Origin of the sequence: Streptomyces sp. NPDC048338 (assembly GCF_043201055.1) — a bacterium.
Taxonomy (GTDB): domain Bacteria; phylum Actinomycetota; class Actinomycetes; order Streptomycetales; family Streptomycetaceae; genus Streptomyces.
On record NZ_JBICYQ010000002.1, the window covers coordinates 310,390 to 636,161 of the forward strand.

A 325,772-nucleotide genomic window follows, 5' to 3' on the forward strand; every position below is an offset into this window, starting at 1 on the left:
GGCACCATCAACAGCAACAACGTCCTCCAGGACGTCACCGTCATCCCCGACGGATCGTTCGCCAAGGACTGGCAGGAGATCGCTTTCCTCCGCGTGCCGGGAAAGCCGGCCTACCCGTGGGCCTTCCTGCTGGTCCAGTTCAGCGACGCCACGACCCCGACCCCCTTCACCCGTCAGCGCTTCGAAGAGATGTGCACGAGTGCCGGCGCCGGCAAGTTCAATCTGGTCGATTTCTACCAGGACATGTCCCACGGGAATCTCGATCTCAGCACCTCACGCGTGTTCGGCTGGCACCGGCTCGCACAGAAGGAATCCGACTACGTCGGGTCGGGAGGCAATCCGCAGGGTCGCAGGGACCTGATCACCTGGGCGCGCCAGGCCACGCTCAACGCAGGCGACAACCTGTCGCCCTACGCGAACCGGATCTTCGTCGTCACCCATCCCCCCACGGACCTCTTCGGCATCCCCGAAGGCGCCGTCTCCGGTGACGGCAGGGACTCGGAAGGGATGACCTCGCTGGCCCCGAGCCTCGTCGGACACGAGATGGGACATGTGCACGGTCTCGACCACTCGTGGGGCGGCGGCTACGAGTACGGGGACCACTGGGACCTCATGAGCAACCGCACCCCCTATATGGCGCCCCACCCGGTCTACACGGAGCTGGACACCGCCGGGCGACCGATCTGGCGCATCGGCCCGGGCCTGAACGCCGCCGCCATGTGGGGCAAGGGCTGGCTCGACATGACGCGCGTCTGGCAAGCGGCAGGCACCGAGACCGACGCGCTCGTCGACCTGCGACCGCTCCACCGACACGACCTGCCCGGGCACCTCTGTGCGCGCGTCGGCCCGTACTTCTTCGAGTTCCGCGTCAAGGAACGCTGGGACGCGGCCATTCCCGAGCCGTGCGTCCTGGTGCACGAACTCACCTACAACCGGTCGTACCTCCTCACCGCGACCGAGAACGGCGGCCGGCAGGACCTTCGGGAGGGTGACGAGTTCCTCCGTGGCGACCCTGACGACCCGACCGGGTCGAGCCCTCTGGTTCGAGTCAAGGTCCTGGACATCGACGCCGCCGCGCGGACGGCGCGACTCAGCGTGACGCAGCGGCCGGATCTTCGGTTCATGGCCGGACCCGAGACACGGCTCTTCGGGGCGGAAGGCATCGACGGCGGGCTCATCGTCATCGGCGGGAAGGTCGTGGACGTACCGCCCGGCTCACCGCTGTCCGCCACGATCGAGGAGATCGCCCAGCAGCTCCAGGAGACGGGAGCCGCCGTCACCGCGGACGGCGACGGCTATCTGCACCGGGACTTCCTGCGCGCGATCGCTTCCTTGACGGACCTCGTCTCGCGGATGGAGACGCCGTGTGTGCCCCATGACGTGGTGGCCCGGACCGACCGCGTCATGGCGTCCTCGACCGCCGCTCCGCACGCGGGCAGCGACTGAAGGACGGTGAGTCGGCGCCGCGCCCTGGAGAGGGAGCGCGCACGCGCTTCCTCTCCCGCGCGGCTCGGCGGCGTCGCCGAACCAGACGTCACTCACCATCGGATCGACCCGGCCCTCTGAGGATGAGCCCCGAGGCCGGCCAACTCGGTGTTGCCGGTCGCCCGTCGGAGGCGGAGCGCCGCCCGGCTACGGTTGCTTCGCATGAACCCTACCGAGATCGAGATCACCGCGGAGCTCGTCCGGGACCTGTTGCGCGAGCAGCATCCCGACCTGGCCGACCGCCCGGTGAGGCTCGGTGCGCGGGGCTGGGACAACCAGCTGTGGCGGCTCGGCGACGACCTCGCTGTCCGGTTGCCCTGGGCGACGCAGTCCGCGGACGCGTTGCTGCGCAAGGAGCACGCCTGGCTGCCCTCACTCGCCCCGCACCTCCCGCTGCAGGTCCCGGTCCCGCAGCGCCTCGGGGAGCCGTCCGAGAGGTTCCCGCGGCCGTGGATCGTCACCACGTGGGTGCCGGGCGAACCCGCCGACCGCGCCCCCGTGACGCGTGCCGCGGATGCGGCCGGCAGCCTGGCCGACTTCCTGACGGCTCTTCACCGTCCCGCCCCCGACGGCGCGCCCGCCGGCCGTGGCCGCGGGGGGCCGCTGGCGGACCATGCCGAGGGGTTCGCCGAAGGGCTCGCGTCGGCCACCGAGCTGGGCCTGATCCCCGACCCCGAGGCGGTCCGCATCGTCTGGGAGGACGCCGTCGCCGCACCCCGTTGGACGGGCCCGGCACTGTGGCTCCACGGCGACCTGCATCCGGCGAACATCCTCACCACCGACGGTACTTTCTGCGGCGTGATCGACTTCGGTGATCTCTGCGCCGGTGATCCGGCCTGCGACCTCGCTGCCCCCTGGATCCTGCTGCCGACCGGCGCCACCGACCGCTTCCACGAGGCGTACCGACCGACCGCGGACACCGCGACGCTGCGCCGCGCCCGCGGCTGGGCGGTGCTGCGCGCCCTCGGCGGCATCCACATCGGGGCGGCCGGTCTCCGCGGCCGCCCCGGCGGCAAGGCGACCTGGGGCCCACCCGCCCACGCCGCACTGCGACGTCTCGTCGCCACGGTCCGCCGGCCCGGTGGGCACGACCGAGCGGCCGATGGCGCCGACGCTCCTCGCCCGGCGTGAGCGAGCCGTCCCCGTGACGGATCTGCCGGTCAGGGCCGCAGGCCCGCCCGGTTGAGTGCGACCTCGCCGAGGGTGGCGATGACGTGCTGGTCCCCTCGGCGCCACGCGTCGGCGAAACCGCCGGGCGGGACGGGGAGCGCGGCGAGGTCGCGGGGCGGGCCGGTGAGAGCACGCAGGGCGAGCAGATCAGCGCCTCCGGGCGCGTCGACGAGACGCCGAAGGGTCGTACTGCGCCGGATCCAGAGCAGGCGCGGGGGAAGCCACAGCAGCAGTACGAAGACCACCGGAATGACGATCAGCACCGCCGTGGTCACGTCGGCCACATGAGTGACGGCCTGCTGCAGCGATTCTCCGGCGTCGGCGAACCCCGTGCTGGCGGAGGCCGCGGACTCGAGGGGCTTCCTCAGCAGCCCGCCGACGAGCGGCACGTCCCCTGCCGCGTCGCCCGCGTTCCCGAGCTCGGCGGCCAGGCCGTCGCCCGCGCTCTCGACCTTCCTCCCCGGCTCGGCCAGACGCATGATCGCTTCGCGGATCGCGAAGGCGCCCCACACCACCACGGCGATGAGGAGGACGGCGACGAGGTCAACGAGCACCTGACGGTTCCGGCGTGCGGGTGTCTGAGCGTAGAGGCGCATCGGCGGGGCCCCGTTCGAGTCAGGGAGTCGAGGAGGATCGGCCCGGTCGGGCGCGGGTCGGCCGACCCGTACGTCGGACTCAACCCTTCCACCTCTCCGCGCGGGCAAACGTCCATGACACGGCACAGGGGTGGCCCTGACGCCGTGGGCCGCGACGGCGGGCGGGCGCGCCAGGTGACGCCCGGGCCGAAGGAATTCCGGCAGTCCTGATCATGGCCATGCCCAGGCGGGCATGATGGACCCGTCATGCACGCCCGCCCAAGGGGAGAACATGCGAACCACCGGTCTCGTCGCCGTCCTCGTCGGCGCGGCGGTCGTCGGACTGTCGGCCTGCACCTCGTCGCCGAAGCCCGACTCCGCCCCCTCGATCGCCACCGAGCCCGCGCCGTCGATGAAGGGCTTCATGCCCGACGTCGTCGGCGGAAGCGTCGCGGGGGCCGTCGGCCAGTTGGAGGGCACGCTGCGGGTGGACGACGTGTCCGGGCAGGGCCGGGTGGTACCCACCGACGGCGCCGCCACGGGCTGGAAGATCTGCACGCAGCAGCCCGGCCCGGGCGCCGCCCTCGACGGTGGGCAGAGGATCGTCCTCGGAGCGGTGAAGACCGACGAGAGCTGCTGACGCCAGACACGAGAGCTGCTGACGTCAGCAGGGGGAGCGCCCGGTCGTACCGGCATCCGGCCGCCTACCCGGAATGCGTTGCGCCGGCGTCCCCTTGAGCGGCTCGTAGCCCGGACCGTCTCTCCGGTACCGGGAACGCTCGTCCGTGCGGCCGCCGGCCGGCGACAGAGGCGGAGCCGTTGAGTCTGGTGGTGACAACACCAGGCTCACCACACCCTCCCTCCCCTCCCGGCTCACTGCCAAGGTGAGCGCATGACCCAGCGCACCACTCTCGTCACCGGCGCCACCCAAGGCATGGGCCGCGCTCTCGCACTCGACCTGGCCTCGCGCGGCGGCACCGTCCTGCTGCACGGCCGTGACCGTGACCGGCTGGAGTCCGTGGCCGCCGAGGCACGGGCCACCACCGAAGACGTCACCGTCCGCACCTACCTCGCCGACCTGTCCGACCTGGACCAGGTACGCGCGATGGCCGAAGAGATCCGTGCGGCGGAGCCGCACCTCTCCGGCCTGATCAACAACGCGGTGGCCGGCGGCGGTTCCGATCCCCTCAGGCGGGAGCTGAACCGTCACGGCCACGAACTCCGTTTCGCCGTGAACCACCTCGCTCCCTACGCCCTCACCAGGGGCCTGCTTCCCTTGCTCACCGCTTCGGCCCCCGCCCGGGTGATCAACGTCGCCTCGATCGGACAGGAGGCCGTCGACTTCGACGACGTCATGCTGGAGCGGGACTACGAGGGCCTGCGCGCCTACTGCAGGAGCAAGTTGGCGCTCATCATGGCGACCTTCGAGCTGGCCGCGGAACTCGACGGCACCGGAGTCACGGTGAACACCCTGCACCCGGCGCATCTCATGGACACGGAGGGCGTCCGCGCGTACGGCCTGACCCCCGTCATCGGCACCGACGAGGGGGTCCGGCCGACCGTGCGGCTCCTCCTCGACCCGGAGCTCGCCACCACCACGGGCCGCTACTTCGACCGCTTCACGGACGCGCGCGCCCATGACCAGGCGTACGACGCCGAGGCGCGCGGGCGCCTGATGGAGCTGACCCACGGCCTGCTCGGCCACAGCGGGCCGTGACCCGGTGGCGTCATCCGGCCACCTGATCGGCCGGCGGTTCGGCGCGGTGGCGGCGGGCGAGCGCCCGGCGGCCGAGAAGGACGGCGCCCAGCCCCAGTGGGACGGCCACGATGGCGCCGACGAGTCCGTTGCCGGTGCCAGGTCCGCCACCGGCGGTCGCCGCATGCAGCACCCCGAGGACCGTGCCGGCCAGCCCCAGCACGATCGCCGACCTCCCGCCGGTGCGCGCCCGGTTGCCGACGCGGCCCAGAGCCAGTCGGCCGATCGCCAGGCCGAGCAGCCCCACCCCGAGGGCCAGGTTGGCCCCGGTCCGTCCGTCGCCGATGATCCCGCCCTCGGCGGCCGCCATCAGCGTTGCTGAAGGACTCATGCCGTTCACCCTCTTCTCCGTCGCTGACTCCGCATTCGATGTGCCTCGATCATGCGCGCCCGATCCCCGGCGGGGCGTCCGACGGATGCAGGCACTTCCCCTGCCGCCGCCGCTGCATCCCCATACCGCGGACGCAGCAGGCCGACGCCCCGATACCGCACCCGCAGCAGCCGACCGCTCGTCCATGAGTCGGACTTGCCCACCTCCCCGTCCGGCTACGGTGCACCCATGGACAAAGGACGGTTCGCCCTCCCCGCCCACGTCACCGACTGGGCGATCGCCGTGGGCGTCGCGGCGCTGCTGTTGGGCACCGGGCTGTCCGGGCCACACCCGGACAGGGGCGGCGAGCTGATCGGCGCCCTGCTGCTGGCGGCGGGCGGGTTGGCGCTGGCCGCGCGCCGCCGGGCACCCCTCGTCGTCCTGGCCGTCACCGGGCTGCTCGCGGCGGGCTACCAGGCGGCCGGGTTCGAGGCGCTCGCCGTCTCCTACCTGGTCGCGGTCTACGGCGCGGTACGCGCCGGGCACCGGACCGTCGCGCTGGCGGCCTCCCTGGCCCTCCTCGTCCTCCTCCAGCTCACCGCCCTGGCCTCCCACGACGGGCCCGCGCGCGAGATCGTCGCGCAGGCCCGGAGCACCCTCGAGATCGCCTGGCTGATCGCCGCGTTCGCCGCCGGGGAGGCGGTGCGGCAGGCCGAGCGGCGGGCGGACGAGGCCGAGCGCACCCGCGAGGAGACCGCGCGACGCCGGGCCGACGAGGAAAGGCTGCGCATCGCGCGGGAACTGCACGATGCCCTCACCCACCAGATCTCGGTCGTCACGCTGCAGTCCGAGGTCGCCGTCCACGTGGCCCGGCGGCGCGGCGAGCAGGTGCCGGAGGCCCTGCTGGCGATCCAGGAGGCCGGCCGGGAAGCGAGCCGGGAGCTGCGCGCGACCCTCGAGGCGCTGCGCGACGACGACACCACCCCGCCACCCGGGCTCGACCACATCCCCCACCTGGTGAAACGGTTCCACACGGCCGACCTGGACACGACGCTGACGATCCGAGGCCAACCGCACGCCGTACCGGCGGCGGTGGGCCGCACCGCCTACCGCATCGTTCAGGAGTCGCTCACCAACGTCACCCGGCACGCCGCCGCGACCACGGCCACCGTGCTCATCGACCACCGGCCGGACGCCCTCGCCATCCGCGTCGACGACGACGGGACAGCCACCGCGCACCCCGCGCCGACGCCCGGCCTCGGACTGCTCGGCATGCACGAACGCGTCGCGGCCCTGGGCGGCCGCCTGCGCACCGAACCGCGCCACGCGGGCGGCTTCACCGTCCAGGCCGAACTCCCCATGGACGGAGCGACGTGATCCGTGTCCTGCTGGTCGACGACCAGCCGCTCATCCGCAGCGGATTCCGCGCGCTGCTCGACCTCGAAGACGACATCGAGGTGGTGGCCGAGGCCGCGGACGGCCGAGAGGGCTTGGCACTCGCCAGGGAACAGCTGCCCGACGTCGCGCTCATCGACATCCAGATGCCCGTCATGGACGGCATCGAAGCGACCCGCCGCATCGCCGTGGACCCGGCGCTGGCCCGCGTCCACGTCGTCATGCTGACCAACTACGGCATGGACGAATACGTCTTCGACGCACTGCGCGCCGGCGCCGCCGGCTTCCTCGTCAAGGACATCGTGCCGGAGGACTTCCTGCACGCCGTTCGCGTCGCGGCCCGCGGCGATGCCCTGCTCGCGCCCGCGATCACCCGCAAGCTCATCGACCGGTACGTCGCCCAGCGGCCCCCCGCTCCGGCCGGCAGCGGGCTGGCGGAGCTGACCGGCCGCGAACGCGAGACGGTCGTCCTGGTCGCACAGGGCCTGTCCAACGACGAGATCGCCGACCGCCTGGTCATCAGCCCGCTGACCGCCAAGACCCACATCAACCGGGCCATGGCCAAACTCCATGCCCGCGACCGCGCCCAACTCGTGGTCCTCGCCTACGAATCCGGCCTGGTCACTCCGGGCCGCTCCTGACAGGTGCCGCGGCGGCGCGGACCGGACGACCGGAAGCCGGGTATCGACCACCTCGACGGCCGGGCGGCAACCGATGCGTGGCGGCCAGGCCGCCATCACGCGAGCGGGAGACGCCCCGGAACCAGGGGGCCGGTGCTCACATGCGCGGCGATCCGGTCGATGGTCCGGGCGTTGTCCTCGAACAGATGGCCCTGCATGCCCGCCGCCCGGGCGGCTTCGACGTTGACGGCGACGTCGTCGACGAAGAGGCAGTGCTCCGGGCGCACATCCAGGCTGACGCATGCGGCCTCGAAAGCCCGCAGGTCAGGCTTTCCGATGCCGATCTCGTGGGAGTAGACGATCTGTTCGACCAGCTCGTCGAACCGGTACAGTGCCGTCTCCCGTTCCCGGGCCCCGACGAAGCTGTTGCTCAAGATGCCCAGCCTGCACGAACCCCGCAGTCCTCGCACGTAGCCGATCAGTTCGTCGTTCGGCGTCCCCAGGTACTCCGTCCAGAGGTCGGCCATGAAGCCTTCGACCTGGTGGGCGCCGAGACCCAGGCGGGCGGCCACCTGCTCGTGCACGTCTCGTTCGCTGATGGTCCCGACGCTGCCGGCATGCCACACATCGCGCATCCGCTCGTTCACGGTGCCCGCCGGCAGCTCAAGCCGTTCCTCCCACCGTTGTACCCATCCCGTGTCCGGCGTGATCTCCAGTACGCCGCCGATGTCGAGAATGACGCAGGTCGCGGTCACGCGAAGTCCCCCTCTTCCGTCCTGCCGGTCCGACGAGCGCACATCCCCGCCGAAGTGATCCACGGAGACACTGTTGTGCGTCGCCCCGAGCCCAGGTCAAGCGATCTTGGAACTCTGTGACAGGTCTGTCGCGAGCACCGGCGGGGAGCTTCGCTCATGTTCCGGCGACCGGCGACCGGCGACCGGCGACCGGACCGGCGGTTGCCTCGCCTCGGCTCGGGTGGAAACCGAACCCGGAGGCCTCCGTTCGGTCAGCCCGCGGCGTCGTGGGAGGCGCGGGCGGCGAGAACCTCGTCCATGTGCTCCTCCGCCCAGCCCTTGATCGCGCACATGACCGGGAGCAGCGAACGGCCGAGCGGGGTCAGTTCGTACTCGACGCGGACGGGGACGGCCGGGATCACGGTCCGCGACACGAGCCCGTCGCGTTCCAGGTGACGCAGGGTCTGCGTGAGCATCTTCTGACTCACGCTCGCCAGCGTGCGTTGCAGGTGGGAGTAACGCCGAGGCCCGTCGGCAAGGGCGTTGACCACGAGACTGACCCACTTGTCGGCGATGCGGTCCAGCAGCTGCCGTGCGGGGCATCGGGCGAGGTAGGCGTCGTAGGCGGTGCTCGCCTCAGCCCGGCGCTGGGCGGCGGTGCGGGTCGGCATGGCTCTCCTCCCGGTGCCTGAGGCACCTCGAAGTGCGTACTTCCCGTTGGAGAGTAACAGTCCGTAAGTTCCGCAGCATGACTGATGAAGAGTTGATGTGGGCGGTGGTGGCCCGCGGTCACGGCGGATCCGAGGTGCTCGAGTCGGTGAGGGTTCCGGTGCCGGAGCCGGGCTCCGGGCAGGTGCGGATCCGCGTCGAGGCCGCGACCGTCCAGCCCGTCGACCTGGCCACCCGTTCCGGCGCCCTTGTCGAAGCCGGGCTGATGGCGGTCCGTGAGCGCACGGGCATCGGATGGGACGTGGCGGGTGTGATCGACCGGGTCGGGGCCGGTGTCGGGGCGTTCGCGCCGGGACAGCGGGTGATCGGGCTGCGCGACCTGCTCGACGTGTCGCTGGGCACGTACGCCGAACGTCTGGTCCTGGACGCCACCGCGGTCGCGGCCGCTCCGGCCGGAGTCTCCGCCGCGGCGGCGGCGACGCTGCCGTTGAACGGCCTCACCGCCCTCCAGGCACTCGACCTGCTCGGACTAGCCGAGGGCGACACCGTCCTGGTGACGGGAGCCGCCGGCGCGGTCGGCGGCTTCGCCGTCGAACTGGCGGATCGGCGCGGTCTGCGCGTCGTCGCCCAGGCCGGCCCCGGCGACGAGAGGTGCGTACGCGACCTCGGTGCCGCATGGGTCGTCGGCCGGGACGTCAGCGACCTCGCGGCCGACGTCCGGCGCCTGGTTCCGGGCGGAGTCGACGGCGCGCTCGACACGGCAGGGCTCGGTGTCCGCGCCTTGGCCGCCGTCCGCACCCGGGGCGCCTACGTCACGGTGGTCGGCGGTTCGGCCCCCCTCCCGCTGAGGGGCATCCGGGTTCACCAGCAGTGGATCAGCGCCGACGGGGCAGCCCTGGCCGAACTCGCCGCCATGGACCTCACGCTGCGGGTCGCCGGCGTCCTGCCGTTCGAGCGCGCGGCCGAGGCGCACGATCGGCTGGCCGCCGGCGGGCTGCGCGGCCGACTGGTGCTGGTTCCTTCCTGAAGGGCTGCCCCGCGAGGGGCGTCCTGCCGGGAAAGCCCCGCCCGGCTTCCACGTCACGGGAGGGTCGGCACGGAGCTGCCGCGTCGGCCCGAGTGGTCCATCCGGTGCGTACTGCGCGGGGGAAGGGACCGGCCGACCGGCATGCCCCAGCGGCTGAGGTATGTCTTTCACGTGGATGCACGCCGAAGAGCCCTCGTCCCGCGCCTCCACCGGCGCGGTGGTGGTCTGCTGCTCGTCGTGCCCTTCGCGCTGATCGCGGTGGTGACCGTGGTCGACGTTCTTGTCCCTCCCGACGTTCACCTCGGACCGTTCCTGATCGCCGCGCCTGCGGTGACGGCGTCGTTCGCGGGGCCGCGCATGACGGCCTTCGTGGGCGCCGTCGCGGTGCTGGCCCAGTCGGTCGTGGCGCTCGCGCGAACGAGCATCACCGATCTCAACCACACCTACCAGATCATCGCCCTGGTCCTGATCTCGATCATCGCCACCTTCTTCGCCCACCTGCGAGAGCGCGACGAGGGCAGGGTGAAGCGGTTGCGCTCCATCGCCCACGCGGCCCAGAAGGTCGTCCTGCGACCGATCCCCGACCGGGCGGGTCCCCTGCGCATCGCCTCGGTCTACCTGGCGGCCGAGGAGGAGGCGCAGATGGGAGGCGACCTGTACGCGATGGCCCGGACGGCGAAGGGGACCCGACTCCTCATCGGGGACGCCCGAGGCAAGGGGCTCGACGCGATCAGCGAGGCCTCACTCGTCCTGGGCGCCTTCCGCGTCACCGCCCGCGAGCAGGACCTGCCGGAACTGATCAGGCACCTGGAGGCGGGAGTCGGCTCCTCGACGGAGGAGACCGAGGACGTGAGGGCAGCGGCCACCGACGCCGGGGAGGCCGGCGATTCCGGCGATTCCGACGAGGCCTTCGTCACCGCGCTGGTGCTGGACATCCCCGACGAAGAGCCCGTCCTGCGCCTCGTGAACTGCGGGCACCCACCGCCGCTGCTGCTCAGAGCAAGGAGCGTCACCCTTCTGGAGACAGCCGACCCGAGCCCTCCACTGGGACTGTCGGGTGTCATCGCCCCGGACGTGACGGTGGAGACCTTCCCTTTCGACGTGGGCGATGTGCTGCTCCTCTACACGGACGGAGTCGTCGAAGCCCGGGACCGGACGAGAGCCTTCTACCCCCTGACGGATCGGCTCACGGCCTGGGTGGGAGAGGACCCGCCGACCCTGCTCGGCAGCCTCGAGGCCGACCTGCGGGCCTACGCGGGCGGCCATCTCGGTGACGACGCGGCGCTGCTCGCGGTCGAACGCCTTGCGCGGGAGCCGTGAGCCGGCGGCACGCGGCCGGGGGCCGGCAGGGCCCGGGCATCAGAGATGCGGAACGAGGGCGACAGGGGCGTGGGCGTGGTGGAGGACGGCGTGGGCCACGCTGCCGAGAGAGGTGCCCAGCGCGGAGCGGCGGGCGTGACGTCCGACGACCAGCAGGGGCGAGCCTGCGGCCGCTTGCACGAGTTCCTGGCCGGGGGAGCCGATCACCACGGCGCCGGTGGCGGGCACCTCGGGGTACTTCGCGTGCCAGGTGGCCAGGAGGTCGTCCAGCGAACGCTGGATCTCCGGGGCGACGGAGAGACGGACGTCGGGGACGACGGCGGGTCCGAGGTTGCCGAGGAGCGAGAGCTGCTGAGCGTAGAGGACTCGCACCCCGCCGTGGCGCAGGGCTGCTTCCTCGTATGCGAACCCCAGGAGGGTGTCGGCGGGTTGGCGCAGGTCGACGCCCACGACCACGGGACCACCGGGAGCAGGGATTCCTTCCGCCCGCACCAGGACCGTGGGGCGTCCGGTCCGGCCGGCGACGGTCATGCCGACCGAGCCGACCAGGTAGCCGGCCATGCCGCTCATCGCTCGGGATCCCAGGACCAGGAGCTCGGCGTCCTCGGCTGCGGCGACGAGGCTGCTCACCGGCTCCGCGGGAAGCAGGGCGGTCGTGACCGCTAGGTCTGGATGGTGTTCCCGTAGCCCGGTCGCGGTGCGCTCGAGCAGGTCCTCGGCCCAGGACTCGATCGGCCGGCGTGACGACAGCGGCAGAAGGGCTTCGGGTGAGGGCTCCCGTACGTGCACCAGATGCACGCCGGTGCCGCGCAGCTCAGCTTCTTGTGCCGCCCATCGCGCGGCGGCGTCAGCCTGCTCCGTGCCGTCGAGGCCGACCACGATGTGTCGCGTCATGATCGGTCACCTCCTCGTCCGGGATGCGTGCAGCGGCACCACGGCGACCGGTGCCGGACTGTGGTGGATGACCGCGTGAGCGACGTGGCCCAGTTGGGGACCGATCGGCATCCTCCGGCTGCGACGCCCGATCACCACGAGGTCCGCCGTGCGGGACGCCTCCACCAACTGGTAGGCGGCGGAACCCACGACGGCCTTCGCGGTGGCCTCGACACCCCGGTACCGCTTGCGCCAGGGATCGACCAGCTCGTCGAGGTTGTCCATCATGCGTTCGCCGAGCTCCTCGCCGGCGACGGGGTCCATGATCGCCGCGTAGCCGTAGGACGCCGGCAGCGTCCAGCTGTGCAGGAACCGCAGCGGAACACCCCGGCGGGCTGCCTCCTCGAAGGAGAAGGCGAGCAGGGTTTCGCACGGGCGGTACACGTCGACACCCACCACGATCCCGCCTCGCGCCGCCATCGGTCGGCCCGCCGCACGGTCGGCACGCAGGAGGACGACGGGGTGCCGAGCCGAGCCGACCACGGCCAGGGACACCGAGCCGACGACGAAGCCGGAAACGCCGCCGAGGCGGCGCGAGTCGAGCACCGTCAGGTCCGCCTCGTTCGCCGCGGCCGTCAGCACGTCGGCCGCTCTGCCGGCCACCCGCTCGGCGACGACCTCCAGTCCCGGATGGTCCTCCTGCGCCTGGTTCACCGCCTTCTGCAGCAGCTTGTCCGCCCGCTCGGCGACGGCGTGGACATACGAGTCCGGGAGTTCGGGCGCGGCCGGCCACTCGTCCACGTGCACCACGTGCAGCGCCGCTTCGCGCAGCACCGCTTCCCTGGCTGCCCAGCGAGCGGCGGCGAAGCTCTCCTCCGTACCGTCCAGACCGACGGTGACGTGGGCCGTCATCACGTACCTCCTCGAACAGCCTCCCCGTATTCCAGCCTGATTCCAGCCTGCCGCCGGCCGCCCACCGGCCGGCAGGGCCGGGCAGGTCTCGATCAGGGCCGAACGGCCCATGCCGGGCGCGCCCACCGGGATAGCGTTGAGGTGGAGCAGTTCCGGAGGTGGAACCATGACCAGCGAGACCCTCGGCCGGCCGGAACTCGGCGACATCATCGTCGGTGTCGACGGGTCGCCCTCCGCGCGGACCGCCGCCCTCTGGGCCGCGGCCGAAGCCGGCCACCGTCACGGCCGCCTGCACCTGGTCCACGCGGCCGACACCGACAGCCGCGCCCGCCACACCACCGCCGCGGCGATCCAGTCGGTACGCGAAGCAGGGCGCGACCTGCTCGAAGAGACGGCGAAAGCGGTCCACGAACGCTTCCCGGACCTCACCGTGACCACGGAACTCAGCCGCCAGGAACCGATCGCCGGCCTCAGAGGGGCCGCGGGCCTCCGCGGCACCGTCGTCGTCGGACACCGGGGCCTCGGCGGCTTCTCCACCCTGATGCTGGGCTCCATCGGACTGGGCGTCGCCGCCCGGGCCCACGGACCCGTCATCGTCGTACGCGGGGATGCCGAGCGGCCGGAGACGGGTTCCGTGACCGCGGCCGTCCACGGCGCCGGCGACCTCGAATGGCTGCTGCTCGCCGCCGCCGAGGCCGACGCCCGCAAAGCGGTTCTCCGCGTCGTCAGCGTGTGGAACGTGCTCACCCACATCGGCAGCATCACCTCCATGCTCGACGACCTCGAGGCCACCGCCCACCGGCGCGTGCACGAGGTGAAGGACCTCGCCAACCGCGTCCGTGAGGTCTACCCCGGGCTGATCATCGGGCACCACGTGGAGACCGGCACCAGCGTCCCCGGCATCCTCGTCGAGGCAAGTGCCCGCACCGACCTGCTCGTGATGGGGCGCGGCCATCGCCCGCTGGGTGTCGGCCCCTCCCTGGGCCGCGTCGCCCACAGCCTGATCCACCACTCCCACTGCCCCGTGGAGATCGTCCCGCCCGGCTTCGCGACCCGCGACGACGAGCGACGGACGAACACCTGACGTGAACGACGTCCGCACCGGTGCCGACCTCCGCGGACTGTCCGGCACGGGCCGGGTGCGGGCTTCCGGCGTCGCCGATCGCCGACGATCGCGACCGCGGCTGCTCACCGCCCCGCCGCCGGTCCGCGCCCGGGTTCCCGACGAAGCCGCGCGGACGCCGGGGTCGAGGCGGGGCATGTCGCGGCGGGGCACTCCTCCCGGTGCGACGGCCGCGAGTCATCCCGGCGGCCTCCGCGCACTGCCCGACTGCTCCTCGAGCCGGTGGCGGACGATCGCTGTCAGGGCCGTCAGCCGCATCGACGCCGCCGGCACCGGTGCGATCGGCCCGTCGACGCGGCGTGCCTCCTCGGGAAGCGCGGCGAGATCGGCCTCGAAGCGGGCACGGGCCGCGGACAGCGTCGCGGGCGGTTCGGTGCGCAGTCCACCGCGCATCACCGGCTGCAGCAGCGGCTCGGTGCCCGCGGGGGGCTCCTCGTTCGCCAAGCCGACGACATCCCGCAGTCCGGGACCGCGGAAGACCTGCTTGGGGCCCGGTGCCGTCACCTTGGAGGCCGACAGCTTCATCATGGGACGGGCGTCGTACTCGACCAGCTTGTACGCCGCGTCGAGGTAGGGGGCGTCGGCGGCGGTACCGACCTTGGTGCCCACGGCGTAGGCGTCGATCGGCGCACCTTCGCGTACGAGTGCGGCGACACCGTACTCGTCGAGGCCGCCGCTCACGATGATCCGCACGTCCTCCAGTCCCGCAGCGTCAAGTGCCGTACGGGCACGGCGGGCCTCCGCGCCCAACTCGCCGCTGTCGAGCCGGATCGCGCACTCCGGGCCGAGGCCGAGGTCCGCCAGGACGCGCGCCGCCGTCGCGACTCCCCGGGCCGTGTCGTACGTGTCGACGAGAAAGGTCACCGGGCCGGGATGTGTGCGGGCGAAGGCCCGGAACGCAGCCTCCTCGGAGGCGAAGGCCTCGATGTACGAATGAGCCATCGTGCCCGCCGCCGGGATGCCGAAGCGGCGGGCCGCGGCGACGTTGCTGGTGCCGGCGAAGCCCACCAGAGCGCTGAGGCGCGCCGCCTGCATACCGGCCTCGGGGCCGTGCGTCCTGCGCAGCGAGAAGTCCACCAGAGGCCGCCCCGCGGCGGCGAGCATGCAGCGCGCCGCCTTGGAGGCGACCGCCGTCTGGTGGCAGAGCAGCGTGAGAAGCGCGGTTTCCACGAGCTGGGCCTGGGGGAGGGGCGCCGTCACCTCCAGGAGCGGCTCGCCCGCGAAGACGATCCGCCCCTCCGGTACGGCGCGCACCTGCCCGTCGAAGGACAGGCCCTGCAGCGGCGCCAGGTCCGCGACGGGCCGGTGCAGCACTGCCGCGAACTCCTCCACATCCGCCTGCCCGACGCGGTAGCGGGAAAGGTAGTCCAGGGCCGGTTCGAGACCGGCGGCGACGAGGAAGCCGCGACCCGGTGGAAGGTCGCGCACGAACAGACTGAAGGTGGCCGGGCCGCGCATGTCCTCCCGCAGGTACGAGAGGGCCATCGTCACCTCGTACAGGTCGGTGGTCGTCACTTCGGACACACTTCGAGCATGCACGGCCGGCCGGCCACCCGCACGGGGACGTCGCCGCGCGGCTACCTCCCCGCTTCACCGGTGAGCTCGCACCGCACGTCCACCACGCCGTCCACGGCCCGCGCCAGACGTGCGGCGAGCGGGATCAGTGAGGCGTCCCGGACCCGGCCGGCCAGGACGACGACACCGGCTTCGACCCGCACGTCCACGTCCTGGTGGGACAGGGGGAAGACGTGCTCGACGACATCGCGGCGTACTTCGGACGCGAGCTCCTCGTCGGGGCGGAGGAACACCTTGAGGAGGTCGGATCGGCTGACGATGCCCTGGACCGCGCCGTGCTCGTCGACGACGGGCAGTCGCTTCACGTGGTGGGTGGCCATGGTCCGGGCGGCCTGTGGCAGGGACGCCTCGGAACCGATGGTCACCGCGGGGGAGGTCATCAGGTCCCGGGCCAGCCGGGAGCCGGCCTTGGCGGTGGCGTCCAGGCGCTCCCGCTGTTCGACGAGGCCGAGGCGATGGCCCTGCAGCTCCTCCTTGAGCAGGAGGTCCGCTTCGGAGACGACGCCGACGACCCGGCCCTCGCCCTCGACGACCGGGACGGCGGTCACCTTCCACCGTTCCATGGCGGCGACGATCTCCTTGAACTCCTCGCCGGGCCGCACGGCCACGACCTTCTCGGTCATCACGTCGGCGACGGTGTACGGGTGGGTCATGACCTGCTCCTCACCGGGAGGGCGTGAGGGTTCGCCCGGTCGGTCGCGGCGACGCACGAGCGGTCGCCGTGTCGTGCTCGCGGCGGAAGCGTCCGCCCCGCATCGGACAGGACACCACGCTCCTGCGGCCAGGGCCCGGGGCGGGCCGTGACGCGGGCCGGTCGGCGGGTCCTCCATCCACCCTCACAGACGCGGGCCCGGGCGGGATGGGCCCGCCGGGTCCCTCCTCGGGACCGACCGGCTCATGCGGGGCACGGCGTCACGGGGGAGGCTGGTGGTGAGTTCCGTGATACGGGACCCCAGGGGCATCGCAGGAAGGCGTCGTCATGAAGGCACTCGTGTTCCAGGGCGCGGGCCGCACCGCCTGGCAGGACGTATCGGATCCCGGCATCATCGACGCCGCCGACGCGATCGTCCGCGTCGATACCGTCACCATCTGCGGCACCGACCTGCACATCATCAAGGGCGACGTCCCCGAGGTGGAGCCCGGTCGCGTCCTCGGCCACGAGGCGGTGGGCACCGTCGTCGAGACGGGCGGCGACGTGCGCACCGTCCGGCCGGGAGACCGCGTCCTGATCTCCTGCATCTCCGCCTGCGGCCGCTGCCGCTTCTGCCGAGAGGGCCGCTACGGCCAGTGCCGCGGCGGAGGAGGCTGGGTCCTGGGACACCTCATCGACGGAACGCAGGCCGAATACGTCCGAGTGCCGTTCGCCGACCTGTCCGTGCACCCGCTGCCCAGCGCGGTCGACAGCGTCGACGCCGTCCTGCTGGCGGACATCTTCCCCACGTCGTACGAGGTGGGTGTGCTGAACGGCGGCGTCCGGCCGGGCGACACCGTGGTCGTGGTCGGCGCCGGCCCCATCGGCCTGGCCGCCGTCACCACGGCACACCTCTTCAGCCCGAGCCGGATCATCGCCGTCGATCCGGTGGAATCACGGCTCGCCGCCGCCCGCAAGCTCGGCGCGGACGCCACCGCCACCCCGGGCGAAGGGCCGGAGCAGCTCGTCGCCGACCTGACCGACGGTCTGGGCGCGGACGTCGTCATGGAGGCCGTGGGCCTCCCGGAAGCCTTCGAGATGTGCACCCGCATGGTCCGCCCGGGCGGCCGGGTCGCCAACATCGGCGTCCACGGCAAACCTGCGACTCTGCACCTCGAGGACCTGTGGATCAAGGACGTCACCCTCACCACCGGGCTCGTGGACACCTCGTCCACACCCATGCTGCTGCGCATGATGGCCGCCGGCCGGCTGTCGACGGGGGAACTGGTCACGCATCGTTTCGAGCTCGGGCAGATGGCGGAGGCGTACGAGGTGTTCGGCCGCGCGGCCGAGACCGGTGCGATCAAGGTCGCGCTCGGCGGGCCGCAGCACACGACCGTGACGGTCGCCACCCCGCCGGCTGCCGGCTGACGCCGCGCCGGTCGGCGGCCCGTTGTCGTCGCCCCGCCCTTGCGGGCCTTTCGCTCGCAGACCGGCCACGCCCCACCACCCCGGCCTGCGCGTGCAGGCCCGCGGTGGTGGGGCGTGGCACGTGCGCGCCCCGTGGCCGGACCCGATCACCAAGGCCGTCCAGGTTCACCGCACGGGGTGATGAGCGGATGACTCAGCGGCGGTGAGGCGAGAGACGTCCTCGTCGACGGACAACCGGTCCACGACGGCGACGACACCGTCCACCTGCTCCGCGAGCCCCACGACCGCCCGGGCCTGGCTGCGCCGTCGGATCCGGCCGTCGAGCGTCACCACGCCGTTCAGGACACGGACGGCAACCAACTCCTCGGCCAGGCCCAGCGTCTCCGCGAGGACGCCCTGCTGCACGCGACGCCGTATCTCGGCATCCGGGCGGAGGAACACGCAGAGCAGGTCACGTCGCGTCACGATCCCCACCGACCGGTCCTCCTCGTCGACGACGGGAAGGCGCTCCACCCCACGGCGGACCATGAGCCGTGCCGCGTCCGCCACCGGTTCCTCCGCGCGTACCGTGACGGCCGGCGCACTCATCAGTTCCCGCGCGGTCAGTCCTCGGTGTGCCAGCAGATCGGTCTCCGAGACGACCCCGACGACGTGGTCGTCCTCATCGAGGACGGGAACGCCGGTGATGTCGTGCTCGGCGAGCAGCTTCGCCACGTCCCTGAACTGTGTCGGAGGAGCGACGGAGACCACGTGGTCCGTCATCAGGTCGGCGACCTTCAGGCGCTCCATGCCGCACCTCTTTCATCGAGCGTCGGAGCGGAGGGCTCCCCGCCTTCTCACCGTCCGCCGTGGGCCGGTGAACTGCGAGGGCCGAACGGTCCCCAGTGCCGGGACCGACCGGGCCGCACCGGCCGGCACGGGCCCGGACAAGGCGCACCGCCGTCACCTGCGACACATCGGAACGCGTGTCGGCTCCGTCGCCCACGGCCAGCTGCACCGGGCCCGTGGCCCGGCGATCGCCGTTCTGCCGCACGGAGGGTCCGTCAGGAAGCCCCGTCCTCGGCGGCGAGCTCCATCCGCACGTCCACCACACCCTCCACCGCCTGTGCGGCACGCGCCAGAAGCGGCACCAGCGACCGGTCCGTCAGCGTGCCGCTCACCGTGGCCACACCCTCTCTCACGGTGACGTCCACAGCGGCGAGCGCGGGCCCGACCAACACGGACCGGCGGATATCCGCCTCGATCTCGTCGTCCTTCCGCAGGAACACCTTCAGCAGATCACTTCGGCTGACGACGCCTTCCAGCATCCCCAGCTCGTTCACCACCGGCAGCCGCTTCACCCCGCGCCGGGCCATGATCTGCGCCGCCTCGGCGAGAGTGGCGCCTGCACGCACGGTCACCGCCGGACTCGACATGAGCTCCCCGGCCAGCACCGCGCCGGCTCTGGCCGCCTCGTCCGACTCGCCGGGGCGCGGCTCCGCGCCTCGAAACTCCTCCTTCACCAGCAGATCCGCCTCCGAGACCACCCCCACGACCCGCCCTTCCCCCTCCAGCACGGGCAGCGCACTCACTCTCCACTGGTCCATGAGGGCGACGATCTCCTTGTAGGGCGCGTCACGGCCGACCGCTACGGCGGTGTGGGTCATGACGTCGCTCACGGTGGAATGCGAAGGCGGTGTGCAGCGCATCGATGGCCTCCTGCCAGGTGTCCACTTCCGTCGTGACCTGCGCGGGTGTACGGGGGAGGGCCGTCGTTCGCGCCGTCGCCCGGCCGGCCCACGCCGGCGCGCACCGGCGGGTGTCTATCGGCCGCTGCCGTGCGGGGCGTACAGGTCAAGGAGCCGCACACGGGCGGCGACGAGACGATGGGCGAGCATCTGCCCGACGAAGTGCCCCAGGGCGGAGCCGAAGCTCGGATCGGCGTCCATCAGCCGGCGCACGGTCGCAGCTTCGAACTCGTACGCCCTCACGCGTGTCATGGCCTCCGCGCCGAAGTGCCAGAGGTACGGGGGGAACAGCCACGACCAGCCGAGAAGTTCCCCGGCGTCCACGCTGTCGATCACGGCCGGCCGCCGTCCGGGCACCGGAACGTCGAGGGTGACCGTACCGGTGCGGACGATCCAGAAGCGGTCGGCGTATCCACTCTCCTCGAACAGCCGCGTGCCCTCGGGAAAGTCCGCCGGGCGGGCGCAGTTCATCAGCCGGTCGCGGTGATCCGCGGACAGTGCCGCCGTGAGTCGCGGGGCAGCGAGAGCACTCATGGGAGGACCTCCTTCTCGGGCGGATGCTTCCAGTCTCTGCGTGTGGCGGGGAGCAAGGGAGGGCCGGATGGTCCCTCATACGCAAGTCTCTCGCGGAATCGGACAGGCCGGATGAATCGGACAGGCCGGGTGGTGAGGCGTGCGGCGGGTCGAGTCGGAGGTCCGCACCTCGGTGGTGATCGCGACCCCGTCCGGTGGGTAGGGACTCGTTATGGACGACCACGGGGCACAGCGGCCCGAGACCGAGGATCTGCTGGCAGGACTGAGCGTGGACGACCAGCGGCCGGAGCAGCCGGTACTGCTGGATTCGACCGGTGCTCCCCTCAAGACGTGGCAGGAGAACTATCCGTACGACCACAAGATCCGGCGGCGCGAGTACGAGCGGACCAAGCGGATCCTCCAGATCGAGCTGCTGAAGCTGCAGCGCTGGGTGAAGGAGACGGGGGCTCGGCTCGTCGTGATCTGCGAGGGCCGGGACGCGGCCGGCAAGGGCGGCACGATCCAGCGGTTCACGGAGCGACTCAACCCACGCGGCGCCCGTATCGTCGCCTTGTCCAAGCCGACCGAGCAGGAGGCGGGACAGTGGTACTTCCAGCGCTACGTCGCCCATCTCCCGACTGCCGGGGAGATCGTCTTCTTCGACCGCTCCTGGTACAACCGTGCCGGTGTCGAACGGGTCATGGGATTCTGCTCCCAGGAAGACTACGCACTCTTCCTGAGGCAGTGCCCGACCTTCGAGGACATGCTGATCGCCGACGGGATCCTGCTCGTGAAGTTCTGGTTCTCCGTCTCGCGTGCCGAGCAGCGGACCCGCTTCGCGATCCGACAGGTGGATCCCGTGCGGCAGTGGAAGCTGTCGCCCACCGACCTCGCGTCCCTGGACCTGTGGGACGCCTACACCACCGCCAAGGTCGACATGTTCCGGGCCACCGACACGGAACGCGCGCCCTGGACGGTGGTCAAGAGCAACGACAAGCGCCGCGGGCGTCTGGAGGCGATGCGCAGCCTCCTGCAGCGCGTCGACTACGAGCAGAAGGACGTCACGGCGGTGGGGCGACCCGACCCTCTGATCGTCGGCGCCGCCGACACGCTCCTGGAAGCCGGCGAAGAACCCACCGATCTGTCGCCCACCCCGCTGGCCGGCTCCTACCGGGGCCCCGGCCTGCATCCCCGCCCGGAGAGCGCCGGCGAGCCCCGCAGCGCCGAACCGAAGCCCTCGGACTCGCCTGGGACGTGAGTCGTCGAAACCGCCGGGCAGACTGAAATGCGGGAGAATCCGGAAGAACTGGAAAGCGGCGCGGTATTTCTGCCAGGCCTCGGCGAGGCGGCGCAGAATGCGGATGTGGTGCTGGTGCAGAAATCGGCGGACAAGCGAGAAAGCCCACCGGCATCGGGGCCGGTGGGCTGACTTTCTCGGGTGGCTTCTACCAGCGGTACCAGCGGCTCTTGCGGCCGCCGTGCCCGGCGGGGCGTACGACAAAACCCAGTAGCCATACCACCAGGACGACGACGGCGACCCACCACAGGGCCTTGAGTGCGAAACCGGCGCCGAAGAGTATCAGCGCGAGAAGCAGAACGAGAAGCAGGGGAACCATTTATATCAACCTCCGGTCGACCTTGTGCCCCGCTCTCCATCTGCTATTCCACTGAAAATCGGGTGAGTTTCTCCGTGACTTCCGGGAAGAAGGCCGGGTTGGATCGGTGCGTGGCGGCGTTCCGCATCAGGGCTGTTCGGGCGCAGTCGACGCCGTACACGCGACCGGCGGAGCGGCGCCGGGTAGGCGTCGGGCATGAACAACACACATGCCCTGGATGCTTTCGCGACGGACGGACCCGGGCCGGTGCTCGACACCCCGTCGTCCTGGTGGCTGACGATGCTGGACCGTCTGGAGCGGACGACCGTGGCGGATCCCGCCATCAGTGCTCTTCAACGCAAGATCCGCGGCCTCCCTCTGGGGAGGGCGCGTGAGGTGCTGCGGGGCAGGCCGCTGGGTCACCCGCTCCATCCCGTACTGGTGCAGGTGCCGATCGGATGCTGGTTCTCGGCCGCCGTCCTCGACGCGACCGTGCCGCGGGCCCGTCGCGCGGCGACGACGCTGACGGCGGTCGGTCTGGCGGGGGCGGGCCCGGCCGCGGTCGCGGGCTGGGTCGACTGGGCGGAGCTGCGACCCGAGCAGGCACGGGTGGGCCTCGCCCATGCGCTCGCGAACGTGGCCACGGTCGCGTGCTACGCGGTGTCCTTGACGGCGAGGCTCGGGGGCCGACCGGCGAAGGGCGTCCTGTGGTCCTTGGGTGGCCTGGCCGGGGTCGCGTTGACCGGTGCGCTGGGCGGGCATGTGGCGTATCGGCGGGCGCTCGCGGCGGACGCCGCGGCGTAGGGCGCTACGGCGCGCCTCTGAAGAGGGCGGCGGCCCCCGTGATGTCGAGGAGACGGGTCACCGGCCGACCGGCCGCCGCGATGGTCAGGTGGCGATGCTCGCCGAGTGCCCAGAGGCGTGCGCGCAGCAGTGTGTTCAGACCAGTGGCGTCGCAGAAGGTGACGTCCGACAGGTCCAGGACGACGTGGTCGCCGTCGCAGGTCACCGTGGCGTGCAGCAGGGTGGCCTCCAGTGGTCCGGTGGTGTCGAGGTCGATCTCTCCGCGGACCCTGACGAGGACGCCGCCCGCGGTCGGCGTCACGGAAACGGCGATCCGGTCGTTCCCGCCCTGATGCGCCTGGTGGGGCCGGTGGGGCCGGAGGGAGTCGAAGAGCGGAGTCATGGTGACCACCTCCGGCCGTTCACGTGCCGCGCTTGTTGTTGGTGCCCTGGCGAAGCTGGTCGGTATGCCGGGTCACGGCATCGACGCGTGCGGCGAGCTGCGCGTCCTCGGGGCGCAGGTGACGCCTGGTGTCCGTGAGCGGCCGGACGAGAAGGGCGGCGTCGTCGTCGGCGAGGGCCAGGTTCAACTCTCCGACGGCGCCCAGGGCACCGTCGGGGAGGCCGGTGAGGGCGGTGATCTGTCCGGCGAGCCGGCGTAGGTCGGCCGCGTTGTCGCGGGCCCAGGAGGTGACGCTGCGCTCGGCCGCGCGGGAGTCGCGCGTGGCCTGGACGCGCTGCTCGCCGGTGCTTCCGGCGGCGCCGGGGCGCAGCCGTAGGTAGCGACGCTCGGCGGCCTGGCGGCTGGCGACCCCGAGGGGTTCCGCCAGCTCGGCCCAGCTCGCGCCCCGGTCGCGGGCGGTCTCGATCAGGACGGATTCCCAGCCGGCGAGCTGCTCACGTACCTCGCGCAGGATCACCAGTGCGGCCAGCGCCGAGTCCGGCCCCGAGTCGGGGGCGGGCGCCGACGGGAGCGCCGGCGCCGGTCCCGCGGTGGGTGGCTGCGCGTCCCTGACGGCTCGGTCGATGGTCTCCAGCGCCGCGGCGGCGGCAAGGAAGGGGACCCGGGCGGCGGGGGGAACTGCCTCGTCCATGACTCTCTCCGTGTCCGTCATCCTCTTGATGACACTGCAACTTGTCATCGCTTCGATGACATGTTACAACGGGATCAGTTGAAGCGCATTGGCAGCTATTGCCTGGACCAACTGGAGGTGTTGAACGATGTTGATGCGCACCGACCCGTTCCGCGAGATGGACCGGATCGTCCAGCAGCTTTCCGGCGCGTCGGGTACCTGGTCGAAGCCGTCCGTGATGCCGATGGACGCGTATCGCGACGGCGACGAGTACGTGATCGTCTTCGATCTCCCCGGCGTCAGCCCTGAGGCGATCGACATCGACGTCGAACGGAACATGCTGACGGTCAAGGCGGAACGCCGCCCGGGCGCCAGGGGCGAGGCCGTGCAGATGGAGCTCTCCGAGCGCCCCCTCGGTGTCTTCTCCCGCCAGATCATGCTGGCCGACACCCTCGACACCGAGCGCATCGAGGCCGCCTGCGAAGCCGGTGTCCTGACCCTGCGGATTCCGATCGCCGAGCGTGCCAAGCCCCGCAAGATCGCCGTCGGCGGCACGTCGGGCCGGCAGCAGATCGCCGGCTGAACCGGCCCGTAACGGTCGCGGAGGACGGGGGCGATTCCCTTCCGCACCCGTCCTCCGCGATTCACCCCTTCACCCCGCTCCGGAGGTGACGTGATGTCCGTAGAGCGAGCGGTGTTCCTGGATCAGATCCAGGAACGCGGCGAGTACCGGACCCGGGCGGAAGCCGAACGGGTGGCCCGCGTCGTTCTGGCTCTGCTGGGCGCCCACATGGCCGGCAGCGTGCGAGCCGAGCTCGCCGCCCGTCTTCCCGAGACCTACGCCCTGGTCCTTCTCGCTCCGCTGCAGGCGACCGAGCCGCTCTCGCCCGAACGCTTCGTCCGGGCGACCGCGGCCTGGATCGAAGGCGCCACCGAGAGAACGGCCCTGTGGGACATCGGCGCGGTCCTCAGCGCCGTGGCCGCCGCGGCCGGAGAGACGCTCACCCGCGAGGTCCTGCTCCAGCTCCCACCCGGCTACGACCTTCTCTTCGGGCGGCTCCCCGCCACTTGACCGTCCCCATCGGCCGGAAACCGAACCGTCGAAACGAAGGAACCGCACGATCATGTACGACCAGCCGCGCCCCCGCACCGTCCCGACTGCGACGACGTTCGACGAGATGCTGGAACGCGTGCGCTACGAGGGTGCCTACCCCACCCGTGAACGTGCCGAGGAGGTCGTCGGCCGCGTCCTCGCGGCCCTCGGTCGCCAGGTGGTCGGAGACGAGCGCGTCGATCTCGCACGCTGCCTGCCCGTCGAGGCGGCACTCACCCTCACCGCCCAGATCCCCGACACGGGACAACTCACCGGCTGGGGCTTCGTCAAGGACCTGGCTGCCCGCACGGGCGGCGCGCCGGCGGCCGCGCGCTGGGACGTCGGTGCCGTCCTGGCGGTCGTCGCCCGCCTTGCCGGGCCCGAGCTCGTCGCGCGAATCCTCCGCCGGCTCCCACCCGGCTACGCCCTTCTCTTCGGCCAGGCGGAACTCCTCCAGGCACAGCCCGCGGCCTGACCGGCCCGTCCGGCCGCGTGTCGGCACGGCCGGACGGGCGCCTCCGCGGACTGTTCGATCCGCGCTGCCGGAAGTTGCCGCGCCGGGGGCATCGGACGCGTCGATCCGGACCATGATTCTCCTGATGAGTCGGCAACGAGCAGGGGAGACGTGGGCGATGAGCGAGACCCTCACAGCCGGAGCCCGGCGGTGACCCCGGAGGACGAGGCCACCGCCCACCTGCTCGTCGCGGCGGCCTTCCACGACGCCGCCGCCAAGGCCGAGGAGAAGGGCGACCGCTCCGTCGGCGACTTCTCCCGCGCGGTGCTCCGCCGGTTCGAGGAGCAGCAGCACCTGGAAGGGGCGCTGTACGACGTGGTCGTGACCTACGCCCGGGAGCACGCCTCGCCCGAGGACGTGGCCGCGCTGCGCCGCTGGATCGCCGAGGTGCGGTCGTGAGGGGGGAGACCCGAGGCGCCCGCGTCTTGCCCGGCGGTGGGTTCGGAAGACAAAGGCAGCTGCGACGTTTGGATGTGCGAGAACGGTGAAGATGCGAAGTTGACAGCGGTTTCAAGCCATGAGGAGGAGGCGCGTCATGGGCATCATCGCCTGGGTTCTCATCGGGCTGCTCGCCGGACTCATCGCGAAGGCGCTGATGCCGGGCAAGGACCCGGGCGGCATCATCGTCACCACACTGATCGGAATCGCCGGCGGACTGCTCGGCGGCTGGCTGGGAAAGGTCATCTTCGGCGTCGACTCGATCGACGGCTTCTTCGACCTTTCGACCTGGATCGCCGCGATCGTCGGCTCCGTCATCCTCCTGGCCCTCTACCGACTCGTCACCCACAACCGTCGATCCCACCGACACGCCTGAGCACCGCGTCCGGGCGGCCCTTGAACGGCTCTCCCCCGTGGGGGAGAGCCGTTCCCCGTCCGCGGAGACGGCAGTCGTCGGACGGGACGGCGATGGTGTGCGCGCTGCGCGCGAGGCGTCCGGCCAGGGCGTCGGCGAAGAGCCTCAAGTCGTCGTGCGGCCAAAGGTGTTCGTCCTCGTTCCGGGTGGAGGCAGCCGCCCGTGGACGGATCCGCCGAGCACCTGGAGACGCTGGTCCGCTGGAGCTGACTCACCGCCGACCGGCCCTGTACTGACGTTCGGTAAGATCCGCAGTTCTTCGTACCGGGGGAGGCATCATGGCCGAGGGCCGCAGCACCGAAGGCACCACCAGCGCCGAGGCCGTCGACGACGTGGCGGACGACCGGACCACCGTCCAGCTGGTGTACCGGCCGCAGTCCGCCGACGCGCTGGCCGCCCTGCGGGTCCGTGAGCGGATCAAGCGGACCGGGCTCGTACTGCGTGGCGTGTTCCTCGCACTATGGGTGGGTCAATGGCTCCTTGCGGCCGTGGCCCGCGGGACCGTCGACCTGATCTCGACGGTCCTGGTACTGATCGTCGTCCTGATGGTGTGGGGATACCCGCGCCTCCAGGCCGCCCAGGTCCAGCGGACCGTCGGATGGCAGGGCGAGCACCATGCCACCGTGTCCGCGGCCGGGATCACCAGCCGTACCGACCACAGCACGTTGGCCCAGAAGTGGTCAGCCTTCCAGGGCTACCGCGAGACGGCAGGTCACTTCGTCCTGCTCAGCCGGGACCCGAACATCATGTGCCTCGGAGTCCTGCCCAAGCGGGGCGTGCACGAGGCCGCGGGTGTCGACCGGCTGCGGGCCGTCCTGGACCAGCACATCACTCGCGTGTAGATGACGGGTTGTGCTCCCGTGGGGGTGCGGCCCGGACGGATCGACGGCGTGCACCCGGCCGGCCGAGGCATGCCGCCACCCGCCGTCCGGCCCGGGGGCGTCCGCTCGGCCGCGCATGCCGGCCGTGGCGACGGTGCCCGCGCCCGTCCCGCTCGGCCGCGCATGCCTTCCGCTTGACCTTGACACCGTGACAAGGCCTTCACTGGGGCCGAGGAGGTGGTCCCCATGGCCATGACGGAAGAGGTCACGCATGCGATGCGTGTACTCCAGGGACTGGAGCACGACAGCTCGTCGGTCCGGATGCAGGCAGCGCTGGCGATCGGCACGAACCCGGACCCCGGGTCCGTCGTCAAGCTCGTCGAGCGATGCGCGATCGAGCCCGACTTCTCCGTACGCGAGACGCTGACGTGGGCACTCACCCGCCACGCGGCATCGCTGACGGTCCCGGCGCTCCTCGAGGAGGTCCGTTCGGAGTGTGCGCAGGCACGGAGCCAGGCGTTGCACACCCTGTCCAAGATCGGGGACCGGCGGGCGTGGCCGGCGATCACACCGGCACTGCTGTCCGACACCGACGACGAGGTCGCCCGGAGCGCCTGGCGGGCGGCGGTGGCGCTCGTGCCCGACGGTGAGCAGCGCGCGCTGGCCGTACTGTTGGCGAGGCAGCTCGGGCGCGGTGGACGCGAGACGCGGCTGAGCCTCAGCCGGGCGCTGATCGCGCTCGGGGAGGTGATGGTGCCGATCCTGCGCGCAGCGGCGACCGATGTCGACCCCGGCGTGCGCACGCACGCGATGGCCACGGAACGGCTGTGGCGCGATTCGGAAGCCGGATTCGAGTTCGCCGTCGAGGAGTCGAAGCGCATCGTGGCCCTCGGCGGTTCCGGTCTGGAGGAGCGGTAGGCAGTGTTGATCGGTGAGGTCGCGCGACGGTCCGGTGTCAGTGCCCGCATGCTAAGGCACTACGAATCGCTCGGCCTGGTGCAGCCGTCGGACCGTACCGGGTCCGGCTATCGGGAGTACTCCGGTGAGGACATCCGGCGCATCTTCCACATCGAGAGCCTGCGGTCGCTGGGGCTGTCGCTTCGCGACATCGGGCGCGCGCTCGACGACCCCGGCTTCGCGCCCGCGGAGCTCGTCGACGACCTGATCAGCCGGACGCGGGACCGCATCGCGGCGGAGACGGAGCTGCTCACGCGACTCCGGCGGATCGGTGCAGCGGAACCCGCCGGCTGGGAGGACGTCCTCCAGATCGTCGCGCTCCTCCACGGCCTGGGGTCGAAGAGCCCGGGGGTGCGGCAGCGCGCGGCCCTGTCCGCGGTCGAGGACGTCCCCATGCCGGTGGAAGCGCTGGTCGAAGCCGTGCTGAGCGAGTCCGACCCGAACGTCGCCGGAGCCCTGCGGTGGGCGCTGGCGCAATCCGGCGAGGACGGGCTGGCGTTGTTGACGGAGGGCCTCGGCTCACCCGCGCCCGAGGTGAGGAAGCGCGCCGTCCGATCCATCGCAGAGATTCCGGACGGTGAGTCGACCGTGGTCCTCAAGGCCGCCCTCACGAACGCCGACGTCGTGGTCCGCGGGTACGCGGCGCTCGCGCTCGGGGCTCGTGGGGCGGCCGAGGCGGTCCCGACGCTGATCGACATGATCGTCGAGGACAGGAACGACGCCGACGCAGCCGACGCGCTGGGCACGCTGGCCGCCGATCCCGCGGTGGCGGACCGGATCGCGGCCGGGCTCGTGGACTGCCTCGCCGGCGGCGGCACTCCTGGATCGTCCGCACGCCGACGGCTGGCGCAGGCGCTCGCGGACATCCCGGGCGTCACGGCAGCACGGGCCCTGGCGGATCTGGTGCACGACGAGGACCGTGCGGTCGCGCTGACCGCGGCATACGTTCTCGAGCTGCGCGACGGACGGTAGGTGATCCGAAGTGGACCGTGCTCGTGAGCCGGACACGGTCCCCGGCGGATTCTGGTCGTCCTCTCGTTGCCGCGGCCGCCCGACGGCGACCTGGCCCGCCCGCGCGACGGCGACCGGGCCTGACCGTCGGATCGGCCTGAGAGGAGGGACGACTTCGGCAGCGGTGCCTCAACGGCCCGTGGTGGTGGGGCCCGACCGGGCGAAATGGCGGGCCGTGGGCACCAGTGCCGCTGCCGCCGGTACGAGGAGGCAGGCGGCGGCGCAGCCGGCGAGTACGGCGGTGACTCCGAACGCGTCGATGGCGGGGGCGATCAGGGCGAGGCCGACCGGTGCCAGTCCGTAGGAGACGAGGAAGTCGAGCGAGGAGACGCGGGCGAGTTTGTCGGGCGCGACCTCGCGCTGGGTGGCGGTGAACCAGGGCACGTTGAACAGTTCGATGCCGATTCCGGCGACGGCGTAAGCGGCGACGACCACGCCGGGGTGTACGGGCAGGCAGAGGCTCAGCGGCGCGACGCCGTAGGCGGCGAGGCCGGCGAAGGCGGCCCAGCCCTGGGAGCGGGGCCGCCAGCGGGCGATGAGCAGAGCTCCGGCGAGGGCGCCCACCGTGTAGGCCGTCATGGCTGCCGCCAGGACCCATGCGGTGCCGTAGCGGTCCCGGCTGATCAGAGGCAGGGCGACGCTGGTCGCGGAGTAGCCGAGGGTGATGACGGCGGCGAGGGCGGCGAGCCCGGTGAGGAACCAGGGGTGGCGGCGCGCCTCGCGTATGCCTTCCACGAACTCGGCCCGGAATCCGGCGCGTGGCGCCACCGCGGCGACCGTCTCCACCGCGGCGACCGTCTCCGCCGCGGCGACGGCGCTCCGTCGGGCGGGCGCGAGTGCCGCGATCAGCCAGAGCAGGCCGATGCCGAGGAGCAGGGCCTGGGTGTCGAGGAGGGTGGCGAGCAGCGCGGTCAGGGCGGGGCCGGCGAGGGTGGAGCCCCGCACCGCCATCGTCGCCGCGGCGTTGGCCTGTTGGCGGTGTTCGGGTGCCACGGTCTCGGCGGTGAGTGCCTGGAACGCCGGTCGGCAGGCTCCTTGGCCGGCGCCCGCGAGGGCGGCGGCGGCCGTCATGAGCACGAGTGAGCGGCCGAGGCCGGCGGCGAGAAGGGGCGCGGCGGCGGCAGCGGCGAGGGCCGACCAGAGGACCACGGCGCGTCGGGAGTGCCGGTCCGCCAGCACGCCGCCGACGGCGACGGCGGCGAGGAAGCCGGCGGTGCGTGCGGCGAGTACCAGGCCGAGACCGGCGGCACCGAGGTCGCGATGGAGTACGGCGAGCCCGAGGGTGAAGGGCATGGCCCAGGTCGCGAGCCCGGAGGCGGTGGTGCCCGCCCACAGACGCAGGAACGCGGTGTCCCGCAGGACCGAACGCGGGGGAGGGGGAGTGGATTTGGCCGCTGCGGGCGCGGGTGTGGTCGCCACGGTGTGGTTGCTCCTCGGGAGGTGAGGGCGGTTCGGCGAACCACCCTTCCGACGTTAATGAAAATGAATACCATTACAGTACTCTCTCGGTGCGGCACTCCCGCCCCGTGCACGACCACACCCATGCCTGCCCTCGCAGACCGGAGAACCCATGCGCCACCTCGTCCATCCCGCCCGTCTCGGCATCGCGCTGACCCTCGCTCTCGCCGCAACGGGGTGCTCCGCACCGGCCGGCGACGGCTCCCGGGCGGACGCGAAGCCCACCGCCCGGGCCTCCGCCACGCCGGTCTCGGTCACCAGCTGCGGCCGTCGGCTGTCCTTCACCGAGCCGCCGAACCGGACCGTCGCTCTCGACCAGACCTCGACGGAGATCCTGCTCGAACTCGGCGTCCAGGGCCGGATGGCGGGTACGGCCAACCTCAAGACGAAGATCCCCGCGCGGTACGAGGCCGCGTACGGCAACGTCCCGGTCATCGCGCCGAAGATCGCCACGGGTGAGCAACTGCGTGCCACCGCGACGGACTTCGCGGTCGCCGGTTCCACGGACCTGTTCACCGCGGACCGGGCCGGTACGCGTGAGGAACTGGCCGCGCTCGAAGTCCCCACCTTCGTCAGTGCCGTGGACTGTCCGCAGCACGGCCCGGCAGGCGCGACTCCCTTCGAACTCCTCTTCTCCGACTACGAGAACCTGGGCAAGGTCTTCGGCGTCCAGGAGCGGGCCGGCAAGCTCGCCGCCGACCAGCGGGCCGCCGTCACCCAGGCCGGCGAGAACGCCGCCGAGCTCCGCGAGGGAGCCGACCGGCCCACCGTCGTCTACCTCTACTCCGTCTTCAACGGCATGCCGTACGTGGCGGGCAGGACCGGTCTGCCCAGCGAGATGAGCCGGATCGTCGGTGCCCGGAACGCCTTCGACGACGTCGACGAGGACTGGCCGGAGGTCTCCTGGGAGGAGATCGCCGAGCGCGACCCCGACGTCATCGTGATCGGCGACCTCTCCGAGCGCGGGCGGCCGGGCGACAGCGCCGCCGAGAAGCGCGCCACGATGAACGCGCACCCGGTGATCTCCCGGCTGGCCGCGGTCCGCGACGACAGGATCCTCGAAGTGCCGGGCATCGAACTGGACCCCTCGGTCCGCTCCGTGCACGCACTCGGACTGCTGGCCCAGGGGATGAAGGACCTCGGGCATGTCCGCTGACCCGGAAACCCGCAGCGGACCGGCGGACCTCCTGCCCGCGGACCTCCTGGCCACGGACCTCCTGCCCGCGGACCTCCTGGCCACGGAACGCCTGGCCACGGACCTGCCCCCGCCGGCCGACCCGCTCCTGCCCACGGCCCGCGAGCGGGACGAGGCAGCGGAACCCGGCAACTCCCGCCCCGCGACCGCCCCTCCGGCCGGGTCGGCGGTGCAGCCCGGCCCGTCCGCCGCGATGCGCGTGGTCCGCGTCCTCCTCGCGGCCGGCGCCCTGGCCTGCTCCGTGGCGGCCGCCGTACGCATCGGCACCGCCGACGTCGGCTGGGTGGATCTCGGACGCGTCCTCGGTGCCCGACTCGGCCTGCCCGTCGCACCGTTGCCTCCGCTGGTGGACTCCCTCGTCTGGGACCTGCGACTGCCGCGCGTCCTCATGGCCGCCCTCGTCGGCGCGTCGCTCGCCGTGTGCGGCGCGGTGCTCCAGGCCGTGACCCGCAACGCGCTCGCCGACCCCTACCTCCTCGGCGTCTCCTCGGGCGCCTCCGCGGGCGCCGTCACCGTCGTCGTCCTCGGAGTCGGCGCGAGCACCCTCGGTGTCACCGGCGGGGCCCTCGCCGGCGCGCTGCTCTCCTTCGCGCTGCTCCTGCTGCTCCTGCGCAGCGGGCCGGACTCGGTCCGCATCGTCCTGACCGGCGTGGTCGTCGGCCAGCTCTTCACCGCCCTGACCTCGCTCGTCCTGATGGCCTCCGCCGACGCGGACACCACGCGGGCCGTCACCCACTGGCTCCTCGGCTCGATGGCACCGGCACGCTGGGACACCGTCGTGGTCTGCGCGATCGTCACGCCGCTGGGACTGGGTGCCGCGTGGCTGTGCGCGAACGCCCTCGACGGGCTCGCCTTCGGCACCGACACGGCCGCGTCCCTCGGGATCGCCGTTGGCCGCACCCGGATGCTGCTTCTGGTCGTCACGGCCGCGTTGACCGCGGTCGCGGTGGCCACGGTCGGCGCCATCGGCTTCGTCGGTCTGATCGTCCCCCACGGGGTGCGGTTCCTCGTCGGGCCGCTGCACCGGGTACTCCTGCCGTACGCGGCGATCGCGGGCGCGGTGTTCCTGGTGTGGACGGACGCCCTCGCCCGGATCGCCTTCGCGCCCCGCGAGGTTCCCGTCGGCGTGATCACCGCGCTGCTCGGTGTGCCGCTCTTCCTCCTCGTCCTGCGCAAGCGGGGTGAGCTGTGAGGATCACCGTCGAAGACCTGAGCTGGTCGGTGGCGGGCGCACCGGTCGTACGAGGCGTCAGCGCGGACATCGCCCCCGGCGAGACGGTCGGGCTGCTGGGCCCCAACGGCTCGGGCAAGTCCTCGCTGCTGCGCTGCCTGGCCGGCCTGCGGGCTCCCGACACCGGCACGGTCCGCTACGACGGCGCCGACGTACGGGACTGGACCGCGCGCCGGATCGCCCGCCATGTCGCCTTCGTCGAACAGGACTCGGGCGTGGACAGCGATCTACGGGTCGCCGACGTCGTGGGTCTGGGGCGGACCCCGTTCCGGGACCGCTGGCGCGGAGCGGGCACCGCCGACCGGGCGGTGGTCGCCGCCGCGCTGGAGCGCGTCGGGCTCACGGCGCTCGCCGGCCGCCCCTTCACGGCGCTCTCGGGCGGCGAACGCCAACGCGCCCACCTCGCCCGGGCACTGGCCCAGCAGCCGTACGGCCTGCTGCTCGACGAGCCCACCAACCACCTCGACGTCCGACACCGACTGGACCTCATGCGGCTGCTGACCGACAGCCCCCAGACGGTCCTGGTCGCACTGCACGACCTGTCGCTCGCCGCCCGCTACTGCGACCGGCTGCTGCTCCTCCACCACGGCCGCCTGATCGCCTCCGGCCCTCCCGGCGCCGTTCTGACCACCGAGCGGCTGGCCGAGGTCTTCGAGGTCGACGCCGCCCTCACCACCGATGCCCTGGGACACCCCGCGGTCACCTACCGCGGCCCACTCGCCGCCCCACGCCCGGATCCGTCCCCGACCCCGGCACCCCGCCTCGCCCCGTGAACGCCAACCCGGTGCGCACGAATCCTGTGAACGAGCACCACGTCAGCACGAACCCCCCGAGCACGAACAGGAACCCCATGAGCACGAACCCCATGACCACGAACAGGAACCCCATGACCACGAACCCCCTGAGCACGAACCCCGTGAACCGGACGACCCCCGCACCCGGCACCGCCCCGGCCGTCGAGACGCTCATCGAGGCGGTACTGGCCGGAGACCACGGCCCGCTCCCGTCCGAACGCGTCGCGACCAGCGTGTTCTGGATCCACCACGGCACCCGCCTGGCCGGCGGAGACACCACCTACCTCAACCAGTACGTCCTGGTCCGCCTCGGCGGCTCCTTCGGGGGCTGCGCCTTCGAGGCCGGCCAGGTCGAACCGTCGGTCTGCCGCGACGCCTCCGGCACCCGCCTCGACGTGCTGCTGCGCGAGGCGCCGCAGCCGCTGCGGATCGCGGCCCTCGACGCCTACCTCTCCGCCACCCGCCCCCACCGCGCGGCAGCCGCGACGGGTGACGCCGAGCCCGTCATCCTTCCCGGCGGCACTCCGGAGGTACGAGCGAACGCCCGCGACGCTGCCGTCGCCGGCCTGCTGGACATCGAGAAGGGCGCCGTAGTCGGCCTCATCGGCGTCGTCAACCCACTGGTCGCGGCGATCCGCGAACGCGGCGGCGAACCACTGCCCTGCGACTTCAACCTCCGGACGACCCGATGGGGCGACCCCGTCACCGACGACATGCACCAGGTCCTGGACCGCGCCGACGCCGTCGTCGCCACCGGCATGACCCTCGGCAACGGCTCCTTCGACATCATCCTGGACCGCTGCCGCTCCCGCGGCATCCCGCTGATCGTCTACGCACAGAGCGGCAGCGCCGTCGCCCGCGCCTTCCTCGGTTCGGGCGTCACCGCCCTGTCCGCGGAACCGTTCCCCTTCTCGCAGTTCAGCGCCGAGGAGACGGTCCTCTACCGCTACCGGACGGTGGGCGGCGCGTGATCCCCGCCGCCCGTACGGCCGCACCCGGTGCCGGACCCCTTCCCCTCGGAACCGGGCACGCCCCGTGCCATCACGGAGAGATCCTCCAGGGCACCTTCCTCGACGACGCCGGGCGCCGGTGTGCGGGGCTGGTCACCCTGCCCATGGCCGGCCCCGGCAGCAGCGCCGAGTTCCATCCCCGGCCCGGCACCCCGCCCGACGCGCTCACCGTCGTCCCCGCCGACCGCACCAAGGCCGCGAAGGCCGCCGCCCTCGCGGTCGCACAGTGCGCCGAGGAGGCCGGCCGGCCCGCGTGCGGCGGGGAGTTGCGGCTCGTCGGCGACCTGCCGGTGGGTCTGGGCATGGGCAGCTCCACCAGCGACGTGATCGCCACCGTCCGCGCGGTCGCCGACGCGTACGGCCGGCGACTGGCTCCCGCCACCGTCGCCCGGCTGGCCGTACGGGCCGAGCTGGCCAGCGACCCGCTGATGCTCGACGGCCGTCCGGTGCTCTTCGCCCAGCGCGAGGGCCGGGTCCTGGAGGTCCTCGGGCCGGCCCTGCCGCCGCTGGTCGTGGTGAGCTGCACCCTCGGCGGAGGCGCCCCCGTGGACACCCTCTCGCTCCCCGTGCGCCCGCCCGCCGAGACCGACGACGCCGACCTGCGAGCCTTCGAACGACTGCGCGCTCTGCTGCGCCGCGCGGTGGCCACCGGCGACGCGCGGCTCCTCGGCGAGGTCGCCACCGCCAGCGCCCACCGCGGCCAACGGATCCTCCGCCACCCGGAGTTCGACACCCTCACCGCGATCTCCCGGCACGCCGGTGCGGTGGGCGTCCAGATCGCGCACAGCGGCGCCGTCGCCGGCCTGCTGTTCGACCCGGCCGAGCCCGGCCTGCACCGACGTGTACGCGCCTGCCGGCGCGCCCTCGACGCGCACGGCATCCCCACCACCCGGACCTTCACGACCTTCACCACGACCAAGGAGCTCCTGCATGGACCAGCACATCGCGGAGGCGATCGGCCGGCCGGACCTGATACGCCTCGACGAACGGCTCGTCTGCCTCCGCTTTGAGACGATGAAGGTGGTCTCCGCCCTCGCGGCCGTCCGCCATCTGCTCGACACCGGAGCCGTGCGCCGCGGCGACACCCTGCTGGACAGTTCCAGCGGCATCTACGCCTACGCCCTCGCCCTGGCCTGCCACCGCTACGGCATGCGGTGCCACATCGTCGGCTCGGCCACCGTCGACCGCACACTGCGCACCCAACTCGCCGTGCTCGGGGCGACACTGGAGCAGATGGAACCGTGCAGCGACCTCAAACTCGACCAGAAGCGGCGCGTCGAGCGCATCCACGAGGTCCTCCTCCACCACCCGGAGTACCACTGGATGCGGCAGTACCACGACGACATCCACTACCTCGGCTACCGCACGGTCGCCGACCGGATCCTCCGGGCGGTCGGCCCACAGCGCCTCACCGTCGTCGGCGGGGTCGGCTCAGGGGCCTCCACCGGTGCCCTCGCCCGGCACCTGCGCACGGCCGCCCCCGGCGCCGACGACGTCCGACTCGTCGGCGTCCAGCCCTACGGCAGCGTCACCTTCGGCGCCGAACACGTCACCGACCCCGAGATCATCATCGCCGGGATCGGCAGCTCCATCCCCTTCGGCAACGTCACGCACGAGCTGTACGACACCCTCCACTGGGTCTCCTTCGACGCGGCCCTCGCCGGCAGCGTCGACCTGCTGCGACGCCACGCGGTCTTCGCCGGCCTGTCGACCGGCGCCGGGTACCTCGCCGCCCGCCACGAACGGGCGTGCGCACCCGAGCGAACCGTCCTCTTCGTCGCCGCCGACACCGGCCACCGCTACGCCGACACCGTCCACGCCCGCCACGAGGAGGCCGCGGACATCACCGACCTCGCCCCGCAGGAGGTGTCCGACCTGAGCGAGCTGGCCCTGCCCTGGTCCCGGATGCACTGGAACCGAGCTCCCGCACCGACGCCCGCGCCGCGGGCCTGACCGGCCCCACCCTCACGCTTCACGCCCCCGGCTCCGCTCTCTCGGCGGACCCCGACGGGCGCAGGACGACCGGGCGCCGGACACCGTACGACGGGCCCACCCGCGCCGGGTGTCAGTCCGCGTCGTGTCCGGTGACGGCCGGCGCCGGGGCTTGCCGGGGCCGCCCGGTCAGGCAGCCGAGGCGGTCGCCGGTCACCGGCGCGCCTTCCGCCACGTTCCGGTCGTAGGTGACCTTCTGGACCGTCACCTGCCGCGTTCCGACCGCCACTTCGAGGTGGGCGCCGTCGCCGGGGACGACCTGCCTGCGGGCGCCGGGGAGCGCCGCCGCCAGCGTGGCGGCGTCCGTCTCCCGTCCCGCCGGGTAGCGGATCACCGCCGGACCGCCGGGACGGACCTGTGGTGCGGTGGCCGAGACGTCGGTGACGACGAACCCTCCGGCCTTCAGCGCCGAGGCCGCCGCGGCCTCGTCCACCCGCACCCTGATTCCGGCGGGGTTGCTGGACACCGGCGTCCGGGGGACGGGCTGGATGCTCCGGTCGCCCGTGATCGGCCGGTCCTGGGCCAGGGCCTTCCACAAGGCCCGCGAGCGGGCCTCGTGCCAGACCAGCGTCGATCCGACTCCCGGCACGCGATGGTCGAACAGCCGGATCGGGACGGTGGCGAACTCCGTCCGCCCGGGACCCAGCCGCGCGAGTGCCATGCCGATGCGGGCGAGGTCGAAGGCGTCCGTGTGCCCGTCGGTCCGTACCGACTTCAGCAGGGTGGCCGCGGTCCCGGCCGCCGCCACCGGATCGGCCAGCGCCCCCTCGGCGGTCAGCCGCGTCAGCAGGTCGGAGACGGCGCGCTGCTGGCGCCGCACCCGGCCGAGATCGCCCGGACGCTCGATGTGCCGGGCCCGGACGAAACGGAGTGCGCCGTTGCCGTCCGCGTGGTGCATGCCCGGTGCGAGGTCGAGTCCGGAGTTCTCGTCCGTCAGGTGCTTGTCGGTGCACAGGGTCGCGCCGCCCAGCCCGTCGACGGTCTTCTCGAATCCGGTGAACCCGGTCTCCAGGTAGTGGTCCACGTGCAGCCCGGTGACCTTCTCGACCGTCCTCACGGCCAGCGTCCCGCCCCCGCGGGCGTACGCACCGTTGATCTTGCCGCGGACACCGCTGCCGTCGGCGTACTCGACGTAGGAGTCCCGGGGCAGGGACACCACGCTCATGCGCCGACGGTCCTCCGACAGGTGCACGAGCATCATCACGTCCGTGCAGTCGCACCCCTTGCCCCCGACGTGCAGCCGGTTCTTCTCCGCCCTCGACAGCCCGGTGCGGCTGTCGACGCCGACGACGAGAATGTTCGTCCCGTGTCCCGGAGCGGCTCGGCCGGCCGGTGAGCCGGCCCAGGCCGCTCCCGAGACCAGCGCGGTCAGCACGGCGATGGTGGCGGCGCTACGCAGCAACGCGGGCTCCCTGAGGCGGGGGACCGGCGCATGGGCGTGTCGCCGTCGACGGTCGGCGGATCGGAGGCCCGACGCTAGCGACCGCCCGCCGCCCTGCCCCGACTACACGCCGGAGACTGCTCCTGCCGGAGCACCGTCTGCACCGTAATGGAGCGCCACGGTGTCCACCGCGGGCCGTGCGCGCCCCGCCGGGCGGAGGGCGAACGCCCGCAGCAGGTTTCCCGTCACCGTGCGCGTGAACGCCCCGGCCCGTCCGTCCAGCCCGTGGTTCGCCTGGCCGCCGCCCGGGCCGTACGCCTCCAGGGATTCCACCCAGCGCATCGTCCCCGCCGCGAACAGACCGGCGCCGGACGGCAGGGAGGCGTACACGGTGTCCGCGTACGACGGGCGCCCCTTGCACACCACCGGCGAGTGGGCCAGGACCTCCATCGGTCGCGGCGTCGGATACCGGAGGTCCACCCGGTCGTACTCCACCCCCACCAGGTGCGCGAAGGAGTCGCCCGCGGCCACTCCGGTGCCCGCCAGCAGCCAGTGGTCCGGCCGGGCCACCACGTAGGACGCGTCGACCGGATACCCGTCGTACATCACACCCAGGAGGCCGCTCTCGGGCTCCCGAGTCGGCCGGCGCCGGAAATCGTTCGTCGGTGGCAGGCCGCGGCGGTACCCCGGATCCCGCGCGTAGTCGTCCTTGTAGCAGACGACGGTCCGGTCGGCGCCGGTCGTGGAGGCCTCGAACCGGATGCGCCGGTAACAGCAGTTCGCCCCGAACACGGCGAGGTTCATGCCGGCGTCCCGGGCCTCGGTGACGTGACGCCGCTGCTCCGGGCTCCAGTACTCGTCGTGGCCCGGCGACAGCAGCGCCACCGCCCCGGACAGGAGGGACCTCTCGCGCGCCACGTCGATACCGGTGGCGTAGGCGAGGGGGAGGCCCATCCGCTCCGCCAGCGCGAGGAGCGGTGCTTCGTACGTCAGGAAGAGGCCGGCCCCGTGCGCGTTCCGGTAGGGCCGGTCGAAGCTCACCGCCAGCGACCGCGAACCCTTCCTGCCCGTCGTCCCCTTGTACAGGTCGGCTCCGCCCCAGCGGTTGTACGCCTGCCAGGTGGCGACCGCGTTGACGAACACCGTGCGCCCCGCGGCCGACGCGGACCGCACGGTGACCGGGACGAACCGCTGCGCCCGCGTGCCGCCGACCGTGTCCAGCCGCAGCAGGTAGCAGCCCGCCGGCCAGCCGGTGGTGTCGATCCGCGCGCTCTCCTGCCACCCGGCCCATGCCATCCGGGTGGCGGCGTCGACCCGTGCCGCCGGCTGGAGAAGCCCGGGCAGCGCGGTGGAACGCCACACGAGCCGGGCCCGGGTTCCGCCGTACCAGCCCATGCGATACGCGGAGACGGTGTAGGACGGCGCGGTCGTCGACACCCGCAGTGCGAGCGTCTCGCCGGGCAGGACCGAACTGCGGTCGGCGAAACCCTCGATGGCGCGGGAGGACCCGGCGTGGGTGATCCGCCAGTCCGCGGCGCCGGGACGCAGGTTCTCGGCCCGCACGTCGAACCAGCCGGCCCCGCTCTCCACCGCGGCGGCGGCACCCGTCGGCACGGACGACACGGCGACCGCCGCCGCGAGTCCGAGCACCTGTCGTCGCGTGGGCCCGGGACCGCGCCCTCGATCCGGCTGCCCGCCGTTGCCGTCCTGTCCCACCGCGACTCCTCCCACGCCACTCCGTGCAGCACCCGGCTCGGCCCGCCACCGTAAGTCCGCCGGCCCGTCGCGGGCGCACGACAGCCCGGAGCGGCCGCCCGCTCCGTCCGCGGTCACCGGTTCGGGCGACCGGAACGACGGCGACCCGCCCGGCCGGCCCCGGGCACGCGTGGACGTCCGGGCTCGCGGCGCTCGACCGCCCTGGTCTTCTCGTCGAGGACGCCGCCGGTCCGTGGCCGCCCGTGTCAGGCGATGAGTTCGGCGATGCTCCGGGCCGTCAGCCACAGACCGAGGACCACGGAGAGCGTGACGACCAGCTGTTCCTGATCCTGCTCCAGCCGACTTCGCAGGGTGCCCAGCCGAGCCTTCGCGACCCCGGGCGCCCGGACCGTGTACGTCTCCATGACGACGAGACTGAGCGTGGCCAGCAGGCAGTAGCCGGTCAGGGCCAGCCAGTCGGCCAGGGTGGAGAGGTTCGCGTCGACGGCGGTCGCGGCGCCGGCGCCGACGAGTGCCCAGGGCTGCAGCAGCCAGGCCAGGCCGGCCGACGTCGACAAGGAGGCGTCGTCGATCTTGGCGGTCCACCGCGGCGGGCCGTGCGGGCGGGGCGGCCGACGGCGCCGGTGAGCGCCGTACAGCAGCAGTGCCAGGCCGATCGCGAGCTTGACGGCGATCGCGGCGGTCGACGGCGCGCTGTGGCGGGCCGGGGGCTGACCGCCGGTCAGCAGCACCACGCAGGCGATCACCGCGACCAGGTTGGCCAGCCAGGACAACAGGAAGGCCAGGCCGTTGCGGATCCCGCGCCGTGAGGAGAGCAGGAGAATGAAGGCGGTGTTGTGCAAAGGCCCCAGGGTGATGGCCGTGCCGATCACGATCAGGTCGAGGACCATCGGACGAGGCGCTCCTGGGTGTCGGTACCGTCCGGAACGGGGGCCGGGCGAACCGGTCGGCGGAGTCGGGCGGCTCCCGGTGCCGCCTCCCGACTCTGCTGGCGGCCGTCCGGCCGGTCAAGCAGGCCACGCCCGCGTTCGCCATGCCGTGCTCGGGCGGCGCAATGACGGCGCCGAGGGTTCCGTCTCCCGGTCCGGCCCGGCCTCGGCCCGCGCAGAGTGGGGGACATCGGTGTGGCCCTCACCCCACCCCCACCCTCGGCGAACGTCCAGGGCACCTCGCCGAAGGGGACGGTGGTCACGGCGGTGACCCGGAGTTCGGCGAGGGCCGATCCGTGGTCGTCCGGCAGGGCGAGGGGCTCGCCCGGGGATTCCAGAGCCTCGGGCGCTCAGGAATGCAGCCCCTGCAGGCCGTCGTAGGCGGCCATGACCAGATCGAGGCCGCGGGTCTCCTCGGCGGGTTCGCGGACCTGGTTGGTGACGTAGGCGACGGTCATGCGGGCCTGGGGGTCGATCATGAGGAGGGAGCCGCCCCAGCCGCCCCAGCCGTAGGTGGTGCCGAACAGCCCGTAGCCCAGCCCCCAACGCATCGGCATGCCCAGCACCCGGTCGTCGCCCTCGAACTGTTCGGCACGGGCGAGGTCGGTGCTCGCCTGCGACAGCAGGCGAACCCCGCCGAGGGTTCCGCCGCAGGCCATGACGGACTGGACGAGGGCGACGGACCGGGCGTTCCCGAAACCGCCGGCGGCGGGGATCTGAGCGCGCCGCCAAGCGGTGGTGTTGCCGTCCCGGACGGTGACACCGGTCCCGGAGGCGGGCTCGGCGTCGGGCCCAGAGGCACTCGCGGCGTAGTCCTCGTCCTTGCCCGGCGGGGGCACCGCCAGGGCGACACGATCGTCGTGCTCGGCCGGCAGGCCGATGTGGAAGTCCGCGCCCAGGGGGCCGGCCACCTCCTGGGCGAAGAACTCGCCCACGGTGCGCCCGGTGATGCGGCGCAGGACCTCGCCGACGATGAAGCCCTGGGTCAGAGAGTGGTACCCGCCGTCGGCGCCCGGCTGCCAGCGCAGGCTCTGCTCGGCGAGCAGGCCGGTGGCCCTGGACCAGTCGCAGAAGTCCGCGAGGGCGACCGGCACATCCCATTCGGGCAGGCCTGCCGTGTGCGACAGGACGTGACGCACCAGCACCCCGTCCTTGCCGGCGGCCGCGAACTCGGGCCAGTAGCGGGCTACGGGGGCGTCCAGGTCGAGCAGGCCGCGGTCGACCAGGACCAGCGCACACAGAGCCGTCATCGTCTTGGTGACGGACCACACGCCCGTGATCGTGTCCCGCTCCCACGGCGTCGTCCGCTCGGCGTCGGCGAAACCGCCCCAGACGTCGACCAGCGGTTCCCCGTCCACGAAGACGGCCACGGACCCGCCCGCGTCACCGGCCTCCAGCAGCTCCGCAAGCTTGTCGGGCACGGCCGTGAAGAGGGTGTCGTAAGTGCCTTGAATGCCAGTCACACCCCTATTCAGCCGCACGTCGCGCCGGCGGTCAATCGAGTATCGGTGCGCCTCTCGCCGAGGTTCACCGCACCGTGCGCGGCCTGCGGCAGGGTCGCCACCGGCCGCGACGGCGTCCGGCGGCGCCGAGTACCCGACCGCGTGCGTCGCGGTGCGGCGCACGGGGTCAGGGGGTGTCTCAGGGAGCGCCGTGGAGGCTCTTGGCGGTGGGTGAGGTCCGGACCGTGGCCGGGTCGGGGTAGGTGCCCAGGAGGCGGTCCGCGCTGGCGGTCGTGGTGACGGTGAACCAGTAGTGCTCGTTCTTGTAGTGGTGCAGGCGGTGGTTGCGCCAGACGGCCTTGTACGTCGTGCTTCGGGGCCGGTAGTCGCTGTGTATCAGGTAGTGGGTCCACTCGTAGACGAGTCCCGTCGCCGCCACCGTCACCATGAACGTCAGGGCCTGGCCGACCCGCGGGAAGGCGAGGAGAGCCGCGGCGTTGTAGCCGGCGATGACCCACACGAGTGTCTTCCAGGGGATGAAGACCAGGGGGACGTCACGGGGATCCGCGTGGTGCTCGCGGTGCTTCCTCGCCAGCAGGGTGTCGAGGAGCACGCCGGCGACCTTCCGGGGGCGCCAGTGCAGCACGAAGACGTGGATCAGCCACTCCAGTACGGGGAACGACGCGAGCAGCACCAGCGGGGCCCAGGCATCGCTCGCGCGCCAGTCCCCCCAGGCGATGCGGCAGGTCAGCAGAGCGATCAGTGCACCGCTGATCATCCACGGCGACGGGTAGCGCCAGAAGGCCCGGAACACCGCGATCAGGGACGTGTCGGTCCTGCGGGATGCGGTGAGGGCGGTCTCGTCCGCCTGGACGCGCACCCGGGCATCCGAGGCAGCGGCGTCCTTCACGCCCCGGCGTCGCTCGATCGCCTTACGCACGTTCATGGCTCTCCTCGAGTTGGTCGATGATGCCGATCAGGGCTTCGGTCGCCGGGCGCAGCAGATCCTCGCCACAGCTCCGGGCGCGGCTCGCGTCGCCCTCGGCGATCGCGGCGACCAGGGCGTCGTAGGCGTCGGTCCGGTCCACCTCGGCGGCCATGACATGGGCCAAGGCGTCGAGGGCCGGCTCGTAGGCGGCTCGGAGGCCGTTGAACATCAGCCGGAAGGTCACGGACTCGGCGGCATCCGTGACCAGCTCCCAGAAGGTCAACGCGTGCCGTTGTCTGGCGACGGGACCGGTGTCGTCCTTCAGTGTCCGGACGGCGTCCCGGAGCTGCGCGGCCGACGCCGGCCCTCCGCGCCGTGCGGCGAGCTCGGCGATCTTCGGACCCACGTGCAGCCGGGCTTCGAGGATGCTGCGGGCCACGGCCAGGTCGATCTCGCCTCCGGCGAACAGCAGCCGGGGCAGCAGGTCGAGGCCGCCCGCTCTTCGAATGTCCCGCACCGTGGTGGCGTCCCCCTGGCGGACCTCCACCAGGCCCGCGTGCGCGAGCCGCTGCAGCGCCTCGCGGACCGCGGGGCGCGAGACGCCGAGCACCTCCGCGAGGCGACGCTCACTGGGCAGGCTCTCGCCCGGGGCGAGGCCGCCGCTGACGAGCTCCCCGAAGAGCTGATCGAACACTTCGTCAGGAACCGAACGTCTGTTGACTGGTTGGAAGGGCACAGCGAGACCATACGAGCCAGAGGACAGGTGGTCTAGTGGTCAGACCAGTAAAATCCGCTCAGTGTGAGGGGCGTTGGGAGAACGGGGTCGGCCTCGGCGGGTCACCGTGCGCGGGTCGCGGTCACCCGCCAGGGCGGGGCGGTACGGGCCCCGCCCCGGGGCGCGTCATCCGCCCGCGGCATCCTCGACCTCCCAGCGGAGCAGGTCGCCCGGCTGGCATTCGAGCACCTCGCAGAGCGCGGCGAGCGTGGCGAAGCGCACCGCCTTGGCACGGCCGTTCTTGAGTACCGCGAGGTTGGCGGGCGTGATCCCCACGCGGTCCGCCAGTTCGCCCACGGACATCTTCCGCCGGGCCAGCATCACGTCGATGTCGACGGCGATCGGCATCAGATCACCTCGTCCAGTTCGGCCTGCATCTGCGCCGCCTCGCCGTCACGCGCGACGGCCTGGGCGAGCAGCATCCGCAGGACGAGCACGATGAGGGCGACGCCCAGGATGGCCACGCCGACCCCGCCCATGATGACGGTGACGCCCGGGTCCTCCCGCTGGCCGGGCGCATTGATGGCCGTGACCACGAACCACATGAGGGCCGCCGCCACGATCGCGCCGATCACGCCGTCCACGTACCGGAAGGCGGCGTGGGAGAACACGGTTCCGCGTCGCACCATCGTCACCAGCCGCCACACGCAGACCACGGCGACCTGGGCGGCCACCATGCCCAGGATCGTGATCACCCGCAGCGGGGTGAGCGGGAGTGACCCGTCCTCCGGGTCGCTCCCGCTGATCAGCACCCACATCAGCAATGCCTGAACGAACACGGTGCCGGCGAGCACCACCGCGAGCACGGCGCGCAGCGCACGCACTGTCAGCTTTCCCATGACCCATCCTTCCATCGCGTTGCGATGGAAATCTATCGAGATTCGATAGATCAAGCAAGGGTGGGGACGGAGGGAGGCGGCTTTTGGCGGTCGACGAGGGCGGGGGCGAGGCGGACGCCGGCTCCGGAGGCTTGAGTACGATCACCTACGCCGGCCTCAGTACGCGAGCGGTGGCCCGCCGGGTGGGGGTGCCGGAAGGGTGAACGCATGCGCCGACTGATCCTGCTCGCACCGCTGTTGCTGTTCACCGTCGGCTGTGGGGTGGTGCAGTCCTCCGAGGGCGAGGCGACGGACCACGCACGGGAGGTGGCCAGGAAGGCGGGGGAGCGGCTCCACGGCCAGCGTCCGCGCACGGCGGAGGAGGTCGGGCGCTCCGCTTCCGGTATCGACGGGGTGGAGGTGCTGCGGGTCACGGGCACCTCGACGCACGACGGGGACGGCGTCGACGTGGTCGTCCGCACGTCCGGCTCGGCGTACAACGAGTGGCTCGACGTCGAGGAGGTCGTCGTGCGGCGCTGCTACACGGTGCGGGTGTCGCCGAAGTCGGAGTGGGGCGAGGATCCCCGTGGCGTGGACTGCCCGGACGGCCCTGTACTGACGTTCGCTCCGCCACCCGAACCGCCCCGGCTGCCGTACGAGGAGCTCCGCGCGAGACTTCCCCGGGTACCGCGGGGCGGCCGGGTGGACGAGGCCGAGGTGCGCCGTTCGCTCGCCGCTCTGGATCTGCCTCCGGCGATCCGTACCGAGGTGAAGGCGGACGGCGACCGGGTCGGCGTCCTCCTGTCGGTGAAGGGCAACGGCTTCGACGCGCAGGACTGCGTTCTCGCCCGCGTGCGCCCCGGCGCCACCGAGGTGTGGGTGCCGACCCGGATCCAGCGGATGCCCGGAGAGGGCGGCTGCGGCATCGGCAACGCTCTGGACCGGCAACCCCCGCCGCACTGAACAGGGCGCCGGGCTCCGGCGAGAGGCCGTCCACACCTTCCCCGCCGCCACCGCGACCGGTGTGAGCGAGCCCCCGGCGCGGGCGGCCGACGGCCGCACCGCGCCGTCTCCGGCCCGGGCCCGGTGCCCGGCGAACCGCTTCGGCGAGGTCAGGCGGCCGTGTCGAAGGTGTAGTGGCGGGTGTGGTCCAGCATGTCCGCCGGGGTGACGTCGTTCCACGGGCGCATGGTGTCGCCGAGGTCGACGACGTCGGGGGTGCCCGCCGCCGGGAGGTACGTCGACCTGGGGTGGCGGGCCTGCCAGTCGGCCCACAGCTTGTCGATGAAGGCGTGGTGGAGCCAGAACACGGGGTCGTTGGGCGAGACGCCGGTGCCCATCTGGCCGCCGACCCAGACGTGGACGCGGTTGTGGAGGTTCACGCCGCGCCAGCCCTCCAGATGGTTGCGGAACCCGTCCGAGGAGCTGTTCCAGGGGGCCGCGTCGTAGGTCTCCATGGCGAGGACGGAGTCCACCTCGGCACGGGTGGGCAGCTGGCGCCCGCCCGCACCGAGGTCGCGCCGGAGGAAGTCCCGGCCGTCGACGCGGACGTTGATCGTCCAGCGGTTGCCGGCGCGGGCGAACGCGCCGTCCGTCACCCGGCCGTCGCGGGCCCGGCCGGTGCCGCCGAGGAAGTCGGGAGCCCAGAGGGAGGAGCGGGAGGTGCGGTCGGCCGTCCAGTCCCAGTAGGGGAGAGCGACGGCCGCGTCGACGGACTGCAGCGCCTGCTCGAACTCTATGAGGAAGCGACGGTGCCAGGGCAGGAACGACGGCGACCGGTGTCCGACGCGGTCGCCGCTGTCGGTGTCGCTCATGATGAAGGCGTTGTGCGTGGTGACGAAGGTGTCATAGCGCCCTGAGCGCTTGAGCTCCAGGAGGGCGTCGACGAAGCGGCGCTTCTCGTCGGCGGTGAGGGCGGCCTGGTTCTTGCGTACGGTCATGGTGGTGTGGCTCCTGGATCGGATCAGGTGAGGGTGAGCTGCACGAGCGGCGCGCCCTGGAGTTCGCGGACGGCCGCGCGGGCGAGTGCCTTGGGCGTGGCGACGGGCTCGTAGTGGTTGATGACACTGATCCAGGTGCCGTCGGCGTTCTGCATGACGTGCAGTTCCTCGCCGTCGATCGTCACGGAGTAGCCGCCTCCGTGGTGTCCCCCGTGGTGTCCGCCGCCGTGCGAGGCGCCGCCCTTGATGCGGCGGCCCTGGTAGACCTCGTCGAAGGAGGCCGGGGCCGGGACGGCCGTCGGCGCGGCCCCGGGAGCGGCGGCGGCGGAGCCGGCCAGGGCGATGCCCGAGGCGGCGGCTCCGGCGGCGACGCCGAGGACCCGGCGGCGGGTGATGCTGGACATGGAATACCCCCAGATGGTCTGTGCGACCGGGGGATCGGTCATATGCCCCCGGCAGGGCCCATCACTATCCGGGGGTGTCGGCGCGGCGGAAATCGCCTGAGGGCGGTTGGCCGCGAAGTGGACAACTTAGCGTGAACAGTGCAGTCATGAACAAAGTTGATCTTGTTGCGCGGCTGCGCGAGAGGGTGGGAGAGCGAAGATCCTGCGGAGAAGGCGATCTTCTCGCGAAGGATCTTTCGTGCCGTGGCCCGGCGTGTGGTGGAGCCCACGTCCTCAGACTGTCCGGATCCCGACGCGTACTCGGGGTGCCTGCGTCGTGCCCGGCGTCGAGTGCCGACCGCTGGGGGCGGTCTCGGTCCTGGTCGTCACGTGCCGGGCGCGCGGTACCGGATTCGTTCGGCCTTCTGCAGGGCGTCGATGGTCTCGTCGATGGTCAGGAGGACCGTCGTTTCGAACGTACTGAGCGCGCCGCCTCCGCTGATCGCCAGCGCGACCGCGGCCATGGACACGTTGTCGGGTGCTTCCCACAGGTTGTAGCCGTCGTGCGTGCCGAAGGCGTACCAGAAGCCGTGGAGCTTCCCGCCGACGGACTCGATGTACGCCTGAGCGGCCGCTGCGCGGTCCTCGGGCTGGGCGATCAGCCTCGCCCACGTCTCGGGTGTGTAGCTGAACCTCGACAGGTAGAGCGGCATCATGTCTCCCTTTCGTTGCACGAAGGGATGCCCCGGAGGGGCTGGGAACGCGCTGGATAGGAGCCGGGTGTCCCCCGAACGGCCGGGGAGAAGGGCCGGCCTCGCGGTGGTGCCGCCACCGGCCGCACCGGTTGCCGCTCGCCGACGGCAGGGGCTTCCGGGGTGCCCGCTCGTCGTGTCCGTCGGATCCCTCGTGCCGGCCACGCCGGGAACAGGGCGTCACTCGCTCGAAGGGGTGCGCTCCCGCGTCGCGGTGACGATCCAGACCGCCCCGGGGACGCGGACGCCGTCTTCGGTCTCGAACTCCAGGAACGCGTCGTGTACTTCGGCACGCGCACGAGTGAGCGTCGGCTGGTCGACATCGCGGAGGTTGTGGCGCGTCGGGCCCATGGAGAAGACGAAGTCGGCGGCGTCGCCCGCGGTGGCGCCGAACGTCATGGGCGCCACGCAGGACGTCACCTCGATGCCGGTGAATCCACTGGCGGTGAGCACCTGGCGGATGCGGGCGGGGTCGAGGAGCGACCCCATGCCGCGTGAAGCCGGGGATGCCTCGCGGAGGAAAGGCGAGAGCGCGGCGGTCGCGCGGGCGTAGGCGCCGTCCGGGTCGCCGGGCTGCGGGCAGAGGAAGGCGAGTCGGCCGGCGGGCGCGAGCGCTCGCCCGAGATGGGTGAAGGCTGCGACATGGTCGGCGAAGAACATGACCCCGCCACGGCTGATGAGAACATCGAACCCGCCGTCGGGAAGCGGATGCACCTGCGCGTCGCCCTGCACGAAGGTGACATGGCCGAGACCTTCCGCCGTCGCGTCACGGCGGGCACGTTCCAGCATCGGCCCGGACAGGTCGATTCCCACGACGCTTCCGTCGAGCGCCTGTCGTGCCGCCAGGCGCGTCGTCTGTCCGGTCCCGCAGCCGATGTCCAGGACCCGGTCCCGCGCCTCGATGCCCGCGGCGGCGAAGAGGGGCGCGTTGAACGCGCCCATCATCCCGTTGTAGCGCTCAGGCTGTTCCGCCCAGAGGACGCCCTCCCAGTCGTTCCATGCCTCTGCCTGCTGACGGTTGGCGATCGGATGCACGGCTCACCCTCTCCTTCTAGAGTTCATATCTAGAGTTGGACTCTAGATATAGACTCCAGTCATGGGCGAAAGCAAGGGGAGACAGAGCGACAAAGCTCGGGAGACACGGCGCCGGATCATCGAGGCCGCCGGCGCGCTCTTCATCGAGCAGGGCTACGGAGCGACCAAACTGCAGGAGATCGCCGACCGGGCCGGGGTGGCGGTGCAGACGATCTACTTCGTCTTTCGCAACAAGCCCTCGCTGCTCAAAGAACTCGTCGATGTCGCGATCGCGGGCGACGACGAGCCCGTGCCGACGATGGACCGCCCCTGGTTCACGGAGGTCACGACCGCGCCCACCGCCGAGGCCGCCCTCGCCGCCCTGACCGCCGGCACGCGCGGGACACTCGAACGCGTCGCGGCCATCAGTGAGATGGTCCGAGCCGCGGCAGCGGCCAACCCCGAGATCCGAGAGTTGTGGCCGGATCAGGCGGACCCGCGATACGCGGTGATCTCGGAAGCTGCGAAGTCCCTGACCGGGAAGCCAGGTGCCCACCCCGCCGTCCCCGTCGAAGAAGCGGCGGACATCCTCTACGCCGTCCTCAGCCCGGAGCTCTTTCTGGTCTTCACCCGCGACCGCGCCTGGCCCCCCGCCCGGTGGGAGCGATGGGCGTACCGCACCCTCCGCTCACAACTCCTGGTGGACGAAGCCTGATCGCCCCAGTCCTCGCGGGCGGTCGCAGACGAAGGCCGCCCGCACGGCAAGGGAGCGGAGCTTACGCCACGGCACCGATGTCCGCCCACAACGCGGCGGCGTCGGCCGAGAGCGGTGGGATCGCCCGGCCCGGCGCGTCCCTGTCCTCTCCGCTCCACCAAAGGCCCTGGCCGGAGGTCAGGGCCCGTTCGTCGGTGCCCGCCTGCCACCCGCCGTGCAGCACGTACAGCACGCCCGCATGCCCCATGGGCGGCACGACCGGGCCGGTGACCCGGTCCACACGCGCCGTCCGGTCGCCGCGCCGCACCATGATGTTGAGTACCCGGCAGGCTCCGCCCGGCAGTTCGGCGCTCAGCGCGTGGTCGCCGGAGAACTCGAACGGCTCGCCCGGGCGTGCCAGCAGGCGGTCGAACACGCCGGGACAGGCCAGTCGCACGCCCTCGCCCGTGAGCAGGGTGAGCGTCCGGTCGACGCCCGGGAACGCCGAGAACGGCCCGTCCCGCTCGATGTCGGCGACGCTGGCGCGCCACCCGAACTCCTCGGTGCCCGCCGGCCAGGAGGCGATCTCCCTGGTCGCGCCTCCGCCGTTGCGCCACGCGCCCGCCGTCAGTGCCTCGACGTCGAAGCGGTGCATGGCCGGGCTCCCTGCTGAGTGCGGTGCGGGTGCGGAACACACCTGGGCGGCGACCCCGCCGCAGGCGACGACCGCGTACGTGGCCGAGTCGTCGTCGATGTGCTCGCCGACGAAGTGTATGCGCACCCTCAGGACCGGCGATCGACATGTGCCGGCGGCGCCGGGCCGCATGCCCCGCCCGAGCTGAGCCGGCCCGACGTCCGGCCGACGAGCTCGCGCGACGCGGGGTGCCTCACGCGGAAGCCAGAACCTCCCCGGCCATGACCTGAGGCGGGTTGGGGAGCAGCGACGCGAGGTTGTCCCGTACGAAGTCCGCCGCTCTCGCGATCGATTCCTCGGCACCTGCCTGGTTCTGGAAGACGCTGGTCGAGACCATCACTCCGTCCCCGGCGTCGATCCAGTAGTACGCCACGAATCCGGAGACCTGGCGCATGAGCGGCACGAACCCCTCGTTCACGAGGCGCCCCGCCTCGGCAGGATCGGTCACCCCTTCGTACCGCCGGACTGCTGCGTACATGGCCGAGCTCCTCACGGGGGTTCAGGGTTCTTCTCGCGGGACGTCGTACCCCTCTCGACACCTGTCCGGCGCATGAGGCTCCGGCAATCACCTGAAGGGCCGTCCTCAGGTGATCCGAACGGCGGCTTCCGGTCCGGACGCACGGCCCTGCGCCACCGCCGGTCGCCGCGCCTCGACGAGCCCGCGCGCGAACGTGCCGCCGGCGAGGGAACGGAACGATGGACCTGCCGTCCAGGCCGTCCGTCGGGACCTTGCATGATGGCCGCCATGAACACGGAAACCTGCGACCCGGCCGAGCTGGCCACCCTTCGCGAGATCTTCGCGTCCCACCCCGAGGCGGTGCCGCCGGCCGGCTGGGAGACGGTGCGGTCCTTCGAAGCGGAGCACGGCATCGTGCTCCCGGAGCCCTATCGCACGTTCGTGGCGGAGATCTGCGACGGACTGCGCGCCGGACCGCCCTACTACGGGCTGCTGCCCCTCGCGCACACGCCCGCCGACTGGGGCTCGGACCGCCCCGCACGCCTGCTTGCCAAGCCCTTCCCCCTGACGGCGGCATGGCTGTGGGAAGCGGAGGACGACGAGTCGGCGCTGTCGGTGGAGGAGTTCGAAGCCCGGACGGACCCCGTGTTCGACCACGGCTCGCTGCTGCTGGGCACCGACGGCTGCGGCATGTACTGGCACTTGATCGTCACCGGCCCGCAGCGTGGTCACGTCTGGCAGATCGCCGGCGAGGGCGCGATGCCCTTCGGTCCCCAGTCACCCGACGCCCTGATGCCCGGCACCCCTGGCTTCACGGGCTGGGCGACCCACTGGGCCCAGGGACGTGCATGGTTCCCGGATGCCTGAGGGTTCCCGGGTTCAGTGCCGCACGAACGGCAGATCCCGTGCGTGCACCTGCCCGCGCGGCCCCGCCGCCCGCAGCACCACGTCCAGCACCGGTGCCGGGTCGGCGGCATAGGCGTGCGAGAACCAGGCCATGTTGGCCTCGACCACGGCCCATCGGTGGCCCGGGCGGTACGGGTCGAGGAGCTGTCCGACGTCCACGACGACGGCACTCGGCAGGGTGGGCCCGGCCGCAGCGACCAGGCGGTCGACGAACTCGGCGATCTCGGCGGTGATGGCCGCACTCCGGTCGAGCGGGTGTGGGTCGAGCCGGCCGAACGCGGCGTATCGACTGCCCGCGGCGATGCGCCCGTCAAGAAGGAACAGCCGGTACTCGGCGGCGAAGGTCACCACCTCGGAGAGCAGCACCGGCGTGGCCGGGTCCAGATCGGCGGGGAACCGGGAGCCGTCGGCGTAGACGTCCGCCGGGAAGGACTTGTCCCGTGGCGGTTTGACGAACGTCGGACGGTCGATCGCCCATGCATCGGCGACGGTCGCCGCACGGACCTCCCGCCCGGTGAAGTCCTCGGGAAGCTCGGCAAGCCAGTCGTCCGACGGTTCGAGCAACGCGAAGCCGAGCCGTCCCGCCAACCGCGCCCCCGCCACCGGCCCGCCGTACCAGTACGCCGGTCCCGACGACGCGCCGATCTCCTCCGCCGCCAGGACCGCCATCCCGCGCCCCGCCGCCTCAGCGGCCAACAGCTCCATCGTCGACGTCCGCCGACCAGGCATGACCAGCACCGCAACCCTCCTCCACGACACGCGAAACGGCCACGCTAGACCCGCACCGTCCCAGCCGCACCCGAGTATCCGGCCACGGAGAGGCACGAGCGGCAGGCGGTCGCGCCCGGACCGAGGCGTCCACGGCGTGACGACCTGCCCGACCTCGAAGCCGTCGTTGCGCGAGGCATGTCCGGCGCCGCCCGTCATTCGGTGACGCGGACCGCGAGCGCCGGGCGGATGGCTGCCGCGCGGCGCGCGGGCCCGATCGTGGCCAGGAGCGACGCGACGAAGGTGGCCGCGGCCAAGGCCAGAATGCTGGTCCATTCGACCGGGAAACCTCCCTCCAGGCCCTCGAAGGCGGCGCTGTTGCTGTACATCAGCCAGGTGGTGAGCACACCCAGCAGCGAGCCGAGCACGATGCCCTCCACGGCGACGAAGGTGCTCTCCCACAGGAAGGACCGCTGGACGGTTCGCGCCCGGAAGCCGAGCGCCCGCAGGATGCCGATGGTGCGGCGGCGTTCGCGTACGGCCCTGACCATGACCACGCCGAGGCCGGTGATGCCGACGCCGAGGCCCAGGGCGAGGAAGCCCTGCATGAGGCGGAAGAAGGCGGTGCTGGAGTCGAACTGGCGGCGGATGTCCGACTCGATGGGGGTGGCGACCAGGCTGGACGACAGCTGCTCGCCCTGCAGGCGGGTCGCCAGGGCGTCGGGCGAGGTGCCGGGACCGGTTCTCACCAGAGCGGAGGCGTTCTGTGCCTGGGTTCCGAAGAGCTCGCGCGTTCCCTGCTCGCTCATCACGACCGGGTAGGTGGTCGAGCCGGCGCCGGTGCCCGGGTAGAAGACCAGTCCGTTGCTGAGCACGCCGGCGATGACCTTCTGTTCGCTGCGGCCCGTCCGGGGATCCCTCAGCATGAGCGTGTCGCCGGGGTCGTAGTAGTCGCCGGCCGGACCGCCGGTGCTGCCGAAGAAGGCGTCGAGCACGACGTAGCGGGGGTCGGACGCGAGAGCCCGCCACACCGCCGCGTCGTCCGCCAGGCCGGGCAGACGCTCCCTGAAGGTGATGCCGGTGATCGCCCCGTCGGGCACGCCGACGACGGCCGTGTCCAGGGGACGGGTGCCGCGGCGCCCCGGATCCGTCGCCTGCCCGGAGGCGTTGAGGAGAGGTGTCACGGCGGAGATCCGGGCGGCCGACGGGCCGCCGCGGATGTCGGAGAGGAGCCGGTCACCGGCGACCTGGGGGTTGTAGTCGAGTCGCAGGGAGTATCCGGCGGTGGCATCGGCGACGACGCCGTCGACGCCGGCACGGAGGATGCCCGAGATCTCGGTCAGGAGCACGAGGACGAACACGATGAGGGTGTACATCACCAGCGTCGCGCCGGTCCTGAATCGCTTGGCCAGGGGGTAGGCGACCGCGAGCCGCGCCGCGAGGCCGCCTTCCGTCGGGCGCTGGAGCAGGCGCCGCGCGGGGCGCAGCAGCGTCTTCTGGTTGTCGCTGACGAGCACCACGGCGGAGAAGGCGGCCAGGGCGCCCTGGATGACGTACACGGACATGGAGGGGGCGTCGAAGATCCGGGGGCGCAGGACGGGCGCCAGGAGCGTCCAGGCGAGAACGGCTCCCGCGATCGAGGTGGTGACCGTGTGGCGCGGGAGGACCCGGAGCAGCGCCGGAGCGGCGAAGGCGAGCGCCAGGGCCGGCATGAGGTACGTCGCGTCGGGCTGGCTGCGCGCCACGGCCGGGACGGCCGCCGACGCACACAGGACGGCCAGGGCGGTGGACACCACGAGCAGGCGGCGCCGCGGTCCCCGTCCGGGTGCGGCGGGAAGGTCGCGGATCGCGGCGATGATGTTGAACCTGCTGATGCGCACGCTGGTCGCGAGGATCGCGGCGAAGGCGATGAGCAGCCCCATGGCGAGACCGTTGAGGATGCTGGTCGGGGTGACGGCGAACGCGATCCGGATGCTGCTGCCGCCGACCGACCAGCCCTGGAAGATCTCCGCGGCGACGACGGCGACGCCCCAGCCGACGGCGAGCCCGATGCCCACGCCCGGCAGCGCGGACAGCGACGCGTAGGTCGCGCCTTCCAGGGTGAAGGACCCGACGAGCCGCGAGCGCTTCATCCCGACCGCCCGCACCATGCCCATCTGGGACTTCCGCTCCTCGCCGAGCATCACGAAGATGTTCACCAGGAGCAGTGCGCCCGCGATGATGCTGAAGCTGCCGATCATGAGGAAGAGCGCTCCGAGGGAGTCGCCGGCCGCTCTGGCGTCCCGCAGGACCGTCTGCTTGGGTGTCTCGATCGCGGTTCGGCCGGCGAGCGGACCCAGGGCCTGGCGGATGTCGGCGGTCACCCGGTCGGTCAGGGCCTCACCGCGTTCGACGCCGCCTCGGTTGGACACGAAGGTGACCGACCGCGGCTCGGCGCCGGCGGCCCGGGCGGCCGAGTCCAGAGTTCCCGGGGGCAGGAACACGTCGCGGTTCAGTCTGCCGCCGAGGCCCACTCCGGCCAGGCCCTGTTCGGGAACCACGCGCTCGACCCGGTACGTCCCGGGCGCCCCGAAGAGGTACAGCGTGATCGGATCCCCGGTGCCCAGATCCAAGGAGCGGGCCAGCGGCTCGTTGACCACCACCCGGCCGGGCTTCGGGTTCGGTCCGCCGAGGCCGGAGTCTCCGCCGGGGGACCCGAAGCGGGACGCATCGCGGAAGTCCATCTGCCAGGCCAGGACGCGCGGTTCGGCGGTCCTGCGGTCAGCGGTACCGCTCACCGCCGACGCCTGGGTGGCCCGGGCGTTCAGGACGCCGTCGACGTCGGGGTCATCCGCCAGGACGGCCAGCCGTTCGGTGGCGGCGCGCCCGGTCGGTCCGGGGGGTACGACGATGCGCTCGTCCACCGGCCCCAGGGTCCGGTACGCCTCCTGCCGTACGGAGAAGTTCAAGGTGTCGCCGACGACCAGGGCCCCGATGACGATGGCCGTTCCGAGCATCGAGCCGCCGATCACCAGCGCTGCCTCGGTGCGTCGGCGGGCGACCTGGCGGAAGGCGAGCCGCCGTGACACCGGCTGCCGGACGGCGACCAGCGCCAGGGCGGCGAAGGCGAGCCCGAGGGTGGTGAGCAGCGGGACGAGGAGGTTCGGATACATGGTGGGACCTGGGCCGTCCTACGGATCTTGCCGGGGTCGCGGCGTCCGGCACCGCGCCCACCCGTGGCCCTTCGGGCACGGGAGGCGCCCCACGCCGCCTTGTCGTCGGTCGTCGATGCTCCGCATGTACTCCCTCCTTCGCCTTGCGCTCGCCGGCACCGGACCCCGCTCACCGATCCGGCCCGGATCGGCACGGCACCTCCTAGGAGACGTCGAGGTCCGCCGCGGGCGCGGTGACGGCCTGGCGGACGTCGTCGACCAGGCGCCCGTCGCGCATGCGGATCAGCCGGGGGACGCGAGCGCCGATGGCACCGTCGTGGGTGACCAGGACGATCGTCTGCCGCTCGTCCCGGTTGAGCTCGCACAGCAGGTCCATGACCTGGTCGGCCATCGTGCTGTCGAGGTTGCCCGTGGGTTCGTCCGCCCACACGATGGCCGGGCGTCCGGCCAGGGCTCGGGCGATGGTCACCCGCTGTTGCTCGCCCCCGGACATCTCGCTCGGCCGGTGCTCGACCCGGTGGCCGAGGCCGACCCGGTCGAGCATGTCCAGTGCCCTGCGCCGTGCTTCACGCGGCCGGGTGCCCACGAGCAGCAGGGGCAGTTCGACGTTCTCCGCCGCGGAGAAGACCGGTATGAGGTTGAACGCCTGGAAGACGAAGCCCATGGTGTGGGCGCGGTGCTCCGTGCGCGCCGCGTCCGACATCGCGAACAGGTCGTGGCCGTCGACCTGGACCCGGCCGCCGTCGATGTCGTCGAGCCCCGACAGACAGTTCAGCAGCGTGGTCTTCCCGGATCCGGACGGCCCCATGACTCCCACCATCTCCCCTTGGCGCACGAGGAGATCCAGGTCGAGCAGCGCGGTGACCTCCACCGAGCCCGTCCGGTAGATCTTGCGCACCCCGGTGGCGACGAGGAGTGCCCGGTCGGTGTTCATGCTCCCCATACCAACCTGCGGGAGTCACCGGAGGCTACCGCCACCCGGGCCCCGAGGAGGGACTGAAGGGCCCCATCGCCGGGTCGCCATGAGGCCCATCGAGCGGCTTGGGCACGAGCGGTCCGGCGTGGTGCCCGGCGTGGTGTCCGGCGTCGTGGTCGCCAGGGCGCGTCGCCGGGCGGCGGTGGCGTTCGCGGTCGGGCCCCCGTCGCGGTGACGGCGAGACCCCAGGGGCCACCTGTTCCCCTCCCCGACCGACCGGCCCCCCTCGGGGGGCCGGTCGGCCCTCTGCGCGCACCGGCCCCGGCCCCGGCACCGGCCCCCGCTCCGGCACCGGGTCCGGACCCGGCACGGCCACCGGCCCCGGACCCGGCCCGGCCGGCACGGGCCCCGGCTCAGGTCCTGGCACTCGCCCCGGCCCCGGCCCCGAGGTCCGGTGGGTGGCCGGTCAGGCACCCGTCGGCTCCATCCCTCACCCCGCGCCGTGGGCCGCCCAACGGGCCAGGCCGAAGCCCTTCCCCTCCCTGCGCACTTCGGCTGCACCGGCCCCGCCGAAGTGCGCGGGCACGACCAGCTCCCTTTCGTCGGCGGCGCGTTCGAGGATCCGCAGGCGGCTGGCCGCCGCCCGGTGCGCGTCCAGGCAGAAGCAACTGGAGTGGGAGGGGTCGAGGATCTGCACGGGGCTGTGCACGAGGTCCCCGACGAAGACCGCCCTGTCCCCGCCCGACGCGAGTCGCAGGACGGCGGAGCCGGGCGTGTGGCCGGGCGCGGACTCCAGGACGAGGTTCTCGTCGATGCGGTGGGACCCGTCCCACAGCTCGATCAGCCCCGCCCGGTGCACGGGCGCGACGCTGTCCTCGTAGACCAGCCGGTCCTCCTCCCCGAGGCCGTTGCCGTACGCGTTCCCCGGGCCGAAGTGGAAGTCGTCGGCCGCCGGGACCAGGTACCGGGCGTTCGGGAACGTCGGCACCCAGGCGCCGTCCTCGCCGTCCGTACCGTCGGCGGCACGGGTGTTCCAGCCGACGTGGTCGGCGTGCAGATGGGTGTTCACGACGACGTCGACCTCCTCGGGACGGACGCCCGCCCGCTCCAGGAGGCCGAGGAAGTCCCCCTGCCGCCGGTGGAAATGCGGCGAGTGGGGCCGCTCGCGCCCGTTGCCGACGCCCGTGTCGACCAGGACGGTCCGCCCGCCGCTGCGCAGCACCCAGGTCTGCAGCGCCATGACCGCGGTGTCGGTGTCCGGCGCCCAGTGGTCCGGTGCGAGCCACGCCTCGTTGGCCCTCCACACCTCGGCCCCGGAGTCGGGGACGAGGCCGCGGGCCGGGCCGAACGGCCCCTGCCACTCGACGATCCGGGTGATCTCGACGTTCCCCAGGACGATGCTCGGTGCAATCTCGTTGGTCATGACACCGACCCTAGGGAGGGTGGTTGAGCCGCTCAATGCCCGCAAGGCTCCCCCCGATACGCGAGACGCTCACCGCCTCGACCGGGGCGGATACCCTACCGCCCATGGACGTGGTCAGCGACGCGATCTTCGCCGTCCGCACCGGGCGGCCCTCCTCCGACCGCGTACGGGTGGGCGGGCGCTGGTGCGCGCGGCTCGATCCGTACGACGGCGCCGGGTTCCACATCGTGCTCCAGGGCAGTTGCTGGCTGCTGCCCGACGGCGGCGCACCGGTCGTGCTCGGTCCCGGGGACGTGGTGCTGCTGCCGCACGGAACGGGGCATGTCCTCGCCGACGCGCCCGCCGACCGGGCGACCGTGGAGCGTGCGATTCCGTTCGGACCGTGGCGGGACGGCAGCCTGCCGCGCCCGGCAGTGCCCGTCTCCCGCGAGCGCCAGGTGGAGATGCTCTGCGGCAAGTACCGGCTCGACCGCGATCACGTGCACCCGCTCCTCGCGGAGCTGCCCTCCGTCGTCCACCTGCCGAACCGCCCGGGCGCGCACCCCGAACTCCGCGCCGCCGTCGAGCTGCTGGGCGGTGAGCTGGACGAGCTGCGGCCCGGCTCGGGCATCGCGCTGCCCGGCCTGCTCGATCTGCTGCTCGTCTACGCGATCCGTTCCTGGCTGACCGAGAGCACGGCCGGCGCCTGGCCGGCCGTGCTGGGCGACCCGGTGACCGCCGCCGCTCTGCGCGCGCTGCACTCCGACCCGGCAGCCCCGTGGACCACCGAGCGGCTCGCGGCCGAGGCGGGCGTCTCCCGGCCCACGCTGGCCCGCCGCTTCACCACGCTGGTCGGCAGGCCCCCGATGGCGTACCTGACGTGGTGGCGGCTGACCCGCGCCGCCGCTCTGCTCCGGGAGACCGAGGTCCCACTGGCGGGCGTCGCCCGGCGGGTCGGCTACAGCTCGCCGTACGCCCTCTCGCACGCCTTCCGGCGCGAGTTCGGCACGACGCCGGGCCGGTACCGGGCGACGGGCGGGGAGCCGGTGGCGGACGGGTCCCGGCGCCATCCCCGACGACACGGTCTGAGCGGTCTCGACGAGGCCGGGGCGGGTCCCGCAACTCAGGCCCGCCCATGACCTCTTGGGTGGCCGGCCAGGCGCGACACCCCTACGGCATGAGCAGGAGCCGTGTCTGGGGGACGAGCTTCCGGTTCACGCTGGTGCTCTGCACGAAGATCGTGAAGTCGTCGTTGTGGTCCGGCTTGACGCGCACTTCCGTGTCCGGCAGGCCGAGCAGCGCCCGGGCCTCGGGTCCCGTGAACACCCGGTCGGTCTTCTTCTCCAGTACGGCGATCTGCTTGCGCGCCTGGATCTTCTCCGACTTGCTCAACTGGTAGAACGCACCCCCGGTCCGGTACGTGTGCCCGCTCTCGACGACCCACTCCCGGATCGCCGCGGCCCGGGCCACCGGGATCAGCTGGTACGTCGACGGATCCACCGGCGTCAGGCCGGCCGCCTCGATGGCCTCCTTGTTGACCGCCTCCCCGCCCGTGGAGAACACCGCCCGCGATCCCCGGATGCCCCGAGTACGCCCGACCATGAACTTCTCGGTGGCCTCCTGGATGACCTGGCCGGCCTCCTCCAGCCCCTGGGTGCTCGTCGCGTCCCAGATCGCGATGTTGTCCTTCGGGAACCCGCACTGCGTGGCCTCACGCTTGCCCATCTGATCCGGCACCAGGACGGCCAGCGTCCAGTTGTCGCCCTGCGTCTCGATCATCTCGGCCACGGCCCGGATCAGTACGCGCTGATCCTTGGAGGGTGCGTCCGGGGAGCGGTGGCTCGCGTTCTCCTGCCCGTCGGTCAGCACGAACGTCAGGAAGCTGTGGTCACCGTACAGTTGCGCCGTCTGTGCCAGCTCCCGCTGGGACTTCAGCGCGGCCGCCAGCAGGGCCGTCATCCCACCGGCCCGGTACAGCTGGCGCAGCGACGGCATCCGCAGCACGTCCTTGTCGTAGATGACGCACTCCACCTTGTCGGCGAAGACGTACACCGTGACGCGGGTCTCCTGATCGAGCTCCCTCGAACGGCGGGCAAGATACGCGATCTGCTGGTCGGCGACCTCCACGACCTTGCGGCTCAGGTGCGACATCGACGAACTGGCGTCCAGCACAAGAGCCACGTGATTGATGTAGTTCTGACTTCCGGACATGGAGAACTCCCCCTCGTTTCCGATCCGATGTTCCGACCCGATGCACCTACCGTCTCACCCGGCACTGACAATCGATCATGACCGGCGGCCGCCCCCAGGGGGCGGTCCGACTCGGTCGGAGCCCGGCCGGTGACACCGTCCGGGGCCGGACGAAGGAGGTGGCCGCCGCACCCGCGGAAGCGGCAGGGCCGGGCCCGGCGGTACGCGTGCACCGGGCCGCGGAGCCTTCCGGGGCCGGTCGTCCGTCACCGCAGTCGGTCGAATGCCTGGTCGGCGTCGGCCACCGCCTCGGGGTGGACGTCGCGGGCGGTTCGGCCGTCGGCGATCTTCTGCCAGTTGGCCCGGGCGAGCACCCGTTGAACCGCGAGTACCTGGGCGGCTCGCAGGCGGGCCTGGATGCCTTCGCCAAGGGCGTCCGCCAGCGCCTCCTCGTCCTCGAGCTGGTACCGCGTGAGTCGTCCGGCCAGGCTCGGTGTGGTGAAGACCAGCCGGTGGAAGGCCACCACCTCGGGATGGTCGTTGAGGCCGGTGACCGGGTCGTGGCGATCGAGACCGGCCCGGAAGTGCCGGTGCAGCGCCGCCATCGGCTGGATGCCGGACCCGCGGTCGCGTACGACGCGCGCCGCCTCGCCCTGGTGGTCCGCGAACCGGTGCAGCACCAGGTCCTCCTTGGTGGGGAAGTACCGGAAGAGGGTCGGTTTGGACACCTCGGCCGCCGCGGCGATGTCGTTGACGGAGACACGGTCGAAGCCGCGCTCCAGGAACAGCGAGACGGCCGCGTCGCCGATGGCGTCACGCGTCCGCTCCTTCTTGCGGGCCCGCAGCCCCGTCGGCTCGCTCATCTGTCCAGCGTAACATTCGTGACCGGGTTGCTTTTTTGACCGAGTAACGTTTTCATGGCGGCATGAATCAGACAGACATGGCTCCCGTGCTCGTCACCGGCGCGACGGGCCGGATCGGCCGCCTCGTCATCGACCAACTCCTCGACGCAGGCGTGCCGGTCCGCGCCCTCGTCCATCGATCCGAGACGGCGGGGACGCTGCCGGCGAACGTCGAGGTCTTCACCGGCGACCTCACCGTGCCCGAATCCCTCGACCCCGCACTGAACGGCGCCGGTGCGGCCTTCCTCGTCTGGACCGCCCCGTCCCTGACCGCGGCGGCAGTCGTCGAGCGGCTGGCGGCCCACGTGCGGCGGGTCGTCTTCCTCTCCTCCCCGCACCGGACGCCGCACCCCTTCTTCCAGCAGCCCAACCCCATGGCGGCGCTGCACGCCGGCATCGAGCAGCTCATCGCGGCCACCGGGCTGGAGTCGGCGATCATCCGGCCGGGCATGCTGGCGTCGAACTCACCGGCCTGGTGGGCACCCGCGATCCGGGCCGGCGACGTGGTCCGGTGGCCCTACGCCGCTGCCGAGACGGCGCCGGTCGACGACCGTGACGTCGCAGCCGTCGCTGCGCGGACGCTCCAGCAGGACGAGCACATCGGCGGCGACTACGTTCTCACGGGCCCCGAGTCGCTGACCCACGCGGCGCAGCTGAGCGTCATCGGTGACGCCCTGGGCCGCCGGATCGTATGCGAGGAGATGACGCCGGACGAGTTCCGGAGCCTGTCCAGGGGGACGGCGCCCGACGCGGTCATCGACATGCTGCTCGCCGCGTGGAGCGCGGCGGTCGGACAGCCCGCGTACGTCACCACCGCGGTGGCCGACATCCTCGGGACAGCGCCGCGAACGCTTCGCCAGTGGGCGACCGACCACGCCACAGCGTTCACGGAGGCGCCGCGAGCTCGTCGACCGTGACTCGCCCCGGGGAATGCTCCGGACTCCCCGGTGACCGGCCACGACTCCGGCCGAGCCGCCCGCACACGCGCGGATCGCCGCTCCCGGAGTGATCCGATCACCTCGGAGATCATGTCGTGAGGAGTCCTCCGGGCAGTCACGCGAACGACGGCCACCGGTCGGCAGCCCACGCCCGCCAGCCCCCGAAGGGCCGGTCAGAGGCCGCGCGGCCTGCCAGTTCCGCTGCGTCGGGCTCCTCGAAGTGCGCCCGCCCGTGCAGGATGTCGGTCTCGGTCACCGGGAACGTCTCCCCGGCGGCGGTCGCCCAGCGATGGGCGAGCCGGGCCCGCTGGGTCTCCTCGTCCACGGGCAGGTAGATCATGCGGAAGCACGCGTCCTCGGCCTCCACCAACCACCGGATCGCGGAACGCTCGTCCCGGGACCAGCAGCCGAAGTCCACCACGACGTCGGTACCCAGCTTCACCGCCTCCAAGGCCAGCCAGAGCATGCGCCCCTCCAGCACGTCGCGCTTCCCGTCCGGCTCCGCCTCACCGAACAGGGGAAGCATCCAGTCGTCGGGAGTGAGGCGCAGCGCGCCGTGCTCACCGGCGAGCCGCCGGGCTCTTGTGGTCTTTCCGGCCCCCGGCAGGCCGACCATCAGGAACAACGTGGTCACACCCGGATCGTGTCAGGTGAGCCGGACGAGCGGCCACCTCTTTGTCCGGCTCACCACGGCATGAGTGACAGGTGGATCCGAGCCACCACCGTGCGGCAGTTGAAGATCTGACGGTCCGGGAGAAGGCGCACGTGACCCGTCTCGCCATGCAGAACGGGGGAGTCCGGCCTTGAGGTGACCACTCGTTGCACCAGGGACCGTCGTTCCGCCAGGCGAAGGAGGCGGTCGGCGCACGGCCTGGATCGGACGACGCCCGACCGCCGCCGAAACCGCTCCGTGCACGGCGAGTGGCGCTGCAGAGGCACGATGACGTCGTCCGTCACGTGTGCGGCACGACGGCCACAGGACATTCGGCGTGGTGGATCACCGCGTGGGTGACGGATCCGATGTGCGAGCCCTTCGCCGCCCTGCGCCGCCCGACGACTACGAGACGCGCGTCCGACGCCGCCTCGACGAGGTGCTCGGCCGGCCGGCCCGGAGCTGCCACCTCCTCCACCTCCACCGCCGGGAACCTGTCCCGGAAGGGGGCTACCGCCTCGGAGAGTGCCGAAGCCATCTCGGCGTCGTCGGCCGCTGCGTGGTGGGGGAGGAACGAGTGGTGCCAGGTGTGCACGATCTGCAGCGGGACGCCGTGCCTCCCGGCGATGTCGAATGCGAACGCGAGGAGCTCGTCCTTCACCTCGCTCACGTCGAGTCCGAGGACCACCTTGCGAGGGCCGCTGCCGCCGGCGTCTGGGGCGTCGTCCGCTCCGTACCCAGGGCGTACCAGCACGACCGGATTCTTCGCCTCCGCGACGACTTCCTGCCCCACCGAACCGATGATGAAGCCGCGGACGCTGCCGAGCCCGTGCGACCCCACCACCAGCAACTCCGCCTCCGAGGCGGCAGCCAGCAGCACGTTGACGGGAGCGTCCTCGATCTCCTCCGCGGTCATGACGACGTCCGGCCGCCGGGCACGGACCCGCCGCTCGGTCGCGGCGAGCACCCCTTCCGCGGCGCCGGCGCGGTCCTCGTGCGACACCTTCATCGCCGCCACCTGATGCGGCGCCCAGCGCGTGGCGTACACGAGCCGCAGGCCGTCACCGCGCAGCGCCGCCTCGTCGGCGGCCCAGGCCACCGCCGCCGCACTACCTTCGGAGCCGTCCACTCCCACAGTGACAGGTCGGGACATGCCGTTCTCCTCGCCTCGGGCTGCGGTCGATGGGCCGTCACAAGGGGCGCCCATGGGCATCCATGCGCGAGGACACCTGGTCAAGAAGCTAGCGAGTGGCAGAAAGACCGCGGTGCATCGTCTTCGGCGACGCCGCCGAAGTACCCCGTCCGGCGGACATCACGGGGCCGACGGACACGAACGGAACCCGCCGCCGTCCTTGTCGCAGCCGGCAACGAGTGGCTGCAGTCCGCATGCGCCCACCGTTCGCGGAACACCTGAGACCGAGCGAAGCAGTGCGTCACCGGCCGACGGAACCGTCAGCCTGCTCCCGGAGGATGTCGGCGTGACCCGCATGGCGAGCCGTCTCTTCGACCATGTGCACCAGCACCCACCGCATCGATCGCACGGTGCCCGCCTTGCCTGCCGCCCGCGCACACGGACGGCTCAGGTCGTCACAACGCTCGATGATCTCGTTGGACCGCTCGATGGCACTGCGATAGGCAGCGAGGAGACTGTCCGCGCTGTCCCCCTCGGAGAGATCCATGCCGAAGTCCGGATGCTCGACATCGGCACCCTCGAAGGCCCAGGCGAACCAGTAGAGCTCTGCCGCCGTCAGGTGCTTGACCAGGCCCAGGACACTGGTGCCAGACGGTACTCCGGGCGTTCGTCCCTGCTCGTCGTCAAGGCCCTGAGCCTTCCCGGCCACTGCTTCGCGGACGTAGTTCAAGAACGCGAGCAATGTCGCCTTCTCGTCGGAGGCACTGTCGGGAGGGCCTACGTCGCGGTGTTGTTGTGTCTCCGTCACCGGGTCACTTTAGCTCGATCGGGTGTCTTCGATCACGTGAGATCCCTTGGGCGGCTGACGGCAGTGGCCCCTCACGGGAGTCGACGGGCCAGGAAAATGTGTCGAACGCGGAGTCGGCCTTTGAGAAGGTCCTGAGTGTCCCGGAACTGCTGCGTAAGGAAGCCCGTGCCGCGTGCTGTCACATTGATTCGTTCTGCCTCCCTGTCCGATGTTGCGGAGTACGCCTACGCGGCCACGGCCCCGGCCGAGTCGCGGCTGGTCTTCCTGGCCGGAGCATGTCCTCTGAATGAGGATGGCTCCACTGCGGCGATCGGGGACGTCGCGGGGCAGGCGGCCAGGGCTGTGGAGAACATGCGGACCGCTCTGGCGGACTCGGGCGCGTCACTGCACGATGTCATCAGCACCCGTGTTCTCGTTGCCTCTCACCGGCGGGAGGACCTGGTGACGGCGTGGGAGGTCGTCCGGGACGCGTTCGGTGACCACGACGTGCCCAGCACCTTGATGGGGGTCACCGTGCTCGGCTATGACGGCCAGCTCGTGGAGATCGAAGCCGTCGCCGCCGTGCTTGATTCCTGAGCCGACGGGCCATCCCTGCCTGGCGACGGCTCTGAACCATGACCGGCTCGAACTGGGCGCAGTCCGCCGTTGTCCCGGGGCGACGAGCAGGGACAACGGGCGGCAGCGACCCTCCACAACCATGTGGATTTGGTCGGCAGTCCGCCGCGGGAGCGGCCAAGGGCGAACCACCTGATCGAAGGGACACGCCCTAGAAGGGCGGGCAGTCGCTGAATCCGGTGGGTTCCGGCAGGGGCACGGCGGGGCGTGGCGACCGCAGCAGGGCCACGGCCTCGTCGACTCTGCCCAGCTCGACCAGCAGCCGGCCGAGAGCGCGCCGATGGTCGAGGCGGTCCGCGTCCAGGAAGGTGACGGCCTCCTCAAGACGTCCGGCATCGGCCAGCAGTTGGGCCAGGCTCCTTGCCGCGTACAGGCTCCCGCCTTCGGAGTGGGCCCGGGCCTCCGCCACGGCTTGGTCCAGCTGTCCGCAGGCCGCCAGGAGCCGGGCCCGCAGCCAGAACACCTCCCCTTGCTCCCAGGACCCCCGGGCCTTGAGGGCGTCCAGGTGGGCGAGGCCTTCCTCGGCCCGGCCCTCGGCGGCGAGCAGCTCGCAGAGCAGATCGACGATCCAGTCCTCGGTGCTGTCCATGGCTCGAACCACTGCGATGGCTTCGGTGCCCCGCCCGTGCCGGGCGAGCAGCCGTGCCAGCAGGGTCGGAGCGTGCCAACGGTCCTGCTCCGACTGCTGCCGGTACACCTCGACCGCGCCTTCCACGTCGCCGCGGGCCTCCAGCAACTCGGCCAGCTGACGGGCGGCTTCCTCTCGGTGGTCCTGCGCCGCATAGGTGCGCAGCTCATCGATGCGATCGTGCCGTATCAACAGTTCGGCCAGCGGGTCACGATTGTTGACCACAGTGCCGTACGCGCGCAGCACGTCGATCGCCTCGTCCGTACCGCCCTGTCTCTCGCGGACCTCCGCCAGCAGAGTGGCTGCGTTCGACGGCTCCGGATTCCGCGCCGCGCACTCCACACCGCCGCACCGCCCGCAGGGACGCCCCGGCGCGATCCGGGCCGTCAGCAGCGCCGCGATCTCCTCGTCCCGGTCCAGCCCGACACCCACCTCGACCAGAGCCTCGGCGAGGAACCAGTCCGCGATGTGCGGCACAAGCAGCGCGTAGGCCTCGTCGCCCCGTTCGTGCCGGGCGAGTCGCAGCGCCAGATCGCGAAGCGCGAACCGCTCCCCGGCCTGGGCGAAAGGACGGACGAGAGCAATGGCCTCATCGCCCCGGCCCGCCGCCTCCAGCAGCCGGGCGGCCTCTGCGGCTGCGGTCCACCAGCCCGTCTCGACGTACGGGGCCAGCACGCCCCGGGCCTCGTCGAGCTCGCCCTGGTCAGCCAGTCGGCGCGCCCACGCGCGGGCGCAGAACCAGTCACCGTCCTCGGCCAAGGCCTGAGCGTGCACGACGGCGGTGTGGCCGAGGTCGAGGAGACGGTCAACGAGATCAGGCGGTATGCACGCGTCGTGCATCCGGGTCCGGAGGTCGAGTACGGCGGCGTCCATGGGCGCAATCTAACGGTCGCCCTCGGCGGCCACCTGGTCGGCCGGCGACGACCGCGGTGCGGAGATCCCTGATCCTTCGTCGCGGCCGTGGTGGCCTCACCCGTGCGCCTCGGGGCGGAGCCCGGAGCCCTCGACGCCGTGGCCATGCCCGGCAAGATCGACAAGTCGCTCCCCAGGCGCGGATCGCGTCCTCCTCGTGGCCCGGGAGCACGCGCAGGTCGGTGCGCCTTCTGACCTGGGCGAGGGGTGATCCAGTCACGGAGCGCCTCCATCGGTACTTAAGCCAAGCAAAAAGAAAAGTCTTGTCAGGGATATTGACCGCGCCTGGGGCGAGCGGCATGGTTCCGGAGAGCGCTCTCCCGTGCGCCTCTCTCGCTTCAAGGAGACACCCCCTTATGTCTGTATTCGGCATGCCTCCGGCGGCCTCACCACCAGCTCGCGGGCGCGTGCGGCGCGGTCTCGCGGGCGCTGTCGTCACCGCGCTGGCCGCCACGCTCCTGGCGGTGGTTCCGACGACGGCGGCGCAGGCGGCTCCTGTGCTGCTGTCGCAGGGCAAGCCCGTCACGGCTTCCAGTCAGGAGCACTACGGGACCCCGGCGGCCGACGCGGTCGACGGGAATCTCGGAACGCGTTGGTCGAGCGCCGCGTCCGACGGGCAGTGGCTGCAGGTGGACCTCGGCAGCTCCGTCGCGCTCGGCCAGGTGGTGCTGCGCTGGGAGGCGGCATACGCCAAGGCCTACCGGATCGAGCTGTCGACGGACGGCACCACCTGGTCGACGGCCTACTCGACCGCGACCGGCGCGGGTGGCACCGAGACCATCGCCCTGTCCGGCACGGCCCGGTATGTGCGCATGCAGGGCGTGACACGAGCTACCGGCTACGGCTACTCGCTCTGGGAGTTCCAGGTGTACGGCACCTCCGGCGGTGGCCCCACGCTGCCCGGCGGCGGGGACCTCGGCCCCAACGTCCACGTCTTCGACCCTTCGACCCCGAACATCCAGGGCACGTTGGACCGGATCTTCCGGGAGCAGGAGTCGGCGCAGTTCGGCCGTGGCCGGCACGCGCTCCTGTTCAAGCCGGGCACGTACGGCGATCTCAATGCGCAGATCGGTTTCTACACGCAGATCGCCGGTCTGGGTCTGCGTCCGGGTGACACCGTCATCAACGGTGATGTGACGGTCGACGCGGGCTGGTTCAACGGCAACGCGACGCAGAACTTCTGGCGTGGTGCGGAGGGTCTGACCCTCAACCCGGTCAGCGGCACGAACCGGTGGGCGGTCTCGCAGGCGTCCTCGTTCCGGCGGATGCACGTCAAGGGCGGGCTGAATCTGGCGCCGAACGGGTACGGCTGGGCCAGCGGCGGCTACATCGCCGATTCCAAGGTCGACGGCCAGGTCGGCAACTACTCGCAGCAGCAGTGGTACACCCGGGACAGTGCCGTCGGCGGCTGGTCCAACAGTGTCTGGAACCAGACGTTCTCGGGTGTCGAGGGCGCCCCTGCCACCGGTTTCCCGGAGCCGCGTTACACCACGCTGGACACCACCCCGGTCTCCCGTGAGAAGCCCTTCCTCTACCTCGACGGCGGCGAGTACAAGGTGTTCGCGCCGGCCAGGCGGGTGAACGCGCGCGGCACGACCTGGGCCGGCGGCACCCCGCAGGGCGAGTCGATCCCGCTGAGCCGGTTCTACGTGGTCAAGCCCGGCGCGACCGCCGCCACGATCAACCAGGCGCTGGCCCAGGGCCTGCACCTGCTGTTCACCCCGGGTGTCTACCACGTCGACCGGACCATCGACGTCGACCGGGCGAACACCATCGTCCTCGGCCTCGGCCTGGCCACCATCATCCCGGACAACGGTGTCACCGCGATGAGGGTCGCGGACGTCGACGGCGTGCGGCTCGCCGGCTTCCTCGTGGACGCCGGGCCGGTCAACTCCCCGACCCTGCTGGAGATCGGCCCGGCCGACGCCGCCGCCGACCACTCCGCCAACCCCACCACCGTGCAGGACGTCTACGTCCGCATCGGCGGAGCCGGCCCCGGCAAGGCCACCACCAGCATGGTCGTCAACAACGACGACACCGTCATCGACCACACCTGGGTATGGCGCGCCGACCACGGCGAGGGGGTGGGCTGGGAGACCAACCGGGCCGACTACGGCGTCCGCGTCAACGGCGACGACGTCCTGGCCACCGGCCTGTTCGTCGAGCACTTCAACAAGTACGACGTCGAATGGTACGGCGAACGCGGCAAGACGATCTTCTACCAGAACGAGAAGGCCTACGACGCCCCCCACCAGGCCGCTATCCAGAACGGCTCGACCAGGGGCTACGCGGCCTACCGGGTCGACGACTCCGTCGACACCCACGAGGCATGGGGCCTGGGCAGCTACTGCAACTACAACGTGGACCCGACCATCGTCCAGGACCACGGTTTCAAGGCACCCGTCACACCGGGAGTGAAGTTCCACAGCCTCCTGGTGGTGTCCCTCGGCGGGATGGGTCACTACAACCACGTCATCAACGACACCGGGGCATCCACCACCCCCGCCGGCACCTCGACCGTGCCGTCCACCGTCGTCTCCTTCCCCTGAGACGCCCCCTCACCGCCGTACGGCGGTGAGGGCCTGGATTCCCTTCCGGGCCGGGTGTTCATGTCCCGCGCCCCGGTCCGGAAGGGCTCGTACGACAGCACCGTGCATCCCCCTCCACACGAAGCGCCGCTCGCGAGCCGGCCCGACGGTCCGGCTCCCCGCGCCCGGCGTCACGAATCAGCCAGGAGCACACGTGTCCAGTCCCCCTTCCACGCCCACTCGTTCCCGCCGACGCGACGGGCTGTCCCTGGTGGCGCTCGGCGCGCTGCTGGCGTCCTCGCTGACCCTGAGCCTGTCCCCGCAGGCGCGGGCCGCCGAGACCCTTCTCTCCCAGGGCAAGGCGGCCACCGCCTCCTCGCACGAGGGCGAGGCGTTCACCGCGGGCGCCGCCGTCGACGGCAACCTGACGGGCACCCGGTGGGCGAGCCAGTGGCGAGACGGCGAATGGATCCAGGTCGACCTCGGCGCGAGCAAGAACCTGAGCCGCGTCGTTCTGAGCTGGGAATCCGCCTACGGCAAGAACTACGAGATCCAGGCGTCCGACAACGGCACCGACTGGCGAACCCTGAAGACCGTGACGGGGGGAGACGGCGGCACGGACGACCTCGCCGTCTCCGGCGCGGGCCGGTACGTCCGCATGCAGGGCCTCGTACGCTCCGGCGGTTACGGCTACTCCCTGTGGGAGTTCCAGGTCTACGGCACCGACGGCGGGACCAACCCGCCGCCGGGCGGCGCGGTCAAGGTGACCGGCGCGCAGGGCAACTGGCAGCTGACCGTCGGCGGGCAGCCGTACACCGTGAAGGGCCTCACCTGGGGCCCGGCGATGGCCGACGCCCCGCGCTACATGCCGGACCTGAGGTCCATGGGTGTCAACACCGTCCGCACCTGGGGGACGGACGCCTCCAGCAAGCCCCTGCTCGACGCCGCGGCCGCCCAGGGCCTGAAGGTCGTCAACGGCTTCTGGCTCCAGCCGGGAGGCGGACCGGGCTCCGGCGGCTGCGTGAACTACCTGACGGACACCGTGTACAAGAACAACATGCTCACCGAGTTCGCCAAGTGGGTCGACACCTACAAGTCCCACCCGGCGACGCTCATGTGGAACGTCGGCAACGAGTCCGTCCTCGGCCTGCAGAACTGCTACGGCGGGACCGAGCTGGAGGCCCAGCGCAACGCGTACACGACCTTCGTCAACGACGTCGCCAAGAAGATCCACTCCATCGACCCCGACCACCCCGTGACCTCCACGGACGCGTGGACCGGAGCCTGGCCGTACTACCAGCGCAACGCGCCCGACCTCGACCTGTACTCCATGAACTCCTACGGCGACATCTGCGGCGTGCGCCAGGACTGGGTCGACGGCGGCTACGACAAGCCGTACATCATCACCGAGGGCGGCCCGGCCGGCGAGTGGGAGGTGCCCGACGACGCCAACGGCATCCCCGACGAGCCCACCGACGTCCAGAAGGCCGACGGCTACACCCGAGCGTGGGGCTGCGTCACCGGCCACCAGGGCGTCGCCCTCGGCGCCACCCTCTTCCACTACGGCCTCGAGCACGACTTCGGCGGCATCTGGTTCAACCTCGTGCCCGACGGGCTGAAGCGACTGTCGTACTACGCCGTCAAGAAGGCGTACGCCGGCTCCACCGCCGGCGACAACACCCCGCCGGTCATCACGAACATGACCGTCACTCCGGCCTCCGCGGCCCCGGCGGGGCGTGAGTTCACGGTCCGCGCCGACATCCGCGACCCCGACGGAGACCAGGTCACTCCCAAGATCTACCTGAGCGGCAACTACGCCGACGGCGACAAGCGACTCGTCGACGCGCAGTGGCGCTCCACCGGCAACGGCACCTTCGCCGTCACGGCGCCCGAGAAGCTCGGCGTGTGGAAGGTCTACATCCAGGCCGAGGACGGCCGCGGCAACGCCGGCATCGAGACGAAGTCCGTCAAGGTCGTCGCGCCGCCCATGACCGGCACGAACATCGCCCTGAACAGGCCCACCACCGCCTCCTCCGCCCAGGCCTCCTACGGCGACTGCCCCTGCCCCGCCTCCCACGCCACCGACGGCAACACCGCCACCCGGTGGGCCAGCGACTGGAGCGACCCGCAGTGGATCCAGGTCGACCTCGGCTCGGCCAGGCCCATCCGCACACTGCAGCTCGTCTGGGACCCCGCCTACGCCAAGTCCTACGACGTGCAGGTCTCCGACGACGGGAACACCTGGCGCCCGATCCACTCCACGACCACGGGCAACGGAGACGTCGACACCATCGACGTGACGGCCACCGCCCGCCATGTCCGCCTTCAGCTGACGGCCCGGGGCACGGGGTGGGGCTACTCCCTGCACGAGTTCGGCATCTACGGCTGACGACGGCGAATCCCCTGAACGGGCGGCGGGGCCCACAGCAGGACTCCGCCACCCCGCACCACCGCACGAAACGAAGAAGCCCGTCCACCACACCCGTCGCGTGACGTCCTCACGGACACGCGAACCCCCCCCATGGGCAGGAGATCCCCATGAGATCGAGTCCCAAGCGGCTCCCCGCACTCCTCCTCGGTACGGCCCTCATCGCCGGCGTCCTCGGCATCGGCACCATCGCCTCCGCCGCTGCCACGGACAGCGGCCCCCCGCCCGCCGTCGCCGCGGCCGGCGCCCACAGCGGACACACCATGGCCGCGTCCACCCGGGCCTCGGGCGACGACGCCGACGGGGACGGCTACATTCCGGCCGTACCCCAGGTCACCGGTGTGACACCGTCCGGGGCCAGCCCGCCGCCGCGCTACTTCCACGAGTTCCAGGCCAACTGCTCCGTCACGCACACCGCCCCGGACGACCCGATCGTCTACCCGGGCCAGTTCGGCAAGTCCCACGACCACACGTTCATGGGCAACACCTCCACCGACGCCTCCAGCACCACCGGCTCGCTCTACGGAGGGAACACCACCTGCAAGGCGCCCGCGGACGCCTCCGCGTACTGGATGCCCTCGCTCTACAAGGGCGAGCAGAAGATCCTGCCCGTGGGCCCGCAGGTCATCTACTACAAGGCGGGCGTGACCGACTACACCAGTGTGCGGCCCTTCCCCAAGGGGCTGCGGTTCGTCGTCGGCGACCCGATGCAGAGCCCCGACCAGTTCCGGGGCCACAAGGGCTTCGTCGAGGGCTGGGAATGCGGTGACAGCTTCTTCAACGTCGACTTCCCGGCCAGCTGTCCGAGCCGGCCCGACGTACAGCTCAACATCCGCTTCCAGGCACCCAGTTGCTGGAACGGGCTGTACCTCGACACCCCCGACCACAAGAGCCACATGGCCTACCCGGTCGTCAAACCCGGCACCAACGACAACATGTGCCCGGCCTCCCACCCCGTCGCCCTGCCCATGATCGAGTTCAAGATGGCGTGGCCGGTCAACGGCGACATGAGTCAGGTCCGTCTGGCCAGTGGTCGCGGCCACTCCTTCCACTACGACTTCTTCAACGCCTGGGAGGAGCGCACCCTCAAGGCGATGGTCGATCACTGCATCGTGGGCGGCCTCCAGTGCGATCCGCGCGGGTACGACCAGAACAACCCCGCCCGCGGCGCCGTCCTGAACGCGGAGTACCGGCTGCCCTGAGCAGGCCGACGGCTCCGCCGAAGCCCGGCCGCTTCCCGTTCACCCCGGGGGCGGCCGGGCCCTCGATCCGCCTGCCCTCTCCGCACGGTCCTCCGCCGGTCGGGCCGGGGCGCCGGGCACACAGGGAGAGCGAGTTCTCCCGGAAAGAAGCAGGGAGCAGCCATGCGTGAGGACGTGCTGGACCGGTTGGTCGAGAAGCTGAGTCTGGAGCAGAAGGTCCGCCTGCTCACCGGCTCCACCACCTGGAGGACGGCCGCCGAGCAGGCGATCGCACTCAGGGAGATGGTCTGCTCCGACGGCCCGGCGGGTGTGCGGGGGGAGGCCTGGGACGAGCGGCGCACCTCCGCTCTGCTCCCCTCGGCTTCGGCCCTCGGCGCGGCCTGGGACGAACGGCTCCTGGCGGACCTGGGAGGACTGCTCGCCTCGGAGGCCGTCCTCAAAGGCGTCGACATCGTGCTCGCGCCCAACCTGAACCTGCACCGCAGCCCGCTGGGAGGGCGCCACTTCGAGTGCTTCTCGGAGGACCCCGAGCTGACCGCCCGTACCGGAGCAGCCCTGATCAGAGGCATTCAGGACCGCGGAGTGGCCGCCACGGCCAAACACTTCGTCGCCAACGACTCCGAGACCGACAGGCTTCACGCCGACGTCCGAGTCTCCGAACGGGCCCTGCGCGAGGTGTACCTCGCGCCCTTCGAAGCAGCCGTGGAAGCCGGTGTGTGGCTGGTCATGGCCGGCTACAACAGCGTCGACGGCACGACGATGACCGCGCACCCCCTCCTGTCCGAGCCGCTCAAGGGGGAGTGGGGCTTCGACGGCGTCGCCGTCTCGGACTGGGCCGCCGTCCGTACGACCGAGGAACCGGCGCGGGCGGCCCTCGATCTGGCGATGCCGGGACCCAGGAGTCCCTGGGCCACCGACCTCGTCCGAGCCGTGGGTGACGGCCGCGTCGCCGAAGCGGCCATCGACGACAAGGTGCGCCGACTGCTCCGGCTCGCGGCCCGCGTCGGCGCGTTCGAAGAGCGCCGGCGCCCTCACCCGGCGGTGCGGGCCGGAGAAGCCCGGCAGCTGCTGCGCCGTGCGGTCGCGGCCGGAGCGGTCCTGGCACGCAACGAGGACGTCCTGCCGTTCGACATCGGCACCCTGTCGACGGTGGCGGTCATCGGCGAGCACGCCGCGTCACCCCGTGTGCAGGGCGGCGGCAGCGCCGGTGTGTTCCCCTCGGCGGTCGTCACACCGCTCGCCGGCATCCGCGCGAGACTTCGCGGCCGAAGCCGTGTGGTGTACGCCCCGGGCCCCACCGTGACGGTGCCCCCGCCGCCGCTGGACACCGATCGGTGCACGGATCCGCGGTCGGGGGAGCCCGGTGTACTGCTCCGCTGCCTGGACGCCGAGGGACGTGAACTGTACGCCGAGAGGCGCCTGTCCGGCAGGCAGCTCGAACCCGGGGAGGTTCCCGGCGCGCACACCGTGGAGATCAGCGCGCTGCTCCGGCCCGAGACCACCGGGACGTGGACCTTCGGCGTGGGCGGCTTCGGCAGGATGACGCTCAGCGTCGACGGGCGTACCGTCCTCGACGGAACCTATCCCTGCGAGACCGACGATCCGGCGATCGTGCACGTCACCCCGCCCCTGCGCACCGTTCGGGTGCTCCTGGACAGGAAGCGGCCCGTCCTCCTCGTGGCACGTCGCGAACTGGCCTCCGGCACGGGCCGCGCCACCGTCCTCGCCGCCGCACCGCCGGAGCGCGACCCGGCGGCCGCCCTCGCCGAGGCCGTGGACGCCGCCCGCGGTGCGGACGCCGTGATCATCGTCGTCGGCACGACGGAGCACAGCGAGACGGAAGGGTACGACCGCACGGACCTGTCCCTCGGCCGTCTTCAGGACGACCTCGTACGCGCGGTCGCCGCCGCCAACCCCCGGACCGTCGCGGTGGTCAACAGCGGAGGCCCGGTCGAACTGCCCTGGCGCGGCGAGGTGGGCGCTCTGCTGCTCGCCTGGTTCCCCGGCCAGGAGGCCGGCGCCGGCCTGGCCGACGTCCTCTTCGGGCGCAGCGAGCCGGGCGGCCGGCTCCCCACGACGTGGGCGGCCTCCCTCGCGGACGCACCCGTCACCCGCACCCGCCCCGTCGACGGCCGGCTCGACTACGCGGAGGGCCTGCACATCGGGTACCGCGCATGGCTCCGCGAAGCACGCGAGCCCGCCTACTGGTTCGGGCACGGCCTGGGGTACACCACGTGGGAGTACGAGCACGTGGACGCACCGGCGCGGATCGGCATCGGAGACACGTTCACCGTCCGCGTGACGTTGCGCAACACCGGAAGGCGTCCCGGACGCGAGGTCGTCCAGGTGTACCTGGCCCGGCCGGAATCGACCGTGGAGCGCCCCGCGCGGTGGCTCGCCGGCTACGCAGCGGTCCACGCCGACGCGGAGGGAACGGTGACGGCGGAGGTGGTCGTGACGCCGCGCGCGCTGCGGCACTGGTCCTCCGAGGAGCAGACATGGCGCACGGAACCCGGACCGTACAGGCTCATGGTGGGACGCTCGGCGGGAGCCATGGAATGGGAGGCGCCTCTGATCGCGGCCGGCCCCGTTCTCGACGGCACCGGTGACCGACGGGCCGGCTCGCCGCTCCCCGTTGACCGCGCCTGACTGCTCGCCGCCGGCTTCCGGCAGGGCGGAGTGCCTGCTGTGCTGGCGGTCCGGCCGGGCCGTCCTGAGGGGCCACGGGAGCTTGCCGTGTGAGCGGGAAACGCGCGTTAAAGTGCGGGAGTGAACAAGCGGGGGCCGACCTTGGAGGATGTCGCCCGGGAAGCAGGTGTGTCCCGGGCGACGGTGTCGCGCGTCGTGAACGGGATCCGCAATGTGGACCCCGGCATCCAGGATGTGGTCCGACAGGCCATTCGGGACACCGGCTACACCCCGAACGGCGCGGCGAGGTCACTGGTGACGCGACGCGCGGAGACCGTGGCCCTGTTGGTCTCCGGTGCGGGCGACGGCTTCGCCGCCCGTGTCTTCGCCGACCCGTTCTTCGGCCGCATCGTCAGCGGCGCCGTGACGTACCTCCGGGGGCGAGCCATGCACCCGGTGCTGATGTTCGCCGAATCGGACGCCGCCAGGGAACAGGTGGTCGACTACCTCCGCCAGGGAAGCGCGGACGGTGCCCTCGTCGTGTCGATCCAGGCGGACGACCCGCTGCCTCGGATGCTCGTCGACGCCCGAGTGCCGGCCGTGCTCTTCGCCCGGCCGCCGCACCCGTTGCCGGTGAGCTACGTGGACATGGACCACTACCAGGGCGGGCGGCTGGCCGCCGAACACCTCCTGGCCCGCGGCTGCCGGTACCCGGCGGCGATCAGCGCGCCGCAGGACCTTCCGGCCGGCCGTGACAGACTCGCCGGCTTCCGCGACGCCCTCGCCCGTGCGGGCCGGGACCCGGCGCCGGTCGTCGAGGGAAGGTTCACCCTCGACAGCGGTGCCGCAGCCATGATCCGTCTGCTTGAGGGTCACCCTGGGACCGACGGCGTGTTCGTGGCCAACGACCTGATGGCCCAGGGGGCTTGCCAGATCCTGCGCGAGCAGGGACGGCGTGTGCCCGATGACGTGGCCGTGGTCGGTTTCGACGACTCCACCATCGCGGTCACCTGCCGGCCACCGCTGACCACCGTGCGTCAGCCGGTCGAGAAGATGGCCGCCGCGATGGCGGAATTGCTGGCCGGCCATCTGCAAGGGGCTGGGAGCGGGCCCGCGCGCGTGCTCTTCGATCCTGAACTCGTCGTGCGTGAGTCCGCCTGAGAAGACGACGCCACGGGGCAGGGCCCCACGGCGCCTTCATTGTGCCGCCCGTTCCCGGAGCGAGGTCTTCCACGCCGGCGTCGCCTCCTCGGCCTTCGGCGGCTCCCGGCGGCCTCCCTGGGCGAAGAAGTCGGCGAGCGGCAGGATCGCCGCCCCGACGGTGACGGCGTCCGGTCCGAGGGCGCCGAGCTCGACGCTCACGTGGGAGGCGGGGTAGGAGAGGGCGTACAGGGTGGCGTAGTCCCTGACGCTGTCGAGGAACCGGGTACCGAGCTGGAGGCCCGCCCATCCTCCGACGAGGATCCGCTCGGGCTGGAAGAGGTTGATCAGGTCGGCGAAGCCGGCGCCGAGGTACTCGGCGGTCTCTTCCAGGACGGCGAGCGCGGTCCTGTCGACCTCCGCCCCGGGGCCGGGCGGGTAGGCGGAGGCGAGCAGCGCGGTCAGGGCCGTCTCCTCGTCCGCGTCGGCCGGAGGGCAGCCGCCCGCTTCCCGCCAGCGCTGCAGAAGCGCTTCCGCTCCGGCGTAGGCTTCCAGACAGCCCTGGGCGCCGCAGCGGCAACGGCGCCCCCGGACCCGGACTTTCAGATGTCCCCATTCGACGGCCCGGGCGGATCGCAGGTCGTCGCTGACGACGCACGCGCCGACTCCGGAGCCGAAGAGCACCACGACGGCGCTGCTCGCTCCGCGTCCGGCGCCGAACCACATCTCGGCCTGTCCGAGGGTCTTGGCGCCGTTGTCGATGAAGTACGGCACCGACTGCGGCAGCGGCACGGACTCGCGCAGCAACCGTTCCAGCGGCACGGCGTCCCAGCAGATCGTCTGTCCGTGCACCACCGCGCCGTCCTCCGGCGTCCGGGCGACGATGCCGGGGACTCCCACGCCCACGCCCAGCAGCTGCCCGGGCTCGACCCCCGCCTGCCGGACGACCTCCTCGATGCCGTCACGTACGTGCGCGACCACGACGGCGACGTCGTAACGGCTCTCTCTCAGCGGCCCGTTCACGGTGAGCGGCTTCTCCACGCGCGCGAGCTCGGTGAGGGCCAGATCGAAGAGCTCGACCCGGACCCGTGTCTCACCGACGTCGACGCCGATCATGCAGGCACTGTCCTGGCGGATGCGCAGGAGCGTGCGGGGCCGGCCGCCGGCGGAGTCCACGCTGCCGGCCTCCTCCACCAGGCCGTCCGCGACCAGTTCCGCAACCACGTTGCTGACAGACCCCGAGCTGAGGCCCGTGACCGGCCCGAGCGAGAAGCGACTCAGGGGCCCGTCGAAATACAACCGTTGCAAAACCGCCGTGCGGTTCTCCCTCCGCAGGTCACGCACGGTACGACCGCTGCGCACTCTCACCGGACACCTTCTTCCCTAGGCCCTACGCGCAACATACCGCTGCGGCACCCCTTGACGCGACCTTCTCCCGAGGTTTAACTCACATCCTAAATTAAGCCGAGAGCCCGGTAGTGGCCTCATGCGGGACGCAGCTTCCTCACCTCTCTCGGCTTCCGCCATCCCCTGATAAGGACTCGTGGACCCATGCGCAGAATCAGAGCCGCGGCTGTCGGTGCCGTCACCCTCTCCCTCGTCCTCACGGCGGCTGCCTGCGGCGGATCCACGGGTGGATCGGGGTCCGACAAGCAGCCCAAGACCCTCACCTACTGGGCCTCCAACCAGGGCGCCAGCATCGAGGTCGACAAGAAGGTCCTGCAGCCCGAGCTCGACCGGTTCGAGAAGCAGACGGGCATCAAGGTGAAGCTGGAGGTCGTGCCCTGGGCGGACCTGCTCAACCGGATTCTCACCGCGGCCACCTCCGGCCAGGGCCCCGACGTCCTCAACATCGGCAACACCTGGAGCGCCTCGCTGCAGTCCACCGGCGCGCTGCTGCCGTGGGACACGAAGAACTTCGAGGCCATCGGCGGCAAGGACCGCTTCGTCGAATCGGCCCTCGGCTCCACCGGCGCCCAGACGCAGGACCCGGCCGCCGTCCCGCTCTACTCCATGGCGTACGCGCTCTACTACAACAAGAAGATGTTCAAGGACGCCGGCATCGAGAAGCCGCCGGCCACCTGGGACGAGCTGATCGCCACCGGCCGGAAGCTGACGAAGGACGGCAAGGCCGCCATCGGCGTCGAGGGCTCCAACCTCTCGAACAACATCCACCAGGTCTTCGTCCTCGGCAAGCAGCACGGAGCCGACTTCTTCACCTCCGACGGCAAGGCCGACTTCACCTCCGACAGCGCGGTGGCCGCCGTCAAGCAGTACGTCGACCTCATGGCCACCCACAAGATCGTCGCCCCCGGCAACGCCGAGTACGCCCAGAACCAGTCCCTCAGCGACTTCGCCAAGGACAAGACCGCGATGGTCCTCTGGCAGACCGCCTCTGCCACGTTCAAGGCGCAGGGCATGAACGACGACGAGTGGGGAGTGGCCCCCGCTCCGGTCCCGTCGGGCACGCCCGGTGCGGGCAAGCAGACCAACTCCATGGTCGCCGGCATCAACATGGCCGTCTTCAAGAACACCAGGAACCTCGACGGCGCCATGAAGTTCGTGAAGTTCATGACCAGCGACGAGGAGCAGAAGACCCTCAACAAGGCCTACGGCTCCATACCCCCCGTCAAGACCGCCCAGCAGGACCCCGCGTTCAACGACCCGGCCCTGGCCGTCCTCCGTGACACCCTCGCCGGCAGCGCCTCCGCCCTGCCGCAGGTCCCGGAGGAGTCGCAGTTCGAGACGGTCGTCGGCACCGCGGTCAAGGAACTGTTCGCCGACGCCGCCGCCGGCCGCGCGGTCACCACGGAGTCCGTGAAGGCCAAGCTCGAAAAGGCCCAGCAGCAGATGCCCAAGAAGTAGGCGGCCACCTCACCATGACCGAAACCGCCGTCGCTCACCCGACCGAGCCGGCGGTGCGCAAGGCCACACCCGGAGAGGCGCGCCCCCCGCGCCGCTCCGGGCGTCGCCGCATCGCACTGCCCTACCTGCTGCTCCTGCCCGCCCTGCTCCTCGAACTCCTCGTCCACCTCGTGCCCATGCTCATGGGCATCACCATGAGCTTCAGGGAACTGACCCAGTTCTACATCCGGAACTGGAGCGAGGCTCCCTGGTCGGGTCTGGACAACTACACCGTCGCGATCGACTTCGACGCCCCCGTCGGCCAGGCACTCCTCACATCCTTCCTGACCACGTGCCTGTTCACCGTGCTGTCCGTGGGGCTGTGCTGGCTCCTCGGCACGGCCGCCGCGGTCTTCCTCCAGGAGAACTTCCGTGGCCGCGGCTTCCTGCGCACCCTGTTCCTGGTCCCGTACGCGCTGCCCGTCTACGCCGCCGTCATCACGTGGGCCTTCATGTTCCAACGGGACAACGGCCTCATCAACCACGTCCTCCACGACCAGCTCGGCATCGGCGACACTCCCGCCTTCTGGCTCATCGGGGACAACAGCTTCTGGGCCCTGCTGATCGTCTCGGTGTGGAAGGGCTGGCCCTTCGCCTTCCTCACCGTCATGGCCGGCCTGCAGAACATCCCCCGGGACATGTACGAGGCGGCCGCCCTCGACGGGGCCGGCGTGTGGAAGCAGATCCGACACATCACCCTGCCGTCGCTGCGCTCCATCAACCAGGTTCTCGTGCTCGTCCTGTTCCTGTGGACCTTCAACGACTTCAACACGCCGTTCGTGCTCTTCGGCAAGGCGGCACCCGAGGCCGCCGACCTGATCTCGGTCCACATCTACCAGTCGTCCTTCCAGACGTGGAACTTCGGCACCGGCTCGGCGATGTCCGTGCTGCTGCTCCTCTTCCTCCTCGTCGTCACGGGCGTCTACCTCCTGCTCACCAGCCGCGGAAGGAAGGCCACCGATGCCTGAGCACGCACGCGGGCCCCGGACCGCCCGGTCCACGCTGACCGCCCCCCGGTCCCCGAAGGCCGCGCGCTCCCCGATGGCGGCGCCCCGCTCGTTCCTCTGGACGCGGCGGATCTTCCTCACCCTGCTCACCGCGTTCGTGGTGCTGCCGGTGTACGTGATGATCTCCAGCTCCCTCAAACCCCTCGAGGACGTGTCGGGGAAGTTCGAGTGGATCCCCTCCGGGCTCACGCTCCGCCCGTACGTCGACATCTGGGAGACCGTCCCGCTCGCCGACTACTTCGTGAACTCGATCGTCGTCGCGGGCGCGGCCACGGTGTTCTCGGTGATGGTCGCGATCTTCGCCGCGTACGCCGTCAGCCGTTACACCTTCCGCGGCAAGCGGGTCTTCACGGTGACGGTCCTCTCCACCCAGATGTTCCCCGGCATCCTCTTCCTGCTGCCGCTCTTCCTCATCTACGTCAACATCGGCAACGCCACCGGCATCGCCCTCTTCGGCTCCCGCGAAGGCCTGATCCTCACCTATCTGACCTTCTCGCTGCCGTTCTCCATCTGGATGCTGACCGGCTACTTCGACTCGATCCCGCGCGAGCTGGACGAGGCCGCCAAGGTCGACGGCTGCGGGCCGATCAGCGCGCTGTTCCGCGTCATCGTCCCGGCCGCGTCGCCCGGCATCATCGCCGTCGCCGTCTACGCCTTCATGACCGCCTGGGGCGAGGTCCTCTTCGCCTCCGTCATGACGAACGACACCACCCGCACCCTCGCCGTCGGCCTCCAGGGGTACGCCACCCAGAACGACGTCTACTGGAACCAGGTGATGGCCGCCTCCCTGGTGGTGAGCGTCCCCGTCGTCGTCGGCTTCCTGCTCCTCCAGCGCTACCTCGTCGCCGGCCTCACCGCGGGTGCGGTCAAGTGACGTCCCTCCGCACACCGATCACGAAGAGGTTCCCCGTGTCCGAATCCACCGACTCCGCCACCCCGCTCGACCTGGAGGCCTTCCCTCCGAACTTCACCTGGGGCACGGCGACCTCCGCCTACCAGATCGAGGGCGCCGTGGCCGAGGACGGCCGGGCCCCGTCCATCTGGGACACCTTCTCCCGCGTCCCCGGCGCCATCGACAACGGCGACCACGGCGACACCGCCTGCGACCACTACCACCGCTGGCCCGAGGACATCGCCCTGATGAAGGGCTTCGGCACCGACGCCTACCGGCTGTCCATCGCCTGGCCACGCGTCCTCCCCGGCGGCGACGGCCCCGTCAACGCCGCGGGGCTCGACTTCTACGACCGGCTGGTCGACGCTCTCCTCGACGCCGGGATCCACCCCTCCGTCACGCTTTACCACTGGGACCTCCCACAGGCCCTCCAGGACCGGGTCCAGGACAGCCACGGAGGCTGGACCGAGCGCGCCACCGCCGAACACCTCGCCGCGTACGCCTCCGTCGTCGCCGAACGCCTCGGCGACCGGGTCACCCAGTGGGCCACCCTCAACGAGCCGCTCTGCTCGGGCTGGATCGGCCATCTCGAAGGCCGGATGGCCCCCGGCCTGAGCGACCTCACGGCCGCCGTCCGCGCCTCGTACCACCTCCTCCTCGGCCACGGCCTCGCCACCCAGGCCATCCGTGCCGCCGCCCCCGGGGCCCAGATCGGCCTGGTCACCAACCACTCCACCGTCGAGGCGGCCTCCACCCGGCCCGAGGACATCGCGGCCGCCGCCCGCGCGGACGGTCACACCAACCGCTGGTGGCTCGACCCGGTCTACGGCCGCGGCTTCCCCACCGACATGCGCGAGCTGTACGGGGTGGAACTCCCCGAGAAGCCGGGCGACCTGGAGACCATCGCCGCACCGCTCGACTGGCACGGCCTCAACTACTACTTCCCGGTCACCGTCACCGACGACCCGTCGGGCCCGGTCCCGTACGCGCGCGAGGTGCGCCTCCCCGACGTGCCCCGCACCGGCATGGACTGGCAGATCGACGCGGGCGGCCTGGAGTCCTTCCTGCTGCGGCTCACCGAGGACTACGGCGTGCGGAAGCTCTACGTCACCGAGAACGGCTCCGCCTTCCCCGACACCGCCGGCCCCGACGGCGCCGTCCACGACCCGGAGCGCACCCACTACCTGGAGCAGCACCTCGCGGCCTGCGCCCGCGCCCTGCGCAAGGGCGCCCCGCTCGCCGGCTACTACGCCTGGTCCCTGCTCGACAACTTCGAGTGGGCCTACGGCTACGACAAGCGCTTCGGCCTCGTCCACGTCGACTACGCGACGCAGAGGCGGACCGTGAAGACGAGCGGACACCGGTACGCGGACATCATCCGCGCCCACCGGGAGACGACCGCCGGCTGACCCGAACGCGCCATGAGTCCCCGGAACCCGCCCCGGCAGCCCCGGGGCGGGTTCCGGGGACCGACGGCACGGCCCCGGCCCGCGGGGGAGTGGTCACGTGCACGGGCCGGACCCGCCGACGGGACCCCAGGCGCGCACCCGGCGGAGGCACCCGGCAGGGCCGGCCGTGCGCAGGTGCCGGAGGGTGGTGGCGCCTGCCTCGCGAGTCTGCCGCAGCGGTGCCGAGGCGGGAGCCAGACTGTTCGGAGTTCGTCGGTCCGAGGATGTCGAGAACGTGCCACCGGCTCCGTCCCAGGGACATCAGCGGCCACCACCGACCGCATCAGGAACAGGGAGAGACCGGCATGGCGATTCAGCGGATGGACAACGTCGGCATCGTCGTCGAGGACATGGAGGCCGCCATCGCGTTCTTCGTGGAACTCGGTATGGAGCTGGAGGGCAGGGCGGAGGTCCAGGGCCTCGTCGCCGACCGGTGCACCGGCCTCGACGGCGTCCACTGCGACATCGCGATGGTCCGGACCCCGGACGGTCACAGCCGGCTCGAGCTGGCGAAGTACCGCAGCCCCGCGGCGATCAGCGCCGGGCCGCGCAACCGGCCGCACAACGTTCTGGGCACCCACCGCGTCATGTTCGCCGTCGACGACCTCGAGGACACCGTCGCCCGCCTGCGTCCTCACGGCGCCGAGCTCGTGGGCGAGATCGCCCGGTTCGAGGACAGCTACCTGCTCTGCTACCTCCGCGGCCCGGAGGGCATCATCGTCGGACTCGCCGAGCAGCTGCGCTGAGACGGAGAAGGCGACGATCATCTCCATCCGGACGCGACCTTCGTACGCGGACCACCCCGGGAACGCCCGAGTGCGTGGTCTTCAGGTTCAGTTCGACCATGCCCTGGACGGCGGCTGACGGAGCGTCGGCCGCGATGCGGTGCGCTCAGTCCGTCAGGAAGGCGCCTGCGCGGCAAGCACGGCAGACGAAGACATAGCCGAGCTGGCCACCGAGGTTCATCGCGGTCCGCGCGGAGATCCCTTCCTCCAGATGGGCGGCGAATTCCGTCGTGCCGGCACAGGAGGGGCATGTGGGCACTCGGTCGTCCTCAAGGTAGGAAGGGCTGCCTCCGAGTGACCCGAGCACTTCGCGTTGCTTCCCGAATCGCTCTTCGGGCTCCCGCTTCCATCCCGAGCGGGCAAGGTCGTACGCGTCAGGCGCGAGGTCGTCGGGGTCGTCGTCCACGCCGGGGTCGTCGTCCACGCCGGGGTCGAGCGTCACGACGTGGGTTCGGATGGCTGAGGTGGCGGGCAACAGCGTCAGCCCCGTCTCGGGCACAGCTACCGGCCGCAGCTCCTCCCGGGGGAACAGGTACACCCGGTTCGCACCGGAAGTCGCGTCCCAGAACTCACATGCGCCGGGGTCGTTCTGGCACACGAACACCGACAGGACGCCGTACTCGACGGGGAGATGGGCGAAGAACTGCAGCGGCTCTCCGCAGCAGGAGCCGCACAGGGGCCAGGCGAATCCTGCTGGAGCCAGCGGCACACCCCCGGTACGAGGGACGTCGGAGTCGGCCGGTGCGGTGCCGTCGTAGATCATCAGTGTTGTCCGCATGGCGACAGGCTACGGCCGGCCTATGACAGGGGAGTCCGGGGGTATCCGAGGCGCCGGCGAGCTCAGCCGCCGTGGAGGCGCCATCGAGCCGGCGCAGGCGTCGCCGGCCGACGCGCTGACCCCCGCGGCGCCCTCGACGCGAGGCTTCACGGATCAGCCCTTCAACCGGCACTCTGCCAGCTCGTCGAGGCCCGCCGGAGGTGCGCCGCCCTCCCGGCTGATCGCGATCTCGATGCGGTCGATCACCGCCTTTCTCTTGTTGCCGAGCGGACCGAGGATGGCGTTGTCGACGAAGTTCGGACCGCCCTCACCCCGGGAACGGGCCAGCCGGTCATCGGCGGCGCCGATCTCCCGTGCGAGCGCCGCGAGTTCACGGTCGACCTGGCCTCGCGCGCCGACCGGGATCTCGCTCGGCAACCTGCTCGCCACGTCCGGGCAGTCGACGGCGGAAGCACCGCCCGCCCCGGTCTCACCCTGGGCCTCCTCCTGGTCTCCGCCCTCGGTCCCGCCCTCGGGTTCGCCCTGCTCGGCACCGCTTCCGAGCCCGCAGCGCGCGAACCTCTCCAGCCCCTCGGGCTTCTCGGCGACACGGCCGATGGCCGTCTCGATACGGTCCAGGGCAGCCGTTCGCTTGTCCTCCAGCGGTCCGAGGATCGCGTTCTGCACGAAGTTCGGGCCGCCCTCGCCCCGAGACCGCGCCAAGCGGGAGTTGGCCTCCGCGACCTGTTTGTCCAGCAGCTCCAGATTCCTCGTGACCTCGTCCCGCGCCGCGGGCGGTATCTCCGGCAGCCCTTCGACGGACGGGCAGACGATGCTCTGCGCGCCGGCGGCGCTGGTCTGTTCGCCGCTCTGCCCGGCGAAAGCGCCGGCCGCGGCGAGGGTGCCGGCGATCACTCCGGCGCCGACCACGCCCACTCCGGCGATGCGGAACGCGCGGTACTTTCCCTTGGCTCGTCTGCGTGTCATGACGTCCTCTGTCTCCTGCGGCGGCCGTCGGACCTCTCCTCGGAGATACCGCCGACCCCCGCTGCGGATGCCGGTGCCCCCGGCACCCCTGCCAACAGGTCTCCCAGGGATACGGACACGGAACGATGAACGTTCACTCTCGCCTTGCGACTTGACGGTCTTCTCGGCCCCGCCTTGGCAGGTTCCGCCTTCTTCGCGGGCGCGGTCTTCCTCCCCGCCTTCCTCTTCGCCGGAGCGGTCCCGGCCGCCGCCTTCCTCGGCATGCGCCTCGACGCGGTGGTCTCCTTCGCCGGGGCCGCGCTGCTCGCGGTCCGCTCCGTCCGTGGCCGCGGCACGGCCGGAGCATCTCGCGGGTCAGCAGCCGGGACGGCGACCTCCGCCGACTGGTCGGCTGCCGGTGAGGACGTCCTGACGCCTTCCGGTACCGGCAGGGACTCAAGGGCGCTGACCAGCCACTTCTCTTCCTGGCGGTGCTGGTTCAGGCGCGCGGTGGGGGTTGCCTGCTCGGCCTGGTCGGCTGCCGGATCTGCGGCGAGCCGCTCGGCGTCCACGGTCTGGACCGGGGGATGGACCGGCCCGTCGGCCACGACAGCCACGCTCCTTCGGAGGAGCGGTGTTGCCGCCGGATGCCCCTCGCCGCACCTGTGCGGGTGAGGCCGTGCCGGGATGCACCACCCTCGCCGGTACCGCCCCGCGGCAGGGTCCGGGCCCCCCGTGCGCCCGGCGGGAGAACCCTCGTGGTCCTGTGAGAGATTGACGGACCGTCCAGGCAGCCCATCGAACGGCATAGGCTCGCGGCCAGGAGGGGGCACGGACCCGACGGGGAGGACAGACACTGTGGAGAAGAACGACCACTGGTCCGAGGAGGCGAACTGCCGGACAGCCGACCCGGAAGACTTGTTCGGCCCGAGTTCGGACCAGAAGCGTGCCAAGAGCGTGTGCAACGACTGCGTCGCGCGTATCGACTGCCTGGCGGAAGCGTTGGACAACCGGATCGAGTTCGGCGTCTGGGGCGGCATGACCGAACGCGAACGCCGAGCGCTCCTTCGCCGCAGGCCCCATGTCGTCTCCTGGCGCCATGTCCTCAAGAAGGCCGGCCCCGTACTGGCCGCTGCCCACGAGGATGAACTGCGGGTGACCCGCGTACGCGCGTGACCGGCCTCGCCGGGGGACCGACTCACTCGCCCGCGATGCCCGGCATGTGTTCATCGCCCGAGACGCGTACGTTCCCGGTCCGCCCGACTCGACAGGACGGCGCGGGGTGGCGGTCCCACGCTCCCTTCGCACGTGCGCGGGACCGCCCCCTCACCTCGTCGAGATCCCTCTGCGCCGAACCGCGAGGAAGACCCGGCCTCTCTCTCAGGCGGTTCCCCAGCCGAGGTTCACGGATGTGCTCGGGCCGAGCCCTCCGCCCGACGTGCCGGGGTAGAGGTGGGCGCTGCCGTCGCTCCACACCGCGAGCACGTCGGGTCGGTTGTCGCCGGTGAGGTCACCGGCCCCGGTCATCGCGCTGACCCCGCCCCAGCCGGTGGAGAGCTGGACACGCGGCCCGAGCCCGCTCTGCGAACCGGGGTAGAGCCACAACACGCCCTGGCCGTCCACCGCGAGGACATCGGGCCGGGAGTCCCCGTCGAGGTCGCCCGCCCCGGTGTGGAGCCGCATGGTGTTCCAGCTCGTGCCGATCTTGGTACTGGTGCCGAGGCCCCCGCCGGATGTGCCGGGGTAGAGGTAGGCGTCACCGGTGTTCCACACGGCCATGAGGTCCGGCAGGCCGTCGCCGGTGAGGTCACCGACGCCGGACATGGACGAGACGACACCCCAACCGCCGGAGAGCTGGACCCGGGTGCCGAGCCCGCTCTGCATGCCGGGGTAGCGCCACAGATCCCCGTTGCCGTCGACGGCGAGGAAGTCCGGCCACGCGTCACCGTCCAGCCGTCCGACGCCCGTCAGCAGGCGTATCGAGTCCCAGCTCGCGCCGACGGACTTCCGGACTCCGACACCACTCGGAGCCCCGGGGTAGAGGACCAGATTGCCGTTGCCCGGGCCGCTGCCCGTCCCGGCGTTCGGCCGGACGGCGAGCAGGTCGGGCATACCGTCACCCGTCAGGTCACCCCAGGCGCCCGACAGGGACCGCACGGGCACGGCCGGCTTCGGCCACCCGATGCGGAAGACCGTGCGGTCGCCGGGCTTCTCGTTCAGGGTCCACATCTCGTCCGTAGCGGGCCAGTACATGACGTTCTCGCCGTAGACGCCCGTCCGGGTCCACAGGCGCACCGGCTCACCGGGCCACGCGTGGTAGAGGCAGGTCGGAATCTCCGTCTTCCCCTCGATGTACTCGGGGCAGGGCGCCGAGACGACGACCCGACCGCGGTTCATCGCGATTCCCTGAGCGCCACTGACGGTAGAGGTGTAGGCCGCCTCGGGCCGGGCGACGCCGTCCGTTCCCGTGGCCAGGAGGCCGGTCGTCGGGTCCAGCGTCCAGCGCACGATCGCACCGAAGGTGTTGAACGACTGCTGCTGACCGGCGGGCACCCCGGCGACCTCGGTGGTCACCAGCGCAGGACGGGCGCCGCTGTCGTCGAGCGAGATGCCCGCGAAGCACGGCGGCGGGTTGTGCGTCGCCCGAGTGCCGCAGCTCCTCGGGTCGTCCTGCGGCGTCTTGTCGGGGTTGTCGAACGTGTGCTGGTAGCGGTTCACCTGCGGCAGCGCGTACTTGTGCCAGGCCGCCCCGTACACACCGTTCGACGCGCCGACACTCCCGACGCTCTCGTCCATGAGCCAGATGCGGTTCAGGTCGAAGACGGCGAGCCCGGCGCCGGTGGAGACGTACAAGTAGTTGCGATACCAGGTCACGGAATCGGCGTGGCCGCGCAGCTGCTCGAAGCCCGTGGCGGTGGGGGTCACGAGCAGGGCGTGACGGTAGCTGACCTTCCCGGGGTCGGTCACGTCGGTGAACGTGACCCGCATCAACTGGTTGGGCTGACCGGGATACGACGGATGCGTCAGCCAGTTGGACCAACTGGCCACCACGACGCGGCGTCCGCTCACGATCTGCTGGTTGGCCGCGGACTCGCCCGATCCGGCGATGCCCTGCGGCACCCACTGCGTCCCCGTGTCGTCGCCGTAGGTGTCGTTCCAGCAGAACCCCTGAGCTCCGGACGCATGGGTCGGGTGGCAGAGTGGGCGGGCCGTCGCGTTCAGGTCGCCCAGCACGTTCGTGACGCTCCGCCTCGGGATGCCGCGCGCCTCGGCCTGGTCGGCGTAGGCCCCCAGTCTCGTCCGGTGGAGGTCCTGCACCGCGGTCGACTCCGTGGAGGCCAGGGTCCAGTGGGCCTCGGGTGCCTTCGTGGTGATGGTCGCGCCGACCACCGAGCCGTTCGGCACATCGGCGGCCTGGGCCGGCTGCGCAAGCAGCCCCACCGACAGCAGACCCGAGGCCACTGCCCCTGCCCACCGCCCACGCCGTCTCCCGTTCATCGGTCTCACTTCTGGATCCCCTCCCACGTCACAGAAACAACAGGCCACCCTATGAGCGGCATCTGAACCTTCGCGCGTCGGGTAGGCGCCGGCGCGGCGCACCACGCGGACGAGGTGCCCGAGCGGCCAGGCCGACCGAGAGGTGGGGGCGGACGGTCGGTGGGGAGCTGGAGCTTCTGGCCGGTCGGACCGGGGCCCCGGCGGGCACGCGGAGCAGAACACCACCCACCTGCGGCAGTTCCACCGGCCCAGCCGCTCCACCCCGGACGTCGGCGGCGGCTACCTCTGCCGCACGCAGGAAGGCGCCGAGGACGTCCGGATCGAAGCCGGCGACGTACTGCCCGAGGATCGGGTGTTCGTCGGCTGCACCCCGGGCTTCGTCGACGACGAGCGGATCCTCGTCGTGACGGCCGAGGAGCAGTGGGCGGAGGAGGTCACCCATCTCCTCCTCGACGCCCACACCCTCAGGCCCCTCGCCGCACTCGACTACCCGCGGCCGCCAGGGGTCGCCGCCGTGCCGCTCGGTGACGGGACGTGGCTCACCGTCGAGGAGGAGACGGTGCGGCGGTGGACGATCCCGTCCGATCCCGGGTGACGGTGGAACAACCCGGTCCCGGACGGCTGGGCGAAGACGTTGGCCTCCCCGACTCGTGAGCCGCTCAGTCGCGGGCTCGAACACCCCGGGCGAGGGTTGAGAGTTGACTGAGCGGTACAACCTTTTGATCGACTCCATGGTCATGGTTTGGGCTGATCCACTTCCCGGCTCTTGCCGGGCTGTACAAGGAGTCATGTGAGAACACTCAAGTCAGGCTTGGCCATGTTGGGGAGCCTGGTCTTCCTGCTCGTCGCCAGTGCCACCGTCGCACCGACCGCACGCGCCGCAGACGTTGTGGAGCCCGGCACGGCACCGCCCCTCCGGTTCTCCACCTACAACATATGTGGGAGCGCCTGCGTGGCGGCCGATGACGGCGGCCTTCGGGTGGACGAGGTCGTCGAGGAGACGGATTCGACATTGCCTGGATCGACGTCGCCCGGCTGGAAGGCGGACGTCGTATTCGTTCAGGAGATCTGCGAGTACCAGTACAACAGCATCATGGGGAAGCTGGCACCGCGGGGATATATCGGGAACTATGCGCAGACGAAGCCCAAGGGGGATGAGAAAGGTCTTTGCCTGGACAGATCGAGCTACGGGATGGCCGTATTCGTCAAGGGTGTCCTGGCCTCGAACGAGAACGGCTGGGACTCCGCCAACACGGATCTGGACCTGAATACCTATCAGGACCCGGTCGGCAGGACGGGTCGCCTGGAGACGGAAAACATCAAGAGTCCCTGCATCAAGGCATACGTGCAGCACCGGGCCTTGTGGGCCTGCTCGGTCCACCTCTATTGGGGCGATGAAGGCACGACCGCAGGGACCTACCGTGACGCCGAAGCCAAGAAGCTCGGTTCCACGGTCGACAACTGGCAGGCCGGTGGGGTTCCGGTCCTGCTGGGAGGAGACTTCAACACCCAGCCGTGGAACCCCGGAACGGACCCCTTCTACGAGCGGTTCCCGGTTTTCGACCAGGGGTCCTACGGGAGCATGACCGAGGTCGATGAAACCGATGCGCAATTCTTTCAGAGGGACGCATCCCAAACCACGAAGAAGTGTGTCGAGAACAACCTGACCCGCTGCCGCTCCGGTGAGACGACTCACTACGGGGAAACCGCGAGGAAGATCGACTACATCTTTGCCACATCTCGGTTCTTCAAGAACGTCAAGGGCGATGCGCTGCCTCGCGACGCACGCGTCTCCGACCATGCGAAACTGCGTGGCGCCGCCGGCTGGGCGGACTGCGTCCCCGCCTCACCTGCCGAACTCGCCACGGGAGCGGTCTTCCGCGTCGACGCCTCCGGTGCCCTGTTCCGCTACGCCGGCAAGACCGGCGGAGGACTCGAGGGCGCCTGCAAGGTCGGATTCGGCTGGCGGGACATGCGGTCCGTCTCCCGGCAGGGAAGCACCCTGGTCGCCGTGGACGAGGCCGGTGACCTGTGGAAGTACCCGGTCGATCCGGCGACCGGCTGGTACTCCGCCGGCACCCGCGTGAAGGTGGGAAGCGGGTTTCAGGACATCGAAGACGTGCTCACTCCCGGCGACACCGACGGCGACGGCCATCCCGACCTGCTCGTGCGGCGCAGCGAGGGCAACCTCTGGCGTCACTCCGGCACGGCCGCCGGTGGCTACGACCCCGCAGGGATCGCGGTCGCTCCTCCCGCCCCCGACAAGGCGTGGGGTGGCTACGACAAGCTGATGGCCGCCGGCGACTTTGCCCGCGACGGTGCGGGCGACCCCGTCCGCACCGACCTCATCGCCAGGGACGTCGCTGGAGACCTCTGGCTCCACAAGGGCGACGCCACCGGTGGCTACGCTCCGCAGGTGAAGATCGACAGCGGCTGGCAGACCTACACGGCTCTGGCCGCCCCCGGCGACCTCGACGGCGACACCTACCCCGATCTGGTCGCTCGCGACCATGTCGCCGGCACGGACTACGGCAACCTCTGGTTCTACAAGGGTGACGGCGCCGGCGGCTATGCCACGCGGACCCGGATCGGCAACGGCTACCCGGACGCCGACGTACGCCTCTTCTGAACAGGTGAGGCCGTCTCTCGCATCAGATCGGGGGACGGCCTCACCCCGTCACCAGCCCTGGGAGTTCCCCTCTCCTGCTCCTGGTTCCCGCACCTGATCACCCACGTCGTCTTCGGGGGCGGGAGCGCTGTCGCCGGCGGGTTCGGGCTGCTCGCGTCGGTTTCGCGGGGTCACGGGCAGGAGTGTCGGTCAGCCCAGGGCGAGCCATCGGATGCCGAGTTGGGCGATCCGCGCGGCCTCCGCTTCGTCCAGTGGCTCCCGGCCGGTGGCCTTGCGCAGGAAGCGGGGCCGGCTCCACTCCAGCTTGTCGGCCGCCGGGGCGTGCTCCGGGCCGAGGAGCAGCTCCGTCACGGCGTCACCGGCGGCCTGGGTGAGCCAGGCTTCGCGTCCGAGTGCGTCGGCCAGGTCGAGGCCGTGGACGGCGACTTCCACGACGCGGGTGACGAGGAACTCCGACAGGAGCATGGCGTCGCCATGGCGTGTCCGTACGGTCCGACCGGCCGGTTGGACCCGGCACAGCCGCTCCGCCCGCCGCCACGTCGCGGCGAAGTCCTCGGCGAAGGCGGCGCCGTCGGCAGGCCCCGCCGCACGGTCCTGGGCCAGCGCGATCCGCTTGTCGTTGGTCCGGGGTGAGAAGCGGTCGTCCGGGCGGTAGTACTCCACCGCGGAGATCTCCGCCTCGCCGGGTTCCGGCGCGTCCAGCATGGCCGGAAGCCAGTCGATCACCACGGACACGTGCCCGAGCAGGTCGCGTACGGTCCAGGGAGCGCAGCGTGTCGGGAGGTTCCACTCGGCCTCGGGGAGTCCGGCCACGGCGGCGGTGAGGGCCCCGCATTCCGCCCGGAAGGCTTCGAGCACCTGGTCGTGGTCCATTCCGCGCCCCACCCCGTCCGTCCGCCGTCCCGTGCTCACTTCGCCGTCCCGCCGGTCCGCTCCGCGCGGAGCACGGAGTAGATCACCAGGTCGTTCCACTGCCCGCCTCGCCAGACCGCGGAGCGGAGCACGCCCTCCTCGACGAAGCCCGCCTTCTCGAGGGCGCGCTGCTCGGCGACATTGTCATGGTCCGTCCATGCCTGGATCCGGTCGGCCCTGGTGTGGTCGAAGAGGTACTCCACCAGCAGCTGCTGAGCCCGGGTGCCTATGCCCCGGCCGCGGGCGGAGGGCACCAGGCCGATCGCCAGGCTCCAGTTGGTCAGGTCCGCGGGCCCCCAGGTGCCGGGGAACCACTTCACCCGGCCCACCGTCCGGTCGCCCTCGGCGACGGAGAGCAGCCCGCCGTCGGGACCGAGCAGGCCGTTCTCCGCGAAGCGGCGGCGCAGGTCGGCCGTCGGCTGGAAGCCGAACCACTGGTGGACGCCCCAGCCGTCCGGCCCGCTGAACTCTCTCTCGTACAGGTCGAGATCGTCGGCGGTGACAGGACGAAGGGTGATCTCATCGGACATGGAACGGCTCCGGATCCTCTCGGCCGGACGGTTCGAACCCCGCGCCGGCCCCACGGACAACGACTTCTCGCTTCTTGCTTCTCAGATCATCGACACGCGTGCCGAAGCGGTCCCGGTTGCAGACCGACGGAAGAAGATCGCCAGGCAGGAGTCGGGATTCTCCGCCGAGGGATCCCACGGGGCGTGCGATAGGTTCCCGCCATGATCGAACCCGGAACCTCCGCCTGGCCGCCCGCCTCGATACCGACCGAACGGCTCGTGCTCCGCGAGTCCGATGCCCGGGACCGCGCGGTATTCGTCGAGCTGTTCGCCCCGCCGGAGGCGTGGGGACGCGGGTACGCCTTCGAGGAGTGCGGCGCCGGTCAGTGGTCCGGCGTGCGCCCCTCGGCCACGCAGGCCGGACGAGGGGTGGCACGATGAGAGAGATCGTGTTGATGTCGGACCCGACGGTCGCCGCCGTTCCCGTGACCGAGTCCGGCGAACGTCTTGTGGACGTCCGCCTCGGCGGCCGGCTTCTCGTCGACACCCGCAAGCAGGACCCGGCCGACGCCTTCGCCCACCTGCGGGAAGGCGTGCTGCAGCGGTTGCTCACGGCACAGACCATGCTTCCGGCGGGCCTGCGACTGCTGTTCGTCGAGGGGTACCGGCCCCCCTCCCTTCAGCGGGAGTACTTCGAGGAGTACGCCGGCCGGCTGCGAGCCGCTCGTCCCGAATGGTCCGCCGAGCAGGTCCACTCGGCGGCGAGCAGGTACGTGTCACCCCCCGACATCGCTCCCCACAGCGCCGGCGCCGCCGTCGACCTCACCCTCGCGGATGTCGACGGGAACGAGCTGGACCTGGGCACGCGCATGAACGCGGACCCGGAGGAGAGCGCGGGCGCCTGCTACACCCACGCCGAGAACATCAGCGAGGAGGCCCGCGCCAACCGGAAGCTGCTGGGCACCGTACTCACGGCCGCGGGGCTGGTGAACTACCCCACGGAGTGGTGGCACTGGTCCTTCGGGGACCGCTACTGGGCCTTGATCAGAGGAGAGACCGCGGCCCACTACGGCCCGAAGGAGCTCGACTTGCGCAACTGACCGACCAGCCCGAGCAGCCGGCGGCCGAGAGCCACTCCGACGTCCTCGACGACCTGCCGGTCGACGGCCTGTGGCCGGTTGGCGTCGGCCGACCGCGACGGGAGGTGTGGCCCTGACGCTCCTGGCCTGTCCGCTCCGCCCGATCCGTACGCCCTGCGGGCCGGTCCCGCCGCTCACTCCACGCGAAGGTCGGCACGCCAAGGTCTATACAAACGCTGTTGCCCCGTCAATCATCTTGTCATGTACCTGCAGCCCGTCGGTGGGCCGCAGTCTCCTGGAGGTGTGGGATGCACCAAAGACTTTCCGTCGGCCTGTCCGCCTCGGCTCTGGCCCTGGTCACCACCGTCGCCACCGCCACTGTCGCCACGGCTGCCCCTGCCGACAAACCCCAGGTGCTCTCCAGTTGGACGCAGACGAGCGCGTCGAGCTACAACCAATGGGCCGCCGCCCGAGCCAATCAGAGTGCCTGGTCCGCCTACGCCTTCGACTGGTCGACCGACTACTGCTCCACCTCGCCGGACAACCCTCTCGGCTTCCCCTTCTCGATGTCGTGCGCCCGGCACGACTTCGGCTACCGCAACCACAAGGCCGCCGGCACCTTCGACGCCAACAAGCCCCGACTGGACAGCGCCCTGTACGAGGACCTCAAGCGCGTGTGCCTCAACTACAGCGGTGCCACGAAGACGACGTGCAACAGCACGGCGTGGACCTACTACCAGGCGGTCAAGGCCTTCGGCTGATCGATCGTGCCGCGCCGCTCCTCCGTGCCCTCCTCGGTCCCACCGAGGAGGCTTCGAGGAAGCCCGGGATCTCGACGGCGAAGGCGTGCCGGCACTCCGCAGACCCGGCGACCTTCGCGCCGGGTCGGCCGCGGGCTCGGGTGAGACCGCGGCCCATGCGGTCGGTCGTGGAAGGTGCGGGCCTTCGGCGGCCGTCCGCTCGAGCAGCGCCGGCGGCAGGAAGCGCTCGCCGTACGCGTCGGCGAAAGCCCATGTCAGTTCCATCCTGGCGAGGCTGGGAGTGGACAACCGGGCTGCCGCCGCGGTGGTCGCCCACGAAGCCGGGATCGTTCCGCCGCCATCCCGGCCGTGATGTCACCCGCTGAGCCGGCGACAGGAACGCGAGCAGTGCGGCCACCGCCACAGTGGCCCCGAGGATCGAACCGGTGAACACGCCCGGTCCGCGCTCACCGATCGCCGGCGGCCTCCACTACTCGGTGGTACTGTGTAGTGGTACTCGGTACTACGGAGTACTGGTTCGGGTCGAGGAGGCTTGCGGTGGATGACCTGACGGAGATGCTGAAGGGCACGCTCGAAGGGTGCGTGCTCGAAATCATCGACAGGGAGGAGACCTACGGGTACGCCATCACCCGTCAGCTGAACGAGCTCGGCTTCACCGACGTGGTCGAAGGGACGGTGTACACCATCCTGCTGCGGCTGGAGAGGAACAAGCTCGTCGAGGTGACGAAACGACCGTCCGGGGTCGGCCCACCGCGCAAGTTCTTCGCACTCAACGACGCCGGACGCGAGGAACTCGCGACGTTCTGGACCAAATGGCGGTACGTCTCATCACGCATCGACAGGCTCAAGGAGGGCGGGAGATGAACTTCTGGGAGACCATCACCGGCAGCGATCTCACCAGGGAATGGAAGGCGTTCGAAGCGCGGGCCGAGGCCCTGCCCGACGACTACCGGGCGGCGTGGGGTCAGATCAAAGCCCACCTCCTTCCCCATGGAGACTTCACCGGCCGCAACCTGATGCCGATCCTCGACGCCGCCCTGGGGCTGCTCGAAGAAACCGCGGCGGACGGGCAGAGCGTCCACGAGGTCCTCGGCGACGACATCCGCGGCTTCTGCACGGCGCTGGCTGGTGGGGAAGGGGCGCGCACCTACCGAGACCGGTGGCGCGAGCAGTTGAACAGGAACGTCGCACGGAAGCTGAGCCGGCTGGGAGGCTGACATGGGGATCCAGGACATCATCGAGGGCAAGAAGCAGTGGCGGGCGCACCAGGCTCGGGTCAAGGCGCTCCCACCGGACTACCGGATCGTCTACAAGGAGATGCAGAAGTACCTGTTCAAGGTCGGACCGGTGGATCTGCCCGACGGGCCTCTGCTCCCCGGGATCGTCGACTTCTTCGAGGAAGGCGTCGCCGCGGGCAAGGGGGTTCTGGAACTCATCGGCACCGATGTCGCCGCGTTCTGCGACGACCTGATCAAGGACTCACGCACCTACGCGGACATCTATCAGGAATCGATCGGCGGGGGACCCGGCACGCCCGAGAAGTAGCAACCCCTCGCCTCATGCCGGTGGGCGTGGCCCGCATGCGCAACCCGACCGGGTCCACGAACGCCGGAGGGATGCCGGGAGAGACGCCGCCGCCATCGAGGTCCGTGAGGTCGTCCATGCCGTCCATGCCGTCCATGCCGTACGCGGCGATGTCGGGGATCGCCCCGCTGACAGCTGCGTCACGCGAAGGAGCCCCCGCCGGATCTCACCGGGCGGGGGCAGGGCACGTCAGCCCTTGAGGTCGATCGTGAAGCGCCTCGTGCCCGTGGCGATCGTGTCGGCGTGGACCGAGCCACGGGCCCGGGCGTATTCCCCGGTGCCGCCGGTGATCCCGTTGTCGAACGAAGGGGGAGGGCCTGGGATGAGATGGCCGAAGACCATCCCCTGCACGGAGAGTTGGCCGCCCGGGAGGGTGTAGGTCACGACGCACACTTCCGCTCCACCGTCGGTGACCCGGGTGGTGGTGCAGGTGCCGGCGGTCTCGCCGACCTGCTTGCCGGCCTTGTCGAAGAGGATCGAGCGGACGACGGTCCGATCGCCCTGGGCGGGGGCGCCGCCGGGGTTGACGGGGAAGCGCGACTGCTCCGCGAGCTTGCCGATGAGTGTGATGATCCGGTCTTTGCCCTTGGCGGGGGCGGAATCGGTGCCCGTCGCGGAGGCGGCCGCAACAGGGGCGCAAGCGAGAAGGGCGACCAGCGCACTGGCCGCGCCGAGACAGGCTGCTCTGAGGGGGCGCATGATGTGTGGCTCCTGAGGTTGATGCTCATGGATGGTCCGGTGAGGCATTCATAACCTCGGCTCTGCCGCGCGCGGCGCGACCACCGGAAGATCCGACCAATCGGACGAGCCCGGGACGAGAGACGGCCCGCCCGGCCTTGATCTCACCCTTGACGCTTCTCCTCCATGCGGATGGCACGCCTCAGCTCGTCAGCCGCTGTGTGGCTGGTGCCCTCGCGTTGCTCGAGCAGGGCTGCTGCGATCGCGTCCAGCTTGCGCTGGACGGCGTGCGTGTCACGCCGTTCGGTGTTCTTCAGCAGGGCGAGCAGGAGAAGGTTGACGGCCGTCATGACATCTCCGGCGAAGATCAGCCAGGACAGCGGCGGGTGCATGAGGTGGAGCACGATCGTGCCGACGACCAGCAGCACGCACAGGGCGTAGAACGGCGGCGAGCTGGTGAGGTTCGACGCTCGATCGGAAAACGCGGCGAACCGGTCGCGCCCGGGACCGCCGCGCTCGGCGGGATGCTCAGTGGCCATGTTCGCCATGATCCCTGGGCCCGACCCTTCGCTTCGGAACCATGGGGCGGCGGGCGCGTCTTGGTGCCAGGGCAAGGAGACGGCACCCGAGTGTGGGGGACTCCGCTAGCACGAAGAGATGCCGTCGTGTGGTGCGGACTGAGGGGGAGCGCCGGGAAGGTTCGGGGGTCGTCAGCCGGTGCAGCCTGGGATGGTGCCGTTCGGGCTGCAGTTGTTCGGTCGGTTGTCGCGGACGATGTCGCCGTTCAGGGTGAGGGTGCCGGAAGCCTTGAAGATGCCGCCGCCGTCGCCGGCCCGGTTACGTGCGATGGTGTTCCCCTTCAGCGTGGTGGTGCCCAGGCCGGTGGACCCTCCGGCGTGGTAGAGCCCGCCTCCTTCCGCGGTGCCGCTCTTCGCGGTGGCCGTGTTCCGGAGGACGTGGTTGCGCGTGGCTGTCAGGGTTCCGCCGTCGGGGTTGTCGAGACCGGCGCCCTGGGCTGTGCCGTTCGGCGCGTCGACGGTGTTGCCCGTGATGTGGTTGTCGGTCAGGTCGAGGGTGCCGAAGGGCCCCACGCGGACAGCGCCACCGCGCGCGGTGCCGTCTTCGGCGACCGCCCGGTTGCCGCTGATCTTCACCTTGCTCACGGTCATGAGGCCGTTGTTCGCGAGGCCGCCGCCTTGGGCGGTGCCGTGCGGGGCGTCCGACGTGTTGTCCTTGATGGCACCGCCGGTCACGGTCAGTCGGCCGGGTTCCGGAATACCGTTGGAGACGGCGGCACGTGCGAACCCGCCTGGGGCGTAGGAACGGTTCCTGCTGATGATGGTGTCCTTGACGGTCGTCTCGGCGAAGCTGATGATGCCGGCCCCGAAAGCGGTGCTCTGGGTGTCCTTGGTGACGGTCGCGGTGTTTCCGGTCAGTCGAGAGCGGGTCACCGTCAGCGGTCCGTCGTTCGCGATGGCGGCGCCGGCGGCGCCTCCACCGGCATCGGTCCCGCTGTAGACGACGTGGTTGCCACTCACTTCGGTCTCGCTCACGCTCCCGGTACCGGGGCTGTCGACGGCGCCGCCCTGGGCGAACACGTCGGACCGGGCCGTGTTGCCGATGAACTTGCTGCGGGTCACCTTCATCATTCCGGTGTTGGAGACGCCACCGCCGCAGACGATGCCCGGGACCTGGTCCTCGAAGAACGGGCAGTCGACGGCGAATCCGCCCTTGACCGTGACGCGGTCGAGTCGCAGATCGCCCGTCCCGGCGACGAAGAGGATGCGGAACTTCGGGGCCCTCGTGTCGCGCGCGATCGTCGCGCCGCGGCCGTCGATGCTGATCTTGCTGCGGATCTGAGGCAGGCCGTTGCCGGGACTGGCCGCGTGGGGCGCCGTCAGCCGGTATGTGCACGTGGGGGCCAGTCGGAGGGTGTCCGCACCCGGCGAGGCGTTCGCGGTGTTGATCGCCGCGACAAGATCCGGGACCGAGCAGCGCACCTGCAACGTGGCCGCGTGAGCGGCCGGGGTCGGTACCGCGACCAGCGCACCCACCACGAGGCAGCCGAGGACGGCCGGCATGGGACGACAAGACATCGAGAGGGCTCCTTCTGAGGTGAACGGCCGGCCGTCAAGGCTCCGCAGCCAGTCGAGCCCAGCCGATCACGCGCCGTCGCCGACGGCTTCCCGGCGTGATCCGTCCGGGGCGCGCGCATGGCTCGTACGGGCGAGTGGTGGCCCGGACGGAGCATGAAGGCGTGACAGCCGAAGAGCCGCCCACCGGCGTGAGGTGCCGTCTGCTCCGCGGCCGGGCTCTCCCGCGTGTTCGCGCTCGGGGTGAACGCGCTCTCCTGATCCGCGTGCCGTGACGCGCGTGGCGTTCTCTAGAGTCACGACCATGCACATGATCAAGAGTTCACTCGGCCGACTGCCCGTTGCCGGGCTGGCCGCCGTTCTCCTGGCGGCCTGCCTGGTGTGGTCGCAGGCCGGACCGGCGCAGGCGGCGTACACCGACTGTCCGGCGAAGACGTTCTGCCTGTACGCGCAGGCCGGCGGCGAGGGCGAGATGGTCTCGCTCGCGCCGCAGGACGGGCCCGTGCTCGACTACGGCACGGTCGAGAGCCTGAAGGGCCGGACGTTCCTGTCGTTCCGTAACAACACCGCCTCCTGGACGTGCCTCTACGACGACCCGGCGTACGGCGGGACCGACATCCAGGCCGTGCTGCCCGGGCACACCGGCGGCGACCTGGCCAAGGGCGCCGACGGGCTGCCGAAGGTGACGGTGGCCTCGCACAAGTTCGCCCCTTCGAAGTCGCTCTGCCGGACCGGGTTCGACCGTTGCGAGGCCGGTCGGGTGTGCATCTTCCAGGGCCCCAGCGGGCGCGGTGTCGGAGGCGTGACGAGCCAGGCCGAGGTCCTTCCCGACGGCGTCCTGGGCAACAAGGACTACGGCGTGGCCTGGGACGACAAGCTGGTGTCCGTCGCGAACCGCTCGCACAAGGTCGCCTGCTTCTACCGGGATCCCGGATACTCCGGAACCTGGCAGGCAGGCGGCGTCGCGTACCGGGCGTTCGTCGTCCTGCCCGGCGAGGAGACGACCCTGCCCGCCGTGTACCAGTCGTCCGTCAGCTCCCACAAGCTCGCCGACGCGGAAGGGAAGTGCTGACCGTGAACCCCGCCACGAACTCCGCCGGTCGCTCACGCCTGCGCCGCGTCGCGGCCGTTCCCGTCGCTCTGGCGACACTGGCCCTGACCCAGAGCGCGGCGGTCGCCGACCCCGCCACCAACGACATCCAGTCGGTCCTGGACACCCTGACGGCCCATCACCTCACGGTGGCGGACGGCATCGAGCGGACCACGTACTCCAGCGAGTCCTCCGAGATCGTCGTCCGTGTGGCGGTCATCGACCCGGACCTGGGGGCGATATCCCTGGACAGCACGGTGGGCGCGGGGGTGAGCGTGAGGGAGCCCACCACCGCGATGCTGGCCACCGTCGGCACCACCGCGAAGGACGCGCCGTACGTCGGTGTGAACGGCGGCTACTCCGTCTCCACCAAGGACGAGGACGACGCGACCGGCAAGGGCATCCCGGAGGAGCGGTCGGTCCCGATGACGACCTCGGTCCAGGAGGACGTCGTGCAGGGTGCCGCCTGCCTGAAGGGGCAGAACTCCGTCGTCCTCCAGCACGGCCGGCCGCACTTCACCAAGATCACGACGACGCTGGGAATCACGTCCGACCGGAACACCGCGGATACCGCCGACGACGCCACGCGCGTGGTCGACGCCGTCAACCGGTACCCCGGCTGGATCGCGTTCTGCCCGCAGGAGGCCGGCGACAGGTCCCTCCCGTACACCACCGACGCGAACGGCGACGTCCAACGGCTCGACCAGTACGGCAATGTCATCAAGGGCGGTCCCTACTACCAGGACTACAGCGAGATCGTCGTCTTCACCTCGGCCTACGGCCAGAAGACGCCGGAGCCCCGGCACACCCCCTTCGTGGCGGCGGACGACGCCGACGGAGTCGAGGTCGCCGTCGACGCGTCGGGCCGTGTCACAGCGGTGAAGTCCCCGCGCGGCGGAATGGACATCCCTCCGGGGGGCAAGGTGCTCCAGGGCATCGGTGACGACGCCCAGACCGGGGGCGGCGCTCAGTGGCTCAGGGACCACGCCATGGTGGGCGCGAAGCTCACGTACACCCAGCGCGCCACGGACCTGGGCGTCGTCGAGGACCCGGCCGACGACGTCGACCTGCCGCTCGACCCCGCGTACCCGTCGATCGACGTCGTCAACGGCACCCACGATCTGATGCGGCACGGCAGGGTCGTCGCCGCACCGGCCGACAATGTCGCGAACGACCCGCGCACCGCCATCGGCGCGGACGGCTACGGACGCACCCTCCTGGTCACCGTCACCGCCAGGGACGAGGGCCTGCGCCGCGGTGTCCCGATCTACGACCTCGCGAAGATCATGGAGGACCTCGGCGCCGTCGACGCGCTCAACCTGGACGGCGGCGGATCCACCACGTTCGTCGTCGGCGGGCAGGTGAAGAACGTCCTCTCGGACGCGGGCGGGGTCGAACGGCCCGTCTACGACGCCGTGTACGCGGGACGCGGCGGACACGGCCTGCCGGCCGGCGGCAACTGACACCCCACGATCGGCGTTCGCTCCGGGACCACCGCCCGGAGCGAACGCGCCGTCTTCGACGGCGTCACATGGCCCCGCTCGATCTCGTCCACGAAGTGACGGGCCGGTTGGGGAAGTCGGAGGTGGCCGCGATGATCGGAGCCGTGCTCCGGAGCACGGACGTGCCTGCGGAGGACAGGTTCGACCGCCGGCGGGAGCTGATCGGACGGACGCGCGCGAGCGACGCACACGTTGACGGCGATGCCCACGCGCAGGGGTTACCTGAGCGGCGCGGCCGCGGCCTGTCCGCCCGGTCAGGCCGGTACCTGCGTCTATGCCGTCGGCGGCTACGCCGGAGGCTTCCTCGGCGTGGTGGAGTCTTACAACCCGGCCACCAACGCCTGGAGCCCGGCGGCGTCGCTGCCCACGGCCCGGTCCAGCGCAGCCACGACGGCGACCACCTGCCCGCCTGGGCAGAGCGGCACCTGCATCTACACCGTGGGAGGCGGGAACATCGTGAACGGACCTCCCCTGGGCACCGTCCAGTCGTACAACCCCGTCTCGAACCTCTGGACGGAACTGCCCCCGCTGCCTACCCCCCGCTTCGGCCTCGCCGCGGCCGCCATGGCCTGTCCCGTCGGAGTGGCCGGCAACTGCGTCTACGCCTCCGGCGGTTGGACCGGCATCGGCGACGTCAGGGCCACGCTGGAAGCCCTCGACCCTCCGGCCCCGTCGACGCTCTGAACGGCGGGCGGAAGATCAGGTGCCCGGCCTCACCCCCGATTCCGGGTACCTGCCACTGGCTTCCCAGCCCGTCACGGTCGGCGGGATCGTGCTTCGTGATGCGGTGAACGAACTACGGCCCATCGATCGGTCCCCGACCAGACGGCTTTCCCGGGGAGGTGTCCGAGCGCCTCCGCCACGTCGTGGTCCCCAAATCCGACCGCGGGCAGCGGCTGCGCGCCGGCACCAAGTGCGCACCAGCATCGAGCCGGTCTCCTCACGAAGAGGCGTAGCCGGACGCTGCCGCTCCTCGGAGTCCGCCTCGCGCGGGTACCGCATCGCTCGGTCATCCAGCCCGGTACCCACGCGGCCTGGTGCGATGTCGCGTGCACACGTGAGGCCCGGATCCGCAGGATCCGGGCCTCACGTCATTCAGTAGCGGGGACAGGATTTGAACCTGCGACCTCTGGGTTATGAGCCCAGCGAGCTACCGAGCTGCTCCACCCCGCGTCGGTAGAAGCAACACTACGTCACCCGCGGCGCTCCCAAGACCAGGCGACTCCCATGTGGGCTTGCATGGGTGGACAAGGAGGGCGAAATCGCAACATATCTCTGTGTGGATGTACTCGTCGTCGCGAGGAAGATCGCCGACGCTCCGAACACGCCCCCTGCCCTGACCTCCGTCCAGCCGTGCGCGATCGCCTGCACCGGATCCTGACGGCGACCGCACATCGGGGCGAGGACGAGCCCGAGCTCGGTGACCGGTCGCCGCCCCCTCGGCGGGGCCTCCCGCTGCCTCCCGCTCAGGTAGAGCCGGTCGATGCTGCCGCTCGCTGGGATCGTGGTTCCACGGTCAGGGGTGCGCGCTGAGCTGTCTTGCAGAGCAGTGGAGCGGGTCTGCTCCGTCGCCCTTGATCGTGCATGGGAGGGGGATCCCGAGGTAGGGGGATGCAAGGTCGTCGCGTGAACGACGCCATGCAAGCGAGGAGTGGCGGTATGACGGACAGCCCGTGGTGTTTCGGCCCGACGTGCGACCACGTGATCGGTACCGATCTGGCGGGATGGAGGGTCGAGGCAACCGATGGCCGTATCGGTGAGGTGGACGAACACTCCGATGAAAGAGACGACGCGTATCTCGTGGTGGACGCCGGTGCATGGATCTTCGGCAAGCTCCTGATCCCCGCTGGCGCCGTGACGCGGATGGAGCACGGCGAACAGACAATCTACCTGAGCCTGACCAAGGGGCAGGTGGAGGACGCGCCCCAGCATCTCTCCACCCAGCAGCGAGCCGACCCGCAGTATCGGGCCGATCTCGTCGCCTTCTACTGGCAGGCCGGTCCCTGCTAGACCTCGGCGAAGCGATGGGCCTCTGTCGCCGGTAGAGAGGAAGAGGCACTGCGGACCCCGTACGGAGATCGGCCGACTGGCCGATCTCCGTACGGCCTGGCGCGGCGGTGTGGGCGGGTTCGTGTCACGGTGGCAGGGCAACGAGAGTCCACGCATGCGGGGCCCGGTCGGGTCGATGGAACCCCGGCTCGGGCCCCGCAACGGACCCGGCCCCGCCTCCACGCTTCTGGGCGTCGCTCATGCTGCCATCGCGGGCGACTGACCGGGGGGCCGGGAACAGTTCGCATCCACGTTCGATCCGTGACGTCGGCGCGCGGGCGACGATGCATGGGTCACCCGACGCCGACGACTGGAGATCGCTGTGCTCGAACGTAAGCGGCTCAAGGGCCGGACTCAGGTCACCTTCGTCCTGCCCGTGAACAGTCCGGAAGGGCCGGTCAGCGTCGTCGGGGACTTCAACCACTGGAACCCTGCGGCTCACCCCCTCGAACCCCGCGGCGACGGTACCCGAGCCGCTCATGTGTCCCTCCCCTCGCACAGCGCGCACTCGTTCCGCTATCTGGCCGCCGGCGACTACTGGTTCGATGACGAACACGCCGACCACCACGACGGCACCAACAGCCGCATCCAAACCTGAGCCGTTCCCCACACCTCCGGGAGGCCTGGGTGCTCTTGCCGCGGGCGACTGCCAGGACTTCTTCTTGGCGATTCGGGCCTGAGTCGGACCGGAACGCCAGGTGGGTGCAGGGGTCGCAGTCCTGAGCGAAGCGCTGCCGGAGGGCGGACGGCGAGCCGACAAGCCGTTCCCCTGCGGGGCGGTGGATCGAGCAGCCGACGCTGTCCAGCGTCGACTCATGCACCGGACACGTGGTGGCGTCAGCCGATGCGCGGAGGCGGGCGTCGGTCGTGCTGGGCACAGCGGAGACAGGTGGTTGATGCCGGGAGGATCGCCAGCCGTTCAGGCGGAATCGTCTCGCCGCAGCCTTCGCATCGTCCGTACTGTCCTTGTTCGAGCCGATCCCATGCCCGGTCCAGTTCTTGCAGGTGCTCGCGCGCCTGCGCCATGAGGGCGGCTACATGGGCCCGCTCGAAGGCGGTGCTACCGCCTTCGGGGTCATGTTCGTCGTCGACCGCGACGAGACGGTTCGCCGCGACTATCTGATCGAAGTCCTGGCTCAGTGCCGCAGCGCGCGCGAGAGTATCGACGCGGTCGGCAGCGAGACGTGCGCGGGCGGTTGCCGTGATGGACGGGCCGGGCCCGTCGTCGCTGGAGCGGGGTACAGCACCCATGCTCCGGTAACGCCGAAGAGGAGGTTCTCGATTCCCCTGTCACCCGCACCTCCGGCGACGGCCCACCGCTGCAGCATCGCGAGGGACAGAGCGCTGGCCGGGTCCCAGATCCAGGGCCACGCTTACGAGAGTGAGCGCAGCGACAGCCGTGGCTTGGAAACGATCTAGGTGACGCTGTGATGCGCCAGGTCACTCGGATGCCAGGGCCGTGCGGAAGGGGTGCTGGAGAGCAGCGGAACGCCTGGTCTCAGGAGCATTGCTCGAGCCCGAGAACGTGGCATCGAGGTCTTGGTTCCCCGGAACGGCCTACCGCCCGGAGATGCTGACCGCCAGGCGGTTGTCAGTGGAGGGGGCAGACTGACTGCACGCTTCAACTCTTCACGATGCCGATCCGGTTCTCTGACGAAGGGCCCAAGCACGGGTGAACGCCACCCGCGAGGCGGGTGACGCATCCCCGGGGCCGGGAGCCAACCGCTCCCCAGGCCACTCGTCCAGGCAGGCCCTGGCATCCTCTTCCGCGTGTCCCGCACGACCGCGTTGATCTGCACAGGACATGCCGCCCTGAGGTTCCGCCTCGCCGATCGCCATGCCCCGCGGTGGCGACGGCAGACGGAAGTCCTTCAGGAAGGCGGCCACGGCTTCCCGTGGCAGCCCGGTCTGATTCTGGTCATGGGTGAGCCGGCCGCCGCTGGGTACGTGGGCATGACGCCCGTCGCTTCGAGATCCGTAAGCCTCGGACCGGCAAGAGCTCGCCTGCCCTCGGCCCCGCAGTAGGAGATGCCCCCTTGATGAGCCCCACTGCAACTGCCCGCTCCCAGCCCCGACACGAAGGGCGGCCGCAGACGGTGTCGCGCCTCGCCGCCGTTCTGCCGTCTCGGGCGGCGGACGCCGCCCACGACGCCGCGCACGAGACGGCGGCTCGTTTCAGGCACGGCGCCTACTCGGAGCCCTGCCCGACCTGCCACGTCCCGGCCGGGTCGCTTTGCCTCGCCCGCCGCAGCGTCCACGCTGCCCGGCGGGACCGGCATCGCCAAAGGCTCCAGCACATCGACGGCGTCATACCGCTCTTCGTGCGGCCCAGGGGATGACATCCGAGAATCGCAGGCGATCTTCCTCATGGGCGCCGCCCTCGCCGCCCTCGACTCTCCGCCGGTGACGACGACGAGCACGTGCGAGCTCGGGGTGGCGTCCTACCGCACGACCAGGACGAGCACCCTGCAGAGCACCGCGACGCCGATCGCGGTGAGGAGGATGCCGCCGTCTACGGTCTTCCCGGTGGGCCGCTCGAACTCACCTGCCGACAGCGCCCTCTTGGGATTCCGAGGATCCTGGACCATCTCAATCCCAGCGCGCTCCCATCGAAGTACGCACGGAAGTATCGGCGTTGATCGCGGCCGTCGACCACCCCACCCTGCTCCGGCGGAGCCGCCGGGAAGCACGCGCCAGGAGCTGAGTGATCGATGGCCGACGCCCGAAGCGGCGGGTCGTGAGCTGAACCGGCCGTCCGTCACTGGCACGTCCGCCGTCACCGGCACGTCCGTCACAGGCGCGCCGCGGCCCCCGTGCAGGGGCGGGGGGCGCACGCACGGTGCCGGGGTCGAACGCCGTTCACGGATCGAGTAGTTGAGCGGCCGCGCCGCGGGTGAGGCGGCGCGGAACCGACGCTTCATCCCGAAGCGCCGTTCTGCGCTGCCCAGGTGAAAGATGGGCGCATTTCGCGTGCCGTCCGGGCCGCGCCGTACCTGAAGAAACGATAGGGGCTTGGTAAGACGGGCACGTTCCGCCGCAACCGAAAGGTGTTGCTTCCATGCCCCCCACCCCACGCAGCGCGCCCGCCCCCAAGCGCCGTCCCGAGTCCCGCTGGGGACGCCGACTGGCCGCGCTCCTCGCCGGCACTCTCATGACCCTGCCCCTGACCGCCGGAGCCCCGGTGGCCCACGCGGCCGTGGCCATCGACGAGTACCCCGTTCCCACTCCGTTCAGCACACCGGTCGGCATCACCACCGGGCCGGACGGCGCCCTGTGGTTCACGGAGGCCAACGGCAACAACATCGGCCGGATCACTACGACGGGGGACATCACCGAGTACCCCTTGCCCGGCGAGTTCAGCACCCCGCACGAGATCACCACGGGGCCGGACGGCAACCTCTGGTTCACCATGCAGCACTTCGATTCCCGGATCGGGAAGATCGAGCCGAACGGCACGGTCACCGAGTACCCGCTGCCCGACCAGTTCGCCGAACTCACGGGCATCACCACCGGGCCGGACGGCGCCCTGTGGTTCACCGAGGAGAACGGCAACAAGATCGGCCGCATCACCACTGCCGGGGCCATCACCGAGTACCCCCTGCCGACCCCGTTCAGCTCGCCGACCGACATCACGACGGGGCCGGACGGGAACCTGTGGTTCGTCGAAGGCGCCAACAGGATCGGGAAGATCAGCACATCAGGCGTCGTCACCGAGTACCCCGTGCCCAACGGCGGGGGCCCGACCGCGATCGCCGCCGGGCCGGACGGGAACCTCTGGTTCACCGTGTTCGGCGGTAACAGGATCGGGAAGATCACCCCATCGGGCGTCATCACCCAGTACAGCGTGCCCACCGACAGCGGCCAGCCCGAGGACATCGCCGCGGGTCCGGACGACAGCCTGTGGTTCACCGAACGGAACAGCGGGAAGATCGGGCGGATCAGCACGGCCGGTGTGATCGCCGAGTTCCCTCTGCCCTCCTCGGAGAGCGGTCCCTGGGGCATCACCACGGGCCCGGACGGCGACATCTGGTTCGCCGAGACCGCGAACCGTATCGGGCACCTCGACCCTGCTCACACCGACCTCGGCGTCACGAAATCCGACACCGGTTCCGACCCTGTCCAGGAGGGGCAGAACGTCACGTACACCCTCACCGCGACCAACCACGGCACAGAGACCGCCGAGGGCGTCGTCCTCACGGACACCCTGCCCGCCGCGCTCGAGTTCGTCTCCGCGTCGGCCGGGTGCACCGCCGCCGGCTCCGTACCGGTCGTCGTCACCTGTGACGTCGGCACGCTCCCCGCGGGCACCGACGCCACCCGCACCCTCACGGTGTTCGCCAACAGCGGCGGGATCCACACGAACACCGCCGGGGTCGCGGGGGCCGTCGACGACCCGGTCCCGGCGAACGACATCGCGTCGGAGACCACCACCGTCGAGCCGACAACGTGCCTCGGAGAGCAGCCGACGATCACCGGTACCCCCGGTGACGACCAGATCAACGGCACTCCACAGCGCGACGTCATCATGGCCCTCGCCGGCAACGACACCGTGAACGGCGCCGCCGGCAACGACCTCATCTGCGGCGGCTATGGAGCCGACACGATCACCGGCGCGGCCGGCAACGATCGTCTCGCCGGCGGGGCGGGCGGCGACACCCTTCGTGGCGGCGCCGGCGACGACGTCGTGGCGGGCGGCGACGGCGATGACGCCCTCTTCGGTGAGAGCGGCCGCGACAACCTCGACGGCGGACCCGGAACGAACACCAACGACGGCGGACCGGGCACCGACGTCTGCACCAATCCCACCACGGGACCCGGCTGCCCGTGATTCCGAGCGGCTGCCCCAGCGGGCCCCGGCACCTCGCGTGCCGGGGCCCGGCCGTGTTCGGGTCGCGTATCGAGTCACCGGCACGTCGACTCAAGGGGAGGAGCAGGCGATTGCTGCCGCTCGGGAGCTGGTTGGGAGCCGGGCGACTGCCGCACTCTCGCCCCTCCTGCGCGAAGCATCTCCCGCGACCCCCGATCCACCCCGGCGACGCGGGCGGTCGGTTCGGGCCGAGTGGGAGACGCTCGCGGCGGGGAGGGGCGCGGTGGGCACATGACCGTAATGACCGGCGAGAGGTCTACGGGGCCGTCCCGCGACCAGCCCGCCGACGACAGGACGCGACGGCCGACCGCGATCCGCTCCCATCGAGCCGGACCAGGACCTCGCGGCCTGACGGTGTCCCGGGCCGGGTGGCTCGCCGAAGGCAGGTGCCCCGCTCCTACCGCCAGGGCGGTCGGGGCCCGTGGCCGAGGAGGTGCGAGACGGCCAGGACCGAGGCGACCCACACGACCACCCCGGCCCAGGCCAGAACCTCGACACCGGTGGCCCGGGCCGCCACCAGCATCGACAGCGCGCACACCAGCGCTGCGAAGACCGCGAGCACCGCCGCCCGTGCGGGGGCTGCCCGCCGGATCGGCCGCCCGGCACACCGGGCGCCGTCTGCCAGGTCCGCTGCCAGCTGATCCCAGGCCGCTGTCTCCCGAGGCGTCAAAGCACCCTGCGCCATGACCGACCCACCCCCATCTCGCGCGCCGCCTCCGGACGCGCCGGCGCCCGAGTACCCCCGGACGTCGCCGTCATGCCGCCGACGCGCGGCCGGCTCCGGGGCCCCGTCCGTCGCTGCTCCCGACCGGCTCCTGCGTTGAGACGGCGGCCGTGTCGCGGGCGCGCGGTCAGCCAGGACGACCCCCGGAAGACGGCCCCGGCGTACCGTTTCGCAGCCGCCCAGCGCCTGCGCCGCTCGAAGACGAGGATCCGGGTCAGGTCGCCCGACAGGACGTTCAGGTCTTCGAAGTGGGTCCGGACGTACCGTGCGAGCTCGACATCGGCTGTGGTGTACAGCAGTACGCCCCATATTCCGTCTCATGAGGACAACGTGCGCACCGTGCCCAGCGCTCCCGGTACCGGCATCGGAATCCCCGGTCACGGACGTGTGACCGGGCCGGCGCGCTGCGAGACCCGGCGGCGCCGGGCGAAGGATGAGGGCGGGTTTTCGCGGGCGAAGCAGCGGCACAGGGCCCCTGCTAGGGTGCGCCGATGTCAGTGATCAAGAAATTCCAAGTCACCTTCGACTGCGCAGAACCTGAGCGCGTCGCTCGATTCTGGTGCGAGGTGCTGGGGTATGTCGCCGCCCCGCCACCGGAGGGGTTCGCCACCTGGGACGATTTCAACCGCACCCTGCCTCCCGCGGAGCAGGGTGCATGGTTCGCCTGCAGTGATCCTTCAGGTGAGGGCCCGCGCCTGTACTTCCAGCGGGTCCCCGAAGGCAAGAGCGCCAAGAATCGGGTCCATCTCGACGTCCGGGTCGGCACCGGGCTCGTGGGGGACGAGCGCCTCGCCACGCTCGAGGCCGAGTGCGCACGACTGGTCGCGCTCGGCGCCACCCACGTGCAGACGCTGTACGCGGACGAGGAGAACGAGTCGTGCATCCCCATGCTGGACATCGAGGGTAACGAGTTCTGCATCGACTGAGCACTCTCCGAGCTCCGGGAGCAGGCGGGGGCCGTCGTCGCCCCTGGCGGCCATCTCCCCGGTCGCGGCGGGGAGATCGCTGACGAGGACGCGGACGGCCGCGGTGTCCGCACGCGTGGTCCGGGCGCCCTGCCACTCGCAGTCGTACGTGTGGCGGGCCCGGGCCTGCCACACGTACGTACTCTCCCGGTGGGACGGGGCCGTGAGGGAACGCCGGGCCGGAAGGGTTCGGCGATCGGACCGGGCTGCGCGGGGCGGGGCGGACGCCGGCAGATCGCCGGCGCGCGCCCGCTCCTGTCGTCGACCGGCTCGGCGATCTCGAACACCGGTGAGTGCGCCGAGCGAAGGCACCTGCCGAGCCTGTTCCCCCAGCGCTGGCGCTTCACCACCCCTGCCCCCTTGCACCAGTCAACAGCGCCGGCCAGAAGGTACTCCGCATGACTCGCACGCAGCCGTCCGTCATCAACGCCCCCGGCATGGCGCACCTGCTGATCCTGGTGGTCCTCTGCGTCTCGGGCTTCGCACTTCTGCTGCCCGCCACGCCGCAGTGGGCGGTGCACGGAGGCGCCGATGCCTTCGACTCCGGAACGGTCACCGCCGTACTGATGGCCACCACCGTACTGGCCCAGATACTCGTCAAGACCGCCCTGCGCACACTCGGGTGGCCCCGCACGCTCGCCCTCGGGGCCCTGCTGCTCGGCCTTCCCGCACCCGTACAGGCTCTGAGCGACAGCCTGTGGACGATCCTCGCCACCACCGCCCTGCGGGGGCTCGGTTTCGGCATCATCACCGTCTGCGGCTCCAGCGCCGCCACGATCCTCGCCCCCCGCGCACGCCAGGGAGCAGCCATCGGCCTGTACGGCCTGGCCGTCGCCCTGCCGCAGATGCTCCTGACCCCGGCCGCCCCCGCCCTGGCCGCGGCCCTCGCCCTCCCCGCGATCATCGCGTGCGGAGTCCTGCCTCTGCTCGCGCTGCCCCTCGCCCACACCGTGGGTTGAGTGATCGACGCCCGCACCACCCCGGCGGCACAGCAGGAATCGACAGGCGCGGCCTCCACCACCCTGGTGCTCCGCCGCATCCGGCTGCCACTCGTCACGCTGCTCCTGACGACTTCGGCCGGAGGGGCCGTCCTGACCTTCACCCCTCAATTCGCCGGCCCGCCGGCCCTGGCGGCGAGCGGGCTGTTCCTCTTCACGGCCATGGCAGCGGTGAGCCGCTGGGGTTGCGGAGTGCTGGCGGATCGGGTGGCTCCGCGCCCGATGACGTGCATCCTGCTGGTGGCGGCTTGCGCCGGACTGGTGCTCGTCGCCGTGGCCGTCGCCGTCCGGTCCCACCCGCCGCTCATAGCCGGCCTGCTGGTCGGTCTCCTGCTGCTGGGAGCGGCGTACGGAGGGCTGCAGAGCATCACTCTCGTCCAGGCGCTCGAACAGGCCGGAACGGAGAACCGGCACACCACCTCGGTGGCCTGGAACATCGGCTACGACAGCGGAACCGGCCTCGGTTCCCTCCTGCTCGGCTACGCCGCCCAGGTCGCGACCTTCTCGACCGGGTTCGCCGCGATGGCCGCGGTCATGGCGCTCGCCGCAGCCGTGGTCCTGTCCGCGGGCAAGCCGCCTCGCAACGAGCCCGCCGAGGACACGACCGACGCCACCCACCGCGAGGCACACCGCTCGCCGTCCGGCCGCTAGGTTCTGTCCGACACCCCCTGCGTGTACCGAGTGGCGCCCGCGGGTGCCGCCGCCGTCCTGCTCACCGCGTCCTGCTCACCGCGTCCGGCTCGTGGGCACCGCGCTCCTCCGCACCAGCGACCACGCCGACTGCAGCCGATGGCACCCGGCTCGAAGCCCACCACGGACGAGGGGCCCGGTTCGTGCCTCGGGCCGGCATCCTCGGCCGCGACCCCCGGTCCGGCGGAATTCCGTTGACCAGGAGGAGAGCGGCTCCCTAGGGTGATGTTGATCATGAAGTGGCCGGCTGCGAAGGAGCGCGGGATGCGACGTACGACCAAGACGATGGTGCAGGCCGTGGTGGCCTCGGTGGGGCTGTCGGCATCGCTGATCCTCGGAGCGAGCCCGGCCCAGGCGGCGGTCTACAACTGCGGCACCACGTCGGGGAACAACACGGCGGGCGCCTACTGCAACAGCGGATTCGGCAGCTACCGGGTGAAGGCGACGTGCTCCTCGCCCAACTACCCCTACGTGACCACCATCTACGGGCCGTGGGTCACCCGGAAGTCCACGACCACGAACCCCCCTTCGTACTCCTGGGTGAACGGCGACAACTACAACTGCCACATCACCAGCGCCGTCGTGGCCGTCTGACCCGCTGCCGTTCGGGTCCGTCGAGAGGCGGCGGCCGGCGCGTGGACAGGCAGAACACTTTCCAGCAGCCGGCCGTCGCCATCCGGTAGGCGGCCCACAGCGTGTCCTCCGTGGACAGACGGGCCCACCAGCTCACTCTCGACCTGGACGAGGACGCGGGGGCAAGGGGCTACGCACGCAGCGACACGTGTCCCCCTATCGACCCGTGAGATCGATCTCGAACCAGACCGCTTTTCCACCGTAGGTCGGCACTGCTCCCCACCGCGATGACAAGGCATCGACTACGGCCAGGCCCCGGCCGCCCTCGTCGGTGTCCCGGGCCCGCCGCTGCCTGGGCAGCTGCGGGGAGTCGTCGCCGACCTCGCAGCGCAGGACGTCGGTCCACAGCAGCCGCAGACTCACCGGCCGCTCCGCGTGCCGCACGGCGTTGGTCACGACCTCGCTGATCAGCAGCTCGACCGAGTCCGAGAGCTCCTCCAGGTCCCAGCGGGCCAGCGCCCGGCGGGCGAACTGCCGGGCCCGCCCCGGGGCCGCGTCCTCCGGCTCCAGGAGCCAGTACTTCATCCTCTCAGGGGCTATCCCGTCGAAGCGGGCCGCGAGCAGCGCGATGTCGTCGTCCCGGTCGCCCGGGCCGAGCATGTCGAGGACGTCGTCGCACAGCGCCTCCAGCGGAGGCGAGTGGTCGGGTCCGGTCAGCTGGACCGTCGCGGCGAGGCGCTCGCGCAGCTGCTCGATCCCGGTCCACACGTCCCGCATCCGGGACTCGACCAGGCCGTCCGTGTACAGCAGCAGCGTCGCACCAGGGGGCGCGTTCAACTCGACGGCCTCGAGATCGACTCCGCCGACGCCGATGGGGGCGCCCGGCGGGACCCGCAGGACCTCGGCCCGGCCGCCCAGGTGGAGCAGTATGGGCGGCGGGTGGCCGGCGTTGGCGATGGTGATCCGGTGCGAGACCGGGTCGTAGACGGCGTACATGCAGGTCGCCATCCGGTCCTGGCCGAGCCGCTGGGCCTGCTCGTCGAGCCGTCTCAGCACTTCCTGCGGGGGCAGATCGAGCCCGGCCAGGGTCTGCGCGGTCATGCGCAACTGACCCATGACCGCGGCGGAGGTCATGGAGTGGCCCATGACGTCGCCGACGACCAGCGCCACCCGGCTGCCGGGCAGCGGGATCGCGTCGTACCAGTCTCCGCCGACCCGGGCCGTCTCGGCGGCAGGCAGGTAGCGCGAGGCGAGCCGGACCCCGGTCGGCTGGGGCAGCGAGTCCGGCAGCATGGCACGCTGCAGCTCCTGCAGCTCTCCGGCGATGTACGCCTCGCGGCCGTAGAGCACGGACTTGTCGATGGCGAGCGCGGTGTGGGTCGCGAGCTGGGCGGCGGCGAGGAGGTCGTTGGGCTCGAATTCGCGCCGCTCAGGGTGACGCAGGAAGACCACCGCACCGATGACCCGCCGACGGCCGCGGACGGGAGCGAGAATCACCCGCTTCCTGCCATTCCGGGGCTCGGTGCCGAGCAGCTCGGACAGCGCGCCGCGGGCGGCGGCCGAGTCCCCGAAGACCGGCCGCACCCCGCGCAGCACCTCGGAGAGCGCGCCGCCGGAGCGGACCTCGCACAGCTCGGCGGCGGGGGTCGGGTCGGGGTCTGCTACGCGGACCAGCTCCGTGCCCCCCTGGCGCGCAAAGCGCAGCCGGTCCGTGCGGCGCAGACGCAGCACGAAGGGCCGCACCGGGTGCTCGTCGCCGACCGGCAGCGGATCGCGCAGGTAGACCAGGATCTCGTCGGAGAAGGTCGGCACGGTGGCCCGGCACAGGCCGAGGACGATCTCGTCCAGGTCGATGCCGCGCGCGATGCGCCGGGTCGCCGCCCCCACGAAGCGCATGGAGTCGCCCTCTCGGCCGGCCAGGTCGGCACCAGGGGGCCGACCGTCCCCGCTGGTGGGAGGGTTGTCAGGCGTTGTTCCGAACAACCCGTCGGCGCGGCCCGAACCGGGCACCGTGGGCTCCTTGTACGAGGCCTGGTCGGGCACGACCGTCCTGTCGGTCCGCCGCTCCGCCGCCCACCAACCGACGTCCTCCGCCGCTCCCTTGACCGCCTCGTGCTCGCGGTCGAGGACAGCGCGTGCCTTGTGGAGGGCGACATCGACCTGATCGAGAGCGTCGTCGTCAGCAGCGGCACCCACCATGCCAGGCAGGGTCAGATGAGCTCCCGACGGTGCCTGCGCACCGGAATCCGAGCCGGTTCGAAGGCCGCGCAGCTCCTCCTCCAGCTCAATGATCTGGCGGGCGGCAAGGTCAGCGACCTGCTGCGCTCTGTCCCGTTCTTCCTCAGCCCTCGAGAGTTGCAGACGAAGGCTCTCCGTCTGCTTCTGTGCCCGCTCCAGTCGGTTCGCGGTCTTCATCACCTCGACCGGCTGGGGAACGGGCGAAGCCCGTACGGCGTCGAGCTGCCGGGTGAGCTGAGCTACCTGCGCCTGTGTCTGGCCGAGCAGAGCGAAGAGCACCGTGGCCACCTGCAGGGCCTGCAATCGCGCCTGCTCGCTGACCTCGAAGGCCTGGCGCACACGGTTGAGCTCCTCCAACGCGGCGATGGTGTGCTGCTGAGCCTCGACGAGGTCGTACGCGGCACCGGCAGGAGCCGGCGTGGGCGAGCTGCCTGCCGCCACCCATAACAGCCGTATCTGCTCCAGCCGATGAGCTGCCTGCTGCCCGGTGTCGTCCGGAAAACACAGATCAGCGACGGCCTCAGCCACCTCCCAGGCCAGCCCTACGCCGTTGAGCTGTCCACGCAGGCGCCAGAGCGGCGGCACGATGCCACTGTCGAAGTGCTCCGGCGTGAGGCGACGATGCAGCTTGGCCACCGACAAGTTCGAGGTGTCGAGCCAGTTCCGCAGGATGCCGACCAGGTCGTTGATCTCCTGACACGCCCCACGAGCCTCCGCCCACGGCCGACCGGGCCGCTTCGCTGTCCCCACGTCATCCCCTTCAGAGAGGTTGTTCACCGAACAACCCCGCGTTGTCCCGCGAACAACATCCAACCGGTTCGTCCGCGCACCCGGAGGGTGGATCGTCAATTCATCAAGGGTGCGACGACGCACCCATCCCACGCACTCCACCTGGAGGGGGAGTTGTGAACGTCGCACAAACCGCGATCGTGCTCATGGCGATCAGCCTGGCGGTGGTCTTCTCACTCGTGGTGGCCGGAGCCGCGTTCGCGGTCGCCCGCTGGGGCGGGGGCGAGGTACCCGACTGCGTAGCCACATCCGGCAAGGCCTTCGCGATGACCCTGACCCTGCTCAGTGGCGTTCTCGCAGTGGTGATCGCCGTGGTCAAGTAGGACGCTTACGTGTCCCCGGTCGCCTCCACGCGCCCCTGTACAACCACCCTGAGGCCCGCCTCGGTCGAGGTATGCGGAGTGGACGGTGGTGTACCGCCGCCGACCGCCGGAGGTGCGCTGGACCGGTCCGACCAGCAGACCCCCGCTCGTAGAAGCGCAGAGCGTGCACGCTGAGTCCGGTCCGCTCAGCCACCTCGCCGATGCTGAGCGGCTCCGCAGGAGTCTCGGTCGCCGCCATGCGCCAAACTCCAGGACTTGATCTAGACCTCGCTCTAGATCGTAGCTTCGTCGGCATGACCAGCATGGATCAGCAGCCGCTCGGCTCGCCCTTCTCCGCCACCAGCACGGCCCAGGGCGTGACCGCCGGCATCGACCTGTCCGGTACGAGCGCCGTCGTGACCGGGGGGTACTCCGGGCTCGGCCTGGAAACCAGTCGCGCCCTGGCAGCCGCCGGAGCCCGGGTCCTCGTCCCCGCACGCCGACCTGACATCGCCCGCGCCGCCCTCGCCGACGTGGAGGGCGTCGAGGTCGTCCCCGCGGACCTGGCGGACCTCGACAGTGTGCGTGCCGCCGCCGCCCGGATCAGCGATTCCCTCACCAAGATCGACCTGCTCATGGCCGTCGCCGGAGTCATGGCCACCCCCGAACGACACGTGGGCCCCGGCTGGGAGAGCCAGCTCGCCGCCAACCACTTCGGACACTTCACCCTCGCCTGCGAGCTCTACCCGCTCCTGGCCGCCGCCGGGGGCGCCCGCGTCGTGGTCAACAGCTCCGCCGGCCACACCCTGACCGACATGCGCTGGCACGACCCGCACTTCCGTACCGGCTACGACAAATGGCTGGCTTACGGCCAGGCCAAGACCGCCAACGCCCTCTTCGCCGTGCACCTCGATGCCCTCGGCCGTGGCGACGGCGTCCGCGCGTTCGCGCTCCACCCGGGCAAGATCATCACCGGGCTGCAGCGGGACATGGCATTACAGGAGCAGATCGACCGCGGGTGGGTGGACGAGCACGGCAAGGTGATCGGCGCCGACTTCAAGACCCCGGCCCAGGGCGCCGCCACCGGCCTGTGGGCCGCCACATCCTCCCTCCTCGACGGCCTCGGCGGCCTCTACCTGGAGGATTGCGACATCGCCGGCCTCTCCGCTCCCGAGGCTCCCATGGACGATGGCGGCGTCCGCGCCTACGCAGTCGACCCGGATTCGGCCGCACGGCTGTGGGACCTGTCCATCGCCGCGACCGGCGCCACCCCGATTGCCCGATGACCCGCCTGGGGCCGGTGCGTTCTCGGTCTGCCCGACTCGACAGGGACGGGACGGCGGTCCCGCGCTCCGTTCGCACGTGCGCGGGACCGCCCACCCTTCGCATGTTTGTGCCGGTGCCAGGAAAGAGGAAAGGAAGGCGGCGGCAAGAGTCCCAGATGCAGCGGCTTGCTGCTCGCACTGCGCCGGACGTGCGGCGATGGGAAGTGCTCTTTGAGACTCGGGACAGTCGGAGTGGCACGCGCACCTGCGCCGTCTTCGGGAGGCACGAATCGACGGCTCGATGTTCCGGATCGACACGCTGTGCGGCCGCTCGGCGCTGCCGACCACCTACCGGCTGAGCCGGTTCGTGGCGGAATCCCGCGTGCGAGTCCGATCACGAGGCTCCCATCATCGATCTTGTGGCTGGTTGAGGCGAGTTGACGGATACGGCATGGGCCAGATAGAGCCGCTGCTACCGCAAGTGGACGGGCGTGGCCGTCCGTTGCGTGATCACCGGCAGGCGGTCAACGGTGTTCCGTGGCGGCTGCGGACCGGGGCGCACCTTGAGCCCACGCCACAGCCGGCCGCGGTGCCCAGCCCTGGACTCATTCGGTCGGGAGGGGGTCGAGGGCGTCCGCGGCGGGCACGATCCGGGCGCCCATGTTGATCTCCATCATGCGCAGTGCGGCAAAGGCTCCGGGCCCGGTGGATCTCGGCGACGGCGTCGCGGGCGACGATGACCGAGAGGTGGCGGATGTGGGCGTCGAGCGCCGAGTACAAGACGCACTGCTCCGTCACTTGATCGCACAGGACGAGGTACGAGACGTCCAGGGTGCGCAGCATGTAGGCGAGCGGTGTCTCGTAGAAGACGGAATGGCGGGCCTTGACGACGAAGAACGAGCTGTCGTCCGGGCGGATCGGCTCCACCAGGTGGGCGTATTGCCGCCGAGGGTGGCGTCCAGGATCTCGCCGTGGTGCGAGCGCCACTTGCCGAAGTTTTCGTTGGCGTAGATCACCGGCAGCTCGCGCGCACATGCCCGATGAAGCAGCGCGCCGATCGCCGGGAGGACACGCTCCACGGCGGCCACGAGCCGGTCGGCGTCCTCGTGTTCGTACACGTTGAACATGTCGATGATGAAAGCGCCGTCTTCGCCATGTCTGCCAGGCCTAGATCGCGTATTCACGAGCGCGCCGTGATCTCCGCCAATGAGAGTCGGGCCCGCGTCGGACGCGTCGGTTCGTGAGATGCGGCCGAATCTGGGCACCCGCACCATGACCGTGAAACCACGAGCGAGGAAGAGGTGTGGTCATGCCCCGAGGATCCAGCGGCAAGCGCGAACGACAGTACGAACACATCAAGGAGTCGGGAAAGCAGCGCGGAATGTCCGAGGACCGCGCGAAGGAGATGGCCTCCCGCACGGTGAACAAGGAACGCGCCCGCTCCGGGGAGAGCAAGACGGCGAGCCGCAGTTCCACCCAAGGAAAGTCCGCCTCACAACGAGGCGGGGAGAAGTCGGGTGGCGGCGGCTCATCCTCCGAGCGCACCAAGGACGAGCTGTACCAGGAAGCAAAGACGCGCAACATCGACGGGCGGTCGAACATGACCAAGCAGCAGCTCAAGAACGCTCTCGGCCGCTGACACGATCGGTGTGATTCGCAGCCGGCCATCGGTGACGCGGCCCCGTGGGGTAGCCGCTGCCCATGAGCACAAGCGATTCCCTGGCGGGTCGTGACCAGCCCGCCTCCGCGGCGGCCGTGACGACCGCCGGCGTCGGACGCGGCGGAGCTTTGGCGCCGGATTCTGCCACGCCTTGCAGTCGTTTCGGTTTCCGGGCAAGGGCCGGCCGACCATGACCACGAGTCGGGTGTCGGCGTCGATGACGACCTGGTGGTTCGTGGAGTACCTCTCGTTCTTCGACTGCGCGGTGATGGCGTGGTCACGGGTGGGCACCAGGGTGCCGTCCACGATGAGCACGGCATCCTTGGCGAACCGTTTACGGGGCTGGAGCGCGAGAATCGGCCCGAGGTGGTCAATGATGCGGCCGACCGCGGACTTGGAAACCCCGAACAGCGGCGCCAGCTGGCGCAGGGTCAGGTTCGTGCGCCAACAGGCGGCGACCAGCAGCACACGATCCTCCAGTGGCAGGCTCCAGGGCCCGGCCCTTGCGCACTGGGTCCGCACCTTCGCGCCGCGGCGCGGCGATGAGCCTGCTGAACTGACGCGAGCTCAGCCCGGTGAACGGGACCATCCAGGACGGCTCCGACGCCGTGATCACACCAGCCACTGCGAGATGGTTACACGGTCCCCACAAATGCCGGCCTGCGGGATTCAGGAGGGGGCTCTCTGTGGTTCCACAGCCTTGAGTAGGCACTCGCGGTCGTCCGCGCTGAGCAGTCCGTCCGGAAGACTCTCGTCCTCCACCAACGCGCGCAGCTCAGAGGCGTGTGTGGCGAACGCGGCCCTGCACCATTCCCGTTCTGGGTGATCGCACTCGTTGCCGAAGAGCCCCGCTTGGCCTTCGTCGACGGGACGAGACAGCTCCGCGACATAGGCCAAGAGTTCGACCAGTCCGGGGCGCACCGCGATGTCAGGGATGGCTGCCAGGCGGATCAGGAAGGGCAAGGCAGTCGGCATCGCCGCGCTCAGGTGAAAAATGCTGTTCATCAAGACGTTGCCCAGCACGCGCAGGGCCTCGGGGCCGGCGGCCTGATCGAGGAGCCCGCGGAGCAGGACCGGGATCCCAGCAGGACAACCCGGAATCTGCGACCAGTCGGCATCGGCGCAGCCCACAAGCGCGGGGTGATCGCCTTCGGCTTGCCCTGCCTGCGGATACTCGCGGAGGAACCGAGCGACAGCAGCCTCTTTGGCCGCCGCATCCATTACGCACATCCCACTGCCCCCGGCTCACACGGCATCGCCCCGGTGAGCGTCCGCCGGATGAGACTCTTCCTGGAGTGGCCGTCGACCGCAAGTGCCAAGGTCGCCGGCTGACACCGCCCGCGCGGGCGTAGTGGTGTGACAGACCGGCGCTACATTCCGGGACAGCCCTTAGGTTAGGCGCCTACCCGGCGCGCGCGGCGTCGGGCTCGCATCAAGGGCCGGCGGGATGCCTGCTCGTGTGCGGTCCGCGGTGCGTTGCGGGCCACCCGCTTGTGGGCAGGGTGCGCCCCGCGCCCGCTTGTGCCTCACTTCTTGGGGTCGTGGCCCCAGTTCATGAGTGAGTAGCGCCACGTGGTTTCTGTGACGTCTCCGCCAGGTCGCTGGGCGAGGTGGCGCTTGACGTATCCGGCGACCTTGCGCATGTGGGCGAGATCCTCGTCGTTGAGTTCGTTCTTCTTCGTGCGCAGGATGAGGTGTCACCGAGCGAGCGAGGGGTGCCGGTGGACCGGGCCCGCGGGCATCAGGGCAGGAGCAGCGGGGGCCACACGCCGGACCCCTCCTGGATGACACCGGTCGAGCGGGCAGACCTGGAGCGGTTTCAGGGGGAACTGGGTTCGCGGCCGCTGCTCCCCTGCGGGGATCGGAGTCTGCGGGCCTGACCGGGCGGAACACCGGCCGGTGCCAGCGCGTCGTCGTGGGCGGCCGCGTGGGCTCTGGTACGACGGCAGTCTCGACAACTCCCGGGAGGGTGCGGTGCCCGAGCCGAAGTGGAGCGACAGGACCGACGGGCAGTCGCGGATGCTGACCGAAGCCGCCTTGCTGCTTGTCGAGGCGCGGCAGCGGGCCGTGGAGCTGGTGCGCGAGTCAGGCGCGGAGCTGCGGGAGGAGGAGCGCGACTTCATCGGTGACCTGTGCACAGCTCATCGGGATTCCCCCGCCCCTCCCCATCGGTGCTTCTGTCCTCGCTACCGAGGCTCCGGCGGCAACGACAAGTGCCGGACCATGTTCCCCGATCCCCACGCCGGCGGCTGGGGCGGCGACCAGCTGGTCCGGTGCGGTCATCTGAAGACCGCGCACGGAGTCTGACCTCGTCCGGTAGACAGCCCGGCACGGGCGGAGCGGGAGTGCGCCGGCCAGGAGGTCAGCCTTCGGTGCTGCGAGGCGGCCGCACACGCAGGAGCGCGGCGAGGGCGGCGGCGCAGTCGAGTGGGTCCACCGGCAAGGTGAGCGTGTGATCGGCGAGGCACCAGCCGGCGAGCCACGCGTCCTGGGGGCGGGCGATGAGCAGCAGCACAGGCGGGCAGCGGAAGACCTCATTCTTGATCTGCCGGCACACTCCCATGCCGCCTGCGGGTGTGGCCTCGCCGTCCAGCACGCATGCGTCGATGTGGTGGTGGTCGAGGGCTTGGAGCACGGCGGGCAAGGTTGCGCATTCGTGCCATGTGATCGACGGGAGGTCGGCGGCGGGCCTGCTGCCGACTGCGCGGCGCACTTCCGCGCGGGTGTTCGCGTTACTGCTGTAGACGAGGACCGCAACGCTTGATCGCATCGTTCTCCTCCACGAATGTCGCCCGTTGATGGAAAGGCGCGACTCGCCGGCCGGCGAGTAATCGACGTGACAATGCCCGATTCAATTTCAATTCAACCTTGCATGTATTGAATCATCGCATTTAGGGTATATCAGAATGTTCGGCACTGAGGAGATGCCCCTTTGCGGGTGCAGTGCACGACCGCATCACTCAGGCGGTGAGAATTCCGATGACTCAATGCAAGATTCCCGACTACCGGACCGGCCACCGCGGCCGTCACTGGACACACGCCCTGCGCTGCGCGGAGAAGTCCGGAGCCGTGATCGTCACCGACGACACGGAAGAACCCGTCACCTACGCCCACCAGCAATCCGGTCCAGGCCGCTTCCGTCCGTGGCGGACACAGACCGGTACCCGTTACGACAGTCACGACGTCCACCCGGAATGGTGACGGGCAGGCTGGCGAAGACGGGCCGGCCATCCCTGAGTACGGCGACGAGAGGACACATGATCCGGTGCGACTGGCCCCAGCCGCCGCGGGTACGTGCTGCTCGCGGCTGGCCTATCGCGCCCGTAACGTTGTTTCGCTCGACCCTGGTGCCATGAAGGTTCGGGGCGGGGGTGCCGCCGGCGGTCGCGTGGATGCTTACTCATCCTTGCGTGGGCAGGTGCGGGGCTGTCGTCTTCTGTGCTCGAGGCGGACACTGGCATGTCCCCGGCTCACCGCCCTGCAAAGGCAAGGAGCGCATGCGGTTTCTTGTCAGCCAATGGAGATGACCTCTTAGGCGGGAGTTCTCTCCAACGTCCCTGGAGCACACCGGGAGCCGCCAGACCTGGTCCGCAGCAGAAATCCTGCGAGCAACCCGCCGCCGTTCCCCGACGCTGCCAACTTGAGCGCCTGGCAGCCGCAGCGCCCGCCGAGGGGCGCGCCGATCACGATCCTCCGGTCCTGTCGCGCAGAGCTTGGTCCCGTGGCGTCGACGCGCCCATCTCGTCACCCTGGTCCGCGCTGAAGCCCCCTTCCAGCACCGACACTTCGTCGAACGGCGGCGGTGCGTATTGCAGGAGGCGTGTGTCGGCAGGGCCTGAATTGCGATGGACACGGGATCCCGGCTGGCCATACCCTCGACCGGTCTCGCTCTTCCCACGTCTGATGAGGTGCATTTGATGACGGTTCAGGTTCTCGCGGCCACCCCCCTTGGGTCGCACTGCCGAACTGTTCTGACCCTTACGGACCGAAGGAATACCTGTAGTGGATCTGCCACGTAGCTTCACCATTCGCGAGAGCAGTCACCGCATCTGCAACCCGTTCACCACGGAGAAGCTGGCCCTCCTGGGCCGCGCCATCAGCCCGTCGCCAGGCACCCGCATGCTCGACCTCGCCTGCGGCAAGGGCGAGATGCTGTGCACCTGGGCACGGGACCACGGTGTAGTGGGTACCGGGGTGGACATCAGCACCGTCTTCATCGACGCTGCCCGCGAGCGGGCCGTTGAGCTGGAGGTCGCCGATCGAGTCGGGTTCGTGCACGCGGACGCCTCGGGCCATGTAGCCGACGATCCTGTCGGGATCGCCGCCTGCGTCGGCGCCACCTGGATCGGCTCGGGCGTGGCGGGTACCGTCGAGCTCCTGCGGCGCAGTCTCCTCCCCGGCGGCATGATGCTGATCGGCGAACCGTACTGGCGTCGCGAGCCTGAACCAAGCCGCCGTCGAGGGCTGTCACATGGCCCGCAAGGAGGACCTGCTCCCGCTGCCAGAACTGCTCGAACAGTTCAGAGACCTGGGCTGTGATGTCGTTGAGATGGTCCTTGCCGACCAGGACAGCTGGGACCGGTACGTCGCGGCGCAGTGGCTCAACATCCGACGCTGGCTCCACGCCAATCCCGACGACGAGCTCGCCGACGAGATGCGTGCGGAACTCGCTGCTGCACCCGTTCAACACACCAGGTACCAGCGTGAATACCTCGGGTGGGGCGTGTTCGTCCTGATGGACCGCTGACACACCACTCCCAGTGAGCCCCGGCACCTGCCGGGGCTCACCCGCGTGGCTCCGCACCCTCGAGCCCTCTGAATCACCAGGAGCGGGTTCACGAGATGCCGCCAGCCTGCGTTGTGCCGCGGAGGCACTTGCCGTAGCTGACCGAGGTGAAGGCGAGATGCCACGTGCGACGGTCACGCACGTGTCGGCCTCCGCGACTTGCTCTGTCCTGCGCGCCGTTCGGGACCCGCGCTGGCTGTGAGATGCTGCGAGCCGAGGCGTCTCCCCACACTCCCGAGTGAATGAGGTGGCCATGCCCGGCCGGTCCGAGCCTTCCGCCCTGCCGTCGATCGCGCTGCGCGGATACGGCGACAGCATCTGGCTGGAAGGCTGGTCGGTTCTCCTGGAGCAGAAGGGAACACGACGGCGGATACCCCTCCCCGCGATCGAGGGCGCGAGGGCGGTCGGCGCCGGGCAGGGATCAGTCGAGATCGCGGTCTGGGGCGCTGACGGAGCTCCGGGCCCGGTGTTCGTCGTGGAGGGCCGGGACGCTGGTCAGGCAGGGCGCCTCGTCGAGGTGGTCAACCGGGCTCGGCCGAAGAGCGCTCCGGACGGCGGGGGAGCGGACCTGGTCGAGGTGCTCGCCGTGGTCCAGGCGGCCGGCCGGAAACGCATGAGCCCACGGGAACGCGTCGCCTCCCTCGCCGTGCTGATGCTCTACGTCGCGGGTGCGGCCCTGCTCGGCTTGTTCGGAGAGCCGGTGCAGGTGCTGCTGTGGGTGCTGGGCGCGCTGCCCATCCTTCTGGGCCTGGTCATCGTCGGGCCCGCGGTGGTGAACGCCCGCGACCGCTGGGTGCTCAGAAAGCGGGGCGTCGCGGTCGTCGCTCTGTTCGACCGCGCCCACGGCAGGCGGCGGTTCTTCACTTACATCGACCTGGAGGGTGGCGTCCACGAGATCCAGGCCGACTACGCGGCAAAGGGACTCGCGGGCGACCCCCCACGCATCGACGTCCTGTACGACTCGCTCCATCCGGAGAAGGCTGTCTGCTCCCTGGCGAGGTCGACCTTGGTCTGGAGAGCAGTGGGGGTCGGGCTGTTGGGCGGTCTGCTCCTGCTCGTCGGACTCAGCATGACGCTGCTCCCACTGGCATTCCTGGCCGTGTCCTGAAGGTCCCGGCATGGCCGGCGGCGCGGGCGAGCGGTGCCTCGACCCGCTGGAGGGGAGGCAGCGCCACCCCTTGGGGGCGCTGCGGGCCCTCCTGTCGGCGGCGGTCGCGCCGTTGTGTGGACTCGATGCCCGTGCGTGCGATGCGGTGTCGGATGCCATCACTGCCGTCCCACGGACGAAGCGGGTCGTAGGGGTGAGTCTTTGCCGGCGTGCAGTTTCGCAGGACGCCGGCTCGTATCCCGGCTCGCGGGCCACATCGTCCACGGAGACGTGGAGCCGGTGACATCCGTCGGTTTCCGACGCGCATGCGCGATTCGTGCCCGGTTCACCGCTTGCTCCTCTCGGCTGATCTGACGCGGGACCGCCATCGCGATGAGTTTGTCCGGGTTGCGGATGGCGTAGAAATCGGTGATTCGCCCGTCGGCGATCTCGATCAGGAAGACGCCTTCCAGGCGCTTGCCGCTGAGGACGAGGGCGGGCGTGTTGTTGCAGTTGACCTTCTCGATCCGCAGGTCCGCCAGCCGCTCCAGGCGGAACAGGCTCACGAGGACGGCGGCCACCTCCTCCGCGCCCGCCACCGGCCGGCGCGCCTCAGTGGCCTTGCCGCCGCTGTCGGCGGTCCAGGTGACGTCCGGCGTGAGCAGTGAGAGCAGCCCGTCCAGGTCGCAGGTGGTCGCCGCGGTCAGGAACTGCTCGGTGATCCGCGCGGTCGTGACGGCGTCGACGGGTGCGAAGCGCTTGCGTCGCGCCCGTACGTGCCCACGGGCCCGGTGCGCCCCCTGACGCACCGTCGCCACGGGGGGCTTGCCCACCGCTGTGGCGACGGTGCGGAACTCGAAGCCGAACACCTCGCGCAGTACGAACACCGCACGCTCATCGGGGGTGAGTGTTTCGAGCAGCACGAGCATCGCCATCGACACCGACTCGCCGAGCAGCACGTCGGCCGAGGCGTCGTTCTCGGCGAGCAGCAGCGGCTCGGGCAGCCACGTGCCGATGTAGTCCTCGCGGCGACGCGTGCTCGTCCGCGGAGACGTGACACGATGCTTTGTGACGTGTGTCACTGGCGATGGCCGTGAGTGTGGCACTCGGTCGAGTGCGGGATCAACCGCCGCACCGCCCAAGGGTTGGCGCAATCCGGTGTGATACCCATTCGCCGTCCGCTACGAAGCGATTGTGCCGGTCACAGCGATCGAGCGAATGGCTGCGACCAGACCCTTTCAACACCCCCCTGAGGGCGGGTGACTGTCGCAACCTGACGAGCACGCGCACGTCGCTGGCAAGAACACGGGCCGTCGGCCTATGCATTGAGGTCTGGGCCCCGGGGGTTTGCGTGATGCGACTCCTCAACTGGGTGCCCATACACAGGCGTTCGTGAGACGCCTCAGGCAACCCCCTTGTTCCGACGGTTTCCCAGCCTGCTTGAATGATCAGTCTTTCGCGGCAAGTGGAACGGGGAACCGAGATGAATCGTCTGACGAAGATGGGCCTGGCGTCAGGGGCTGCGCTGTTGCTCACCGCATGTGGCGGCGCGACGGACGGAGGAAGCGGAACCGCGGCCGAAGTCGGTGACGGCGGCGGGGGTGGGAAGACCACCGACGTCAAAACCGCGCCGCTCGGTCAGGCGGACAGTCTGACCGTGGCTTACTGCCACGAGATACCTGCCGGGAACGACGAGGACCCGGTATACGGGCTCACTCTGCGCTCGTACGCGGCGAAGAACGGGGCATTGGTGGCGGAGCGCAGCACCGTCCTGCCCGAGGATGTCGAGCCGAACACGGTGTGCGACAGCGGAGACTTCCGCAGCCTGTCCACCTACGCCTTCAACAAGGACTTCAGCCTGATCGCCGGCACCACGCACGCGGGCGCGTCCGAGCGAGCAGCCGCCTACGACCTCGGCACCGGTCAGGAAGTCTCCCCTCCGGACCCGGACGCCTTCACCGAGCGCGCGGAGAACAACGGAACCGCCTTCCACCCGACCTCGGGCCTTCTGTGGTACGACGAGAAGCCGGCCGACGGCGGTGAGGACGGCCTCGGAACCCGCGACGCGAAGGCCGGCTACACGACCGAGAAGCACCTCACTCCCTCCCAGGCCGCCGGCGTCGTCACCCAGGACGCCGCCACCCTTGCGACAGCCCTCGCGGCGAACTCACAGCCGAGGGCGGTCAATCCCTCGGGTGGCATCGTCGTCGGCCTGTTGAGCAGCCCGGCAGACGGCCCGACCCTCGTGCTGAGCCGCGTGGCCTCGGACGGCGCTTCCGGCGGCGGCTACAAGCTGACCGAGCTCGAGACCACGGGCCTCGACGGCAGGGAGACCTGCGCCCCGGCGTTCTGGCGCGACGAGACCAACCTGGTGTGCGGCACGGAGCAGCTCACCCTCGCACCCGACTACTCCAAGGTCGTGAAGAGCCAGGACCTGGTTCCGGCGAACGACCGCTCCAACAGGACCCCGGTGCCCTCGCCCGACGGCAAGCACTTCGCCTTCCTCTCCAGCGGAGAGAGCGGGACGCTGACGCTCTACCGCGGTGACCTGGACACCCCTGGCGCCCAGCCCGTCAAGGTCGCCGACCTGGAGCCGCCCATGGACGGTTCCGATGACCACTTGGAGACACTGGTCCGCTGGAACTGACCCACGACCGCCGGCCGGCGAAGCTTCCGCAGGAAGCGGCATCCTCCCGATCCGGCCCGTGTGCAACGGAGCGCCTGGCCGCCGACCGGGTAGCAGGGGCATGGACGTTCACGGGCTGGGTCGAGCGGTTCGGGCCCTTTCCTGGCGCCGCCGGCCGGGCGGCCCGTCGAGGAGTATCGGGAACCCACCGAGCAGGGTGATACGTCGTCATGAACTGTGCGATACCGAGTGGGAGTTCGTCCGGCCGTCGCTGCCCGAGCGCCACCCGACCCGAAGGCGCCCAAGGCCAGGGAACTGGCATACGCCCCCGCGCCCGAGCCTCGGCCGGACCGGTCCTGCCTGTGCGTGCAGCTCGATCCCGCGCCCCGGGACCCCCTGCCGGATCGCCGTGACCGTCCCTGGGACCGCGCTCCGCACGCACCGTCTGTGTGCCGCTGTGCCCTTCAGGCTCCCGGCGAACGAGGCCGGCACGGGGCTCCGCACGCTGGGCCGTACAGACGGTACGTCCGCGCGGGAGCCCCGCACCTCCACTCATCCCGCCGGGCAGACCGGGAGTCCCGGCACCGGCTGGTCGTTGTCACCCCCGGACAGGTAGACGGCGTTGACCCAGCCGCCGTCCCCGTTCGCCTCACGCAGGACGACGCGCGCCCACCAGTTGTTGTGGTAAGCGCCGTACGTGTGTGCCGATCCCTGCCGCTGGCAGAGGAACGGGTGCTCGCCACTGTTGACCAGGCCGGTTACGGGCTTTCCGGTCGGGGAGTCGTAGTAGGGGGCGCCGTCCCGCTTGCCGACGTTGCACCGGCGCAAGCCGTTCTGCCCCGGCGAGCAGCCGCCCGGGCCCTCCGGTACGGAGCCTGGCGGGTACGGGCCGGCGGACGCGGTGGCCGAGGCGGCCGGGGCCGATCGCGTCGGCGCGGGCGTGGCCGACCGGGTCGGTGTGGCTGCGGAGACGGCCGGGCCGGGAGAGGAGTCCGTGGAGGAGCCGGGGGCCGGCACTCCGGGCGTGCCCGAGCCCGCCCCGGAGGACGGCGCGTCGGGCTTGCTCCCGGACGGCTTCGCGTACTCCGGGCACGTCCGCTCGTACGGCCATCCCGGCAGATACTGACTCCATTCGCCGGGAGTGAGGTTCCGCGCCGCCAGCCCGCACACGCGCTGGACCAGCTTCTCGGCGCGGGTGTTCCACCGCCGCAAGGGGCACCCGCCGGAGACGGTCTGGCGGCACTCCTCACCGTCAGAGGTCAGCAGGGTCTCACCGGCCCACGCCGCGGAGGTCCCGTCGCACCCCGCGTCGGTGTTCACCCCGTCGAAGGGGACCTCGGCGATCTCTTCCCACGTGAGCGGGTCGGTCAGGGAGATCCCGCACTGCCCGGCGATCGCGAGGTCCTTGTCCGCTCGTCCGGCGCCGAAGGCCCAGGCACCCCGCTGGTCCGCCGAGCGCGTCACCGGTGCCTTCGTCGGCGCCGCGGCGTCGACCGTCAGCAGGGTCCTGCCCACCTGCACGAGCAGGGTCCCGTCGCCCTTGAACGCGACCGGCCCCGGCTCGGCGAGGTCGAGGACGGCCCGGACGTTCCAGCCGTCCCGGAGCGAGACCAGGACGAGGGGTGTCCGGCCGTGGTCCGCAGGGGAGTCGGCGGGATCCGCACCGGCGGGCAGCTGCCCGGTGAAGCTGTTCGCGGAGCCCGGGCGGACGGCAAGCGTGTGCCCGTCCGGACTGAGTGCGCTGACCGCGGAGCACTGGCTCGCGGTGCACAGACGGCGGCCGGCGGAGCCGTGCCGGACGGCCAGTGACGGCAGGTCGGCCACGACGAGGTCCGACTCGCCGGCGACGTAGGCGACCCGGTCCCCGCCGCCGTCGAAGGTGAGCGCTCCGAGCGGCTTGGGGATCTGCCCCGTCCGCTTCGGTGCGGACGGATCCCGGAGGTCGAACACGTCTCCGGTGGCGGATACCAGCCATCTGCCGTTCGTACTGATCGCCGCGCTGTCGCCGGCGGTGACCATGGTGCTCTTGACCGCATCGCCCGCGTTGCCCGTCCCGATGTCGGCGAATCCCACCTCGCCCGCCCGCCGGACCACGACACGGCCGGTGTCCCCGGCCACGCTCAGGGGCCGCACAGCTGTGACGCCGTCCGGAAGGACGCTCGCACCGAAGTCGGCGTCCCGCGGTCCGATCGCGTCGATGTACGCCGTCGGATCGCCCCCGCCGACCACGAGGCGGCGGCCGTCATCGCTGGTCCGCACCGCGAACGCCGTGGTCGGGACGGCGAGTCCCGGGCTGGTGGCGGGCTCGTTCTTCGCCGGATCGGCCGTCAGCAGCTGCCCCGGCGCGCCGTCGACACCGCCGCTCGTGACCACGACCACGCTGGAGCCGCCCCCGATGAACGCAGCGTCCTTGGCCACGTAGTACTCGGACGTCCGGACCAGCCCGATCTGCTTGCCTCCCCGGGCCGCCCGGACCGAGACGACGGGGAAGCCCACTCCGTCGGAGGCCGGCGTCGTGCCCGACGGCTCCTTGAGGACGGCGATCCGGGACCCGTCGGCGCTCACCGCGACAGGGCGTCCTGCCTCGGAGCCGAGATCCCAACGCGCCTCGACGGCCAGGTCCTTCTTGCGTCGGACGGTCACCGTGCCGTCGGCGGTGGCCACGACGGCGACCTCCGCATGCGCGGGCGATCCCAGGAAGGTGACGGCGGACGATCCGCTGTCGGGCGCGCGGTCGATGCCGCCGTCCGGGCGGGCGGCGACGACCGTGGCGTCCGGCCCGGCGGCCAGCACCGTCCGGCCGCTTCCCAGCCACTCGAGATGGGCGGGGACGAATCCGAGGTCCCGGTCCTCGCGTACGGCGCCCGTCACCGCGTCCCGCCACTGGAGGCGGGAGCCGTCGGACACGACGAACTCACCGTCCGCCGCGAAGGTCAGCCGGGGCCGAGTCAGTCCGCGCACGGTGACCGGGTCACCTGCCGCGCCGGTGGCCCACACCCGCACGGCGCCGGCTCCGTCCACGGTCCCGGCCTGAGTACCACCGGGCGAGAAGCGCACGGCCTTCACGCCCTGTTCGTGTCCCACCAGACGGGCCAGCGACAGGGTGCCCTGCTGCGTCCGCTGGCCGTCGGAGCCGGCGGCGGCCTCGAACAGCGCCCCCCTGGCCTCCGTCGTCGCCGCCATCCGCTGGGCCTGCGCGGCCAGCAGATACTGCAGGGAGCCGTCGGTCCCGTGAACCGTCCTGCTCAGGGCCGCGAGCCGGCGGCTGATCGCCTCGCGCGCACGCAGCTCGGCCTTCTCACGCTGGTCGTACGCCACGAAGGCCAACAGCCCAGCGGTCAGGAGAAGGACCACCAGCACCGCGATCGTCGCGTAGGCCCGCCGCAGGGCGTTGCGCTGGTTGCGGCGCTCGATGCTGACCAACTGCTCCTTCGGCTTGCCGTGCAGTCGCGCACCGAGTTTGGCGATCTCGTCGAGGAACCTCTCGTCGCGGAGGGTGAGTGGTTTCCCTTCCTTGTCCTTCAGGTCCCGGAAGTCGCTCCACAGGGGTTGCGTGAGGAGCTTGCCCTGCAGGGTCCGGGACAGCGCGGTGGTCTCGTTCCAATCGAAATCCTGGCTGCTGGACGGCCAGCTGATGGTCCCGCCCGCCACCGCGATGAGGATGTTCTTGCTCGACTTGTGCTGCAGCCAGTAAGCGAGTTCCGCCAGGACGTACGGCGCATGTGCAGACTCCGGCGAGGCCACGAGGATCAGGTGGCGGGACCGGTCGAGGTGGTGCTGCAGGGACTTCGGCAGATCGCCGGTCTGGTAGAGGGTCTCCTCGTCACGGAACACCCTGATCGTCGGCGCCCGCAAGGCCTTGCGGCCCAGGGAGAGCAGACCGCGCTGGATCGCCTTCGCCAGCGCGTGGTCCGGTCGGTGCGTGTACGAGATGAAGGCGTCGTAGTCCTCCACGACGGGCGCTCCATCCCCGTCATCCCCTGGCGCCGCAGAAGATAATCCCTCGTCCGGCATGCTGCTGACCCCCCGGTCGTCCGAGCCCGTGCCACTGCGCCCACGCCGGCAACGGTCCGCGGGTCCGATCGGCTTCCCGCACGCCCGCCCCTGGCCGCGTCGACTGCCCGAGACACTAACAATCGGCCGTCCGTCGGCGCAGCCGATCGGGCGAGGTCCGGTTCGCCCTGGGGTTCAGTGTCACGTCCGCATGTCCGCATGTCCGACGACCGGCGACTGCGCCCGGGTTCAGGGCCCCTTCGACCTCCTCCGGTCCGCCCTGTTCCGCCTGAATCCCCGAACTCGACCAGTCGAGCGAACGCTTGCTCGACGCGACCAGGAGACCGCAGGGAAGGCCATCCCCCCACGGTGACCGCCCCGTTCAGATCCGGCGCCGACCCTCCCGGCTCCGAGGCGCTGTCGGACGATCGATCAGCGGTCCGGAGACATCAGCCTGATCATCAGGCGTCCGAGGTTCTGATCGCAGCGTGGCCTCAGGGGGTGCCGCAGCTGGTGGCTCCGCCGGGGCAGGTGACATCGTCGTTGGACGCCAAGCCCGCGATCACCAGCACCAGGACGATGACAGCCAGGATGATCACAGGCACATTGTCCGCGGCCCAACTACCCCGCTCGCGCGAGGGGTTCGGAGGTTGCGGGAGTCTCGGAGTGCTGGGCTGTGAACTCGCATGGTCGTGCGCGGGCTCGGCACCCGGCCCGTCGTTCCCCGTTGTCGCCATCGTGCCACCCACCGTCGTTGTCCCTTTCCCTATGACGCGGCATCGGACCTCACTCGTCAAGCCCCGTGCAGTGCGCGCTCCCCGAGGACATGCACATGGTTCACGTCCCGCCGACGATGGGCACGTGCCCGGTGCTGCGGCTTCACCCGGCCGAGAAAGGTCGGAAGGGCGGGCGGTGGCCTTGGGGCCTGTGGCGTCGTGCCTGCGTCGCTGCTGCCCGTTGACGAACCAGGCATGGGCGGCCGCAGCCGGGCGGGGAGTCGGAGGAAGCGCCCTGTGGTGCGGCGCGGCGCGTTCGTGCAGACGCGGCATGCACCGCCCGACGTTTGCACGGTTCGTGAGGACGGGGCGGCGAGAGACGGAGAACGTCGGCCTGGCCACCCGGGAATCGAGGGACGTGGCGTCCGTGCCGCGAGCGACCGGTCGCCGCTCCGGACCCCCCTTGACAGGAGCACAGCCGCAGAGCCTCAATGAGGCAACTGCCATCCGCTCTGGGAGGGTTGTGCATCCGTTATCGAGCCCGATCGCACGCCGTCTGCACTTCCGCTACTTCCGCGAGTACTCCGGGGCCGTCGCCATCGGCTCCGGCAACTTGGAGCATGAACTGCGTCAGCAGGTGGCCGATGCTCGGCCTTTCGTCCTGGCGGACCGATCCGTCTGGGACAACGGGACGGGAGCACGGGTGCTGTCGGCCCTCGGACCGCTGGCCGACAGCCGTCAGCGACGGATCACGGCCGGTGAGGGCATCAAATCGACGGGCATCTGGCGGGATGTCGTCGACTGGATGCAGAACGCCGGCATGCGGCGGCACGACGTGCTGGTCGTCGTCGGCGGTGGTTCCCTCACCGACCTCGGGGGCTTCGCCGCCGCGACCTATCTGCGCGGCGTGCCCTACATCAACGTTCCGACGACGCTCCTTTCCCAGGCGGACGCGGCCGTCGGCGGAAAGACGGCGGTCAATTCCTCCCTCGCCAAGAACGCCATAGGCGCCTTCCACCATCCCGTCGGTGTCATTGCCGATGTCACGCTCCTGGAGACGCTGGAACGCCGAGACGTCAGCGCCGGCCTCGCCGAGTGCATCAAGGTGAGTGCCGCGCAGCACTCCGGCGAGCTGTTCACGTATCTCACCGACCATGCCGAACTCCTCCTGGCGAAGGACGGGCCTGCGCTGCTGCACGTGGTCAGTGCGGCAGTGGAGGAGAAGCTGAGGCTGCTCGCCGCCGACCCGTTCGAGACGGAGCTGGCGCGCGTACTGAACTTCGGGCATACCGTGGGCCATGCCCTGGAGAGTGCCGACCGGTACCGCACCTGGCGGCACGGCGAGGCGGTCGCCATCGGAATGGCCACCGCGGCCAGGGCCGCGACCCTGCTGGGAATCGCGGATCGCGACACATGCCGTGCCTTCCACCAGGTGCTCACCCGGTCCGCACTGCCGTTGTCGGTCCCGGACGGCTCGGTCGACGCGGTCGTCGAGCACCTCGACGGCATCCGACGCGTCAGGGGTGGCAAGCTGCGATACGTGCTTCCGCGCGCGGTGGGCGAACTGGTCGTCCTCGACGAAGTGGACACCGGAACTCTCGCTCAGGCGATGCGCGGGCGGACGGCGTCGTGAGCGCCGTCATGCGCTTCGCCATCGACAGCGGAGGCACGAGCACCCGGCTGGCGATCGAGGGGCCGCTGCGCTCGACCCTCCGTCCGTACGGGTTCAGGTCCCTCAACCCGGCCTCGCGCCATGCGGAGGAAGCGCTCACGTCTCTCCGCGCCGCTTTGGACCGCGTGGCGGAGTACGTCCGGTACAACGACGACATCCCCGTGTCCGGGGTGTTGGCCGGCGCGGCGATCAGCGCGGAGACCGTGGGTCACTGGGCTCAGGTCACCGCAGGGTTCCTGGGCAAGGCGGGCATCGTGGGGGAGATGGTCCTCACCAACGACATCGATGGCTTGATCGTCGCACCGCCGGTGGCGGGGGCCGGTGGCGTGCTGGTGGTGGGGACGGGCAGCGGCGCGATGGTGATGAGCCGCGGGCGGGTGGTCCGGGTCGGCGGCTGGGAGTACCTGGCATCCGACGAGGGCAGCGCGTTCTGGCTGGGCCGCGCCGGACTCGTCGCTGCGGTGCGGGCCGGCGACGGACGCGGGCAGGCGACGTCGGTGACCGAGCGCATCGAAGCCGAATCAGGCTGCCCGGTCCGGGAGGTGGCGAGGCGCCTGGCCGAACGCGCGCACCCTCGGCAGAACGTGGCCCGGCTCGCCCGCTGCGTGACCGGTGCCTGGTCCGAGGACGGTGACGCGGTGGCCCGCGGCCTGGTGCACGCGGCGGTGGAGGAACTGCTCCTCCTGGTGTCGACGGGGATGCGTCGGGCCGGGGGACCGCAGCCCGCGTGGGCCCTGACGGGCGGCCTGGTCGTGGAATGCACGCCTTTCGCGGAACTCCTGGTGGAGCGGATCACGGCGCTGGACCCCGCGACGCGGGTGACAGTGGTGGAGGAGCCGGTGAAGATGCTGCTGCAGAGCCGCCCGCTGCCGACGTACCCGTCCGATCTGGTACGCCTCACGGTCAAAGTGCCGTCCTAGCGTGGTCATGCTGGCGACGCAGCCCTCGGGACTCCTCGGCGCGGAGCCCCGGACCGGGTACTCGTCCGCGCTGCCGTCCGGGCAGATCGCGAGATCCGGCCCACTCCCCTCCAGTGCCCAGACGGCGACCCTCGGATGGTGAGCGTCGGGCTGCGGGCGCTGAACGTCGTCTGGCGAGGCCCCTCCTTTCTGCGCGAGATGGCGCACGCGGCGGAGGAGGCGGGGGCGGAGTCGTTGTGGGTGTCGGACCACGTGGTGCTCCCGTCCGCCCCCAGGCCCCACGAGCGGTCGCGGACCCAGGGGGCGTTCGTGGACGCCTTCGCCTCCCTCGGCTTCCTTGCCGCCGTCACCGATCGTGTCCGGCTGGGCGTGGCCGTGGTGATCCTCCCGCTGCGCCACCCGCTCCTCGTCGCGAAGGCGGCTGCCGGACTTGACGCCCTCTCCGGTGGGCGGCTGCTGCTGGGAGTCGGGTGCGGTTGGCTGGAGCCCGAGTTCCGGGCCCTCGGCATCGGCTACGCGGATCGCGGCGCCCGCACGGACGAGTACCTCGATGCGCTGCGAGCCGCGTGGTCGAACGGCACGGAGGGGCATTCGGGCCGGTACGCGGCCTGGCAAGGTACGGCGGTGGTGGCGCCTCGACCAGCGCTGGGCAGGGTCCCGATCGTCGTCGGCGGCGAGACCGACGCGGCTCTCCGGCGAGCGCTTCGCCAGGGCGACGGGTTCTTCCCCACCGGCCCGTGCCGTCTCGCCCTCTCCCAGGCAGCCCGGCGCCACCGGCCCGGCATGCCGGTGACGCTGCCTGTGCTGCCCGACGGGGCCGATCTGGAAGGAGCGGTACGTACAGCGGATCGCGTGGTGCTGACCGTGCGGCCGGAGGCTCCGTACGCCGACTTCGCGGTGCGGAACCCCGGTGAGGTGGCCCCCGCCCTCGCTCGGGTGCGCGACACGGCGACGGAGGCGCGGTGACCGTGTCAGGTCGCGGAACCCGGGGCCGGGGTGCCCTCCCGGGTGAGCAGTTCGCGCGCCTGGGCCAGGGTGAAGGCGCAGGCGGGAGTGAAGCGATGCGACAGCAACGCCTCCGAGAGCTCGAATCCGAAGAGGTCCCAGACGAAGATGTTTCGGATCTCCCAGTTGCCGACCAGCCGGCTCAGCTCCGTGCGGGCGAAGTCCGGGTCCCTGATCTCCGCGATGCCGCCGATGATCAGCTGCCCGTTCACGGCGTCGAACCCGAATCCGAGCAACCTCAGACGCATGTCACCGGCCTCCATCCGGCCCACCACATACGCCATCTCCGGTTCGCCCAGGAACCAACTGGGGTCGACGCGGAGGCTGCCGCTCTGCACGGACGAGCCGTCGTAGAGCTCTTCGTACACCTCACGGAGGAAGTTGTGGGTCAGGGACACCGGGGTGACATCGGACAGGTCGTTCGTCTGGCACCCGAACATGGGAACGATGCCGAGCCCGCCACCGTAGGTCGAGACCGCCGGCGAACGCTCCTGGACGATGACCCGGGGCACGCCGTCCTGCCAGAACACCAGCGCGACCGTCATGCCGATGGAGTGGGCCTCCATGCCGCACTCGGCCGCCTTGGCCGCGGAGGACAGATGCCTGTCCCGGATGGGCGTACCGCGTTCGGGACGGACGACCGCGGCGTACGTCTCGTCCTCCAGAGCTCCGCACACGGTGACGTACTGGAAGTAGTCACTGACGAACACCTGGATGCGAGGGCCGTCAGGGGTGGAGCGTACTGCGCGTGCACAGGCATGAAGGTCGTTCCACACATCAGGACTGTCGATCTCTGCCGGATCCCGCAGGCGGGCCGCGACCGTCCGACGGTTGAAGACGATGGTCGAGTGTTCGTGCGGTGGTGCCTGGAGGAGGAGCGAGGTCTCGTCCTGGTCGACCCGCCGCCACTCCGCGGTGGTGAGGAAGGGAATGCTGACCGCTCGTGAGCCGACGACGATCCGGTAGAGGTCGTCGATCCGACCGCGGCTGCGGTAATGGCGTGCTATCCAGCCGGCCGCGAAATCGGGCTTGCGCTGGCGGCTCACCCGCTGCTGCCTCCGGACGGTCAGACTGCGCTGCACCCGCGCCTTCAACGGCCTGAAGGAGAGGCCGAGCAGAAAGGCGATGCCCGCGGCGGCGAGATTGACCAGCAGATCCTCGATCATGAAGCTCCTGCGGTAGGAGGGGTGGGAGGGCGACGACATGCCGGCTCCGCGACCGGCGAGGGTGGGGAAGTGACGGGCCGGTCCGGACGGCAGGCGGTACGTTGCCGGGGTGGACGAAGACGCGCGGGAGCGCGGTGCGGGCAGGGAGCGGCTGTCGGTCCTGGTGGTCGGCGGCAGCCGCGGGATCGGACTGGCGAGTGCGGTGGCGCTGAGGCATGCGGGGCACCGCGTCGCGACCTGGTCCCGGTCGGCTCCGGCCGAGGATCCCTCCACGAGCGGGATCGCGGGTGCCGCCGTGGACGTTCGCGAACCGGACGCCGTCGCCGCGGAGTTCACGCGAAACGCCGGTGCCGGCCGACGGCCGGAGGTACTGGTGTACTCGGCGGCGTCCGTCGGTCGCGGTGCCGTGGGGAGCATCGGCGCGCAGACCTGGCGGGACACCCTCGAGGTCAACGCGGTCGGCGCGCACACCGTCCTCGACCAGTACCTGCGGGTCTTCGGCCGACATCCTGCGCGAGTGATCGGGCTGACCTCGGAGGCCGCTCTGTTCCCCGCTGCGGGACGGTCCGCCTACGCCGCGTCCAAGGCCGCGCTCGGCACCTTTCTGGAGGCCTACCGGGAAGAGGCCAGGGTGTTCGGCACCCTGGTCACGGTGCTGTACCTCGGCAAGGTCAACACCACGCTCTCCCACCGATCCGCCGCCGACAACTCGCGCGCCCTCCAGCCCCAGGACGTGGCCCACGTGCTTGCCGGCCTGCTCGAACTGGCCCCCCATGTGGAAGTCCGTTCCCTCGAAGTGACCTCGGTGCGCTCCCCCTACGGATGATCGGGTTCGTCGGTCGGCGGCGAACCCGCGTGAGGAGAAGACTCCCACGCACCCACCACCGGAGGGGAGGGGGCCGGTGCCGCGGCCATCCCTCTCGTCGCGGGAACGACACAGCCGGCACGCCCGCCTGTGCCTGCGCCGGGGTACTTGTCCACGCAGGGGCCCTGCCCCGTGTCGCCTGATCCGCAGCAAGATCGCCATCGAAGCCGACGTCGGCCACTTCGGTGGCGGCCCTCGGCCTGCCGGCCCGGCGCGCCCCCGCTGGGCCGCACGGGCGCGCCGCACGCCGGGCCCGACTGTCCTCACCGGGGCCGCGCCGGTGGGGAGCGCCCGGGTCAGACCCGCCTGCGGCATCCGGTGCTCGTCCCCGGGCGCAGGACCATTCCACAGGCCTCGCTCGAAAGAGTGGACGCTGCGCAGGCGGGCAGCAACACTCTCGGCCTCGGCTGTCCCCATCTTCGCGCGGGTGCGGGAGGGCGCCGTCGACGATGGCGCCCAGCGGCGCGTCGGGGACCTTCTGCCAGCGTTTTGGGCGCCGCCCGTTCATGCGCTCCTCGACAGCCCGGTCGTCGGCCTCCTGGGTGGCGGGTTGGAGCAGGTTCAGGGGTGGGCGTGACAGAAGTTGCGGACGGCTCTGTTGAATTCAGCTGGCCGTTCCAGGTTGCTGACGTGGCCTGCTCCTGGGATCACGAGCAGTTCGGTGTCCGGGATCGCTTTCTGGAACTGTCGCGCGACCGCCAGTGGCGAACGCGCGTCCTGTTCTCCCCAGAGCAGCAGGGTGGGTACCGACACGGTGGGCAGGAGATCCCGTTGATCGGTCACGGCCATGATGGACAGTTGTGTCCGCAGGGTCTCTGGGCGTACAGCAGCCGCCATGGCGTCCAACAACGGTACGTAAGCGGCGGGCGGGTCGCCGGCGAACAGTCCGGGCAGGGTCGGATCGAATTCACCGCTTGGCACGGCCAGCATCCGGCGGGTGCCCTCGACCCGGGCCCGCACCTCTTCCGGAGGCAAGGAGCCCTTCCAGCCCGCGTAGGTGTCGACGAGGATCAGCGTCCTGACGAGGTCCGCGTGGTGGCGGTAGAACTCCAGGGCGACGGTGCCGCCCCAGGAGAGGCCGGCGATGTGCGCCGGACCGAGCTCCAGCGACTCCACCACTGCGGCCAGAGCGTGCGCGTAGTCCGCGAGGCCGAAGGACTCGGGGATGTCGCCGGAGCGGCTCGCTCCCGGCTCGTCCCACGCCACGACCGAGAACGCGTCCGCCAGCGCGTCGAGTTGCGGCCTCCAAGCGCGCGCGTCGTGCCCGGCGCCGTGCAGGAACACCACGGGCGGCCCCTCGCCCGAACGGTCGTAAGCGATCTCCCTGCCGTTGACCTGCACCGTCGCCATGCCTTCAGGGTAGGCAGGCCCCCTACCGCTGTCGCGGCGGCGCACAGTGGACGGTCACGGTCTTGGTGAAGCGCGCGGGCTATCAGTGGAGGCGTTGATGGTGCGACGGCCGGGTTTGGTGCCCCTTGCGCTGCGCGGATGCCCCGAAGGGGTGGGTCCTGGAGCGGGGGCTCGACCTCGGTCGCGACTATGGCGGGTAGAGCAGTGAAACTTCTTTCAATCGTCAAATGGGTTACTGAACAGCGCATTGATGCGCACGAAGGGGATGTGGCTGAAAGTACTTGCAGAAACTTGCATGAGTGGTCGTATGGCCAGAGGATTCGCGGCATGGCAAACCACATGACACGCGTGTCGCGCCCCGTCGCTCTTGCCGCCATGGCCGCGGCAGGTCTCCTGACCCTTGCCTCCGCTCCGCCTGCTGCGGCGGACTCCGGATCGCCTGCGCCGGAGTGCGTGGAGTACTTCCAGAGCTGGCGCTACACGGACGTCCACAACGGCTGCGGCGATACCGTCTCCGTCACGGTCGCGTACACGAACGGCCAGTGGGCCCCTTGCCGCGTCATCGAGTCCGGCGGCTGGGCGACCTTCTCCGGCTACGGGACGAGCGGCAACTACGTCGCGGGGCTGCGGACGTGTGACCCCGCCATCGTCCCGGCCGGCGACGTTCAGGCCCCGGATATTACGGGCCGAGTGGATGCTTCGGCCGCCGTGGGATGGCACCTCGGAGCGAGTCGATTGCGGTGAAGCCTTCGATGGGCTTCGTGGGCGACGGCGGGGGAGGACCGACGCCCACGAGTAGCGTCCCCGCTGCCGGGAGGTTGCTGATGCTGCTCAGCCACGACGCCCACGAAGGTTCACTCCGGACAACGCTGCACCGGGATCTCGACATCGCCAACAGCGCCGCCGCGCCCCGCGGATCGAGGCGCTGATCGCCGCCTACTGCCCCGCATCGATCGTGATCGAGCTCATCAGCACTCCTTCGTCCCTGGCCGGCTGAGCGCGATCGCCCGGGCGAGGCGCGGATGTGAAGGCCTGAACGTGCCCTTCTCTCTTGTGAGACCAGCGGCCGGCCGGAGCCCGCCCCGAGCTTGGCAGGGCACGAGAGCCAGTGGCGGCGGATGAGCCCCCTCCATGGCGCGGTCCGCGCCATGGAGGGGGCGCGGTCCGCTTGGCGGGTGCCGTCACTCGACCAGTCCGGTCCGGCGCGACATGTGCCCGGTCAGGTGGACAGGCTGGAATTCCGTCTGCGGGACGTACGTCGAGACGTCGTTCCGCCTCATTGATGGGAGCACCCATGCGCGGTCATCTCACGCGCGCCGTCACGAAGGTCAGCCTCGTTCTGGCCATGCTGGGCCTTGTCGCCACCACAGCGACGACCCCCGCCGCGGCCCGGACGGTACAGCTCATCGACCGAGAGACCGTCGTGCTGCCCCTGAGCGGCACGTTCGGAGGCTTCTTCTCGGAGCCGATCGACATCACCGGCAGCATCCGGGTCCGGGTCGTCACCGATACCGAATCGGGCGGTGGCGGTATAGCCCGTGTGACCAGCACTCTGCTGAACACCACCGGCATCGGAGAGGTCAGCGGCGACGCCTACCGCTTCGTCGGCAGCGACACCGACGAAGTTGCCTGGCCGCCCGACCCCGTCACCCCGTTGACCTTCAACCCCACGTTCCTCAAGATCGTCCCCCCGAACCCGATCGTCCCGCCGCACCCGATCGTCCCGCCGCACCCCATCCAACCCGTCATCGTCGACGTGACACTCGGATCCGACGGCGCCATCCAGAACATCAGCGCCCTGGTCGACCCGGGCACCATCGACAACCCCTGAGACCGGCGAGCCGAAGCACACACCGACGGCCCGGCACCCCGAGCACAGTGGGAGCCAGGCCGTCGGCGTGCAGAGCCAGGTGTATCGGCGCCCCCGGACTCCCTGCAGGGAGTAGGGGGGAGACCGAGCGGAGCAGCCACTTGGCAGCGGCACGTCCAGGACGTTCGTGCCCAGCGAGGCCTGTCGATCCGCGGACAGTCGTGCCGGCTGTCTGGGGCGAACTGCCCGAACAAGCCAGGGGAGCCCGCTGCCTGGCTGAGCGGGCCGCGGGGCCCGCTTCCGGGCCCACCTCGGTCGACGACGCCAGGCCAGTACGTCAGCGCAGCGATCACGTCTGCTGTCAGCGTGCGGTTGGCCATCTCCATGACTCCAACCTTCCATCAGACTCTTCCGCGACCGGGCAATCATTGTCTGTCGCGGTACGAGTGATCTGAGTCAGAGATTCGTCGGCAGCCGAAGTGCGGCGGGATCCAGCACGTTGATGTCGCTCGCCAGCGCCAGAGCCAGCCGATGCCCCTGGGGGAGTTCCTGCGACGAGGCGTCGATCTTGTGGGTCCAAAGGTTGTAGCCGACGCCGACCGAACCGCTGAGGACCGGTGTGGTGCAAGACGAACGTGAGGATCAGCGTCATGGGCCTTCCCTTCCGCTAGCTCTCCCAAGGTCTTGCGCTGCAGGCAGCACTCCTCACGGGGTGGCGGCCTCGATCACCGGACCAGTTCACGGGCGCGCGGGCCGCCTCGTTCAGTGCACCGAACTGCCCAGGAGACTCCGTCCTCCACCGGCGAACCGTCGCACTGCGACGCTTCGCGTGCAGACCAGCCGACGGGTCTGACAGCCATGGGCACCGATGGCTCCCGACGTCGCAAGGTCCCACAGTATGTCTGGTCAGTGGGAACGGTTGGCACGGGTTGCTCGCGCAATTTCACTCGCGCGAGGTCGGCGCGAACACGTTCCAGTCGTCCTGTGAGCCGTCACGCATTTTCTCATCAGCACTGTCAACTTAGCCGTCCAGGCTTCGAGTCGGTGGTGCTCACCACGACCCGTACTCGCCCCGCTTCGGGCGGGTTTCCGTTCGAGGAGCGCAGTCGCTGGCGCGCTCCCCGCGTAGCAGGTGCGGCAGATAAGCCCGTCGACCACTCAGCCGACTTCGCCGCCCGCCCGCCGTAGCGTGAGCACGTGCGGACGTGCCAGCGTTCGTATTCCTCCGGTGTCACCGACCGCCCGATGGCGTGGTCATCGGGCTCGCTGGCCAGTGCCCCTCTTTTGCCAGGCCCTGCCGCGTGATGGTGAGCGCGGACTATCGTGGAGTCCACCGATACAACCCAGTTCCCGTACTTCTCGGGCAGGTGGACCCGCTGCGATCCGGTCTGGAACTTCCAGGCAATCGCATCTCACCTCACCGTGATCCCGCCACCGGCCACCTCGTCGTGGCGTCCGGTCGGGCAACAACGGCTCGATCCGCGCCCACTGCGCGTCAGTCAACGGCACACCCGGACCAACTATCAGATGATCCGGGCGATACGACCTAGTTCAGAGATGTGACCAGGCCGAAATGGACTGCGTCGGACCAGATCGCGTGCGGCATGGGTCCTCCAGAACCTCCCTGGTGTCGAACATTCAGGCTAGGTACGGCACGGTCGTGATCGCATGTGAGGCTTGTGTAACGCGTTACGTCCTGCAGGGGGTCACCCGGGAGGTATGGCGCCCATGCCATCCGGAATGCGCGCGTACTACGACTGGCGGGCGATAGAGAGGTTGTTGCGAGAGGTGCGGGTGTCGGGATGGTGTTCACCGAGGACTCTCACCCGGTCGGCTAGGGTCTGTTCAAAGAGGGGGATGGCTCGGCTCAGGTCTCCTGCCGCCTGGTAGGTGCTGGCGAGGTTGTTGCGGGAGGTCAGGGTGTCGGGGTGGTCTTCGCCCAGCACCCGCAGTCGGTCGCCGAGGGTCTGCTCGAAGAGGGGGATGGCCCGGCCCAGATTCCCCGCCGCCTGGTAGGTGCTGGCGAGGTTGTTGCGGGAAGCCAGGGTGTCGGGGTGATCTTCGCCCAGCACCCGCACGCTGTCGGCGAGGGTCTGCTCGAAGAGGGGGATGGCCCGGCCCAGATTCCCCGCCTCCCGGAACGCCCCGGCGAGGTTGTTGCGGGAGGTCAGGGTGTCGGGGTGGTCTTCGCCCAGCACCCGCACCCGGTCGGCGTAGGTCTGCTCGAAGAGGGGGATGGCCCGGCTCAGGTCCCCTGCCGCCTGGTAGGTGCTGGCGAGGTTGTTGCGGGAGGTCAGGGTGTCGGGGTGGTTCTCGCCCAGCACCCGCAGTCGGTCGCCGAGGGTCTCCACGTAGAGCGGGATGGCTCGGCTCAGGTCTCCTGCTGACTGGTAGGCGCCGGCGAGGTTGTTGCGGGAGGTCAGGGTGTGGGGGTGGTCATCGCCCAGCACCCGCACGCAGTCGGCGTAGGTGCGTTCGAAGAGCGGAATGGCCCGAACCAGATCCCCCGCCGCCCCATAGGCGCTGGCAAGGTTGCCGCGGGAGGTCAGGGTGTCGGGGTGGTCGGGGCCTGAACAAGCAGCCTGTGCGTCGCTGTGGCGCTGATAGTTTTGCGCGGCATTGGCGGGCTGTCCGCTTTCGTAGTCGTAGCGTGCCACGCTGCCCAGCAGTGCGAGGCTTTCGGCGGTGTCGAGGTCTTCGACGAGGGCGCGGGCATGGGGTGTGATGTCGGCCAGGTCGAGTCTGCCAGGTGTGTAGACCGGCTCCATGAGGCGTGTGGTGGCGGTGATGGCGGCCGCGCGGAGCACGGTCCTCGTGTCTGCGGTGTCGGGTTGCAGGTTGAGGGTGCGGCTGACGAGGGCGTGGACGAACCAACTGGGCGGCTCGGTGCCGGTCTGGCGGATGAGGGAGCGGCGCTGGGCCGCTGACAGGGCCCTGCGGTTGGTCCTACGCGCGGATTCCTCCTCTTCCTGGAGGAGGGTGGCGCTGACGGCGGTGAGCAGTCGTTCCGGCAGGGGGGCGGGGGCGAGGGTGGCAGCGATCCGCAGGAGCGTCAGGGCGTCATCGTCGAGATGCTGAAGGCTGCGGGTGAAGGTGGCGGCGATGTCGTTGGTGTGGTCGGTGGGGACCTGCATGAACAGGTCGCCGACCAGTTGCTGGAAGGCGTCGCCGTGCTGGGTGTCGGTGAGTTGGTCGAGAAGTTCGGTGTAGGTGAGGCCGGGCTGGTCGGCCAGGCAGCCGCGGGCCAGGTCGACGGCCAGGGCGTGAAAGCCAAGACGTTGCGCCAGCGTTCGCGCGGCCGTTTCCTCCGGCGGGCCGGCGGGGACGCGCGCGGTGACAAGCAGCCGATACGCCTCATCCCGGTGCAGGACGTCCACGTCGACGACGGGGAGCTGGTACCCCCGCCACCGGCTTGTCATGATCGTGCGGCCCAGGGGGTGAGGTGCGGCAAGCTCGCGCACCAGGTCCGGCGGGAGTTGGCCGGGGACATCGTCGACGATCCACAGACAGGGCTCACCAGCCTGTTCGATCAGGCGGCGGGCGGCCTCGCGGATCTGCACCGGGTCGGACTGAGTACCGTCGAGAGCAAGGGCTGCCGCGACCTGCTGGTGGTACTGGGCGCGCACGTCGTCGTTCAGGCTCTCGCTGCCGGGCGTGTCCGGGGCATGGCTGGCGGCGGTGGTGAACCAGTAGATGCCGCCCGGGTAGAAGGAGGCGAACCGGCGGGCGTACTGCTCGACCAGCAGCGTCTTGCCCACACCCCCCAACCCGATCACCACCGCCTGGCCCGAGGAAGCCTCATCGTGCGTGGCCGGGTACTCCTGCGCGTGCAGCGCATGGTGCAGCTGCCAGAACTCGTCCACCCGCCCGATGAAACGCTCCGAACCGAGATGCTCCACCGGGCGCCGCACCGGCCGCCGCGCCTCGATCGCGTCCCCCAGACATCCCGGAGAAGCAGCAACCCGCTCGACGACCCGCTGCACCAGCCGGGCCACGGAATCGGAGTCGGTGGTGGTGCAGTAGCGGGCGTCGCGCAGCTGCACGGGCTGAATGTGCCCGGGCCCGGGCTCAGGGTTGATCACCAGGATGCGCTCACCGGCCCCGCCCAGCACACTCGCCGCCCGGAAGGCGGTCAGCAGCTCCCACTGACACGCGGGACGGGCCGGATAGGCAGCCGAGTAGTAGGCGACGAACAGCCGGGACCCCGCCAGCGCACTGCGAATAGCCGGAGTGATGCCCTCGAACTCATCGATCCCGGACTCGTCCAGGAAGACACTCACCCCCGCGCAGCGCAACGCCTCGACCAGAGGCAGCACCGACGCACGGTCCGTCCGGGGGTAGCTGAAGAACACCTCGTCCGTACCGGACTGCCCTGAGCCCACACGGTCGTGGCTTGTCACACGCATAGACGCCCCCGTCATCCCACCCGCCGCCTCGAACCCCGTCACGCAACGGCAGAACCAGGCTAGCCAGCCGGACCCGGCAAACGCCGAGAAATGACCTAAGACGTCGCTTCGCGGCCGTACCGGCCGGCGACGTAGCGGCGTAGTTGAGGCGAACGTGCTGTCTGTATCAGAGCGGTCGGAGAAACGCGTACTCGACAGACTGCGCTGGCCGCGTATCGGAAGTGAATCTTGCACATAGGGTGTTGGCATGTCGCTGAGCTGCATAGCCCTCTCGTCTGGACGTTCGATCGAGCTCACCGAGCTGCGAATGTCTTCGACGTATGGAGGGATGCTGGAGGGCTACCCGTGCAAGCTCATCAATGACATGAGAGTCAGAGGCCTCCAGCGGCAGGCTGAGTGTGCGTTTCCATCCAGGCCAGTTCATCTGGTTCCACCCTCCCGCGAGTACCCGGACCAGACCGCTGGCGCCTTCGGCCCCGTTGAGGTACTTCCTTCCGTGGCCTGCATCGGGGTCTTCCACTCGACGGCGGTCGCCTCTGAACTCGACCCGGTGCTGCACCGTTCCGCTATCACCGTGGTCTGGTTCCAGACCGGCTTGGATGTCCCGTCGGGCGTGAACGCCGACCTTGGGCTGCGCAGCATTCGCTGGGAGGAGCTGGCGCAGGACTACGAGCTCTAGCGACGAGGGCCGATCAAAGCCACTCGTTGATGGCCGCGACGAGGACGGTCGCCTCGTAGCGGACCGCCAGCTTGTCGTATCGCGTGGCGACGGCGCGGTGCACCTTGAGGCGGTTGATCCCACACTCGACCGCGTGACGCTTGCGGTAGTCGGCTGGGTCGAAATGTGGTGGCCGGCTCGGCAGCTACAGCAGCAGCCACACCGAGACGATCAACCAGTCGGTGACGGTACCGGCGGGCTGCACCAAACCCCTGCTCACGACTACCTGCACATCGACATCGACGAGGCCGGATCCACGGCGTACGACGTTTTCCGGGTACAGGTCAACGGCACCACGCTCGCCACCAAGTCCAACGCCAACGCCGCGAGCGGCTACGTCCAGCAGTCCATCGACCTGACCTCCTACGCCGGACAGCAGATCACGCTGACCTTCACGGCTGCTGAGGACTCGCCCCTCCAGACCAGCATCGTCCTCGACGACGTGACACTCCAGGGAAGCTGACGGCCTGATCCGAGCGCGAGGCCCGGGCCAAATCACAAACGTTGTGGACTGATTCGGGTCCTGTGCGCCCCCGGACCAGCAGCGCAGTAGCCATGCTCTGGCGGTCATGTGTTCACGGGCGGCACGCGGTCAGCGCGTGACGCTGCCCGGTTCGCCCACCGCTGCGACAACTGCCCCTGCCCTGGCCTCAGCCGACAGCGCGTGCCGCGATCCAAAATCACCCGCGGAGGAACGCTGCCGTGGTCGCAATGAACCGGTCGGCATCGTCGAGCCACGGATAGTGGCCCGCCCCTGGCTGCACCACCAGCCGGGCGTCGGGGAAACGCGTCCGCGAACTCGGCAGACGACCCCGGCTGACTGTTCAGCTCGAAAATCGGTGAGTACCAGAACCGGCGCCTCACATGCGGCGAGCGCCTCACGCGTGCGCTCTCAGGTGAAGCCGCCCTGGGCCGGGAACAGAGCGACGGCCTAACGGTTGGCCGGCCGACTGGCCGCATGCGTCTCCTGCGCCACGGCGTCCCATCGGCTCCAGAAAACGGGGCGACTCCTTCCCAGCCGCTGAGTCGCCTTCAGCGTTCGCTTCCAAACAACGAACGCCGCTGGAAACCACGGCTCGTTCCTCCGAAGCTATGCGGCCTCGCGCCTCGCCTACTCCGTGATCGCACGCCGACAGCCCGCGGGCAGGGGCCAGGAGCTGCTCGACAGTCTCCGCAGATGCGCCGGCATGGTAGCGAACCCGGCGACGACAAGCACCCTGGCGACCGCCGTTGAGTGCGCCGCTACTCGGTCGACTGGCTCCTCAAGCCCTCGGCCAGTTCACGAGGTCCAGATCGGGTCGTCCGGAGCAGGCCGCCCAGAAAAGCGTTGGAGCGGATCTCCAGCACGTGAGAGCCGGCGGCGCGCGACAGTGATGAAGTCGTTCTGCGCTGATTCGATACCCGAACGCAGAACGAGCCAGCTCTCCTCCGGGGTCAGGCCACGTTTGACCATGGTGTGGAGACGCCATATCTGCTCATCAAGGGCGTGAGCAGCTTCCGCAATATCCCTGTCAGCAACAAGGTTCACCATGCTCAGAGCCTCGTTCCACGGTCGCCAGTCGATAGTGGTCGGGAGCACCACGCCCTGAGGGACGGAGTCAGGGCGACCAGCTTCCATGTCGCTGAGGTCCACGAGCAGACCTGAAGATTCGCGCAGCACACGCGCGCACGTCGCAGACACCTGGTCCCGGACCCAGTGTCTGTCCTGCGCCCTCCTGCTGACCACACTCCCTGCGAACACACCAATCAACGTGGTCACGACTGCCCCGGCAGGGGCAGCCAGCAAACTCCACAGAGCAGACATGGACCGATTCTGACGGGCTGAGGGACTGGCTCGCAGGCGCTTCCATCAGCATGACGGGCCTCTTCACTCTCAGCCCACCGAACACGACAGGAGGGCGGCCGCGGGCCGGACGGCGGACGCGTCTGCCCTCTTGGCGAGGTCGAGGCCGCCCCGATCTCAGTTCCGACGTTCATGCTTGCATGAGTGCGAACCTCCGTTTCGGGGGGATCCGATCTCCGTACGGCCAGGCGCGGCGGTGTGGTGTGTCACGTTGGCAGGGCAACGAGAGCCCACACACGCGGGCGCCCAGCCGGTCGATGGAACCTGACCCGGGCCCCGCAACGGACCCGGCCCCTGCCTCCACCCTTGTGGGCAGCACTGAGCTCTCTCCAACTTCACGCTGAGCTGGTCAGATGTAGGGCGAGGACGGCTTGGACGAGTGCGGTGATGCGGACCGGACGGCGGCGTGCACGGCCCCATCTCCCCTTCGTCGACAGTCCTGGGTTCCGATGATCGTCTGGGATCTCCGTCGGCGACGACGGGCAGCAGGGAGTGGTGCGCTGGAAGCAGCACGCATGAGGCCCGGATCCACAGGATCCGGGCCTCATGACACTTCAGTAGCGGGGACAGGATTTGAACCTGCGACCTCTGGGTTATGAGCCCAGCGAGCTACCGAGCTGCTCCACCCCGCGTCGGTAGGTGCAACAGTACGCCACCCGCGGCACTCTCAAGGCCAGGCTCTCGTGAAGGCGCGTGTGGGTCGGACAACGGGGGCGATCGCTTCACTCGGCCGGTTGCAGGACGGAGAAGCCGAGTCATGGCAGAACGCCCCGCAGGTCCGTCAATGAGGCCGTCCCCAGGGAGGCGGGCTGCCCTACTCCGTTGATTCGAACGGGCGTATTATTTTGACTGTGGGTCGGCTCCTTCATCCTGCAAGACACCCTTCGTCGCTCAGCTCCGTCTCGACCGGGCCCGGGGGCTGTGTGGTGCTTGCCGTGAACCGCCATGTTCTGGAGCGCCGTTGCCGGGCCGCTTCGACCTGGGTGGGGCGATCGGCCGGGGTGCCTGCCGAAGGCGACGCTGCGATGATTGCTGTAGATCGGCCAGTATGACGGTAGGTGATTGCCGTGGTTGCCCGGCATCACGGGTGGGTCTTCACCGCCTGGGGGACCCTTGCTCTGTCCGGCATCCTGGCAACGGGATGCGTGGGGTCCGACAGCACCGGCAGCGTCCGCCCCGCTGCCGTGCACAGTGCCTCCGGCGGCGACTGCTGGAGATCCGGCACATCAGGCGACGATTGGGGCGACTGGGAGTCGTGGAGCCCCGGACGGGGGCCCGCCATGATGGGCGCCGGCTGCTCGTGGGGCCCGGGCATGAGGGGCGGACACTACTGGCAGGCCGGCGACGGCAACCCGGTGGTGACCATGGACCAAGCCCGACAGCGGGCTGACGCCTTCGCCGACCGGCTCGACCTTCGGGTCGGTGAGGTCATGCGGTTCTCGAAGAACTTCTACGCGGAACTCGAGACCTCCTCGGGAAAGCCGGCCACGGAGATTCTCGTCGATCCGGCCGACGGTGATACGGGCATCGAGTACGGGCCGGCGATGATGTGGAACACCGACTACAGCATGCATCGCGGCCGGACCCAGGACCGGATCACTCCCGAGCAGGCCCAGGACCGGGCCCGGCAGTGGTTGCAGGACCAGGACAGGCATCTGACCGTGGGGGAGGCCGAGGCGTTCCCGGGCTACTACACCTTCCACACCCTGCACTCCGGAAAGATCTCCGGCATGCTGTCGGTCAATGCCTCGACCGGTGCCGTGTGGGACCACACCTGGCACGGCACGTACATGGCCATCAGCGAGCACTGACCGCTGGAGGGAACCGGAACCCTGAGCATCACAGAGGAGTGTCATGGTTTCCGTGCGGATTCTCTGCGCTTCCGAGCACCATTCGACGCAGGAGATCGCCGAGGAGATCGCCGGGCGGCTCGAGCGTGCTGGTCATGACACGAACGTGGGGACTCTGCGGACCGGCGCGGAGCCGCTCGGTCCACCGCACGACGCGCTCGTCATCGGCAGCGCGGTACATGACGGTGCATGGCTGCCGGCGGCGGAGAAGTTCGTCAGGGGGCATGCCGCGCGCATGGCCGACCAGCCGGTGTGGATGTTCAGCGTCGGCATGACCGCCGCTTTGCCACGTCCGATGCGCAGGCTTGCCGAGCGGGCCGAACAGCCCCGCATCGCGGCCCTCGTCGATCTCGTCCGCCCGCGTGACCACCGCCGCTTCTCCGGCGTGATCCGACGCGAGCACCTCGACCGGAAGGGCGCGCTGCTGTTCCGGCTGTGCGGGGCCCGCTACGGGGATCACCGTGACCCGGCGGCGGTGGACGCCTGGGCGGACGGTATTTCCCGTGCGCTGTGGGCTGCCGGGACCGGTTCCGGGGATGACGGCGCACGGGGCGCGTGACTCGATGCGCGGCTGCCGTGAGGCCGGCTCGATGGCGCTTCCCGCGGGAGCCTGCCGGGGGAGCGGGCAGCGTTTGGTCCGGTCGGCCACTGCCTCCTCCCTGGTCGGCTCATGTCGGGCCGCCGGTCGTGCTGCCAGTCTGGAAGACGGGTCAGGAGAGACGGCCCAAGGGAAGAAGGAGGCCGTCATGAAGAGTCTGGAGGGACAGGTCGCACTGGTCACGGGGGGTGCTCGCGGTATCGGTGCGGCGGTGGTGCGGGCGTGCGCCGACGAGGGGGCTCGCGTCGTGCTGGCCGATGTGCTGGAGGAGGACGGGCTCGCCGTGGAGCGTGAGATCGAGGATGCGGCCCTGTTCTGTCCGGCGGATGTGACACGTGAGGCCGACTGGGCAGCCGTGGTCGGCGCGGCCGAGCAGCGGTTCGGCCCCCTCTCCCTGCTCGTGAACAACGCGGGAGTGGTGGAGTTCGGGTCGATCGAGGAGACGGACCCCGAGACCTTCCGTCGGGTCCTGGAGATCAACCTGGTCGGGCCCTGGCTGGGTATGCGGGCCGTGGCCCCGTCGATGCGCCGTGCGGGAGCGGGCGTGATCGTGAACGTCTCCTCGACGGCGGGCCTGATGGGCTATGCCGGTATCGGAGCCTACGTCGCCAGCAAGTGGGGACTGAGGGGCCTGACGAAGGCTGCCGCACTGGACCTGGCACGCGACGGCATACGGGTCTGCTCGGTCCACCCGGGTCCGATCGCCACGCCCATGACCGCCGGTATGGACGATTCGATCACTGCGGGTCAGCCCATCGCCTGATTCGGCACACCCCAGGAGGTGGCCCGGATGGTCGTGTTTCTGGCCGCTGAGGCCACGTACTCCACCGGCTGCGAGTTCGTGGTCGACGGCGGTGCCACGACGGGCAGCATGATGCTCGCCCCATCGGAGGAGTGACGGGACGTGGACGTGCACAGCCGGGCTCTCTTCTGGCAGGAGAGTGCCCGGCTCTCGCTGGGCGAACGCGTACAGAACGGCACGTTTCGCAGAGCAGCACCGTGCACGGACAGACCGGCGGATCGCCGCGTCAGCCGTGCGGGACGATGGCGACGGGCGCGGGGCTGTGCCGCAGCAGCGTGTGCGTCAGACGTCCGATGTGAGCCCCTCGCGCGGGGCGCCGGGTGTGTTTGCCGACGACCACGAGGTCCGCTGAGGACGCCGCCCGCAGAAGCTCCACGGTGGGTGAGCCTTCCGCCACCCAGCCCGTGATCTTCACCTCCGGATATCTCGATCGCCACGCCGCGAGGTGCTCGTCGAGAAGGTGCTGGAGTTCCGGCGCCACGGGCGTCCGGCCGGCAGGCCCGCCGATGCCGGCCGGGACGGGGAGCCGGCGCTCTTCCGCGTACACGAGGTGCACGTCCTGCTGATGGCGAGCCGCCGTCTCGAACCCGAAGGCGAGGGCCGGGTCGTAGGGCTCACGCAGGTTCAGCCCGATCAGCACGGTCCGAAGGTTGCGTCCGACGCCCGGCGCCCGCACCACGACCAGCGGCCGTTCCACGCGGCCGACCACGGTCAGGAGCACCGATCCCAGAAGGAACCCCGCGATGTCACCCAGTGCCCGGGATCCGAGCACCAGGAGGTCTCCCTCTCCGGCCGCCCGCACGAGTCGCGCGGCGGGGCTTCCCGTCATCAGCCGAGTCGTCACGGTCAGCCCCGCATGGCGTGCGCACAGGCCGTCCGCGGCGTTGCTCAGCACCGCTTCGGCATCCGTCCTCCGACCCTCGGGGGCGATGCCCCGTCGCGGCTCCTGGATGTGCACCAGGCATACGGTGGCGCCGCGCGAGACGCCTTCCTCGGCGGCCCACTCTGCCGCTGCCGCGCTGTTCGCCGTGGTGTTGAGGCCGACCACGATGACGGGGGCGTTCATTTCGGATCACCTCGACTGCAGCCGGTACTCCGGCTCACGAGCGGTCAACCGGGCCGCGCACCCGTTCCAGGTGTCGAGCGCCGGATAGTCGTCCTCGGACAGTTCCCTGCCACTGAGTTCGGCGAGAGCCTCGACGAACTCGAGGAAGTCGACCGAGTCCATGTCGAACGTGTCGCGCAGCGGCACGTCGGCGTCGAGCCCGGTGAAGTCCGCGTCAGGGACGACACGCTGGACGGCCAGCATGCGCAGGGCGACGGGCTCGGGCCCGAAGGCCGTGAACAGCGGGCACAGGACGCGGCCGGCGCGCAAGGTCCCCAGGACGACGGTGTACAGCTCGTACCGACGACCGAGAAGAGTGAACACCCGTTCCCCGGGGCCGATGCCCAGCGAATCCAGGACGTGGGCGAAACGCGAGCTGTCACGTGCCAGCTGGTCGTAGGTGGCATTCCGAACCGATCCGTCCCGTGCGACGAGGCGCAACGCGACGTGCTCGCCGTGACCGTCGAGAAGATTCCGGTCGACGGCTTCGTACCCCATGTTGAGGCCCGATCCCGGCAGCCCGGCCAACCGTGACCGTTCCCGGTGCCAGGGGAACGTGGCCCGGGCACTGTCGTAGTCAGGCATCACCGGCGCCACCCACAGAGCGTTCATCGCGGCGGCTCCACGTCGGGTGCGAGATTGTCGTAGCCGTGGTCGATGGACTCGTGCAGTGCCACGACACCGTCGACGGAGCGGCACAGCCGGGTGATCACGGCGATGTCGCCGCGTGCGTCGACCTGGCCGGACAGGGTCACCACCCCATCGGTCACCGATACGCGGATCGAGTCGGGAGCGAGGCGCAGGGTGGCGCTGAGGACGTCGTGCTCGATCTCCTCGCGGATCGCCGTGTCGCTCCGCAGGAAGGGCCTCAGCAGGTCGGTGCGGCTGACGATGCCGACGAGCCGGCCGGTCTCGTCGGTCACCGGTAGCCGCTTCACACCCTTGCTGTTCATGGTGCGGGCCGTCTCCACCAGGTTCCAGCTCGGACGGGCGACGACGGCGGGCCCGGTCATGAGATCGGCGGCCGTCTCGGCGTCGGGCAGGCCGTTCTCCCGGGACAACAGACGCACGCCGGCCCAGCGGCCCTCCAGATCGGGGAGTTCCGCCGTGGTGCGCAGCAGGTCGGCTTCGGACACGATGCCGATGACGCGGCGCTCACCGTCGACGACGGGGACGGCGGAGACGTCATGTGCACTGAGGAGACGGGCGATCTCCTTGAACGGGGTGTCGGGAGCGGCGCTGACCACTTCGTGGGTCATGACCTCGAAGACGGTGCGGTGTTGCATGGCTCCTCCTTGGGGGAGTGGCCGCCCTACACCCACCTTGATCCGCCATCTTCTCCAGAGGGCAGTGCCAAACGGTCCCCTTGTGGGACCGATGGCCCCTATGGCGCCATGCCCGACCGGGCACAGGGTGGAGTGGAGCACCCTCACGCACGGGCGCCGAGTGGGCCCGGGCCTGATCCGGAAGAGACATGACCATGGACACCATCGGAGAACGACGCTCCCCGGCAGGACAGCGAGTGGGGTTGTGGGCTCGCGTCGGTGACCGGCTGATCGTAGGAGGTGCCACCGTCGGTGACGAAGGCCGCGACGGTGAGATCGTCGCCCTGCACCACACGGACGGCACCCCGCCTTTCGACGTCCAGTGGTCGGACACGGGCCGGATCACCCTGGTCTTCCCCGGGCCGGACGCGCGAGTTCAGCACTTCCCTCCCCATGGGCCCTCACAAGTCGGTGCCGTCACGTCCGGGCCGTGAACCTTGCGGTCACATCCGCAGCAGGAGGAACCGTGCGAGCCAGGCGAACCGACAACGTCCTCGGAGACGGGTCCGGCAGGTGCCCGCGCAGCGGCACGGCGCTTTCCGCAACGATGCGCGGACGGTCGCGCAGGGGCGGCTTCCCCGCATGTGCCGTACGCGGAACGATGCCGTGCGGGTGTCGGCCGGGTCAGGGCGGATCCGCGGGTTGCGGGGCAAGGCACATTCCTCGCCGCAGGGCGCCGCCACCGCCTCATTCCCTCTCCGGACGACTGGCCGAGGGCGGGCCCGGCGGCTCTTCGAGGACGCTCCAGGCGACCGGGCCCAAGAGGTCGGCCAGTCGTTGGAACACGTCCATCAGCATGTCGTCCACGGTCAGGATGCCCACCACCCTGTGGCCGTCCAGGACGGGCAGCCGTCGCACTCCGGACGTCCGGAAGGTGCGGTATGCCGCGTGGATGTCGTCCCCGACGTTCACGGTGATCACTGGCGCGGTCATCACCGTGTCCACCGTGACTTCCGGGTCCAGCCCCCGGCCCAGTGCCGCCAGCGCCAGGTCGCGATCGGTGACGATGCCCTTCAGCGAGCCGCCTTCGATGACCACCAACGAGCCGACTCCGTACTCTGCCATCTCCCGGGCCACGCGTGACAGGGGCGCCCCCGCCGTGACGGAAACCACCGGGTGGCTCATCTGCGCGGAGACGTTCATCGCCGTGCTCCTGACGTCCTCGAGGTGTTCGAGCGTCGACCTCTCAGAGGAACACTGTCGTCAGTCCGGCTCCATGTAAGGGGGACGGAACAACAGAGGGTCTGCCCCGTGGGGGCGCATGGCGGCCAACGCCACGGTCACGGCCCTCTCCAGGGGACCATCGGTGTCCACCGGGAGGGCTTCCGCCCACACCGCCTCCCGCTCGGCCATGGCCAGAGCCACGCCGAGATCGGCGTCGGACACACCGGCGTCGCGCCCCGCCAGGCGGGCCCGCGTGACGGCCTCCGGTACCTGACAGTGCAGTTCCACCAGGTCGGCGCTGCCCCGCTCGGCCACACGGCGTGCGGCCTCGCGCTGTTCGGCGTCCGACCACGTCGCGTCCAGGACGACGGACTCGCCGCGGGAAAGGAGCGCTGCCGCCCGTTCCAGGAGGGCCGCGTAGGTCTTGGCGGTCCACGCGGGCGAGTACAGACCCTCGCCGAACGGTGCGGCAGCGGATTGCTCGGCCGGGATGTCGGCGAGTTCCTTGCGAAGACGGTCACTGCTGAGCAGCGTCATGCCGAGTCGGTCGGCCAGGGCGCCCGCGAGAGTCGACTTCCCACTGCCGGGAAGCCCGCCCACGAGCGTCAGCCCGACAGCTGAGGTACGCAGGTGGCGCCTGGTCATCGAGGTCAGCCGCCGTGCGGCGACCTCCGCGCCCGGTGCTCCTTGCCGTGCCTGGATGAGAGAGACCTTGGCACGGACGAATGCCCGGTAGGCGACGTAGTGGTGGCGCAGGGAGACCGGCGCCGGATCACCTGAGAACTCTCCGTACCGAGCAAGGAAGAAGGCGGCCGACTCGGGGGCGTCGAGGGCTTCGAGGTCCATGGCCAGAAACGCAGCGTCGTCGAGACCGTCGACGTAGCGGAGCCGGTCGTCGAACTCCAGGCAGTCCAGAATGCGGGGGCCGTCGTCCAGGCAGAAGACGTCCTCCGCCAGCAGGTCGCCGTGACCGTCGACGATCCGCTGCTGCTCGACACGGGCGACGAACAACGGGTCCCGGCCGGCCAGGTAGCGGCGAACCCGTTCCTCGACCTCTTCCAAACCGTCCGGAACGGGCATCTCCTCGGCCAAGGCACGGACCTGCGCGAAGCTCGCTTCCCAACGGGATGCCAGCGCGTCCCGCGTGCCCTCCGCGTCCACCTGAGGCGTGCGACGCGCCTCCGCGTGCCGCGTGGCAAGGAGCCGGGCGATGGATCTCAGATCATCCCGGACGTCCTCGCCCTCCCGCACCAGCCGGGACAGACGCCGATCCGCCGGCATACGCCGCATCACCACGAGGGGTTCGGCCTCTTCGCCACCAGGGGCCTGGAAGGTGCCCACGCCCAGATAGGCGTCGGGGGCGAACCGCCGGTTGAGGGCCACCTCCTTCTCGCACGCGGCCCACCGCGCCTCGAGAGAGCTGTAGTCGAGGAACCCCAGGTCCACCGGCTTCTTGAGTTTGTAGGCGCGGTCGCCTACGAACAGCACCACCGCGGTGTGTGTCTCGCGCACTTCAGCACGTGGATACGAGCCGTCGGAGACGGTCGTCAGGGGTGTCTTCACGGTGGCGACCTCCTGGAGCGTCCGACCGGCGAGCACGGTCTTGTCGGCGGTCTGTGCGGCGAGGTACCGGCTGGGCCGGGGAGTCAGGTGTGCGGAACGAGGGCGACAGGGGCGTGGGCGTGGTGGAGGACGGCGTGGGCCACGCTGCCGAGAGAGGTGCCCAGCGCGGAGCGGCGGGCGTGACGGCCCACCACCAGCAGGGGCGAGCCTGCGGCCGCCTGCACGAGTTCCCGGCCGGGGGAGCCGATCACCACGGCGCCGGTGGCGGGCACCTCGGGGTACTTCGCGTGCCAGGTGGCCAGGAGGTCGTCCAGCGAACGCTGGATCTCCGGGGCGACGGAGAGACGGACGTCGGGGACGACGGCGGGTCCGAGGTTGCCGAGGAGCGAGAGCTGCTGAGCGTAGAGGACACGCACCCCGCTGTGGCGCAGGGCCGCTTCGTCGAATGCGAACCCCAGGAGGGTGTCGGCGGGGTGGCGCAGGTCGACGCCCACGACCACGGGACCGCCAAGGGCCGGGATTCCTTTCGCCCGCACCAGGACCGTGGGGCGTCCGGTCCGGCCGGCGACGGTCATGCCGACCGAGCCGACCAGGTAGCCGGCCATGCCGCTCATCGCGCGGGATCCCAGGACCAGGAGCTCGGCGTCCTCGGCTGCGGCGACGAGGCTGCTCACCGGCTCCGCGGGAAGCAGGGCGGTCGTGACCGCAAGGGCTGGATGGTGTTTCCGCAGCCCGGTCGCGGTGCGCTCGAGCAGGTCCTCGGCCCAGGACTCGATCGGCCGGCGTGACGACAGCGGCAGAAGGGCTTCGGGTGAGGGCTCCCGTACGTGCACCAGATGCACGCCGGTGCCGCGCAGCTCAGCCTCTTGTGCCGCCCATCGCGCGGCGGCGTCCGCCTGCTCCGTGCCGTCCAGGCCGACCACGATGTGTCGCGTCATGATCGGTCACCTCCTCATCCGGGGTGGGTGGCCATGTCGCTGTCGTACCTGAGACGGGTCGTGGAGACCGAGACCACGCCGTCCACGGTCGTGCACAGTCGCTCGACTGCCGACACCTGGCGACGGTCCGGCAGAGTGCCACGGAGTTCCACCCGCCCGTCCCGCACGTCGACGGTGAGGGCGGACGGGGCGAACCGGAGTGTCCCGGCGAGCACGTCGTCGACGATCTCTGTGCGGATGTCCTCGTCGTCTCGGAGGAAGACCGCCAGCAGATCGGCACGACTCACGACACCGACCACCCGGTCCTCGCCATCAGCCACGACGAGCCGCTTGACGCCTTGCACCTCCATCATTCGCGCTGCCTCCGTGACGGTCCACTCGGGCCGGGCGCACACAGCGGGCGCCGACATGAGCTCCTCGGCCCGGGCGCCCTCGGCCTTCGCTCGTTCCCAGCGCTCCATGGACGGCACCGGAGGCAGATCACCTGGCGGGGCGGACCGGTCAGCCGCTTTTCGCAGCAGGTCTCCCTCCGACACCACGCCCATCACATGGCCCGCGCTGTCCACCACCGGCAGAGCGGACACACGGTGCTGAGTGAGCAGCCGGGCGATCTCCTTGAACGGGGTCTCCCCGCGAACGCTCACCACGTCACGGGTCATGAACTCGCTGATTCGACGGTGACGCATCGCGTCTGTCCTTTCAGATGCAGCGATCCAGGAACGAGCGCCTGACGACCGTCCTCGGTTCCGATGCGCTCATGGCGGACGAGATCCGGGGTCGTCACACGGCGTCGACGGGAGACCGCGCCTTCCGCGCGCCCCGCTTGTCATCCAAGGAGAGGGTGTCGCCCGGCTCGGGTGGGCGACAAGGGCCGAACGGGGCACTGCAGGGTCCGGACAGCTCACGTGACGAGCGTCGTCAGTCGGGTGCCCTCCGTGAGCTGACGCCGGCCGACGGTGTGGGCTCGTACGGGACGGGGGATGGCGGCGCACCCGTGACCTGGAGCGGCGCTCCGCAGTACGACGTTTCAGGTTCGTTCTGACGCCGCGATCCCGCATCGGACGTCGCCGCCGGGTCCGGGCGGGCCGGGTACGGGACCGACCGGCCCTACCCGTGCCCGCCCGCCCGGTGCGAGCGTGGCAGCAGGCTCTCACACGACCCGGAAGGCGGCGGGGACGATGGAATCGCCCGTGGTGGTAGGAGTCGACGGATCGGATGCCAGCCTCACGGCATCGGACTGGGCCGTCGACGAGGCCGTTCGGCATGGCCTTCCCCTACGCGTGATGCACGCCTCCCTGTGGGAACGATACGAGGGGGTCGCGCCCGCCTGGACGACGGAACGGCCTTCGGGGCAGGTCCTCGCCGAGAACATCGTCGCCACTGCGGCCGAACGCGCCCGGCTTCGGGCACCCCGGCTCAAAGTCTCCACCGACGTCCTGGCCGAGGACGCGACCAGCATGCTCCTCAAGGCAGGACACGATGCCGCGGTCGTGGTCGTCGGATCGCATGGGCGTGGCGCGGTTGCCGACCTCCTCCTCGGATCCGTCGGTCTCGTCGTCGCCGCCCGTGCCCCCTGCCCGGTCATCATCGTGCGCGGCGACCGATACGCTCTGGAAGCACGTCACGAGCGGGTCCTGCTCGGTGTGGGCGAGCACGACGCCGACGCACCGGCCATCCGGTTCGCCTTCCACGAGGCAGCGGTACGAGGCGCGGAACTCGACGTGGTCCACGTCTGGCGGCGTCCGGGCCACGAAGCGGTTGAGCACCCGCTGTTCACCGGAGACGGCGGAGCACGCACCACGGAGCAACGGGCATCGGCACTGCTGCACGACACACTCGACGCGATGGTGCGGGAGCACCCGGATGTGCCCCTGCGCAGGACCCTCATCGAGGGGCACCCCCACCGTGTGCTGACCGAGCGCTCTGCCGCCGCCGACCTGCTGGTCGTCGGGGCGCGGCGGCGTGAGGCGCTGGTCGGCCTCCAACTGGGCAGGGTCGCCCATCGCGCTCTGCACCGTGCTTCGTGTCCGGTCGCCGTCGTCCCCCAGCAGCGTCCACAGACGGTGGTCACGAAAGGAGACCGGTGATGAACAGGGCTGGTGATCAACACGCTCAGCACGCCATGAGCGACCTCGGCCGTCGAGTCGCGGCCCGGCGCGAGCAACTCGGACTGTCCTGGGAAGAGCTGGCTGAACGGGCCGGTTCCACGCCCAGCTACATCGCCTACGTGGAGCAGCAACTGCCCACGCCCGGCATCGAAGTTCTGGTCCGGCTGGCGAGCGCTCTCGACACCACTGTCCAGGACCTCGCCGGCTACACGGCCGAACTCCCCGCCGGGGCGGCCCGGGCAGCACGAGGCGCACGCATGGAGGAGCTCGACGAAGCGGAATGCTGGGCACTGCTCGGCGGCCATGGTGTCGGACGCGTCGCTTTCGACCGGCCCGACGGGCCCGTGGTATTCCCGGTGAACTACCAGGTCGTCGAGGGGAAGCTGACGTTCCTGACGGCAGCGGGTTCGCTTCTCTCGAACGCCTCCGCCACGGGTACGGAGGTCGCGTTCGAGCAGGACCGTCTGGATGAGGCCTTCAGCCAGGGCTGGAGTGTCCTGGTCGTCGGGCCGACCCGGACGATCGAGGAGGACGCTGCCGCCGCGCGGCTGCGGGCCGCCGTGCACTCCCCGCCATGGACAGGGGACCGGCAGGGCGCGGTCGTGACCCTTCTCCCGCGCAGGGTGACCGGCCGCCGCATCCTGGCCCCGGGCGCTCCCGGGACGCCCCCGGAGGGCGACGCCGCGTGATCAGACGCAGGTCGCCTCAGGGCGGCTGCACCGTTGACGACCGCTTGGGCGAGAAAACCGAGACGGGTACCTCGTCGGACAAGCCCCCCGGAGTCTCGGCCTGATGCCGCCTGTCCTGCGCCGGCAGGACCGGGCAGGTCTCGATCGGGGCCGAACGGCCTATGTCAGGACCGGCCGCCTCGATGCCAGCGTAGGAAGTGGGACCGCCTCGGAGGAGGAACCATGACCAGTGAAACCGTCGACCGGCCGGAACTCGGCGACATCATCGCCGGGGTCGACGGGTCGCCCTCCGCGCGGACCGCCGCCCTCTGGGCGGCGGCCGAAGCCGGCCACCGTCACCGTCCCCTGCACCTCGTCCACGCGGCCGACACCGACCGACGCGCCCTCTACACCACCGCCGAGACGATCCAGTCGGTACGCGAAGCGGGGCGTGACCTGCTCGAGGAGACGGCGAAAGCCGTACGGGAACGCTTCCCGGACCTCACTGTCACCAAGGAACTCGGTCGCCAGGAACCGATCGCCGGCCTCCGAGCGTCCGCGGGCATCCGCGGCACCCTCGTCGTGGGACACCGAGGGCTCGGCGGCTTCTCGACTCTCATGCTCGGCTCCATCGGTCTTGGCGTCGCCGCCCGAGCCGAGGTACCCGTGATCGTCGTTCGCGGGGAGGCCGAGCGTCCGGAGACGGGCTCGGTGACTGCCGCGGTCCACGGCGCCGACGACCTCGCATGGCTGCTGCTGGCCGCCGCCGAGGCCGACGCCCGCAAGGCGGTGCTCCGCGTCGTCAACGTCTGGAACGTACTCACCCATGTCGGCAGCGTCGTCACCATGCTCGACGACCTCGAGGACATCGCCCAGCGGCGCGTGGACGAGGTGAAGGACCTTGCCAACCGCGTCCGTGAGGTCTACCCGGGGCTCATCGTCGGGCACCACGTGGAGACGGGAACCAGCGTTCCGGGCATTCTCGTCGAGGCGAGCGACCGCACCGACCTGCTGGTGATGGGGCGCGGCCGTCGCCCACTGGGCGTCGGCCCCTCCCTGGGCCGGGTCGCCCACACTCTCATCCACCACGCCCACTGCCCGGTGGAGATCGTCCCGCTCACCTTCCCTGCCCGCGCGACACGACCGACCCCATGACATGAACGACATCCTGGCCGGAATCGACCCCCTCGACCTGTCCGTCACGGCCCTGGCGTGGGCCGCCGACGAAGCCATGCGCAGAGGGTCGCGACTGCGACTGCTCGCCGCCCTGCCACCCGTCCACGACAGGCTCCCCTACGACGCCATCGCCCACACCAGGGCCCTCAGGGTCCGTGCCCGAACCGTACTCAGCAATGCCCAGGACATCGTGCGCAAACTGCAGCCGTCCCTGTCGACCGTCACGGAGCTCGTCGACGGCCAGCCGGCCGCGGTGCTGCGGGATGGAACCGCTGACGCCGTGCTCGTCGTCGTGGGCTCGCGCGGCCTCAGCCGGGTCGGCGAAGTCCTCAGCGAGAGCTCGGTGAGCCTGCCCCTCACGGCGCGCGCCGACTGCCCCGTCGTCGTCGTCCGAGCCCCCGCGCACATCACCACATACCCACCGTCCCTCGTCGTGGGCGTGGACGGCAGTCCATCCTGCCAGGCAGCACTCGCGCTTGCCGTCGCGGAGGCAAGCCTGCGCCGGGCGCACCTGCGGGCCATCTGGGTATGGCCCCGCCCCGTCCTCCCACATGAAAATGCCGCTGAGGGCCTCACCCAGCGGCGAAGACTGCTCGCCCAGTCGGTGGCGGAATGGTCGGCCCGCTACCCGGACGTGGAGATCGTCCAGGATGTCCTGCGAGGGCATCCGGTCGAGCAGCTACGCCTGGCCTCGCGGTCCGCCCTTGCCCTGGTCGTCGGCCGCAGAGGGCGCGGCGGGTACACGGGCATGAGGCTCGGCTCGACGGTTCGCGGACTGCTTCACCACGCGGAATGTCCGTTGATCACGGTGCCTCCGTCCCCGCAACCCGAACTGTTCGAACCCCCGGGGCGGCGTGAAGAGCCGCGCTTCCGCACGGATGGCCAAGTCTGCATCTGAACCGCCCGCCGAACGGTCATCCCCGTCCGCGGCCAGGGGAGGCGGACTGGTTCGTCGACACTGCCCCACCCCGCGGTCACGGGGCCGATCGGCCCATCCCCGCCACGGTCCACTCGGCCCTGCCAGGCGCCCCCGATGGGCACTGAGCCGACGAGGGCCCGGGCGCGAAAGTAGAGGTGGAGGCCGAACCGGCTTCGGAATCGGAGGTTCCGGCAACGCTCGAGTGCGGTACATCGAGGAGAGAACGATGAGCGGCAACAGGGTGGAACGCAGGCACAGCTTGATCCCGGACTTCAGCGACTGGTTCGACAGGGAGTTTCCGGGCCTTCCGGGGTGGCGCCCCGCAGGCGCAGCTCACTCCATTCCGGTGGAGGTGACCAGCGGCGAGAGCTCCTATGTGCTGCGAGCTCAGCTGCCCGGGATGGATGTCGAGGACATCACGGTCACCGTGGACGACAACCTGCTCACCGTGGCTGCGGAGCACAGGGAGAGCGAGGAGGACAAGGACCACTCGGAGTTCCGCTACGGATCCTTCCGGCGCACCGTGCGCCTCCCGGACGCGATCCCCGGTGACGACGTCGACGCTTCGTACACGGACGGCATCCACACCATCCGTGTCCCCATGCCGGTGGAGGAATCCGCGAGCGTTCGCACGATTCCTGTGAAGCGCGGCGGCGAATGAGGGGGTCATGCCATGAGCGCACAACGTGTCCTCGTCGCCTACGGCAGCAAGGCAGGTGCGACCGCGGGAATTGCGGAGGAGATCAGCCGAACGCTCCAAGCGGACGGCTTCGACACGGTCGTCCTGCCGGCCGACGTCGTCACCGACGTCAGCGGTTACGACGCCGTGGTGCTCGGCGGCGCCCTCTACGCCGGCCACTGGACCGGCAAGGCCCGCAGGTGCGCCCGCCGCAATGCCAAGCAGCTTCGTGAACGGCCCGTGTGGCTGTTCAGCAGCGGCCCCATCGACAGCTCGGCCGAGCAGCACGAGATTCCGCCCGTGCGTGGGGTCGCCCGCCGGATGGAAAAGCTGGGCGCGCGAGGGCACATGACCTTCGGCGGAGCGGTGACCGCCGAGACATCCGACCCGGTCGCTCGCGCCATGGTGAGTCGTGGCAAGGGCGGAGACTTCCGCAATCCCGAACGGATCCGGACCTGGGCGCACCACATCGGCTCCGAACTCGAAGCAGCCCGCTGACTCCACCGGTCGCGTGACGTACCACCCGGCGGAGGTGCGACATGGGCGCACCGTGACGATCACAGTGGACGACGACGGAGCCCCGGCACGTGCCCCGGGCAGCACCGCCGGCAGGGCCTTCGCGACGGCACCACGCCAGGCCCGCCCCTACACACCAACTGCCCGCAGAGAGCATCCTCCGGCGGGGCTCCGGACAGGGGAGCACACCATGACCAACGTGACGGAACACCGTGACCTCGTCGTCGGCGTCGATCCCGTCAGGTCCGAACACCTACCCCTGGCATGGGCTCTCGACGAGGCACATCGCCGTCGCCTGCGGCTGCGCCTCGTGGTGGGCGTGCCACCCCAGCACGACACACAGCACGTCGACGGCACTCCTCGACGCCAGGCACAGACGCTGGCGGGAAAGGAGGCACTGCACTCGGCCCTGGCATGGATCCACGCACAACAGCCCCGCATCGGCGTCACCACAGAGCTTCTCGACGGATTCCCGGCACAGGTGCTCGCCGACCTGTCCCGGCAAGCGTCGCTGGTGGTTCTCGGCTCCAGGCGCCTCAACCGCGCGGAGGAGTTCCTCAGCGCGGCGTCCCTCGTCGTCCCCGTCACCGCCCGGGCTCGCTGCCCGGTCGTCGTGGTGGGCGACAGCGAGCACGTCACCCAGGATCCGCCGTACCTCGTCGTCGGCGTCGACGGAAGCGAGTCCTCCCGAGCCGCGCTGGCGTTCGCATTCGAGGAAGCCGGCCTCCGGCGCTGCACGCTGCGTGCCATCGCTGTGTGGCAGCCGCCCGTGTTCAGCCTGCACGCCGGAGACACGCTGCTCCATGCCGAGCGCCGGCTGCTCTCCGAGACGACCGCCGGATGGGCCGGCAAGTACCCCGACGTCAGGCTCACCCACGAGGTGCTCATCGGCTCACCCGTCGAGATCCTCGCGGAGGCCGCCGAGCATGCCCTCGCCGTGATCGCCGGTCGCCGGGGCCGCGGCGGATACACCGGCATGCGGGTCGGCTCCGTGGTCCACGGCCTGCTGCACCGTGCCCACTGCCCGGTGATCACCGTGCCCTTCGAGTAGCGCGCGGGGTGCGGCGCGGAGGCGTCGTCCGTGACCTGCCTGCGGCGGCTGTGGTTCCGGGAGACGCCCTGTCCCGGGGGAGGGGACATCGTCGCCGCCGACGCGGGGCTCACCGAGGCATCCGCCCTCTTGCTGGACGAGCCGAGCTCACCGGTGGATCCGTGGCCGTCGACAAGGGCACAGGAGCCGCGCCGAGCGCGGGCACGACCGTGGTGAGAGGGAGAGGTTCGGCCACTGTCACGGCGACGGATGCCTCCAGTGCGCTCGGTCGCATCGCGGGTGCCGGGGCTGCGAGCCCGCTGTATCGCTCTCGGCGGCGCCCTGGTGGGCTTCGCGACGGCGCGCACGAGGCGAACGGCTTTTCACCCTAAGTCCTGATATAAACGGGCAATGTTTCCGGCGCATCGTGAAAGCGTGCACGTCGAAGCCGAGCGAACACGGAGGCTGTGATGGCCCAGGGCGACCCTGGACCGGCGAAGAGCGGCGTTCTGCAGTTGGAGCTGGACGAACTACTGGACGCGCTTCAGGCGCACATCGATCGGGTCCGGGGTGCAAGGGACCGGCTCGACGGGCTCCTGGAAGCCGTCATGTCGGTCGGCCGCGAGCTCGACCTGGCGCATGTGCTCCATGGCATCGTCGAAGCGGCCGTGTCGTTGGTGGACGCCGAGTACGGTGCTCTGGGAGTCATCGGCGACGACCGCAAGTTCTCCGAGTTCCTCCCCGTCGGTATCGACGACGACCTACGCAGGGAAATCGGTGCACTCCCCATGGGACACGGCATCCTGGGCGAGCTCATCCGCCACCCTGAGCCCCTGCGTCTCTCCGAACTCTCAGAGCACCCTGCTTCGTACGGCTTCCCACCGCATCACCCGCCGATGCATTCATTCCTGGGCGTTCCGATCCGGGTCCGCAACAAGGTGTTCGGCAACCTCTACCTCACCGAAAAGCGAGGCGGCGCCGACTTCGACACCGAAGACGAGGCCGTCGTCACCACACTGGCCGTCGCGGCCGGCATCGCGATCGAGAACGCCAGACTCTACGAGGAGGGCAGGCTGCGTCAGCACTGGCTGGCGGCGAGTTCCGACCTCACCAACGCCCTGCTCTCGGGAACCGAGGAGACCGAGGTCCTCGACGGGATGCTCGAGCAGGCCGTGTCCATCGCGGATGCCGATATCGGGGTCTTCTACCTGGTCGGGAAGGCAGGCGAGCTGAGGGGCTCACTGGCGCGAGGTGAGGGGGCCGCCGCCCATCGGGGCGTCGTGCTGCCCAGCAGCGAGGGCACGCTGGCCGCAGCCGCCATGGAGAAAGAGGGCCTGATCATCGTGGCAGATGTCCAGAACGATGAGCGGGTCACGGTGCAGCCCGAACGCTGGCAGGGCTTCGGCCCGGCGGTGGCCGTGACGGTCGGTACGAAGGAGCGGCTCAGCGGGGTGCTGATCCTCGCTCGACGCCATGGAGGAGCGCCCTTCACCGGCGCCGACATCCAAGCTCTGCCCACCTTCGCCGGGCAGTCCGCCCTCGCTCTGGAACTTGGCGAGCGTCGCCGCGACGCCGAACTGGTGAGCCTCCTGAAGGACCGGGAACGCATCGCCCGTGACCTGCACGACCTGGCAATCCAGCGCTTGTTCGCCACGGGGATGACCCTGCAGAGCGCCCGCCGGTTCGTCGATCACCCGGAGGCGGTCGATCGCTTGACCCGGGCCATCGACGACCTGGACGACACCATCAAGATCATCCGATCGACGATCTTCGGTCTTCGGGAACACGAAGGCCTCGCATCCACCCCGAAACTGCGCCACCGCATTGTCAAAGCCGTCGATGCGGCCGCCGCCACGCTTGGCTTCACTCCCGCCCTGCGCATGGAGGGTCTGCTCGACACGGACGTCCCGGCCGACATCGCCGACGAGGTGATCGCGGTCGTCGGCGAGGCTCTCACCAACGTGGCCCGCCATGCGAAGGCCCTTCACGCGGCGGTCACCGTCGTCGCCGAGGGCGGCGTCCTCGCTGTGACGGTGGGCGACGACGGCATCGGCATCCGATCGGGCGGGCCTCGCAGCGGCTTGCGCAACCTGTCCGAACGAGCCGAGGCGCTGGGTGGCGACCTCTCCGTGACAGCCCGGCCGCAGCCGGGGGGCACGGTCCTCGAATGGCGCGTACCCCTGCTGCCCGACTGGGAATGAGCGAGTCACCTCTCCTCGACGTCGTGCTCGTGGACCTGTGCGGCGATCACAGCTGCCTGCACCCGGCGCTGCACGCCCAGCTTGCCGAGAAGCCGCGAGATATGGATCTTCACCGTCTTCTCCGGCAGACAGAGCCGCTGGGCGATCTGCCGGTTCGTGAGCCCCTGACCGATCAGCTCGAGCCGACCGCTCCTGCTCGGACAGCTGAGCGAGGCGCTCGTCCTCCGGCGGCGTCGCTACCTCCGGGGCGCGAAGGGAGTGCATCAGCCGCGCCGTGGTGGCCGGGTCGAGCATCGACTGCCCCGCGGCCACGGGCCGGACCGCCCGTCCGCCTGCCCCGGCGAGCAGCCCGTCAGGATGTCGATGGCGCCGGGCCCGATGGGCGGCGCGTCAACCAGGCGAAGGAGCCGCATCCGAGGAGACTTCGGTACCCATTTGAAATACCGAACCACTCGGTTTACTTTTGTGGAGGGTCGCCGCGCAGGAGCAGTCGCGACGACGACTACCTCCACCGGAAGGGGCACCCATGCGCTACGCAGTTCTCGGCACCGGCGTCGTCGGTCGTACCATCGCCGCCAGACTCACCTCCCTGGGCCACGAGGTCGCCCTCGGCACCCGCACCCCCGAAGCCACCCTCGGCCGAGCCGAACCCGACGCCTACGGCAACCCGCCCGTAGCCCAGTGGCTGGAAGAGCATGACCAGGTCCAGCTCCTGGCGTTCGCAGAAGCCGCGGCCTTCGGCGACGCGGTGGTGAACACCACGGCGGGCGCCGCCTCACTCCAGGCTCTGGAGGCCGCAGGACGCGACAACCTGGCCGGCAAGACACTCATCGACATCGCCAACCCGCTGGACTTCTCCCAGGGGATGCCGCCCTCGCTGAATCCGGTCGACACCGACAGTCTCGGCGAGCAGATTCAGAGATCCTTTCCCGAGGCCAGGGTCGTCAAGACACTCAACACGATGAACGCCCGGATCATGGTCGAACCGTCCCGGGTGGCCGGGACGCACAACGTCTTCCTCTCCGGAGACGACGGCGACGCCAAGAAGGCCGTGACCGACCTCCTGGTGTCCTTCGGGTGGCCGGTGCACGACATCATCGACCTGGGCGACATCACCACCGCCCGCGGTACCGAGATGCTGCTCCCGATCTGGCTGCGCCTGTGGGGCACACTCGGCCACGCCGACTTCAACTTCCACATCCAGGGTGCCCGCGCAACCTCCTGATCCCGAGTCCGGTGACCGGAGCGCAGGTTCCGACACCAGGAGAACGCCCTGGCCCGTCCCGCCGTGACGAGGGAAGGTGTCGGCCGCCTCGGCCGTCTCGGGCGGGAGCCGCGATCGATCGACACGGTCTTCCTGGGAGAATGCTCGACATGAACACCGCAAAAGGGGCTGGACGGCCGCGCTCCGCGGAGAAGGACGAGGCCATCCTCCGTGCCGCGCTCGAACTGCTGGCGACTCACGGATACACCCGCATGAGCCTGAGTCAAGTCGCCGCCGCGGCCCAGGTCAGCAAATCCACCATCCATCTGCGCTGGAAGACGAAGGCGGACCTGCTCACCGCGGCGCTGGAGGCCATGCGGATGACGCATGCCGCCGACCCGACCGGCGACACCCGCACAGATCTCGTCTCCATCCTCGACGACTTCGCGAAGACGGTGGAGCGAGTCCGCGGCATGGCCCTCATCGGCACGTGCCTGGCGGAGGAGGCACACACCCCGGAACTGCTCACCCTTCTTCGCGAGCGCACGGTCCTGCCCCGTCGCGCCCTGCTGCGCCGCGTACTCGAACAAGCCCAGGGGCGGGGAGAGATCCCGGAGGAAGCCGAGCTGGAAACAGCGGTCTCCGCCCTGCTCGGCGTCTTCTACGCCGACTTCATGGCCGGAGCTGGGTACCGCCCTGGGTGGGCCGAGCAGGCCGTCGACCTGACCCTGGCCGGGCTGAACGCACCCGCCCCTCTCGGCTAGGTCCTGTCCGGGCGATCTTCTCGGGCCCGCGACGACGGCTGCGGCGTCTCGCGGCGTTGTCGGAGTCGCCCGGGTACGCCCGGTACGAGGGCGATCCTCCGCCTTGCGATACACCACATCCGACGCCGCGGGCCGGTCCTCAAAGATCGCCCGGACAGGACCTAGGTTGCGTATCGGTCGGCAAGGGTGCTGTTCGCCACCCTCATCGTCGTCGGCCGTGCGGCACGTGGGAGCCGCCCGCGAGATCGCAGAACTCCTCGGTGCCTGAATCCACCCCGAGGCGGGAATCGTCGGGGTGGAGGGTCCGGGTGATGAAGGAGACGGCGATGGACCGACAGGCCGTTTTCGCGGACCACGAGCGCGCACGGCAGGCCTTCCACGACCTGATCGACAACGCCACGGAAGCCGACCTCGCCCGCCCCACCAGCGGCACCCGGTGGACCAACGAGCAGCTGCTGTGGCACATGCTCTTCGGCTACATGGTCGTGCGGGTGCTGCTGGCCCTCGTACGCGTCTTCGCGCGGCTGCCCCGCAGTGTCAGCAGAGGCTTCGCCCGGGCGCTGAACGCTTCGACCGGACCGTTCGACCGGGTCAACTACGTCGGCCCGTGCGGGGCGGTGAAGGTCTTCGGGCCACGCTTCACGGGCACCGCGTTCGACCGGGTCATCGACTCCCTGAACCGCCGGCTCGCTGCGGAATCCGAAGCCGACCTGGCCTGCGGCATGCACTTCCCGGTCCGCTGGGACCCGTTCTTCAAGGACTTCATGACCCGTGCCGACATCTACCGCTACTCGACCCGGCACTTCGACTTCCATCGCCGCCAGCTCACCCTGGACGGCGAGCTCGGCTGATCCGCGGGCTCCGACGCGCGAGCAGGACCCCGTCACGCCACACGACGTGGTGTCGGGACGATGCGCTCGCGGATGCCGATGACACGGAGGGTCTGTGCATAGCCGGACCGCAGGGGTTTGGTATTCCCGTGGTGGGACAGGGGGAGTACGTGGGGCGACGGCGACGCCGTGTGACCGGCGCGCGCACGCTGTGCGCCAGTGACGCAGTGGCTCGACCCTGGCCTGGGCACTCGGCCCCGGGCGTATGGTCGAACCCCTCGGAGGATGCCGGTTGCGCTGCGACTCTCCGGGTACAGCGATTGAATGTGGGGTGTTCCCGCACCACCCGGACTCCCTGAAAGCGATGTGTTCGTGGCACTTCCCGGAGGCGATGACCGTGCGACGGGCTCGGGCGACGATCCGAGCGCCGACGCGCACGAGGTCGCCGGCGCGGTGGAGCGGCTTGCTGATCTGTGGGTCGGCGCCGCTCAGGAGGCGACGGTGCGTTTCTCCCCCCACCAGCTGCGCGCACTCCGGGCACTGGAGAGGACGCCGGAAGTGAACGTCACCGGTCTGGCCGAGCGGATGGAGATAGGGCTTCCCACCGCCAGCCGGCTGTGCGACCGGTTGGAGGCCGCCGGCATGCTGGAACGTGTCCTGCACCCGCACAGCCGTCGCGAGGTCCAGTTGAGGCTGACCGGGCAGGGCCGCCGTGCGCTCAGCGACGTGGCCCGACGGCGCACCCAGGCGCTGGCCGGCGTGCTGGCCGCCATGGAATCCGCGGAGCGGTCGGCCTTGATCCGCGGCATGAAGGCCTTCGCCGCCGCCCAGGGCGAAGCGTCCCACCGGGCGCCTCACCCGCCCTGAGGGACCGGGAGCGGCCCGGACCTACCGCGAGCGATCCGGGTCGCCGGACCTGCCGGAGGGCGCGCCGTCCTCACGGACGTACTCCGGCTCTCCGCTCGCGTACGACGTGGTGCGGCACAGGAGGAGGCAGACGTCGTCGTCGCGTTCGTCGTCGTGCACCAAGGGCTTGAGCAGTGCTTCGGCGCACCCTTCGAGGTCCTCGAGCTGGGGTTCGCCCAGTGCCCCCAGGGTCCGGCCGAGCAACTCGATGCCCGGGTCGATGCCGCTGGCCCGCCGTTCCACCAGGCCGTCGGTGTACAGGACGAGCGTCGAACCGGGCGGAAGGTCGACGGCGTGGTCCTCGTACTCGAAGGGAAAGGGCACTCCGAGCATCAACCCGGGTCTGGTGTCCAGGACGCGCACGGCGCCGCCGGGCGCGCGGACGAGCGCCGGCGGGTGTCCGGCGGCCGCCCACACCACGCGGGGGTCGCCGGGCCGGAAGCGGGCGATCACGGCGGTGGCGTAGAGGTTCGGCTGCTGGTGGCGCAGCATGCGGTGCAGGCGGGTGAGGATCCGGGCGGGGCTACCGTCCTCGATCGCGTACGCGCGCAGAGCGGTGCGCAGCTGGCCCATGATGACGGCGGCGCGCAGGCCGTGTCCGGTGACGTCGCCCACCACGGTCAGCAGGCTGCCGTCGGGTTGGGGGAAGGCGTCGTACCAGTCCCCGCCGATGTTGAGTCCTCGCGTGGCGGGGAGGTAGCGCGCGGCCAGGCGCACGCCCTCGGCCGGGGGCAGCTCGGTGAGCTGGGCGCGTTGCAGGGCCTCGGCGGTGTCCCGGTGCTGTTCGTACCGGCGGGCGTTGTCCAGGGCGATGGCGGTCCGACGGGCCAGTTCGACCAGCATCACACTGCTGTCCTCGTCGAACCGGTCGCCGGGCGCGGTCAGGGTGAGCACGCCCGACGTGTGGTGCGTGGTCAGGGGGACGCACAGCAGAGGCCGGTCGGGGGACAGCGCGGAGGGCGGGAGGTCGTCCACGCCGGGAAGGGCACCGGGGTGCGGTCCTGCGTGCTGGGGTCGGTCGCTCCGGGCGGCGGCGACCGCCGCGGCGGAGTGGGCGGAGCCCGCTGCCGCGTCGTCGAAGAGCCAGACGTCGACCTGACTCGCGTACTCCGGCACGAGCAGATCGGGTAGGCACCGCAGGATGTCCTCCTGGTCGAGCGACGCGGTCACGGCAGCGCTGGCGTCGGCGAGGAAGGTGAGCAGGCGTCGTGCCTTCTCCGCCCGCGCGTGTGCGGCTCGTTCGGCGTCGAACAGGTCGCGCTGGGTCCGCGCGGCGGCGTCGAGTTCGGCGTGCAGCGCCAACACGCCCTGGTTGGTCTGGTGCAGTTCCTCGCGGTGCAGGAGGAGCTGTTCCTCCGCTTCGTCCAGCCGGCGCAGGATCGCCGCGGTCTGTGCGTCCGCCGCCAGGACCGCCTCCGCGAGAACCGCGTCGTCCGGCCGCCCCTCAGGCGGGGGAGGGTCCGCCGGAAGGGATCCGGGCGAGACGAGCGCCAGCCGCCACGGCGCGGCGCGGTCGGAGTCGGGTTCGGCCGGGAGGTGCTCCGCGACGAGGCGTACGAGCGGCGGCCTCTCGGACGCGGACGACCGGAGGGTGAAGGCGACTTCCGTACCGCCCTGGGCGAGGCATGCGCGCAGGCGCTCCGTCAGCGCGGTGAGGAAGCGGGCCTGTTCGACGACGGGTGCGCCTGACGCGGCCGTCAGGCGCGCGGCGTAGGTCCGGGCGCGGACGGCTTCCGCGGCCGAGGTGATCGTATGGACGTCCGACAGGTTCACGGGCGCTCCAGCTGCCGCTCGGAGGTCAGGACGGCCACACAGGTGTCGTCGCGGCCGGGGCTGGCGGCGCTGCTCGCGTCCCGGAGGATGGTCGCGGCGATCACGGTCGGCTCGTGGGCCACGAGGGCGGGGTCGTCGGGCGGTACCCACCGGCTGGGCAGTCCGTCGCTGTGCAGGACGAGCAGGCCGTCCGGCGTCCAGGGCAGGTGACGCACGGGTACGGTCGCGGGGAACTGGGCGCCGACGATGCCGGGGTGGGAGACGAGGTGGTCCCAGGAGTCGGCGGCGTGCAGCCTGGCGCCGATGTTGCCGACGCCCGCGAACGCGAGCTCCCCGCTGTCGGTGTCCAGTTGGGCCACGGCGACGGCGGCACCACGGGTGTCCCGCAGCGCCCCGTGCAGGCGGCGCAGGATCTCGGCGGGCGGCAGGTGCCTGACGCGATGCAGTTCGTCGACCGCCGCGGCGGACGCGTGGGCGGCCTTGACCCCGTGACCGAGGCCGTCGGCGAGCATCAGGGTCAGGCGGGAGCCCGACCGGGCGCAGGTCCAGGCGTCCCCGGAGTGTTCGGCATGGGCCAGGGGAATGTTGATGCCTCCGGTCCGGGCGGGCGGCCGGTGCTCCTCCGGCCCGGCGTCCTGGCCGATGCGAGCCACCGCGACGGTGCCGCGCGGGGTGCTGTACACGCCGAACGCGCTGGAGATGCGCCGGCAGGTGCCCAGACCGGCGCCGAGCGACGCCTCGCTCGTGGTGTAGCCGTCGCGCATCGCGGCGGCGACGTCGCAGATGCCGGGACCGTGGTCCAGGGCGACCAGTTGGACCGCCCGGCCCCGGGTCCCCGTTCCCGGGCGCTCGACCAGGTCGACCACCAGGTTGCCGCCCCCGGCGTGCTTGAGCAGGTTGGTCGCCAGCTCGGTGGCCACCAGTGCCGCCACCGCGGTGCGGTGGGCGTCGAGGCCGGCCCGGGAGCCTGCCTCCTCGGCCGCCACCCGGGCGTCCCTCACCCGGGTCGAGTCGTGCACGGGGACGGTCCAGACGCGTGTCATGCGAACCCCGGACGAGCGGTGGGCACGCCGGCGGCCCAGGCCACGAGGGTGACGGCGGTGCCCTCACCGGGCCGGGTGTCGATGGTGAACTCGTCCACCAGCCGCCTGGATCCGCTGAGGCCCAGCCCGAGACCGCCCCCGGTGGTGTATCCGTCCGTCATCGCCAACTCGACGTCGCGGATTCCGGGGCCGGTGTCGACGAAGGACAGCCGCAGCCCACGCGTCGCTCCCTTGGTCATCTGGGTGATCATCGCTTCTCCTCCACCGCCGTGGATCAGGGTGTTCCGGGCCAGTTCGCTGGCCGCAGTGACGATCTTGGTCTGCTGCACGAGCCCGAAACCGAGATCCGCCGCGAACTGCCGCACCTGGTGGCGCACCCACGCCAGGTCCGCGTCCGAGCCGATCGGCAGGATCGTCGCGGTGCCGGGATCGGGGGCCGGCGTCACGAACACCCCGCAGGGGCGCCCGGAACGGCCGCGGGGGCATCGCCCTTGAGCAGGTCGAGGGCGCGCTCGACGTCGAGCGCGGTCACGAGGCCGGGCAGGGTCAGGCCCAGCTCGACCAGCGTGATCGCCACGGCGGGCCGCATGCCGCACAGCACGGTGCGGGCGGCCAGCAGGCGAGCGTTGGCGGCGACTTCCGCGATCGCCCGGCCCAGGAAGGAGTCGACGATCTCGACGCCGGACACGTCGACGATCACGCCACTCGCGCTGCTGCGGGCGACGCGGGACGTGATGTCCTGTCGGAGCTGCTCGACCATCCCGTCGTGCAGCTCCCCCTGGAGGGAGACCAGCAGGACGTCCCCCAGCGCCAGGACCGGCACCACGGGCGGGCCGCCCGGAAGCGAGGCCGTCATCGCGGGGTCGCACCGGCCGCGGGGGAGACCTCGATCCCCTGCCGGGCGAGCGCGTGGGCCAGAGCGTCGGCCAGCGAAGTGCGTGTGATCACCGAACTCAGGTCGATGCCGAGGTGCACGATGGTCTGCGCGATGGCCGGACGGATGCCGGAAACGATGCATTCGGCTCCCATCAGACGGGCCGCGGCGACCGTCTTCATCAGGTGCTGCGCGACGAGCGAGTCGACCGTGGGCACGCCCGTGATGTCCAGGATCGCGTAGCGGGCCCGCTGGTCCACGATGGCGTCCAGCAGCGACTCCATGACCACCTGACTGCGGGCGCTGTCCAACGTGCCTATCAGGGGTACCGCGACGATGCCCTCCCACAGACTGATCACGGGAGTGGCCACCTCCAGCAGCTGCTGCCGCTGCCGCGCGATCAGCTCCTCGCCGGCGTTGACCGTCGTCTCCATGATCACCAGGCTCAGGGTGCCCATCAGGACGGTCAGTGCCATCGCGACGTCCTGCGTTCCCGAGGCCGGCCGGTCGAGGACGTCGCCGCGCAGCGACTCGGAGGCCGTCACCCGCAGGCCGGCGGCCTCCTCCGCGATCTGGGCCGGACTGAATCCACTGCGGGCACGGGAAGCGGCCATGCGGCTCAGCTGCTCTCGGACCGGGTCGAAGCCGGGAGCCGCGATGTCGTCCAGCTGGCCGGTCGAGGCGACGTCGGCCAGTGCGTTCACCACGGTCTTGCACGCCTCCACTGCCTCGTCGCGGGAGATCGTGAACACCGTTCTGAAAAGCGGCGCGTCCGCCCACCGCTGGGCGATCTGTTCGCGACGGCGTTCCAGGAAGCCGCTCAGCTCCCGCGCCGCCGATTCGGCTGCTTCCCGCTTCGACACCTGCATCGTCTCTCCTCAGGACCGGCTGCTGCACCAGGACCGGTACACCTCGACAATTATTGTCACATGACAAGCATTGATTCGGCACGGGTCGCGGGAACGACACACGATGCGCACATTCGGCCTCGGCTCAGCGCCCGCGCCAGTCCAGGCAGACGACCAGGGCGTCGTCCTTCGGGGCCGACCGGCTGCGAAGGCCCGTCAGCTCCCGCAGCACGGCGCGAGGGACCTCGGAGGCGGGCAGCAGGCGGGTGGACGTGATCGCCCGGGCCAGTGCGGCGTCCCCGTACGTCTCGCCCTCGGGCGCCGCCGCCGCGTGCGCCCTGTCGCCGACGAGGATGAGCCGGTCGCCCGGCTCGGCCTGGAAGTCCTGGACCACGTAGTCGGTCTCCTCGAACATCCCCAGCGGAAGCTGTGCCTCGAAGTGGACATGCTCGACCACTCCGTCGCGCAGGCGCAGCAACCGTGGGGATCCGGCGTCCACCACCTTCGCCTGGCCCGTCGAGAGGTCGAAGTCGAACATCAGTACGGCGAGGTGGCGGTGCCCCTGGTAATGGGCGTACACGGCCTGGTCGGCCAGGGCCGCCTGGTTCTCGATGGCGATGCCGGCCCGGCGCGCGTTGCGCAGGGCGTTGATGGCGAGGTTCGTCAGCAGGGAGGCCTCGACGCCCTCGCCCATGCCGTTGGTGACGTAGAGCTGCAGGCGGTCCGCGGTGGAGGACCAGTCGACGTTGTCCCCGAAGAGCGCGTACGCCGGCTCCAACTGCGCGCCGAGGTCGTACTCGCGCCGGGAGCAGGAGCGGCCCGGGAGCAATTGCCACTGCATCTCGGCGGCCAGGGTGAGGCGGTCCTTGCGGCGCGCCTGCAGGTACACGTCCGTGTCGCGCTCGGCCACGACCACCTCGTGCCCCAGTACCTCTGCGATGTCCGCGAGTTCTCCCAGAACGCCGTGTGTCGCCCCGTCGTTCGCCAGCGTGACGGACAACACGCCCAGTCGGTCCCCGCGCACGGTGACCGGCAGGTGGATGCACATGGAGGCGCCGTCCGCCTTCTCGATGAACGGCTCCTGTGCGCCGAAGGCCCGCCCTACAGGGCTGTTGTGCACCGCGACCGGCTGCGCGGTGTCTGGCGGCACCGACACGGGCTGGAGCACGGTGAGGCCGTAGTCGGCCAGGAACAACTCGACGGACTCCGCCGCGTACTCCTCGGAGAGCACGCGTCGCACGGCGTCGAGCAACTCGTGCGGGGCCGCCGTGCGCAAGGCGCGCTCGGCGGTCACAAATCTGTTCACAGTGAAAGAAATACCTATCCTTAGACGGACGAGAATGGATCTTGCTCGGTCGGCTGGCGACTGAGCCGATCCGCACGGATCGTCCGAACTTCTCTTGTCCTCGCCGTCGCCTTGTAGGCTGGCGGCTGTCCTGGTGTCTGCGAGAGTGTGACGGTGACTGTCTTCCGCCCCCGCACAGAACCCGTCGAGGCTGCACGTGTGACCTCGACTGCTGGGGAGTTGCTGGAAGTCCTCTGGGGTCGGGCCTCGACCGCGCCCGCCTCTCCCTCTCAGATGCGCGTTCTGCTCATGATCGAACACCAGGACGGCGTCAACCTGCGCACCCTCGCCGACTCCCTCGCCTCCACGCCTCCGTCCATCAGCCGACTCTGCGACCGACTGGTGGCTGCCGGCTTCGTCGAGCGCGTGATCAGCCCGCTGGACCGGCGCGAGGTGCGGCTCCACCTGAGCGACCAGGGCCGCACCTTCCTCGGCGACCTGCGTGAGCGACGTGAGCAGGAGTTGCGGGCGGTGCTGGACCTGATGCCGGCGGCCAAGCGCACTGCGCTGCTCGAGGGGCTGGAGGCGTTCTGTGACGTGGCGGCGGCGCAGATGCACGGCAGCGCCTCCCCGGCTGAGGACCGGACGGCCTGACCGGCCGTGCGGGCCGCCGGCCGCTCCCGCGGCTCGATGCCCCGTTGGCCGGCGTCTGTAGCGCTCTCCGCCCACCGGAACATGACACATCCCTCCCGTGCAACACGACTCGATTACTTTGTTGCCTCATGGCTATAGTTGTCAAACGACAACAGTTCTGTCTTCTGCTCTCCATTCAGGTCGCGTACCCCGGAATCGCCGCACCGCGTCCGTGTTCCATGTCTCGCAGGCGGCGAACCCGTGCGTGGAGGCGCCCGGTGACTCGGTGGGCCGCCGTTCCTGCGGGGGCGCCCCGTACGTGAAGGGTGGGTGCTGCAGAAGGCCGTGTCTGCCCTGGCCTCGCCGGGTCGAGGTCGGGCGCTGCGGGTGCGGGGGCGAGGGTGACGGCGGGGTGGTCACGGGCGAGGGTCGAGGCCGCGCCCCGGTACAACAGCTGTGCGCTGGCAGGGAATTGCGACTGGCCCAACTCCCTTATGGAATAGGGCTGTTGAACCACTCCGCAATCTTGACGGGGACTCGTCAAGGTCTGAACAATGTGGGCGATCTCCCCGCCCATCTGGAGGACTGTTGACTCACGGCCCCTCTCGCCGCGTCACTCTGCTCGCGGCAGTCGGCAGTGCACTCGCACTGCCCGTCATTCATTCGGGAACTGCACATGCCTCCGCCGTCCCGCTTCCGTCGGGGAGCCAGGAGCCACCCGTCACGAACCCTCGCGAATCCGGAGCGGTCTACGGCTCCGACGCTGCGCGGGGCGCTCATGCCGAGCCGTTGAACGCCGCTGTCGGCTGCGCCTTGGGCCGCGGAGGACGCAGCTGATGGCCACATTCGTCACTCGCGCCCAATGGGGTGCTCGCGCTCCCGAGAGTGTCAGCAGCACCATCACCCCGGGGCAGGGCGGCGTGGTCGTCCACCATGTCGACGGCGTGAAAGTGGCCCGCGCCAATCACGCCGACTGCGCCGGTCAGGTGCGGGGCATCCAGAACCATCACATGGACTCCAACGGCTGGTCGGACATCGCCTACAGCCATCTCGCGTGCGTCCACGGATACCTCTTCCAGGGCCGGGGCGAGAACGTCCGTACCGCTGCTCAGGGCACCACACAGGGCAATGACGACTGGTACGCGGTCTGCGCCCTGACAGGTGGAACGAGCAGCAGCTACGACGTCATCACCGCCGGACTGATCGATGCCATCCGCTACGGGATCAATCGCCTGCGGGTGTCCGGCGGCGCCGCGCAGGCGATCACCGGTCATCGCGACCACCATTCGACCGACTGCCCGGGCAGCCTGTACACGCGGGTACTCACCGGCGAGGTCAACCCTGGTGGCGGCCCGTTGCCCTACCCCGGTGTCGCCTTCCGTCAGCCGCCGACCCTGGTGCACGCGAGCGTGTCGACCTGGCAGTACCGGATGAACAGCGCGCACGGCTACAGGCTCACTGTGGACGGCCAGTACGGACCGGGCTCGGACACGGCCTGCCGCAACTTCCAGTCAAGGAAGGGGCTGACCGTCGACGGTGTCGTCGGGCCGGCCACCTGGAGCGCCACGTTCGCCTGACGGTCCGGCAGGGGAGTGGGCCTGAGAGGTCCGCTCCTGGGCAGGCGTATGCCCCCTCCCGGTCGCGGGTGGGGGCTCAGCTCGTGTCGGGCCCTGACGACTTCGTCTTTCTGGCTGGCGCCGCCCGGAGTGCCCGGAGCTCCCCTGCAAGGCATGCGCAACGCCCTTTCTCAAGGGCTCGTTCCGTAGCCGTCTCGCCGATGCGGACCAGTCCCGGCGCTGTTGCTCCTGGCTCGTCACCCAGCCTTGGCCGGGCAATCAACGGCGTCGGTGATCGGGGCTATGGTTCCCGGTCATGGGGTTCTCGGGGTCTTTCATCGTGGCGCGAGCCGGCCGGCCGCTGACGGAGTTGGCTGCGATACGGGCGTCGAACTGTGTGCCATTGTGGTCGGCGCGCGATGGCGAGTGGCAGATCCTGCAAGCGTGTCCCATCGCGGATCCGGAGCCTTCGATCATCGGCGAGACGCGCGCTCCTGTCCTGGTCTGCCATGTCGTCGACAGCGACTTCGCGACCGTTCAGGCGGCGAGTCCCGATGACCTGTCATGGCAATGTGCTCTGTCGCCGGAGATGGCGCGGGATTACGGCCTCCCTGGTGAGTGGATCGGTCATTCGGTCGAGGTAAGTGAGCGAGCTGCAACCTGGGCTCGAGGGGCTGGCCTTGAGCCGGACCCGGTGGCGCTCAGGGCTGCCCTGGTGGCTGAGTGTGATCCTCTGGCGGAGGACTTGGTCTTCGCGCTCGTTCACGCCTTGGGCTTCCGGTTCCGTGACGCGGTCGACCTGGAACCGCCGGCGGTGTGATTCAGGGCCCGTTCGCAGACTGCGCCCTGCCGACTCACCAACCGAAGTGCTCAGAGTGGACGCACGACCGCCTGCTCGTCTGCCGGCAGGTGTCTCCAAGACCTGATCGTGGTCAGGGACACCACCGCGCCGACGCGGCTTGGTGAGGACTCGTCCGCGATGTCATCCACGCCTTCAACGAGCGGGGGTTCGACGTGCTGGGCCCGAAAGGGAGCCGGGGATGCCCCAAGACGCAACACCTCCTGGGCCTGGTCGATGAAGCCGCCGCCGTCGGGCGCGAGGAGTACCGCCCCCTCACCGATCTGAGCCCGGTAGAGCTGCGGCAGGTCATCGCCGTGCCACCGAGCATCGCCAGGCTGACGGAGCACCACCCCGGCTGGTTGGACGCGGGACATCGCCAGCCCCGGCTGGTGTTGCGCTGGGGACGTCAGCGGGCGATCGAGATCGCGAAGGGTGTGAATCCGCTGGAGCGAATCACGTGCGGGACGAAGAGGATCGCGGCTTCCGTGGCGCGGGCGGTCCTGATCCCGCCGAGGTCGGTGATCCATTCCTCGCGCCAGCCGAGGTCGGTGAGCAGGTCCAGCACGGTCTGCTTGGCCTGCGGGTCCTCGCCGGAGAGGAACGCGGTCGGCGTCTGAGTGAGCGTGGCCGGGGAGGTCATCACCGGGAAGAGCATGGTGTTGAGTGTCTTGACGACATGTGTCTCGGGGAGGGCCTCCTGGAGTTGCTCGGCCAGGCTTGAGCCCGGGTGGATCAGGTCGGCGGGCAGTCCGTCAGGTCCGTCGACGGTGGCGTTGGAGACGTCGACGAGGATCTTGCCGCGCAGTTCCTCGCGCAGTGCGGCGAGCCGTTCCAGGGAACCGGCGCCCGGGGTGGCGTTGATGACGATCCGTGCTGTCCGGGCGGCGTCGGCGGCGGCGCCCGGCGCGCGGTCCGCGACACGCACCTCATGACCTGCCCGCGTGAGGGCTGTGGCCAGGTTGCCGCCGACGCGGCCGTTTCCGAGTACGGCGATCGTGGTCATGTGGGTGTGGTCCTTCCGTGAGTACGGCTTCTGCGCGAGGTCAACGCGAGAGTGTTGCGACGGCTTCGGCGTGGATACCGGGCGCGGTGGCCAGGAAGCTCTCGCTCTGCGGGTTCCAGGGGCGACCCTCGGCGTCGGAGATCCGTCCGCCGGCCTCGGTGACCAGCAGTGCCCCGGGGAGCAGGTCCGCCCGGGCGCCCGCGAACTGCCAGAAGGCGTCGATCCGTCCGGCGGCCACGTTCAACAGGTGCAGGGTCGCGGGCACGGACGTGCGGACGACGAGCGCGTCGAAGAGCATCGCGGTGATCGAGGAGCCGACGCGCCGCACGACCTCTTCGTCTTCGTCGGGCCGGGCTTGGCTCGTGGCCACGATGCCCAGGCCGAGGTCCGCGGTGGGGGAGACGCGCAGCGGCCGGCCGTCGAGACGGGCGCCCGCGCCTGCGAGCGCGGTGTAGGTCTCGCCGGTCAACGGCACGTGGACTGCGGTGAGCACGGGTTGGTTGTCGCGCACGAGCGTGGCCGTCACCGCCCATTCCGGCAGGCCGTGCAGGTGATTGACGTTGCCTTCGGCCGGATCCACGACCCACCATTCGCCAGGAGGCAGCGCTCCACCGTCCAACTCGTCCTCCACCCAGCCGGCTTCCGGGCGCAGGCTTGTGAGACGGGGGCGCAGGACCTCGAGAGCCGCGTCGTCGTTGACGGCAAGCGCCTGCATCAGTTGGTCGCGGGTCCGGTGGCGGACCACGTCGCCGAAGCGCTCGCGCAGCGCAGCACCTGCCGTGCGCACGGCGTCCGCGGTCCGGGCGAGCAGGTCGGTGTCGGAGGCGGCGACCGCGGTGGTCCGAAGCGATGCGGACATGAGGGAACTCCTGTCGCAGAGGGGGATGGTGAGGCCGGTCGGGCCGGAAGCGCAGTCCGTCCTGCGCCGTTGTCTCGACCGTATGCAGCCCATTCGTTAACTTCAAGTGCATGTGAGGAACGTAGAGGATTACTCAAACGCAATTGAAAATCGGCCGCGACGGCTCCGTCTCCGACCCTGTCGTGTGGCGCCCTGGCGCGGTCGGGACCGTGCCAGGGCGGGGCGGGCTCAGCTGTCGTGGCCGGCGCGTAGCCAGGCGATGTAGTCGGCGGCGGCGCGTTCGGTGTCGTACGCGGGCAGGTAGCCGGTGTCTTCGCTGAGCCGGCTGATGTCGAGGGCCATCCGCGGTGCGGTGCCTCCGGTGGGGAGGTCGACTCGGGCGCCGGGGACCGCCTTCCTGACGGCTTGAGCGACCTGGGCGTTGGTGGTGGCGCGGCCGGAGCCGACGTTGTACGTGCGGTGGTTCAGCCTGTCGGCGAGTTGCAGGAGGGTGATCGCTCGGCCGGTGTCCTTGACGTAGGTGAGGTCGAGCCCGTCTTCGGCGTGGGCCGGGTGGACGAGGTGACGGAGGTCCGGGGCGGTGCCGCGGGCGGCGGCGTGGACCAGGGCGGGTGCGGCGAAGAAGGGGTCGCAGTGGCCGAGCGGGCCCCAGGTGCCGGAGATGCGGTAGTTGACGATGTCGAGGCCGGTGGTGTCGGCGAGGAATCCGCCCAGCAGTTCGCCGACCTTCTTGAAGGTCGGGATGGAGACGGACGCGGTCATCGACAGCGGAGCGTCCTCGCGCAGCGGTCCGTCACCGGGGGCGCCGAAGTAGACGCCGATCGTGCTGGCGATGCCGAGACGCCGTACGCCCCACTCCTGTGCGGCCTCGACGACGTTGAGCAGTCCGCCGACGGCCTGCCGGGTCGCTTCGACGGGCGAGTCGGGGACGGGCGGCCAGGGGTGGGAGCCGGCCAGGTGGACGATGCCGGTGATGTCGTGGTGGCGGCCGACGGCGAGGAGGGCCTCGCGGTCGGTGATGTCCGCCTGCTCGACCTTCACGCCGGCCCCGTCGAGCACGGGCGGCAGCTCGCGCGCGTTGCGCCGGACCACGACGCAGTCTTCGCCCGAGTCGAGCAGCGCGCGTACGGTGTGGGATCCGATGAAGCCGAGGCCTCCGGTGACGAGGATCATGGTGTCTCCTTACGCGTATCGGTGTCGTGGGAGGTCACTTGCTCCGCAGGGTTCCCAGTGGCTGGGGGTCCTCTTCCAGGGCGGCGGCTGCCGCCTTCCAGTCGGCGTCGTCGCCGAGGAGAGCGCTGCGCAGGAAGGCCGTGGTGAGCTGCTGGATCAGTGCGACGCGGGCAGGGTTCTCGTCGGTGGTCTCGGCGGCTTGGTGGCCGGGGATGCCGCCGAGTGAGTGCTCCGCCCCGAGCAGTGTGAGCAGGCTCTTGGGGGCGGGGCTGTGGGTGTAGGGGTCGGTGAACCAGTCCGGCCCGCGGGTGGACAGGCGGGACTGGTCCTTGTCTCCGGCGACGACGAGGGCCGGGGTGGTCATGGCGTCGAACGACGGCCTCATGAAGGGGAAGTGCTCGGCGGCGAAGGGGGTCAGGTCATCGCCCAGGCCGGTCAGGGCGAGCAGCACCCCCGCCTTCACGCGGGGGTCGGACATGCTCTCGCCGGGCATCCCGTCGGTGCCGATGACGCGGGCACCCAGCAGCGTGCTGACGGTCTGCGCTCCCCAGGAGTGGCCGGCCACGGCGACGCGGGTGTGGTCGACCCGCCCGGCGAGACCCGGTACGGAGCCCTCCAGGGCGGACAGTCCGTCCAGCACCTGCGTGATGTCCCCGATCCGGTGGCGCCAGATCTGCGGCGTGCGGGGGTCTTCGGCAGGAAGGGAGAGCGTCCGGGAGTCCAGGTGGGTGGGCTGGACGACGACGAAGCCGTGTGCGGCCCAGTGGTCGGTCAGCGGGGCGTAGCCGTCCATCGACCAGCCGAAGCCGTGCGAGAAGACGATCACGGGCAGGTCGCGGCCGGACACGGGGGCGGAGACCCTGACCTGGAGGTCCTCGCCGCGCCCGCCAGGAGCGGGCAGGACCACCGGTTTTACGGACACCACCGCGGTGGGTGCGTGCTGCGGCGTGGCGGAGCTGGGGGAATCGGACACGGAAGTGCCTTTCGACGGGTTTCTCGGGCGTGGGGCCGGTGGGGCCGGTGGGGGCCGAAGGGGCGAGGACTGGCGCTCCTCGCTGTCCGCGCGGCATCTGCGTCGGAGCGACGCTCGCGCGTTCCCGCAGTCCCCGGTGCGGGACGGAGGACGCGACGGCCTGGCCGTCGGCTCCTCGGTCTGGCACCATGAATGAAGCGGAACGTTGTTCCACTTACGATACGGAACACCGTTCCGTTTTGCAAGGCAGGTCATGGAAGGAAGTGCTCAGGTGAACGCGAGCAGCCCGCGCCAGGGAAGTTCGGCCGCGTCCACGCGTAAGGACGCCCGACGCAATCAGCAGACCCTGCTGGACGCCGCGGCCGCGGTGTTCGCCTCCTCGGGCCTGGACGCGCCGGTGCGCGAGATCGCCGCCGAAGCCGGAGTCGGACTCGGCACGCTCTACCGCCACTTCCCCACCCGTGCCGACCTCGTCATCGCCGTCTACCGCCACCAGGTCGACACCTGCGCCGATGCCGGCCCCGACCTGCTGGCGGCCGGTCCGACTCCGTTCGCCGCACTCGAACGCTGGGTGGAGCTGTTCGTCGACTTCCTGGTCACCAAACACGGTCTGGCCGCAGCGATGAAGGCCGACGATGACGGCTTCGAGGCGCTGCACGCCTACTTCCTCGACCGCCTTCTTCCCGTCTGCACCCAACTGCTCGACGCCGCGGCCGCCGCCGGCGAGATCCGCGCCGACCTCGACGCCTACCACCTCATGCGGGGCATCGGGAACCTCTGTATCGGCACAGGCGGCGACTCCCGGTACGACGCACGCCGACTGATCGCAGTACTCCTCGCGGGGCTGCGGCATCCGTGAGTGCCGGACCGCCGCCGCGGCCCGCTGGTGCGAAGACCTCGTCGGTGCGGTCCCCGATCGGGGCAGGCATGCCGGCGGCGGCGGTCAGGTGGATGCGAGGCGGGCGGCTGCAGGGCTCGGCTCGGGCCTCGGTGAAGTCGACTGTGCGGCGCGGACGCGTACGCGCGCTCGGTCGCGGTACGGCCGAGACCGGTCGCGATCGCCGCGATGATCAGGCGGTGCCCGGTGCGAACAGTGCCTGGACGGTTTCGGCGGCGAGGTCGCGGAGCCATGTGTGGGCGCGGTCTTCGTCGTACCGCTGGTGCCACAGCAGGTACAACGAGACGTCGGGCAGCGGTATCGGCAGCGGCAGTGTGACCAGGCCGAGTTGGTCCCGGGCGGCGCGGGTGACCACGTCGGGGAGTGTGACCACCAGGTCGCCGGCGGCGGCGAGTTGCAGCGCGAACGCGGCGGTGGGCCCGGCTGCGACAACACGTCGTTCCAAGCCCCGCGTGGCCAGCGCGTCATCGATCGGGTCGCGCAGGCTTCCCCGCCGCGAAACGGTGAGATGTTCGGCGGCTGCGTAACGCTCGGGGCTCATGGGGCCCTTGGTGAGTGGGTGGCCTTGCCGCACGGCGACGACCATCCGGTCGCTGCCGACGAGGCGGTGTCGTACATCGGGGAGCGTCGGCCGGCTGGAGCTGGATTCGAGGTCGACCTCACCACGGCGCAGTTCGGCGTCGTCGGTGCCTGGTTCGGCGGAGAGGCGCAGCCTGACCCCCGGGGCCTGTCGGCGGACGGCCGCGGTCAGGGCGGTACCGCAAGCCGCGGTGAGGGCATCGTGCCAGCGCACGTGGAACACCCGCTGCAAAGAGGCCAGATCGAGTTCCCGCTGCGCGGACAAGAGGCAGTGGGCCTGCTGCACGAGGGCGTGGACCTCGGCGCGCATGGCCAGCGCGCGGGTGGTGGGAACCATGCTGCGACCGGTACGGACCAGGATCTGGTCGCCCGTGACCTTGCGGATGCGGCCCAGGGAGCGACTCATCGCCGGTGCGGTGACGTGCAGGCGGGCCGCGGCCCCCGCGACGCTTCCCTCTTCCAGCAGCGCGTCCAGAGCCGTGAGCAGGTTCAGATCCAGTTGCATCTCGGTAACTCTAGAGGCAGCAAGGATGCATGCGGCCAGCTGTTCCCGGCTCCAGCAGAGCTGGTCACCCCCATACGCGGCACCCGCATCGCGGCCGGCACACCTGGCGACGTTGCTCCGTCGCGTGGCCGGTCTCGGCGACGGTGGCGCAGAAGCCCGGCCTCGCAAGCTCGACGGTCGTGCGCATGCACCTCCGAGCACCTTGATCGGCAGGTCGTTCGATCGAACGTGGCGATCGACCCTCACTCGAAGGAGTGGCTGTGGCCTGCCGGACCAGTCCGGATCGACGGGAGCCGCGAATGAGGACGTCGACACCGTTCAGTTGGGGATGGCGGGGTCGATGGCGCGCCGTCACCACCGGCCCTTTGGCGGCGCGCAGGTCGTGTCCCTCGCTTCGGAGCGGTGGTGAGGGACGCGACCGGGTCGCGAGGACTTCATCGGTCCACTCCGTGGGGTCCTCGCGACCGCTGCCCGGCCGTACTTCCTCTTCGCTCCGACGGGGCCCGAACCTGGAGCCCGCCCGGTCCGGTCCGGTGGCCCTCGTCGTCGCGGAGCCCGCGGCAGGCGAGGCGACCGTCGTGGGCGGGCGGCATCGTCACCGCTGACGGGGGCGATCGTAGGCGTGGCGATAGGACTAATGTGAGCCATTCGTGTCGATATGCGCACATCCACCCGTCCAGTCCGGGCGTGGGCGTCGAAGCACCACCACGCTCTTCGACATCGACACCACCAACGACCGCGTCTCCCTGCAGTCCCCGGCGAACGCCGGCACCCTCGCCCCCACCGGCGGCCTCGGAGTCAACGCCGGTCCCTCCGCAGGGTTCGACATCTACTACCGCGCCTCCGACGGCTCCAATCAGGGGTTCGCCACCCTCGCCACCGACGGCAAACAGCGCCTCTACCGTGTGAACCCGCTCAACGGCAGCGCCCGCCTCGTCGGCTCCTTCCCGGCCGCGCGCCAGGTCGACGACGTCGCCCTCCCGCTCGACCAGCGCTGACGACGCTCCAACCCGCCGGCGAGCCGATCGGGCTCGCCGGCGGGGGGAGGGGGAGCAGGCGGTGCCGTCCGAGTGGGCGGGTGCCCGTCGACGCCGTGTCGGCGGCGGAGTCGGCGAAACGAGGTGCTCACCCCGTCGGCCGATGAATTCGGCGTCGCTGCCCGGTCTGCATGCTCGAACGCCCGATCACGACCGCGCGGAAGGTACTCCTCACATGAGCAAGGTGGTCCTGCACGTCACCATGTCGCTCGACGGCTTCATGGCAGGTCCCGATGTCAGCGTGGAACATCCCATGGGCCGGGGTGGCATGCGCCTGCACGACTGGATTCTCCACACACCCACCAGCGACGTCGACGCCACGGTGAGCGAGGAGATCTCAGCCTCGACAGGTGCCGTCGTACTGGGCAGAAGGACCTACGACGTGGGAGTCGAGGTCTGGCAGGACACGCCCTTCCCGGTGCCCTGCTTCGTACTGACGCACCACGCGCGAAGCCCGCGCGTCATGAAGAGCGGGGCCTTCACCTTCGTCACCAGTGGCCTGGAGAGTGCGCTTCAGCAGGCGGAAGCGGTGGCGAACGGGAAGGACGTCACACTGATGGGGGCGGACGTCGCCCAGCAGGCGCTCGGCGCGGGACTCCTCGATGAGATCAACCTCCAGCTCGCACCCGTGCTCCTGGGCGAAGGACGTCGACTCTTCGAGCATCTGGGAACGGATCAGCTCGAGCTGGAGCGGACCAGACTTCTGTCGTCACCGCTCGTCACGCATCTGCGTTTCCGGGTCCTCCGCTCCCCGAGCTCGTCGGACGGGGCTGCCTTCGACCGTGGTCCTGACACCGGCAGCCGACAGAGCTGAGGGCAGGAGAGGTCGGCCGCCGGCAACCCAGGTGCGGACGCTGCCCCTCCCCGGTTGGCAGACCGGCATCACTCACACGTTCACCGCACTTCGCCGCTGAGGACACCGCCGGCGCAGCGGCCCGGAATCAGTGCCCCATGGTCTCGACCAGGTGGCGGGCAGTCCAATCCGGACCGAGGGACCTCGCCGTGCCCATCCATCGGGCCAGGCCCGCGGGGCGATGCGACAAGAGCCTTCCGATCGCTCGCCCGGCATCTTCGTCCGCCATGCGGGTCGGGTCCAGGCACAGGCCCACCTGCGCCCGCTCAAGGTCATGGGCGATGGAGAACTGGTCGCTGGAGAAGGGGAGTACCACCGCGGGGACACCCGCGGCGAGACACTCGGTGAACGAGTTGTTGCCGCCGTGGTGCACCATCGCGTCGACGTGGCCCAGGAGCCAGCGCTGGGGGACCGTCTCGGCGATGTGCACCGCCGAGTCGGCCAGACCGGCCATCGCGCTGACGCGGTCGCCGGCCGCCACGATCACGGCGGCATCCGGTCGATGCGCCCGGATGCCGCGCACCAGTGCGGCCAGCACGTCGTCGCGAGCGGACAGGAAGGTGCCGAGAGCGACCAGCACCAGGTGCCGGTACTGCGTCCGCAGCCGCCTGACCAGACCTTCCCAGACACGGCCCGGGCTGTCGGGCGTCAGGGGGACGCAGTGGCCGCCGTAGAGGTACCGGCGACCGGGCGTCCTCCGCCGGGGGAGCCAGGGGAAGGGCGGGTAGTTGAAGACCACCGCGTGTCGCGAGGCGAGCGCGAAGGCCCGTCCGGGGCCCGAGAGGTCCGGAGCGTGCCGGAGGGCCGTCCGCGCGAAGCTGTCGGTGAACGCCTGGTCGTTGGCTCGTGCGGCCTCTTCGAGGCGTGCCAGGTCCTCGGGCGCCGGCCTGATGACGCTGGGCCAGTTCTGGGGTACCCCGAAGAGGTTCTCCGGCCGGTGGGGCAGGTAGCTGGGGTGGCCCGGGCAGAAGGTGGCGAACCGCAGCCCCAGGCAGTGCAGGGCCAGTGTCACGGGGTAACTGAGCTGGTCCACGACGTACCAGTCCGGGGCCAGGCGCTTCTGGACGGCGCGCACCTCCGCCAGGACGGTCTCGGGATCCGCCAGCATGTCCTCACCGCGGTGCCGGGCCTGGGTCAGGAGAGCGGGAACGGCGCCCTGCCGGGTCGACTCGAGGAACTCCTCGAGCCGTGCGGCCTCCCGTTCTCCCTGCTCGGTGCGGCGTGCGATCCCGGTATTGGCGTTGCGGGTCACCGTGAGGGGAACGAAGCCCACCCCCGCCTGCGAGGCCAGTGGCGAGAACGGCTCCGCGCAGGCCAGATGCGCCTCCGCCCCCGCGCGGGCGAGTGCCCCCGCCAGCACCGACAGGGGCTGGGCGTGGGAGCTGAAGGGGGGACTGATCACCACGACACGCGGCATCTGCGGACTCCGTCGACAGTGGGGCCGCCTCTGACCGGCCCAGTGGCTTGGCCTTCGCGCGGAGAGAGGCGAGCGGATGCGGCCCCTGCCGGATACGCGACCGCTTTGTCCCGCTGCATCCCAGGACGGGGCTGCGCTGGATGATCACATGTGGGAGGCGATGGCCCGTCGTGCTCAGGCCGTGGTCCGCCACCAGTACTCCGCTGCCGCCGTGGCGGCAGCCCAGGCCGATCACTGTCGCGCACAGGCCGGAGCAGGTCGGCACACAACGACGTCGTGAGCTGCATCCGCTGTCACAGGAGCAAGGGAAAAGCGGATGAAAGCGGCTATCCGGAGGTCGCTCCGCCAGGGAGCCGCCACCGTCGTCCCGACCACGAGGAAGCAGGGGCGTTGTCGCCACGCCTCCTGCGTCCAGCGAGGAGAAGGTCAGTGAAACTCAAGGACGAACTTCCCATCGATCATCATCTCGCCATGGTCTACCGCTTGGGAGCCGCGGTGTGCGGGCTGATCCTCCTGGCCTTCGGCTCGCTGGGCTTCGCGAACGCTCTCAGCCCCTTCGACACCTCGGGGGACCGCATCGCGGGGATGACGACGAACACGACGCTGAGCATCATCTCCGTCCTGGTGGGGCTCGCCCTCCTGGGGGGAGCCGTGGTCGGCGGCAACGTCGCGTCCACCCTGAACATGATCGTGGGCACCCTGTTCGTCCTCAGCGGGTTCTACCACCTGTTCGTGCTGGACCGACCCGCCAACTTCCTGGACTTCGGACTGACGAACGTCATGTTCAGCTTCGTCATGGGGCTCTTGATCGTCACTTTCGGCATGTACGGGCGAGTCTCCAGCAAACTCCCGCACGACAACCCCTACTGGCGGCAGCGTCATCCACGGGAGGCTGCTCAGGAGTCCCTGGCACGCCGCCGGGCCATCACACGAGAACCTTCCCCCCTCGCCCAGGCGCCGGCGCACCGCCATCGGGAACCGCCCGCGCGGGATGCCCAGCGCACCCTGGACGCACAGTCCGGTGAGATCCAGTCGTGACAGTCGTGACAGTCGTGACAGTCGTACACGAAGGGGCGTAGGCCATGGCTCGCCATGAGTCGTCCGACGAACCGGCGGAGCCGGGCATGGCAACCGGGACCGTGGCACGCCGACTCGGCGTCACCCCCACCACCTTGCGTTCGTGGGATCAGAGATACGGGATCAGGCCCGCGGCCCGGCAGCACGGCAAGCATCGACGCTGGAGTCCTCGCGACATCGCGATGCTCGAGGACATGCGCAGGATGACCACATCGGGAGTTCCCCCCGCGGAGGCCGCTCGGGTGGCTCTGTCACGCGCCGGTCGCCCCACTCCCTCTCCCGCCACCACCACGGAACCGACGCGCAGTCCCGGGTCGGGGAACGGAATGCAGCTGGAGCATGTGGAGCATCGACACAGGGGCCTCGCCCGGGCCGCTGTCAGACTGGACAGCCCGACCATCGATCGACTGCTCCGGGAAGCCGTCGCCCGGTACGGTCTCGTACGGACCTGGCAGGAGGCCATGGTCCCGACGCTGCACGCGGCCGGTCGCAAGTGGGAGTCGTCGGGGGACGGCTACGTGGAAGTCGAGCACCTGCTGTCGTGGCACATCTCGACCGTGCTGCGCCAACTCAGCGGCACCGGACCGCCGCCCGTGGTCGGAGTCCCACCCGTTCTGCTCGCGTGCCTTCCCGGCGAGCAGCACGCGCTGCCGTTGGAGGCTCTCACCGCCCACCTCGCCCAGCAGCGCGTGCCGACCCGCATGTTCGGTGCGGCCGTGCCGGCCGATGCCCTCCTTGCCGCTGTGCGACGTGTGGGCCCGGCAGCGGTCGTGCTGTGGTCGCAGACCCGGGCCACGGCCGATCACGCCCTCGCGTCGCACGTCGCGCGGACCGCGTTCGGGGTTCCGGGGGCCCGTACGCGTCCACTGGTCCTGCTCGGTGGCCACGGCTGGGCGGGCACCCCGCTCGCTGCGGGCTTGGTGCGGCCCCACGGCCTCGTCGAAGCCGGCGGGGTGCTCCTTCAGCTCTATGACGCGGTGAGCGACACCACGACCGGTGACCTGGGTGGGACCTCGGAGCGCATGGCCGGCCAGGGGAAGTGACGACTGAGGCCGCCGGCCGGCTCGGTGTGCGAGGCCGGCTCCTTCGAGTCGGGAGCGGATTCGCCCGATCGGCGCCTTCTCGGGGCGACCCGCATCCGTCGGCCTTCCGATCGTGAAATGCACGCAAAAGGTACACCGCATCTGCTGGAGGCCCCCGTGCACATCCTGATCGGATTGATCGTCGTAGCCGTCCTGGTCGGTTCCGTCGTCCTCGGAAGCAAGTTGCGCGACCAGGAAGGACCGCCCCCCGACCCCACCACCCACCCGCACCGGCCACCGACCCGCCGGCTTCCCGGTGAGGTGTCCGAGCACCTCCGCCACGTCGAGGTCCCCAAGTCCGACCAAGCGCACCGACTTCGGCCCTACCAACTGTGGACCAGCACCGAGCCGGCCCCTCAGGAAGACGCCTAGTCGGCCTGAGTCCCGGCCCATGCGCTCCGCGCGGTCGCCGTCGGGTCCGGACCGCCGCGCGGATTCCTTCCAGCACTGTCTGCATCCAGCGGCGCCCGGCCATCGGAACGAGTTCGAACGGGTGCCGCGCATGCGGCGGCTCCAAGGCAAGCGGACCGGGCACGAGAGCAAGACGGCGAACTGGAGGCGGGAACATGGAGATGAGTCCGGCATTGACGGAGCAACCCCGGCACAGCGGCAGGCGTCTGCTCGTGCTGGCTGGCTTGCTCGTCGTCTGCTACGCCGTGGCAGGCATCGGCGGATGGGCGTCGGCCGACGCCGGCGACGTCTACGGCAGCCTGAATCGTCCCACATGGGCACCCCCGGGTTGGCTCTTCGGTCCCGTGTGGACGGTGTTGTACGGAACCATCGCCGTCGCGGCGTGGATCGTCCTGCGCAGCCCGGGGTCCGCGCCGCGCGTCGCGATGGCCTGGTGGTCGGCCCAGCTCGCACTGAACCTGGCGTGGACACCGCTGTTCTTCGCCGCCGGGGAATACGGGCTCGCGTTCGCCGACATCTGCCTGCTCCTCGCAGCCGTCGTCGTGACCATCGTCCACTTCTCCCGCACCAGCAGGGGTGCTGCTGTGCTGCTCGTCCCGTACGCCCTCTGGGTCGCCTTCGCCTCCGCACTGAATCTGTCCATCTGGCTGGTGAACACCTGATCAGACGCGCCCCGGCCCCCCGCCGGCCCGCGCGTCAGGTCAACGTCTCCCTCCTGGTGAGGCTCCGCTCACCCTGCGGGCCTGCGGTCGACCGGCGATCAGAGTCCGCGGCTGATCACGGAGAGCGTCACGTCCAGGGCGAGTTGCACCTCCTGATCGGGGAGGTCCCGGAGTGGTCCGTCGATCAGCAGGTGGCTCAACCCGTGTACCGCCGACCAGGCCGCGTACTCGGCGCCAGGTCGTCTGTCGGCCGGCACTGCCGAGGCGTCCACGAGGTCGTCGAGGCACTGGGTCAGGAGCAGGAAGGGGTGCGGGGCGATGCCGCTCCCCTGAAGCTGTCTGACCACACCTTGTGTGCGCCACGGGCACCGCTGGCTTTTCGATGCGTCAGCGGTGACGACGGCCTGCTTCACCGGTCGAGACCCAGCTACCGGCATGGAAGGCGTTTTCCACGCAGGGATTGAGCTGCCCGGGTGGCTCACTCTGGTGGCATGAGTCCCAGTCGAGGAGTTGGATCGGTTCGACGCAGGTTACGGATTCAACGAAGAGGCATTCGTCGTGGCGGATCGGCTCGGTTCACATACCTACTCGGCGGGCGACGAGATGGGTGACGCGCTCTTGGACGTGCTCTTCTCCCGGTCGCACGACGGTCTCCACGTCTTCGACGGTGAACTGCGACTTCTCCAGGTGAACACAGCAGCACGCCTCATGCGCGAGTTCCCCGTCGACCGCATGCTCGGGCGGACACTGCCTGAGATCCTTGGCACCTTCGACATCGCCGATCGCGCCGTCATCGAGCACACTGTGCAGCGGGTGCTGGAATCAGGCAGTCCCGCCTTCGAGCTGCCCATTCGGGTCCGCAGCCGCACCGAGCCCGCGGTCGAGGCTGTCGTCTCAGCCTCTGTGTTCCGACTCCAGCGGCCTGACGGCAAGGTGCTCGGAGTCGCTGGCGCACTGACTGACATCACCGCCCGCACAAGGGCCGAGGCAGGCCTACGGCTGCTGAACGAGGCGGGCACGAGAGTGGGCACCACCCTGGACGTGTTTCGCACCGCCGACGAGTTCTGCGACCTTGCTGTGCCCCGTCTGGCCGACACCGTGACGGTCGATGTCTACGACACCGTCCTACGAGGCCACGCCCCCACACCGAACTCCCGAGAACGAGCGGCAGCCCTGAGACGCGCCGGATTTCGCTCTGCCGCAGGCCCCGAACAGCAGGGTGTCCCCAGGGTGGGTGAGGTCGACACCTATCCGCCCGCCACGCCCTTCCGGGCCGTCTTGGAGACGTTGGCGCCCAAACTGCTCCGCCGACTCACTCCCGATACCTCATGGCTCGACGCGCGTCGTCCGCGCGACGCCCGGATCCTGGCCGCCGGCGCGCACTCCATGCTGCTCGTCCCCATCCGGGCCCGCGGTCTCGTCCTCGGGCTCGCCTGCTTCTACCGGTGGCGCAACCCGATTCCCTTCGACCACGTAGATCTGTCCCTGGCTGAGCAGTTGACCACGCACTCCGCCCTGTGTCTGGACAATGCGCGTCAGTTCGGGCGCGAACGCTCCGCAGCTCGCATCCTCACCGGCCGCCTTGCTCATCACGAGAAACTTCGAACTGAGGCGGTTGACCTCGCGCACGCCTACCTGCCCGCCGGATCTGGCGGCGCCTGGTTCGACATCATCCCGCTGTCCGGCGCCAGGATCGCTCTCGTTGCCGGCGGCCCGTCCGTCGGACAGGGCGGCGCCGACCCGGCGGCCATGGGCGAATTGCGCGCCGCGATCGAAGTCCTCTCCGATCTCGACCTGGCACCCGAGGAGATTCTGGAGCGCGTGCATGACCTCGCCAGCCGCCCGCAATCAGTTCCTGCCGAAACCGCGGGGCGCCCCACGCCGGACCCCGCCCCCTCCAGCTGCCTGTACCTCGTCTACGACCCGATCACCCGTCTCTGCACGGCAGCGAGCGCGGGACACCCAGAACCCGTCCTGATGCACCCGGACGGGACCGTCGAAACGCTCCACGTTGCCGCCGGCCCCCCGCTGGGGCAGGGCATCAGCCACTACCAGGTGATGGAGCGCGTCCTGCCCGCAGGCACCACCCTCCTGGTGTACAACTCCACTCTCCTGGCTGACCTCGACGTTACGGCGCAGTCGCTGCGCGCTCAATTCGCGGCCTCCTACAGCGTCACCGCCCCCGCCTCATCTCCGCAGGCGCTCTGTGACTCCCTGGCCCGCGACCTTGGTCCCGACCGACTGAGCCACGACGCGTTCCTACTCCTGGCTCGCACCCGCACGATCGGCTCGGACCACACCGACGCCTGGACCTTTCCCAACACCCCGTCGGCTGTCTCCCGGGCACGCAAGGCCGCGACAAGGAAATTGGCGCAGTGGGGCATCGAGGCGGACCTCGTCGACAGCACCTCGCTCATCGTCAGCGAATTGGTCACCAATGCCGTCCGGTACTCCCGGGGCGCGATTCAGCTCCGATTGATCTTGGGCGACACCCTCACCTGTGAAGTCACCGACGACAGCAGCACGGCTCCGCATCTGCGCCGGGCTCTCGACACGGACGAGCACGGGAGGGGACTCTTCATCACCGCGCAGCTTGCGCGCCGGTGGGGGGTGAGGGGTGCCCGTCGAGGCAAGACGATCTGGGTCGAACAAGATCTCGGGTGACCCTCTCGACCTGCGCTCGCGGACGGGCTTGTCGGCGGCGAAGCCTGAGGGAGTCAGTTCGGTCAGGGGGTTATGCGGGTTCCCGTGACAGCGGCGCTCTGACCTGATCATGAGGGTGGCAGGGGGGCCATGCGAGGTTCCCCAGGTGGCATCGCGAGGAGACGCCTGAGTGGGCAGGTCGGTGGGGGTGCGGGAGGCCCCACGGGGCACGGTGATGTTCCCGCTGATCAGTGGTCTTGGGTTGTACCTGCAGCGATTGGCAGGAGGCCGACCGTGGAGGCTTCCGTTGGGGAGTGGGTGTCCTCCTCGTCGTGCGAGCGAGTCTCGCGGCATGTCAGAGCTGCATCGTGCTCAGATGGAGCGGTGTAGAGAGTGGCGGCTCACGAAGGAGTGCAGGGATGTCCGAGGACACCATGAGGGCGATGGCGTATGAAACTTACGGAGGCGCCGAAGTGCTCGCTGCGGCTCGGCTGCCGTTGCCGAAAGTCGCTCCTGGCGAGGTGCTCGTCAAGGTCCGTTGCGCTGCGGTCAATCCGGTCGATTGGAAGATCATGGCGGGTGGGCTCGACCCCTTGATGGATGTCGTCTATCCCGTGGTTCCAGGGTGGGATGTCAGCGGCACGATCGAGCGTGTCGGCATCGACGTACCTGAGTTCGAAGTCGGCGACGAGGTGATGGCCTACGCCCGCAAGGACTATGTTCACGGCGGCACCTTCGCAGAGTACGTCAGCGTGCCTGTACGTGCTCTCGCCGCCAAGCCCGCCTCGCTGAACTGGGCGCAGGCTGCCGGGCTTCCGCTGGCTGGCTTGACCGCCTACCAGCTCCTCACACGCCTGGGCACAGGCGTCGGCGACACCGTGCTCGTGCACGGTGCGGCCGGCGGTGTCGGGTCCATCGGCGTCCAAATTGCGCGAGCGCTCGGGGCCCGGGTCATCGGCACTGCTTCCCTACGCAACCACGACCGACTGCGCGGGTTCGGCTGTGAGCCGGTTGAGTATGGGGACGGGCTGACGGCACGCGTCCGGGACTTGGCTCCGGACGGAGTTTCCGTCGTTGCGGACTTCGTGGGCGGAGTTCTTGAGACCACTCTTGCCGTGTTGGCCGAGGGTGGGCGGCATGCTTCCATCGCCGACCACAGTGTGCTGGGCGCGGGCGGTCAGTGGATCTGGGTTCGTCCCGTCGGTGAGGATCTTGCGGCCCTGGGCCAGCTCTCGGATGCCGGCCAACTCACAGTCGACGTCGCTGCGACGTTCCCGCTGGCTGAGCTTGGGGCGGCCTTCGCCCTCAGCCAGGAAGGCCACACTCCGGGGAAGATCGTCATCGAAATCTGACCCTCCGCCGCCGTTCGGGAGCAGGGAGACCGACGCTTCGATCTCCGCGTCGTCGGCCGTGGCTCCGGTGCGCTGTCCGACCGGCGCGAGGGTGGTGCCGAAGGGGGCTCCGTATCCGATCGCGAAGAGCTGCTCGGGGTTGGCTCCGGCGCCGTTGCCGCCCAGTTCTTTCGGCTGTCGCAGATCCAGCGCGAGCTGTCCGCCGGTGGTGCGCCCGCGACCGTTCCTGCCTCCGGTGACGTGGGCCTGTGCCGTGTAGAGCGCCTTGGTCATGGGCCGAGCGGCTCGGCCTCGATTCCGTGGGGGCGGGAGACAGCCCCGTCACCCGGCCACGAGCGGACCCGCTGCTGCTCCTGGCCGCCGCGGCGCGGGCACCGAACGGGTCACGCTCGGCACGGCGGTGTTGCTGCCGTCGGGACTCTTCCGACTCCCGTCCCCCGCTCGCGTTCGGCGGACTGACCGGGCGCATGCGGCACGGGCGGACGGCCGGGGGAGTGCCCGGAGTTCGCACGGCCTCCACGTCGTTTCCGGCGATCCGGGGTAGCGTCCTCGGCATGGACTCTCGCACCACCGTTGAGCGCGCTCAGCGCCTGAAGCAGCTGCACGCCGAGTACAAGCCTCTTGTGCTGCCGACCGTCTGGGACGTCTGGTCCGCGCGGACGGCAGTCGGCGCCGGCTTCCCCGCGTTGACCGTCGGCAGTCATCCGCTCGCCGACTCCCGAGGGGCCGAGGACCACGAGGGGCAGACCTTCGAGGAAGTGCTCGCCGGCGTCAGGCCGATCATCGCGGCGGTCGACGTCCCCGTGTCCGTGGACCTGGAGTCCGGGTACGGGCAGGAGCCCGCGGCTCTCGTCGCCGGACTCACCGAGGTCGGCGGCGTCGGTCTGAACATCGAGGACACCGTCCACTCGGACGGCGGACGCGTGCGGAGCACGAAGGAGCACGCGCACTACATCGCCGGTCTGCGTGCGGCGGCTGACGACGCGGGCATCCCTCTGTGGATCAACGGACGGACCGACCTCTTCATGCACGCGGAGGATGCCTCGGGCGTTCTCGACGAGGCGATCGAGCGACTGCGGGCCATGGAGCAGGCCGGCGCGGACAGCGTCTACCCGGTGAGCATCCAGGACGACGACGACCTCCTCGTGGCGGTGACAGGCGCGGTCGCCATTCCCGTGAACTCCACGGCCCATCCTGTGAAGCACGACCTCGAGCGCTTCCGCCGCCTCGGTGTCGGCCGCATCACGTACGGCCCGCTGCTGCAGTTCGCGATGGCGGACGCGATGAAGGACATGCTCGGGCCGTGGGCGCCTTAGGGGTTCCGCCCCGGGAGGTTGCGGACGCGCTGACGGGTCCGGAGTGGTCCTTGAAGGCCTGCGTCAGGTCGCCGCGGGGTGCGCCCGCAGAACGGTGGCCGTCGGCGGGTGAGGTGGAGGCGGGCCCGAGCCCGCCACCTCATCCGGTGGGTTCGGCGGTGTCGGGGAGGCGAACCTCAAGGACGACTGCGGTGCCGGCCGCGGATCGGTTCTCGTGCATGGTGATCTGCTGATCGGGACGGACATGCGTCCAGTGGGAGGGAGTGAGGGGCACGAGGCGAACCGTGGCCCTACCGCCGGGCTCCAGAGTGGGCGTGTTCTCGACCCAGAGCGCAGCGATGCTGACGGCGTGCTCGCCTGTGGGTGAGAGGTGTCCGATGTCCCACATGGGTCGCAGAACGCCGGCACCGGAGATGGGCGTCGTGCGTCGCCCCTCGGCGGCAGGAAGAAGCGTCAGATCCGCCCGGATCATGCCGTTGCGGATCTCGGAGCAGCGCCAATGGCACCAGGCCGCGCTCCGCTCGAGCCCGAGGTGATCAGCCGCTTCGGCGACTTCCTCCCAGAACGCCAAGGGGAGCGACCTTGCGTCCCCGAGCTCCTCCAGCAGGCCCAGGGCGATCTCCCACTCGTCGCGCACGAGGTGGTCCCAGATGTCCCGCACCGTCAGGTCGTTCTCGGTGGCGGTCTCTTCAGGGACCAGCAGGGAAGCCGATTCGAGCAACTCGGGGACGTCCATGCAGTCATTGTCGACCACCACATGAAGCATGACGCATGAGGTCGGTTGGCGAACCGCACGGCAGAAGCGGGCGGTATTCCGACCGGCGTGCGCTGGGACGGACGACGACCGGCGCCTCGGACCCTGTGGCTCAAGGGCTCGTGGTACGGGCGCACGCAACGGGAACTCCCGGTCTTCCGTTGCCCGATCGCCCGTCTTTGCAGCACCGGGACTGCAGCTGGAGGGACGATACCTGAGCCCCGCCACCACGCCCATCGACGTAGGTGCGAAGACTCGCAACCGTCAGGTACGCAACGCCTGGAGTCCGTCGAGGAGGTGGCGGGAAATGCGGGAGATGCCGTTCCGAGGCTGCGGATGGCCTCGGCCTGGTCGGATCCCGTAGGAGGCCCAGCAGACCCGATCGGTGGATCCTAGGAGTCCATCACCAAGTAGACGCCCGCGACCACTGCCACGACGCAGAGAACGGCTGCGACCAGAGCCGCAATCGCGAGTACGCCCGTGATCCCGGCCATCGCTGCCCAGCCGAATCGTGTGACTCGCTCGGCTCGCTGGACTGCGTCCTCGTACTCGCTGTCGTCGTCCCAGCCGCGGTCGGTCATGGCCCCTCCTCTCGCCCTGCAGTCAGTCCGAAGTGCTGAGGCAGAGGTCAGTCTCCTCCACCCTGTGGCCGCGCCACGAGCGGGCCCTCGTCCCTGGGCGAACCCTTGGAGAGGGGGAGCCGGCCCCTCCTGTCGGTGCGATCACCCCAGGGCGACCACCCGCGAACGCCCTCGAGGCGTTCGCAGGGATACTCGTCAGATGGACGGATCAAGGGCCTCTTGGGTCAACACCACGCATGACTGGGCCGCCCTCGTCGATGCGGGCCATCTCGAACAGATCCGCCAGGGACCGGAGCAGTTCGCTCCGGGCGGGGTAGGACACCTCGTACTCGAAGTCGTGGCGTACGCCGCCGACGAGGCGGCGAGCCGAGGCGGCGGACGGTGCGTGGTCACGCTGCACACCGACGGTTCCGTGTCGGTGCAGGACGACGGGCGGGGCACCGACACGCGCGTCGACGAGCACGGCCGCGCGGTGAAGAAGCCGGTCATGGCCACGAAGGATCTCCGCTTCTTCGATCTCCCGCACGTGGAGGCGCTTCCGGACGGACACGCCCGACGCGGTATGTCCGTCGTCGCGGCGCTCAGCGAGTGGCTGGTTCACACCAACCGACGACTCAGCGGATCCTGGAGTCGGCGTTACGTACGTGGCATCCCGGTGACCGACCTGGAACCCGTCGAGGCCGACGGGAGCACGGGGACCTGCGTCCGCTTCCTCCCGGACGGCACCCTGCGTGTGCCGTGGTCGCCGACCGGTGCTGATCTGGCACGGTGGTCCGAGCACTGGCCCGACCTGACCGTCCACCTCGAAGACGAGCGCGACGCGGTGGAGTCGCCGACAGCATGAAGATCGCCCGACGGTTTTCTCCGGCGCGTGAACCGTCACCGCGGCTGGGCACGCCTGTGGTGTCCGGTGGTGTCTCGTACCGCCCGGCCCGCCGTGACAATCAGGTCGCCGCCGGTCGAGCTGCGCTGATAGACAGGTGCGATGGCGAATGGCGACTCGCAGGAATTTCCGTCAGGTCAGTCGGCATTGATCGTGAGGGTTCCGGAGGCGGAGCCCGCGGTCGGAGCGTGGCGGGAACGGCTCGACCCCTCGGCCCGCGCCGGAGTTCCGGCGCATGTCACCGTGCTCTTCCCGTTCCTCGACGCGAGTCGGATCGGCCCGGGTGTCAGCGGCGAGATCGGGGAGGTGCTCGGTCGCCATCCGTCCTTCGAGGCCCGGTTCGACCACTGCGGCCGGTTTCCCGGGGCGCTGTATCTCGCACCCGAACGGGACACCCACTTCAGGCGCCTCACCGAGGCGATCGTCGAGCGATGGCCGGACCACCCGCCGTTCGGAGGGCAGTTCGACGACATCGTTCCGCACCTGACCGTCGCCCAGGGGCAGGACGAAGCCGTGTGGGAGCAGGTCGAGGCCGACCTGCTCCCCGAACTCCCCATCGTCGCGCGGATCACGAGCGTCGCCTTGCTGGTCCACGACGGAACGCGGTGGCGGCAACGGGCGTCCTTCCCGCTGCGGAAGCCGTGATCGCGGTAGCAGCGACGCGGCCAGAAGGCTCGCGGCACGCGAACTCGTCTCCTCCGGCGGTCGCTTCCTGCGCCCCGGGCGTCGGGCAGCCGGTGGGGACCGGGTCTGCGAGGGTTCAGGTGAGCCGTGTGCTGGCGATTCGGGCGCGGTAGAACCTGCCCTCGTACCCGTAGTAGTCGAGTCCGCGCCGGTAGGTGGGGGCGCCTGCGGCGTCGAAGAACTGGACGTACTCGTTCCACCAGCCTTCCTCTCCCGGGTGCGTGACGTCACGCGCCTGCACCCAGAAGGACTCGCCGTCGGCGGCGCGGGAGAAGGACTTCACCCCGGCGGCCGGCCGGACGGCGGTGAGCGCGAGGTTTCGCTTGTCGACGGTCCAGAGGGCCCCGGCCCCGTTCAACAGCAGGTTGTCGGTGTCGGTGAAGTCCATGTCGAGGCTGTGGCCGTGGAAGACCTCGTTCCAGACGTGCTTCTGGACGAGTTCGAGCCTGGCGCTGCGCAGGGACCCCGTGACGCGGTATTTGGCGAGCGTCCACGAACCCAGGGCGTAGAGGTACGAGCCGTCCCACCACAGGCCGTGCGCGCCTGTGAAAGTGATCTGCTGGACCTGTGCGAGCGTGGCGGGGGCGTCGGCGTCGGTGGGGGCGTAGACGGTCAGGAAGCCGTCGTAGTCCACCTCGGACGACTTCTGCGACGAAGCCGCGACCACGACACCGTGGCTGCGGATGTACTCGACCGCGTGGGGGTTCCCGCCGGGGCTCGCGGACCACAACAGGGCGTCGTCGTCACCGAAGTTGACGATGCCGACCTTGCCGCCGCCCGCGGCGACCAGGCAGACCCAGCCGAAGCGGTCGGTCTCGCGGAAGCGCGCGTCGTTGAGCCGCTCCCAGGCGCTCTGGGCGGGCGCCGCCCAGGACCATCCGAGGTTCTCGGGCCTCCACAGGTTGTTCGCCCGGAACAGCATGATCTTGTTCTTGACCTGCTCCGTCACGAGCACGTCGTAGTTGCCCGCGGCGTGGGCGGGCGTCGCGCCGGCGAGGGCGGCGAGCGGCGCCCCCACGCCGATCGCGGCAGCACTCTTCAGCAGAGTTCGGCGGTTCACGGGTATCCCCCCTGGGACGGCTGTGAGATCGGCCGGTAACCTAACACGCCTGGTGGAGGGGCGGATTGTCATTGACGATCTTTCGCGCGGAGGGGCACCGGTGGAACTCGGGCGAGGTGGCCGAGGCGGCCGTCGAGGAACGCGGACGGCCTGGGCGGCCGACGTGGGCGGCCCGGCACCGTCGTCGACGGCCGGGCTGGCGGAGGCGCTGGAGGCGTGGTGCGGATTGCCGGAGAGTGCGGTGGCGGCAGGCTGATCGGCTGCCCTGCCGACCGACTCGAACCCCGCCGGAAGGGCGTGTGGATCCGGCCCGCTGCTCGTACTGAGCAGGTATCACCACCGGGCTGCCTCAGGCTCGCTCGGTGTTCCGCCTCCGCGTGCCTTCGCGGCAGGCGTCACGACGCGCGTTGGGTACTCTCCCGGTCAACATCATCAGGGGGTCGTACGTGCTGGTCAGACGAAGATTCGCGGGTCTCGTGGTGGCGGGGGTCGTCGGACTGTCCGTGGGCGCCTGCAGGGAGCGGGCGGGGTACGGCAGCCTCCAGGACGTACCGCAGTCGCTGGACGAGGACGGCGTGACCATCGTGGTCGGGAACACGGCCGCGGATGTCACGGTCCGGCTGTACGAGGATCCCCGCTGCCCGTACTGCGCGGAGTTCGAGACCACCGGCGGGGGACCCGAGTTGCGCACGCTGGTGCAGAGGGGGTCGGTACAGGTCCACTACGTCCTCGGGTCCTTCCTCGACGACCGGCTCGGTGGCGAGGGCTCGAAGAAGGCCGTGAACGCCCTGCGTGCCGTGCTGGAGGAGGGCAGGTTCGTCGAATACCACCGAGCCCTCTACGCCCTGCAGCCCCGGGAGTCGGTCGACGGCTTCACCGACTCCTTCCTTGTGGACCGGGCTTCCGCGGCCCTGGGGTGGGAGAGCGAGCGTTTCGCCACGGCTGTCAGGACGATGCGGTACAAGGCGTTCGTCGACGCGTCCGAGCAGGCTCTCGAGAGTTCCGCGGTCTCCGGCACGCCGGCGATGGAAGTCAACGGCAAGCCCCTGCCCGCGCGGGAGAGCGACTCGATCCTCTACGGGAGGCACTTCCTCACCTCCTACATCCGGAAGGTGGCCTCCTCGTAGACGCGAACGGCGCCGCTTCAGGCCCGGTCGGCGCGCAGCCGCACGAGTGTGCTCGCGTAGGGCTCGGACGGCAGGGTGAGGGGAAGCCCGCAGGCCGCCAGGTACGCGCCTGTGCGGCTTTCCCGGTTGCCTTCCGCGGTGAACCGGGCGTCCGGTTCAAGTCCGGGCACCCGGAGGGGGGCCTGCTCGGGGCCGAAGGCGTGGTGGGGGTTCCAGGCGAGGATGAGGGCCTCGCGGCCGTCGGGTCGGACGAAGGCGACGGCGCCCGCGCGACCGACCGCGGGCTTCCGCAGACGGTAGAGGTCTCCGTGCTGGACCAGGTGCCGCACCTCCTTGTAGGTGCGCACCAGTTCGGCCGCCTGGGCCGACTCCTCCGGAGTCCAGCGGGTGAGGTCGGCCCCGATGCCGAGGGCTCCGGCCATCGCCACGTGGAACCGGAAACGCAGGGGGGTTCGGCGTCCGGTCAGCGGGTTGGGGCTGTCGGTCACCCACGACGACATGATGCGGGCCGGCCAGATCTGGCTGAAGCCGTCCTGGATGGCGAGCCGGTCGCAGGGGTCGGTGTTGTCCGAGGGCCAGACCTGGTCCGCGTGGCGCAGCACGGCCGCGTCGACGCGGCCGCCCCCTCCGGCACACGATTCGATGCGCAGGGCGGGGAATCCGTCGCGCAGCCGGTCGAGCACCCGGTGGAAGCCGTCGGCGTGGGCCGCCGGCCGGGATCGTGCCCCCGCGGGGGTGCTGCCGCTCTCGGTGAAGGAGCGGTTGAAATCCCACTTCAGGAAGTCGACCCGGTGCTCGCGGACGATGCGCGAGAGCGTCTCGGTGGCCCACTCGACGACCTCGGGGAGCGAGAAGTCCAGCGTGAGCTGGTTCCGGCGCAGGGTCGGCGGACGATCGGCGGCGTGCGCGCTCCAGCCGGGGTGGGTGGTGGCCAGGAGACCCTGCGGGCTGAACATCTCGGGTTCGACCCACAGACCGAACCGCATTCCCAGGGCGTGCACGTGGTCGGCCAGGGGAGTGAGGCCGCGGGGGAACCTGCCGGGATGAGGGGTCCACTCGCCCAGGCCGCTGCGGTCGTCGTCGCGGGTGCCGAACCAGCCGTCGTCCACCACGAACAGTTCGACGCCGAGGGCGGCTGCTCGGGTGGCGAGCTCCTTCTGATGGGCTTCGGTGACGTCGAAGCCGGTGGCCTCCCAGGAGTTGTAGAGCACGGGCCTGGTCTCCCCCGGGTGGGGGAGGACGTGGTCGCGGACCCAGCGGTGCTGGGCGCGGGACGCCGCGCCGAAGCCTCCCTCGCTCCAGCAGCCGGTGCTGGTCGGTGTCAGGAAGCTCCGGCCGGGGTGCAGGACCCGTTCGACCCCTTCGTGCCCGGCGGCGGCGGTGACGGAGCACCGGCCGGTCGTGGTGTGCAGGGCGGTCATGCGCCAGGTGCCGCTGGTGGCGATCTGGACGGTCCAGGTCTCGCCGTGTTCTTCGCCGGTGCTCGTGTCGTCCAGCATCATCCAGGGCCCCGCGTCGTGTCCCGTGTGACCGCGGCGGCTGGTGAGGGTGAACTCGCCGATGGGCAGCTCCCCGCGCCGCAGCTGGCTCTCGCGGCTCCATCCGCCGTGCACGGAGCTCACCCGGTACGTGTCGCGATGCGGCAGCGTCCACTGGGCGGAGGCCCATCGGCCGAGGGTGATCGGGCCGTCCGCCGCGGTACCGGTGTGCTGGAACAGGGTCCGCCGCTCGATGACGGGGCTGTGTTCCCTGACGGTGTAGTGCAGCTCCCAGGCCAGGGGCCTGATGCTGTCGCGCATGCGGATCACGGCCCGGGAGCTGCCGACGTCGCAGCGGGTCGAGCAGTCCTCCAGGACGGGGGCGAGCAGGTGGTCGCCGTCGGCGAACCGCACGGCGAGGCCGGGTGGTCCGTAGCGTGGGCCGGCTTCGACGGCGAGTTCCTCCGTGCCGTCCCAGGGACCGGCGAAGCTGTCCTGGGGGCCGATGGGGAGGGGAGCGGCGAGGGCTTCGTCGAAGGTGAGCGCCGGCCCCCAGTGCACGAGGCGGAAGCCGCCGCTGAGCGGGTCGAGGCGTACGGCGTAGCTGGAGTCCGCGGCGGTCAGGAGCAGCAGGCCGGTGGCGGGGTCGTATCGGGCCAGGGGCACGCCCGTCTCCTCGGTGGCGTCGGGGCCGTCCCGGGGGCCGGCCGTCGGTCCCCTCGGGCGGCCGGTGCTGCGGGCACCGGCCGCCCGAGGGGATGCGGGTCAGGCGATGGCGTCGAAGGAAGGCAGGTATCCGTACTGCTGCCCCTTGGTGTTGGGGTGGTAGCTCTCGTCGACGGGGATGCGGGTGCTGTGGATCCATGCGTCGCCGGAGCAGATCTCGTGGCCCGTGAAGGGGCCGCGTACGTCGATGAACCGGAACCCGGCCGCGGCCGCGCGTCCGCTGATGACCGAGTTCAGGGTGTCGGCGGCGTCGTCGAGGGCCTTGCGCTTGGTGTCGCCGATGCCGACGATGCAGCTGCCGAGCTTGTAGAACCTGGGATAGCCGAGCACCATGACCCGGGCCCCGGGTGAGCGGGTGCGGATGCCGGAGTAGAGCTGGTCCAGCTGACCGGGAAGCTCGTTGCGCGCCTTGGCCGTGCCGGTGTTCACGGCGTTGATGCAGGCCTGGTCGGACTGCAGGACGCACACGGTCATGATGTCGGCGAAGCCGATGTCGTTGCCGCCCGCGCTGACGCTGACGAGGGTGGTCGAGCCGGTCAGGCTGCCGAGCTGGGTGTTGCGGACGGTCGTGCTGGTGGCGCCGGAGCAGGCGACGAAGCTGAACGAGGCGGGGGCGTTCGACGCGCTCCACAGAGCGGGGTAGGACTTGGAGCTGCGCTTGCAGCTGCCGCTGTCGGAGAGGTAGGAGCCGGCACCGACACCGGAGGAGTAGGAGTCCCCGAGCGCGACGTAGCGTTCGCCCGCGGCCTGGGCGGTGCCGGTACCGACCAGCAGGGCGCCGAGCGTGCCCATCAGGGTGAGTGATGCGGAGAACGTGCGGATTCTTCGCATGTGAAGCCTCCATGGAGGTGGGGGTGGTCCGGGGCGGTCCGTCCGTCCCGGAAGTCGTCGGCTCCTGGGGGAGCGGTCGGGGTGCGGGAGCCCGTCCGCCGAGCCGCGGGTAAGGTCACTGCTGGTGGAGCCGCTCCTGCCGCGCGCGAGGGGGCGGGAGCCATCGCCGTACGGAGCCTGTCGGCTGATCACAGGAGGGTTTGCCATCGCCAGAGCGGTCACCATGAGCGATGTGGCCAGGGCCGCGGGGGTTTCCTCGGCGACGGTCTCCTATGTGCTCAGCGGGAAGCGGCCGGTGTCCGCGGAGACGCGCAGGGCGGTCGAGGCCGCGATCGAGGAGCTCGGATTCCGGCTCAACACCGTGGCGCGCAGCCTGCGGACGGGCCGGTCCACCTTGATCGCGCTCGTGGTCCCCGACATCGCCAATCCCTTCTACGCGCAGCTGGCGCACGGTCTGCAGGAGGCGTTGCGGCCCGGGGGATTCCACGTGGCCATCTGCAACACGGGTGCGAGGCTCGCCGACGAGCGGGCGTTTCTCGACGAAGCGGTGCGGCAGCGGCTGGCCGGTGTCGTCATCACGCCGTTCCGTCTCGCGCCCGGCGACTTCGACGTCCTCGCGTCCGCCTCCATCCCGGTCGTGGTCAGCGCCGACCTCCCGTTCGGCGACCACGACCTGGTGACTCCTGCGGCGGACGGGGCGGTCCGCGCGGCGCTGGAGCACGTCGCCGACACGGGTCGTCGGCGGATCGGCGTCATCGCCGGACCGCGTGACGCGGCCGGCGGCGATCCGCGGCTGGAGCGCATCCGCGCACAGGCGCCGGCGTTCGGCCTGAGGCTGCCGGACGCGCTCGTGGTCCACGGCGAGCACACCCGCGACGCGGGGGCCGAGGGCTTCGGCCTCCTCATGCGGCACCGGCATCCGCCGGAGGCAGTGCTGTGCGCCAACGACGTGGCCGCGGTCGGGGCGTTGGAGCGGGCGGAGCAGCTCGGCCTCCGCGTGCCCCAGGACGTGGCCCTGGTCGGGCATGACGACATCGAGTTCGCGTCGATCGTCCGTCCACGGCTGAGCACCATCCGGTACCCGGCCGAGGAGGTCGGCCGTGCCTGCGCCAGGCTGCTGGCCGAGCGCCTGGAGGGGCGTTCCGAGCGCAGCACCGTCGCGATCGGTGCTCGGTACATCAGGCGCGCGTCGGTCTGACGCGGTCCGCTTCGGGTGGCGTGCACGACGGCACGTGACATCGATCCTCCAAGACGGTTGACGTCGGTCGAGGCGAGCGGACCGCACAGTAACGTAATCGATTACGTCAGCGGGAGTGGTCGTGCGTCGTTACTTTTGACGGATCGACAAATCGCAGTTCAGAGACGGTAAATGGCCCTCCAGGGCGAGGTCCGTCCATCACGGCGGGGTGTCGAACTGGTAACGACGACGGCGGGCCTGTTGACGGTCGTGGATCGCGGTCCCGAAGGTTGCCGCCATCGCTCCGAGGGGGCGGGTGGGAACGACGAGGAGCGAGAACATGGCGATGCACAGGGGACGTGGGCGGCGCGGGCGACTGGTGGCTCCGGCGCTGGCGCTGGCGCTCGTCGGGCTGACGGGCTGCGGTGGTGACGACTCCTCCGCCGGCGGCGGCGCGAAGGCGTCCGCCTGCGAGCCGAGCAAGGAGCCGGTGACGCTGGAGTACTGGTCGTGGGTGCCCGGCATGGAGAAGGCCGTGGCCGCGTGGAACGCGAAGAACCCGCGTGTCCAGGTGAAGGTGAAGACCACGCCGGCCGGCAACGCCGGGACGTACCAGAACCTTTCGAACGCCCTGAAGGCGAAGAAGGCTCCCGATCTCGCCCAGGTCGAGTACGACTCGCTGGCCAGCTTCCGTCTCAAGGAGGGCCTGCGGGACATCGCGCGGTGCGAGGGCGTGACGGCGGCGAAGAGCACCTTCGTGGACTGGACGTGGTCCCAGGCGACCTTCGGAGCCGACGGCGAGGACGGTGTCTGGGCCGTACCCCAGGACACCGGCCCCATGGCCCTGTTCTACCGCAAGGACGTCTTCGACAAGCTCGGCCTGGCCGCCCCCACCACGTGGGCGGAGTACGAGGCGGCGGCGCGCAGGATCAAGGCCGACGCCCCCGGCCGCTACGTCACCCACTTCTCCCAGACCGACCCGAACTGGTTCACCGGACTGCTGTGGCAGAACGGCGCCGGCATGTTCGACCGCCAGGGCGACTCGTGGAAGGTGACGGTCGACCGGCCCGAAAGCCGGAAGGTGGCCGCGTACTGGCAGCGGTTGATCGACGACAAGCTCGTCGCGACCGATCTGCAGGGCTTCTCGCCGGCGCTGTACAAGGCATGGACCGACGGGGAGGTCGTCACCTGGATCAGCGCTGCCTGGGGGTACAGCACCATCCGTGACAACGCGGCCGCGACCGCGGGCAAGTGGGCCGTGGCCCCGATGCCGCAGTGGGACAAGGGCGGCAAGGCCGCCGGCAACTGGGGCGGATCGACGACCGTCGTCACGGCCGATGCCGAACACCCCTACGAGGCTTCGCAGTTCGCCCTGTGGCTGAACTCGGATCCGCAGGCCCTGGAGATCCTCAACCGGGAGGGCGGGCTCTATCCGGCGGCCAAGGCCGGACTGAAGCTCCCGGCGCTGCAGCAGCCCGTCGACTTCTACGGCAAGCAGAAGATCTTCGACGTGTTCGCCGAGGCCTCGGGGAACGTGAACACCGACTTCACCTGGGGCCCCACCATGACCGACACCTACCGGTTCCTCAGCGACGGAACCTCGGCGGCCGTCTCCGGCAACGGCACACTCGGCGACGCGCTCACAACGGCCGACGCCAAGAGCGTGGCATCGCTGCGCAAGCAGTCCCTCGACGTCACCGACTGAGCTGCCGTGCACCCCGCACCCACCCGGACCGCCGCAGGCCCCGTGACGCCCGCGGCGGTCACCCGCCCGACCATGAAAGGTCACCTGACATGACAGCAGAGGTGGCCGCCGGCCGGCGCGCTCCGACGACCCCCGTGAGCGGTACGCACGCACGCCGCCGCACCCTCGCCCCCCTGGGCTTCCTCGCCCCCTTCTTCGTCCCGTTCGTCCTGTTCACGCTGATCCCCGTCGGCTACGCCTTCTGGCAGAGCCTGCACCGGACCGAACGCACCGGCGGCACCTTCGGCCGCACCCGCACCGTCTTCGCCGGTCTCGAGCAGTACGCCGTGGTACTCCAGGACACCTCGTTCACCACCGGCATCCTGCGCGTCCTCGCGTTCGGCCTCGTCCAGATCCCCGTGATGCTCCTGCTCGCGCTCACCCTCGCCCTCCTGCTGGACTCCGCCGTCACCCGGCTCAAGAGGTTCTTCCGCGTCGTCTTCTTCGTCCCCTACGGGATCCCCGGTGTCGTGGCGGCGCTGATGTGGGCCTTCCTCTACGACCCCCGACTCTCCCCGGTCGTCGACCTGCTCCGCAGCGCCGGGTCCGATCTCGACCCGCTGGGGCCCGGAGCCATCCTCTGGTCCATCGGTAACATCGTCACCTGGACCTACACCGGCTACAACATGCTGATCATCTACGCCGCCCTGCAGACGGTCCCCGCCGACGTCCTGGACGCCGCCCGCGCCGACGGCGCGGGCGCCCTGACCACCGCGCTGCGGATCAAGATCCCGATCATCCGGCCCGCCCTGGTCCTGACCGGGGTGTTCTCCATCATCGGCACCCTTCAGCTGTTCACCGAACCGCAGGTGCTGCGGGCCATCTCCACCAGCGTGACCAGCACCTACACGCCGAACCTCGCCGCCTACTCGGCGGCCGCGGCCGACAACTACGCCGAAGCCGCGGCCATGTCGGTCCTGCTGGCCGGCGCGACCTTCCTGCTGTCCTTCGGCTTCCTCACCTTCACCCGACGGAAGAACACATGAGCGTCCTGACCCGCACCGCGGGAGCCCACGCCACACCGCTCCGGACGCGTCCACGTGCCCGCGCCGAGGGCTGGTCCACGGCCGCGGCCATGCTCTTCCTGACCCTGGTCGCCTGCTACATGCTGCTGCCGGTGTACTGGCTGCTGACCGCCGCCACGAAATCGCAGAGCGATCTCGTCGGCACCCCCGGCCTGCTCCCCGCCGACTGGCACCTCGGCGACAACCTCACCGCGCTCTTCACCCACCAGGACGGCGTGTTCGGCCGCTGGCTCCTCAACAGCCTCGGCTACGCGGGCGCCGGCGCAGCCGTCGGGACCCTGCTGTCCGCGATGGCCGGCTACGCCCTGGCCATCTACCGCTTCCGCGGACGCGAAGCGCTCTTCTCCCTCGTCCTCGGCGGCGTCCTCGTGCCCGCCACGGCCCTGGCCCTGCCCCTCTTCCTGCTCTTCGCCCAGGTCGACGCGACCAACACGTTCTGGTCGGTCTTCCTGCCCAGCATGGTCAGCCCGTTCGGCGTCTACCTCTCCCGCATCTTCGCGACCGCCTCCATACCCGGCGAGGTCGTCGAGGCGGCCCGCCTGGACGGCGCCGGAGAAGCACGGATCTTCTGCACGATCGCCCTGCCCATGATGGCCCCCGCCCTGGTGACGATCTTCCTGTTCCAGTTCGTCGTGATCTGGAACAACTTCCTCCTTCCGCTGGTCATGCTCCAGGACGAACGGCTCTACCCCGTCACCCTGGGCCTGTTCACCTGGCAGTCGCAGATCAGCCGCCTCCCGGAGCTGCAGACCCTCGCCATCACCGGGTCCCTCGTCTCGGTGCTCCCGATCGTCCTCACCTTCCTCACCCTGCAGCGCCACTGGCGCGCGGGTCTTGCCGCAGGAGCAGTCAAATGACCCGCCGCACCGACGACCGCTTCGTCCGGCACCGCGACGCCCTGAAGACCGTCACCGACCGGCTCGGCGGCATCGCGTACGGGGGCGACTACAACCCCGAGCAGTGGCCGCGGGAGGTGTGGACCGAGGACGCCCGCCTCATGCGGGAGGCCGGAGTCAACCTCGTCACCGTGGGCGTCTTCTCCTGGTCCCGCCTGGAACCCCGCCCCGGCGACCACGACTTCGCCTGGCTCGACGACGTGCTGGACCTGCTGCACGCCCACGGCGTCGCCGTCGACCTCGCCACCCCCACGGCGGCGCCCCCGCCCTGGTTCAGCCACGCCCACCCGGAATCCCTCCCCGTCACCCGCACAGGCACCCGCCAGGTACCCGGCTCCCGCCAGGTGTTCTGCCCCAGCAACCCCGACTACGCGCGCGCCGCCGACGGCATCGTGCGCCGACTCGCCGAGCGGTACGCCGACCACCCGGCCGTGGTCCTGTGGCACGTCCACAACGAATGGGGCAACCACAACGCCCTCTGCTACTGCGACGTCAGCGCCGCCGCGTTCCGCCTCTGGCTGCGGGAGCGCTACGAGACCCTCGACGAGCTGAACACCGCGTGGGGCACCGACTTCTGGAGCCAGCGCTACGGCGACTGGCAGGAGATCCAACCGCCCCGCGACACACCCGCGTTCATCAACCCCACCCAGGACCTCGACTACCGGCGCTTCTCCTCCGACGCCCTGCTGCGACGCCACCGGGCCGAGAGCGCCCTCATCCGCGAGCACTCCCCGAGGACGCCCCTGACCACCAACCTCATGGGCACCCTGGAGAAGAAGATCGACGGGTTCGCCTTCGCCGAGCAGTGCGACGTCGTCTCCGTCGACCACTACCTCACCGCGGCCGACCCGCACGCCCACATCGGTCTGGCGCTCAACGCCGACCTCGCCCGCGGCATGGCCGCGGGAGCCCCCTGGATGCTCATGGAGCACTCCACCTCCGCCGTCAACTGGCAGCCCGTGAACGTGGCCAAGAGGCCCGGCGAGATGCGCCGCAACAGCCTCGCCCACATCGCCCGGGGCGCGGACGCGGTCATGTTCTTCCAGTGGAGGCAAGCCAAGGCCGGCGCCGAGAAATGGCACTCCGCCATGCTTCCCCACAACGGGACCCAGAGCAGCACCTGGCGGGAGGTCACCCGGCTCGGCCGACACCTGCGCGCCCTGACCGACGTCCGCGGATCCACCGTCGACGCCCGAGTCGCCCTCGTGTTCGACTGGCACGCCTGGTGGGCACTCGAGCTCGACGCGCGCCCCTCCGCCCATCTGCGCTACCTGGACCTCGTCCACTCCTGGTACGAGGCACTGTGGTCCCTCGGACACACCTGCGACATCGTCCCGCCCGGCTCCGACCTCAGCGCCTACCGGGCGGTACTCGTGCCGAGTCTCTACCTCGTCACCGACGACGACGCCGCGAACCTGCACGCGTACGCGCGAGGTGGGGGACACCTCCTCATCGGGGCCTTCAGCGGTGTCGTGGACGTCAACGACCATGTCAGGCCGGGACCCCAACCAGGAGCCTTCCGCGACCTCCTCGGCCTCACCGTCGACGAGTACCTGCCGGTGCGCTCCACGGACCGCGTCGCCCTGTCCGACGGCTCGACGGCACACACCTGGGCCGAGCGCCTGGTCCTGCACGACGCGACGGCGACACTCCGCTTCGCCGCGGGGGCCTCCGGCGGACCGGCGGCCGGCGAACCCGCCGTCACCGTGAACCGTGTCGCCGGGGGCACCGCCGAGTACATCGCCACCCACCCGGAACCCGCCGTGCTGCGCCGGACCGTGGCGGCGCTCTGCCGGAAGGCGGGCGTCCAGCCCGCGGCGGACGTACCGGTGGGCGTGGAAGCCGTACGGCGTCGCGCGGACGGTGGCAGCTTCCTGTTCCTGATCAACCATCTGGACGAGTCGGTCACCGTGCCGGTGCGGGGTACCGACCTGGTCAGCGGCCGCAGCTACGAGGGGAAATGCCGGCTGGGAGGCGGCGACGTGGTCGTCGTGCGCGAGTACGACTGAACGTCGAGAGCGGGAGGAGTCCCGGCGGACTCGCGCCCTCGCCCGCGAGCGAAGGCACACCGCGCCCGCCTCCCGTTCTTCCCCCGCTCGTTCCGTAACGCATGTTTCAAATTGCCTCTTGCTCTGGCAATGAGTAACGCACCATACTGCTGGTGTCGAGATGTGTAGCAGGCGTGTGGAGGAGAGGGCCGATGGCCGCTGTCAGGCGTGAGCGGGACCTGCTGGGTGAGCGAGATGTGCCGGCCGACGCCTACTACGGCATCCATACGCTGCGTGCCGTGGAGAACTTTCCGCTCTCCGGCGTCCCGTTGTCCGCTCACCCGGAGCTCGTCGTGGCACTGGCGAGCGTCAAGGAGGCCGCGGCGCTCGCGCACCGCGACCTCGCCACGCTTCCGCCGGACCGTGCGGACGCCATCGTGACGGCGTGCCGGGAGATCCGGGCCGGGGCGCTGCACGACCAGTTCGTGGTCGACGTCCTCCAGGGCGGCGCAGGTACATCCACCCACATGAACGCCAACGAGGTGATCGCCAACCGTGCGTTGGAGATCCTCGGGCACCCCCGCGGGGCCTATGGGCATGCGCACCCCAACGATGACGTCAATCGCGCGCAGAGCACGAACGACGTGTACCCGACGGCCGTCAAGCTTGCCCTGCGTGCGGCCGCGGGTGTGCTGCTCGACTCGATGACGGACCTGGCGCGGGCGTTCACCGAGCGGGGCGGCGCCTTCGCGAAGACCTACAAGCTGGGCAGGACGCAGCTTCAGGACGCCGTTCCCATGACGCTGGGGCAGGAGTTCGACGTCTTCGCCCTGACCGTCCGGGACGATGCCGCCGTGCTGCAGGCGGCGAGGGCGGAGACGTGCGAGGTGAACCTGGGCGGCACCGCCATCGGCACCGGGCTCAACGCGGATCCCGGATTCACCGCCGCCGTCGTGGCGCACCTCGCGCTGGTCACCGGGGTCCCGGTCCGGGAAGCGCGTGACCCGATCGAGAGCACCCAGGGTATGGGTGCCTTCCTGCAGATGTCGGCGGCGCTGCGCCGGTTCGCGTTGCGGCTGTCGAAGATCTGCAACGATCTGCGGCTGCTCGCCTCCGGTCCCGCGGCAGGGCTGGGGGAGATCCGTCTGCCGGCCCGGCAGGCCGGGTCGAGCATCATGCCGGGCAAGGTCAACCCGGTCATCCCGGAAGCGGTCAACCAGGTGTGCTTCGACGTCGTCGGCGCGGACGCGGCGGTGTCCATGGCGGCGCAGGCCGGGCAGTTGCAGCTCAACGCCTTCGAGCCACTCGTCGCCCACCTCCTGCTCACCGCGATACGCCGTCTGGGTGCTGCGTGCCGGATCCTCGCCGAGCACTGCGTCCAGGGGATCGAGGCGAACGAGAGTCACCTGCGGTTCGCCGTCGAGCGGTCGGCGGGGCTGGCGACCGCACTCAACCCCGTGATCGGCTACCCCAAGGCGTCCGAACTGGCGCGCCGATGTGTGACCGGCGGAGTACCGGTGCGGGAGCTGGCGCTGCGGGACGGGCTGCTGTCGGCGGAGGAGCTGGACGGTCTGCTCGACCTGCACAGGCTGGTGAGGCCACCACGCTGAGACGCGGCCGGCCGCCCCCGGGACACCGGGGGCGGCCGGGCGTTTCACGCCTGAGCGGAGCGGGTCTGCCGGTCAGGGCTCGTGGAGCCCGGCCGTCAGCTCTTGGCGAGCGTGCAGGTGTAGGTCGCGGTTCCGGATCCGCTGTACGCCTCCATCTCGGCGTAGTAGGTGCCGGTTCCCGTCGCGGTGCGGGTGAAGCTCACCGACTCGTCCGCTCCCGCACCGTTGTTGACCGAGCGGGTCAGGGTGCTGCCGGCGCTGTCCAGCCAGTACAGGTCCGCGTCGTAGGCGGTCGGAACGGCGCAGTTCACGGTGGCGGTCTGTCCGGAGGAAAGCGTGACCTTGAAGTAGTCCCGGTCGCTGGACGACTTCATGCCGCCCGTGAGCGTGGCGGGGGAGGACAGGCCCGTGGCGTCGTTGGCGGTGTCGCGGGTGTCGTTGGGCTCGGCCTCGGCGAGGCTGCCGCTGCCGGCGGCCCCGCAGTTCGTGACGGGTGTGCCGCTGTAGAGGTTGGCGTCGGCCACGCCGTTGGTGACGCTGCGCAGGTAGTAGCCGCAGGTGGGACGGTTCTTGAAGTCGAAGGTCGAGCCGGGGGTCAGGCGCCAGATCTTGTAGCCCGAGTAGGTGAGCGGCTTGCGGTCGACGGCCTGTTCGGGCTGGTGGTCGCCGAGGATCACATATGCGTCCTTGCCGTACTCGGTGGCCATGCCGTTGCGGTCGATGAACAGCGAGCCGCCGCCCTCCTCGACACCGACGGCCCAGGCGGCGCCGCCCGTGGTGAGCCCGTCCTTGAGGGCGCGGGCGACGAAGGCCATGCTGCGGCCCATGCGGTCGCGGGTGACGAAGTGGGAGTCGTTGATGACGCCTCCGTAGTTCGCCCACTGGAGCATGCCGGTGGTGAAGCTGATGTAGCGGTCGTAGGGGTTGGCGAGCGCCTCGGCGCTGGTGACGCTGCCGTTGCAGGCGTCGTAGACGACGGGGCTGTTGATGTGGTGGCCGGCGCTGCCGCCGCCCGAACCGCCGCCCTTGGCCACGACGGACTCGACGGAGGCTTCCAGTGCGGTGCCCTTCCATGCCGCGTACCGACACTGGTCGCCTCCGGCGAAGTACACGAACTCGGCGTTGCGCACGTCGGTGTTGACCTGGCTGTTGTTGCCGTCCGAGGCGGCCGTCAGGGTCCAGGTGGTGCAGGAGTTGACGCCGGTGAGGCCCATGACGGTGTCGCACTCGGGTGTCTGGCTGCCCGACGTGGGGGCCGAGCCGGACAGCACGACCACGTCCATGCTGCCCGTGCCGCCGCGGATCTCGTCGATGGCTCGGGTCATCGAGGCGGGCACGATCGCGCCGGCGCCGTTCATCGTGAAGGCGGGCCCGTTCCAGGTCGTGCGGCTGACGTCGGTGGCCGACCCGAGCCGGACGCGGTTGGCGGCCGCCTCCGACTGCTGTTGGGCGGTGAGGGTCATGGCCGCGGTCAGCAGCGCGACCGTGGCGAAGGCTGTGCGGGAGGCGGCTCGTGAAGCCATAGGGGTGCTCCTGGAAAAGGGAGGGGGCGGCGGGCGCGAGGGGAGTGGGCCGGACTTCTGGCCATCCCGCGGCGACCGAGGTTGGTAGCGGAACATACAAGCAGGCCATGACGAGCGGAAGATGTAAGGCGCCGATCTTCCGAAACGACAGCCATGTCACGGCGTTTTGCCCGTTAAAGCGTGTACTTGGCGAGGCTGGATCGACTGCCTCTGGCGCGTTACGTGAACGTAACGTGAGATACATCTAGGCAAGCTGCCTGTTGTTCTGTAACTTCCGTGGTGCGTGCTCGACGGCTTGAATCCGTCGGCAGATCACCGAGAGGCCAGATCCGATGACAGTTCGTTTGACTCGCCCCCTCGCCGTTGCCCTGGCGGTTTCGGCACTTGCGACACTGGCCGCCTGCGGCGACTCCGACCCGGCCCCCGCCGCCGGCGGCGCGACGTCCGTCGCTGGTGTGCAGATCAAGAAGGACCAGGCCCTGCACGACCTTCTGCCGGAGCAGATCAGAAAGGCGGGCAAGGTCCGCGTCGCCACCGACGTCCCCTACCCGCCCTTCGAGATGTTCGTGAAGGAGGGCGAGAGCGCCCTGACCGGACTGGACTACGACCTGGGCCAGGCGATCGGCGGGAAGCTCGGCGTGACCTTCGCCTTCACCCCGCAGAAGTTCGACGGCATCGTCCCGGCCATCCAGGCGGGCAAGTTCGACGCCGCGATGTCGGCCATCACCGACAACAAGGAACGCCAGCAGGTCGTCGACTTCGTCGACTACTCCCAGTCCGGCTCGGGCGTCCTCGTCGCGGAAGGCAATCCCGCCAAGATCAGCGACCTCGACAGCCTGTGCGGTCAGAAGGTCGCCGTCCAGGCCGCGACCAACCAGCTCGACCTCCTCAAGAAGCACCAGGCGGACTGCGCCAAGGCCGGCAAGGGCAAGATCGAGATCCAGACCTTCCCCAAGGACTCCGACGCCCAGCTCGCCCTGCGGTCCGGGAAGGTCGTCGCCCAGGTCCTTACCAAGCCGGCCGCCGGCTGGGTCGCGAAGACCGCCGACCAGGGCAAGGCCTTCGACCTCGTGGAGGACCCCGCGGCGCCCGGCGGATACAACGCCTCGCCCAACGGCATCGCGGTCGGCAAGCAGGTGCCCGGTCTCGCCGACGCGATCCAGAAGGCCCTGCAGTCCCTCATCGACGACGGCACCGTGAACGCCATCTACAGCAAGTACGGCGTCGCCTCGATCGCCGTGCAGAAGGCCACCAAGAACGCGGCGGTGGACTAGAAATGATCGACACCAAGCCCTCGCACAGCGACACCGCCGTGACCAGGCCCACCGGGGACGACTTCGAAGTGGTCCCCGTCCGCAACTACGGCCGCTGGATCGCCGCAGCCGTCTCCGTCCTGGCCCTCGTCGGCCTGATCGGCTCCCTGGCCAAGAACGACAACCTGCACTGGGACGTCGTCGGCCGCTACCTCTTCGCCGACCTGATCTTCGACGGCCTGGGCACCACCCTCTGGCTCACCGCCGCCGCCATGGCCCTCGGTCTGGGACTGGGCACGCTGATCGCCGTCATGCGCCTGTCCTCCAGCCCGGTGCTGTACGGCCTCGCCACCGCGTTCGTCTGGGTCTTCCGCGGCACGCCCCTCCTCGTCCAGATCATCTTCTGGGGCTACGCCGCCGCCCTCTACAAGTACGTGAAGATCGGCGTCCCCTTCACCGACATCACGTTCTTCCAGGCCGAGACGAACGCCCTGCTGACCCCCGCGATCGCGGCTCTTCTCGCCCTCGGACTCAACGAGGCCGCCTACGCCTCGGAGATCGTCCGCGCCGGCATCCAGTCCGTCGACACCGGACAGGCCGAAGCGGCCCATTCCCTCGGCATGCGCCCCGCCCTCACCATGCGGCGGATCGTGCTGCCCCAGGCGATGCGCGTCATCATCCCGCCGATGGGCAACGAGACCATCAACATGCTCAAGATGACCGCCCTCGTCTCGGTCATCTCCGCCCACGACCTGATGTCGAACATCCAGGACGTGTACGCCCAGAACTACCAGGTCATCCCGATGCTCGTCGTCGCCAGCCTCTGGTACCTCGCGCTCGTGACCCTGCTCAGCGTCCCCCAGGCGTGGCTCGAACGCCGCTACGGACGAGGCACCGCCCGCGCCGCACAGGCATCACCCCTGCAGCGCATGCTCGGCGGAGCCACCGGGCTGATCGCCAGGAAGAACAAGGAGACCCGCCGATGAACGCGCCCATGGTGCGCGCCGAGGGCGTACGCAAGCACTTCGGCAAGCTGGAGGTGCTCAAGGGAATCGACCTCACGGTGGAGCGCGGACAGGTCTGCTGCCTCCTCGGCCCCTCCGGCTCCGGCAAGTCGACGTTCCTGCGGTGCATCAACCACCTCGAGAAGGTCGACGGCGGCAAGCTCACCGTCGACGGCGACCTCGTCGGCTACCGTCAGCACGGCACCAAGCTGCACGAACTGCGCGAACGTGAGGTGGCCGCACGCCGACGCGACATCGGCATGGTCTTCCAGCGGTTCAACCTCTTCCCGCACATGACGGCCCTGGACAACATCGTCGAGGCGCCGGTCAAGGTCGCCGGCGTCTCCAAGGCGGACGCACGGGAGCACGCCCACCAGCTCCTGGACCAGGTCGGACTCGGTGACCGGGCCGGTCACTACCCGGCGCAGCTGTCCGGCGGCCAGCAGCAGCGCGTCGCCATCGCCCGCGCCCTCGCCATGAAGCCCAAGCTGATGCTGTTCGACGAGCCGACGTCCGCGCTCGACCCCGAACTCGTCGGTGACGTCCTCGACGTGATGCGCGGGCTCGCCTCTGACGGCATGACCATGGTCGTCGTCACCCACGAGATCGGCTTCGCCCGCGAGGTCGGCGACACGGCGGTCTTCATGGACGAAGGCGTCGTCGTCGAAGCCGGTGACCCGCGCCGGGTGCTCGTCGAGCCGGAGCAGGAGCGTACCCGTGCGTTCCTGTCCAAGGTGCTGTGACCGCGCAGGCCTGCCGGCAGTCGCTCACCGAGCAGCTGCTGGCGCTCGCCCGGGCCCACCAGGACCAGTACCTGAGCGATCTGCGCGAACTCGTCTCCATCGACTCCGGGTCCTACAGCCCCGACGGGGTCAACCAGGTCGCGGACTGGGTACAGCGCAGACTGCGCAAGCTGGGCTTCACCGTGGAGCGCATCCCGTGCCCGTTCACCGGGACGCACGCGGCGGGAGACGTCGTCGTCGGCCGGAAGATCGGTTCCCTCGGCGCCGTCGACGGAGGACGGAAGATCCTCCTCGCCGGGCACATGGACACGGTCTTCGACGACGGAACGGCGGCCGAGCGGCCCTTCCGGCGACATGGCGGTCTCGCTCACGGCCCGGGTGTCAGCGATGACAAGGGCGGACTCCTCGCCGGCCTCGCGGCCCTGGAGATCCTCGACGCGGCAGGCGTCGACGGCTACGACGAACTCGTCCTCCTGGCCACGCCGGACGAGGAGATCGGCTCCCCGGCCAGCCGGCCGATCATCGAGCGGACGGCCGCCGGCATGCACTACGGCCTCGGCCTCGAGTGCGCGCGGGAGAACGGCGACCTGGTCGTGGCCCGCAAGGGCGTCGCCGACTTCCGCCTCACCGTCACCGGCAAGGCCGCCCACGCCGGGATCGAGCCGGAACGCGGAGCCAACGCCGCACTCGCCGCCGCCCACCTGATCGTCGAACTCCAGGCACTCAACGGGCACTGGGACGACGTCACCGTCAACGTCGGCGTCGTGCGCGCCGGGACCCGCCCCAACATCGTCTGCGCCGAGGCCGAACTCCGCATCGAGGTCAGAGCCGCCACCGCCGCCGCGGTACAGCGCGTCGACGAAGCCATCCGGCGGGCCGCCGCGCACCCGGCCGTGGCGGGCACCAGCGTCACGGTCGAGCAGCTCGACCTGTGCCCGCCGATGGAGGACACCGCCGTCTCCCGTCGCATGTTCGATGCCGCCCGCCAGATCGCCGACAGGTTCGGCGTCGGCATCGGAGCGGCGGCCACGGGAGGCGTCGGTGACGCCAACCTCATCGCGGGGATGGGCGTCCCGACCCTGGACGGGCTCGGACCCGTCGGCGGCGCGGACCACACCGCCGACGAGTGGCTCGACGTCTCCAGCGTGCCGGAGCGCGTCGCCCTGCTGGCCGCCCTCGTCGCCACGCTCGGCACCACCGGCACTCCGTAGGACGCGGAAAGAAGCGTCGCGGAGTCCCCCCAACTCCGGCAGTGCGTGCTCCGCGCTGCCGGACCCGGTCAGGGCCGGTCCCACGGAAGCCGGCCCTGACCTTCCCCGATCCGAACCAACGGAGGCACCATGCGCGCCCAGACCCCTGCACGCCGCGCCATCATCGCCGGCAGTACCGCCCTGGTACTCGGTGTTCTCTCCGCGGCACCCGCGGCCCAGGCCGCACCCACGCACCGCACCCCCGCCCACGGCTCCCTCGTGCTGGTGGGCGGGGGCCTGAAGGACGACAACACCCAGGTCTACGGCGAGATCATCCGGCGTGCCGGCGGTGCCGAGGCCCGCATCGGCGTCATCACCGCGGCCTCCGTCCCCGCCAGCCAGGACCCCGACGCCGGCGACCCCGAGCTGTGCAGCAACTCGGAATGCAACGGCGCCTACTACGCGGGCCTCTTCAAGAGGCACGGCGCCGCCGACGCCCAGTGGGTCCCGATCGACCTCGACCACATCTCCAACGCCGACTCCGACACCGTCGTCCGCCAGATCGACTCCATGACCGGCTTCTTCTTCGGCGGGGGAGACCAGTACCGGTACATCACCACCCTCCTGCACGGTGACCGGCACACCGACTCCAAGGTCCTCGCGGCCATCCGCCGCAAGCTCGCCCACGGCGCGGTCGTCTCCGGCTCCTCCGCCGGCGCGCAGATCGCCTCCGGCCGCGACATGGTCAGCGGAGGCGAGTCCTACGAAGGCCTCCGCGACGGCAGCTCGCCCGGCTACTTCGAGGACCCCACCCGCCTCGGATACATCCCCGAGGGCGGATTCGGCTTCCTGCGCTCCGGCCTCATCGACACCCACACCGGCGCCTACGGCAGGGAGGGACGCGCGCTGCGCCTCGCCGCGGACACGCACCACGACCGCGTCTACGCCCTGGAGGAGAACACCGCCCTGGTCGTCGACAACCCCGGCACCACGGGCGAGCAGCTCAGTGTGCTCGGCCCGAACGGTGTCGCCGTCCTCGACCTGCGCCACGCCCGCGCCCGTACCGACGCCTCCGGTTGGTCCCTGCGCGGCGCCCGCTACAACTACCTCACGAACGGCGACCGCTACACCGCTCGCACCTGGCGCGTCTCCGCCGCCCCCGGCAAGACGCCCGCCACCGCCGAGGACACCACGGCCGTCCCCGCGAACACCGACGTCTTCTACTCGGCCGCCAACCCCGACGGCACCCCGTACTCCTTCCGCACCACCGCACGCGCACTCGCCACCAGGACGCAGAGAAGCGTCACGGCGACCACGTACGAGACGCAGCCGCAGTACGCCGTCACCCTCACCAAGGGCCACGGTTTCGTGGCGCTGACCGACACCTCCGCGAGTGCGCGGACGCTCATCGGCCTCGAGGTCGGCATCAGCCCCCGATAGCTACCGCCCCGCCGTCGTCCGGTCGGCGCCGCCGACCGGACACACCCTCCGGCCAGGAGGTCCGAGGAACCCACCGGAAGGACGACCCCGCCCATGGCCTCCGGCTCCCTGGCCGACGACATCCGCCTCAAGCTCGGCACCCTGAGCCCCGCCGAACGCAAAGTCGCGCGCGTTCTCCTCGCCGCCTACCCCTCCGCGGGCTTCGAGACCGTCGCCACCCTCGCCCTGCGGGCCGCCGTCAGCGCTCCGACGGTCCTGCGCTTCGTCGCACGACTCGGCTACAGCGGGTTCCCCGACTTCCAGGCCGCCCTGCGCCGCGAACTCGACGCCCGCAACGCCTCCCCGCTCACCCTCTACGACACCCCGGCCAGATCGACCGCCGGCGACTCCACCGACGGGCTGATGGCTCGCATCAGCACGCTGCTGAGCTCCGCGCTCACCACGACCCTGACCGAGATCCCGCCGCACGACCTGAACACCGCCATCGACCTGCTCGCCGACCGCAGGCGCCGCATCACCCTGGCCGGCGGCCGCTTCACCCATCTCCTCGCGCACTACCTCGCGCTGCACCTCATGCAGCTGCGCGACGACGTCCGATTCCTGCCCGACCGCGACGTCGAACGCACCGCCGCGCTCGCCGGAATGGGGCGACGCGACGTGGTCGTCCTGTTCGACTACCGCCGCTACGAGGACGACAAGCTCGCCATCGCGCAGCTCGTCGCCGACCACGGCGGACGCACCGTCATCTTCACCGACACCTGGCTCTCACCCGCCAGCGCCCACGCCGACGTCGTGCTCCCCAGCCGCGTGGACACGCCCTCGCCCTACGACAGCCTCGTGCCGACACTCGCCGTCATCGAGACGGTGGTCGCCGGGCTGCTCATCGCCCTGGGCGACGAAGCCCACCGGCACATGACGCACGGCGAGGCGACCGCTCGCCGCATCCAGCTCTTCCGAAACGCCGATCCCACACCCGCAGGAGGCCCGCCATGCCCGCCCGCCGCATCACACCCGCTCTGCTCCTGATCGCCGCCACGGCTGTGCTCAGTGCCTGCGGCACCTCCGGCACGACGCCGGCCGCCGACGCCAAGCCCGCCCAGGCCGGCCCCGTCGAGGTGCAGCCCGGACTGACCGTCAAGCCCGATCCCGCGCTGCAGGCCAAGGTCCCCCAGGCCATCCGCTCCGCGGGTGTCGTACGGGTGGCCACCGATGTGCCCTACCCGCCGTTCGAGATGTACGAGAACGAGACCAGCAAGCAGATCACCGGCATCGACTTCGACCTCGGCCAGGCCATCGGCGCCCGCCTGGGCATCAGATTCGAGTTCCAGGCACAGAAGTTCGACGGCATCCTCCCCGCGGTCCAGGCCGGAAAGTTCGACGCCGTGATGTCCGCCATGACCGACAAGAAGGCCCGTCAGGCGTCGGTCGACTTCGTCGACTACCTCAACGCCGGCCCGGGCTGGCTCGTCAAGAAGGGCAACCCCGAAGGCATCAAGGTCGTCACCGACGTCTGCGGGAAGCCCGTCGGCGTCCAGACGGGAACCAACCACCAGAAGCTGCTCCAGGAGCGCCAGGCCCTCTGCAAGGCCGAGAACCTTCCGCCCATCAAGATCCTGGCCTTCTCCAAGGACTCCGAGGCCCAGCTCGCCCTCCGCAGCGGCAAGGTGGTCGCCGACTACCTCGACGAGGTCACCGCCGGCTACGTCGCGGCCACCGCCGACAACGGCGCGACCTTCTCCACCGTGACCGGCAGGCCCGCGGTCGGTGACTACAGCGCCTCGCCCATGGGCATCGGCGTCTCCAAGGACCGCCCCGGTCTGAAGGAAGCCATCCAGGCCGCGCTGCAGTCCCTCATGGACGACGGCTCCTACGAGAAGATCCTCACCACGTACAACGTCCCCGGCATCGGCATTCCGAAGGCCACCGTCAACGGCGCCCTCGACTGAGCCGGCGGCCGGGGCGACCGTAACCGACGGGAGCCCCGGCCTCCGTGGCACTCACAGCAGGCCGAGCTCGCGGGCCGCCGCCTCGCCGTCCTTCATCCGGTCGTGCGCGGTGCTCCCCAGTCGCGCGAGGACGGCGGTGACCAGCGATTCGACCAGGGCGAGGGTCGGCGTCAGACTGTCGTAGGGCGACTCCGACGTCACCTGGCTCGTCAGCACCACGTCGGCCTGAGCGGTGGCGGGCGACAACCACGGGTCGGTGAAGACGATGACTTTCGCGCCCCGTTCGCGCGCGAGCTCGGCGATGGCCGTCTTGTCGTCCTCGTAGCGGCGGAAGTCGAAGATGACGACGACGTCCCGGCGTGCGAGCTGCGTCAGGGCGGAAACCCGCTCCACGTGCCCATCGGGCACGAAGGCCACCCGCTCCCGCAACTGCATCAGGTGGAGTCCCAGGAACTGCGACAGCAAGTGCGTGAACCGCCCGCCGACCAGGTGCACCCGCCGCCGCGAGTCCGCCAGCAGTGTCACGGCCTCGTCGAACTCGTGGGCTGTCACCTCCCGGAAGGTCTGCTCCACCGCCTGCTGCACGACGGCCAGTCCCGGCAACGCGGCCCTTCCGGACTCCGGACCCGTCGAGGCCCGGCGCTCGTGAGGGCTCGACGCCTCGTAGAGCGTCACGGGAGAGGCGGTGCGCGCGTCCAGCTCCGTCCGCAGGGCGGCCTGCAGGTCGGGGAAACCCCCGTAGCCCAGCCGCGAAGCACAGCGCAGAACCGTCGGCGCGGAGACCGAGGCACGCTCCGCGATCGTGGCCACGGTCTCGAAGACGGAGGCGGGATAGCCGGCCAGGAGGACCCGCGCGACCTTGCGTTCGGCCGGACTCAACTCGCCCAGACGACTGCGGATCTCGTCAGCCAAAGTGCCGCTCACCCAACGCTCCTCGTGTCGCCTACGAGCCTCGCCGCTCGTGTACCAGAGTACAGGACGCGTGTCCCGCGGCCCCAAATGTATCGCCTGTTACTGCGGGTGGGAACGGTCGGCGACGGGTCGTGAACGCCGGGACCTCCGGCAGGTCTGGAGACGGGCGGCGCGCTGCCGCCTGGGCCTCTGACCTCCGGCACGGTCGCACCGGCCGGGTGGTCACGCTCGTGTGGGTGTGCCGAACCTGACCCGGACACCGGGGGAGTACAGCACGCTCGCCGGCGTGCGGGCGGCCACCTGGAGCCGGGTGGCCGCCTCCACCAGCCGGTCGTCGAGCGACAGGAGCGCCACTTCCCGGAACGTCCACGGCGCGTGGTGCACGGGCCAGAAGTACGTGCGCCCCCAGGCGCGTGCGTGCAGGCCCCACCGCGCGGTGAGGAAGTCGTCGAGCTCTCCGGGGACGTACGGGCGCTCGCTCCGGGCGATCCAGACCCGGGACACCGGCCCCCGGATCCGTCTGCGCCGGGTGGTGAACAGCAGCCGGTCGCCGAAGTGCAGCGTGCGGGTGGAAGCCCAGTGATAGGGAAGTCGCCACACGCTCCGTGCCACCACGGTCGGGAGCAACCGCTCGCAGTCGAGCGTGCGGAACACGACGCCGCGGCGTCCCTCCTCGTCCACGCTGTACAGGCGGACGTTGACCTCCGTGAAGGACCCGACGACGGGGAGCGCCGGACCTCGACCCAGCGCGAGCCCCCTCATCCGGAAGAAGACGAGTCCGACGTAGGTGTGCGCACCGACCACGTCCGGGCGGGTGCCCTCCGGGAAGTGGTGAGCGACCGCCCCGGGCGCCACCGGCCAGTGCAGGAGGACGACGTCGTCCCAGAACTGACTGAACAGGGGGCGGGCGATCTCGTGCGGTGCGGCACGGGACAGGGGCTCACCGGGTGCGGGCGCCGGGGGGTGGGCCATGAGCACCTCCTGCTGGTGACCGGGTGTACCGCTTCCTTCCGGACGTCCGACGCGCTCGGATGCGGTGCCCGCCGTGCCCTCTCCGAGCGTCGCGTCCGCGGTGCCGGCAGGGGGGAAGGGCGGACTGAGCACCACGACGCGCGGCATCTCGCCTCCCGCGGGAGCGGAGCCGCTCCCGGCCCAGAGCCCAGCCCTTCGCCCGGAAGGCGCCGGCCGGATGCACGCGTACGGCACTCCTCGAACCCCGCGCCCGCTGCATCCCTGGGACGGCGACGGAAGGAATCACCACGGCTCGAACCCTTCCTCCCGAGGAGCAAGCATGGATCCCGCGATCGCCGTGGCGACCGCCGACGGCCGCACGAGCAGCGCTCCCCCCGGTGCTCCGGGGGGAGAGGACGTCTTCACCGCCTTCCGGCAGCGCTACTGGCAGGCGCCGTCCGCTGCGGACCCCCTCCCCGACTCGGTCCGCATCCGCGCATCCGGATCACTTCTGGCCGACCTCCTGGCGGCGGAGTACCGGGCACCGGAGGGAGACGCCGGCGGGAGCGTCCGGCTCGGCGCGGAGGACCGGGCCGTCGCCCGCCTGCGCGCGGACATGCGGGCGGGGAGGACGCCGACCCCCGAGGAAGGCGTCCTCGGCTGCGCCGGCAGCCCCCTCCGCCGGGCGGCCGTCGCCGCCCTGTGGGCGGGAATCGCGGAATGCCACGGCGCAGCGCGTGCCGCGGCGGCGCTGCACGCAGGTCTGCTTCACGAACAGAAGCCGGAGGCGCGGGCACTGCTCCTCGACCTCGCGGCCGCGCACGAACAGGCGGTCCCTGCGCTCCTTCCCGTCCGAGAGGTGATCAGGGACGCCCACAGCGAGGTCCGAGGGCTCCGGCATGCCGCCTGGCGCGCACTCGCGGCACATCTGCCCGCGGTGGCGGCAGCGCTGCGGGGCGTGCGCGCCACCGACGTGTACGAGCGGCTGCTTCTGGAGGCCCTGACACCGCTTCCCGGGGCGCCCCTGGCCGCCGAGCGGGCGGGCGCGGTCGTGGTCCAGTCCATGCTGATGGGCGGACTCGATACGCCCGGGCAAGGGCTCAGCGGGGGCCTCGGCGTCCTTCTCGGGTCGCTCGGTGACGCCCTGGTCCGCACGGAGCAGGTGGCCGCGGTCGTCACCGTCGTCGGTGCCTGCCGACCGGAGCTGGTCGAAGACCCGGTTCTGCTCCGCCGGCGAGGTCCCGGCCACTGGGTCGTACGCCTGCCCGTGGACAGCGACCGCCCCCTCGGCCCCGAGACCATGGGCCTCCACCGCGAGGCTCTCGCCTGGTGGGCGGTACGCCTGCTCGGTTCGCTGGGGCGGTCCGTCGATGTCGTGCACGTGCGCTACGCCGACGACGGTTCGCTCGCCCTGGCGGAGTCCGCGAGGCGTCTCGGCGCCTCTCTGGTGTTCACCGCCACTCCCGATCCGCACCGCCAGATCACCGAGCGGCACGGTATCCCCGGAGCCGATCCCGACGCCCTGCGCCTCGACCTCCACCGCGTCTTCCTCGCCGACTGCCTCGTCGACCGCGCCGACCGCGTCGTCGCCCTCGCGGGCCGCGGAGGCGGGACGAACGAGCTGCTGCGCCACTTCCCGCAGCTGCCCTCCGGCTCCGCCGGTCCTCTCGCCGTCCCGGAGGGCATCGGCCCGTACGACCCCGCCGGGAACGAGAAGGCGAGGCGGCGTTCACTGCTGCGCCGGGTCGGGGTCCGGCCGGCCCCGGTCGCGGCCGGCGAAGGGACCCTGCTGCTGAGCGTCGGCCGCCTCCACCCGGTCAAACAGCAGGACCTGCTGGTGCGTGCATGGCTGGAATCCGGCAGCCACGAGGATTCCCGCCTGGTCCTCATCGGCGGAAGTCCCGGAGCCGACGATCCGGTGGAACAGCGGATGCGTGATCGGATCGAGGAATCCCTCGCGTCCTGTCCCGGGGCCAGGAGCCGCATCCAGTTGCTCCCCGCTTGGTCGAACGCCGAAGTCCGCTGCCTGGAAAGGGCTTTGGCCGATCCCGCCACCGGCGTACGCGCCAGATACGTGTGCCCGAGCGCCAAGGAGGAGTTCGGGCTCGCCGTACTGGAGGCCATGGAATCAGGGCTCGCCGTGGCGGCCCCCGCCCGCGGCGGCATACCGACCTACCTGGTCGACGGCGTCAACGGACTGCTCCTCGACACGTCGACCTCACGCTCGCTCGGCGCCGGCCTGCGCCGGCTGCTCGCGCTCGACGAACCCGCCGCCCGTGCGATCGGTGGCCGCGCCCGAAAGCTGGTCCGCGACGCGTACTCGGTCGAGCGCATGGCCAAGACCCTGGCCGACGACTACCGGGCTCTCGCGGCGGACCGGCGCGGTCGTCCGGCCAGGGGGGTCCGCCCCAGGTAGGGGCGCGCGCCCCGTCGGCGAGCTGCCCACCGAGGCGCACGCGGTGGTCGGTGCCGGCTGAATCCGAAAGGCACAAAACGTGTGAAGTGTGCTCAAAGACTCTCAAGCATCGTCCGAGGAGGGCGCATGATCGTCAAGAAGCTGCACGACTCCGGTGTGCGCAGCGAGCACGCCTACCTGGCCGCGATCGGATCGATCGGCCTGTCCCTCGCCTCCTGGATCACCTCGAACAAGCAGGAGAACCTCGAGAGGGCGGACCGATGGGGCATCTTCGTGGGGGAATGGGCTCCCACCTTCTTCGCCCTCGGCCTGGCTCTCGCCAACTACGAGCAGAGCGATCTCGCCACGGAGGCCAGCCTGTACAGCGAGGAGGCGTAGGAGGCGAGCCGGTCCCGCCCTCCGAGGAGGAGGGATCCGAGTCCGCACCGCACGAGGGGCGACAGAGCCCCGACCAGCGGCGGGCGCGGGGTGCACGGGCTCCCCGCGCCGACGCACTCGACGTCGGGACATGAACAGAAGGACGGTAGGAGTCGTCGGGCTCACGGCTCGGCGTCCGGTCACAGGGACAGGTGAGCGAGCCATGGCCATGCATACGTCGCTTCTCGGGGAGCCGGCCCTCGCGGCCGGTGTCTGGCAGTCCGGACTGGCCCAGGTCCTGGGCGGGCTGCTCGTGGTGGCGGTCCTGATCGGTGCCTTCATGCTGGGGATCCGGATCAAGAACCGGGAGCTTCCCCCGCCTGATCCGGCATCACATCCGCACCGGCCCGACACGGACCAGCTTCCCGGCGAGGTCTCCGAGTACCGCAAGGCGTCGGAGATGCCCCACACCGACGGAGAGCACCGGCTCATGCCCTACAACCTCCAGAGCTCGGGTCAGGCCGACCCGGATCCGCAGAGCGAGGAGAAGCGCAAGTGGGGTGGCATCTCCAGTGGCGGCTTCGGCAGTGGCGGTACGGGCCACGGCGACTGACGGGGGCGCCGCCGGGCCTCGCGCTCCCGGCGCCGGGGACTCCTCGACGATACCCGCCTCCCCTCCGGGACGCGTTGACAGCCACTCGTCCCACACCTGATCATGACCGGGCGGTCAGCCAGCCGCTCGGTCGTCTCGGGGAGTGCCCATGCCCACCACCACCTGGTCGCACCTGTCGCCGGAGCGTCGCGAACGCGTGCTGGTCGCCGCCATGGACGAGTTCGGCACCCATGGCTACTCCACCGGCAGCCTCAACGTCATCGCCCGCGAAGCGGGTGTGGCGAAGGGCTCCCTCTTCCAGTACTTCTCGGGGAAGCTGGACCTCTTCACCTACGTGGCCGAGCAGACCTCGCTGCGCATCTTCGAGGCCATGCGCCCGTGGCTCGACGACTACGACGGGACGGTCGCCTTCGACGCGCACCTCGTCGCCGCCATGGACGCTTGGGTCGACTACTTCGAGAAGAACCCGCTGGAACGCGGCGTGACCGCCGCGACCAACATGGAGATCGACCCGCTCGTGCGCCAGGCAGTCCTGGAGCCCGTCCAGGAGCTCTACCTCCTCGGTCTGCGCCCCCTGCTCGCCCGGGCGCAGTCGGCCGGGCACCTCCGTCCGGACGCGGACGTGGACGCGCTCCTGTCCCTGCTCCTGCTGCTGCTGCCGCACGTCGCGCTGGCCACGTTCTTCCCGGCGGTGACCGGACCCGTGGTCCTGCCGAAGGGGGACCGGAGCACGCGCCGAGCCGCGATCGAGCGGCTGGTCCGGCCCGTCGTCGGCGGTTTTCAGGCCCGCTGACCACCGGCGCCGAAGGCGAGGGTGAAGTCCTGCAGGCAGAGACTGAACGCGGGGGGCCGGGCGGGGAGGGGGAGGCCGCCGCGCCCGGGGATCTCCCAGACCCCCCGGGCCGGACGCAGGGTGCTTCGGCAGCGTACGGGGCTCGCCTTGAGCCGGCCGTCGAGGGTCTGGCACACGTGGTACGACGCGGACCACCGGCCGGGCAGCCGGCGTCCGAGGCGGAAGGCGGCTGAGGCCAGGGGAGTGCCCTCGCTTGCGGCGAGTGTGGTCCGTGCGCCGCCGCGCGTGACGGCGAAGCGCGCCATGTCCTTGGGAATGCCCCACAGTTCGCGGCCGCCGGTCCTGGACTGCTCGCTGTCCACCCAGATGTCCGTGATGGTGACGCGCGGCCGCATCCCGTCGCGGACCAGGACCGCGGTGAGGAGTTCGTTGTAGCGCAGGACGCTGTCGTGTTCGTACACCACCCATGCGCCGCCGATGACGGCTCTGCCCGCCACGGTCAGAGGTGTGACCGCGTCCGGCAGCACCGGCAGTTCGCGCTTCGGCACGACCCACAGGGAGACGAACATCTGACCGGCGAGATGCCAGGGTTCAGGCGGGTAGGCCGGCATCGGGTTCCTCCTCGTCCAGGGGGTGCGGTGCGAGTCTCAGCCCGCCCACGGCGTGCTCGGGCACGGCCGGGTGGACCGGTGGTACGGGAGACACGTGCCGATAGGGCGCGCCCGGCTCGGGGCGCGGATCGGTCCCGCCGCGGTTGGGCCACAGGGCGACGGCCCGTTCGGCGAGTGCGGCGATGGTCAGCGAAGGGTTCACCCCGAGGTTGGCCGAGAGGGTGGAGCCGTCGATGACGTGAAGTCCGGGATGCCCGTGCAGGCGATGGTAGGGGTCCACGACGCCCTGCTCGGGCGTCTCGCCCATGGCGCACCCTCCGATGAGGTGGCCGGTGGAGGGGATGTCGAGAAGGTCGGCCCATGTGCCGCAGGCCAGCGAGCCGTTCTGCCGCGCCGCGGTGCGCGCCAGTTCGTGGCCGGCCGGAATCCACGTGGGGCTGGGCGGCCCTTCGCCGGGGCGGCTGGACAGGCGGGATCCGAAGAGCCCTTTGCGCAGGAACGTGGTGAGGGAGTTGTCCGCCGATTGCATGACCAGCAGCACCACGGTCTGTCTCGCCCAGCGCCGCGGGCGGTGGAGGGCCGGCAGGAGCGACACGTTCCGCGCCATGTGCGCCAGTGCTGAGAGCAGCCGCGACCGGCCGGGGACCGGGTCCGTCAGGGGCGCGCCCAGCAGGGCGAGGAGGTCGCTGCCCGGACCGTAGCGGACGGGTTCGACGTGCGTGGCGTCGTCGAGGTGTACGGACGAGGTGATGGCCACGCCCGTCGTGAAGTCGGCGTCCGCGCGGGGGGAGCGGACGGCGAGGAGGGCCTCCGAGTTGGTGCGGGTCAGATGCCCGAGGCGTGGTGAGAGCTCGGTGAGGGCGCCGGTGGACCGCAGCGTGTGGAGGAGGCGCTGGGTGCCGAGGGCGCCGGCCGCGAGAACGACATGCCGAGCGGTCGTCGTGTGGCGGGCGCGCCCGGGCCGGCCGGTTCGGGTCGACGTGACGTCCCAGCCGGCGGGACCGCGCCGGATGTCGACGACCGTGCGTTCCGGGCAGACGGTCACCCCGGCCCGCTCCGCCAGGCCCAGGTAGTTCTTCGGCAGGGTGTTCTTCGCTCCGTGGCGGCAGCCCGTCATGCACTGGCCGCAGTGCAGGCATGTCGTCCGGTCCGGTCCCGCCCCGCCGAAGTACGGGTCCGGCGTTCGTGTACCGGGCGCGGTCCGGGGCGGCCCGAAGTGCACCCCGACGGGTGTGGGGCGGAAGGTGTGCGCGCGGCCCATCTCCCGTGCGGCGTCCTCGAGGAGTCGGTCGGCGGGCGTCATGAGCGGGTTGACGGCCACTCCCAGCATGCGCCGGGCCTGGTCGAAGTAGGGCGCGAGCTCCTTCTTCCAGTCGGTGATCGTGGCCCAGTCCGTACCGCCGTAGAAGGCCTCGGGAGGGTCGTAGAGGGTGTTCGCGTAGCCCAGGGAACCGCCCCCGACGCCGGCTCCCGTCAGCACCAGGACCTTGCCGAGCAGCGTCATGCGGAGGATGCCGCGACATCCCAGCCGCGGGGCGAAGAGGTAGTCGCGCACCTTCCAGGAGGTGCGGGGGAGATCTGCGTCCTCGAAGCGCCTGCCGGCTTCGAGGACGGCGACCTCGTAGCCCTTCTCGCGCAGGCGCAGCGCGGCGACGCTGCCGCCGAAGCCGGAGCCGACGACGAGGACGTCGACACGTCGAGGTGGTGCGCTGCTGGGTGGCGCTGGCTGCATCGCGACTCCCGCCCGGGCTCCCTGGCCGGCACACCACGGGTACGGGGGAGTTGCCCCGTGGTGTGACCGGGCGGTCATGTGACCACCCGGTCATAGTGGTGCCGTCCCCGGCCGCTGTCAATGCGGCGACAGCCCCCGGCCGCTCGCCGGCCCCGTCCAACTGCCATGGCAGGCACGGTGATTGACAGACGGGAGGGAATGGCCGGAGCCTATGACCAGCCGGTCATGTGACCGGGTGGTCATAGGGGAGGTCGACGTGAAACGTGTCTGCGTGATCGGAGCCGGTTCGTCCGGCATCGCCGCGTGCCAGGTCCTGTCGGAGCGGGGCATACCCTACGACTGCTTCGAAAGCGGATCCGAAGTCGGCGGCAACTGGCGCTACATGAACGACAACGGCATGTCCTCCGCCTACCGCTCGCTGCACATCAACACCTCCCGCGAGGTCATGGAGTACGCCTGCCATCCCATGTCCGGCGACTACCCGACCTACCCGAGCCACTTCCAGATAGCCCGCTACTTCGACGACTTCGTCGATCACTTCGGACTGCGCGCGGCCATCACCTTCCGAACCGAGGTGACCAGGGTCGAGAAGCGCCCCGACGGGCGGTGGTCGGTCAGCGTCCGCGGCCGGGACGGCGGGACGGAGGCCGCGCACCTCTACGACGCGGTGCTCGTCGCCAACGGCCACCACTGGAAGCCGCGCCACCCCGACCCCGCGCTGCCGGGTGCGGACTCGTTTCCCGGCACGCAGGTGCACTCCCACCACTACCGGACGCCCGAGCCCTACCGGGACCGCAAGGTGCTCGTCCTCGGCATCGGCAACTCGGCGTGCGACATCGCGGTCGAGACCTCCCGCGTCTCCACCCGCACCTTCCTGTCGATGCGACGCGGGGCGCACATCCTGCCGAAGTACCTCTTCGGCGTGCCGACCGACCACCTCACCGGGTCATGGCTCGCCCGCGCGCCGCTCGCCGTGCAGGCGGCCGGACTCTCGGCCCTGCTGAGGGTCAGCCGGGGCCGACTCGGTGCGTACGGCCTGCCGGAACCCGGCCACGGCATCCTCGCCGCCCACCCCACCATCTCCGACGACCTGCTCACACGCATCGGCCACGGAGACGTCACCGTCGTGCCGATGATCACGGGATTCGACGGCGCGCGCGCCCTGTTCGCCGACGGCAGCCACCAGGAGATCGACAGCGTCGTCTACTGCACGGGCTACGACATCGACTTCCCCTTCCTGGCCGAGGACCTCATCGACCCGGCCGGCAACGAGGTCGGCCTGTACCGCCGCGTCGCCTCCCCCGACCACCAGGGGCTGTTCTTCATCGGCCTCATCCAACCGCTCGGCGCCATCATGCCGTTGGCCGAGGCCCAGTCGCACTGGGTCGCGGACATCCTGTCGGGCAGGGGCGTCCTGCCCTCGCCGCGCGCCATGCGGGCGGAGATCGCCGCCTATCAGGCCCGCACCAGGAGCAGGTACGTCACGTCGGCCCGCCACACCATCCAGGTCGACGCGCTCGACTACGTGAGGGAACTGCGCCGCGAACGCGCGCGAGCCCGCAGGTCGGCGAGATCCGCGGCGGTCCGCGTGCCCCGCTGAGGGGGCCGAGCGGGGTCGTGCCGGGGTTCCGGCCGCCGCGCCGCTCCCGCTGCGGACGGGTTCACGCGACGACTCCTCAGTGGCTCCGGAGCAGGCTTCCCATCCCGGTGACGCGATCGTCCAGACCGTGCTCGCGCAGTGCGTGCCACAGGGTCGCCGCGTTGATCGCGACGACCGGCTTGCCCAACTCGGATTCGAGTTCGTCGGCCTGGGCCGTGAAGGACAGGTTGGTGCCGACCTGCACGATCGCCTCCACCGAACCGGTGTCGAGCGCGCGCACCGTCTCCAGGATCCGCTCCGGCCCCACGCGGGCGATGTCCGTGGCCGTCGGACACCTCAGTCCCGTCACCGCGGCCACGTCGAATCCGGCCTCCGCGAAGTACCGGCCCACCTCGCGGTCGGCGACGGGCTGGTACGGGGAGAAGACCGCGATGCGACGGCACCCCAACTCGCGCAACGCCGCTCGGCACGAGCTCGCGCCGGTGGTGACGGGCAGCCCCGTGCGCTCGCCCAGCCTGCGCTCGAAGGCCTCGTTGCCCGCCACGCCTCCCCAGAACGTCTCCGCGGACATGCCCATCACCATGCGGTCCGGCTCCGCGGTGAGGGCGTCGCGGACCGCGACGTCGATGGAGGAGCGGATCTGCCCGAGCAGGGCCTCGAAGTCCCGATCGCTGCCCATGACGGGATGCGGGATGTGCATCGAACCGGCGCGATAGGCGACGCCGGGGACTCGCGCACTCCAGTAGTCGTGCTCGACGACGGTGTTGGTGCTCGGGACGATCACTCCGAAGACGGCCCGAGGGCCCACGCTGTTGGTCACTTCGCATGCTCCAGTCCGGATGCCGTGAGGGGGTCGTGGGTCGAGGGGCACAGCCGGCGGGGCGCGGATGTGTTTCCTTCGTTGGAACGATGTTTCGCCAAACTAGAACCGGGTCCCTCGATCGTCAACGGGTGCCGAGCCGCCCGGGAGGGTCAACTCCGCGCGTCATGGCGGTGGTTGCGGTTCCGGTCGCGGGCGTCGGTGCGGTCCGGTTCATTGACAGGACCTCGGAGGCGCCGCACCATGACCGGGCGGTCACATGACCGCCCGGTCATGCCAGGCACGGGGCCGCTCCAGCGGTGCGGCCACCGGCCCGTCGGCCGCACCGCTCGTCCCCGGGCGAAGCGCACGCGGTCGAGCGCCTCCGACGACCCTTCTCCGCGAGGAGTTCAGATGACGCCATCGAGCACGATGCCGACCGACCTCTGCGAGGCCTTCCGGCGGACGGTCGCGGAACGGCCGCGGGAGCCCGCCCTGCTCACCCTCGCGGGCCCCGCCCTGACCTGGAGTCAGTACGCCGACCGCGTCGCCTCCGTCGCCGCGGCCCTGCGCGGCCTCGGCGTGCGGCGTGACGAGCCGGTGGCCCTCATGCTCACCAACCGGCCCGAGTTCCACGTCGCCGACTGCGCCGCCCTGCACCTGGGGGCCGTGCCCTTCTCCCTGTACAACAGCCTGCCGGCCGACCAGGTGCACGAACTGCTGCGCTCGACCGCTGCCCGTGTCGTCGTCACCGAACGCCGCTTCCTGCCGGTGCTGCGCGCCGCCTGCTCGGACACCGCCGTGCACTCCCTCGTGTCCGTCGACGGCTCCGAGGGCGCGGCCGCGGACGGTGTCCTCTCCCTCGCGGAAGCGGAGGCGCTGGCGCCCGAGCCCGTCGATCTCGTCGCTGCCCTCGACGACGTGCGCCCCGATGCCGTCATCACCCTGATCCACACCTCGGGCACCACCGGCCGGCCCAAGGCCGTCGAGATCACCCACCGCGCCATGCTGAGTCAGCTGTCGGGAACCCAGAGGGTGCTCGAGGTCACCGGTGACGACAGCCACCTCTCCTTCCTGCCGGCCGCGCACATCGCCGACCGGTGGGGCTCGCACTACACCAACCTCCTCTGCGGGACCAGGCTGACGTGCCTGGACGACCTCTCGCTGCTCGCCGAGGCGCTCGTCACCGTGCGGCCCACGCTCTTCGGGGCGGTACCCGCAGTCTGGCAGCGTCTGCGCACCGGCCTGGAGAACGCGCTCGCCGAGACGGACCCCGGGCTCCGCGCCCTCGTCGACGATGCCCTGGCCACGGGCCGCCGCCTCGCCCCGCGCAGATGGGAAGGCTCCCTCGGCGAAACGGAGCGGAGGGAGCTCGACCAGGCCGACGGCATCCTCGCCCGTCTCCGCCACCGTGTCGGCCTCGACCGCGCCCGTGTCTGCATCACGGGGGCCGCGCCGGCGCCCGAGGGGCTCCAGGAGTTCTTCCACGCACTCGGCCTCCCGCTCGCCGACGCCTGGGGCATGTCCGAGCTCAGCGGCATCGCCCTCATCGCCCCGCCCGGCCGCCCGCGGCCGGGAACCGTGGGCCGGCCCGTCCCCGGCGCCGAGATCCGCATCGCCGCCGACGGTGAACTCCTCGTCCGCGCCCCCTTCCTGATGCGTGGCTACCGCGGCGAGCCGGAGCTCACCGCACGGGCCGTCGACGCGGAAGGATGGCTGCACACCGGCGACCTCGCCACCGTCGATCCCTCCGGCGACGTCCGCATCGTCGACCGCAAGAAGGACCTCATCATCAACACCGGGGGCAAGAACATGGCTCCCGCCCGCATCGAGGGCGTCGTCAAGGAAGCCTCGCCGCTGATCGCCCACGCCGTCGTCATCGGCGACGGCCGCCCCTTCAACATCGCGCTCCTCGTCGCCGACCGGGAGGCCGTCGCGGCCTGGGCCCGGGGCACGGGCATCGAATCGACCGCGCCCTGGGACACCCACGCACCGGAACTCGCCGCCGCCCTCGGCGAAGCCGTCGCCCTCGCCAACACCCGCCTCTCGCGGCCCGAACGGATCCGGGCGCACGAACTCCTCGCCGAAGAGTGGATCCCGGGCGGACCGGACCTCACCGTGACGCTCAAGACCCGCCGGGCCGCCGTCATGAGCCGGCACGCCGAGACGATCGAGGCGCTGTACCGGCGGGCCGGGGACGGGCGGTGATCTCCGCCGCGCTGGCGCTGCTCGCCCTCATGCAGCTCCTGCTGGCCGCCGTCGCCCGGCGCGGCGGGGGAGCGGGACGGCTCACCGTGATCCTCGGATGCGCCCTCGCGTACGACTCGGCCGTGGTCGCGGCCGGAGCCCTGATGGGCGAGGGCCGGGCCCTGGAGGCGCTGAGCGTCGGGCGCTTCGTCGTGCACGTCCTGGCCACACCCCTCGTGTTGCCCTGCGCGGCTCTCGTGCTGCGCACCGGTCGCGCCGCCCTCCTCGGGGCCTGGTCCACCGCCGGCGTCCTGGTCGTGCTCGGCGCTGCCACCACCCTGCCGGGGCTGCACCTGCGACCCCGGGTCTGGGCTGACACCCTGCGGTACGCGGACGCCGAACCCGGCGCCTTCCCCGTCGCCGCCGTCCTCGCGATCGTCGTGCTGCTCCTGATCGGGCTGATCGCCTGGATACGGCGTTCGACGCCCTGGATCGCCCTGGGCGCCCTCGCCGTTCTCGTGGCGTCGGCCGCCGCCGTCGCGGCGCCGCCCCTGGGGAACCTGGGGGAGGCGTTGATGCTGGCGGGGCTCGTGTCGGCGCTGCGCGACGAGAACGCTCCGGCGCTCGCACGCCCGTAGGTTGTTCGCCCTGAAGCAACACCGTTTCACTGAAAGAAACGACAGAAGTCTTGGCGTGTATGCGCCCATGTGCTGAAGTGGGATACAGCGTTTCCCTCTCCGATACCCCACACGAGGAGACACCCGTGTTACGCACCCTCGCCCGCGCCGTCCCGGCCGTCGCACTGGCCATCGCGGCCACCCTGGCCGGACCCTCCACCGCGTCGGGCGCCCCCGACACCACGCCCGCCGCCGCGGCCGACCCCGCCGCGCCCGGCGCCTACCCCGTCGCCTACACCGACCTCACGGTCTCCGCCTCCGGACGCACCTACAGCGCCCGCGTCTGGTACCCGGGCAACGCCGCCGGTGCCAACGCCCCCGTGGCACCGGGGCTCCACCCCGGCCTCGCCTTCGGCCACGGCTTCTTCCAGGACATCTCCAAGTACGAAAGCACCCTGCGGCACTACGCCTCCTGGGGCTTCATCGCCGTCGCCCCCAAGTCCCAGGGCGGCATCGCACCCAGCCACACGGGCTTCGCCGACGACCTCAACGCGGCCCTGACCTGGCTCACCACCCAGAACTCCACGACCGGATCCCGCTTCGCCGGAGCCGTCGACACCAGCCGCTACGCCCTCTCCGGCCACTCCATGGGAGGCGGCGCGGCCCTGCTCGCCGCTGCGCGGAACCCGGCCGTCAAGTCGGTCAGCACCCTCGCCGCCGCGGAGACGAACCCCTCTGCGGTCAGCGCCTCCGCCACCCTCGCCGTCCCCTCCCAGTACGTCGGGGGCAGCAAGGACACCGTCGCCGGAGTCGACGGCCACCAGCGGAAGATGTACGACGCCAAGCCCGCCCCCACCCAACTGCGCGTCGTCACCGGCGGCTTCCACTGCGGCTTCACCGACAGCGGCGGCTTCGGCTGCGACAGCGGCTCGGTCACCCGCGCCGAACAGCAGCGGCTCACCCGAGCCGTGACCACCACCTACCTCCTCTACACCCTCGGCCTCGACACGTCCCTGCGGGACCAGGTCTGGGGCAGCGCCGCCCAGACCCTTCCGGGCGTCGTGTACACGGCCAAACCCTGACCTCCCCTGCCCACCGCCCGCCCGGAGGAGCCTCATGAGCCCGACCGTCTCCCGCTCCGAACCCGACGAAGAGCCGGCTGCGTTCAGTCCCTTCCCCGGGCGGCCCCCGGTCACCGTTCGACGCGGTGCACCCGCACCGTTCGGATGGTGGCCGGCGGTCTGCATCGCCCTCGTCGCCGCGATCGACCGCATCGAGTACAACCTCCTCGCCGGTGCCCTGCCCCGGATCCAGGAGGAGTTCGGCTTCGGCGACGCCGCCGGAGGGGCCATCGCCACCGCCGGCTCGCTGGCCGCCGTGGTCCTGCTGCTCCCGGCGGGCCGGCTCGCCGACAGCGCCCGCCGCACCTGGACCATCGCCGCCGTCGTGGCCGTCTGGTCCCTGCTGACCGTCGGCACCGGGCTCGCGGGCGGCTACCTGACCCTGTTCACCGTCCGGGTGTTCCTCGGGGCCGCCGGACAGCTCTACAACCCGCCCGCCTCCAGCCTCCTCGCCGACTACTACCCGGGCCCCGGCCGCACCCGCGCGTTCGGATACGAGCGCATGGCCTACTTCGGCGGTCTGCCCATCGGGGTCATCGCGGGCGGCGCCCTCGCGCAGAGCGTCGGCTGGCGCACGGGCTTCTTCCTCGTCGCCGTCCCCGGCCTGCTCGTCGCCCTGCTCGTCCTCACGCTGCGCGAGCCGGTCCGCGGCACCGGCGACCGCCTCACCCTGTGGTACCGGGGCGACAGCGGCACCCCGCCTGCCGCACGAGCGGTCCCCGACGCGCGCGTCGGCGCCGCAGCCGTCCCGCTGCGCGCCCAGATCCGCGAACTCCTGCGGATCCGCACCCTGCGCACCGTCGTCACCGGTCTCAGCATCCTTTTCTTCGGCCTGGGCGGTCTCTTCTACTGGATGCCCTCCTACTACGGCCGCTTCTTCGGCCTCGGCGAGGCCCAGGCCGCCGCCGTGGCAGGCGGCACCGGGCTGGTCGGCATCGTCGCGGGCATCATCACCGGCAGCTGGCTGGGCGACAGGCAGGGCAGACCCCGCCGTGGGCGCCGTGTCGCCCTGGGCGGGGCCGGACTGATGCTGGGAACCGTCGCCCTGGCCGGAGCCGTGGCGGTTCCCGTCCTCGTACCGCAGGCCCTGTGCTTCGGCCTCGCCAACTTCGGCTTCGCCGCCGCGCTGGCCAACCTCACCGCCGCCAACGCCGACGTCGTCGCGGCGGAGCGACGCGGGCTCGGCTTCGCCGTACTCCAACTCCTGGTCACCCTGGGCGGATCACTGGGCCCCTGGCTCATCGGGCTCGCCTCCGACGCGACGGGATCGCTCCGCTACGCCTTCGCGGCGGTACTGGTACCCCTGCTCGTCGGATCCGCCGTCGTCCTGCGCGGCCGCCGGCACTACGACGCCGACGCCGCCGCGGCCACCCACCGTTCCGTCTGACCCGCATGCCGAAGACCCCGAGAAGATTGGACGACCGATGGAGTACGCCTCACACACGCCACGCAACCGCACGCTCCGCAGCAGGAACCGAGGCATCGCCTTCGGCCTGCTCGGATGCGCCCTGCTGACCGCCGCGAGCATCGCGAGCCCGGCGGCCGCCGCCGAAACGCCGCAGAGCCCCACCCCCGTCCCGACACTCGTCTACGCGACCTCGGTCGGGGCCGACGCGGCCGACGTCTACTACCCCGAGAACGGCGACCGCCTCCCCGTGGTCCTGCTCCAACAGGGCGCCAACGTCGACAAGAGCCACTACGAGGGATACGCCCGCACCGTCGCCGCGTTCGGCTTCGTCGTCGTGGTCCCCAACCACGTGCGCTCCGTCTTCGGCATCCCCGGTCTGTGGGCCTCGGCCGATCAGGGCCTGACCACCGTCGCCTGGTCGAAGACGGAGAACACCCGGACGGGCAGCCCCCTCGCGAACCGCCTCGACCCGGCGAGCTTCGCCCTCCTCGGCCACTCCTTCGGCGGCGCCGCCGGCGTCGCCACCGTCCAGGGACAGTGCGCCGCGCCGTTCTGCTTCGGCCTGCCGCCGGGCGCGGTCAAGCCGGCCGAGCTCAAGGCGGCCGCCTTCTTCGGCACCAACAACGTCCCGCCCGGCGGTGGCCCCGTCGCCCCGGTGAACAACACCGTGCCGGTCGCCCTGATCCAGGGATCCGCCGACGGCGTCGCGGCCCCGGCGGCCGCACAGGCCACCTACGACGCCCTGACCGGCACGCCGAAGGCGCTCGTCACGGTCGCCGGGGTCAACCACTACGGCATCACCGGCGTGCAGAACCCGCCCGGCGCCGCCCCCGACCCCTCACCCCAGACCACCGACCAGGTGGAGGGCATCCGCACCTCCGCCCGCTGGTCCGCGCTCTTCCTGAAGGCCGCCCTCGGCGACGCCTTCGCACGCTCCTACGTCCACTTCTGGGGCGACGGAGCGGACCCCGCGGTCACCGTCCAGCAGGTCTCCCAGAGATCCTGAGCGCGGTCACCGACCGGGTGACGGCAGGTGAAAGGCGCCGGCGAGGCCCGCGGCCGAGCGATGGGGCATTGGCTCCGAGCCGTTCGAGCGAAGGCCTCACCGGCGCCTAGGGCGTGTTGCGAAAGTAGCGCCGTCCGCCCGGAGGGCGGGCCTGGCGGCGTCTGGTGCGTGCGCTCGCAAGGCGGAGGGTCGCCCTCGTACCGGGCGTACTCGGGCGATCCCGACAACGCGGTGTGGGGGCCCTCCCGTGCCCGAAGGGCTACGGGGGAGTGCGTGCCAGGCGTCGCGAGGTGGGGGGCACCTCCCGGGCGAAGCCCAGGGGGAGGGACTTTCGCACCAGGCCCTGGTCCTGTCGGACGCGACGTCTCGCTCCGAGCGCGCGCGGTGCCGATCCGGCGGACTGCGCCGAGCCGATCCCCGGTGGGCACCACCGGGGATCGGCTCGACGCCCTGCGCGGCGGCAGCGGGTCAGTCGCGCGTCCAGACCACGAGGCTGTCGGACTCGAAGACGGTGAACACGGCCTCGTTGCGCAGCGGCCACGCGTGGTCGAGATCGGTCACCACCGCTCCTCCGGCCTGACCGGCGCCGGTCGCCAGGACATGGGTGGTGAAGCTGCGACCGTCCCCCTGTTCCAGCCAGAACAGACGGTCGTCACCGTCGCCGGACACCAGGAGGTCGGTGTCCCGGTCCCCGTCCAGATCGCCGCTGCCGAACACACCGGGCGCGGCCTGGCCGGCCCGCCCCCGTGACGTGATGCCGCTCGACAAGGCGATCGGGGTCCACGCGGTGCGCGGATCCACGGGCACGGTGAAGGCGACCACCTGGGAGGCCGGCTCGGTCGAGCCCGGAGGGAACGCCGTGTTCGTGTGGTTGGCGCCCACCCACGTCGTCCGGCCGTCGCCGTAGAGGTTGCGCACCGGCCGTAGCGCGATGGCCCGGCCCTGCGTGGTGTCGATGACGTGGCGCGCGAACTCGCCCATGGGGTGCCGCGGGCTTCGCGCGGCGGTGCGCTCCAGCCACATGTAGGCGGCGCCGGGTTCGAAGTACTGCGGGGAGGCGAGGTCGAGGTCCCCGTCGTGGTCGATGTCCTCCACGACGGGGAGCGCGCCGCCACCGGGGGCGATGTCGACCGGTTCGCTGCTGAATCGCTCGGGGCCGTCCGTACCCCGGAAGACCTGGATCCAGGAGTTCGCCGGTGCCTGGCCCTCGATCCGGGTGACGGGCCGGGCGGACTCGCCGACCGTCACCAGGTCGCGCCGGCCGTCACGGTCGAAGTCGACCAGCAGAGCGCGGTGGTAGAACAGCGGCGAGCTGCCCGGCGCCACGACGTCATGGCGTCTCCAGGTCCCGGCGCCTCGCTGCTCCCACCAGGTGAGGGACCCGCACGGGGTCGAACACCGGAAGAACCCGCCCGGGACCACGATGTCCCGGTCGCCGTCGCGGTCGACGTCCGACAGGGCCGGTTCGTTGGGAAAGGGGATCGCCGCGTCGGTGTCGAAGACCAGCCGCTTCGACCAGGAGTCGAGCCCTCGCCCGCTCTGCCGGTAGACAGCGAGTCGACCGGCCGCGGGGGGCAGGGGCGGGCCGCCGGGAACAGCCGTGAAACGGCCGAACCCCGTGGCGACGATCTCCTGCCGGGGGTCCCCCTCGACGTTGCCCGTCACCGCGAAGGCCGCGCCGGCCAGGTCCGGGTCGACCGTGTGCGGGGAGAAGGAGGGAGCCGCGGAGGGCGGCGCGGAAGCGCCGGCGGGTGTGGCCGCCAGGGGCGCGAGAGCGATGAGCACGGCCATGGCCGGGCGGAGCAGTGCGGGCACGAGGTACCTCATCGGGTTGTGGGGGGTGGGAGAGCGGGCGCGGCGGAGCCGCGGGGTCCGGGCTCAGTGCTCCCGCAGCAGGGTGCCGTGGCCGTGCAGCGTGTCGTGGCAGCCGTTGTCCCGCAGCGCCATCCACCACGTGGCGGCGTTGATGGCGATCACGGGCAGCCCGAGCCACCGCTCCGCCTCGTCGGCGAGCGAGACCATCGACAGGTTCGTCCCGCACTGCACGATCGCGTCGACGTCCGGCAGCGCCGCCAGCTCGACCAGAGCGGAGCGCAGTTCGGCCTCCGTCACGTGGGCGATGGACACGGCCGTCGGGCAGCGCAGGCCCGTGATGCCGGCCACCTCGAAGCCGAGCTCGGTGAAGAACCGGTCGACGTTGGCGTCGCCGACGGGCTGGTACGGGGTCACCACGGCGATCCGCCGCGCCCCGAACAGGCGCAGTGCCCGCTCGCAGGCTTCGGCGCCGGTGGCCACCCGGAGCCCGGTGATGTCGTGGATCTGCTTGACGAACGCCCTGTTGCCCTCGACACCGCCCCAGAAGGTCTCCGCGCTCATGCCCATGACCATGTAATCCGGCTCGCAGGTCAGCACCCGCTCGCAGGCCGCGCCGATCTCGTCGCGGATCTGCTCCAGGAGTCTCTCCATGCCGGCGTCCCGGTCCATGTTCTGGTCGCGGATGTGGATGCGCGAGAAGTGCGAGGTCACCCCCGGCACGGCCATACGGGCGAAGTCGGGTTCCACGATGGTGTTGGTGCTGGGGGCGATGACGCCGAACTTGCGCCGCCAGCCGAGACTGTCCGTCATGCGCGCCGCCGTTCGGCCGGAGGGGAGGAGGGGGAGGGAGCGGGGGACGGGGCCGTGCGCCGGAGCCTCGCCAGCCGCCACGCGAGCAGGACGAGCGCCCCCTGTGTGAGGGTGTTCGCCGACTGCTCCACCCACTGGAGCGCCACGCTCTGATCGGGGCGGGCCGCCAGCGGGCCGAGGACGTACATGCCGGTCAGCCACAGCCCGCCCGCGGCCGCGGCCACCGCGTCCCGGTCGGAGCGCGCCAGCAGGATCAGCCGCACCGCGCACACGGTGACCGCCACGATGGTCAGCACCAGGTGCGGCGCCGTCGACGTCAGCAGCAGCCCGACGACGCCGGTGGCGGTCCAGGCCGCGGCGAACCCCCACAGCGGCGGCGTCAGGCGCCCGCCCGCCGGTTCGGGACCGCGGGCGGCGGGCAGGGTCAGCAGCGCGTGCGCGAGCAGCAGGAAGCCGGCCGAAAGGCAGGGGAACAGCGCCTTGTTCAGGACCTGGAGGTCCGGGCCGTCCAGGGCCACCACCAGCTTCCAGACGGCCTTGGAGAGCCCTCCCAGGAGGATCAGCGCCGTGCCGACCGTGCCGGTGAGCCCGGTGCGCGCGCTGTGCCGGCGCAGCGGGCCTGTCAGCAGGGCGGCTCCCAGGCCCGTCAGGACGACCGGGACGAAGTCCTCGACGGCGAGCGCGAGCGGATAGTCCAGGGTTCCGCTCATGAGGCCCCCTCCGGGTCCGCCGGGGAGGGCAGCTCCCGCGGCAGCACCGACCGCTTGCGCAGCGCGGCCGTCGCGAAGCGTCCGGCCGCCCTGCGGCGCGTCAGCCACGCCACCCGGCCGCCGTTGGCCGTCCGGTCGGCCAGCACCCGATCCGCCAGCCACGGGGTGACCGTCTCGACCCGGTCGGCCAGGATGTTCAGCACCGGCCGGGCCGTCGCGTACTCCGCCGGGGTGTAGTCGTGCAGCAGCAGGTCGGTGACCACGATCCCGGGCGACAGCAGCAGCGCCCGCACGTCGTGGGGGCGGGTCTCCCGCTCCCGCTCCAGGTCGGCCGCCAGCGCGCCGGTCAGGTAGGTGACGGCGCGTTTGCCGGCCCCGTACACGCTGAGGCCGGGCAGGGTCCGGCCGTCCGAGCCGAAGCCCTCCATGTTCCACAGCCGGCCGCGGCCCTGGCGCAGGAAGTGCTCGGTGGCCACCGCGCTGCCGTTGACGACGCCGCGCAGGTTGACCGCCGTCACGGCGTCGGCCTCGCCGGGGTCGAGCTGCCACAGGGGCTTGCGGGCCGTCGTGGCCCCGGCGTTGTTGATCCAGACGTCGACCGGGCCGAACGCCTTCTCGGCAGCCGCCCACAGTGCGGCGACCTCGGCGCGGTCGGTCACGTCCGCCGTGTGGCCGACGGCGTCGGCGCCGCTCCCCAGGCTCGTGAGGGCGGCCTCGACACCGGCCGGGCTCCGTCCGCAGAAGGCGACCCGGCAGCCGCGGTCGAGGAACGCGCGGACCAGGCCGTGGCCGATGCCGCGGGTGCCGCCGGTGATGACCACCGTCGAGGTCATGACGCGGCCTCCCAGTCCAGTACCCCGTGCAGGACGGCCGCCAGCACGTTCCCGCCGAACAGCTCGTAGGTGACGGCCAGGCGGCCGCCGGCCGCCATCCCGGGGCGGGCGTCCAGGGCGAACTCCCGGCCGCGTACGCGGTGCACGTCCCCGTCCGTGAAGTGCCACAGCGGGAAGGAGGCCCGCCCGAAGGCCTGTGCGTTGCCCCAGGCGTCCGGGCCCTCCCAGAACTCGCGGGTCCCGTCGCGGCGCCGTTCCACCGTGAAGGACCGGTCGAGTCCGGCCCCCCGCCAGGTGACGTCGTGGCGGGCGCGCAGCAGGTCCACGGGCCGCACCGCGATCTCCACCTCCACCTCCCCCAGGTGCTTCTGCTCCGCGCTCCACAGCTCGCACGAGCCGGTGAAGGCGCCGGGCTGCTTGGTGGGCAGGATCCACGGCACCGGGCCGGCGTCCGTCTCGGCCGCCAGGTGGCGGGCGACGTGCGCCCGGGTGGCCTCGTCGGTGTCGTGGTCGGTGGTCCGCACGTACACGCCGTTGAAGCAGCCGATCACGGTCCAGCCCTGGTGCAGCACCGAGGAGTAGACCTGGGTCCGCCCGTCCGGCAGGACGTGGTTCCAGGTGTTGAGCGCCACCTGCCAGCCAGGGCCGTAGTAGTGGGCGTCGACGAAGGAGCCGTACGGCTGCCCGCTGCCGTGGAAGTCCGGCCCGGTGTAGAGCCGGTTGTCGTCGGCGTCGCTCACCCCGAAGGCGAACGGCGCGGCGAGCTGGAACCGGCCGGCCAGCGGGCCGCCCTGACACAGACCGCCGTCCATCCGGTAGAGGGTGCGGCCGTCGCTGAACTCGGAGGAGCGGCGGATGTCCTCGTACCCGCACCACGTCCCCTGGGCGTCGAAGAGGGAGGGCCGGCCGTGCCATTCCCCGGCGATGCGCCGCTGCCACGTGCTCGGACCGGGGGCCGGGGCGGTCCTCCCGTTGCCGCTCATGCCCCGGCCTCCTCGCCGGCGAGTCTGCCGGTGGTCAGCAGCCCGCGCAGGCCGTCGGTCGTCGCCGGGCCCAGCAGCCGGTCCACCTGCGCCCACACCGGGTCGATCTCCCGGCTGAACAGGGCCTGGCGCAGCCGCCGGTCGCGTACCGGCGCGTCGCCCTCCTCGGCCTCCCCTGCGGCGTCGGCGGGGAACGCCCGGGCAAGCTCCAGCCAATGCCGCAGGTACTCCGCGGCGATCGGGGTGACGGCGGACAGCGCCGGCTCGTCGGCGCGGTGCACGAGCATCCACGGGGACATGAGCGAGCGCTGGCGCGGGCTGATCGCCGCCGGGGTCAGGCCCGGGATCTCCGCCGCGCGGGCGAACGGCGCGGTCAGCGGCCCGTACACGAGGTCGGCGTAGGCGGGGCTGACGGCGAGGTCGACGCGCTGGACCAGGTCCAGGTGGAAGGCGTAACCGCCGCCCGCCTGCACGGAGTCGAGGGTGAAGTGCGGCAGCGGGCCGTCGCCGTCGCCGAAGGCGAACACCATGTGGCTGTCGAGCCCGAGGGCGGGCACCACGAGGGACACGGCGACGGCCGCGTCGACGCCGCTGTCCCGGTCCGCATCGCGGAAGTAGCGTACGGAGCCCACCGGATCCGGCGATGCCGGGGAGGTCAGCACGGTCCAGGGCGTGGGCCGTTCCCGGAGCGCCGTACCGGCCAGCAGGGCGTCCAGCACGGTCCGGGAGAGCCGGGCCGCGGGCGTCGAGGCGCCGGCGGAGGGGGCGAGGGCGGGAAGGGGGGACGTCATGGGGCTACTCCTTCTCACGGTCCGGTGCCGGGGACTGGGCCCCCTCGACCGTCGGGTGGAAACCTTGGGCCTTCTGCTCCCAGGCGCGGGCGAGCTCCGGGACCGCCCGCCGGGCCGGCGAGGCGATGACGGTGGCGCTGCGCGCCGGGACGTCACCGAGGATCCGGTCGGCGTCGCTCACCGCCCAGCCCTTGGCCGCGAGTTCCTGGCGGCGCCGGCGGTAGGCGACGGAGATCATGTCGGAGCGCAGGTGCAGCTCGGCGCCGAGATCGGCCGGCAGCAGCTCGGGACGGGTCCCGTCCACCACCGGGGCGTCCTGGTCGAAGATGCCCAGCACCCGCTTGCGGGCGTTCTTGTCGGCCCAGTCCCCGGTGAAGAAGTCGCGCAGCGCCACCCACTTCACCAGGGTGGTGGTCTCGTCGACCGGGATGTTGGTGTCGTAGATGACCATGTTGCCGAGCGGCAGCCGCACGTGCAGTTTGATCAGGTTGGGCAGCATCCATCCGGCCGTCGTCACCACCGGAGGACGGTCCTTGCCCTGGGATCGGCGGTCGGTGTAGAGCTTCGCCCACAGCCCCTTGGCGGCGGGCGGGTGCAGGGCCACCGTCGCGAAGGCCGACCACTCGTCGGGCTGCTCGACCGTGTACTCCTCCACGTCGGGTCGGTCCGGGTTGCCGAAGGAGCCCGCGTGGACGAAGGGGGTGTGCGCGATGTCGCAGCCGTTCTCCAGCACCCGCTCGTAGTTGGAGTGCCACAGGAACTCCCCGGTGACCGCCTTGAACCGGCCGCCGTCCCGGACCAGGTCCTCGAACTCCGGCCAGTGGGGGATCGGCGGCCGCTCCTCCTCGGGAAGGTCGCCCAGGAAGACCCAGAGGAAGCCGTAGCGCTCCTGGACCGGGTACGAGTCGACCCGCGCCTTCCTCGGGATGCCGCGGCCCGGCTGGTTGGCCGGGATCGCGGTGCAGACGCCCTCCGGGTCGAAGCGCCAGCCGTGGTAGGGGCAGACGACGCAGTCGTCCTTGAGGGTGCCCGCGGAGAGCGCGGCCCCCCGGTGCGCGCACAGGTCCGACAGCGCGACCGCCCTCCCGGCCGCCGTGCGGTACAGGACGAGGGACTGGCCGAGGCACACGGCCTTCAGCGGCTTGCGGGTGACACGGTCGGAGAACTCGACCGCGTACCAGAAGTTCTTCAGCATCAGTGGAGCACCTCGCGCTCTCGGGAGGTTCGGCTTCGGTCTCGGCACGGCGGGAACGGCCGGCGGGGGACGGGGGCGGACATCAGCGCCGCCGTACGTCGAGCAGTCCGGGGTGCGGCGGCGCCAGCAGCGCGCCGAACTCCGCGTCGTCGTCGGGGTTCGGCGCGGCCGGCCGCCCCGGCGGCATGACCGCCGCGCAGAACGCCGCCACCAGGTGGCCGGCGAGGGCGCGGGCGCCGCTCCCTTCCGGCTCCGGGGCCTCCAGGAAGCCGCGGGCGCTGGTCGCGTCCACCGGATCGCAGAGGGTGAAGTGGCCCGCCCCGGCGATCCGGACCCAGGCGTGCGCACCGCCGGCGTCCGTCAGCGCCTCGTGGAAGGTGCGGGCGACGGGGTCGGCGTCCGCGTCCGGCGCGGCGTAGCGGTCGGCGCTCGCCGCGATCACCCCGTCGTTCTCGCCGGACATCAGCAGGACGGGCACGTGCGCGCCGACCGGGAGCACCGTGCCCGGCGGATGGCCGAGCGCGGCCGCCACCTGCGTGTGCGCGCCGTAGGCGAAAACCCCGCGCAGCCCGGGCACATGGGCGGCCGACTGCAGCGCGACGGTGCCGCCGGCCGAGTGCCCGCCCACCACCACCCGCTCCAGGTCCAGCAGCCCGTCCAGCGGCGAACGCGGAGCCGACTCGGCCAGGGCCCCGAGCACCGCGCCGATCAGCGGGGTCGTCGCCCGGCTCCCGTAGGTTCCGGGGGCGCAGGCCTCCAGGTCGATGCCGGGGGTCACCCCGTGGCTCCCGCCGAAGAGTTCCCCGACCAGCTCGGGCGTCACCGCGACGAAGCCGCGCCGGGCCAGCAGCACCGCCAGCCAGCGGTAGGAGTCGGCCGGGACGTTGATCCCGGGCAGCAGCACCACCAGCGGGAAGGGGGCGCGCCCGGCATCGGCCGCGACCACCCCCGTCAGCCGCTCGGCGTCGGACCCGGTGGCGCGGGCGGGGTAGAAGACCCGCAGGTGCGCGGTGTCGTAGGGCTCCTTGAGACCGGGCACCCGGCAGGCCCGCCACTCGGACCGGACCCGGCTCACGACGGCCTCGGCAGGTTCCGGTCGCCGCCCCACAGGGCACGCACCAGCCGGTCGGTCACCTGCTCGCCGAAGTACCGCACGCCCATCACGTTCGCCGGATCGCGCTCCACGATGTTGCGCCGGATCTCCAGGTCGGCGGCGGCCAGCACCCCGCGCTCGGCGGCCGGTACCGGCTCGGCCTCCTGCACCCAGGTCAGCCAGCGGTCGACCTGCTCGTGCATCAGGCGGCGCACCAGCCCGATGTGCCGCTCGTCGCGGGGCATCGAGTAGCAGTAGGCGGTGGGGGAGAGGCTGCCGCGGATGAAGCCGGCGCGGCTGGTGAACCAGGTCAGGTCCTTGTACTCCTCGCGGACCGCGAGCCACTCCTCCTCGGCGGGGGCGTAGTAGCGGTCGTAGTAGTCGCCGTCGGCCACCAGGCTCGCCCGGGGCACGGAGTCGAGGTAGAACCAGCCGCCGGGCCAGCACAGCAGGGCGATCCCCAGGTGCGGGACGCGGACGTGCGGGCCCAGCCAGACGGTGAGGTGCAGGTTGACGAAGCCTCGCTCCGGGTCGCCGACCCAGGAGTGGATCATCCAGTCGATCTCGGGGCCGGTGTAGCCGGCCAGGGAGCCGCGCGGGCCGTCGGCCCGCGCGCCGAAGGTCTCCAGCTCCTCGGTGGAGGGGTCCCGGCGCAGCTCGAAGCGGGCGTCGATCTTCTCCTTGAGTTCGGCAAGCAGCTCCTGCCACTGGACGAACGTCTCGGTCACATCGGTGACGGGAGCTTCGTCCGTCATGTCCTGGACGGCCTTGAGTGTCTCCGACACGTCGCTCACAGCGCTCCTTGGATGGCGGGATGGCGGGCGTGGGTCATCGATCGGTCGTGCGGTGCGCGAGGGCCGCGGTCGGCCGGGGCGCCACCAGGGCGTCCGCCAGCCTCCAGGGCCGGCCGTCGACCAGGTCCGTCGCGCGCGAGACCAGCCGCCGCTCGGCCTGGCGGGGCCGTACGGGGGCGAGGGTCAGGCCGGGACCGGCCTCCGTGGTGACGGGCGTGCTGATGACGCCGTCGAAGGGCGCCTCCCGCGTGCGCCACAGGCCGAACTCCACGGGCAGGGCGTGCACGGCGCCGGCTCCGTGGCCGGCGGCCACGAGGTTGATCCGGTTCTCCGCCGCCCGCTCGGGCAGGCCGAGGGCGTACTCCCAGGGCTCGGCCGCGCCGCCGAGGCAGACGGCCGCCGTGTCGACGCCCGCCAGCGCGGCGAGGCGCAGGGTCTCGGGCTGTGCCGCGTCGTCGCCTGTGACGACCGCGATCCGGCCCCAGGGCGCGTCATGGGTGCGCAGCGCCCGCGCCTCGCCCGCGCGGGCCCAGCCGCGGTGGCGGGCGCCCTCGTGCAGCTGGTGCTGCGTCAGCACCGGTCCGTCGGGGCCGAGGAGCAGCGCGGCGTGGCCCTCGGGCAGTGGGAGCGTGCAGGCGAGATACGACGGACTTCCCGACAGCGCCTGGCGCAGGGCGCGCAGGACCGCCCGTGCGTCCTCGACGTCCGGCCGTAGCGGATCGGGCAGGACGCCTCCCGGGTACCAGAACAGCTCGGGCAGCACGATCAGCGCGGCTCCCCGCCCGGCGGCCTCGCCGACCAACCGCGCCGCGTCCTCGACGGCCGCGCGGCCGCTGCCGGCCGGCCGGACGACCGCGGTCTCGATCCGTTCGGCGCGGGTCCGGGCGAAGGCGGGGGCGGGGGCGGGCGGGGAGGCGAGGGGCCGGTAGAGGGCGGGGCGGCGCACGGCGAAGGTGTCGGTGCCGTCGGCCCTGCGCTTGTCGGCGGCCGCGGCCGGCCGGATGTCGGCCGTGACGACGGCCTCCCCGTACCGGGGCGCCTTGGCGACGACCGTGCCGTCCGGGGCGACGATCTGGCTCTCGCCCGCGCCGTCGAGGGCTTCGGCCGGCACGCCCATGGCGGCGCTGATGGCGCCGATCCGGTCCGCCGGGAGCAGCGGCCCGACCTTGTTGGCCGCGACCACCCACACCCGGTTCTCCGCGGCGCGCACCGGGATGTGCAGTGCGGCCTCGTCGAGGGCGAACGAGTTGAGGCTGTTGAGCAGCAGGTGCGCCCCGCGCAGGGCCAGACCGCGGCACACCTCGGGGACGACGCCTTCCATGCAGGAGTACAGGCCGATCGGCCCGAGGGTGGTGTGGACGACCGGGCCGGGCTCGGTGGCCGGGTCCAGGTGGTCGTTCTCGCTGCCCATCAGCACCTGCTTGTCCGCGGCCCCGGCGAGGGTGCCGTCCGGTCCGTAGAGCAGGCCGGCCGCGGTGATGCGCTCCCTCCCGGTCGGGCCGCCGCCGGAGGCCAGCGTGACGTGGACCTTGACGTACATGCCGTGCCGGGCCGCCTGTTCGGCGACCGGGCCCAGGAAGTCGTCCCCGGGCCGGCAGGCGGCGGCCAGCGCCTGGTCCCGGTCGTCGTACCAGGACAGGTGATTGCAGAACTCCGGCAGGACCACGAGAATCGCGCCCTGCTCCGCGGCGGCGTCGATCGTCCTGAGGCATCCGGCCAGATTGGCCTTCCGGTCCCGGCCCACGGCGAACTGTGCGGCCGCGACGCGGAACGTGCGCGCTTCGTCCATGGTGAACTCCATCGGTTCCTCTAGCGGAACAGCGTTTCCCGAACATACACTCGCCGCGCCCTCCTGCGACAGAGGGACGCGACATCGAGCGAAGGAGCAAGTGCCGTGCTGGTGCACATCGTTCTGATGCGTTTCACCGATTTCGCCGACGCCCCGCAGGCCGCCGAGCGCCTGCGGCGTCTGACGGACTCCGTCCCGCAGATCCACTCCCTTGACGTCGGCCTCGACATCACCGGCGCCGAGCACTCCTACGACCTGGCCCTCACCACCCGCCACACGGACCCCGCCGCGCTCGCCGCCTACCAGAACCACCCCGACCACCTGGCCCTGGCCGCCTGGCTGCGCCCCCGCCTGGCCCGTCGCGCGGTCGTGGACCACGTCGAGCGGTGACCGGTCCGGGGCCCCGCCCCGGACCCCGGGCGCCGGCCCCCGCGACCGGGCTCCGAGGACCCCGTGCCCTCAGTCCCGCGGGTACGCCCCCGGGGCCATCCCCCCGCCGCCCGGGCGGAAGGCGGACGGGGCGTGCGTCAGAACCGGCTGAACGTACTCCGCCAGTCCCTCGGCGCCGTACTCCCGACCGTGACCGCTCCGCTTGACCCCGCCGAAGGCCGCCCGCAGCGCCATCCCCGTCCGGTTGTGGGTGTTGACGAAGCGGAAGCCGGCGTCGAGCCGGGCGGCCAGGGCGAAGGCGCGGTCCTCGTCGCCGCTCCACACCGACGCCGCCAGACCGTACGGCCCGGCGTTGACCCGGGCCACCAGGTCGTCCTCGTCCTCGTAGCCCAGCACCGGCACCACGGGCCCGAACTGCTCCTCGCGGACCAGGGGAGCGTCCTCCCGCAGCCCCAGCAGCAGCACCGGCCGCACGAAATGCCCGGCGGCCGGGTCCGTCCCGGGCCGCACCACCCCCAGTGCGACGGCGGTGCCTCCGCGCGCCCGGGCATCCGCGACCAGCGCGCGCACCCGCGCCGCGGCCTCCGCCGAGATCACCGGCCCGACCGTCGTGTCGGCGGACAGCGGATCCCCGAGCCGCAGGACCCGTGCGGCCGCTGCGACGTATCGCTCCGCGAAGGTGCCCAGCCCGGCCCGCGGCACGTAGATCCGCTTGGCGGCCATGCACACCTGCCCGGCCGTCGCGAAGCTCGCCAGCACCAGCCGGTCCAGATCCGCGTCCGACAGGACCGCGTCGTCCAGCAGGACGGCCGCGTCGTTCCCGCCGAGCTCCATCGTGGTCGGCGTCAGCGCCTCGGCGGCGGCCGCGCCGAGCGCGCGGCCCGCCACCGCTCCGCCGGTGAACGACACCTTGTCCACCCCCGGATGGCCCGCCAGCAGCAGAGCCGTCCGCGCGTACCCGTGACACACCTTCAGCACGCCGGACGGGAGTTCGCCCGCCGCCCCCTGGAGGAACCCCGACACGGCCAGCGGCGCCAGCGGCGACGGCTTCACGACCACGGCGTTGCCCGCGGCGAGCGCCGGAGCCAGCTTGACCGCTGTCAGGATCACGGGGGCGTTCCACGGAGTCAGAGCGGCCACCACCCCGTACGGCCGCAGTCGCCGTTCCAGCCGGCCGCCCGCGTCGTCGACGGTGTGCCGGGACAGCAGCCGCGGCGCCCGTTCGGCGTACCAGCGGAGCACCGCGCAGGCGTAGCCCACCTCGCCGCGGCAGTCGCCCAGAGGCTTGCCCGACTCCCGCGCCAGCAGCACCGCGAGGCCCTCAGCGGCCGCCTCCAGGCCGTCGGCGATCCGCAGCAGCGCCGCCGACCGGTCAGCGACCGGCGTGCGCGCCCAGGCCGGGGCCGCGCCGGCCGCCGCCGCGACGGCGGCGTCCACCTCCGCACCGGTGTGCACCCGCAGGCTCCCCACCGGCCGGGCCGTGCACGCGGGATTCTCCACGGTGATCGTGTCGGCCTCGGGAAGGGTCACGGCGACGCCCCCGCCCCGCGCAGCGAGTCGATCATCGAGCTGCGCAGCAGGGACCGCCGCGCCGCCACCGGATCCGCCGCCGTGGCCCGCAACTCCGCGATGAGCGCGGCCCGCCGGGCCGTGTCCCGGGCGCGCAGCCGTTCCCAGTTGGCGTGCGTCTCCGCCCCCACGTACCCCAGCGCGCAGCCGCGGCGCTCCTCGGCGCGTTCCGTCAGCCGCTCGTCGGTCCCGTCACCCGTGAGGAGGTCCGCCAGCGCGCCGCCCATCAGCACGGCGTCGTGGATCCCGCTGTTCATGCCCATGCCGCCGAGCGGATTGTTCACGTGCGCGGCGTCACCGCACAGCAGCACCCGCCCGCTGCGGAAGGTGCCCGCCACCCGCTGGTGCACGCGGTAGAGACTGGCGTGCCGGACCGCAGGTCCGTCCGCGCGCCCCGTGAGCTCCCGGAGCCGGCCGGGCAGCCGGTCCAGCTCGCCGCGGTCGGGGGTGCCGCCGGGAGTGGGCAGCAGGACCCGCCAGTGGTCGGGAGTGCGCAGCAGCACCATCCACTCGTCGGGGTCCAGGACGTAGGCGATGGGCGCCAGGTCGGGCAGGACCGCCTGGAGGTCCTCGCTCAGGGAGGCGACGAGGAACCGCTCCGGATACGTCATCCCGTGGAACTCGGCGCCCACCGAGCGCCGGACGGCGGAATGCGCCCCGTCGGCTCCCACCAGCCAGGCGCCGCGCACCCGGCTTCCGTCGGCCAGCACCGCGTGGACGCCGCGCGAGCTCCGCTCCACGCCGGTCACGGTCGCCCGGAAGCGGATGTCCGTGCCGGGAAGGCGGTCGAGGGCATCGGCGAGCAGCGGTGTCAGCTTGTCCTGCTCGCACTGGAGCCGGTACGGGTACGGGGTGTCCCCGGCGAGCAGGGACAGGTCGAGCGTGGCGACGGGCCCGGTGCGCCGGTCGCGGTACTGGAAGGACCCCGCTATCAGGCCGCGCGCCAGCAGCGCCTCCAGGACGCCCAGTTCGGCCAGCATCTCCAGGGTGGGGGGATGGAAGGTGGACGCACGGGACTCCGTCGCAAGCTCCGGCCCCTGCTCCAGCACGGTCACGCGTACGCCCCGGCGGGCCAGCACCAGCGCGGCGGTCAGCCCCACCGGCCCCGCCCCGGCCACGACGACGGGCCCGGCCCCGGATCGGGCGCTCACCGGGTCGCCTCCACGCCCGTGACCCGGGCGCCGGTGAAGTGCAGCAGGCTCTCGGCGCTGCCCTCGTCGACCAGGCCGGAGGCTCCCCAGGCGGGGCGGGGCGTGTCCAGGTGCAGGCTCATCACCGAGGCGCCGTTCACCTTCACCTCCCCGGCGGCGATGCGGCCGGCCACCCGCAGGCCGTGGTCGGGGTCCGCTGCGCACACGTACCCCTCCAGGCCGTAGCCCGTGGAGTTGGCCAGGTGGAGGGCCTCCTCCTCGTGCTCGTAGGTGTGCACGGCGGCCACCGGGCCGAACAGCTCCCGGCGGGTGGCCTGCTCGGGCGCCCCGGTGACCAGCAGCGGGGCGAAGTGGTTGCCGCGGGCGGGGACTTCGGTCCATGTGCGGACGGCGGCCCCGGCCGAGGTCAGCTCCCGGACGGCCGCCGTCAGAGCGGCGCGGTGGCGGGAGTGCGCGAGCGGACCGAACCCGGTGCCGGGCGCCAGCGGTGGACCCGCCCGCAGCGCGGAGAGCTCGCGCCCGGCCGCGTCCAGGACCGCCGGCGCCAGGGCGGAGGGCACGATCAGCCGGCCCAGCGCCCGGCACCACTGGCCGTTGAGCGTCGTCAGCAACTCGGCCGCCATCCGGCCGGCGATCTCCGGATCGGCGTGCGGCAGGACGAGCAGCGGGTTGTTGCCGCCCAGTTCGAGCTGCACGGGCTTGAGGGCCATGCCGCACACGGCGCCGATCCTGCGGCCGGCCTCCGTCCCGCCGGTGAAGGAGACCACGCGCACCCGTTCGTCCGCCACGAGACGGGCTCCGGTCGAGGCGTCCCCGTGGACCAGCTGCAGGGTCGCGGGCGGCGCTCCTGCCTCCGCCAGTCCCCGGGCGGCGGCCTCGACCAGCAACTGGGTCCCGTAGGGGGCCAGTTCGGGTGCCTTGACGAGGACCGGACACCCCGCGGCGAGCGCGCTGGCCGCCTTGTGGGCGGCCATCGGCGCCGGGGCGTTGTACGGCACCACGCACAGCGCCGGTCCGAGTGCCGTACGCCGGACCAGCACCGGACGGCCGCCGCTGCCGGGGACCGTGCGCCGCAGCAGCCCGGAGCGCAGCTGGGCCGCCGCGACGAGGAAGGCGCCGGCGAGGATGACCCCGAGGCCGGCGGTCTGGGTCCGTGGCACGCCGGTGGCGAAGGCCTCGGCCGTCACGATGGGCTCCGTGGCCTCCTCGACCGCGGCGGCGGCGCTCTCCAGCGCCCGGGCCCGCTCCTCGTCCGGCAGACCGCACCAGGCGCGCGACGTGTGCAGGGCGTCCGCGGCCGCCAGCGCCGCCTCGACCCGCTCGGCGGAGCTGCCGAACGCGGGGCGGACGACCTCACCGCTGTCCGGATCCTCCAGCTCCGGGCCGAGCCGCACCGCGCAGTCCTCCCACGTGCCGTCGACGAGGTCGGCCGTGACCGGCAGCCCGGCGGGGGACAGAGGCGGAATCCTGGTCGGCGGCGGGGTCACCGGTTCTCACCCAGTGTCGCGAACAGCGCGTTCTCCTGGGCCTCGGTGGCGATCTTCGCGGCCTCCAGGCGGCCCCGCTCGGCGGGGAAGGTCATCACGAGCCCCATCGCGAGGTCCCGCAGCGTACGGCCGATGACGCCGTCCAGGCGCGCCTCGGAGGTCCCGGACGCCTTGAGGGCGCCCAGCGCGACGGCGAAGCAGGCCTCGGTGACCGCGCCCTTGCCCAGTCGCCACTGGCTGAACACCTCCGGTTTGGGTCTGATCGGCGGCTCGGAGGTCTCCAGTTCCAGCTGCCGCCGCAGCCACTGGTAGGCGGTCTCCAGGTTCTGCGTCATGTCCCCGATGAGGACCTGGTGCATCGGGGAGGACGCGATGGGCCGTCCCGTGTCGGCGAAGGTCTTCCGGGTGAGCAGGTCCAGCGTGTAGTCGTAGGCGGCCTGCGCGGCGCCCGTGTACACGGCGGCGATGGCGAGCTGGTTGCCGACGAAACTGCCCCGGCTGACCTGGAGCATGCGCGTGAAGGCGCCCGGCACGACCAGGGCGTCCGGGTCGGCGACGAAGACCCGGTCGAGCCGGATCCCGTGGTTGGCGCTGCCGCGCATGCCGAGCCCGTTCCATGGCGGCCGGGAGGTCACACCGGCGGCGTCACGCGGGACGAGGAACATGGCAAGGCCCTCGGCGGTGTCGGTCTTCTCCAGCCGTGCGGTGACGAGGTAGAGGTCGGCGACGCCGGTCGCGCAGCCGAAGGACTTCTCCCCGGAGAGGACCCAGCCGCCCTCGGCGCGCGAGGCGGTGGTGGCGATGGAGATGTTCGCGGCGGAGCTCTTGGCGGACTCGCTGGCGAAGTTGGCGAGCCAGGAGCCGGAGGCCATCGCGGTGAGGACGCGCTCGGCGAACGCGGTCACCACCGGGGTCTCCTCTTCCGTGAACAGGCCCGCGCGGATCGCCTCCAGCGGCAGGAGGCCGCGCGAGGCGCTGGTGTTGTGGAAGAAGTAGGCGAGCGCCGTGGAGGGGCAGGCCGTGCCCATGGCGTAGGTGGCCGCCGCGAGGTCCCGTAGACCGCCCCCCAGCCCCCCGTGTTCCTCGGGTACGACGAGACCGAGCAGCCCGGCGTCCCGCAGCAGCCGGGTGTGGCCTGCCGGGAAGGCGGCCTGCGCGTCGGCGTCGGCGGCTGCTTCCCGCAGGGCGGGGAGCACGGACTCGACGCGCTCGGCGCGGGACCGCTCGGCCGGCGACATGCGGTCGAGGAGGTGCGCGCCCGTGAGCTGGAGCGTGGTCATCGGCGGTGTCTCCTTACTGGGGGTCCGGGGCGGGGTGGACGGCGGCCGGGCCGGGGGAGCGGGGCGGGGCGCCGGGAGCGGCAGCCCCGGACGGCTGCGTGCGCAGGACGCGGGCCTCGGCGCGCAGGGCGCGCAGCGCCGCGCCGTCCAGAGGGGCGGCGACACCGATGCGGGAGCAGAGCAGGGCGAGTCGCTCGGTGGCCAGCGCCCCGCTGTGGTCGCCGAGGGTGGTCTCGAAGCAGCGGATCCCGCTTTTCATGCCGGTCAGGGCGTTGACCAGGCCGAGACCGTGGTGGTCGCGCAGCGCGAGGCGCAGCGGTACGGCCCCGGCTTCCGGGACCGCGTCCTGGAGGAGCCGGCGCAGGGCCAGCGGGGAGGCGCCGTCCCCGTCACCGGCCTCTTCCGCGGGCTCCTCCAGGACGATCTCCCCGCAGCCGGCGGCCGTCAGCCGCTGCACGGTCAGCAGGCAGGCCCGGGCCAGTTCCGGGCGAAGGGCGTCGCGGATCCGGGCCACCACCAGCGTGTCCGGACGGCCGGTGTCGCATACCGCCCGGACCAGCCCCGCGGCGCCCGCGCCGTCTCCGTCCGCCGGCACGGTGAACTCCACGGCGGGGGAGCCGGCCGTCGCCGCGTCGGCGGCGCCGCCGTGGTCGGCCACGTGGACCGAGGAGCAGCCGATGCTGTCGGCGCCTGCCGCGCCCGCGCCCGCGGACGTCCCCAGGCGCACCCGCACGCCCGCCAGCCGCAGTGCCCGGGCCAGCCGCGCGGCGTGCGGGGCCGTCGCGTCGGCCAGGCAGGTGTCGGCCAGGTCCACCCGGTCGGGCAGCGGGTCTGCCAACTGGCCCCAGGACCGGGAATGGAAGAGCAGGGGGGAGGTGAGGCGGGGGACACCCGCGGCCACCACCTCGCCCAGGAAGATGGTGTGGTCACCGCCGGGATACCGGTGCAGCACACGGCAGTCCACCCAGGCGGCCGAGTCCGTCAGGACGGGACTGCCCGTGGCGCCGGGGAGCCAGTCGCCCGCGCCGAAGCGGTCGGTGACACCGGGCTCCATCCCCGCGAACCTCCGCCCCAGGGCGAGGTGGTCGCGGCCCAGGACGTTGACGGCGAAGACGCCGTTGCGCGTGAGCAGCTGGTGGGAGCGGATCGTCCGGTCCAGGCAGACCAGGACGAGCGGTGGTGCGAGGCTCACACTGCTGAAGGAACTCGCCGTCATTCCGTGCCACCCGTCCGCACCGGCCGTGGTGACGATTCCCACGCCGCTGGGCCACCGGGACAGAACCTGACGGAACGTCGCCTTGTCGATGACTGCGGTCATCGAACCCCCGATTGGTCGTGTTTCCTCTAGTGGAACGCCGTTTCTCCCAAGGTAACGACGTGCTCTCGCCGCTGTCAACGAATCCGACATCCGCGAACCCGCTGTTTCCCATGGGGAAATCGACGTTATGCTGTCGGCACGTCGGGGAGAACGACGAGGGACCGTCGTTTCCCGAGCCCATCGCGCAGAAGGACAGCCGTGACCGAGGAGACGAGCAGCAGCCGGTCCGTCGCCGCAGTCGAGCGGGCCATGGACGTGCTGCTGATGTTCGGCCGCAGCGGCCGCCCCGATCTCGGGGTCACCGAGATCGCACAGGAACTCGGCATCACCAAGGCCGCGGTGCACCGCGTCCTGACGGCCCTGCGCAACCGCGACCTGATCATCGCGGACCCCGTCACCCGCCGCTACGCTCTGGGTCCGGCCGCGATCTCGCTCGGACGCGCCTATCTCGCCCGCACCGACCTGCGCGTGCTCGCCGCCCCCGAACTGCGCCGGCTCGCCGCCCAGTGCGGCGAGACCGCGACCCTCTCCATCCGCCGCGGGGACACCCGGCTCTACGTCGACCAGGTCGTCCCGGAGCAGGAACTGCGCATGGAGGTGGCCCTCGGGATCCCGCTGCCCCTGCACGCGGGCAGCTCCTCCAAGGCCTTTCTCGCCTTCCTGCCCGACGCCGAGATCGACACCTACCTCGAGCGCCACGCGCTCGACGCGATCACGGACCGGACCATCACCGACCCCGAGCGCATGCGCAAGGAGCTGTCGGCCGTCAGGCGCCGCGGCTACGCCACGTCCGTCGGGGAGCGGCAGAGCGGCTCCGCCTCGCTCGCCGCGCCCGTCTTCGGGTACGACGGCCATGTCATCGCGGTGGTGAGCCTCGCCGGTCCGCAGTCCCGCTTCAAGCCGCGCATGGCCGAGTGCGCCCCCCTGTTGATGGCCAGCACGGAGCGCCTCTCGGCCGAGTTCGGATTCCGGCCCGGGGTCGGCTGAACCCCCGGGCCCGCGCCGGATCAGAGGTCGGCGCCGGGCTTGAGCACGCCCAGCGCCGCGGCCGCGAGGACGCACGACCAGATCCCCACCACGTACGGCACACAGCCGTCGACGGCCCGCCGCAGCTCACGCTCCACCCGCTCGCCGCTCCCCGAGCGCGCCAGCTCCCCGAACGCGCCCGCGAACGGCCGTAGCGTGAGCCGGATCCCCAGCCCGCAGGCGATCGCCGTCGCGTACAGCAGCACCTTGCCGCCGAGCCATCGCGGATCGGTGTCCACCCCGAACGGCTCGGTGGTCAGCAGGGTGTAGAGGCCGACGCCCCACAGCGAGGCCGTCAGCAGCACCCGCAGCGTCCAGTCCGCCCGGCGTGTCCAGGGGTGGCGGCCGGGATGGTGGTGCTCGCGGACGGTCAGCCACAGCCAGAGCGCCGCGAACAGCCATGTCGCCCCGGCGGACCAGCCGTTCAGCAGGCGTCCCGCACCGTGCGGCTCCAGGGCCATCAGCGTGACGCCGCTCGGCAGGGTCAGCACCAGGCAGATCTTGGGGCCGAGGTCCAGCCCGCCCATGATCGACAGGGCGGTCGAGCGGGCGGCGAACGGCAGGTCCGGTCTCAGGACGTACCGGCTGGACACGTAGACGCCGAGGTCGCCGCCCAGCCAGAAGACGAACAGCAGCAGATGGAGCAGGATCCAGGTCCCGTGCGGATGCGCGCCCACGGCTACTCCACCCCCCGCGGTGCTCCGGAGACCCCGGGCGCCGCCCCGGGAAAGGGTCCCGCCCGGCCCAGCAGAGCGGGGACCGCGATCCCGAGCACCGAGCCCAGCCAGGTCCCGGCCTCGGCGGCCGCCTCCAGGTCGATGCCCGGGTCCATGCCCATCCGGCCCAGCAGGTAGACGAGGTCCTCCGTGGCGATGTTGCCGGTGGCGGCGGGGGCGAAGGGGCAGCCGCCGATGCCGCCGAGGGACGCGTCCAGCCAGGACGCGCCGGCCGCCGCGGCCGCGACCGCGTTCGCGTAGCCGGTGTTGCGCGTGTTGTGGAAGTGGCAGCGCAGGACCACACCGGGCGCCTGTTCACGGACCGCCGTGAGCAGCCGGGTGACCGCGTCGGGCGCGGCCGCGCCGATGGTGTCGGCCAGTACGAGCTCCTCGGCGCCCGACTCCGCCCCGATCCGGGCCAGTTCCACCACGGCCGCCTCCTGCGTCTCTCCCTCGAAAGGGCATCCGAAGGCCGCCGCGACGGTCAGCGAGCGCCCGATCCCGTCCGCGTGCGCGCGGGCGGCGATCGCTTCCCAGGCGGCCAGCGCCTCGCGGGTGCCGACGCCCTGGTTGCGCCGGGAGAACGTATCGCTCGCCACCACCACGTAGTTGACCTCGTCCACGCCGCTGGCGCTCGCCCGCTCCATGCCGCGGGCGTTGAGCACCAGGCCGCTGTAGCGCACCCCCTCGACGCGCTCCACCAGCGCCATCACCTCCTCCGCGCCCGCCATCTGCGGCACCCGGTCGGGGTGGACGAAGGCCACGGCCTCCACCCGGCGCGCGCCGGCCGCGACGGCCCGCGCGATCAGGTCCGCGCGCTGCACGGGGGACAGCGGTGTCGCCTCGTTCTGCAGCCCGTCCCGCGGGGCCACCTCCACCACCCCGGGCCCGCCGCGCGGCTCGGTGGAGGTGCCGCCGGGGTGCCCGGACGAGCGGACGTCCGGGGAGTCGTGCACGCGGTGGTCCAGGGAAACGTCCATGCGCGCATTCTGCCGCGTCGATTCCTCTAGCGAAACACTGTTTCCCAAATCTACACTCGCGGCATGAGTGGACCCCTCTCCGACATCCGTGTCATCGAGACCGGCACGCTGCTTGCCGGTCCCTTCTGCGGCCAGCTCCTCGGCGACCACGGTGCCGAGGTCATCAAGCTCGAGGACCCCGGGCGCGGCGACCCGATGCGCCAGTGGGGACGCGAGCGCCCCTACGGAAAGTCCCTGTGGTGGCCCGTCGTCGCCCGCAACAAGAAGTCCGTCACCTGCAACCTGCGCCGGGCGGAGGGCCAGGAGCTCGTGCGCCGCCTCGTGGCCCGGGCCGACGTCCTCGTCGAGAACTTCCGCCCGGGCACCCTGGAGCGCTGGGGCCTCGGCTTCGAGGAGCTGCGCGCCGTCAACCCCGGCCTCGTGATGGTCCGCGTCACCGGATACGGACAGGACGGCCCCTACGCGCCCCGCGCCGGCTTCGGCTCCATCGGCGAGGCCATGGGCGGCATCCGCCACATCACCGGCGAACCCGACCGGCCCCCGTCCCGTACCGGAGTCTCCCTGGGCGACGCCCTCGCCGGCACCATGGCCGCGTACGGCGCCGTCATGGCCCTGCACGCCCGGACCCGCACCGGAACCGGCCAGATCGTCGACTCCGCCCTGTACGAAGCCGTCCTCGCCTACATGGAGTCGCTGCTGCCCGAGTGGGAGGTGGGCGGCTACCAGCGCGAACGGACCGGCCCCGTCCTGCCCAACGTCGCCCCCAGCAACGTCTACCCGACCGCCGACGGAGCCGCCGTGCTCATCGCCGCCAACCAGGACACCGTCTTCCGCCGCCTCACCGAGGTCATGGACCGCACCGACCTGGCCGACGACCCGAGGTACGCCACGCACACCGCGCGCGGCGCCCACCAGAGCGAACTCGACGACCTCATCACCACGTGGACCGCCGGACACGACGCGCACACCCTGCTCGGCGCCCTGCACACCGCGGGCGTTCCCGCCGGCAAGACCTTCACCGCAGCCGACATGCTCACCGACCCGCACTTCGCCGCCCGCGAGGCCATCGTGCGCCTGCCGCACCCCGACTTCGGCGAGATCCCCATGCAGAACGTCGTCCCCAAGCTCTCCGCGACACCCGGCTCCGTCCGCTGGGCGGGCCCCGAACTCGGTGCGCACAACGAGGACGTCTACGGCGGCCTCCTCGGCCTCACCCACGAGGAGCGCGACAAGCTCACCGCGGACGGAGTGATCTGACATGCCCGGCCCACCCCTGGCAGACGACTACGAAGCCGCCGGATTCGGCCGGCGCATCGGGTGGGGCGAACACCCCGCCGTCCTCCTCGTCGACCCCGTCCAGGCCTACGCCGCCCCCGACAGCCGCCTCCACCTCGGCACCGCCGAGGCCGCCCTGCACGCCATGGCCCGCCTGGCCCGCGCCGCACGGCGCTCCCAGTTCCCCGTCCTGTTCACCGCCGTGCACTACGACGCCGAACCGGGGGCCGACGCACCTCACTTCGCCCGCAAGGTCCCGGGCCTCGAAGCCTTCCGCGCCGGCAGTCCACACGCCGCCTTCACCCCGATCTGCCCGCCGGAGCCCGGCGAGATCGTCATCCGCAAGCACTACCCGAGCGCCTTCTTCGAGACGCGGCTGCGCGACGTCCTGAACGTTCTCGGTGTGGACACCGTCGTCATCGGCGGCTTCTCCACCAGCGGTTGCGTGCGCGCCACCACCCTGGACGCCCTCCAGTACGGGCTGCGCCCCATCGTCGTCCGCGACGCCGTCGCCGACCGCGACGCCGGCCCGCACGAAGGCAACCTCTTCGACCTCGACTCCAAGTACGCCGACGTCGTCGACCTCGCCTCCGCCTGCCGCCGCCTGGGGGAGCCGCCGCACCCCCGCGCCGAGCAGGCTTGAGGGCTTGTGGCCGCTGCTCGTCGGGCGGCCCGTCGGGCGGTGGGCCCCGGGTGGCACGGCCCCCGCCCGTCCGGACGTCTGCGCCGTGCCCCTGACCGTCCCGGCGCCGGTCGAACCCGCGCCCCGCGCCCGACCGCTGCCGGGGCGGACCGGACGGGACCCGAGCGGACCCGAGTCGACCGGACCGGACCTGACCGAGCCTGACCGCCGGTCCTCAGACCTGGGCGCCGCGCCGCAGCAGGACCAGAGTGCAGCCGCCGAGCAGGAGCAGCGTGCCGCCCGTCAGCGCGGCCACGGGCAGGCCGTCGGTGGAACCGGTCCGCGGCAGCGACCCCGCGTCGCTCCCCCCGCCCGACGCCGCTGTGCCCCCGCCGCCCCCGGTGGCCTGGCCAGGGACCTGGCTGGAGGCCGAGGGCGCCGGGCCGCTCGGACCCGGGCCGCCCGCCCGCACCGTCAACGGCACCTCCACCAGCTCCTTCGTCGAGGAGATCGACACGGCGATGACGCAGTTCCCCGGCTTCGCCGTGCAATCCGCCCCGCCGGCCTTCGCCTTGACGGTGATCCGGGCGGTGGCCGCGTTGTCCGCCGCGCTGTGCCAGACCCCGGAGCCGTCGGTCTTCCCGATCACCGCGGCGTCGGGCGACGTCTCGCAGTCGGCCGGGCCGGCCGGCTTCGGCTTGCACAGTCCGATCGGCACGAAGCCCTGATCGGGGCTCAGCCCCTTCGCGGACACCGTCACCGTGTCTCCCACGGCGAGTCCGGTCGACCTGCTGACGGTCAGCGTCCCGGCGGCGGCGGCGGCCGGGCCGGCCGCCATCGCCGCCAGGACCGCCGCCGCGGCGAACGCGCCCGCGCGGCGACTTCTACGAAGCGATGTCATGGGTTCCTCCAGAACCAGCAGGGGACAGCGGTGGCCCCGCCGGAGCCGCCCCCCGGCGGCCCCGGACGAGGGAGTGGACACCGAGCAGGAGGCAGGCGCCGGCCACGCCGAGGGACAGCGCCCACATCGGGGTGGACGGCCCGCTCCAGTCGTCGACCCGCGCGGTGGCCGGGGCGGCCGCGGCGCCGGCGGGAGCGGCCCGCCCCGATCCCGACGCCTCGCCGGGGACCGTTCCGCCCACGAAGCCGACGGCGACCTGCACGCTGTTCGCGGCGATCAGCGCGGGCGGGGTACCGGACGGGAGGGGCGCGACACCGATCACGCACGGCGTCGTACGGCAGTCGATGCCGGCGAAGCGCGCGTGCACGGTGAGGGTGACCCGGGGGAGTACGCCGTCCGGGCCGATCGTGACCAGGCGGGCGCCGCCCGCCAGATCACAGTCCCTGTTGCCGGTGTAGCCCTTCTTGCACAGGCCGACCGCGACCGACGTCAGACCGGCGCGGAACCCGGTGCCCTCGACGGTGATCCGCCGGCCCTCGGTCAATCCGGTGGCGGCCGAGACCCGGACGGTGGCCGCGTCCGCGGCGGGGCCCGCCGCGCCGGCCAAGGCGAGCACCGCGGTCGCGGCCAGTGCCGTCCGGCCGGTCCGGTGCGCCAGGGAGGTCCTCACGATGTGGCCTTTCCGTTCCGTCGGAGCCGAGCTGCCCGGGTGCCGCCGGACACGGGAAGCAGAAGAGGACGCGGAGTCGGTACGGCCTGCCCCGCGGGGGCGGCGACGAGCACCGCCGTCCCCCCGTCGGCGATGCGGCGCAGGACGGCCGTGACGGCGGGATCCGCCGCGAGCGGTCCGCAGCCGGGCCCGGTCAGATCCAGGAGCAGCAACGCGGGCTGCACGATGAGGGCTTGGGCCAGCCCGAGGACGCACCGCTCGTCGGGGCCGAGCACGGCGCAGTCCTCCGTGCCCTTGGCCGCGAGGAACGGGAAGGCCGTGCGTGCGCCCGCGGTGAGTACCGCGGCCCGCTCCGGACCCAGGTGCGCGGTGGCGGCCGCGACGGCGTCCGTCACCGACGCCGCCGGATGCCCCTGCGGCAGGGCGCCCGCCCGTGCCGGGTCCGACGGATCGACGTAGGCCGACATCCGCAGATCCCATCGCCCCCGTTCCGCGACACGGGACACGTCGTGACCCCGCAGCCACCAGCTCCCCGCATCGGCCCGGCGCAGCCCGCCGAGGACGGCGAGGACCGCCCCCGCGCGGCGGCCGGGCAGCGTGTCCGTCAGATACGTGATCTCTCCCGCCTCCACCGTCAGCCCGAGCCGCCGTACGGGAGTCCCCCCGGCGGTCCTCACCCCGAGGCCGCGGACGCGGAGCGGAGCCGGTCCGGGGGAGCCGGACCTTCCGGCAGGACCGCCGGCCTCGACGCCGCCGGCGGTTCCCACCCCCCGCACCGCACCGGCGCCGTCCACGGCGGTGGCGACACCCGACGGGTCGGCGGCGGGACCGGCCGGATCGGTGGCGGCCGTGCGCCTGCCGCTGCGGATCAGGGCGAAGGCCGCCGCCACCGCGGGGGCCAGGCCGATCGCGGCCAGGGAGTCCGGGCCGCCCAGCAGCCTGCCGGACAGGACGACCGCCGTCACGGCGGCGGCCCCGCCCAGCACCCCGGCCACCGCGTGGCCGGTGTCGAGCGGGCCGCGCCGCCCGGCGCCCGCCACCGCCGCGGCCCCGCAGGTGAGGACCAGCCCCAGCGCCAGGGTGAACTGCCAGGCCCGGGCAGCGCCCGCACAGGCCGCGACCGCCGCCGTGAGCCCGGCCGCGAACAGCGCCGTACGCGCACCGGCGCCCGTCCCCGGCCGTCCGCCGGCCAAGGCGAGCCCGCACGTCATGACGGCCGCCGCCGAGGCGGCCCAGGCGAACGGCCGGGCGCCCGCGCCGCCCAGCAGCTCCCAGCGGAAGACGACCAGACTCTGACCGGCGAACAGCGTGCCGAAGACCGCCGCGCCCACCGCGGCCACCGTCCACCCGGACAGGGCGGCGTGAGCGTCGAGGCCGTCGTCCGGGGCGGCGGACCGCAGGCCGGCCGGCGCCAGCAGCAGCGCGGCGAGACCGCACCCGACAGCGCAGACGACCTGGGGCCGCTCCGCGAGCAGCACCGTGGCACCGCCCCCGGCGGCCGCCCCCGCGAAGCAGGCCGCATGCCAGGCGTACCCGGGCCAGTAGAGGGCGAGCGAGCCGCCCGCGAGGACGGCGGCCGCCACCAGCAGCCCCGCGAAGACCATGGGCGAGCCGAGCAGCGGGGCGGCCCCGGCCAGCACGCAGACGGCCGCCGCCCGGCGGGCCGCCCCCGTGGTTCCCGTCGCCCGGCCGCGGCGCCGCAGCACGTGTCCGACCGCCCCGGCCAGCAGCAGGCCCGTCAGCAGCAGATACCGGACGGCCTCGCCCGGCATCCCGACGGGCCCGCCCAGCAACGGGGCCGCGGCGAGATACGCCCCGCCGGCCAGTCCGGCGGCCGCGCCCGCCCAGACGTCCGGACGCGGACCGATGGAGTAGGGCGTGAGAGAGGCCATCACCGCTCCTCGTCCGGAAGGGACGTGCGCAAGATGCCGGCCAGCGCCCGGAGCCCGCCCGCGTCCACGAGGGCGGCCTCGCCCGCCAGCGTGCGGACCACCGCACGCGTACTGACCAGCCCCGGGCGCGCGTCGTCCGCCGCCCCGGCGGCGAGTACGCCGGCCAGCAGCTCCGCCGCGACGAACGACGGCAGCTCCACCGCGCCCGCCCTCCGCCGGGCCCGCACCACCCGGCGCCTCTCGGCGCCCCGGCGCACGGCGACCGAGACGGTGAAGACGGTCAGCAGCACGGCGACGGCGGCCAGACCCAGCAGCCCCCACGGGTAGAGGTCGGTGGTGACGGAGAACTCGGCCGACGCGTACCGGCCGCCCACCGAGTAGCGGCCGAACGCCGCCGCCGGAAGCCGTACCGGGATCCGGTACGTCCGTTCGGCGCGAGCCGGCAGTTCCGCCGTCACCGGGATGCCCACGGGCAGGTCGACGGTCGCCCCCGGCCCCCAGGCCACGATCAGCGGCGCCCGTCCCAGCGGCCGGTCGCCGGGGTTGCGCAGGGTCACCGTCAGAGTGCGGTGCGCGGGAGCGCCGAACAGCTCGCCGAACCGCGGGCCTCCGGAGAGGGTCGCCGCGACCACGTCGACCCGCACGACCGGAGCGGGCACGGTCGCCGGTGGCCCGCCGGCCGCCCCCGCCACGTGCAGCGGGGTCTGGGCCCGGGCCCCGTCCTGCGCCGCGACCGCCCGCAGGACGCAGGGGCAGGCGGCGGGCGGCGCCCCCGCGATGAGCGTCAGCCGGAAGGTGCCGTCCGCGGCGACCAGGGCGACCGCGGCGCGCAGCGTGTCGCAGTCGGCGCTGCCGCGCCGCGCACCGCCGCCGCAGATCTCGACCTGGACGGTCGCCCCCGGCCGCCAGCCCGTTCCGGAGGCCTTGACCGGGCGACCCGGTGCGGCCCGGGCCCCCTCCACCGTGACGGCCGGCCCGGTCGCGGCAGCCGCCACGACGGGACCGGCGCCGCCGACGAAGGAGAGGACCGTCACGGCCGGCAGCAGCAGGACGCTCAGCAGGCGGCGGAGTGTCATGACACCACCCCGGTCGAGGGAAGGGCGCCGCGCCGCCGCCGGATCCGGCCCAGCGCGCCGGCGAGGACGGCGAGCAGCCCGGCCACCGCGCCGACGGTGGGCCAGAACACGACGACCCGGCCGTTCTGCGCCGAGGCCGCGGGCAGCCCCGGCGCGGTGACGCGCACGGAGGCGGTGAGGTAGTCCGTGCCGGGCGCCTCCGGCCAGTCGACGGTGAGTTCGGCGCTCTGCCCCGGAAGGAGAAGGGGGAGCGTTCGGTCGGCGAAGGCGCTCCGCCGCAGCCCGAACAGGCCGCTGACGCGGGGTGAGACGGTGGGCCGCAGAGCGGCGTTGCCGGTGTTGACGACCGTGTAGGCGAGGGTGGCGCGGGCTCCGCCGAAGGGCGCCCCCGCCGGGCGGTGCCGCACCCGGACGGAGCGGACGGCGACCCCGGGGGTCAGCGGCCCCTCCACGGTCAGCTGGATCCGGACGGCGACGGCCCGCTGGATGCCCACGTCGACATCGGAGGTCCCGCCCGCCTGCTCGACGGCGTTGTTGAGGGCGACGATCCCGCCGACGTGGCTGCCGGGGGGCGCGTCGGCGGGCACACTCAGCGTGAAGGGGATGTCGGCGGCCCGGCCGGGCGGGATGACGAGGGCGTTCGTACCGAGGGCGAGCCAGCCGCCCAGCCCGGTCTGCGCCTCGCCGGCCTGCCGGTAGGCGAGGGCGCCGTCCCGCGGGGTGTTGTAGGCGTCCGAGCCGTAGACCTGGAAGGAGAGCGGGGCGTCGGACAGGTTGCTGACGCGGACCGCGTCCCTGACGATCGCGCCGGGTGCGGAGTCCATGACGAAGGCGGTCCGGTCGGCGGTCCCCGCGGGCCGCACCGCCCACGCACTGCTGCCGCCGGCGTTGCCACCGCTCCCGGCGCCGCCCGCCCCGGCCCCCGTCGCCGCGGCGGCCGGCGGCGATCCCGCCGGCAGGGACGCGAGCAGGCACGTGAGCAGCACGACGAGCAGAACGGCCGCTGCGGGGTGGGAAGTTCTGGGGACCCGCCCGGGTGGGCGGTCGCTGCGCGAAGGAGTCATGGTTCCGCTCTCGCCGGTGCCCGGCGGCGGGCACACGGGCCCGCCGCCGGCACGCTGCCGTGAGGATGGGGTTCAGGACAGGGTCAGCCGCAGCACGGCCGCGTACTCGCCGCTCTGCACGATCTCCGGGACACGCAGGTTCAGCGCCGCGCCCGCGTCGAAGTGGCCACCCGTCACCGAGGCCGGGTCGGCACTCGCCGCCTGGGTGCACAGCGCCGCCGCGGTGGTGGAACTGAGCGGCCCGGCACTGCCCGGGACGACCGCGGAGGCCGCGGCCGCGCCCGGGTGGACGGCGCACTGCGGGGTCCACGACAGCCGGGACGCGGGGATCACGGCTCCGGCGGCGTTGCGGAAGTCGGTGACCGTGCCGACCAGCGACCAGCCCTCCGTGGTGCCGCGGAAGTCCTTGACCTCCAGCGCGCGCAGACTGCCGGTGGAGGCGCCCGCGGTGCCGTCCACGGTGACCGGGGACAGGACCACTTCGCCCGGCTCCGCCGACATGGTGAGCGCGCCGCCGCTGACGACCACCTTCAGCGTCTGGTCGGAGGCGCCGCCGTTGGCGCTGCCGGACCACGGGATCTCGGCGGTGTCCCCGCCGTCCTTCTCCGTCGCCACGATCGTCACGGCCCCCACGGCCGGGACGAGGGTGGCGGTGAAGTTGCCCCGCGCGTCGACCGGCGCGGTCGGTCCCGCCCCGCCCAGCGGCCTGCCGTCCTTGTCGAGGGCGGTGACGCCGACCTCGTCGCCGGGGTCGAAACTGGCGCCGCTGACCGTGGCACTGGTCCCCGGTCCGCCTCCGCCCGGCGTGATCTGCAGGGTGCGGGTGCCCAGGACGCCGAGGACGAGGGACACCGAGGCCGTCCCCTGGGTGAGCTTCAGCCGGTGCGGCCCGGGGGCCGCACCCGCGCCGATCGTCACCGTACCGGTGAGCCTGCCGTCGGCGCCGACCCGCAGGTCGGGGGTGAGGTCGGCGCCCGAACAGCCGGTGCCGGCCAGGGAGCACAGCTCCGCCGCGCCGATCGGGGCGGCGGGATCCCAGCCGGTTCCGGTCAGGGTGACGACGTCCCCGGGACGGGCTCCGGTGGTGTCCGAGGCCGGCCGGCCGGAGATGCCGGTGACGGCCGCGGCGGCTCCGCCCGCCGCCGGGGTGACGGTCATGGTGTGCAGGGTGGGGGCGGTGCCCTGGAGGGTGCAGCCGAGGGACAGGCCGTAGCTCGGGATGTCCAGGGTCAGCTGGTCGGGAGTCAGGCTCACGGTGCCGGGCTGCGCCACGGTGAGCCTGCCGGTCAGATCGGGGATCGGGATCTCGCCCTTGGCGGGGATCGGCGGGTTCGAGGCCGGGGCGGTGAGCGTGATCGGTGCCTGCCCGGAGACGAGGATCTTGGCCGAGGGGACGACGCTGGACGCCGGCAGGGCGACGGGGCCGTTGGCCGGACCCTTGCCGGCGAGGCTGAGCGTGACGTCCACGGTCTCGCCGGCCGCCGCGGTGGCCGGGGCGGTGAGGGTGGCGGTGGTGGTGAAGAGCGAGTGGGAGGAGCTGAAGACGCAGTCGTAGGTGACGGACGCGCTGCCGGCGTGGGCGGGCGATCCTGCGAGGACCAGCGAGCCGGACGCGGCCACCACGAGCGCGGCGAGCGCGGCACCACCCCGGGTCCGGGCGGGTCTGGCGGGTCGAGGGTGCATGAGCGGTGGGTTCCTCTCGACGGAAGCGACGAGTTTCCCTGTACGGAACTTTGTTTCGCCTGGGCTCCCATACAGCCCGCCCGGCACGCGGCGTGTCAAGGGTCCGGACAGCCGCCGCGGTAAAAGCTGCGTTTCGGGACGCGCAACCATCCAGAAACGGCGAATCCCCCAGCGAAACACGACCGTTGACCGGAACACCCCGCGCTCCTAGGGTGGATCTGCCGTCCGACTCCCCTTCGCGGCACGCGCGTGGACCCTCTCCGGGTGCCGGGCGCGACCGGGCCGCCCCCCTCACCCCAGCGCATCGGAGCGCCGCGCCATGACCGCGAACCAGCCCCCCTCCGCGCCCCGCTCCTACCTCTACGTGCCGGGCGACCGCCCGGAGATGCTCGCCAAGGCGCCCGCCCGAGGCGCCGACGCCCTGATCGTCGACCTGGAGGACGCCGTTCCCGCCCACGGCAAGGACCGGGCGCTGGCCCTCGTGCACGGCTGGCTGGCCGAGACCGCCCCGGACCGGACGCCGGAGATCTGGATCCGGGTCAACCCCGGGGAGCGGGGGTGTGCGGAGAGCGCCCTGCTGGCCGGTCCCGCCGTGACCGGCTTCTGCCTCGCCAAATGTTCCGGCGCCGAAGCGGTCGCCGCCCAGGACGCCGTCCTGACGGCCGCCGAGACACGCCACGGGCTGGCCCCGGGCGGCATCGCCCTCGCACCGCTGCTGGAGACGGCCGCGGCCGTACTCGACGTCCGGCCGATCACCCAGGCACCCCGGGTACGCCATCTGCACCTCGGCGAGGCCGACCTGTGCGCCGAACTCGGCATCGCCCCGGCGGACGCACCCGACGGGCCCGGCGGGGCTCTCACCGCCATCCGCACCAGCGTCCTGCTCGCCTCGGCCGCCGCCGGACTGCTGCCACCCGTCGGCCCGGTCAGCACCGACTACACCGACCTCGACGCGCTCGCGCGCGGCACCCGGGCCCTGCGCGACCTCGGCTACCGCGCCCGGGCCTGCGTCCACCCCCGCCAACTGGCCGTCGTGCATGCCGCCTTCGCCCCTGGACCGGAGGAGGTCGCCGCCGCCCGGGCCCTGCTGGAACGCTTCGACGAGGCCGTCCGGAACGGCTCCGGCGTCATCACCGACCCCGACGGTCGCATGGTCGACGAAGCCGTGGTCCGCGCCGCCCGCCGCCTGCTGGCCACCTCGCACCGGCCGCCCGCTTCCGGGGACCACCGGCCCTGACGCTCCCCTCCCGGCGGCGCCGGGGGCGCGAACGGCTCTCCTCGTGCCGGCGGCCGCATCCCGCTCACCCGGTCCGTGTCAGAGCCAGCAGTGCTCCGACCGCGCCGCGCGGCGCCGTTCCCAGGGCCCGTACCGCCGCCACCACCGCGCCCGCCCGCGCCGGGCCCAGTACGGGCTCCGCGTTCAGCCGGAACTTGCCCGCCAGCTGCTCCCGCGACAGCGGGGCGCCGGGACCGCCCAGCGAACCGGCGACCCGCGTCTGCCTCAGCCGGCCGCCGCGCGTGCGGACCCGCAGTACCGCGCTGAAGGCGTGCGGGAACTCCGCGTCGCACGTGGCGTCGGCCACCACCTCCACCCGCTCCGCCAGCGCGAGCCGACGTGGATCGGTGAACGCCGCCGGGGAGAAGTCCGCGTGTCCGAGCCCCGGACCGGCGGCCGCGCCCCCCTCACCCGTGTCCGACAGCAGCGCCGCCGCGACCGTGTACGGGCCCGAGAACTTCGCGTGGTACGGCGTCCGGGGCCGCGTCTTCTCGGCACGCGGTTCCCCGATGGTCCGCCGGGGCGCGGCGGCCACCCCGAGCTGCGCGCTCAGCACGTCCTCGGCCCGCAGCCCCGCCCGGCGCAGCGCCAGCGCGCAGTCGATCCCGGGGTGGGTGAAGTGGTTGGAGGGGTACGGCTTGAAGACGGTCCGCGCGTACTGCCAGTTGCCGGCCGCGCCCATCGTCTCCAGGCCGGCCAGCAGCGGCCCCGCCGTCCACCGCTCGTCCAGGAACGCCGTCAGGAAGCCGAAGCGGCCCTCCAGCACGGTCGGCGGCCCGGTGATCCCGCCCGCCGCGAACTGGGCGGCGCACACCCCGGAGTGGGCCGCCCAGCCGCAGTGCAGGCGCTTGACGCTGCCGCCGGTCCGGTTCGCCTCGATCACCCCGGCGCCCATCGAGCAGGCGATGCCGATGGCGTGCGCCAACTCCGCCTCGGTCAGCCCGTACAGCAGGCCCGCGGCCACCGCGGCGCCCACGGTCCCGCAGATCGAGGTGGCGTGCAGGCCCTTCTCGAAGAACACGGAGTTGCGCAGCTCCGGGTCGTACGAGGCCGTCCCCAGGCGGCAGCACACCTCCCCGCCCGCCGCCAGCGCGGCCAGCAGCGCCGCCCCGGTGGCCCCGGTCGCCTCGGCGGCGGCGAGCGCCGCGGGCAGGACGGCGGCCGTGGGGTGCAGGACGGACGGCAGGTGGGTGTCGTCGAAGTCGAGGGCGTGCGCGAGCGTGCCGTTCACCAGCGCGGCCCGATCGGCCGGCAGCCGCGCGCCGCTGCCGACGGCGGTGGCCTCCCCGGCTCCACCGGCCGCGCGGGCCATGGCCAGCGCCGTGGCCTGCGGCGAGGGGCCGGCGGCCTCGCCGGTGTGCGGGCCGAGGGCCCCTAGGCTGTTGCCGAGGCAGTCCAGGACGCGCGCCGCCGCGTCCGCCGCGATCTCCCGCGGTGTCCCGTCGCTCCGGCAGGCCGCCGCGAAGGCCGCCAGCCGCGCCGCGTACCCCTCGGGCTCCGTGATGCTCATGCCCGGTCCTCCGTCCCGTCGTCCGGGAGCAGGGCGAGGGGGCGGACGGGGGAACCGGTGGCGCCGACCACCGGCAGCGGCGCCAGCACCAGCAGGAAGTCCGCACGCCGGCGACGCGCGGCGGCTTCGGCGAGCCCGGTGAGCCGCATCGTCTCCACGATGTGGACGCCGGCCTCCACGAGCAGGCGCCGGTGCACGGGCAGTTCGGCGTGCCCGCGGCCGGGCGCGATGTGCTCGAAGGCGATGGTCTCGCCCCCGGTCACCCGCACTCCCCGCTCCGCGATCCAGGCCCCGGCCGCCGGCCCGGGACCGGGCGCCCCGTGCTCCTGGCCGGTGAAGACCGCCGGGTCCGCCCAGTGCCGGGACCAGCCCGTCCCGATCAGGAGCGCCTCCCCCGCCCCGATGTCCACGCCCGCCGCGTCCCGGGCCTTCTCCAGGTCGGCGACGGTGATCTCGTAGCCCGCGGGCAGGACGGGCACCCCGTGCACGGCGGCGACGTCCAGGAGGACCGCCCGGCCCACGTACGGCGGGAACTCCTCGATGCCGTGCCGGGCGAACCCCTCGTGGCTCTGGACCGTGCCCGCCGGGATGCCCCCGTGCAGCAGCCCGGCCTGCGAGACGTGCGCCAGGGCGTCGACGTGCGTGCCGACGTGGCCCCCGGTGACGATGAGTTCGTTGGCCGCGGATCCGCCGTCCGCACGGACGTGGTCGCCGTGCCGGCGTTCGAGCAGCATGCGGAAGGGGGGATGGTTCGGCGACTGCGGCATGCCCCGGCGCATCGGATGGGCGAGGTCGAGCACCGGAGCGCCGGCCAGCCGTACCGGCCCGCCGCGGTACCCGTGGACGCTGTTCATGGAATCTCCGAGGGAAGGCGAGGGGGAGAAGGGGCGGGCGGTCAGATCGTGCGGTCGGCGGCGAGGCCGTCCAGTTCGCGGGGTGACAGGCCGAGTCGCTCGGCGAGGACCGTGCGGGTGTCGCGGCCGTGAGCGCGGCCGGTCCAGCGGATGGCGCCGGGTGTGGCGGAGAGCCGGAAGAGGACGTTCTGCATGCGGAGCGGCCCCAGATCCGGGTCCTCCACCGTCGTCAGCGAGTCCAGGGCCCGGTACTGAGGGTCCTCGAAGATGTCCGCGATGCCGTAGACCGGGGAGATCGCCGCCTCGACCTCCTCGAAGGCCGCGATCACCGTGTCCCGGTCGCGGGCCGCGATCCAGGAACCGACCTGGGCGTCGAGCAGGTCCGCGTGCGCCGCCCGGCCGGCACCCCCGGCGAACCAGGGTTCGGCGGTCACCTCCGGATGCCCGACGAGCTTCATGACCCGCTCGGCGACGGACTGGGCGGAGGTGCTGACGGCCACCCATGCGCCGTCCCGGGTGGGGTAGATGTTCCGAGGGGCGTTGTTCACCGACCGGTTTCCCGTCCGGGGCGGCACGGTGCCGAGCTGGTCGTAGGCCGTGGGCTGCGGGCCCAGCAGGGTCAGCAGCGGTTCGATGATCGCCAGGTCGACGACCTGGCCCGGGCCGCCGTGCACGTCGCGGTGGTACAGGGCGGTCTGCACGGCGGAGGCGGCGACCAGCGCGGTCACTCCGTCGGCGAGCCCGAAGGGCGGCAGCGTCGGAGGCCCGTCCGGTTCGCCGGTCAGCGCGGCGAAGCCGCTCATGGACTCGGCGAGGGTGCCGAAGCCGGGCCTGCGGGCGTAGGGGCCGTACTGGCCGAAGCCGGTGACGCGGGCCACGACCAGCCGCCGGTTGACGCGGTGGAGTTCTTCCGGGCCCAGCCCCCAGCGTTCGAGCGTCCCGGGCCGGAAGTTCTCGATGAGGACGTCGGACTGCGCGGCGAGCCGGAGCAGCAGCTCGGCGCCGGCGGGCCGGCTCAGGTCGAGGGTGACGGTGTGCTTGTTGCGGCCGAGCATCTTCCACCACAGCCCCTCGCCGTCCTTCGCCGGGCCGTGCGTGCGGGCCGGATCAGGGCGGACCGGGTGCTCGATCTTGATGACCTCGGCGCCGAAGTCGCCCAGCACGGTCGCGGCCAGCGGCCCGGCGAACAGGGTGGCGCAGTCCAGCACGGTGACCCCGCTCAGCGGGGCGGGGCGGGGGAGGGGGGCCATGGGACTCACCTTCACGAGGCGGGGACCGTTGTTTCTCCTTGCGAAACGCTGTTCCGAAAAGCTAGCATGACTCTCCGTCACGCAGAAGAGAAACGTCGTTTCCTCGGAGATGCGGAAGGGGGTGCGGGCGGCGCCGTCCGCGGCCCGCCCGGCCTGTGATGCCTCGATACGACCTGCTCATCAAGAACGGCACGCTCGTCCAGCCCCACCTCGGAGAGATTTCCGCCGACCTCGCGGTGCGCGACGGCAAGGTGGCGGCGCTCGCCGACGGCATCGACGCCGCCGAGGCGGACGAGGTGATCGACGCCGCGGGGCGCGTGGTCCTCCCCGGTGCGGTCGACGCCCATTTCCACCTCGGCATCTACCGCTCCTTGGAGCAGGACGCGGCGGAGGAGACCCGCTCCTCCCTGGTCGGCGGAGCGACGAGCGTGCTCTCCTACTTCCGCACCGGCGAGCACTACCTCGACCGGACCGGGGCCTACGGCGAGATCTTCCCGGAGGTCCTCGCCGCCGTCGAAGGCCGCAGCCACACCGACTACGGCTTCCACCTCGCCCCGATGGACACCGCCCAGGTGCGCGAGATACCCGCCCTCGTCGCCGAGCACGGCGTCAGCTCCTTCAAGTACTACATGTTCTACAAGGGCTTCAACCTCGCGGCCGACTCCCGTGACGCCCGGAGCTTCCGGATGGCCGAGGAGGGCGAGGAGTACGACCTCGGCCACCTCTACCAGCTCATGGAGGCGGTCGCGGCCGCCGGCGCCGCACGCCCTCGCGGCCGGGTGTCACTCTCGCTCCACTGCGAACAGGCCGAACTGATGCGCCTGTTCATCGACCGGGTGCGCAGCGCCGGCGATCCGCAGACTCTCCGCGCCTACCACGACGGCCGCCCGCCGCTGACCGAGGAGGTCGCCATCGCGGAGGCCGCCGCCCTCGCCCGGGCCACCGGCTGCCCGGTGAACCTGCTGCACCTGTCCAGCGCCGCCGCCCTGGCGGGAGCCCGCGCCGCCCGCGCGGCCTCGCCCGGGCTGGACCTGCGCACCGAGGTGACCCTGCACCATCTGTGCCTGGACCACGACAGCCTGGACGCCGGCGGCCGAGGCCTCGGCGCCAAGGTCAACCCGCCCATCCGCACCCGTGCCGACAACGACGCCCTGTGGGACGGAGTGCTCGACGGGACCGTGGACTGGGTGGCCTCCGACCACGCCTGCTGCATGGAGGAGTCCAAGGGCGACGCCCTGTGGCCCGCCCTGCCGGGCTTCGGCGGCACCGCGCTGCTCTACCCCATCCTGCTGTCCGAGGGCCACCACAAGCGCGGCCTCCCGCTGCGCCGCGTCGCGGAACTCCTCTCCGCCAACCCGGCCGCCGCGTACGGACTCCCGGGCAAGGGGTCGCTGATGGTGGGCTCCGACGCCGACCTGGTCGTCGCCGACCTGGACGAGGTGCGCACCGTCACGGCCGATCTCCTGCTGTCCGGTCAGGACCACTGCCCCTTCGAGGGCCGCGAACTCCGCGGCTGGCCCACGACCACCGTCGTCGGCGGCCACATCGCCTACCGCGACGGCAAGGTCACCCCCACCCCCGCAGGTCGCTACCTGTCCCGCTGACGAGGTGCGCCCGACGTCCTTCCCGCCCCTCGACGGCGGCCGGGGCAAGCATGCGTGCGTCCACCCCGCGTCCGTGCGGTCCCGGTGCCGCCCCCCCGGTCCCGGAAGTGAACGAGCGGGTACGGCATCCGCGTTGACACGACGGGCGGACGGCCACGAGTATGACCGGGTGGTCATCCGACTGCCCGGTCATGGCGACCCGGCGTCGACCTCGGTGCCCGGTTTCGCCGCCCTCCGCCGCAGCGTGTGTCTGACCAGCGCGGATGTTCCGTCACCAGGTTCCCGCGCCTGCCCTCCCGGATGCCCCGGACCGGTTGCGGGGAAGCCAAAGAATCAGCGCCACACCGCTTGACGCGGTGAACCCGCTCGGGCCCAATGAGATGCGAAGGAAACAGAGTTACGACAGTGGAAACAAGCCTCGGTCCTGTCCAGGACCGACCGGCGACGCCGCGACCCCACGCGGCCATCCCCTGGGAGCCTCCATGAGTGCCTTCTCGCACAGACGCATGTCCCTCCCGCGCCTCCTCTCCGCCGCTGCCCTCGCCGTGGCCGCCACCGCCACCGCCGTCACTCCCGCCACCGGAGTGGAGCAGGACGCCTCCGACGGCGTGGTCAAGGTCTCCAACACGGTCGACGTCCGCTGCGCGTTCCTGATCTACAAGCGCTCCGGCGACTGGTACTTCCCGGCCGCCTCCGCCCCCAAGGGCACGGTCTGGCTCCAGCACGGCTTCAGCCGGGCCAACGAGCACCTCGAAGACCTGGCACGTCGCTACGCCGCCGCCGGCTTCGTCGTCTTCGCCCCCACCCTGCCGTCCGCCGACACCTTCGGCTGCACGGTCTCCAACCTCGGCAACAACACGGCCTTCCTGAACAACGTCGCCGACCTCTTCGGCAAGGCCGACGATCCCCGCGACAAGCTCGGCCGCAGCTTCGCCGACGCCGCCGCCAAGGCCGGCCGGCCCGGCCTCCCGCTGCCCCCGAAGTTCGTCTTCTCCGGCCACTCCGCCGGCGGAGAGGCGGTCAGCCACGTCGCCAACCGGCTGCGCACCAGCTACCCGGACGCCTTCCAGCGCCTCGCCGGGATCGTGCTCCTCGATCCCGTCAACTCCTTCGTCGGACTCAACATGGCCAACGCCCTCAACGGGCTGAACCTGACGAACCTCCCCATCCACGCCATCTCCTCACCCCCCTACCTCGCCAACGGGCAGGCCTCCGGAACCCACGAGCTCACCACCGACGTCCACCGGGACTTCCTCGGCGTCCGGCTGAGCACCGGTTCGCACTGCGACGCGGAAGGCGCGAGCACCGACACCCTGTGCACCCTGCCCAACGGCGCGCCCCAGGCCTCCAACGTCGCCGTCCTTCAGGAGTTCGCCACCACCTGGGCCGGCGACGACGCGAGCGGAACGATCACGACCACCCACCGCCCCGGCGGCAGCCGCTACGAGGCCCTGCGCACGGCCGGCACCATCCAGACCCTCAGCGGATCCTGACCACCCACCGGCTCCGGCGTCCGCCCCCTCCGGACGGCGGTGGACGCCGACCGGGCTCACTCCTCTCCAGGTGGACGTGGCCCCCACACGACCGAACGACGGCCCCGAGACTCAGCAGCCCGAGGCCCCCGCCGCGCCCCCGGACTCGGTGGCGCGCCAACTCCGCGCGCTCAACAGCGAGATGAACCACCTGGTGCACCGATTCGCCCGCGAGGCCGGCCTGCACACCACCGACCTGCGAGCCCTGGTGGCCGTCCTCGAAGCACCGGCACCGCTGACCCCGGGACGGCTCGGTCTGCACCTGGGCAGCGGCTCCGGTGCCGTCACCGCCTGCCTCGACCGGCTGGAGAAGGCCGGACATCTGCGGCGTGTGCGTGCCGCGACCGACCGGCGGGTGGTCCACCTCTTCTGTGAGCCCCCTGGTCGTGAGCTGGTCGCCGGGTACCTCGCGCTCCTGGACCGGGCCGCCCGGAAGGCGGTCGAGCGTGCCGGCGGGCGGGACACGGCGACCGCGCTCCGGTTCCTGGAGCTGCTGCGCCGGGAGATGTCCTCGACCGGAGCGGATCCGCCCGACCGACCCGCGTGAACGGGCACCCCGATCAGGGGCGCCGCCTCCCGCGGTCCGACGGTCAGGACATGGACCGCCGCGGAACGCCGTCCAGGAGTTCGTCGACCTTCCGGTGGGCGGAGTCCCGGGCCGGCGGGCGATCCAGGAGCAGCCCGTCGAGCAGCAGGGGCGCCACGATCGAGGAGACGGCGTCCTCGCGCTCGTCCTTCGGCAGGCCGGTGGGGGACAGGGCCTGCCGGAAGGGCTCCAGGAGGTCGTCCACGTAGCGACGCCGCAGCTCCGCGAGATCCGCGTCCCACGCGGCCGCCGCCACGATCGCTCGGAGGAACGCGCCCACCGGCTTGTCGCGCAACCGGTCGCACAACGCGTCCACTTCCTCGTGCAGGTCCTTCCGGGCGTCCCCGGTGACGGAGCGGCTCCTGAGGGGAGCGACCTCGATCAAGGCGGTCAGTACGGCCCCCGGTGTGGGCCAGTGCCGGTAGATCGTGGACCGGGAGACCCCCGTCGCGGAATGCAGCCGCTGTGCGGTGAGCGCCGACGCGCCCTCGGCGAGCAGCAGGTGCAGTGCCGCGGTCAGGACGGCGGCCCGGGTCTCGTCGGTGGGCCCCGCAGGGCGGCCGGGTTGCGTCACGGAATTAACACTACATCTTGTATCGCTTTTCGCTTAACGATACGTTCTGTACTGGAAACCCGACTCGGAGGGAGCCACCATGCGGCCGCACGTGGAGCTTGTGGACGAGCGCGATCTGATCTGGCACACCGCGGAGTTCGCACACGCGCAGGGCGTCGCCCTGCAGCGCAACCTGAGTTACGACGAGGAGGACGGCTCGGCCTCCCTCAAGGTCCACTTCACGACCGACTGGTCACGACCGGCAGGCGCGCACGAGGCGGACACGGAGTGGTACGTGCTCTCCGGCCGGGTGACGGTCGGGGACACGGTCCTGGAGGCGGAGGGCTTCTGGATGGCCCCGGCCGGAGCCCTCACCCCCGCGATCGAGGCCGAGAAGGGCACGGAGATCCTGCTGTTCCGGGAGCACGGCGGCTGGGGCTTCACCCCGGCGGACGCCGACCGCCGGCGCCCGGACGAGAAGCTGACCGTCCTGCAGACCTCCCGGATGCCCTGGATCGACGTCCGCGACGGCAGTCCCATGCGCTTCGACCTCGGCGGTACACCCGTTCCGGGCCTCTACATCAAGATGCTCCACCGCGACGAGAAGACCGGGTTCTACAGCAGGCTGATCAAGGCCAAGCCAGGCTGGCGCGAGGAGCCACTCGCCCACCACCCCTGCACGGAAGAGGCCTACTGCCTCGCGGGGGCCTTCACCTACAACTACGGAAAGATGTGGCCCGGCACGTACTTCTGGCGTCCGCCCCTCATCCGGCACGGGGACTTCACCGCCGACGCGGACGAGGGCTGCACGTGGATCGTGCGGTCCGACAGCGATCTCGTGGACTGGTACACCTCCGATGCGCGTGTCGTCATGGAGGGCCGAGCGACCAACTGGGGTCCCGAACACCCGCACAGCGTCCCCCCGCGATTCGTGGAACCGGTCCGCTCCCGCAGCATCGGCGCATGGGAGGACCCGTCCTACCAGTGACCTTGCGACGGATCCGACAGCCACCTGGCCGGAGGCCGCTAACCAGGCGGTCGCCTTCTGCCAACTGGTCTCGCCAGTACCGGAAGACGGTTCCCTGGACGATGTCGAGCCGCTCGGCCGCGATGAGGCCGGAGGCGAGGCCCGGGGGATAGGCATGGCTGCGGTTGATGAGGCCAGCGGGGCGTTTCACCCCGATGCCGAAACGGTGGGCGGTCGAGCACACCTACGGCTGGCTGTGCTGAACCCGCACGTCGGCCGCAGCCTCAAGGCCGCGGGGCTTACGGCTGCCGCAGCGTAACCAGGCGGGGCCGGCCGGCTTTGCGGATCTGGGCCAGGACCCGAATCGTTCCGGCGGGGCTAGGGCGTGCATCGAAAGGGCTGGTCGTCGGCGTGACGCTGCCCAAAATGGCATGTGATCTTCGCCCTGTCGTGCTGGGATCAATCGCTATGAATGATTTCGCCCCTGCCGAAGCCGACTTGCTGGAGAGGATGGAACGGAACCTGGCGGAGCACGCCTGTCATCTGCACCGGAGTATGTCCAGCGCGACCGTCACAGAGGCTAGTGACCTCTTGGTCGCGGACAGCGGCCTGGACGACGACACGTTCAACATCGTTGCCGCGGCCCGCTTCACCGCCACTGACGTCACGGCCCGCATCACCAAGACCGCGGAGACGCTGGCCGGTACCGGCCGTCCCTTCTCCTGGTGGGTGGGGCCCGCTTCGACACCGGCGGACCTCTCCGCCCGCCTGACGGCGGCCGGTCTCCCAGCGTCCGAGCGCGAGACGGCGATGTGGGCCGAACTGGACGACACCCTGCCGCCTCCCGTCATCCTGGGACTGGACATCCGGAGCGTGACCACGCCTGAACAGCTCGCCGACTACGCCACGGTCCTCGCCGCGAACTGGAACCCGCCCGCCGAAACCGTCCGACGCTTCTTCGCCCAGGCCGCTTCGCAGGCACTGGCCGCGACCAGCCCGGCCCGGTACCTGGTGGGCTACGTGGAGAACCGCCCGGTCTGCTCCGCCGAGGCGTTCCACCACGCGGGAGTCGCCGGCATCTACAACATCTCCACCCTGGCCGCCCACCGCCGGCGCGGCTATGGCGGCGCCATCACGCTCGCGGCCCTTCGCACGGCCTGCGAGCGAAACCACCGCATCGCGGTCCTGCAGGCGTCGGCCGACGGCGAGCCCGTCTACCGCCGCCTGGGCTTCCGCTCCTGCGGCCAGTTCGTCGAACATGCCATCAACCCCTGAACCGCCAAGATGCCGCCGGGCGCGCCATCCTCGATCGGTAGGGACTTCATCCGCTCCTCCTGGAAGCGCAGCGCCGGATGGGCCCGTCGGGCGTGGGCGACCATGCCGGGGGAGAGGTCCAAGTCCGAAAGCGGCCACGCCCAGTTCGCGCGTTCGACCACGTGGCGGGCCTCGTAGAGCTCGTGGTCGAAGGCCGACCCTTGCTGACCCGCTCGCTCGGGGGACACCACACGGATGGCCCTGCGCCGCAGGGACTGGCGGATCGCCCGTGACGAGTACGTCTTGTCACGTCGTCGAAGACGGTGGAATCGTTGACGTTGCCGGACGTGACGACGACGGTCAGGGCCTGGCCAGTCGTCGTGTGTGTCGGATCTCCCCGTTCCTCCAACACACCTACGAGACCCGCATCGAGGACCGGCGCGCCCGCCGTTCGCCGATCTGGCGCTGCGACGCCGACGGGGAGTTCCGGCCCGACTACCACCAGGCCACGGCGGTGCCAGAAGGGACGGCCCGGTCGCAGGGTCCGTCCTGGATCCTGTCTGCCCCCTCGGCGTGCATGCGCACGCAACGCCGATCGATCTCGGCGGATTGGCGTACTTCGCATGGTCGGGGGGAGAGGGTACGCACGACGCGGCGGGCTGTGCGTGACAGGCCCGCGGTGCCCCTTCCCGCACAGATTCTGCCGGTCAGCGGGCCTGGGTCAGGTGGCTTGATTCCTCTGGTCGCTGCGGATGACCGTGCTTCTATGCGGTCGGCCAGGTCTTTTGCCTCACACGATGGTCTGTTGGGGGAGTTGCATGTCTTTCCGGATCAAGATCGACGGTGCTGACGCCGAGAACGAGATTCGCTCGCTTCGGGAGTGGCTCGAGGCGAAGCCCGAGATTCGGCAGCACGCCACCGTCGCTTGGCACTCGGAGCCCGCGATGCCCGGTCACATGTCTGGTGGCGCGATGGAGTGGCTGCAGATCGTCACGGACAACACATGGAGTGCTGCCAACTTCACCCTCGCGTACATCACCTGGAGAAGAACCCGTAGGAACCCGCCCACAGCGGTCATCGAGACGAACGGGGTCAGGGTTTCCATCGAAGGGTCCGACGCCGAAGCGACTGCCCGGATCGTTCAGGCGCTCAGCAGCAGCCATGGGTAAGCCCGCAGCATCACTGCCGGACCCGTCGCGGTCGATGGCCGTGCTGGTCGGAGTGGGCGACTACCGGACGATGGAGCCCCTTCCTCTCGTACTGAACAACCTCGTCAGCATGCAGCGCATGCTGACGGGCAAGGGATCCTGGGGGCTGCCGCCGGAGAACTGCGTCGTCGTCCCCAATCCCGCCGGCCCGGCTGATGTGATCGAGCCGATCGAAGCGGCCGGTGCCGCCGCCAAAGACGCGCTCCTCGTCTACTACGCCGGCCACGGCTTCAAGGACTTCGACAACGGAGCGCTGTGCCTGACCCTCCCCGGGTCGCGGTCGGGACTCGGCTACACGGCGGTCTACTACGACTGGTTGAAAGGGCCGATCGTGCGGTCGGGGGCACCCCGGAAGATCGTCATCCTCGACTGCTGCTTCGGTGCACGAGCCTTCCCGGCGATGGCTGATTCAGGCTCCAGCGTCGCGGATCAGGCCGAGGTCGAAGGAACGTTCCTCATCGCCGCCGCCGGCGAGACGGAGCTGGCCATGGCGGACGACGGACATGGCCACACCGGGTTCACCGGGGAGTTGGTGCGGCTGGTGGAGACGGGTGTCGAGCAGGGACCGCCCCTCCTGGACCTCACCACGTGCTTCAACCAGCTTGTCAGGCGCCTACGGGCGAAGTCGCGCCCGCTGCCCCAGCAACGCACCTTCAATTCCGCGGGAAGCATCGCGCTGGCACACAACCCCGCACATGCCCCCTCTGCCGGCGGCAAGAAGACGCGGGGCAAGGATCTGGGGCTGGTTCGCAGCAACGTCCTGGAGAAGCTCCAGGACAGCACGCCCTTGGCACGCCAGCTGAAGACGGCTCCGCCTGCCACGGCGAAGCGGCTGAACAGTCTGAGGACCAACGGCCACGCGGAGGGACTCGCAAAAGCGATCCGCTACGTCGTCGACGACCCTTTGTTCAACGCGGTGCAGGTGGCCATGCATTGCGCATCCCGCAACGGCGCCGATGTCGCCTACGCCCTGTTCGCCGAAATGGCCTGGGGGTATCCAGGTCGGATCCCTGAGTTCCTCGGCGACATGCGTGACCTGCGTTGGGGCAAGGCAGCCGGGCTGCTGCTGGCCTCCTCGGCCTTGGCGCCGGACACCGCCCGATATCTGGCCGACGAGTCGCTGCGCCGCAACGGCATGGCCGCCTACGCCGACCGCATCACGCTGCGAGGTGTCAAGGAAGACAGCCCCGTCCTGGCGCGCTTGATCTATGCGCTGGGCATGACAGGCAGGTACTCCGACTGGTCCCGGCTGCGGCTTCTCCTGCCCGAGGACGTCAGAGCACAGAAGCCTTCGGCCTTCCCGCTATCGAGGCCGGAACCCCCCGCGCCTCTCCGGCTCCCCGAAAACCTCGGGTGGAATGACTTGCCTCCCGGACTGGCTGAGGAGTTCTCCCGCGTGGCTGCCGCCATGCTCGGCAGTCGGGTGAGCTTCCCGGAGAACCTCCGGGAAGCCATGTTGAGGATCGCCCTGCAGAAACCGGGGGAGGAGGACTTGGCGACGCTCTTCTCCATTGAGCCGGCTCGGCTCGCTCACAGGCCGCTGCAACCCTTGGTGGAGCTCATGCGACAGGTGGTTTCCCTGCGCGCCTGACACGCCTCCCCAGCCACACACTGCTCGTCCTCCACCGCCTACGCGAAGTCGGTCGCCAACTCGTCGAACACCGCCTCCCGACGCAGCCGCGCCGCCTGCCGCCTGCGAGGGAGACCGCGGGAACGCCTGATCTCCCGACACCCACGCCGGCCTGCGCTCAGTCCGCAGCCCTGTTTCCATCTGCCAGGGCCGGCCGGCGAATGATGTCCGTGTCACTCTCCTCGCGGGGGACGTAGAACCAGCCGCGCTCTGTGGACGCGTCGTAGTGCACGACGAGGCGGCCGTCCGTGAGCATGGCATTCCACCTGGCCAGCCGTTGGCCGTCCCGAACGGTCAGCTCCTTGCCTGCTCGAAGTCGTGCCTCGGTACGGAGCATCATCGCCGGGTACAGGTACCGGTGTTCCTCGTTGATCTTCCAAGGAAGCAGGTTGTCGTCACGAAGATTGCGCCGGTCGATGCCCCTGCGCCGACGGAAGGCGGACCACATGGGGATCGATGTGTCGATCCCGTACTTGTCCTTGTAGGTCTGCTGCATCCACTCGTACGTGCGACCTTCCACGAACCAGCGAACAACTTCCTGTTCGTCCTGGATCTTCTTCGGCGGCATGTCTCTCCCGGTCCGCGGCGACTGCCTCACCCCTGCGCTGAGCACAGCCCGCCAGCTTTCGGAGGGAGACTGCCTCACGGAGGCTGATCATGTCGAACTGGTGAACCGTGGTCCGCCCCTCGTGGCTTTGACCGGATGGGGCAAGGTTCTGGCGGGCGCCTTCCTGTTCACGCGCCAGGCGGCCCGCCGGACGACCGGGCACATCAGCGCTCGGTGTCCGATGGCGCGTTCATCGGATGGGACGCGTGGAGCGCCAGGCAGGCAGCGAATTCGTCCGGCCACAATTCCCGCACGGATGGTGTTCCGAGCCCACGCCGCCAGACCGGGAACGAGGCCCGCTTCGTCGACTGGGCGCGGGGGTGTCTGCCGTGTCGCCACCTGCTGCGGTAAGCGAATCCATCGCTTGATCACTCACAAGGCGAACCCTGCCAGACACAACTGACAGCACCACGCATGCCCTGCTCAGGCGCCTTTCGACCCGAGCATTCACCTGGTTGGCTGGGAGGGCATCTCATGTGGCCGGGTCGGTAGTCTGCCGGTCGTGGTGGGGATTGTTGAACGGCTGGTGCCGGACGATTTGTGGGAGCTGATCCAGCGTGTGGTGCCTGACGCGCCGTCGCGGCCTCAGGGCGGTGGCCGACGCCGGCACGGCGACCGGGAAGTGGTGGCCGCGATCGTGAGAGGCGTCCAAGTCGGCTGTCGACTCGCGCCTGGACCCCCTCGGGATGTGCGAGTCGATGTCGGGATACAGCGTCCGCTGTGCGCTCTTCGGCGACGGATGTCCCGCACCCATCGTGGCCTGACAGAAAGGGTGATCAGGAATGATCGCGGACCATTTCCTCGGGCAGCTGCTCGACTGGGTTCCCGAGACGAGGGCCGCCTTGGAGGAGATGTACGAGGACGAGGACGCAGACGGGTACGGGGGCGCGCCGATCGAGGCGTTGCCGGCCTCGGACACCGACCTGGACCTCTACGGGATCCTGCTCGACGGGCTGGTCAGGCCCGTCCTCCTGCCCGCCCTGGCGGCGCCGGAGCGGGACGAGGACCTGCTGAGGCGGTGTTTCTGCTTCGTCGAAGAGGTCTATGAAGTGGACACCGAGTACACCTCTGGCGCGGTGTACTTCCAGGTCCTGGAGAGCCTCCTCGACGCCCGTGAGTACCTGGACAACGCGGTCCCGTTCCTTCAGGGGAACCTCAGGGAGCCCGTCTCCAAGATGCTCAGGAACTATGAGGTCGAGGGCTACGAGGACGGGCTGCCGCCCCTCTGACCAGGAGCCATAGCGGTACCGGAAGGAAAACGCCGTGCGGGCCGGTCGGTCGAGGTCGAACCGGTCGAGGTTCATGACCTTGCCCCAGGCGGCGACGTACTACCGGACCTTCGAGACCGCGGTCGACGCGGACGTCCACCTCTACGAGTTCGTCGTGTCCATGGTTCCCCCGATGTGGAATGAGCGGGAGCGCGTCGAGGAGTACGTCGCGCTCATGGAGCAGGGAACGGTCCCCACGGCAGTGGCGATCTCCATGCCGGACGTATGCGAGCCCGCCCTCGACCGGGGAGACGACTATCTCGTGCACTTGGGGCATGACCCACTTGCTCCTTGAGGGCCACCACAACTGGAAGCCGCTGCCACAGCCGGCCGGCTGGTGCGGCTCCTCTCTGCTGACCGTGGGCGAAAGCCTGGCCGGAGCCGAAGACGCCGCCCCGTTGCCTGCCTTGCGCGCGCAACCCCGCTCGGCCCGGGCGACCAGATAGTTGGCCCGTTAGATCCTGCCTTCGCTGAACCAGCCCCTCCTTTCCCGCGCGCATACGACCCGGTTGACTCTGGATCGGCCGATAGGCGTCATGGGATGTGTGACTGAGCGCTTCAGTTGGCCCCATCGGCCATGTAGAGCGCTCAGATCGCGAGGCTCTGCCCGGGGAAGCTTCCAGCGGCGCATCCGTATCCGGAAGTGAACCTTTGCGGAGACTGCGGCCTGGGAGGGCCCACATGGGCGGACTACGGTTCGGGGAGGGGGACCGGGCGTCGTGACGTTGACCGGCCCCGATCAGGTCGTGCCCCGCACCCGTCGGTGCCGGTCTGGCGGCCGTCCAGACCGGCGGACGGGGCGACGCGTCACGCAGGGGCGCCGAGCGGCGGGTGCTCGAGCACAAGGGGCTTGTACTCGACCAGCTGGATGCGGCCGTCGAAAGTGCGATGCTCGATCATCTCGAGGGCAACGTCCGGATAGCCGTCGTAGATGCGTTCTTCGCCCGTGGCCCCGGTGATCACCGGGAACATCACAACCCGGAAGCGGTCGACGAGTCCGCCTCGTAGCAGGGAGCGGCACAGGCTGAGGCTGCCGATTGTGCTGAGGAGCCCCGAGCCACTCGACTTCATGGCGCGGACCGCCTCGACGGCGTCGTCGCGGACGAGCGTGGAGTTGGCCCACGTCAGTGGCTCCTCGAGTGAGGAGGAGAACACCACCTTGGACGCTTGCGTGAGCTCGTCAACGGACGCCTCTTCTTCGGGCCTGAACTCGTCTTGGCCATGCGGGACCTCGCCCGCGGCGAATCCCGACATCAGGCGGTAGGTGTTCGCTCCCATCAGGTAGGTGGCCTCGGGCTGCTCGCCGAGCCATGCGAGGTACTCCGGGCCCTCGAGGCCCCAGAACCCAGGCCATCCTTCTCCTGATGCGTGGCCGTCGAGCGAGGTGATGAAGTCGACGAGAAGCTCCGACATGGCGGTGTCCCTTTCCTGGGGTGTCACGAGATGGGAATGGCCGGGAGCCTCAAACTCATCGGCCGCGCTTCGGAGTATCGAGAAAACCCATGACGCTGCAAGCCGACACATCGGCGGAGCGCCACCCGCGAACGGCCCGGGCCAGCCGTCACGCTCAGGGGCCAACTGAAACGCTCAGTCACGCGAGAGCCCGGGGTGGGCGGGAACCCATCAACGGGGCTCGCGCGTTCGATTTTAGTTCGCGTGGCGTGGAGTTTCAGCCGGGGTGTTTGATCCATTTTTGGGGGTTTCTGGGCGGAGATCGTGTTGGGTGGGGTGTTCCGCATCTACATGCCGCGAGTGGTTTCTCCGCCCGTTACGGGGCCTCTCACCCGCAGGTTCGGTTCTCGTAGCTCGGGCTGCCGAGCGCGGGATCGGGACGCTGGCGCTGACTGATCGCGACATGGTGACCGGAACTGTCCGGTTCGCCAAGGCAGCGAGGGAAGCCGGGATCCGGCCGGTGTTCGGCGTCGATCTCGGCATCGCCGCCTTCGCGTCGGTGCCGGCGGCAGGTACGAGCCTGCGGCGCCGGAGCCCGGTGCGCGGCGGCGCCTACGTTGCTGAGGCGCCGTTCCGTGCCACGTTCCTCGCCGGCGACGCCGGAGGGTGGGCGCGGCTGTGCCGGCTGGTGTCCGCTGCACACGCTGAGGCTTCCCCGACCAGGGCCCCGGTGGCGGCGTCCTGGGAGACGCTCGCCGAGCACACTGGTGACGGCTTGGCCGTACTGCTCGGTCCGGCGGCGGAACCGCTGCAGGCACTCGCTGCCGGCCGGCCGGACATCGCCGAGCGGCTCCTTGTGCTGTGGCGCGAGGTCGGGGGAACGGGGTTGCGGCTGGAGATCGTGTGCTGGGGCCTGCCGGGCACCGGCCCCGGTTCGCTGCGCCTGGCCGCGCACACCCTCACGCTGGCTGACCGTCTCGGCATCCCGGCGGGCCTGACGAACGCGGTCCGCTACGCCGCCCCGGACCAGCATCGGATCGCGGACGTACTGGATGTGGCCCGGTTGCTCCGGCCGGTCGACCGGCGGCGCCTGGACTGCGGCGAGCGGTGGCTGAAGAACCGTGCGGCCATGGTCGAGATCGCGGAGCGGATCGTCCCGGCGGCGGGCGCCGACCGCAGCCGGGCCGCCCGCCTGATCGGCGACACCACCGCCGTCGTGAACTCCTGCACCCTCGACGCCGTTACGGACCTGGGCCTGGGGACGCCGCACTTCCCCGAGCCGACGGTGGTCGGCGCCGGCGCGGATGCGGCCGGGCCGATGCGGCTGCTGCGTCAGCGGTGCGAGGCCGGCATGGTCGCCCGCGGCCTGGACCTCGACCGCACCGCGATGGACCAGCTCGACTACGAGCTCGGCATCATCGGCCGGCTCGGGTTCGAGGCCTACTTCCTCGCGGTCGCCCAGGTCGTCGCCGACATCCGCGCCATGGGCATCCGGGTCGCCGCCCGCGGCTCCGGCGCCGGCAGCATGGTCAACCACAGCCTGTTCGTGGCCACCGCGAACCCGCTGGAACACCACCTCCTGTTCGAGCGGTTCCTCCTCGTTCGGGCCGCTGTGGGAGCTCGCCGAAGGGCTGGACAAACTGCCCCGCGGGATTGCCATGCACCCCTGCGGCGTCATCGTCTCCAACGCCACCCTGCTGGACCGGCTGCCGGTGCAGCCCACCCCCGGCGGCGAATACCCCATGGTGGTCCAAGCTGACCAGGAGGACGTCGAAGACCTCGGCCTGCTCAAGCTCGACGTCAGGATGCAGTCGGCGATGGCACACGCCGTCAAGGAGATCCGCCGCATCACCGGCCGGCAGATCGACCTCGACAACCCCGACCACGTCCCCCTCGACGACCAGTTCGCCTTCGCCCTGATCCAGGACTCCGACACCGTCGGCATGTTCCAGCTCGAGTCACCCGGCCAGCAGGACCTCGTCGGACGGCTCCAACCCCGAGACCCACAGGACGTCATCGCCGACATCAGCCTCTTCCGCCCCGGCCCCGTCCAAGGCGGCATGCCCGCCCTCTACATCGCAGCCCGCCACGGCGCCGAACCCACCTACCCCCACCCCGACCTCGAACCCGTCCTCGCCGACACCTACGGCGTCACCATCCGGCACGAACAGATCATCGGCATCCTCGCCGTCATGACCGGCTGCGACCGCGCCCTCGCCGAAGTCGCCCGCCGCGCCCTCGGCGACGAAACCCGCATGCCCAACCTCGAAGCCTGGTTCCGACAGAAAGCCACCGCTCGCGGCTACACCAGCAAGGTCCTTGACGAGGTCTGGGGCATCGTCGCAAGCTTCGGCGCCTACGGATTCTGCCGCGCCCGGGCCGCTGACCCGCCCCTGGGCAGGGGGAGTACCGGCCGGAACAGCCGGTCGCGCTCACCGATGCCGCCAGGCTCAGCGTGCATGCCAGACCGGACAGTCTTCGGTTCATATCCTGCCCCCACCCAAACGACTCAACTCGTTGCAGTCTCCCAGTGAGCCGCTCGGGCCCCGCGCGGGGTCTCGCTGTGCCGGGCTTCGATACGGGGGTGAAAGCTAGAGCTTCAGCCCTGTTCTCGCCTCGGGGCTGCCCTCGTCCGGCGGTGGCAGCGTCGCAGTCCTCGCGGACGACCTGACTCTGGATCCGGTAGGGGGCCCGGCCACATTCGCGGGGCAGTCACTCACGCTGCGAGCCCGGCGCTGACTCCGCACGTGAGCTTTGCCCGCCCTACTCCAGCAGGCGTTGCGCCCTTCCCGATCACGCGGCTACCGACTCGCCCTCGCAGCCCATCGCACTGCCGCACACCGGACACCGACCCGGACGCCGAGCGGGCCACAAGCGGCGTACAGTGGCTCACCCCGCGGTCGTGGCTCAACACCCCCGGGGCGCGCCGCCTGACGGCGGTAGACGGCCCCCGAAGCCGATACGAGCCGGACGGACAGAGGATCTCACGGGCGCAGACCTCGCCGACGACGGCCTGGGCACCGCCGGGCACACCCTGGCCAGCACCTCGCCCGCCACCTGGTCGACCTGGACACCGCGCAGCGCGCGTTCTGGTTCACCCAGACGAACACCGCTGGCCCGGCACCCGTCACATGCGGATGAGCGCCCTCGACCGGCCTCCTGCGACGGCAGGAGACACGACCGGACACCGGTGACACCCTCGCCCGATCCATCCGGGCAATGTTCGGCGGCGATTGATACCAGGACGACGACCTGCGGGCGTTCCTCCTGAGCCTGATGGCCACGCGATAAGAAGGCAGCAGTGCTCACCGTCACCGGCTCGTCCGACCACGGAGCGACCTACACCGTGCAGATCACCGGGCAGGCCGACCGCCCGGTGATCGGGTCGTACCGGGCCGCGGCCCTCATCGAGCTCCACCTGGGCAAGCATCTCGCCCTGTCCCCCACCGGCCCCATGACGGTCGTCGCCGGAGACGACGAGGCATCCGTCCTGACGGCGCTTCGTCAGTTCACCACCTTCACCGAGGAGACAGGGGCCGTACCGAAGGTCGCCCGCGTGCCAGAGGGGTAAACGGATGCTTGCCCAATTGGGCAAGAACGATCTTGGTCAGTTGCTGATGCCGCATTCCTCAAGCCCCTCGGTCTTGACGGCGCGGCTGGCCAGAACGTCCTTACCTCTGTCGGCGATGTTCGCGCCGATGACGTAGGGGTCCACATCGGTAATGTGGGTGTTCTCGAGGACGACTCCCACAGGGATGGCTCGCAGGCCGCCCTCGGGCCTACGTTCCCACAAGCGGCCGGAGGGCTCGCCAACGAAGAGGCTTGAGAAGCCCCACGAGCCCTCTCTGGTGAGCCTCTCGACCTCGTCCTGGATCGGCTTCAACGGCACCTCAAACCGTGTGCACGGTGGAGTGATACCCAGCCGCACGACGACGGGCCACCCCTTAGGTGGTTGCCGCAACGACACATAGACAACCGTCGTTTCGAGGTTCCTGTTGGCGATGATCAGTGATGCGCCGCTCTGCCACGTCGTGGCGCGGGAGGCCACCTTGCGGTCCTCCTGCGCCATGCGTTCTTTGGACTGCGTCAACTGATCGTCGGCCACCTGCGCGGACTTCAGGGTGCCCCATGCCGTTACCGCAAGACCTGCGGCAGCAACCAGCGCGGCAACCACTGTCGCGCGCCTCACCCAGTCCACCCGGCGATACCAGCGGGCCGCAGCCCGGATGGGAGCAGTGATCCAACTCTGAGGCGATGCTGGTGAAGGTTCAGCCGACTGGCGGCGGCGAACCGGCGGCCGTCGCGGAATCTGCTGGATGCGCAAGCGTGGCGGGCGTGAACGGGGCAATCTGGCCTCGCAGTTCATAGATCCTGACCGCACAGACGTGAGTCTTGGACGGGGCGGTTGCACCTGCTCGAGGTCACAAGACGCCTGGCAGGTCTCAATGCTCTCCCCAAGGGCCGGCAAGCCCTTCGCGGAGGAAGACAACGACGAGAGCGAAGAGACCACGGAAACCCTCCGCATGAGACCGCCCCCGAAGATCCACATGGATCGATCGGCACCGACCCGTTCAGACGGACGCCGGCCTGGCACATCGCCAGCCGCCCTGGCGGCCTGGTGACATTGGCGATCCAGTACGGCCACATGCGCTCGGTAGTCAGCGCTGGCGATGCGCGCAGCCGCGACGGCATTCACGACCTCCTCGACATCGAAACCGCCCGCGCGACCGTCGACACCCTGGCCACACTCACCGCCGACCTGAGCGAAGGAGTCGGCATTTACGGACCAGTGGCCCGCCGCGCGATTAACGCAGCTGCCCACGCCCCGGAACTCATAGGCGCTGTGACAAGCGTGCGGACCGCCCAGGACATCCTGGACAACTCGCAACTGTCCGTCTACGACAACCCTGGCAGCTACCTGAGGTGTGTCTACCGACGCAACAACGCCCTGTGCCACTGGCTGGGGGCCAACAGCAGGCCAATGCAGTTGCCTTAACGACTGATCCGCTGAGCCGCAGGAACTACGCCGTCTTGTCCGGGGGCTGACTCTCGGTGCCAGTGGAGTTCCGTCACCGCCTCCGAGGCTTCCCAGCGGACCTCGGAGTGAGGGTGGTGGAGGAACCGCTCGACGATCGGCAGCGCTGCCTGGTCGTGAGTGCAGCCGAGGACGGCCAGGACGTAGGCGAGGAGCAGGGATTCGAAGCCGTCTGCCCCGGCTGCGAGCGGCTCCACCACTCGATAGGGAAGTTCGTAGTGCGTGGAGGCCGTGCAGACTGCGTGCAACGCAGACTCCCGCACTTCGTAGCTCTCGCCGGAGAGCGCGACGCTGACGAGACGCTCGACGGATCGCTCGACGTCGTTCTGCGCCAGACGGTTTGTGTCCTGGACGTCGCTGACGATATCGCGCAGAGGTCCCGGCGGCCCGCATCGGCGCTGTTCAGCTCCGCCCAGGCCGATTCGATCAATGCAGTCAGGCCCTGATATCCATCCACGGCCAGAGCATAGGAGACGGTCGCTGCCCGGTCTCAGGGAAATAGAAGAGGTCAGGATGTTGCCTGGGCTCGTGTTCCCTGCAACGCCGGCCGACCGGCCCTGCAACTGCTCTCCGCCTTCGAGCTCGGGTGGTGGGCCCAACGGATGGGCCGGACCGTGGTCTGGCTGGCACGGGTTCTCAGGACGGGCCAGCGGTTCGGTTTCTTGATCGCGCGTGGGCAGTCCCGGCGGCGCCCGAGACGGAGGTCCTGGTCGCCCTGATGCCCGACGACGTGCGCAGGGTGGCGGACCACCTCGCCACCATCGATCCTGCGCGCCGGGTGAACGACAGCCTCGACGATGGAGTCGGGGTTCGGACACGAGATCGGGAGAAGTTCGCGCGCCATCCCGCGACCGTCCTCCGTGACGTCGCGTCCTTCTACGTGGAAGGCGCTTCGAACGGCGACGCCGTCGTCGTACTACATCAGCGCCGACGGCCAGGTCGCGGCCAAGCCGTACACCCTGCTCCGGCAGGCTTTGGGCCGCACGGAGAAGGTGGCCGTGGCGAAGGGCGCCATGCGCGGCCGGGAGCGCCTCGCCCTCGTCCGCCCCGTCGGCGACGCCCTGGTGCTGCACACGATGCGCTGGGACGACGAGATCCGAGACCCGTCCGAGCTCGCACCCGAGGCGGTCGACCTGTCGGACGAGGAGATCGAGCGGGCCATGGCGCTCATGGACTCGATGACGGTCGAGACGCTCGACGAGCTGGAGCTGACCGACCTCTACCGCGACGCCCTGGTGGAGGTCATCGAGGCCAAGGCCGAGCACCGCGAGCCCCAGGCCGTCGGCGGTGAGCAGGCGGCGCCGGCCGGGGAGGTCGTAGACCTCATGGCGGCGCTGGAGCAGTCCGTCCAGGAGGCCAGGGAAGCCCGCGGCGAGACCAGCGGGAAGCCGGGCACCGTCCACGCTATGCCGAAGGCGAAGAAGAAGGCCGCGGCCAAGAAGAAGGCGCCCGCGAAGAAGGCGGCGGCCAAGAAGGCTCCCGAGAAGAAGCACGGCCGCCGAAGGTCGGCCTGATCGAGGGCGCACCGACATTAGGCAGGTAGGCGCCACGGGTCGGAGAGGGTGAGTCCGGGCATCGGCGAAGAAAGAGAGATACAAGCAGGACACATGCCCGATGCCAGGGTGAAGTCGACCGCGCCTCCGGAGAAAATCGCCGAGTTGTAGTCGATCGTGCCTCCCGAGAAGTTCGCCAAGGTGAAGTCGACCGTGCCCCCGGAGAACTCTGGTGAGCCGAAGTCGACCGTGCCCTGGACAAACTGCGCTCTGGTGAAGTCGACCGTGCCTCCGGAGAAGTGCGCATCGATGAAGGCGACTGTAGCTCCGGAGAAGTGCGCCTTGGCCAAGATGACTGTGCCTCCGGAGAAGTTCGCCGCGGTGAAGTCGACCGAGCCTCCGGAGAACTCCGCCTCGATGAAGGAGACCGTGCCTCCGGAGAACTCCGCCTCGGTGAAGTTGACCGTGCCTCCGGAGTAGCCCGCTCTGGTGAAGGAGACCGTGCCAGCAGAGAACTTCGCCTTGCTGAAGGCGACCGTGCCAGCGCAGAATTTCGCCTCGGTGAAGGCGACCGTGCCTCCGGAGAACTCCGCCTCGATGAAGGAGACCGGGGTTCCGGAGAACTCCGCCTTGGAGAAGTTGACCATGCCTCTGGAGAAGACCGCCGTGGTGAAGCCGACCCCACCGGCGGAGAACTTCGCCCCGGAGAAGTTGACCATGCTTCCAGAGAACTCCGCCCCGGAGAAGTTGACCACGCATCCGGAGAACTCCGCCCCGTAGAAGTCGACCTTGGTTCCGCAGAAGACCGCCTTGGTGAAGTCGACCATTCCTCCGGAGAACTCCGCCCCGATGAAGTCGACCCTGCCGCTGGAGAACTTCGCCCCGGTGAAGTCGACCGTCCCGCTGGAGAACACAGCTCGTGAGAAGTCTCCGCCGTCGAACACGACACCGGTGAAGTCCAGATGGAGGCCGCGCCAGGAGTGCGGGTGCTCGGACGGCAGTCGTAGGTGGTCGCGGACGAGCCGGATGACGGTGTGGCGGACCTCCCGCAGGGACAGGTAGGCGTGGTGGGCGCTGGTGTCGCCGGCCGGGAGGTCGGCTTCGGCGGTGTAGGGCAGGCGGAGGTAGGCGCACAGGACGTCGACGCAGGTCTGGCGGAGTTCGCGGGTGGGGGCGTCGTCGGCGAGGCCGGCCAGGGCGTGGACGCCGCCGAGGCGGACTGCGGCGGAGTCGTCGCCGAGCTGGGAGACGGCTGTGGTGAAGCGTTCGGTGTGCAGGCGGGTGGCGTCGCGCAGGGCGCCGTCCTCGTCGACGCGCTGGCGCCGGTAGGCGACGACCAGGGCGACGAGGGCACCGGCGCCGGCGACGACCCCGAAGGACAGCTTCACCAGGTCGAACAGTGTCTTCGAGTCGAGCTTCGGCTGCTTCTGGAGCTGCCGGGCGCCGAGGAGGTCCCAGCCGGCGTAGAAGACAAAGCCCGCCGTCAGCACTGCGGCGGTGAAGGCTAAGGCGAGGACGAGGCCGACGTTCCACAGGCGGAGGCCGCGCCGTTCCGCCTGTCGGCGGCGAGGTATCTGTGAGGTCACACCCGACAGGACAAACCAGACGGGCCCCTGGTTGCAAGGGCGCCCTCAAAGCCTCCGAACGGTGCTCTGCCTGAGTGGATGCTCCGCCGACTCTGTACGCGGGTGCCGACCGGTGGGGTGTGTCGGTGGGGAACTCCCATCTCGTCTTCCGTCGACCCAGGCAGAGCCGCGGAGACACGGCACCGGGCGTCCAGGTCGTTCGTACAGTGGCGCGCTCCACCTGGACGCCCGGCGCCGCGCCTGCTCCACGGTGTGTGGGTCGACGGCAGACGGGATGGGAGCTGGGGTAAGCGTTTGGTTGAGATGCGAGGTGACGAAGCCGCTGGAAAGCACTCAGAGCGTGGAAGCCCAGATCAGGACCCCTACAGGAGTCAGCCCGCAGATGACGCCAACGGACAGGCACACATACGCCAGGGCTTTGAACACCTTTTGCCGTCGAGCACGGCAAGCGGCGAAGCAGGTGAAGCTTGCGATGGCCAGGCACGGCAGGATGATGAAGAAGAAGCCCAACGCAGCCACGGTGCCCCCCACACTGATCACGTCACGGCCGAGCCGCATACGCGGGCATCATCGCAGACCGCGCCCTTGCGTGCCCGACGCGCGCCCGACTCAGAGGGAAGCCGCGGGGAGTCGCGGAGGGAGCACGCCTCCGCAGGTGGCAGCTCGCCTGGTGGCAGGCTGACGCGTGCCTGACGCCCCAGTGCCACGGGGTGGGTACAGCAGAGGCCCCGGACCGCCCGCGCCTGAGCGGTCCGGGACCGCCTCCCTGTGCCGACGGAGGGGTGTGTCCTGCACAGCCGTTTGGCGGTTGACCCCGTGTGGAGAATGCAGAGCCGATGACCGGCGACCATCCGACCGAGCCCCGCCTTCCGCTGCTGACCGCATCTGAGGCACGCGACACCGTGGGGTACCTGAGCCTGCTGGAGTCTCTCGACTCACTCCGGGCGGCCGGGCGGCCGGGCAGCCGGGCGGCTTGCCGCGGACCTTGGCCACGCGGATCCCGTCCGGTTGGGGGACGGGTCCGGCCGTCACGTCTCACCGGTCGGCGACCAGGGTGGCTGGATGACGTGCGGGCCTACCGCTCCGTCCTCGCTGATGAGCGAGGCCAGACTTAGGGTGACGGGCGTGGACATGCGGAGAGTTATCGAGGAGCTTGCGGAGGAAGCCGAACAGCAGATTCGCGCTCAGGCGTGGGTCCCGGCCGTCGCCGACCGTGACGTTGCCGCCAAGGCCGCCGCCGACCTGAAAGCGGCCGTCGGCGCTTCACCAACCCAAGAAGCACTGTCCGCGGTCGACCGGCTGGCACACCTTCGGGAAGCACTCGCCGTACTGGCCATCGCCCTGGCCCACGTTCACGGGCGCCTCGCCTGGTTCCTGGGCGCAGCTGTCACCGCACTCGCGCCAGTCCTGCACTGGCGCGCCCTTCCGGCAGAAGACGGCCCCACCTTCGGCGCCGTCCCGCCGACCTCCCAGCAGTACACGGAAGCCGAGGACGCAATCCGCCGGCTCCAGAGCACCCTCGCCACCATCACGGACGCCTGACACCTCCGTTCGCGAGCCGCTCGGAGATCGACAGCACGGCCCGCCCCCACTACGCCGAGACGTCGGCCGGCGCCGCCGCGTCGACGTGGGCCGGCAGCTTGAGGCGAGGCGCGCCTGCATCCGGTCCCCGACCTCCACGGTCGCCCAGTGCGGGTGGGTGGATACCTGGAGCGACAGCTCCCGCAAGAGGACCCAGAGGTGCTCGGCGGCCGCCTGGTCGCCGGGCCGGCCGTCCATCGGCTCGACCGACCACGTCAGGGCGCGGCACAGCGCCTCGTACTCGGCCCGGGCCCGGTGAAGGGCACGCTGGGCGTCGAGGAGGTCTTCAGGGAAGTGGGAGTCAGCAACGACCAGAATGATGCGTCTGTTCGAAGATCGGTGGCGGTGCGACCCGCCGCCGTCCGGGGTAGCGCATCACCCGACCGGCGGAGCCCACCGGCCAGCGCCCCGAACGACGCCACACAGGGCCCCCAAGCCTGGCACAGTCCTGCCCTCCGCTCACGACTCCGCCGACCTCACGGTACGGCCCGCGCGGACGAAGTCGAGATACTCATCACCAGCGATGCCAGCGTTCACCCAGCGATCATCGACGTGCGAGGACGGTGCCGCCGTCATGGAGCGGCTTTTGGCCGAGCTCGACGACCGGCAGCGCTCGCCGGCTCCGATGTCGGCTTCATGACAGTGAGCCTGCGGTAGTGATGGTTGGTCAGGAGTGGCGTGCTATTGGCAGGCCCCGTCCTGTGGGGGAGTCCTGCTGGTGCGGTGCTCGTTCGGTCGGCAGCTGCTGACGGATTGAACCGCGTTGGTGTCTGCTGCCTGCTGGATTCCCGTCAGCCCTTGCGGACCTCGTGCGGTGAGTGGTTGTAGTGCGCGTGCTCTCGTTCGACTGAGACGAAGGACAACCGCGTGTTGGTGAGCAACGGCGAGAGGTCCCCGTCGACCACCCGGGTTGAGCCGGAGATGGTCACCTCGTCGATGGCCGGGTGGGCGGCGATCGGAGTCAGCGAAGCGATGTCACCGTTGTTCTCCAGCTCCAGCCGCCGCAGTCGGGGTAGTCCGGAGGCGAACGTGATCGCATCGGTTTTCGTGGAGAGCAGAGACAGGTCCGTCAACGCCGTGGCCCCGGACAGCAACTCGGGACGGGCAAGGCGGCCGTCGTAGAAGCGGAGCTCGTCAAGGTGCGGAAGGCAGTCCGCGCCTTCCATGTCGGTGACGTGATTCCGCATCGACTCGATCCGGAGCTTGCGGAGGGCGGGCTTGGCGCCCAGTGCGGAAAGCGAGGCGCCCTTCCAGCCGACGATCACGAGGTTCTCGACCGACGTCAGTGCGTGCAGGCTGCCGGCTACGGCGGACCAGGGGGCTTCCAGGTCTCGGAGTGCGGTGAGGCCGGACAGATCCAGGGCATGCAAGGCGGACGGGGGCAGCTGCAGTCGTTCGAGGTCCGCGCACCGCGTCACTGGGGAGAGGTCCGTGATCCCGTCGAGGACACGGAGACTGCGTAGCCCGGAAAGGCTCGGCAGGAAAGAGAGTTCAGGACCCCTTTTGCGGCGCATGGGTGCCCCGACCACCATGGCGTCGCACCCACCGTCCGCGAGCCGCTGGGCGTAGGAGGCGTTCCATGGCTCGTCGATCACGAACATCTCGGCCCGCCCGCCGCGCCCTCGGGTGATCTTCATGCCAATAGCCCCGGGAGGAAGGGGGTGGGCGGGGGCCGCAGGGCCCCGCCCTCCTGTCAGTAGTGAGCGTACTTCCTCGACGGGTGAAATTCTGGTCGTCTGAGTCGCGCTGCCATGGCACTTGCGACGATTTCGTGCGCCTTGTTCGAGCTTGCACAAGGCAAGGTCGGAATTGTGTGGGGCCCCGGAGGTCTGTCAATCGAACGGTGGAACCCCGGGTTTGGGACTGTAAATCGTTCGGTGTAACTCCCGATCATGGAGGATGCATCGATGACCAGTGAGAACGTGACCGAGGCCGAGACCGTCGAGCCTGCCGAGCCTCAGCCCGTGAGGGCGGTGGATGACCGGCTGATCCGCGAAGACCGTGCTCACGGACGTCGGCCCGGTGGAGATATCCGTGCCCCGGGACCGCGACGGCTCGTTCGAGCCGAAGATCGTCAAGAAACGGCAGAGGCGTCTGACCCGTGTGGTCGAGACGGTCATCTCGCTGTCCGCGAAGGGCCTTACCACCGGCGAGGTCCAGGCCCACCTGGCTGAGGTCTATGGCGCCGAGGTCTCCCGCCAGATGCCGGGTCCGGCCTGTCGACGAGACCTGGGGCGGGCATAGGATCGGTACGACAGTGCAGGTCGGAGGCCATCTCATCGGAGTGAACCGACCGAACGGAAGACACCTTCGAGAATGGCCGGACCAGTTCGCAGAGGGTGCGCGCAACTCAAGGGGGGGGAGGGGCGCTGTGGGAATCCATACGCGTCAGCCCGGGGAGTACATCAGGCCTGCTGGCCAGATTCTGCTTAACCACTACGGCCACCCGGCTGGGGTGTACTACGCATCAGGGGCGTTCTATTTCCAGGAATCGCTGAGTAGATTCTCCGTCGCCCAAAAGGTCGAAGCCGAGCTGGTGCCCGAACCGTGCAATCGGTGGGACGCGCGGGCGGTGGCCTTCGACGTGGAGGGTCACCGGGTTGCTTATCTACCCACGGCCGCCGCGAAGATGTGGCACGACGTCGTGCGGGCGTGGAACGTCGCCGGCTTCGCCGTGTACGTCATGGCGGAGGTGAACCGCTGGGAAGCCGACGGCAGCACCCAGTTCGGGCTCACCGTGCCCAAGTGGGACTGGGAAGTACTCGTGGCCCTGGCGGAGGCCGCCGGGCTCCGGACGGCCTGGTCCAGTGCCATGGAGGCACTCACCGACGAGCAACGGCTCCTGATGCGGCAGGACGGCGGCTACACCCCGGACGAGTCGGTCCTGAGGGTGTTGCGGAGAAGGCACGAGCAGTACCCCATGTTCCGGTGGGACAGGAGCGCCGGCGGCGGTCTGGGCGAGCGGATGCCGTTCTGGTACGGCTACTTCGTCCGGGAGCAGATGCGAGAAGAGCAGGAACAGCTCCGCTGGGCCCGATCGTTGAAAGCCTCTCTGCGACGTGCGTTCAAGGACGAGATCGGGCGACGCAAGAAGCAGGAGCGGGAGCAGGAACGGCTGCTGCGTCAGGACCGCGAGGAGCAAGCACTGCGACTGCACGGGGAAGGCGTGGCCAATCGTGACATCGCCGCACGGCTCGGCCTGACTTTTCCACAGGTCGAGGGTCTGCTCTACCGGGCCCGCAAGACCGCGGGGGTCGCCTCGCAGCACCACGAGAATCTGCAGAACGAACGACGTCTTGCAGCAGCAGAGGCTCTGCGGCACAAGAGGGCAGGCCTGACCAGGGCGGAGATCGGACGCACCATGGGTCGGTCCCTCGATTCCGTCAAGGACCTGCTCCAGGACGCCTCTTTCTACGAATGCCCGGAAGACTATCCGGAACGACTGGCACTGGCCCGGCGATGTGTCGGACTGCGCCGTACGGGCCTGACGAAGGACCAGGTTCTGGAGAAGCTGGGCGGCACCCGAGGAAAGGCACTGAGGACGTTCCGCGACGCGAGTTTCCTCGAGGAAATCGCCTCCGGGCCAGTGGCGGCGAGACCGTGATGTCCGACGTCTGGACCCGTTCGGGTGTGGGCGTCACGGCTCGGCTGCGCCTCTCTTTCTGACGCGCCCGGGCGGTGACTGCAGCGCCGGAAGCTCCGTTCCGGCGCATGCGCGTCGTTCCGGCGCGGCGCTGCCGCGGGACTGCTGCTGGCCCGGGGCCATGTCCGGCATGGCGCTCTATCCGGGGGTGCCGGTGCGGGGGCGGTTCGGTCGTCGGCCGATCTGTTCGGCGACCCCCATTCTCTGGGCTTCTATCAGATGGACAAGCGCCGCATCCCACGCAGGTGGATCCTCCGCTATGAGTCCGAACGTCCAACCCAGTCGCTCACCCACGCACGAGCATCGTCCGCATCTGTATCCGCCTCTTCCGCCACGCACGGGATCATCTCCTAGCAAGGTCGGCTCGCTCGACCCGGCAGCGCGGGGGAGACTCAGGGGCTCAGGAGCGCATCGACATCAGCGTGCACGAGGGAATCGGCGACATGGCGCTCGCTGCGCATGACGCGGCGACCTGCAGGACCATCACCACGCCGCTGCTGTCGGTGGTCGTCTCGCTGTCGGCGTCCGGAGCGTGCCGGTCCCAGTGGCGCCGCGGGGCTGTCAGCATGCCCCGGGCCGCGCGGTCCCGACGGAACAGCCTCCCGGCCCGTCGGTGGCCGGCGGCCGCAAGCGCCCGCCGGCGTGGACTGTGAGAGCCAGGGCAAGGGTCGGGCTCCAACGCCCATTCTGATGGTGGCTCGTTCGCGTGGATGTGTAGGGTGCACGATACCTGCGCAGGGCAGTCCGATGCAGGTCACAAGGGGTGGGAAGAATGAGAAAGCTGTGGGTCTGTGGCGGCCTGGTACTCGGCATCGCGGGGCTCGTCGGTTGCTCTGGCACGACGAACGACGCGCAAGACTCGGCGCCGCCCAGCGCTTCACCCTCCGCGGTGACTCTCGCCATCAACGGGCGGGTCTCCGTTGAGCTGTCCACGGACGGCAAGGGCCCCGCGACCGGCAAGCCGTGCACGGTCCCGCCGAACTCCAAGGTCAAGGCCGGGGCCGAAGTCCGCGTGACAGACGACGCAGGCAAGATCCTGGGTAACGACGCGCTCACGCCCGGGGAAGCCCGAGGTTACACTCTCAAGTCCTGCGACTTCACCTTCTCCTTCAAGGTGTCCGGCGCAGCCGAGAAGTACGTGCTGACCGTTGAGGGCTTCCCTCCCATGCCGTACATCCGGGAGGACATCCGCCGCGGACTCTCCTTCTGGGAGGATGAAGGCACGCTGATTCCGCAGTAGCCCTGGCGGCACACTCGCCGAGGACCGCCGTGTGAAACGCCTCTGCGACCCCGTGGGCCGTCGCCGTGCAGACCCGCGTTGTTCGTGTGGCTTGCAGTCCGGCGACGGCCTTCGGCCAGTCCGAGCCGAGGGGTGACGCCCCTGCCGAGCAGGATTTCGTGACGCCAAGGCCAGATGTCCCAGGGCTCTTGTGCGGAAGCCGCTTGGTCCGGAAGGACCTACCGGCCCGCTGGCCGACCATCCGGCGCAGACGAGTCCGAGCACGGAAATGCACAGGCGGCCCGCGATCAGGCAGCCCTCATCGGGGGCACACGAGGCGGCCAGGTGCTCGTCGTCCTGAAGATCGTCGTGGTCCATGGGTCGGCTGTACCGACCCTGTTCAAAACCGGTGCGCCCCGGTTCTCCAGGGCGTCCCTGCCTGCTGTTACTCTCCCGTCCACCTGCGGTGGGGGCACGGCAGGGGGCAGGGGAGGGGTCATCGGCCCGCCCCCAGCTCTCCAGCAACTCCACCGTGGCACTGACAGCCGTCCACCAGCCCGTCGCGACATACGGGGCGAGTACCTCCAGCGCCTGCTCCTCGCGGCCCTGACCGGCCAGCAGCCGTGCCCACCCTTCCGCGCAGAACCATTCCCCACGAGCGGCCCACGACTCCACCAACTCGGCATGGCCGAGGTCGAGAAGCCGGGAGACCAGAAGCGGCGGGATGCAACCGGACTGCGTCCGGACCCGATAGTCAAGATCACCAATGTCCACGACGCCGTACCGTAGCCCCACCCCCTGACAGTGTCGGCAGCTCTACCGCCGTCCTCGAGGAAGGCGGGCGGCTGGACCACACCGCCCGCATCGTCAGCGAGTGCGGCACTGAGGTGCTCCCCGAGCTGCGACCACGGTGCTATCGAGCAGCCCATCGAGCACTCCGAGTGACACCGGCCTCCGAACGTCCAACACCAGGCGGCACCAGCCCGAACACCCCGCACAGGTGCTCGGAGAGAGAATCTGGGGGCGACGGGGTCAGCTGAGCGGATCCGCTCCGCCGTTCTTCTTCATGCAGGCGTCGTCGTACGCCATCAAGGTGATGTCGCCTTCCTGCCGCAAAGCCCGGTACTGCGTCACCACAGTCCAGCCCCGCTGCTTGAGAATGACACGGGCTTCGAAGACCGCCCCATCCTTCCCCTTGCGCTCGGTGCGTTCCCCGGACTGCTGCCAGTCGCGTCCGCGCAGCTCGCCGACCATCCTGTCGAAGCGAGCCGTATCGACCGGGGCGATCTTGGTGCTGTATCCCTTGTATCCGACACCGCACGCTCGCGGAGAGCCGGCCGGAGCATCCTCGTTCATGCCGGCGAACTCCGGTGCGTTCGCTGGAAGACCCGCACCCGCGGCCGAGGTGTCGAGGTCGCTACGCACGACGTCCTTCGTGAGCGGACCGGTGCCCGCGGGACGCGGCGATACCGTCCTTGCTGCCGATGGCGGAGCCGCGGTCGCACCGGCGCCGGTGCTGGTGGCGTTCGTGCCACAGCCTGTGGCTCCGAGCGCGATCACCGCTATGACCACAGCTGCCTTCTTCGTCCTGCTCACAAGTGTTCCTTCCCAGGTCGCAAGGGTGGACCCGTGCGATACGGGGAGGAGTGTGCCACGGCACGCCGGCGGGTGGTCACCGGCCCCTGCGCTGGAACGCCCCAGGTGTGGCGCCTTGAATGCGGCACCACGTGGGGGAGGCGCAAGGAGGACACCGTGGCACCAGCTGGCTGTGGGCTACTCGGAGGAGAGGCGGCGTGCCAGGTCTGCCGCAAACTGACCTGCGGCCTCTCCTTGATGGGTGAGATCGAGGGATTCCAGCAGGCGTAGATGGCCGATGGTGTCGCGGGCCTCGGCTGCGGTCAGCAGCGGCAGACGGGGCGCGGCCGGGTAGTCGCCGGTCACCGGCTCAGCGATCTCCACGCCCTCTCCAACCGGCATCCGCCCATCACGGATACACACGTCCCCTGCGGGTGCCGGAGGCATCGCTTCTTCGGTGAACTCCCTCGCCCGCTCGTCGGCGAGGAGTTCGTGCCTCACGTGCTTGTAGTCGGCCAGGGCTTGCGGGTCGCTGTGGTGGTAGTCGGTCCAGAATCCGGGGCGCTGCCAGCGGGGATCCGCGAGGCGGGTGTGGCCGTCGGCGATTACGAGGGTCCAGCCGGGAGGTATTCGGGTGTCCACCGTCTCGAAGTCGGCGGGATCCCAGAGCAGTCCGGGGTCGGTTGTGCCGGGGCCGAGCACGCGGATCTGGACATCGGTGTCGTTGGCGACCACTTCCACCACCGGGTAGACACCGCCCACCCGGATCCCGTCGTACTCCGCGACGGGGATGTCGGCAGCGGGGTGGATGATCTGCAGGCATCTGACTTTCATGGGAAGAGTCTCGCCCAGTCGATCCCCGGTCGTTATCCGGGTTGCCGCGACGGTTCCAGTAGGGCGGCCACGGCGAGCGTCGCTGACGACCGGGCCCTGCTTCGGAACGGAGCCACCGGCCCATCTGTCCGAGACGACAAGCCAAACGGACCAGATCCCTTGAGACGGGTACCAAAGACCGGGACATTGATCTCTGCCACCGGATGATGATCAGCGGAGGCTGGTGCCACCGCAGCATGACTGACGAGGCCGTTTGCTGCCGAAGGGCCCGGACCCCGTCGGCGACAAGCTGCACCAGACCGACCCGCGGGGAAGTGGGCTGCGAGGCTGACGCGGAGCGCAGGAATGCTGGACTCGACGACGGCAGTTCGCAGTAGCTGACAGGCGGCGGCGTCATGATGCGGCGTCGGCGCAGGGTCAAGCGATGCTCGTCCTGTTGATCACGGCATGGAGGCGCTCGTCGGTGGCGTGTCCGTTCCGCCGGATGCTGTAGCGGCGATCTGCTGCCCCGGGCCTTGTCGGTGGAGTGGTAGATGCCGTCGAGGGCGAAGTAGCGCAGGGCGGTGAACTGGGCCTCGACGCGGTTCAGCCAGGAGCGGTTCGTGGCGTGCAGGCGAACTCGCCGTTGCTCGCATCGGCCCAGTCACCGTTCGAGAGCACATCCTGAAATGCGCGGCCGCCTCAGCTGCTGAGCAGCACGCGGGCAGCCCGGGCCAGGAAGCGGGGGTTGGTCAGGGCCTTCGGTGGCAGCTCCATGTTCACGACCCCCATGTACTGCGTGTTCACGGCGGAATCGAGCACGGACGCCTCGGTGAGCTTGTCGGCGACCCACCTCTGCACGCGGTAGCCGCGGGGGTACGGGCCGGTGACGTGAGGCTGCGCGAGGTCGGCGGCCGTGGAGAGCTGCCAGGCTCCGTCCACAACAGCTTCGACGAGCCGGAAGTACTCCCAGGCCGGATCGTGCACGTCGGGGGCGGAGCGGAGATAGGCGCCGAGGGCGTTGGCCGCCACGGCCGCCAGCGTCAGGCCCTGCCCGTAGATGGGGTTGACGCTGGCCAGAGCGTCTCCCGCGACAACGAGACCACCAGGAAACCGGCTCAGCCGGGAGTGCACCCGTCGGCGGCTTTCGACGAAGCGGTACGTCCTGACGCCCCCGATCATCTCGGAGACGTCCGCCACCGTCCGGATGGGGGCAACGCAACGGCGCATCCTGCGATGGAACTCCTCGCGGTCGGGCCCGGGCTGGTAGTCGGCGTAGCCGGCCAGGACGACCGACCACCGGTCGCCCTCCACCGCGACCAGGGCGCCAGGCTCCGTCACTCTGGGCTGGTAGTCGCTCGTGGGCCCCGGGCTGGAGTGAGCGACGACCGTGCTGCCCAGCTCATCCCCGCGGCGGAAGGTGGCGGTGGCGTAGCCGAGGTCGATCCTCATGCGGTCGACGGGGGCCTTGTGCCAGCCGTCCCGGACGAGCCAGTCCTCCAGCGGGCTGTTCCGTCCCATCGCGTCGACGACGAACTCAGCGTCGACCGTGTCCCCGGCCCCGTCACCGCTCTCAGGCGTCGCAGTCGTTACGCCCACCACACGGCGCTCGCGGAGAACGAGGCCGGTGGCCTGCGCCTGGCTGAACCGCACGTTCTCGAGGGCGGCGACACGGCGCCGCAGGTGGCTCTCCAGGAACGGCCGGGTGGCACCGAGCATGCGCGCCCCGGTGGCCGGGGCCTTCAAGCGCCCGTCCAGATAGAACTGCACGTCATCGCCCTCACCGAGGAGTGCGCCGCCCTTGACCAGCTCCTCGGTTATCCCGGGAAACCAGCCCTCCAGTTGCGTGTGCCCCATGGCCAGCAGGGCGTGGAGCTGATGCCGCTGCGGAGTGCGTCGGCCGAACCCGTCCTCCCCGATGACGTCGGGCTCCACCACCACGACGTCCTCGGCGTAGTCACTCAGCACACGGGCGGCGAAGAGCCCTCCGTAGCTGCCGCCCATGACGATGGCCCGCTTCACTTGTACCCCCCACCCCAGCGCAACGGCCGGGTTTCGAAAGCTGGTTGATGACGCCGTGATCTGCATCGGCCGATCAGGACACTACCGCGCGCACTTCAGGAGCCCCTGGGAGTCGGCGCCATGGGCCCGCAGTTCTCGCAGTGCCGAGACGACCAGCGAATGGTTCAGAGGGGCGGCGACAAGCAGCAGGCGGCTCCGCTCGTCGAATGCAGCCCCGGCTCGCTGCCGGGGGCGGCGAAGACCAGGCGCCGCCAGGAGCCGGTCACCAGCTCCTGCGTAACCTCCGCTCGTGGCGGGCAGGCGGTGGGACGCAACGAAGATGGGGCGGGCGAGGTGGGCACGGGTGGGTTCGGGGGAGTGGTCTTCGGGCCCTGAGGCGTCGCTCGCCCTTGGGTTTGACCTGCGTGAACGTTGTGGACGGTGGGGAGGTGCCCACGTAGGGTCTGCCGGGGCGGCAGTGGATCTGCAGCCTTCCTTCGTTCCGTTGTTCCTGTGGGGGGTACATCGTCGTGTCCATCAGCGATCCTGGCTCGCCGCCGTCGTCGCGGCTTCCGTCGTCACGGTCGGCTGGGCGGGCTGCTGCCGGGCCGCGGCCCGGCGGTGGCATCGAGGTACGCATGCGTGCGCCGCTGCCGACCGCTGCCCTCCGATCCCTCCGTGGCCCGGCTGCGGTGGCCACTGTCCTGCTCGTGTTGGCTGGGGTGGTGAACCTGGCATCAGCCGGGATCGGGGTGTCTGCCTGGTCGATGGCCAACGACCTCGTCGTCGATCCCACCGCGGTATCGGAAGCGGCGCTCGACAGGTCCGACGCTCTCACCGTCAATGTCGGCAACTTCCAGCAGATGGCGTTGCTGGTCACGGGGATCGGTTTCCTCGTCTGGTTCCACCGGGCGCGTGTCAACGGCGAGGTCTTTCAACCGGGCGGCTTCACGCAGACCCGCGGCTGGGCCATCGGCAGCTGGTTCATTCCCCTCGTTCACCTATTGCTGCCGTTCCGTATCTGCCTGCAGATCTGGATGGCCAGCGCACCGCTGGGACCCGGCGCTACTCCGCGCAGGGTATCCACCGCACTTCCGACGGCGTGGTGGGCGCTGTGGGCCGGCTCGGGCGTCCTCTACGCCGTCGCCGACCAGATGTTCAAGCGGGCCGAGGAACCGGAGGCCTGGCGCAACAGCCTGACGGTCGGGATCCTTGCCGACGCACTCATGGCCGCCTCGGCCGTACTCGCCATCCTCTTCGTCCGCAAGCTCACCGCCATGCAGTACGCCAGAACCAGCAGCGGCCCCTCCACGGCAGCCTGACGAACAAGGCCTCCTCGTAGCCATGGCGGCGAGAGTGAACCCGGCGCCGAACACGCAGCACCCCCAGCGCTGCGCGTCTCGCCTGCGGACCCAAGGGCTGATGCCTGCCGCATGCAGCGTCGCCCTTGCTGTCCGACGAGTCGTCCGCTTCCTCCGCGAGGAGACGCCCACGCGGTTCCAGCCGCTGAGCCCGGCCACCGCCGGGGTGGTCAAGCGCTGCAGGACCAGAGCGACAGACCATCTGCGCTACCTCGAACTGGGCAGCGTCCTTCGCCCGCATGCTCACCCAGCTGCAAGGTCCCCGACTGCCGGCATGGATCGAAGCGTCGACCAACACCGACCTGCCCAGCCTGCAGCGATTCGCCCGGCATCCGGAACGCGACCTCGGCGCCGGTACCGCGGGACTCTCGCAACCGTGGAACTCAGGAGTCGTCGAAGGCATGCCAACCGGATCAAGATGCTCAAGCGCCAGATGTTCGGCCGAGCCGGCTTCTAACTCCTCCGCAAGCGCGTCCTGCTCTACTCCTGAGCTTGCCGTTCAGCCTTCGGCGTCCGGCGAAGGTGGTTTGTCATTGGCGGCGAGGGTGACTTGGGCGGTCCATGACCAGGGCGTCCGGCGCGGATCCCAGCTCACCTCGACGTCGGTGTCGTGGAGGTCGCGCGCGAGTTCCGTCACCATCACCCCGCCGCGGCCCGCGCGTCTTGAGGGTCGGTGTTGATCGGCACGTCCTGCCGCCCGCAGAGATTTCCGCTATCAGTCAGGACGCTGGTTCGCCAGCCCTCCGGCGTCGCAAACAGGAAGATCCCCTTCGGAACGCCCCAGGCGGGCCGCTTCTTCGTCTCCTTCCTGCGTCTCACCATGCCGCCTATCCAACATCGTCGAGTTCATGGGGATGAGTCTGGGTGGAGGATCAACCGCCGCGGCACGCTTTGGTGCCGGCCTTGCGCGGCAAGCTGAAGTCCTTCAGGACGCATCGTCGATGAGCCCGAAGCCCTCTGGGAACTCCTCCAAGAACTCACGGCGAGCGGGGTTGGTCTCGGCAGCTGCCATCTCCCCGAGCAGGGCGATCAGCTCCTGCTGCTGATCACGCGACAGCGTGTTGACCACGTGCGCGACGCCCTCCATCACCTTGACCGCGTCGTCCTGATCCATCTGCTCGTCTTCGCTGCCGTCGATGAACCACAGGACATCGACCAACGCCTCGGCCAAGGCGCGAGTCAGGGACGGGTACGAAGACGTCACAACGGTCTCCCAGCAGATCAACGGCATAGTCCGGCCATCCCACCACACACCACTGGCATCACTTTCCGTGAGCCTCCACGGAAGGTGGACCAGAGCCACTTCTCCCTGAGCCCTTTTCATCCTGAATGACTACAGGTCGGCAGTGTGTGGACGGCCCTGGACGGCGGTGCCGATGCGGCGAGTGGAGCATCTGGCTCGTCGGAGCAGTCGCCAGCACTTCAGCAGGGCGAAGGCGCGCTCGCCAAGGGCTTGGAGTCGGGCGTGATCACGGTTGAACAGCTGGTAGTGCTCGGGTTGTTCGCGGTAGCGGTCGTACAGGGTGCGGACGGTGGCGCCGGCGCCCTGGTAGGCATGGTCCGCAAGGACGAGGGTCTGTCGGGTCAGGCAGGCCGGACGATGCCGTGGCGCGGGCCGCAGTCAGATCATGAGTGCGGCCCGGCGAGGCCCGGGAGAACCAGAGCGGTGTGCCGTCCGGCCGGGCGATGACCTGGATGTTCACGCCGTGCTGCTTGTGCTCTTGGGAGTACTACGGCTCGTCCGCGGCGATGCGGTCGGTGGGGATCAAGGTGCCGTCGACGATGACGAAGATCGCCATCGCCCAGCCCGGTCAGGGCCTCGTGCAGGCCCGGTGCCCGTAGACGACCGCATCGAGGTCGAGCTTCCCGCGAACGCACCCGCCCCGACGACATGGACCCAGATCAAGGCGGTCGGCGACGTTACCGGTGACAAACTCCCCGACGTGTTCCTGCGTGCCGGCAGCGCCTTGTGGTTCCTCTCCGGATACACCGGCGGTACCTTCCAGGACGCCACCCTCATGAACGGCGGCGCGTGGGGCCGCCGCGACATCGTCAACGTCAGCGACATCAACAAGGACGGCACTCCCGACGTGCTGTGGCGCGACCTGGATGGCGGTGCCATCAACGGCCGCCACGGCAAGCCCGGCGCCGCAGGAGCCGGCAGCGTCGACCTCACCTCACTCATGCTCGCCGCCAACTCCCTCAACGGCGATGTCTCCTACGGCACAGGCTGGACCGAGGCAACGATCTCAACGGCAGTCGGGATCCCCGACGTCAACAGTGACGGCATCCCCGACATCTGGGCCCGCTTCGCATCCGACGGCCACATGAGCGTCTACTACCCCTCCACCACGAGCACCAACGCACCCGCCAAGACTGTCCTGACGGTCAACTGGAACACCATCAAGTCCTTCGGATGAAGCCACGCGGTAGCCCGGCTCCCCCGAGCCGGGCTACCGCGGCTGCCGGCTGGGGGGTCGGCTCAGAAGCCGCTGCAGGTGGCGGCGGCTGAGGGGCCGGTGGCGGTGGCTGTCTTGGGGGAGTCGTTGTCCACGGTCACCGAGCAGGTGGCCGTGCCGCCTGAGCCGCTGAGGCTGATGAGCAGTGATCCGCCTTTGACGAAGCCTTTCGTCGTCAGGGTCTTCCGCCATGGCAGTGTCGCGACGGTCTCGGACCTTGACGAGATGCCGTCGTCGTTCCAGAACGAATACGCGATCGTCACGTCGCGGGCGTCACCGGTGACGGCGTATCTGACGGTCACGGTCTTCGACACCTCGTTCGAGAAAGCCGCGAAGAGAGCGGCACACCCACCTGCCGCCAGCAGTACCAGGACGAGCAACACCCACGGCCACTTCCGCCGCTTTCTCCTGGGTAGCGCTGCTCCGTACGGTCCGCCACCACCGGGCGGAGCCTGCCACCCCGCCCCAGGGGGAGGCTGCTGCGCGCTTTGCCCCCATGGCCGGGGGTGCGGGTCTGGGCGGGATCCCTGTCCCGAGGGTGCTTCGTTCATGGCGCAAGGGTCCGGCGATGGGCTCGGGCTCGCCACTCCGCTCCAGGCTCGGATACTCCGTCTGCCTGATGTGCCGAGGCCGGCCCGCGCTGGTGGCAGCGCGGCCACCGTGCGTCCCAACTCTGCCTGCCACTGCCGAGCCGAGCGCTGCGATGCGCACGTGGACCACAAGACGCGCTGTGGTGGCGCCGTGGTGATGATCCTGCGCCACGATTCCCTGGTCGGGCAGGTCTGGATCGTCGAGGAGGTATGCGCGGCGTGCGCGCCGCTGATCCCGCACGCCCGCGTTATCGCCCGCGCCACCCCGGACCGGCCCGCCATGGCAAAGCCGGCGGCTGCCCATGTCCCGGCCTCTACGAGTTCGGGCGTGCCGAGCCTGTTCTTCTCGGCGTGTGCTGCTCTCGATGCCGGGCGAGACATGGTCCGGCGCACCGGTGCCCGCAGACCTCACCGCCGGCCCCGTCAGGGCAGCTGACCGCCACCCCGGCGGCGAGAGCCTGCTGGACTTCCTGCCCTACCGGCAGGTCGAGCGGTATGTGGCGGGCCAGGCCAGGAAGCCCCGCCCTCACCTCGCCGCGCGCTTGGAGCGTGAGGTGAATATGCGGTGGCAGCCGCAGATCCGGGCCAAGGCCCGCCAGAAGGCGGCATCCACCGCCGGCATCGTCATCGACACCCGTGCCCGCCTCGGCTACACCGCGCCGATCGGGTCGACGGACGAGTCCCGCATCCGGCACCTGACCGTCGCCCTGCCCCCGCAGCACGCCGCCCGCCTCTTCGACGCCCACGAGGCCGGCGCGTCCGACAACGAACTCCAGCAGATCGCGGCCGACGCGCTGCGCGAGGCGTACTTCCAGGACGGCGGCCGCCGCGCCAGCAGCCTGGAAGAGGTCCGCTTCACGGACGTCGAGCACCTCGAGTTCGAGCTGTAGCAAGCCGCGCACCGAGCAGCAGGGGAGCGGGTGTGACTGAGCGCTTCATTTGGCGAGTGAGTGTGTGAGTTGGCGAGTGGAGCGTGCTGTGTCGGCGGTTCGGGCGAGCTGGGCGGCGTAGGCGTCGAGTAGCGGCTTCATCTGCTGGTAGAAGGGCACCTTGTTCTGCCGGAGCCAGTGTCCGATGGTGAACCGGTCCAGGCTCCATGCCGCGTCGAGCTCCGGGTCGTTTCGGGCTTCGCTCGGCTTTGGAGCGAACTGGGTCTCGCCTTGGGTGACTTGCGTCCAGAGGTAGGCCGTGGCGGCGAGGCGTGCACGGTCGTCGGAGATGTAGCGGGGGCTGGGTCGGCGTTCCAGCTGGTTGGCGATCTGGCGCCATGCCTCTGGGGGCAGTGCCCAGTCGGCGAGAAGGGTGCGGCGGTGCTGGTAGTCGATCAGCGGTGAGGAGGCGAGTTCTGCGGCCATCGCGTCCAGGGCTCGTTCGTATGCTTCCGGGGTGCCCTGGCGGCGGGCCCAGCTGGTAATCGGTGTGCCCAGGCCGTGTCCGGCGAGTCGGATTCCGAGGAACTCGGCAGCCTCGGGGACGGTTCTTCCGAGGGCTCGCCGGGCGAGGAAGGCGGCGGTGGTGCGCCGTAGGACGGACATGCTGCAGGCGTCGATGAAGGCGCCGAGGTGGGTCTCGGCCCATTCCAGGGGGAGGAATGCTGGAACGTGCTGGGGGCCGTAGGCGAGGCCGCGGTGGGGCAGCCGGCTTCCGCCCCTGCCGTGTCGGCGGTGGGTGGAGACCAGGTATTCAGCGGCGTTCCGGAACCTCTCGGAACACTCGTCCTGGTAGCGGCGGAAGGTGCTGTCCCAGCTGCGGTGACGCTTCGGTTCGATGCCGCTGCGGGTGCGGTTTTCGACCGGCGCGAGGGGAGCCAGTGCGGTTCGCAGGTCGGCGGCCGCCAGGATGGCGTCGGCGGCGAGGAGGATGCTTGCGCAAGCGCGGGCATCCTGGGGCGGTGCACTGGCGTGGAGGGAGTGCGAAGGGTCCTGACGGCCCGCCAGCACCAGATCGGTGCGGTGGGTGTCGACACCCGGCGCGGATGGGCGGGCCTTCGGCCAGGTGATCATGACGAGCCCGCTGACCATCTGGAGGTCGGTGAAGTACTCGCTGGCCGCGACCGGCGGAGTGTGCGGGCTGAGCATGGCGGTGATCTTCATCTGCAGTGCGGCGAGTTCTCGGGGCAAGAGGCCACCCGGTTCGGGCTGCGGCCGGTCCAGGCGGGCTCCGCAGAGTTGGGCTGCCCGCCGTGCTCGGGACGATCCGTGGGCGAGGGGCGCTCTGCACTGGGCTGGGTGCAGACCGGCGATGGTCGGCCGGGGAATCAGCAGTCCTGCTCGGCCGGCGATGGATCGCCGGCAGTCAGGGCAGGCATGTTCGAGGAAGCGCTGGTGGTGTGAGCACGCGAAGACGACAGGCAGTCTCCAGTCGGTCTTCCATGGGCCGCCGTGGTCCGTCTGCAGGGAGGTCCCGTCGCCGGCGAGGCAGTCGGGGCAGTAGCGGGCGGCTGCGGGGAAGAGCCAGTCCAGTGCGGGGATGCGTTTGCCGGTGCGGACGACGTCGAGGCTGTGGACGATGGGTGGGTAGCGGGGTGCCAGCGGCAGCAAGGTCAGTGCCGTGGCTTCGGCCTCGGTGAGTCGGGTGGCCGTCCGGAAGTTACTCATCCGCTGGGCCGGCAGCTCGAGGGAGAGGGCGGTCCGGGTGATGGCCTGGGTGTTGGCCTGGAAGTCGACCAGGCCGGTGCGGCGCAGGACGGTGTCCGGAGCGACGTCGAGGCGGTGGGCGAGTCGCATCACGTAGCCGGCCAGAATTTCTCCGGCCAGCGGGTCCAGGCTCCGGGGCAGGGGTGTGATCACCGGGTGCCCTGCTGAGCTGTGCCGAGGGGGCCGCGGTCGTCGAAGACGGTGTTGCGGCCGCGGCGGGAGCGCTGGCGTGGGGCGGGCTTTTCGGGGACCTCGGGGACTTCGCCGGCGCCGGCGTCGCGTCGGGCGCTGTCGCGCAGGTCGATGGCGATGTGCTCCAGGATTTCTTCGTCCAGGCGTTCCCGGCCGGAGTCGATGGCCTCGCGGCAGCCGTCTTCGATGAGCCGTTCCAGGAGGCCGACGACACCGTTGGTGCGGTGGTAGAGGTACTCGGGCATCGTGCCCTCGGTGAGCATGCCGGGGCCCGCGTCCAGGAGCCGCAGACCGCTCTGGACTCCGTGCAGGTGCTGGACCCAGGCGGAGATCTGCGGTGCGGTGCTGTAGTGGAAGCGGTCCAGTTCGATCAGGTCGAAGCGCCGTTCGGTCTGGGTGGCCTCCAGCCCATGAGCCTTGGCATGCCGGGACGGGGGCAGGCACCACTGTCCGGTGGTCGGGTCGTGGCGTCCTTCCCGCAGCAGACCGGAGCCGGGGATGTCGACGCCGACCAGGACCAGGGTGACGTTCATGCTCATGAACGCGCGGATCAGGTCGAGGGTGTCCTGGTCGTCGGCCCGGTGCATGCGAAGCCTCGTGATGTCGTCCAGGATCAGGACCTTGGTGCCGTGGTCCCGCAACGAGGCCGTGACCTGACGGATCAGGTCGGGCAGATCCGGGCGTGGGCCGATCGGCGCGTCGAAGAAGTTCAAGATCGCTTTGCAGGTGCTCTTCGGTTTCGCGGTCACCGGGGTCTGAACGTAGGCGACCGGAATGTGCAGGTCGCGGGCGCCGGGGCGGGCGTCGGGGTTGAGGTAGTCGTTCAGGGCGAGCCACCGCTCCTCGAAGGCGGCGGCGATCTCGCAGACGCATTCGGTCTTGCCCTGGTAGCCGCCGCCGGAGACCATCACCCCGGCCCTGGTGGTGGGCTTGATCTTCAGCGCGTTGGTCTCGATGCGGCCGCTGAGGAGTTTCTCCACCGTCCGGCTCATCGGGGTGTCCAGCAGCTGCAGGTTCGCATGGGTGGCCGTGCGGTGCAGGTTGTGCAGCATCTTCTTGCGCCGGCTCAGCAGGCCGAAGGCTGCGCGGTCCATCACCGGCGCCGGGACGAACAGCTTGCGGGTGTGGCACCAGTGCTGCCAGCTGGCCGCTGTGTCGCGGGCCGGCGCGGGGCCGGTCAGGACGAACGGCAGCGTCTCCTCCTCGCCGGTCACTGGGGTCCTTCCTGCGTTGGTGGGGAGTCGGGTTCGTCGTCGGCGTTGGGCAGCATGAACAGGGAGCGCTGACGCAGGCCGTCGCCGAGGCGGGGCGGTGGGGCGAGCGGGACGTCGACCGCGGCTTCGCGCCGGCGGCGGCGTTCCGCGTCGACGGCCTGCTGGTTCTTGCGGACGAGCTCGGCCGGCTGCGGCGCGACGGGCAGCGACGTCAGGCCAGCGGGGACTGCCTGATCGCGTTCGGCGGCCCGTGCGCGGGCGACTTCCCGGGCCCGCTCGGTCCGCTCGGTTTTGGTCATCTGGCTCGGCCAGGAGCCGACCGGAGAGCGAGCGCCGATCAGGTCGAGCAGGACGGGCAGGAGTTCGGTGTCGTCGCGGGGCTTCAGCCCGGCCCGGGCGGCCTCGCGCAGGATCTGCTGTACTCGCGCGTCGGAGAACGCGAGGACGTCCTCGCCCCTGGGCAGCCCGTTCCAGGGCAGGGGATGCCACTTTCCGGCGAGCTCGATGAACACCTGCCGGCAGTCACGGGGATCGCGGTGCACGACCCACTTGCCCCGGTGCCGGCCGCTGCGTGGAGAGGGGAGCGAGCCGAGCCCGGCCAGGACGGGGTGGTCGCCGCCATACCAAAGTCCGCCGATCTTGACCCCGCGGCGGCCGTGGACCTTCACGAAGTGAGCGGGCAGAAGGCGGTGGTAGAGGCTCGCGTTCGGGATCTGCAGAGCGATCCCGTCGCGGGCGGCCGCGGTCGCGAACAGCGTGTTCGGGCTGTGCCGCCCACCGGGGTCCCAGGCGGGCGCGTACTGGTCCAACTTGCGGTTCTGCCAGATCCCCACGATCCAGGTGGCCAGCAGATGTTCTGCCTCATCCACGGTCCAGACCGCGTCCTGCTCCGGATCGGCGCCCCGGTCCGCGACGTCCCGTCCGCGATAGCCCAGCAACAGCTCCAGCAGCAGCGACTGGATCCCTGAGAACGCGCGTTCGCAGGCTGCCTTGTCCTGAGCTCGCATCGCCCTCGCCGGCAGCACCACCGTCCCCAGCGTGCGGGCAACCTGCACCAAGTGATGGTTCTTGTAGACGCTCCCGTGATCGCTGGTCACCGTCTCCGGGGCGAAGAACGGCCGTCCGGCGACCGGATAGCCGGCGAACTCGGTGACCAGTGCGGCCGGGACGCCGGGGTAGTGCCATTCCGTGTCCGGCGTCCAGTCCGGCCGCATCGGCAGCATCACGTCCCGCAGCAGCATGGCCACCTCGATGGAGGAGTCCGATTCCGGGGTGAGCCGGAAGGCGACCAGGGAGTGCGTGAACGCGTCCAGTCCGAGGGTGAGATCGACAGAGATCGGCTCGCCGAACACGTCGTCGCGCAGCTTCACCGCGAACGGCGTGGTGTCCAGCACGACCACCTGGCCGGGACGGGTGATCGTCACCGTGGAGCCGCCGGTGTCCACCGCCGCGGCCGACCGGAGATAGCGCTGGCGTCCCCCCTCGGGCCCGAACCACTCTTTCCAGACCTTCAACAGCGTCGTGTAGTGCGGGATCTTCGTCTCCGCCTCCGTGCCGAACTTCTCCCGCACGAACTGGTGGATCATCCGTTCCTTGGTCTTCATGCCGACCCGGGAGCGGTGCAGGCACTCCGCGTGAACCGCGTGGATCGCCTCCCTTACCTGCGGTGTGATCTTGCGGTGTCCGCGCAGGACCGGAGTGAGACGGCCGTCCGCCAGCCCCATGATTCCCTGCTCAGGCCAGGCGGCGGACCAGCGTTGCAGCGTGCGCTCGCTGATCTGTCCCAGGCCGAGCTGGTGGGCGTCGTCCGGGTGCAGGGCCTTCAGCTCGGCAACCTTGGCGAGCCGGCGCTCGGTCAACGTGGTCCGCTCCGGGTCGTACTCGGGCCTGGGCTCATCCCCCTGAGCCCAGTGCCGGCTGCCGCTGCGGTAGCCGCTCTCAGCCTCCAGGAAGTGGGCCACCCGCAGCCGCAGCCGCTTCTGGTCATCGTCCTTCAGGTCCTCGAACCGCACCAGCTGCCGCTTGTCATCCATCGAGCTCTCCCGCCGGATAGACCCAGCTCTCGTCCCCGAACGGCAGAGTCAGGTCGACGGCCATCCGACGGAGCCAGAGGAGACGAACCGCGTGCGTGCGGGCCACCGCCTCCACGTGCGTCTGGCCCACCAGCTCCCCGAACAGCCACGGACGCTGGCCAACCGCGGCCAGCAGCTGCCGCTCGAGTCCCAGGGGGTCGGCCATCGGACGGCGCCGCACCGACAGCGCGTCGATCGTCGCCAGCACCTGCCGACGCCAGCCGGTCACCACCATGTAGCGCCAGCCCGCAGCGGCCGCCACCCGTGCGGCCGCCGCGAACCGCACCTCGTCCTCCTCGCCGATCAAGCCCCCCGGACGTACGTCCACAAGCCACGAGGCCCCCGCTGCGAGCACGAGAAAGTCCGGAATGTGCGAGCCCTTCCCCTCCGAGGAGGAGAACCGCAGACGGAACGGCTGCGACAGCACCTCGTCGAACCCGCCGACGAAGTCCAGGACCAGCAGCAGCCAGCGCTCGGCCAGACTCTCGAAGCCGTGCTGCCGGCCCGTCGACACCAGACATTCCAGCCCGGGCCGGTGACGCTGACCGGTTCGCCAGGAGAACCGCCGTACCGGCATCGACACCATCGCCGGTCTGGCCGATAGATCCTTCACCGGGACGATGACGTCGGACTTCCCGACCTTCCACGTCACCGTCCACCTACGCGCCCACCCCAGCCCCAGATCCAGGCACTCGGTGGCCCGCTCGGGAAGCGCGTACGGCAGCACGAGGTCCTCCAAACGGCAGGCGTGAGACCACACCGCACCTACAGGAACACCGACGACCTGTACGTCACCCATGGCCAGAGCACACCGCAGGGACAAGCCGCACGCGGGCAAAAGTCCAAACCATCATCAGAAGTAAGGATTCGCCGGTACCCTGCCAGGCCGGTGAGCGTGAGACCTGGCCAGCAGGGGCACGAATTCCCGGGCGCAGAGCGTCTCGCGATGCCACAGTGGCATTCGGACTCGTGACCGCTTGGGAGTATTCATGACAGACCGAGACGAATGGCAGCCTTTGTCGCGCCGCGGCCACATCTCGACTCGTGAACAAGCTCTACTCGAAGGGGTACCGGATCATCTGATTCGGCCGCTGAAGACTTGGATTGCCGCGTACCTCGCCGATCATCCGAAGCTCACGGGACGAGTTGCTCTGCAGATGCGCATCCCTCTCAACACTCCAGACCCCGAGCAGCTTGTCGAGGCCGTTGCTGCCAGCGATCCCTCACTGCTCCTTGATGTTGTCGATGTGGTGCTGCATCTCGACAAGGGGCTGTGGTGGGAACTTGATGTCGCAGGCCCTGAACCCACGATGGAAGCCGGTCTGGCTGACTGGCTCCCGGACTTCTCCTGGCCGAAGGGAAGCAAGGCAGCAGCGGTCGAGGATCTCGACGACATGCTCATGGACGCTGGCTCGGCTTTTGAGGTCGATTGGCGCCTGCGGTGCTTGCAGCGCCGAGTCGACGCCACGGTGGCTATCGCTGCCGAGCAGGCCATGAGCATGGACACCGGAACGCATCTTCGGGCGGCGTGGGTCGCTACGTACGGGCGGCACCCGGATCCGTCGAAGGCTTACGACGAGGCGATCCGAGCCGTTGAGGCTGCAGCCATCCCGGTCGTGCTGCCCAAAGGCACGAGAGAGACCCTTGGCAAAGTCCACGTACACCTCAGGGATGCCAGCAACAAGTGGGAACTTGCGATCGAGGGAACAAATGACGGCTCTGTCGCTCCTCTGACCGAGCTGATCAGTCTGCTCTGGAAGGGACACGTTGCTCGACATGCTGGCGGCCCGGCCTTCCGCCCGCAGCGTCAAGACGAAGCGCAGATGGCGGTCCATCTGGCTGCAACGTTGGTGCACTGGTTTAGCACCGGTGCGGTCCGGCCGCGAAAGTCAGAATGAACGCGGAACACCCGTTTGTCAGCACGCGAGCAGGCGGCTTTCCCACAACGTGGGTTGCGCTGCCGGCCTCGGGTGGGCCTCATGCTGTCCCGATCGGTGAGGAGTCTCGGCACAGGGTTCCGAGCCCGCGCTTGATCAGGATCGCTGCCAGTACCGTGGCGCTAGCGTGCCCGAGACCGAGCTGCACGATGATGTCGATGACGGTTGCGAGTTCCATGAGACCGTCATTGACCTCCAGGCGTTGGCGCCGAATTTCCGCACACAGGTCGTCGCGATGACGCTCTGTCCACTGCCGCACCCAACGACGACTCCGTTCGAGCGCGGCACGCAACTCTCTGCCGGAAAGGTGTTCTTTAGAGCCGTACAGCAGGGAGTCTAGCTCTACCAACAATTCTTCCTCGGTGGCGTTCTCCCAGTCGGTCATCATGATTTCCTTTCCCTAGCTCGAGAACAGCTACCTGTGTAGACGCCGGCGAGGTAGATCGCGGTCGCATATCCCTCTTCCTTGTTTGTTTCGATGAGAGGCGCAAGCGCCGGACTGTCAAGTAGCCACGCAATAAGGTCGTAGATCCGGACCGGGGAGGCGAGATCTTGCATGACCTCCCTTCCATTCCCTCCGATCCCCAGAAGGTCACAGAAGCGCAACGTGTATGAGCCGATTCCATCGGAGGAGCGAAGCGTCAAGGAATCAATGGACCCAGCTAGTGATTGGAGGATGGCTGGTGCGGCGTTGACCTGTCGCCGCAGCAGAGTCAGATCTAGATCTCCTTTGCCGATAGCGAGCGGAAGATCACCGAAGCGAGCAAGCTCGATGGCTTCATGCACGGGACCGACCGCTGCAATGCGTCCGCGTTTGACTAGGTAGTGGAGTGCGTCCCAGCCCTGAGAGGGGACAGCGCCCTCGTAATAGGCAACTTTCCGGAGAAATTCACTGCGCGCGGAATTGATCCGAGGGCTATTCGTAACTCGGCAAAATGGCCTGATCAGCTTAAGGCGTTCCGTGATCTCCATTTCGAGCGTGGGCAACCTTGCGTGCGATCCGACATCAAGAGCACTGAGTGCACTGAGCGCCAGGAGAGAACCCTCAGCCTCGACTGTCTGGTCGGGAGTGGATGCCATCAGCATAACCGCGAGGGCATCAGCGGTTGTTTCTGAACCGGGATCGGTCAAGGCGTTGTCTGCGAGCCAATTACGGAGTTGTGGCGTGGTGTCGACTTCGTCAACTAGGCGATGTGCAAGCTCGTGCGCAAGGATAAAACTGTGAGCGGCATACCCCGCCATCGCGCCAGGAGTATAGAGGTACCTCAGCTTTGTCGCCTCCTTGGCAACCAGGTAGGCGCCCCCGTCCGTGAGGTTCTCCTGGATGAGCGCATAGCGAACCAGGGCGGCTCTTATGGCGTCTGGCGTCACGCGTGTCCCCTGATTTTCGAGAGCAGTGAGGTCGCCAACACGGAAGAAGTCGCGAAACGTGAGCATCGCGAAAAATTCGACAAATTGATAGAGACGATCGGGGTAGCGCACAAGGAAGCTCTGATCGACTTCGCAAGTAACTCCGGCGTCCGGTATGTCATTGAGTGAGTAGACCAGGTGCGCCAGTCTATCTATGGCTACTCCGAATTTTTGGCGGGCGGCGATGTGATGACTCTGGAGCATGAGGTTTAGTTGCCGGCTTCGGGTTTCAGAGACGGCGACCTGACGCGCGAAACGGATGAGGTGCGGCCTCAGGCTGCTCGTCACGCGGTCTCTAAACTTGCTCGTCACGCGGTCTCTAAAGTAGGGGTGGGCCAGATTCCGCTCAGTGGAAGTGACCTCGCCGGAAAGAACATCGCGTGCGCGGCTTGTGGCCAGCCTGTCGCTGGCCAGGCCCGCACGGTAGGCCGCATCCGCGAGGGAGTTGAGTTCTCGCGCCTTCCGCCGCTTGATCAATCTGCGGACCACTGCTTACTCCTGCGGATAGCCCCGGAGGTAGTCAGCCACCGCCACCCGACGACGCGAACGATTGGTTTACCATTTGCAGCCCTCGGGACAAATTTCCCCGTTTAAGGACAGCACGACGAGACGGAACTCGCATCTGGATCTTGTGTGCAACAGCCAGTCACCCGGCCGGGCTCCTCACGGTCGGCACCAAGCACTCCAGCCAAAGGCGCCAGACGAATCGCAGCCCTCTCGACGCACGAAACCATCGTCGCTCGACTGGGGGGTGATGACGTCGAACTTCCGTGAGCCCGGGTAACTGGCCACTCCGGCCCGCATCCAGGGACTCGGGTAGCACGCCGAGCAGAGCGTAAGGACGAATTCCGGGCACGCCGGGAATGTGGTCGGGCACGTCGGGTATGGCCAATCAAGACGCTCAACTCGCCAACTGAAGCGCTCAGTCACACCCGGTTGGGACTGAGCGCTTTATTGGCGGGTGAGCAAGTGAGTTGGCTTATCGGAGTGTGCGGTGTCGATGACGTTGGTTGGAACCTGGACCTGGTTGTTGGCACTGAGCTTGATGGCGAACGCCAAGGTCCCGCCCTATCAACGCTCGCGATCTTCGTCAGAGCCCGCAATCCCCAAGTTCTGGCTGCATGAGCTACTAGATTGGCGTGCGTGGAGACGCGGGGGCAGGGATATCGGTATGTGGGTCCGGCGGAGCTGAAGGCGCTCGTCCAGGCGGGTAGCGAGGGTCGGAGCATCCGCTCGTCAGTGGACTTCGGCGAGTGGGTCGCTGCGCTGACCTTGAATGAGTTGGCCGAACCCTTCACGTTCGTCGTCGATGGCGGCGGTGTACTACGACTGGCTCCGCGCCGCAGCGAGCACGTGGTGTGTGCTGGCGGCGGAGAGGTACTGAGCGCCGGCGAGATGAGCTTCCGTGAGAAGTCCGGACGGTGGGTGGTCGACGAGGTCAGCAACCAGTCGACCGGCTACTGCCCGGACGTCAGCTCTTGGCCAGCCGTGGCCGAGGCCCTGGACCGGATCGGGATCTATCGCCCGTCCGGGTTCACACACGAGGTGATCTTCCGCCGATGCCGCTCCTGCCGGGAGCTCAACATCGTGCGGGAGGAGGACTTCGTCTGCGTTTTCTGCGGCGAGGATCTGCCGCGGGAGTGGAACATAGGAGAGCCCGGATGACTGGTCAGAGCGCGAAGATCACATCGCGGTGCGACTGCGGCGGCGCAGCGGTGCGACAGGTAAACCAGTTCATCCTTCACGATGAGTTGTGGTGGGACTCGGAGTTCTCTTGCGGGTCCTGCGGCGCCTACTTGTGCGAACACGTTGGTAGGGGACCAGCGCCTGATGATGTCCGGGAGGCACTACTCGCAGCGCACGGGCCCGTGAGGCTCCGGCTGGTCGGTCCGGTGCCCAATCTTGTCCCGGCTTTGAAGGTCCTTCGGGAGCTCTCAGCGGCCTCCCTGTCGCGTGCTCGTGAGCTGGCTGGGGAGCTGAGCCACGATGGCCTGGTGGGGACCTTGTCGGAGATGGAGTTCCTCAAGGCTCGGCTGCAGCTGTGCGGGGTTCACGTCGACATCGACCAGTAGCCGTCCCCGGAGCACCGACACTCACGGTTAGTTGCACGACCACGGAAGCTGCGATCCACGCACTTGACCTGCCCTGGTCGTCGTCTCCGTCGACCCCTTCGCCGGCGAACCGCTCCCCGGCGACACGACCGGCCCCCAGCTGCGCCAGTACGCCGACCACTTGGAACGCGTATGCCTGCTGTGCTGGGTCACCGCGCTGCGCGCCGTGGTGGTCGTCGCCTACATCGAGGTCTGGCCCCACCACGGCTGCGGCCCGGCTGCGGCGCGCCGCCCGCGGCCGCGCCGCAGCCCCGGTTCGGTTCGCCAGGGTCGGGCTCGGACCCGTCCCGGGACCACCAGGAGCCCGGGCACGGGGCCAGGGGCGCCGGTTCTCCTCCGGTGAGTGTCTATGCCCGGTCGACGCTCAGCATTTCGAAGCGTGTCAAGGGCGTGGCTTTGTGAGGCTGGGGGGTTATGCCGTTCTCCGTGCGCGGCGGAGGCGTTGTGCGGTGAGGTGGCCGCCTGCGGCGGCTGCTCCGGCGGCCAGGGTGAGGCCGATGCCTGTGTCGAGTGGGGTGGGGCCTGATGCTCCGCCGATGCCGGCTCGGGTGCCGCGGGTCGGCATGATGGTGGCGGTCGGAGCCGCTGGTTGGACGGTGTCGGCCGTGGGGTCGACCGGCTGCACGCCGGTATCAGTCGGGCTCACCGGCAGCACGGGGCTGACGTTGGTGCGGCTGGGGAGTGCTTCGCAGGCGATGTGGTCATCGGGGCCCTGGTCTTCGTCGAGCCGGTTCGGGTCGCTCGGGTTCCGGTCGAACTCGGCCTGGGCGTCTTCCTGGTACTGGAAGTTCCGGCAGTCCAGGTCCTGGGCGTGTGCGACGCCGGACAGGGGAGCGATGGAGGCAATGGCCAGGGCTATGCCGGCCACCACGCTGCGACTGCTCATCAGAAGGCCTCCTCGGTGTTCTGCAAGCGTCACCCCCACGCTAGGAGCCGCCCACGCCCCGAGCGCGCGGCGCTAGACCGAACGGGCATCGCGCAAGGTCGCTTGGCAACGCTCTCCGCGCCGGCCCCTTCTCGCGCGCAGCCGTTGCAACACCCAGCCCGCCCTGCGGTCGACGCTGCTCCCGGCACCCGAGCCCAAGCCCGAGTCGATGGCCACGCGTGGCGCCCTGGCGGGCGTCGGTGCCGCCGTCTCGGGCGCGGTCCGCGCGCTCGTCACGCACATGCTTGACGAGTGAGCCGCAGCTGTTCCCCTGGGGAACAGCACTGCCGAAAACGGCCGGTTCTATGGAACGGCGGCTGGCCAGTCGGCCGGGCGCGGGGTGGAGACAGGAACGGTCGGCCGGCGGGCCGACCGCACTGTCAGGTGCCCTGACCGTCCTGCGCCCCACAGGAAGGCACCGCGGGTGCCTCCCGAACTCGGGTTCGGCAACAGCTTCCGCACAGCAGGCACCGAACGTTGCGATCAGGACAGCACTGGACCTGGAGGAGCGTCTCGGGCCGCTTCTTGATCGCAGGCGCACTGGGATCGACTTGTTCGTCACGCTCCCCGCTCCCGCGGGGATGGCCCGCACGAGGAGCCCACCCAGGCGTCCCGCTGCCCCTCGTTCCCATGCCCGCGGGGTTGGTGCGGCGGACGGTACCCCCCAAGGTCAGGCCCGGCTTGGGGCCTGGTGTCCGTGGGGGTGGGTGGGCGCACGGGTCGGTGCTTGGATGTGTGGCCGTCTTTGTCGTTCTTCGCTCGCACCTGGTTGATCTTGCGGGAAAGTCAGTGGTTCCGAATTTATTGCATCGAAGTTCGAGCGGAGTTCCTATTCGGTTCCAGGCCCGCCGGGTTCTGGTTTTCCGTGAATTTGAAATTGCCCCATTGTGAATGGTCTTTCGTGTGCGGGGTTGATTATTTGTCGGGGGTGCAGAAGTTGTTTTCGTCGCAGCTTTTTCCGTCGTGGCGGTCGGCCCATTTGATTCCGTGTGTGTGGGCGTATTCAGTCAGGATGGGGGTGAGGGTGGTGGTGTTTCCGGTGAAGGTGAGGGAGGCGCATCCGGTCAGAATGATGAATGCCAGGATTCCGATGCCACGGTTGTTTTTGTAGATGAACCGGTGGGTTGCCCAGGAGATGCCGGCGAGGATGCCGCAGGCGAGAAGGAGGTTCAGGACGGCTCGTTCGGGTGGGAGGCTTCCGCGGCTGATCATGACGTGGAGGGTGTAGAGGGTGACGCCCACGATCTGGGTGCCCAGGGCCACAAGGAGTGTGCTGCCGGCCAGGAACCAGGAGGGGGTGAACGCTTCCTTGAACGCGGCCTTGAGTCGCTGGAGGCCGCTGGGTGGTGGGGGAGGTGTCCACAGGGCGTCCCATGTCTCGCGGTCCAGGAGGTCGGCGCTATACGGGGCGCGGACCGGCCGATCGCGGGGATCTGGCGGGAAGACGCGCGGCGGAGGATCGAGCCTCCTTCCCGGCCGTTCCGGCCTGGAGGTCTCGCGGGGAGTCTCGTGGGGGGTGTGATGGCGGGGGAGCGGGGCGGTGAGCTGGGTTTCAGTCGTTGAAACAGCCTTCGCCGCGAGTTGTTCTTCCAGGTCAAGGACCCTCGACCCCAGCCGGCCCACCTCGCCCCGCAGGCTGTCTGCCTCGATCCGCAGCCGTTCCAGCTCGGCCTCCAGCCCCTTGCGCTTCTCCTCCTGATCGGCGAGGACCGCATCCCGCTCGGCGAGGTCCCGCTCGACGTCCCGCGCGTACCCCGCAGCCTTCTCCAGCCGACCACGCAGGACCTCGGCCGCCGCCTCGGCCTGCTTCGCCCTGGCCTCCCACAGCTCCCGCTCCCGCTGCAACGCCTGGTTGGCGTTCGCCACCTCTGCCTGCAGACGCTGGTTGGCCGCCCGCAGCACCACCATCTGCCGACGCACCTCCTGCGCGCCTTCCGCGCTCTCCTGCGACGGCCGACCCCGCAGCACCTTCCGGGCCCGGCCCACCTCTGCCTCGAGCTCACCATTGACGGCCCTGAGCATGTCCAGCTGCCGGCGGAGCCCGGCGGAAGCCGCCCGCTCGCCCTTCACCTCGCCCAACTGCTGCTTCAGCGAGGCAACCCGCCCCTCACTCCGCTCCAGCTCGGCACCGAGCTCGTCCCGACGCTCCTGCCAGTAGTCCGACAACTTCGCCCCGGAACCCACAGCAAGCTGCGCGGCCGAACGCAACGCACCCAAACTCAACTGCCCCGCAACACCCGCACCCTGACCCGCCTCTCGACCACCCGCCGCTTGCCAGCCAGCCGACTGCGCACCTGCCGCGCCCTGACCGGACCGCTGCCCACCCTTCGGCGAGTCCTGCGCCCTACCCGCGTCCTGGCCTGCCGGCTGCACACCTGCCTGCTGCGCTGTGTGGGTGCCGTTGACCAGGCGGTCCACTGCTTCCTTGTCGGCCCCTGTGCTGCGGGCGAAGGCGACGATGGCGTCGGCGGTGGGGCGGGGGACGACGTTGGTTCCGTCGAAGTACCGGTTCATGTCGACCGAGCTCGGCTGCTTCCCGATCACGTCTTTCAGGAACAGGCTCAGTTCTCTCCGACTGGCTCCGGAAAGAAGGAAGATCGCTTTCAGCCGTGCACCGTATGCGGCTGCCTCTGGCTTTGGTGGCTTCAGTTTCTCCGGCATATGCCCTCCCGCCCTGGAACCCTGAGCGCAGCAGCCTAGCGGCCCACGGCACCACTACAGAAACCAGCACCGAATTTCAATCAATGAAAGCCACGAAAACGCATTGTTTACCCCTATTGAAACAGCCAGGTTTGAGAGCACCAAAGAACACGCCTCAACCTGGAGAAGAAAATGCCTCGGGGTCTTCACGCGATCCTCTCCGCGCAAGCGGGAACGACGGCCGCACCGAATCACCAGATCCTTGTCCACATCGCCATCTCGGTTGCGTTGGGAATCCTGCTCGGCCTGGCATTCGGCCTCCTGCACCGCGCGGACATCCACGCGAGCAGCAACTCGCCCGCCCCATCGGGCAGTCACACCGCCAAGGAAGCCCTCATGCGTACCGGGCAAGCCTTCATCGGAACCACCGTCCTCGCGATGGCCAGCCTCACGACCACACCACCAGCCGCGATCCTCATCGCCCTCACGGCCGCCGTCTGCGGCCTGCTGTACGGCTTCCTCGCCCACGGCCACGCCACCATCCGGGCGGCCATCTGGAAGGCCGCCATGGCCTTCGCCGGGGTCAGCGGAGCCGGCCACACCCTCCTGGCCTACTGGCCCGGCCACTGACGAACCCCGCCGGGTGACCCCACCCAAGGCACACCCGGCACCTGCCCGACGACACCACCAGGGCATCATCACTTTCCGCCATTCCTACATGCTGCATCAAAATGGAAGGACCACAGCACACCAACCCCACCAACAAGCCCCCGCAGATCCACGCCGCACCACGAAAGCAGACCGCACCCCACCCCGTAGCCAGCCAGGCCCGCGTCAGCGGGCCACAGGGACTGAAGGCGAAGCCGGAAGTCCCAGTGGTGGGGGAGCGCAGCGGACCCACCACCCCACCGGCCCAGAGCGAAGCGAAGGGCCGGCA

Annotated in this window: 298 protein-coding genes, 2 tRNA genes and 15 pseudogenes; 167 read left to right on the top strand and 148 right to left on the bottom strand. The window is 70.8% G+C overall.

The window, feature by feature from the left end; genetic code table 11:
- Together ACGFZF_RS05900 and ACGFZF_RS05905 are read left to right on the top strand one after the other, a co-directional pair.
- Positions 1-1,446: hypothetical protein (locus ACGFZF_RS05900; RefSeq protein WP_393551286.1), on the top strand; the 1,446-nt coding region annotated here is incomplete at its 5' end.
- Positions 1,447-1,647: 201 nt separating this feature from the next.
- Entirely contained in the window at positions 1,648-2,616 is a 969-nt protein-coding gene (locus ACGFZF_RS05905) for an aminoglycoside phosphotransferase family protein (protein WP_393551287.1), read from the top strand.
- Between the two features lie 29 nt (positions 2,617-2,645).
- On the opposite strand, the gene ACGFZF_RS05910 is transcribed toward ACGFZF_RS05905, so the two are convergent.
- Entirely contained in the window at positions 2,646-3,209 is a 564-nt protein-coding gene (locus ACGFZF_RS05910) for a hypothetical protein (RefSeq protein ID WP_393551288.1), read from the bottom strand.
- Positions 3,210-3,522: 313 nt separating this feature from the next.
- On the opposite strand from ACGFZF_RS05910, the gene ACGFZF_RS05915 reads away from it, so the two are divergent.
- Together ACGFZF_RS05915 and ACGFZF_RS05920 are read left to right on the top strand one after the other, a co-directional pair.
- Positions 3,523-3,870 (top strand): hypothetical protein, encoded by a 348-nt coding sequence (locus ACGFZF_RS05915; RefSeq protein WP_393551289.1) that lies wholly within the window; start codon positions 3,523-3,525, stop codon positions 3,868-3,870.
- A gap of 252 nt (positions 3,871-4,122) precedes the next feature.
- Positions 4,123-4,947 (top strand): SDR family NAD(P)-dependent oxidoreductase, encoded by an 825-nt coding sequence (locus ACGFZF_RS05920; RefSeq protein ID WP_393551290.1) that lies wholly within the window; start codon positions 4,123-4,125, stop codon positions 4,945-4,947.
- Positions 4,948-4,957: 10 nt separating this feature from the next.
- Here the strand turns inward: ACGFZF_RS05920 and ACGFZF_RS05925 are convergent, their stop codons facing one another.
- Positions 4,958-5,317 (bottom strand): DUF6223 family protein, encoded by a 360-nt coding sequence (locus ACGFZF_RS05925; protein WP_393551291.1) that lies wholly within the window; start codon positions 5,315-5,317, stop codon positions 4,958-4,960.
- Positions 5,318-5,545: 228 nt separating this feature from the next.
- Between ACGFZF_RS05925 and ACGFZF_RS05930 the strand changes: the two genes are divergently transcribed.
- Complete coding sequence (locus tag ACGFZF_RS05930) at positions 5,546-6,673, top strand: sensor histidine kinase (protein ID WP_393551292.1); 1,128 nt, start codon at positions 5,546-5,548, stop codon at positions 6,671-6,673.
- A complete protein-coding gene (locus ACGFZF_RS05935; protein WP_393551293.1) occupies positions 6,670-7,332 on the top strand; it encodes a response regulator in 663 nt (220 codons plus the stop codon). The genes ACGFZF_RS05930 and ACGFZF_RS05935 overlap by 4 nt, the downstream gene beginning before the upstream one ends.
- Before the next feature lie 95 nt (positions 7,333-7,427).
- Here the strand turns inward: ACGFZF_RS05935 and ACGFZF_RS05940 are convergent, their stop codons facing one another.
- Both ACGFZF_RS05940 and ACGFZF_RS05945 read right to left on the bottom strand, forming a co-directional pair.
- Complete coding sequence (locus ACGFZF_RS05940; RefSeq protein ID WP_393551792.1) at positions 7,428-8,066, bottom strand: HAD family hydrolase; 639 nt, start codon at positions 8,064-8,066, stop codon at positions 7,428-7,430.
- Positions 8,067-8,317: 251 nt separating this feature from the next.
- The gene (locus tag ACGFZF_RS05945; protein ID WP_393551294.1) at positions 8,318-8,716 is read right to left on the bottom strand and encodes a winged helix-turn-helix transcriptional regulator; all 399 of its coding nucleotides are present in this window, start codon (positions 8,714-8,716) and stop codon (positions 8,318-8,320) included.
- Positions 8,717-8,793: 77 nt separating this feature from the next.
- Here ACGFZF_RS05945 and ACGFZF_RS05950 point away from each other — a divergent pair, with 77 nt between their 5' ends.
- Entirely contained in the window at positions 8,794-9,741 is a 948-nt protein-coding gene (locus tag ACGFZF_RS05950) for an NADP-dependent oxidoreductase (protein ID WP_393551295.1), read from the top strand.
- 171 nt (positions 9,742-9,912) lie between these two features.
- On the top strand, positions 9,913-11,061 hold the full coding sequence (locus ACGFZF_RS05955) for a PP2C family protein-serine/threonine phosphatase (protein ID WP_393551296.1): 1,149 nt from the start codon (positions 9,913-9,915) through the stop codon (positions 11,059-11,061).
- Between the two features lie 39 nt (positions 11,062-11,100).
- Here ACGFZF_RS05955 and ACGFZF_RS05960 read toward each other — a convergent pair whose 3' ends face one another.
- Positions 11,101-11,955 carry a universal stress protein gene (locus ACGFZF_RS05960; RefSeq protein WP_393551297.1) on the bottom strand — a complete coding sequence of 285 codons (855 nt, stop codon included), beginning with the start codon at positions 11,953-11,955 and terminating at the stop codon, positions 11,101-11,103.
- 6 nt (positions 11,956-11,961) lie between these two features.
- A complete protein-coding gene (locus tag ACGFZF_RS05965) occupies positions 11,962-12,846 on the bottom strand; it encodes a universal stress protein (RefSeq protein ID WP_393551298.1) in 885 nt (294 codons plus the stop codon).
- A 166-nt stretch (positions 12,847-13,012) separates the two neighbouring features.
- Between ACGFZF_RS05965 and ACGFZF_RS05970 the strand changes: the two genes are divergently transcribed.
- Positions 13,013-13,930, top strand: a complete 918-nt coding sequence (locus ACGFZF_RS05970; RefSeq protein WP_393551299.1) for a universal stress protein — start codon at positions 13,013-13,015, stop codon at positions 13,928-13,930.
- A 216-nt stretch (positions 13,931-14,146) separates the two neighbouring features.
- Here the strand turns inward: ACGFZF_RS05970 and ACGFZF_RS05975 are convergent, their stop codons facing one another.
- Together ACGFZF_RS05975 and ACGFZF_RS05980 are read right to left on the bottom strand one after the other, a co-directional pair.
- A complete protein-coding gene (locus ACGFZF_RS05975; RefSeq protein ID WP_393551300.1) occupies positions 14,147-15,493 on the bottom strand; it encodes a nicotinate phosphoribosyltransferase in 1,347 nt (448 codons plus the stop codon).
- A gap of 53 nt (positions 15,494-15,546) precedes the next feature.
- Positions 15,547-16,197, bottom strand: a complete 651-nt coding sequence (locus ACGFZF_RS05980) for a CBS domain-containing protein (RefSeq protein WP_393551301.1) — start codon at positions 16,195-16,197, stop codon at positions 15,547-15,549.
- A gap of 326 nt (positions 16,198-16,523) precedes the next feature.
- On the opposite strand from ACGFZF_RS05980, the gene ACGFZF_RS05985 reads away from it, so the two are divergent.
- Positions 16,524-17,606 (top strand): zinc-dependent alcohol dehydrogenase family protein, encoded by a 1,083-nt coding sequence (locus tag ACGFZF_RS05985; RefSeq protein WP_393551302.1) that lies wholly within the window; start codon positions 16,524-16,526, stop codon positions 17,604-17,606.
- A 165-nt stretch (positions 17,607-17,771) separates the two neighbouring features.
- Here ACGFZF_RS05985 and ACGFZF_RS05990 read toward each other — a convergent pair whose 3' ends face one another.
- The 3 genes from ACGFZF_RS05990 to ACGFZF_RS06000 all read right to left on the bottom strand — a co-directional run bounded on the left by ACGFZF_RS05990 (position 17,772) and on the right by ACGFZF_RS06000 (position 19,867).
- On the bottom strand, positions 17,772-18,395 hold the full coding sequence (locus ACGFZF_RS05990) for a CBS domain-containing protein (RefSeq protein WP_393551303.1): 624 nt from the start codon (positions 18,393-18,395) through the stop codon (positions 17,772-17,774).
- A gap of 254 nt (positions 18,396-18,649) precedes the next feature.
- On the bottom strand, positions 18,650-19,294 hold the full coding sequence (locus ACGFZF_RS05995) for a CBS domain-containing protein (RefSeq protein WP_393551304.1): 645 nt from the start codon (positions 19,292-19,294) through the stop codon (positions 18,650-18,652).
- A gap of 114 nt (positions 19,295-19,408) precedes the next feature.
- Positions 19,409-19,867, bottom strand: coding sequence for a Crp/Fnr family transcriptional regulator (locus ACGFZF_RS06000; RefSeq protein WP_393551305.1), 459 nt, complete (start codon positions 19,865-19,867; stop codon positions 19,409-19,411).
- A 211-nt stretch (positions 19,868-20,078) separates the two neighbouring features.
- On the opposite strand from ACGFZF_RS06000, the gene ppk2 reads away from it, so the two are divergent.
- Together ppk2 and ACGFZF_RS06010 are read left to right on the top strand one after the other, a co-directional pair.
- Entirely contained in the window at positions 20,079-21,104 is a 1,026-nt protein-coding gene (gene ppk2 / locus ACGFZF_RS06005) for a polyphosphate kinase 2 (RefSeq protein WP_393551306.1), read from the top strand.
- Positions 21,105-21,131: 27 nt separating this feature from the next.
- Positions 21,132-21,275: a hypothetical protein gene (locus ACGFZF_RS06010; protein ID WP_393551307.1), complete on the top strand. Its 144-nt coding sequence runs from the start codon at positions 21,132-21,134 to the stop codon at positions 21,273-21,275.
- A gap of 16 nt (positions 21,276-21,291) precedes the next feature.
- Here the strand turns inward: ACGFZF_RS06010 and ACGFZF_RS06015 are convergent, their stop codons facing one another.
- Entirely contained in the window at positions 21,292-21,462 is a 171-nt protein-coding gene (locus tag ACGFZF_RS06015) for a hydrophobic protein (RefSeq protein WP_356776863.1), read from the bottom strand.
- Between the two features lie 195 nt (positions 21,463-21,657).
- Between ACGFZF_RS06015 and ACGFZF_RS06020 the strand changes: the two genes are divergently transcribed.
- Positions 21,658-22,245 (top strand): DUF2231 domain-containing protein, encoded by a 588-nt coding sequence (locus tag ACGFZF_RS06020; RefSeq protein ID WP_393551308.1) that lies wholly within the window; start codon positions 21,658-21,660, stop codon positions 22,243-22,245.
- Between the two features lie 4 nt (positions 22,246-22,249).
- On the opposite strand, the gene ACGFZF_RS06025 is transcribed toward ACGFZF_RS06020, so the two are convergent.
- Positions 22,250-22,627: an STAS domain-containing protein gene (locus ACGFZF_RS06025; RefSeq protein ID WP_393551309.1), complete on the bottom strand. Its 378-nt coding sequence runs from the start codon at positions 22,625-22,627 to the stop codon at positions 22,250-22,252.
- A gap of 19 nt (positions 22,628-22,646) precedes the next feature.
- Positions 22,647-23,318, bottom strand: coding sequence for an HSP18 transcriptional regulator (locus ACGFZF_RS06030; RefSeq protein ID WP_393551310.1), 672 nt, complete (start codon positions 23,316-23,318; stop codon positions 22,647-22,649).
- Positions 23,319-23,445: 127 nt separating this feature from the next.
- Between ACGFZF_RS06030 and ACGFZF_RS06035 the strand changes: the two genes are divergently transcribed.
- The 8 genes from ACGFZF_RS06035 (at position 23,446) to ACGFZF_RS06070 (ending at position 28,507) form a co-directional block, all read left to right on the top strand.
- A complete protein-coding gene (locus ACGFZF_RS06035) occupies positions 23,446-23,880 on the top strand; it encodes an Hsp20/alpha crystallin family protein (RefSeq protein ID WP_393551311.1) in 435 nt (144 codons plus the stop codon).
- A gap of 93 nt (positions 23,881-23,973) precedes the next feature.
- A complete protein-coding gene (locus ACGFZF_RS06040; protein ID WP_393551312.1) occupies positions 23,974-24,369 on the top strand; it encodes a DUF2267 domain-containing protein in 396 nt (131 codons plus the stop codon).
- Positions 24,370-24,421: 52 nt separating this feature from the next.
- Positions 24,422-24,865: a DUF2267 domain-containing protein gene (locus ACGFZF_RS06045; RefSeq protein WP_356607884.1), complete on the top strand. Its 444-nt coding sequence runs from the start codon at positions 24,422-24,424 to the stop codon at positions 24,863-24,865.
- Between the two features lie 189 nt (positions 24,866-25,054).
- Positions 25,055-25,303 (top strand): hypothetical protein, encoded by a 249-nt coding sequence (locus ACGFZF_RS06050; protein WP_393551313.1) that lies wholly within the window; start codon positions 25,055-25,057, stop codon positions 25,301-25,303.
- Between the two features lie 136 nt (positions 25,304-25,439).
- Complete coding sequence (locus ACGFZF_RS06055; RefSeq protein WP_393551314.1) at positions 25,440-25,718, top strand: GlsB/YeaQ/YmgE family stress response membrane protein; 279 nt, start codon at positions 25,440-25,442, stop codon at positions 25,716-25,718.
- A 317-nt stretch (positions 25,719-26,035) separates the two neighbouring features.
- On the top strand, positions 26,036-26,599 hold the full coding sequence (locus ACGFZF_RS06060) for a YcxB family protein (RefSeq protein ID WP_393551315.1): 564 nt from the start codon (positions 26,036-26,038) through the stop codon (positions 26,597-26,599).
- A gap of 225 nt (positions 26,600-26,824) precedes the next feature.
- On the top strand, positions 26,825-27,496 hold the full coding sequence (locus ACGFZF_RS06065; RefSeq protein ID WP_393551316.1) for a HEAT repeat domain-containing protein: 672 nt from the start codon (positions 26,825-26,827) through the stop codon (positions 27,494-27,496).
- Positions 27,497-27,499: 3 nt separating this feature from the next.
- Positions 27,500-28,507, top strand: a complete 1,008-nt coding sequence (locus ACGFZF_RS06070) for a HEAT repeat domain-containing protein (protein ID WP_393551317.1) — start codon at positions 27,500-27,502, stop codon at positions 28,505-28,507.
- A gap of 168 nt (positions 28,508-28,675) precedes the next feature.
- Here ACGFZF_RS06070 and ACGFZF_RS06075 read toward each other — a convergent pair whose 3' ends face one another.
- A complete protein-coding gene (locus tag ACGFZF_RS06075) occupies positions 28,676-29,965 on the bottom strand; it encodes an MFS transporter (RefSeq protein ID WP_393551318.1) in 1,290 nt (429 codons plus the stop codon).
- A 151-nt stretch (positions 29,966-30,116) separates the two neighbouring features.
- Here ACGFZF_RS06075 and ACGFZF_RS06080 point away from each other — a divergent pair, with 151 nt between their 5' ends.
- The 6 genes from ACGFZF_RS06080 to ACGFZF_RS06105 all read left to right on the top strand — a co-directional run bounded on the left by ACGFZF_RS06080 (position 30,117) and on the right by ACGFZF_RS06105 (position 36,187).
- A complete protein-coding gene (locus ACGFZF_RS06080) occupies positions 30,117-31,160 on the top strand; it encodes an ABC transporter substrate-binding protein (RefSeq protein WP_393551319.1) in 1,044 nt (347 codons plus the stop codon).
- Positions 31,161-31,392: 232 nt separating this feature from the next.
- The gene (locus tag ACGFZF_RS06085) at positions 31,393-32,391 is read left to right on the top strand and encodes a FecCD family ABC transporter permease (RefSeq protein ID WP_393551794.1); all 999 of its coding nucleotides are present in this window, start codon (positions 31,393-31,395) and stop codon (positions 32,389-32,391) included.
- Complete coding sequence (locus ACGFZF_RS06090; protein ID WP_393551320.1) at positions 32,388-33,203, top strand: ABC transporter ATP-binding protein; 816 nt, start codon at positions 32,388-32,390, stop codon at positions 33,201-33,203. The genes ACGFZF_RS06085 and ACGFZF_RS06090 overlap by 4 nt, the downstream gene beginning before the upstream one ends.
- 113 nt (positions 33,204-33,316) lie before the next feature.
- Positions 33,317-34,195: a Rossmann-like domain-containing protein gene (locus ACGFZF_RS06095; protein WP_393551321.1), complete on the top strand. Its 879-nt coding sequence runs from the start codon at positions 33,317-33,319 to the stop codon at positions 34,193-34,195.
- On the top strand, positions 34,192-35,244 hold the full coding sequence (locus tag ACGFZF_RS06100) for a GHMP kinase (protein WP_393551322.1): 1,053 nt from the start codon (positions 34,192-34,194) through the stop codon (positions 35,242-35,244). The genes ACGFZF_RS06095 and ACGFZF_RS06100 overlap by 4 nt, the downstream gene beginning before the upstream one ends.
- Positions 35,165-36,187, top strand: coding sequence for a pyridoxal-phosphate dependent enzyme (locus ACGFZF_RS06105; RefSeq protein WP_393551323.1), 1,023 nt, complete (start codon positions 35,165-35,167; stop codon positions 36,185-36,187). Before ACGFZF_RS06100 ends, ACGFZF_RS06105 begins: the two co-directional genes overlap by 80 nt.
- A gap of 112 nt (positions 36,188-36,299) precedes the next feature.
- Here the strand turns inward: ACGFZF_RS06105 and ACGFZF_RS06110 are convergent, their stop codons facing one another.
- The 8 genes from ACGFZF_RS06110 to ACGFZF_RS06145 all read right to left on the bottom strand — a co-directional run bounded on the left by ACGFZF_RS06110 (position 36,300) and on the right by ACGFZF_RS06145 (position 44,236).
- Positions 36,300-37,628 (bottom strand): LCP family protein, encoded by a 1,329-nt coding sequence (locus tag ACGFZF_RS06110; protein WP_393551324.1) that lies wholly within the window; start codon positions 37,626-37,628, stop codon positions 36,300-36,302.
- Between the two features lie 102 nt (positions 37,629-37,730).
- Positions 37,731-39,323, bottom strand: a complete 1,593-nt coding sequence (locus ACGFZF_RS06115) for a N,N-dimethylformamidase beta subunit family domain-containing protein (RefSeq protein WP_393551325.1) — start codon at positions 39,321-39,323, stop codon at positions 37,731-37,733.
- 245 nt (positions 39,324-39,568) lie between these two features.
- Positions 39,569-40,213 (bottom strand): GAP family protein, encoded by a 645-nt coding sequence (locus ACGFZF_RS06120; protein ID WP_393551326.1) that lies wholly within the window; start codon positions 40,211-40,213, stop codon positions 39,569-39,571.
- 389 nt (positions 40,214-40,602) lie between these two features.
- On the bottom strand, positions 40,603-41,715 hold the full coding sequence (locus tag ACGFZF_RS06125) for a serine hydrolase domain-containing protein (RefSeq protein ID WP_393551327.1): 1,113 nt from the start codon (positions 41,713-41,715) through the stop codon (positions 40,603-40,605).
- A gap of 178 nt (positions 41,716-41,893) precedes the next feature.
- Positions 41,894-42,640 (bottom strand): sterol desaturase family protein, encoded by a 747-nt coding sequence (locus ACGFZF_RS06130; protein ID WP_393551328.1) that lies wholly within the window; start codon positions 42,638-42,640, stop codon positions 41,894-41,896.
- Positions 42,627-43,316, bottom strand: coding sequence for a FadR/GntR family transcriptional regulator (locus ACGFZF_RS06135; RefSeq protein WP_393551329.1), 690 nt, complete (start codon positions 43,314-43,316; stop codon positions 42,627-42,629). Before ACGFZF_RS06135 ends, ACGFZF_RS06130 begins: the two co-directional genes overlap by 14 nt.
- A gap of 207 nt (positions 43,317-43,523) precedes the next feature.
- Positions 43,524-43,745 carry a helix-turn-helix domain-containing protein gene (locus ACGFZF_RS06140; protein ID WP_376676961.1) on the bottom strand — a complete coding sequence of 74 codons (222 nt, stop codon included), beginning with the start codon at positions 43,743-43,745 and terminating at the stop codon, positions 43,524-43,526.
- Positions 43,745-44,236 carry a DUF2975 domain-containing protein gene (locus ACGFZF_RS06145; RefSeq protein ID WP_393551330.1) on the bottom strand — a complete coding sequence of 164 codons (492 nt, stop codon included), beginning with the start codon at positions 44,234-44,236 and terminating at the stop codon, positions 43,745-43,747. The genes ACGFZF_RS06140 and ACGFZF_RS06145 overlap by 1 nt, the downstream gene beginning before the upstream one ends.
- Positions 44,237-44,443: 207 nt before the next feature.
- Between ACGFZF_RS06145 and ACGFZF_RS06150 the strand changes: the two genes are divergently transcribed.
- Complete coding sequence (locus ACGFZF_RS06150) at positions 44,444-45,178, top strand: translation initiation factor IF-2 (RefSeq protein ID WP_393551331.1); 735 nt, start codon at positions 44,444-44,446, stop codon at positions 45,176-45,178.
- A gap of 149 nt (positions 45,179-45,327) precedes the next feature.
- On the opposite strand, the gene ACGFZF_RS06155 is transcribed toward ACGFZF_RS06150, so the two are convergent.
- From ACGFZF_RS06155 to ACGFZF_RS06170, 4 genes are all read right to left on the bottom strand, one after another.
- On the bottom strand, positions 45,328-46,155 hold the full coding sequence (locus ACGFZF_RS06155) for a tyrosinase family protein (RefSeq protein WP_393551332.1): 828 nt from the start codon (positions 46,153-46,155) through the stop codon (positions 45,328-45,330).
- Between the two features lie 23 nt (positions 46,156-46,178).
- On the bottom strand, positions 46,179-46,559 hold the full coding sequence (locus ACGFZF_RS06160; protein ID WP_393551333.1) for a tyrosinase cofactor: 381 nt from the start codon (positions 46,557-46,559) through the stop codon (positions 46,179-46,181).
- A 365-nt stretch (positions 46,560-46,924) separates the two neighbouring features.
- A complete protein-coding gene (locus tag ACGFZF_RS06165) occupies positions 46,925-47,251 on the bottom strand; it encodes a GYD domain-containing protein (RefSeq protein ID WP_393551796.1) in 327 nt (108 codons plus the stop codon).
- 219 nt (positions 47,252-47,470) lie between these two features.
- Positions 47,471-48,325: a class I SAM-dependent methyltransferase gene (locus ACGFZF_RS06170; protein WP_393551334.1), complete on the bottom strand. Its 855-nt coding sequence runs from the start codon at positions 48,323-48,325 to the stop codon at positions 47,471-47,473.
- 61 nt (positions 48,326-48,386) lie between these two features.
- On the opposite strand from ACGFZF_RS06170, the gene ACGFZF_RS06175 reads away from it, so the two are divergent.
- Positions 48,387-49,019: a TetR/AcrR family transcriptional regulator gene (locus tag ACGFZF_RS06175; protein WP_393551335.1), complete on the top strand. Its 633-nt coding sequence runs from the start codon at positions 48,387-48,389 to the stop codon at positions 49,017-49,019.
- Positions 49,020-49,080: 61 nt separating this feature from the next.
- Here the strand turns inward: ACGFZF_RS06175 and ACGFZF_RS06180 are convergent, their stop codons facing one another.
- Positions 49,081-49,779 (bottom strand): HutD family protein, encoded by a 699-nt coding sequence (locus ACGFZF_RS06180; RefSeq protein ID WP_393551336.1) that lies wholly within the window; start codon positions 49,777-49,779, stop codon positions 49,081-49,083.
- 106 nt (positions 49,780-49,885) lie between these two features.
- The gene (locus ACGFZF_RS06185; RefSeq protein WP_393551337.1) at positions 49,886-50,170 is read right to left on the bottom strand and encodes a hypothetical protein; all 285 of its coding nucleotides are present in this window, start codon (positions 50,168-50,170) and stop codon (positions 49,886-49,888) included.
- Positions 50,171-50,425: 255 nt separating this feature from the next.
- Here ACGFZF_RS06185 and ACGFZF_RS06190 point away from each other — a divergent pair, with 255 nt between their 5' ends.
- Positions 50,426-51,016, top strand: coding sequence for an SMI1/KNR4 family protein (locus ACGFZF_RS06190; protein WP_393551338.1), 591 nt, complete (start codon positions 50,426-50,428; stop codon positions 51,014-51,016).
- A 12-nt stretch (positions 51,017-51,028) separates the two neighbouring features.
- Here ACGFZF_RS06190 and ACGFZF_RS06195 read toward each other — a convergent pair whose 3' ends face one another.
- The 4 genes from ACGFZF_RS06195 to ACGFZF_RS06210 form a co-directional block, all read right to left on the bottom strand.
- Positions 51,029-51,760, bottom strand: coding sequence for an ATP-grasp domain-containing protein (locus ACGFZF_RS06195; RefSeq protein WP_393551798.1), 732 nt, complete (start codon positions 51,758-51,760; stop codon positions 51,029-51,031).
- Between the two features lie 218 nt (positions 51,761-51,978).
- Positions 51,979-54,915 carry an ABC transporter permease gene (locus ACGFZF_RS06200; RefSeq protein WP_393551339.1) on the bottom strand — a complete coding sequence of 979 codons (2,937 nt, stop codon included), beginning with the start codon at positions 54,913-54,915 and terminating at the stop codon, positions 51,979-51,981.
- Positions 54,916-55,117: 202 nt separating this feature from the next.
- Complete coding sequence (locus ACGFZF_RS06205) at positions 55,118-55,849, bottom strand: ABC transporter ATP-binding protein (RefSeq protein WP_393551340.1); 732 nt, start codon at positions 55,847-55,849, stop codon at positions 55,118-55,120.
- A 472-nt stretch (positions 55,850-56,321) separates the two neighbouring features.
- Entirely contained in the window at positions 56,322-57,254 is a 933-nt protein-coding gene (locus ACGFZF_RS06210) for an MBL fold metallo-hydrolase (RefSeq protein WP_393551341.1), read from the bottom strand.
- Positions 57,255-57,358: 104 nt separating this feature from the next.
- Between ACGFZF_RS06210 and ACGFZF_RS06215 the strand changes: the two genes are divergently transcribed.
- The gene (locus ACGFZF_RS06215) at positions 57,359-58,372 is read left to right on the top strand and encodes an AraC family transcriptional regulator (RefSeq protein ID WP_393551342.1); all 1,014 of its coding nucleotides are present in this window, start codon (positions 57,359-57,361) and stop codon (positions 58,370-58,372) included.
- Positions 58,373-58,403: 31 nt separating this feature from the next.
- On the opposite strand, the gene ACGFZF_RS06220 is transcribed toward ACGFZF_RS06215, so the two are convergent.
- Positions 58,404-59,444: a vWA domain-containing protein gene (locus ACGFZF_RS06220; protein ID WP_393551343.1), complete on the bottom strand. Its 1,041-nt coding sequence runs from the start codon at positions 59,442-59,444 to the stop codon at positions 58,404-58,406.
- A 245-nt stretch (positions 59,445-59,689) separates the two neighbouring features.
- A complete protein-coding gene (locus ACGFZF_RS06225; RefSeq protein WP_393551344.1) occupies positions 59,690-60,286 on the bottom strand; it encodes a TetR/AcrR family transcriptional regulator in 597 nt (198 codons plus the stop codon).
- 62 nt (positions 60,287-60,348) lie between these two features.
- Here ACGFZF_RS06225 and ACGFZF_RS06230 point away from each other — a divergent pair, with 62 nt between their 5' ends.
- Entirely contained in the window at positions 60,349-61,242 is an 894-nt protein-coding gene (locus tag ACGFZF_RS06230) for an NAD(P)H-binding protein (protein WP_393551345.1), read from the top strand.
- Between the two features lie 136 nt (positions 61,243-61,378).
- Here ACGFZF_RS06230 and ACGFZF_RS06235 read toward each other — a convergent pair whose 3' ends face one another.
- From ACGFZF_RS06235 to ACGFZF_RS06245, 3 genes are all read right to left on the bottom strand, one after another.
- Positions 61,379-61,897 carry an AAA family ATPase gene (locus tag ACGFZF_RS06235; RefSeq protein ID WP_393551346.1) on the bottom strand — a complete coding sequence of 173 codons (519 nt, stop codon included), beginning with the start codon at positions 61,895-61,897 and terminating at the stop codon, positions 61,379-61,381.
- Between the two features lie 319 nt (positions 61,898-62,216).
- The gene (locus ACGFZF_RS06240; protein WP_393551347.1) at positions 62,217-63,068 is read right to left on the bottom strand and encodes a universal stress protein; all 852 of its coding nucleotides are present in this window, start codon (positions 63,066-63,068) and stop codon (positions 62,217-62,219) included.
- 280 nt (positions 63,069-63,348) lie between these two features.
- A complete protein-coding gene (locus tag ACGFZF_RS06245) occupies positions 63,349-63,855 on the bottom strand; it encodes a DinB family protein (RefSeq protein ID WP_393551348.1) in 507 nt (168 codons plus the stop codon).
- 165 nt (positions 63,856-64,020) lie between these two features.
- Between ACGFZF_RS06245 and ACGFZF_RS06250 the strand changes: the two genes are divergently transcribed.
- Complete coding sequence (locus ACGFZF_RS06250; protein ID WP_393551349.1) at positions 64,021-64,431, top strand: RidA family protein; 411 nt, start codon at positions 64,021-64,023, stop codon at positions 64,429-64,431.
- Between the two features lie 190 nt (positions 64,432-64,621).
- Here the strand turns inward: ACGFZF_RS06250 and ACGFZF_RS06255 are convergent, their stop codons facing one another.
- Entirely contained in the window at positions 64,622-65,971 is a 1,350-nt protein-coding gene (locus tag ACGFZF_RS06255) for a hypothetical protein (RefSeq protein ID WP_393551350.1), read from the bottom strand.
- A 395-nt stretch (positions 65,972-66,366) separates the two neighbouring features.
- On the opposite strand from ACGFZF_RS06255, the gene ACGFZF_RS06260 reads away from it, so the two are divergent.
- From ACGFZF_RS06260 to ACGFZF_RS06280, 5 genes are all read left to right on the top strand, one after another.
- Positions 66,367-68,559 (top strand): discoidin domain-containing protein, encoded by a 2,193-nt coding sequence (locus ACGFZF_RS06260; protein WP_393551351.1) that lies wholly within the window; start codon positions 66,367-66,369, stop codon positions 68,557-68,559.
- A gap of 193 nt (positions 68,560-68,752) precedes the next feature.
- Positions 68,753-70,927 carry a discoidin domain-containing protein gene (locus ACGFZF_RS06265; RefSeq protein WP_393551352.1) on the top strand — a complete coding sequence of 725 codons (2,175 nt, stop codon included), beginning with the start codon at positions 68,753-68,755 and terminating at the stop codon, positions 70,925-70,927.
- A 149-nt stretch (positions 70,928-71,076) separates the two neighbouring features.
- Positions 71,077-72,168, top strand: coding sequence for a DUF1996 domain-containing protein (locus ACGFZF_RS06270; RefSeq protein WP_393551353.1), 1,092 nt, complete (start codon positions 71,077-71,079; stop codon positions 72,166-72,168).
- A 162-nt stretch (positions 72,169-72,330) separates the two neighbouring features.
- Positions 72,331-74,817: a glycoside hydrolase family 3 protein gene (locus ACGFZF_RS06275; protein WP_393551354.1), complete on the top strand. Its 2,487-nt coding sequence runs from the start codon at positions 72,331-72,333 to the stop codon at positions 74,815-74,817.
- 120 nt (positions 74,818-74,937) lie between these two features.
- On the top strand, positions 74,938-75,957 hold the full coding sequence (locus ACGFZF_RS06280; RefSeq protein ID WP_393551355.1) for a LacI family DNA-binding transcriptional regulator: 1,020 nt from the start codon (positions 74,938-74,940) through the stop codon (positions 75,955-75,957).
- Positions 75,958-75,993: 36 nt separating this feature from the next.
- Here ACGFZF_RS06280 and ACGFZF_RS06285 read toward each other — a convergent pair whose 3' ends face one another.
- Positions 75,994-77,304, bottom strand: a complete 1,311-nt coding sequence (locus ACGFZF_RS06285) for an ROK family protein (RefSeq protein ID WP_393551356.1) — start codon at positions 77,302-77,304, stop codon at positions 75,994-75,996.
- Between the two features lie 183 nt (positions 77,305-77,487).
- Between ACGFZF_RS06285 and ACGFZF_RS06290 the strand changes: the two genes are divergently transcribed.
- The 5 genes from ACGFZF_RS06290 to ACGFZF_RS06310 all read left to right on the top strand — a co-directional run bounded on the left by ACGFZF_RS06290 (position 77,488) and on the right by ACGFZF_RS06310 (position 82,933).
- Positions 77,488-78,801, top strand: a complete 1,314-nt coding sequence (locus ACGFZF_RS06290) for an extracellular solute-binding protein (RefSeq protein WP_393551357.1) — start codon at positions 77,488-77,490, stop codon at positions 78,799-78,801.
- 14 nt (positions 78,802-78,815) lie between these two features.
- Positions 78,816-79,808 (top strand): carbohydrate ABC transporter permease, encoded by a 993-nt coding sequence (locus ACGFZF_RS06295; protein WP_393551358.1) that lies wholly within the window; start codon positions 78,816-78,818, stop codon positions 79,806-79,808.
- A gap of 73 nt (positions 79,809-79,881) precedes the next feature.
- Positions 79,882-80,721: a carbohydrate ABC transporter permease gene (locus ACGFZF_RS06300; protein WP_393551800.1), complete on the top strand. Its 840-nt coding sequence runs from the start codon at positions 79,882-79,884 to the stop codon at positions 80,719-80,721.
- Positions 80,722-80,756: 35 nt separating this feature from the next.
- The gene (locus ACGFZF_RS06305; RefSeq protein ID WP_393551359.1) at positions 80,757-82,148 is read left to right on the top strand and encodes a GH1 family beta-glucosidase; all 1,392 of its coding nucleotides are present in this window, start codon (positions 80,757-80,759) and stop codon (positions 82,146-82,148) included.
- A gap of 344 nt (positions 82,149-82,492) precedes the next feature.
- Positions 82,493-82,933, top strand: coding sequence for a VOC family protein (locus tag ACGFZF_RS06310; RefSeq protein WP_393551360.1), 441 nt, complete (start codon positions 82,493-82,495; stop codon positions 82,931-82,933).
- Positions 82,934-83,078: 145 nt separating this feature from the next.
- Here ACGFZF_RS06310 and ACGFZF_RS06315 read toward each other — a convergent pair whose 3' ends face one another.
- Positions 83,079-83,735, bottom strand: a complete 657-nt coding sequence (locus ACGFZF_RS06315; RefSeq protein ID WP_393551361.1) for a hypothetical protein — start codon at positions 83,733-83,735, stop codon at positions 83,079-83,081.
- A gap of 168 nt (positions 83,736-83,903) precedes the next feature.
- Positions 83,904-84,716: a hypothetical protein gene (locus ACGFZF_RS06320; RefSeq protein ID WP_393551362.1), complete on the bottom strand. Its 813-nt coding sequence runs from the start codon at positions 84,714-84,716 to the stop codon at positions 83,904-83,906.
- An 837-nt stretch (positions 84,717-85,553) separates the two neighbouring features.
- Here ACGFZF_RS06320 and ACGFZF_RS06325 point away from each other — a divergent pair.
- On the top strand, positions 85,554-85,871 hold the full coding sequence (locus ACGFZF_RS06325; protein WP_393551363.1) for a WhiB family transcriptional regulator: 318 nt from the start codon (positions 85,554-85,556) through the stop codon (positions 85,869-85,871).
- A gap of 204 nt (positions 85,872-86,075) precedes the next feature.
- Here ACGFZF_RS06325 and ACGFZF_RS06330 read toward each other — a convergent pair whose 3' ends face one another.
- Positions 86,076-88,157, bottom strand: coding sequence for an FG-GAP repeat domain-containing protein (locus tag ACGFZF_RS06330; protein ID WP_393551365.1), 2,082 nt, complete (start codon positions 88,155-88,157; stop codon positions 86,076-86,078).
- A 178-nt stretch (positions 88,158-88,335) separates the two neighbouring features.
- Here ACGFZF_RS06330 and ACGFZF_RS06335 point away from each other — a divergent pair, with 178 nt between their 5' ends.
- Both ACGFZF_RS06335 and ACGFZF_RS06340 read left to right on the top strand, forming a co-directional pair.
- A complete protein-coding gene (locus tag ACGFZF_RS06335; RefSeq protein WP_393551367.1) occupies positions 88,336-88,788 on the top strand; it encodes a hypothetical protein in 453 nt (150 codons plus the stop codon).
- A 195-nt stretch (positions 88,789-88,983) separates the two neighbouring features.
- Positions 88,984-90,822: an endonuclease/exonuclease/phosphatase family protein gene (locus ACGFZF_RS06340; protein WP_393551369.1), complete on the top strand. Its 1,839-nt coding sequence runs from the start codon at positions 88,984-88,986 to the stop codon at positions 90,820-90,822.
- A gap of 189 nt (positions 90,823-91,011) precedes the next feature.
- Here the strand turns inward: ACGFZF_RS06340 and ACGFZF_RS06345 are convergent, their stop codons facing one another.
- Positions 91,012-91,695 carry a maleylpyruvate isomerase family mycothiol-dependent enzyme gene (locus ACGFZF_RS06345; protein ID WP_393551371.1) on the bottom strand — a complete coding sequence of 228 codons (684 nt, stop codon included), beginning with the start codon at positions 91,693-91,695 and terminating at the stop codon, positions 91,012-91,014.
- A gap of 35 nt (positions 91,696-91,730) precedes the next feature.
- Positions 91,731-92,264 carry a GNAT family N-acetyltransferase gene (locus ACGFZF_RS06350; protein WP_393551374.1) on the bottom strand — a complete coding sequence of 178 codons (534 nt, stop codon included), beginning with the start codon at positions 92,262-92,264 and terminating at the stop codon, positions 91,731-91,733.
- A gap of 201 nt (positions 92,265-92,465) precedes the next feature.
- Between ACGFZF_RS06350 and ACGFZF_RS06355 the strand changes: the two are divergent.
- The 6 genes and pseudogenes from ACGFZF_RS06355 to ACGFZF_RS06380 form a co-directional block, all read left to right on the top strand.
- A pseudogene (locus tag ACGFZF_RS06355) lies at positions 92,466-92,585 on the top strand (GNAT family N-acetyltransferase); the annotation flags it as partial.
- Positions 92,586-92,680: 95 nt separating this feature from the next.
- Complete coding sequence (locus tag ACGFZF_RS06360; RefSeq protein ID WP_393551376.1) at positions 92,681-93,343, top strand: M15 family metallopeptidase; 663 nt, start codon at positions 92,681-92,683, stop codon at positions 93,341-93,343.
- A 287-nt stretch (positions 93,344-93,630) separates the two neighbouring features.
- Entirely contained in the window at positions 93,631-94,083 is a 453-nt protein-coding gene (locus tag ACGFZF_RS06365) for a phospholipase (RefSeq protein WP_393551378.1), read from the top strand.
- A gap of 537 nt (positions 94,084-94,620) precedes the next feature.
- Positions 94,621-94,947, top strand: coding sequence for a PadR family transcriptional regulator (locus ACGFZF_RS06370; protein WP_393551380.1), 327 nt, complete (start codon positions 94,621-94,623; stop codon positions 94,945-94,947).
- Positions 94,944-95,300, top strand: coding sequence for a DUF1048 domain-containing protein (locus ACGFZF_RS06375; RefSeq protein WP_393551382.1), 357 nt, complete (start codon positions 94,944-94,946; stop codon positions 95,298-95,300). The genes ACGFZF_RS06370 and ACGFZF_RS06375 overlap by 4 nt, the downstream gene beginning before the upstream one ends.
- A 1-nt stretch (position 95,301) precedes the next feature.
- Positions 95,302-95,628 carry a DUF1048 domain-containing protein gene (locus tag ACGFZF_RS06380; RefSeq protein WP_393551383.1) on the top strand — a complete coding sequence of 109 codons (327 nt, stop codon included), beginning with the start codon at positions 95,302-95,304 and terminating at the stop codon, positions 95,626-95,628.
- A gap of 228 nt (positions 95,629-95,856) precedes the next feature.
- Here ACGFZF_RS06380 and ACGFZF_RS06385 read toward each other — a convergent pair whose 3' ends face one another.
- The 3 genes from ACGFZF_RS06385 to ACGFZF_RS06395 form a co-directional block, all read right to left on the bottom strand.
- Complete coding sequence (locus tag ACGFZF_RS06385; protein WP_393551385.1) at positions 95,857-96,366, bottom strand: hypothetical protein; 510 nt, start codon at positions 96,364-96,366, stop codon at positions 95,857-95,859.
- A gap of 143 nt (positions 96,367-96,509) precedes the next feature.
- On the bottom strand, positions 96,510-96,884 hold the full coding sequence (locus ACGFZF_RS06390) for a hypothetical protein (protein WP_393551387.1): 375 nt from the start codon (positions 96,882-96,884) through the stop codon (positions 96,510-96,512).
- Positions 96,885-97,055: 171 nt separating this feature from the next.
- Positions 97,056-98,441, bottom strand: a complete 1,386-nt coding sequence (locus ACGFZF_RS06395; RefSeq protein WP_393551389.1) for a hypothetical protein — start codon at positions 98,439-98,441, stop codon at positions 97,056-97,058.
- A 301-nt stretch (positions 98,442-98,742) separates the two neighbouring features.
- On the opposite strand from ACGFZF_RS06395, the gene ACGFZF_RS06400 reads away from it, so the two are divergent.
- The 3 genes from ACGFZF_RS06400 (at position 98,743) to ACGFZF_RS06410 (ending at position 101,714) form a co-directional block, all read left to right on the top strand.
- Positions 98,743-99,510, top strand: a complete 768-nt coding sequence (locus ACGFZF_RS06400) for a peptidase inhibitor family I36 protein (protein WP_393551391.1) — start codon at positions 98,743-98,745, stop codon at positions 99,508-99,510.
- A gap of 2 nt (positions 99,511-99,512) precedes the next feature.
- Positions 99,513-100,991: a phosphodiester glycosidase family protein gene (locus tag ACGFZF_RS06405; RefSeq protein WP_393551393.1), complete on the top strand. Its 1,479-nt coding sequence runs from the start codon at positions 99,513-99,515 to the stop codon at positions 100,989-100,991.
- 240 nt (positions 100,992-101,231) lie between these two features.
- On the top strand, positions 101,232-101,714 hold the full coding sequence (locus ACGFZF_RS06410; RefSeq protein WP_393551395.1) for a kelch repeat-containing protein: 483 nt from the start codon (positions 101,232-101,234) through the stop codon (positions 101,712-101,714).
- A 415-nt stretch (positions 101,715-102,129) separates the two neighbouring features.
- Here ACGFZF_RS06410 and ACGFZF_RS06415 read toward each other — a convergent pair.
- A tRNA-Met gene (locus tag ACGFZF_RS06415) sits at positions 102,130-102,203 on the bottom strand.
- 486 nt (positions 102,204-102,689) lie between these two features.
- Between ACGFZF_RS06415 and ACGFZF_RS06420 the strand changes: the two genes are divergently transcribed.
- Positions 102,690-103,040: a PRC-barrel domain containing protein gene (locus ACGFZF_RS06420; protein ID WP_393551397.1), complete on the top strand. Its 351-nt coding sequence runs from the start codon at positions 102,690-102,692 to the stop codon at positions 103,038-103,040.
- A 361-nt stretch (positions 103,041-103,401) separates the two neighbouring features.
- On the top strand, positions 103,402-103,677 hold the full coding sequence (locus tag ACGFZF_RS06425) for an isoamylase early set domain-containing protein (RefSeq protein WP_393551399.1): 276 nt from the start codon (positions 103,402-103,404) through the stop codon (positions 103,675-103,677).
- A 239-nt stretch (positions 103,678-103,916) separates the two neighbouring features.
- Here the strand turns inward: ACGFZF_RS06425 and ACGFZF_RS06430 are convergent, their stop codons facing one another.
- Together ACGFZF_RS06430 and ACGFZF_RS06435 are read right to left on the bottom strand one after the other, a co-directional pair.
- Positions 103,917-104,330, bottom strand: a complete 414-nt coding sequence (locus tag ACGFZF_RS06430) for a TraR/DksA family transcriptional regulator (RefSeq protein ID WP_393551401.1) — start codon at positions 104,328-104,330, stop codon at positions 103,917-103,919.
- 1,190 nt (positions 104,331-105,520) lie between these two features.
- Entirely contained in the window at positions 105,521-105,667 is a 147-nt protein-coding gene (locus ACGFZF_RS06435) for a hypothetical protein (protein WP_393551403.1), read from the bottom strand.
- Positions 105,668-106,137: 470 nt separating this feature from the next.
- Between ACGFZF_RS06435 and ACGFZF_RS06440 the strand changes: the two genes are divergently transcribed.
- Entirely contained in the window at positions 106,138-107,907 is a 1,770-nt protein-coding gene (locus ACGFZF_RS06440) for a hypothetical protein (RefSeq protein WP_393551405.1), read from the top strand.
- Between the two features lie 436 nt (positions 107,908-108,343).
- Here ACGFZF_RS06440 and ACGFZF_RS06445 read toward each other — a convergent pair whose 3' ends face one another.
- Positions 108,344-108,508, bottom strand: coding sequence for a hypothetical protein (locus ACGFZF_RS06445; RefSeq protein WP_393551407.1), 165 nt, complete (start codon positions 108,506-108,508; stop codon positions 108,344-108,346).
- 653 nt (positions 108,509-109,161) lie between these two features.
- On the opposite strand from ACGFZF_RS06445, the gene ACGFZF_RS06450 reads away from it, so the two are divergent.
- From ACGFZF_RS06450 to ACGFZF_RS06465, 4 genes are all read left to right on the top strand, one after another.
- Complete coding sequence (locus tag ACGFZF_RS06450) at positions 109,162-109,596, top strand: VOC family protein (RefSeq protein WP_393551409.1); 435 nt, start codon at positions 109,162-109,164, stop codon at positions 109,594-109,596.
- A gap of 437 nt (positions 109,597-110,033) precedes the next feature.
- On the top strand, positions 110,034-110,594 hold the full coding sequence (locus ACGFZF_RS06455; protein WP_393551411.1) for a hypothetical protein: 561 nt from the start codon (positions 110,034-110,036) through the stop codon (positions 110,592-110,594).
- Positions 110,595-111,284 (top strand): MFS transporter, encoded by a 690-nt coding sequence (locus tag ACGFZF_RS06460; protein WP_393551413.1) that lies wholly within the window; start codon positions 110,595-110,597, stop codon positions 111,282-111,284.
- Between the two features lie 303 nt (positions 111,285-111,587).
- Positions 111,588-111,917 (top strand): hypothetical protein, encoded by a 330-nt coding sequence (locus tag ACGFZF_RS06465; RefSeq protein ID WP_393551415.1) that lies wholly within the window; start codon positions 111,588-111,590, stop codon positions 111,915-111,917.
- A 195-nt stretch (positions 111,918-112,112) separates the two neighbouring features.
- Here ACGFZF_RS06465 and ACGFZF_RS06470 read toward each other — a convergent pair whose 3' ends face one another.
- Positions 112,113-114,311 (bottom strand): SpoIIE family protein phosphatase, encoded by a 2,199-nt coding sequence (locus tag ACGFZF_RS06470; RefSeq protein WP_393551802.1) that lies wholly within the window; start codon positions 114,309-114,311, stop codon positions 112,113-112,115.
- A 728-nt stretch (positions 114,312-115,039) separates the two neighbouring features.
- Here ACGFZF_RS06470 and ACGFZF_RS06475 point away from each other — a divergent pair.
- A complete protein-coding gene (locus tag ACGFZF_RS06475; RefSeq protein ID WP_393551816.1) occupies positions 115,040-115,246 on the top strand; it encodes a hypothetical protein in 207 nt (68 codons plus the stop codon).
- Between the two features lie 84 nt (positions 115,247-115,330).
- On the opposite strand, the pseudogene ACGFZF_RS06480 reads toward ACGFZF_RS06475, so the two are convergent.
- Positions 115,331-115,484: pseudogene (locus ACGFZF_RS06480) on the bottom strand (MerR family DNA-binding transcriptional regulator); the annotation flags it as partial.
- Between the two features lie 55 nt (positions 115,485-115,539).
- Between ACGFZF_RS06480 and ACGFZF_RS06485 the strand changes: the two are divergent.
- Both ACGFZF_RS06485 and ACGFZF_RS06490 read left to right on the top strand, forming a co-directional pair.
- Positions 115,540-116,511: an oxidoreductase gene (locus ACGFZF_RS06485; RefSeq protein WP_393551417.1), complete on the top strand. Its 972-nt coding sequence runs from the start codon at positions 115,540-115,542 to the stop codon at positions 116,509-116,511.
- Positions 116,512-116,927: 416 nt separating this feature from the next.
- Positions 116,928-117,070: pseudogene (locus ACGFZF_RS06490) on the top strand (transposase); the annotation flags it as partial.
- A 25-nt stretch (positions 117,071-117,095) separates the two neighbouring features.
- On the opposite strand, the pseudogene ACGFZF_RS06495 reads toward ACGFZF_RS06490, so the two are convergent.
- A pseudogene (locus ACGFZF_RS06495) lies at positions 117,096-117,617 on the bottom strand (isochorismatase family cysteine hydrolase).
- A gap of 182 nt (positions 117,618-117,799) precedes the next feature.
- Between ACGFZF_RS06495 and ACGFZF_RS06500 the strand changes: the two are divergent.
- Positions 117,800-118,129, top strand: coding sequence for a plasmid stabilization protein (locus tag ACGFZF_RS06500; RefSeq protein ID WP_393551419.1), 330 nt, complete (start codon positions 117,800-117,802; stop codon positions 118,127-118,129).
- 147 nt (positions 118,130-118,276) lie between these two features.
- Here the strand turns inward: ACGFZF_RS06500 and ACGFZF_RS06505 are convergent.
- The 3 genes and pseudogenes from ACGFZF_RS06505 to ACGFZF_RS06515 form a co-directional block, all read right to left on the bottom strand.
- Positions 118,277-118,775: pseudogene (locus ACGFZF_RS06505) on the bottom strand (transposase family protein); the annotation flags it as partial.
- Positions 118,776-118,819: 44 nt separating this feature from the next.
- Complete coding sequence (locus ACGFZF_RS06510) at positions 118,820-119,371, bottom strand: hypothetical protein (protein ID WP_393551421.1); 552 nt, start codon at positions 119,369-119,371, stop codon at positions 118,820-118,822.
- Positions 119,372-119,676: 305 nt separating this feature from the next.
- Positions 119,677-119,841 (bottom strand): annotated as a pseudogene (locus tag ACGFZF_RS06515) (DUF3140 domain-containing protein); the annotation flags it as partial.
- 283 nt (positions 119,842-120,124) lie between these two features.
- On the opposite strand from ACGFZF_RS06515, the gene ACGFZF_RS06520 reads away from it, so the two are divergent.
- Entirely contained in the window at positions 120,125-120,457 is a 333-nt protein-coding gene (locus ACGFZF_RS06520; protein ID WP_393551423.1) for a DUF6422 family protein, read from the top strand.
- Between the two features lie 55 nt (positions 120,458-120,512).
- Here ACGFZF_RS06520 and ACGFZF_RS06525 read toward each other — a convergent pair whose 3' ends face one another.
- Positions 120,513-120,920: a hypothetical protein gene (locus ACGFZF_RS06525; RefSeq protein WP_393551425.1), complete on the bottom strand. Its 408-nt coding sequence runs from the start codon at positions 120,918-120,920 to the stop codon at positions 120,513-120,515.
- 209 nt (positions 120,921-121,129) lie between these two features.
- Between ACGFZF_RS06525 and ACGFZF_RS06530 the strand changes: the two genes are divergently transcribed.
- From ACGFZF_RS06530 to ACGFZF_RS06540, 3 genes and pseudogenes are all read left to right on the top strand, one after another.
- Complete coding sequence (locus ACGFZF_RS06530) at positions 121,130-121,351, top strand: hypothetical protein (RefSeq protein ID WP_393551427.1); 222 nt, start codon at positions 121,130-121,132, stop codon at positions 121,349-121,351.
- A gap of 801 nt (positions 121,352-122,152) precedes the next feature.
- Positions 122,153-122,897: pseudogene (locus ACGFZF_RS06535) on the top strand (SAM-dependent methyltransferase).
- A gap of 292 nt (positions 122,898-123,189) precedes the next feature.
- The gene (locus ACGFZF_RS06540) at positions 123,190-124,044 is read left to right on the top strand and encodes a hypothetical protein (protein WP_393551429.1); all 855 of its coding nucleotides are present in this window, start codon (positions 123,190-123,192) and stop codon (positions 124,042-124,044) included.
- 158 nt (positions 124,045-124,202) lie between these two features.
- Here the strand turns inward: ACGFZF_RS06540 and ACGFZF_RS06545 are convergent, their stop codons facing one another.
- The gene (locus ACGFZF_RS06545; protein WP_393551431.1) at positions 124,203-125,105 is read right to left on the bottom strand and encodes a sigma factor-like helix-turn-helix DNA-binding protein; all 903 of its coding nucleotides are present in this window, start codon (positions 125,103-125,105) and stop codon (positions 124,203-124,205) included.
- Between the two features lie 575 nt (positions 125,106-125,680).
- On the opposite strand from ACGFZF_RS06545, the gene ACGFZF_RS06550 reads away from it, so the two are divergent.
- A complete protein-coding gene (locus ACGFZF_RS06550; protein ID WP_393551433.1) occupies positions 125,681-126,670 on the top strand; it encodes a hypothetical protein in 990 nt (329 codons plus the stop codon).
- A 531-nt stretch (positions 126,671-127,201) separates the two neighbouring features.
- Here the strand turns inward: ACGFZF_RS06550 and ACGFZF_RS06555 are convergent.
- A complete protein-coding gene (locus ACGFZF_RS06555; RefSeq protein WP_393551435.1) occupies positions 127,202-130,603 on the bottom strand; it encodes a TIR domain-containing protein in 3,402 nt (1,133 codons plus the stop codon).
- 1,218 nt (positions 130,604-131,821) lie between these two features.
- Here ACGFZF_RS06555 and ACGFZF_RS06560 point away from each other — a divergent pair.
- The 3 genes from ACGFZF_RS06560 (at position 131,822) to ACGFZF_RS06570 (ending at position 134,916) form a co-directional block, all read left to right on the top strand.
- Positions 131,822-132,991, top strand: coding sequence for a 3-dehydroquinate synthase family protein (locus tag ACGFZF_RS06560; protein ID WP_393551437.1), 1,170 nt, complete (start codon positions 131,822-131,824; stop codon positions 132,989-132,991).
- Positions 132,988-133,950, top strand: coding sequence for a BadF/BadG/BcrA/BcrD ATPase family protein (locus ACGFZF_RS06565; protein ID WP_393551439.1), 963 nt, complete (start codon positions 132,988-132,990; stop codon positions 133,948-133,950). The genes ACGFZF_RS06560 and ACGFZF_RS06565 overlap by 4 nt, the downstream gene beginning before the upstream one ends.
- A 138-nt stretch (positions 133,951-134,088) precedes the next feature.
- Positions 134,089-134,916, top strand: a complete 828-nt coding sequence (locus ACGFZF_RS06570; protein WP_393551441.1) for a TIGR03619 family F420-dependent LLM class oxidoreductase — start codon at positions 134,089-134,091, stop codon at positions 134,914-134,916.
- A 5-nt stretch (positions 134,917-134,921) separates the two neighbouring features.
- On the opposite strand, the gene ACGFZF_RS06575 is transcribed toward ACGFZF_RS06570, so the two are convergent.
- Positions 134,922-136,160 carry a hypothetical protein gene (locus ACGFZF_RS06575; RefSeq protein WP_393551443.1) on the bottom strand — a complete coding sequence of 413 codons (1,239 nt, stop codon included), beginning with the start codon at positions 136,158-136,160 and terminating at the stop codon, positions 134,922-134,924.
- A 70-nt stretch (positions 136,161-136,230) separates the two neighbouring features.
- On the opposite strand from ACGFZF_RS06575, the gene ACGFZF_RS06580 reads away from it, so the two are divergent.
- Entirely contained in the window at positions 136,231-136,947 is a 717-nt protein-coding gene (locus tag ACGFZF_RS06580) for an SDR family NAD(P)-dependent oxidoreductase (protein WP_393551445.1), read from the top strand.
- A 600-nt stretch (positions 136,948-137,547) separates the two neighbouring features.
- On the opposite strand, the gene ACGFZF_RS06585 is transcribed toward ACGFZF_RS06580, so the two are convergent.
- Positions 137,548-138,336: an alpha/beta fold hydrolase gene (locus tag ACGFZF_RS06585; RefSeq protein ID WP_393551447.1), complete on the bottom strand. Its 789-nt coding sequence runs from the start codon at positions 138,334-138,336 to the stop codon at positions 137,548-137,550.
- A gap of 327 nt (positions 138,337-138,663) precedes the next feature.
- Between ACGFZF_RS06585 and ACGFZF_RS06590 the strand changes: the two genes are divergently transcribed.
- Both ACGFZF_RS06590 and ACGFZF_RS06595 read left to right on the top strand, forming a co-directional pair.
- Positions 138,664-139,080 (top strand): alpha-amylase, encoded by a 417-nt coding sequence (locus ACGFZF_RS06590; RefSeq protein ID WP_393551449.1) that lies wholly within the window; start codon positions 138,664-138,666, stop codon positions 139,078-139,080.
- 550 nt (positions 139,081-139,630) lie between these two features.
- Positions 139,631-140,167: a hypothetical protein gene (locus tag ACGFZF_RS06595; RefSeq protein ID WP_393551451.1), complete on the top strand. Its 537-nt coding sequence runs from the start codon at positions 139,631-139,633 to the stop codon at positions 140,165-140,167.
- 1,730 nt (positions 140,168-141,897) lie between these two features.
- Here the strand turns inward: ACGFZF_RS06595 and ACGFZF_RS06600 are convergent.
- A complete protein-coding gene (locus ACGFZF_RS06600) occupies positions 141,898-144,816 on the bottom strand; it encodes a tetratricopeptide repeat protein (RefSeq protein ID WP_393551453.1) in 2,919 nt (972 codons plus the stop codon).
- Between ACGFZF_RS06600 and ACGFZF_RS06605 the strand changes: the two genes are divergently transcribed.
- Both ACGFZF_RS06605 and ACGFZF_RS06610 read left to right on the top strand, forming a co-directional pair.
- Positions 144,800-145,231: a hypothetical protein gene (locus ACGFZF_RS06605; RefSeq protein ID WP_393551455.1), complete on the top strand. Its 432-nt coding sequence runs from the start codon at positions 144,800-144,802 to the stop codon at positions 145,229-145,231. The two genes, ACGFZF_RS06600 and ACGFZF_RS06605, sit on opposite strands and share 17 nt — an antisense overlap.
- A 133-nt stretch (positions 145,232-145,364) precedes the next feature.
- Positions 145,365-145,733 carry a hypothetical protein gene (locus ACGFZF_RS06610; RefSeq protein ID WP_393551457.1) on the top strand — a complete coding sequence of 123 codons (369 nt, stop codon included), beginning with the start codon at positions 145,365-145,367 and terminating at the stop codon, positions 145,731-145,733.
- Between the two features lie 816 nt (positions 145,734-146,549).
- Here ACGFZF_RS06610 and ACGFZF_RS06615 read toward each other — a convergent pair.
- Positions 146,550-147,074 carry a hypothetical protein gene (locus ACGFZF_RS06615; protein ID WP_393551459.1) on the bottom strand — a complete coding sequence of 175 codons (525 nt, stop codon included), beginning with the start codon at positions 147,072-147,074 and terminating at the stop codon, positions 146,550-146,552.
- Between the two features lie 597 nt (positions 147,075-147,671).
- A tRNA-Met gene (locus tag ACGFZF_RS06620) sits at positions 147,672-147,745 on the bottom strand.
- A gap of 681 nt (positions 147,746-148,426) precedes the next feature.
- Between ACGFZF_RS06620 and ACGFZF_RS06625 the strand changes: the two genes are divergently transcribed.
- From ACGFZF_RS06625 to ACGFZF_RS06635, 3 genes are all read left to right on the top strand, one after another.
- Positions 148,427-148,924, top strand: coding sequence for a hypothetical protein (locus tag ACGFZF_RS06625; protein ID WP_393551461.1), 498 nt, complete (start codon positions 148,427-148,429; stop codon positions 148,922-148,924).
- A gap of 43 nt (positions 148,925-148,967) precedes the next feature.
- Complete coding sequence (locus ACGFZF_RS06630) at positions 148,968-149,522, top strand: flavodoxin domain-containing protein (protein ID WP_393551462.1); 555 nt, start codon at positions 148,968-148,970, stop codon at positions 149,520-149,522.
- A gap of 187 nt (positions 149,523-149,709) precedes the next feature.
- The gene (locus ACGFZF_RS06635; RefSeq protein ID WP_393551464.1) at positions 149,710-150,324 is read left to right on the top strand and encodes an SDR family NAD(P)-dependent oxidoreductase; all 615 of its coding nucleotides are present in this window, start codon (positions 149,710-149,712) and stop codon (positions 150,322-150,324) included.
- Between the two features lie 265 nt (positions 150,325-150,589).
- Here ACGFZF_RS06635 and ACGFZF_RS06640 read toward each other — a convergent pair whose 3' ends face one another.
- Genes ACGFZF_RS06640 through ACGFZF_RS06650 form a run of 3 tightly spaced genes read right to left on the bottom strand, consistent with a single transcriptional unit; the run spans position 150,590 to position 152,754 of the window.
- Positions 150,590-151,429: a universal stress protein gene (locus ACGFZF_RS06640; RefSeq protein ID WP_393551466.1), complete on the bottom strand. Its 840-nt coding sequence runs from the start codon at positions 151,427-151,429 to the stop codon at positions 150,590-150,592.
- Positions 151,430-151,435: 6 nt separating this feature from the next.
- Positions 151,436-152,080: an AMP-binding protein gene (locus ACGFZF_RS06645; RefSeq protein ID WP_393551468.1), complete on the bottom strand. Its 645-nt coding sequence runs from the start codon at positions 152,078-152,080 to the stop codon at positions 151,436-151,438.
- Positions 152,077-152,754 carry a CBS domain-containing protein gene (locus ACGFZF_RS06650; protein WP_393551470.1) on the bottom strand — a complete coding sequence of 226 codons (678 nt, stop codon included), beginning with the start codon at positions 152,752-152,754 and terminating at the stop codon, positions 152,077-152,079. Before ACGFZF_RS06650 ends, ACGFZF_RS06645 begins: the two co-directional genes overlap by 4 nt.
- A gap of 194 nt (positions 152,755-152,948) precedes the next feature.
- On the opposite strand from ACGFZF_RS06650, the gene ACGFZF_RS06655 reads away from it, so the two are divergent.
- Positions 152,949-153,227 (top strand): DUF1918 domain-containing protein, encoded by a 279-nt coding sequence (locus ACGFZF_RS06655; RefSeq protein ID WP_393551472.1) that lies wholly within the window; start codon positions 152,949-152,951, stop codon positions 153,225-153,227.
- A gap of 253 nt (positions 153,228-153,480) precedes the next feature.
- On the opposite strand, the gene ACGFZF_RS06660 is transcribed toward ACGFZF_RS06655, so the two are convergent.
- The 4 genes from ACGFZF_RS06660 to ACGFZF_RS06675 all read right to left on the bottom strand — a co-directional run bounded on the left by ACGFZF_RS06660 (position 153,481) and on the right by ACGFZF_RS06675 (position 157,144).
- Positions 153,481-153,936, bottom strand: a complete 456-nt coding sequence (locus tag ACGFZF_RS06660; RefSeq protein ID WP_393551474.1) for a CBS domain-containing protein — start codon at positions 153,934-153,936, stop codon at positions 153,481-153,483.
- Between the two features lie 60 nt (positions 153,937-153,996).
- Positions 153,997-155,469, bottom strand: coding sequence for an AAA family ATPase (locus tag ACGFZF_RS06665; protein ID WP_393551804.1), 1,473 nt, complete (start codon positions 155,467-155,469; stop codon positions 153,997-153,999).
- A 134-nt stretch (positions 155,470-155,603) separates the two neighbouring features.
- The gene (locus tag ACGFZF_RS06670) at positions 155,604-156,458 is read right to left on the bottom strand and encodes a universal stress protein (RefSeq protein WP_393551476.1); all 855 of its coding nucleotides are present in this window, start codon (positions 156,456-156,458) and stop codon (positions 155,604-155,606) included.
- 14 nt (positions 156,459-156,472) lie between these two features.
- Positions 156,473-157,144 (bottom strand): CBS domain-containing protein, encoded by a 672-nt coding sequence (locus ACGFZF_RS06675; RefSeq protein ID WP_393551478.1) that lies wholly within the window; start codon positions 157,142-157,144, stop codon positions 156,473-156,475.
- A 492-nt stretch (positions 157,145-157,636) separates the two neighbouring features.
- Between ACGFZF_RS06675 and ACGFZF_RS06680 the strand changes: the two genes are divergently transcribed.
- From ACGFZF_RS06680 to ACGFZF_RS06720, 9 genes are all read left to right on the top strand, one after another.
- A complete protein-coding gene (locus ACGFZF_RS06680; RefSeq protein ID WP_393551480.1) occupies positions 157,637-158,545 on the top strand; it encodes a universal stress protein in 909 nt (302 codons plus the stop codon).
- A 35-nt stretch (positions 158,546-158,580) separates the two neighbouring features.
- Entirely contained in the window at positions 158,581-159,255 is a 675-nt protein-coding gene (locus ACGFZF_RS06685; protein WP_393551483.1) for a helix-turn-helix domain-containing protein, read from the top strand.
- A gap of 222 nt (positions 159,256-159,477) precedes the next feature.
- Positions 159,478-160,389, top strand: a complete 912-nt coding sequence (locus ACGFZF_RS06690; RefSeq protein ID WP_393551485.1) for a universal stress protein — start codon at positions 159,478-159,480, stop codon at positions 160,387-160,389.
- A gap of 1 nt (position 160,390) precedes the next feature.
- Positions 160,391-161,308 (top strand): universal stress protein, encoded by a 918-nt coding sequence (locus tag ACGFZF_RS06695; RefSeq protein WP_393551487.1) that lies wholly within the window; start codon positions 160,391-160,393, stop codon positions 161,306-161,308.
- 247 nt (positions 161,309-161,555) lie between these two features.
- Positions 161,556-161,990, top strand: coding sequence for an Hsp20/alpha crystallin family protein (locus ACGFZF_RS06700; RefSeq protein WP_393551489.1), 435 nt, complete (start codon positions 161,556-161,558; stop codon positions 161,988-161,990).
- Positions 161,991-162,002: 12 nt separating this feature from the next.
- Positions 162,003-162,506 carry a flavodoxin domain-containing protein gene (locus ACGFZF_RS06705; RefSeq protein WP_393551491.1) on the top strand — a complete coding sequence of 168 codons (504 nt, stop codon included), beginning with the start codon at positions 162,003-162,005 and terminating at the stop codon, positions 162,504-162,506.
- A gap of 208 nt (positions 162,507-162,714) precedes the next feature.
- Positions 162,715-163,575 carry a universal stress protein gene (locus ACGFZF_RS06710; protein WP_393551493.1) on the top strand — a complete coding sequence of 287 codons (861 nt, stop codon included), beginning with the start codon at positions 162,715-162,717 and terminating at the stop codon, positions 163,573-163,575.
- Between the two features lie 8 nt (positions 163,576-163,583).
- The gene (locus ACGFZF_RS06715) at positions 163,584-163,946 is read left to right on the top strand and encodes a hypothetical protein (RefSeq protein WP_393551495.1); all 363 of its coding nucleotides are present in this window, start codon (positions 163,584-163,586) and stop codon (positions 163,944-163,946) included.
- A gap of 78 nt (positions 163,947-164,024) precedes the next feature.
- On the top strand, positions 164,025-165,755 hold the full coding sequence (locus tag ACGFZF_RS06720; protein WP_393551497.1) for a GAF domain-containing protein: 1,731 nt from the start codon (positions 164,025-164,027) through the stop codon (positions 165,753-165,755).
- A gap of 5 nt (positions 165,756-165,760) precedes the next feature.
- Here the strand turns inward: ACGFZF_RS06720 and ACGFZF_RS06725 are convergent.
- Positions 165,761-166,109: pseudogene (locus ACGFZF_RS06725) on the bottom strand (LuxR C-terminal-related transcriptional regulator); the annotation flags it as partial.
- A 172-nt stretch (positions 166,110-166,281) separates the two neighbouring features.
- On the opposite strand from ACGFZF_RS06725, the gene ACGFZF_RS06730 reads away from it, so the two are divergent.
- From ACGFZF_RS06730 to ACGFZF_RS06745, 4 genes are all read left to right on the top strand, one after another.
- Positions 166,282-166,980, top strand: coding sequence for an NADPH-dependent F420 reductase (locus ACGFZF_RS06730; RefSeq protein WP_393551498.1), 699 nt, complete (start codon positions 166,282-166,284; stop codon positions 166,978-166,980).
- Between the two features lie 149 nt (positions 166,981-167,129).
- Complete coding sequence (locus tag ACGFZF_RS06735) at positions 167,130-167,723, top strand: TetR/AcrR family transcriptional regulator (RefSeq protein WP_393551500.1); 594 nt, start codon at positions 167,130-167,132, stop codon at positions 167,721-167,723.
- Between the two features lie 326 nt (positions 167,724-168,049).
- A complete protein-coding gene (locus ACGFZF_RS06740) occupies positions 168,050-168,574 on the top strand; it encodes a DinB family protein (protein WP_393551502.1) in 525 nt (174 codons plus the stop codon).
- 345 nt (positions 168,575-168,919) lie between these two features.
- Positions 168,920-169,420 carry a MarR family winged helix-turn-helix transcriptional regulator gene (locus ACGFZF_RS06745; RefSeq protein WP_393551806.1) on the top strand — a complete coding sequence of 167 codons (501 nt, stop codon included), beginning with the start codon at positions 168,920-168,922 and terminating at the stop codon, positions 169,418-169,420.
- A 21-nt stretch (positions 169,421-169,441) separates the two neighbouring features.
- On the opposite strand, the gene ACGFZF_RS06750 is transcribed toward ACGFZF_RS06745, so the two are convergent.
- The 6 genes from ACGFZF_RS06750 to ACGFZF_RS06775 form a co-directional block, all read right to left on the bottom strand.
- Positions 169,442-171,232 (bottom strand): PP2C family protein-serine/threonine phosphatase, encoded by a 1,791-nt coding sequence (locus ACGFZF_RS06750; RefSeq protein ID WP_393551504.1) that lies wholly within the window; start codon positions 171,230-171,232, stop codon positions 169,442-169,444.
- The gene (locus ACGFZF_RS06755; RefSeq protein ID WP_393551506.1) at positions 171,229-172,275 is read right to left on the bottom strand and encodes a SpoIIE family protein phosphatase; all 1,047 of its coding nucleotides are present in this window, start codon (positions 172,273-172,275) and stop codon (positions 171,229-171,231) included. The genes ACGFZF_RS06750 and ACGFZF_RS06755 overlap by 4 nt, the downstream gene beginning before the upstream one ends.
- Positions 172,272-172,721 carry an ATP-binding protein gene (locus ACGFZF_RS06760; protein ID WP_393551508.1) on the bottom strand — a complete coding sequence of 150 codons (450 nt, stop codon included), beginning with the start codon at positions 172,719-172,721 and terminating at the stop codon, positions 172,272-172,274. Before ACGFZF_RS06760 ends, ACGFZF_RS06755 begins: the two co-directional genes overlap by 4 nt.
- Positions 172,718-173,131, bottom strand: coding sequence for an STAS domain-containing protein (locus ACGFZF_RS06765; RefSeq protein ID WP_393551510.1), 414 nt, complete (start codon positions 173,129-173,131; stop codon positions 172,718-172,720). Before ACGFZF_RS06765 ends, ACGFZF_RS06760 begins: the two co-directional genes overlap by 4 nt.
- A complete protein-coding gene (locus tag ACGFZF_RS06770; RefSeq protein ID WP_393551512.1) occupies positions 173,128-174,018 on the bottom strand; it encodes an STAS domain-containing protein in 891 nt (296 codons plus the stop codon). Before ACGFZF_RS06770 ends, ACGFZF_RS06765 begins: the two co-directional genes overlap by 4 nt.
- Positions 174,019-174,142: 124 nt before the next feature.
- Complete coding sequence (locus tag ACGFZF_RS06775) at positions 174,143-175,303, bottom strand: PP2C family protein-serine/threonine phosphatase (protein ID WP_393551514.1); 1,161 nt, start codon at positions 175,301-175,303, stop codon at positions 174,143-174,145.
- Positions 175,304-175,501: 198 nt separating this feature from the next.
- Between ACGFZF_RS06775 and ACGFZF_RS06780 the strand changes: the two genes are divergently transcribed.
- From ACGFZF_RS06780 to ACGFZF_RS06790, 3 genes are all read left to right on the top strand, one after another.
- The gene (locus ACGFZF_RS06780) at positions 175,502-175,936 is read left to right on the top strand and encodes a MarR family winged helix-turn-helix transcriptional regulator (RefSeq protein ID WP_393551516.1); all 435 of its coding nucleotides are present in this window, start codon (positions 175,502-175,504) and stop codon (positions 175,934-175,936) included.
- A gap of 815 nt (positions 175,937-176,751) precedes the next feature.
- A complete protein-coding gene (locus ACGFZF_RS06785; RefSeq protein ID WP_393551518.1) occupies positions 176,752-177,492 on the top strand; it encodes an N-acetylmuramoyl-L-alanine amidase in 741 nt (246 codons plus the stop codon).
- Positions 177,493-177,787: 295 nt separating this feature from the next.
- Positions 177,788-178,291, top strand: a complete 504-nt coding sequence (locus tag ACGFZF_RS06790) for a hypothetical protein (RefSeq protein WP_393551520.1) — start codon at positions 177,788-177,790, stop codon at positions 178,289-178,291.
- Between the two features lie 427 nt (positions 178,292-178,718).
- Here the strand turns inward: ACGFZF_RS06790 and ACGFZF_RS06795 are convergent, their stop codons facing one another.
- The 4 genes from ACGFZF_RS06795 to ACGFZF_RS06810 all read right to left on the bottom strand — a co-directional run bounded on the left by ACGFZF_RS06795 (position 178,719) and on the right by ACGFZF_RS06810 (position 182,269).
- On the bottom strand, positions 178,719-179,315 hold the full coding sequence (locus ACGFZF_RS06795; protein ID WP_393551522.1) for an NADPH-dependent F420 reductase: 597 nt from the start codon (positions 179,313-179,315) through the stop codon (positions 178,719-178,721).
- Between the two features lie 40 nt (positions 179,316-179,355).
- Positions 179,356-180,174, bottom strand: coding sequence for an inositol monophosphatase family protein (locus ACGFZF_RS06800; protein ID WP_393551524.1), 819 nt, complete (start codon positions 180,172-180,174; stop codon positions 179,356-179,358).
- Positions 180,175-180,402: 228 nt separating this feature from the next.
- On the bottom strand, positions 180,403-181,347 hold the full coding sequence (locus tag ACGFZF_RS06805; RefSeq protein ID WP_393551525.1) for an NAD-dependent epimerase/dehydratase family protein: 945 nt from the start codon (positions 181,345-181,347) through the stop codon (positions 180,403-180,405).
- A 34-nt stretch (positions 181,348-181,381) separates the two neighbouring features.
- On the bottom strand, positions 181,382-182,269 hold the full coding sequence (locus tag ACGFZF_RS06810) for an alpha/beta hydrolase family protein (RefSeq protein WP_393551527.1): 888 nt from the start codon (positions 182,267-182,269) through the stop codon (positions 181,382-181,384).
- Between the two features lie 304 nt (positions 182,270-182,573).
- Between ACGFZF_RS06810 and ACGFZF_RS06815 the strand changes: the two genes are divergently transcribed.
- Positions 182,574-183,179, top strand: a complete 606-nt coding sequence (locus ACGFZF_RS06815) for a TetR/AcrR family transcriptional regulator (RefSeq protein WP_393551529.1) — start codon at positions 182,574-182,576, stop codon at positions 183,177-183,179.
- A gap of 211 nt (positions 183,180-183,390) precedes the next feature.
- Here the strand turns inward: ACGFZF_RS06815 and ACGFZF_RS06820 are convergent, their stop codons facing one another.
- Entirely contained in the window at positions 183,391-184,302 is a 912-nt protein-coding gene (locus tag ACGFZF_RS06820) for a LysR family transcriptional regulator (protein WP_393551531.1), read from the bottom strand.
- A 698-nt stretch (positions 184,303-185,000) separates the two neighbouring features.
- Here ACGFZF_RS06820 and ACGFZF_RS06825 point away from each other — a divergent pair.
- Positions 185,001-185,300: pseudogene (locus tag ACGFZF_RS06825) on the top strand (DUF4394 domain-containing protein); the annotation flags it as partial.
- A gap of 214 nt (positions 185,301-185,514) precedes the next feature.
- Positions 185,515-186,153: a dihydrofolate reductase family protein gene (locus ACGFZF_RS06830; protein WP_393551533.1), complete on the top strand. Its 639-nt coding sequence runs from the start codon at positions 185,515-185,517 to the stop codon at positions 186,151-186,153.
- 127 nt (positions 186,154-186,280) lie between these two features.
- On the opposite strand, the gene ACGFZF_RS06835 is transcribed toward ACGFZF_RS06830, so the two are convergent.
- Positions 186,281-187,609, bottom strand: a complete 1,329-nt coding sequence (locus ACGFZF_RS06835) for a glycosyltransferase (RefSeq protein ID WP_393551535.1) — start codon at positions 187,607-187,609, stop codon at positions 186,281-186,283.
- Between the two features lie 429 nt (positions 187,610-188,038).
- On the opposite strand from ACGFZF_RS06835, the gene ACGFZF_RS06840 reads away from it, so the two are divergent.
- The 5 genes and pseudogenes from ACGFZF_RS06840 to ACGFZF_RS06860 all read left to right on the top strand — a co-directional run bounded on the left by ACGFZF_RS06840 (position 188,039) and on the right by ACGFZF_RS06860 (position 190,841).
- Positions 188,039-188,647, top strand: a complete 609-nt coding sequence (locus tag ACGFZF_RS06840) for a DUF4383 domain-containing protein (RefSeq protein ID WP_393551537.1) — start codon at positions 188,039-188,041, stop codon at positions 188,645-188,647.
- Between the two features lie 86 nt (positions 188,648-188,733).
- A pseudogene (locus tag ACGFZF_RS06845) lies at positions 188,734-188,871 on the top strand (MerR family DNA-binding transcriptional regulator); the annotation flags it as partial.
- A gap of 141 nt (positions 188,872-189,012) precedes the next feature.
- Positions 189,013-189,729 (top strand): B12-binding domain-containing protein, encoded by a 717-nt coding sequence (locus ACGFZF_RS06850; RefSeq protein WP_393551808.1) that lies wholly within the window; start codon positions 189,013-189,015, stop codon positions 189,727-189,729.
- Between the two features lie 117 nt (positions 189,730-189,846).
- Positions 189,847-190,140, top strand: coding sequence for a DUF6479 family protein (locus ACGFZF_RS06855; RefSeq protein ID WP_393551539.1), 294 nt, complete (start codon positions 189,847-189,849; stop codon positions 190,138-190,140).
- A 212-nt stretch (positions 190,141-190,352) separates the two neighbouring features.
- The gene (locus ACGFZF_RS06860) at positions 190,353-190,841 is read left to right on the top strand and encodes a TspO/MBR family protein (RefSeq protein WP_393551541.1); all 489 of its coding nucleotides are present in this window, start codon (positions 190,353-190,355) and stop codon (positions 190,839-190,841) included.
- Positions 190,842-190,939: 98 nt separating this feature from the next.
- Here ACGFZF_RS06860 and ACGFZF_RS06865 read toward each other — a convergent pair whose 3' ends face one another.
- Positions 190,940-191,188 (bottom strand): TetR-like C-terminal domain-containing protein, encoded by a 249-nt coding sequence (locus ACGFZF_RS06865; RefSeq protein WP_393551543.1) that lies wholly within the window; start codon positions 191,186-191,188, stop codon positions 190,940-190,942.
- Between the two features lie 163 nt (positions 191,189-191,351).
- Here ACGFZF_RS06865 and ACGFZF_RS06870 point away from each other — a divergent pair, with 163 nt between their 5' ends.
- The 3 genes from ACGFZF_RS06870 to ACGFZF_RS06880 all read left to right on the top strand — a co-directional run bounded on the left by ACGFZF_RS06870 (position 191,352) and on the right by ACGFZF_RS06880 (position 196,152).
- Positions 191,352-193,505 carry a SpoIIE family protein phosphatase gene (locus ACGFZF_RS06870; protein WP_393551545.1) on the top strand — a complete coding sequence of 718 codons (2,154 nt, stop codon included), beginning with the start codon at positions 191,352-191,354 and terminating at the stop codon, positions 193,503-193,505.
- 413 nt (positions 193,506-193,918) lie between these two features.
- Positions 193,919-194,836 carry an NADP-dependent oxidoreductase gene (locus ACGFZF_RS06875; protein ID WP_393551810.1) on the top strand — a complete coding sequence of 306 codons (918 nt, stop codon included), beginning with the start codon at positions 193,919-193,921 and terminating at the stop codon, positions 194,834-194,836.
- Positions 194,837-195,390: 554 nt separating this feature from the next.
- A complete protein-coding gene (locus ACGFZF_RS06880) occupies positions 195,391-196,152 on the top strand; it encodes an isocitrate lyase/phosphoenolpyruvate mutase family protein (RefSeq protein WP_393551547.1) in 762 nt (253 codons plus the stop codon).
- 139 nt (positions 196,153-196,291) lie between these two features.
- On the opposite strand, the gene ACGFZF_RS06885 is transcribed toward ACGFZF_RS06880, so the two are convergent.
- Both ACGFZF_RS06885 and ACGFZF_RS06890 read right to left on the bottom strand, forming a co-directional pair.
- Entirely contained in the window at positions 196,292-196,888 is a 597-nt protein-coding gene (locus ACGFZF_RS06885; protein WP_393551549.1) for a hypothetical protein, read from the bottom strand.
- Positions 196,889-197,298: 410 nt separating this feature from the next.
- The gene (locus ACGFZF_RS06890; protein ID WP_393551551.1) at positions 197,299-197,487 is read right to left on the bottom strand and encodes a hypothetical protein; all 189 of its coding nucleotides are present in this window, start codon (positions 197,485-197,487) and stop codon (positions 197,299-197,301) included.
- Positions 197,488-197,686: 199 nt separating this feature from the next.
- Between ACGFZF_RS06890 and ACGFZF_RS06895 the strand changes: the two genes are divergently transcribed.
- Together ACGFZF_RS06895 and ACGFZF_RS06900 are read left to right on the top strand one after the other, a co-directional pair.
- Positions 197,687-198,331, top strand: coding sequence for an ATP-binding protein (locus ACGFZF_RS06895; RefSeq protein WP_393551553.1), 645 nt, complete (start codon positions 197,687-197,689; stop codon positions 198,329-198,331).
- 192 nt (positions 198,332-198,523) lie between these two features.
- Positions 198,524-199,015 carry a 2'-5' RNA ligase family protein gene (locus ACGFZF_RS06900; RefSeq protein ID WP_393551555.1) on the top strand — a complete coding sequence of 164 codons (492 nt, stop codon included), beginning with the start codon at positions 198,524-198,526 and terminating at the stop codon, positions 199,013-199,015.
- Between the two features lie 115 nt (positions 199,016-199,130).
- Here ACGFZF_RS06900 and ACGFZF_RS06905 read toward each other — a convergent pair whose 3' ends face one another.
- On the bottom strand, positions 199,131-200,114 hold the full coding sequence (locus ACGFZF_RS06905) for a hypothetical protein (RefSeq protein ID WP_393551557.1): 984 nt from the start codon (positions 200,112-200,114) through the stop codon (positions 199,131-199,133).
- A 446-nt stretch (positions 200,115-200,560) separates the two neighbouring features.
- Between ACGFZF_RS06905 and ACGFZF_RS06910 the strand changes: the two genes are divergently transcribed.
- Positions 200,561-201,241: a DsbA family protein gene (locus ACGFZF_RS06910; protein ID WP_393551559.1), complete on the top strand. Its 681-nt coding sequence runs from the start codon at positions 200,561-200,563 to the stop codon at positions 201,239-201,241.
- Between the two features lie 17 nt (positions 201,242-201,258).
- Here the strand turns inward: ACGFZF_RS06910 and ACGFZF_RS06915 are convergent, their stop codons facing one another.
- Together ACGFZF_RS06915 and ACGFZF_RS06920 are read right to left on the bottom strand one after the other, a co-directional pair.
- Complete coding sequence (locus tag ACGFZF_RS06915) at positions 201,259-203,385, bottom strand: alpha-galactosidase (protein ID WP_393551561.1); 2,127 nt, start codon at positions 203,383-203,385, stop codon at positions 201,259-201,261.
- Between the two features lie 99 nt (positions 203,386-203,484).
- The gene (locus tag ACGFZF_RS06920; protein ID WP_393551564.1) at positions 203,485-204,276 is read right to left on the bottom strand and encodes an SGNH/GDSL hydrolase family protein; all 792 of its coding nucleotides are present in this window, start codon (positions 204,274-204,276) and stop codon (positions 203,485-203,487) included.
- A 223-nt stretch (positions 204,277-204,499) separates the two neighbouring features.
- Between ACGFZF_RS06920 and ACGFZF_RS06925 the strand changes: the two genes are divergently transcribed.
- From ACGFZF_RS06925 to ACGFZF_RS06950, 6 genes are all read left to right on the top strand, one after another.
- On the top strand, positions 204,500-205,474 hold the full coding sequence (locus tag ACGFZF_RS06925) for a LacI family DNA-binding transcriptional regulator (protein ID WP_393551566.1): 975 nt from the start codon (positions 204,500-204,502) through the stop codon (positions 205,472-205,474).
- 319 nt (positions 205,475-205,793) lie between these two features.
- Positions 205,794-207,158: an ABC transporter substrate-binding protein gene (locus ACGFZF_RS06930; protein ID WP_393551568.1), complete on the top strand. Its 1,365-nt coding sequence runs from the start codon at positions 205,794-205,796 to the stop codon at positions 207,156-207,158.
- An 89-nt stretch (positions 207,159-207,247) separates the two neighbouring features.
- Positions 207,248-208,183 carry a carbohydrate ABC transporter permease gene (locus tag ACGFZF_RS06935; RefSeq protein WP_393551570.1) on the top strand — a complete coding sequence of 312 codons (936 nt, stop codon included), beginning with the start codon at positions 207,248-207,250 and terminating at the stop codon, positions 208,181-208,183.
- Entirely contained in the window at positions 208,180-209,079 is a 900-nt protein-coding gene (locus ACGFZF_RS06940) for a carbohydrate ABC transporter permease (protein WP_393551572.1), read from the top strand. The genes ACGFZF_RS06935 and ACGFZF_RS06940 overlap by 4 nt, the downstream gene beginning before the upstream one ends.
- Positions 209,076-211,127: a beta-galactosidase gene (locus ACGFZF_RS06945; RefSeq protein ID WP_393551574.1), complete on the top strand. Its 2,052-nt coding sequence runs from the start codon at positions 209,076-209,078 to the stop codon at positions 211,125-211,127. The genes ACGFZF_RS06940 and ACGFZF_RS06945 overlap by 4 nt, the downstream gene beginning before the upstream one ends.
- Before the next feature lie 191 nt (positions 211,128-211,318).
- Complete coding sequence (locus ACGFZF_RS06950; protein WP_393551576.1) at positions 211,319-212,716, top strand: aspartate ammonia-lyase; 1,398 nt, start codon at positions 211,319-211,321, stop codon at positions 212,714-212,716.
- Between the two features lie 95 nt (positions 212,717-212,811).
- Here ACGFZF_RS06950 and ACGFZF_RS06955 read toward each other — a convergent pair whose 3' ends face one another.
- Positions 212,812-214,239: a pre-peptidase C-terminal domain-containing protein gene (locus ACGFZF_RS06955; protein WP_393551578.1), complete on the bottom strand. Its 1,428-nt coding sequence runs from the start codon at positions 214,237-214,239 to the stop codon at positions 212,812-212,814.
- 455 nt (positions 214,240-214,694) lie between these two features.
- Between ACGFZF_RS06955 and ACGFZF_RS06960 the strand changes: the two genes are divergently transcribed.
- From ACGFZF_RS06960 to ACGFZF_RS06990, 7 genes are all read left to right on the top strand, one after another.
- Positions 214,695-215,513, top strand: coding sequence for an ABC transporter substrate-binding protein (locus tag ACGFZF_RS06960; protein WP_393551580.1), 819 nt, complete (start codon positions 214,695-214,697; stop codon positions 215,511-215,513).
- A 2-nt stretch (positions 215,514-215,515) separates the two neighbouring features.
- Positions 215,516-216,478 (top strand): amino acid ABC transporter permease, encoded by a 963-nt coding sequence (locus tag ACGFZF_RS06965; protein ID WP_393551583.1) that lies wholly within the window; start codon positions 215,516-215,518, stop codon positions 216,476-216,478.
- Between the two features lie 8 nt (positions 216,479-216,486).
- On the top strand, positions 216,487-217,239 hold the full coding sequence (locus ACGFZF_RS06970; protein ID WP_393551812.1) for an amino acid ABC transporter ATP-binding protein: 753 nt from the start codon (positions 216,487-216,489) through the stop codon (positions 217,237-217,239).
- Entirely contained in the window at positions 217,236-218,450 is a 1,215-nt protein-coding gene (locus tag ACGFZF_RS06975; RefSeq protein WP_393551585.1) for a M20 family metallopeptidase, read from the top strand. Before ACGFZF_RS06970 ends, ACGFZF_RS06975 begins: the two co-directional genes overlap by 4 nt.
- Positions 218,451-218,579: 129 nt before the next feature.
- Complete coding sequence (locus ACGFZF_RS06980) at positions 218,580-219,869, top strand: cyanophycinase (RefSeq protein WP_393551587.1); 1,290 nt, start codon at positions 218,580-218,582, stop codon at positions 219,867-219,869.
- A 93-nt stretch (positions 219,870-219,962) separates the two neighbouring features.
- The gene (locus tag ACGFZF_RS06985; RefSeq protein ID WP_393551589.1) at positions 219,963-220,895 is read left to right on the top strand and encodes a MurR/RpiR family transcriptional regulator; all 933 of its coding nucleotides are present in this window, start codon (positions 219,963-219,965) and stop codon (positions 220,893-220,895) included.
- The gene (locus tag ACGFZF_RS06990) at positions 220,859-221,815 is read left to right on the top strand and encodes an ABC transporter substrate-binding protein (RefSeq protein ID WP_393551591.1); all 957 of its coding nucleotides are present in this window, start codon (positions 220,859-220,861) and stop codon (positions 221,813-221,815) included. The genes ACGFZF_RS06985 and ACGFZF_RS06990 overlap by 37 nt, the downstream gene beginning before the upstream one ends.
- Positions 221,816-221,866: 51 nt before the next feature.
- On the opposite strand, the gene ACGFZF_RS06995 is transcribed toward ACGFZF_RS06990, so the two are convergent.
- Entirely contained in the window at positions 221,867-222,739 is an 873-nt protein-coding gene (locus tag ACGFZF_RS06995) for a MurR/RpiR family transcriptional regulator (protein WP_393551593.1), read from the bottom strand.
- Positions 222,740-222,949: 210 nt separating this feature from the next.
- Positions 222,950-223,699 carry a YqjF family protein gene (locus tag ACGFZF_RS07000; RefSeq protein ID WP_393551595.1) on the bottom strand — a complete coding sequence of 250 codons (750 nt, stop codon included), beginning with the start codon at positions 223,697-223,699 and terminating at the stop codon, positions 222,950-222,952.
- A gap of 319 nt (positions 223,700-224,018) precedes the next feature.
- Between ACGFZF_RS07000 and ACGFZF_RS07005 the strand changes: the two genes are divergently transcribed.
- From ACGFZF_RS07005 to ACGFZF_RS07020, 4 genes are all read left to right on the top strand, one after another.
- Positions 224,019-226,094 carry a glycosyltransferase family 4 protein gene (locus ACGFZF_RS07005; protein WP_393551597.1) on the top strand — a complete coding sequence of 692 codons (2,076 nt, stop codon included), beginning with the start codon at positions 224,019-224,021 and terminating at the stop codon, positions 226,092-226,094.
- 126 nt (positions 226,095-226,220) lie between these two features.
- Positions 226,221-226,472 carry a hypothetical protein gene (locus ACGFZF_RS07010; RefSeq protein WP_393551599.1) on the top strand — a complete coding sequence of 84 codons (252 nt, stop codon included), beginning with the start codon at positions 226,221-226,223 and terminating at the stop codon, positions 226,470-226,472.
- Positions 226,473-226,674: 202 nt separating this feature from the next.
- Positions 226,675-227,064 (top strand): DUF6479 family protein, encoded by a 390-nt coding sequence (locus tag ACGFZF_RS07015; protein ID WP_393551601.1) that lies wholly within the window; start codon positions 226,675-226,677, stop codon positions 227,062-227,064.
- 148 nt (positions 227,065-227,212) lie between these two features.
- Positions 227,213-227,857 (top strand): TetR/AcrR family transcriptional regulator, encoded by a 645-nt coding sequence (locus ACGFZF_RS07020; protein ID WP_393551603.1) that lies wholly within the window; start codon positions 227,213-227,215, stop codon positions 227,855-227,857.
- Here ACGFZF_RS07020 and ACGFZF_RS07025 read toward each other — a convergent pair.
- Complete coding sequence (locus tag ACGFZF_RS07025) at positions 227,845-228,468, bottom strand: acetoacetate decarboxylase family protein (RefSeq protein ID WP_393551605.1); 624 nt, start codon at positions 228,466-228,468, stop codon at positions 227,845-227,847. The genes ACGFZF_RS07020 and ACGFZF_RS07025 overlap by 13 nt on opposite strands.
- Positions 228,449-230,200: a GMC oxidoreductase gene (locus ACGFZF_RS07030; RefSeq protein ID WP_393551607.1), complete on the bottom strand. Its 1,752-nt coding sequence runs from the start codon at positions 230,198-230,200 to the stop codon at positions 228,449-228,451. Before ACGFZF_RS07030 ends, ACGFZF_RS07025 begins: the two co-directional genes overlap by 20 nt.
- A gap of 256 nt (positions 230,201-230,456) precedes the next feature.
- Between ACGFZF_RS07030 and ACGFZF_RS07035 the strand changes: the two genes are divergently transcribed.
- Positions 230,457-231,800 carry a flavin-containing monooxygenase gene (locus ACGFZF_RS07035; protein WP_393551609.1) on the top strand — a complete coding sequence of 448 codons (1,344 nt, stop codon included), beginning with the start codon at positions 230,457-230,459 and terminating at the stop codon, positions 231,798-231,800.
- 76 nt (positions 231,801-231,876) lie between these two features.
- Here the strand turns inward: ACGFZF_RS07035 and ACGFZF_RS07040 are convergent, their stop codons facing one another.
- Positions 231,877-232,620, bottom strand: a complete 744-nt coding sequence (locus tag ACGFZF_RS07040; protein ID WP_393551611.1) for a hypothetical protein — start codon at positions 232,618-232,620, stop codon at positions 231,877-231,879.
- Between the two features lie 393 nt (positions 232,621-233,013).
- Here ACGFZF_RS07040 and ACGFZF_RS07045 point away from each other — a divergent pair, with 393 nt between their 5' ends.
- The 5 genes from ACGFZF_RS07045 to ACGFZF_RS07065 all read left to right on the top strand — a co-directional run bounded on the left by ACGFZF_RS07045 (position 233,014) and on the right by ACGFZF_RS07065 (position 238,938).
- Complete coding sequence (locus ACGFZF_RS07045; protein ID WP_393551613.1) at positions 233,014-234,807, top strand: AMP-dependent synthetase/ligase; 1,794 nt, start codon at positions 233,014-233,016, stop codon at positions 234,805-234,807.
- Positions 234,804-235,424 (top strand): hypothetical protein, encoded by a 621-nt coding sequence (locus tag ACGFZF_RS07050; RefSeq protein WP_393551615.1) that lies wholly within the window; start codon positions 234,804-234,806, stop codon positions 235,422-235,424. Before ACGFZF_RS07045 ends, ACGFZF_RS07050 begins: the two co-directional genes overlap by 4 nt.
- Before the next feature lie 125 nt (positions 235,425-235,549).
- Positions 235,550-236,485 carry an alpha/beta hydrolase gene (locus ACGFZF_RS07055; RefSeq protein ID WP_393551617.1) on the top strand — a complete coding sequence of 312 codons (936 nt, stop codon included), beginning with the start codon at positions 235,550-235,552 and terminating at the stop codon, positions 236,483-236,485.
- 34 nt (positions 236,486-236,519) lie between these two features.
- Positions 236,520-237,911: an MFS transporter gene (locus tag ACGFZF_RS07060; RefSeq protein ID WP_393551620.1), complete on the top strand. Its 1,392-nt coding sequence runs from the start codon at positions 236,520-236,522 to the stop codon at positions 237,909-237,911.
- A gap of 37 nt (positions 237,912-237,948) precedes the next feature.
- Complete coding sequence (locus tag ACGFZF_RS07065; protein ID WP_393551622.1) at positions 237,949-238,938, top strand: hypothetical protein; 990 nt, start codon at positions 237,949-237,951, stop codon at positions 238,936-238,938.
- A gap of 468 nt (positions 238,939-239,406) precedes the next feature.
- Here the strand turns inward: ACGFZF_RS07065 and ACGFZF_RS07070 are convergent, their stop codons facing one another.
- From ACGFZF_RS07070 to ACGFZF_RS07115, 10 genes are all read right to left on the bottom strand, one after another.
- Positions 239,407-240,753: an FG-GAP repeat domain-containing protein gene (locus tag ACGFZF_RS07070; protein WP_393551624.1), complete on the bottom strand. Its 1,347-nt coding sequence runs from the start codon at positions 240,751-240,753 to the stop codon at positions 239,407-239,409.
- Between the two features lie 63 nt (positions 240,754-240,816).
- On the bottom strand, positions 240,817-241,563 hold the full coding sequence (locus ACGFZF_RS07075) for an arylmalonate decarboxylase (RefSeq protein WP_393551626.1): 747 nt from the start codon (positions 241,561-241,563) through the stop codon (positions 240,817-240,819).
- Complete coding sequence (locus ACGFZF_RS07080; RefSeq protein ID WP_393551628.1) at positions 241,560-242,273, bottom strand: hypothetical protein; 714 nt, start codon at positions 242,271-242,273, stop codon at positions 241,560-241,562. Before ACGFZF_RS07080 ends, ACGFZF_RS07075 begins: the two co-directional genes overlap by 4 nt.
- Positions 242,270-243,106 carry an SDR family NAD(P)-dependent oxidoreductase gene (locus ACGFZF_RS07085; protein WP_393551630.1) on the bottom strand — a complete coding sequence of 279 codons (837 nt, stop codon included), beginning with the start codon at positions 243,104-243,106 and terminating at the stop codon, positions 242,270-242,272. The genes ACGFZF_RS07080 and ACGFZF_RS07085 overlap by 4 nt, the downstream gene beginning before the upstream one ends.
- The gene (locus ACGFZF_RS07090) at positions 243,103-244,089 is read right to left on the bottom strand and encodes a hypothetical protein (protein WP_393551632.1); all 987 of its coding nucleotides are present in this window, start codon (positions 244,087-244,089) and stop codon (positions 243,103-243,105) included. The genes ACGFZF_RS07085 and ACGFZF_RS07090 overlap by 4 nt, the downstream gene beginning before the upstream one ends.
- On the bottom strand, positions 244,086-244,880 hold the full coding sequence (locus tag ACGFZF_RS07095) for a hypothetical protein (protein WP_393551634.1): 795 nt from the start codon (positions 244,878-244,880) through the stop codon (positions 244,086-244,088). The genes ACGFZF_RS07090 and ACGFZF_RS07095 overlap by 4 nt, the downstream gene beginning before the upstream one ends.
- 4 nt (positions 244,881-244,884) lie before the next feature.
- Positions 244,885-246,075: a Rieske 2Fe-2S domain-containing protein gene (locus tag ACGFZF_RS07100; protein WP_393551636.1), complete on the bottom strand. Its 1,191-nt coding sequence runs from the start codon at positions 246,073-246,075 to the stop codon at positions 244,885-244,887.
- Between the two features lie 82 nt (positions 246,076-246,157).
- On the bottom strand, positions 246,158-247,150 hold the full coding sequence (locus ACGFZF_RS07105) for a dienelactone hydrolase family protein (RefSeq protein WP_393551638.1): 993 nt from the start codon (positions 247,148-247,150) through the stop codon (positions 246,158-246,160).
- A complete protein-coding gene (locus tag ACGFZF_RS07110; RefSeq protein WP_393551640.1) occupies positions 247,147-247,962 on the bottom strand; it encodes a hypothetical protein in 816 nt (271 codons plus the stop codon). Before ACGFZF_RS07110 ends, ACGFZF_RS07105 begins: the two co-directional genes overlap by 4 nt.
- 34 nt (positions 247,963-247,996) lie before the next feature.
- The gene (locus ACGFZF_RS07115) at positions 247,997-249,751 is read right to left on the bottom strand and encodes a nitrilase-related carbon-nitrogen hydrolase (protein WP_393551642.1); all 1,755 of its coding nucleotides are present in this window, start codon (positions 249,749-249,751) and stop codon (positions 247,997-247,999) included.
- Positions 249,752-249,856: 105 nt separating this feature from the next.
- On the opposite strand from ACGFZF_RS07115, the gene ACGFZF_RS07120 reads away from it, so the two are divergent.
- A complete protein-coding gene (locus ACGFZF_RS07120) occupies positions 249,857-250,141 on the top strand; it encodes a Dabb family protein (RefSeq protein ID WP_393551644.1) in 285 nt (94 codons plus the stop codon).
- Positions 250,142-250,210: 69 nt separating this feature from the next.
- Here ACGFZF_RS07120 and ACGFZF_RS07125 read toward each other — a convergent pair whose 3' ends face one another.
- Genes ACGFZF_RS07125 through ACGFZF_RS07145 form a run of 5 tightly spaced genes read right to left on the bottom strand, consistent with a single transcriptional unit; the run spans position 250,211 to position 257,036 of the window.
- A complete protein-coding gene (locus tag ACGFZF_RS07125) occupies positions 250,211-251,671 on the bottom strand; it encodes an aldehyde dehydrogenase family protein (protein ID WP_393551646.1) in 1,461 nt (486 codons plus the stop codon).
- Entirely contained in the window at positions 251,668-252,861 is a 1,194-nt protein-coding gene (locus tag ACGFZF_RS07130; RefSeq protein ID WP_393551648.1) for an FAD-dependent oxidoreductase, read from the bottom strand. The genes ACGFZF_RS07125 and ACGFZF_RS07130 overlap by 4 nt, the downstream gene beginning before the upstream one ends.
- Positions 252,858-254,348, bottom strand: a complete 1,491-nt coding sequence (locus tag ACGFZF_RS07135; RefSeq protein WP_393551650.1) for an aldehyde dehydrogenase family protein — start codon at positions 254,346-254,348, stop codon at positions 252,858-252,860. Before ACGFZF_RS07135 ends, ACGFZF_RS07130 begins: the two co-directional genes overlap by 4 nt.
- On the bottom strand, positions 254,345-255,628 hold the full coding sequence (locus ACGFZF_RS07140) for an acyl-CoA dehydrogenase family protein (protein ID WP_393551652.1): 1,284 nt from the start codon (positions 255,626-255,628) through the stop codon (positions 254,345-254,347). Before ACGFZF_RS07140 ends, ACGFZF_RS07135 begins: the two co-directional genes overlap by 4 nt.
- Before the next feature lie 13 nt (positions 255,629-255,641).
- Positions 255,642-257,036 (bottom strand): flavin reductase, encoded by a 1,395-nt coding sequence (locus ACGFZF_RS07145; RefSeq protein WP_393551654.1) that lies wholly within the window; start codon positions 257,034-257,036, stop codon positions 255,642-255,644.
- A 108-nt stretch (positions 257,037-257,144) separates the two neighbouring features.
- Here ACGFZF_RS07145 and ACGFZF_RS07150 point away from each other — a divergent pair, with 108 nt between their 5' ends.
- Positions 257,145-257,933, top strand: a complete 789-nt coding sequence (locus ACGFZF_RS07150) for an IclR family transcriptional regulator (protein WP_393551656.1) — start codon at positions 257,145-257,147, stop codon at positions 257,931-257,933.
- 20 nt (positions 257,934-257,953) lie between these two features.
- Here the strand turns inward: ACGFZF_RS07150 and ACGFZF_RS07155 are convergent, their stop codons facing one another.
- Both ACGFZF_RS07155 and ACGFZF_RS07160 read right to left on the bottom strand, forming a co-directional pair.
- A complete protein-coding gene (locus tag ACGFZF_RS07155) occupies positions 257,954-258,649 on the bottom strand; it encodes a hypothetical protein (RefSeq protein WP_393551659.1) in 696 nt (231 codons plus the stop codon).
- A gap of 2 nt (positions 258,650-258,651) precedes the next feature.
- Positions 258,652-259,668, bottom strand: coding sequence for a hydroxymethylglutaryl-CoA lyase (locus ACGFZF_RS07160; RefSeq protein WP_393551661.1), 1,017 nt, complete (start codon positions 259,666-259,668; stop codon positions 258,652-258,654).
- Between the two features lie 63 nt (positions 259,669-259,731).
- On the opposite strand from ACGFZF_RS07160, the gene ACGFZF_RS07165 reads away from it, so the two are divergent.
- Complete coding sequence (locus ACGFZF_RS07165; RefSeq protein WP_393551663.1) at positions 259,732-260,925, top strand: CaiB/BaiF CoA transferase family protein; 1,194 nt, start codon at positions 259,732-259,734, stop codon at positions 260,923-260,925.
- A gap of 1 nt (position 260,926) precedes the next feature.
- On the top strand, positions 260,927-261,586 hold the full coding sequence (locus ACGFZF_RS07170) for an isochorismatase family protein (RefSeq protein ID WP_393551665.1): 660 nt from the start codon (positions 260,927-260,929) through the stop codon (positions 261,584-261,586).
- A 214-nt stretch (positions 261,587-261,800) separates the two neighbouring features.
- Here the strand turns inward: ACGFZF_RS07170 and ACGFZF_RS07175 are convergent, their stop codons facing one another.
- The 6 genes from ACGFZF_RS07175 to ACGFZF_RS07200 form a co-directional block, all read right to left on the bottom strand.
- Positions 261,801-262,466 (bottom strand): neocarzinostatin apoprotein domain-containing protein, encoded by a 666-nt coding sequence (locus ACGFZF_RS07175; RefSeq protein ID WP_393551667.1) that lies wholly within the window; start codon positions 262,464-262,466, stop codon positions 261,801-261,803.
- A complete protein-coding gene (locus ACGFZF_RS07180) occupies positions 262,450-263,136 on the bottom strand; it encodes a neocarzinostatin apoprotein domain-containing protein (protein ID WP_393551669.1) in 687 nt (228 codons plus the stop codon). The genes ACGFZF_RS07175 and ACGFZF_RS07180 overlap by 17 nt, the downstream gene beginning before the upstream one ends.
- On the bottom strand, positions 263,133-265,028 hold the full coding sequence (locus tag ACGFZF_RS07185) for a hypothetical protein (RefSeq protein ID WP_393551671.1): 1,896 nt from the start codon (positions 265,026-265,028) through the stop codon (positions 263,133-263,135). The genes ACGFZF_RS07180 and ACGFZF_RS07185 overlap by 4 nt, the downstream gene beginning before the upstream one ends.
- Complete coding sequence (locus tag ACGFZF_RS07190; protein WP_393551673.1) at positions 265,028-266,104, bottom strand: hypothetical protein; 1,077 nt, start codon at positions 266,102-266,104, stop codon at positions 265,028-265,030. Before ACGFZF_RS07190 ends, ACGFZF_RS07185 begins: the two co-directional genes overlap by 1 nt.
- Positions 266,101-267,090, bottom strand: a complete 990-nt coding sequence (locus ACGFZF_RS07195) for a DUF916 domain-containing protein (protein ID WP_393551675.1) — start codon at positions 267,088-267,090, stop codon at positions 266,101-266,103. Before ACGFZF_RS07195 ends, ACGFZF_RS07190 begins: the two co-directional genes overlap by 4 nt.
- Positions 267,091-267,240: 150 nt before the next feature.
- Entirely contained in the window at positions 267,241-268,851 is a 1,611-nt protein-coding gene (locus tag ACGFZF_RS07200; RefSeq protein ID WP_393551677.1) for a hypothetical protein, read from the bottom strand.
- Positions 268,852-269,170: 319 nt separating this feature from the next.
- Between ACGFZF_RS07200 and ACGFZF_RS07205 the strand changes: the two genes are divergently transcribed.
- The gene (locus ACGFZF_RS07205) at positions 269,171-270,088 is read left to right on the top strand and encodes an HpcH/HpaI aldolase/citrate lyase family protein (RefSeq protein WP_393551679.1); all 918 of its coding nucleotides are present in this window, start codon (positions 269,171-269,173) and stop codon (positions 270,086-270,088) included.
- A gap of 64 nt (positions 270,089-270,152) precedes the next feature.
- On the opposite strand, the gene ACGFZF_RS07210 is transcribed toward ACGFZF_RS07205, so the two are convergent.
- From ACGFZF_RS07210 to ACGFZF_RS07220, 3 genes are read right to left on the bottom strand one after another with little or no spacing between them, the layout of a single operon-like run.
- A complete protein-coding gene (locus ACGFZF_RS07210; protein WP_393551681.1) occupies positions 270,153-271,637 on the bottom strand; it encodes an MmgE/PrpD family protein in 1,485 nt (494 codons plus the stop codon).
- Entirely contained in the window at positions 271,634-272,491 is an 858-nt protein-coding gene (locus ACGFZF_RS07215) for a cyclase family protein (protein ID WP_393551683.1), read from the bottom strand. The genes ACGFZF_RS07210 and ACGFZF_RS07215 overlap by 4 nt, the downstream gene beginning before the upstream one ends.
- Before the next feature lie 41 nt (positions 272,492-272,532).
- A complete protein-coding gene (locus tag ACGFZF_RS07220; RefSeq protein WP_393551685.1) occupies positions 272,533-273,741 on the bottom strand; it encodes a CaiB/BaiF CoA transferase family protein in 1,209 nt (402 codons plus the stop codon).
- Positions 273,742-273,899: 158 nt separating this feature from the next.
- On the opposite strand from ACGFZF_RS07220, the gene ACGFZF_RS07225 reads away from it, so the two are divergent.
- The 3 genes from ACGFZF_RS07225 to ACGFZF_RS07235 all read left to right on the top strand — a co-directional run bounded on the left by ACGFZF_RS07225 (position 273,900) and on the right by ACGFZF_RS07235 (position 277,424).
- Entirely contained in the window at positions 273,900-275,345 is a 1,446-nt protein-coding gene (locus ACGFZF_RS07225) for a dihydroorotase family protein (RefSeq protein ID WP_393551687.1), read from the top strand.
- A 482-nt stretch (positions 275,346-275,827) separates the two neighbouring features.
- On the top strand, positions 275,828-276,838 hold the full coding sequence (locus ACGFZF_RS07230; protein ID WP_393551689.1) for an alpha/beta hydrolase: 1,011 nt from the start codon (positions 275,828-275,830) through the stop codon (positions 276,836-276,838).
- A gap of 76 nt (positions 276,839-276,914) precedes the next feature.
- Positions 276,915-277,424, top strand: coding sequence for a MarR family winged helix-turn-helix transcriptional regulator (locus tag ACGFZF_RS07235; protein ID WP_393551691.1), 510 nt, complete (start codon positions 276,915-276,917; stop codon positions 277,422-277,424).
- A gap of 43 nt (positions 277,425-277,467) precedes the next feature.
- Here the strand turns inward: ACGFZF_RS07235 and ACGFZF_RS07240 are convergent, their stop codons facing one another.
- Positions 277,468-278,037: a TetR/AcrR family transcriptional regulator gene (locus ACGFZF_RS07240; protein ID WP_393551693.1), complete on the bottom strand. Its 570-nt coding sequence runs from the start codon at positions 278,035-278,037 to the stop codon at positions 277,468-277,470.
- 79 nt (positions 278,038-278,116) lie between these two features.
- Between ACGFZF_RS07240 and ACGFZF_RS07245 the strand changes: the two genes are divergently transcribed.
- Together ACGFZF_RS07245 and ACGFZF_RS07250 are read left to right on the top strand one after the other, a co-directional pair.
- The gene (locus tag ACGFZF_RS07245) at positions 278,117-279,004 is read left to right on the top strand and encodes a DUF4437 domain-containing protein (protein WP_393551695.1); all 888 of its coding nucleotides are present in this window, start codon (positions 278,117-278,119) and stop codon (positions 279,002-279,004) included.
- A 489-nt stretch (positions 279,005-279,493) separates the two neighbouring features.
- On the top strand, positions 279,494-280,258 hold the full coding sequence (locus ACGFZF_RS07250; protein ID WP_393551697.1) for a GNAT family N-acetyltransferase: 765 nt from the start codon (positions 279,494-279,496) through the stop codon (positions 280,256-280,258).
- Between the two features lie 149 nt (positions 280,259-280,407).
- Here the strand turns inward: ACGFZF_RS07250 and ACGFZF_RS07255 are convergent.
- Positions 280,408-280,610, bottom strand: a pseudogene (locus ACGFZF_RS07255) (IS5/IS1182 family transposase); the annotation flags it as partial.
- A 445-nt stretch (positions 280,611-281,055) separates the two neighbouring features.
- Here ACGFZF_RS07255 and ACGFZF_RS07260 point away from each other — a divergent pair.
- Positions 281,056-281,406, top strand: a complete 351-nt coding sequence (locus tag ACGFZF_RS07260) for a hypothetical protein (protein WP_393551699.1) — start codon at positions 281,056-281,058, stop codon at positions 281,404-281,406.
- Positions 281,399-283,036 carry a caspase domain-containing protein gene (locus ACGFZF_RS07265; protein WP_393551701.1) on the top strand — a complete coding sequence of 546 codons (1,638 nt, stop codon included), beginning with the start codon at positions 281,399-281,401 and terminating at the stop codon, positions 283,034-283,036. Before ACGFZF_RS07260 ends, ACGFZF_RS07265 begins: the two co-directional genes overlap by 8 nt.
- 157 nt (positions 283,037-283,193) lie before the next feature.
- On the opposite strand, the gene ACGFZF_RS07270 is transcribed toward ACGFZF_RS07265, so the two are convergent.
- Positions 283,194-283,643: a hypothetical protein gene (locus tag ACGFZF_RS07270; protein ID WP_393551703.1), complete on the bottom strand. Its 450-nt coding sequence runs from the start codon at positions 283,641-283,643 to the stop codon at positions 283,194-283,196.
- Positions 283,644-284,464: 821 nt separating this feature from the next.
- Between ACGFZF_RS07270 and ACGFZF_RS07275 the strand changes: the two genes are divergently transcribed.
- Complete coding sequence (locus ACGFZF_RS07275; protein WP_393551705.1) at positions 284,465-284,911, top strand: hypothetical protein; 447 nt, start codon at positions 284,465-284,467, stop codon at positions 284,909-284,911.
- Positions 284,912-284,984: 73 nt separating this feature from the next.
- On the top strand, positions 284,985-285,245 hold the full coding sequence (locus ACGFZF_RS07280) for a hypothetical protein (protein WP_393551707.1): 261 nt from the start codon (positions 284,985-284,987) through the stop codon (positions 285,243-285,245).
- 512 nt (positions 285,246-285,757) lie between these two features.
- Here ACGFZF_RS07280 and ACGFZF_RS07285 read toward each other — a convergent pair.
- Positions 285,758-286,363, bottom strand: a complete 606-nt coding sequence (locus ACGFZF_RS07285) for a dihydrofolate reductase family protein (protein WP_393551709.1) — start codon at positions 286,361-286,363, stop codon at positions 285,758-285,760.
- A 290-nt stretch (positions 286,364-286,653) separates the two neighbouring features.
- Here ACGFZF_RS07285 and ACGFZF_RS07290 point away from each other — a divergent pair.
- A pseudogene (locus tag ACGFZF_RS07290) lies at positions 286,654-288,723 on the top strand (PHP domain-containing protein); the annotation flags it as partial.
- A 920-nt stretch (positions 288,724-289,643) separates the two neighbouring features.
- Positions 289,644-289,913, top strand: coding sequence for a hypothetical protein (locus tag ACGFZF_RS07295; protein ID WP_393551711.1), 270 nt, complete (start codon positions 289,644-289,646; stop codon positions 289,911-289,913).
- Positions 289,914-289,949: 36 nt separating this feature from the next.
- Here the strand turns inward: ACGFZF_RS07295 and ACGFZF_RS07300 are convergent, their stop codons facing one another.
- Positions 289,950-290,516 carry a hypothetical protein gene (locus tag ACGFZF_RS07300; protein ID WP_393551713.1) on the bottom strand — a complete coding sequence of 189 codons (567 nt, stop codon included), beginning with the start codon at positions 290,514-290,516 and terminating at the stop codon, positions 289,950-289,952.
- A 444-nt stretch (positions 290,517-290,960) separates the two neighbouring features.
- On the opposite strand from ACGFZF_RS07300, the gene ACGFZF_RS07305 reads away from it, so the two are divergent.
- The 3 genes from ACGFZF_RS07305 to ACGFZF_RS07315 all read left to right on the top strand — a co-directional run bounded on the left by ACGFZF_RS07305 (position 290,961) and on the right by ACGFZF_RS07315 (position 292,891).
- The gene (locus ACGFZF_RS07305; protein ID WP_393551715.1) at positions 290,961-291,338 is read left to right on the top strand and encodes a hypothetical protein; all 378 of its coding nucleotides are present in this window, start codon (positions 290,961-290,963) and stop codon (positions 291,336-291,338) included.
- A 116-nt stretch (positions 291,339-291,454) separates the two neighbouring features.
- Positions 291,455-291,823: a hypothetical protein gene (locus tag ACGFZF_RS07310; protein WP_393551717.1), complete on the top strand. Its 369-nt coding sequence runs from the start codon at positions 291,455-291,457 to the stop codon at positions 291,821-291,823.
- A 414-nt stretch (positions 291,824-292,237) separates the two neighbouring features.
- Positions 292,238-292,891 carry a Ku protein gene (locus ACGFZF_RS07315; RefSeq protein WP_393551719.1) on the top strand — a complete coding sequence of 218 codons (654 nt, stop codon included), beginning with the start codon at positions 292,238-292,240 and terminating at the stop codon, positions 292,889-292,891.
- 17 nt (positions 292,892-292,908) lie between these two features.
- Here the strand turns inward: ACGFZF_RS07315 and ACGFZF_RS07320 are convergent, their stop codons facing one another.
- Together ACGFZF_RS07320 and ACGFZF_RS07325 are read right to left on the bottom strand one after the other, a co-directional pair.
- Positions 292,909-294,456 carry a pentapeptide repeat-containing protein gene (locus ACGFZF_RS07320; protein ID WP_393551721.1) on the bottom strand — a complete coding sequence of 516 codons (1,548 nt, stop codon included), beginning with the start codon at positions 294,454-294,456 and terminating at the stop codon, positions 292,909-292,911.
- Positions 294,457-294,789: 333 nt separating this feature from the next.
- Complete coding sequence (locus ACGFZF_RS07325) at positions 294,790-295,014, bottom strand: hypothetical protein (protein ID WP_393551723.1); 225 nt, start codon at positions 295,012-295,014, stop codon at positions 294,790-294,792.
- Between the two features lie 573 nt (positions 295,015-295,587).
- Here ACGFZF_RS07325 and ACGFZF_RS07330 point away from each other — a divergent pair.
- Positions 295,588-295,998: a hypothetical protein gene (locus ACGFZF_RS07330; protein ID WP_393551814.1), complete on the top strand. Its 411-nt coding sequence runs from the start codon at positions 295,588-295,590 to the stop codon at positions 295,996-295,998.
- 830 nt (positions 295,999-296,828) lie between these two features.
- Here the strand turns inward: ACGFZF_RS07330 and ACGFZF_RS07335 are convergent.
- Positions 296,829-297,638 (bottom strand): hypothetical protein, encoded by an 810-nt coding sequence (locus ACGFZF_RS07335; RefSeq protein ID WP_393551725.1) that lies wholly within the window; start codon positions 297,636-297,638, stop codon positions 296,829-296,831.
- Positions 297,639-298,032: 394 nt separating this feature from the next.
- On the opposite strand from ACGFZF_RS07335, the pseudogene ACGFZF_RS07340 reads away from it, so the two are divergent.
- Together ACGFZF_RS07340 and ACGFZF_RS07345 are read left to right on the top strand one after the other, a co-directional pair.
- Positions 298,033-298,239: pseudogene (locus ACGFZF_RS07340) on the top strand (transposase); the annotation flags it as partial.
- Positions 298,240-298,408: 169 nt separating this feature from the next.
- Positions 298,409-299,641, top strand: a complete 1,233-nt coding sequence (locus tag ACGFZF_RS07345) for a hypothetical protein (RefSeq protein WP_393551727.1) — start codon at positions 298,409-298,411, stop codon at positions 299,639-299,641.
- A 439-nt stretch (positions 299,642-300,080) separates the two neighbouring features.
- Here ACGFZF_RS07345 and ACGFZF_RS07350 read toward each other — a convergent pair whose 3' ends face one another.
- Positions 300,081-300,248 carry a hypothetical protein gene (locus ACGFZF_RS07350; RefSeq protein WP_393551729.1) on the bottom strand — a complete coding sequence of 56 codons (168 nt, stop codon included), beginning with the start codon at positions 300,246-300,248 and terminating at the stop codon, positions 300,081-300,083.
- A 204-nt stretch (positions 300,249-300,452) separates the two neighbouring features.
- Here ACGFZF_RS07350 and ACGFZF_RS07355 point away from each other — a divergent pair, with 204 nt between their 5' ends.
- A complete protein-coding gene (locus tag ACGFZF_RS07355) occupies positions 300,453-300,920 on the top strand; it encodes a hypothetical protein (protein WP_393551731.1) in 468 nt (155 codons plus the stop codon).
- A gap of 1,011 nt (positions 300,921-301,931) precedes the next feature.
- Here ACGFZF_RS07355 and ACGFZF_RS07360 read toward each other — a convergent pair.
- The 4 genes and pseudogenes from ACGFZF_RS07360 to ACGFZF_RS07375 all read right to left on the bottom strand — a co-directional run bounded on the left by ACGFZF_RS07360 (position 301,932) and on the right by ACGFZF_RS07375 (position 305,309).
- Positions 301,932-302,495 (bottom strand): hypothetical protein, encoded by a 564-nt coding sequence (locus ACGFZF_RS07360; RefSeq protein ID WP_393551733.1) that lies wholly within the window; start codon positions 302,493-302,495, stop codon positions 301,932-301,934.
- A 177-nt stretch (positions 302,496-302,672) separates the two neighbouring features.
- Positions 302,673-303,308, bottom strand: a complete 636-nt coding sequence (locus ACGFZF_RS07365) for a hypothetical protein (RefSeq protein ID WP_393551735.1) — start codon at positions 303,306-303,308, stop codon at positions 302,673-302,675.
- A gap of 417 nt (positions 303,309-303,725) precedes the next feature.
- Positions 303,726-303,956, bottom strand: a pseudogene (locus tag ACGFZF_RS07370) (IS630 family transposase); the annotation flags it as partial.
- A gap of 33 nt (positions 303,957-303,989) precedes the next feature.
- Entirely contained in the window at positions 303,990-305,309 is a 1,320-nt protein-coding gene (locus ACGFZF_RS07375; protein ID WP_393551737.1) for an FAD-dependent monooxygenase, read from the bottom strand.
- Positions 305,310-305,926: 617 nt separating this feature from the next.
- On the opposite strand from ACGFZF_RS07375, the gene ACGFZF_RS07380 reads away from it, so the two are divergent.
- Complete coding sequence (locus ACGFZF_RS07380; RefSeq protein ID WP_393551739.1) at positions 305,927-306,610, top strand: DUF4328 domain-containing protein; 684 nt, start codon at positions 305,927-305,929, stop codon at positions 306,608-306,610.
- A gap of 964 nt (positions 306,611-307,574) precedes the next feature.
- Here ACGFZF_RS07380 and ACGFZF_RS07385 read toward each other — a convergent pair.
- Together ACGFZF_RS07385 and ACGFZF_RS07390 are read right to left on the bottom strand one after the other, a co-directional pair.
- The gene (locus ACGFZF_RS07385) at positions 307,575-307,820 is read right to left on the bottom strand and encodes a hypothetical protein (RefSeq protein ID WP_393551741.1); all 246 of its coding nucleotides are present in this window, start codon (positions 307,818-307,820) and stop codon (positions 307,575-307,577) included.
- 149 nt (positions 307,821-307,969) lie between these two features.
- Positions 307,970-308,485, bottom strand: a pseudogene (locus ACGFZF_RS07390) (transposase family protein); the annotation flags it as partial.
- On the opposite strand from ACGFZF_RS07390, the gene ACGFZF_RS07395 reads away from it, so the two are divergent.
- Positions 308,482-309,069, top strand: coding sequence for an FG-GAP repeat domain-containing protein (locus ACGFZF_RS07395; RefSeq protein WP_393551743.1), 588 nt, complete (start codon positions 308,482-308,484; stop codon positions 309,067-309,069). The pseudogene ACGFZF_RS07390 and the gene ACGFZF_RS07395 sit on opposite strands and share 4 nt — an antisense overlap.
- Positions 309,070-309,131: 62 nt before the next feature.
- Here ACGFZF_RS07395 and ACGFZF_RS07400 read toward each other — a convergent pair whose 3' ends face one another.
- Positions 309,132-309,491: a hypothetical protein gene (locus ACGFZF_RS07400; RefSeq protein ID WP_393551745.1), complete on the bottom strand. Its 360-nt coding sequence runs from the start codon at positions 309,489-309,491 to the stop codon at positions 309,132-309,134.
- Between the two features lie 328 nt (positions 309,492-309,819).
- Between ACGFZF_RS07400 and ACGFZF_RS07405 the strand changes: the two genes are divergently transcribed.
- Positions 309,820-310,134, top strand: coding sequence for a hypothetical protein (locus ACGFZF_RS07405; RefSeq protein WP_393551747.1), 315 nt, complete (start codon positions 309,820-309,822; stop codon positions 310,132-310,134).
- A complete protein-coding gene (gene tpg, locus ACGFZF_RS07410) occupies positions 310,064-310,588 on the top strand; it encodes a telomere-protecting terminal protein Tpg (RefSeq protein WP_393551749.1) in 525 nt (174 codons plus the stop codon). The genes ACGFZF_RS07405 and tpg overlap by 71 nt, the downstream gene beginning before the upstream one ends.
- A 45-nt stretch (positions 310,589-310,633) precedes the next feature.
- On the opposite strand, the gene ACGFZF_RS07415 is transcribed toward tpg, so the two are convergent.
- From ACGFZF_RS07415 to ACGFZF_RS07430, 4 genes are read right to left on the bottom strand one after another with little or no spacing between them, the layout of a single operon-like run.
- Positions 310,634-312,487: a TniQ family protein gene (locus ACGFZF_RS07415; RefSeq protein ID WP_393551751.1), complete on the bottom strand. Its 1,854-nt coding sequence runs from the start codon at positions 312,485-312,487 to the stop codon at positions 310,634-310,636.
- Positions 312,484-313,740, bottom strand: a complete 1,257-nt coding sequence (locus ACGFZF_RS07420; protein ID WP_393551753.1) for a TniB family NTP-binding protein — start codon at positions 313,738-313,740, stop codon at positions 312,484-312,486. Before ACGFZF_RS07420 ends, ACGFZF_RS07415 begins: the two co-directional genes overlap by 4 nt.
- The gene (locus tag ACGFZF_RS07425; RefSeq protein ID WP_393551755.1) at positions 313,737-315,773 is read right to left on the bottom strand and encodes a transposase; all 2,037 of its coding nucleotides are present in this window, start codon (positions 315,771-315,773) and stop codon (positions 313,737-313,739) included. The genes ACGFZF_RS07420 and ACGFZF_RS07425 overlap by 4 nt, the downstream gene beginning before the upstream one ends.
- Complete coding sequence (locus ACGFZF_RS07430; RefSeq protein ID WP_393551757.1) at positions 315,766-316,611, bottom strand: TnsA-like heteromeric transposase endonuclease subunit; 846 nt, start codon at positions 316,609-316,611, stop codon at positions 315,766-315,768. Before ACGFZF_RS07430 ends, ACGFZF_RS07425 begins: the two co-directional genes overlap by 8 nt.
- 190 nt (positions 316,612-316,801) lie before the next feature.
- Between ACGFZF_RS07430 and ACGFZF_RS07435 the strand changes: the two genes are divergently transcribed.
- A complete protein-coding gene (locus ACGFZF_RS07435) occupies positions 316,802-317,710 on the top strand; it encodes a hypothetical protein (protein WP_393551759.1) in 909 nt (302 codons plus the stop codon).
- Positions 317,711-317,789: 79 nt separating this feature from the next.
- Here ACGFZF_RS07435 and ACGFZF_RS07440 read toward each other — a convergent pair whose 3' ends face one another.
- The gene (locus ACGFZF_RS07440) at positions 317,790-318,137 is read right to left on the bottom strand and encodes a hypothetical protein (protein ID WP_393551761.1); all 348 of its coding nucleotides are present in this window, start codon (positions 318,135-318,137) and stop codon (positions 317,790-317,792) included.
- Positions 318,134-319,648, bottom strand: coding sequence for a hypothetical protein (locus ACGFZF_RS07445; RefSeq protein ID WP_393551763.1), 1,515 nt, complete (start codon positions 319,646-319,648; stop codon positions 318,134-318,136). The genes ACGFZF_RS07440 and ACGFZF_RS07445 overlap by 4 nt, the downstream gene beginning before the upstream one ends.
- Positions 319,649-320,302: 654 nt before the next feature.
- Between ACGFZF_RS07445 and ACGFZF_RS07450 the strand changes: the two genes are divergently transcribed.
- The gene (locus ACGFZF_RS07450) at positions 320,303-320,824 is read left to right on the top strand and encodes a hypothetical protein (RefSeq protein WP_393551765.1); all 522 of its coding nucleotides are present in this window, start codon (positions 320,303-320,305) and stop codon (positions 320,822-320,824) included.
- A gap of 858 nt (positions 320,825-321,682) precedes the next feature.
- Here ACGFZF_RS07450 and ACGFZF_RS07455 read toward each other — a convergent pair.
- Positions 321,683-322,156 carry an excalibur calcium-binding protein gene (locus ACGFZF_RS07455; protein ID WP_393551767.1) on the bottom strand — a complete coding sequence of 158 codons (474 nt, stop codon included), beginning with the start codon at positions 322,154-322,156 and terminating at the stop codon, positions 321,683-321,685.
- A gap of 954 nt (positions 322,157-323,110) precedes the next feature.
- Positions 323,111-324,856, bottom strand: a complete 1,746-nt coding sequence (locus tag ACGFZF_RS07460; protein ID WP_393551769.1) for a hypothetical protein — start codon at positions 324,854-324,856, stop codon at positions 323,111-323,113.
- Positions 324,857-325,231: 375 nt separating this feature from the next.
- Between ACGFZF_RS07460 and ACGFZF_RS07465 the strand changes: the two genes are divergently transcribed.
- Positions 325,232-325,465, top strand: coding sequence for a hypothetical protein (locus ACGFZF_RS07465; RefSeq protein WP_393551771.1), 234 nt, complete (start codon positions 325,232-325,234; stop codon positions 325,463-325,465).
- A 101-nt stretch (positions 325,466-325,566) separates the two neighbouring features.
- Positions 325,567-325,772 (top strand): hypothetical protein (locus ACGFZF_RS07470; protein ID WP_393551773.1); only part of this gene is annotated, 206 nt, incomplete at its 3' end.

Excerpts from the sequence above, each read along its gene's own strand:
- ACGFZF_RS06010 (WP_393551307.1), top strand. The coding sequence starts at position 21,132 with ATGCGGGAGAATCCGGAAGAACTGGAAAGCGGCGCGGTATTTCTGCCA.
- ACGFZF_RS06440 (WP_393551405.1), top strand. The coding sequence starts at position 106,138 with ATGCCCCCCACCCCACGCAGCGCGCCCGCCCCCAAGCGCCGTCCCGAG.
- ACGFZF_RS07020 (WP_393551603.1), top strand. The coding sequence starts at position 227,213 with ATGCCCACCACCACCTGGTCGCACCTGTCGCCGGAGCGTCGCGAACGC.
- ACGFZF_RS06270 (WP_393551353.1), top strand. The coding sequence starts at position 71,077 with ATGAGATCGAGTCCCAAGCGGCTCCCCGCACTCCTCCTCGGTACGGCC.
- ACGFZF_RS06195 (WP_393551798.1), bottom strand. The coding sequence starts at position 51,760 with ATGGAGCTGTTGGCCGCTGAGGCGGCGGGGCGCGGGATGGCGGTCCTG.
- ACGFZF_RS06525 (WP_393551425.1), bottom strand. The coding sequence starts at position 120,920 with ATGCGATCAAGCGTTGCGGTCCTCGTCTACAGCAGTAACGCGAACACC.
- ACGFZF_RS06600 (WP_393551453.1), bottom strand. The coding sequence starts at position 144,816 with ATGCAGCTCAGCGACATGCCAACACCCTATGTGCAAGATTCACTTCCG.
- ACGFZF_RS06360 (WP_393551376.1), top strand. The coding sequence starts at position 92,681 with ATGAGAGAGATCGTGTTGATGTCGGACCCGACGGTCGCCGCCGTTCCC.
- ACGFZF_RS07460 (WP_393551769.1), bottom strand. The coding sequence starts at position 324,856 with ATGCCGGAGAAACTGAAGCCACCAAAGCCAGAGGCAGCCGCATACGGT.
- ACGFZF_RS06830 (WP_393551533.1), top strand. The coding sequence starts at position 185,515 with ATGAGCAAGGTGGTCCTGCACGTCACCATGTCGCTCGACGGCTTCATG.
- tpg (WP_393551749.1), top strand. The coding sequence starts at position 310,064 with ATGCCGGGCGAGACATGGTCCGGCGCACCGGTGCCCGCAGACCTCACC.
- ACGFZF_RS07220 (WP_393551685.1), bottom strand. The coding sequence starts at position 273,741 with ATGGCCCCCCTCCCCCGCCCCGCCCCGCTGAGCGGGGTCACCGTGCTG.
- ACGFZF_RS05950 (WP_393551295.1), top strand. The coding sequence starts at position 8,794 with ATGACTGATGAAGAGTTGATGTGGGCGGTGGTGGCCCGCGGTCACGGC.
- ACGFZF_RS06365 (WP_393551378.1), top strand. The coding sequence starts at position 93,631 with ATGCACCAAAGACTTTCCGTCGGCCTGTCCGCCTCGGCTCTGGCCCTG.
- ACGFZF_RS06230 (WP_393551345.1), top strand. The coding sequence starts at position 60,349 with ATGAATCAGACAGACATGGCTCCCGTGCTCGTCACCGGCGCGACGGGC.
- ACGFZF_RS06310 (WP_393551360.1), top strand. The coding sequence starts at position 82,493 with ATGGCGATTCAGCGGATGGACAACGTCGGCATCGTCGTCGAGGACATG.
- ACGFZF_RS06770 (WP_393551512.1), bottom strand. The coding sequence starts at position 174,018 with ATGCAGGTGTCGAAGCGGGAAGCAGCCGAATCGGCGGCGCGGGAGCTG.
- ACGFZF_RS06450 (WP_393551409.1), top strand. The coding sequence starts at position 109,162 with ATGTCAGTGATCAAGAAATTCCAAGTCACCTTCGACTGCGCAGAACCT.
- ACGFZF_RS06675 (WP_393551478.1), bottom strand. The coding sequence starts at position 157,144 with ATGCGTCACCGTCGAATCAGCGAGTTCATGACCCGTGACGTGGTGAGC.
- ACGFZF_RS06595 (WP_393551451.1), top strand. The coding sequence starts at position 139,631 with ATGCGCGGTCATCTCACGCGCGCCGTCACGAAGGTCAGCCTCGTTCTG.
- ACGFZF_RS06350 (WP_393551374.1), bottom strand. The coding sequence starts at position 92,264 with ATGTCCGATGAGATCACCCTTCGTCCTGTCACCGCCGACGATCTCGAC.
- ACGFZF_RS06185 (WP_393551337.1), bottom strand. The coding sequence starts at position 50,170 with ATGTACGCAGCAGTCCGGCGGTACGAAGGGGTGACCGATCCTGCCGAG.
- ACGFZF_RS06290 (WP_393551357.1), top strand. The coding sequence starts at position 77,488 with ATGCGCAGAATCAGAGCCGCGGCTGTCGGTGCCGTCACCCTCTCCCTC.
- ACGFZF_RS07000 (WP_393551595.1), bottom strand. The coding sequence starts at position 223,699 with ATGGCCCACCCCCCGGCGCCCGCACCCGGTGAGCCCCTGTCCCGTGCC.
- ACGFZF_RS07200 (WP_393551677.1), bottom strand. The coding sequence starts at position 268,851 with ATGCACCCTCGACCCGCCAGACCCGCCCGGACCCGGGGTGGTGCCGCG.
- ACGFZF_RS06805 (WP_393551525.1), bottom strand. The coding sequence starts at position 181,347 with ATGATCCTCGTCACCGGAGGCCTCGGCTTCATCGGATCCCACACCGTA.
- ACGFZF_RS07140 (WP_393551652.1), bottom strand. The coding sequence starts at position 255,628 with ATGACCACGCTCCAGCTCACGGGCGCGCACCTCCTCGACCGCATGTCG.
- ACGFZF_RS06945 (WP_393551574.1), top strand. The coding sequence starts at position 209,076 with ATGACCCGCCGCACCGACGACCGCTTCGTCCGGCACCGCGACGCCCTG.
- ACGFZF_RS06530 (WP_393551427.1), top strand. The coding sequence starts at position 121,130 with ATGACTCAATGCAAGATTCCCGACTACCGGACCGGCCACCGCGGCCGT.
- ACGFZF_RS06295 (WP_393551358.1), top strand. The coding sequence starts at position 78,816 with ATGACCGAAACCGCCGTCGCTCACCCGACCGAGCCGGCGGTGCGCAAG.
- ACGFZF_RS07075 (WP_393551626.1), bottom strand. The coding sequence starts at position 241,563 with ATGACGGACAGTCTCGGCTGGCGGCGCAAGTTCGGCGTCATCGCCCCC.
- ACGFZF_RS07190 (WP_393551673.1), bottom strand. The coding sequence starts at position 266,104 with ATGACACTCCGCCGCCTGCTGAGCGTCCTGCTGCTGCCGGCCGTGACG.
- ACGFZF_RS07280 (WP_393551707.1), top strand. The coding sequence starts at position 284,985 with ATGACCTTGCCCCAGGCGGCGACGTACTACCGGACCTTCGAGACCGCG.
- ACGFZF_RS06375 (WP_393551382.1), top strand. The coding sequence starts at position 94,944 with ATGAACTTCTGGGAGACCATCACCGGCAGCGATCTCACCAGGGAATGG.
- ACGFZF_RS06080 (WP_393551319.1), top strand. The coding sequence starts at position 30,117 with ATGCGCCACCTCGTCCATCCCGCCCGTCTCGGCATCGCGCTGACCCTC.
- ACGFZF_RS06390 (WP_393551387.1), bottom strand. The coding sequence starts at position 96,884 with ATGGCCACTGAGCATCCCGCCGAGCGCGGCGGTCCCGGGCGCGACCGG.
- ACGFZF_RS06670 (WP_393551476.1), bottom strand. The coding sequence starts at position 156,458 with ATGACGCGACACATCGTGGTCGGCCTGGACGGCACGGAGCAGGCGGAC.
- ACGFZF_RS06640 (WP_393551466.1), bottom strand. The coding sequence starts at position 151,429 with ATGAACGCCCCCGTCATCGTGGTCGGCCTCAACACCACGGCGAACAGC.
- ACGFZF_RS06690 (WP_393551485.1), top strand. The coding sequence starts at position 159,478 with ATGACCAGTGAAACCGTCGACCGGCCGGAACTCGGCGACATCATCGCC.
- ppk2 (WP_393551306.1), top strand. The coding sequence starts at position 20,079 with ATGGACGACCACGGGGCACAGCGGCCCGAGACCGAGGATCTGCTGGCA.
- ACGFZF_RS06695 (WP_393551487.1), top strand. The coding sequence starts at position 160,391 with ATGAACGACATCCTGGCCGGAATCGACCCCCTCGACCTGTCCGTCACG.
- ACGFZF_RS06965 (WP_393551583.1), top strand. The coding sequence starts at position 215,516 with ATGATCGACACCAAGCCCTCGCACAGCGACACCGCCGTGACCAGGCCC.
- ACGFZF_RS06510 (WP_393551421.1), bottom strand. The coding sequence starts at position 119,371 with ATGGATGCGGCGGCCAAAGAGGCTGCTGTCGCTCGGTTCCTCCGCGAG.
- ACGFZF_RS07080 (WP_393551628.1), bottom strand. The coding sequence starts at position 242,273 with ATGAGCGGAACCCTGGACTATCCGCTCGCGCTCGCCGTCGAGGACTTC.
- ACGFZF_RS07165 (WP_393551663.1), top strand. The coding sequence starts at position 259,732 with ATGAGTGGACCCCTCTCCGACATCCGTGTCATCGAGACCGGCACGCTG.
- ACGFZF_RS07245 (WP_393551695.1), top strand. The coding sequence starts at position 278,117 with ATGCGGCCGCACGTGGAGCTTGTGGACGAGCGCGATCTGATCTGGCAC.
- ACGFZF_RS06730 (WP_393551498.1), top strand. The coding sequence starts at position 166,282 with ATGCGCTACGCAGTTCTCGGCACCGGCGTCGTCGGTCGTACCATCGCC.
- ACGFZF_RS07005 (WP_393551597.1), top strand. The coding sequence starts at position 224,019 with ATGGATCCCGCGATCGCCGTGGCGACCGCCGACGGCCGCACGAGCAGC.
- ACGFZF_RS06430 (WP_393551401.1), bottom strand. The coding sequence starts at position 104,330 with ATGGGTGCTGTACCCCGCTCCAGCGACGACGGGCCCGGCCCGTCCATC.
- ACGFZF_RS07170 (WP_393551665.1), top strand. The coding sequence starts at position 260,927 with ATGCCCGGCCCACCCCTGGCAGACGACTACGAAGCCGCCGGATTCGGC.
- ACGFZF_RS06420 (WP_393551397.1), top strand. The coding sequence starts at position 102,690 with ATGACGGACAGCCCGTGGTGTTTCGGCCCGACGTGCGACCACGTGATC.
- ACGFZF_RS06985 (WP_393551589.1), top strand. The coding sequence starts at position 219,963 with ATGGCCTCCGGCTCCCTGGCCGACGACATCCGCCTCAAGCTCGGCACC.
- ACGFZF_RS07225 (WP_393551687.1), top strand. The coding sequence starts at position 273,900 with ATGCCTCGATACGACCTGCTCATCAAGAACGGCACGCTCGTCCAGCCC.
- ACGFZF_RS06680 (WP_393551480.1), top strand. The coding sequence starts at position 157,637 with ATGGAATCGCCCGTGGTGGTAGGAGTCGACGGATCGGATGCCAGCCTC.
- ACGFZF_RS05930 (WP_393551292.1), top strand. The coding sequence starts at position 5,546 with ATGGACAAAGGACGGTTCGCCCTCCCCGCCCACGTCACCGACTGGGCG.
- ACGFZF_RS06205 (WP_393551340.1), bottom strand. The coding sequence starts at position 55,849 with ATGAACACCGACCGGGCACTCCTCGTCGCCACCGGGGTGCGCAAGATC.
- ACGFZF_RS06880 (WP_393551547.1), top strand. The coding sequence starts at position 195,391 with ATGGACTCTCGCACCACCGTTGAGCGCGCTCAGCGCCTGAAGCAGCTG.
- ACGFZF_RS06095 (WP_393551321.1), top strand. The coding sequence starts at position 33,317 with ATGACCACGAACCCCCTGAGCACGAACCCCGTGAACCGGACGACCCCC.
- ACGFZF_RS06040 (WP_393551312.1), top strand. The coding sequence starts at position 23,974 with ATGTCCGTAGAGCGAGCGGTGTTCCTGGATCAGATCCAGGAACGCGGC.
- ACGFZF_RS06455 (WP_393551411.1), top strand. The coding sequence starts at position 110,034 with ATGACTCGCACGCAGCCGTCCGTCATCAACGCCCCCGGCATGGCGCAC.
- ACGFZF_RS06160 (WP_393551333.1), bottom strand. The coding sequence starts at position 46,559 with ATGTCCAGCATCACCCGCCGCCGGGTCCTCGGCGTCGCCGCCGGAGCC.
- ACGFZF_RS06150 (WP_393551331.1), top strand. The coding sequence starts at position 44,444 with ATGCGCCGACTGATCCTGCTCGCACCGCTGTTGCTGTTCACCGTCGGC.
- ACGFZF_RS06500 (WP_393551419.1), top strand. The coding sequence starts at position 117,800 with ATGCCCCGAGGATCCAGCGGCAAGCGCGAACGACAGTACGAACACATC.
- ACGFZF_RS06300 (WP_393551800.1), top strand. The coding sequence starts at position 79,882 with ATGGCGGCGCCCCGCTCGTTCCTCTGGACGCGGCGGATCTTCCTCACC.
- ACGFZF_RS07265 (WP_393551701.1), top strand. The coding sequence starts at position 281,399 with ATGGGTAAGCCCGCAGCATCACTGCCGGACCCGTCGCGGTCGATGGCC.
- ACGFZF_RS07380 (WP_393551739.1), top strand. The coding sequence starts at position 305,927 with ATGCGTGCGCCGCTGCCGACCGCTGCCCTCCGATCCCTCCGTGGCCCG.
- ACGFZF_RS07275 (WP_393551705.1), top strand. The coding sequence starts at position 284,465 with ATGATCGCGGACCATTTCCTCGGGCAGCTGCTCGACTGGGTTCCCGAG.
- ACGFZF_RS06345 (WP_393551371.1), bottom strand. The coding sequence starts at position 91,695 with ATGGACCACGACCAGGTGCTCGAAGCCTTCCGGGCGGAATGCGGGGCC.
- ACGFZF_RS06000 (WP_393551305.1), bottom strand. The coding sequence starts at position 19,867 with ATGAGTGCTCTCGCTGCCCCGCGACTCACGGCGGCACTGTCCGCGGAT.
- ACGFZF_RS06930 (WP_393551568.1), top strand. The coding sequence starts at position 205,794 with ATGGCGATGCACAGGGGACGTGGGCGGCGCGGGCGACTGGTGGCTCCG.
- ACGFZF_RS06165 (WP_393551796.1), bottom strand. The coding sequence starts at position 47,251 with ATGCCGCTCTACCTGTCGAGGTTCAGCTACACACCCGAGACGTGGGCG.
- ACGFZF_RS06710 (WP_393551493.1), top strand. The coding sequence starts at position 162,715 with ATGACCAACGTGACGGAACACCGTGACCTCGTCGTCGGCGTCGATCCC.
- ACGFZF_RS06105 (WP_393551323.1), top strand. The coding sequence starts at position 35,165 with ATGGACCAGCACATCGCGGAGGCGATCGGCCGGCCGGACCTGATACGC.
- ACGFZF_RS06660 (WP_393551474.1), bottom strand. The coding sequence starts at position 153,936 with ATGAACGTCTCCGCGCAGATGAGCCACCCGGTGGTTTCCGTCACGGCG.
- ACGFZF_RS06980 (WP_393551587.1), top strand. The coding sequence starts at position 218,580 with ATGCGCGCCCAGACCCCTGCACGCCGCGCCATCATCGCCGGCAGTACC.
- ACGFZF_RS07010 (WP_393551599.1), top strand. The coding sequence starts at position 226,221 with ATGATCGTCAAGAAGCTGCACGACTCCGGTGTGCGCAGCGAGCACGCC.
- ACGFZF_RS07435 (WP_393551759.1), top strand. The coding sequence starts at position 316,802 with ATGACAGACCGAGACGAATGGCAGCCTTTGTCGCGCCGCGGCCACATC.
- ACGFZF_RS07230 (WP_393551689.1), top strand. The coding sequence starts at position 275,828 with ATGAGTGCCTTCTCGCACAGACGCATGTCCCTCCCGCGCCTCCTCTCC.
- ACGFZF_RS07100 (WP_393551636.1), bottom strand. The coding sequence starts at position 246,075 with ATGCTGAAGAACTTCTGGTACGCGGTCGAGTTCTCCGACCGTGTCACC.
- ACGFZF_RS07365 (WP_393551735.1), bottom strand. The coding sequence starts at position 303,308 with ATGAAAGTCAGATGCCTGCAGATCATCCACCCCGCTGCCGACATCCCC.
- ACGFZF_RS07355 (WP_393551731.1), top strand. The coding sequence starts at position 300,453 with ATGAGAAAGCTGTGGGTCTGTGGCGGCCTGGTACTCGGCATCGCGGGG.
- ACGFZF_RS06875 (WP_393551810.1), top strand. The coding sequence starts at position 193,919 with ATGAGGGCGATGGCGTATGAAACTTACGGAGGCGCCGAAGTGCTCGCT.
- ACGFZF_RS06220 (WP_393551343.1), bottom strand. The coding sequence starts at position 59,444 with ATGTCCGGAAGTCAGAACTACATCAATCACGTGGCTCTTGTGCTGGAC.
- ACGFZF_RS06940 (WP_393551572.1), top strand. The coding sequence starts at position 208,180 with ATGAGCGTCCTGACCCGCACCGCGGGAGCCCACGCCACACCGCTCCGG.
- ACGFZF_RS07030 (WP_393551607.1), bottom strand. The coding sequence starts at position 230,200 with ATGCAGCCAGCGCCACCCAGCAGCGCACCACCTCGACGTGTCGACGTC.
- ACGFZF_RS07325 (WP_393551723.1), bottom strand. The coding sequence starts at position 295,014 with ATGCGGCTCGGCCGTGACGTGATCAGTGTGGGGGGCACCGTGGCTGCG.
- ACGFZF_RS07185 (WP_393551671.1), bottom strand. The coding sequence starts at position 265,028 with ATGGCCTCTCTCACGCCCTACTCCATCGGTCCGCGTCCGGACGTCTGG.
- ACGFZF_RS07205 (WP_393551679.1), top strand. The coding sequence starts at position 269,171 with ATGACCGCGAACCAGCCCCCCTCCGCGCCCCGCTCCTACCTCTACGTG.
- ACGFZF_RS06585 (WP_393551447.1), bottom strand. The coding sequence starts at position 138,336 with ATGGCGACGGTGCAGGTCAACGGCAGGGAGATCGCTTACGACCGTTCG.
- ACGFZF_RS06615 (WP_393551459.1), bottom strand. The coding sequence starts at position 147,074 with ATGTCTGCTCTGTGGAGTTTGCTGGCTGCCCCTGCCGGGGCAGTCGTG.
- ACGFZF_RS07440 (WP_393551761.1), bottom strand. The coding sequence starts at position 318,137 with ATGATGACCGACTGGGAGAACGCCACCGAGGAAGAATTGTTGGTAGAG.
- ACGFZF_RS06380 (WP_393551383.1), top strand. The coding sequence starts at position 95,302 with ATGGGGATCCAGGACATCATCGAGGGCAAGAAGCAGTGGCGGGCGCAC.
- ACGFZF_RS06970 (WP_393551812.1), top strand. The coding sequence starts at position 216,487 with ATGGTGCGCGCCGAGGGCGTACGCAAGCACTTCGGCAAGCTGGAGGTG.
- ACGFZF_RS05915 (WP_393551289.1), top strand. The coding sequence starts at position 3,523 with ATGCGAACCACCGGTCTCGTCGCCGTCCTCGTCGGCGCGGCGGTCGTC.
- ACGFZF_RS07330 (WP_393551814.1), top strand. The coding sequence starts at position 295,588 with ATGCGGAGAGTTATCGAGGAGCTTGCGGAGGAAGCCGAACAGCAGATT.
- ACGFZF_RS06895 (WP_393551553.1), top strand. The coding sequence starts at position 197,687 with ATGGACGGATCAAGGGCCTCTTGGGTCAACACCACGCATGACTGGGCC.
- ACGFZF_RS06020 (WP_393551308.1), top strand. The coding sequence starts at position 21,658 with ATGAACAACACACATGCCCTGGATGCTTTCGCGACGGACGGACCCGGG.
- ACGFZF_RS06650 (WP_393551470.1), bottom strand. The coding sequence starts at position 152,754 with ATGCAACACCGCACCGTCTTCGAGGTCATGACCCACGAAGTGGTCAGC.
- ACGFZF_RS07335 (WP_393551725.1), bottom strand. The coding sequence starts at position 297,638 with ATGTTCGTGATCGACGAGCCATGGAACGCCTCCTACGCCCAGCGGCTC.
- ACGFZF_RS05905 (WP_393551287.1), top strand. The coding sequence starts at position 1,648 with ATGAACCCTACCGAGATCGAGATCACCGCGGAGCTCGTCCGGGACCTG.
- ACGFZF_RS06120 (WP_393551326.1), bottom strand. The coding sequence starts at position 40,213 with ATGGTCCTCGACCTGATCGTGATCGGCACGGCCATCACCCTGGGGCCT.
- ACGFZF_RS06815 (WP_393551529.1), top strand. The coding sequence starts at position 182,574 with ATGGAAGGAAGTGCTCAGGTGAACGCGAGCAGCCCGCGCCAGGGAAGT.
- ACGFZF_RS06630 (WP_393551462.1), top strand. The coding sequence starts at position 148,968 with ATGGTTTCCGTGCGGATTCTCTGCGCTTCCGAGCACCATTCGACGCAG.
- ACGFZF_RS07215 (WP_393551683.1), bottom strand. The coding sequence starts at position 272,491 with ATGAACAGCGTCCACGGGTACCGCGGCGGGCCGGTACGGCTGGCCGGC.
- ACGFZF_RS06850 (WP_393551808.1), top strand. The coding sequence starts at position 189,013 with ATGCAGCTGGAGCATGTGGAGCATCGACACAGGGGCCTCGCCCGGGCC.
- ACGFZF_RS07160 (WP_393551661.1), bottom strand. The coding sequence starts at position 259,668 with ATGGACGTTTCCCTGGACCACCGCGTGCACGACTCCCCGGACGTCCGC.
- ACGFZF_RS06765 (WP_393551510.1), bottom strand. The coding sequence starts at position 173,131 with ATGACGGCCTCGCTTCCGGGCGGCCCGCCCGTGGTGCCGGTCCTGGCG.
- ACGFZF_RS06155 (WP_393551332.1), bottom strand. The coding sequence starts at position 46,155 with ATGACCGTACGCAAGAACCAGGCCGCCCTCACCGCCGACGAGAAGCGC.
- ACGFZF_RS06855 (WP_393551539.1), top strand. The coding sequence starts at position 189,847 with ATGCACGCAAAAGGTACACCGCATCTGCTGGAGGCCCCCGTGCACATC.
- ACGFZF_RS06935 (WP_393551570.1), top strand. The coding sequence starts at position 207,248 with ATGACAGCAGAGGTGGCCGCCGGCCGGCGCGCTCCGACGACCCCCGTG.
- ACGFZF_RS07350 (WP_393551729.1), bottom strand. The coding sequence starts at position 300,248 with ATGCTGACAGCCCCGCGGCGCCACTGGGACCGGCACGCTCCGGACGCC.
- ACGFZF_RS06625 (WP_393551461.1), top strand. The coding sequence starts at position 148,427 with ATGAGGGGCGGACACTACTGGCAGGCCGGCGACGGCAACCCGGTGGTG.
- ACGFZF_RS06410 (WP_393551395.1), top strand. The coding sequence starts at position 101,232 with ATGCCCACGCGCAGGGGTTACCTGAGCGGCGCGGCCGCGGCCTGTCCG.
- ACGFZF_RS06800 (WP_393551524.1), bottom strand. The coding sequence starts at position 180,174 with ATGTCCGCATCGCTTCGGACCACCGCGGTCGCCGCCTCCGACACCGAC.
- ACGFZF_RS06720 (WP_393551497.1), top strand. The coding sequence starts at position 164,025 with ATGGCCCAGGGCGACCCTGGACCGGCGAAGAGCGGCGTTCTGCAGTTG.
- ACGFZF_RS06990 (WP_393551591.1), top strand. The coding sequence starts at position 220,859 with ATGCCCGCCCGCCGCATCACACCCGCTCTGCTCCTGATCGCCGCCACG.
- ACGFZF_RS06575 (WP_393551443.1), bottom strand. The coding sequence starts at position 136,160 with ATGTCGTCGCCCTCCCACCCCTCCTACCGCAGGAGCTTCATGATCGAG.
- ACGFZF_RS06035 (WP_393551311.1), top strand. The coding sequence starts at position 23,446 with ATGTTGATGCGCACCGACCCGTTCCGCGAGATGGACCGGATCGTCCAG.
- ACGFZF_RS06315 (WP_393551361.1), bottom strand. The coding sequence starts at position 83,735 with ATGATCTACGACGGCACCGCACCGGCCGACTCCGACGTCCCTCGTACC.
- ACGFZF_RS05985 (WP_393551302.1), top strand. The coding sequence starts at position 16,524 with ATGAAGGCACTCGTGTTCCAGGGCGCGGGCCGCACCGCCTGGCAGGAC.
- ACGFZF_RS07095 (WP_393551634.1), bottom strand. The coding sequence starts at position 244,880 with ATGACGTCCCCCCTTCCCGCCCTCGCCCCCTCCGCCGGCGCCTCGACG.
- ACGFZF_RS06435 (WP_393551403.1), bottom strand. The coding sequence starts at position 105,667 with ATGGTCCAGGATCCTCGGAATCCCAAGAGGGCGCTGTCGGCAGGTGAG.
- ACGFZF_RS06785 (WP_393551518.1), top strand. The coding sequence starts at position 176,752 with ATGGCCACATTCGTCACTCGCGCCCAATGGGGTGCTCGCGCTCCCGAG.
- ACGFZF_RS06645 (WP_393551468.1), bottom strand. The coding sequence starts at position 152,080 with ATGAACGCTCTGTGGGTGGCGCCGGTGATGCCTGACTACGACAGTGCC.
- ACGFZF_RS06755 (WP_393551506.1), bottom strand. The coding sequence starts at position 172,275 with ATGACACGCGTCTGGACCGTCCCCGTGCACGACTCGACCCGGGTGAGG.
- ACGFZF_RS07175 (WP_393551667.1), bottom strand. The coding sequence starts at position 262,466 with ATGACATCGCTTCGTAGAAGTCGCCGCGCGGGCGCGTTCGCCGCGGCG.
- ACGFZF_RS07045 (WP_393551613.1), top strand. The coding sequence starts at position 233,014 with ATGACGCCATCGAGCACGATGCCGACCGACCTCTGCGAGGCCTTCCGG.
- ACGFZF_RS06485 (WP_393551417.1), top strand. The coding sequence starts at position 115,540 with ATGACCAGCATGGATCAGCAGCCGCTCGGCTCGCCCTTCTCCGCCACC.
- ACGFZF_RS06215 (WP_393551342.1), top strand. The coding sequence starts at position 57,359 with ATGGACGTGGTCAGCGACGCGATCTTCGCCGTCCGCACCGGGCGGCCC.
- ACGFZF_RS07425 (WP_393551755.1), bottom strand. The coding sequence starts at position 315,773 with ATGGATGACAAGCGGCAGCTGGTGCGGTTCGAGGACCTGAAGGACGAT.
- ACGFZF_RS06240 (WP_393551347.1), bottom strand. The coding sequence starts at position 63,068 with ATGTCCCGACCTGTCACTGTGGGAGTGGACGGCTCCGAAGGTAGTGCG.
- ACGFZF_RS06190 (WP_393551338.1), top strand. The coding sequence starts at position 50,426 with ATGATGGCCGCCATGAACACGGAAACCTGCGACCCGGCCGAGCTGGCC.
- ACGFZF_RS06925 (WP_393551566.1), top strand. The coding sequence starts at position 204,500 with ATGAGCGATGTGGCCAGGGCCGCGGGGGTTTCCTCGGCGACGGTCTCC.
- ACGFZF_RS06045 (WP_356607884.1), top strand. The coding sequence starts at position 24,422 with ATGTACGACCAGCCGCGCCCCCGCACCGTCCCGACTGCGACGACGTTC.
- ACGFZF_RS06890 (WP_393551551.1), bottom strand. The coding sequence starts at position 197,487 with ATGACCGACCGCGGCTGGGACGACGACAGCGAGTACGAGGACGCAGTC.
- ACGFZF_RS07285 (WP_393551709.1), bottom strand. The coding sequence starts at position 286,363 with ATGTCGGAGCTTCTCGTCGACTTCATCACCTCGCTCGACGGCCACGCA.
- ACGFZF_RS07085 (WP_393551630.1), bottom strand. The coding sequence starts at position 243,106 with ATGACCTCGACGGTGGTCATCACCGGCGGCACCCGCGGCATCGGCCAC.
- ACGFZF_RS07025 (WP_393551605.1), bottom strand. The coding sequence starts at position 228,468 with ATGCCGGCCTACCCGCCTGAACCCTGGCATCTCGCCGGTCAGATGTTC.
- ACGFZF_RS07270 (WP_393551703.1), bottom strand. The coding sequence starts at position 283,643 with ATGCCGCCGAAGAAGATCCAGGACGAACAGGAAGTTGTTCGCTGGTTC.
- ACGFZF_RS07455 (WP_393551767.1), bottom strand. The coding sequence starts at position 322,156 with ATGAGCAGTCGCAGCGTGGTGGCCGGCATAGCCCTGGCCATTGCCTCC.
- ACGFZF_RS06955 (WP_393551578.1), bottom strand. The coding sequence starts at position 214,239 with ATGGCTTCACGAGCCGCCTCCCGCACAGCCTTCGCCACGGTCGCGCTG.
- ACGFZF_RS06685 (WP_393551483.1), top strand. The coding sequence starts at position 158,581 with ATGAGCGACCTCGGCCGTCGAGTCGCGGCCCGGCGCGAGCAACTCGGA.
- ACGFZF_RS06320 (WP_393551362.1), bottom strand. The coding sequence starts at position 84,716 with ATGACACGCAGACGAGCCAAGGGAAAGTACCGCGCGTTCCGCATCGCC.
- ACGFZF_RS06385 (WP_393551385.1), bottom strand. The coding sequence starts at position 96,366 with ATGCGCCCCCTCAGAGCAGCCTGTCTCGGCGCGGCCAGTGCGCTGGTC.
- ACGFZF_RS06400 (WP_393551391.1), top strand. The coding sequence starts at position 98,743 with ATGCACATGATCAAGAGTTCACTCGGCCGACTGCCCGTTGCCGGGCTG.
- ACGFZF_RS07060 (WP_393551620.1), top strand. The coding sequence starts at position 236,520 with ATGAGCCCGACCGTCTCCCGCTCCGAACCCGACGAAGAGCCGGCTGCG.
- ACGFZF_RS05965 (WP_393551298.1), bottom strand. The coding sequence starts at position 12,846 with ATGACGGCCCACGTCACCGTCGGTCTGGACGGTACGGAGGAGAGCTTC.
- ACGFZF_RS05920 (WP_393551290.1), top strand. The coding sequence starts at position 4,123 with ATGACCCAGCGCACCACTCTCGTCACCGGCGCCACCCAAGGCATGGGC.
- ACGFZF_RS06920 (WP_393551564.1), bottom strand. The coding sequence starts at position 204,276 with ATGCGAAGAATCCGCACGTTCTCCGCATCACTCACCCTGATGGGCACG.
- ACGFZF_RS05970 (WP_393551299.1), top strand. The coding sequence starts at position 13,013 with ATGACCAGCGAGACCCTCGGCCGGCCGGAACTCGGCGACATCATCGTC.
- ACGFZF_RS06790 (WP_393551520.1), top strand. The coding sequence starts at position 177,788 with ATGGGGTTCTCGGGGTCTTTCATCGTGGCGCGAGCCGGCCGGCCGCTG.
- ACGFZF_RS07145 (WP_393551654.1), bottom strand. The coding sequence starts at position 257,036 with ATGTCGGATTCGTTGACAGCGGCGAGAGCACGTCGTTACCTTGGGAGA.
- ACGFZF_RS06210 (WP_393551341.1), bottom strand. The coding sequence starts at position 57,254 with ATGACCAACGAGATTGCACCGAGCATCGTCCTGGGGAACGTCGAGATC.
- ACGFZF_RS06015 (WP_356776863.1), bottom strand. The coding sequence starts at position 21,462 with ATGGTTCCCCTGCTTCTCGTTCTGCTTCTCGCGCTGATACTCTTCGGC.
- ACGFZF_RS06200 (WP_393551339.1), bottom strand. The coding sequence starts at position 54,915 with ATGTATCCGAACCTCCTCGTCCCGCTGCTCACCACCCTCGGGCTCGCC.
- ACGFZF_RS06085 (WP_393551794.1), top strand. The coding sequence starts at position 31,393 with ATGCGCGTGGTCCGCGTCCTCCTCGCGGCCGGCGCCCTGGCCTGCTCC.
- ACGFZF_RS07250 (WP_393551697.1), top strand. The coding sequence starts at position 279,494 with ATGGAACGGAACCTGGCGGAGCACGCCTGTCATCTGCACCGGAGTATG.
- ACGFZF_RS06470 (WP_393551802.1), bottom strand. The coding sequence starts at position 114,311 with ATGAAGACCGCGAACCGACTGGAGCGGGCACAGAAGCAGACGGAGAGC.
- ACGFZF_RS06055 (WP_393551314.1), top strand. The coding sequence starts at position 25,440 with ATGGGCATCATCGCCTGGGTTCTCATCGGGCTGCTCGCCGGACTCATC.
- ACGFZF_RS06065 (WP_393551316.1), top strand. The coding sequence starts at position 26,825 with ATGGCCATGACGGAAGAGGTCACGCATGCGATGCGTGTACTCCAGGGA.
- ACGFZF_RS07430 (WP_393551757.1), bottom strand. The coding sequence starts at position 316,611 with ATGGGTGACGTACAGGTCGTCGGTGTTCCTGTAGGTGCGGTGTGGTCT.
- ACGFZF_RS06255 (WP_393551350.1), bottom strand. The coding sequence starts at position 65,971 with ATGGACGCCGCCGTACTCGACCTCCGGACCCGGATGCACGACGCGTGC.
- ACGFZF_RS06635 (WP_393551464.1), top strand. The coding sequence starts at position 149,710 with ATGAAGAGTCTGGAGGGACAGGTCGCACTGGTCACGGGGGGTGCTCGC.
- ACGFZF_RS07065 (WP_393551622.1), top strand. The coding sequence starts at position 237,949 with ATGGAGTACGCCTCACACACGCCACGCAACCGCACGCTCCGCAGCAGG.
- ACGFZF_RS06885 (WP_393551549.1), bottom strand. The coding sequence starts at position 196,888 with ATGGACGTCCCCGAGTTGCTCGAATCGGCTTCCCTGCTGGTCCCTGAA.
- ACGFZF_RS06140 (WP_376676961.1), bottom strand. The coding sequence starts at position 43,745 with ATGCCGATCGCCGTCGACATCGACGTGATGCTGGCCCGGCGGAAGATG.
- ACGFZF_RS07210 (WP_393551681.1), bottom strand. The coding sequence starts at position 271,637 with ATGAGCATCACGGAGCCCGAGGGGTACGCGGCGCGGCTGGCGGCCTTC.
- ACGFZF_RS07260 (WP_393551699.1), top strand. The coding sequence starts at position 281,056 with ATGTCTTTCCGGATCAAGATCGACGGTGCTGACGCCGAGAACGAGATT.
- ACGFZF_RS06700 (WP_393551489.1), top strand. The coding sequence starts at position 161,556 with ATGAGCGGCAACAGGGTGGAACGCAGGCACAGCTTGATCCCGGACTTC.
- ACGFZF_RS05980 (WP_393551301.1), bottom strand. The coding sequence starts at position 16,197 with ATGACCCACCCGTACACCGTCGCCGACGTGATGACCGAGAAGGTCGTG.
- ACGFZF_RS07465 (WP_393551771.1), top strand. The coding sequence starts at position 325,232 with ATGCGTACCGGGCAAGCCTTCATCGGAACCACCGTCCTCGCGATGGCC.
- ACGFZF_RS06145 (WP_393551330.1), bottom strand. The coding sequence starts at position 44,236 with ATGGGAAAGCTGACAGTGCGTGCGCTGCGCGCCGTGCTCGCGGTGGTG.
- ACGFZF_RS07115 (WP_393551642.1), bottom strand. The coding sequence starts at position 249,751 with ATGGACGAAGCGCGCACGTTCCGCGTCGCGGCCGCACAGTTCGCCGTG.
- ACGFZF_RS06705 (WP_393551491.1), top strand. The coding sequence starts at position 162,003 with ATGAGCGCACAACGTGTCCTCGTCGCCTACGGCAGCAAGGCAGGTGCG.
- ACGFZF_RS05995 (WP_393551304.1), bottom strand. The coding sequence starts at position 19,294 with ATGCGCTGCACACCGCCTTCGCATTCCACCGTGAGCGACGTCATGACC.
- ACGFZF_RS05945 (WP_393551294.1), bottom strand. The coding sequence starts at position 8,716 with ATGCCGACCCGCACCGCCGCCCAGCGCCGGGCTGAGGCGAGCACCGCC.
- ACGFZF_RS06590 (WP_393551449.1), top strand. The coding sequence starts at position 138,664 with ATGGCAAACCACATGACACGCGTGTCGCGCCCCGTCGCTCTTGCCGCC.
- ACGFZF_RS06540 (WP_393551429.1), top strand. The coding sequence starts at position 123,190 with ATGCCCGGCCGGTCCGAGCCTTCCGCCCTGCCGTCGATCGCGCTGCGC.
- ACGFZF_RS06060 (WP_393551315.1), top strand. The coding sequence starts at position 26,036 with ATGGCCGAGGGCCGCAGCACCGAAGGCACCACCAGCGCCGAGGCCGTC.
- ACGFZF_RS06025 (WP_393551309.1), bottom strand. The coding sequence starts at position 22,627 with ATGACTCCGCTCTTCGACTCCCTCCGGCCCCACCGGCCCCACCAGGCG.
- ACGFZF_RS06030 (WP_393551310.1), bottom strand. The coding sequence starts at position 23,318 with ATGGACGAGGCAGTTCCCCCCGCCGCCCGGGTCCCCTTCCTTGCCGCC.
- ACGFZF_RS06395 (WP_393551389.1), bottom strand. The coding sequence starts at position 98,441 with ATGTCTTGTCGTCCCATGCCGGCCGTCCTCGGCTGCCTCGTGGTGGGT.
- ACGFZF_RS06835 (WP_393551535.1), bottom strand. The coding sequence starts at position 187,609 with ATGCCGCGTGTCGTGGTGATCAGTCCCCCCTTCAGCTCCCACGCCCAG.
- ACGFZF_RS05990 (WP_393551303.1), bottom strand. The coding sequence starts at position 18,395 with ATGGAGCGCCTGAAGGTCGCCGACCTGATGACGGACCACGTGGTCTCC.
- ACGFZF_RS07015 (WP_393551601.1), top strand. The coding sequence starts at position 226,675 with ATGGCCATGCATACGTCGCTTCTCGGGGAGCCGGCCCTCGCGGCCGGT.
- ACGFZF_RS06260 (WP_393551351.1), top strand. The coding sequence starts at position 66,367 with ATGTCTGTATTCGGCATGCCTCCGGCGGCCTCACCACCAGCTCGCGGG.
- ACGFZF_RS06655 (WP_393551472.1), top strand. The coding sequence starts at position 152,949 with ATGGACACCATCGGAGAACGACGCTCCCCGGCAGGACAGCGAGTGGGG.
- ACGFZF_RS06130 (WP_393551328.1), bottom strand. The coding sequence starts at position 42,640 with ATGAACGTGCGTAAGGCGATCGAGCGACGCCGGGGCGTGAAGGACGCC.
- ACGFZF_RS06820 (WP_393551531.1), bottom strand. The coding sequence starts at position 184,302 with ATGCAACTGGATCTGAACCTGCTCACGGCTCTGGACGCGCTGCTGGAA.
- ACGFZF_RS06735 (WP_393551500.1), top strand. The coding sequence starts at position 167,130 with ATGAACACCGCAAAAGGGGCTGGACGGCCGCGCTCCGCGGAGAAGGAC.
- ACGFZF_RS07090 (WP_393551632.1), bottom strand. The coding sequence starts at position 244,089 with ATGAGCGGCAACGGGAGGACCGCCCCGGCCCCCGGTCCGAGCACGTGG.
- ACGFZF_RS06740 (WP_393551502.1), top strand. The coding sequence starts at position 168,050 with ATGGACCGACAGGCCGTTTTCGCGGACCACGAGCGCGCACGGCAGGCC.
- ACGFZF_RS06225 (WP_393551344.1), bottom strand. The coding sequence starts at position 60,286 with ATGAGCGAGCCGACGGGGCTGCGGGCCCGCAAGAAGGAGCGGACGCGT.
- ACGFZF_RS06175 (WP_393551335.1), top strand. The coding sequence starts at position 48,387 with ATGGGCGAAAGCAAGGGGAGACAGAGCGACAAAGCTCGGGAGACACGG.
- ACGFZF_RS06795 (WP_393551522.1), bottom strand. The coding sequence starts at position 179,315 with ATGACCACGATCGCCGTACTCGGAAACGGCCGCGTCGGCGGCAACCTG.
- ACGFZF_RS06950 (WP_393551576.1), top strand. The coding sequence starts at position 211,319 with ATGGCCGCTGTCAGGCGTGAGCGGGACCTGCTGGGTGAGCGAGATGTG.
- ACGFZF_RS05925 (WP_393551291.1), bottom strand. The coding sequence starts at position 5,317 with ATGAGTCCTTCAGCAACGCTGATGGCGGCCGCCGAGGGCGGGATCATC.
- ACGFZF_RS06605 (WP_393551455.1), top strand. The coding sequence starts at position 144,800 with ATGTCGCTGAGCTGCATAGCCCTCTCGTCTGGACGTTCGATCGAGCTC.
- ACGFZF_RS05960 (WP_393551297.1), bottom strand. The coding sequence starts at position 11,955 with ATGACGCGACACATCGTGGTCGGCCTCGACGGCACGGAGCAGGCTGAC.
- ACGFZF_RS06465 (WP_393551415.1), top strand. The coding sequence starts at position 111,588 with ATGCGACGTACGACCAAGACGATGGTGCAGGCCGTGGTGGCCTCGGTG.
- ACGFZF_RS06275 (WP_393551354.1), top strand. The coding sequence starts at position 72,331 with ATGCGTGAGGACGTGCTGGACCGGTTGGTCGAGAAGCTGAGTCTGGAG.